The organism is Candidatus Moraniibacteriota bacterium (assembly GCA_016699425.1).
Classification (GTDB): Bacteria; Patescibacteriota; Minisyncoccia; order Moranbacterales; family UBA1568; genus SSEF01.
Window position 1 is genome coordinate 115,344 of record CP064975.1, and the last position, 461,373, is coordinate 576,716.

Annotated in this window: 448 protein-coding genes, 20 tRNA genes, 2 rRNA genes, 2 pseudogenes and 1 other annotated feature (2 of these 473 running past the window's edge); of the genes and pseudogenes, 260 read left to right on the forward strand and 212 right to left on the reverse strand. The window is 53.6% G+C overall.

From position 1 onward, the window contains the following. The 11 genes from IPJ68_00535 to IPJ68_00585 all read left to right on the forward strand — a co-directional run. Nucleotides 1-2,733, forward strand: partial view of a hypothetical protein gene (locus IPJ68_00535; protein ID QQR78761.1) — the 3' end only. The gene continues 3,774 nt to the left of window position 1, outside the view; only the last 2,733 of its 6,507 coding nucleotides appear in the window; the start codon falls outside the window, past its left edge; its stop codon occupies nt 2,731-2,733. Nucleotides 2,734-2,780: 47 nt separating this feature from the next. Beyond that, entirely contained in the window at nt 2,781-3,491 is a 711-nt protein-coding gene (locus tag IPJ68_00540) for a hypothetical protein (GenBank protein ID QQR78762.1), read from the forward strand. 47 nt (nt 3,492-3,538) lie between these two features. After that, nucleotides 3,539-10,096 (forward strand): hypothetical protein, encoded by a 6,558-nt coding sequence (locus tag IPJ68_00545; protein QQR78763.1) that lies wholly within the window; start codon nt 3,539-3,541, stop codon nt 10,094-10,096. 460 nt (nt 10,097-10,556) lie between these two features. Beyond that, nucleotides 10,557-13,130, forward strand: a complete 2,574-nt coding sequence (locus tag IPJ68_00550; GenBank protein ID QQR78764.1) for a tetratricopeptide repeat protein — start codon at nt 10,557-10,559, stop codon at nt 13,128-13,130. Between the two features lie 34 nt (nt 13,131-13,164). Continuing rightward, nucleotides 13,165-13,347, forward strand: a complete 183-nt coding sequence (locus IPJ68_00555) for a four helix bundle protein (protein ID QQR78765.1) — start codon at nt 13,165-13,167, stop codon at nt 13,345-13,347. Nucleotides 13,348-13,377: 30 nt separating this feature from the next. Next, nucleotides 13,378-13,545: a hypothetical protein gene (locus tag IPJ68_00560; GenBank protein QQR78766.1), complete on the forward strand. Its 168-nt coding sequence runs from the start codon at nt 13,378-13,380 to the stop codon at nt 13,543-13,545. Between the two features lie 30 nt (nt 13,546-13,575). After that, nucleotides 13,576-13,890 (forward strand): hypothetical protein, encoded by a 315-nt coding sequence (locus tag IPJ68_00565; GenBank protein ID QQR78767.1) that lies wholly within the window; start codon nt 13,576-13,578, stop codon nt 13,888-13,890. A gap of 63 nt (nt 13,891-13,953) precedes the next feature. Next, nucleotides 13,954-14,334 carry a hypothetical protein gene (locus IPJ68_00570; protein ID QQR78768.1) on the forward strand — a complete coding sequence of 127 codons (381 nt, stop codon included), beginning with the start codon at nt 13,954-13,956 and terminating at the stop codon, nt 14,332-14,334. Between the two features lie 142 nt (nt 14,335-14,476). Further along, on the forward strand, nt 14,477-14,842 hold the full coding sequence (locus tag IPJ68_00575; protein ID QQR78769.1) for a hypothetical protein: 366 nt from the start codon (nt 14,477-14,479) through the stop codon (nt 14,840-14,842). 75 nt (nt 14,843-14,917) lie between these two features. Beyond that, nucleotides 14,918-15,304: a hypothetical protein gene (locus IPJ68_00580; protein ID QQR78770.1), complete on the forward strand. Its 387-nt coding sequence runs from the start codon at nt 14,918-14,920 to the stop codon at nt 15,302-15,304. Between the two features lie 24 nt (nt 15,305-15,328). Beyond that, nucleotides 15,329-16,117 (forward strand): hypothetical protein, encoded by a 789-nt coding sequence (locus tag IPJ68_00585; protein QQR78771.1) that lies wholly within the window; start codon nt 15,329-15,331, stop codon nt 16,115-16,117. A 92-nt stretch (nt 16,118-16,209) separates the two neighbouring features. Here IPJ68_00585 and IPJ68_00590 read toward each other — a convergent pair whose 3' ends face one another. After that, entirely contained in the window at nt 16,210-17,655 is a 1,446-nt protein-coding gene (locus IPJ68_00590; protein QQR78772.1) for a hypothetical protein, read from the reverse strand. Between the two features lie 58 nt (nt 17,656-17,713). Next, nucleotides 17,714-18,757, reverse strand: coding sequence for a hypothetical protein (locus IPJ68_00595; protein QQR78773.1), 1,044 nt, complete (start codon nt 18,755-18,757; stop codon nt 17,714-17,716). 357 nt (nt 18,758-19,114) lie between these two features. Between IPJ68_00595 and nusA the strand changes: the two genes are divergently transcribed. From nusA to clpP, 4 genes are read left to right on the forward strand one after another with little or no spacing between them, the layout of a single operon-like run. Then, nucleotides 19,115-20,458, forward strand: coding sequence for a transcription termination/antitermination protein NusA (gene nusA, locus IPJ68_00600; protein QQR78774.1), 1,344 nt, complete (start codon nt 19,115-19,117; stop codon nt 20,456-20,458). 50 nt (nt 20,459-20,508) lie between these two features. After that, nucleotides 20,509-21,048 carry an inorganic diphosphatase gene (locus tag IPJ68_00605; GenBank protein QQR78775.1) on the forward strand — a complete coding sequence of 180 codons (540 nt, stop codon included), beginning with the start codon at nt 20,509-20,511 and terminating at the stop codon, nt 21,046-21,048. A 24-nt stretch (nt 21,049-21,072) separates the two neighbouring features. Next, nucleotides 21,073-22,365 (forward strand): trigger factor, encoded by a 1,293-nt coding sequence (gene tig, locus IPJ68_00610; protein ID QQR78776.1) that lies wholly within the window; start codon nt 21,073-21,075, stop codon nt 22,363-22,365. A gap of 40 nt (nt 22,366-22,405) precedes the next feature. Next, nucleotides 22,406-22,999, forward strand: a complete 594-nt coding sequence (gene clpP / locus IPJ68_00615) for an ATP-dependent Clp endopeptidase proteolytic subunit ClpP (protein QQR78777.1) — start codon at nt 22,406-22,408, stop codon at nt 22,997-22,999. Between the two features lie 92 nt (nt 23,000-23,091). Here clpP and IPJ68_00620 read toward each other — a convergent pair whose 3' ends face one another. The 4 genes from IPJ68_00620 to IPJ68_00635 form a co-directional block, all read right to left on the reverse strand. Then, a complete protein-coding gene (locus IPJ68_00620; protein ID QQR78778.1) occupies nt 23,092-23,514 on the reverse strand; it encodes a DoxX family protein in 423 nt (140 codons plus the stop codon). A gap of 213 nt (nt 23,515-23,727) precedes the next feature. Continuing rightward, nucleotides 23,728-23,799 (reverse strand) — tRNA-Arg (locus IPJ68_00625). 110 nt (nt 23,800-23,909) lie between these two features. Further along, nucleotides 23,910-23,980: transfer RNA gene (locus tag IPJ68_00630), tRNA-His, on the reverse strand. Between the two features lie 80 nt (nt 23,981-24,060). After that, nucleotides 24,061-24,133: transfer RNA gene (locus tag IPJ68_00635), tRNA-Lys, on the reverse strand. Between the two features lie 189 nt (nt 24,134-24,322). Between IPJ68_00635 and IPJ68_00640 the strand changes: the two genes are divergently transcribed. Further along, nucleotides 24,323-24,571, forward strand: a complete 249-nt coding sequence (locus tag IPJ68_00640; protein ID QQR78779.1) for a hypothetical protein — start codon at nt 24,323-24,325, stop codon at nt 24,569-24,571. A 144-nt stretch (nt 24,572-24,715) separates the two neighbouring features. Here IPJ68_00640 and IPJ68_00645 read toward each other — a convergent pair whose 3' ends face one another. The 17 genes from IPJ68_00645 to IPJ68_00725 form a co-directional block, all read right to left on the reverse strand. Then, entirely contained in the window at nt 24,716-25,996 is a 1,281-nt protein-coding gene (locus IPJ68_00645) for a VanW family protein (protein QQR78780.1), read from the reverse strand. 7 nt (nt 25,997-26,003) lie between these two features. After that, the gene (locus IPJ68_00650; GenBank protein ID QQR78781.1) at nt 26,004-26,549 is read right to left on the reverse strand and encodes an Hsp20/alpha crystallin family protein; all 546 of its coding nucleotides are present in this window, start codon (nt 26,547-26,549) and stop codon (nt 26,004-26,006) included. An 84-nt stretch (nt 26,550-26,633) separates the two neighbouring features. Further along, entirely contained in the window at nt 26,634-27,071 is a 438-nt protein-coding gene (locus IPJ68_00655) for a hypothetical protein (GenBank protein ID QQR78782.1), read from the reverse strand. After that, entirely contained in the window at nt 27,071-29,731 is a 2,661-nt protein-coding gene (locus IPJ68_00660) for a valine--tRNA ligase (GenBank protein QQR78783.1), read from the reverse strand. The genes IPJ68_00655 and IPJ68_00660 overlap by 1 nt, the downstream gene beginning before the upstream one ends. 115 nt (nt 29,732-29,846) lie before the next feature. Continuing rightward, nucleotides 29,847-30,767 carry a hypothetical protein gene (locus IPJ68_00665; protein ID QQR78784.1) on the reverse strand — a complete coding sequence of 307 codons (921 nt, stop codon included), beginning with the start codon at nt 30,765-30,767 and terminating at the stop codon, nt 29,847-29,849. A 285-nt stretch (nt 30,768-31,052) separates the two neighbouring features. Then, complete coding sequence (gene tsaD / locus IPJ68_00670) at nt 31,053-32,147, reverse strand: tRNA (adenosine(37)-N6)-threonylcarbamoyltransferase complex transferase subunit TsaD (GenBank protein QQR78785.1); 1,095 nt, start codon at nt 32,145-32,147, stop codon at nt 31,053-31,055. A gap of 69 nt (nt 32,148-32,216) precedes the next feature. Beyond that, nucleotides 32,217-32,363, reverse strand: a complete 147-nt coding sequence (locus IPJ68_00675; GenBank protein ID QQR78786.1) for a hypothetical protein — start codon at nt 32,361-32,363, stop codon at nt 32,217-32,219. Next, entirely contained in the window at nt 32,332-32,796 is a 465-nt protein-coding gene (locus IPJ68_00680; GenBank protein QQR78787.1) for a metal-dependent hydrolase, read from the reverse strand. Before IPJ68_00680 ends, IPJ68_00675 begins: the two co-directional genes overlap by 32 nt. A 96-nt stretch (nt 32,797-32,892) precedes the next feature. After that, on the reverse strand, nt 32,893-33,093 hold the full coding sequence (locus tag IPJ68_00685; protein QQR78788.1) for a hypothetical protein: 201 nt from the start codon (nt 33,091-33,093) through the stop codon (nt 32,893-32,895). A gap of 71 nt (nt 33,094-33,164) precedes the next feature. Continuing rightward, nucleotides 33,165-33,413 carry a GlsB/YeaQ/YmgE family stress response membrane protein gene (locus IPJ68_00690; GenBank protein ID QQR78789.1) on the reverse strand — a complete coding sequence of 83 codons (249 nt, stop codon included), beginning with the start codon at nt 33,411-33,413 and terminating at the stop codon, nt 33,165-33,167. Between the two features lie 41 nt (nt 33,414-33,454). Then, on the reverse strand, nt 33,455-33,679 hold the full coding sequence (locus tag IPJ68_00695) for a hypothetical protein (GenBank protein QQR78790.1): 225 nt from the start codon (nt 33,677-33,679) through the stop codon (nt 33,455-33,457). A gap of 14 nt (nt 33,680-33,693) precedes the next feature. Further along, on the reverse strand, nt 33,694-34,041 hold the full coding sequence (locus IPJ68_00700; GenBank protein ID QQR78791.1) for a YggT family protein: 348 nt from the start codon (nt 34,039-34,041) through the stop codon (nt 33,694-33,696). A gap of 224 nt (nt 34,042-34,265) precedes the next feature. Continuing rightward, the gene (locus IPJ68_00705; GenBank protein ID QQR78792.1) at nt 34,266-34,679 is read right to left on the reverse strand and encodes a hypothetical protein; all 414 of its coding nucleotides are present in this window, start codon (nt 34,677-34,679) and stop codon (nt 34,266-34,268) included. A 467-nt stretch (nt 34,680-35,146) separates the two neighbouring features. After that, complete coding sequence (locus tag IPJ68_00710) at nt 35,147-35,851, reverse strand: hypothetical protein (protein ID QQR78793.1); 705 nt, start codon at nt 35,849-35,851, stop codon at nt 35,147-35,149. Between the two features lie 2 nt (nt 35,852-35,853). After that, nucleotides 35,854-36,132 carry a hypothetical protein gene (locus IPJ68_00715; GenBank protein QQR78794.1) on the reverse strand — a complete coding sequence of 93 codons (279 nt, stop codon included), beginning with the start codon at nt 36,130-36,132 and terminating at the stop codon, nt 35,854-35,856. A 12-nt stretch (nt 36,133-36,144) separates the two neighbouring features. After that, nucleotides 36,145-36,327: a hypothetical protein gene (locus tag IPJ68_00720; GenBank protein ID QQR78795.1), complete on the reverse strand. Its 183-nt coding sequence runs from the start codon at nt 36,325-36,327 to the stop codon at nt 36,145-36,147. Next, on the reverse strand, nt 36,324-37,478 hold the full coding sequence (locus IPJ68_00725) for a Clp protease ClpP (GenBank protein QQR78796.1): 1,155 nt from the start codon (nt 37,476-37,478) through the stop codon (nt 36,324-36,326). Before IPJ68_00725 ends, IPJ68_00720 begins: the two co-directional genes overlap by 4 nt. Before the next feature lie 791 nt (nt 37,479-38,269). Between IPJ68_00725 and IPJ68_00730 the strand changes: the two genes are divergently transcribed. The 3 genes from IPJ68_00730 (at nt 38,270) to IPJ68_00740 (ending at nt 40,947) form a co-directional block, all read left to right on the forward strand. Further along, nucleotides 38,270-38,899, forward strand: coding sequence for a hypothetical protein (locus tag IPJ68_00730; protein QQR78797.1), 630 nt, complete (start codon nt 38,270-38,272; stop codon nt 38,897-38,899). Nucleotides 38,900-38,978: 79 nt separating this feature from the next. Beyond that, nucleotides 38,979-39,218 carry a hypothetical protein gene (locus IPJ68_00735; protein ID QQR78798.1) on the forward strand — a complete coding sequence of 80 codons (240 nt, stop codon included), beginning with the start codon at nt 38,979-38,981 and terminating at the stop codon, nt 39,216-39,218. Nucleotides 39,219-39,789: 571 nt separating this feature from the next. Next, nucleotides 39,790-40,947, forward strand: a complete 1,158-nt coding sequence (locus IPJ68_00740) for a recombinase family protein (protein ID QQR79232.1) — start codon at nt 39,790-39,792, stop codon at nt 40,945-40,947. Here the strand turns inward: IPJ68_00740 and IPJ68_00745 are convergent. Next, a tRNA-Glu gene (locus IPJ68_00745) sits at nt 40,910-40,981 on the reverse strand. The genes IPJ68_00740 and IPJ68_00745 overlap by 38 nt on opposite strands. 208 nt (nt 40,982-41,189) lie before the next feature. Between IPJ68_00745 and IPJ68_00750 the strand changes: the two genes are divergently transcribed. Next, on the forward strand, nt 41,190-41,432 hold the full coding sequence (locus tag IPJ68_00750) for a hypothetical protein (protein ID QQR78799.1): 243 nt from the start codon (nt 41,190-41,192) through the stop codon (nt 41,430-41,432). A 78-nt stretch (nt 41,433-41,510) separates the two neighbouring features. Here IPJ68_00750 and IPJ68_00755 read toward each other — a convergent pair whose 3' ends face one another. Further along, nucleotides 41,511-42,752 (reverse strand): glycoside hydrolase family 1 protein, encoded by a 1,242-nt coding sequence (locus IPJ68_00755; protein QQR78800.1) that lies wholly within the window; start codon nt 42,750-42,752, stop codon nt 41,511-41,513. A gap of 75 nt (nt 42,753-42,827) precedes the next feature. Between IPJ68_00755 and IPJ68_00760 the strand changes: the two genes are divergently transcribed. Continuing rightward, entirely contained in the window at nt 42,828-44,546 is a 1,719-nt protein-coding gene (locus tag IPJ68_00760; GenBank protein ID QQR78801.1) for a glycosyltransferase family 2 protein, read from the forward strand. Between the two features lie 87 nt (nt 44,547-44,633). Then, entirely contained in the window at nt 44,634-44,930 is a 297-nt protein-coding gene (locus tag IPJ68_00765) for a hypothetical protein (GenBank protein ID QQR78802.1), read from the forward strand. 131 nt (nt 44,931-45,061) lie between these two features. On the opposite strand, the gene IPJ68_00770 is transcribed toward IPJ68_00765, so the two are convergent. From IPJ68_00770 to IPJ68_00785, 4 genes are all read right to left on the reverse strand, one after another. Continuing rightward, nucleotides 45,062-46,084, reverse strand: a complete 1,023-nt coding sequence (locus tag IPJ68_00770; protein QQR78803.1) for a hypothetical protein — start codon at nt 46,082-46,084, stop codon at nt 45,062-45,064. 53 nt (nt 46,085-46,137) lie between these two features. Next, on the reverse strand, nt 46,138-48,225 hold the full coding sequence (gene recG, locus IPJ68_00775) for an ATP-dependent DNA helicase RecG (protein QQR78804.1): 2,088 nt from the start codon (nt 48,223-48,225) through the stop codon (nt 46,138-46,140). 133 nt (nt 48,226-48,358) lie between these two features. Next, nucleotides 48,359-48,739 carry a hypothetical protein gene (locus tag IPJ68_00780; GenBank protein ID QQR78805.1) on the reverse strand — a complete coding sequence of 127 codons (381 nt, stop codon included), beginning with the start codon at nt 48,737-48,739 and terminating at the stop codon, nt 48,359-48,361. Nucleotides 48,740-48,892: 153 nt separating this feature from the next. Beyond that, nucleotides 48,893-49,270, reverse strand: a complete 378-nt coding sequence (locus tag IPJ68_00785; GenBank protein QQR78806.1) for a hypothetical protein — start codon at nt 49,268-49,270, stop codon at nt 48,893-48,895. A gap of 132 nt (nt 49,271-49,402) precedes the next feature. Between IPJ68_00785 and IPJ68_00790 the strand changes: the two genes are divergently transcribed. Further along, nucleotides 49,403-50,233 (forward strand): aminotransferase class IV, encoded by an 831-nt coding sequence (locus IPJ68_00790; protein ID QQR78807.1) that lies wholly within the window; start codon nt 49,403-49,405, stop codon nt 50,231-50,233. A 63-nt stretch (nt 50,234-50,296) separates the two neighbouring features. Here IPJ68_00790 and IPJ68_00795 read toward each other — a convergent pair. From IPJ68_00795 to IPJ68_00825, 7 genes are all read right to left on the reverse strand, one after another. Then, nucleotides 50,297-50,371 (reverse strand) — tRNA-Arg (locus IPJ68_00795). Nucleotides 50,372-51,001: 630 nt separating this feature from the next. Continuing rightward, nucleotides 51,002-52,204, reverse strand: a complete 1,203-nt coding sequence (locus tag IPJ68_00800) for an MFS transporter (protein QQR78808.1) — start codon at nt 52,202-52,204, stop codon at nt 51,002-51,004. Between the two features lie 12 nt (nt 52,205-52,216). Then, nucleotides 52,217-52,292 (reverse strand) — tRNA-Arg (locus IPJ68_00805). A gap of 90 nt (nt 52,293-52,382) precedes the next feature. Then, the gene (locus IPJ68_00810) at nt 52,383-52,862 is read right to left on the reverse strand and encodes a hypothetical protein (protein QQR78809.1); all 480 of its coding nucleotides are present in this window, start codon (nt 52,860-52,862) and stop codon (nt 52,383-52,385) included. 105 nt (nt 52,863-52,967) lie between these two features. Continuing rightward, nucleotides 52,968-53,054, reverse strand: a tRNA-Ser gene (locus IPJ68_00815). A 207-nt stretch (nt 53,055-53,261) separates the two neighbouring features. Further along, a tRNA-Arg gene (locus tag IPJ68_00820) sits at nt 53,262-53,333 on the reverse strand. 191 nt (nt 53,334-53,524) lie between these two features. After that, a complete protein-coding gene (locus IPJ68_00825; protein QQR78810.1) occupies nt 53,525-55,117 on the reverse strand; it encodes a 2,3-bisphosphoglycerate-independent phosphoglycerate mutase in 1,593 nt (530 codons plus the stop codon). A 313-nt stretch (nt 55,118-55,430) separates the two neighbouring features. Between IPJ68_00825 and rny the strand changes: the two genes are divergently transcribed. Both rny and IPJ68_00835 read left to right on the forward strand, forming a co-directional pair. Next, nucleotides 55,431-56,957 (forward strand): ribonuclease Y, encoded by a 1,527-nt coding sequence (gene rny, locus IPJ68_00830; protein QQR78811.1) that lies wholly within the window; start codon nt 55,431-55,433, stop codon nt 56,955-56,957. Between the two features lie 723 nt (nt 56,958-57,680). Beyond that, the gene (locus IPJ68_00835; protein ID QQR78812.1) at nt 57,681-57,926 is read left to right on the forward strand and encodes a hypothetical protein; all 246 of its coding nucleotides are present in this window, start codon (nt 57,681-57,683) and stop codon (nt 57,924-57,926) included. A gap of 131 nt (nt 57,927-58,057) precedes the next feature. On the opposite strand, the gene IPJ68_00840 is transcribed toward IPJ68_00835, so the two are convergent. Then, nucleotides 58,058-58,957 (reverse strand): transposase, encoded by a 900-nt coding sequence (locus IPJ68_00840; GenBank protein QQR78813.1) that lies wholly within the window; start codon nt 58,955-58,957, stop codon nt 58,058-58,060. A gap of 539 nt (nt 58,958-59,496) precedes the next feature. Between IPJ68_00840 and IPJ68_00845 the strand changes: the two genes are divergently transcribed. The 13 genes from IPJ68_00845 (at nt 59,497) to IPJ68_00905 (ending at nt 69,751) form a co-directional block, all read left to right on the forward strand. Then, nucleotides 59,497-59,778, forward strand: a complete 282-nt coding sequence (locus IPJ68_00845; GenBank protein QQR78814.1) for an HU family DNA-binding protein — start codon at nt 59,497-59,499, stop codon at nt 59,776-59,778. 243 nt (nt 59,779-60,021) lie between these two features. Beyond that, nucleotides 60,022-60,660, forward strand: a complete 639-nt coding sequence (locus tag IPJ68_00850) for a hypothetical protein (protein ID QQR78815.1) — start codon at nt 60,022-60,024, stop codon at nt 60,658-60,660. A gap of 315 nt (nt 60,661-60,975) precedes the next feature. Continuing rightward, nucleotides 60,976-61,665 carry a hypothetical protein gene (locus IPJ68_00855; protein QQR78816.1) on the forward strand — a complete coding sequence of 230 codons (690 nt, stop codon included), beginning with the start codon at nt 60,976-60,978 and terminating at the stop codon, nt 61,663-61,665. 197 nt (nt 61,666-61,862) lie between these two features. Further along, entirely contained in the window at nt 61,863-63,902 is a 2,040-nt protein-coding gene (locus IPJ68_00860; protein QQR78817.1) for a hypothetical protein, read from the forward strand. 59 nt (nt 63,903-63,961) lie between these two features. Beyond that, on the forward strand, nt 63,962-64,597 hold the full coding sequence (locus IPJ68_00865; protein ID QQR78818.1) for a hypothetical protein: 636 nt from the start codon (nt 63,962-63,964) through the stop codon (nt 64,595-64,597). Nucleotides 64,598-64,624: 27 nt separating this feature from the next. Next, the gene (locus IPJ68_00870) at nt 64,625-65,125 is read left to right on the forward strand and encodes a CBS domain-containing protein (GenBank protein ID QQR78819.1); all 501 of its coding nucleotides are present in this window, start codon (nt 64,625-64,627) and stop codon (nt 65,123-65,125) included. Nucleotides 65,126-65,233: 108 nt separating this feature from the next. Then, nucleotides 65,234-65,743 (forward strand): fibronectin type III domain-containing protein, encoded by a 510-nt coding sequence (locus IPJ68_00875; protein QQR78820.1) that lies wholly within the window; start codon nt 65,234-65,236, stop codon nt 65,741-65,743. A 73-nt stretch (nt 65,744-65,816) separates the two neighbouring features. After that, nucleotides 65,817-66,680, forward strand: coding sequence for a hypothetical protein (locus IPJ68_00880; GenBank protein ID QQR78821.1), 864 nt, complete (start codon nt 65,817-65,819; stop codon nt 66,678-66,680). A 16-nt stretch (nt 66,681-66,696) separates the two neighbouring features. Further along, a complete protein-coding gene (locus IPJ68_00885; protein QQR78822.1) occupies nt 66,697-67,716 on the forward strand; it encodes a PD40 domain-containing protein in 1,020 nt (339 codons plus the stop codon). A gap of 152 nt (nt 67,717-67,868) precedes the next feature. After that, nucleotides 67,869-67,939 (forward strand) — tRNA-Pro (locus IPJ68_00890). 115 nt (nt 67,940-68,054) lie between these two features. Beyond that, nucleotides 68,055-68,387 (forward strand): nucleoside triphosphate pyrophosphohydrolase, encoded by a 333-nt coding sequence (locus tag IPJ68_00895; GenBank protein QQR78823.1) that lies wholly within the window; start codon nt 68,055-68,057, stop codon nt 68,385-68,387. After that, nucleotides 68,384-69,400, forward strand: a complete 1,017-nt coding sequence (locus IPJ68_00900; protein ID QQR78824.1) for a YvcK family protein — start codon at nt 68,384-68,386, stop codon at nt 69,398-69,400. Before IPJ68_00895 ends, IPJ68_00900 begins: the two co-directional genes overlap by 4 nt. A gap of 177 nt (nt 69,401-69,577) precedes the next feature. Then, on the forward strand, nt 69,578-69,751 hold the full coding sequence (locus tag IPJ68_00905; GenBank protein QQR78825.1) for a hypothetical protein: 174 nt from the start codon (nt 69,578-69,580) through the stop codon (nt 69,749-69,751). 582 nt (nt 69,752-70,333) lie between these two features. On the opposite strand, the gene IPJ68_00910 is transcribed toward IPJ68_00905, so the two are convergent. Continuing rightward, a complete protein-coding gene (locus tag IPJ68_00910; GenBank protein ID QQR78826.1) occupies nt 70,334-70,774 on the reverse strand; it encodes a VOC family protein in 441 nt (146 codons plus the stop codon). Between the two features lie 134 nt (nt 70,775-70,908). On the opposite strand from IPJ68_00910, the gene IPJ68_00915 reads away from it, so the two are divergent. The 6 genes from IPJ68_00915 to IPJ68_00940 all read left to right on the forward strand — a co-directional run bounded on the left by IPJ68_00915 (nt 70,909) and on the right by IPJ68_00940 (nt 76,919). After that, entirely contained in the window at nt 70,909-71,658 is a 750-nt protein-coding gene (locus IPJ68_00915) for an FAD-dependent oxidoreductase (GenBank protein QQR78827.1), read from the forward strand. 82 nt (nt 71,659-71,740) lie between these two features. Beyond that, nucleotides 71,741-71,811 (forward strand) — tRNA-Gly (locus tag IPJ68_00920). A gap of 239 nt (nt 71,812-72,050) precedes the next feature. After that, nucleotides 72,051-73,313, forward strand: coding sequence for a hypothetical protein (locus tag IPJ68_00925; protein ID QQR78828.1), 1,263 nt, complete (start codon nt 72,051-72,053; stop codon nt 73,311-73,313). 70 nt (nt 73,314-73,383) lie between these two features. Next, entirely contained in the window at nt 73,384-73,725 is a 342-nt protein-coding gene (locus IPJ68_00930; GenBank protein ID QQR78829.1) for an RNHCP domain-containing protein, read from the forward strand. 126 nt (nt 73,726-73,851) lie between these two features. Beyond that, nucleotides 73,852-76,386 carry an HAD-IC family P-type ATPase gene (locus IPJ68_00935; protein QQR78830.1) on the forward strand — a complete coding sequence of 845 codons (2,535 nt, stop codon included), beginning with the start codon at nt 73,852-73,854 and terminating at the stop codon, nt 76,384-76,386. Then, nucleotides 76,383-76,919 carry a thermonuclease family protein gene (locus IPJ68_00940; GenBank protein QQR78831.1) on the forward strand — a complete coding sequence of 179 codons (537 nt, stop codon included), beginning with the start codon at nt 76,383-76,385 and terminating at the stop codon, nt 76,917-76,919. The genes IPJ68_00935 and IPJ68_00940 overlap by 4 nt, the downstream gene beginning before the upstream one ends. 81 nt (nt 76,920-77,000) lie before the next feature. Here IPJ68_00940 and IPJ68_00945 read toward each other — a convergent pair whose 3' ends face one another. From IPJ68_00945 to IPJ68_00955, 3 genes are all read right to left on the reverse strand, one after another. After that, nucleotides 77,001-77,279, reverse strand: coding sequence for a hypothetical protein (locus IPJ68_00945; protein QQR78832.1), 279 nt, complete (start codon nt 77,277-77,279; stop codon nt 77,001-77,003). Nucleotides 77,280-77,338: 59 nt separating this feature from the next. Beyond that, nucleotides 77,339-79,072 (reverse strand): threonine--tRNA ligase, encoded by a 1,734-nt coding sequence (locus IPJ68_00950; GenBank protein QQR78833.1) that lies wholly within the window; start codon nt 79,070-79,072, stop codon nt 77,339-77,341. 95 nt (nt 79,073-79,167) lie between these two features. Continuing rightward, the gene (locus tag IPJ68_00955; protein QQR78834.1) at nt 79,168-80,613 is read right to left on the reverse strand and encodes a DUF4012 domain-containing protein; all 1,446 of its coding nucleotides are present in this window, start codon (nt 80,611-80,613) and stop codon (nt 79,168-79,170) included. A 333-nt stretch (nt 80,614-80,946) separates the two neighbouring features. Here IPJ68_00955 and IPJ68_00960 point away from each other — a divergent pair. Both IPJ68_00960 and IPJ68_00965 read left to right on the forward strand, forming a co-directional pair. Then, nucleotides 80,947-81,017: transfer RNA gene (locus tag IPJ68_00960), tRNA-Gly, on the forward strand. 100 nt (nt 81,018-81,117) lie between these two features. Continuing rightward, complete coding sequence (locus IPJ68_00965; protein QQR78835.1) at nt 81,118-81,888, forward strand: hypothetical protein; 771 nt, start codon at nt 81,118-81,120, stop codon at nt 81,886-81,888. A gap of 80 nt (nt 81,889-81,968) precedes the next feature. Here the strand turns inward: IPJ68_00965 and IPJ68_00970 are convergent, their stop codons facing one another. After that, the gene (locus tag IPJ68_00970; protein ID QQR78836.1) at nt 81,969-83,924 is read right to left on the reverse strand and encodes a lamin tail domain-containing protein; all 1,956 of its coding nucleotides are present in this window, start codon (nt 83,922-83,924) and stop codon (nt 81,969-81,971) included. A 194-nt stretch (nt 83,925-84,118) separates the two neighbouring features. On the opposite strand from IPJ68_00970, the gene IPJ68_00975 reads away from it, so the two are divergent. The 13 genes from IPJ68_00975 (at nt 84,119) to trpS (ending at nt 101,572) form a co-directional block, all read left to right on the forward strand. Next, nucleotides 84,119-84,781 carry a hypothetical protein gene (locus IPJ68_00975; protein QQR78837.1) on the forward strand — a complete coding sequence of 221 codons (663 nt, stop codon included), beginning with the start codon at nt 84,119-84,121 and terminating at the stop codon, nt 84,779-84,781. Nucleotides 84,782-85,483: 702 nt separating this feature from the next. Further along, nucleotides 85,484-90,012, forward strand: a 23S ribosomal RNA gene (locus tag IPJ68_00980). Then, nucleotides 87,682-87,839, forward strand: a sequence feature (16S ribosomal RNA rRNA prediction is too short). (Overlaps the previous rRNA gene by 158 nt.) 193 nt (nt 90,013-90,205) lie before the next feature. Then, nucleotides 90,206-90,312: ribosomal RNA gene (gene rrf, locus IPJ68_00985) — 5S ribosomal RNA — on the forward strand. A gap of 402 nt (nt 90,313-90,714) precedes the next feature. Beyond that, the gene (locus IPJ68_00990) at nt 90,715-91,566 is read left to right on the forward strand and encodes a hypothetical protein (protein QQR78838.1); all 852 of its coding nucleotides are present in this window, start codon (nt 90,715-90,717) and stop codon (nt 91,564-91,566) included. After that, entirely contained in the window at nt 91,563-92,696 is a 1,134-nt protein-coding gene (rodA, locus tag IPJ68_00995) for a rod shape-determining protein RodA (GenBank protein QQR78839.1), read from the forward strand. The genes IPJ68_00990 and rodA overlap by 4 nt, the downstream gene beginning before the upstream one ends. 145 nt (nt 92,697-92,841) lie before the next feature. Beyond that, entirely contained in the window at nt 92,842-93,078 is a 237-nt protein-coding gene (gene secG, locus IPJ68_01000; protein QQR78840.1) for a preprotein translocase subunit SecG, read from the forward strand. Nucleotides 93,079-93,200: 122 nt separating this feature from the next. After that, on the forward strand, nt 93,201-94,799 hold the full coding sequence (locus tag IPJ68_01005; protein QQR78841.1) for a hypothetical protein: 1,599 nt from the start codon (nt 93,201-93,203) through the stop codon (nt 94,797-94,799). Between the two features lie 114 nt (nt 94,800-94,913). Then, nucleotides 94,914-95,942: a bifunctional phosphoglucose/phosphomannose isomerase gene (locus IPJ68_01010; protein QQR78842.1), complete on the forward strand. Its 1,029-nt coding sequence runs from the start codon at nt 94,914-94,916 to the stop codon at nt 95,940-95,942. A 16-nt stretch (nt 95,943-95,958) separates the two neighbouring features. Next, nucleotides 95,959-97,020 carry a mannose-1-phosphate guanylyltransferase gene (locus tag IPJ68_01015; protein ID QQR78843.1) on the forward strand — a complete coding sequence of 354 codons (1,062 nt, stop codon included), beginning with the start codon at nt 95,959-95,961 and terminating at the stop codon, nt 97,018-97,020. A gap of 200 nt (nt 97,021-97,220) precedes the next feature. Continuing rightward, nucleotides 97,221-97,304 (forward strand) — tRNA-Leu (locus tag IPJ68_01020). A gap of 152 nt (nt 97,305-97,456) precedes the next feature. Further along, nucleotides 97,457-99,481, forward strand: a complete 2,025-nt coding sequence (locus IPJ68_01025) for a ribonuclease J (GenBank protein QQR78844.1) — start codon at nt 97,457-97,459, stop codon at nt 99,479-99,481. Between the two features lie 261 nt (nt 99,482-99,742). Beyond that, nucleotides 99,743-100,243, forward strand: coding sequence for an AP2 domain-containing protein (locus tag IPJ68_01030; protein ID QQR79233.1), 501 nt, complete (start codon nt 99,743-99,745; stop codon nt 100,241-100,243). Between the two features lie 96 nt (nt 100,244-100,339). Then, the gene (gene trpS / locus IPJ68_01035) at nt 100,340-101,572 is read left to right on the forward strand and encodes a tryptophan--tRNA ligase (GenBank protein ID QQR78845.1); all 1,233 of its coding nucleotides are present in this window, start codon (nt 100,340-100,342) and stop codon (nt 101,570-101,572) included. 302 nt (nt 101,573-101,874) lie between these two features. Here the strand turns inward: trpS and IPJ68_01040 are convergent, their stop codons facing one another. Beyond that, complete coding sequence (locus tag IPJ68_01040) at nt 101,875-102,519, reverse strand: hypothetical protein (protein ID QQR78846.1); 645 nt, start codon at nt 102,517-102,519, stop codon at nt 101,875-101,877. 156 nt (nt 102,520-102,675) lie between these two features. Then, the gene (locus tag IPJ68_01045) at nt 102,676-104,010 is read right to left on the reverse strand and encodes a phosphomannomutase/phosphoglucomutase (protein ID QQR78847.1); all 1,335 of its coding nucleotides are present in this window, start codon (nt 104,008-104,010) and stop codon (nt 102,676-102,678) included. Nucleotides 104,011-104,354: 344 nt separating this feature from the next. Between IPJ68_01045 and IPJ68_01050 the strand changes: the two genes are divergently transcribed. The 13 genes from IPJ68_01050 to tadA all read left to right on the forward strand — a co-directional run bounded on the left by IPJ68_01050 (nt 104,355) and on the right by tadA (nt 127,758). Then, nucleotides 104,355-104,753, forward strand: coding sequence for a hypothetical protein (locus IPJ68_01050; protein ID QQR78848.1), 399 nt, complete (start codon nt 104,355-104,357; stop codon nt 104,751-104,753). A 143-nt stretch (nt 104,754-104,896) separates the two neighbouring features. After that, nucleotides 104,897-106,009 (forward strand): hypothetical protein, encoded by a 1,113-nt coding sequence (locus IPJ68_01055; protein QQR78849.1) that lies wholly within the window; start codon nt 104,897-104,899, stop codon nt 106,007-106,009. Between the two features lie 191 nt (nt 106,010-106,200). Next, nucleotides 106,201-106,455: a GIY-YIG nuclease family protein gene (locus tag IPJ68_01060; protein QQR78850.1), complete on the forward strand. Its 255-nt coding sequence runs from the start codon at nt 106,201-106,203 to the stop codon at nt 106,453-106,455. Between the two features lie 3 nt (nt 106,456-106,458). After that, a complete protein-coding gene (gene ychF / locus IPJ68_01065; GenBank protein QQR78851.1) occupies nt 106,459-107,511 on the forward strand; it encodes a redox-regulated ATPase YchF in 1,053 nt (350 codons plus the stop codon). 177 nt (nt 107,512-107,688) lie between these two features. Continuing rightward, on the forward strand, nt 107,689-111,132 hold the full coding sequence (locus IPJ68_01070) for an Ig-like domain-containing protein (GenBank protein ID QQR78852.1): 3,444 nt from the start codon (nt 107,689-107,691) through the stop codon (nt 111,130-111,132). 166 nt (nt 111,133-111,298) lie between these two features. Further along, nucleotides 111,299-112,384: a hypothetical protein gene (locus tag IPJ68_01075; GenBank protein ID QQR78853.1), complete on the forward strand. Its 1,086-nt coding sequence runs from the start codon at nt 111,299-111,301 to the stop codon at nt 112,382-112,384. 229 nt (nt 112,385-112,613) lie between these two features. Further along, complete coding sequence (locus IPJ68_01080; GenBank protein QQR78854.1) at nt 112,614-118,751, forward strand: hypothetical protein; 6,138 nt, start codon at nt 112,614-112,616, stop codon at nt 118,749-118,751. Nucleotides 118,752-118,766: 15 nt separating this feature from the next. Continuing rightward, complete coding sequence (locus tag IPJ68_01085; protein ID QQR78855.1) at nt 118,767-119,948, forward strand: ABC transporter ATP-binding protein; 1,182 nt, start codon at nt 118,767-118,769, stop codon at nt 119,946-119,948. A gap of 3 nt (nt 119,949-119,951) precedes the next feature. Beyond that, nucleotides 119,952-122,081 carry an ABC transporter permease gene (locus IPJ68_01090; GenBank protein QQR78856.1) on the forward strand — a complete coding sequence of 710 codons (2,130 nt, stop codon included), beginning with the start codon at nt 119,952-119,954 and terminating at the stop codon, nt 122,079-122,081. Between the two features lie 46 nt (nt 122,082-122,127). Then, nucleotides 122,128-122,568: a CBS domain-containing protein gene (locus IPJ68_01095; protein ID QQR78857.1), complete on the forward strand. Its 441-nt coding sequence runs from the start codon at nt 122,128-122,130 to the stop codon at nt 122,566-122,568. Nucleotides 122,569-122,578: 10 nt separating this feature from the next. Continuing rightward, nucleotides 122,579-124,030 (forward strand): PAS domain S-box protein, encoded by a 1,452-nt coding sequence (locus IPJ68_01100; protein ID QQR78858.1) that lies wholly within the window; start codon nt 122,579-122,581, stop codon nt 124,028-124,030. 157 nt (nt 124,031-124,187) lie between these two features. Further along, a complete protein-coding gene (groL, locus tag IPJ68_01105; protein ID QQR78859.1) occupies nt 124,188-125,864 on the forward strand; it encodes a chaperonin GroEL in 1,677 nt (558 codons plus the stop codon). Between the two features lie 145 nt (nt 125,865-126,009). Next, nucleotides 126,010-127,758, forward strand: a complete 1,749-nt coding sequence (gene tadA / locus IPJ68_01110) for a Flp pilus assembly complex ATPase component TadA (protein ID QQR78860.1) — start codon at nt 126,010-126,012, stop codon at nt 127,756-127,758. Nucleotide 127,759: 1 nt separating this feature from the next. Here the strand turns inward: tadA and IPJ68_01115 are convergent, their stop codons facing one another. Then, nucleotides 127,760-129,259: a bifunctional (p)ppGpp synthetase/guanosine-3',5'-bis(diphosphate) 3'-pyrophosphohydrolase gene (locus IPJ68_01115; protein ID QQR78861.1), complete on the reverse strand. Its 1,500-nt coding sequence runs from the start codon at nt 129,257-129,259 to the stop codon at nt 127,760-127,762. 137 nt (nt 129,260-129,396) lie between these two features. Between IPJ68_01115 and IPJ68_01120 the strand changes: the two genes are divergently transcribed. From IPJ68_01120 to IPJ68_01130, 3 genes are read left to right on the forward strand one after another with little or no spacing between them, the layout of a single operon-like run. Continuing rightward, entirely contained in the window at nt 129,397-129,828 is a 432-nt protein-coding gene (locus tag IPJ68_01120) for a transcriptional repressor (protein ID QQR78862.1), read from the forward strand. Between the two features lie 12 nt (nt 129,829-129,840). After that, nucleotides 129,841-130,608, forward strand: a complete 768-nt coding sequence (locus tag IPJ68_01125; protein ID QQR78863.1) for a metal ABC transporter ATP-binding protein — start codon at nt 129,841-129,843, stop codon at nt 130,606-130,608. After that, nucleotides 130,605-131,414: a metal ABC transporter permease gene (locus IPJ68_01130; protein QQR78864.1), complete on the forward strand. Its 810-nt coding sequence runs from the start codon at nt 130,605-130,607 to the stop codon at nt 131,412-131,414. Before IPJ68_01125 ends, IPJ68_01130 begins: the two co-directional genes overlap by 4 nt. 175 nt (nt 131,415-131,589) lie before the next feature. Here IPJ68_01130 and topA read toward each other — a convergent pair whose 3' ends face one another. The 3 genes from topA to IPJ68_01145 form a co-directional block, all read right to left on the reverse strand. Further along, nucleotides 131,590-133,779 carry a type I DNA topoisomerase gene (topA, locus tag IPJ68_01135; protein ID QQR78865.1) on the reverse strand — a complete coding sequence of 730 codons (2,190 nt, stop codon included), beginning with the start codon at nt 133,777-133,779 and terminating at the stop codon, nt 131,590-131,592. A gap of 89 nt (nt 133,780-133,868) precedes the next feature. After that, nucleotides 133,869-134,957: a DNA-protecting protein DprA gene (gene dprA, locus IPJ68_01140; GenBank protein ID QQR78866.1), complete on the reverse strand. Its 1,089-nt coding sequence runs from the start codon at nt 134,955-134,957 to the stop codon at nt 133,869-133,871. A gap of 182 nt (nt 134,958-135,139) precedes the next feature. Next, nucleotides 135,140-135,865 (reverse strand): hypothetical protein, encoded by a 726-nt coding sequence (locus tag IPJ68_01145; GenBank protein QQR78867.1) that lies wholly within the window; start codon nt 135,863-135,865, stop codon nt 135,140-135,142. A gap of 166 nt (nt 135,866-136,031) precedes the next feature. Between IPJ68_01145 and IPJ68_01150 the strand changes: the two genes are divergently transcribed. Continuing rightward, the gene (locus IPJ68_01150; protein ID QQR78868.1) at nt 136,032-136,538 is read left to right on the forward strand and encodes an EVE domain-containing protein; all 507 of its coding nucleotides are present in this window, start codon (nt 136,032-136,034) and stop codon (nt 136,536-136,538) included. Here IPJ68_01150 and IPJ68_01155 read toward each other — a convergent pair. Then, nucleotides 136,535-137,542, reverse strand: a complete 1,008-nt coding sequence (locus tag IPJ68_01155) for a hydroxyacid dehydrogenase (protein ID QQR78869.1) — start codon at nt 137,540-137,542, stop codon at nt 136,535-136,537. The genes IPJ68_01150 and IPJ68_01155 overlap by 4 nt on opposite strands. An 89-nt stretch (nt 137,543-137,631) precedes the next feature. Between IPJ68_01155 and IPJ68_01160 the strand changes: the two genes are divergently transcribed. The 12 genes from IPJ68_01160 to IPJ68_01215 all read left to right on the forward strand — a co-directional run bounded on the left by IPJ68_01160 (nt 137,632) and on the right by IPJ68_01215 (nt 149,085). Beyond that, on the forward strand, nt 137,632-138,678 hold the full coding sequence (locus IPJ68_01160) for a sigma-70 family RNA polymerase sigma factor (protein ID QQR78870.1): 1,047 nt from the start codon (nt 137,632-137,634) through the stop codon (nt 138,676-138,678). A 161-nt stretch (nt 138,679-138,839) separates the two neighbouring features. Beyond that, the gene (locus IPJ68_01165; GenBank protein ID QQR78871.1) at nt 138,840-140,957 is read left to right on the forward strand and encodes a ribonucleoside triphosphate reductase; all 2,118 of its coding nucleotides are present in this window, start codon (nt 138,840-138,842) and stop codon (nt 140,955-140,957) included. A 31-nt stretch (nt 140,958-140,988) separates the two neighbouring features. Continuing rightward, nucleotides 140,989-141,207 carry a hypothetical protein gene (locus IPJ68_01170; protein QQR78872.1) on the forward strand — a complete coding sequence of 73 codons (219 nt, stop codon included), beginning with the start codon at nt 140,989-140,991 and terminating at the stop codon, nt 141,205-141,207. Continuing rightward, nucleotides 141,204-141,908, forward strand: a complete 705-nt coding sequence (locus IPJ68_01175; GenBank protein ID QQR78873.1) for an anaerobic ribonucleoside-triphosphate reductase activating protein — start codon at nt 141,204-141,206, stop codon at nt 141,906-141,908. Before IPJ68_01170 ends, IPJ68_01175 begins: the two co-directional genes overlap by 4 nt. 28 nt (nt 141,909-141,936) lie before the next feature. Then, nucleotides 141,937-142,755, forward strand: coding sequence for a ferric reductase-like transmembrane domain-containing protein (locus IPJ68_01180; protein ID QQR78874.1), 819 nt, complete (start codon nt 141,937-141,939; stop codon nt 142,753-142,755). Nucleotides 142,756-143,057: 302 nt separating this feature from the next. Beyond that, a complete protein-coding gene (locus tag IPJ68_01185) occupies nt 143,058-143,471 on the forward strand; it encodes a hypothetical protein (GenBank protein QQR78875.1) in 414 nt (137 codons plus the stop codon). 5 nt (nt 143,472-143,476) lie between these two features. Next, on the forward strand, nt 143,477-143,995 hold the full coding sequence (locus IPJ68_01190) for a hypothetical protein (protein QQR78876.1): 519 nt from the start codon (nt 143,477-143,479) through the stop codon (nt 143,993-143,995). Nucleotides 143,996-144,038: 43 nt separating this feature from the next. Further along, entirely contained in the window at nt 144,039-144,914 is an 876-nt protein-coding gene (locus IPJ68_01195; protein QQR78877.1) for an FAD:protein FMN transferase, read from the forward strand. Continuing rightward, the gene (locus IPJ68_01200) at nt 144,886-145,752 is read left to right on the forward strand and encodes a ferric reductase-like transmembrane domain-containing protein (protein ID QQR78878.1); all 867 of its coding nucleotides are present in this window, start codon (nt 144,886-144,888) and stop codon (nt 145,750-145,752) included. Before IPJ68_01195 ends, IPJ68_01200 begins: the two co-directional genes overlap by 29 nt. 276 nt (nt 145,753-146,028) lie before the next feature. Then, the gene (locus IPJ68_01205) at nt 146,029-146,622 is read left to right on the forward strand and encodes a hypothetical protein (GenBank protein ID QQR78879.1); all 594 of its coding nucleotides are present in this window, start codon (nt 146,029-146,031) and stop codon (nt 146,620-146,622) included. Between the two features lie 358 nt (nt 146,623-146,980). Beyond that, entirely contained in the window at nt 146,981-147,757 is a 777-nt protein-coding gene (locus IPJ68_01210; GenBank protein QQR78880.1) for a histidine phosphatase family protein, read from the forward strand. 11 nt (nt 147,758-147,768) lie between these two features. Then, nucleotides 147,769-149,085: a hypothetical protein gene (locus IPJ68_01215; GenBank protein QQR78881.1), complete on the forward strand. Its 1,317-nt coding sequence runs from the start codon at nt 147,769-147,771 to the stop codon at nt 149,083-149,085. Between the two features lie 34 nt (nt 149,086-149,119). Here IPJ68_01215 and IPJ68_01220 read toward each other — a convergent pair whose 3' ends face one another. The 7 genes from IPJ68_01220 to IPJ68_01250 all read right to left on the reverse strand — a co-directional run bounded on the left by IPJ68_01220 (nt 149,120) and on the right by IPJ68_01250 (nt 151,591). Then, nucleotides 149,120-149,749: a LysE family transporter gene (locus tag IPJ68_01220; protein ID QQR78882.1), complete on the reverse strand. Its 630-nt coding sequence runs from the start codon at nt 149,747-149,749 to the stop codon at nt 149,120-149,122. 509 nt (nt 149,750-150,258) lie between these two features. Next, nucleotides 150,259-150,332 (reverse strand) — tRNA-Asp (locus IPJ68_01225). A 165-nt stretch (nt 150,333-150,497) separates the two neighbouring features. Then, nucleotides 150,498-150,570: transfer RNA gene (locus tag IPJ68_01230), tRNA-Met, on the reverse strand. 223 nt (nt 150,571-150,793) lie between these two features. Then, nucleotides 150,794-150,867 (reverse strand) — tRNA-Met (locus IPJ68_01235). After that, on the reverse strand, nt 150,829-151,308 hold the full coding sequence (locus tag IPJ68_01240) for a GIY-YIG nuclease family protein (GenBank protein ID QQR79234.1): 480 nt from the start codon (nt 151,306-151,308) through the stop codon (nt 150,829-150,831). The genes IPJ68_01235 and IPJ68_01240 overlap by 39 nt, the downstream gene beginning before the upstream one ends. Beyond that, a tRNA-Ile gene (locus tag IPJ68_01245) sits at nt 151,273-151,346 on the reverse strand. The genes IPJ68_01240 and IPJ68_01245 overlap by 36 nt, the downstream gene beginning before the upstream one ends. Before the next feature lie 169 nt (nt 151,347-151,515). Beyond that, a tRNA-Ala gene (locus IPJ68_01250) sits at nt 151,516-151,591 on the reverse strand. Nucleotides 151,592-151,720: 129 nt separating this feature from the next. Between IPJ68_01250 and IPJ68_01255 the strand changes: the two genes are divergently transcribed. The 15 genes from IPJ68_01255 to IPJ68_01325 all read left to right on the forward strand — a co-directional run bounded on the left by IPJ68_01255 (nt 151,721) and on the right by IPJ68_01325 (nt 165,336). Then, nucleotides 151,721-152,131 carry a hypothetical protein gene (locus IPJ68_01255; protein QQR78883.1) on the forward strand — a complete coding sequence of 137 codons (411 nt, stop codon included), beginning with the start codon at nt 151,721-151,723 and terminating at the stop codon, nt 152,129-152,131. 110 nt (nt 152,132-152,241) lie between these two features. Then, entirely contained in the window at nt 152,242-152,592 is a 351-nt protein-coding gene (locus tag IPJ68_01260) for a hypothetical protein (protein QQR78884.1), read from the forward strand. An 11-nt stretch (nt 152,593-152,603) separates the two neighbouring features. Continuing rightward, nucleotides 152,604-153,287: a VTT domain-containing protein gene (locus IPJ68_01265; GenBank protein ID QQR78885.1), complete on the forward strand. Its 684-nt coding sequence runs from the start codon at nt 152,604-152,606 to the stop codon at nt 153,285-153,287. Between the two features lie 889 nt (nt 153,288-154,176). Continuing rightward, complete coding sequence (locus tag IPJ68_01270) at nt 154,177-154,854, forward strand: transposase (protein ID QQR78886.1); 678 nt, start codon at nt 154,177-154,179, stop codon at nt 154,852-154,854. 254 nt (nt 154,855-155,108) lie between these two features. After that, a complete protein-coding gene (gene uvrB, locus IPJ68_01275) occupies nt 155,109-157,169 on the forward strand; it encodes an excinuclease ABC subunit UvrB (GenBank protein QQR78887.1) in 2,061 nt (686 codons plus the stop codon). A gap of 70 nt (nt 157,170-157,239) precedes the next feature. Then, complete coding sequence (locus IPJ68_01280; protein ID QQR78888.1) at nt 157,240-157,548, forward strand: hypothetical protein; 309 nt, start codon at nt 157,240-157,242, stop codon at nt 157,546-157,548. A gap of 18 nt (nt 157,549-157,566) precedes the next feature. Continuing rightward, complete coding sequence (locus IPJ68_01285; GenBank protein ID QQR78889.1) at nt 157,567-158,427, forward strand: hypothetical protein; 861 nt, start codon at nt 157,567-157,569, stop codon at nt 158,425-158,427. Between the two features lie 264 nt (nt 158,428-158,691). Continuing rightward, a complete protein-coding gene (locus IPJ68_01290; protein QQR78890.1) occupies nt 158,692-158,994 on the forward strand; it encodes a hypothetical protein in 303 nt (100 codons plus the stop codon). A gap of 184 nt (nt 158,995-159,178) precedes the next feature. After that, nucleotides 159,179-159,553 carry a hypothetical protein gene (locus tag IPJ68_01295; GenBank protein ID QQR78891.1) on the forward strand — a complete coding sequence of 125 codons (375 nt, stop codon included), beginning with the start codon at nt 159,179-159,181 and terminating at the stop codon, nt 159,551-159,553. Further along, nucleotides 159,534-160,340, forward strand: coding sequence for a hypothetical protein (locus IPJ68_01300; GenBank protein QQR78892.1), 807 nt, complete (start codon nt 159,534-159,536; stop codon nt 160,338-160,340). The genes IPJ68_01295 and IPJ68_01300 overlap by 20 nt, the downstream gene beginning before the upstream one ends. A gap of 41 nt (nt 160,341-160,381) precedes the next feature. Then, nucleotides 160,382-160,708, forward strand: coding sequence for an MGMT family protein (locus IPJ68_01305; protein QQR78893.1), 327 nt, complete (start codon nt 160,382-160,384; stop codon nt 160,706-160,708). A gap of 47 nt (nt 160,709-160,755) precedes the next feature. Further along, a complete protein-coding gene (locus IPJ68_01310) occupies nt 160,756-161,472 on the forward strand; it encodes a ChbG/HpnK family deacetylase (GenBank protein ID QQR78894.1) in 717 nt (238 codons plus the stop codon). 8 nt (nt 161,473-161,480) lie between these two features. Then, on the forward strand, nt 161,481-164,075 hold the full coding sequence (gene uvrA / locus IPJ68_01315) for an excinuclease ABC subunit UvrA (protein ID QQR78895.1): 2,595 nt from the start codon (nt 161,481-161,483) through the stop codon (nt 164,073-164,075). A gap of 34 nt (nt 164,076-164,109) precedes the next feature. Beyond that, complete coding sequence (locus tag IPJ68_01320; GenBank protein QQR78896.1) at nt 164,110-164,586, forward strand: YbhB/YbcL family Raf kinase inhibitor-like protein; 477 nt, start codon at nt 164,110-164,112, stop codon at nt 164,584-164,586. Nucleotides 164,587-164,649: 63 nt separating this feature from the next. Continuing rightward, nucleotides 164,650-165,336 (forward strand): conjugal transfer protein TraX, encoded by a 687-nt coding sequence (locus IPJ68_01325; GenBank protein QQR78897.1) that lies wholly within the window; start codon nt 164,650-164,652, stop codon nt 165,334-165,336. On the opposite strand, the gene msrA is transcribed toward IPJ68_01325, so the two are convergent. Next, on the reverse strand, nt 165,333-166,022 hold the full coding sequence (msrA, locus tag IPJ68_01330) for a peptide-methionine (S)-S-oxide reductase MsrA (protein ID QQR78898.1): 690 nt from the start codon (nt 166,020-166,022) through the stop codon (nt 165,333-165,335). The two genes, IPJ68_01325 and msrA, sit on opposite strands and share 4 nt — an antisense overlap. Nucleotides 166,023-166,164: 142 nt before the next feature. Here msrA and IPJ68_01335 point away from each other — a divergent pair, with 142 nt between their 5' ends. The 19 genes from IPJ68_01335 (at nt 166,165) to IPJ68_01425 (ending at nt 178,767) form a co-directional block, all read left to right on the forward strand. Beyond that, the gene (locus IPJ68_01335) at nt 166,165-166,320 is read left to right on the forward strand and encodes a hypothetical protein (GenBank protein QQR78899.1); all 156 of its coding nucleotides are present in this window, start codon (nt 166,165-166,167) and stop codon (nt 166,318-166,320) included. An 81-nt stretch (nt 166,321-166,401) separates the two neighbouring features. Continuing rightward, nucleotides 166,402-167,013 (forward strand): hypothetical protein, encoded by a 612-nt coding sequence (locus IPJ68_01340; protein ID QQR78900.1) that lies wholly within the window; start codon nt 166,402-166,404, stop codon nt 167,011-167,013. A gap of 92 nt (nt 167,014-167,105) precedes the next feature. Next, nucleotides 167,106-167,654 carry a hypothetical protein gene (locus IPJ68_01345; protein ID QQR78901.1) on the forward strand — a complete coding sequence of 183 codons (549 nt, stop codon included), beginning with the start codon at nt 167,106-167,108 and terminating at the stop codon, nt 167,652-167,654. 60 nt (nt 167,655-167,714) lie between these two features. Further along, nucleotides 167,715-168,344: a DUF3800 domain-containing protein gene (locus tag IPJ68_01350; protein ID QQR78902.1), complete on the forward strand. Its 630-nt coding sequence runs from the start codon at nt 167,715-167,717 to the stop codon at nt 168,342-168,344. A 212-nt stretch (nt 168,345-168,556) separates the two neighbouring features. Beyond that, nucleotides 168,557-169,048, forward strand: coding sequence for an NYN domain-containing protein (locus tag IPJ68_01355; protein QQR78903.1), 492 nt, complete (start codon nt 168,557-168,559; stop codon nt 169,046-169,048). A 314-nt stretch (nt 169,049-169,362) separates the two neighbouring features. Then, a complete protein-coding gene (locus IPJ68_01360; protein QQR78904.1) occupies nt 169,363-170,439 on the forward strand; it encodes an adenine-specific methyltransferase EcoRI family protein in 1,077 nt (358 codons plus the stop codon). 1 nt (nt 170,440) lies between these two features. Beyond that, entirely contained in the window at nt 170,441-171,544 is a 1,104-nt protein-coding gene (locus IPJ68_01365) for a DUF262 domain-containing protein (protein ID QQR78905.1), read from the forward strand. Nucleotides 171,545-171,735: 191 nt separating this feature from the next. Further along, nucleotides 171,736-172,920, forward strand: coding sequence for a hypothetical protein (locus IPJ68_01370; GenBank protein QQR78906.1), 1,185 nt, complete (start codon nt 171,736-171,738; stop codon nt 172,918-172,920). After that, nucleotides 172,917-173,348: a hypothetical protein gene (locus tag IPJ68_01375; GenBank protein ID QQR78907.1), complete on the forward strand. Its 432-nt coding sequence runs from the start codon at nt 172,917-172,919 to the stop codon at nt 173,346-173,348. Before IPJ68_01370 ends, IPJ68_01375 begins: the two co-directional genes overlap by 4 nt. A 203-nt stretch (nt 173,349-173,551) precedes the next feature. After that, on the forward strand, nt 173,552-174,136 hold the full coding sequence (locus tag IPJ68_01380) for a tetratricopeptide repeat protein (protein ID QQR78908.1): 585 nt from the start codon (nt 173,552-173,554) through the stop codon (nt 174,134-174,136). Between the two features lie 160 nt (nt 174,137-174,296). After that, nucleotides 174,297-174,572: a winged helix-turn-helix transcriptional regulator gene (locus tag IPJ68_01385; GenBank protein ID QQR79235.1), complete on the forward strand. Its 276-nt coding sequence runs from the start codon at nt 174,297-174,299 to the stop codon at nt 174,570-174,572. Between the two features lie 95 nt (nt 174,573-174,667). Further along, a complete protein-coding gene (locus IPJ68_01390; protein ID QQR78909.1) occupies nt 174,668-175,156 on the forward strand; it encodes an SRPBCC domain-containing protein in 489 nt (162 codons plus the stop codon). A gap of 143 nt (nt 175,157-175,299) precedes the next feature. Continuing rightward, on the forward strand, nt 175,300-175,596 hold the full coding sequence (locus IPJ68_01395; protein QQR78910.1) for a YdeI/OmpD-associated family protein: 297 nt from the start codon (nt 175,300-175,302) through the stop codon (nt 175,594-175,596). Nucleotides 175,597-175,695: 99 nt separating this feature from the next. Next, on the forward strand, nt 175,696-175,965 hold the full coding sequence (locus IPJ68_01400) for a winged helix-turn-helix transcriptional regulator (protein ID QQR78911.1): 270 nt from the start codon (nt 175,696-175,698) through the stop codon (nt 175,963-175,965). Between the two features lie 79 nt (nt 175,966-176,044). Then, entirely contained in the window at nt 176,045-176,413 is a 369-nt protein-coding gene (locus tag IPJ68_01405; protein QQR78912.1) for a DUF1428 domain-containing protein, read from the forward strand. Nucleotides 176,414-176,427: 14 nt separating this feature from the next. Continuing rightward, nucleotides 176,428-176,817 carry a DUF1801 domain-containing protein gene (locus IPJ68_01410; protein QQR78913.1) on the forward strand — a complete coding sequence of 130 codons (390 nt, stop codon included), beginning with the start codon at nt 176,428-176,430 and terminating at the stop codon, nt 176,815-176,817. A 68-nt stretch (nt 176,818-176,885) separates the two neighbouring features. Then, nucleotides 176,886-177,632, forward strand: coding sequence for an SDR family oxidoreductase (locus tag IPJ68_01415; GenBank protein QQR78914.1), 747 nt, complete (start codon nt 176,886-176,888; stop codon nt 177,630-177,632). A 31-nt stretch (nt 177,633-177,663) separates the two neighbouring features. Next, entirely contained in the window at nt 177,664-178,290 is a 627-nt protein-coding gene (locus tag IPJ68_01420) for a DUF2238 domain-containing protein (protein QQR78915.1), read from the forward strand. Between the two features lie 75 nt (nt 178,291-178,365). Then, on the forward strand, nt 178,366-178,767 hold the full coding sequence (locus tag IPJ68_01425) for a cupin domain-containing protein (protein ID QQR78916.1): 402 nt from the start codon (nt 178,366-178,368) through the stop codon (nt 178,765-178,767). Between the two features lie 92 nt (nt 178,768-178,859). On the opposite strand, the gene IPJ68_01430 is transcribed toward IPJ68_01425, so the two are convergent. After that, nucleotides 178,860-179,159: a hypothetical protein gene (locus tag IPJ68_01430; protein ID QQR78917.1), complete on the reverse strand. Its 300-nt coding sequence runs from the start codon at nt 179,157-179,159 to the stop codon at nt 178,860-178,862. 177 nt (nt 179,160-179,336) lie between these two features. Between IPJ68_01430 and IPJ68_01435 the strand changes: the two genes are divergently transcribed. From IPJ68_01435 to IPJ68_01455, 5 genes are read left to right on the forward strand one after another with little or no spacing between them, the layout of a single operon-like run. Then, a complete protein-coding gene (locus tag IPJ68_01435; GenBank protein QQR78918.1) occupies nt 179,337-180,470 on the forward strand; it encodes a quinone-dependent dihydroorotate dehydrogenase in 1,134 nt (377 codons plus the stop codon). 19 nt (nt 180,471-180,489) lie between these two features. Beyond that, complete coding sequence (locus IPJ68_01440) at nt 180,490-181,047, forward strand: epoxyqueuosine reductase QueH (GenBank protein ID QQR78919.1); 558 nt, start codon at nt 180,490-180,492, stop codon at nt 181,045-181,047. A 57-nt stretch (nt 181,048-181,104) separates the two neighbouring features. Beyond that, entirely contained in the window at nt 181,105-181,398 is a 294-nt protein-coding gene (locus tag IPJ68_01445) for a DUF1294 domain-containing protein (GenBank protein QQR78920.1), read from the forward strand. Nucleotides 181,399-181,446: 48 nt separating this feature from the next. After that, complete coding sequence (locus IPJ68_01450; protein ID QQR78921.1) at nt 181,447-182,622, forward strand: hypothetical protein; 1,176 nt, start codon at nt 181,447-181,449, stop codon at nt 182,620-182,622. Nucleotides 182,623-182,633: 11 nt separating this feature from the next. Beyond that, nucleotides 182,634-183,332: a Gmad2 immunoglobulin-like domain-containing protein gene (locus IPJ68_01455; protein QQR78922.1), complete on the forward strand. Its 699-nt coding sequence runs from the start codon at nt 182,634-182,636 to the stop codon at nt 183,330-183,332. A gap of 158 nt (nt 183,333-183,490) precedes the next feature. Here IPJ68_01455 and IPJ68_01460 read toward each other — a convergent pair whose 3' ends face one another. Continuing rightward, complete coding sequence (locus tag IPJ68_01460) at nt 183,491-183,718, reverse strand: hypothetical protein (protein QQR78923.1); 228 nt, start codon at nt 183,716-183,718, stop codon at nt 183,491-183,493. A gap of 147 nt (nt 183,719-183,865) precedes the next feature. On the opposite strand from IPJ68_01460, the gene IPJ68_01465 reads away from it, so the two are divergent. From IPJ68_01465 to IPJ68_01495, 7 genes are read left to right on the forward strand one after another with little or no spacing between them, the layout of a single operon-like run. Continuing rightward, a complete protein-coding gene (locus IPJ68_01465) occupies nt 183,866-184,090 on the forward strand; it encodes a DUF167 domain-containing protein (protein QQR78924.1) in 225 nt (74 codons plus the stop codon). A 16-nt stretch (nt 184,091-184,106) separates the two neighbouring features. Continuing rightward, complete coding sequence (locus tag IPJ68_01470; protein ID QQR78925.1) at nt 184,107-184,682, forward strand: M48 family metallopeptidase; 576 nt, start codon at nt 184,107-184,109, stop codon at nt 184,680-184,682. Between the two features lie 8 nt (nt 184,683-184,690). Next, nucleotides 184,691-184,933 (forward strand): GIY-YIG nuclease family protein, encoded by a 243-nt coding sequence (locus tag IPJ68_01475; protein QQR79236.1) that lies wholly within the window; start codon nt 184,691-184,693, stop codon nt 184,931-184,933. Between the two features lie 7 nt (nt 184,934-184,940). Continuing rightward, nucleotides 184,941-185,618 carry a metal-dependent hydrolase gene (locus IPJ68_01480; GenBank protein ID QQR78926.1) on the forward strand — a complete coding sequence of 226 codons (678 nt, stop codon included), beginning with the start codon at nt 184,941-184,943 and terminating at the stop codon, nt 185,616-185,618. A gap of 43 nt (nt 185,619-185,661) precedes the next feature. Beyond that, complete coding sequence (locus IPJ68_01485) at nt 185,662-186,246, forward strand: DUF4395 domain-containing protein (protein QQR78927.1); 585 nt, start codon at nt 185,662-185,664, stop codon at nt 186,244-186,246. 11 nt (nt 186,247-186,257) lie between these two features. Beyond that, the gene (locus IPJ68_01490) at nt 186,258-186,656 is read left to right on the forward strand and encodes a tryptophan-rich sensory protein (GenBank protein QQR78928.1); all 399 of its coding nucleotides are present in this window, start codon (nt 186,258-186,260) and stop codon (nt 186,654-186,656) included. A gap of 53 nt (nt 186,657-186,709) precedes the next feature. Then, on the forward strand, nt 186,710-187,120 hold the full coding sequence (locus IPJ68_01495; GenBank protein QQR78929.1) for a hypothetical protein: 411 nt from the start codon (nt 186,710-186,712) through the stop codon (nt 187,118-187,120). A 36-nt stretch (nt 187,121-187,156) separates the two neighbouring features. Here IPJ68_01495 and IPJ68_01500 read toward each other — a convergent pair whose 3' ends face one another. Continuing rightward, nucleotides 187,157-187,705, reverse strand: a complete 549-nt coding sequence (locus IPJ68_01500; protein QQR78930.1) for a hypothetical protein — start codon at nt 187,703-187,705, stop codon at nt 187,157-187,159. 135 nt (nt 187,706-187,840) lie between these two features. On the opposite strand from IPJ68_01500, the gene IPJ68_01505 reads away from it, so the two are divergent. From IPJ68_01505 to IPJ68_01555, 11 genes are all read left to right on the forward strand, one after another. Then, nucleotides 187,841-188,128 (forward strand): hypothetical protein, encoded by a 288-nt coding sequence (locus IPJ68_01505; GenBank protein QQR78931.1) that lies wholly within the window; start codon nt 187,841-187,843, stop codon nt 188,126-188,128. A 19-nt stretch (nt 188,129-188,147) separates the two neighbouring features. Further along, the gene (locus tag IPJ68_01510) at nt 188,148-188,570 is read left to right on the forward strand and encodes a DUF1761 domain-containing protein (protein ID QQR78932.1); all 423 of its coding nucleotides are present in this window, start codon (nt 188,148-188,150) and stop codon (nt 188,568-188,570) included. A gap of 465 nt (nt 188,571-189,035) precedes the next feature. Beyond that, nucleotides 189,036-189,890, forward strand: coding sequence for an alpha/beta fold hydrolase (locus IPJ68_01515; GenBank protein ID QQR79237.1), 855 nt, complete (start codon nt 189,036-189,038; stop codon nt 189,888-189,890). 58 nt (nt 189,891-189,948) lie between these two features. After that, nucleotides 189,949-191,178, forward strand: a complete 1,230-nt coding sequence (locus tag IPJ68_01520) for a PQQ-dependent sugar dehydrogenase (protein ID QQR78933.1) — start codon at nt 189,949-189,951, stop codon at nt 191,176-191,178. A gap of 62 nt (nt 191,179-191,240) precedes the next feature. Then, nucleotides 191,241-192,476, forward strand: coding sequence for a Glu/Leu/Phe/Val dehydrogenase (locus tag IPJ68_01525; protein QQR78934.1), 1,236 nt, complete (start codon nt 191,241-191,243; stop codon nt 192,474-192,476). A 24-nt stretch (nt 192,477-192,500) separates the two neighbouring features. Next, nucleotides 192,501-193,652, forward strand: coding sequence for an NADP-dependent malic enzyme (locus tag IPJ68_01530; protein ID QQR79238.1), 1,152 nt, complete (start codon nt 192,501-192,503; stop codon nt 193,650-193,652). A gap of 52 nt (nt 193,653-193,704) precedes the next feature. Further along, on the forward strand, nt 193,705-194,070 hold the full coding sequence (locus IPJ68_01535) for a hypothetical protein (protein ID QQR78935.1): 366 nt from the start codon (nt 193,705-193,707) through the stop codon (nt 194,068-194,070). A gap of 13 nt (nt 194,071-194,083) precedes the next feature. Next, a complete protein-coding gene (locus IPJ68_01540; protein QQR78936.1) occupies nt 194,084-195,850 on the forward strand; it encodes an ABC transporter ATP-binding protein in 1,767 nt (588 codons plus the stop codon). A gap of 54 nt (nt 195,851-195,904) precedes the next feature. Continuing rightward, entirely contained in the window at nt 195,905-197,107 is a 1,203-nt protein-coding gene (locus tag IPJ68_01545; protein ID QQR78937.1) for a DEAD/DEAH box helicase, read from the forward strand. A 629-nt stretch (nt 197,108-197,736) separates the two neighbouring features. After that, on the forward strand, nt 197,737-198,531 hold the full coding sequence (locus IPJ68_01550; protein ID QQR78938.1) for a C39 family peptidase: 795 nt from the start codon (nt 197,737-197,739) through the stop codon (nt 198,529-198,531). A 449-nt stretch (nt 198,532-198,980) separates the two neighbouring features. Further along, nucleotides 198,981-199,352: a hypothetical protein gene (locus IPJ68_01555; GenBank protein QQR78939.1), complete on the forward strand. Its 372-nt coding sequence runs from the start codon at nt 198,981-198,983 to the stop codon at nt 199,350-199,352. Nucleotides 199,353-199,546: 194 nt separating this feature from the next. On the opposite strand, the gene IPJ68_01560 is transcribed toward IPJ68_01555, so the two are convergent. Beyond that, the gene (locus tag IPJ68_01560) at nt 199,547-199,882 is read right to left on the reverse strand and encodes a hypothetical protein (protein QQR78940.1); all 336 of its coding nucleotides are present in this window, start codon (nt 199,880-199,882) and stop codon (nt 199,547-199,549) included. An 11-nt stretch (nt 199,883-199,893) separates the two neighbouring features. On the opposite strand from IPJ68_01560, the gene IPJ68_01565 reads away from it, so the two are divergent. The 38 genes and pseudogenes from IPJ68_01565 (at nt 199,894) to rfbD (ending at nt 236,704) form a co-directional block, all read left to right on the forward strand. After that, entirely contained in the window at nt 199,894-201,165 is a 1,272-nt protein-coding gene (locus IPJ68_01565) for a hypothetical protein (protein QQR78941.1), read from the forward strand. Nucleotides 201,166-201,308: 143 nt separating this feature from the next. Beyond that, nucleotides 201,309-201,968, forward strand: coding sequence for a hypothetical protein (locus IPJ68_01570; GenBank protein QQR78942.1), 660 nt, complete (start codon nt 201,309-201,311; stop codon nt 201,966-201,968). 60 nt (nt 201,969-202,028) lie between these two features. Then, nucleotides 202,029-203,390: a hypothetical protein gene (locus tag IPJ68_01575; GenBank protein QQR78943.1), complete on the forward strand. Its 1,362-nt coding sequence runs from the start codon at nt 202,029-202,031 to the stop codon at nt 203,388-203,390. Nucleotides 203,391-203,417: 27 nt separating this feature from the next. After that, nucleotides 203,418-204,479 (forward strand): gamma-glutamyl-gamma-aminobutyrate hydrolase family protein, encoded by a 1,062-nt coding sequence (locus tag IPJ68_01580; GenBank protein ID QQR78944.1) that lies wholly within the window; start codon nt 203,418-203,420, stop codon nt 204,477-204,479. After that, nucleotides 204,476-204,616: a hypothetical protein gene (locus IPJ68_01585; protein QQR78945.1), complete on the forward strand. Its 141-nt coding sequence runs from the start codon at nt 204,476-204,478 to the stop codon at nt 204,614-204,616. The genes IPJ68_01580 and IPJ68_01585 overlap by 4 nt, the downstream gene beginning before the upstream one ends. A 226-nt stretch (nt 204,617-204,842) precedes the next feature. Beyond that, a complete protein-coding gene (locus tag IPJ68_01590; protein ID QQR78946.1) occupies nt 204,843-205,550 on the forward strand; it encodes a hypothetical protein in 708 nt (235 codons plus the stop codon). Nucleotides 205,551-205,817: 267 nt separating this feature from the next. Then, nucleotides 205,818-208,625, forward strand: a complete 2,808-nt coding sequence (gene uvrA, locus IPJ68_01595; GenBank protein QQR78947.1) for an excinuclease ABC subunit UvrA — start codon at nt 205,818-205,820, stop codon at nt 208,623-208,625. A gap of 11 nt (nt 208,626-208,636) precedes the next feature. Further along, nucleotides 208,637-209,560, forward strand: coding sequence for a hypothetical protein (locus IPJ68_01600; protein QQR78948.1), 924 nt, complete (start codon nt 208,637-208,639; stop codon nt 209,558-209,560). A gap of 56 nt (nt 209,561-209,616) precedes the next feature. Further along, complete coding sequence (locus IPJ68_01605) at nt 209,617-210,840, forward strand: type II secretion system F family protein (protein ID QQR78949.1); 1,224 nt, start codon at nt 209,617-209,619, stop codon at nt 210,838-210,840. A gap of 6 nt (nt 210,841-210,846) precedes the next feature. Next, entirely contained in the window at nt 210,847-212,229 is a 1,383-nt protein-coding gene (locus IPJ68_01610) for a prepilin-type N-terminal cleavage/methylation domain-containing protein (GenBank protein QQR78950.1), read from the forward strand. A 14-nt stretch (nt 212,230-212,243) separates the two neighbouring features. Next, nucleotides 212,244-212,879: a type II secretion system protein gene (locus IPJ68_01615; protein ID QQR78951.1), complete on the forward strand. Its 636-nt coding sequence runs from the start codon at nt 212,244-212,246 to the stop codon at nt 212,877-212,879. Beyond that, nucleotides 212,869-214,323: a pilus assembly PilX N-terminal domain-containing protein gene (locus IPJ68_01620; protein QQR78952.1), complete on the forward strand. Its 1,455-nt coding sequence runs from the start codon at nt 212,869-212,871 to the stop codon at nt 214,321-214,323. Before IPJ68_01615 ends, IPJ68_01620 begins: the two co-directional genes overlap by 11 nt. Nucleotides 214,324-214,388: 65 nt before the next feature. Beyond that, nucleotides 214,389-215,483 carry a type IV pilus assembly protein PilM gene (pilM, locus tag IPJ68_01625; protein QQR78953.1) on the forward strand — a complete coding sequence of 365 codons (1,095 nt, stop codon included), beginning with the start codon at nt 214,389-214,391 and terminating at the stop codon, nt 215,481-215,483. Next, nucleotides 215,467-216,024, forward strand: coding sequence for a hypothetical protein (locus tag IPJ68_01630; GenBank protein QQR78954.1), 558 nt, complete (start codon nt 215,467-215,469; stop codon nt 216,022-216,024). Before pilM (IPJ68_01625) ends, IPJ68_01630 begins: the two co-directional genes overlap by 17 nt. Nucleotides 216,025-216,029: 5 nt before the next feature. Continuing rightward, entirely contained in the window at nt 216,030-216,782 is a 753-nt protein-coding gene (locus IPJ68_01635; protein QQR78955.1) for a hypothetical protein, read from the forward strand. Nucleotides 216,783-216,790: 8 nt separating this feature from the next. Next, a complete protein-coding gene (locus IPJ68_01640) occupies nt 216,791-217,120 on the forward strand; it encodes a hypothetical protein (protein ID QQR78956.1) in 330 nt (109 codons plus the stop codon). A 47-nt stretch (nt 217,121-217,167) separates the two neighbouring features. Further along, nucleotides 217,168-218,211, forward strand: a complete 1,044-nt coding sequence (locus IPJ68_01645) for a 23S rRNA (adenine(2503)-C(2))-methyltransferase RlmN (GenBank protein QQR78957.1) — start codon at nt 217,168-217,170, stop codon at nt 218,209-218,211. A gap of 4 nt (nt 218,212-218,215) precedes the next feature. Continuing rightward, complete coding sequence (locus IPJ68_01650) at nt 218,216-219,196, forward strand: CapA family protein (protein QQR78958.1); 981 nt, start codon at nt 218,216-218,218, stop codon at nt 219,194-219,196. A 232-nt stretch (nt 219,197-219,428) separates the two neighbouring features. Beyond that, nucleotides 219,429-220,106, forward strand: a complete 678-nt coding sequence (locus tag IPJ68_01655; GenBank protein ID QQR78959.1) for a hypothetical protein — start codon at nt 219,429-219,431, stop codon at nt 220,104-220,106. 135 nt (nt 220,107-220,241) lie between these two features. Further along, complete coding sequence (locus IPJ68_01660; protein QQR78960.1) at nt 220,242-221,441, forward strand: MiaB/RimO family radical SAM methylthiotransferase; 1,200 nt, start codon at nt 220,242-220,244, stop codon at nt 221,439-221,441. A 49-nt stretch (nt 221,442-221,490) separates the two neighbouring features. After that, entirely contained in the window at nt 221,491-222,288 is a 798-nt protein-coding gene (gene xth, locus IPJ68_01665; protein ID QQR78961.1) for an exodeoxyribonuclease III, read from the forward strand. A gap of 7 nt (nt 222,289-222,295) precedes the next feature. Next, nucleotides 222,296-223,543: pseudogene (locus tag IPJ68_01670) on the forward strand (replication-associated recombination protein A). A 45-nt stretch (nt 223,544-223,588) separates the two neighbouring features. Next, nucleotides 223,589-224,050: a thioredoxin-dependent thiol peroxidase gene (bcp, locus tag IPJ68_01675; GenBank protein ID QQR79239.1), complete on the forward strand. Its 462-nt coding sequence runs from the start codon at nt 223,589-223,591 to the stop codon at nt 224,048-224,050. A gap of 3 nt (nt 224,051-224,053) precedes the next feature. Further along, the gene (locus tag IPJ68_01680) at nt 224,054-225,427 is read left to right on the forward strand and encodes a leucyl aminopeptidase family protein (protein QQR78962.1); all 1,374 of its coding nucleotides are present in this window, start codon (nt 224,054-224,056) and stop codon (nt 225,425-225,427) included. A 416-nt stretch (nt 225,428-225,843) separates the two neighbouring features. After that, nucleotides 225,844-226,278, forward strand: a complete 435-nt coding sequence (gene mraZ / locus IPJ68_01685; GenBank protein ID QQR78963.1) for a division/cell wall cluster transcriptional repressor MraZ — start codon at nt 225,844-225,846, stop codon at nt 226,276-226,278. 23 nt (nt 226,279-226,301) lie between these two features. Next, a complete protein-coding gene (gene rsmH, locus IPJ68_01690) occupies nt 226,302-227,243 on the forward strand; it encodes a 16S rRNA (cytosine(1402)-N(4))-methyltransferase RsmH (GenBank protein ID QQR78964.1) in 942 nt (313 codons plus the stop codon). Nucleotides 227,244-227,258: 15 nt separating this feature from the next. Continuing rightward, nucleotides 227,259-227,621: a hypothetical protein gene (locus IPJ68_01695; protein ID QQR78965.1), complete on the forward strand. Its 363-nt coding sequence runs from the start codon at nt 227,259-227,261 to the stop codon at nt 227,619-227,621. Between the two features lie 120 nt (nt 227,622-227,741). Continuing rightward, nucleotides 227,742-229,400, forward strand: coding sequence for a penicillin-binding protein 2 (locus tag IPJ68_01700; GenBank protein ID QQR78966.1), 1,659 nt, complete (start codon nt 227,742-227,744; stop codon nt 229,398-229,400). Between the two features lie 5 nt (nt 229,401-229,405). Then, nucleotides 229,406-230,728 carry a UDP-N-acetylmuramoyl-tripeptide--D-alanyl-D-alanine ligase gene (locus IPJ68_01705; protein QQR78967.1) on the forward strand — a complete coding sequence of 441 codons (1,323 nt, stop codon included), beginning with the start codon at nt 229,406-229,408 and terminating at the stop codon, nt 230,726-230,728. Between the two features lie 97 nt (nt 230,729-230,825). Then, nucleotides 230,826-231,215, forward strand: a complete 390-nt coding sequence (locus IPJ68_01710) for a KH domain-containing protein (protein ID QQR78968.1) — start codon at nt 230,826-230,828, stop codon at nt 231,213-231,215. Between the two features lie 90 nt (nt 231,216-231,305). Next, nucleotides 231,306-231,863, forward strand: coding sequence for a dTDP-4-dehydrorhamnose 3,5-epimerase (gene rfbC, locus IPJ68_01715; protein QQR78969.1), 558 nt, complete (start codon nt 231,306-231,308; stop codon nt 231,861-231,863). 22 nt (nt 231,864-231,885) lie between these two features. Next, nucleotides 231,886-232,890, forward strand: a complete 1,005-nt coding sequence (gene rfbB / locus IPJ68_01720; protein QQR78970.1) for a dTDP-glucose 4,6-dehydratase — start codon at nt 231,886-231,888, stop codon at nt 232,888-232,890. 19 nt (nt 232,891-232,909) lie between these two features. After that, nucleotides 232,910-233,242, forward strand: coding sequence for a hypothetical protein (locus tag IPJ68_01725; GenBank protein ID QQR78971.1), 333 nt, complete (start codon nt 232,910-232,912; stop codon nt 233,240-233,242). Next, nucleotides 233,239-233,892, forward strand: coding sequence for an MBL fold metallo-hydrolase (locus IPJ68_01730; GenBank protein QQR78972.1), 654 nt, complete (start codon nt 233,239-233,241; stop codon nt 233,890-233,892). Before IPJ68_01725 ends, IPJ68_01730 begins: the two co-directional genes overlap by 4 nt. A 108-nt stretch (nt 233,893-234,000) precedes the next feature. Next, nucleotides 234,001-234,663, forward strand: coding sequence for a hypothetical protein (locus IPJ68_01735; protein ID QQR78973.1), 663 nt, complete (start codon nt 234,001-234,003; stop codon nt 234,661-234,663). Then, nucleotides 234,660-235,121, forward strand: coding sequence for an NUDIX domain-containing protein (locus IPJ68_01740; protein ID QQR78974.1), 462 nt, complete (start codon nt 234,660-234,662; stop codon nt 235,119-235,121). Before IPJ68_01735 ends, IPJ68_01740 begins: the two co-directional genes overlap by 4 nt. Nucleotides 235,122-235,208: 87 nt before the next feature. Beyond that, complete coding sequence (locus IPJ68_01745; protein QQR78975.1) at nt 235,209-235,718, forward strand: hypothetical protein; 510 nt, start codon at nt 235,209-235,211, stop codon at nt 235,716-235,718. A 77-nt stretch (nt 235,719-235,795) separates the two neighbouring features. Further along, entirely contained in the window at nt 235,796-236,704 is a 909-nt protein-coding gene (gene rfbD, locus IPJ68_01750; protein QQR78976.1) for a dTDP-4-dehydrorhamnose reductase, read from the forward strand. Between the two features lie 95 nt (nt 236,705-236,799). Here rfbD and IPJ68_01755 read toward each other — a convergent pair whose 3' ends face one another. Further along, the gene (locus IPJ68_01755) at nt 236,800-237,237 is read right to left on the reverse strand and encodes a hypothetical protein (protein QQR78977.1); all 438 of its coding nucleotides are present in this window, start codon (nt 237,235-237,237) and stop codon (nt 236,800-236,802) included. A gap of 930 nt (nt 237,238-238,167) precedes the next feature. Here IPJ68_01755 and IPJ68_01760 point away from each other — a divergent pair. From IPJ68_01760 to IPJ68_01870, 23 genes are all read left to right on the forward strand, one after another. Beyond that, the gene (locus IPJ68_01760) at nt 238,168-239,409 is read left to right on the forward strand and encodes a serine hydroxymethyltransferase (protein QQR78978.1); all 1,242 of its coding nucleotides are present in this window, start codon (nt 238,168-238,170) and stop codon (nt 239,407-239,409) included. An 86-nt stretch (nt 239,410-239,495) separates the two neighbouring features. Continuing rightward, nucleotides 239,496-240,287, forward strand: a complete 792-nt coding sequence (locus tag IPJ68_01765; GenBank protein ID QQR78979.1) for an NTP transferase domain-containing protein — start codon at nt 239,496-239,498, stop codon at nt 240,285-240,287. Between the two features lie 25 nt (nt 240,288-240,312). Continuing rightward, on the forward strand, nt 240,313-241,203 hold the full coding sequence (locus tag IPJ68_01770) for a UTP--glucose-1-phosphate uridylyltransferase (GenBank protein ID QQR78980.1): 891 nt from the start codon (nt 240,313-240,315) through the stop codon (nt 241,201-241,203). Between the two features lie 24 nt (nt 241,204-241,227). Next, nucleotides 241,228-241,947, forward strand: coding sequence for a hypothetical protein (locus tag IPJ68_01775; protein ID QQR78981.1), 720 nt, complete (start codon nt 241,228-241,230; stop codon nt 241,945-241,947). An 8-nt stretch (nt 241,948-241,955) separates the two neighbouring features. After that, nucleotides 241,956-243,107: a glycosyltransferase family 4 protein gene (locus tag IPJ68_01780; GenBank protein ID QQR78982.1), complete on the forward strand. Its 1,152-nt coding sequence runs from the start codon at nt 241,956-241,958 to the stop codon at nt 243,105-243,107. A gap of 173 nt (nt 243,108-243,280) precedes the next feature. Beyond that, nucleotides 243,281-245,206, forward strand: coding sequence for a DUF4012 domain-containing protein (locus tag IPJ68_01785; GenBank protein QQR78983.1), 1,926 nt, complete (start codon nt 243,281-243,283; stop codon nt 245,204-245,206). Nucleotides 245,207-245,299: 93 nt separating this feature from the next. Next, nucleotides 245,300-246,874: a murein biosynthesis integral membrane protein MurJ gene (murJ, locus tag IPJ68_01790; protein ID QQR78984.1), complete on the forward strand. Its 1,575-nt coding sequence runs from the start codon at nt 245,300-245,302 to the stop codon at nt 246,872-246,874. A 582-nt stretch (nt 246,875-247,456) separates the two neighbouring features. Further along, on the forward strand, nt 247,457-249,265 hold the full coding sequence (gene lepA, locus IPJ68_01795) for an elongation factor 4 (protein QQR78985.1): 1,809 nt from the start codon (nt 247,457-247,459) through the stop codon (nt 249,263-249,265). A 447-nt stretch (nt 249,266-249,712) separates the two neighbouring features. Then, nucleotides 249,713-250,024, forward strand: coding sequence for a thioredoxin (gene trxA, locus IPJ68_01800; GenBank protein QQR78986.1), 312 nt, complete (start codon nt 249,713-249,715; stop codon nt 250,022-250,024). Between the two features lie 38 nt (nt 250,025-250,062). Next, nucleotides 250,063-250,503 carry a YjbQ family protein gene (locus IPJ68_01805; protein QQR78987.1) on the forward strand — a complete coding sequence of 147 codons (441 nt, stop codon included), beginning with the start codon at nt 250,063-250,065 and terminating at the stop codon, nt 250,501-250,503. A gap of 10 nt (nt 250,504-250,513) precedes the next feature. Beyond that, nucleotides 250,514-251,548, forward strand: a complete 1,035-nt coding sequence (gene mltG / locus IPJ68_01810) for an endolytic transglycosylase MltG (GenBank protein QQR78988.1) — start codon at nt 250,514-250,516, stop codon at nt 251,546-251,548. A 4-nt stretch (nt 251,549-251,552) separates the two neighbouring features. After that, a complete protein-coding gene (locus IPJ68_01815; protein QQR78989.1) occupies nt 251,553-252,524 on the forward strand; it encodes a hypothetical protein in 972 nt (323 codons plus the stop codon). A 74-nt stretch (nt 252,525-252,598) separates the two neighbouring features. After that, nucleotides 252,599-253,687: a molecular chaperone DnaJ gene (gene dnaJ / locus IPJ68_01820; GenBank protein ID QQR78990.1), complete on the forward strand. Its 1,089-nt coding sequence runs from the start codon at nt 252,599-252,601 to the stop codon at nt 253,685-253,687. Between the two features lie 61 nt (nt 253,688-253,748). After that, nucleotides 253,749-254,303 carry a response regulator gene (locus tag IPJ68_01825; GenBank protein QQR78991.1) on the forward strand — a complete coding sequence of 185 codons (555 nt, stop codon included), beginning with the start codon at nt 253,749-253,751 and terminating at the stop codon, nt 254,301-254,303. Nucleotides 254,304-254,305: 2 nt separating this feature from the next. Further along, entirely contained in the window at nt 254,306-256,006 is a 1,701-nt protein-coding gene (gene recJ, locus IPJ68_01830; GenBank protein ID QQR78992.1) for a single-stranded-DNA-specific exonuclease RecJ, read from the forward strand. Nucleotides 256,007-256,090: 84 nt separating this feature from the next. Beyond that, nucleotides 256,091-256,864 carry an OmpH family outer membrane protein gene (locus IPJ68_01835; protein ID QQR78993.1) on the forward strand — a complete coding sequence of 258 codons (774 nt, stop codon included), beginning with the start codon at nt 256,091-256,093 and terminating at the stop codon, nt 256,862-256,864. Nucleotides 256,865-256,962: 98 nt separating this feature from the next. Continuing rightward, a complete protein-coding gene (locus IPJ68_01840) occupies nt 256,963-257,391 on the forward strand; it encodes a ribonuclease HI family protein (GenBank protein QQR78994.1) in 429 nt (142 codons plus the stop codon). Nucleotides 257,392-257,433: 42 nt separating this feature from the next. Continuing rightward, nucleotides 257,434-258,435, forward strand: a complete 1,002-nt coding sequence (locus tag IPJ68_01845; GenBank protein QQR78995.1) for an efflux RND transporter periplasmic adaptor subunit — start codon at nt 257,434-257,436, stop codon at nt 258,433-258,435. Between the two features lie 25 nt (nt 258,436-258,460). Continuing rightward, on the forward strand, nt 258,461-259,177 hold the full coding sequence (locus IPJ68_01850; protein QQR79240.1) for an ABC transporter ATP-binding protein: 717 nt from the start codon (nt 258,461-258,463) through the stop codon (nt 259,175-259,177). Between the two features lie 45 nt (nt 259,178-259,222). Next, a complete protein-coding gene (locus IPJ68_01855; GenBank protein ID QQR78996.1) occupies nt 259,223-260,464 on the forward strand; it encodes an ABC transporter permease in 1,242 nt (413 codons plus the stop codon). Beyond that, nucleotides 260,457-261,713, forward strand: coding sequence for an ABC transporter permease (locus IPJ68_01860; protein QQR78997.1), 1,257 nt, complete (start codon nt 260,457-260,459; stop codon nt 261,711-261,713). The genes IPJ68_01855 and IPJ68_01860 overlap by 8 nt, the downstream gene beginning before the upstream one ends. A gap of 67 nt (nt 261,714-261,780) precedes the next feature. Further along, complete coding sequence (locus IPJ68_01865; GenBank protein ID QQR78998.1) at nt 261,781-262,644, forward strand: hypothetical protein; 864 nt, start codon at nt 261,781-261,783, stop codon at nt 262,642-262,644. Continuing rightward, entirely contained in the window at nt 262,632-263,624 is a 993-nt protein-coding gene (locus IPJ68_01870; GenBank protein QQR78999.1) for a hypothetical protein, read from the forward strand. Before IPJ68_01865 ends, IPJ68_01870 begins: the two co-directional genes overlap by 13 nt. 104 nt (nt 263,625-263,728) lie before the next feature. Here the strand turns inward: IPJ68_01870 and IPJ68_01875 are convergent, their stop codons facing one another. Continuing rightward, nucleotides 263,729-265,864 (reverse strand): PBP1A family penicillin-binding protein, encoded by a 2,136-nt coding sequence (locus IPJ68_01875; protein QQR79000.1) that lies wholly within the window; start codon nt 265,862-265,864, stop codon nt 263,729-263,731. Nucleotides 265,865-266,034: 170 nt separating this feature from the next. Between IPJ68_01875 and IPJ68_01880 the strand changes: the two genes are divergently transcribed. The 13 genes from IPJ68_01880 to IPJ68_01940 all read left to right on the forward strand — a co-directional run bounded on the left by IPJ68_01880 (nt 266,035) and on the right by IPJ68_01940 (nt 280,576). Further along, a complete protein-coding gene (locus tag IPJ68_01880) occupies nt 266,035-266,496 on the forward strand; it encodes an NUDIX domain-containing protein (GenBank protein QQR79241.1) in 462 nt (153 codons plus the stop codon). Nucleotides 266,497-266,539: 43 nt separating this feature from the next. Next, entirely contained in the window at nt 266,540-268,243 is a 1,704-nt protein-coding gene (locus tag IPJ68_01885; protein ID QQR79001.1) for an ABC-F family ATP-binding cassette domain-containing protein, read from the forward strand. 662 nt (nt 268,244-268,905) lie between these two features. Continuing rightward, complete coding sequence (secD, locus tag IPJ68_01890; protein ID QQR79002.1) at nt 268,906-270,612, forward strand: protein translocase subunit SecD; 1,707 nt, start codon at nt 268,906-268,908, stop codon at nt 270,610-270,612. Nucleotides 270,613-270,616: 4 nt separating this feature from the next. Further along, nucleotides 270,617-271,534, forward strand: coding sequence for a protein translocase subunit SecF (gene secF / locus IPJ68_01895; GenBank protein QQR79003.1), 918 nt, complete (start codon nt 270,617-270,619; stop codon nt 271,532-271,534). Between the two features lie 195 nt (nt 271,535-271,729). Next, nucleotides 271,730-271,933: a hypothetical protein gene (locus IPJ68_01900; protein QQR79004.1), complete on the forward strand. Its 204-nt coding sequence runs from the start codon at nt 271,730-271,732 to the stop codon at nt 271,931-271,933. 2 nt (nt 271,934-271,935) lie between these two features. After that, the gene (locus tag IPJ68_01905) at nt 271,936-272,376 is read left to right on the forward strand and encodes an NUDIX domain-containing protein (protein ID QQR79005.1); all 441 of its coding nucleotides are present in this window, start codon (nt 271,936-271,938) and stop codon (nt 272,374-272,376) included. 9 nt (nt 272,377-272,385) lie between these two features. Continuing rightward, a complete protein-coding gene (tyrS, locus tag IPJ68_01910) occupies nt 272,386-273,588 on the forward strand; it encodes a tyrosine--tRNA ligase (GenBank protein QQR79006.1) in 1,203 nt (400 codons plus the stop codon). A 7-nt stretch (nt 273,589-273,595) separates the two neighbouring features. Next, nucleotides 273,596-274,213 (forward strand): hypothetical protein, encoded by a 618-nt coding sequence (locus IPJ68_01915; protein QQR79007.1) that lies wholly within the window; start codon nt 273,596-273,598, stop codon nt 274,211-274,213. A 108-nt stretch (nt 274,214-274,321) separates the two neighbouring features. After that, nucleotides 274,322-275,353, forward strand: a complete 1,032-nt coding sequence (gene pheS, locus IPJ68_01920; GenBank protein QQR79008.1) for a phenylalanine--tRNA ligase subunit alpha — start codon at nt 274,322-274,324, stop codon at nt 275,351-275,353. 3 nt (nt 275,354-275,356) lie between these two features. Further along, complete coding sequence (locus tag IPJ68_01925) at nt 275,357-277,726, forward strand: phenylalanine--tRNA ligase subunit beta (protein ID QQR79009.1); 2,370 nt, start codon at nt 275,357-275,359, stop codon at nt 277,724-277,726. A gap of 576 nt (nt 277,727-278,302) precedes the next feature. Beyond that, nucleotides 278,303-278,551, forward strand: a complete 249-nt coding sequence (locus IPJ68_01930) for a GIY-YIG nuclease family protein (protein QQR79010.1) — start codon at nt 278,303-278,305, stop codon at nt 278,549-278,551. Between the two features lie 80 nt (nt 278,552-278,631). Next, on the forward strand, nt 278,632-280,086 hold the full coding sequence (locus IPJ68_01935; protein ID QQR79011.1) for a sugar transferase: 1,455 nt from the start codon (nt 278,632-278,634) through the stop codon (nt 280,084-280,086). A 133-nt stretch (nt 280,087-280,219) separates the two neighbouring features. Next, entirely contained in the window at nt 280,220-280,576 is a 357-nt protein-coding gene (locus tag IPJ68_01940; GenBank protein QQR79012.1) for a phage holin family protein, read from the forward strand. Nucleotides 280,577-280,599: 23 nt separating this feature from the next. Here the strand turns inward: IPJ68_01940 and IPJ68_01945 are convergent, their stop codons facing one another. Together IPJ68_01945 and IPJ68_01950 are read right to left on the reverse strand one after the other, a co-directional pair. Beyond that, nucleotides 280,600-281,292 (reverse strand): hypothetical protein, encoded by a 693-nt coding sequence (locus tag IPJ68_01945; protein ID QQR79013.1) that lies wholly within the window; start codon nt 281,290-281,292, stop codon nt 280,600-280,602. Beyond that, on the reverse strand, nt 281,289-282,758 hold the full coding sequence (locus IPJ68_01950) for a phospholipid carrier-dependent glycosyltransferase (GenBank protein QQR79014.1): 1,470 nt from the start codon (nt 282,756-282,758) through the stop codon (nt 281,289-281,291). The genes IPJ68_01945 and IPJ68_01950 overlap by 4 nt, the downstream gene beginning before the upstream one ends. Before the next feature lie 49 nt (nt 282,759-282,807). Here IPJ68_01950 and IPJ68_01955 point away from each other — a divergent pair, with 49 nt between their 5' ends. The 3 genes from IPJ68_01955 to IPJ68_01965 are packed head-to-tail and all read left to right on the forward strand — an operon-like array spanning nt 282,808 to nt 286,404. Continuing rightward, nucleotides 282,808-283,716 carry an NAD-dependent epimerase/dehydratase family protein gene (locus IPJ68_01955; protein ID QQR79015.1) on the forward strand — a complete coding sequence of 303 codons (909 nt, stop codon included), beginning with the start codon at nt 282,808-282,810 and terminating at the stop codon, nt 283,714-283,716. Between the two features lie 10 nt (nt 283,717-283,726). Further along, nucleotides 283,727-285,133 carry a polysaccharide biosynthesis protein gene (locus IPJ68_01960; GenBank protein ID QQR79016.1) on the forward strand — a complete coding sequence of 469 codons (1,407 nt, stop codon included), beginning with the start codon at nt 283,727-283,729 and terminating at the stop codon, nt 285,131-285,133. A 5-nt stretch (nt 285,134-285,138) separates the two neighbouring features. Continuing rightward, nucleotides 285,139-286,404 carry an oligosaccharide flippase family protein gene (locus IPJ68_01965; protein ID QQR79017.1) on the forward strand — a complete coding sequence of 422 codons (1,266 nt, stop codon included), beginning with the start codon at nt 285,139-285,141 and terminating at the stop codon, nt 286,402-286,404. Here IPJ68_01965 and IPJ68_01970 read toward each other — a convergent pair. From IPJ68_01970 to IPJ68_02040, 15 genes are all read right to left on the reverse strand, one after another. Beyond that, entirely contained in the window at nt 286,362-287,558 is a 1,197-nt protein-coding gene (locus tag IPJ68_01970) for a glycosyltransferase (protein QQR79018.1), read from the reverse strand. The two genes, IPJ68_01965 and IPJ68_01970, sit on opposite strands and share 43 nt — an antisense overlap. Continuing rightward, on the reverse strand, nt 287,555-288,361 hold the full coding sequence (locus tag IPJ68_01975) for a methyltransferase domain-containing protein (protein ID QQR79019.1): 807 nt from the start codon (nt 288,359-288,361) through the stop codon (nt 287,555-287,557). The genes IPJ68_01970 and IPJ68_01975 overlap by 4 nt, the downstream gene beginning before the upstream one ends. Continuing rightward, nucleotides 288,358-289,041, reverse strand: a complete 684-nt coding sequence (locus tag IPJ68_01980; GenBank protein QQR79020.1) for a class I SAM-dependent methyltransferase — start codon at nt 289,039-289,041, stop codon at nt 288,358-288,360. Before IPJ68_01980 ends, IPJ68_01975 begins: the two co-directional genes overlap by 4 nt. 1 nt (nt 289,042) lies before the next feature. Next, on the reverse strand, nt 289,043-290,035 hold the full coding sequence (locus tag IPJ68_01985; protein QQR79021.1) for a glycosyltransferase family 4 protein: 993 nt from the start codon (nt 290,033-290,035) through the stop codon (nt 289,043-289,045). A 3-nt stretch (nt 290,036-290,038) separates the two neighbouring features. Continuing rightward, a complete protein-coding gene (locus tag IPJ68_01990) occupies nt 290,039-290,827 on the reverse strand; it encodes a glycosyltransferase (GenBank protein QQR79022.1) in 789 nt (262 codons plus the stop codon). Then, nucleotides 290,824-291,927, reverse strand: coding sequence for a glycosyltransferase (locus IPJ68_01995; protein QQR79023.1), 1,104 nt, complete (start codon nt 291,925-291,927; stop codon nt 290,824-290,826). The genes IPJ68_01990 and IPJ68_01995 overlap by 4 nt, the downstream gene beginning before the upstream one ends. Continuing rightward, complete coding sequence (locus tag IPJ68_02000; protein QQR79024.1) at nt 291,917-293,011, reverse strand: methyltransferase domain-containing protein; 1,095 nt, start codon at nt 293,009-293,011, stop codon at nt 291,917-291,919. The genes IPJ68_01995 and IPJ68_02000 overlap by 11 nt, the downstream gene beginning before the upstream one ends. A 40-nt stretch (nt 293,012-293,051) precedes the next feature. Further along, nucleotides 293,052-294,185: a hypothetical protein gene (locus IPJ68_02005; protein QQR79025.1), complete on the reverse strand. Its 1,134-nt coding sequence runs from the start codon at nt 294,183-294,185 to the stop codon at nt 293,052-293,054. Nucleotides 294,186-294,214: 29 nt separating this feature from the next. Then, nucleotides 294,215-294,946, reverse strand: coding sequence for a hypothetical protein (locus tag IPJ68_02010; GenBank protein QQR79026.1), 732 nt, complete (start codon nt 294,944-294,946; stop codon nt 294,215-294,217). Nucleotides 294,947-294,958: 12 nt separating this feature from the next. Continuing rightward, nucleotides 294,959-296,116 carry a glycosyltransferase family 4 protein gene (locus IPJ68_02015; protein ID QQR79027.1) on the reverse strand — a complete coding sequence of 386 codons (1,158 nt, stop codon included), beginning with the start codon at nt 296,114-296,116 and terminating at the stop codon, nt 294,959-294,961. A 6-nt stretch (nt 296,117-296,122) separates the two neighbouring features. After that, a complete protein-coding gene (locus tag IPJ68_02020; GenBank protein ID QQR79028.1) occupies nt 296,123-298,273 on the reverse strand; it encodes a hypothetical protein in 2,151 nt (716 codons plus the stop codon). Further along, nucleotides 298,266-298,631, reverse strand: coding sequence for a DUF2304 domain-containing protein (locus IPJ68_02025; protein QQR79029.1), 366 nt, complete (start codon nt 298,629-298,631; stop codon nt 298,266-298,268). Before IPJ68_02025 ends, IPJ68_02020 begins: the two co-directional genes overlap by 8 nt. A 12-nt stretch (nt 298,632-298,643) precedes the next feature. After that, nucleotides 298,644-299,345, reverse strand: coding sequence for a glycosyltransferase family 2 protein (locus IPJ68_02030; GenBank protein QQR79030.1), 702 nt, complete (start codon nt 299,343-299,345; stop codon nt 298,644-298,646). Continuing rightward, complete coding sequence (locus IPJ68_02035; protein QQR79031.1) at nt 299,326-300,072, reverse strand: glycosyltransferase; 747 nt, start codon at nt 300,070-300,072, stop codon at nt 299,326-299,328. The genes IPJ68_02030 and IPJ68_02035 overlap by 20 nt, the downstream gene beginning before the upstream one ends. A gap of 80 nt (nt 300,073-300,152) precedes the next feature. After that, a complete protein-coding gene (locus IPJ68_02040) occupies nt 300,153-301,088 on the reverse strand; it encodes an NAD-dependent epimerase/dehydratase family protein (protein QQR79032.1) in 936 nt (311 codons plus the stop codon). Nucleotides 301,089-301,320: 232 nt separating this feature from the next. Between IPJ68_02040 and IPJ68_02045 the strand changes: the two genes are divergently transcribed. Genes IPJ68_02045 through IPJ68_02060 form a run of 4 tightly spaced genes read left to right on the forward strand, consistent with a single transcriptional unit; the run spans nt 301,321 to nt 305,741 of the window. Then, entirely contained in the window at nt 301,321-302,247 is a 927-nt protein-coding gene (locus IPJ68_02045) for a glycosyltransferase family 2 protein (GenBank protein QQR79242.1), read from the forward strand. Between the two features lie 22 nt (nt 302,248-302,269). After that, complete coding sequence (locus IPJ68_02050; protein ID QQR79033.1) at nt 302,270-303,580, forward strand: UDP-glucose/GDP-mannose dehydrogenase family protein; 1,311 nt, start codon at nt 302,270-302,272, stop codon at nt 303,578-303,580. A gap of 14 nt (nt 303,581-303,594) precedes the next feature. Further along, the gene (locus IPJ68_02055; GenBank protein ID QQR79034.1) at nt 303,595-304,761 is read left to right on the forward strand and encodes a glycosyltransferase; all 1,167 of its coding nucleotides are present in this window, start codon (nt 303,595-303,597) and stop codon (nt 304,759-304,761) included. A 29-nt stretch (nt 304,762-304,790) separates the two neighbouring features. After that, complete coding sequence (locus IPJ68_02060) at nt 304,791-305,741, forward strand: flippase-like domain-containing protein (GenBank protein QQR79035.1); 951 nt, start codon at nt 304,791-304,793, stop codon at nt 305,739-305,741. A gap of 2 nt (nt 305,742-305,743) precedes the next feature. On the opposite strand, the gene IPJ68_02065 is transcribed toward IPJ68_02060, so the two are convergent. Then, nucleotides 305,744-307,990 (reverse strand): glycosyltransferase family 39 protein, encoded by a 2,247-nt coding sequence (locus IPJ68_02065; protein QQR79036.1) that lies wholly within the window; start codon nt 307,988-307,990, stop codon nt 305,744-305,746. Nucleotides 307,991-308,082: 92 nt separating this feature from the next. On the opposite strand from IPJ68_02065, the gene IPJ68_02070 reads away from it, so the two are divergent. Continuing rightward, nucleotides 308,083-309,879, forward strand: a complete 1,797-nt coding sequence (locus IPJ68_02070) for a glycosyltransferase family 39 protein (protein QQR79037.1) — start codon at nt 308,083-308,085, stop codon at nt 309,877-309,879. An 11-nt stretch (nt 309,880-309,890) separates the two neighbouring features. Further along, nucleotides 309,891-311,417 (forward strand): hypothetical protein, encoded by a 1,527-nt coding sequence (locus IPJ68_02075; protein ID QQR79038.1) that lies wholly within the window; start codon nt 309,891-309,893, stop codon nt 311,415-311,417. An 87-nt stretch (nt 311,418-311,504) separates the two neighbouring features. On the opposite strand, the gene IPJ68_02080 is transcribed toward IPJ68_02075, so the two are convergent. The 8 genes from IPJ68_02080 to IPJ68_02115 form a co-directional block, all read right to left on the reverse strand. Continuing rightward, nucleotides 311,505-312,035 (reverse strand): hypothetical protein, encoded by a 531-nt coding sequence (locus IPJ68_02080; GenBank protein ID QQR79039.1) that lies wholly within the window; start codon nt 312,033-312,035, stop codon nt 311,505-311,507. Between the two features lie 179 nt (nt 312,036-312,214). Next, nucleotides 312,215-313,687 (reverse strand): flippase, encoded by a 1,473-nt coding sequence (locus IPJ68_02085; protein QQR79040.1) that lies wholly within the window; start codon nt 313,685-313,687, stop codon nt 312,215-312,217. Then, nucleotides 313,684-314,283 (reverse strand): hypothetical protein, encoded by a 600-nt coding sequence (locus IPJ68_02090; protein ID QQR79041.1) that lies wholly within the window; start codon nt 314,281-314,283, stop codon nt 313,684-313,686. The genes IPJ68_02085 and IPJ68_02090 overlap by 4 nt, the downstream gene beginning before the upstream one ends. Nucleotides 314,284-314,301: 18 nt before the next feature. Next, nucleotides 314,302-314,862, reverse strand: coding sequence for a histidine phosphatase family protein (locus IPJ68_02095; protein QQR79042.1), 561 nt, complete (start codon nt 314,860-314,862; stop codon nt 314,302-314,304). Between the two features lie 6 nt (nt 314,863-314,868). Then, nucleotides 314,869-316,374, reverse strand: coding sequence for an RtcB family protein (locus tag IPJ68_02100; protein QQR79043.1), 1,506 nt, complete (start codon nt 316,372-316,374; stop codon nt 314,869-314,871). Nucleotides 316,375-316,380: 6 nt separating this feature from the next. Then, entirely contained in the window at nt 316,381-316,869 is a 489-nt protein-coding gene (locus IPJ68_02105; protein ID QQR79044.1) for a hypothetical protein, read from the reverse strand. Between the two features lie 19 nt (nt 316,870-316,888). Continuing rightward, complete coding sequence (locus tag IPJ68_02110; protein QQR79045.1) at nt 316,889-318,031, reverse strand: glycosyltransferase family 4 protein; 1,143 nt, start codon at nt 318,029-318,031, stop codon at nt 316,889-316,891. Beyond that, a complete protein-coding gene (locus IPJ68_02115) occupies nt 318,028-318,390 on the reverse strand; it encodes a hypothetical protein (GenBank protein ID QQR79046.1) in 363 nt (120 codons plus the stop codon). Before IPJ68_02115 ends, IPJ68_02110 begins: the two co-directional genes overlap by 4 nt. A 155-nt stretch (nt 318,391-318,545) precedes the next feature. Between IPJ68_02115 and IPJ68_02120 the strand changes: the two genes are divergently transcribed. Both IPJ68_02120 and IPJ68_02125 read left to right on the forward strand, forming a co-directional pair. Continuing rightward, on the forward strand, nt 318,546-319,151 hold the full coding sequence (locus IPJ68_02120; GenBank protein ID QQR79047.1) for a hypothetical protein: 606 nt from the start codon (nt 318,546-318,548) through the stop codon (nt 319,149-319,151). 124 nt (nt 319,152-319,275) lie between these two features. Next, nucleotides 319,276-320,319 (forward strand): GTP-binding protein, encoded by a 1,044-nt coding sequence (locus tag IPJ68_02125; GenBank protein QQR79048.1) that lies wholly within the window; start codon nt 319,276-319,278, stop codon nt 320,317-320,319. A 66-nt stretch (nt 320,320-320,385) separates the two neighbouring features. On the opposite strand, the gene IPJ68_02130 is transcribed toward IPJ68_02125, so the two are convergent. The 10 genes from IPJ68_02130 to IPJ68_02175 form a co-directional block, all read right to left on the reverse strand. Beyond that, on the reverse strand, nt 320,386-320,754 hold the full coding sequence (locus tag IPJ68_02130; GenBank protein ID QQR79049.1) for a hypothetical protein: 369 nt from the start codon (nt 320,752-320,754) through the stop codon (nt 320,386-320,388). 427 nt (nt 320,755-321,181) lie between these two features. Next, a complete protein-coding gene (locus IPJ68_02135; protein QQR79050.1) occupies nt 321,182-321,550 on the reverse strand; it encodes a hypothetical protein in 369 nt (122 codons plus the stop codon). Between the two features lie 419 nt (nt 321,551-321,969). Next, a complete protein-coding gene (locus IPJ68_02140) occupies nt 321,970-322,488 on the reverse strand; it encodes a hypothetical protein (protein QQR79051.1) in 519 nt (172 codons plus the stop codon). A 113-nt stretch (nt 322,489-322,601) separates the two neighbouring features. After that, the gene (locus IPJ68_02145; protein QQR79052.1) at nt 322,602-324,527 is read right to left on the reverse strand and encodes a hypothetical protein; all 1,926 of its coding nucleotides are present in this window, start codon (nt 324,525-324,527) and stop codon (nt 322,602-322,604) included. Nucleotides 324,528-324,531: 4 nt separating this feature from the next. Next, the gene (locus tag IPJ68_02150) at nt 324,532-325,662 is read right to left on the reverse strand and encodes a glycosyltransferase family 4 protein (protein QQR79053.1); all 1,131 of its coding nucleotides are present in this window, start codon (nt 325,660-325,662) and stop codon (nt 324,532-324,534) included. 17 nt (nt 325,663-325,679) lie between these two features. After that, complete coding sequence (locus IPJ68_02155) at nt 325,680-326,243, reverse strand: AAA family ATPase (protein ID QQR79054.1); 564 nt, start codon at nt 326,241-326,243, stop codon at nt 325,680-325,682. Between the two features lie 15 nt (nt 326,244-326,258). Further along, nucleotides 326,259-326,732 carry a hypothetical protein gene (locus tag IPJ68_02160; protein QQR79055.1) on the reverse strand — a complete coding sequence of 158 codons (474 nt, stop codon included), beginning with the start codon at nt 326,730-326,732 and terminating at the stop codon, nt 326,259-326,261. A gap of 8 nt (nt 326,733-326,740) precedes the next feature. Next, entirely contained in the window at nt 326,741-327,694 is a 954-nt protein-coding gene (locus tag IPJ68_02165) for a glycosyltransferase family 2 protein (GenBank protein ID QQR79056.1), read from the reverse strand. Nucleotides 327,695-327,828: 134 nt separating this feature from the next. Beyond that, on the reverse strand, nt 327,829-328,068 hold the full coding sequence (locus IPJ68_02170) for a hypothetical protein (GenBank protein QQR79057.1): 240 nt from the start codon (nt 328,066-328,068) through the stop codon (nt 327,829-327,831). Between the two features lie 5 nt (nt 328,069-328,073). Beyond that, nucleotides 328,074-329,357: a nucleotide sugar dehydrogenase gene (locus IPJ68_02175; protein ID QQR79058.1), complete on the reverse strand. Its 1,284-nt coding sequence runs from the start codon at nt 329,355-329,357 to the stop codon at nt 328,074-328,076. A 585-nt stretch (nt 329,358-329,942) separates the two neighbouring features. Between IPJ68_02175 and IPJ68_02180 the strand changes: the two genes are divergently transcribed. The 9 genes from IPJ68_02180 to IPJ68_02220 all read left to right on the forward strand — a co-directional run bounded on the left by IPJ68_02180 (nt 329,943) and on the right by IPJ68_02220 (nt 338,555). Beyond that, nucleotides 329,943-330,548 (forward strand): bifunctional (p)ppGpp synthetase/guanosine-3',5'-bis(diphosphate) 3'-pyrophosphohydrolase, encoded by a 606-nt coding sequence (locus IPJ68_02180; protein QQR79059.1) that lies wholly within the window; start codon nt 329,943-329,945, stop codon nt 330,546-330,548. Continuing rightward, nucleotides 330,545-331,690, forward strand: coding sequence for a glycosyltransferase family 4 protein (locus IPJ68_02185; GenBank protein QQR79060.1), 1,146 nt, complete (start codon nt 330,545-330,547; stop codon nt 331,688-331,690). The genes IPJ68_02180 and IPJ68_02185 overlap by 4 nt, the downstream gene beginning before the upstream one ends. Nucleotides 331,691-331,694: 4 nt before the next feature. Continuing rightward, complete coding sequence (locus tag IPJ68_02190) at nt 331,695-333,284, forward strand: O-antigen ligase family protein (GenBank protein QQR79061.1); 1,590 nt, start codon at nt 331,695-331,697, stop codon at nt 333,282-333,284. Then, nucleotides 333,281-334,450, forward strand: coding sequence for a glycosyltransferase family 4 protein (locus IPJ68_02195; protein QQR79062.1), 1,170 nt, complete (start codon nt 333,281-333,283; stop codon nt 334,448-334,450). The genes IPJ68_02190 and IPJ68_02195 overlap by 4 nt, the downstream gene beginning before the upstream one ends. A 9-nt stretch (nt 334,451-334,459) precedes the next feature. Further along, nucleotides 334,460-335,644: an LCP family protein gene (locus IPJ68_02200; GenBank protein ID QQR79063.1), complete on the forward strand. Its 1,185-nt coding sequence runs from the start codon at nt 334,460-334,462 to the stop codon at nt 335,642-335,644. Between the two features lie 81 nt (nt 335,645-335,725). Continuing rightward, complete coding sequence (locus tag IPJ68_02205; GenBank protein ID QQR79064.1) at nt 335,726-336,547, forward strand: glycosyltransferase family 2 protein; 822 nt, start codon at nt 335,726-335,728, stop codon at nt 336,545-336,547. A 5-nt stretch (nt 336,548-336,552) separates the two neighbouring features. Beyond that, nucleotides 336,553-337,833 carry a S41 family peptidase gene (locus IPJ68_02210; GenBank protein QQR79065.1) on the forward strand — a complete coding sequence of 427 codons (1,281 nt, stop codon included), beginning with the start codon at nt 336,553-336,555 and terminating at the stop codon, nt 337,831-337,833. 9 nt (nt 337,834-337,842) lie between these two features. After that, nucleotides 337,843-338,169, forward strand: coding sequence for a hypothetical protein (locus IPJ68_02215; protein ID QQR79066.1), 327 nt, complete (start codon nt 337,843-337,845; stop codon nt 338,167-338,169). Between the two features lie 104 nt (nt 338,170-338,273). Beyond that, nucleotides 338,274-338,555 carry a co-chaperone GroES gene (locus IPJ68_02220; protein QQR79067.1) on the forward strand — a complete coding sequence of 94 codons (282 nt, stop codon included), beginning with the start codon at nt 338,274-338,276 and terminating at the stop codon, nt 338,553-338,555. Between the two features lie 87 nt (nt 338,556-338,642). Here the strand turns inward: IPJ68_02220 and IPJ68_02225 are convergent, their stop codons facing one another. From IPJ68_02225 to IPJ68_02240, 4 genes are read right to left on the reverse strand one after another with little or no spacing between them, the layout of a single operon-like run. Further along, a complete protein-coding gene (locus IPJ68_02225; GenBank protein QQR79068.1) occupies nt 338,643-339,482 on the reverse strand; it encodes a hypothetical protein in 840 nt (279 codons plus the stop codon). Beyond that, on the reverse strand, nt 339,479-340,480 hold the full coding sequence (locus tag IPJ68_02230; protein QQR79069.1) for a methionyl-tRNA formyltransferase: 1,002 nt from the start codon (nt 340,478-340,480) through the stop codon (nt 339,479-339,481). The genes IPJ68_02225 and IPJ68_02230 overlap by 4 nt, the downstream gene beginning before the upstream one ends. Beyond that, a complete protein-coding gene (def, locus tag IPJ68_02235) occupies nt 340,464-340,943 on the reverse strand; it encodes a peptide deformylase (GenBank protein QQR79070.1) in 480 nt (159 codons plus the stop codon). Before def ends, IPJ68_02230 begins: the two co-directional genes overlap by 17 nt. An 8-nt stretch (nt 340,944-340,951) precedes the next feature. Then, nucleotides 340,952-342,904, reverse strand: coding sequence for a hypothetical protein (locus IPJ68_02240; protein QQR79071.1), 1,953 nt, complete (start codon nt 342,902-342,904; stop codon nt 340,952-340,954). 168 nt (nt 342,905-343,072) lie between these two features. Between IPJ68_02240 and thpR the strand changes: the two genes are divergently transcribed. Further along, nucleotides 343,073-343,627 carry an RNA 2',3'-cyclic phosphodiesterase gene (gene thpR, locus IPJ68_02245; GenBank protein ID QQR79072.1) on the forward strand — a complete coding sequence of 185 codons (555 nt, stop codon included), beginning with the start codon at nt 343,073-343,075 and terminating at the stop codon, nt 343,625-343,627. A gap of 54 nt (nt 343,628-343,681) precedes the next feature. Continuing rightward, a complete protein-coding gene (locus IPJ68_02250) occupies nt 343,682-344,380 on the forward strand; it encodes a WecB/TagA/CpsF family glycosyltransferase (GenBank protein ID QQR79073.1) in 699 nt (232 codons plus the stop codon). Between the two features lie 73 nt (nt 344,381-344,453). On the opposite strand, the gene IPJ68_02255 is transcribed toward IPJ68_02250, so the two are convergent. Then, nucleotides 344,454-345,098, reverse strand: a complete 645-nt coding sequence (locus IPJ68_02255; GenBank protein QQR79074.1) for a hypothetical protein — start codon at nt 345,096-345,098, stop codon at nt 344,454-344,456. A gap of 89 nt (nt 345,099-345,187) precedes the next feature. On the opposite strand from IPJ68_02255, the gene IPJ68_02260 reads away from it, so the two are divergent. Genes IPJ68_02260 through IPJ68_02270 form a run of 3 tightly spaced genes read left to right on the forward strand, consistent with a single transcriptional unit; the run spans nt 345,188 to nt 348,539 of the window. Continuing rightward, a complete protein-coding gene (locus tag IPJ68_02260) occupies nt 345,188-346,759 on the forward strand; it encodes a glutamate--tRNA ligase (GenBank protein QQR79075.1) in 1,572 nt (523 codons plus the stop codon). 32 nt (nt 346,760-346,791) lie between these two features. Continuing rightward, on the forward strand, nt 346,792-348,090 hold the full coding sequence (locus IPJ68_02265) for a peptidoglycan DD-metalloendopeptidase family protein (GenBank protein QQR79076.1): 1,299 nt from the start codon (nt 346,792-346,794) through the stop codon (nt 348,088-348,090). Nucleotides 348,091-348,095: 5 nt separating this feature from the next. Further along, the gene (locus tag IPJ68_02270; protein ID QQR79077.1) at nt 348,096-348,539 is read left to right on the forward strand and encodes an NUDIX hydrolase; all 444 of its coding nucleotides are present in this window, start codon (nt 348,096-348,098) and stop codon (nt 348,537-348,539) included. A gap of 419 nt (nt 348,540-348,958) precedes the next feature. On the opposite strand, the gene IPJ68_02275 is transcribed toward IPJ68_02270, so the two are convergent. Then, nucleotides 348,959-349,741 carry a GGDEF domain-containing protein gene (locus tag IPJ68_02275; GenBank protein ID QQR79078.1) on the reverse strand — a complete coding sequence of 261 codons (783 nt, stop codon included), beginning with the start codon at nt 349,739-349,741 and terminating at the stop codon, nt 348,959-348,961. Nucleotides 349,742-349,860: 119 nt separating this feature from the next. Here IPJ68_02275 and IPJ68_02280 point away from each other — a divergent pair, with 119 nt between their 5' ends. Beyond that, nucleotides 349,861-351,018 carry a PD-(D/E)XK nuclease family protein gene (locus IPJ68_02280; GenBank protein QQR79079.1) on the forward strand — a complete coding sequence of 386 codons (1,158 nt, stop codon included), beginning with the start codon at nt 349,861-349,863 and terminating at the stop codon, nt 351,016-351,018. 72 nt (nt 351,019-351,090) lie between these two features. On the opposite strand, the gene IPJ68_02285 is transcribed toward IPJ68_02280, so the two are convergent. From IPJ68_02285 to prfB, 14 genes are all read right to left on the reverse strand, one after another. Continuing rightward, a complete protein-coding gene (locus IPJ68_02285) occupies nt 351,091-351,402 on the reverse strand; it encodes a hypothetical protein (protein ID QQR79080.1) in 312 nt (103 codons plus the stop codon). 52 nt (nt 351,403-351,454) lie between these two features. Then, nucleotides 351,455-352,636 carry an HD domain-containing protein gene (locus tag IPJ68_02290; GenBank protein ID QQR79081.1) on the reverse strand — a complete coding sequence of 394 codons (1,182 nt, stop codon included), beginning with the start codon at nt 352,634-352,636 and terminating at the stop codon, nt 351,455-351,457. 52 nt (nt 352,637-352,688) lie between these two features. Continuing rightward, nucleotides 352,689-353,099, reverse strand: a complete 411-nt coding sequence (locus IPJ68_02295; protein ID QQR79082.1) for a hemerythrin family protein — start codon at nt 353,097-353,099, stop codon at nt 352,689-352,691. 111 nt (nt 353,100-353,210) lie between these two features. Then, a complete protein-coding gene (locus IPJ68_02300; GenBank protein QQR79083.1) occupies nt 353,211-354,173 on the reverse strand; it encodes a hypothetical protein in 963 nt (320 codons plus the stop codon). 47 nt (nt 354,174-354,220) lie between these two features. Further along, a complete protein-coding gene (locus IPJ68_02305; GenBank protein QQR79084.1) occupies nt 354,221-354,583 on the reverse strand; it encodes an inorganic diphosphatase in 363 nt (120 codons plus the stop codon). Between the two features lie 246 nt (nt 354,584-354,829). Beyond that, a complete protein-coding gene (locus IPJ68_02310) occupies nt 354,830-355,579 on the reverse strand; it encodes a class I SAM-dependent methyltransferase (GenBank protein ID QQR79085.1) in 750 nt (249 codons plus the stop codon). Nucleotides 355,580-355,616: 37 nt separating this feature from the next. Further along, nucleotides 355,617-356,192: a hypothetical protein gene (locus IPJ68_02315; GenBank protein ID QQR79086.1), complete on the reverse strand. Its 576-nt coding sequence runs from the start codon at nt 356,190-356,192 to the stop codon at nt 355,617-355,619. A gap of 7 nt (nt 356,193-356,199) precedes the next feature. Then, complete coding sequence (locus tag IPJ68_02320) at nt 356,200-357,486, reverse strand: hypothetical protein (protein QQR79087.1); 1,287 nt, start codon at nt 357,484-357,486, stop codon at nt 356,200-356,202. A gap of 675 nt (nt 357,487-358,161) precedes the next feature. Then, nucleotides 358,162-359,088, reverse strand: a complete 927-nt coding sequence (locus tag IPJ68_02325; protein ID QQR79088.1) for an SET domain-containing protein-lysine N-methyltransferase — start codon at nt 359,086-359,088, stop codon at nt 358,162-358,164. Between the two features lie 17 nt (nt 359,089-359,105). After that, nucleotides 359,106-359,177: transfer RNA gene (locus IPJ68_02330), tRNA-Gln, on the reverse strand. Between the two features lie 11 nt (nt 359,178-359,188). Next, complete coding sequence (locus IPJ68_02335) at nt 359,189-359,431, reverse strand: GIY-YIG nuclease family protein (protein ID QQR79089.1); 243 nt, start codon at nt 359,429-359,431, stop codon at nt 359,189-359,191. Between the two features lie 270 nt (nt 359,432-359,701). Next, complete coding sequence (locus tag IPJ68_02340; GenBank protein QQR79090.1) at nt 359,702-360,616, reverse strand: ABC transporter permease; 915 nt, start codon at nt 360,614-360,616, stop codon at nt 359,702-359,704. Between the two features lie 2 nt (nt 360,617-360,618). Then, nucleotides 360,619-361,305 (reverse strand): cell division ATP-binding protein FtsE, encoded by a 687-nt coding sequence (gene ftsE, locus IPJ68_02345; GenBank protein ID QQR79243.1) that lies wholly within the window; start codon nt 361,303-361,305, stop codon nt 360,619-360,621. A gap of 28 nt (nt 361,306-361,333) precedes the next feature. Then, nucleotides 361,334-362,413: a peptide chain release factor 2 gene (prfB, locus tag IPJ68_02350; GenBank protein ID QQR79091.1), complete on the reverse strand. Its 1,080-nt coding sequence runs from the start codon at nt 362,411-362,413 to the stop codon at nt 361,334-361,336. Nucleotides 362,414-362,648: 235 nt separating this feature from the next. On the opposite strand from prfB, the gene IPJ68_02355 reads away from it, so the two are divergent. Next, nucleotides 362,649-362,721 (forward strand) — tRNA-Thr (locus IPJ68_02355). A gap of 147 nt (nt 362,722-362,868) precedes the next feature. On the opposite strand, the gene IPJ68_02360 is transcribed toward IPJ68_02355, so the two are convergent. Genes IPJ68_02360 through IPJ68_02370 form a run of 3 tightly spaced genes read right to left on the reverse strand, consistent with a single transcriptional unit; the run spans nt 362,869 to nt 365,151 of the window. Then, complete coding sequence (locus tag IPJ68_02360) at nt 362,869-363,921, reverse strand: thioredoxin domain-containing protein (protein ID QQR79092.1); 1,053 nt, start codon at nt 363,919-363,921, stop codon at nt 362,869-362,871. Between the two features lie 24 nt (nt 363,922-363,945). Next, on the reverse strand, nt 363,946-364,332 hold the full coding sequence (locus tag IPJ68_02365; protein ID QQR79093.1) for a hypothetical protein: 387 nt from the start codon (nt 364,330-364,332) through the stop codon (nt 363,946-363,948). Between the two features lie 48 nt (nt 364,333-364,380). Next, nucleotides 364,381-365,151 (reverse strand): hypothetical protein, encoded by a 771-nt coding sequence (locus tag IPJ68_02370; protein QQR79094.1) that lies wholly within the window; start codon nt 365,149-365,151, stop codon nt 364,381-364,383. Nucleotides 365,152-365,274: 123 nt separating this feature from the next. On the opposite strand from IPJ68_02370, the gene IPJ68_02375 reads away from it, so the two are divergent. Together IPJ68_02375 and IPJ68_02380 are read left to right on the forward strand one after the other, a co-directional pair. Next, entirely contained in the window at nt 365,275-365,814 is a 540-nt protein-coding gene (locus tag IPJ68_02375) for a hypothetical protein (protein ID QQR79095.1), read from the forward strand. 163 nt (nt 365,815-365,977) lie between these two features. Beyond that, nucleotides 365,978-366,259: a hypothetical protein gene (locus IPJ68_02380; protein QQR79096.1), complete on the forward strand. Its 282-nt coding sequence runs from the start codon at nt 365,978-365,980 to the stop codon at nt 366,257-366,259. 18 nt (nt 366,260-366,277) lie between these two features. On the opposite strand, the gene ysxC is transcribed toward IPJ68_02380, so the two are convergent. The 4 genes from ysxC to IPJ68_02400 all read right to left on the reverse strand — a co-directional run bounded on the left by ysxC (nt 366,278) and on the right by IPJ68_02400 (nt 368,796). Further along, nucleotides 366,278-366,859 carry a ribosome biogenesis GTP-binding protein YsxC gene (ysxC, locus tag IPJ68_02385; protein QQR79097.1) on the reverse strand — a complete coding sequence of 194 codons (582 nt, stop codon included), beginning with the start codon at nt 366,857-366,859 and terminating at the stop codon, nt 366,278-366,280. A 129-nt stretch (nt 366,860-366,988) separates the two neighbouring features. Further along, entirely contained in the window at nt 366,989-367,303 is a 315-nt protein-coding gene (locus IPJ68_02390) for a hypothetical protein (GenBank protein QQR79098.1), read from the reverse strand. Nucleotides 367,304-367,404: 101 nt separating this feature from the next. After that, nucleotides 367,405-368,400: a hypothetical protein gene (locus tag IPJ68_02395; GenBank protein ID QQR79099.1), complete on the reverse strand. Its 996-nt coding sequence runs from the start codon at nt 368,398-368,400 to the stop codon at nt 367,405-367,407. 117 nt (nt 368,401-368,517) lie between these two features. Continuing rightward, on the reverse strand, nt 368,518-368,796 hold the full coding sequence (locus IPJ68_02400) for a hypothetical protein (GenBank protein ID QQR79100.1): 279 nt from the start codon (nt 368,794-368,796) through the stop codon (nt 368,518-368,520). A 9-nt stretch (nt 368,797-368,805) separates the two neighbouring features. Between IPJ68_02400 and IPJ68_02405 the strand changes: the two genes are divergently transcribed. Next, nucleotides 368,806-368,952: a hypothetical protein gene (locus IPJ68_02405; GenBank protein ID QQR79101.1), complete on the forward strand. Its 147-nt coding sequence runs from the start codon at nt 368,806-368,808 to the stop codon at nt 368,950-368,952. On the opposite strand, the gene IPJ68_02410 is transcribed toward IPJ68_02405, so the two are convergent. The 11 genes from IPJ68_02410 to yidD form a co-directional block, all read right to left on the reverse strand. Next, on the reverse strand, nt 368,949-369,722 hold the full coding sequence (locus IPJ68_02410; GenBank protein QQR79102.1) for a hypothetical protein: 774 nt from the start codon (nt 369,720-369,722) through the stop codon (nt 368,949-368,951). The genes IPJ68_02405 and IPJ68_02410 overlap by 4 nt on opposite strands. A gap of 124 nt (nt 369,723-369,846) precedes the next feature. Further along, nucleotides 369,847-370,356 (reverse strand): DM13 domain-containing protein, encoded by a 510-nt coding sequence (locus IPJ68_02415; protein ID QQR79103.1) that lies wholly within the window; start codon nt 370,354-370,356, stop codon nt 369,847-369,849. A gap of 190 nt (nt 370,357-370,546) precedes the next feature. After that, nucleotides 370,547-370,858: a hypothetical protein gene (locus tag IPJ68_02420; protein QQR79104.1), complete on the reverse strand. Its 312-nt coding sequence runs from the start codon at nt 370,856-370,858 to the stop codon at nt 370,547-370,549. 152 nt (nt 370,859-371,010) lie between these two features. Beyond that, on the reverse strand, nt 371,011-371,772 hold the full coding sequence (locus IPJ68_02425) for an HAD family phosphatase (protein ID QQR79105.1): 762 nt from the start codon (nt 371,770-371,772) through the stop codon (nt 371,011-371,013). 94 nt (nt 371,773-371,866) lie between these two features. Further along, complete coding sequence (locus tag IPJ68_02430; GenBank protein ID QQR79106.1) at nt 371,867-372,904, reverse strand: hypothetical protein; 1,038 nt, start codon at nt 372,902-372,904, stop codon at nt 371,867-371,869. A gap of 36 nt (nt 372,905-372,940) precedes the next feature. Then, a complete protein-coding gene (locus tag IPJ68_02435) occupies nt 372,941-373,927 on the reverse strand; it encodes a DUF1189 family protein (GenBank protein ID QQR79107.1) in 987 nt (328 codons plus the stop codon). A gap of 54 nt (nt 373,928-373,981) precedes the next feature. Then, the gene (gene dnaK / locus IPJ68_02440) at nt 373,982-375,967 is read right to left on the reverse strand and encodes a molecular chaperone DnaK (GenBank protein ID QQR79108.1); all 1,986 of its coding nucleotides are present in this window, start codon (nt 375,965-375,967) and stop codon (nt 373,982-373,984) included. Nucleotides 375,968-376,093: 126 nt separating this feature from the next. Continuing rightward, complete coding sequence (gene grpE / locus IPJ68_02445; protein QQR79109.1) at nt 376,094-377,041, reverse strand: nucleotide exchange factor GrpE; 948 nt, start codon at nt 377,039-377,041, stop codon at nt 376,094-376,096. Between the two features lie 37 nt (nt 377,042-377,078). Next, complete coding sequence (locus IPJ68_02450; GenBank protein QQR79110.1) at nt 377,079-377,642, reverse strand: NUDIX hydrolase; 564 nt, start codon at nt 377,640-377,642, stop codon at nt 377,079-377,081. Nucleotides 377,643-377,820: 178 nt separating this feature from the next. Beyond that, nucleotides 377,821-378,576: a hypothetical protein gene (locus tag IPJ68_02455; protein ID QQR79111.1), complete on the reverse strand. Its 756-nt coding sequence runs from the start codon at nt 378,574-378,576 to the stop codon at nt 377,821-377,823. 1,296 nt (nt 378,577-379,872) lie between these two features. Continuing rightward, nucleotides 379,873-380,145, reverse strand: coding sequence for a membrane protein insertion efficiency factor YidD (gene yidD / locus IPJ68_02460; GenBank protein QQR79112.1), 273 nt, complete (start codon nt 380,143-380,145; stop codon nt 379,873-379,875). 191 nt (nt 380,146-380,336) lie between these two features. Between yidD and IPJ68_02465 the strand changes: the two genes are divergently transcribed. After that, complete coding sequence (locus tag IPJ68_02465) at nt 380,337-381,248, forward strand: magnesium transporter CorA family protein (GenBank protein ID QQR79113.1); 912 nt, start codon at nt 380,337-380,339, stop codon at nt 381,246-381,248. Nucleotides 381,249-381,346: 98 nt separating this feature from the next. Further along, nucleotides 381,347-382,768 carry a cysteine--tRNA ligase gene (locus tag IPJ68_02470; protein ID QQR79114.1) on the forward strand — a complete coding sequence of 474 codons (1,422 nt, stop codon included), beginning with the start codon at nt 381,347-381,349 and terminating at the stop codon, nt 382,766-382,768. A 36-nt stretch (nt 382,769-382,804) separates the two neighbouring features. Here IPJ68_02470 and IPJ68_02475 read toward each other — a convergent pair whose 3' ends face one another. Next, complete coding sequence (locus IPJ68_02475; GenBank protein QQR79115.1) at nt 382,805-383,311, reverse strand: hypothetical protein; 507 nt, start codon at nt 383,309-383,311, stop codon at nt 382,805-382,807. 165 nt (nt 383,312-383,476) lie between these two features. Between IPJ68_02475 and dnaB the strand changes: the two genes are divergently transcribed. The 3 genes from dnaB (at nt 383,477) to IPJ68_02490 (ending at nt 386,118) form a co-directional block, all read left to right on the forward strand. Continuing rightward, a complete protein-coding gene (dnaB, locus tag IPJ68_02480; protein QQR79116.1) occupies nt 383,477-384,847 on the forward strand; it encodes a replicative DNA helicase in 1,371 nt (456 codons plus the stop codon). 102 nt (nt 384,848-384,949) lie between these two features. Beyond that, a complete protein-coding gene (gene recR, locus IPJ68_02485) occupies nt 384,950-385,540 on the forward strand; it encodes a recombination protein RecR (GenBank protein ID QQR79117.1) in 591 nt (196 codons plus the stop codon). A gap of 65 nt (nt 385,541-385,605) precedes the next feature. Next, nucleotides 385,606-386,118, forward strand: coding sequence for a hypothetical protein (locus IPJ68_02490; GenBank protein ID QQR79118.1), 513 nt, complete (start codon nt 385,606-385,608; stop codon nt 386,116-386,118). 104 nt (nt 386,119-386,222) lie between these two features. Here IPJ68_02490 and rplU read toward each other — a convergent pair whose 3' ends face one another. From rplU to IPJ68_02575, 17 genes and pseudogenes are all read right to left on the reverse strand, one after another. Further along, nucleotides 386,223-386,528: a 50S ribosomal protein L21 gene (gene rplU, locus IPJ68_02495; protein ID QQR79119.1), complete on the reverse strand. Its 306-nt coding sequence runs from the start codon at nt 386,526-386,528 to the stop codon at nt 386,223-386,225. A gap of 90 nt (nt 386,529-386,618) precedes the next feature. Further along, nucleotides 386,619-388,419 (reverse strand): annotated as a pseudogene (locus tag IPJ68_02500) (alanine--tRNA ligase). An 18-nt stretch (nt 388,420-388,437) separates the two neighbouring features. Beyond that, nucleotides 388,438-388,662 carry a hypothetical protein gene (locus IPJ68_02505; protein ID QQR79120.1) on the reverse strand — a complete coding sequence of 75 codons (225 nt, stop codon included), beginning with the start codon at nt 388,660-388,662 and terminating at the stop codon, nt 388,438-388,440. A 5-nt stretch (nt 388,663-388,667) separates the two neighbouring features. Beyond that, nucleotides 388,668-388,946 carry a hypothetical protein gene (locus IPJ68_02510; GenBank protein ID QQR79121.1) on the reverse strand — a complete coding sequence of 93 codons (279 nt, stop codon included), beginning with the start codon at nt 388,944-388,946 and terminating at the stop codon, nt 388,668-388,670. Between the two features lie 12 nt (nt 388,947-388,958). Next, entirely contained in the window at nt 388,959-390,887 is a 1,929-nt protein-coding gene (locus IPJ68_02515; GenBank protein ID QQR79122.1) for a hypothetical protein, read from the reverse strand. 16 nt (nt 390,888-390,903) lie between these two features. Further along, on the reverse strand, nt 390,904-392,169 hold the full coding sequence (gene pilM, locus IPJ68_02520; protein QQR79123.1) for a pilus assembly protein PilM: 1,266 nt from the start codon (nt 392,167-392,169) through the stop codon (nt 390,904-390,906). A 26-nt stretch (nt 392,170-392,195) separates the two neighbouring features. Continuing rightward, nucleotides 392,196-393,212, reverse strand: coding sequence for a carbohydrate kinase family protein (locus IPJ68_02525; protein QQR79124.1), 1,017 nt, complete (start codon nt 393,210-393,212; stop codon nt 392,196-392,198). Between the two features lie 17 nt (nt 393,213-393,229). Further along, entirely contained in the window at nt 393,230-394,534 is a 1,305-nt protein-coding gene (gene eno / locus IPJ68_02530; GenBank protein QQR79125.1) for a phosphopyruvate hydratase, read from the reverse strand. A gap of 1 nt (nt 394,535) precedes the next feature. After that, complete coding sequence (locus IPJ68_02535; protein QQR79126.1) at nt 394,536-395,588, reverse strand: phosphoglycerate kinase; 1,053 nt, start codon at nt 395,586-395,588, stop codon at nt 394,536-394,538. 17 nt (nt 395,589-395,605) lie between these two features. Beyond that, complete coding sequence (locus IPJ68_02540; protein ID QQR79127.1) at nt 395,606-396,715, reverse strand: phospho-N-acetylmuramoyl-pentapeptide-transferase; 1,110 nt, start codon at nt 396,713-396,715, stop codon at nt 395,606-395,608. A gap of 8 nt (nt 396,716-396,723) precedes the next feature. Next, nucleotides 396,724-397,761: a D-alanyl-D-alanine carboxypeptidase gene (locus IPJ68_02545; protein QQR79128.1), complete on the reverse strand. Its 1,038-nt coding sequence runs from the start codon at nt 397,759-397,761 to the stop codon at nt 396,724-396,726. Further along, the gene (scpB, locus tag IPJ68_02550) at nt 397,758-398,345 is read right to left on the reverse strand and encodes an SMC-Scp complex subunit ScpB (protein QQR79129.1); all 588 of its coding nucleotides are present in this window, start codon (nt 398,343-398,345) and stop codon (nt 397,758-397,760) included. The genes IPJ68_02545 and scpB overlap by 4 nt, the downstream gene beginning before the upstream one ends. 12 nt (nt 398,346-398,357) lie before the next feature. Next, on the reverse strand, nt 398,358-399,062 hold the full coding sequence (locus IPJ68_02555; GenBank protein ID QQR79130.1) for a segregation/condensation protein A: 705 nt from the start codon (nt 399,060-399,062) through the stop codon (nt 398,358-398,360). Between the two features lie 98 nt (nt 399,063-399,160). Further along, nucleotides 399,161-400,570, reverse strand: a complete 1,410-nt coding sequence (locus IPJ68_02560) for an ABC transporter ATP-binding protein (protein ID QQR79131.1) — start codon at nt 400,568-400,570, stop codon at nt 399,161-399,163. A gap of 24 nt (nt 400,571-400,594) precedes the next feature. Further along, on the reverse strand, nt 400,595-400,939 hold the full coding sequence (locus tag IPJ68_02565) for a hypothetical protein (protein QQR79132.1): 345 nt from the start codon (nt 400,937-400,939) through the stop codon (nt 400,595-400,597). A gap of 97 nt (nt 400,940-401,036) precedes the next feature. Beyond that, nucleotides 401,037-402,254, reverse strand: a complete 1,218-nt coding sequence (locus tag IPJ68_02570) for an MFS transporter (GenBank protein ID QQR79133.1) — start codon at nt 402,252-402,254, stop codon at nt 401,037-401,039. Between the two features lie 37 nt (nt 402,255-402,291). Next, on the reverse strand, nt 402,292-402,687 hold the full coding sequence (locus tag IPJ68_02575; GenBank protein ID QQR79134.1) for a hypothetical protein: 396 nt from the start codon (nt 402,685-402,687) through the stop codon (nt 402,292-402,294). A gap of 84 nt (nt 402,688-402,771) precedes the next feature. Here IPJ68_02575 and rpmA point away from each other — a divergent pair, with 84 nt between their 5' ends. Continuing rightward, nucleotides 402,772-403,068, forward strand: coding sequence for a 50S ribosomal protein L27 (rpmA, locus tag IPJ68_02580; GenBank protein ID QQR79135.1), 297 nt, complete (start codon nt 402,772-402,774; stop codon nt 403,066-403,068). A 65-nt stretch (nt 403,069-403,133) separates the two neighbouring features. Here the strand turns inward: rpmA and IPJ68_02585 are convergent, their stop codons facing one another. The 7 genes from IPJ68_02585 to pyrF form a co-directional block, all read right to left on the reverse strand. Beyond that, nucleotides 403,134-404,786 carry a CTP synthase gene (locus IPJ68_02585; protein ID QQR79136.1) on the reverse strand — a complete coding sequence of 551 codons (1,653 nt, stop codon included), beginning with the start codon at nt 404,784-404,786 and terminating at the stop codon, nt 403,134-403,136. Between the two features lie 79 nt (nt 404,787-404,865). Continuing rightward, nucleotides 404,866-405,303, reverse strand: a complete 438-nt coding sequence (gene rplI / locus IPJ68_02590; protein ID QQR79137.1) for a 50S ribosomal protein L9 — start codon at nt 405,301-405,303, stop codon at nt 404,866-404,868. A 129-nt stretch (nt 405,304-405,432) separates the two neighbouring features. Continuing rightward, nucleotides 405,433-406,416 carry a hypothetical protein gene (locus tag IPJ68_02595; protein QQR79138.1) on the reverse strand — a complete coding sequence of 328 codons (984 nt, stop codon included), beginning with the start codon at nt 406,414-406,416 and terminating at the stop codon, nt 405,433-405,435. Nucleotides 406,417-406,530: 114 nt separating this feature from the next. Then, nucleotides 406,531-407,580 (reverse strand): tRNA preQ1(34) S-adenosylmethionine ribosyltransferase-isomerase QueA, encoded by a 1,050-nt coding sequence (queA, locus tag IPJ68_02600; protein ID QQR79139.1) that lies wholly within the window; start codon nt 407,578-407,580, stop codon nt 406,531-406,533. Then, a complete protein-coding gene (ddlA, locus tag IPJ68_02605) occupies nt 407,577-408,671 on the reverse strand; it encodes a D-alanine--D-alanine ligase (GenBank protein ID QQR79140.1) in 1,095 nt (364 codons plus the stop codon). Before ddlA ends, queA begins: the two co-directional genes overlap by 4 nt. Before the next feature lie 106 nt (nt 408,672-408,777). Further along, nucleotides 408,778-409,455: a phosphoribosyltransferase gene (locus IPJ68_02610; protein ID QQR79141.1), complete on the reverse strand. Its 678-nt coding sequence runs from the start codon at nt 409,453-409,455 to the stop codon at nt 408,778-408,780. 21 nt (nt 409,456-409,476) lie between these two features. Continuing rightward, nucleotides 409,477-410,361 (reverse strand): orotidine-5'-phosphate decarboxylase, encoded by an 885-nt coding sequence (pyrF, locus tag IPJ68_02615; GenBank protein QQR79142.1) that lies wholly within the window; start codon nt 410,359-410,361, stop codon nt 409,477-409,479. Nucleotides 410,362-410,526: 165 nt separating this feature from the next. Here pyrF and IPJ68_02620 point away from each other — a divergent pair, with 165 nt between their 5' ends. Beyond that, complete coding sequence (locus IPJ68_02620; protein QQR79143.1) at nt 410,527-412,833, forward strand: glycosyltransferase family 39 protein; 2,307 nt, start codon at nt 410,527-410,529, stop codon at nt 412,831-412,833. Nucleotides 412,834-412,937: 104 nt separating this feature from the next. Here IPJ68_02620 and IPJ68_02625 read toward each other — a convergent pair whose 3' ends face one another. The 4 genes from IPJ68_02625 to IPJ68_02640 are packed head-to-tail and all read right to left on the reverse strand — an operon-like array spanning nt 412,938 to nt 417,453. Next, nucleotides 412,938-414,203 carry a DUF3999 family protein gene (locus IPJ68_02625; GenBank protein ID QQR79144.1) on the reverse strand — a complete coding sequence of 422 codons (1,266 nt, stop codon included), beginning with the start codon at nt 414,201-414,203 and terminating at the stop codon, nt 412,938-412,940. An 18-nt stretch (nt 414,204-414,221) separates the two neighbouring features. Beyond that, nucleotides 414,222-416,159 (reverse strand): DUF2339 domain-containing protein, encoded by a 1,938-nt coding sequence (locus tag IPJ68_02630; protein QQR79145.1) that lies wholly within the window; start codon nt 416,157-416,159, stop codon nt 414,222-414,224. A gap of 19 nt (nt 416,160-416,178) precedes the next feature. Then, a complete protein-coding gene (locus IPJ68_02635; GenBank protein QQR79146.1) occupies nt 416,179-416,550 on the reverse strand; it encodes a hypothetical protein in 372 nt (123 codons plus the stop codon). 6 nt (nt 416,551-416,556) lie between these two features. Beyond that, nucleotides 416,557-417,453 carry a carboxypeptidase regulatory-like domain-containing protein gene (locus IPJ68_02640; protein ID QQR79147.1) on the reverse strand — a complete coding sequence of 299 codons (897 nt, stop codon included), beginning with the start codon at nt 417,451-417,453 and terminating at the stop codon, nt 416,557-416,559. Nucleotides 417,454-417,678: 225 nt separating this feature from the next. Between IPJ68_02640 and IPJ68_02645 the strand changes: the two genes are divergently transcribed. Then, complete coding sequence (locus IPJ68_02645; protein QQR79148.1) at nt 417,679-418,479, forward strand: hypothetical protein; 801 nt, start codon at nt 417,679-417,681, stop codon at nt 418,477-418,479. Nucleotides 418,480-418,651: 172 nt separating this feature from the next. Here IPJ68_02645 and IPJ68_02650 read toward each other — a convergent pair whose 3' ends face one another. Both IPJ68_02650 and IPJ68_02655 read right to left on the reverse strand, forming a co-directional pair. Further along, nucleotides 418,652-419,155: a hypothetical protein gene (locus IPJ68_02650; protein ID QQR79149.1), complete on the reverse strand. Its 504-nt coding sequence runs from the start codon at nt 419,153-419,155 to the stop codon at nt 418,652-418,654. Nucleotides 419,156-419,326: 171 nt separating this feature from the next. Beyond that, nucleotides 419,327-419,397: transfer RNA gene (locus tag IPJ68_02655), tRNA-Ala, on the reverse strand. Nucleotides 419,398-419,741: 344 nt separating this feature from the next. Here IPJ68_02655 and IPJ68_02660 point away from each other — a divergent pair. Continuing rightward, nucleotides 419,742-419,954: a hypothetical protein gene (locus IPJ68_02660; protein ID QQR79150.1), complete on the forward strand. Its 213-nt coding sequence runs from the start codon at nt 419,742-419,744 to the stop codon at nt 419,952-419,954. Between the two features lie 27 nt (nt 419,955-419,981). Here the strand turns inward: IPJ68_02660 and IPJ68_02665 are convergent, their stop codons facing one another. The 42 genes from IPJ68_02665 to IPJ68_02870 all read right to left on the reverse strand — a co-directional run bounded on the left by IPJ68_02665 (nt 419,982) and on the right by IPJ68_02870 (nt 456,423). Then, the gene (locus IPJ68_02665) at nt 419,982-420,452 is read right to left on the reverse strand and encodes an 8-oxo-dGTP diphosphatase (protein ID QQR79151.1); all 471 of its coding nucleotides are present in this window, start codon (nt 420,450-420,452) and stop codon (nt 419,982-419,984) included. A 4-nt stretch (nt 420,453-420,456) separates the two neighbouring features. Further along, the gene (locus IPJ68_02670; protein QQR79152.1) at nt 420,457-421,587 is read right to left on the reverse strand and encodes a L,D-transpeptidase family protein; all 1,131 of its coding nucleotides are present in this window, start codon (nt 421,585-421,587) and stop codon (nt 420,457-420,459) included. Between the two features lie 2 nt (nt 421,588-421,589). Continuing rightward, nucleotides 421,590-422,030, reverse strand: coding sequence for a DUF1761 family protein (locus IPJ68_02675; GenBank protein ID QQR79153.1), 441 nt, complete (start codon nt 422,028-422,030; stop codon nt 421,590-421,592). A 6-nt stretch (nt 422,031-422,036) separates the two neighbouring features. Beyond that, entirely contained in the window at nt 422,037-422,204 is a 168-nt protein-coding gene (locus tag IPJ68_02680) for a hypothetical protein (GenBank protein QQR79154.1), read from the reverse strand. Between the two features lie 6 nt (nt 422,205-422,210). Beyond that, nucleotides 422,211-422,798 carry an HD domain-containing protein gene (locus IPJ68_02685; protein ID QQR79155.1) on the reverse strand — a complete coding sequence of 196 codons (588 nt, stop codon included), beginning with the start codon at nt 422,796-422,798 and terminating at the stop codon, nt 422,211-422,213. 31 nt (nt 422,799-422,829) lie between these two features. Beyond that, nucleotides 422,830-423,126 carry an ASCH domain-containing protein gene (locus tag IPJ68_02690; protein ID QQR79156.1) on the reverse strand — a complete coding sequence of 99 codons (297 nt, stop codon included), beginning with the start codon at nt 423,124-423,126 and terminating at the stop codon, nt 422,830-422,832. Between the two features lie 10 nt (nt 423,127-423,136). Next, nucleotides 423,137-423,592 (reverse strand): NUDIX domain-containing protein, encoded by a 456-nt coding sequence (locus IPJ68_02695; GenBank protein QQR79157.1) that lies wholly within the window; start codon nt 423,590-423,592, stop codon nt 423,137-423,139. Beyond that, nucleotides 423,589-424,065, reverse strand: a complete 477-nt coding sequence (locus IPJ68_02700) for a hypothetical protein (GenBank protein QQR79158.1) — start codon at nt 424,063-424,065, stop codon at nt 423,589-423,591. The genes IPJ68_02695 and IPJ68_02700 overlap by 4 nt, the downstream gene beginning before the upstream one ends. 1 nt (nt 424,066) lies before the next feature. Further along, nucleotides 424,067-424,339 carry a DUF3850 domain-containing protein gene (locus tag IPJ68_02705; protein QQR79159.1) on the reverse strand — a complete coding sequence of 91 codons (273 nt, stop codon included), beginning with the start codon at nt 424,337-424,339 and terminating at the stop codon, nt 424,067-424,069. Between the two features lie 86 nt (nt 424,340-424,425). Next, entirely contained in the window at nt 424,426-424,920 is a 495-nt protein-coding gene (locus IPJ68_02710; GenBank protein QQR79160.1) for an NUDIX domain-containing protein, read from the reverse strand. Nucleotides 424,921-425,097: 177 nt separating this feature from the next. Beyond that, nucleotides 425,098-425,688 carry an HD domain-containing protein gene (locus tag IPJ68_02715; GenBank protein QQR79161.1) on the reverse strand — a complete coding sequence of 197 codons (591 nt, stop codon included), beginning with the start codon at nt 425,686-425,688 and terminating at the stop codon, nt 425,098-425,100. Nucleotides 425,689-425,757: 69 nt separating this feature from the next. Next, on the reverse strand, nt 425,758-426,090 hold the full coding sequence (locus IPJ68_02720; GenBank protein QQR79162.1) for a tRNA-binding protein: 333 nt from the start codon (nt 426,088-426,090) through the stop codon (nt 425,758-425,760). A gap of 20 nt (nt 426,091-426,110) precedes the next feature. After that, nucleotides 426,111-426,599 carry an asparaginase gene (locus IPJ68_02725; GenBank protein QQR79163.1) on the reverse strand — a complete coding sequence of 163 codons (489 nt, stop codon included), beginning with the start codon at nt 426,597-426,599 and terminating at the stop codon, nt 426,111-426,113. An 18-nt stretch (nt 426,600-426,617) separates the two neighbouring features. Then, the gene (gene secA, locus IPJ68_02730) at nt 426,618-429,317 is read right to left on the reverse strand and encodes a preprotein translocase subunit SecA (GenBank protein QQR79164.1); all 2,700 of its coding nucleotides are present in this window, start codon (nt 429,315-429,317) and stop codon (nt 426,618-426,620) included. A gap of 74 nt (nt 429,318-429,391) precedes the next feature. Continuing rightward, nucleotides 429,392-429,631 carry a hypothetical protein gene (locus IPJ68_02735; protein ID QQR79165.1) on the reverse strand — a complete coding sequence of 80 codons (240 nt, stop codon included), beginning with the start codon at nt 429,629-429,631 and terminating at the stop codon, nt 429,392-429,394. A gap of 18 nt (nt 429,632-429,649) precedes the next feature. Continuing rightward, on the reverse strand, nt 429,650-429,937 hold the full coding sequence (locus IPJ68_02740) for a hypothetical protein (GenBank protein QQR79166.1): 288 nt from the start codon (nt 429,935-429,937) through the stop codon (nt 429,650-429,652). A gap of 57 nt (nt 429,938-429,994) precedes the next feature. Next, nucleotides 429,995-430,342, reverse strand: coding sequence for a ribosome-associated translation inhibitor RaiA (gene raiA / locus IPJ68_02745; GenBank protein QQR79167.1), 348 nt, complete (start codon nt 430,340-430,342; stop codon nt 429,995-429,997). A 73-nt stretch (nt 430,343-430,415) separates the two neighbouring features. Further along, nucleotides 430,416-430,625: a hypothetical protein gene (locus tag IPJ68_02750; protein ID QQR79168.1), complete on the reverse strand. Its 210-nt coding sequence runs from the start codon at nt 430,623-430,625 to the stop codon at nt 430,416-430,418. 701 nt (nt 430,626-431,326) lie between these two features. Beyond that, nucleotides 431,327-432,091, reverse strand: a complete 765-nt coding sequence (locus IPJ68_02755; GenBank protein ID QQR79169.1) for an NTP transferase domain-containing protein — start codon at nt 432,089-432,091, stop codon at nt 431,327-431,329. A 102-nt stretch (nt 432,092-432,193) separates the two neighbouring features. Continuing rightward, nucleotides 432,194-432,907, reverse strand: coding sequence for a nucleotidyl transferase AbiEii/AbiGii toxin family protein (locus IPJ68_02760; protein ID QQR79170.1), 714 nt, complete (start codon nt 432,905-432,907; stop codon nt 432,194-432,196). Then, nucleotides 432,891-433,469 (reverse strand): hypothetical protein, encoded by a 579-nt coding sequence (locus IPJ68_02765; GenBank protein QQR79171.1) that lies wholly within the window; start codon nt 433,467-433,469, stop codon nt 432,891-432,893. The genes IPJ68_02760 and IPJ68_02765 overlap by 17 nt, the downstream gene beginning before the upstream one ends. 321 nt (nt 433,470-433,790) lie before the next feature. After that, nucleotides 433,791-434,675 carry a hypothetical protein gene (locus IPJ68_02770; protein QQR79172.1) on the reverse strand — a complete coding sequence of 295 codons (885 nt, stop codon included), beginning with the start codon at nt 434,673-434,675 and terminating at the stop codon, nt 433,791-433,793. A 14-nt stretch (nt 434,676-434,689) separates the two neighbouring features. Next, on the reverse strand, nt 434,690-435,142 hold the full coding sequence (locus IPJ68_02775) for a signal peptidase I (protein ID QQR79173.1): 453 nt from the start codon (nt 435,140-435,142) through the stop codon (nt 434,690-434,692). Beyond that, a complete protein-coding gene (locus tag IPJ68_02780) occupies nt 435,139-435,345 on the reverse strand; it encodes a S26 family signal peptidase (protein QQR79174.1) in 207 nt (68 codons plus the stop codon). The genes IPJ68_02775 and IPJ68_02780 overlap by 4 nt, the downstream gene beginning before the upstream one ends. Nucleotides 435,346-435,360: 15 nt before the next feature. Then, entirely contained in the window at nt 435,361-436,818 is a 1,458-nt protein-coding gene (locus IPJ68_02785) for a DUF642 domain-containing protein (GenBank protein QQR79175.1), read from the reverse strand. Between the two features lie 67 nt (nt 436,819-436,885). Beyond that, nucleotides 436,886-438,211 (reverse strand): choice-of-anchor J domain-containing protein, encoded by a 1,326-nt coding sequence (locus IPJ68_02790; protein ID QQR79176.1) that lies wholly within the window; start codon nt 438,209-438,211, stop codon nt 436,886-436,888. An 80-nt stretch (nt 438,212-438,291) separates the two neighbouring features. Continuing rightward, nucleotides 438,292-439,833 (reverse strand): hypothetical protein, encoded by a 1,542-nt coding sequence (locus IPJ68_02795; GenBank protein ID QQR79177.1) that lies wholly within the window; start codon nt 439,831-439,833, stop codon nt 438,292-438,294. Nucleotides 439,834-440,601: 768 nt separating this feature from the next. Continuing rightward, nucleotides 440,602-441,297, reverse strand: a complete 696-nt coding sequence (locus IPJ68_02800) for a nucleotidyl transferase AbiEii/AbiGii toxin family protein (GenBank protein ID QQR79178.1) — start codon at nt 441,295-441,297, stop codon at nt 440,602-440,604. Beyond that, nucleotides 441,294-441,890: a type IV toxin-antitoxin system AbiEi family antitoxin domain-containing protein gene (locus IPJ68_02805; GenBank protein ID QQR79179.1), complete on the reverse strand. Its 597-nt coding sequence runs from the start codon at nt 441,888-441,890 to the stop codon at nt 441,294-441,296. The genes IPJ68_02800 and IPJ68_02805 overlap by 4 nt, the downstream gene beginning before the upstream one ends. Nucleotides 441,891-442,385: 495 nt before the next feature. After that, complete coding sequence (locus tag IPJ68_02810) at nt 442,386-442,730, reverse strand: hypothetical protein (protein ID QQR79180.1); 345 nt, start codon at nt 442,728-442,730, stop codon at nt 442,386-442,388. A gap of 105 nt (nt 442,731-442,835) precedes the next feature. Next, complete coding sequence (locus IPJ68_02815; protein QQR79181.1) at nt 442,836-443,711, reverse strand: Fic family protein; 876 nt, start codon at nt 443,709-443,711, stop codon at nt 442,836-442,838. Nucleotides 443,712-443,826: 115 nt separating this feature from the next. After that, entirely contained in the window at nt 443,827-444,756 is a 930-nt protein-coding gene (murB, locus tag IPJ68_02820; GenBank protein ID QQR79182.1) for a UDP-N-acetylmuramate dehydrogenase, read from the reverse strand. A 125-nt stretch (nt 444,757-444,881) separates the two neighbouring features. Beyond that, nucleotides 444,882-446,309, reverse strand: a complete 1,428-nt coding sequence (gene murC / locus IPJ68_02825) for a UDP-N-acetylmuramate--L-alanine ligase (GenBank protein ID QQR79183.1) — start codon at nt 446,307-446,309, stop codon at nt 444,882-444,884. Between the two features lie 17 nt (nt 446,310-446,326). After that, a complete protein-coding gene (murG, locus tag IPJ68_02830; GenBank protein ID QQR79184.1) occupies nt 446,327-447,439 on the reverse strand; it encodes an undecaprenyldiphospho-muramoylpentapeptide beta-N-acetylglucosaminyltransferase in 1,113 nt (370 codons plus the stop codon). A gap of 169 nt (nt 447,440-447,608) precedes the next feature. Then, the gene (ftsW, locus tag IPJ68_02835) at nt 447,609-448,745 is read right to left on the reverse strand and encodes a putative lipid II flippase FtsW (GenBank protein QQR79185.1); all 1,137 of its coding nucleotides are present in this window, start codon (nt 448,743-448,745) and stop codon (nt 447,609-447,611) included. Then, nucleotides 448,708-449,409 (reverse strand): tRNA (guanosine(37)-N1)-methyltransferase TrmD, encoded by a 702-nt coding sequence (trmD, locus tag IPJ68_02840; protein QQR79186.1) that lies wholly within the window; start codon nt 449,407-449,409, stop codon nt 448,708-448,710. Before trmD ends, ftsW begins: the two co-directional genes overlap by 38 nt. A gap of 124 nt (nt 449,410-449,533) precedes the next feature. Further along, nucleotides 449,534-450,322: a hypothetical protein gene (locus IPJ68_02845; GenBank protein ID QQR79187.1), complete on the reverse strand. Its 789-nt coding sequence runs from the start codon at nt 450,320-450,322 to the stop codon at nt 449,534-449,536. Between the two features lie 283 nt (nt 450,323-450,605). Further along, entirely contained in the window at nt 450,606-451,346 is a 741-nt protein-coding gene (locus IPJ68_02850; protein QQR79188.1) for a hypothetical protein, read from the reverse strand. 159 nt (nt 451,347-451,505) lie between these two features. Further along, the gene (locus IPJ68_02855; protein QQR79189.1) at nt 451,506-452,840 is read right to left on the reverse strand and encodes a DUF4012 domain-containing protein; all 1,335 of its coding nucleotides are present in this window, start codon (nt 452,838-452,840) and stop codon (nt 451,506-451,508) included. Nucleotides 452,841-452,864: 24 nt separating this feature from the next. Beyond that, on the reverse strand, nt 452,865-454,085 hold the full coding sequence (locus IPJ68_02860) for a hypothetical protein (protein ID QQR79190.1): 1,221 nt from the start codon (nt 454,083-454,085) through the stop codon (nt 452,865-452,867). Beyond that, nucleotides 454,075-455,244 (reverse strand): glycosyltransferase family 4 protein, encoded by a 1,170-nt coding sequence (locus IPJ68_02865; protein QQR79191.1) that lies wholly within the window; start codon nt 455,242-455,244, stop codon nt 454,075-454,077. Before IPJ68_02865 ends, IPJ68_02860 begins: the two co-directional genes overlap by 11 nt. Nucleotides 455,245-455,487: 243 nt before the next feature. Further along, nucleotides 455,488-456,423 (reverse strand): right-handed parallel beta-helix repeat-containing protein, encoded by a 936-nt coding sequence (locus tag IPJ68_02870; GenBank protein QQR79192.1) that lies wholly within the window; start codon nt 456,421-456,423, stop codon nt 455,488-455,490. A 110-nt stretch (nt 456,424-456,533) separates the two neighbouring features. Between IPJ68_02870 and IPJ68_02875 the strand changes: the two genes are divergently transcribed. Further along, nucleotides 456,534-458,651, forward strand: a complete 2,118-nt coding sequence (locus tag IPJ68_02875; protein QQR79193.1) for an acetate--CoA ligase family protein — start codon at nt 456,534-456,536, stop codon at nt 458,649-458,651. Nucleotides 458,652-458,727: 76 nt separating this feature from the next. On the opposite strand, the gene IPJ68_02880 is transcribed toward IPJ68_02875, so the two are convergent. Continuing rightward, entirely contained in the window at nt 458,728-460,059 is a 1,332-nt protein-coding gene (locus IPJ68_02880) for a hypothetical protein (GenBank protein ID QQR79194.1), read from the reverse strand. A 132-nt stretch (nt 460,060-460,191) separates the two neighbouring features. On the opposite strand from IPJ68_02880, the gene IPJ68_02885 reads away from it, so the two are divergent. Beyond that, nucleotides 460,192-460,935, forward strand: coding sequence for a transposase (locus IPJ68_02885; protein ID QQR79195.1), 744 nt, complete (start codon nt 460,192-460,194; stop codon nt 460,933-460,935). A 336-nt stretch (nt 460,936-461,271) separates the two neighbouring features. Here IPJ68_02885 and IPJ68_02890 read toward each other — a convergent pair whose 3' ends face one another. Further along, nucleotides 461,272-461,373, reverse strand: the end of a protein-coding gene (locus tag IPJ68_02890; GenBank protein QQR79196.1) for a M23 family metallopeptidase. The gene runs 618 nt beyond the window's last position; 102 of the gene's 720 nt are visible here — the last part of the coding sequence; its start codon lies beyond the right edge, outside the window — the gene reads right to left on this strand; its stop codon occupies nt 461,272-461,274.

The window sequence follows — 461,373 nt, forward strand, 5'->3', positions numbered from 1 at the left end:
AATGCGGTCGCCCTTGGTACCGACACCACCGGCGACTATGTTTCCTCCGCCACCGCTTCGGGTGGTCTCACCCTGACCGGGACCGAAGGCGGCTCGCTGGGCATTCTCCTCCAACCCTCCGCTGATGCCCTCTCCGCTACCACGAGCTCAGGCTCTGGCCTCCAACTCCTCGCGACGGGTCTCACCTTGCTTCAGGGCTGTGCCAACAATGAGGTCTTAGCCTGGAATGAAACGACGGATGTCTGGAGTTGTGCCAGTATTGCCGGTACGGGTGGAGTCACCGGCACCGGAGCCACAGGTCAAGTCACCTACTGGACGGGCACGAGTACGGTCGCAGGGGAGAATCAACTCTCAGTGAGTAGAGGAGGGACGGGAATCGGGAGTTATGCTGTTGGTGACGTGATCTATGCCAGCGGGACAAGTACTTTGTCGAAGCTCACAGCTGGTTCAGATGGCCAGGTCCTCATCCTCGCTGGTGGCGTCCCGACATGGAATACCATCGGGGGCGGAGGCGGGGGTGGCGTGACCGCCGACTCTCTCGACTTCACCGAGTTCCAAGACACCCTCGATCTCGATGCTGCTCTCACCTTGAATCAAACCACCAATACTTGGAGCCAGTCCTTCACCGGGACCACGACTACAGGCTTTGCGTATACGGCGACGTCTCTCACTACGGGAAGTGCTCTCAACCTCACCACGACCAATACCGCCACGACCAATACCGCTCTCTCGGCAGCTCAGTTCAATCTGACCAATGCTCAAGCCACCAATGCCAACACCAATGGTGTTACTGGTCTGGCGGTGAACTTCACCAACAATCCGTCTGCCGCGGGCAATAGTGAGTACGCCGTCCGGATCCAGAATCAATCAACAAGTAATACCACGGACAATGCGCTCGCCGCTCTCCTCCTCCTCGACAACGCCGATACCACCGCGACTGGTACAACTATTGTCACCGATGCCATCGCCATCACCAATAGTGGAGGATCAAACTTCACTAACTTCCTCAATACCCCAACGCTCGACATCAGTGCCGCTGGCGCGATCACTGGAGCCACCGGCATCACTTCCTCCGGCAACATCACCTTCTCTGGTCTCACGCCAAACTCTTTCCTCTACTCGGGCACCGGGGGTCTCCTCACCACGACCACGGCTCCCACCAATGGCCAACTTCTCATCGGTTCCACTGGTGTGGCACCCGTAGCTGCAGCTCTGACCCAAGGGACGGGCATCACGGTCACCAATGGCGCGGGGAGTATCACGGTGGCGAGTACCCTCGGCACCAGTGTTGACCTCACCACCGAAGTCACGGGGACGCTCCCGGTCGCCAATGGCGGCACCGGCGCCACTACCCTCACCCCGAATGGCGTCCTCTACGGCAATGGTACGGGCATCGTCCAGGTCACCACCGCGGGCACCACCGGTCAATTCCTCGTCGCCAATGGCAGTGGAGTCCCCACCTTTGTTTCCATGAGTAGTGATGCTACGCTCGCTGCTTCCGGTGCCGTGACGATCGCCGCCAATGCGGTCGCCCTTGGTACCGACACCACCGGCGACTATGTTTCCTCCGCCACCGCTTCGGGTGGTCTCACCCTGACCGGGACCGAAGGCGGCTCGCTGGGCATTCTCCTCCAACCCTCCGCTGATGCCCTCTCCGCTACCACGAGCTCAGGCTCTGGCCTCCAACTCCTCGCGACGGGTCTCACCTTGCTTCAGGGCTGTGCGAACAATGAGGTCTTAGCCTGGAATGAAACGACGGATGTCTGGAGTTGTGCCAGTATTGCCGGTACGGGTGGAGTCACCGGCACCGGAGCCACAGGTCAAGTCACCTACTGGACGGGCACGAGTACGGTCGCGGGTGAGAATCAATTGAATGTCTCTCGGGGCGGCACCGGGGTGGATGGCTCAGCCGTCACCAATGGGCAGCTCCTCATCGGGCACGATGCGAACAACAACTTCTCCCTCGCGGCTCTGACCCAAGGGACGGGTATCACCGTCACCAATGGCGCGGGGAGTATCACGGTGGCGTCCACCCTCGGCACCAGTGTTGACCTCACCACCGAAGTCACCGGGACGCTCCCGGTCGGAAACGGCGGCACCGGGGCAGCCACCCTCGCGAGTAATGGCGTCCTCTACGGCAATGGTACGGGCATCGTCCAGGTCACCACCGCGGGCACCACCGGTCAATTCCTCGTCGCCAATGGCAGTGGAGTCCCCACTTTTGTTTCCATGAGTAGTGATGCCACGCTCGCTGCTTCCGGTGCCGTGACGATCGCCGCCAATGCGGTCGCCCTTGGTACCGACACCACCGGCGACTATGTTTCCTCCGCCACCGCTTCGGGTGGTCTCACCCTGACCGGGACCGAAGGCGGCTCGCTGGGCATTCTCCTCCAACCCTCCGCTGATGCCCTCTCCGCTACCACGAGCTCAGGCTCTGGCCTCCAACTCCTCGCGACGGGTCTCACCTTGCTTCAGGGCTGTGCGAACAATGAGGTCTTAGCCTGGAATGAAACGACGGATGTCTGGAGTTGTGCCAGTATTGCCGGTACGGGTGGAGTCACCGGCACCGGAGCCACAGGTCAAGTCACCTACTGGACGGGCACGAGTACGGTCGCGGGTGAGAATCAATTGAATGTCTCTCGGGGCGGCACCGGGGTGGATGGCTCAGCCGTCACCAATGGGCAGCTCCTCATCGGGCACGATGCGAACAACAACTTCTCCTCGCGGCTCTGACCCAAGGGACGGGTATCACCGTCACCAATGGCGCGGGGAGTATCACGGTGGCGTCCACCCTCGGCACCAGTGTTGACCTCACCACCGAAGTCACCGGGACGCTCCCGGTCGGAAACGGCGGCACCGGGGCAGCCACCCTCGCGAGTAATGGCGTCCTCTACGGCAATGGTACGGGCATCGTCCAGGTCACCACCGCGGGCACCACCGGTCAATTCCTCGTCGCCAATGGCAGTGGAGTCCCCACTTTTGTTTCCATGAGTAGTGATGCCACGCTCGCTGCTTCCGGTGCCGTGACGATCGCCGCCAATGCGGTCGCCCTTGGTACCGACACCACCGGCGACTATGTTTCCTCCGCCACCGCTTCGGGTGGTCTCACCCTGACCGGGACCGAAGGCGGCTCGCTGGGCATCCTCCTCCAACCCTCCGCTGATGCCCTCTCCGCTACCACGAGCTCAGGCTCTGGCCTCCAACTCCTCGCGACGGGTCTCACCTTGCTTCAGGGCTGTGCGAACAATGAGGTCTTAGCCTGGAATGAAACGACGGATGTCTGGAGTTGTGCCAGTATTGCCGGTACGGGTGGAGTCACCGGCACCGGAGCCACAGGTCAAGTCACCTACTGGACGGGCACGAGTACGGTCGCGGGTGAGAATCAATTGAATGTCTCTCGGGGCGGCACCGGGGTGGATGGCTCAGCCGTCACCAATGGGCAGCTTCTCATCGGTCACGATGCCAACAACAATTTCTCCTCGCGGCTCTGACCCAAGGGACGGGTATCACCGTCACCAATGGCGCGGGGAGTATCACGGTGGCGTCCACCCTCGGCACCAGTGTTGACCTCACCACCGAAGTCACCGGGACGCTCCCGGTCGGAAACGGCGGCACCGGGGCAGCCACCCTCGCGAGTAATGGCGTCCTCTACGGCAATGGTACGGGCATCGTCCAGGTCACCACCGCGGGCACCACCGGTCAATTCCTCGTCGCCAATGGTTCCGGGGTCCCGACCTTTGTCTCGCTGAGTAGCGATGTCACGATCAGTAATGCAGGGGTTGCCACCATCGCCGCCGATGCCGTCGCTCTCACCACCGACACGACGGGGAACTATGTCGCCAATGTTGCGAATGGCAACGGCATCACTGGAGGCAGTGCTGGATCTGAAGGGGCTTCCCTCACCCTCACCCTTGATCTCCTCGACTCCGCCGATGGCACGGGTTCTACCTCCTCTAACTCTGGCCTCGAGTTCCAAGGTGCGTCCTCCAATGAGCTCGCCCTCCTTCAGGGGTGTGCCGACAATGAAATCCTCTCTTGGAACAATACGACCAATGTCTGGCAGTGTGCCACCGTCAGTGGTGTCGGAGGCATCTCAGGCACCGGCACATCGGGTCACGTCGCCTTCTGGACTGGCACCTCTTCCCTTTCCTCGGAAGCCCAACTCTCAGTCAGTCGGGGTGGCACCGGCCTCGACGGCTCAGCGGCGGCCAATGGCACCCTCCTCATCGGTAATGGTACAGGCTACACGCTCGCTACCTTGACCGACGGCACCGGCATCAGTATCACCGAAGGCGCGGGCACGATCACGGTCGCGAGTACCCTCGGCACTTCCATCGCTGCGGGCGAAGTCGACGCCGACTCCCTCGACTTCACCGAATTCCAAGACACCCTCGACCTCGATGCGGCTCTCACCTTGAACCAAACCACCAATACCTGGGCACAGACCTTCACCGGCACAACGACCACGGGCTTTGCGTATACGGCCACCTCGCTCACCACCGGGAGTGCCCTCAACCTGACGACGACGAATACCGCCACCGCCAACACCGCCCTCACTCCGGTCAGCTTCAACCTGACCAATGCCCAATCCACCCTCGCCAACACCAATGGTGTCACGGGCCTGGCGGTCAACTTCACCAACAATCCATCTGTCGCCGGCAACAGCGAGTACGCCGTCCGCATCCAGAATCAAGACACAAACAATACGACCGACAATGCTCTCTCTGCCCTCCTCCTCCTCGACAATGCGGATACGACGACATCCGGCACGACCATCGTCACCGATGCCATCGCTATCACCAACAGTGGGGGATCAAACTTCACCACTTTCCTCAATACCCCAACCCTCGACATCAGTGCCGCCGGAGCGATCACGGGCGCGACTGGCATCACCTCCTCCGGCAATATCACCTTCTCTAGTCTCACGGCCAACAGCTTCCTCTACTCCGGTACGGGTGGCCTCCTCACCACGACCAGTGCTCCCACCAATGGTCAACTCCTCATCGGCAGTACGGGTGTGGCTCCCGTAGCGGCCGCTCTGACTCAAGGCGCTGGCATCACCGTCACGAATGGCGCCGGGAGTATCACCATCGCCTCGACTTTGGGGACGAGTGTGGACGGGAGTGAGATCACCGATAACACCGTCGAGGAAGTCGATCTCGAGGTAACCAATGCGCCGACGGGCGGCTATGTGCTGACCTATGATGCCGGTACGGGCGGCTTCACCTGGGTCGATGCGGGCGGTCTCGGCAATTCGAAGTGGACCGATTCGGGTACGCTCACGTATCTCACGCAGACATCTGACGATGTTGCTTTCGGCGGCTCGACCACGACCTCGGCGCGTTTCGTTTTCGATGTCACCACCGGCAATCAAATCCTCTTTGAGGGCACCGGCGCGGATGATGCGAATGAAACGACACTCGTCATCACCAATCCGACTGCCGACCGGACGATCACCCTGCCGAATCTGACTGGTACCGTCGCCACCATCGATGGGGGACAGACGTTCACAAGCGCGACCTGGAACGGCACAGCTATCAGCGCTCAATACGGTGGCACGGGTCTCGACGGTTCAGCCGCGGCCAATGGCACGCTTCTCATCGGTAATGGCTCAGGCTACACCCTCGCCACCCTCACCGACGGTACCGGTATCACTATTTCTGAAGGCGCAGGGAGTATCACCATCGCCTCGACCCTCGGTACCTCGGTTGATCTCGCCAGTGAAGTCACCGGGACACTCCCTGTCGGGAATGGCGGCACCGGCGCCACCACCTTCACGAGTAACGGCGTCCTCTATGGCAATGGCACCGGTGCCGTCCAAGTCACTGCCGCTGGCACCAGTGCTCAACTTCTCGTGGCCAATGGCTCCGGGGTCCCGACCTTTGTCACCCTCTCGAGTGATGCAACCATCTCCAATGCCGGTGTCCTTACCGTGGCGGCCGATGCCGTCGCCCTCACCACCGACACCACCGGCAACTATGTCGCCAATGCCCAGACGAGTGTACTGACTGGTCTCACGGGCGGCTCCGCGGGGAGTGAAGGGGCGTCCCTCACCCTCGGCCTCGATTACTCGCAAGCCCTCACCGGCGATGTCGGCCTCGCGGCCAATGCCGGTGTCTTCGGTCAATCTGGCTTTGCCTTTGAGGGGAGTACAGCCAATACGATTGAGACCTACCTCGTCATCAGCGACCCGACGACGACGGACAAAACGATCACTTTCCCGGACGCTTCAGGCACGGTTGCGGTCTCGGGATCGGGTGGTCTCTCTGTCTCGGCGCTTGGGGACATTACTTGTTCCACCTGTGTCGTATCAGGAGGAACATTGTTCACAGCGGCGGGCACTTCAGGTTCCAATCAGACCATCGCTCAAGGCGACACCCTGACGATCGCTGCGGGCACGGGTATCACCACAACGGGTGGAGCAACGGATACGATTACTATTGCGAGTACGCTCGGGACTTCTATCTCCGCTGGAGAAGTCGACGCCGACTCCCTCGACTTCACCGAGTTCCAAGACACCCTCGACCTCGATGCGGCCCTCACCCTGAACCAAACCACCAATACCTGGGCACAGACCTTCACCGGCACAACGACCACGGGCTTTGCGTATACGGCTGACGCTCTCACCTCTGGCTCTGCCCTCACCCTCGCTTCTGCCGCCGCCGCCCTCACCGGGAGCCTGGAGACCATCACTCTCTCCGGTAGTAACGCTGCCAATACCGGCTCCCTCCTCGACCTCCAGAACACGGGTACCGCCAATGCCAACACCTCCCTCCTCATCCAGCACAATGCCACCGGCACCGGCAACCTCGCCTTCCGCGTGAATGATGTGGCGAGTGACACCTCCCCCTTCGTCATTGATGGGACAGGGAATGTGGGGATCGGGACGGCGGCACCGAGTCTTCCGCTGCACGTCTCACGAAGCACGGGGGGTACGTATAACAAGTTAGCCGGATTGTATGTTCCAGACATAACGACGGGTCAGTATGTGGAAGCCCCAATCGGTAGGAGCGAGACGGTACGCAATAGGGCAAGTTGGTCATTTCTCTATGATGGAGATGGCAGTGCGAATAATGCGATGGGGCTGCTTTTCTACGGGGATTCGTCTGCACGTATTACTGCGCTCGCCTCGGGGAATTTCGGTATCGGCGATACCTCTCCTGCTTCACTCTTTACGGTCGGAGATGGAGATGCCTTCCAAGTGAATTCAACCGGCGCGATTGTGGCTGCCACCGGCATCATCTCGAGCGGCACCATCACCTTCAGCGGGTTCACGAGTAATGGCGGTGTCTTATATACCAACGGTTCCGGTACTTTGGCTCAGGCGACGGCAGGGACGAGCACCCAGGTGCTTCTCGGTGGCGCGACCCCGAGTTTCGGTACTATCGGCGCCTCCTCCGTCACCGCCGACTCCCTCGACTTCACCGAATTCCAAGACACCCTCGACCTCGATGCCAACCTCACCCTGAATCAAACGACCAATACCTGGGCACAGTCGTTCACGGGCACAACGACCACAGGCTTTGCGTATACGGCGGATGCACTGACTTCGGGATATGCTGAGACGCTCAATGTGAACGGTGCAGCCGTTCTCACCACTGGCGGTGCTCTCAACATCGATGGTCCGACCGGGGCGGCGACGATGAATACCACTACGGGCCTCCTTAATATCTCCTCGACCGGGGCCATCACGAACTCCACCACGGGCGCGGGGTCCGGCTCCCTCTTCCAGGTGACCGGCAACGGAGCCATCACCCCGACCCTCGCCTCGATCTCAGATACCTCGGTCATGACGACGACCGGCAAGCTCCTCGATCTAACGGCTGATGCGGCCACCACTACAACTGGCCTCCTCACTATGAATGCGGCTGGTTTGACCACTGGCTACGCTCAGAATATTAACGTGAATGGCGCCGCGGTCCTCACCTCGGGCGGGGCGATCAATATCGTCGGTCCGACGGGAGCAGCAGCTCAGGCGGCAGGCGCGCTCCTCAAGATCACTACGACGGGCGCAGTCACAGGAACAGCCGGTACGGGCAACTCGCTCCAGGTGACGAGTGGCACGGTTACGGGAACAGTGGCTTCCATCACAGATGCTGCTGTGATGACGACGACGGGCTCTCTCCTCACTCTTACAGGTAACTCCGCGACGACCACAACGGGTCTCTTGCAAGTGAATGCCAATGCCCTCACCTCCGGCTCGGCCGTGAACATCGCCTCCTCCTCCGTCGCCTTCACCGGCTCCCTCGAATCCATCACCCTCTCTGGCTCCAATGCCGCCAATACCGGCAACCTCCTCCTCATCGCCGATACCGGGGCCCTCAATACCACCACCTCCTTCAAAGTCACCGCCAATGGTGCGGCTACTCAAGTTGCCGCCCTGATCGAAAACACCGGCTCCGGTACGAGTTTCCGCGTCAATGATGTCGCTAGTGACACCGACCCCTTCCTCATTGATGCCTCGGGTCAGGTCGGGATCGGGGACGCCACCCCCAACACAATTCTGGATGTCCTCTCCTCTGGAGCAGCGGACACTATCTTTACTCTCGCCAATACCAATGCCGGTGACTATGACCCCGTCGTCAAGTTTGAACTGACTGAAGGCACCCCCCTCTTCACCCTCGGCATCGATGACTCTGACTCGGACAAGTTCAAGATCTACTCGGGTGATGGCCTCGCCAGTGGGGATGAGTTTGTCATTGACGCGAGCGGCACCACCACCATCGCTAACCTCAACCTGGGCGCTACCTCCTTTGATGAGAACGCGGGAGCAGTGACCTGGATCGATATGCCGGTGACGAGTGCGGCGACTTCCGGGACCGTCGAGAGCTACACCGCGGCCATCGATGGGACGAGCTTCCTCACGGTGTACGCGCAGTCGAACGGTTCGGGCGGTCTTGATACAGCGCAGTCCGCAGTGAAATCCGACGTCGAGCTCGATGCTACTGTCGACGGCTTGGCTACCAAGGTCAATGCTGGAGCCTGCAGCGATACGACTTTCACGCGTGACACCAACGGTACGATCTGTGTCGATTCCACCAACGGTCGCATCTATTTCCGCTACGGTGGCGCTTGGCACTACTCTGCCCAGACGGCTGGCTTTCAGATCCCGAGCTATGAAACGGCCCCTTTGAGTAAACTTACCAGTGACGCTGAGACCGAGTTAGAAAACGCGCTGCCCTTCGATACGACCAATCATCCAGAGTACCTCACTCAAAGACTTCAGGCGGGTGAATTCCTCATCCCGTATGTGGATGAGTATCTCGAGGATGGTGCGGTCCACGGCCTGTACGCTCGCTTCGGTGATGTGAAGAGCAAGCTTTTCGGTGAGGAACAGCAGCAGATCGCTGATCTCTCCCTCCAGACAACAGCGAATATCACGACGCTTTCCGAACTCCAGACGAGTGTCGACGAACAGCTCTTGCTCGCGAGTACAAACCTGACGGCTTTCGCCACAAAGGATACCGAGATCGATGCGAAGCTCGCCGAACACGATACGTACTTCGCTCGTGACCTCGCCCGGCTCGATACACTCGATACATTGACTGCACAAATCGCACTCGACCAGAACACGCTCGCGGCCAATCTTACCAGTATCCAGTCCGATATGGTGACGCTCACGGCACAGGTGGGGACGCTGACCGAATTCTTCAACGCCTTCGATCTCGGCAATATGATCGCCAAGGATGAGCTCGGTAATGTTGATCTCCTCGGTGGGGCACTCCGTGCTAAGTCGCTGGCGACTGGCGGAATTACGATTGAAGTATCAGATGCAGAGGCACCAACTATCGGGACGGCGACGGTATTGCCTGTGGTGACGGATACGGATGGTGATGGCAAAGATGATGAGACCGGTTCGGACGGACGAAGTATCGAGATCCGGACCAAGGCGATGATCCCGATGGTGAACGGCTCGCGTATCTTCACGAGTTTCAAAGGCAATCCGAATGCCTTTAGCTGGGTCGAAAAGGTGCGTGACGGGGACGGGGACTATGTTGGGTTCAAGATTCGGCTCTCGGAAAAGGTCGATGAGGCGGTAAAAGTTGACTGGTGGCTAATCGAACAAAAAGATACATTCTCCGCAGCGACACCATAGGAAAATATATATGGATCAAATCAATCGATCACCGTAAAGAAAAAAAGCAAGCCGAGCTCTCGGGAGGGCTCGGCCAGGCGCGGGATAGTCATGTCTTGGGAAGGGGTGGAAGCACGAACACTCCTCCTCTCCCAAGACAGGATCATACCACCTGTCTAAACTTCAGGAAGTATAGTCATTAAAACTCCTCCTGAAGTGAACCGACATTCCGCACGAAGCGCTTTTTGAGAAGCGCTTTTTGCGTTACACCGTATGATAGAGGAAGTGGTCACCCTTTGGCAAACGCGCTGCGGATTTTCTGACGAGAAACACAGTCGATCGGTGGCCGTACGATGGGCGTATATTCGATGGCACCTGACGATCATGATCGAGGGCTCTTTTGGTGATTTTGGCTTTCTTGCGTCGTCATTTGGGGTGGCGTATAATAGCGTCATTACCGTATAACCTAAACTATTGCGCTATGCAGGCATCAGAAAAGCCATCCTTTGCGCGTTTTGGGAGTCAGGCGAATTTTTCCAATAACCCTAACGAGAGACCGAATGATGTCGTCCCCCGTGCCGATGCCGTGATCCGACCGGGCGCTGTCGGCGGACAAGTCACGAAGGCGCGCACTTCGAAAGCGTTCGACTTTATTATCACCGCGGTGCTCGTGCTTCTCTTCTTCGGTGTACCGGTATTCTTCACAGGCCTGACATTCCAGGGCATCGCCTTCGAGAAACAAATCTTTTTCTACTTCTGTCTCCTCATCGGCCTCGTCGCGTGGGTGTCCAAGGGCGTCATGACTGGTGAGATGCGGGTTCGCCGTACCCCACTCGATATCCCGATCCTCCTGTTTTGGTTATTTGCGATCGTGGCGACGGTCTTTTCGGTTGACCGATGGCATAGTTTCTGGGGCTTCTTCGGTGATCCGTCCCGTGGTTTCATCAGCCTGACCGCGCTCGTCTTGGCCTATTTCTTCATCCTGAGTCACTTCACCGAAAGGCGGCGCAACCTCATGCTGACGGCATTTCTCGCCTCGGGTGTCTTGGTCATCGTCTGGAGCTTCCTCGTCGTTATGAAGATTCACTTCATTCCAGCGAGCTTTGAAGCGATCGCTCCGCTCTCCCTGATTGGTTCCATGTCGACTTTGACCCTCTACCTCGCCCTGCTCGTACCACTCATGGTGACGGCACTTTTCCTCCTCTTCCGTGACGGCTCAGGCGCCTCACGTGGGCTGCGGATTTCAGGTGCGGTGGTGCTTGGTGTGGCGCTCCTCTTGGACTTGTTCCTCCTCATCGCGCTCTACCCGTTTGTGACGTGGGCGGTGGTGCTCGGTGGACTCGGGTTCTTCCTGATCTATATCTTGGCTCAGATCGTCCGGCCGGTGCAGGAATTGACGTGGATGCCGATGGTCATCTTCGTCATCGTCCTTGCCTTCCTCATGATTGGGAGGAATAACCTGGCTCAGGCGACGCTCCCGGTTGAAGTGACACCGAATATGAAGCTTTCCTGGCAGGTGGTTCAGGAATCGCTCAGTGCCAATTTCCTCTCAGGTTCCGGTCTGGCGACCTATGGATATGACTTCTCGCTCTTCCGTCCGCAGGAATTCAATGGTAATGCACTCTACACCCTCCGGTTCTATCAAGGGACTGGCCTCGTCGCCGAAGCCCTTGCCACGATAGGTGTTGTCGGGACGATACTCATGCTCATCGTCTGGTTCTCGCTCCTCTCTATCGGTCTCTATCTCCTGACCATGGACAAGGCCAAGAATAAAATCGCCTCACTGGGCTTGTGGTCAGTCACGGTGATGCTCTTCGTCGCGGGTTTCGTCTCGCCGATAAATGCGACGATACTCATCCTCGGCGTCATCCTCTCGGCTCTTGCCCTCGCGACGCTCCTCCAAGAAAGTGGCTCAGAGGAACGCTATTGGGAATTGTCATTCCGTGCGACGCCCAAGTTCGCCCTCGCTCTCGCGTTCGTCTTCATGGTGGTCTCGGCGGGTGTGGCCTTCATCTTTGTCTTCATGGGTAAGGTCTTCCTCGCGGATGTCTCGGCGGGTGTGGCTACCCGACAGCCGGCCTCGATTGACGGTACGATTCCAAAGTACGTGCGAGCGATCCAGCTTTACCCGCAGGAGGGGCGGTACTATACGCGCATCGCACAGGAATACATGGCCGTCGCCAATGCCGAAGGTGGTAAGAACGCTGATGAGCGCGATGTGAACCGGATCGCCTTCACGGTACGTGAGTCGGTCGCAGCCGGACTCCGAGCCAAGGACCTGATGCCAAACGACGTCCTAGCGACCGAAGCTCTCGGCCTCGTCTATGAAAACGCCAGTATCTTTGCGACTGATGCCCTGCCCAAAGCCGAAGAGATGTATACCCGAGCGCTCGAGCTTGAGCCTCAGAACCCACTCTTCGCGATCAAGCTCGGCCAGATCAAGCGCCTCTCGGCTGATGGGAAGCCGGATGGAGCTGAAAAGACGGCACTCTTGAACGAAGCGAAGGGGCTCTTTGAGCAGGCGATTGAGAAGAAAGCTGACCTCGCCATCGGTCACTACAACCTCGCAGTTATCCACTCGCGATTGAAGGACTACGATGCAGCGATAAGCGCGACTTCGCAAGCTATCCGACTGGCGCCCACTAACCTCTCATTCCGGTACAACCTCGGCCTCCTCTATCAGGAGCGCAATGCCGAAGGGGACCGAACTCAGGCGGAAAACCTCTACAAGCAGGTGCTCGATGCCAATGACCGGCTGATCGACGTCCGTCTCTCGCTCGGCCTCCTCTATGAGGCCCAAAACAAGCGTGAAGCTGCGATGGCGGAATATGAGAAAATCCTCACACTTATTCCGGAAGACGAGCGAACTTCGGCCAATGTGAAACAGACCCGTGCCCAGATCACTCAGGTGATCGACAACCTCCGCTCGGGCAAGGGCAATATTCCCGCTGGCAATAGTCTCGCTGAGCCCGGTCCGGTCACGCCGGCGACCGCTGCTCCGACCAACCCCGCCGCGAGCCAAGGTGAATCTCTCTTGAATGGCCCGACACCATAAGGTGGGGTAAAGCGGAGAGGGGAGAATGAGGAAAATGCTATGCCCACCTCTAGCCTCTTTCGAAGAGCTTATCGTCTGGCAACGATCGATGGAACTTGCTGGGGCCGTTTATTTGGGTACAGAAGCACTGCCAAAATCGGAACAGTATGGTTTGATGAAGTCAGATGTGCCGTTCTGCAGTTTCTATATCCTTCCAATATTGCTGAAGGCTATATAAAGGAAGGGACTGGGTGAGTATGTCTACTTCTTGTCTGTCGCCGATGCTTCGGCAGCGGAACTTGAAACTCAAATACGCCTGGTCTGTGGTATTTATCCGGATATGAGTCTGAAGCGATCACTTGCCCTTCTGGATGAGGTACAGAAACTGTTAACAGTTATGATCAAAAAACTGAAAGCGAAATCAGCTCACCCCTAAACGTTCGCCGCTCTGCATTTTCCGACCAATATGTTCAGACCTATCATAGGCAGTATCATTTTCAGTAGCACTCTCTTTCCGAGGAGCGTCTTCGCCGGCGTGATCGATGAAGCCCAACCTCTGTCGGTTGGGTTGGCCAAGATCCTTGACTTTTTATTGTCAATCATCGGTGTAGTTGCTATCATTGGATTAGTGATTGCGGGGCTCTTGTATTTCTTCGCGGCGGGTGACATGCGTCAGATCGCCCTCGCCAAGAAAGCGACGCTCGCGGCCATCACCGGCATCGTCATCGCGCTCGGGGGCTATGTCCTCATCCGGACGATTGCGACGTTTGTCGCTGGTTGAACACAAAAATAAAAAATCCTTGTCAGTCAGACTGACGAGAGAAAAGAAAGGGGGTGAGAGGTTATGCAAAAATTCAAAAAATTGGCTATCGGTGCGGTGAACGGTCTCGTGCTGCTCGCCCCAGCCACAGCGTTAGCGCTGACAAATGGTAGCTGGGCTGATCGGGGGACGACGAACTATCAGTCATCCGGACTGCCGACAGGAACGATTTACCAGATTATCTCGTCAACCCTGTCCTGGCTCCTGGCCATCCTCGGTTTCATCGCGGTCATCGGTTTCGTGATATCGGGCATTCTCTATCTCACCGCTGCTGGCAACGAGACACAGATCGAGAAGGCGAAGAGCGCCATGACGTACTCCATCATTGGCGTCATCGTCGCCCTCATGGGCTACGTGATCATCCAAGCTGTCAACGCTTGGCTCGGGACATCAGCGAACTTCTAGTGTTCTTTTCGATCGAAAAGAGAAAGGCAATCCCGCCAGAGCGGGGTTGTTTTCTTTTCATCCGGACTGGGGGTGTACAGACGATGCTCATGTAGTGGTATACTAGAAGGGAGGCTAAATAAGCTAACCGTATTCGGTGAGTATGTTGCACAAAAAACTGGTTTTTATTGTACTCGGGGCGGCCATCACGTTTCTTCCGAACATCGTCACAGCGACGGGTTGGATAGCAGGACAAACCAATGTCGCGAATTCCAATCTTCCTGTTTCGAGTGTGTACGGCATCATCTCCAATACTCTGTCCTGGCTTCTCGCCGTTCTTGGTTTCATCGCGGTCATGGGCTTTGTTCTTTCAGGAATCCAATACCTCTTGGCGGCGGGGGATGAAGGTATGGCTGAGCGGGCGAAAAATGCTATGAAGTACTCCATTATCGGCGTCATCGTCGCTCTCGGTGGGTATGTGGCTATTTTTGCCATCAATAACTGGCTCAACGCCGGAACAAATTTCTAAGAGCGTGGTTTCAGGATTTTTCTGACGGGTGCGTAACATAAATACAAAAATCAGCGTATGTCGGTATCTGTGAGTATGAAAAAAATTCTTCCCGCTTTTGTGGTTGCGGTCTTTCTTCTGGTGACGTGGATTCAACCAGTGGCAGCGACTGGCTGTCCCACTGGGTATGCTATGACGGCTGGAGTATGTTTTCCAACTGGTACCGGTCTCTCTAGTCAGCCATTGGCGACTATCATCATGGGAGTGATGAACTGGATGCTCGCCGTCCTGGGCTTTATCGCCGTCCTGGGATTTGTCATCTCGGGGATGCAGTACCTGTTATCAGCCGGGGATGAAGGAATGGTCGAGACCGCCAAACGCAACATGAAATACTCTATCATCGGTGTCGTCGTCGCCCTCTCGGGCCGTGTCCTCATCATGGCGATCAATAATTTGCTGAACGCCAGCACGACACCATTTTAATCCCCAAGGCCGATTATCTTTCGTATGAAAAAAGGACTTCTGCTGCCAGTACTCGGATTCTTTCTCTGCTTCAGTTTCCTTGGCCTGCTCTCCACCGAAACAGTATCAGCCCAGACCTGTGTCGGAACTGGTTTGAGCTGTGTACCGATCGGATCGTGTACAGGTACTACCAACTCGTCACTTACTTGTGCCGGTTCGAATCTTTGTTGCCAAGCAACGGGGACAGGCGTCGGTGGTCCGACTGGCGGGACGGGGACAGGTGTCGGCGGTCCGACTGGTGGGACCATCTCCGTGAGTATTTCCAACCCACTCTCGTACAATACGGTGAACGGCCTCCTCGGGCGGGTGCTCACCTTTCTCCAGAGTTTCATCGTGATCCTCTCACTTATCTTCATCATCATCGGCGCCTTCATGTATATCACCTCGGGCGGTGAATCCGGCCGCATCGAGACCGCCAAAAAATGCATCACCGCAGCGCTCATCGGTCTCGCCATCGGTATCGCGGCACCAGCCTTCCTTCGTCAGATATCCGAGATCCTCGGTTGGACCGGACCGGATGCGGCACTGCCAGCGGGTGTCGGGACCAGCCTCACCCTCATCGAGATCGCAACCAATGTCCTGAACTTCCTCCTTTCTATCGTCGGCGTGGTGGCGCTCATCATGCTCGTCGTCGGGGCCTTCATGTACCTGACCGCCGCGGGGGAGGAGGATCGCATCGATACCGGCAAGTCGATTGTGAAGTATTCCATCATCGGTATCGCGGTTGCCTTGGCGGCGCTCGTCCTCGTCCGTCAGGTGGCCAGCTTCTTTTAGCGATGCGGCGAAAAGGTGTAAAGAAAAAAGAAAAACGGGCTTCGCAAAGTTACTTGCGAAGCCCGTCTGATTTTCCTGACAGCTGTTGGCTGTCAGGTGGTGTGGCACTGCCGGATTTCAACCCGGAGCGTCCCGTCCCCTTCATGATTCCGGACTCCTTGATACCGGTTTACGTTGAGGGCGACCGCGAACGGTTGGTCGAATTTCAACCGCGTCCGCTGATTGGCGGGAGCGATGGGGAGACGTGCTCCCATCGCCTGGATGACGAGCGCCCCATAAGGTACTCGTGCTTCCCCCGGCTCCTCTGTGATGAGGAGTGGTTCACTGCCCGGAACATTGGGCGGTGCGAACCAAGGTTGGCCATTCATGTTGCGTACGACCTTCTGACCGTCCGGATTCCAGCAGAATCCAATACGCCCGTATGAGTCCATCTCACAGAGTTGCGTGGGCACCGGGTCCATTGCGGTCCCGGCGAAGAACATCTGCCGCCGCTTTCCGGTGGCAGTGACTTCATACCGTCCCGCGGGGAGCGAGCCGATATCGACCTCGCCAGGCTGATTGCTTGGCGTGTAGTCGACGACCTTGACGGTCGTATCGCAGCTCCAGGCAGTCTGGGTGACTGCCGTTTCCGTTGGTGTCGTCGCAACTGCCGGAGCGGGTTTGGAGGCCGCCCCGGACTGTTGCTGTGCAGTGTCCGCATCTGGCTTGGAGGCCGGTAGTGACCAGTGGAAACCAGATGTTTCCTCGAACCCGATCTTTTCGCATTGCGCGAAGTCGGCCTGGGTCGGGAGGACTGGAGCAACCTTTTTGGCCGGGTTGCCCTTTGCCTTCTCTTTGATGTTGGCGAAGCAGGTTGCGCGCTCAGCGTTGATTGCTTCTTCTACTGCTCGCTTGGCGTCATCCTCGGCCTTGTGGGCTTTGGTCGCTGTCCGGGCCTGATCGACCCAGCGCGTGACAGTGATGCCGGCATTGCCCGGGAGGGCCATGCCGAGCATAGTGATGAGCAGGGCACAGTTGATCCAGAACATCAGCCAGGGGAACAATACACTCTCTTGGAACAGTACTACGGAGAGTAGTATGACCAGGAGGCCGACCGCCAAGATTGGAACGACGAGGAATATATTGTCCTCGATATTCCAGAGGGCGATGACTTCCAACGCGACTGCCGAATACGACATCGCCCAGAGCCAGATGCGCCAGAGCTTCTTCGTGGCCTGCTTTGCTGCCGCTAGGCCTTCTGGTATCTCATTTTCCTCGCCGAGAGTGCCGCGGAAGAGATTGTAGATCCACACTGGTGGTGTGAGAGCCAGCGTGTAGCCGAGGAGGCTCGCACCCGTGTAGACGATGACGACGAGCATCAGTGTCCACAGGAGCGGGGTCAGATGGAAGAACTTGAGGAGTACTCCCACCATGATGACGCTTACAACGATGAAGCAGAATCTCAGACCCGCAGAACGGATCCGTCGGTTGATGCGACCTACGTCTGCGGTGGCCTGTTCGGCCATTGCGCGGGCGTAGGGGGTGAGTGTGGTAGCCATTATAGCCCCTCCTTTTCTTTACGGTTACTCGAACAGACTCGTAAGAGCCTGCTATCGATTACTTCAGTATTGCTTGGAAGCCACCGATGATCAGCACAGTGAGGATCGCGAGGCCGCCGACGATATAGATGAATCGCCATTGGCGCTCGCTGCGCTCTGCGTTGGTCTGGCCACTGGTATTCTGCCGCCGTTCCTGATCGCGGAGAGCGCCCTTGCACTTCCGGATGGCGAGGACCTTCTCTTGCAGCCAAAGCTGCATCCCTTCTTGCAGCTCGCGCTGTTCGGCGGGATTTTCTTCAGCTGCGTCGATCTTCTGGATCCACTCGAGTGTTTCATCACTCTCGAGCAGGACATCAATCGCGGGTCGAGCATCGCTGCCTTCGCCGATCTTGTAGTCCTTGAGGAGATACCTGGCTGTTGTAAGGTGGATATCCGTGTCATGCTCACCGTACCATTCCCGCAGCCTGCCCCAGACCTTCGCTGCCTTTTCTTTGGTAGCATTGAGGCCGGCTGCTGCAGTGTCCTTTGCGTTGTCGAGGACGTGCATACCTAGCAGGGTCTTGGCGACTGCCTCAACCCGCTCATCCTCCGTACCTTGGCCCACTGTAGCGCGCCAAGTTAGGGCGTTTACGACCTGCTGACCTTTCAGGCCAGTCAGCTCTTCCCACTTTACCAGAATTGGAATCTGCTTCACCTTTGCAGGGTTTTTTGGATCCTCAATCTCGGTGTTTCCGGTTGTTTTCTGGTGGTGGATAGGCGTGACTTCGGCCGCGATTGTCCTCAAAAGCATGGTGATGGCTCCATTCGGGAGCTTCGCCACGATTTTCTCGAACAGGTCGCATTCCTCCGGCTTTACCTGGTAGTTAATCGCTCGCGTGGCATCATCCACCCAGAGAGTGGACAACCAGATGTGGAGGGAGTTGAGTTCCCCCTCGCGCGAGGCGTTTTCCGCAATGGTTTCAGGTCCGCCTGGCCCCCCTTCACTGCTTTTGGGGGTCGCTTCACGCTTACCGAAGATATACCGGATGACTCCTAGGCCAATGTCGCCCCATTCCTTAATGCCCAACATTCGGTTGATTTCTTTGAATGAGAAATCTGCCATGATGATCTCCTTCTGATCTTTCGATCAAGTAGTAGTACATTTGATTGTAAAGGTACCCACAAGCAACGTACTGCCGCTCGGTTGTGCGCGGGTACCGACCCAAATTTCACAACAGTCCATTCTAGCATAAAACAGTCAGAAAGTCAATCCAAAAGAGGTATTCGTTTGTGGCTTGGATAAAGCAAAATAATAGATTCTTTTGACATCAAAAAATGCTGCGAAGTATTGATTGACAAGACTGTGTTCTCGCTGTACAATAGGCGTGTAAGTTGGTGAGGGAGTGGAAGTTCGCGGAAGCGGGCTTTTTTTGTCGGAAATCCCTTTTTGTTCAGTAAATAATTGGTGTAAACCAGAAATATGGCTAAGAAGAAAGTAGTAGAAGCGAGTGAGTCAGAAAGCCTCTCGGGCCGGCTCGGCGAATTCGGTAGTGCGGTGATGCAGATCGCCGAAGAAAAGAATCTCCCGCGTGAAAAAGTGTTTGAAATCGTCGAGGCGGCGCTCGCGGCGGCCTACAAGAAGGACTACGGCAAGAAAGGCCAAGTCATCAAAGCGAAGTTTGATGAAGTGACGAAGTCGGCGGATTTCTTCCTCGTGAAGGAAGTCGTAGATGAGACCTTGCGGGACTTCACCGTACCAGAAGAGACAGAAGAAGGTGTACCAGAGCAGGGAGGTACTCGTCCGGAGCTGGTTATCGAGACAAGCGAGACCGACGAGGAGCGACTGCCGCGCTTCAATGCTGAGCGCGATCTGACGCTGGACGAGGCGAAGCTCATCAAGCAGGATGCCGTTATCGGCGACAGCATCGAAATCCCGCTCGAAAGTCATGAAGACTTCGGCCGGGTCGCCGCGCAGACGGCCAAGCAGGTCATCATCCAGCGGATCCGTGAGGCAGAGCGCGAAACGATGTTCACTGAATACAAGGAGAAGGAAGGTCAGGCGGTGAATGGTATCGTCCAGCGCATCGAAGGCCGCAATGTCTTTGTCGATCTCGGTAAGTCCACCGGTATTCTCTTTCCGTCGGAGCAGATCCCGGGGGAGAACTATCGCATGGGTCAGCATCTGAAAGTCTTCCTCACCCGTGTCGAATCCGATCCGAAGGGGCCAGGATTGATCCTGTCGCGCGCCCATCCCGAGATGGTCCGCCACCTCTTCACACTCGAAGTGCCAGAAATCGCCACCGGAACGGTCGAGATCAAAGCGATCGCCCGTGAGGCGGGGAGCCGCACCAAGATCGCGGTTTTGGCCAATGAGGATGGTGTCGATCCGATCGGTTCTTGTGTCGGCCAGAAGGGGACACGTGTCCAGACCGTCATCGATGAACTCGGCGGAGAGAAAGTCGATATCATCGAATGGAACGAGGATGTGCAGAAATTCATCAGCGCGGCGCTCTCACCGGCGAAAGTGCTGTCGGTTGAGCTGCGTGAGGCGGAGCAGCAGGCGATCGTCACGGTCCCAGCGGACCAGTTGTCGCTCGCGATCGGCAAGCGCGGGCAGAACGTCCGACTGGCGGCCAAGCTCACCGGCTGGCGCATCGATGTAAAGAGTCCGGAGGAAGAGGAAGTCTCCGGGGCAGAGGTGGAGACTGAAACAGAGGCACTAGCTGAGAATGAGTCCATCACTGAAACCGCACCGGAAGCAACCGAAGTCACCCCGATCTCGGCCGAAGCTTCTCCGGAAGCTGTTGCAGAGGAGAAAGAATAAAAAGAACAGTATTCTTTCAGCTCTAACCTAACCTTTAATCTCTTACTCCTATGAACTTGTGGCATGATGTGAAACTTGGCGACAATGCCCCCGAGGAGATCAATGTCATCATTGAGATTCCCAAGGGCTCGCCCAACAAGTATGAAATCGACAAGGAAACCGGGCTGATCAAGCTCGACCGCGCCAATTATTCAGCGGCGCCGTACCCGTTTGATTACGGTTTTGCGCCGCAAACGCTCTGGGACGATGGTGATGCGCTCGATGTCATCGTGCTCTCGACCTTCCCGCTCGCGCCCGGCATCCTCGTGAATGCCCGGCCAGTCGCTATCATGGAGATGATCGACGGAGGGGACTCTGACTACAAGGTGATCGCGGTGCCGGTTGACGATAAGCGCTGGGATGATGTGAAAGACCTGAAGGATGTAAACACGCACAATTTGAAAGAATATCAGCACTTCTTCGAGACCTACAAGGTTCTGAAGGGGAAGAAGAACGAGGTCGCGGTTCACGGTTTCAAAGGCCGCAAGGATGCGCTGGCTGCCGTGAAGCGTTCGGTGAAGCTCTATGCGAAGGAGTTTGGGAAGAAGTAATTCAGCCTGATCGGAAGACATCATATGGAAGTCAAAGTACAGAAGCTCCCTGCCTCACGCTGGGAAATCACCGTGACGCTCCCGTGGGAGGAGTGGCAGACACATCGTGAACACGCGGTCGAACACCTGGCGGCGAATGTGAATATGGCCGGGTTCCGCCAGGGAAAAGTGCCAGAAGCGATGCTCGAGCAGCGTTTTGGGAAGGAAGCGATTCTCATCGAGACGGCGGAGCATGCGGTCCATCACACCTATCCGCAGGCGCTCCTGGAAGCCAAGGCAGAGGCGATCGGTCGACCGGAAATCAAATTTGATGCCGTGAAGGCTGATGAGCCGCTGGTATTCACCATTACGACTGATGTGTTACCGGAAATAGTCCTGAGAGAATGGCGCAAAGATGTCGCGAAGATTAATGCGGCGGCAGCCGAGAAACACATCTCGGTCACAGACGAAGAAATGAACAAAGAGCTCGCCGAGTTGGCCAAGATGCGCGCCAGTTTCGTGCCCGTTGATCGAGCTGCTGCTCTGAGTGATACGGCCAAGGTTGATTTCACGGTGACGGTTGACGGCGTGATCATCGAGGGTGGTACGAGTACGGATCACGCCATTGTACTCGGTTCGGGCGCTTTCATCCCAGGTTTCGAGGACCAGATCATCGGTCTGACGAGCGGAGAAGAAAAGACGTTCGAGTTGACTTTCCCCGCAGAGTATCATGCCAAACACCTCGCTGGAAAACCGGCTACGTTTGCGGTGAAGTTGAAGTCGGTCGAGGAACAGAAGATACCGGCGATTGATGATGCTTTTGCTCAGACGATCGGCAAGTTCGAGAGTCTCGCAGCCGTGAAGGAGAATATGCAAAAAGGAATGCTCGAGGAGAAACAGCGCGCGGCTAAAGAAGAGCAGCGGACGCTCATTCTCGATGCGTTGATTGCTGCGGCCGACATGGAGTACCCAGTTGTCCTCGTCGAGGAAGAGGCGAAGCGCATGCTCTTGCAGTTTCGGTCACAGGTCGAATCGATGGGGTTCGAGTGGGAGAAATATCTGACCGAGACGAAGAAGTCGGAAGCAGAGCTCGGCCTCGAGTGGGAACCACAGGCCAAGAAGCGAGTCGCAGCGGAACTCGTCCTCCAGAAACTCGCCGCCGATGAGTCGATCGATGTCGACACCGAAGCGGTCGAAGCCGAAATGAACAAGGTCTTCCAGTATTACAAAAACACCAAGCAAATCGAGGAGAAGATCGATATGGGCAAGCTCTATACGTCCGTGCGGGGGCAAATGGTGAATGAAAAGGTATTGACCTGGCTTGAAGGTATACGTTAAACATGGTAGACTGTCGGGACTTGATAAATTACCAATGTCTATGTCATCTGTCCAGAACAATTACCTCGTGCCGATGGTGATCGAGAAGACGAACATGGGGGAGCGGGCCTATGACATCTATTCGCGGCTCCTGAAGGACCGGATCATCTTCATCGGCTCGCCGATCGACGATGGCGTCGCCAATACCGTCATCGCCCAGCTGCTCTTCCTCCAGTCACAGAGTACCAAGGACGATATCAAGATCTATATCAATTCCCCCGGCGGGTCGGTCACCTCGGCGATGGCTATCTATGACACGATGCAGCATGTGAAGCCTGATGTCGAGACGATCTGCATCGGACTGGCAGCGTCGGCAGCGTCCGTACTGCTCGCGGCGGGGGCCAAAGGGAAGCGCTTCACGTTGCCCAATGCGGAAGTCATGATTCATCAGGTGCTGGGAGGTGTCGAGGGGCAGGCGACGGATATCGATATCCATGCCCGGCATATCCTGAAGGTGCGTGATCGGCTGAACCGAATCCTCGTGAAGCATACGGGACAGAAGTTGGCCAAGATCGAACATGACACGGATCGGGACTACTTCATGACCGCCGAAGAGGCGAAAACCTACGGAATCGTCGACAAAGTCTTGTCCTAGCCAGGTTAAGAGTATATTCTCAGAGAAATCAAAAAACTGCCCCGTGTGGGCAGTTTTGTTCGATACATGATACTAGCCAGAGGGGAGTGCGCCTAGGCAGCTTCCATTTCGGTTGACCGTTCATGGTGGCAAATATGGCGCGCCATGAAGAGAAGCCCCCCCACGATAGCGAGATTTTTCAGAATCATGGTGTACTGCGTCTGGTCTTTCATCGCGTCTCCAGTAAATGTCGTGTGACCGATAATAGTCGCGGCAACCGTGAAGGCGATGAGCATATCGACGGCGAGGGCAGATTTCCAGTTGAAGAGAAGCATTAGCCCGCCACCGAACTCGAAAATGATGGCCAGCACAGTGAGGAGTGGCGCGACAGATTCGTTGGTGAGCGATCCGACATAGCCGACAGTCGCATCGAACCCAGTAAGCTTACCGAAACCAGCCACCACGAATAACAGGGCAAGAAACACGCGCGCAACTGTCGGGGTCCAGGGCGCTGTCGCACAGGTCTTGGAGAACATAGCGTATGCTTAGGGATTACTCCCTCAGTATATCATCACCCGAGCCAGCTGGGTTGATGCGGTGGTTGGGTGCTTCCTGGTCAGGAAGCAAGGACACTTCCGAGAGGCATGCTCGCCGGCAGGATCCCAGTCTCCTGTCCGATGACGTGTAGGTCATATTGTATCCCTGGAAGCCTGTCTGCCGGTAAACAGGCAGGGAACATTCATATTCTGTGCCCCGAGAGAGAATCGAACTCCCATCAAGACCTTAGAAGAGTCCTGCTTTATCCATTAAGCTATCGGGGCGTATTCTTTTGTAAAAAATTTTTAGAAGACTCCTGCTCCCTGCCTGCCGGTAGGCAGGTATCCATTGAGCTACAGGGACGGTTCGAGCGGGGCAATCAAATATCCACAGGGGTGGCTAGAGGGAATCGGACCCTCGTTCACGGTACCACAAACCGTTGTCTTACCATTAGACGATAGCCACCACTCTAGATACTTGATCGTCACCAAGATATTTTTGAGATACGCTCTAGCAGAAAAGGATTGTGAAAGGAGAATGGAATGTGGGTGCGGGGGGGATCGAACCCTCGACCGTTGGCTTAAGAGGCCACTGCTCTACCAACTGAGCTACGCACCCAATAAAAAACACACTGTCAGACAGTGGTTCCAGCTTAGCGAATAAGGGCGCCGGCGTCAATATAAAGAAGGAGGACCCATTGAACAGCGGTTCAGGGTCCTCGGGTTGTGGGCTGGCTCAGGGCGAGTCAGGGCTCTTCGGTGGGGGATGCCTATTCAGACATCCGTGGGATCGCGGTTGTGCAAGATCATGGTCCTCGCTCTCGATCAGCTGGCCGAAGTCTCGCCCTTGGCGCCGATGGTCTTGCCGAAGGCCCAGGCCGGGTTGTCGGGGCCCATGGTGCCGGCAGGGGTGGCGGTCGGGTGGTCTTCGGCAGCATCGACGCGGAAATCTGTGCCATTACCACGGCAGGGAGACCCACGCGGGGCGGGAGCGATGTGTTTCATCATGATCTCCTCGAAGGAGTTGATGGGGAGGGTGTGGCCAATGGGCCGATGAGAGCGGACGCTCGCACTTCGCGGGCCCAAGCCGCGCGCTGGCGTTCAGGGTACTGCGGAGCGAATGACAGGGATCACCTCCTCTCTGGTAGGAACTATAAAGCTATGGTACCGGGAACACCGAATAGCTGTCAAATGGCGATCTTTAGGGGTGGATCTTCTTATAATCGCGCCACTGCTTCTCCGACCAGCCTTTCGGTTTCGTGGTGTAGTTCGGTTCATCACCCGGATGTGGGAAGAGACTCGGCGACTTGTAATTACTCCAGAACATATCATCGATGAGCGTATTGCCCGAGGCATCCTTCACCGTGTGGGTGAAGACGGTCTTCATACTGCCATCTGGGTGGCTTTCGAGGATATGCGGCCCATCGATGGTGACGGTGCGGCCATCTCGGGTGCCATACATGGAAAAGGTGAGGAGGGTGCCGTTTATTTCTGGCACGAGGAGGATGGTTCCGGGGGTGTTGTTGGTGAACTTCAGGTCCGGCCGGGGGACATAGACGGTCGCATCCATGCCATAGGGCTTGTAGTACTGGACGGGGTAGGCGTGGTTCCGGCGTTCGGTGATTTTCAAACCAGATTGGAGGGCAGCGCGGAAGACCGTCGTCGAGACTTGGCAGATGCCGCCACCGAATTCCGGCTCGGTCTTGTTGTTTTTGATGACGAGTTCAGGGAGATAGCCGTGTTCGCCGTCGACTTCTCCGAGATGATCGACGAAGGAGAAAGTCGCGCCAGGCTCAATAATGACACCGTCGAAGTCTTGGATGGCGCGAGTGATGTTGTAGATGCGATTTTTCGGCGAACCACGGAAGTTCGTCGTGGCCGTCCCGATGAGCTCGGTGATGCCAAGGCTAGAGAGTGTTTCGGCCGAGACTTTGGCTGACGTGACGATGCTCGGGAGCCGGATGGTCAGGGTGGCCTGTTGAGCGGAGCGAAGAGCAGATTCCAATTGGGCCAGACTCGCTTCGATGTCTACTGTGATGCCATTTTCTGCGGGTACGGCGATGGCGACCGAGGCGTCTTGGACAGTGAGGCGAGCATCTTTCGGGTCGCGGTCGGCTTTGTCGGCGAAGCTCTCGATACTCATCCTCAGTCGATCAGGGAGGAGTTCGAGCGAATGAGCCAGGACGATGTGACTGCGAGTGGCGCGCGAGAGAAAGGCGTCGCAGAAACTCGGGAGCGGATCACAAGCCCGAGTCGTATCCTCAAACTCAGGCGACTTTCCTGGTTCGTAGGTGAGATGCGTCTTATCGGTATACCAGGAAAGGACCTCGGTGTGGTCCATAATCTGGACGAAGGCATCAGTTTGCAGGGTCAGGTCATCCGGAATCGTGAATGCTCGGACAATTCCGGGACAAAGAAAAACAAGAGCAACAAAAGGTGCCGCATACAACAGCTGAAGATACCGAACAACGCGAATGGGCATGCGATAATTAGAAACCTCTCACCTGGATCTTCTTTGTTTTGGTCGTATCAGCCTTGGGGAGACGAATCGTCAGAATGCCGTTCTTCAGTGCCGCATCAGCCTTTTCGGGGATGACATCGACAGGGAGGAGGACTGAGCGGGAAAAAGAACCCCAGTAGCACTCCTGGTAATAGTAGTTGCCGCTCTCGACGATTTCCTCGTTCTTGCGCTCGCCTTTGACGGTGACCATGTCGTTGTTGATAGAGACATCGAGGTCCTCGGGCTTTACCCCGGCGATGGTCGACTTGATGACGATGTCGTTTTCCGTCTGGTAGACATCGATAGTGAGCTGCCCCTCGGCATTGTCATCGGCCATGCTGCCGCCACCCGTATAGGATGGGGTGCTCCAGGACGGCTCTTCTGGTTCGGGAGCATAGGTTGGCTCGGTATTCATCTGGAGCGGTGTTTCTTCTTCTTGGGCGTAGACGCTGACACTCTCCTCCTTGTAGGAAGGAGAACCATCAAGTTCGCGTGCGCCGGTGAGTCGTTCAAAAAAAGAGCGTTTCTGTTTCATGGTGGTGCTGTTTAATTGGTATTGCAATACTCCTAGTATAGAGGAAGCCTGGCCACTCCGGCAAGAAGCCCGGGCATACCGCCCTTAGAGCGAGGAATTATAGAGGGTGTGAACCAGGATGGCTCCGAGGAGACCGACGAGTGGACTCAGGCTATAGCTTTCCTGGAGCCGGAGGCCACTGTAGATGATCAGGGTGCCGAGGAGGTGAATACCGGCCATCGCCCCGAGGCTTGTAGGCTCGGAGAGAGCGGATGATGAGAGCATGACGAGGGCGATCTCAGCCGAGACGAACCCGAGACCGAAGAGAGAGGCGTGGAGCCAGGATAGGGTATCCGGTGAACGTTTCCCGAGCTGGAGGAGAAACGCGAGCTTGGCTCCTTCTTCGAGCGTGGCGGCCCCGACGAGGAGGATGAGCGATGGTGCGTTCGTCAGTGGTGTGGTGAGAAACAGCGAGAAAAACACCTGAGCGAGGAGAGCGGCGGTGGCCGCAAAGAAACCAAAGATGAGTGCGAGGATGGGCATTATGAGGAGAGTTCTTGGATGGACTGAGAGAGGGTGATGAGCTTTGCCTCAGCGGTGGCGAGTGAGGTGCGCTGAGCAGAGATGATATTTTCCGGAGCCTTTTCGGTGAAGCCAGCGTCGGCGAGACGAGTCTTCAATCCAGCAATATATTTTCTGAGTTCGGCGGTTTCTTTTTCGAGCCGCGCTTTTTCAGCGGCGACATCGATCACATCACCGAGATGGACGAAGGCCCGGAGGCCGCCAGCGATGATACTGGCGCTCGCAGCCGGTCGGGCAGCGACAGCATCGGTGATGAGAACTTCAGCGACTCGGCCGAGACGTTCGATGATGGGCGTAAACGGCGTGAGTGTCACTGCATCGCCGATGAGGGTCAGCGAAAGTGTTTCTTTCGGATCGATATGGTAGACGGCACGGACATTGCGGATTTTCTGGATGAGGTCGATGATGGTGAGAAAGTTGCCGGTCGGGGCAGAGTCTGGCTGATGTGGGGCTGCTGGCGTGTTCCAGCGCTGAACCATCAGCGGATACTTCTCGTTCGGGTAAAGCGATGTGTACAAGGCCTCGGTCACGAATGGCATGAAGGGATGCCAGAGCTTCAGGAGCTCATTGAAGACATGGACGAGGACAGTATCATGTTTTTCGATCTTGTGGATCTCGATATACCAATCGGCGAATTCATTCCACGTGAAGTCCCGCAGCGTTTCGGCTGCGAGCGAGATGTTGTAGGTGTCGAGTCGTTGAGAGACCGTGCTCCGGACTGTCTCGAGTCGCTCAAGTATCCATGTATCGGCAGGCGAGAGATGTCCGGACAGCCGAGCAGGTTGGTCCCAGCAGATGCTTTCGGGTGTGACCGAAGAGGTGAGGTAGCGCCCCATGTTCCAGAGCTTGTTCACGAAATTTCGCATCGCGATGGTCTTCTCAGTGGAGAGCTTCAGATCGTTTCCGGGAGTTGATCCGACGACTAAAGCTAAGCGGAGCGCATCGGCGCCGTTTTCGGCGATCACATCGAGGGGGTCAACGATATTGTCGAGAGACTTCGACATCTTGCGACCTTGCTCATCGCGCACGAGACCGTGGAGATAGACGGTCTGGAACGGGGCCTTCCCGAAGAAGTACTCGGACATGAGTATCATCCGCGCCACCCAGAAGAAGAGGATATCATAGGCGGTTTCAAGGAGTACAGTGGGGTGATAAGTCTTGAGATCCACGGCGGATTCGTCGGGCCAGCCGAGGGTGGAGAATGTCCAGAGTCCCGACGAGAACCAGGTGTCGAGTGTATCGGGGTCTTGCTGCCAGCCATCACCATCGGGCGCTTCGATCCCACAATACGTTTCATTACCGCGATACCACACTGGGATGCGGTGACCGAACCAGATCTGGCGGGAGATACACCAGTCGCGGAGGTTGTCGATCCAGTGGAAATAGATTTTCTCAAAACGTTCAGGGAGGATGTCGACGGCTTTCGAACGTACCGCATCCTGCATGAGCGTCTTCAGGGTGACGGTCCGTCCCGCTCGTTCGAACTCTTTATTCACCGCGACGAACCACTGTCGCTTGATCTGTGGTTCGATCACGCCACCGCCGCGGCTATTGATGGCGACATTGTGGACATAGTCGGCTTCCGTCTTTACGACTAGTCCTTTGGCGATGAGCGCAGCGATGATCTGTTCCCGCGCTTCGGCGATCGGCAGACCGGAGAATTCTCCGGCGATCGCGAGGAGCTTTCCGTCTTCACCGATGATTTGTTCTCGGTCGAGCCCATGGCGTTCGGCGATGTCGAAGTCGGTGTGGTCATGCCAGGGGGTGATAGTCATCACGCCAGTGCCAAAGGCCATGTCGATGACGGTGTCCTTCACGATCGTCGCCTCGATCGGGCCATTGATCCACTCGACGGTGAGTTTCTGGCCATCAGCATAGGCCGCATAGCGTTCGTCGTCCGGATGCATGACGACATATTTGTCGCCGAATTTTGTCTCAGGCCGGGCGGTCGAGATCACGAACGGTCCGTATTGCAGATAGTAGAAGGGGATCTTTTCCTCTCGCCACTCGATCTCGTCATCTGAGACGGTGGTCTGGAGGTTCGGGTCCCAGTTCACGATGCGGTTGCCGCGGTAGATGAGACCGTCGTCATACATGCGCTTGAAGGCGGTGCGCACCGCGAGACTGCGCTTATCATCGAGCGTATAGGCTTCGCGTGACCAGTCGAGCGAAGAGCCGAGCTTCTTCGTCTGGTGGACGATGGTGTCATGACTCTCTTGGGCAAATGCCTCGACTCGGCGGAGGAGCTCTTCGCGGCCGAGGTCGTGGCGGGTCTTGCCCTCGGTCTGGTAGATGATTTTTTCGACTTTGCTCTGGGTGGCGATGGCGGCATGATCGGTGCCGGGGACCCAGAGAGTGCGATAGCCCTGCATCCGTTTGAAGCGCACGATCAGGTCCTCGATGGCGAGCATGCAGGCGCTGCCGGTGTGGAGGGTCCCGGTGACGTTCGGTGGTGGGAGGACGATAGAAAATGGCTCGGCATCGGCGGCCGTTACGCCACTCGTGACACAGGTGTCGGGATTGAAAAAGCCGCTCTTCTCCCAGCGGGCGTAGAGGCGGTCTTCCCACGCTTTGGGGTCATAGGCTTTGGGGAAATCGGTTGTCGCTGATTCATCGGACATATCCAAAAAATACCACAGAAAAGGCTTGGATTCAAGGAAAAACAGTATTCCAGAAAAAAAACAGCCCCCGACTTGTCATACAGACCAAGTCAGAGGCTTTCATTCGGACGTTGCCCTAATCGATGGACCCCCGGCCGCCCCTCGAATACGTCTTAAGGAACCCGCCCAGACCGCCTCTTTTTTGCTTGAGGAGTCCATCTAAGTATGTTCGAAGCTCAAGACGCAGCGGGGTACCGAGTCGTTCGCCAGCGATTCGATTCGTTTTCCACACGATACCGAACAAGCGCATCGTACCGAATATGGTGTCAGCTGTATCGTCTGACGTCGCCTCCTCCAGCGGCTTTGCGAGCCCGTAGTCAACGAGCAACTGCCACACCGGCTTCATGAGCCCGATTTCCATAAGCGCTGCCTGATACTTACGCTTCAGTTCCTCGACAGCCTGGGGTACGACCTCCTGCAAAGGAAGTCCCGGACGAGTACCGCCGATGATCCGATCCATTTCCAAAAAAGCGTTGGTCATGTCTTCGGACTGCTGCAACAGCAGGGCATGATCGCTTGCCAAGAGCCTCGCCCGCTGCTCCAAACCTACACTTGCTTCGGAGTTAGCTGCCAGAAGCGGCATGAGGATCTTGAGTACGGCTTCTGCCGACTCCTGTTCCTCTTGCTTCACCGCTGCCGCCTTGACGTCGTCAGCTGAAACATCACCCATGAGGTACTGGCACAAGAGATCACCGTCCGGGACGTACGGTCCGTTGGTATATCCCTGTCCTGTGTGGTATTCTTCCCCGTCAATAGTGACGGAGAGTACTCCATGGTCGTAGACCTGACCTATCCGGCCGATCGGCGACACCCACATAGTATCGCCGTCTGCTTTGAACATGGGCACACCTTCTGCTGGATCTTTGACCGATGATATGCCGATGAAACACCCACGACGACGAGGCTTCTCATCAATCCACACAGCAACAATCCCGGCCTTGTCCGGATGAACCGTAAACATCGACACCGGAACACGTCTTTGGGTACTGACCGGCATACTTGACCCAAGGACAGTGACGCTCTCCACACCTCTCATTAACGAAATTGGAATCCCGGCGCCTGATTTAACCGACGTCATGGGGATAACAAGATTCGTGCTAGGTCTCATTTTCCTTCTCCTGGAAATACCCTCCGGCGGAGGGTGGAGTTAAAGAACTTCGGTACCCGCGGCGCGGCGTACCTCGGCAATTTGATTCTCCCATTGCCGTACGAGGAGGCTTATCTCAAGCGAAAAATCTGCCTTGGGAAAAGCATTATATTCTATATGAAAATACAATTTGTGTCAATGGTCGACTGCGAGCGGCAGATGAGCCGAAGGTTCGAGTGTCGTCGCATTGGATCGGAGCGCCATGCGTTCGGTTTCGCTCATCCGGGCATAGCGCAGCATGCCGGCGGCGCCGATCATCGCGGCATTGTCGAGTGAATACTGGAATGGCGGCATGAGGAATTGGCAGTCGGAGTACGTGGCGACCATAGCTGTCATCCGCTCGCGCAGCCGTACGTTGGCCGAAACGCCGCCCGCGATGACGACAGTCTTCGGCTGATACTCCTGGAGGGCACGTTCCGTTTTCCCCACCAGCGTATCGACGACCGCTTCCTGGAACTCATGGGCGATGAGCGCGACGAATTCCCGATTGCTTTTCTTTTCGTCAGATTCTTTTTGCAGGGAGTACAGCACCGCCGTCTTCAGTCCGGAAAACGAGAAGCGATAATCGTCGGAGCTGAGCATGGGGCGAGGAAAGCGTTTGGCGGGCACACGTTCGGCTGCTGTCCGATAGGCATCAGCGCGTTTTCCGATCTCTGGCCCGCCGGGATAGGGGAGGTTAAGCATTTTCGCAACTTTGTCGAAAGCCTCGCCGGCGGCATCGTCATCTGTCTCGCCGAGGAGTTTATACTCGAAATGATCGTGCATCAAGATGAGCTGGGTGTGGCCGCCCGAGACGATAAGAGCGAGGAGCGGAAATTCCAAATCTTTTTTGTGAGTCGTCGGTTGTGAGTCGTCGGTCAGCATGTTGGCATAGATATGGCCTTCGAGGTGATTCACGCCGAGGAGTGGTTTGTCCCAGGCGAGGGCGAGTGTCTTGGCGGCTGAGACACCGATGAGGAGTGCGGGGATGAGTCCGGGTCCCTGAGTCACGGCGACGCAATCGAGGTCCTGGGGAGTGACCGAGGCTTCATGGAGCGCGGATTCGACGACGGGGATGATGTTCCGCACATGCTCACGCGCGGCGAGGTTCGGGATGACACCACCCCAGGCAGCGTGAAGTTCCGCTTGAGACGAGACGATGCTCGAGAGAACGGAAAGTGAAACGCCATCATAGCCGATGATGGCGGCGGCGGTTTCGTCACACGAGGTTTCGATGGCGAGGAGTTTCACAGGATGACGTTTAGGGCATTCCCACTCTAGCGGGCAGGGGACGAATAGACAAGTATCTCGTGTGGTTGCTTACAGTGGGAGGATAGCGACGAGCGCGCCGATACCAACGAGCGTGGCGAGGAGTTTCAGGAGAATGGAAAGCCGGTGCTCGTGGAGGTAATGGAGCTCCTCTCGTATCCAGTTGTCATTGCCGCGTCGAGCGACGAGCGCTTTCATTTCCTCGGGCGACCAAAGAGGTGATGAAGTGATCGAAATCATAATGGATCTCGCCGTCTTTGCTGGAAAAGAATTTGTACCAGCGTGAGGAAAATGGCCAGAAGAGTCGGATGCCATAGCCCATACCGGAGAGGTCATGGACGAAGTGCCCAAACACTCCGAGGGCAAAGAGTAGCATCCAGGCCGGACCAGAGAGTGTGCCGACGAGGAGTGCGATGGGGATGTAGGGGATGGGATTGTGGAGGAGCGATCGGTGTGCGCCGAGGACTGTGCCGCCGACCGTCCCGCGCATGGCATACTCGATCCAGAAATCGATGTCGGGGAGCAGAGCAAAGACGACTCCGGCGAGCATCCAGCCAGAGGTGAGCTCCTGTCCGAACAAGAATCCTGTCAGAAAGGCCCAGAGGAGACCAAGTTTGATATCGAGAAACATAAATCGCCAGAAGTGTAACAGGAAAAAGAAAAAGGCTCCAGTCGATTGGAACCCTATTTAGTGACGAAACAATTTGGTAGTTTTCCAATGTCACGACTATCGATCCTCGTCATTGAGGAATTGCTGAACGCGATCGGGGTCGTTGTGACCAAGTTGGAGCGCTATGTCTCTCGCCTTTTCTTCTACAAACAATCTTGGCCGGTGGGTTTCGGTGCTGGGTTCGGGAGGACGATTTGATTTCTCTTTAGGCGCGGCCGGTTTCGCTTCTGAATCAAGCTTCTTGGGTACTTCAAACATACAGTACATTATGCTTATTTCCCTCAGAGTATACTCCCTTTTGAGTCATGCTGTCCATTTTGGGCCCTGTTCTATCGGCGGAGCGCTTTGATGATAGCGATGAGGACGACCGCGCCGATGAGGGCGACAATGAAGCTTTGGAGATTGAAGCCGCTCACTCCACCGTAGCCGAAGAATCCAGCGAGCCAACTGCCGAGAGCGGACCCGACGACACCAACGACGACATTGAGCAGGATGCCTTGCTGGCCATCTGTTTTCATGATCATCGAGGCGACCCAACCGACGACACCACCGAAGATGATATAGATGAGAAAGCTCATATGATTACTATTAATGAATAAAAGTTACTGACTAAGAAGAACTATTTCTTGATATTGACGTCAATTGTATCGGGAACATTGATCGTCGGGCTGCTCGGAGAGCTTTTCGTCTCTTGACTGCCTCGCATGGCGGGTAATCCGTACGCGAAGAAGAGAAACCCAACCACTACGAGGATCACGACACCGATGAGTACTCCTGCCAAACCGCTGCCTCCATCCGATGGGGCGGGTGATTGCGCTGGTGGGTTGTTGATGATAGTGGCCATAAGAGAGGGTATAGTTACTGATCTTGCTGATCGAGTTTGACCGCGGCCTCAGGCGTCGAGACGCTCATGCTCATGACGAGGAGCTTGATGATACCCCAGGCGACGACGAAATATACGAACATCGCGAGGATAGTCGTCCACTCAAAGACACTGCCTTGGGCCTTGGAAACTCTGAAGACCGTCGCAAACGGCGCGGTGAACGGTGCCGTCACCATGTAGATGAAACTGGTGAACCCGGCTCCAGCATTGGCACCGAGGAGTTTCAGCACGAGGCGGAAAGCGAGAAGCACCTCGACCAGACCGAGGATATACCAGACGATCTGGGTCCCGCGGTAGAGGGGGCGAGTGCTGCTGGATGACATGGCATCCATAAGGGTGAGACTAATAATTACATACCAACGGTCCGAAAAGCACAGCTTTGGTCCATAGGGTGATGTAATTAAAAGGTTCTCTTGGTACCTCTAGTATACTCTTTTTTGGCGAAAGAAGTAGCGAGTGTTTAAGCTGTCTCTTGAGGCATTGGAGTCATAAAAAAATTCAAGGCGTAAGATTGCTCTTACGCCCTGTAGTACGTGGACGATGTCCGCTATTTTCCGCTGAGGATCTCCGCGATCCGCGCTCGACCTTTAGCTTCGGTGGCCTTGGCCCGCTCGTGTTCGGCGGTCATGGCGTGGAAGCGCTTCTTGGAAGTGAAGAAGACGACACCGCTCGGGCATGGCGCGCCGAATGCCTGTCCCGGGATGCTGTAGCGGACCAGGACCAACTCCTCACCGCCTTCGCTCATGAACCCTACGGCGGTCACTTTGCCGGTCTCGTTGATAGAACAAGTTTCCCCGTAGGAAAACTCGTTGTTACCGCTTGCTACGGGTTCCGGATTCAGGACCTTGACCCACTCGTGGCCGGGGACCTTGGCTACGTCGCCTTTCTTGATGACTGCTTGTGCCGAAGCGATGGAAGCAAAGGCCCAGAGCACTGCGGTAATAAAGAACTTGGCTATCATGGAAACCTCCAGTAAGTTGTGTCTAGTGGTAATCACCAGACTCCATATACTAGCACACTTTTAACTCCCTGTCCAGTTGAAAATAGTCCTAGAAAAGCCTCGATTCTGTATATTTTCCGTAGCCCCAAGGGGAGTTTCGCCTTGCTGTCTGCTGACAGCTTCGTTGTCCTGGGCAGCGCTGAATGCTCACTCGCATTCATCGACACTCGCCATGCCTTCACGGCAGGGCTCGCACCTGCCCGTTCGATTCCCCTTGGTAAAAATACCAACAAAAAACACCGCTCCTCGCGGAGGGTGCTTTTATTGGTCACGTAGACCAAATAAGAAAGTCGTGGAATCAGATTATACCAGAGCTAAAGGAGTGGCAAACCCTTCAGAAGGAGGAAGTAGAATGCTCGGTATTGGCTTAATTACGCTTCCCCACTGCGGTCGCTAATCTACCCATAGGGAATAGAAACGCCTAGAAATCATCGACTTCTTAGTATCTCCTGTTTTTCAATCTTACTGGCTTCGGCGTTTTCTTCTAGTTCAGCGAGTATAATCTTCTTTTCTCGGTCAATTTCTTTCTTGTCTAGTTTTGGTCCTCTAGTCTTCAAGAAGACCGTCATTATTTTATTGCCTAGGGGTTTATCATACTTGATCTGTAAACGAACACGCGCCAGTAAAGTCACTATTTTATCCTGTAAGTGAATCAGAAAAGGTCGTAGCTGCTCATCAAGTGATCCAGCCAGCGATCCAACATTACTCCTGTAATCTTCTAGAGTTAGGTTCTTTTGAAGTAATGCTACACGAATCTCATCATACCCCTTTGATATATTCTCCACGTCATCATTTAACCTTCTTAAATCGTAGTGATAAGCATAGAGTTCGTTCTTTAACGATAGATCGTACAGCATTTCGTAGTGAGATTTATCGATGGACAAGTAGCGCAGATGTTCAAAAGTAACATTATTTATCTTGATAGCCGCTACAAACCGGCCTATTGTAAACAGATTATCTTGAATTACAGCCCCGTCTTCGAGGAGCTGCATCTCAAGACTTACTAAGGAGTTATAGTGTCTGACTTGTCTCTCATAAAGCTTTGTGAAGAACTCTGCTAGGCGCAAAAAAAGAAAAGCAAAAAAAGCTCCAGAAAATGCACTTATCATACTGAAAGCTATGTTGGATTCCATAGTCAATCCCGTGTCTCTTTACAAATATATAGCCCCAGTTCTTTATCTTGGATCTTACACTTATAACCACATTCAAAAGTAGCATTAGGTAAAGAGCGCTTAGAAAATTCGAAGCCCGCCAGACATTCTTCGAAAGACTCGTAAGAGTCTATGGCTTTGATAGCTTCTTCTGCTAACTCGCCATTCGGATATACGAACAAAGACCATCTATCCTTCTGCAGGAAAGAAATTAAGAACCCTACGCCAATGACGATAAAGGCTACAACAAAAAACTTTTGCATAGAAGAAGGCTCTTAGCAGGCGGTAGTATAAGTAGATACCTCACCCTCCTTAATCTCAAGGGCTATTCGTCTTAACTCGGTAATCTCTTCTGCCTCTTCTCTTGTTACCTCTTCGGAAACTGCAGTATCTCTAAGGCTATCTTCCTTAGTTACCTCATCAAGTTTAGTGAATATGATACTAAAGTCTCTACTCATACGATTTTCTTTTTTGTTTGTGATTCTAGTTGCTGACGTAAATTACCCAGATCAATTTCTTTCTTACACGAAGGACACTTAATTTTATTGTCTGCTGGAAACTCTATAGTTCCAGCCTCCAGAGGCCTTTTCTGATCGAAGTCCACTTGAATTTTTGAAGTGTGATTACAGTTCTGGCACTTAGCTTCGACAACTGCTCCGTTTGCTTGAGCCGGATTAACGTTTGTATTTTGAGCTAAGAACCGATAAATCTGAGAATCTACTGTTTCGATTACCTTGTATATACTCGTTGAACTAAAGGTCATTTCTAGCAGGGTATAGTACCTTAGAATAGCTTCTTCTAATTCGGTCCCGGTGTAATCATTTATCTTCAGCTTCATTGAAGCTAAGTCTTGTATCTTGAGAGACTTAGCGTGAGTTTTCCATCTAGAATGGTCGCTCAGACTTTTAGCAATCTCCTCAGCTCTTTTTTCCTTCTCTTCAGGTGTTACGGGTCGTCCGTCAGAAGAATGTGTCGTCCAGTCTTTGAACTTATATTTAACTAACCACTCCTTCACTAAAACTCGAGCAAACTCCATAGCATTCTGAGCGTTTTGAAGTTCTCCTGGAGATATATTCTGGAGAATAGGAACGTAGGCACGATTCAATATACCTGTTTCCAAGACTTCTTTCTTAATCTTTTCCATCCCTTCTAATAAAGCATCTGCAGAGAATTGCTTATTCTGGGCAAGCATTTGAGCATCAATTGGCCCAAGGCTGGATAGCGATCCCATTAATATTTCGTCTCCAGAAAGAGCGATGATGGTTCCGGCGCTTTTTGCGTAGCCAGGGATAATAACGGACACCTCTTCATACTTCCCTCGCAATAATCGGACAATATCTTCTGCCACCTCGCCAGAACCACCGGGAGTTTCTAAAATAAGATCAAGCTTTTTACCTTTTAGATTTGAAAGCTGATCACTTACTGGTAATAGATCAGCATAGCCAATAGCTATAAGGTTGGTTTGCTTGTTAAGATCGGCAGCATACACTAAAACATCCCTATTCCCTCTAAGGCTAGATATTTTTTGCAATTGCTTCTTCCTTTCCAGAGAAAGAGCCTCTAGGTTGGAAGCAATATTCATATTCAGATATTCGCTATAGTAGCCCATTCTGATTTCTTTAAGTCAAGTTGATTTTAGCACTTTTTAAGCATCTAAAAAATAGATTAAATTATCATTGAAATCATAGGCTTTGTAAAGTCATTTTTCAAAAACTGAAAAAATTATGGGGGACGTATTATACCGTATATCAGAGATCTGTTTTTAATCCACCCCCCTCACCCCTGTAGCTCCTGTGGAATTTGAATGATCCAAAAAACCAGTTTTTTAATTAAAGAAATGGGGAGGATGTATTAGCTAAGATCTAATCGCTAGGCCCATAACAAAGAAGTTACCTAGCAAAAGGATAAAGGCCCTGATATAAAGCTTCTTTAACAATTACTACTCTAACCTTGAACGCAGAAGCAAGCGAACACATAAACGCTTGAAGCGAACTCTGTTTCGCTTCTAGTTATTGTCCTTAGACACTCTTTTTCTTTCTTCTAACCAGTGGCATACAAGCCAAATACCACCAATGATAAGCGTCAGTAAGCCTACGACGCGCAAGAGGTTGTCAAACCATACCGAGAAACTAACGGTCCCTAGTTCTTCCATAAACAGTACTTAATGCTTAGGCTCTCCACATCGGACGCAAAACAAAAGGACGCCCGACTGGTTAGCCACGTTCGGTGTCCTTGCGGAAGCCTACTTATGACGTCGAGCGCCCCTTTCAGGCCACAAATAGGCCAAAAAAGACGCAAAGACGTCTAATTTCCGCAAAAACACAACGTAGCTAACCACCTTGATATTATCTTTTAAAAAGTCTTAAATCAAGGTTAGGGGGATTTCTTATGAGAATGAGTATGATACTGGACACCAGGAAAGCTTTTAATGCTGGCCGTTTTCAAAGCCAAGAGGAGTTCCTTGCCTTTCTGCTCGGCGATACACTGTACGAGCACAGAAATATTTATTTTCAATGCGATAGCCAGATCTATTATTCTATTGAGGAGAGCCTACGTGATAAAGAAAGGAAGAGATGTTTCCGCGTGGAAGTCTCTAGGCTAGAGGGCTATACCGGATATTTTTTTCTGACAAATATCAGCAGAACAGCCCTAGAGAAGAATGATTCCGAATGGCCGAAAGCAAAGATTAATCGAAGCCTGAAAAACGAGGCTCTAATGTTTGATACAGAAAAGTCATTGATCGCGGGGAAGACTGCCGTTAGTAAAATCAAACCTAATACTAAGGAGAATGGGCTTTGCGTCTTTTTGTTTAAGCAGAAGACAGACCACTTTGTTGATTGGTCTCTCTTTATGGAGCACTGCACTGGGAGTGAGTACAATATGACAAAAGATGACAAAGCAAAAAATAACAGTGACAAGAAGATGATTAAAGATACTATCGATCGAATAAACAAAAGGGTTCAGAAGGACTTTGATGTAACGGATGAACTGTTTCAGTTCGAGAGAAATTGTATCAAAAGAAACTTTTAGATAAGCCAAAAATCTTTTGTCGGAAGTGAGTCACGGGGGTAAGGCGTAGAGTTGGGGCATAAAACCTCAACTCTTTTTTATGCAGGACAATCACTTTTCTACTTCTGACTTTTACCTAGCCGCCTATTGTGTCGCCCAAGGGATGAAGATAGCAGGTATCAGCCGGAGCGGATCCGGTAAGGCAACTTTTCTTTTGGAGGGTGCGCCAAAAGGAAGAGAACTAATGAAAGAGTTCTTATTTAGTGACCCGAATGTAGAGGCCAAGCGTTTTGTTTCGGCAATCAAGGAACTGAAGCAATTACTTTATTCGGTAGCGTAGCGTGATGATCTCCATTGAAAGATGCCGACAACTAGTACCTGATCTCAAAAATCTCTCTGATGAAGAGGTTATTGAGATTAGAGAGAATCTCTATGAGGCAGGCTTGCTTGCTTTAGAGGTTTGGGCCGAAGAGAATAGTGGTTCCAAAAATCCCCCTTGGGTATTGCCCGCCAGGCCTTAAGGAGTACCATAGTAGTAAACAAAAATGAGTATGAAAAGTTCTGATACAAAAACTGGGATTATATACTGCCGAGTGTCTTCACTGGAGCAAGTGGAGGGCACAAGTCTTGGAACGCAGGAGAAGATCTGTCGCGAATACGCCAACAAAGAAGAGATCAAAATCCTTAAGGTATTTGTAGAAAAAGGAGAATCTGCAAAAACAGCTAATAGAACAGAGTTTAATAAAGCCATCGCTTTTTGTGCAGACAAGAAGAATCAAACAACTTTCTTCATTGTTCACAAAGTAGATAGGTTTGCGCGTAACCAGGACGATCACGCCATTGTAAGGAGTAGCTTAAAACGTCTAGGTGTTGAGCTAAGATCAGCGACCGAGCCAATCGATGAGACTCCTATGGGGCGTTTTATGGAAGGGGTCTTGTCGGCCACTGCAGAGTTTGATAATAGTGTCCGTTCAATTCGTACCACACAAGGTATGAAAGAACGTCTCAAAAATGGCATCTGGGTATGGCAAGCCCCACTTGGGTACCACAGACCCTACAGGGGTTCAAATCTCTTTCCTGAACCAAATATAGCCCCTCTCATTAAGCTAGGGTTTGAGGAATACTCAAAAGGAACCTACACCTACGAAAAGCTTGCCTTGTTTCTTTCTGAAAGGGGTCTTAGATCTAGAGCCGGAAAAGCTATCACTCCTCAGTTAATGGAGAAAATCATAAAGAACCCTCTCTATTGTGGAGTCATCAAAACCTGGGGTGAGTCCGAGGGAGCTTTCGAGCCCATCATATCGAAGGAGTTATTTTTCAAGTGCCAGCCGGAAGGCATAAGATCAGCACAACCGAATCCGCGCTCACTCAATAACCCTCTTTTTCCGTTAAGGCGTTTCATACAGTGTAGCAACTGCGAAACACCTCTTACAGGTAGTACGTCGAAAGGCAGGGACGGGAAAGGGTATCCATACTATCATCATCACCATAAGGGCTGTGAGGAGGCTAAATCTGTACCCAAAGAAGCTTTCGAGCAGCTCTTCATCCAATTTTTAGATGATATTTCTCCGGATGCAAAGTATGAGAAGCTTTTCAAGGCTATTGTTCTGGATATTTGGAAGAATAACTATAAGAGAATTGATGAGGAAAATGCCAAAATAAATAGAGCTGTTACTGCTTTAGAGAAGGATAGACAAAAAATCTTTGATCTCCATCGTTCTGGAAAGTATTCCGATGAAGACTTTGATGAGCAAAGGAAACTAATCTCTGTAAAGATAAATCAGAAACGACTCCTACTAAGGGAGAAATGGGATGAAGAGTTTGAAATGGAAAAAGTTTTAGACTACTGCTTTATCTATGTTCGAAACAGTGCTGAGGCGTGGAAGAAGGCCCGGTATGAACGAAGAATAAGACTACAGAAGCTAGTCTTCGCCGGAAGGATAGATTATGACGGAAAGAAACTTGGAACCACCGAATTACGGCAGATCTATCGGATAAATCAGGCATACCAGTCTGATAAATCCTCTTTAGTAGCCCCAAGGGGAATCGAACCCCTCTTACCAGGATGAAAACCTGGCGTCCTAACCGATAGACGATGGGGCCGTCCTGCGCTAAAGCTTCGGAACGGCAAGCCTTCAATAGAGACGAAAAAAGCCTCTAGAAAGGCATGGCTACTGTATCATACGGGATGATTTTGGCAAGCCACTAAGAGCGATGAGAGAGCAGAGTTGACAGCAATCGTATACCGTGATACACTCCACAAGTTATTTTGGTTCCTTTTTCAACAGCAAGACCTCAAGGGGGGTAGAAGATGCAGGAAATAATTCAGCAGGTGAACCAGCTGGCGATGCTGGTCGGCTACGGGGTTTTCGTAGCGGGTGCCGGGTACATCGCCTGGCAGGCAAATCGAGCCTTGGCTCGCCGCCGTAAGAGGAGGCTTGCCAGTGCTCCGCTGGAAACAGTACTCTTCAACCCGTTCGGAGAGCAAGAAATTCCTCTCGGGACCGAAAGCTGGGGAGCGGCGGCTGCAATGCAGAGCCAGACGAACAACTAAACGCCAGTCAGAACTAGAAGGCTGGCAAGACAAAGATCCCTGCTACGCATTGCGCGGCAGGGGTCTTCACTTTTTTACTCAATTTTCCGCGCGGTATTTTGTGATGAGATCAGCGTAGAGCCGGGCGCTCGGGCGGATGGTGCGTTTCTGGGTGATGCGGTCGACATGGACGAGGCCAAATTTCAACCAATAGCCCTTGTCCCATTCGAAATTGTCGAGGAGCGACCAATAGAAGTATCCACGGACATCGACACCGTCATGGATCGCACGCTCCATTGCAGTCAGCGCGGCGGGGATGAACTTCTGGCGCAGTTCATCGCTTGCATCAGCGATACCATTTTCTGTCACATAGATCGGCTTGCCATATGACTTCAATTCGACGAGGGCGTGGTAGAGCGACTCTGGATAGTATTCCCAGCCGAAGTCGGTCTGGATTTTGTTTTCATTTTGGTCGAACCAGCCGTCGATGCGGTGGTGATTGTAGTGATTGAGCCCGATGAAATCTTGCTCAGCGTCAATCTTGTTGAGGAACCAATGATTCCAAAGCTGATCAGCAACTTTCTTGAGCAGGCGGTTCCACATCGTACTGCCTGCTGCTTCGAACCAGATATTATGTTTGGCGATACCGACTTCGGCGTGTGGGAAGTGGTTCTTGATGGTTCGGTAGGCGAGCCGGTGGGCACGGATCAGGTTGCGGAGGACAGCGAAATACAAAATTGGATTTCTTCGTTGCGGAGGCCAAGCGCCTTTCAGATACCCATGTGAGGCGACGACATCGGGCTCATTGAGCGTGACCCAATACCGTACGTCATTACCGAAAGCCAAAACCATTTTTTCAACGAAATATTCGAAGTAACATGGAAAATTTTTTGCGGCAATTCCACCCTCTTTGGAGAGCCAGAGCGGGAGTGTCCAATGCCAAAGGGTGACGAAGGGCTCGATACCTCGGGCGCGGAGAGCCTGAATCATTTGTCGGTAATGTTCGATGGCGGCTTCATCAAATTTCCCCATTTCTGGTTCAATACGCGACCATTCGATGGAAAAACGATAAGCACTGAGGTTGAGTGATTTCAGAATGTCGAAATCCTCCCTGTACCGATTCCAGTGATCGCAGGCGGTGCCGGAGATATAGTTGGCCGGATCGGTCGCTTCAGACTCGAATTTTTTCCAATGCGGATTCCATCGGAAAGACGCCTCTGACTCGCGAGCCAGTCGGTTGGCATTCTGTTTCTCCCACTCGCTCCAGTCATTGTGCTGGCCGCCTTCGACTTGATGCGCTGCAGTCGCAGCACCCCAGAGAAAGCCTTTTGGAAACGGCATAGGAAGGGTTGCTTTGGAGGATTATTGCTGCTATCATACCACGTCTGTCTGCACCTTTTGACGTATACTATGAGTATGCAAGCAACTGTGTCGAAAAGCGTTTTCACGTTCCCAAATCCGAAAACGATTGTGCCGAGGGAACGGCGCATACAACGTGCACTCGAAATGATCCCGGGTACGCTCACTTGGGGTACGCTCATCGGAGTGATTGTGTTGTCCTTCTTTGCGCCAGTGTATGCCGCCGTGTTCATCATGGTCTTTGATACGTACTGGATCTATCGGGCGATCTATATCTCCATCTTTTCTCTCCAAGCACAATGGAATATCGCTGAGGGGAAACGGATCGACTGGCGGGAACGCTACGAGGAATCGGTGCATCCGGTAGCATATGTGGAGAAATTGAAAGCACGGATCAGGTCACTCCGGACTGAGATGAAGGCGTCGCATGGTATCGGCGAATGGAAGAAACGGCGTGGGCTCCGTCAGGCGATAGGCCGAACGAAGCGCATCCTCCGTGAGACCGAGCGGCTCATTCCGCTCGAGCCAGTCATCATGGATTGGCATGACGTGATCCACGTCGTGCTCCTCCCGACCGCGGGGGAGCCAGTCGAGGTGATCGAGCCAGCGATCGAGTCGCTCACCAAGTCACGCTTCCCGTTGGACCAGATCATCGTCCTCCTGGCGACCGAAGAGCGCGAAGACCCGGCGACTCGATTGCCGAAAGTTGAAGCGCTGCGGGCGAAATTCGGGCACTTGTTCAAAGACTTCCTCGTCACGACGCATATCGTGGAAACCGGCGAGATGAAGTGCAAGGCGTCCAATGCGACGTTTGCGGCAAAGGAATTGATGCAGTATCTCGACGGAAAGGGGATCGATTATAAGCGGGTGGTGTTTTCTAACTTCGACTGTGATTCAGTCATCCATCCCGAGTACTTCGCGGCCCTGACCTATCACTATACGACCAGCCCCAATCGGCTGCGTCGCGCGTATCAGCCGCTTCCTATGTACCACAACAATCTCTGGGATACGAACGCGTTCGTCCGGGTCGTCGTGACGGGGTCATCGTTCTGGCATCTGTATCAGTCGACGCGGCGCGAGATGGTGACATTTTCCTCGCACTCGGAGCCGTTTGATACGCTGGTGAAGGTCGGATTTTGGCCGGTCAACATGATTAGTGAGGACTCAGTCATTTATTGGAAATGCCTCGCCTATTTCCATGGTGACTATGAGGTACAGCCGATCCATTTGCCCGTTTCGCTCGACGCCGTGCTCGCGCCGACGTATTGGAAGACGATCGTGAATCAGTACAAACAGAAACGACGCTGGGCTTATGGGATCGAAAATTTCCCGGTGACGATGCGCGCGATCTGGCCGGACGCCGGGATTCGCACTAGGACCAAGCTCCGCATCATGTTTGAAATGCTCGAGGGCCACTACTCCTGGGCGACGACTTCATTCCTTCTAACCTTCCTCGGCTGGTTGCCGCTGTTCCTCGGTGGGGGCATCTTCAAAGAAAGCGTCCTCGCCCACAATCTCCCATTTTTCACGCGCACGCTCATGACACTCGGCATGTCGGGGCTGCTCGTCTCGATCCCGATGTCACTTCTGACACTACCACCGCGGCCCAAACGCTATCACTGGTCACGCAATCTCCTCATGTTTTTCCAGTGGTTCTTGGTGCCGATCGTGGCTTTCCTCTCGGCGATCCCGGCGATTGATTCGCAGACCCGCATCCTCACCAAGCGCTACTTCGGTGAATTCTGGGTGACCGAAAAGATGCGGAAACAAGGGTAAATCTGACCCTTGCGAGAATGTAGAAAACGTGCTACGATATAGTGTCGTCAATTTTGGCGTCGTGAAGTTCCTTGAGGGGGTGGAAAAATGGACGAAAGGGATCAAGCCGAACTCGAAGAGTATCGGCGGCAAGAACGAGGAGGTCGCGTGCTCGCACTGGTCATCCTCGCGGCAATGGTGACATTGGTTGGCGGCTGCACCATCGCCGCATACAAGGCTGATGCCTTGTACTCGATTGGCACGGGCTTTGGGCTCGACGCCGCGAAGATGGTGCGGTACTTTTCCGCGCCGAGGCAGCTGCCTCCAGACAAACCGAGCGCTACCCCTGGCAAGTGGGAGCACGGTGGGGGAGTACCCCGTGCGGCTAAGGGCACTCGCATCTGAGTCGCCTCACCGGGAGAGAGTGGCCAGGAAAGAAAGAAGCAGCGTATCAGTCCAAGACTGGCACGCTGTTTTCAATTCCTTGAATTTGATTATTCCAAGTGGATCCGTTCTTCGACGGTCCGGAGAAAGAATCAGATCGGGTAGCTGTTGATCACTTTGAGAAACCGCTCCTCGGTCTCGGGAGTGATGGCATCAAGGAATTTATTCATATCGTTATCGAGTCCCGTGTCTGCTACATAATGCTCGCGGGCGTGTTTCAAATGCGTAGCAGTAAACTGTTCATCGGCAACGAAACCGAAATAGTTTTTCAATTGAGACATTCTTTCGACGATTTCATCGGCCTGGAGAATATAATTTCGTTTGCCCGCTATGGCTTCCGGATCGAGCGCCTGTTTTATTTCAGTTGACATCTGTCCGGAGAATTTTCTTACGGCGTGACCCTTCTCGTGCGCTTCAATGATATTCTTTTGTCTGGGTGTAAGGGGCATGTTCTCCCGTGTCGAAGCGTCGGAAAATACGACACCTGAATGAATAAGTTCATCTTTGCTTGTTTGAGCATCGATTCTGTGTTGAGATACCCCCAATGCTTTTTCTGTTTTCCCATATTCGCTCGCCTTGCCCACGCCTGTCGCCTGGAATCTATCCCGTACGCGCGCTGAAAAATCTTGAACCTGCTGTTTCTGGAAAGAGAGAAACTGGTCCGCTTTATCTAGCGGCCCGGGTTCCTCGTCGGGAAACGAGTCTGCATGGGTCGCGAAAGTACCTTCCAGCTTCATCTGGGTTGCAGGGTGGAGAAGCCGTTCGTGCAACAAGAGTGTCCAATCGCCGGGATAATTCGCCTCTGCTTCAACGATCTTTGCTTCCACTTCCAGTATCCGCTTCTGGGTTATCGTTTGGGCAGGTGAATTTGCGACGCTTCCCTCTAGTCCTAGTGTGGTGCGGGCAGTTGTGAGAGCGGCCTGAGTTTCTTCATAAGTAACTTTCGTGGCATCAAGTCCCTTTTTGAGCATCTCGATTTTCTGAGTTCTCGCGCCCAGTACTGCTGGGTCATCGACGACGGAGGTGAGTGGTTTTTGCTCGACTGCTTCCGGTGGGGCCTGCTCTTCGCTTGGAGATGGTATCTTTTCTACGGTTCCCTTTCCTTCAAAGTCCATACGGTGCTGTCTTTTACCTTATTGTAGTGCTTTGGTGGGGATATCTTCCTATTCTACTCCAAGTGGATCCGTTCTTCGAAGGTCTGGAGGGCCCGGCGGAGAAGGGGATGACTCGCGAGTGTCGGGTCGGCGGCGAGGACGGCAGCAGCTTTTTCGCGAGCGATTTGGATGAGCTTCACATTGGACAGGTGCTCCATGGCGATGTCGGGGAGGCCGGACTGGCGCGTGCCCAGGAAGGCACCGGGACCGCGCAGTTTCAAATCAATCTCAGCGAGTTCAAAACCACTCGTGGTTTCTTCCAGTGCTTGCAGTCTCGCACTCTCAGGACTTTTGCCGTCGCTCGGAAAGAGAAAACAGTAGCTCTGCTCGCTCCCACGCCCGACGCGGCCGCGGAACTGGTGGAGCTGGGACAGGCCGAAGCGCTCGGCGCCCTCGATGAGCATCACCGCCGCATTCGGGATATCGATGCCCACCTCGACGACGGCGGTCGCGACGAGGACGTCGAGTTTTCCGTTCTTGAAAGCCTGCATGACGGCCTCTTTTTCTTTCGCCTTGAGTCGGCCGTGAACGAGTCCGAGCGAACGATCAGGGAAAATATCTTTAGCGAGGCGTTCGTGTTCGGATGTCGCGGCCTTCACCTCTTCCATCGCTTTGCTTGCTTCGACCAAGGGGAGGATGACGAAGGCCTGCCGGCCCTTCTGGATTTCCTCTTCGATGAAGGCGTAGACTTTTTCCCGGGCGGTCTCGCTCGCGGCGACACGAGTGATGATGGGCTTCCTGTCCCGAGGCATCTCATCGAGGAGAGAGAGGTCGAGATTGCCGAAGAGCGTGAGGGCGAGCGTACGCGGGATGGGTGTGGCGGTCATGGTGAGGAAGTGCGGGATGGTCGACTCTGAACCATCTTCGCTCGCGAAGGCTTGTTCTTGGAGCCGGGCGCGTTGGGCGACACCAAAGCGATGCTGTTCATCGACGACGATGAGGGCGAGCGACTGGAAGCGAACGGCGTCCTCGAGGATGGCGTGGGTGCCGATGACGATATCCGGTATCCCGGCCTCGATCGCTTTGATGAGCGACCGGCGACTGATGGTCTCGCCCGAGAGGGTCGAAGTACTGCCGGTGAGGAGGGCGACGTTTTTTCCGAGGGGCGCAAAGAGCCGTTCAAAGGTCTGGGCGTGCTGTGTGGCCAGGACTTCGGTCGGAGCGAGGAGCGCGGATTGGTATCCGTTTTGGACAGTCGCGTACATTGCGGTCGCGGCGACGACAGTCTTGCCACTGCCGACATCGCCATTTAGGAGTCGGTTCATGGGGTGCGATTCGCGGAGGTCGGCGAGGATTTCAGCGATGGCTTTTTCCTGGGCAGCAGTCAGGGCGAAGCCGAGTGTCGTGAGGAAGGCTTGGTGGTCAGCGGGGGAGAGAGGAATATTTACAGCCTGACCCTCTGCGGCGGTGGCGCGGACGGCGAGGCTTTTCAGCTGGAGAAAAAACATCTCCTCGAAGGCGAAGCGTTTTTTGGCGAGGAGGACTTGCTTTTCGGTCTTGGGGAAATGAATATAGGCGAGCGCAGTGCGGAGGTCGGGGAGGTGGAGGTCGGTGATGATCGCGGTATCGAGCGGATCGGGGATGGCTTTCAGTTTTCCGAAAATGGTCGCAATCTGCCAGCGTAGGAATTTCGAGGTGAGGCCCGTCGTCTCGGGGTAGACAGGCACGAGGCGCCCTGTGTGCGTCGCGGCCCGCTCAGCTCGCTCAAAGGCCGGTGATTGTATGACGAGGCTGTCCCGGTCGCGGACGACTTTACCGGAGAGCCGGACTGTCTGCCCCTCTTTCAAGACCGTCTGTACGAAGCGCTGATTGAACCATATGGCGCGAAGCGTGCCGGTGGCATCTTCGATCGTCGCTTCGGTCAGGAGGAGTTTCTTTTTCCAGGTGCGCTCGGCCGAGAGGGTGGTGACGGTGCCTTCGACGGTGACGCGGGTGTCGGGCATCAGGTCAGCGATCGGCGTCGTGACCGAGTAATCCTCGTAACGGGCCGGGAAATGATAGAACAAGTCGCGCACCGTTTCGATACCGAGGCGCTTCAGGGCGTACCAGTGGGCCTTCTTGATCGTGGGGGAGGTGTCGAGTCGGGTCGTGAAGTCAAGCATAGTCGGGAGTGTTCATGGCTCCAGTATAGCGTATGAAAAAAAAGAACCCTGAAACCGCGGATGCGGCCAGGGCCTGAAGTCTGCGCTGTACGACGCAGAGGGGAGGGAGGGAAGCGCGGTTGGAATGCTGCCGCTACCGTGATGCGCGGCGTGAAACGTGCTCTTTGTTCCGGCGATTGATCGCCGGGAGTGAAGTGGTTGTCGACGTCGAGACGTCGGGGATGTTGAACTCAAGTTCGTTCATGAGACCGTCGAAGTGTGGCTTTGTGGGCGCTTCGGTCATGGATGCCTGGCGGATGGTAACCTGTGGGCCATCGAATGTGAGTGAATACCTCGGTTTGAGTTTTCCACCCGGACTGGAAAGATTGAACTTTTCAACCAGTTGATTGAGCCTCTGTTGCTGCTCCAGAGAGAGTACGTCCTCGAACGTTACAATGCACAAGCGTGCATTGAACCTGTCAAAAGCAGTTGAATCTGTAACCGTTGGTAACGTCATTTTCTTTCTTGCCCCCATAAAAGTATTGAGGCGCATTCCCTGTTCCCTTATATTTTTAAACAACGTCCCTATGGTACTGGATAAATGAGAGTTCGTCAAGGGTAAATCGAGTAAAAAATTCCCGCCGCAGAGGGTGTTGCATCTCTGGGCGGGGGAGTTCCTGTGTCGGCGTTATTGCTTCAACAGAGGCGTGGCGCTGACATATATCGGTCGGTTATCGTCAGTTTCTTCGACGATGGGACATTGACCGTGACCAAGAAACGGTAGGTCTCCGTCTGGGGATTCGTAGCCGAAATGTTTGGCTACTGCCTTGAAGTCCTCTTGTCCTAGAGGAAGTTTCTTTAGTGGTCTTAGGAGGACGACAGCACCATGGAAATCAGGTGAAAACGTCGGCCCTTTCTTCTGGAGGACATAGGCGCCGAGCGAACTGAGCACGATGCCTTGTTCAGTTGATTCGAGGTCTCGATCAAAGTGGAGGTGGAGCGCCAAGCATCCGGTGCTCCGATGCTGAAGGCCAGCATGGCGCACAGCGGGGAGTCTGGAATACATGGAGGAGTCTCCTTTCATCTGTGGGGTTGAAAATATTCTTGTTTTTAACGAGCGCCATCACTATAGCCGAGAAAAGGCGCTTCGTCAAGGTTTCGGTTTGAATCCCGCTCGGCGGGGTGTTAGCATAGGTGCATGCCAAAAGCGTATTGGAACGGAAGCTATTGCGATGAGTCAGCCATCCATATCAGCCCGCGAGACCTCGGCCTCTTGCGCGGGTATGCGGTGTTTGACGTGATGCCGGTGTACCGGGGCCGCCCCTTTCATACTGATCGGCACTACGCGCGGCTCGCTCGTTCGGCCGAGACGCTCCGTCTCCAGTTGCCGGTGGATGCCGCCGCATTTACCGTGATCGCGACTGAATTGTCCCAACAAGCGGGTTTGACCGAAGCGACCATCCGCACCGTCCTCTCGGGTGGCTCGAGTGAAAATGGTTTTCGGCCGGCGTCGGGCCGAGAGAATTTTTTCATGCTCGTCGAATCAGTCCATGCGCCGCACCCATCGACCTATCAAGACGGCGTGCGGCTCATCACACTCGAATACGGACGCTCCTTGCCGCAGGTGAAATTCGCCAATCATGCAATAGCGATCCAGGATCTGGGCAGACGAGATGCAGCTGGTGCATACGAGACGTTGTATGTGAACGGAGGAATGGTCTCGGAGTGTTCGCAGAGCAATCTCTTTTGGGTTCGGGATGGTCAGATCGGCACGACTTGGGATGATGTGCTCTGGGGGATCACACAGGGATTGGTGATGGAGTTGGCGGCAGCGCGGGGGAACGCTGTCAGGAAAACCTCTATCACCCTCGAGGAATTATTTCAAGCCGATGAAATTTTCATTACGGGTAGTAGTAAAGCGCTCGTCCCAGTCGTCGAGATCGACGGTCGGAAAATTGGGAACGGTACGGTCGGATCGATTACACGAGAACTGATGGTGGCGTATCGGGAGTATTGCGTGAAGTATTGAGAATGTGTCCCCGCGTGGAGTCCCTGTCTGCCGACAGGCAGGGAACCACGATACGATACTGCTTGGTGTCCCCGCGTGGAGTCGAACCACGGTCTCTTCCTTCGGAGGGAAGTGTCCTATCCGTTGAACTACGGGGACGGAAAAATTGAAATATATCTACTTGGTCTGACTGGAATCCCAGCCCGTAGAAGCTACGCTTCAAGCGTTGCTGGCGGGGAACCACGATTTCATCCTTCGGAGGTATGTGCCTCCCGCCCGAACGACGGACATCGTTCAGTCGGGCGGGTATCCATTATACGACGAGCGCGAAGTACGACAGAGTATTTTCTTAAACAGAAACACAAAAACCCTATCACACATCGTGACCGAAAGGCAAACTGATTGTAACACAGAGGGATGTTTTTTCGATTGACAGCTCTGGACAGATGGGAGATAGTTGTCACGTGACATATTTCAAGGAAGGAGAAAATCATGCGTGTGTTGGAGCGTCCGCGTGGTCGTCCGTGCGGTATTCTCGAGTTACTCTCTGGTGGTGTAGGAAAATCGACGCCAGAGTTACTCGAACAGGGAGTCCGTGTCCTAGTCCCTCCGCGAGAGAATAATACAGGAGGGAGACTGAGTCAGTCCTTTGATCCCGATCGATGGGAGCAGGTAGCCGCTCAGTAATAAGCAGTATCGGTGGCCTAGAGGCGCTTGAGGGATTCCCTTTGGCGCCTCTCTCTATATCCATACATCCCGTCGAGCACAGTCCTGTGGCGCGTGTTTGAGCTAATGTTCGGGGACAAGGGTGGACCGGTCTTGGTAGAGGTAGAGATAGAGGTAAAAGGGGAGAAGTACTGCTACGAATAGAATGGCGATGCACAGAAATCCCAGTCGATAGGAGAGATGCTGAATCGCGAAACCGAGTCCGAAACTGGCCACGGCGGTGACGGCCATGTCAATCTGTCCGGGTATGGAGAGGAGGGTTGCTTTGAACCGACTGTCCTTGATGATTTCGACGAGAAAGCTGGTACCGACCTGGCTCAGTCCCCATTGGAAGGCATTGATAGTGAGGAAGAGCGTCACGACAACCCAAGGGGAAGCGATGATCCCCAGGAGGAGGAGTTGGAACGCAAAGATGATCAACAGAAAAGCTTGGAAGTTGTAAATATCTCTGAAAGCCGTATGCAGTTTGCCGCTGTAGGCGAGCATCAGTGAAGCGAGTGCGCGGCCGATACCAAAGAAAACGCCGAACCAGATCACGGGGACCTCGAGTAATGATTGGTATGGGGCGCGGAATACCCCGACCGATACGAGAGTCCCAGTGATGATTCCCATGAAAATGGCGTGTCGAAAGTATCGCAAACGGAAACCCTCTCGGAGGACATCTCGAAAGTTTGTCACGCCCATTTCCTCGACATGTTCGGGGGTGACGGGTGGTTTGATCAGGGAGAAAGAAATGATCAAACCGATCACATCCAAGATGAGTCCGACCAAGAAAGGGAGCTTGTAGCTGAATTCGACCAAGAAGGGGACGAGCACCATCAGGACGACGGGTACGGCAAATCCGAGCGAACTCGCTTTCCCCATCACTTTTGAATATTCCTTTTCTCGTCCCAGGGCACGGAGCGTTTCGTGCATGAAGGCGCTGCCGGTGCCACTATGAAACGCCTGACTGAGACTGAGGAAAACTCCGCCCAAGATGAGGAGGTATACATGGTTGGCGATGAGGAGGAAAAAAGAGGAGAGCACCATAAAGACTCGGGCGACGATGAGGGTTTCCTTGTGTCCGAGCTTGTCTGCGAAATATCCACTAGGTACTTGAAAGAGGAAACCAGCAATGCTTCCGATGAGCAGTATGGTGCCGATCCATTGAGGGGTGACTTCGGGGATAGTGAGATAATAGGCACCCAAGATTGCCACGAAAACACGCTTATTCGTGATGAGGATAAGCGTGTACTTCCAAATGTTACTCTGGAGTCCGGATCGCATGATACAAATAAATGGTGCGCTCGGCAGGAATCGAACCTGCGACCCTCTGGACCGCAACCAGATGCTCTATCCACTGAGCTACGAGCGCAAAAAAAGAGTCGAGAACGAAGAATCTTGAATCTGGGTTATCGTCTCTCTTTCGAAATTCTAGATTCTACACTCTAGACCCTTTCGAGAACTAAATATGCAGCATTTTCTCCAGGGTGTCAATGATGGTCGGTTCGTGCTTCTCCTCCGGGACATAATCAAGCAAGAGGTTTCGGAGCTCTTCGGCCGGGACATCACCGATCGGGATATGGATGTAGGGTGAGATGATGCCGTTGGAGTGGAGGCTGAGCACGCCCTCGAGCGGTGACTCTTCATAGATCCAAAATGAATGAATGTCTTCGAAGTCGTAGAGTGTCTTGCCGCCGAGTATGCCCTTGCTCGTGACGGCGAACTCGAACTCGCGCGGGTCACGGGTGAGGAAGAGATAGCCGACGATACCGATCAAGAAGAACGTGATCGCCATGATCGGGCTATTGGTGAAGATCGCGTAGGCGATGATGAGCGCGAGGAGAACAGTCGAAACCATCAAACCGCGCGGGTTGGGCCGGACATGGATGTGTTCCGGCGCGCGCCACGACAAGAGGGGAGTACCGGCGAGCATTGGTTCCATAGAGTATGTGAATATTTCTTTTTATTCACTATACCATGATTTGTCCTGTCCGCGATCCCGTCAGAGAGCGGGGAACCTTCGGTACCTTGCCCTATCCAATCAAAGCGGAAGCGGAAGGATTCGAACCTTCGGTACCGTTTCCGGTACTGCAGTTTTCAAGACTGCTGCCTTCAACCGCTCGGCCACGCTTCCGCTCTGATAAGATAGTTTAGTTTTTCCGCCAGAGGCGGGATTGCTGTTTATAACTACATTGTAATGACATGTAGATAAACAGGGAACAAGACTGCTGCCTTCCCTGCCCGCCTTCGGAGGGAACCACTCGGCCACTCCTCCGCTTTCATAAGATACCCTTCAATCCCACCCGGCGGACCACGCTTCCCTTAGGTTATTTATCCTAGGTGCCCCGAGAGAGAATCGAACTCCCATTGCCGGTTCCGAAGACCGGAGCTTTATCCATTAAGCTATCGGGGCATGTTCTGCGGGTAGGGAGGTCAGGTATCCTACCACTGAGCCCCGCCCGCACCGCATTCGCCAGCCCGACAAGAGTGTCATTCTGGCGGGCGGAGCGATTCGGGCAGGTACGAGCGCATACGGTTCTCCCGCTATGGGATGCATAGCCTTCTTTTTGTAGCCTGAAACGGATGATCCGTCCAGACCCCAGACTATTTCTTCACCTCGAGGATGGGCCGGAGTGACGCGCCATTCATGACTTCGGGTTTCTCCAGACCGAGGATATCGAGGATCGTCGGCGCGACATCGGAGAGGAGACCATGAACTTCATTTTGCTCGCGGATCATCTCGGCTGAGGTTTTCTCGCGGTGATTGCCGGCGGTGATATACCAGAGCGGGATCGGATTGGTCGAATGCTCTGTGTCGCGTTCGCCGGTTTGGAGGTTGGTGACTTCCTCGACATTGCCGTGGTCCGCCGTGACCATGAGCGCGCCGCCGGCTTGCAAGATGGCAGGGATGAGCCGCGACAGGCTTTTGTCGGTCGCCTCGACGGCTTTGATGGAAGCGGCTTCGTTGCCGGTGTGGCCGACCATGTCGGGGTTGGCATAATTCACCAGGATGAAATCATAGATGTTCTCCTGAATCTTATTGATGACCATGTCGGTTACTTCGGGGGCGCTCATCTCGGGCTGCTCATCGAAATGCGCGACTGCAGGCGAGGGGATGAGGATGCGGTCTTCATTGGGAAATGCCTCTTCATTGCCCCCATTGAAGAAATAGGTGACATGGGCATACTTCTCGGTCTCGGCGATGCGGAGCTGGCGCAGACCGGCCTTCGAGAGAGTTTCACCCAAGCTATCATGGACATCTTCGGGTGGATAGGCGACATGCACGGGCAGGCCCTTCTCATATTCAGTCATCGTGACGAAGTGGAGATCGAGCAGTTTCTCGCGGATGAAGCCGTCGAATTCTGGGAGAACGAATGCCTTGGTGATTTCGCGGGCCCGGTCTTCGCGGAAATTGAAGAAAATAACCGCATCGCCATCTTGCACAACGCCGACGGGCGTGCCGTCCTTCTCGATGACGGTCGGTTCGATGTATTCGTCGGTGATGTTCTTGGCATAGGATTGCTCGAGGTGGAGCAGCGGATCATTGGTTCGTTCACCGATACCTTTGGTCAGCATGAGATAGGCTTTTTCCACGCGGTCCCAGTTGTTGTTGCGGTCCATCGCGTAGTGGCGACCGACGAGACTGCCAATTTCGCCGACACCGACGAGTTTCATCTCACGGGCGAGTTCGCGGAGATGGACGATGCCAGACGTCGGCGCAGAATCCCGGCCATCCATGAAGGCATGGACCACGACTTTCGTGAGGTTTTGTTCTTTGGCGAGGCGGAGGAGCGCGAGGATATGGTCTTTGTGTGAGTGGACGGAACCCGGACTGATGAGTCCCATGAGGTGCAGTGTCGAATCATGCGCCTTCACGGCGTCGACGGCCTCGAGAAGCGTCGGGTTCAGGTTGAAACTACCGTCCTGAATCGCGAGGGCGATCCGAGGCATGTTTTGATAGATGATGCGGCCGGCGCCCATGGTCATGTGGCCGACTTCGGAGTTGCCGGCGGTGTTCCAGGGCAAACCGATTGAAATCCCCGAGGCTTGGAGGGTCGTCATCGGGTAATAGCGATTGAGTTTGTCGAAGGTCGGCAGCTTGGCCTCACGGATCGGGTTGCCCTGGGTGGTATTGGAGATACCCCAACCATCGAGAACGACGAGGACAAAAGGCCGAAAAGTATTTTCTGTCGGCATTTTTGTTATTTATTTGGCTTTCTTTAGCGCAGTATAGCAGCACTTGCCTTTTGACAAAAGGCAAGAATGGGAGTAGTCTGCCTCTGCAGATACTAATTTTCAATTCGCTCTTCATGTGTCGCGTTTTCCGATTGGTACCGAAGGAGAGAAAGCTATGATTCCTCGGATTTTCCCAGTTTCCTACACAACTCTCTTTGGGGAGGCGGGCCGCCCGTAATGTGTGCCTGACCCTCGTGCTCGTGCTCATGTTATTGCGTTTGCACCCATACTGATCGGAAGCGAGGCGGCGCCTGAGGCAGCGTCATTTTCGTGTATGACCCCGCTCACCATTATTCTCGCCCTTGCTGCACTCGGCATCGGCGTCCTTGTCGGATACCTCATCCGTCAAAACCTGGCCAAGAAGCAGCTCTCCACGGCTGAGGGCCAAGCGGCCAAAATCATCGAAGAAGCCAAGAATACATCAAACACTCTCACACTCGAGGCCAAGAATAAGGCCGTCGAGATTCTTGAAGTTGCCAAGAAAAACGAACAGTCCCGAGAGGAGAAGATCGGCCATCAGGAATCCCGGCTCGAAAAGCGCGAAGAGCAGATTGAAAAGGAGGCGCAAGCGATCGATGATGAGAAGAAGCGGCTCCTCAGCCGGGCCGAAGAGATTCAGGCGATCAAGGCTGAGGTCGAAAAGCTGAAGCAACAAGAAGTCGAAGAGTTGCAGCGCACCGCCAAGCTCAGTCATGAGGAGGCTGAGAGCCGGCTCATGAAGCTCGTCGAGGAAGAGAGCAAGGATGCCCTCGTCGCCCGGATGTCGAAGCTCGAAAATGAGGCGCATGATGAGCTCGAAAAACGCTCGTTCCAGATCATGGCGACGATCATCCAGAAGTACTCGCGCACCCATGTGTCCGAGTTCACCACGACCACGATCACCATCCCGTCGGACGATATCAAGGGTAAGATCATCGGCAAGGAAGGTCGCAATATCCGCGCGCTGGAAAAGGAAACTGGGGTGGAACTCATCGTCGACGATACGCCGGAGTCCATCATTATCTCGGGTTTTGACCCGGTGCGTCGCGAGGTGGCCCGCATCGCGCTCGAGAAGCTGATCGCGGACGGTCGTATCCATCCGGCCCGCATTGAAGAGGCGGTCGCGGAGGGGCGCAAGGAAATCGACAACAAGATCAAGGAAGCTGGCGAGGCCGCGGCCTATGAAGCGGGGGTAGCCGGTCTCCATCCGAAACTCCTTTACATCCTCGGGCGGCTCCGTTTCCGCTACAGTTACAAACAAAATGTGCTCCTCCACTCACTCGAAGTGTCCTATCTCTCGGCAGCGCTCGCGGCCGAACTCGGCGCGGATGTCGCGACGGCTCGCAAGGCTGGACTCATGCATGATATCGGCAAGGCGGTGGATCATGAAATCGAGGGGACCCATGTGAAGATTGGGATGCGCATCTTGGAGAAATTTGGGATCGGGCAGAGTGTCATCGACGGGATGAAGTCACATCATGACGAATACCCGCACGCGACGATCGAGAGCTATATCGTGACGGCGGCGGATGCCCTGTCGGCGGCTCGGCCCGGAGCGCGCAAGGAAACAGCCGAGAAGTATATCAAGCGGCTCGAAGAACTCGAATCCCTCATCAATACCTTTCCGCAGGTGGAGAAGTCCTATGCGATCCAAGCTGGTCGTGAGGTTCGCATCTTCGTCAATCCCGAAAAGACCGACGACTACGGCGCGATGACCCTCGCCCGCGACGTATCAAAGCGCATCCAAGAAGAGCTCCAATATCCTGGAGAAATAAAAGTGGTGGTATTTAGGGAAACAAGAGCAGTAGAATATGCGCGATAAAAGTGGCCTGCCCGTCCGAAGCTGGAATTTTCAGCGAAGGCGGGTCGTGTTCCGCGAGACCCGCGCGGTCGAGTACGCCAGGTAGTGAAATTTCGACGAGCGAAGCTTGATTGCTATAAAAACAACACTTGGGAGTTGTTTTTATATGTCGAAATTCTACTACCTGGTACGCCCGCTAATACAGCTTCTAGGTTGTAGTGGGTAGCTTGTAGGCGGTAGCTGGTTGCGTGTGGGTTGTAAGCGGGTAGGGATGAGAAAATACAGAAAAGAGCAGGTTCCCGAGATGGGCTTGCCTGCCGGTAGGCATGAATTTTGCTTTATGTAAAGCAAAAATACTGATTCTAGTGGCAGCGGTTCTTGACAGAATCCCTGCGGGGTGCTACCATGTGGCTACCTTTGATTCGCGCTTCCATGAGAAGACGGTCAGGGGGTGGTAGTGTCCCATTGTCGTTCTTGTTTGTGTTACTGTTCTCACTGTTTGTTCTGTTTGTTCGCAGGAGTTCGCAGGGGCCTGGTGCGCACCGCGCCCCGAAACCATTCTGGTACCCTTTGCACCACCCATATCGCCGCGTCTGATCAACGCAGCACCCAACGTCCGTAGTGGATTACTTGAGGGACTCCAAACCCCTCGGAATCGTCTACGGACTTTTCTTTATTACTGCATTGTTGACTAGATAGCACATGGGTGCTATTTTTTCTTTTCATTAACAACAGGAGATTTTCATGGACAGGGAATGGGACTGGTGGGTGAAGTCATTTATCTTGCTTCCGATCGAACAAGGCCGGAAAGACTTGGAAACGCGACCCAATCGCGGTGAGGCGGCACGAGTTCAGGTTGGGGACATCATCTGTTTCAACCGGTCTGTCCGTCGACGAGTCATCGCAATCCGGCACTACCAATCGTTCAAAACGATGCTTGTGGTTGAAAAGTCTGAACGTTTCTATCGTTACCGTTACCTTTTCAGTTGATAGTAGGGCGCTTTTTTTCAAAAAGTTTTACTGCTTCTACGCCTAGTTTTACTAATGTCTCAGGCCAGCGAGCCTGTTTTTTGATACTCAAAGAGAGTGAAGGGTAACCGTTCAAATATTTAAATTTAGCTTCACAATCTGTAAAAAGGCTTGGTTCTCCTCCGTATCATCCACGCATTCAACCAACACTGAGCCGAAGCAAAACTCTGAAAACCCTTGATCGTCTTCAGCCTCCCATTGAGATGGGAATTGTAGAGTTCAATGAGATTGGTGTTGTTGGGACAGCCTGGCAGCAGCAAGTAATTGAAGAGTTCCTCCTGCCGGTACGCTATCTCACTTACGATGTTTTTGAGCAGACGTTTCTCTCTCTTGATGCTCGCGGCAAAAGATCGAATGGCGTTCGTCACATCCTCTCGTTCTCCAAACACGCTCTCCTTGAGAGCGTAAAAGAAGGGCCGGTATCGCTCTTCACTCCGCACCCGTAAAGCCACCCGGATATTCTCCAGGTAGTGGTTGTGGCAGAGCTGCAGCCGAGCCGACGGAAAAACCTTCAGGAGAGCCTTTTTCAGGCCAGAGCGGTCATCGGCGACCACGATCTGAAGATCATAGCCAAGTTGCTTCACTTGATGGAAGAAACGTGAGAAGGACACCTCATCTTCCGCTGTATACAAAGCCCCGAAGGGAATATCGTGGGTCAAGTAATCAATGCCGTAGAGAAAAGGAATCTTTCTCGCAAAGCCTTTGACCGCCACATACTTCCCATCCATGACAAGGATGCCCGAGAAGCGTCTCGGGTCACAGAGGGTTTGCGTCAGAGCGTCATTGGAAGGAAGTTGTGCTAATTCTCTTGTAACTCTCACGAAGGCTTGTTTTCCCGAGAGACCATATTCATCTCCTAATTTACGAAACGGTACCCCATCAATATGCTCGATCCACAGCAGTCTCGGATCATGCCCGAAGTAACGAGAAAAAGAATGTTCACAAGCACGACACAGGTAGTGATGGCTGTAGCCTTGGGAGCCATTCTTCACCGTCTCACGACTGCTGCAGCGGGGACAGTGACGTGACCATTTTTTTTGACATGCTGAATGAAATTTAAGGCTTAAAGTCAACTTTACAGCCGGTTTGAGGCTCTAGTCTAACAAGAACAACACTTTCCATCAACTGAAAAGGTAACGGTATCGTTTCTATCCGGGCGCCACGAGAGATGTCATTCTCGGAGCCCTCAGAGAAATGTATCGGACTGATCCCGAGCAGGGAGTGTTCTGCTTCGAACTCGAACGAATTAGTTAAGGGGGCATCATGTACCAATCGTGATGCCCTTTGAAATTTCGATTCTTGACAGAAATCCCAGAGGAGAGCCAAAAACTCCTGCCCGAAATGCGAAGTTCGTTTCAACTGAAAAATGAGTAAAGGTTTTTTCTTCAGGAGCAGGTTTCCCTAGAGTAGATTCGTATAACGTGGCAGGCGGGGCTTGCGCACTTCTAGATTTTGGCTTATTCTCGGGGCAAGGAGGCTGAGGTCTCCAAAAAGAATGAAACAATAAGCTAGAAAGAGAGGTGGAAAAATTATGGGTAATGTAAACAAAGATTCATTGGTGCACTCAATCGTCGACAAGACCAGCCTTTCCAAGAAGGATATCGAACTCGTACTCGAAGCTTTCGAGGATGTGGTGACGGCGGAACTCCGCAAGGGAAACAAGGTCACGCTGACCGGCTTCGGGACTTTCAAGGTCTCGAATCGGGCGGCGCGTGAAGGCATCAATCCGCAGACCAAGGCCAAGATCATGATTCCGGCCATGACGGTGCCAAAGTTTACCGCAGGTAAGGGTCTGAAGGAAGCTGTCAAGTAGCCGAGAGTCAGCTCCATTTGAGAGCAGCAGTTTCGGTAGTCAAGAAGGAAGCCAAGAAAAAAGATAGAGACGGCATCCCGTTTTCCATTTAGGGGCGGGATGCTTTCTTTTGGCGTTCAGTTTCGGCGCCCTATTTTGGCGCCCAGAAGGGAAGAAATGCTACTATAACGGTATACAATGAACCGTGCAGCTAAAGGCGAGTGCTGGTTCGGATTGGGGATTAATCCAGAGAGAATAAGAGATATGTCTCGTATGAAAACGACATTTGCTTCCATGCTCCGGCGACCGGTATCACAGAAAGAGAGAATCGCATGGTTCATCCTATTTCTCATCGTCGTGGTGGGGGTGCGCTACTTCGCTCCACATTTCCGTCCCGTGACGCTAGTGGAAGCACCGATCATGCCTGGTTTGCGGATAGAAGATGCCGCTGTCTCCGGTCTGCCACAGCCGGTGCTTCATGCAGAGAGTACGCTGTCATTTGATCCGGCGGAAGTACAGACGAATATCGGCAAGACCTTCACGCTGACGGCGGCCGTGGATTCCGCGGCTAATCAGGTGAGTGGCGCAGAATTGTATGTGCATTTCGACGCGACCAAACTCAAACTCGTTAGTATCGCGGCCTCACCAGTATTTTCTCTCAGTCTTCAGTCGCCCGTGATCGACAATCGGCAGGGGACGGGCTCGATAGCGATTGGTGTCCCGCTCGATCAGCCAGCGGTCGTTGGGCGCCAAGCCATCGCTACCTTTTCGTTTCGGGCACTCGCGCTGGTTTCGAGCACGGAGGTCACTTTTTCTGAACGGACTATCGTCGCAGCTGACGATGAGCCAGGGAGCGTCATCCGCGAGACGAAGCCAGCTCATGTGATCATTTTGGCCCGGTAGACTTGGAGAAGGGATTCTAAATAGGGAGGGGCTCCGTACAGATGAGTTGTCCTGTAGAGCGTAAAATGAAAAGAATACCATCATATCGGAGACATATCTTCACTGCGCGTACGCAGGAATTGTTCTCTGTCTGAGTATGTGGCCCGTGTCGGTGGTGCGAGCGACAGAGTTCGTCCATGAGGATTGGGACACTGGCACCCCACCGGCCAGTTGGCCGTACAAGGATGCTCCTGGCGTTTGTCCGGCTGGCTGGAAGGGGAATGTATTCCATGGATGGGGCCCTGGTCTAGCAGGGTATTGCCAGTCGTTTTCTGAATGGGCACAGACTGGTCTTTCTACAACACACGCGTACAGCGGGACACGGTCGTTCTTCATCAAGCGAGTCGCGGGGTGTCTGAGTCAGGGGTCATCGATATTGCCCTCCCCACCCCATACCCAAGCAAGATTTACGTAGCCTTCCGGCTCTGGCTGGATAGTAATTTCATCAACTTCAACACCCCGACTTCGCGTGAGCCGAGCTATCACTTCCTGTTTACGAATAGCGCACAATCGGGAACGGGCCTGCGGGTGAATATGCTCTCGAAGGTTCCGTATATTGTGAATCATAGCTGCGGAGCCAATGAAGGCGGTTTCCCCTATAATCGACCCTACACTTTTTTCGATTTTCAAGATTACACTACGAGTCACTTTCGAGGAGGGTTCTTTCCGGGGTGCTATAACCTGCTTGATCACCTGAACGAATGGCTTGCGGTAGAATTCATGTTTGATTCACCTGGCGGCCATATCACAGCATGGATTAATGGTACGGTCGTCTATGATTATGACGACACGATTACGGACTCGAACTTTACATCACTCCAGATATCGAACTACATGTCGAGTGAAGATGGGACAGGTTTCGATACGAGTTACTACATTGATGACTTCGTTGTCGCCGATACGTTCATTTCGCTAGCGGCCGACACCACCCCACCCGCCGCCCCAACGGGGCTCGCTGCGACATGACCATGAGAGAACGGGACACGGGGCGCGAGTCCATTGACAAGAATTAGGGGAGGGACTAGGCGTTTGGACGAGTGAAGTGCTAAGATAGGCGTATATATTTTCTGAAAGTAGAGTCAGGTGGGTGTTTTTTCTGTTCGGTTTCAGACAATGGATGGGGGAGAGCGGCGATTTAATAAAGATAATAAACAAGGTAACTTATGCTGAACTCAAATCTCGAGAAGAACGTCGAAAAGGGGTACCAATCACTCGGACGGTCAATACTCCTCGTGGGGAGGCAGAAGGTTCGGTTTTCTCTGGCGCTCCTTAGCATCATGTTCGTGGGCGGGGCGCTCGCGATGCTCATCTGGAACGTCTCAAGTACCTTCAACAATGACTCAATCCAAGGCTCGCTCGCTTTGTTGCCGGGGGTGGAGTTGAATACCACGCAGGCAGCCGCGAATTCGACCTTGCTTTTCAATCCGGCCAGTGTGTCTGTCGCTGGTGATCAGCAGTTCTCCCTGGATGCGCGGATCAATCCTGGTACCAACGCAGTGAGTGCGGTCGAGCTGCATGTCACCTATGATCAAACAAAATTCCGACTGGATAGCATCACGGCTTCATCCCCGTTCACTCTCGAGCTGGCTGCGGCGTCAATCAACAATACAAATGGTACGGCCTCTATCGCGTTGGCGGTTCCTTTGACAAGCCCGTCGGTCACGACGACATCGACGATCGCGACGTTCTCGTTTCATTCCCTGGCGTCCGTGACAGGTTCTTCGATTGCGTTTACCGCAGCGTCGATCGCTTCTGCTGATGGCGAATCTGGCAATGCGATCATTACTCGTACACCAGCGACCGTTACGGTCGATGGCACAGCGCCCACCATCACCACCATCACCTCGTCCCAAGCCAACGGAACATACACGACTGGTGCCGTCATCCCGATCAATCTCACCTTCTCCGAAGCAGCGACCTCGACTGGCAATGTCACGGTCACACTGGAAACTGGTACGACCGATCGCACCTGCACGTTCACTGTGTCGAATTCGACGACGGGGAGCTGTAACTACACGGTCCAAGCCGGAGATACCACAACTGATCTCAACGTGAATACGGTCTCTGGTGTCATCCGGGACCAGGCTGGGAATGCGATGACCAACTTCGTTCCGACGACGAACCTGGCTGCTAACAAGGCACTGGTGATTGATACGACTGCTCCGACCAATCAGCAAACTGTCTTTTCGACGAGTGTTTCGGTAGCGGGCGGAGCAAGTGTCACGATCGTTTCGTCAGGAGACTCCACGAACAATGTCTGGTTTGCCCCATCGGGTACCACAAACTTCGTAGCGAGCGCGACTATGACCAAAGCCGCGAATGGCTCATCGACCACCATCCTCGCCCCAGCTACAGGTGGAAGCTACAAGCTGTTTGTGATCGATGCGGCCGGCAATGTGTCTACAGCCTCAACAGCAACCTTGACGGTTGATAGCGTGCCGCCCACCATCACCACCATCACCTCGTCCCAAGCCAACGGAACATACACGACTGGTGCCGTCATCCCGATCAATCTCACCTTCTCCGAAGCAGCGACCTCGACTGGCAATGTCACGGTCACACTGGAAACTGGTACGACCGATCGCACCTGCACGTTCACCGTATCGAATTCGACGACGGGGAGCTGTAACTACACGGTCCAAGCCGGAGATACCACAACTGATCTCAACGTGAATACGGTCTCTGGTGTCATCCGGGACCAGGCTGGGAATGCGATGACCAACTTCGTTCCGACGACGAACCTGGCTGCTAACAAGGCACTGGTGATTGATACGACAACGCCGGTGATCTCTGTGGTATCGGCGATCCCGAGCATTACCCGGGACTCTACACCGTACTATGTGTTCAATGCGACAAAGCCCGGAACGATCACGTATGGGGGCGGCTGTTCATCGAGTACGACTGCCGCCGTATCGGGCAGCAACACCGTCACTTTCAACACACTGAGTCCAGGTACGTACGCGAGCTGCACACTCTTCATCACGGATGCATCGAGCAATTCGAGTAACACGCTCAGTATCGCTTCGTTCGTTGTGACATACGCGAGTGATCTCAATTTGGACCGGACGGTAAATGTTATCGACTTCGGTGTTCTGAAGACAAACTACGGCACCACCAATGCTGCGGGCGATATCAATAGCGATGGCCAGGTCAATGTGCTGGACTTCGGCGTCCTGCATGGTCAGTATGGGAGCAGTGTGTAAGAAGTGGTGGAGTGAAGATGGTTATCTCGTGAAAACATAAAATGACTAAAACTATCATTATGGACGACCTCCGAAAAACGGATGCGGGAGGAATGGGCAGTGCCGTGGGATTGGGAGCAGTGATTCTCGTCTTGGTCGTCGTGGGGATAGTCGTGTGGAAGTATAGTGCGACCTCACTCGCCCCGTCATCGCCCCAGGTGGTGACTGGTGTAAAGGAGACACCGCTGCCACCGGAGGAACTGGTCCGCGTCACTCCGGCGCTTGGGCATGCAGAAAGCACACTGGAATTCACCCCGGAAAAGTCGTCAGTGGCCGTGAGTCAGCGCTTCTCGTTGGATGCGGTCGTTCAACCAGGCAGCAATCGGGTCAGTGGTGCCGAACTTCACGTTCGGTTTGATCCGAAAATGGTTCAGTTGGAAGGGATCCAGGCGTCACCCGCCTTCTCCCTCGAATTGCAGGCAGCGAAGATAGACAATGCCGCTGGGACGGCAGTCATCGCTTTGGGTACCTCGCTCAACGAATCGTCCGTCGTTGCAGAACAGACGGTGGCGAAGTTTTCCTTCCTCGCGCTGGATTCAGTCGGCACGACGCGTGTCGAGATCGTCGATACATCGCTTGTCTCGGCTGATAATGAAGCACAGAATGTTCTGAAAGCAATAAAGGCGGCACAAGTCACGATTTCAACGGGAGACTAATTCTTGGACCGGATGATAGCAATGCATATGGATGAGGCAATCGCAGGAAAGTGCGTACGGGATATCATGCGGCATGACGTGGTCTCGGTCGCTTCGGACCAGACAATTCAGGATGTCGCGGAAGCGCTGACGAAGCGAAGCATCCATGGCGTTCCCGTCATCGACAGGGACTCTACGGTGGTTGGGATCGTGACAGAATCGGATTTCTTCATGAAGGACCGGGCCACTCTGCATATCCCTTCGTTTATGGATATCATGCAAAAGACGATGGTCGCGAAGGCACTGGGGGATACCGATCGCGCCACCATCGACCGGGTCCTCTCGGCTCGAGTGAAGGATATCATGACGGCCGAGTGCATGACCGTGTATGAGGGGACTCCTCTGCATGATCTGCTGCAGATATTTGCGACGACTCACTTCAAGACCATCCCAGTCGTTGACGACCAGCGCCGGTTGGTGGGTGTCGTGACCGTGATGGATATGTTGACCGCGATCACTCCTCCTGTTGGGCGGGTTTCGGGAGCGTGAATAGTGCAGCAGCGGGTGGGAGATTGAAACATTATATGGGGTCGTGTTATATTATGATTCATGTGAGCAAACGGTAGCTCAGTCGTGCGTTGATTCGTGAAAGATACTATGAACAGGAAATATTTCAGTACTATGCAGTGGGTGTTCGGACTCGTGGCATTTGCGGTGCTTCCGGGTGTGGCGAATGCTGGTACGGCGCATTTGACCTGGAATGCGAACAGCGAAGGTGATCTCGCTGGATATACGATTTACTATGCGACGTCATCTCACTCGGGGACATGCCCGACGGGGTATACGAGCAACCAGAACGCTGGAAATGTTACTTCTTACTATTTCGACAACTTGACCGCTGGGCAAACATACTATTTCCAGCTGACCGCCAAAGACACGTCAAATAACGAGAGCGGGTGTTCGACGAGCCCGGGTGAAGTTTCGAAGCTCATCACTTACCGTAGTGATTTGAATACGGACCATGCGGTGAACGTCCTCGATTTCGGGGTACTCCATACGAACTATGGGAATACGACGCCGGGCAATGTCGCCGACATCAACCGGGATAGCGCGGTGAACGTCCTCGATTTCGGAATCCTTCATGGAGAATACGGTGGCAGTTTCTAGGATTGGAGTGGAGAGATAGCTTCCACGAACACGGTGTCGAGACACACAGCACAACAAGTTAAACGAAAATAATATGGATCTGATGAGTATTACAAAGAGAGGAACGCGGTCTTCTTCTTCGCTCGCCCTACTCGTGTTTGTGCTGCCGATGTTTCTGTCTCTCACTTTGCCAGTTCATGCGGCCGCCGACACGACTCTCTATTTCAATCCAGCGAGTGCTGCTCAGACAGTCGGAGATGACTTCAGCTTGGTCGCAACGATTAACCCAGGAGCGAACGCGGTCAGCGCTGTTGAGTTGCATGTGACCTTTGATCAGACCAAGCTCCGACTGGATAACATCACGGCTTCAGGGACTTTCTCACTGGAGCTTGCGGCTGCTGTAATCAATAATACCGACGGCACTGCCTCAATCGCTCTTGCTGTCCCGCTCGCGAGTCCGTCGGTGACGACCACGTCTGCGGTGGCGACCTTTGCCTTCCATGCACTTGCAAACGGGACGGATTCACCGGTGGCCTTCACGACTGCTTCTCTTGCTTCGGCAGATAGTGAGTCCGGCAATGCAATCTCGGTCCGGACATCGGCTTCGGTGACTATCACAGGGGGTTCTTCATCGAGTAGCGATGATGATGGTGATGGCGGTGGACACAAGAAAAAGAAAAAGGTCTCCCCACGGAAAATCACGAATTCAGTAAAATCGGTTCATCGGGGGGGTACGTTGACCCAGCGCGGGAAAAAGTTTTCCAAGAATTCCCTCGTCGCGCTCTATTTCTCCAAGCCGAACGGGACGTACTATCCGCCGATGATGGTGAAGACGAGCGGGAGTGGTGCATTTATGATCAAGTATCGGGTCACTAAGCCAGCGGGGAAATATAGCTGGTATGTCGTCGATACCAAGACTGGCAAAAAGAGTAAGGTTATGACATATACGGTCAAATAAGCGAGCCAAGCGGACTATGGGAAGGCAGGAAATTGTGAAGTATGCACTATTAGCGGCCGCTGCGTTGGCGGTCGCTTTTGTTGTGTATTTTTATTTTTTGCGATCGTCAGAGCAGACGGCACCAGTGAGTAACACGACACGTGATTCAGCGTCTTTGGAATCGCCTGGGGCGTCTGACGATCAGCGCCCGGAAGGGCGAGAAACGATCATAGCTGAAATTGATGGTGTTATCAGGCAGGTAAGTTTGCCTAGTGGTAAACTGGAACCGATGACTGATTTTGTCGAGGCACTTCCGATGGAACTCCAGCTGGAGTCCTATACCGGAGTCGACCCGGCATTCCAGAAACCAGAAGCTCCAGATCTTTGGTTTCAACCCCGGGTAGGGAAGTTGATCTTCGGACATGTCGTGACCCCTGATGGGCGAGATGTGGCACCGGTGTATGTCTGTGATACGGAAGCCCACCGATGCGAACATACTGGACCAGGAGCGGACCTCGGAGCCGCAACCGTGCCGCAGGGAGCGGTGAGTGGTACTGGCGAGAGGCTCGTGGTGATCAATCAGCATGATACCCCCAATACCGAGACTGGCGCACACTGGGATCTGTTGGTCTATGCGACGAACCGGCTCGATACCCCGGAACGGACCATCGATATCTCGGCGGCGATCGATCGAAGCCCGGAAGCCGCTTACGACAGTGTCTCGTCGGTAGCGTGGAGCCCAGACGGAACCCAAGTGGCTATCGTGTCATCTCGGAGAATCGTCATCGTCGATATCCGATCCGGTACCGTCACGCAGGTGTTTGAGGCGCCAGCACCGGTCGACGAAGACGCCAATCCGTCATGGGACAATAGCCTGCTCGTCTGGTCACCTGGCGGCCGGTATCTCGCCTTTGCGAGCTATTCAGAAGCGGCGGGTGCGAGCGATGAGTCCGACGAGGAAACCGCTGATACATTGACGGCCATCGATCTGGAGCAGGGGAATGCACTCCAGACACTCGTCCGAGGGGAAAGCGTCCGTCTCGTCACCGGAGAGTGAAGTCAGATGGATGCCGGGTTGACTCTCGGGGAGGAGACCGGTACACTGGGCAGGCACTAAGCGTTTATTTAGAGCGAGCGGGGCATCGTATACCGGTAGTACCTGCCTACCGGCAGGCAGGCGTCTGCTCCTTGTCCTGTCACACAAAATATCGGAGCGTAGTATAGTGGTAGTACGCCTGGTTTGGGACCAGGTGGTCCGAGTCCGATTCTCGGCGCTCCGACTACAAAGTTGTGTGACGGGGTGAAGGAGCAGATAGTCTGGGTTCCCCGCCTGCAACGCTGTTGCGTAGCAATTGCGGGCAGGAATTCCCAGTGCCCCGACAGAATTTCTTCTCTATGAGGAAGCAATACCGAAAGCTGGTGCGCGATCGTATCCCGGACATCATCCGAAAAAAGGGAGGGATACCGGAAATTCGGACTCTGCCGGAAGGGGAGTACCTTCAGGCACTCAAAGAGAAGTTTAAGGAAGAACTCGCTGAATATCTCGCCGCTGAGACTCCAGAGGCACGGCTCGAAGAGATGGCGGATATCTTTGAAGTTATTACAGTCTTGAATGCCACCGAAGGGCGCAGTGTCGAGCAGGTGATTGAGACGCAGAAAAAGAAGCGTGAAGACCGAGGCGCCTTCGAGGAGCGGATCTTCTTGGAGTCAGTAGAGGAACCGGAATGAAAAAAGTCGTCACGATCGGTGGAGGGACGGGGAGCTTCATGCTCCTGTCCGGACTGAAAGAGTACCCGATCGAACTGTCGGCGATCGTCTCCATGGCGGACGATGGCGGCTCGACCGGAGTGCTTCGTGATGAGCTCGGTGTCTTGCCGCCGGGCGATGTACGCCAGTGTCTGGTGGCGCTTTCGGATACCCCCGAGCGGCTGCGTGAGCTGATGAATTACCGTTTCGAAAATGGCGGTCTCGAGGGGCATAATTTCGGTAATCTCCTCCTCTCGGCGCTTGAGAAAATCACCGGTGACTTCGGTGATGGCGTCCGTGAAGCAGCTCAGATCCTCAATGTCCGCGGTGAAGTCATTCCTGTCACACTTTCGGATACCCGGCTCTATATGGAGCTAGTGGATGGCAGACGCCTTTCTGGTGAGCACGAGATCAATACTGATACGAAGTTCGAGCGGGTCGGTGTGAAGCGAGTCTCTCTCAAGCCTGTGCCCCGAGCGAATCCGCTGGCCGTCGAGCGCATCCTCGCCGCCGACCTCATCGTCATCGGTCCAGGGAGTCATTACTGCGCGATCATCCCGAGCCTCATCGTCCCCGGTATCGCTGAGGCCCTGCGCAAGACGAGGGCAAAGGTGGTATACAATTGCAATCTCGTTTCCAAACACGGGCAAACTGACCGATTCGCGCTCGAAGACTATGTCGACGCGCTGCATACGCTCATTGGGAAGCCGCGGATTGATTTCGTTACGTACAATACGTCCCGACCGACCGAACGGCTCCTGAAGAAGTATGCCCATGAGGGGAGTATCGTGCCGTTCCGCCAAGATGATCCCAAGCGCCGGTACCGAGTAATCCAGACGGACCTCTTGAGCCAAGAAAAAGTCAGGCGTCGGCGTGCGGACAAGATCGCCCATACCCGCGCTTTCATCCGCCATGATCCGAAGAAACTCGCTCGGGTACTGATGCTCCTCCTCGAGATCGGGGAGTATGAAAATATCCTGAATGATATCGTGTAGTCCTCGACCGCACCTTGTCATGGTGGGACGGATTGATTAGTATGGATGTAGTTCTTTCGGGATCGTAGAGAGTAGGCGGACCAGTGTGGCCTCGGGTGGGTATATACCCTCGGAGGCTATAGTGGCCCGCTTGCTTGCCTCTTTGGCTAGTACGGGACTCCTACAAGGAGAAATGCCATGAGAAAGATGTCCCCCCACGATCCCCCCGTCGCTGACTTCGAGACTTTCGCTGCTGCTTCGGTCGAGGACCGTCCGCCCGACACCAGCAAGTTCGAGAATGCAGTTCACGCCAGCGCCATTACTGGCCGACACGCCGACACCGACGACAACCGCGTGGCCGTCGTCATCTGAGCCCAAGCCCGTCGGAGGACCCCCAAAGACAATTGTCTGCGGGGGCCCGAACTTTTTTCTCGCTTTGCACGGAGGCGTTATTCTGGGGAGAGTAGTCGTGATTTTTGGCTTACGAGAGGGGAAAAGGAGCCCAGAGTCAGCGGATGTTGACAGGATGGTTCGGCTGTGCTATACTCCCTCTTCGAGATAGAAGGCTTGAATCCCTGAGAGAGAAAGCCGTACCGAAGTTTGTATGCCCCAAGGTGTCAGCGAATATGCTGGGCACGCGGCGACACAAAAGATAGAGCCGTACCGTTTTTCTCTCACGGATTCAAGAATTGACCGTTCCTTGCTCACAGGCTGTGCTACGAGACGAGTGGATGGACCGATGCCGCTTTCCAAGTGTCAAGGAAGGCCGTAGCTGTCCGTTCGCTCACTCTTTGTGGTAGCGAAGAGAATTTTCCCGCAACTGACCGAAAGGAGGTCGCCACATGTCCGCCCATGAATACGCCATATTGAAAGCGCATCGCCATCGTAGACACCCCTTGAACAAGATTCGTTGGGGTGTTCACTTTTTATGGCGCTTAAGGACACTTGAGAGATTCAGAGTGCGAGTGGCCGCGTCGGTCGTGCGACCGCACCGGGATCGGTCTTCCATTCGTCCGAGACATCGACGTAGAGTTCGAGCTCATTGCCATCGGGATCGAGTATGTACAGGCTGTGCGTCACCGTGTGATCAGCCAGACCGATAATCGTCACGCCAGCCTTTTCGAGCTCGGCCTTTGCCTGTCGCAATTCCTCGTCCGTGTTGCCGATTTTCAAACCAATATGGTAGAGGCCGGGTTCGGGTACGTGTTTGGGCCGGGGAATGCCACCAATACCGATGAGGAGTAATTCGTGATGGGTCCGGCCGGTGGTGAAGAGCGCCGCGCCAGGCATGTCGCTCGCGATTTCGGGAAAGCCGAGCGTATCGCGATAGAATGTGCGGGAGCGCTCGAGATCCGAGACATACAGGACGATATGGCCGAGTTCGTGGATGTTCATAATGATCCGACTAACGGGTAAAAGGTTTGTGTTTTCAAGAGCTTGGGGAACGCCATCCCCAGCATATCTGCCTCTGACAGTATTGGGAAGCCTCCTTTGACGATTGGTTGGAGAATGGCTACAATGGTTTCGTTATGCCCAATTCCCTGCTGAAATTCAGAAACAAGGTCCAGGTCGCGGACGGCACCTGGGCATTTCACTTTGAGAAGCCGGCAGACTTCACTTTTGAAGCCGGACAATATGTCGCGCTTGTTTTGCCACGTCTCCTCGTACCAGACAAACGCGGTCCGGTCCGCTCACTTTCGATCTGCTCGGCCCCGTCCGAAGCTGACTTGATGTTTGCTGTCCGTATCACCGACAGCGGTTTCAAGCAGACACTCATGTCGCTCGAGCCGGGCGAAGTCGCTCAGGCGACGCCACCCATTGGACATTTCACTTTGTCGCATGCGGCGGATGGGAAACGGGTCGTATTCCTGGCTGGCGGTATCGGGATCACGCCGGTGAGGAGTATCTTGATAGAGGCGGCCCAGGCGCAAGTAGTTCGGCCGTTCACTTGTTTCTACTCGAACCGGATGCCGAAGGACGCGGCGTTCCATGAAGAATTGAAAACCCTCTCGCTCCCAGACTATTCCTATGTGGCGACTTTTACCCAGGAGACGTCGGTCAGTACCGGAGCTGCTGATGAGCGCGGCTACATCACTGCGGAAATGCTCCGCAAGTATGTGCCCGCCGGAGAGATCTTGACGAGCTGGTACTATCTCGTCGGTACGCCGGCGTTTGTCGAGGCGATGGAGGCGATGCTCGAGAGCATGGGAATCCTGAAGGACCGTTGTGTGAATGATCTGTTCACCGGTATGACGTCCGTAACGCAGGCTGTGAAGTAGGCTGATCGCGAGAACCCTCCTTCGCTCATGTAGCATGAGCTTGGGCGGGTAAATAGTACCGTTGTGTAGATAGCCAGAACAAGCGGGATTAGTATAATGGTAGTACATCACCCTTCCAAGGTGAGGGCGCCGGTTCGATTCCGGTATCCCGCTCAAAGAACGTAGTGTGACTCGCGGGTTCCCTGCCCGCCGGCAGGCGGGGATTCCCGTCTCTCGCTCACGGTATGGCAGGCGGGGATTCCGGTATCCTCTCAAGATACGATAAACTCAATACAATTAAGAGATTCCCGCTTGCCCTGCCAAAGCTTGCAGAGCGGTGGCGGGTCTCTCGCTCAGTGTAATTGCCTCGCTCGAGGTTTTTTTTGTTTCTGCGGTATACTAACAACACCAATATGCTTGCCTTTCGCCAAAACATGGACCGGAGGGAAAAGCGTTTTCTTTCCTTTCAGGCCCTCATCGTTGCCCTTATTGTGGTCTTTGCTTTGGGCGGGACCTATCTCTTCATGCGGCCGAAGCCGGCTCCGGCAGTGGAGCCAGCGCCGAATCCGCAGCCACTGTCCGAGTGGGTGAATCCGGCGGTCGTCTGGGATGAGGCTGCTGGGGAAGCCGAAGAGGCTGAAAAACCGATTGAGGAATTGCTCGAGTTGCCGCCCTTGCCTCCGCCTCCACCGCCATCGATGGATCGGATGAAGTACAAGGGTTGCGTGGCGGATGGCTTTCTCTCGGGTTACGGTGATGATATCAACAGCGCCATCGCGCTCGTCAATCGGTCCGAATGCTACTACTTGCACCGCGCGCTCGAGACGTGGCTCAAGCCGCCGGATTTCAAGTTGGCCCGGAAGATCGTCTCGAAGATCGAACGCAAGGATATCGTCTATGGCATGTTCATCGCCGAGGCGATCTCAACGAATGAGGATTATTATTTCCCGGCCGAGGAGCGCGAGTTTGAGTTCAAGGAGATGTGTCGCAACGGGACGAAGAACGTGTGGGGTGAACACACCTGCAAGCCATCCTTTGAACGACTCGAATATCGCAAGTACCTGAAATACATCACCGAGCGAGCGATGGATATGGGTGTTCAGAGCTTTCTGTTCGGGCAAATATTTTATCAGGAGAAGAGTGATCTGTCTCAGGCGATCATCCCGGATATCATCCGCGGAATGCGTGAGTATGCGGAGTTTCGCGGGATGGAGATCATCATTGGGGCACAGACAAACGATATCACCGATCCGACGTATCTCGGCTATTTTGATTTTATCGAAGGCGGGGTGGGGATTGACAGCACGGGTGAAGTTCAGGACAACTCATGCCATAGCCGCTGGTGGCAAGAGCCGGGCGACTGGTGTTGGGCGCTCCTCTGGCATCCAACCTACAAGGACAAGGCGAAAAATGTTTTCGTTCATTTCGATTGGAGCGGGAAGATTGGTGATGATATGAGCGTCTTCACCCGGATGAGTCAGGACCGGCGAGCGAGTACGATGCGTCGGCTCCATGACCGTTTCCGTCGGGAACGGGTCGGTTTCCTCCTGCCACTCATGGCGACACTCCACCGTGAGAACAATGGTTGTTACGGGCCAAAGAAACGCTACTATTCAGCTCATCGCAAGTACTCGTGCCAGGATGAGGACGCCATCAATGACATCCTGAAAAAGTGAGTCGGGCGAGACAGTGCACCCTGGTATATCAACACACCCGGGGCATGGGTGGGGTGATATACTGAAGACTATGGATGAACCTCTCCCGACCAAGCGTTTTCAGAAATGTGCTGAGGATTTCCGTTGCGCCCAGTGCTCGTTCCATGTCGTTGGTAATGGGTTTACCAATCACTGCCCGCGCTGCCTCTACAGCCAGCATGTTGATATTCACCCCGGTGATCGTACAGCGGTATGTGGCGGGATGATGGCGCCGGTCGGTATCGAGCCCTTCGGTCATGGATGGAAGATCCTGCACCGTTGCCAGACCTGTGGCCATGAGCGCAAGAATAAGGTCGTCGCAGCCGATGATTTTGAGGCCGTGCTCGCGCTTCAGCAGGCAGCCAATCGGAAGCGGTTCTATACTGGGAGGTGAACGCTGTGCGTTGCACTGAGACTTATTTCCTTCGGTGGCAGTGAGAGAGCAGGTAGGGAGAAAAAAATAAAAAATAATGGCGACGGATATTCCTGCGTGGAATATCGAAAGGCTACATAACCAGGTATGCAGTGGAAAAAGATGGCTCTGCCGGAGTCGGAAGACATCATCATCGAGCTCGGCTCGCGGAAAAGCGGCCTGTCACAGGCAGAAGTCCGGGAACGGCTCAATGAATACGGTCCGAATCGCCTGACGGAAGAGGTTTCGCCGTGGCCGGCGATGCTCAAGCGACGCTTCCGCTCGTCTTTTCTTTACCTATTGCTTGCGGCGGCGCTTCTGTCGTTCATTCTCGGCGAGCGGCTCGAGGCCGCGCTCATCCTCGTCTTCGTCTTCATCAATGTCGCGCTCGAGAGCTATCAGGAATATCATTCGGAACAGAGTATCCGTCTCCTCCGCCGATACCTCGTCTCGCATGTACGGGTTCGGCGGGGAGGGGAAGTTCTCTTGGTCGAAAATGAAAGCGTCGTACCCGGGGATATCGTGCTGGTCGAAGCGGGGGATCGTTTAGCGGCGGATATCCGATTCATTTCTTCGACCGCACTCATGCTCGATGAGAGTGTGATGAGTGGTGAGTCAGTACCGGTCGCGAAGACACATGCTCCGCTCATTTTTCCTAAGGCGGAGCAGTCAGAAGCGGCAAATATCGGATTTGCCGGAACCGTCGTTACCTCGGGCCGTGGAGAAGGTATCGTCATTGCGACTGGTAAGGAGACATCGCTTGGAGATATCGCGACCATGACCGAAGAACCGCGTCATGAGACGACCTTCGAAAAGGGGATCAATCATTTCAGTCGCTTCATCCTTCGTCTCGTCGCTGGGACACTGTTCTTCATTTTCATCGCCAATATTTTCCTCCGGCGTGGGGAGACGAATGTGGCTGAGTTGCTTATTTTCTCCTTGGCACTGGCTGTCTCCGTCATCCCCGAGGCGCTACCCGTTATCACGACCGTGACGCTTTCACGCGGGTCGATCCGTCTGGCCCAGAAGAAGGTTGTTGTGAAGCGCTTGTCAGCGATCGAGGATCTGGGCAGCATCAGCGTCTTGTGCACGGACAAGACCGGAACACTGACCGAGAATGCGCTGGCGGTGGCAGATGTGCAGGCAGTTGATCGCGCGGCCTGTCTCCGTATGGCGAGTATCGCCTCGGTTCAGACGCCGATCAATCGTGCGCTTTTGCATGACCCGTTTGATCTCGCCATCTGGCACGCGCTCTCGGAAGCGGAAAAGATCAGCGTGGCGGGCGTCGCCCGGATCGATTCACTCCCGTTCGATCCAGGACGTCGCCGCAACAGCGTGTTGGTTCAGCTCGAACGAAAGACGACCTTGATCGTGCGGGGGGCGTTCGAGGAAATCATCGGGCGTTGCGCTGATCTCTCGGATTCAGATCGATCCCGCCTCATCGGCTGGGGGAATGCTGCGGGCAAAGAAGGGAAACGCGTGCTTGCAGTCGCGACCCGGTTGTTGCCAAGGAAACGTGTCATCAATGCTACAGCTGAGGACGCCTTAACCTATGTGGGGATGGTCGCCTTCCTCGATCCACTCAAGAAATCTGCCACCAAGACTATCTCTGACGCTCGGGCGCTCGGTATCTCGGTGAAGATCCTTACTGGGGATAGCCTCGATGTGGCCGCAGCGGTCGCCAAATCCGTCGGATTGGTGAATGACGTCGCTGAGGAGGTTATCACCGGAGCTGAGTTGGAGGCCCTTTCGGCGGCGCTCCAGCGGGAGCAAGTCGAGCGCTGTCATGTCTTCGCTCGGGTATCGCCCCAGCAGAAGCACCTCATCATCAGTCTCTTGCAAGAGAAACACGAGGTCGGATTCCTCGGCGAAGGCATTAACGATGCGCCGGCGCTGAAACTGGCGAATGTCGGGCTTGTTGTCCAGGGCGCGGCGGACATCGCCAAAGAAGCAGCGGATATCGTCCTCCTCCAGCGTAACCTGGGCACGGTCATCGAGGGTGTGCGGGAAGGACGGATCATCTTTGCGAATATCCTGAAGTATCTCCGTATTACGCTCACTTCAAACTTCGGAAACTTCTATTCTGTCGCGCTCGCGTCTCTATTCCTTCCATTTGTCCCGCTCTTACCGATTCAGATCCTCCTCCTCAACCTTTTGTCAGATTTCCCGATGATCGCTGTTGCGACTGACAATGTCGATCAGGAGGAACTCGGAAACCCGCGCTCTTATCAGGTCGGTTCGGTGGTCCTCATGACCATTTTTTTCGGTTTTGTAAGTTCGCTCTTCGATTTTGCACTTTTCGCGATGTTCTACCGCGAGGGAGCGCCGGCGCTTCAGACAGCATGGTTCATGCTCTCGCTTGTGACGGAGATCATCCTGATCTTTTCGCTTCGGACCAAGTCATTTTTCCTCGCCGCCCGGCGGCCTTCGTGGGCGCTCATCGGACTCTCCTTCCTCGCACTTGTAGCAGCTTTTGGAGTTGTCGAAACGAGGGTCGGGCGAGAGGTATTACACTTTTCCCCCGAGAGCGGGCACATCATCATGGTTGTGATGATGCTCGCGGGGCTCTACTTCGTCGCCACGGAGGGGGTGAAGCGCTACTATGTCCGTCACTTTGAGGCCGCTCGAGGCAAAGCTATATGACGGTGCTGCGGCGGGTGTTGGGAGAGAAAATGTATCAGGTTCTCCTCGCGGGGCTCCTCCTTGCTGCACTCTTGTATCAGAAAGAAACTGGTATCCTTCCTGAGTGGCGTGTCCCGGATGCGATACCAGAGAGTACGGCAGAGGTCCGAGTCACCCGTGTTATCGATGGCGATACTTTTGAAATCGAAGGCGGGGAACGGGTGCGGCTCATCGGTGTCGATACGCCGGAGAGCGTGAAGCCGAATACGCCGGTCGAGTGCTATGCGCGGGAGTCGAGCGAGTATCTCAAGGGTTTGATAGAGGGGAAAGCCGTGAGGCTCGAACGTGATCGAACAGACCGCGACCGATATGCGCGGCTCTTGCGCTACGTCTATCAGGGCGATGTATTTGTGAACGAGAGAATTGTCCGTGAGGGGTATGCGAAGTCGGTGGCGTATCGTCCGGACATTCAGAATCAGGCGCGTTTGGACGATGCGGAACGCCAAGCGAAAGCGGAGCAGCAAGGCCGTTGGGCTACCCAGGCTTGTCCGTAGGCGCGTTGCTCGACCGCGAAAAACAAAGAGTCCCAGGAACTGAGTGGTTCCTGGGACTCTCGCCTTCTGACCGATGAGACTCTAGAGTTTGCGGCGGAGCTCTTCCTCAACCTTCTTCAAATTCTCATCTGAGAAGTGGCCTGGCGCATTGGTTTTCAGGTTCTCAACAAGCCGGTCAATTTCTTTCTCTGATATTCCACTTTGCATCCCGTCTTCATTCAAATCACCATCCAGCACGGCGCGGACATAACGGATATCATCCTCGGACAGACCGCGATCACGAAGCCTCGGAATGACCGATTCGCGGAATTCTTCTCGGGTCACCTTTTTGCTGTCGCTGTCACCAAAAAGCCAGAACATAGAGTAAGTCGTTAGTAGTTAGCTGATAGCGTCGGAGAAATTCAAAGTGAGCGACTCAGTTATTTCTTTTCAGTAATTTCAGTTTGGTGGCGACTGAGAAAATCTGACAGTGTCAGGGCCCCGATCTTGCCTTCACTCCGATGCTCGACGCTAAGGGTCTCAGCAGTGACTTCTTGGTCACCGACGACGACGATGTAAGGGACTTTCTCGACTTTGGCATTGCGGACTTTCTTCCCGAGGGACTCATCACTTCGGTCGAGTTCGACCCGGATGTCGGATTTCCAGAGCTCGGTCACGATACCTTCGGCATAGGTGAGGTGCTTCTCGCTAATTGGGAGAACCTTCACCTGGACCGGCGCGAGCCAGAGCGGGAATATGCCTGCGGTGTGCTCGATGTAGACGGAGAGAAAGCGTTCGAGTGATCCAAGGAGTGCCTTGTGAATCATCACCGGCCGTTTTTCTGCCCCATCAGAGTCGACGTAGGCGAGACCGAAGCGTTCTGGTTGGACAAAATCCAGCTGCACGGTGGCACACTGCCATTCTCGTCCTAAGGAATCCCGGACCATGAAATCAATTTTCGGGCCATAGAAGGCGGCTTCTCCTGGGCCGGGAATCGCTTCGAGAGATTCTTCTTTGGCTACTTTCGTTATGACAGACTCTGCCAATTCCCAGGTTGCGGCATCGCCTAAGAATTTGTCAGAATCATCGCGGAACGAGAGTCTCGCGTAAAAATCGAGCCGGAGCGTAGTGTAGAGTTCCTTGACCATGAGGACGACATTTCGAAGTTCCGTTTCCATGTCTTTTTCCTGGCAGAAGACGTGGCCATCGTCCTGAGAAAGCGATCGGACGCGCGCGAGTCCATGGAGTTCGCCGCTTTTTTCGTCACGGTAATTGGTGGTGTTCTCCATGTAGCGCACGGGGAGTTCGCGATAACTCCAAGGTTTTCTCGCAAAGAGCTGAGCGTGGTGCGGACAATTCATCGGTTTCAACATGAAAACATCGTCGGATTCAGCGCTTGTCACCTCGAAACGCTCGGGGTATTTCTCATAGTGGCCGGAGTGTTTGTAGAGCTCGGTGCGAGCCATATGCGGAGTCCAGACTCGTTCGAAACCGTACTTGGCCTGGAGTTCTTGGGAATAGCCAGCGAGCGTGTCGCGGAGGAAACAGCCTTTGGGAGTGAAGAGCGGAAGGCCGGAACCGACGAGTTCGGAAAGTGTGAAAAGATCAAGCTCTCGGCCTAGCTTGCGATGGTCGCGCTTCTTGGCTTCTTCTTGCTGGGCGAGATAGGTTCGCAAATCAGTCTCTGTTTCGAAAGCCAGTCCGTACACTCGGGTGAGCATAGGATTCTTCTCATCACCCCGCCAATATGCTCCGGCCAAATGAGTGAGCATAAAACTCTGCGCATCAATCTCGCTGGTATTTTCTACATGCCCACCCGCGCAAAGATCGGTAAAGTCACCGGTTGTGTACAGGGTGATGGGCGTGCCGACCTGAGCTAGATCATCGATGATGGCTAGTTTGAATGGGTTGCCTTTGAAGTGGGTTCGAGCTTCTTCTACCGAGACATCTTGGCGGACAAAGGGCAGTTTCTTGTTGACCTGCTTGCGCATGGTCTTTTCAAAAGCCCGAAAATCTTCCGGGATAGGTGTTCGGCCTTCAGAAAATTGAATATCGTAATAGAATCCGTTTTCCGTTACTGGACCGACCGAGAGCAGGGCCTTCGGATCGTGCTCGAGCGCGGCGATGGCCAAGAGGTGAGCTAGAGAATGTCGTTTTTCTTGTATCGAAGCCATAATGCTATGTATCTTAGCCAAAACTGTGACTTTGCGCAAAAAACCGCCCCATCGGAAAGGGCGGCTTCGGGCGAGGAGTAGCGACAGTCAGAGAATTACTTCTTCTCTTCGACTTCCTGGAACGAGAGAACGAGGTCTTTTTTCAGGTCGACGGACTGGCTCACGACACTGCCATCCTTGCGCTTGATGGTGATGGTCACGGGGGTAGTGCCGACACCGGACTGCTTCTGGAGCAAGAGTTGATAGCCTTCTTCCTTGATGGTGTCGGGCAGCTCATACTTGATCATGCCCGGCGTCTCGTGATTCATGACTGCATCGACGAAGACACCAAAAAACGTCTTATTGAAGGCCTCATCGGTCAAGGGGTAACTCACGAGCTGACGCTCGAGGAGCTTCGCCCCTTTCGGGACATATGCACGTAAGTACGAGTGATAGTCGCTCGTCCGCCAGTCCCCATAGGTCGCGCGATGTTTGTAGGTGTGGGTGAGCGTGGCGATTGGTTTCTCGCCCGTGAAGTCCACTGTGTAGTCGACGGAACGACTGACGAAGTAGTCACTCTTTAGCGCACCGAGATTGGCATCGACGAGCATGAGGTAGTCATTGTTCCAGTCGGTATTGACCGTACCATCCCACTTCACGCCAGCGACGATATCTTGGAGCGCAGTGTCTTTGAAGGAGAGCATGACATTTTTCTCTCCGAGCTCACGATGAGCGAACTCGATCATCTTGGGGATGTTCTCGACGGTGGCGAGGCGCTTCACCATCTCGGTGGCGAGGACTTTCATGATTGCCTTGCGGTTCTGCTTCAATTCGGCGGCGACATCATCCCCGAGATAGGCCTTTTCCACCACTTCCTCGAGCTTCAGCGCACCACCGTCGGACGTGAAAGTAGTGGAGTAACCCGGTGGTGTGATCGGTCCGGTGATGACGAGCGCATGGTCGAAGACATTGGCATTGATCGCGATCACTCCATCGAATTTTTGACCACCACCAGCCAGTCGATAGAAATATTCAGCCTTGGCAGCGTTGGTCGGGAAATCCGGCGAAAAATTCGAATCGCGCATCTTCCAGCGTTTCAGCTGGAGCTTGCGGGTGAGGGGATAGGGCGGTGTAATTTTCACCGTGATGCGCTGGTCGAGCAAGTTGGCATCCTCGACGAAGGTCGAGAGGACCTGACCGTCTTTCACCTTTACGATCGCGTACTGGCCGAGGAAGCCGCCGCCGGGGCGGAGCTCGTAATTATTCTGAAGCAGCACGAGATAAGTGCGCTGAATTCCGTCCTTCTTCAGGAGCGCTTCGGCGAGCTGGTTGACGGCGGCAAGTTCTTTTTTCGTATCGGCTTCGAGGGGGAGGAATTTGGAGACTTTGGCGATGGCAGAGAGGCCGCCGAGAGCAAACTCTTGCTTATGATCCTTGGCGAAAAAAACCGTCGCACCGCCGGCCAGGATGATGATGAGAGTGAGGGCGATAAAAAAACGCTTCCAAGTGAACCATGACACCTTTCCTGGCGAGTAGCGCTCCTGGCTGGAATGTATTGCCATAATGTTTGTTTGAGTTCTCTATTTTTTCAAAGACAAAAGGTGCGGTGGTGAACCAAGTTGGTATGAGAGATGAGAAAAATCTATTTTGATACTCCCCAATGATACCAAGAAGTGCGGGCTTTGACGAACGCTTGATTTGCTCACGCGCATGAGCTATAAAGAGTGTGTTTCGCACTCTGATTGGTAATACGATCAGGGCGTCGAATCAGGCGAGATTAGCCCGCCCGCAGTGGTACGCGCAGTGTTTCGGGCATATATACTGTGTATAGTACCTGCCTACCGCAGCCATGCATGACCTTAATTAGATACGGCGAATCTTCGAGTTTCCAATTAGCGGGTATAGTATAGTGGTAATACGTGACCTTCCCAAGGTTAAGCGACGAGTTCGATTCTCGTTACCCGCTCAATGTTTTTTAGGTGAGGCATGGGTTCCCTGCCTGTCGGCGGCAGGGATTTACGTATCTCGCCTAGTACTGAACGGCAGTGGTATACTGGAGGAAATATATGGCGAACAAGAATTTCTCATTCGGCGAGGCGTTTGGGGCCGGCTGGGCGAAGCTGAAAGAGCACTGGGTGTTTCTCATCGTAGCCTACATGACGGTTCTCGTAGTTAGCGGCCTGTTCAGCGCGATCGCACAAGGGCCATACCAGGGCATCGAACCGACGAGTGGTCTGCTCGAACTCATCGGATTCCTGATCCGTATCTGGTTGAATTTCAACTTTCTCGTCATCACGATCCGCCTCTTCGACGATGTGAAACCAGCGTGGCGCGACCTCTTTGTCTGGCGCGAAGAAACTATTCCCTATGTCGGAGCCTCGATCCTCTATGTGTTGATCGTGTGCCTCGGTCTCATTGCCTTCATCATTCCAGGAATCTACTTCTCGGTGAAGTATAGCTTTTACGGGTTTCTCATTGCCGACAAGAAGATGGGAGCATTTGACGCCTTGAAGGCGAGTGGTCAGATGACAGACGGAGTGAAGTGGCTCCTCATCGGATTCGGCTTTGCCTCTGCGGGCGTCGTCCTCCTCGGCGCTTTGGCACTCGGTGTCGGGCTTCTGATCGCATTACCAGTCATTTCACTCGCGCTTGTCGCTGTCTACCGCTCACTCTATGATCAGACCTTTGATCTGGTGACGGCGACTCCGGGGACGGTCGTCACTACCTCACTCGCAGAGATGTTGGTTGTTCCCGATCCCGAGACTTCGGCTGCATCCAAGGCCAAGGTTCCAGAAGTCATGGTTACCCCAGCCCCCCAGACTTCAGAGAAACAGTAGGTGTTTCCCACGTGTGTTGGCGACTCCACACCATCTGCTGCGCCAGTGAGGTATGAGTACCGTCAGCGGTTCACCTCAGACTATTCGGCCTCCTTCGTCGCGACCGATGACTCGGTTAGCCAATCGTTCAAGAATCCGTTCAAACTGCTCTGCCAGTTAGCGAGGAAATCGTCGCTTTCAAAGAGTTCGAATGGGAACAGGGAGAGTGGGAACGTCGCGCGGGAGAGATGAAGCTTCTGAAAGAGTACCGAGAACTCAGAAGATGATTTGATGGATTCTTGCGCCGGGTCATGGGCTCCCTCAACTGGCAGGGGGACATCCTCTGGTCCCATCGTCTCGCTGGTAGGTGTCGGAGCAGCAGTTTCGTCCGACACATTCGTTGTTGCCTCGGTTTCTTCGCTTGGTGCGGTGCTGGGATCTTCAGCCGCGCTCTCCTCGATCGGTTCGGCTGGCGTCGTGATGGTGACGAGTGACTGACCCTTTTCCTTCCTCAACAGGGTATCGTCGGCTAAGCTTTTTTCGAACTTATATTTCAGGTGTTGAATGGCTTTGCCATCCGGGGTGCGCAGCTCGACATGGCCACGCTCATTACCAAGGGTGAAGAGCGAGTGCGCGCGGGTGAGCCGTCTCACGGATTTCGGTGGGATGATGAAATCTTCGCGGATCGGGTGATTAGTGATGGATTTCTTCTTGGTTCCCGTCGCGATACTGAAACCTTTTAAATTGATTTCGCGTTTTTCCCGATTCTCGATCTCAATCCACTCTAAATCTGAGTCATTGCCCTTGGGATTCGGCAAGAGAGAAACAATGCGGACTTTCGGCGCGGCATATTTCTCGATCTTGATATCAAACGTCTCTCGCGTCGTATCGATACCGTCATCGGTCGTCAATGTGATCGTGTAGCGTCCGGACTTCACATATTTGTGCGACGTATTTTCTTTGAAACTTTTGTGGCCATCGCCGAAGTCCCAGGTGAATTTCAACTTGTCGCCGTCCGTGTCCTTGCCGCGGGCACGGAATTCGATCGCGAAGTTGCGGTGGCCTTTTTTCGGGACGCGTTCCTTCGTCACTGGATCGGTATTCTCACTATTCGCCGCACCCGGTGTCGGTTTGCGCGCCCCACGGAGTACTCCTGCGACGAGATTGAGGGAGACGCCTTCTTTCGTTTTCTCATACTGTACCCGATGCACGAGCCGCTTCTGGCTGTCGCTGAGTGAGAGCGTTTCGTGGGAATTGTTTAGTGACAAGGAAAACTCTTTGTCTGTGATGACGAGATAACTGAGGGCGGAAAGCGTCGTCCCGTCGGGAAAGACATATTTCCCCGTCGTTGGAGCGTCACGGAGTTCCCAGCCGGAGAGGTCGATAGTTTCCATGCCGGGGTGGTAGAGCTCGATGAATTCGCCCGCGTCACCCTTTTCTTTTGGGTTCGGTAGGACCTCATTGATGAATAACTGATAGAGACTGGGTTTCGTTCCGGTGCCCACGGTTTCATCGGTGACGACAAAGAGCTCACCTCTCGAGTTTGTCGGTGTCAGGCTGATCGTCTTGGACCATGTGAGTGCGACAGGATCACGGACGAAGCTTTCTTTCTCTGCGGGATTGCCAAATTGCGTCGGTGCAAAGGGAAGTGCGTGCCCGGTGCCCCAGGTGAGCGAATCGATGAGCGTATCGTCTTTGTCATACAGCGCGAGGCTGTTGTTGTCCGACAGGCTCGAGCCGGTTGTCGCATCGGCATGGTCCTTATACATACTCGCACTGTTCGCCCAGAGGAAATATCCGTGAGCAGGGATGCTGTCAGTACTGCCAAACGATTTCAGTGAACTACCCGTAGCGGTCATATCGCTGACGCTCTTCCGGCGCAGGCTCCAACCCGACAGATTCACGGCTGTGTCGCTGCTATTGTAGAGTTCGGCGAACTCGTCTGAGGCTTTCGCACCAGCGATCGCTACTTCACTGAGTATCACCGTGGCGAATACCGGAGTCGGAGCGAGGAGGATGATGATGCTAAGGGCGAAGAAATAAGAGCGTACGGACATAACCGGATATGGGTAAAATTTCTGAACGCTCCAGCCTAGCAGATCCGCCAGCAATTTCCAGTCTTGACAAAAAATTTCATTCATAGTTAGATACCAGTCTGCCAACCAACTGGTTTGTGCAGAAAACAGCCCTTCGACAACTTGACTATTAGGAGCAAGAAATGGCCATGTCCAGAAATCAGCTCAACCGTGCTATGAACGGCCTCCGTCCCGGTGATGTGCTCACGAACCTGAACTGCGGTGGCTGCCAGAACCGCCAGATCCTGGTCTTGGCCCGTGCCGGCGATTATCGCTACGACTTCTCGGTCCGTGCCGACGAGGTCAAAATCATTCGCGATTCCAAGGGCCCGTGGCGCTGGGTCGAGCACGAGCAGGTCTTCCGCAACAGCGATGGCCTGGTGCACGACCACATCGGCACCGAGATCGAGGTGCGCGAGGGCGCTGGCTTACGCGAACTGCAGTGGTACCGCGAACTCCCGAGCCCGGGGCTGGTGCGTTTCCACATCGATCCGCGGGGCGCACTCGGTTCCTTCCGGGATCCGTCGACCGAGGCCAAGCTCGAAGCCATCGTCAATCGTTCCGACGACAACGATGGCTTTGCTCGCGACTTGCAGCAAGCCGTCGAACTCATCTTTGCCGGGTCAACGGACGCGGTGGACGAACGCCGTATGCGCTATCTCGTCAGCCTCGTCCACGCTGTCGGGCAAAAGCTCGGCCGCGACCGTCAACCGGGCGCTGAAGACATCCTCATGTCTATCCTCATGGGAGGTGAGGGCTTTGCTGATTTGCTGGGCGCCGCCGGTCGGGCCGAACGTCACCGCGCCGAATCCAATGGCGCTACCCGCCGGTCCGCGTAAACAGGACTAAATAGTCCGGCTGAGTTCATTTGCGTCCATCATTATGGACACTGCGTCACATGGCGACCCCGCCTTGTGACGTTTTTTCTTTTCTTAAGCCAGTCGCTTTCCCTGCCATAAAGACGCATTTGGATGTCTTACCGCGGAATACTTGACAGTAATTGATCGCTTCTATAAGATAGAGAAACCGCTTTAGAAACGGCAAAACATTACTCAACTGTGGAACTCAACGGTAACTAAATACGGATCGATTGAGTAGGGTGTATACCGGCTCAGAACCGGATTTTTTTTTGAAAACAAGCTTGTTCGGAAAGAGAGAGGTTTGGGCTTGCCCCGTACCACACCTGCCGAGGTATGGTTATGAGGCAAAAGTTTTTTCTCGCAGCATCTCTGATCTGTCGTGAGTAACGATAGAAGCCAGGTGTGGTGATGGGGTGAAACTTCCTCCAGGATTCATCTTTCCGCGCAAGAAATCTTAACAATCATTGAAGTCTTTGTGAGTACGCCGAATATTGTGCCGCATGCGCGGGGCTAGGGCGAGTATACTCAAAAGTCAACGTTGTAAGGTCGCTGTATCATGTTTCGTCAAGGGACATGGTATGGCAAGCAATAGAAGAAACGGTGAAGTCTGCGCAAACATTCTTCATCGTCAACTGAAGTGTCCGTGAGTGTTCTAGCAATAGAGCATTGGCGGACATTCAAATGAAAGCAGGTTACCAACGCAGAGTGTGGATGCCTTGACTTATGCAAGCGACGAAGGACGTAGGAGGCTGCGAAAAGCCCCGGGGAGCTGTCAACCAAGCTGTGATCCGAGGATATCCGAATGGGGCAACCCTCTGGTAGCAATACCGGAACGATAGTCTGAATACATAGGGCTACCGAGCAAACCCAGTGAATTGAAACATCTTAGTAGCTGGAGGAAAAGAAATTAATAAAGATTCCGTCAGTAGTGGCGAGCGAACGCGGAAGAGCCTAAACCACCATGTTTACATGAGTGGGGTTGCAGGGCTGATGGACTCGATTGATCGGGGTCCAGTACAATCGTTAGGAGAAGGTTCTGGAAAGGACCACCACAGGGGGTAATAGTCCCGTATCCGAAAACGATTTGTACTTGATGCATCAGTTCCTAAGTAGGGCGGGGCCGGAGAAACCCCGTTTGAATCTGGGAGCACTAACTTCCAAGGCTAAACATTGCATAAGATCGATAGCGAACTAGTACCGTGAGGGAAAGGTGAAAAGCATCCCGAAAGGGAGGTGAAATAGAACTGAAACTCTCTGCTAACAAAGAGTCGGAGCCGTGCCTCAATTCTGTTGAGTACGGAATGACCCGCGTAACCGCTGACCAAACAACACTCAGTTTCAATGACTGAAACTTCATGCATTTCATTGAGGAAAAAACGGCGCGTGTATAGCTCAGTTGGTAGAGCGCTTCCTTGCCAAGGAAGAGGTCACGAGTTCGAGACTCGTTACGCGCTCCACTCTCCCTAGCTAGAGTGGTTATTCCTCGAACGGTGAAGGTACAATGTATCCTCGCCTCCTCAATGAAGTGCATGAATACTTTCGGAATTTGAAATTGATTGTTTGTATTCTTTTGGCGGATAGGTGGCATTCTGTAGTGGATAGAATTGAGGTACGGTGACGGCGTGCTTTTTGCAGCACGATCCAACGAGTTTGTTCTGTACGGTTTGTCTAAGGGATGACGAGTTCCGGAGACATAGTGAAAGCGAGCCTGAATAGGGCGAAATTATAATCGTATGGACAAGACCCGAAGCCGGGCGAGCTACACTTGAGCAGGGTGAAGCGTGGGTAAAACCACGTGGAGGCCCGAACCCACTCGCTGTGCAACACGAGGGGATGACTTGAGTGTAGGGGAGAAATTCCAATCGAGCTCGGCAATAGCTGGTTCTCTCCGAAATAGCTTGAGGGCTAGCGTCCTGTGTATATTTATCCGAGGGGTAGAGCTACTGGATGAGACTCCGCGCGCAAGCGTAGGTGTCTCAACCAAACTCCGAATACTCGAGATAACGAACAGGGCAGTCAGTACTACGGGGCTAAGCTCGTAGCACAAAAGGGAAACAGCCCAGATCGTCAGCTAAGGTCCCTAAATCTATGCTAAGTGGGAAAGGAAGTGGAAACTCTCAGACACTGAGGAGGTTGGCTTAGAAGCAGCCATCCTTTAAAGAGTGCGTAATAGCTCACTCATCTAGAGATTCTGCGCCGACAATGTAACGGGGCTAAGCATAGTACCGAAGCTACGGATTTCGTCGCAAGACGGAGTGGTAGGAGAGCGTCCCATGTGCACCGAAGCGGAAGGGCGACTGACCGTGGAGCGCATGGAAGTGAGAATGTTGGAATGAGTAACCGCAATGTGAGTGAGATCCTCACACATCGAAAGTCCGAGGTTTCCTGGGCCATGGTGATCACCCCAGGGTTAGTCGGTCCTAAGGCGAGGCTGAAAGGCGTAGTCGATGGACATCAGGTTAATATTCCTGAACTAGGGTTTTATTCGAAGGAGTGACGCATCGTTGTATCGTTCGCCCCTTATTGGATTGGGGTCGTGTTTCTGAGGATGTCATGTAGGCAAATCCGCATGGCGCGTATCCGATGGAAATGGGCGTGGTCCCGCTTCGGCGGGACGAAGGGAAGAGAGCACGGTGCCAGGAAAAGCTTCTTAGTTATGTAAAACTCTATCCGTACCGCAAACCGACACAGGTGGACAGGGCGAGTAGCCTAAGATGAACGGGAGAGCATTCGTTAAGGAACTAGGCAAAAAAGCTAGACGTAAGTTCGCAATATGTCTTCCCGGCTTTACATTCAGTTCTTCAGAATCATTGAAGAAGATGAGTCAATCGGGGAAGTCAAGGAGAAATAGGAATTTTTGGAACGAAGGTGGAACATGTGGTGTTGTATGGCTGTCGTCAGCTCCGTGTCGTGAGATGCTGGAGAGCGAGCGCAACCCCTTTGCTAGCTGCTCTTCTGCAATTCGAGAAGCGCGCAGCTGGGACTGCCGGTGACAAACCGGAGGAAGGTGGGGATGACGATCCAGTCCTCGTAGCCCATGAAGTGGCCCGGCGAACGCCGCGCCAGTAACCACAGCCGTGGCCAGCAGCCGCGGTAATCACGGTATTCGTTTCCAATTGGATCAGGCGGAGAGCGCTCCAAGGCAGGGATTAGATACCCCGTGCACGCGCTCACGCCCTCCGTAATTCCTACGTTTCTTTTTCCTTGGTCTTCCCCGACCAATTTCTTCTTCGTGAGGACTGAAGGTTTGAATGTAAAGTCGGGCGCAGCGAAAGTTTTTCAAGCAACTGTTTACCAAAAACACAACTCTCTGCAAACCCGCAAGGGGAAGTATAGGGGGTGACACCTGACCAGTGCTGGAACGTTAACGGGAGCGGTTCACGCCAATCCCCGAAGCGCCAGTGAACGTCGGCGATAACTATAATCGTCCTAAGGTAGCGAAATTCCTTGTCAGGTAAGTTCTGACCCGCATGAAAGGTGTAATGACTTGAAAACTGTCTCAACGAACATCCCGGTGAAATTGCAATGACGGTAAAGATGCCGTCGACCTGCAGCAAGACGAAAAGACCCCATGGAGCTTTACTACAACTTGGTATTGACTTAGAGTTTTTGTTGCCGAGCATAGGTGGGAGACGTTGAAGCGCGGGTTCAGGCCTGCGTGGAGTCAACACTGGAATACCACCCTGCAAGAATTCTAATTCTAACCTGCCACCATAATCTGGTGGGGGGACAGTGCCTGGCGGGTAGTTTGACTGGGGCGGTCGCCTCCTAAAAAGCAACGGAGGCGTTTACAAAGGTAGGCTAGGCCCGGATGGAAATCGGGCCGATAGCGCAAACGCACAAGCCTGCTTTACTGAAAGACTCATCAGTCGATCAGTCACGAAAGTGGAAGTTAGTGAACCGACCATCACTCGTAGGAGTGTGGAAGATCATCAGATAAAAGTTACCCTGGGGATAACAGGCTGATCCTATCCAAGAGTCCATATCGACGATAGGGTTTGGCACCTCGATGTCGGCTCATCGCATCCTGGGGGTGGAGAAGCTCCCAAGGGTTTGGCTGTTCGCCAATTAAAGCGGTACGTGAGCTGGGTTCAAACCGTGAAGCAGCGAAGCTGCTTGACTGAGTAACCAACAATAAACAACCTACAACAGAATTGGAATGCATTTTTGTTGTGAGTAGAAAGTTGTCGGTTGTCGGTTAAAGCATTTAGCTTTTTCACAGTTTGAATCCGAGGTAGAAGACATCAAAGGTATTTTCGTCTTTGAAACAACGATAAGAAATCAATCGCATCACGGCGGTCCTTTCTTTCACTTTACGGTGGAAAAAAGGAACAAGCTGACTCATTTCGGTGGAGTCCGACATCTATCAAAGGTTGTCTGGATAATACCGAGGGAAGTAAAAGTTGTGAGTTTCGTAGAGAGTAATCTCAATGAATTAAGGTAACGTTCGACTGACGTCATGTGCACCATGAGCGTTAGTGTCTCGTAAGAGACTAGGACACATCAAGTCTGTTGTCGGTTAAGTCGTAAAGACTGCGCGCAGCGCCGACAGTAAGTTGATGGACGCAGGGGAAGATCCTGTTGCCTTAATGAGATAAAGTTATGAACCTGAACCGGGTTCATGCTTTCTACGAAATTCATGATGAGTAACACCCGTAGAGACTAAACGTCAGCATGGATAGTGGTGATGATGAAGGGTTTGGAAATTCATCTAATTTCTAACATCTAACATCTATCATCTCTCCATAAGCTATAGTCCAATGCATCGAGCAATCGGTGGTACCATGCGTGAGACAGGTTGGTTTCCTATCTGCTGTAGGCGTTAAGTGACTTGAGAGAACTCTTTCCTAGTACGAGAGGACCGGAAAGAACGAACCTCTGGTGTGCCTGCTGTCCTGCCAAGGGCACCGCAGGGTAGCTATGTTCGGGCAGGATAACCGCTGAAAGCATCTAAGCGGGAAGCCGAGCTCAAGATAAGGTCACGTCCCTCACCAATTTTGTGCAGCGCAAGGCGCAAACAAAAACCTCGTTTAAATCTATTGAGATGACCGTCTCAATAACTGGACGAGAAGTGCATAACGGAAAAGTTATGGCGCAAAATTGGTGAGGGAGGAAGTCCTGGAAGATGACCAGGTTGATAGGTTGCAGGTGTACGCCCTGTGAGGGGTTCAGCCGAGCAATACTAATACGATTCCATACCACTTTCATTTGTATTCAGTTGGCGGTGAAGAGTGCTTGAAAAGCCCTCTCGTCTCCATTGCAGTCTTACAACTTTGCAGCTTCATTTCAAACCAGAGTTTCTGGCCCGCCTCGCGTCGATAAGCAGCGCGAGTCGAGGTGGGTGCCTCTAGCGACCGGGAAACACCCGATACCTTTCTGAACTCGATGTTTGAAAAAATAGTTCTCGGTGCTTCTAGCGAAGTGGAAACACCCGATCCCTTTCCGAACTCGGCAGTTAAGCACTTCAGCGCCGATGGTAGCCTCCGGGCAAGAGTAGGCCAGTGCCGAGAACTATTTTTTCAAAGTCAGCGTCCCGCCAGGGCGGGATAGCCTCCGGGCAAGAGTAGGTCGGCCTGTCCGAAACGCTTCGCGTAGCGATGCGGGCGGGTGCCAGTCTGCCTGCCGGTAGGCAGGGAACCCTGAGTTGAAATGAATCCGATCCTCCACGAAACAGGAATGCTGTGGTGAGGTGGGAGTGGACAGAAGTTTTGCTTGCAGCAGGCAGATCTTAATTGCTTAGGGTCCGGTGAGATTCGACACCAACGGACCAAAGGCCCAGAGTAAGTGCCTGCCCATAATAGCGAAACGGATAGGCCCTCCCCCTCGCCTCTCCAGAGCATTTCTTCACAACACTGAGCCTCATTTCGATGGGGCTTTTGTGTTATAATGGGCTTGATTTCGAATCTTTCCCCATGTTGACCTTCACCCGCGATACCAAGCGTCTGACGATTGTCGTCGTGTATCTCCTCATCTTGCTCCTTATGGGTGCGGGGATATTTTTCATTTTCAAGCCGAAAGCGACCTGCTTTGATAGCGTGCAAAACCAGGACGAACAGGGTGTGGATTGCGGCGGTATCTGCACCAATGCGTGTGTTGCCCGGATCGTGGGCAATGACCTCCTTGTGCGAGAGATTACGTTTATTCCAACCGATCGAGGCCGGTATGATGTTATCGCGCGCGTCTTTAATCCGAACAACGATATCGGCGCGTCGAGTTTCCAATATTCGCTCCTGTTGCGTGATGCAGCGGGCAAAGAGGTTGGTCGGGTGCAGGAGACGAGCTTTATCTTGCCGCAAGAAACGAAAACTTTGCTTGCGTTCAATCTCGAACCGGCGCAAGTCCCGACCAAGGCGGTCGTTGAACTGTCGGATTTCCAATGGGCGCGCCTGCGAGAACACCGGGCCAAGCCGGCCCTCAACATCTATGGTAAGCGCTATGTCGAACATCCGAATGAGGCTGCGTTCGGGGCGGTGATGGGGACACTCGTCAATGAGAGTACCTATGATCTCCGGAAGATCCAAATCAAGGTGGTGCTGCGTGATGCGGCGGGCACACCACTGGCCGCCAATCAGACCGAAATGCAGACAGTCAATGTTGGCCGCGAAATGGATATCATCCTGCCATTCCCACAGTCCTTCGCCGGCACCGTCGCTCAAGTGGATGCTGAGGTAGAAGCGGATATTTTCGATAGCGAAAATTTCATCCAGCGCTATGATGTCCCTGAAGACACTCCCTCGAGGACTCCTGGGGGGCAAGGCCTATGAGGAGTGCCCTCGCTCAACTCGCTCGCACGGATGCAGTCTTGGTATCGGCGGCCTTGCTCCTCACGAGCATCGGACTGCTCGCTCTCTATAGTTTCTCGGAGACCGTGTCGGGCAATGTCTATTTCGGTAAGCAGCTCGCAGTGGCGGTCGTCGGCGTCGGACTAATGTTTTTCATCGGGACGCTTGATTATCGTCATTTTGCGCGGATGAGTACACTTCTGTACTTCGTGACGATCGCGGTTCTCCTTGTTGTGCTCTTCCTCGGAGCTGAGATTCGTGGTACGGTCGGCTGGCTCGCTCTCGGGGGCTTCCAGATCCAGCCAGTGGAATTCGCGAAACTCGTCTTGGTGGTTTTCCTTGCAAGCTTCATCTCGAAGAAACACTCGGAACTCGGTGAGTGGACGAGGCTCATTGCATCACTGTTCCTCTCGGCGCTGCTCATCCTCCTCGTCTTGCGGCAACCCGATCTCGGATCGGGCCTTGTGTTGGCTTTCATCTGGTTATCCATGATCGTCGTCTCGGGTATCCGCTGGAAGCATGTGTTTGTGCTCGGCCTCCTCGGCTTGGCCCTCCTCGGCACGAGCTGGTTTTTCCTCGCGGACTACCAGAAAGCGCGACTCCAGACCTTCCTCGATCCGGAACTTGATCCAAAGGGGAGCGGCTACAATGTCCTCCAGTCGATGGTCGCTGTGGGGTCGGGTGGGCTTTCGGGAAAGGGTATCGGTCATGGATCGCAGTCACAGCTCAATTTCTTACCAGAAAGGCACACTGACTTCATCTTTGCGGTTATTTCAGAGGAACTCGGACTCATTGGGGGTGGGCTGATTCTCTTCCTCTACGGACTCCTGCTCTATCGGATCATGCGGATTGCTCAGGTGGCGCGAGACAATACCGGGTACCTCATCGCGGTGGGGATACTCGCCCTCTTTTTCGTCCATATCCTCATCAATCTGGGTATGAATATGGGGTTTCTACCGGTCACGGGGTTGCCGGCCCCCTTCCTGTCGTATGGTGGGAGTGCTCTGTTAGCGTTTTTCCTGGAATTGGGTCTCCTCCTCTCGGTATACCGCTATCGTGAAGAACGCCCCGACCGTGTAGTCTCACTCGAATATCAAGGCCTCGATTTATAGCCTGACCAAGCCTTATTTCTCATCACGGATTGACTCAGAATCGTATTTCTGATAGCATAGAAAGGCTTTAAAAAGCCTTTTTTGTATTTCTCAATGGAGAAAGACAGTTGGCTAACATGATTTCGACCGCGTATATTCTTTCGCTATGAGAGCATCACTCATCGCTCAGGCTGTGGTTGCTATTCTTCTTACGGTATCAATTCTTCTCCAGAACCGCGGTTCGGGACTGGGGAGTGCCTTCGGGAGTGATTTCGGTGGTTATTACACCAAACGTGGTTTTGAGCGTTTTCTGGTCTATGCGACCATCGGCTTGGCGGTAGCGTTTTTCGTCCTGGCCATGATCAATGTCCGTCTCTCAACGGTTTCTTCTACTGGCCTCTAATCTGTAACCATACGAGTATCTCACCCTTACTCCCTGTATCGTTGCGCCGTCTCGTAGCCTGGAAAGGGATCTACCATGCCCTTTCGACACGAGACCGGATCATTTTTTTTGTTCTCTCGGTAATGGCAACAGGCGCCTTCCTGTTCTGGCTTTGTGCTGGATACCTGGCCCTGACACAATCGGTGCCTGATTTCGGCGGACAGTACATTGAGGGAGTCGCCGCACAGCCGCGCTATATCAACCCGATCCTCTCACAGACGAGTGACGCCGATGCCGATCTTGCTCAACTGCTCTATGCGGGCCTTTTCCGCGACGGTGATACGGGGAATGTCGAAAAGCATATCGCGAGTGATTATCAGGTGTCCGAGGACGGTCGGACGTACACGGTGTTCCTCCGCCCCGGGGTGCGTTTCCACGACGGCGAAGAACTTACCGCGGACGATGTCGTCTTCACCGTCCGCTCGATCCAGGATCCGGCATACAAGAGTCCGCTCCGGGCCAATTGGCAAGGAGTGGAGGCAGCCGCGACCGACCCGTATACCGTTGTTTTCACCCTGAAAAAGCCTTACTTTGGTTTTCTCGAGAACCTCACCGTCGGTATCCTCCCGAAGCATATCTGGGAAGATATCGCTCCAGACAATTTCACCCTTGCGGATTACAACCTATCGCAGCCGATCGGATCGGGACCGTACCAGTTTGATGAGATAGACAAGGATTCGCAAGGGAATATCCTCTCGATCCGGCTCCGATCGAATGCGGAGTATTTTGCCGGGGTGCCCTATATCGATCGGGTGACCTTCCGTTTCTATTCGGATGAAGACAGCCTCATCGCGGCCTATGATCGCCAGGAAGTGATGGGGATGCATTCGGTGAGCTATGAACGAGCCCAAGCGGTGCTCGCCAAAAAGGCCACCCGGCTCTACGAATTTCCGCTCCCTCGATTGTTTGCGGTGTTCCTCAATACGAACAAGAGTGAAGCGCTCGCTTATGATGAGGTGCGTGAGGCATTGGCACTGGCGACAGATCGTCAGCACATCATGGCGGAAGCCCTCCAGGGGCATGGGATCGTGACATCAGGACCCTTCCCGCCGTTTGTTCAGGGGTATGGCGCGGCGGAGATCTCCTTCGATGTTACCCGGGCCAACGCATTGCTCGACGAGCATGGCTGGAAACTCGAGGAAAATGGCATCCGCACGAAGAATGGGATCTCGCTCACGTTTGAATTGGCCGTGCCGGATTGGACTGAGCTCATGCGGACAGCCGATATGCTGAGTGAGGGCTGGCAGGCGATCGGTGTCCGGGCAGAGGTGAAGGTCCTCTCGCAGGCAGATCTCCAGCAGGACATCGTCCGTCCGCGAGAGTATCAGGCACTCCTCTTCGGTCAGGGGAGTATGCTCGATCCGGATCCGTACTCGTTCTGGCATTCGAGTCAGAAGAATGATCCGGGACTGAATCTCGCCTTCTACGAGAACAAGGAAGTTGACGGATTGCTGACCGATGCCCGTGAGATGCTCGACCCGGAGCGACGGCGAGAGACCTTTCAGCGGTTCCAAGCGATCATCGCAAGTGAGCACCCGGCGGTTTTCCTCTACAGTCCGAATTACCTGTATGTCGTTTCGGATGCCGTCCAAGGTATCGAGGTTCATCCGATCAATTTCTCCTCCTCTCGGCTCTCAGATATCACGACTTGGTATATCGAGACAAAGCGAGTGAAGAAATAATTTTAAATCCCTAATCTCTAAACGATTTCCAAGGATACGATTAAAATTCTCAGACTGAAGAATCAAGTTATTGTTTGAGAATTGAAAATGTATCATTGCTAATTGGATGCCCCTATGACACACCCTCTGGATACGAGCAATCTCCGACAGATGATCCTTGATGGCCCTGACCAGCTCCGGGCCGGTTTTGAGATCGCGAAAGACATCCGAGTCGAGGGGAAGTTTCGGTCGATTGAGATTTCTGGTATGGGAGGCTCGGCCTTGCCGGGCAATCTTTTCCGTGTCTACCTCAGCGACCTCGCCCGTCGAAAAAAGGAAATAACCCCCCGGCTCTCTATTTTTCAAAATCGCTTTTATACACTTCCTCATGAGGCCTATGATGAGTGTCTGAATTTCTTCTGTTCTTATTCGGGGAATACCGAGGAAACCATCAGTTCTTTCGAGGAGGCTTTGGCACATGGACTACCCTGCATCGCTCTCTCGGGTGGCGGGAAGATTGAAGCCATGGCTCAGCAGTATGGAGTACCGCATGTGAAGCTCCCTGTTCCGTCAGAAAACTTTCAGCCACGGATGGGGACGGGGTACTTCTTTGGTGCGATGTTCCAAATCCTCGTCAATCAGGGGCTGGTGCCGGATATGACGAGTGAGCTCTTGGACGAAGCAGCCGCGGTCAAGCGGGCACTGGGATCGATCGAAGAACAGGGGAAAGCCTTGGCCTTGAAAATGGCGGGAAAAACGCCGGTCATCTACACTTCGACGAGGTATAAGTCGGTGGCCATGATCTGGAAGATCAAGCTGAATGAGAATGCAAAAACACCCGCCTTCTGGAATTTCTTTCCTGAGTTGAATCACAACGAAATGGTGGGCTGGACTCTGCCGCAGGGTCAGTTCTACGTCCTCATGCTGCGCGACGTGGATGATCACCCGGCGAACCTGAAGCGCTTCGCGGTTACCGCCGACTTGCTCCGGAAGCAGGGGGTCGAAGTTGAAGTCCTTGACATGGATGGGGAAACCGTCTATACTAAGATGTTTCAGAGTATCGCGTTGGGCGACTTTACTTCGTACTATCTTGCCCTTGGATATGGCCAGGACCCCACTCCGGTGGAAATGGTCGAGAAGCTCAAGGGACTCTTGGTAGACTGATTGCGTGAAATAGTCTATGTACAGTGTTATCCTCTGTGGCGGATCCGGTACTCGGCTCTGGCCGCTTTCCCGGAAGAATCATCCGAAACAATTCCTGAAACTCTATAGTGAGCATTCGCTGCTCCAAGAGACTTATCTCCGCATGCGCAAGCTCATGCCGATGGAGCGGATTTGCTTTGTGACCAATCAGGACGGCTTCTCCAACGTGTTGGAACAGATCCATGAGATCGATGCAACCTTCGAGGCAAGTCAGGTTATCATCGAACCGAAGAGTTTGAATACTGCTCCGGCGATGGCCTGTGCGGTTAAATACCTCCAGTCTGAGAAAGGTATTGGGATGGACGAGAAGGTGCTGTTTCTCCCATCTGACCACTATATTGGAAATGTCGAGAGCTATCTCGCGACTCTCAAAACGGCCTTTGATAGCGTCGGGGAGAGCGTCGGGACGATTGGCATTCGAGCACTCACCCCCGAGACTGGGTATGGCTACATCAAGATTGGAGTGCCGGAGGATAGTCACTTCCACGTCGTTCAGTTCTGTGAGAAGCCCGACAAGGCGGTCGCCATGGAGTATGTGCAATCGGGTGAATATGTTTGGAATTCGGGGATGTACCTCATGAGTATCGAGACCTTCATCCGGGAGGTACAACAGCATGCTCCGGAAATCGCGGCTGGCATGACAGGGACGTGGGGCTCATTCGTCGAAGGCTTCGATAATTTGCCCTCCATCTCGTTCGATTATGCAGTTTCGGAAAAATCATCCTCGGTCATCGCCTTTGAAGGTGATTTCGGGTGGAGTGATATCGGATCATTTGACTCCTTGGCAGAGATCTCGGGCGGGACACGCGCTGAAACCCGACATATCGGTATTGATTCGGACAATGTCTTTGTCCATAGTGCGAGCGATCGACTCGTCGCGACTATCGGTGTCGACAATCTGGCTATCATCGAGACTCCGGACAGCATCCTCGTCTGCCGTCGTGGACGGACAGAAGAGGTGCGGAAAATCGTCGAGACACTCAAGACGAGTGGCGCCCGCGAGATCGAATACACGCATGATGAGGACAAGTGTTGTTAGTAGTCTGGAAAATGCTGTGCTGATTGGGAATAGTCGCGTTGTGTGCTACTATGATACGGATTGTGACTCTTCATTCAGGATTTCAGGTAGTACCGTAACGGATCGAGATCAGTTCCCTCGGGGCCAGGGTTCCTGGTAGGCAGAGGGGTTCTTCAATACAATATTTAGGTGTCGCCTCTTCGAACAGAAGGACGAAAGAGGCCGAGATGGCGGAATTGGTAGACGCACTAGCTTCAGGTGCTAGCGCTCGCAAGAGCATGGAGGTTCGAGTCCTCTTCTCGGCACAGAAAAGGGTGCTCTCGTGAAAACGAAAGCCACCAAAACTTTTACAGAGTTTTTGCCCGCCTCGGGCGGGTGCACTTTTCAGTAATAATTTATTATCCTTTTAATTTGACAGCGGAAGACGTTTGTCTTCTCGTTGTCTCACTCATGCACTATGCAAGAGAAGCATCATGACAAGCCATTGGGTTTGTCCAGTAGTCCGGCACCGATCGGCGCGTATGAGGGCATCGTCGCCCAGCGCCAGAATCCGCGCCGGCCAAAGCAGTCGCAGAAGCGATTTACTCGCCCGGCGGGACCGCGTCCTGAACGGACCGGTTCCACCTCGGTACCGGGTACATCGGCTGAGCCCAAACGGGCTAATCCGCGCGAAGGTGGCAAAGGCCGTCCGCAAGGTGGCGGAGGCAAGCATGGCGGCAAACGCGGTTTCGGCACCCAGCCGATCGTGCGCAATGTGAACGCCCGGAAGACCGGTGCGCCAGATGTCCCAGCGATCGAAGCTGGCAAACTCCGCATCATCCCGATTGGCGGCCAAGAAGAAGTCGGTCGCAACATGACGGTATTCGAATACGGTGAAGATATCATCATCATCGACATGGGTTTGCAATTCCCCGAGGAAGACATGCCGGGTATCGACTATATCGTACCGAACGTCTCCTACCTCCGTGGTAAGGAAAAGAATATCCGTGGAGTGCTCTTCACTCACGGCCACCTCGATCACATCGGTGCCGCGCCGATCCTTCTGAAACAGCTCAATTACCCGACTATCATCGGCCGTGACTTCACTCTCGCCCTCATCCAGCGCAAGTGTGAAGACGAAGAGAAGGGCTCGGCCAAGAAACTCAAAGCGATCCGAGTGAAATCGCTCACCGATCGGATCAAGCTCGGCATTTTCGAGATCCGCTTCTTTGAAGTCGAGCACTCGATCATGGACGCGATGGGTATCGCCATCGTCACACCGAATGGCTCGATCATCCACATGGGGGATTGGACGATCACGAACGATCCGATGGATTCGGCGGCGCCCGAAGTCAATTACAATCATCTCGAGGAATTGCCGCAGCCGACCTTCCTTATGCTGGAGAGTCTCGGTGCTCTGAAAAAGGGTCTGCCGCCATCAGAGACGGAAGTCCACACTAATCTCCAGAACCTCATCAAGAGCGCACCGGGGCGAATTATCATCGGCACGTTTGCTTCGCAGATTCGCCGGGTCGCCTACCTTATCGAGTATGCCGAACGGCAGGGCAAGCGGGTCGCGCTCGAAGGCTACAGTATGAAGGTGAATATCGAAGTCGCTCAAGAACTCGGCTACTTGAAGGTGAAGAAGGAAACGTTGGTGCCCGTCGCAGATATCCACAAAGTGCCGAACAATCAGATCGTCGTCATCTGTACGGGCGCGCAGGGTGAACAGAACGCGGCGCTCTCGCGGATCGTCACGGACAATCATCGTTTCATCAAACTGGAGAAATCCGACACCATCGTTTTCTCATCGTCCGTTATCCCGGGCAATGAACGCTCCATCCAGCGACTGAAGGACAATCTCTACCGCAAGTGTGACAACGTGGTCCATTCGGACATCATGGAGATCCATATCGGTGGCCACGGCACTATCTGGGAGATCGAAGAGATCCTCCGTCAGGTGAAGGCCACCTATGTCTTGCCTGTCTATGCGAATCACTACTTTCTCAAGGAAGCCGCCCGGATCGCCTTCCGTCTCGGTTACCCGGAGAAAAATGTCTTCGTCCTCGACAATGGCGGCGTGCTCGAAGTCCCGAAATCAGGCGACGGTATGCCGAGTATCCGCAAGGAGAAAGCCGATGCGAGCTATGTCTTCGTCGACGGACTCGGTGTCGGGGACATCGGCCACGTCGTTCTCCGTGATCGCCAGATGCTGGCCCAAGACGGGATGCTCGCGGTGACGGTCGTCATCGACAGTCGGTCCAAGAAGGTGCTCGGCAATATCCAGATCACCTCACGCGGCTTCATCCATGTGAAGGAGAACTTCGACCTGGTGAACGAAGCGAAACGCAAGGTCCAGGATATCATCAAGAAGAATACCTCGAAGGACACCTCGCTCGATTGGGAATTGGTCCGCAATCAGATCCGCGAACAGATCGGTCAGTTCCTCTTCCAGAAGACGGAACGCCGACCGATGGTCTTGCCAGTAGTGGTCGAAGTGTAAACGAGAATCAAGAATCCGGAATCTTGAATCAAGAGAAAGCGGCCCGTGAAAAGGCTGCTTTTTTGATATCCAGAGGCAGTGATAGCTCCTCGGGACAAGGGGGAGGGTTGCCATTCTCGCCATCTCTTGCTATACCAGTAAGTCGGTGGTATCAGTCGGCCATCGGTTTTTGGTCTTTAACAGAAGAAAGTTCCGCCGGGTATCTCACTCGGCATTCCGCAATCGATGTCTATAGGGCATCGCAACGAAAAGGAGCAGCAAATGGGCAAGAAGTCGATGCACGGTATCTCTCGCATGGACAATGATTCGAATCGGACGCATGGGTGGCTTGTCACGATTCAACGACGAGGGGAGATCTATCGAATGCTTTTCAGTGACAAGAAACAAGGCGGGAAGAAGAAAGCGCTTACTGTCGCCAAAGCCTTCCGGGATGCGATCATCGCGGAGTATCCGCTGTTCTCGAAGCAGGAGCATGCCAATCTCAAGAAGCGCAGCAATCAATCTGGTATCGTCGGTGTCTGTCGTGTGGTGGCTTTTGAGACGAAGACCCTGCCACCCGAGAAACAGCGCTGGAATTGGGTCGCGGCCTGGCCACTGCCGGATGGGCGGCGGAAGCGGGTGAAGTTCTCGGTTCAGAAGTTCGGAGAGGAACAGGCGCGTGCGTTGGCCATCAGAGCACGCGAGGAAGGTCTGAAGGCCCTCGAAGGGGATTTCGACCCGCACCGTGAACGCGTTCGCCGTGCTCGACTGCGTCAGAAGTGAAGGGTCGATCGAGTTCGAGTCAGGCCGTGGAGGTATTTATCTCTGCGGCCGATTTTTTTCTGTGCTACAATGTATCCATTCTAACTCTTTTTGGCTATGCAAAGACTTTTTTCGGGCATTCAGCCTTCCGGCAATCTGCATCTCGGCAATTACCTGGGGGCCATCAAACAGTGGCTCGCGTTGCAGGACGAATACGAGGCGATTTTCTGCGTGGTGGATATGCATGCCATCACCGTGCCGCAGGATCCCTCGGAACTAAGGAAGAAGACGATCGAGATCGCCAAGATCTATCTGGCCGCCGGCATCGACCCGAAGAAGTCGACCCTCTTCATCCAATCACAGATTTCGGGTCATGCGCAGCTCGCGTGGGTACTGAATACGATTACACAGAATGGTGATCTGATGCGGATGACTCAGTTTAAAAGTAAGTCTGGAGTTGATCTAGATAGGTTTCAAGAATTTTTTGATACTCTTTTCAAGGACAGAGAAGCGCTTGAAGAAGGAGCTGAAAATTATAAGAAATCGCTGGCTTCTCATAAGTCTACATTAAGCAAAAGAAGCAATTCTGAGGGAGATAAAGACTTGGATATCATGGATCAGGTCCTGCTCTTGTCTAAGGAAATTTATAAGGATGGCGCGATGAATACCTTCAATGCTTTTAAGGAAGGATTTCAGGGCATGGTTAAAGAACCGTTTAACTCTATTGGCGTCGGTCTCTTTGACTACCCCGTGCTTATGGCGGCGGATATCTTGCTCTATGACGCGGCAGTGGTACCGGTCGGAGAGGATCAAAAGCAGCATGTGGAATTGACCCGCGATCTGGCGCAGCGGTTTAATTCACGCTTTGGCGAGACCTTCGTGGTGCCCGAACCGCTCATCCAGCGCGAGGGCGCCCGTATCATGGGGTTCGATGACCCGACGAAAAAGATGTCGAAATCAGCTGCGAGCGAATACAACTCTATCGCACTCAGTGATGATGCCGATACGATCCGGAAGAAAATTAAGAAAGCCGTGACGGACTCGGGTAGCGAAATCGTCTACCGCGACGACAAGCCGGCCCTCAAAAACCTCATCAATATCTATACGTTGCTGTCGGGAAAGAAAGTCGACGAGGTTGAAGCGATGTATGTCGGCCGTGGCTACGGTGATTTCAAGGCGGGCCTGGCCGAAGTGATCGTAGATTTTCTTGTACCGTTTCAGGCTCGGCTCGCGGCGATCTCGGACGAGGCTGTGCTGGAAATACTGGCAGCGGGTCGTGAGAAAGCCAAAGCATTGGCGGTAGCGAAGATGCGTCAGGTGCACGAGCGAGTCGGTTTTATTCCGTACTAGCACCGAGTCAGATAATATAGCAGGTTTCTCGTCGTCGGATTCTTGACAGCAGAAAAGAACAGCGGTATCTTCATAATATATGGTTATTTGTGAGGACGAGGTGTTCTTTTGTGGCAGGGGTGCGAGATCCTACGACGGTGGGATGGCCAGCTCGCCTTCTCCCAAGCCCTGGCAAGGGTGATGCCTGGGAGCCTGCCGCCATGAGAACATCTCGCAACAAAGAACCCGCTCTCCAATTCTGGAGGCGGGTTTTCCCGTTGTGGGGCGTGAAGTTTGTGCCACGAGAGCCGTATTCTACGCTTCTACGCAGGAAACGTGACGTATTTTCTGAGCCACTCACCCAGGCCGAGTTCCTCGAATCCTGACTCATAACGGGCATGTTGGAAGAGGGCTTGCATCTCGCTGAGCTTTTCTTGGTTGAACTCAGAGACTTCTTCGGTCATAGGTGTCGGCGTGACGGTCATCGGAGATATGCCACTGGCCGGGACTCGACGGTGTTTCTCGATGTACGCCATGAGTCCTTGGAGTGTGGGGAGCCCGGCTAGGGGATAGTCTTTGACGAGAGCGCCGTCGCACACCCCATCGAGGGGGATGGGGATGTTGTGATCGAGGAGGCGTCGAACCAGGGCTTGCTTCTCTTTGAGATGACGCTTCGCCTGTGCTTGTTGGCTGGTCGCCTCAAACCACCAGAACCGGGCCATCATGGCATAGCCGCGCGTCAGTCCATGAGCGATGTTCAGGCAATCCCACCTGCGCTTTTTCTTCATCTGCAGCTCTCCTTGGTGGAGAAGTGTCTCGGTCACCCTGGAGGCATCGTCTCGGCCGAACATTCCCGGCGGACCACCTTCGAAGGTGTTGAGAGCAGTGATGTAGAAATCCAGAGCGAACCGATACGCGGGGAAGTGGGCGCGGCACCATTGGCCGATGATGCGTGATATTTTCTGCACGGCTGAGATCCTTTCGAATGAGTTGATAATGAACCGCTGAGCCAGAAAAAAACCACGCCTTTCGGGGTGGTCAGACCACGGTGGTCTCAAGTATTCGCTTGTTTTTCGTGTGGCTCATTGTGAACCAGTATACTCGCCTCCGAAAAATCTGGCAAGTTACCCCCGGATGATTGCGAGGAGCTCATCGCGCTTTTCGATCATATGTGCCTCGGTGTCGGCTTCCATCGTGAGCCGAAGTAAGGGCTCGGTGTTGGACGGGCGGACATTGAACCACCAGTCGGGGTATTCGATTTTCAGTCCGTCGAGGTCATGCTGTTTACCATCAGCGTACTTTTCTCGGAGTCGCATGAGGACGGCGTCTTTGTCCTCGACCTCACTATTGATCTCGCCCGAGTGGACGTACCGGCGGAGCTCGCCCACAAGCTCGGAAAGCGTCCGACCCGTCTCAGCCATCAGGTTCAAGAGGTGGATGGCGACGAGGGTCGAGGCCTCGGCATAAGAGTTTTCGACAAAGTAGTAGTGGCCCGAGAGTTCGCCCGCAAAGATGGCACCATCATCACGCATCTGGCGTTTGATGAACGCATGACCGACACGACATTCGATGGCCCGGCCGCCCTTGGACTCGATGGCTTCTTTCACGGCGCGTGATGAACGCAGGTCGTACAGGATGGTCGCGCCGGGGTTTTTCTCCAGGACGATCTGCGCCACGAGCCCCGTGATCAGGTCCATCGGGATGACGACACCGTGCTCATCCACGAAGCCGATGCGGTCGGCATCGCCGTCGTAGGCGATCCCCATATCGGCGCCTTTTTCCTTCACCAGCGCGCACAGCTCGTCGAGGGTTTCGGTTTTGAGCGGGTTGGCTTCATGGGCCGAAAAAGGCTGGGACAGGTCGTTGTACAGGTTGTAGATGGTGAGGTTGTCTTTGAAGGCGTCATAGATGGGGAGCTCGACGATGCCCATCGCATTGGCTGTATCGATGGCGAGCGTGAAGCGCCGGTCGCCAAGTTTGCCAAAGGACGCAAAGAACGCATAGTAGGCAGGACGAATGTCTTCTTCGGTCAGCGTGCCGCGGGTCGTGCTTTCGGGAAAATTGTTGGCAAGGACCAGGTCACGGATGTCGGAGAGACCGGTTTTCTCACCGACCGGGATGGCGCCTTTCAAATCAACCTTGATGCCATTGTATTCTGGGGGATTGTGCGAGGCGGTGATAGCGACGGCCAGGTCGACATCGAGCCGGCCCGCCGCGAAGTGCACCATGGGTGTCGTGACGACACCGAGGTCGACGACGTCCCCACCCTGGTCCATGACGCCCCGAGTGAAGGCTTCAAAGAGGGCAGGGGAGGAAGCACGGACGTCGCGGCCGACGGCGATTTTCGTTGCTTGGAAATGCACGATGAGCGCGCGGCCGATACGGTAGGCGGTTTCATCATCGATGTCAGGCCCGTACACACCGCGGATATCGTACGCTTTGAAGATGCCAGGATTCATAGCGAAAAAATCGATGAAAATTATTGCTTGCAGTATATCATGCGGTCGCGAGAGGAAAAGGGCAGTGTGTCCTAGCTAAGTAAGCCAGTACGGTCGAAATAGTGTGCATCCGGACCGATTTGTTCTGACCCGACGTGGGCGGGGCATCGGCCCTTGACAGATTTTCTGGATGTGCTAGGATGTCTCGAACTGCCAGTTTGTTGCGAGGCCGACTCCCGAAGTGGGATAAAAGCCTGCTTCGGCAGTTTGCACAGCCCTTTGACAAGAAACGGGACCGCACTTCAGTGCCGGCCCACCTTTGCTAGGGGTTGTTTTTTTTGTATCACAACCTGAAAGGAAAGAGCATGAAAAAGCAAATGAAGGTCGCCGCGTTGGTCATCGCCATCGGCTTCGGCGGTATCGCCCAGGCGGCCGAGTCCGGGCTGAACGGCTACATTGGCGGTTTCGCCAATGGTAGCGGCAGTGTCGGGTTCTCCGGCCAGTTCCAGGGTGCCGCCGGCACCAACTCGTGGATCGGCCAGACGGGCGTGAACGTATCGGGCTCGATCGACGGAAGCGGCTTCGGCAGGGGGGTAGATTTGTTCGGCACCAGCCAAGCAGCATCGATCGCGCAGATCAACCGTGGCGGAGCCTTCACGAGTGCGTCGTCCAGGACGTCCAGCTCGGTAACGGTCGAAGGCCCCGGGTCGGGCAACACCAATAGCAATTCGGCCACCGGCGGGAACGCCCAGTTTCGCTGGTAAAGGTCGGCAAGCAGTACCGGTGCCGGGACAACACATCGTCCCGGTCCGGGCAACAAGCAAGACAAAAGGGTTCGAGGAAGAAGTTATTCCCCGGGCCCTTTTCACTACCTTTTTTTGAAACAAACAACATAGGAGTAGTAAAAATGAAGAACCGCAAAAGTAGCATCATCGCGGCGTCGATTGCTGCGCTCACCACGTTTGCGCTGCCCATGGCGGCGCACGCGCAGTTGGCCGCAACCGGCACCGGGGTCTCGAGCTCCGCATCAAACGCCGCCGCCCAAGGCGGCCAAGGCGGCCAAGGCGGGCTGGGCGGAGTGGGCACGGGGACTGGCATCGGCAGCGCGGCGAGCAACTCCCAGGCGAGCTTGATAATCGGCAGTCCGCTGACCGCACCGGTCAGCGCTAGCGGTGGCTCGGCCGGAGCGTCCATCACGGGCGTCGACCTGAAGACGGGGGACGCCAGCGCCGGCGTCACTGTCGACTTCAAGCCGTCGTCGACGACGGCTATGACGTTTGAGGCCTCAAAAATCCCGCTGCAGTCGGCGGGCATCCCGAGTGCCACACCTGGGCAGGCGCAACTGTTCATCTCGAACGGCGCCACCAACCCTCCTACGATCGCCGGGATCGCTCTCTCGCGCTGGGCGAGGCAGACCTGCAATCAGGTCGCAACGCGCACGCATCGTGGTTCGTCCGAGGTGGTCAAGGGTAGTTCGGGCGACACGACGATCCGCGCGACGTATTACGCGGACTTCGACAAACGGTTCGCGACCGATACCACCGCACCGATGGTGTCGTTCGGACTCCCCGGGCCGAATACACCAGCTGTCTGTCTCGCGGTGCTTACCATTCAGGGCAAGAACGGAACGGTGGACATCAATACCACCGACAATGACGCCGAGGCATTCGCTCTGGCCATGAGTGGATTCGAGCGGATCTACATCGTCTCCCCGGAATCGGCTATCGGCGGCGCGCTCGGCGTCGAGTCGGATGGCCGGGGTTTCGGTGTCGGCGCTTCGGGTGTCGGGTTGGCTGGTGCTGTTACCTCGGCTCTCGGCCTTTCGGGTGGCGTGAATAGTGGCACCACGACACCGTCTACCCGGATCGGCAGTACCTACGTCCTCCTGGCGAAGCCGCAGGCACATGGCGCTTCGGCGGTCATGAGCATGAGTGACTTCGATGCGTACCATGCCCGGATGATGGCACCGACGGCACCCGCTGGCGTCGGCGTGAGGGAAGCGGCCGGCGCAAGGAAGTAACCACTTCAATCGCGGCAGCAAGGGACTAGTTTCTCCATATACTCTCAACCGAGAGGACGTGGAGAGCTAGTCCCGTTTTTTTTTTTTGACCAAAGCGGACTTTCCTGGAAGAATGGAGACTCCTTTTCGTTTTCTATTTTGATATTTGCCTTTTGATTCCTGCCCTGTGAAATATTGCAAATCCGGACTATATGTTCTATACCTATATACTGCTCAGTGAAAAAGATGGGAAAATGTATACGGGGTATACGAAGGATTTGCAACTACGATTTGAGCACCACAGCAAAGGACTGGTTCCATCTACGAAAGATCGTCGACCGCTGAAGCTTGTTTATTACGAGGCATGTCTGAATCAGCAGGACGCTACACATAGAGAAAAGTATCTAAAAAGCTATAAAGGAAAGATGTTTTTGAGGAATAGGCTCAAATCGTATTTCACAGGGTAAATTATGTCACTCAAAGTCGGAATTGTTGGATTACCAAATGTAGGCAAATCGACTTTGTTCAAGGCGCTCACGCGGAAGAGTGTGGATATCAACAATTATCCGTTCTGCACGATCGAGCCCAATGTCGGTATCGTGGAGGTGCCGGACGAGCGGCTCGGCAAGCTCGCGGCGTTTTCCCAGACGAAGAAAATCGTGCCGGCCGTCATCGAGTTCGTCGATATCGCAGGCTTGGTAAAAGGCGCGTCGGAGGGGGAGGGGCTCGGCAACAAGTTCCTGGCGAATATCCGCGAGGTGGATGCGATCGTCGAGGTCGTGCGTGTCTTCCAGAACGACGACATCATCCATGTGCACAATCAGATCGATCCAGTGAGCGATATCGAAGTCATCAATACCGAGCTCATGCTGGCCGATCTGGAGACCGTGACGAAGCGGAAACTGAAGACGGTCAAGGAAACCAGGACCGGGAGTAAAGAGGCGATCGCCGAGCTCGCGCTCCTAGAACGTCTCGAAGCCGAGCTCGCGGCGGGCCGTCTCACACACGACTTAGTGGCGACGCTGACCGATGAGGCTGAAATCGCCATCGCTCGGGGCCTGCAGCTCCTCACTGCCAAGCCGTTTCTCTATGCGTATAATGTCTCGGATATCGAGGCCGTGCTCCCGGCTGTGCTCGAAGAAAAACCGCACGTGTTGCTTGATATCAAGATCGAAGAAGAGCTGATCGAGCTCTCTCATGCGGAGGCAGCCGAAATGGGGCTCGTCTCGCACCTACCCGACCTGATCCGGCGGGCGTATGCCTTGCTCGGGCTGATGACGTACTTCACGACGGGTGAGGTGGAGACGCGGGCCTGGACGATACCTCAGGGTTCGACGGCACCCCAGGCGGGGGCGGCGATACACGGTGACTTCGAGGAGCGTTTCATCCGCGCCGAAGTCATCCACTGGGAGAAGCTCCTCGAAGCGGGGAGCTATGCGGCAGCCCGGGAACAGGGCCAGGTCCGGCTCGAAGGCAAGGAGTATATCGTGGCGGACGGTGACGTGATCATTTTCAAGATTTGACAGGATGTTTTTTCTCTGGCGACATCCGTGGTATACTTTTTGCAAGTAGCTGACTGCGGCGGCATAGCCTCCTAGTTATTGTTTGTGAGTTGTCGCATTTTCCATATTCATCAAACCGCTTTTCTCACGCCGTGGTCGTGAGGGAGCGTAAACAAAGAAAAAATAAACAAAAATAGTATGCTGGCGAAATTTTTCCTGGGAGTAGCGTTTGTCCTCGCGCTTCCATTGACGGGGGTGATAGCGGCCGAACCCGCTGCCGAGGTCGCGGCCACGGAAATCACGGATGCAAAGATGGCCGATACCGAGGTCACCGTGACCGCTTTTGATATCCTGGAAAACGATACCGTCGAGATCGGTTTTGAGCTCGAAAATCGATCGAGTGCGGCGGTGGACCTCCGCTATCGGCTCGAAGTCGTGGCGACCGGTGACGCTGGCTCGCAGGGCGCGACCGACGTGACCGAGTACAAGACGCTCCGGATCGCTCCGCATGGAGTCGTGCGTGAGCGTTTCAGCTATACGGCTCCGGTGTATGCTGATGGCCAGCAGGAACTCCACCTGACGGTCAAGTCGGCGGCGGGGTTCCCCTTGGCTGGTACGCTCGTCGGGACAGCATCGTTCACAGGCACTCCGATTCCAGTGACCTTTGGGAATTGTCAGTTGATGGACGGAAAGTCGGGCATCACCGTCGCAGCAGGGTTGCCTTCGCTCATCACCTGTACGCTCCGGAGCACGGCTGAAGCGGACCAGACGATGCTCTTATCGGGTGACTTGTCGCTCTGGGGTGAGGAGACCGCGGATCGACCAGTGGTGACCACGGATGTAAACCTCGAACCAGGAAAGGACACATCCGTCACGCTCGCTTTCCCGCCACTCACAGCAGCTGGCCGGTACGAAGGCCGGGTGTATCTCGGTAATCCATCTACGCGACTCTCGCCTGTCACGGACTTTGTGGTGCAAGTCGCGGGTGACAGCGCTCATATCACGCAGGTCACGCTCGACCGTGACGCCTATACTCCAGGTGAGACAGCGACGGTGACGGCCACGATCCTCGCGACTTTGTCGGACCGGGAACACGCGACGGTGACCGCGACTCTGACCGATGAGTCAGGATCAGCCTGCGCCGCACCTGTGACCCAGTCTTTGGGGAGTGGTATCGAGACCCTGGCGATCCCGGTCCAGGAGCGCTGTGTCAATCCGAAAGTAGCCCTCACGGTCGCTGCCTCAGACGGGACGACTCTGGATGAAGCGACAGCTACTCTGACGACTCCAGACTCGGGATCAGGATTTCCGACGGGGATGGCACTGGCCGCGCTCATCGTCGGCGTGCTCGGCCTCATCGCTCTCACTTGGTATCTCGTCTCGCGACAACGTCAGTCGTCACTGCCGCGCGGTTCGGCGCTCGTCCTCGCTCTCATGATCGCACTCGGCGGACTCCTATCGGCGGACATGGCCAAGGCGTCGACACTCTCTGGTGGTACCGGTATGCCGACGGACAATTTCCAGGTGAATGGAACGGGGACGGCTCTCATGTTCTATACTGGCAACTCCGGCATTTATAATGGGCAGATTACGATCTCGGGCCCGATGCGGGTCAATGGCTCTGTCGCGATGCCAACGGACAACTTCTCGATCATCGGGAGTGGGAACCGGATCAATTTCTATACCGGAAACTCCAGTAGCTTTGCTGGCGCACTCGTGGTGTCGGGCGGGACGGTCTCTGGATCTATCAGCTGTAATACGGATGCCTGGTCGACGACTGGCTCGAGCAATCGATGGAGTATAGCATGCAGTGGCCCTGGTGGAACGATCACCTTTACTGATACAGCACCGCCGGTGTGTGTGAATGGCGTCGGGCCGTATACGCCACCTCAGCCCCTCCCGAATGGGTATGACAATGCCTGGTGTCAGGCTCGGGGCTATGATGTATCGACCGATACCTGTCTCCCGGGTAACTGCGCTTGTACGCCCCCGCGGGTGTGGAATGGCACGATCTGTGCTGTACCGCCAGTGGGTATCGTGAATGGTGCATGTAGCATCAATTCAGCCCAGGTGACTCCCAACTTGACATTGCCGAGTCCGCCGGCTCCGCTGCTCCTCTGTAGTAGTGGCGCACCGTCATCGGTGACATCGGGTACCCTTGAGGTCTATCCGCCAACTGGAGCATTCGCGCCGACCTTTTCATGGAGTTGTGTCGGATCGGGTGGCGGTACGAGCGCGGCTTGTTATATGTTTCGGACATCGGCGATTCCGAACCCGGTGACGACCTTTACCGGGAGTTATGCTGGGCCACCAGCTGTGTCTGGTGCATCGGCACTCTATCTCCCGAGTGGTGGAGGCACGGTCACCCTCAATTGGAATGTGACCAATGCGGCTGGCGGGAGCTGTACTGGGTACTCATCGACAAATCTGCCAGGGTGGAGTTCGACTGGGACGGCCGGCAAGCCAATCACGGGGTCGGCGACACTCACCGTCAATGCAATGACCCGTTTCGACCTCGACTGTCGGAATAGTTCCGGGACGATGGCGACGAGGAAAACCGTGAATGTGATGATTTACTCCGATGCCATCTGTCCGGCGAGTGCGACGCTCAATGTCGGGGATCCAGTGCTCCAGCTCAACTACTGGCGCCGATTGGATGGAGCACCCATTGACTGTACCAATCCGACCAGCCCAGCCGGTGCGAGCAATCTGACAGCCGATGCGAATGCGTCGTGGTCGAGCAGTCTCCCGGCGGTTGCGACGGTCACCACTGTAGCGCCCAAGGGGCGGGTGACGGCTGTCAGCGGCGGCGCGACGACGGTCTCAGTGACAGTTGCCGGGCGTGGTGTCGTGGCCTCGGCTCCGATCACCGTGAATGCCGCAGCAGCGCCACGGTATGTGATCTGCCCCAATGGCTCGACGTTGACGGTCGGAACGACCCAGCAGTTCCAACTCTGGAGGCATCCGACGACTGCGATAAACTGTAGCAACCTCGCAGGAGCGAGTGACATCACGAGCGCTGCGACGACACTCTGGAGGGAAGTACCATTCGGGACTCCGATCATTACAGTGAATGATGGTGGGACCAAAGGGCTCGTTCGAGGTAACCAGGGTGGATCCTCGGCGGACGTCAGTGTGACGGATAGTGCGAGTCCGGCGGGCTCGGCCACGGTCACGGTGAGTGCGGCCCCAGCAGCGACCTATGCGATCTGTCCATCGGGCTCTCTAGCACTCAATACTACTTCCACGACGACAGTTCAACTCCGCCTCTGGCGTCGCGCCAATGGTACTCCTGTCACCTGCGTCGATACAACAGGAGCGACGGATATCACATCCAGCGGGACGACGGGCTGGAGTAGCAGTAGCGGAAGTGTTGCCACGGTCAATAGCGGCGGGCTCGTCACTGCGGTAGCTGGCGGTGGCTCGACGATCTCAGCGACCGATAATGGTGCGCCAGCCGGATCAGTCACGGTTACGGTGGTCGGCTGTACTGCGTACATCTGCACGACGCTCCCATCATCGGTGACGGATACGTACTGTCCGGGCGAATCCTTCACGACGAGTGACAACTGTAGCGGCACGATCTCTTGTTCAAATGGCACCCGATTGTGTGACTTCAATTGGAAGGAAGTCCAACAGTAAGTTTAAGTCGCAACCAGAGTGAAGCGGCATTCCGCAGTGCTGCCTCACTCAGTGGCTGGGCCCGACCACGCTGATGACTGGCCCAAGTCTGTATCGGACCAAGCACTGGGAACTATGCCTGTATAGATTCGCCACACAGTTTGTCATTGCGAGGGAGTCAGCGACCGTGGCAATCTTGAACCATGATGACAATGTACTCAAAGGCGTGAGCCCAATGATGATGAAAACTCTGTCCTTGAAAACTAGCCTGATCGCGGTTGGCCTCATCCTGTGGAGTAGTGTCGCTATCGTCGATACGGCGTTTGCCTCGACTCTGTCTGGGGGGCCTTTGGTCATGCCGACGGACAACTTCCGGGTGGATGGCGTGGGCAACGGTCTCAATTTCTTCACGCACAATGTTGGGAATTATGTCGGGACGATTGCCCTCTCGGGCGCGATGCAGGTATATGGTTCGGTCGCGATGCCGACGGACAATTTCCGAATCTCCACTAACTCGAATCAAATCGATTTCTATACGGGGAATTCCTTTAACTACGCAGGATCCTTATTTGTGACTGGGGGGACTGTCTCGGGATCTGCAACGTGCAATACCGACCAGTGGTACGTGTCAGGGACGGGGACACATCTCATTGTCTCTTGTGATAGTGGCCCGGGTGGGGCGATGACGTTCACCGATACGCCGCCCATCTGCACTGATCCTCCCGGCGGACCGTACGACGATGCGTGGTGCCAGGGGTTGGGGTACGACTATTCGACGGATTCATGTCTTGGCTACTGTGCCTGTACAGCACCAAACGTGTGGGATGGGGCGGACTGTGTCGCGGCCACGGGTCCGGTCCCCCCAGTGGTCGATCTGAAAGTGAATGGCTCGAACGGCCCCCTCAGTCTGGTCAGTGGTGCTATGCGCAACTTCTCTTGGACTTCGGCCAATGCGACCAGTTGTACTGCCACCTCGGGCGATGGTTGGTCCGGTGCCAAGGCTACTTCTGGCGCTGAATCACTACCCGCCAACGTTACTACTAGTCACATCTTGACCTGTACCGGTCCCGGCGGGATAAACTCCGACAGCGTCCAGGTCAATATCGCCTGCGTGCCCACCACCGGGGCGTATGGCGTCTGCAATTGCGCCACCGAGACTAAGTCTCGGACCAATACCAATGCGGCCTGTTTCCCGTGGACCGAGACGACAGCCTGTAGTGCCAGCGAGAAGGACCAGTGCCGCAATATCAACTGGCGGGAAGTCGAACAATAACTGCCTGTTTACGCCGGAGCTTCGAACCACCTCATCCACCTGACTGAGAGCCTATCGGGATAGGCGCTTAGAAAGACAGGTGGATTTATTTTTTAGTGTGGTTTTTCGCCCGTCCGCGTGATAAAATGAAAGCAGATATCCGGTGGTAACAGCGCCCGGAAGTGTTGTGTTAGCGTGTACTTTGGTCATGGCCCGATCCCGAAAAAAAACAAACAAAATACGATCATACATGGCTGCCCTCTGGCGGAAGCAGATTGTCATCGCCAAGTGGCAGTTCAATGCTGTCAGTGTGTTCTTTCTCGGGCTCGGGGCATTGGCTGGGTTCTACTTGACGCTCTCGGGTGTCATCCCAAAGATCTTGGCGGCTGACACAACCGACACCTGGAATTTCACCGTCAGCGGTGACTATACTCCGTCGGATGCTGGTTTGGTAGAGGTTGCATCCTCGACCGGACGGCTGAAGGTGCGGAACTACGCTACGGATGGCAATACCGCTGCGCTGTATCATCTCGATGAGTCGAGCGGCAATGCCGCTGATAGTTCAGGGAACAACAATACTGGGACAGTCGCCAACGGGACGTATGCGGCGGGCAGTCTGAACAATGCACTCGGGTTCAATGGTTCAACCTCGCTTTTCACGGCGGCCGATTCCAGCTCGCTTTCGCTTACCGGCAATTTCACCGTTGAGGCGTGGACGAAATTTGATTCGGCATTCAGTTCGACTTCGAATCGTAACCGCCAGGGAGTGCTCGATAAAGGGCCGTACCGATTGTATTACGATCATGAGACCGGAAAAGCGGTATTTGAGATGGCGCCATCGTCGGCCAATGATTGGGCTCAGGTCGCTGGCCCGGATATGCTCAATACCAACGGCGTGTCGATCAATGCCGAGATCAATAAAAGCTGGGATGCGAACAGTAAGAACTTTGTCTGGAAGCAGGTGGTCGTCGGGAGCGATATCTATGTCGCACTCGGCAGTGCGACGACCGGGACGACCGTGACGGGTGATGCGGAAGTCTGGAAGTGTACGGCGTGCGCGACGAGTCCGGTCTGGTCGAAAATCGGCGGTGATGGAATCAATTCGAGCTGGGCCGACGGTTTGTACGAAGACGCTTCATCAATCGTAACCGATGGAACAAATATCTATACCGGTATCGGTAATAGCTCGGGCGAAGCGGAAGTCTGGCGTTATGACGGTACGAACTGGACGAAGGTCGGTGGCGATACGGTCAACTCGAGTTGGCTCATCGCCGCCCCGGGTCCATATGAGCGTGTAACTTCGATGGTGGCGGACGGAACAACGATTTATGCGGGACTTGGAACCACAGCCAATGATGCTGAGGTCTGGCGGTGTACGAATTGTGATAGTAGTCCAACTTGGGCGAAGATTGGTGGTGATGGGACGGGTGCAGGTGGCCAATCATGGCCGGCTGGCTACGAAGACGTTACGGAACTTGCTATTGTCAATGGAACGATACTTGCGGTCGGACTTGGAACGACAGGAAACGACGGTGAACTTTGGACCTGTGCCACTTCTTCGTGCACCGTGACGAGTGGTTGGACGAAACGCGGAGGAGACGCGAGTGGTTCTGGAGGGCAGTCTTGGACGAATACGATTGAAGAGGTTCGTTCAATAACCTCGAGTGGGACGGTCATTTATGTTGGCACGGGCTTTAGTGCTGGAGAAGCTGATGTCTGGCGCTGCGATCTCGGCGGTACCTGTACGACGACATCCGGCTGGACACAGGTCGGCGGTGATGGCTTGAATTCAGGCTGGGCAGCGAGCACCTATGAGCGTGTTTGGTCACTTCTGGCGAGTGGAACGACGGTCTATGCTGGACTTGGTGACACAGCAGCCGATGCTGAAGTCTGGAGCTGTGCCAATTGTGCGACGACTCCGGTCTGGAGCAAACTCGGCGGCGACGGCACAGGCATCAGCGGCCAATCCTGGGGCAATACGTCCGGTGCATCATTCCTGTACGCATCCAGCCTTTCCCTTATCGGTACCAACCTGTTTGTCGGGGCGAGTTCGGGTGCGGGCACATCCGGTGCCGAGGTCTGGACCTGTGATACGGGTGCGACCTGCACCAATACCGCTGGCTGGACCCGAGTGGCGGGCAATTATCTGAACAAGAGCTGGGGGACATTCAATCTCAACAGCGTTGAGAGTATGACCACAATCGGTGGCAAGCTCTATGCCGGGACGGGGTACGATACCGGTGCTGCGACCGCGAACGGTAATGCGCTGGTCTGGGAGTATGATGGAACAAACTGGACGATGATCGGTGGCCAAGGCATCAACAGCTCCTGGACCTACGGGCATCCGACGCTGACGACCGTGACGTATCGCTCGATCACATCGATGACGGGCTATAATGGCACGCTCATCGTGGGGCTTGGCGGCGGCACGAACGGCGATGCGGAAGTCTGGAGCTGGAACGGCACTACCTGGATCAAGATCGGCGGCGACGGGACTGGAACCGGCGGACAGAGCTGGGCGGCAGGGACGAAACGATCGGTGCCGGCGATGATGGTTGTCGGTTCGGTACTTTACGCGGGTCTCCAGGGAACAGCGGCAGGCGATGGCGAAATGTGGACCTGTGACTTGGCGGCGACGTGTACGACCACGGCTGGTTGGACGTTTCGGGGTGGCGATGCCACCGGCGCCGGCGGACAGAGCTGGAACAATACTACATTCGAAGCAGTGTGGAGTATGACCGCACGTGGCACGAACCTATATATCGGATTGGGGACGAGTGCAAATGATGCTGAAGTGTGGACTTGTGATACAGGAGCGACATGTACCCAAACAGTCGGTTGGACAAAGATCGGTGGAGACAGTATCAATTCTGGTTGGACTACGAATTATGAGGAGGTGTCAGCCTTGTCTTGGTACCGAGGCGAACTCTACGCAGGACTTGGTGCGAGTACGGGTGATGCCGAACTCTGGAAATGGAACGGGACGAATTGGGGTGGAGCACCGGTGGCGGGAGATGGATTGAACGGAGCTTGGTCAGACGCTCTCTACGAACGCGTGAAAGGGATCGTCAGTTATAACGGTGATCTGATCGTGGCACTCGGTGATAGCGCTGCCGGAGAGGGGGAGGTTTGGAAATTCGATACTACGACCTGGTCCCGTATCGGCGGCGACGGATCAAATTCGGGTTGGACGAACATCGTAGAACGTATCAATGCGCTGCAGGTCTACAAGGGGAAATTGTATGCGGGGACCGGCTTTACCGCCAATAGTGATGCGACGATATGGGCGTATGGGGATAACATCCGGCTTGAATCGACGACGACGAGTCAAGACACGAACTGGCATCATCTCGCGGTAGCCTATGACGGCAGTTCGATCGAGCTCTATATCGATGGCGTTCTGGATACTTCGATATCGACCAGTGCGACGATGCTTGATACGGTGCACCCACTGCTCCTTGGTTCTTTGTCGGGAAATAGTGGGGCTGAGAGAATCGCCGCTGGATTTAACGGCATGATCGACGAGGTGCGGATCAGTAATATTGCCCGCAGCTCATTCAATACGACACCATACACGAACACGCGCGTTGCCGTCCAGCCGTCCGCTGCTGTCCGTCTAGTCGGTACGCAGTCTTGGGATACTTTTTCAACAACAGAAACGGCGAATGGGGGGACAATCACGTATCGGCTGTCGGATGATGGCGGGACCACTTGGAAATACTGGGACGGTGCGGCTTGGGTCGCTTCTTCTGGATTCACTCAGGCCAATGACGAAACGACCGTCAATACGAATATATCGACTTTTCCAGTCACTGAAGACGGTTTCCTCTGGCAGGCGGTCTTCTTGGGCGATGGGAATCAGCGCGTGACGTTGAATGAAGTGATCCTGGAATCCACCTCGGACCTCGTGGTGCCGGTCGAACCGAATGCACTCACGGCACTCGATCAATTCGGCGGGGCCGTGAACCTGACGACGAATACTTGGTACACGTACACGGCGCCGTATTTCAGCTGGACAGGGGCGAGTGATGCCGGGTCCGGCATCGGTGGCTACTATGTGTATTTCGGTACCGACAATACGGCCGATCCGCAGACCGCCGGGACGTTTCAGCCAGCGAGCACCTTTACGCCCTCGGGCCTGACCAGTGGCACGACGTACTATCTCCGCATCCGGGCGCGGGACAATGCACAAAACGTCAGCCCGATTTACGCTGCGTTCATCTATCGGCTCGATACAACCGGGCCACAGAACCCGACCGGTGTAACAGTCGCTCCAACCGGTTACTCTTCGACCAATGACTTTACTTTTTTCTGGACGAATACGGCGAGTGATCCTGCCTCGGGCGTCGCGGGATATCAGTACCAAGTCGGCGCTACGGCCGCTCCTGGGAGCTGGTCTACGACTATCACGGCGACGAGCCTAAATCTCCCCGGTGCCGCCTATCAGACCGGCGAAAATCTCTTCCACCTGCGTACCATCGACTACGCCGGTAATGTCTCGAGCGTGAATGTCCAGGTGGCGTTCTATTATGCCGGAACAGGACCGACCGCACCGCAGAATGTCGACGTGTCGCCCGCATCAAACAGCCTCAACTCATTTGCGTTCTCTTGGGATGCACCGTCGAGTTACTCTGGCGATGCGAATGATCTCACCTACTGCTATACGGTGAATACGCTCCCATCAGAGATCACCTGCAGCTTCACGTCGGCAGGGGCGACGTCTCTCTCGGCGGCTGCGTTTGCGACGCAGGTTGGGACGAACACGTTCTATGTCGTCGCCAAAAATGCTGATGTCGTCGGCGGCGCAATCAATTATGGCGCCTATGGCAGCGTTTCATTCACGGCGAATACGAGCGCTCCGGGCATCCCGCTCAATGTCGAGATCGCGGATGTCTCGGTAAAGAGCACGAGCTCGTGGAAGATCGCGCTCTCATGGGAGCCACCGTCGACGGGTGCTTCATCAGTTCAGGATTACGAGATCTTCCGGTCGACCGATGGGACGACGTATGCTGATGTTGCCTCGACGACCGGTATCGCGTTTGTTGATACGGGACTTCTGCAGCAGACGTACTATTACAAGATCCGGGCCTGCGACAATGTCCACAACTGCGGCACCTTCAGCACGGCGGTTGAGCTCTTACCGTCCGGCCGTTTCACTACGGCGGCGGAGCTTTCTGCAGAACCGAAGGTTTCACTCATCACGACGCGCTCCGCGACCATCGGCTGGAGCACGGATCGCGCATCGGACAGCAAAGTGCAGTACGGCAAGAGCGCCCGGTCGTATTTCAGTGAAGAGCCGAGCAATTCCGATCAGCTGACCGAACATGAGATCAAGCTCTCGAACCTTTCGCCCGGTACGCGGTACTACTTCAAGGCGAAGTGGACGGATGAGGATGGGAATACCGGCGTCTCGACGGAGACCTCTTTCGAGACCCTGCCTGCGCCGACGGTCACCGATCCGCAGGCCAAGTCAATCGGCCTCTCCAACGTCGTGTTGGAGTTCACTGCCGAGGACGCGAACTCGGTGAAGATCTATTACGGGACGACCGCATCATTCGGAAGCGTGAAGGAGATTGCAACTTCCACGACGAAGACGACTTACAATGTGACACTCGATAATTTGCTCGACGGGACCAAGTATTACTACAAAGTTAACACGCTCGATAGTGAGGACGAAGAGTACGACGGGAGTATCCTCTCGTTCGAGACGCTGCCTCGTCCGAAGATCTCGAATGTCCGTATCCAGCAGGTGCGCGGATCGGCCCAGACCGTGATGCTCGTCTCTTGGGCAACCAATACCGAGACCTCGTCGATTGTGACCTATTATCCAGAGGGCAAGCCCGAGGAAAGCCGCGATGAAGTGAACGTGAAGTTGCAGAAAGGAGAACACAAAGTCATCGTGCGGAATCTCATCCCGCAGACACCCTATGTGCTCGTTGTTCGGGGCCGTGACAAGGCGGGCAATGAGGCAGAGTCTGATCCGCAGCGCTTCACGACCGCGACCGACACGCGTCCGCCGCAGGTCATCGATGTCAATATCGAGGGGACGGTCTCGACACAAACGGGTGATAACACGGACGAACAAGCTGAAGCGCAGATCGTTGTTTCGTGGACGACGGACGAACAGTCGACTTCTCAGGTTGAATACGGGGAAGGGACCGGCACGAGCTATGCGCAGAAGACGCAGGAGGATGGGAATCCGGTTACGAACCATACGGTGGTTATTTCCGGCCTCTCGCCGTCGAAAGTCTATCACTTGCGCGTCATCACTCGGGACAAGGCCGGGAACGTCGGTAATTCGATCGATACGGTCGCCATCACTCCTAAGGCCACGGCGAACGCGCTCGATCTCGTGATCACGAGCCTTCGATCGATTCTCGGTCAATAACCCCGGACTACAACCATGCCGACACAAAAACCAACCAAGACAGGCGTATCGCGGAAGCGGCCGGTTCGTCGAGTGGCAGGGTCCGCGGTGAAACCGGAACGGGATCCCGCCGTCGTGCCCGAGAAGAAGACGGTGACGACTGTTCGTCGGCGGACTGTCCGTCGTGTGAGTTTGCCGGAAGTGCCGAATTTGGCCCCAGCACCGGCCAAGAAAGCTCCCAAACGAGCAGTGCGTCAGACGGCGCTGCCGGAAGCTAGTGTTTCCCTCTCGGCCGGTACGAAGGCGACTGCTGAGCCGTCAGTGCGTCGGAGTGTGCCGTCCGTGACCGCACCTGCCGCTTCGCCACAGCCTGCACCGGTGTCAACGCCGGCGTCGAACCCGTCTCCTCGACCGTCCGCTTTCAGTCTGCCTGCTGCACCTGCCGCACCTACGCCGCAGACGGGAGATGAGATTATCCGTGCCACAGATGTCTTCAAGGCTTTCGATATCGGGACGCAAATGGTGCTCGTTTTGAAGGGTGTGACCTTCTCTGTGACTCGCGGGGATTTCATGGTGCTCTTCGGTGCTTCAGGTTGCGGCAAGTCAACACTGCTGCATATCCTCCTCGGACTCGAGCCACCGACGAAAGGTACGATCACCTTCCTCAATGAAGACATGTACGCGGGTCGCTCGGAGGATGACCGGGCGCAATTTCGCAAGTACCATATCGGTATGGTGTATCAGCAGTCGAACTGGGTGAAATCACTCACCGTCCTCGAAAATGTCGCGTTCCCGATGATGCTCTTGGGCGAAGACAAGACGAAAAGCTTGGAGAAAGCCTATGATACTCTCAAGGTGATGAAGATGGAGAATTGGGCGCACTACCATCCGATGGAATTGTCCGGCGGACAGCAGCAGCGCGTCGCAGTCGCCCGAGCGATCATCACTGATCCGGAAGTGCTGGTCGCGGATGAACCGACGGGAAACCTCGACTACGAGGCCGGACAGAACCTGATGTACCTCCTCAATGACTTGAATCATATGGGCAAGACCATCATCATGGTGACGCATGACCTCGAGTACATCCAGTACTCCAAGACAGCCCTGAATATGAAGGATGGCCGGATCGAAGGTATCTACCGGGACAAAGAGAAAACGACACTCGAATCCAAACTGACATACAAGAAGGCGGATTTCAGTTCGCTTGAGAAAAAATAGCCTATGTGGTTCAGGAAAAAGACAACCATCCCGTCCTCGCCCAGTCTGCCTTCGGACAGCGCGGTGCCGACGGGAAAGAAAATACCGAAGCACTGGGGTATAGTCGGCTGGGTCCGCTCTATCGCCTGGTTCTTCCGGCACAGCTTCATTCGGATCTTCGTCTTCATCCTGCTCATCCTCACCTATATCCTTGCTAAGATTTCTTTCCATATCTGGTACTGGCGCGTGTTGTGGCGGGAGCGGCACAGCCGGGGGGACGGCACCGGGTCCGGCACGCCCTCAGAGATTCTGTTTTCGCGCTATGCGGAGCGGCTGTTCCGGATATTCCACACCGCGAACGGCGAGAGTATCGACAAGATTAGTCTCATCGAGATCGCGATTCGTAACATGAAAGGAAAGAAGACTCGAACGGCTGTGACGATTGGCGGCATGGCGATCGGCATCGGATCGATTGTCTTTCTCGTTTCGATCGGCTATGGACTGCAGCGTCTCGTCATCTCCCAGGTTGCCAAGCTCGAAGAGATGCAGCAGGCTGATGTGTCACTCCAACCGGGTGGAAAGATCAAGATCCAGGATCGGACAATCGCTGATTTCACGCAGATCCCAAATATTGCCTCGGTTGATCCGCTCATCTCTGTCGTCGGGAGGGTGAATTATCAGAACTCGGTGTCGGACATGGCGGTGTATGGTGTCACGACACAATACCTCGCACAATCGGCCCTCCGCCCAGTCCAAGGAGAGTTTTTTGAGAGCCACGAGATCGTGCTGCCTTCGGGTGCCGAGGCAGAGGCGGCCGTCCGAGAGAAACCGAAGCGGCAAGGTGAGATCGTCGAGAAAGTCGCATTTTCAACGACTGGCTTGAAGTGGGTTCGGCTCCGGGCAGAACCGAATGCGGATTCAGCTTTCCTCGGATACGGGAAGATTGAGGAGACGGAAGTGATGGGAGACATCGTCTGGGGCGGTTCTTATACTGCGAACGACACGTTCGGAAAGGCTGGTTTCGATGCCGATAATCAGCCGGTCGGGAAATGGGTGCGCGGGAATTTCTCGCTGTTTGAGGAGACGGCCTGTTCGACCGCTGAAGCTGATTGCATCGGCGGGAAATACCTCTTGATGCGCGATGAGAGTGAGACGCCGATCGTCCGGCAGGCGTATCTCGCGGTGACAGATGACTGGCTAACCCTGCGCGTGCTCAACGCGGAAGAAAAGAGCACACTCGCTTCGGCCGAGGCACAGAACCCAACCTTCAATATCCGGGAATCCGGCGATGGCTGGGTGGAAGTGGACGGCGAAGGCGAAGCGACCGTAACAGACAACACCGAACGGGTCGCTTTGGCGACAAGTGCGAAGCGCGAGGCAGTGGTGAGTCGTGCGATGCTCCGCGTCCTCTCGATTCCCGAAGGTGAAGCAGTCGGTAAAACATTCAATACGAGTTTCGTCGTGACCGGCAGCCTCCTCGCCGACTCACAGAAGAAGGTGGAGTCGGTTCCTGAAGACTATACGATTGTCGGTGTGATTCCTGAAGACAAGACCCCGATATTCTATGTTCCGTTCATCGATCTCCGAGGCCTTGGAATCGAATACTACTCCCAGGCCAAGGTGACGGCGCGGAGCCAAGAGGTCCTGGCAGATGTGCGCAAGCAGGTCGAGAGCATGGGATTTGTGACGAACTCGGTCGCGGACACAGTGACGCAGATCAATTCGTTTTTTGCGAGTGCCCGGATCATTCTCGGCCTCCTCGGCATGGTCGCACTCGGTGTGGCGGCCTTGGGCATGTTCAATACCCTCACGGTATCCCTCCTCGAGCGTACTCGCGAAGTCGGTCTCATGAAAGCGATCGGGATGAAATCGGTCGAGGTCCAAGAACTCTTCCTGACAGAATCGATGGTGATGGCCTTCTTCGGTGGCATCCTTGGCCTCTTGGTCGGCCTCATCGGCGGCAAGGCACTTGGCGCGGGACTGTCGCTTCTCGCGATTTTCAAGGGTGCCGGCGCAATCGACGTATCGTATATCCCACCTTCTTTCGTTATTGCGATTCTGGTCTTCTCGTTGATTGTCGGCATTGTGACGGGTATCTATCCGGCTCGGCGCGCGACAAGTATCTCTGCTCTGAACGCTCTCCGGTATGAATAGACGGGGTGATGTTACAATAAATCAGTAAGCTCGATAATAATATCCTATGCTCGTCAAAGAAATTATGACCACGGACATCATCTCCGTGAAGTCGGACAGTTCCGCACAAGCCGTGGCGGACCTGATCGTACAACACCAGATTCATGCTGTGCCTATCGTGAACGAACTGTTTGAACTGCAAGGCATCGTGGCTGAAGGGGACTTCTTCTACCAGCATTCCGGTCCGGTGACGATGGCCGCATACCTGGTCAATCGTCTGACCAAGAAGAAGGCAGCTCCGGATGGCGCCAATCTGTCGGCTGTGTTGGTGAGCGATATTATGGCGAGTCCCTGCATCACGATCGCCCCGACGGCTACTGTCGAAGAGGCTGGTGCTATCTTGGTCGAGAAGAATTTCAATACATTGCCCGTGGTAAATGATACCAATACGCTTGTCGGGATCGTCACTGCTCACGATGTACTGAAGTCATTGCTCGCGGCCAATTAAGTCATTTGCTATGGAAGCGTTGCCTGAAAATAAACACAAAAAGATGTTGTCTCTTCGAAACAAGACACACCTTCTCCTACTCCTGGTAACGGCCGGGTTTCTGGCCGTCTCGTATGGTCTGGTGTGGCGGATTACGGCAGAGGAATTGCAGGGACTACAGCGGCATCATGCCGAGGAACAGATATCGCTGGTTGAGCGACTGCTCAGCCAGGAGATGTCGAATTTGAGCGCGCGACAGGCCGATTGGGCACAATGGGATGATACGTACAAATTCATCACTGACCGAAATGAGGAATACATCGAATCGAATCTCAACGACGAATCACTCGCTTTGATCCATGTCGATATCATGGCGTTCGTGAATAATGCCGGTGATATTGTGTACGGGAAACAAGTTTATGATGGCGCACCGGCGGAACATTCGATTCCAGCGGAATTCTTGCGTTATTTCCAGAAAGGGAGCGATCTCTTGGACTTCAAGGAAGGTGTCTTGGTGAAAGAGGGTGTTCTGACAGTCTCAGATACAATGTTGCTCGTCTCCGCTCAGCCGATCACGATGAGCGACAGCCAAGGTGTCCGCCGAGGGACGCTTATCTTCGGCCGCTACCTCGACCAGGGTTTCAGCGAAGGACTGAGCTCTTTGTCGGGTATGGATGTCCAGCTGAAACCATATGATTCCGACCGGTCTGTCGGGCATGATGCTCAGTCGGCATTGCTCCGGCCAGAAGCACGAACCGTCATTGAATCTACTTCGGATGAGACGATCGGCCTCCGGTTGTTGGACAATATCTTCGGGAATCCGTCGCTGGTTCTGCGAGTTGAATATCCCTCTCAGATCATCCGGGACGGCCGGTCATTCCTGTGGAACGGGCTGTGGTATTCGCTCTTCGCACTGATCACTTATATCAGCCTGCTTATCGTGCTCATCGATTATTTCCTCCTGAGGCGAATCGAGAACATGCGTCGGATCGCGCGCAAGGTGAGTGTCTTGCATGCTGGCGGATTACCGGAAGGCGATGTGGATGACTTCTCCTATCTGGCGTCGGTCATGATGGGCGCTATCAAGAATATCCAGAATTCGAATGAGATTGCCGTCGGGAGCCGGGACGAGCTCGAGATGTTCAAGACGGCGCTCGATGAGAGTTTCGACCACATGATTATCACTGATCCTGAGGGAAAGATCCTGCATGCGAATGTTGCGGCGGAAAAGCTTACCGGGTATACCCGCCAGGAAATGGTCGGCCAGACGCCGGCTCTTTGGGGGCGGCAGATGCCAGCCGAGTTCTATAAGGAACTTTGGGATACGATCCGACTCCACAAGCAGAGGTATGAGGGCGAGATTACGAATCGGACCAAGAAGGGTGCTCAGTACCGCGCGCAGATTCGCGTCGCACCGATTCTCGACCATAAGCGGCAGGTATTGTATTTCGTCGGTATCGAACGGCCGGCCGACAAAGGCTAAACCCGTTCCAAATATGGGGTTGACGGTATTTTTTAGCAGTCTATAATAGAGAGTGCTAATTGATTAACCATAGCCAACGACCTACAACTTGCCGACATACGGACTGAAGTCTTCGGTCGTTGGTGGTGTGTTGTGAGTTGATGGTTCGACAACATGTATGGCGAAGCAAGTGATTTTTAGCGAGGATGCTCGCAAGCGCGTGAAAGCCGGTATCGACAAGGTGGCGAATGCAGTCCGCGTCACCATGGGTCCGAAGGGGAGGAATGTGCTCCTTGGTAAGGCATATGGTGGACCGACGATCACCAATGACGGCGTGTCTATCGCCAAAGAGATTGAGCTCGCGGATCCGTTTGAAAACCTGGGAGCCGAGCTCATCAAGCAGGTCGCCGAAAAGACGAATGATGTCGCCGGGGACGGGACGACGACCGCGACAGTCATCACCCAGGCACTCGTCCGGGAAGGTCTGAAGTTCGTCGAGACGGGGATCAATCCGGTCGGCATCCGTCACGGTATGGAGGCCGCCAAAGACGATGTTATCGCACTCCTCGAAAAAAATTCGAAAAAAATCACTTCGAAGGAAGAGCAGGTGAATGTTGCAACTATCTCGGCTGAATCGCCCGAGATGGGTCGGATGATTGCCGATGTAATGGAGGATGTCGGGGAAGACGGCGTCGTCACGGTCGAACAGTCGCAGACTATGGGGCTCTCGAAAGAGGTCGTGACGGGGATGAATTTCGACAAGGGCTATATCTCCCAGTATATGATGACGGATGTGGCCAGTCAGACGGCCGAGATCAAGGACCCGTTCATCCTTATCACTGACAAGAAGATCTCTTCGATGCAGGAAATCCTGCCGGTGCTCGAGAAGATGGCTCAGGGCGGGAAGAAAGACGTCGTCATCATCGCCGACGATGTCGATGGTGAGGCGCTCGCGACCCTCGTGGTCAACCGTCTCCGTGGCGTCTTGAACGTGCTCGCCGTGAAGGCACCGGAATTCGGCGACAACCGGAAGGCCGTGCTCGAAGACATCGCTATCCTGACGGGTGGGCAAGTCATCTCGTCGGACAAGGGAATGAAACTCGAATCGACCGAGCTCGCGATGCTCGGCCACGCAACCAAAGTCATCGCGACGAAGGACGAGACGACCATCGTCGGTGGCAAGGGGAAGAAGAAGGATATCGAAGGCCGGGTTACACAGCTCCGGGGTCTCATGGACAAGGAAACCAATCGCGGCCAGTACTCGGACTATGCACGGTTTCAGAAACGCATGGCCAAGCTCGCGGGTGGCGTGGCGGTTATCCGGGTCGGGGCAGCCACCGAGACTGAGCTGACCTATATGAAGCACAAGATGGAAGACGCGGTCGCGGCCACCAAAGCAGCCATCGCCGAGGGTATCGTCGCGGGTGGTGGAACGGCCTATGCCAAGGCTGCAGCAGCGATCGCCCTCCAGAAAAATAGCAAAGCGAAGACACTTCTCCACAACGACCATGAATTTTCGGCCGGGTATACGGCTTTGCTCAAGTCGCTGTATGAGCCGCTCCGGCAGATTGCGATGAACGCCGGTGTCCAGGAAGAGGCCGTAGTCATGAATCGGGTTGTAGAGTCGAAGGGTGCGAATTTCGGCTACAACGCACTGACCGGCACGTATGAAGAGGATATGATCAAAGCGGGAATTATCGATCCTTTGAAAGTGACTCGGACGGCGCTCGAGAATGCCGTCTCGGTCGCTGCTCTCCTCCTGACGACCGAAGCTGCCGAGGTCGATCTCCCGGAAGAGAAAAAGGACGCGGCCGCAGGCATGCCCGGTATGGGGGGTATGGGCGGCATGATGTAGGCTTTTCGGAGAGAATAGTGGGTTCACGGCGACTCGAGAGTCAGACGATAAAAAGGGGCCACGAGGGCCTCTTTTTTGTGTCCCGCATGCCGTTGGTGGTAGCGTGTTGTATAATAAAGTCAAACGAAAATCAAGAAAAACTGTTATGCGCATCAAACCCGGACAACTGCAGGAATTTCTCCTCGACTCGAACTTTATCTCGAAGGAAAAGCTCGAAGCCGCCATTAAAGAATGCGAGGGGGAGGGGAAGGAACTGGCTGCCTGCCTGCTAGAAAAGCACTATATCGAAGAGCCTGAGCTCCAGAAGGTCTACGCTTATGTGCTCGGCATCCCGTTTGTTGACCTCTCCAAAGAGACGATTCCCTTTGATATTCTCTCCATCGTCCCGGAGCCAATCGCAAAAAAGTACAGTATCATCGCGTTCCAGAAATCGGGGACGAATCTGAAGGTCGCAATGCTCAATCCCGAAGATATCCAGACGATCGACTTCATCAAGAAGAAAACGGGTTTGAAAATCGTGCCTTGTTTGACTTCTCGCGAGAGTATTCAGACGGTCCTTCGTCAGTATGAGAAGAGCTTGAAGGCCGAGTTCGGCGATATCCTCACCGATGAGGTCAATCAGAATCAAGAAGAGGAGAAGGACGGCGATCTCGAGAAGATCGCGGCCGGGCTCCCCATTATCCGCATCGTCGACACTCTTCTGAAGCATGCGATCCTGCAATCTGCCTCGGATATCCATATCGAACCGCTGGAGACCGAAGTTATTGTCCGCTATCGGATCGATGGTGTCTTGCATGATGCGATGACATTGCCCAAGGACGTCGCGCTCGGTCTTGTTGCTCGGATCAAGGTCCTGTCAAACCTAAAGCTCGATGAACACCGTCTTCCCCAGGATGGCCGTTTCAAAATCGAGAAGGAGGACTACAAAATCTCGTTCCGGGTGAGTATCCTGCCGATTTTCGACGGAGAAAAAATCGTGATGCGGCTTCTCGACGAGTCGTCGCATGGCCTCACGCTGGAGAAGATGGGGCTGGTCGGAGAGCCATTGGAAAAGGTGCGTCGGGAAATTGGGAAGCCGAACGGCATCATCCTCGTCACGGGACCGACTGGATCGGGGAAAACGACGACGCTCTACACGGCGATGGATATCTTGAATACGCCGGACGTCAATATTTCAACCGTTGAGGACCCAGTCGAGTATCGCATGCTCCGGGTCAATCAGACACAGATCAATCCCAAGGTCGGCATGACCTTTGCGGCAGCACTTCGAGCACTCTTGCGTCAGGATCCGGATATCATCATGGTGGGTGAGATCCGTGATGAAGAGACGCTCGAGATCGCCCTCCATGCGGCCATGACCGGTCACCTGGTGCTCTCGACGCTCCACACGAACTCAGCAGCTGCAACGCTGCCGCGCATGCTCGATATGGGGGCGGAACCATTTCTCATCGCTTCGACGGTGAACGTCATTATCGCTCAGCGGTTGGTGCGCCGGCTCTGCGTCGAGTGCCGCAAGTCCTACACACTCGATGCGAAGGAGATTGAGTCGCTCAGGAAACTCTATACGCTCGATGATATCCTGGCCGTTCTCAGACAGAATCCAATGTCAAAGAAATTTGTCGAAAAAGCGAAACAGTGGGAAGATATCGAACTCTACAAGGCAGTAGGTTGCGAACAGTGCAACAGCGAAGGCTATCGCGGCCGTATCGGGCTATACGAAGTACTCGCGATGGACACCGATATCCGGAAGCTGGTGACCCAGTCCGCGACGAGTGAGGAAATTGAAAATCAAGCACGGAAGAATGGTATGGAAACGATGGTCGAGGATGGTTTCATCAAAATCGTTCAGGGGATGACTTCGATTGAGGAAGTAATGCGCGCGACGAAGGAGTAGCCTATTTGGCGAAGAGGCCGTCGTCTCGGAGTGCGCGGCGAATATGGGCCTTGGCAGTTGATGTCTTCACGAAATCCAGCCAGTCCCGGCTGGGTTTTTTCTTATTCTTTTCCGTGAGGATTTCGATCACCTGGCCATTGATGATCGGCTGGTCGAGGGGGATGATCTTGCTATCGGCCTTGGCACCGGTCGCCCGGTCGCCAATCTCACTGTGGATGGCGTAGGCGAAATCGATCGGTGTGGCATCTTCGGGGAGCTCGATGATATCGCCCTTTGGCGTGAATGCAAAGATATGATTCTTGAAGAAATCAATCTTTAGGCCGCGAAGAAACTCTTCATCGTCTCGGCCGATTTCTTTCTGCCATTCCTGGAGTTGGCGGACCCATTCGAGCCCGCGGGGTTCCTTGTCAATGATCTCCTTCTTCCGGGTGAAGAGATTCTTCCAGCTGCGTCGGTCGCGTTCGGTATAGATCCAGTGCGCAGCGATGCCGAACTCTGCTTCCGTGTGCATCTTTTCGGTCCGGATCTGTATTTCGAGGATACGGCCCTGCGGACCGAAGACAGTTGTATGGAGCGATTGGTAGCCGTTCGGTTTAGGGAGTGAGATATAGTCCTTGATCCGGCCGACCATCGGGCGGTATTCCCGGTGGATGATGCCGAGTGCTTCGTAGCAATCAGCGATTTCAGGCACGATGATCCGGATAGCGATGAGGTCATAGATCCGGGTCACATCCATGTCGTGGCGCTCGAGTTTCTTGAAAAGCCGGTACAGGTACTTCATCCGGCCGCTGATATCGACCACTTTGATCTTCTCTTTTTCGAGCAGACGTCGGAAATGGATGACGGCATCGTCCATGTAAGTTTTTCCCTGATGGAGATAGGTCTCTGCGATTTCTTTGGTGATGGCATAGTGCTCGGGGTCTAGGTATTGGAAACAGAGGTCTTCGAGTTCCCCCTTGATCTCACCGATGCCGAGCCGATTGGCGATCGGCCCGTATATCTCCATCGTTTCGCGGGCGATGCGCTCCTGCTTGGCAACGGGGACGAACTCGAGCGTGCGCATATTGTGGAGCCGGTCAGCGAGCTTGATGATGACGACTCGGATATCCCTGGCCATGGCGAGGAACATCTTCCGCAGGTTCTCGAGAAAGTATTCCTCATGTGAGCCGCGAAGCCGAATTTTCCCTAGCTTCGTGACGCCGTCGACGAGGTAGGCGACCTCTTCACCGAAACGAGACTCAATCTCGGAAAGTGGGACGGGAGTGTCTTCGGGTACATCGTGTAGAATGCCCGCTGCGAGTGTCGTTGGGTCCATACCAATCTCAGCAAGGATCTTCGCGACTTGGAGTGTATGGGTGATATACGGTTTGCCTGATCGGCGGAGCTGGCCCGCATGGGCTTTTTCGGCGAAAACATAAGCATCACGAACCAGCTTTTCCTGATCGTTTTTGAGCGGGAAACGGCAGGCTCGGACGACATCATCAATAGTGATAGGGGTCATATGATTGGCACATCGGAAAGGCGAGGCAAACGCTTAATACGACTCAACGTGGTCATTTTGTCACGATTGGGCCTAGTCTTCAAGCGCAAGGTTGACGGGTATTGACAACAGCAACTAAGTTGCTATTATTATAGCGTATGCTCGATACTTGTTCAGAAAAACTCGCTGCCCGATCATTGCGTCAAACCGACACGCGTCTGGTGCTTCTGGATATCCTCCACAAAGCGACCGGACCACTTGCCCCGCCCGAAATCGTGTCGCTGTGTCACAAGGCGGGGAGGAAGGCAAACAAGACAACCGTGTATCGCGACCTCGCCACGATGGAGGCGTCGGGTATCGTCCGGAAAGTGATCGTGAGTGACCGCAAGCAGTACTTTGAGCTGACGGAGCGCGGGCACCATCATCACCTGATCTGTATGGCCTGTGAACGAATTCAAGATATCGATTTGGAGGAAGGGGTTGTGCTCAAGAGAGCGGCCGAGATCAGTCAGAAAGTGGGTTTTGCTATTTCTTCCCATGCCGTCGAATTTTATGGACACTGTGCGAGTTGTCTTGCTGTGACCGCATAAGTACACACCTGTATGACTGAAGCAAAATCGATCATCAAGGCCTCACACCTGTCGTTTTCGTATCGGACGGAACAGCCGATTTTGGACGATCTCTCGCTTTCAGTGGTGGCGGGGGATTATATCGGCCTTATCGGACCGAATGGTTCCGGCAAGAGTACCCTTCTCAAGCTCTTGCTCGGACTCATCCCTATACAACACGGTACGATCACGCTCTTTGGCCAGCCAGTTCGGGCCTTTCGCGACTGGTCGAAGATCGGCTACGTGCCGCAGGTGGGGTTCCAGGGCGAATCGAACTTTCCCGCGACCGTGGCCGAGGTTGTTACGGCGGGTTCATTGTCGAAATCATTTTTCCTGAGCCGGAAAGATCGCCAAGCCTTGCGTGAGCGCGTCGATACGGTCGCCGATATCGTTGGCATCCGTCATTTGCTCCAGCGTCGTATCGGAGAGCTTTCGGGCGGGGAGGAACAACGGGCTTTCATCGCTCAGGCACTTGTGTCCGATCCAGCACTGCTCGTGCTCGATGAGCCGACTGCAGGTGTTGATTTGGCTACTGAAGAATCCTTTTATGCCTTGCTGCGTGATTTAAACGAAAAACATGGCAAGACAATCCTCCTCGTCTCACATGATCTCGAGGCGCTTGCCCACAATACGAAAACAGCACTCTGCCTAAACAAAACCGTCGTGTATTTCGGTCCTGCCGAAGGCCTCCATAAGCGTCGCGTGATTGAAGCTGCCTTCGGTTCGCGGGCGTGGCATCCATCAGAAGACTCAACCCTATGAATCCTGATATCCTCACTGCTCAATCCGTTTGGCCCATCTTGGGGACGGCTCTCCTGCTTGGATGGATTTCACCGATGATCGGCATTGTGCTTGTGATGCGGCGGTTCTCGCTTTTGGCCGATACACTGGCACATGTTTCCCTCTTCGGGGTCGCGGTCAGTTCCTGGTTTAGTCTTCCGATGGCCGTCGGAGCCTTTGCGAGCGCTGTGCTCGGGGGCGGTGGCATCGAGCTATTCCGCCGTTCGCGACGAGTGCTCTCAGAGGCGACCCTGGCGATATTCCTCTCGGGGAGTCTGGCGCTTGCCGTCATGCTGTTTGCCTTGCGTGGGGTCGAGGCAGAGGAGATAGAGGCGTACCTCTTCGGTAATCTCGCTTGGGTGAACATTCAGGATTTCTTCCTGGTCTTCGGTATTGCGAGCGTTGTGACGTTATTTTTTGGCGCTTTCTATCGACAACTTTTTCTCGCCACGCTCGACGAAGATCTCGCGCGAGTGAATGGTGTTTCGGTTGATCGGTTGAATCTCGTCTTCATGCTCCTGGCATCGACGGTTGTAGCTGCGGCGATCAAAGTCGTCGGGGTTCTGCTCGTTAGCTCCCTGGTCGTGCTCCCAGTTATGGCGGCGCTCCAGTGGAGACTGGGTTTCAAGAAAACACTCTTGCTCAGTCTTATCCTCGCTGAGGGTTCGGCCAGCCTGGGGTTCTCGTTAGCGTTTATCGGCGGTCTGCCAAGTGGGGCGTCGATCGCGCTGGTGACGCTTATCGTTTTCGCTCTTTCCTATCTAGCCAATAGCCGAAAGACGGCTTAAGCAAAGGAGTATAACTACTGTTTCTTCAGAAAAGCAGAAAGCTACAGTTTCTTGTTCTCGAGCTTGTGGGGATTATGATTGGGGCAGGTCTTATCGCTGCAGCGCTCAGGGATTGTTTTCGTACCTTCCTCGCCCGAAACGCTCCGAGAGCGAAGCATATCGGTGCGGGCGGGCATCATGAGGACTTCTCTATTTTGTCGGGGCGATGATTAGGACACTCTTTCTTGCTGCAGCGTTCCGGGATGGTTTTGGTCCCTTCCATCATCAATGATTGACACAAGGGGCACAGGGTACCCGTCGGCTTGGCCTTGATCGCGTGCTTGCAATCGGGGTAGTTAGAACAACTGTAGAAAATGCCGAAGCGGCCGCGACGTTCGGCCATCTCGCCCTTCTCACAGACGGGACACTTCACACCAGTGGTTGGCAGATTCGCCGGATCATCTTTCTTCACGTATTTGCATTTCGGGTAGTTGTTGCAGGCGATGAATTTTCCGAAGCGGCCTTCGCGTTCAACGAGCTCACCTTTTTCGCAGGAGGGACATTTTTCCCCCGTCGCTTTCGGTCCTTCGACCACTTTTCCTTCGAGTGTGAACGCACCGGTACACTCCGGGAAACGGCTACAGCTGTAGAATTTTCCGCTTCGCCCCAGCTTGATGATCATATCACTCCCACATATTGGGCAGCGCATCTCGGCGGGTGCCGCGCCGAGATTGGACATCTTTTCAAGCTTGTCCTTGCTCTTCACGGCCTTGGAGAACGGGCCATAGAAGTCTTTTAGGGTCTTTGCGTATTCCCGGGTCCCGAGGGCAATCTCGTCGAGCTGATCCTCCATATCCGCTGTGAATGCATCCGAGAGGATTTCGGAAAAGTGGAGGGAGAGAAAATCATCGACGACTTCACCTGTTTCGGTCGGGATGAGGGTGCGGCCCTCTTTCTCGACATAGCCGCGGGCTTGAATAGTCTGGATGATCGACGCATAGGTCGACGGTCGGCCGATGCCGCGCTTCTCGAGCTCTTTCACGAGCCCCGCTTCGGTGTAGCGCTTGGGTGGCTCAGTCCATTTCTCTTCGCTCGTCATTGATTGTAGTGTGAGCGTTTCACCAGCTGTTACTTTGGGGAGCTCGGTGTCTTCGCCGCGCGCCGCGGTGTCTTCGGCGAGCCAACCAGGGAAAACGACGATGGATCCTGTCATCGCAAAGACTGGTACCTGGGGGTCGCTCGCCCGTGCCGTGATCTTCGTCCGGAGGATCTCGGCATCGGCCATCTGCGAAGCAATCGTGCGGCTCCGGATCAGGGAATAGAGATGCTTTTCTTCCTCATTTTTTCCATACATCTTGGCGTCGATATGCGTTGGGCGGATCGCTTCATGAGCCTCTTGTGCGTTTTTGGAGCGCGTCTTGAAAACACGTGGCATGACGGATTGTTTGCCATATGTTTTCTCGATGAGTGTGAGGATGGCGGTGACAGCGTCCTTGTTCAGATTCGTCGAGTCGGTGCGCATGTAGGTGATATGCCCCGCCTCATACAGCTTCTGAGCGACCTTCATGGTACGGCTTGGGGCAAAACCGAGGCGCGAGCTTGCAGCCTGCTGTAGAGTCGAGGTGGTAAAGGGGGCGTAGGGACTTCGTTTGGCCGGGGTTTCCTTTACATCTTCGACGGTCCAAGTCGCTTGTTTCCCCTGTGTGATGATTCTGACGGCTTCCTCTTGAGCGGAGGCTTCATCGGCTTTGGGTCGCGGCTCGGTGGTATGTGTGAGGGTGAGGGATTGGCCGAGCGGATTGGTGAACTGTCCGGTGAACTGGAAGAAAATCTCGGGGATGAAGGCGCGGATCTCTTTCTCGCGAAGGGTGAGGATGTGCAGCGCCGGTGACTGGACGCGTCCAGCTGACAGGCCATAGCGGAGCTTCTTCCAGATAAGGCCGGAGAGGTCATAGCCGACGAGACGGTCGAGAACACGGCGTGCCTCTTGAGCTCGGCGGAGATTTTCGTCGAGCGGGCGGGGATGGGCGATAGCTTCCTTTACCGCGGCCGGCGTGATTTCATAAAACAGCACGCGGGCTGGTTTCTTAATCCCACACGTCTGGGCGACATGCCACGCGATGGCTTCACCTTCGCGGTCGGGGTCGGTGGCGAGGAGGACAGTTGAGCTTTTCTTGGCCAGTTTTTTAATCGACTCGACGACGTGTTCTTTGCCGGGTGAGATGACATACTGGGGGACAAACCCCGCCTTGATATCGATGGCTGATTTGTTGCTTTTGGGGAGGTCGCGGACATGACCAACCGAAGCGACGACCTTATATTCGCCGTCGAGATATTTTTCAATCGTCTTCGCTTTGGAAGGGGATTCGACGATGAGGAGTTTCATAAAATAACTAACAACTCACAACTTACAACCGACGACTGAGCCAGATGGTGTTTCATTTTCATGGTAAGTAGTTGGTAGCAGGTTGTGGGTTACAGACGGATGTAATGCATGTTCCCGATATTTTTGGCAAGGCCGCGAAGCTCAAGTCTGGTCAGGGCCATATTCACGCGCGTTGCCTCTAGTCTAACGAGCACGGTGAGGTTGTCAATGTGAACACCCTCATGTGTGAGTCGTCCGTAGATATCCGCTTCGTCTGGATCGAGGTCCCCAGGTGTTGCGGTGTCAGTAGCCGATGCGGTACGTTGGCCGACAGGGACGAGCTCTTCAAGGATGTCCTGGATGCCCGTGACGAGCCGGGCTCCGTCTTTCAGGAGTCGATGCGTGCCGGTTGAAGCGGGTGAAAAGATCGAACCGGGGACAGCGAAGACTTCGCGGTCATAGTCGAGGGCGAGCCGGGCGGTGATGAGGCTGCCGGATTCTTCGGCGGCTTCGACGACGACGATGCCTTGGCACATCCCAGCCATGATGCGGTTTCGAGCGGGGAAAGTGCCGACGCTGGCATTTGTCCCTGGCGCGAGTTCGGAGAGGAGAGTGCCGCGCTCCATGACCGCCTGAGCCAATCGCAGATGTGACTGGGGCGAGATGCTCTGGTCATCGATACCACTGCCGAGGACAGCGAGGGTACAGCCATCGGCCTCCAAGGTCGCTTCATGAGCGATGGAGTCGATCCCGAAGGCCAGACCGGACACGATCACATACCCGGCCTGTGAGAGGGCACGAGCGAGTTCGGTGGCGACTTGTTTGCCATAGGCGGTGAATTTCCGCGAGCCGACGATGGCGAGGAGCGGTTGCTCGTTCCAGGCACGGAAGTTTCCCCTGACATACAAGAGTGCCGGGGCATCTGGGATTTCGGCGAGGAGAGCGGGGAAACGGGGGTCGGTAAAGGGGATGACCTCGATGTGATTGTGCTCGAGGCTGTCTGTCTCGGTCTCGGGTGCCAGTGTGCTTCGCTTAGGCGCTAGAGCGGCGAGTCGGGGCTGGCCGAGCGCTGCCCAGGCCGGATCAGGTGCTTCCCAGGCTACCTGAGCCGATCCAAAAGCACCCACCAGAAAGCGGAGCGTCTTGGCGCCCACACCCGGGAGGCGGTTCAAGAGATGGAAAGCGAGGGATTCATTCATATTATATAGAGAACTATTCTAGGCGAAGGTTAGTTTTTGGGCAAATATTAGCGATGTATTAATGTTCGAAGCGAAGTTTAGCTAAAGCATCTGGTGAATCCTGAGTAGTGTATTTTGGGAATGCGGAATGTATGTAAAAAAGTTCAAGGGGCAGCTAGACATTTGCCTTGCTGCCCCTGAATTCAGATCCGATCGGTGTCGATGGAAAAGACGAAGACATCTCCTGGCAGGATCGTATTGGGTTCTCGTCCCAGTCGGGTCCAGAGGTACTCGGCCTCGGCAATGCCTTTGAAGCCAAGGTTGGCGTCCTGTGACACTAGTCCAACTAGTCTGGGCTTCTCTCCCTCAACACCTGTCGCGAAGCTAGTCCGGTTATCGTGGTTGCCTACTACAAACGTCCAGACGATCGGCGTCGGTGCCAACTCAAGCAGAGACTTACGCCTGTAAAAAGAACGATCATCTGTCTTCTCGGTTTCTAGCAGGAGGTTGCAGGCTGCTTCCCAGCTCGTTGCCTTACATCCTTCCATGAGGCCAATGTGGGCGATCGCGCTCGCCAGCGTAGCGTGCTTCACGGCCCGCGTTCGATCAAAGTCCATGGCACGGACGGGCAGCATGCGGAAGCACTCCTTCAATCCAGAGCATTGCTTAGGACCGCTTTTTCGTAAGAGCCCATCTGCCTTTCCTCCGACGGGTGATACGCTGAAGCCTGCATGAGAGAATTGCTCTAATAGGTTGCGAATGTTGCCTGCATTGCCAATCTCGAGCATGTAGAACTCTGTACTCGTACCGAGAAGAAAGCGTTTGATTGCCTGGAGCCACAGCCTTCCCCGGTGGCCGGCGAGTCGTTCGAAGAGGTCTTTGAGGAAACCGTGAGAATCCTCGTGCGTCAACTTTAACCGATCATCCATGATGTCAGCCTTTCCTGTAAGGAACATCCACAATCATCCCCATGACGAAAGTGGCACAGACATGTAAGCATAAGTTGACTACTTCTGCAAGTATCGGTGATAGTAGGTTATGGGCCCGGGACTCTCGCATGAGACTCGGGCCCAAATTATTTTGTATACTGAAACTATGAAACAACCAACCCTTCGACTTCGCTCAGGACAAGCTCTCGAGAGAGCAAAGCAATACTGGCTTCTGAAGAGCGAGCCGGGCGAATATTCGATCGATGATTTGAAGCGCGATGGTGAAGCGCCCTGGTATGGCGTACGGAATTATCAAACGCGGAACTTCATGCGTGACGGGATGCGACCGGGCGACGCGGTACTCTTTTATCATTCGAGTTGTCCGGAGCTGGGGGTCGCTGGTCTGGCTGAAGTGGCGAGTGATCCGTATCCCGATGCGACCCAGTTCGATCCGAAAAGTGTGTACTACGATCCAAAGGCAACAAAAGAAAAACCACGCTGGACTTTAGTGGATGTGAAATTCAAAAAGTGTCTCAAACGGGTTGTTTCGCTGGCAACACTGCGGGAAGAAAAACGACTTGCTGATCTTATTATCCTGCGCCCAGGAAACCGCTTGTCGATTACGCCGGTAACCGAGAAAGAGTTTGAAGTGATTGCTGCGCTGGCTGCTTAGTGGCCGCCGGGGACGATATTTTGGCAGGAGCCATCGACGAAGCAGGTGATGTTATCAACCGTGGTCTCGAGGATCCGATGGAGGGCTTCCTCGGAGTAGAAGGCGATGTGCGGCGTGTAGACGACATCGTCGCGGCCGAGGAGGATATGGTCTTTGACGAGTTCCTGGAGCTCTTGCGGGTCACGATTGGTGGCAAGGAGCTCTTTTTCTTCACGGATGAGGTGTTCACCCTCGATGACATCGAGACCGGCACCACGCAGGATCCCAGCATCCAGTCCATGGATGAGCGCGTCATTGTCCACGAGCTCGCCCCGCGCCGTATTGATGAGGATCGCCCCACGTTTTATCTGCTCGATGTTTTTCTCATTGATGAGGTGATGGGTCGCAGGGGTGTAGGGCGTGTGCAGGCTGATGATGTCGGATTCGGCCAAGAGCTGCTCGAAGGGAACGTACTGGAAATGGAGCACTTCCGAGAGAAAGGTATTCTGATAGTTGTCGAACGCGAGGACATTCATACCGAAACCACGAGCGATTCTGATGACATGGAGGCCGATCTTTCCGGCACCGACGACCCCCAGGGTCTTGCCTTTGAGGTCGAAACCCTTGAGTCCTTCGATGGAGAAGTTGTTGCGCAGGCGGCGGACATGCGAGCGGTGGACATTGCGTGAGAGCGCGAGGATGAGCGCGAAGGCGTGCTCGGCGACCGTGTTCTCGCCATACGAGGGGACATTGGCGACGATGATGCCGCGTTCCTTGGCGGCCGCGACGTCGATATGATCGAAACCAGTGGACCGTGTCGCGATGAGTTTGAGTTTGGGGAGCTTCTCAAGTATCTCTCGCGTGATACGGCTGTAGATAAAAATTGAGAGTACCTCACACTCGGCGAGCTCAGCCAGCTGACTTTCTTCGAGCGGTTGATCAAAAAATTGCAGAGTATGACCGGCCAGACGTTCTTCGAGCACTGGCTTCTCCCAATTCTGCATCTCAGTAAAGGCGATACGCATAGCAGTTCATCTCATGGATTGACAATGCTATTATACAATCTACCCGGGTAAAAGCGAATCATGACCACCCGGACCTCGCTCCCTCGCGTATGCATGCCAGTCTCACGTTTCCACTCTCAGACCACTCACTCCCCGGCAATATCCTCCTGACGGATGCTCTGGGCATTGCTCGCTATGCCAATGAAGGGATTGCCGAGCGGACTGGTTTTTCGGTGGCCGAAATCATTGACTCCAAGCCGGGGCAACTCTGGGGCGGACAGATGTCACGGTCGTTTTATGATCGCATGTGGCAGTCGCTCCGGACGGACTCTGTACCGTTCGTCGGTCGAGTGACGAATCGAACCAAGCAAGGTGAACGCTACGAAGAGCTGTTGGCAGTCACGCCGCTCATGCGTTCCGATGGGGCGGTCGCTTATCTCGCGCTGCGTCCCGCCCATCTCGGGGAACAGGATCGATTCCTCGAAGAATGGCGGGGTGTCTTCGCCTCGCGTGCGACGAGTGCCGCGAAGGCACTGCCCTGGCTGCAGCGCTGGTTTCCTGAGTCGGGAGCTACGGACGCAGAGCCGGGTGCGACTTTGGCAGACTGGATTGAGACACAGTGGGTGAAGCCGATACGGGCGCGGTTTCAACGCCGCTCGGAGGATCGGGTGCTCGTTGAGCGTGCACAGCGGGATCCGAATCAGTTCCGTCAGCTCTATGACAAGTATCATATGACCGTTCAAAAATATTTCGTGCGGCATCTGCCCGGCCAAGACGATCAGATCTCGGACTTGACCCAGGATACATTCGTCCGAGCCTTTGAACGACTGGATGGCTATGAGACTCGTAATGCTGCCTACGGCACCTACCTCCTTCGGATCGCGCACAGTGTGCTCTTGAATACCTATCGGCATCAGGCCATGCTGGAGCTCTCGCCAGACTATAGCGTGCCAGAGACAGTCCGTCCGGCTGAGATGGACTGGATCTGGGAGACGCCCGAACTCAATCCGCGAGAACAAGTTGTCCTCTCGGCATATTACCGCGAAGGCTTTTCGGTCCGGGAAATCAGTCGGGGACTTGGGATCTCTGAAAATGCGACCAAACTCCTCATGTCGCGCGCGAGGAAGAAGATTCGGCCACTCTTGGGTAGTGTCTGATTATTTTGAAAAATACTACAGGTTGTGTTTATAGTGTTATTTGACACCTTTTTCCTTATACCGTGTTTAGTAGAGTAGGTGCCAGTATTTCACTGGTGTCGTGGTCTGTAACGCTCCTTTCGTTTCCAGTCCAGTGCCCGATAATCCGAAACACAAACACTATGCCGCTCTACAAGATCCAGAAACGCAATGGGGCCATCGTCGATTTCGAGCCCGGAAAGATCGAACAAGCTATCCATAAGGCGCTCGCCGCTGTCCGTACGCCTGACTCCGACCAAGCCAAGATCCTCGCGGTGGATGTCGCGACGCTTGCCGAGGAGCGTTATGGGGAGAAGATCCCGAGCGTGGAGGATATCCAGGATATCGTCGAGGAGACACTCATCCGCTATGACTACGCTGATGTCGCCAAGGCGTATATCCTTTATCGCGAGAAGCGGCGCGAAGTACGAGAGGACCGAAATGTGGTTGTGGAAGTCGAAAAGACCATTCAGGAATATCTTGACAAGCTCGATTGGCGGGTGAATGAGAACGCCAACCAGGGCTATTCACTCGGTGGCATGATTCTGAACACGTCGGGGAAAGTCATCGCCAACTACTGGCTCTCGCATATCTATCCGAAGGCAGTGGGAGACGCCCACCGCAATGGTGACTATCACATCCATGACCTGAGTATGTTCTCCGGGTACTGCGCGGGCTGGAGCCTGCGAGTCTTGCTCGAGGAGGGGTTCAATGGCGTGCCGAATAAGATTGAGTCGGGTCCGCCCAAGCACCTGTCATCGGCTGTCGCGATGATGGTAAATTTTCTTGGCACGCTTCAGAACGAATGGGCCGGGGCGCAGGCGTTTTCGAGCTTTGATACCTATCTCGCGCCGTTCGTGAAGAAATACGAGCTGGAGCTGCGGGCTGATGCCGAGGGTTATGGTTTGAAATTCTCCTCCGAGGAAGCGCAGCAACGTTATCTCACGGACAAGGTCTATGACTATGTCTATCAGAACGTGCAGTCGTTTGTCTTCAATCTGAATATCCCATCGCGCTGGGGGACGCAGACGCCGTTTACCAATATCACACTGGATTGGGACTGTCCGGCCGACATGCGGGACAAGCGGCTCATCCTTGGCGGCAAGCCATTTGGCTACACCTTCGGCCAGCTTCAGGGGGAGATGGATATCATCAATCGAGCCTTCATCGCGGTGATGTCGACCGGCGATGCGAAGGGACGGACCTTCACCTTCCCGATCCCGACCTATAACGTGACGAAGGACTTTGAATGGGGGGACCCGAAGAATCTTCCGCTTTTCGAGATGACCGCCAAGTATGGTACGCCGTACTTTCAGAACTTCGTCAATTCCGACCTAAACCCGAGTGACGTGCGTTCGATGTGCTGCCGCTTACAGCTCGATCTCCGCGAGCTCCGGAAGCGCGGGGGTGGATTGTTCGGTTCGGCAGAGATGACCGGATCGATCGGTGTCGTGACGATCAACCTGGCGCGCATCGGCTACCTCTGCCAGGGCGACAAAGATGTCTTCTTGAAACGTCTCGAGCATCTCATGGAGCTCAGTAAGACCTCGCTGGAGATCAAACGCACCGAGATACAGAAGTGGATCGACCGCGGACTGTTTCCCTACACGAAGCGCTATCTCGGGTACTTGAAAAATCATTTTTCAACGATCGGGATCAATGGCCTGAATGAAGCGGTTCGTAATTTCACGGGTGATGCAGAAAATATCACGACGCTCGCCGGACAGACCTTCGCGTTGGAAGTGCTCGATTTCATGCGCGAGCGGATCAAAGACTATCAGGAAGAGACAGGGAATTTCTTCAATCTCGAGGCGACACCAGCTGAAGGGACGACGACCCGGTTCGCTCGGGAGGACAAGAAACGGTTTCCTGCTATCCTGCAGGCCGGCACAGCGGAGGCTCCATACTACACAAATTCGTCTCAGCTCCCGGTCGGCTTTACGGATGATGTGTTTGAAGTCCTCGCGCTTCAGGACAAACTTCAGACCAAGTATACGGGTGGGACAGTCCTGCACTGCTACATGAATGAGCGAGTCAGTTCCGGTGAAGCCTGCCGTAGCCTGGTCCGGAACATCCTCTCGAACTTCCGCCTGCCCTATATCACGATCACGCCGACCTTTTCGATCTGTCCCAAACACGGCTACCTCGAAGGCGAACACGACTTCTGTCCGAAATGCGACGCCGAGCTCGGGATTACGGACGGCGAACGATGTGATGGAACATCGCGCAAGATGTACACGAGTCCGCAGGCGGAAAAATAATTGATAAAACGAACTGATAAAAAACAAACCTATGAATCAGGTTTCAAGCAAAGAGAGCGGAGTGGGAGCGGAAGCGAACGCAGGACGCACGCGCTGTGAGGTCTGGACGCGGGTGATGGGCTATCACCGGCCAGTGTCGCACTTCAATATCGGGAAAAAGTCCGAACACTACTCGCGCAAGCATTTCGAAGAATGTGTCGCAGATAATAGCCAGTTTATCGAACGCTATCCGGTAGCCAGCAAGGCATGAAACTTTCTGCGATCCAAAAGTTCACGTTGCTCGATTATCCCGGCAAGGTGGCCTGCATCGCGTTTACGCCGGGTTGTGATTTGCGCTGCAGATTCTGTCACAATCCCGAGTTTGTGTTACCGGAACGCCTGTGTGCTTTGGCGGCGAGTTTTATCTCCGAGGAGCACTTCTTCTGTTTCCTCGCTGAGCGCCGGGGTTTGCTCGAGGGAGTTGTGGTGACTGGGGGTGAACCGACCGTCTGGAAAGATTTGCCCGAATTCCTCGCTCAGATCAAAGCTCTCGGATTCGCTACCAAGCTTGATACCAATGGTAATAATCCGGTGGCGTTGGCTCGAGTGATCGATCGTGGTCTCGTCGATTATATCGCGATGGATGTTAAGACATCACTCGCCGACTATCCGGCACTCGTCGGATCGAACGTTCGGCCAGAACATATCCGAGAGAGCATTGCGCTCATTCGAGCAAGCGGCGTCGAGTACGAGTTTCGCACAACCCTCATTCGTGAGCACCATACGGAAGCGGTGCTCGAGGCGATGAGGGAACTTTTGTCGGGCGCGACACAGATCTATTTCCAGACATTTCGGCCAGAGCACACGCTCGACCCGGCCTACGCTGGGTTTCATGGCTTTTCCCTGACCGAGATGGAAGTGATCGCTGAGCGCTTTGGTTCTCCGGGCCAGCCAGCCGGCATCCGAGTCTGATATAATCGTGAATAGAAGGAAAACAACGATGTCTGAATATAAACTCTCGAACTCGCGCGACTACTTCATCGCCGCACTGGTTAGTGTGGTTCTCACCGTGTTCCTGGGGGTCTACCTCTTGCTCCGCCGTGGATATGTTTTTGCGGCACCGGTTTCGGCGGGCGCGCTGTATGTCCCAAACAAGGTACTCGCCGGTGTGGCTGTCGTTCTCATCGGTCTCTCGTTCTTGGTCGGTCCGCTGACGCGCTACTTCAACCGCTTCGACAGTTGGCTCAACTATCGCAAAGAGATTGGGATTGTTGGTGGGTTGTTTGGTATCCTTCATGGACTGGTCTCAGTGTTTCTGATTCCAGAAAAATTCACCCTCGAAGGCCTTTTCTCTTCCTATTCCTTCGGGACGACGATTGCTGGGCTCATCGCTCTTCTCATCTTCGCTGCGCTTATCGTGATTTCATATCAAGCGATGATCAAGCGGATCGGCGGTGTCCGCTGGTGGTTCCTGCAGCGCTGGGGCATCCGGATCGGTGTCGCGGCCCTGGCCTATCACGTCATCGCGATGAAATGGGTGGGCTGGGTGAAATGGTTTCAGGTCGGCGTCCCGAAAACACCCGAACTTGCCAATCCGTGGATGGCACCAGCGAGCCTACTTGTCACGCTCTTTCTCGTCTGGGTGGTGCTCATCCGTCTCTATGAAGCCGTCTTTCTCTTCCGGAGCCTCGGCTGGTCAGGGACTCGGGAAATTTCAAACGATGTCAGTCTGCTCCGTCGCGGCCGACGATTTGTTCAGTATAGCCTGATGCTTCTCATTGGGGCGTACGCAGTAGTTGTGTTTCGTTGGATGGTCTAGGGCAGTAGATGTGCCATGAAGGGCACTCTCCTTTCGGACATAGGTCAAACACTCACGAAAGATGGTTTGATATCTCCGTACATGAGAGGTCGAACTCAGATCTTGGGTGTGATGGGTTTCGGACTGCAATGAGGAGCCAGCCGACGAGCACTCCGAGCAGGAGCGAATGAAATATATCTTTCCAAGTAATGAGGTATTGTCGGGGCATATGTTGGAAGAATTATCAGAAATTGAAACCGGACTTGATTGCCTTGCCTGAGGAATGGTGCAAGTAGGCACTTTCTGCCATAATAGCAATATATATGGGGACACTCAAAACAAGATGGTTGTTGTTCGTACTCGTGGGCTTGGCCTTTTTTGGGCCTTTTGCGGCCGTCCTCACGATCGAGAAGGCGAAACGAGCGGAGAAGCTTGCTCAGCAGCAGCAGGAGATTGCTATCGCCCAGCGGGATGCTGAGACCGCTCGGTATCAGTACTATTTGGAGTTGGCTGACCGGAAGAATAATCTCAGACAGGCCATGCAGGAAGCGAAGACACAGTATGAACAGCTTCTGAAGGAACAGCCGGCGCTCATCAAAGAAAAGCAGACCACAGTCACTCAGACTGTCATTCAGCCAGTGGTCACTCAGAAAGTGGTCGAGCAGGCCGTTCCGGCTTCGAGCTCCGCTCCGTCAACGAGCCAGCCAAAGGCTTCTGCAAAGACCAAGACCTCATAAAGCCTATGCGATATTTATTCCGAACACTTGCTCTCGCTTCCTTCTCCCTACCCGTCGTGTTTCTTGTCTCCAACATGGTTCCTCCCCGAGATGCTTCTCCGAACTCGGCGGCGTTCATGACTGCCTTGGCTGAACGCGATGAGGAAGAGCATGAAGACGAAGAAGACGAAGAACACGAAGAAAAAGATGAGGATGATGGAAAGAAAGCGACTCAGGAAACAGGTACAGGGAGCAAGACGAAAGCGAAGACAGTGAAGGTAGTCAAAGACGTCATCGAGTATCGACCGATCGCGAAGACTGTTATCGTCACCGAAGAAGCATATGCGACCGATACGGATGGCGACTTGCTCGTCGATGCCATCGATCCTGACCCGAAGGTGCCGCAAAACGAATATTTCACTGATACCGATGGTGATGGCGTACCCAATGCGATCGACCGGCATCATGATGAAGATGATTTTTCCTATTATGAATTCGAAACCGACAACGACAACAACGGTATCCTCGATTCCTACGAAGAGTGATGCTCTGTGGAAAAGTCTTCGTCATGAAGTCCGAGGGGAAATCATGAAGACAGATGTCGCTTGCGAGATTCTGTTCTCTGTTGGACAGGAACAGGAAGCGCAGGCTGCTCTCCAGGAAGTATTTGTGCTCTTCCGGGCTTTCGAGGCGCGCTACAGTCGCTTCATTGAAGGGAATGAAATATGGCAGTTCAATCGAGGGTCGGGGAGTGTCGTCTCTCCAGAATTCTTTCGTCTCCTTAGTGAGGCAAAACAGTATTATGGAACAACGGGCGGGTTGTTCGATCCGAGTATCCTACCTGTTCTCGAACGAGAAGGATATGTCGGGGCAGCGAGCGGTATCACTCCAGAGCTGCGGCGAGGGTTCGCTGAACTCTCTCTGAATCAAGAGACGCTCACAGTAACCAAACCGCGTGAGCTCGTGATTGATTTCGGGGGTATCGGGAAGGGTTTCATCGTGGATCGAGTCGCCGATTTTTTGGGACAGCGTTTCGAGAACTTTCTCATCGATGCAGGTGGGGATATCTATACGAAAGGGGCAAATCGGAAAGAAGGGTACCCATACTGGGCAATCGAGGTTGAACATACAGCACATGAAGAATCGTCTGTTTTGCTCACTCTTTCCGATATGGCAGTGGCGACATCGGGAGTGAATCGACGTTTCTGGAAGAAGGATGGAGAACGGAAACATCACATCATCGATCCAATGATCGGGAGCAGCGCGGCCACTGATTTCATCTCAGTGACGGTTATCGCTTCAAGCACGACTGCGGCTGATGTGTGGGCGAAGTCGCTATTTATCGCCGGCAAGAATGGGGCGGATGCCCTGGCCGAGAGATTTCACATCCCCGCCGTGTTTGTCGGAGCCGACCATAACCAATATGCAAACGAGTATGCAACACCCTATCTGTGGAAATCGTAAAGCTCGCGTGTTCACTGGTTTCGCTCGGATCCTACTGTTCTGTGTACTCATGTACTCGGCACAGGTGCACGCATCCGTCAAGGACACGGATGCAGATGGGTTGACTGATGTGGCCGAGACTGATTTGTATTTCACGAATCCAACAGATTCGGATACTGATGGCGATGGGATTTCGGATTTCCAGGAAATCAAACAAGGGACCAATCCGCTTGTGGTGAATGTGACGTCATCGCTTGCGAGGCAGCTACAAATGGATGAACAGTTGCCGCTTGCCTGGTATATCGGACGAGCCAGTGGCATCCTGGCATTTATTCTCCTCACGATCGTAGTCGTGAACGGACTCCTGATGACGACTCGCCTTGTTTTCCGCTTCCTGCCACCCGCTTTGAATTACGAGATGCATCGGTTTCTCTCTTGGATGGCACTTGTTGCGGTCATCGGGCACTTCATCAGTTTCACGTTTGATAAGTATCTCCGGATAACCGTCTCCGAGGGGCTGATTCCGTTCACACTCATTCGTGACTTCCCTTCTGCTCTGGGTTACAGTCTCCGTTGGACGATCGGTATTGGGACGCTTGCGTTGTACGGGATAGTTGCTCAGGTACTCGTTTCGCAGCTGAAGGGACGGTTTATCGGGCTCAAGAAATGGCGGTTATTGCATTACACTGGATTTCTCGCTTATGCACTCTTCCTCATTCATGGAATTTTTGCGGGCACTGATTCCAAGGAATGGTGGATGATCTGGCTCTACAGTTTGTCTGCTAGCCTTGTCCTGCTACTGACGATGCTCCGTATCGTCGCTTCGATCAGGAATGCCCGGAAGGTCGCGGTCAGTTAGCAGTAGTCGAGGCTGGAGAAATTGACTGAGGAGGCCGAAACCCTGGCCCGTGCGGCCGGTTCTCGCCCGGGTGGGGGGGGCGGTGGCCTTTAGACCAGAGGATCTTGACACTGGGTAGGGAGTGTCGGATACTTTGGGCGAGTAATCGTACTTTACTCATCACCCCCCCAACCCACCCCAATTTTTTTCTTGCAGGAGGTTCAAATGCCCTTGTTGTTGCTTTTTGTTCTTTACACGATTATTGGATTCCTTGGGTTGGCCTCCTGGACATCGGCTATGGCTGAGCCGCTACCCTTTCCCGACACCACTGCCCCGACGGGCCGGGGCCTCGTGCTCCGGGCTACTATCCCGCACCAGCAGCCATCAGGTCTTGATCCGTCGTACAGGGCGATGGTGCGGGCGATTACCCTCAGTCGAAATGGCTTTGGTTTGAGCCAAGAGCCGCGCGACGTCTTGGGGTCGCCGCAAGCACCGATGATGGGCCAGTTGGAGCAGGATACTTCGCCAGCATGGGCGAAATCCCGGTCGTCTATCGGAGCCGCATTTCAGAGCGGACCTTGGACGGTCGCTGTTGAGTACCAGCAGGGGAAGAACCGACAGCCATTCATCGACCGCGGGTATTTCAGGAGTAGCGGGAAGGTATTCGCTGGTCTACAGTACCAGTTTGACAAGTCCACCTCGGTGTACATGGGGGTCTCGAGCAGTTTCTCAGCGGGTCTCCGCTGGGTAGGAAAGGAGGGTGATGAAGCCGCCCTTACCTTTGCTGGGTCTCCCAATGGGGAGATGCGGAAATTGTTCTCTGGTTCGTCACCGGAGAATCTCCGAAATGTCATCACACTGACCTATCGGATACCACTTGGTCCGTGGTAGGAGAGAACGGAAAGGATTTTAGGGTCACTACTCTGACCTGCCGAATGCCCCTCGCCACGCTTGGCAGAGGGGTTATTTCTTGGTAAGCGAGCAGTACCTTTCCTGTGGTGCAGCCAAAAGAAACCTTTCTCGCTCGTCCCTGTTTTCAAGTTTTTGAGACGCTTCGAAAGCCTCAGAGAGGTGCTATACTTGAGGCGTTATTGAACTTTTCAATGGGGCAGAAAGTGTTCCAAATCAAAAAATATGAACATTGTAAACGCTGATAAGAGCCCTGACAGAAGAAGCATTTTTTAAACGATTATAAGTAAATAAAACTACGGAAAAGCTTGAAACAGGGCCAGAAAGATTTGGGCGAAATGTGGTCGTAACGGATCACTATCTACGACATGCAGAAAAAGGCAAGGGGCGCATGGGCGGCGACCTCAGCGCTGCAGGAGAAGGAGCCGCTGCTGCTGTGGGCCACACCCTCTCCGAACAGGATGTTATTAAAGCCTATACGGGCACCGTGCCGCGCACGAAAGATACAGCTCAATTAATTGTGGGGGCGTCACCAACGGAAAGGAAGCTCGTCCCTCGTATCCGCCAGTCTTTGGATGGGTTTGCTGGCTTCTTCGTTGACCCTCAGAAATCTCCTCTCTGGCAAAAACTTCTAGATGATTTGGCTCATATTCCGAGGGACCTTCCTCCTGACGAACAAAAAAAGGAAATTGCCAGAATCGGCGAAGAATTTACGACTCAATGGATTGCCTTTGAAGATAAACGTCCTGATGAAGGAACCTTGTCTCCACTTGAGGTGGCGTTAAACATGGCTAAGAGTACCGTCACTCACAGCAAAATGGCAGAGAGGCTGAAGAGTGGCACCAAAAACGAACTTATCAACGTCACGCATGAAGGGATGCTCACGGCAATGCTTCGCTACTTCCTCAGGCGAAAAAATGAGGACGGAACCTATACAGAAGGTAAAGAACTCTTAGAGAAGCTTGGGCCAGTACAATATCTGGATGATATTATTATCCGAACAGCCACTGACGCCCAAGGAAAACGAACGAGTACGGCCACTTTTCGAGGAGAAGAGTATGTAGTGACTGGAGAAGAGCTTCTTGCTCACCATAAGGATTCACAAACTTCCTCTTAAGATATCTGAGTATGCTTCCGGTTGAACAATACCGTAAAACCGTCCGCCGACCATACCCACCCCTGCAGAGTTTTCTTTTTTTAAAAGGTTTTGCAAAAGCTGATTACTATAAACCTTTTTTTAATGAACCATATGCTCTCACGGAAATAATAGTGACTGGTGATGCCTGGTACTGCTCTGACCAGCAGCTTGATCACATCGGAGAGCTCACCATGAAAGCTTGGGACACGCCGGAAGGTCTCGCAAAAGTAAAAGAGTTATTTTTTGAACGCGAAAGAAAACTCCTCGCGACAAAAGACCTTGTGAGTTTTGGTTTGGCCTTTGAAGAATATCAGCCGGCCGTACTGATGATTTCTTACTCTGAGAAAACACTGGATATTCACCTTAGGACTTTATTGAAAGAAAAAATTAACCACGTCAAAGTGGAGCAAATCATGAGCGATCTAAATAGCCCCCTGGAGGATAACTTTTATAAAAAAGAGGAGTTGGATCTCGTCACCTCCTTGAACCTTTCTCATCACGTGAAAAAGTATGCTGGTTTGAATGCTAGATATGGTTCCGAAAAAGTATATACCTTAGATGAGGCCCAAAAACGTCTCCAAGGTCTTGATAAGAAAAAGTGGATTAAAAACTATCACAGAGAAAAAGAGGAACTTAAGAAAAGAATTTTGGAAATCAAATTACTCTTGGGTAATGCGGATGCTCATTGGGTAGATGTAGTCCAGTACAGCGTGTATTACCGGACGCAAAGGGCAGACGTGCTCCATTTGTCTACTTTTAATATGCTTGGCGAATTGAAAAAAGAAGCTAAAAGAGCCAACCTTTCTTATCCTGAAATTTTACAGTGTTCCGTGGACGAAATTATCAACCGTCGCCTTCCTTCGAGGACGGAGATAAGAAACCGTCAACGAGCTAATGGTTTCGTATTAGAGAAAGGGCAGATCCAGATTGTCACAGGAAAAGAGTACGAGAGAATACGCGACTACTTTCCGACAAGTATCAAAGAGAGGAGACTCCTGACGGGGAACACTGCTTATAAAGGACAGGTGAAGGGACCAGTCTGCGTCGTATACTCACTTCAGGATTACGAGAAGTTTCGAGAGGGCGATGTTTTGGTAGCCGCCATGACTACGCCGGATATGGTCCCTTTAGTAAAAATGGCTTCGGCTGTTGTCACGGATGAAGGAGGAATTACTTGTCATGCCGCTATTATTGCCCGCGAACTTAAAAAACCTTGTATCATCGGTACCAAAGACGCTACGGCGATTCTGAAGGATACTATGGTCGTAGAAGTGGATGCTACGGCGGGTACGGTAAGAGTTCTTTAACACACCCCCTTCTTGTACAAGTTGTTTCATAAATTTATTTCTGATTCTGCAAAGCCAGCTTAATACCAAACGCAACAAGAGCCACTCCCATTATTTTAGAGAGGTAGTACTGCACCTTCGAAAACTTATTACGGACAAGGGGTGCAGAAATAATAAATGCAAGGAGAGAAAACCAGATTCCTACAATAAAAGCAATTTCTATGCCGTACATTCCCTGTACAATCAGTGGTGTTTTTACATCAATGACTTGAGTGAAAATGCTCAGAAAAAAGAGAGTGGCTTTTGGATTGAGAGCATTTGTGATAAAACCTTCTTTTAGAGCTTGAGATAGAGAGATGTTCCCATCTCCTTTTTCTACGGAAATCTCTTTGAAACTTTCTTTTTTTGTTCTTACCAATTGAATACCAAGATACAATAAGTAAGCAGCTCCAACATATTTAATGATAGAAAATAGAATAATGGACTGAGAAATAATAAGGCCAATCCCCAAAAGTGAATAAGCTACATGTACGAGTATCCCTAGCCCTACACCTAAGGCTGTCATGAGTCCAATCTTACGGGCATTCAGACTGTTCTTTGCTACCACAATAAAGTCTGGCCCTGGGCTTACAGCAGCCAAAAAGGCGATAATTCCTATTGTAATAGCTGGGAAAAAATACTCCATATATTACATATTTTAACATAAACTAAAAAACATCTTCCAGTGGCTTTAAATTGATTTTGCCCTACAAAGCATAGAGGTCATCCAATATAGAAACTTCTTGATAAAAGTCCTGAACCCCTGATTTTCCTTTTAGATAAAACAAAAACAGCCTCCGAAGAGACTGATTTCTTTCCTTGGCGGGGACGGCAGGACTCGGTCAGAGATAATTTACTCGCCGTCGCATATGAATTTTCCCGACCCTGACTCACGGCCTCGTCTACTGACTCGGCAGCGTTCCGTCTTTCTCATCCCGACGGAAACCAAGCCCGCCTGCAACGGTGTAGCACTTCGGGCAGGCAGTTGGTTTCCTCTCGCCCCCACTATAGAACAAAAATCTCTCCCCCAACAGGAGGAGAGATTTTGTTATGGCGGGGACGGCGGGACTTACCCCTCCGGGGCATAAACTTCTCGTCCCACCATCGTACCAAAAAATCAAAAACCCGACCGTAAAGGACGGGCTTTTGATTTTGCGGGGACGGCGGGACTCGAACCCGTGACCTTCTGCGTGACAGGCAGACGCTCTAACCAGCTGAGCTACGCCCCCATTTTCTGAACTCACGACCTACAACCGACAACTCACAACGAGAAGAAATGTATTAAAGCATCGCTCACCGTTGTTGGTTGTTCGTGCTGGGTTATCAGTTTTTTTGGTACCAGGGGCGAGATTCGAACTCGCGACCCCGGGCTTACTCGCCCCGTACCGAAACAGTAGCAGGGGTGGGGATCGAACCCACGACATCAGGCTTATGAGTCCTGTGCTCTACCAACTGAGCTACCCTGCCGGAAATGTTTTGGTACGGGGCGAATCCCGCTGCTCCCTGCCTGCCGGCAGGCAGGTAACCAACTGAGCCCCGCCCGCATGATTCGCTTGCTCATCAAGCGTATCGGGCGGGTACCCTGGCGAGGTTTATACGATGAAACCCTGACCGCGTCGCAAGGCACGGAAATAAAGCGAGGAGCGGGGAAGATGCCACAGTATCTGTCACCTGCTGATGGCTATATTTGTTGCGGGGGGTGGATTTGAACCACCGACCTCTTGGTTATGAGCCAAGCGAGCTGCCAGACTGCTCTACCCCGCTGTATATGATCTCTAGGAACTTCCGACCACCCTTTAAACTTTTGAGATAGTTTTCCCTCTTTCGCGCTTCGGTGTAACTCGCATAGTCTTCTTTGTGAACGAGTACCCATTGTTGGTGTCTCTTGGTCCACTGGGAGCGACCCTGATTGTGAGCAGTAATCCTCTCCGTAACGTCAGCGGAGATACCGATGTACCTGCGCCCATTTTCGGATTGTATTACATAAACGCTGAACGGTAAACTCGTGTCGAGCATAGGGAGTCTCATGAGCCAATCCCGCCCGGGCGGGACAGACTGCTCTACCCCGCTGTATATTTGAGAACCTATAACCCACCACCCACAACCTACGACGAGACCTACTTTCTTCTTGCTGTCGGTTGTTAGTCGTGAGTTGTCGGTTATCTCAAGTGGGTGATCATGGACTCGAACCATGGACCTCGACATTATCAGTGTCGCGCTCTAACCACCTGAGCTAATCACCCGCTATTGGATGATCTACTCCTCCTGATCGAGTAACAGACATAGGCGATCGCTAGACCACTGGCCTGTCACACTGGGGGGAGAAGCGTATCACCCATTGAAAAGCACCCTGAATCCTACAATATCTCTCCAAAACAATCAAGCTGAAACGGGATAACTCATACATGAATGTGGTGGACCGTGCCGGATTCGAACCGGCGACCTCCGCGTTGCAAACGCGGCGCTCTACCAACTAAGCTAACGGCCCATGGGGAGTATGTATTATTGTACCGACGAGAACAAATGGCCCAAAGGCGTATCAATGGCGATTATACGGAAAAATAGAGAGGGTGTCCAGGTTAGTGTATAATGAACTCGATATCCTAACATTAGTCCTATGGCGATTTCTTTTTGGGGTACTGCTGGCAAGAAAAAAGACTCGGGTAAGGACGGGAGTCATGGTGGAGGTAGTAATCCGGATGATCAATCATATCGTCACCATATCGGTGAGCCTGAGGACCCAGAGGAAAAAAAGAAGCACTGGGGCAGTGCTGAGGGCAATGTCTCGGACTACGAGCTCGAGCACGGGTTGCACACCACTCTTCTGGGTAAGCTGAATCGTCGCAAGGCGGCGATTGTGGAAGAGGCAGCAAAGGGATCGACTAATGAGCTGGGCGGGCAGCGAGGGATGAATAAGGGAGAGTTGGATAATATGATGAAGGCACTGGGTGAAGATGCTATCAAGCTCGGTCTCGACCGGAAGCGTGACCTTCCCATTATCCGGAATGCTTTCGAAAGTCGCCTCTAACGTATCTCCTTTCCTCGTCGCTACATCAGCGACCAGTGAAGACCCGGTGTGCTCCGAGTGATTGCTGTGAGTGGAAGGAATGGAATATGACTGATTAAGCGGAAAAAACTATGGCCCTTTTTATTCCTTCACGTCGATCCGAGCGGAAACCGGGAGTCTCCCTCTCGGATCACAGCCGGCAGTCCTCAGCTGCGAACAATCCGAAGGGTTGGAATCGCTTGCATCTCCGTGAAGCACTCGATCGGCTGGCGCGGGGTGATCTGGGACGACTGGATGAGACTCAGCTCAGTCGGATTCGCGAAATCGTCGAACGCTCGGCCGGAGCGGACGGAGACCTGAGTGCTGCCCAGACGCGTGAGGCAATCCATGCTATCGAGATGAACCGAGTGAGTCTCGGTCTAGACCAAGGCATGATGGAAAGTCTCGCGACCTTTTTAGCTGATGGCCCGGGCAATTCATGATCCTTTCTTCCATGCCCGTCTGGATCCAGCATATCGAAATCGGCATCCGCGAGTTGGCACCTATCGTTCCGCTCGAACTTTTCATTTCTGTGGGTGCCTTTGCCGAGGAAATCATCGCGCCTATTCCTTCGATGCTCGTGACGACGACGGCGGGATTCTTTGCTCAGGTAGAAGGTCGCACGGTGCTCTTCGTGTTGTGGCTCGCCATCCTGGGTGGTCTGGGTAAACTCGCTGGATCGTATATCTACTATCTGATCGGCGATAAGCTCGAAGATGTCGTTGTTGGACGCTATGGCCGATACTTGGGACTTGGTCATGCTGATATCGAACGGATTGGTCAGCGTTTCACTGGTCATCACTGGCGAGATGGAGGACTCATATTTGTACTTCGTCTCATTCCGTTTGTGCCAACTATTCTGGTTTCGATCTCGTGTGGCGTCGTGCGGATAGAGAAGCGTGTATTTCTTTTCGCTTCCTATGCTGGAAATTTTTGCAAGGACCTCTTCTATATCTCCATCGGTTACTACGGAATCCGAGCGCTCAAGGTTTATCTCATGGATATCGAGCGGGTGCGTTTCGGTGTTGGAGTCGTCTCGACGATAGTGGTCATCGGCAGCCTCATCTTTCTGTACATCCATCGTCACCACGGAGTACGCTTTTTCGGATACTTGTGGAAGCGTTTTGGGAGAAAGTAGCTCGGATGCATTCTTTAAAAAAAACGGACCCAGGGAGCGGCGGCTCACGAGGGTCCTGCGGGCGGCGGGCTAATTTGCGTGGCGCCGATGGTGTCGCGCTCGGGAATGGGCTTGGGTCGATTCAGTCCCATTGAATCACGATGGGACTATCATTTTCCATCTGGTGGCTTCGTTGGTGAGGGCCGGAATGGTCCTGGTCAAGCTCACACAATAATGCCACTCTGAGTCGCGCTAGATCAGCTCCCGCTGAATTTCTTGTGTACATGGCAATACCGATCGGTTGGGCCAAGAACCAATCTATGCACCGTCGTCTGGAACTGACGATGTCTCCCGAAATGGGTACGAATCCTAACCGATTTGATCCCCAGAGTACCCGAGCGATACCGTTACCTTTTCAGTTGATGGAAAGTGTTGTTCTTGTTAGACTAGAGCCTCAAACCGGCTGTAAAGTTGACTTTAAGCCTTAAATTTCATTCAGCATGTCAAAAAAAATGGTCACGTCACTGTCCCCGCTGCAGCAGTCGTGAGACGGTGAAGAATGGCTCCCAAGGCTACAGCCATCACTACCTGTGTCGTGCTTGTGAACATTCTTTTCTCGTTACTTCGGGCATGATCCGAGACTGCTGTGGATCGAGCATATTGATGGGGTACCGTTTCGTAAATTAGGAGATGAATATGGTCTCTCGGGAAAACAAGCCTTCGTGAGAGTTACAAGAGAATTAGCACAACTTCCTTCCAATGACGCTCTGACGCAAACCCTCTGTGACCCGAGACGCTTCTCGGGCATCCTTGTCATGGATGGGAAGTATGTGGCGGTCAAAGGCTTTGCGAGAAAGATTCCTTTTCTCTACGGCATTGATTACTTGACCCACGATATTCCTTCGGGGCTTTGTATACAGCGGAAGATGAGGTGTCCTTCTCACGTTTCTTCCATCAAGTGAAGCAACTTGGCTATGATCTTCAGATCGTGGTCGCCGATGACCGCTCTGGCCTGAAAAAGGCTCTCCTGAAGGTTTTTCCGTCGGCTCGGCTGCAGCTCTGCCACAACCACTACCTGGAGAATATCCGGGTGGCTTTACGGGTGCGGAGTGAAGAGCGATACCGGCCCTTCTTTTACGCTCTCAAGGAGAGCGTGTTTGGAGAACGAGAGGATGTGACGAACGCCATTCGATCTTTTGCCGCGAGCATCAAGAGAGAGAAACGTCTGCTCAAAAACATCGTAAGTGAGATAGCGTACCGGCAGGAGGAACTCTTCAATTACTTGCTGCTGCCAGGCTGTCCCAACAACACCAATCTCATTGAACTCTACAATTCCCATCTCAATGGGAGGCTGAAGACGATCAAGGGTTTTCAGAGTTTTGCTTCGGCTCAGTGTTGGTTGAATGCGTGGATGATACGGAGGAGAACCAAGCCTTTTACAGATTGTGAAGCTAAATTTAAATATTTGAACGGTTACCCTTCACTCTCTTTGAGTATCAAAAAACAGGCTCGCTGGCCTGAGACATTAGTAAAACTAGGCGTAGAAGCAGTAAAACTTTTTGAAAAAAAGCGCCCTACTATCAACTGAAAAGGTAACGGTAACTACCCGAGCCTCTCGTTTCAGATCATGAAAGCCCTTGAGAATGAGCCCGTGGTTTCCGGGGTGGTCGCGTGGACCGCAGCAGAAACAGAAGATCGTCCCTGAAGCGGTTGTCAAAATACCGATCCTGCCACAAACCGTGAGAGGGGTAGCGCTGCTGAGATCCATGAGATAGCTCCTTGGTATATTGGCGTGTTTGCCAATATGTGATAAAATCATTTAATTCTCACTCTGTCAACTTCATGTCAACCTTCGTGCTTACATCCGATTGGCCGCCCGCTGGGGACCAGCCCAAAGCGATTGCTTCACTCGTCGCTGGTCTTAAACGTGGGGATGATTTCCAGACGCTTTTCGGCGTGACCGGATCGGGGAAGACGTTCACTATGGCAAATGCGATTGCACAGATTGGCCGCCCGACACTCGTCATCGCGCACAATAAAACACTCGCTGCCCAGCTCGCCCAGGAGTTCGAAGAGTTTTTCCCCGATGCGGCGGTGCATTACTTTGTCTCGTACTATGACTACTACCAGCCCGAGGCGTACATGCCGATCACGGATACGTATATTGAGAAGGACGCTTCGATCAATGAAGAGATCGACCGCTTGCGCCACGCGTCGACACAGTCACTCCTGACTCGTCGTGACGTCATTATCGTCGCCAGTGTCTCCTGTATTTACGGCCTCGGGAGTCCGGAAGAATATCTGCACGAGAACATCCTCCTGACCGTAGGTGAAGTTATCACCCGTGAAACACTCCTTCGTCGGCTTATCGCGATTTTCTTCGAGCGTACCAATGCTGACATCACGCCGGGCCACTTCCGTTCCATCGGCAATCGCATCGAGGTGATGCCGGTATCCGAGAAGTTTATCTATTCTATTGAGCTGGGTGCCAATCGGATTGAGTCGATCACACAGATTGATCCCGTTTCACAGACGATTCTCCGAGAGGAGGAAGCGATCACTCTTTTTCCGACCAAACACTTCATCACGGATGCTGACAAGAAGGAGCAGGCCTTGCTCACGATCCGAGAGGAGCTCACGACGCAACTCGGCATATTTGCGGCGGAGGGGAAACTGCTTGAGGCCGAACGGTTGAAGCGCCGGACGCACTATGATATCGCCATGATCGATGAGATCGGCTACTGTTCGGGGATCGAGAACTATTCGCGGCACCTCTCTGGCAAGGCACCGGGTGAGCCACCCGAGACCTTGCTCTCGTACTTCCCGCACCTTCCTGATGGCACGCCGGACTTCCTCACCATCATCGATGAGTCGCATGTGACGCTGCCGCAGCTTCGCGGTATGTACAATGGTGACCAGGCGCGCAAGAAGACGCTCGTCAACTTTGGTTTCCGATTACCGAGTGCTCTCGACAATAGGCCACTTCGGTATGAAGAATTCCAGGAACGGGTGGGCTCCATCGTCTTCACCTCGGCAACCCCAGCCGATTACGAGCGCGAAGTGAGTACTCAGATTGTCGAGCAGGTGATCCGACCGACGGGTCTCTTGGACCCTGAAGTCACGGTCCGCGGCATCCGAGCGATTGGCGAATACCCGGGGCAGATCGGGGACTTCATCCGCGAGACGGAGATGGAGGTGAAGCGTGGCGGCCGAGTGATCGCGACGACCCTGACGAAAAAAATGGCTGAGGATCTCGCCCAGTACCTGAAAGACCCTTCGACACGCTCAGGGCAGGGAAAGCCAATCAAAGCCGAATACCTCCACAGTGACGTGCTCACCATCGATCGGATCAAGATCTTGACCCAGTTCCGGAAGGGCGAGTTCGATGTCCTGGTCGGTGTGAACTTGCTCCGCGAAGGACTTGATCTTCCCGAGGTGACCTTTATTGGCATCCTCGATGCGGATAAGGAGGGGTTTCTCCGTTCCGAAACCTCGCTCATCCAGATTATCGGCCGCGCCGCGCGCAATGTCCTTGGCCGTGTCATCCTCTATGCTGACCGGGTGACGGGTTCGATCGACTATGCCCTGAGCGAGACGGCTCGTCGCCGGGCCTTGCAACTGGCGTACAATACCGAGCACAGTATCACGCCGCAGACGATAAAGAAGAACATTCATGATATCACGGAGCGGCTGCAGAGCGAGCACGATCAGGCGGTAGCCGTATCGCTCGCGCTCGATGCCAAAGGTTTTGCCAAGGATCCAGAAAAAATCATCCGAGCGAAGGAACGCGAGATGAAAGCGGCCGTGAAGCTTCTCGATTTCGAGACCGCGGCCATCCTGCGCGATGAGATCCGGGCGCTCGAGAAACGTCTCGGCCGAAGGAATAAGGAGACTCGGAAATGATATACTAGAGCCACGATGCGTCTGGAAAAGCCCGACTCACGTAATATCAGCGTAAGCTTACACAAACAATATGTTGATACCCAGAAAAATGCTCGGCTTCGGGTTTGCACTGTTTCTCATGCTTGTCATACTGGCTGTGATCTATTCCCAGTATGCCCTGCAGAGCCAGCCAAATCTGTCTGACACGGTCCAGCCCAAGTCGACGATGAACGCTGGGAAGAAGTCCGCTCCGACTGTGGATATCGCGACCACTCCGCTCCCGACGACCGTTACACCGGAAACGGCGGCGAATGATCTCATCGACGAAGCGCTCGCCGACCGCGATGACCTCTCCGCTTCAGAGGAAGACGAGATGGCTGATCTCGAAAACGGTAATTAATTCGGTAGACTGAAAACTATGAAGTTGATGAATAAACGGTACCTGTCAGCGTTTTCACTCGCAGCGGTATTGGCGATGCCATCGATCGCTCTGGCAGAAATGGGTGGGGCCAATACGCGCTTTACCCAGCGGGCCGAAGAGGCCAAGGCTCGAATGGAAGGACGCCAGACCAGGATGGAAGAGCGCCAGGCAGACAGGACAGAAAAGCGTGAGGAGATGAAGGAGAAGCGTCAAGACGCGTTCTGCACGCGCTTCAGTGAGCGCATGGAGAACCAGTCCGACCGTGTGGATACGCGGGAGACGAATGTGAAGAATCGCGTCGGGGATCGTCTGAGCCGCCGCACCGACCGCCGCGACAATCGCGATGAGTCACTCGACGGCAAGCGCGATGATCAGGACGAGCGTCGTACCGCACTCTATGCGTTGCTCGATGAGCGAGCGGATACCGATGCCGAGAAAGCTGCCGTCGCCGAATTCAAGTCCACGATCGATGCAGCGGTCGTGACGCGTCGCGCCGCCGTCGACAAAGCGATCGAGGACTTCCGCACCGCTGTCGACAAACTCGTTGATACCAAGAAGTCAACTGCTTCCAGCACATACGGAGAGTTCCGCTCGGCCGTCGATGCCGCGGCGGCAGAGGCCAAGAGTGATTGCGAGGCCGGTACCGATCCGAAGACTGTGATGACGAATTACCAAGCCGCAGTGAAGGCGGCCCAGGAGAAACTGAAGGGGAACAAGGATGAACTCACCGGTCTCAAGGACGAGGTGAAGGCACTCGCCGAAACCCGCAAGCAGGCGATCGAGAGTGCGCTCGAGACCTTCAAAGCTGCCGTCGAGGCAGCCAAAACGAAGTTGCAGGCAGTGATGGGTTCAAACTGACGGCTCCCGAAATCGAACCGGACGTTTCGAACAACCGAAAACGAGGCTAGGCAGAGTCTCGTTTTTTTGATTTCGGAATCTTGACAGAGGAATCAGTGTGTGAGACATTTCGTTCCAGTTCCTTAACCCATGCCGTTTTTGGACATGGATTTCGAAAAAATTGTTCATGAGGAGAGTAGCGTGCATTTAAATCCATTGGATGACGAGGTTATTGGACCGTCGATTTCATATAGCTTGCAGATGGCACAGCAAATGGGTGAAGATTTGCAAAAAGACAGTGCCGTCCTTTCGGAACTCATTGAAGAAACGAGCGATCTATTGACTGCCGTCGACGCTGCGATATCACAGACAGAACTCGTGGGTGACCAGCAGTGGGAGACGATGCGGAGATGCTGGTGTTTCCTGGGCCCACATATCTTCAAACAGATCGAAATGTTGAAGAACAATGACTCTCCAGTAAAGATGAACGCGTATCAAAGACTGTCGCTTTATAGGAAGGTCGCATTTCTCCAGATCGTGTTGACGCTTAGGCGGCAGACGCTGGAGATGAACGGTATCGATGTCTAGATGTGAACAACCAATCCTGACCCGCGAGCAGAAGACTGCTCCGCCGGGTCTTTTGCTTTTTATAATTGTTCTCAGCTAGATATACGTTTGGATTTGGGGATCAGCCCGCACGCCCTGTGGATTCCAGTAATAGATAAGTATTCCAAGTGAAGGGGCTCTCGTGGGGGGGTGGTATACTGGGGTCATGACACAGCGTTCACTCATCATCGCTAGTCTCGCCGTCGCCGCTATCATCGTGGTTGTGGGGTGTTTTTGGTTGGCTGGGAGGGACGACGGTGCCTCAATTTCCGATCGGTCGGATCAGTCATCGGCATCTCCTTCAGGGAATTCCGTTCAGTCGACGAACATGGCATCCCAGAGCCTGGACGCGGGTGACGATTCCCGCGCGGCAGCCGATTCGAATGAGAGCATCGAAACGCTCATGGTGGAGATCGAACAGAATGCGGCTGGGGACGATACGGCCATGGAGGCTGAAGTGGCGGGCGAGAGCGAGAGCTTTACGGAAGGGGCCGTTGTGATGGAACAACTTGGCCAAAGCTATGATGAAACCGAATACTAATATATTCCTGCTCGCATGGTTGGCCCTGCTTCTGCCGGCGACTGTTTCGGCTGCGCCGCTTGAGCTTGTGACGAAGAATCTGGATCTCAAGGACACGCCGGTTGTGAAATTGTCATATCCGGTGAAGTTACCGAATACTGAGGCCTTTTGTGCTGCACTCGGCGAGACGAAGAACCAGCTGAGCGAAGGGGTAGCGGCCAAGGAAAAGCGCGTGTCCGAGTATGTCGACGGGCTCTCTCAGCAACTGGAAGACGAGCGGAATGGCCGGGATGCAAAACTTGAAGAAGCTCGCTCTGAGGCTGATCAGAAACGCAGCGAGTGGTATGCACGGCTCGAGGACCGGGCGAAGGGGGATGATGAGGAAGATGCGGTGGTGAGATATCAGAAACGAGTGGAAGAGGCGGTAGACGATCGTCGCGATGCACTCGATGCTGCGATCGCCGAATTTCGGAAGGGCGTGGATGAGCTCGCCGTGAAACGATCGACCAGTATGCAAACGGCGCGCGATACGTTCGGGGCCTCAGTCGAGGCAGCGGTGAAAAAGCTTGAAACAGATTGCGCCAATGGTGTGGCGACCGAGACGCTGGTCAAGGACTTCAAAGCGAGCCTCAAATCCGGACGGGAAAAGCTGGCGGCTGACAAGAAAGCCGTTGCGACTCTCGAGACTGAAGTAAAGACTTTGGCAGAGACTCGAAAGAAAAGTATCGCGGCTGCTGTTACGACATTTCGAGCTGAGCTTCAGGCAGCCAATGAAGACGTGCGTGCCTCCTTCACGAGTGGTGAATAGGTGACTCACAGTCGTGTCGTTTGCTCTTCTTATGTTTCTCTATGCACGCACCAACCGAAGTGAGTTATAAGAAAGCAGTGGCTCTCACTCCGTTCCGTCGAGCGGTCTTCCAGACGGTCGCACGGATCCCGAAGGGACAGGTACGGACCTATGGCGAAGTGGCTCGCCAGGTGGATGCTCCAGGTGCCGCGCGGGCGGTCGGGACAGCACTCAGTCAGAATTGCTACCAGGATGTGCCTTGTCATCGCGTGGTGCGTTCTGATGGGCGAGTGGGCGGCTACTCATTTGGTGGGTCGCATGCCAAGGCGCGACGCCTCCGACATGAAGGTGTCGAAATTATCCGCGGTCGGGTCGTCTTTCCTCATTAGGAAAATCCTGTTATACTTTTTCTCTTGTCTCTTGTTTGATTTTTGCTATGCACATCACTGAACGGGCCAAAGCGCGCCTCATCCTCTCTGCTGACGACTACGGTATCCGGGACACGGTGCGCCGGATTTTGCCGTTGGCTGCGGCGGGGAAATTGCATCGGGTGGCGGTCATGGCACGGTACTGTAGCAAAGAGGATGCCGCCCGACTCCTCGCGACGGGGGTGAAGATCGATCTCCATCTCGACCTCATCAGTCTCTTGGGTCGTGGGGCAGTACCGGGCCACGGGACCCTCCGTCGAGGGCTGCACTTTGTGGTTCGCCACTTTCTGGGCTATATCCCAGCGAGTACCGTTGAGACTGAATGGCGTGCTCAGATCAAACGCTTCCACGAGCTCTTTGGCCGCGCTCCGGACGGCTTGAATAGTCATGAACATGTCCATTTCTTTCCAAGCTTCTTCCGTTCCTTACTTGCGTTGGCACATGAATCTCGTATTCCGTATGTCCGTTTCGGCCAGCGGGGGATGCTCCTGTCGCTCCATCATGCAGCGATCGGCCATGTGCTGCACTCGCTCGCTCGGACCGATCATCGCCGTTTCACCGCGGCTGGACTCGCGACCTCGACCTATCTCGTTAGTCTCGACTGGGTCCACGGCAAGGAACGTTTCTTCCGGGCGCTCGAAGCCTTACCTGAGGGGGAGACGGTCGAACTCGTCATCCATCCAGAGCATGAACGCGAAGCGGCATTCGTTGACCATCATTTCTAGCCGCCCCTATGCCGAACAAGAAGACAATTGCGAAAGAACCGAAACACCGGAAATCGGCGGGTCCATCAGACTGGATCACGGTCCGGGGTGCCCGTACGCACAACCTGAAAAACATCACGGTCGCCATGCCGCGGAACACGATGATCGTGTTTACGGGCCTGTCTGGCTCCGGTAAGTCGTCGCTCGCCTTTGATACGATCTTTGCTGAGGGGCAGCGGCGCTATGTCGAATCGCTCTCGGCCTACGCCCGGCAATTCCTGAACACGATGCAGAAGCCAGACGTCGATGAAATCACCGGCCTCTCACCGGCCATCTCGATCGATCAGAAATCAGCCAGTCGCAATCCGCGTTCGACGGTCGCGACGGTGACCGAGATCTATGACTATCTCCGTGTCCTCTATGCCCGGCTTGGTCGACCGCATTGTCTTGAGTGCGGCCGCGAGATTTCTCGGCTCTCGACCGAGGAGATGCTCGACACCGTGAAGACCAAGGTCCATGCCGTCATGCGTGAGCCCGGTAAGACCGAGGCGCCGGTTATCGTCCTTGCGCCAGTCGTCCGTGGTCGGAAAGGCGAGTACTATCAGATGCTCTACAATGCACTCGGCCGTGGTTTCACTTCCATCTACCTCGACGGTGTGAGGAAGAGCCTCCGTGAGCAGGTAATCCTGAAGAAAAATCACAAACACGATATTGATTTCATCGTCGATGAATTTCTCGCGCGCGATTTTCGTGATTATCAGGACGACACTGAAGTCCGGCTCTCGGAAGCAGTCCAGAAAGCACTTGAGGAAGCCGAGGGCATCGTGAAGATACAAATCGGTGACGAGGAGTTCTTGCTTTCAGCTAAGTTCACGTGCCCCTATGATGGCTTTTCGTACCCGGAAGTCGAGCCGCGCCTCTTCTCCTTCAATTCGCCGTATGGTGCCTGTCAGGCCTGCAACGGTCTCGGGACCAAACATTTCTTCGGGTCAGATCCGTGTGATACCTGCAATGGTACGCGGCTCCGCGAGGAAGCGCTGCATATCAAGATCGGCGGACAAAATATCGTCGACCTCACCCGTCTCACGACTGCGCTTGCCTTTGATTTTTTCGCTGGCCTCGACTTGACCAAACGCGAAGAGCAGATCGCCTCTGTTGTCCTCCGGGAAATCGGGAGCCGACTCCAATTCCTCCTCAATGTCGGACTGAATTATCTGACACTCGATCGCCGGGCGAATACACTCTCGGGTGGAGAGGCACAGCGTATCCGACTGGCCAGCCAACTCGGCAGCCAACTCGTCGGCGCCCTCTATGTCCTCGATGAGCCGACCATCGGTCTCCATCAGCGTGACAATGATCGACTGATCGAAACTCTCAAGTCCTTGCGTGCGCTCGGCAATACTATCATCATCGTTGAACATGACGAGGATACCATTTATGCTTCGGACTACATTGTCGATATCGGTCCGGGCGCAGGCGTACATGGCGGTGCGGTCGTAGTAACTGGCTTTCTCGAAGACCTCCTCACGGCCAAGACCAATCAGTCTGGTTCGCTCACCTTGGCCTACCTGCGTGGCGAGGAGCGCATCCCAGTGCCAGAGCGGCGTGGCAAGGAAAAGGGGAGTCTGAAGATTCGCGGCGGCCGCATCTACAATATCCAGAACATGAATGTCGATATCCCACTCGGCCGCTTCATCACGGTGACGGGTGTGTCCGGCTCGGGCAAGTCATCTTTCTTGTATGAGATCGTCCACAAGAATCTCCAGGGCCGGCTCGACCGTCGCTATAAGACCAATCAGGTTGAACACTGTGATACGTTCACGGGGACCGAGTATGTCTCGCGCGTTGTGATGATCGACCAAAGCCCGATCGGTCGTACGCCGCGTTCGAACCCAGCGACGTACACCGGTGCCTTCAATCATATCCGTGAACTCTTTGCTTCGACGGAAGAGGCGCGGGTGCGCGGCTGGAAGCTCGGGCGCTTTTCATTCAATCGTCCCGGCGGCCGTTGCGAGACCTGTGAAGGCAACGGTTTCATCGCGGTCGAGATGCACTTCCTCCCGACGGTCTATGTGCCGTGCGATGTCTGTGACGGCCGACGCTTCACCAAAGAGACCCTCGAAGTCACCTACAAGCACAAAAACATCCATCAGGTACTCACCATGACGATCGAAGAGGCGTATGCGTTCTTCCACGAGATTCCGGCCATCGCTGATCGGCTGAAGACCCTAAATGAAGTTGGCCTCGGCTATCTCGAGCTCGGTCAATCCGCCACGACCCTCTCGGGTGGTGAGGCCCAGCGGGTGAAGATCGCCAGTGAGCTGTATCGGCAGGCAGTGGAGCGGACCATCTATCTCCTGGATGAGCCGACGATCGGGCTCCACTATGCCGACGTGAAGAAACTCATCGAAATCCTCGACCGGCTCGTGTCGAAAGGCAACACGGTCATGGTCATCGAACACAATATGGACCTCATCAAGAGTGCAGACTATGTCATCGACATCGGTCCCGAGGGTGGATCAGGCGGCGGGAAAATCGTCGCGACTGGCACGCCGGAGGAAGTCGCCAAGACGGCCGGTTCACATACGGGCCACTACCTGAAGAAGGCACTGAAAAATAAATAGGGTGTGGTAGGATGGGGATGAAAACAGATCGTTTATGGAGCGTATCGCTGAAAAACCGCCGTTCCGACTCCACAGCCCAGCCTTCGCGTATGGGGAGCAGATTCCGCGTGAGTATACCTGTGATGGTCGGAATGTGAACCCGCCGCTCTCGATCGAGCAGGTACCCGAAGACGCCGAAGCGCTCGCCCTCATCGTGGAGGACCCGGATGCGCCGGGTGGCACATGGATTCATTGGCGCGTTTGGAATATCGCTCCGACGACTACACTGATCAAAGAAGACTCGGTCCCCATCAATGCCGTCGTGGGGAAAAATAGTTTCGGTGAGGCGGCTTATGGCGGCCCGTGTCCGCCGCGGGGCGAGCACAGCTATATCTTCCGCATCTATGCACTGCGTACCCCGTTGCATCTCCCGGCCGAAGCGACTGAACTCATGCTCCGAAACGCACTCCTCGGTAATGTCGTCGCGGAAGCCGATCTCATCGGCTACTATCGCCGTACTTTGATGGCCTAGTGAGAGCATCGTCAACGAACTCTCGCATGCTAGAATGAGGAATAAAAGCGCTGTCTTTTTTGTATGGCATCCACGGTCTGGCGTCTCCACATCCCGGACGGTACACTCGAGGGTCTGAAGTGGCTCGCGCTCGTTTCGATGATCTATGACCACGTCGTGAGGCTGCTCTTCATGGGGCCGGTCCTCGGTAGTGCGACCGCGTTTGGCCGGCTGGCGTTCCCGCTATTCGCTTTCATCCTCGCCTACAATCTCGCCCGACCGGGTGTCGACGCTCGTGTCTACCGGCGGCTCATCCTGCGTCTCGTCGGCTTCGGCTTTCTCGCGCTCCCGGCCTCGCTCTATCTCGTCGGAGTGCAGCAATTCAACATCCTTTTTACCTTTGCCGTGTTCGTCGCGTTGCTCTGGATTTTCCGCTTGCGGCCGCTGTGGTTTGCGTTGCCGGTTGCGCTCATCGTGTTCGTATCGGCTGGGTCACAAGTGGAGTATGGCTGGTATGGCCTCACGCTCGCGCTCAGTCTCGCCTACTTCGTCCAACGGGGGGTGACCCTCGATGCGGTCACGGTGCTGACGATTGGTTTCATGGCGCTCGCCGCGAGCAATGGTAGTCACTGGGGGACGCTCAGTCTGCCGATCATCCTCATCGCCTCGCAAGTGTCGCTGCCGTTTCCTCGCAATAAATGGTTCTTCTACATCTTCTACCCAGCGCATCTCACCGTGATCGCGATTTTGGCTTGGCAATTTGTCCGTTAGTGATTCTTCTCGGTTTCGGTGCTCTCGCACGAGAGATTCTTTGCCTGGCGCCAGACACACGCTTGTTCCAGGTAGCGGTCACGACCGGAACCGTTGCGGTAGTACCGATAGCGGACGGGATTTTTCTTCCAGTAATCCTGATGGTATTCTTCGGCCGGATAAAAATGTTCAAAGGGGCGTACGACGGTCACGATCGGTTTCGGATAGACTTGGACGTCTGTGAGTCGTTTGATTTCTGCAACTACGGTCTGCCGTTCGGTCTCGGACTGATAGAAGACCGCTGACTGGTAGCTGTCACCCTGATCTGCAAACTGCCCATTGGGGTCGGTCGGATCGATATGCGCAAAGAAAAAGCGGACGAGTGTCTCGTAGCTGATGGCCTTTGGATCATAGCGTACCTCGACGGATTCCAGATGTCCGGTCGTATGTGCTGAGACACTGACATAGTCCGGGTCCGTCGTCGTCCCGCCCGAGTAACCCGAGATCACCTCGCCGACGCCGGGGAGCTTTTCGAAGTCGGCCTCGGTGCACCAGAAACAGCCGCCCGCGAAGTACGCCGTCGCTGTCCCACTTGTTGCGGGGGTGATGGTCGCCGGCTCAGCATAGCGATGGTCGCGCCAGTACAGGCCGTATGCGGCAGCGCTGACGAGGATGAGTCCGATGAGGATGAGGAAGGAGTGCTTCATGGCATCAGTATAGCGCACCTATTTCTCGATTTTTCGGAAGTGCTACTATAGGGGTGTAGTCTACCCTCAATGGTCGCTTTGCTTCCTGCCCGCCTCGCTTCTTCATTTATTCCCTAATACCTAATCACTAACTACTCGCTATATGGCCAGCACCAAGAAACCCAGTCCCGCTCCCAAGGCGCCCTTCAAGCCCGCGATGCCGCCCTTGTGGCAGGCCGCTCGCCTCGAAGGCAAAGTACGGAATATGGGCATCAAGAATCTCGGCAAGCAACGCAAAGGCAAGCGCGGCGATCGATAGAGCGGGCTATAGCTGAGTCGTTGCCTGGTCGGATGAGAGTTCGTCGGAGCGTTGCTATGGGTTACCGAGGAAATTACTCTTATGAACTCCAAACGTTACGATATCGTCATCATCCCGCCACCCGAGATCGCGGCGCAGGCGATCGCACTCAGTCAAGCCCTCGCGTCACAGGGATCGCATTTCACTCTGGATGGGGTGACGCTATATCCGCATATTTCGCTGTACCATGTGCCCTTCACTGAGTCAGCTTTGACCACGGTGTTCGGAGCGCTCCGGGATATCGCCGCTCTCACCGTGCCGTTCGTCCTCCGACAAGAGACTTACTATCCTGACCAAGGTGTCTGGGTGGGGGTGCGCTATGTGGCTGACAAGGCCATCCTCGATCTCCACACATCGATCATCGCGGCGACGCGGGCGTATCGTGAGTCCGAGGAAGGTGTCCGATACAAGGAGCACTGGGTCGAGATACCGGACCAAGAGCTGAGGAACATTGAGTACTGCGGTTGGGCGCATTCCTTCACGCTCTATTCGCCGCATCTGACATTCACGCGGTTGGTACGACCCTCTGCCGATGTGCTCGCCCATCTCTCACAGCCGGAGTTCTCGTTCCGCGCTGACCATATCGGCGTGTATGAAGTCGGCGACCATGGGACCTGCACTCGTTGCGTCGCGGATTTCCATCTCACAGGGTAGTGGGCCAACTGAGAGTTTATGACTTGAAAATGGGGAAGAGTTTACCTTGTTTGATTGCATTAACTCATAGGGGGGAGTAGCCTAGGGGAACTATGGACATCCTCTCGCATGGGCTTTATGGTGGGGTCGCCTTCGGCCGGCGGAGTCGGATCAGTTACTGGCTCGCGTTCTTCTTTGGGATTGCACCGGACCTCTTTTCGTTCGGGCTTTTCTTTGCCCTGACCATCCTCGGTCTGGCTGAGCATCCGGACTGGCGGTCGGGCCAGCACCCTGATCCTGCTGGTATCCCGGGCTATGTCCACGCGCTCTACAACGGCACGCACAGCCTCGTCATCTTCGTGGCCGTGTTCGCTCTCGTCTGGCTCATTCGGAAGAAACCGCTCTATGAGATGTTCGGCTGGCCACTCCATATCCTCGTCGATATCCCGACTCACTCCGAGAAATTCTTCCCCACCCCGTTCCTCTGGCCGGTCTCGGACTTCCATGTGAATGGCCACAATTGGAGTGATCCGCGCATCTTCATCCCCAATGTCATCTTCCTCATCGGACTCTATCTCTGGTTCTATGTCATCCGTCCGCGCCGCGTTCGGCAGGCTCAGACAGTAGAGGAGAAGGTTCATCAATCCGTTGCTTCCGAGTGAAGGCTGGCTTGAAAAAGGGTGTTAGTAGGAGTAGAATCGGATGAAGTAAAAATCTCTGCCATGTTGGTATTTATCGATGAATCCGGAGATACGGGGCTGGATATCGCCAGAGGGGCAACACGCTATTTCTCTATGGTTTTGGTAGCATTTGAGGACCGAGAAGAAGCACAGCTTTGCGATGAGCGCATCGCTCTCTTGCGTCACGAGCTCGGTAAGCCTCCAGGATTCGAGTTTCATTTTCACGAGAATTCTGATCGGATTCGCGAGGCCTTTTTCAAAGCCGTCTTACCGTACGGATTCTTTTACTACGGTATTGTCATCAACAAGGGAAAACTTTTCGGGGAGGGATTCCACAACAAGGAATCGTTCTACAAGTATGCCTGCGGACTGCTTTTTGAGAATGCAAAGGATAAGCTGGAAAATGCAACAGTCATTATTGATGAATCCGGGAGACAGCTCTTTAAGTATCAATTGGCGAACTACCTGAAGCGTCGTATGAATGCGGAAAGCGTGACGACTCGGATCAAGAAGGTGAGGATGCAGGATTCCCATCGAAACAATCTCGTTCAGCTTGCCGATATGGTAGCGGGAGCGGTGACGCGGAGCTTGAATGAAGGTAAAAAAGACAAGACCGACTATCGGAAAATCGTGCAGTCGCGCGAAGTCTATGTCCAGATTTGGCCGAAATAAGGAAAAAGAAAGCTCCCGGACCTATCCCTTGCGGGAAAGCGGCGATGAACGCCACAGTTTGGTTCGGGAGCACTTCCACCTATAAAATACGCTTTGCAGACCGTTTTGTCAACACTGAGTCAGCACTGATGTGGCAGTAAGTGAGCAGTCCAGAGTGGGCTAAAAAATTTGGCTTGAAAATGGGATAAAAGGGGAGTAGGATAGGGTTCAATATGAAACAGACTGGAAACAACTTCGCCTTCATTGATGCACAGAACCTGAACCTTTCTGTGAAACGACTTGGTTGGCGTCTGGATTATGCGCGTTTCAGAGTGTACCTGCGGGAAAAGTATGGCGTCAGCAAAGCGTACATGTTCATTGGTTTCATGGAAGAGCAGTCGAGTCTCTACCGATCCCTCCAGGAGAAAGGCTATATCCTCATATTCAAGCCGACGCTTCGTCACAAGGATGGGACCATCAAGGGGAATTGTGATGCTGAACTCGTCCTGCAGGCGATGATCGATTATCAGGCGTACAAGAAAGCCGTGGTTGTCACGGGTGATGGAGATTTTCATTGCCTCATCCGGTATCTGATCGACAAAGAAAAATTAGAACAGCTTCTTGTCCCAGATCAGGCGCACTACTCGGCTCTCTTGAAGCGGTTCCCTTCGGGATTTCTTGCTTTTATTTCCCAGCTGCGGAATAAGCTGGAATTTCGCCCCTAAAAAGAAAAGAACCCCGTAAGGACAGGACCTTAAAGGGCGCTTTTCGTCGTAATTCTACTAGAAGAGTAGCGCCGACGAAGTGCTTTGTCAAGGGCGGAAAAGTGCAAAGAGGTGGCTTTTTCTCATCTCTAACCAACTCATCCCACGCCCTCGTTTTTGTGGCTTGCCACGGAGCCCGGTTTCGGTGGTAGCGTGGCTTGAAAATGGGGTAAAAGCTTGCCCTGTTAGATTTGCGTTATCTCATAGGGGAGAGTAGGGTGATTCCTCGGGCTTTGGTATACAATGGAAAGGCTTGAATAAGGATATTTTTGACTATGGAAAAGAAGTCCTCGAATACGAATTTGAATAAGGCAAGCAAGGCAAAGAAAGATGAGTTTTATACTCAGCTTGTTGATATTGAAAAAGAGCTCAAGCACTGCAAAGATCAGTTTCGTGGCAAAGGGGTTTATTGTAATTGTGATGATCCTTTTGAAAGTAACTTCTTCAAGTATTTTGCAACCAACTTCAATGCACTTGGATTAAAGAAACTTATTGCTACTAGCTATAAGCCGTCCCCCATAGCTAATACGCAACTAAATCTATTTGGTGATATTACAGTACTATCTACGCCAAAAGGTCGTCCTAAGATAACCGCCAACAAATTCATTATCAATGAAGTTGATGATATAGATGGAGATGGTGCATTTGATTTGCGTGATATTGCCGAACAGCTCAAGGCTAATAAAAACAATGAATGGGCGCCATTAAAGGGAGAGGGAGACTTTAGAAGTAAAGAAAGTATAGAGTTGCTAAAGCAGGCTGACATCGTGGTGACAAATCCGCCGTTCTCTCTATTTCGGGAATATGTTGCACAGTTGATGGAGCATAGCAAGAAATTTCTTATTCTCGGAAACCAGAACGCCATAATTTATAAGGAAATTTTCAAGTTCATAAAGGAGAACAAAATGTGGCTTGGGTATGACAATGGTGGAACGAAGTGGTTTCAAGTCCCAACCGATTACAACATACCAACAGAATCAAGAATAAAAACCGAAAACGGAATAAAGTACTTCAGCATGGGAAGTATAGTGTGGTTTACAAACATGGATACAACTAAACGCCATGAGGAGCTGACTTTATATAAAAAATATTCATCAGAAGAGTACCAAAAATACGATAATTATGATGCAATTGAGGTACCAAGGTTTCTTGATATTCCGATGGATCACGATGGTGTAATGGGTGTGCCGATTACTTTTCTTGATCGGTATAACCCGGAACAATTTGAAATTGTTGGATCAAATCGAGGCATAGACCAAGACTCGAATAAAATATATGGCCGAGGATCTTTTTTGAATGGTAAAGAAACCTTCAAGCGACTTTTTATAAAAAATAGAATGGCAAAAAAGTAATATGAAAATCGAACTAAACAGAATTCCGGTTCGTGAAGTGGTTACGGGCTACAAAGATAGTGCCGAGGAGGGCGTTGTTGCCTATGAGGGTAAGCTTGATGTGCGACCGAAGTACCAGCGTGAATTTGTTTACAAAGATAAGCAGCGCAATGCGGTAATTGATACTGTCCGAAAGGGATTTCCCCTTAATGTGATGTATTGGGTAAAGACCGACGAGGGAAATTTTGAAGTGCTCGATGGGCAACAAAGAACAATAAGTTTAGGTCAATATGTAAACGGTGATTTCTCTGTGGATTTTAATGGTCGCCTTGCTATGTTCCATAATCTCACCAAAGAGGAACAGGAGCAGATTCTGAACTACGAACTGATGATTTATTTCTGTGAGGGGACAGATAAAGAAAAGCTGGATTGGTTCAAGATCATAAATATTGCTGGTGAAAAGCTGACCGATCAAGAGTTGCGTAACGCTGTTTATACCGGTTCTTGGCTTTCAGATGCAAAACTCAAATTCAGTAAATCAAACTGTGCCGCATACCTTTTGGCCAATGATGGCGGCTCACTAGTAAATGGTTCGCCAATTCGGCAAGAGTATTTGGAGACCGCTCTTCTATGGATTAGTAACGGCGAGATTGAGGATTATATGGCCAAACACCAGCACGACGAGAACGCTGAAGAGTTGTGGCAATATTTTCAAAATGTCATTGCCTGGGCACATAAAATTTTCACCAAATATCGCAAAGAGATGAAGGGGGTTGAGTGGGGCAGGTTGTACAATAGGTATAAAGATACCGCTTACGATTCTCGAGAGATTGAGGAGAAAACACTGGAACTTATCAATGATGATGAAGTTCAGAGTTTAAAAGGCATCTACGAATATATTTTGACGGGCGAAGATAAACATCTAAATCTTCGTCAATTTGAGGATAAGACAAGAAGAAAAGCTTACGAAAAACAAAAAGGCAAATGTGTTTGGTGTAAAAAAACTTTTGAATTTGAAGAAATGGAAGCCGACCACATTACCCCCTGGCACGAGGGTGGCAAAACAACTGCGGAAAATTGCCAAATGCTCTGCAAGCAAGATAACCGAACGAAATCAGGAAAATAGACCGCCGTGGGGATTTTCAATGAAGAGAAGCAAATTTAAACTTGCCTTTTTCTTTTATTTGTGGCAGTGTGAGAGTATAGAGTAAAAAATAAAAACCACTCCAAACACAGAAGATCGGAAAGAGTCATAATCCCCAATGCGATTATACCACCACCCCGGACTTCCGGGGTGGTTTTGTTTCATTGTAAGTTATGTGGGTAAAGACATCAGGAGTAAGCGCAGTTGAGATTGACGATGATGTTTTTCGAACAATTCTCAGCTTTTATCCGGAAGAAAAATTGCATGAGTCAGAATTCTTTCAGAGCTGTTTTAGTCATGGCTCTGTAAGCTATACATTGTTGCGCGCAGAGTCAAATAAAATATTTCTGCCTTGGCAGCTATTCTTCCTGAATAAAAAGAATCTCAAGAAGCAGCTCAAGCATATAAATGAACAACGCGAAGACAGGTTGTCTGCGGCCTTTTTTACAAAAAGAAAAGGCTCAGGAGAACATATGTCCAGAAGGATAGTGGATAGACTCATTCGTCTTCAGGGGTTTGTTGTTTCAAAAAAGAAATATCAAAAGAATAGTTTTTGTAATTCGCTTAATTCATTAAGCCCAACCGATGCAGCCAATTCTCTCATTGAATACTTCGGGGTTGATCTAGTGGAATTCAGAGGCAAGAAGACAAAGCGAGAAGCACTCGAGTATTTAATTAAAAAAATAGGAGCAGGACAGATTAATGTGTCTCGGGGAGTAAGAGTCTTGCTTCCTATTTATCAACAAATCGACAAGATATACAAAAACACCAGTGGATTCGCCCTAAAGGATGACTGCCTGCCTTTTATATTTTTACCAGGAGATATAAATCCTGAAGAGGCTACAGGAAGGCAAATATATAGTCTGTTTTATCTTCTGGCTTCCATTGGGATAAATGACTATAGCTTTTTTATAGATCAAGATCTTGAAGTTCAGGTAGTAGGCGCAAAAAATCTTGAGAAATGGAAGCATGATCTGGTTTCATGCATCATATTGCCAACAGACTCGTTGACTACAATACCGACTAGTCTGGACGATATTATGAAGATGAGCGACAAATATAAGGTAACTCCAACAGCTGTCATTGTTGTTCTTAGGGCTCGGGGCATCATTAATAGTGCACTCTTCGACTTCTTAAAGAGTGAATTAAACCTATCTGTAAAAACCTTTCAACAAGGATGGTCCGCAAAAATCTCTACTTCTGTAAAAAAATTTTGTGGTCAAGAAGCTTCTGCCGCCATAAATATGCTTATCCGGGGCGGAAAACTGAAATCAATCACAGCCCAGTATCTTATCTTTGGCCGGGTGAATAAAAGTCAGTATAAGAAATATTTTTCTCAGATACAGAACACTGTATGAAAGTGATAGATACAAATTTTATTATTAACGCATATCGCGAAGAAGTTCTCTTGAAGAACGAATACTTTGCTGCACCCGATGTGTTAGAGGAGCTAAAGATTGATCCAGGCATTAAAATTCCAAGTAATGTGAAGGACGGAAGAGGGGGTATTTTTTTCAGTATGCCAGTCTATCTAGGGAACTATAGCTACTTTTTGAATAAGTACTGCCCCTCATTTTATAATATGACTAGTTTTGGAGACATCTCTACCTTAGCCTTCATAAGAACAGTTCTTGAGAATATCAAAAGACAAGCGACGCTGCCTACGATGGAAGAAAATATTATTTTGTTTGCAGACGATGAGAAACTCTCGAAGAGGGTGATAAAAGAGTTTTCTAGCGAAGTCAAGATTATTAAATTTGCTAATTCGGAAAAGAATCTTTTATAGATACGAAAACTAGTTGGTTATTGTACTAAAAGTAGTAAAGAATAATGACGAAACTCTATCTCGATATCGATCGGGTGTAGCAAAGGGAATAACCAGGAGCCTCTCCTCTCTTTTCCGACCAACAACATTCCGACATTCTTGAGAATGTGAGAATGTTTCTCGATCGAGATTGGCGGTATGTGGGGCGGGTGTAGAATAGGGGCATGAAAGAGATGGAAAAATTCGTCCGGCTCTACCGCGAAAAGAAGTATGAGCAGTGTCTCGTGGCGCTCCGGGCATTCATCGCCAAGTATCCCAACGAGACGAGTGCACTCGGCTACGCCGGACTGTGCTATCTCGATCTGGAACGATCCTCAGAAGCGGTTCCCTATTTCGATCGGTGCCTGGAGGAGAAGGCAGGGAGCAATCATTTCTGGGTGCTCCGGGGCGATTGCTACTACGATCAGGGTGACTTCGCACAGGCGATGCACGACTACTCCATCTCGCTCGCACTGGAACCGGAGAACTGGGCCGTCTACGACAAGATCGGTCACTGCCACCATTTCTTGGGTCAGGGGGAGCGGGGAATAGCGTGGGTAGAGTATGCGTTCGAACGAGGACGGCAACCGGACACCATGCTGATTCTCAGTATGCTGTTCGAAGAGAATGGCCGGCTCGATGAGGCGCTCGCTCGGGCGCGTGCTGGGGCCAGGGAGTTCCCGCATGACAAACGATTTCGTGAGCGTTTGCAGGAATTGAAAAGGATCCCGCGATCGCGCGAGGACTCGAAACGTAAACCTGAGAAATGACTCGACTCTCTCTCGATATCAAATGGTGCTGATCGGGCGGGGAGGGCGGTGGCCCCTTTTCCTGTTTCTCTTGATACTGATATTCCAATATTCTTGAGAATGTGAGAATGTTGTGCTAGGGTAGGGGTGAAATTTGGTGTCATGGATAATTATGGCTGGAATTAAAACTTACAAGCAGCTGGAGCGGTATTTCAAGGGTGTCGCCAACCATCGTCGTATCAGCATCCTACTGCTCGTCAGTCAGTCCGAGGGGATCGCGCTCGATGATATGAGCCGGCGCCTCGATTGCAATTTGAAGACCGTCTCTGAGCATACGCGCCGCCTCGTCCAGGCCGGACTTTTGAATAAAACCTACCAGGGCCGCACGGTCGCGCACAGCCTCTCACCTTATGGGAAAAAGATGCTCGCTTGTCTCGAGATATTCCAACATTCTTGAGAATGTGAGAATGTTACCCATTTGGTAATCTTGAGAGGGGCCTGAGAATAACAAGGTGTAGAATAGAGGGGGCTAATACATCACATCAATCCATTATGTCAGAAGCGAAATTTACCAAGGATCTGGGGCATGCGACGCTGGTCGTGGAGCGTGTGTTCGACGCGCCGGTCGCGAGCGTGTGGGACGCCCATACGAAGAGCGAATGGCTCGAACAGTGGTGGGCGCCGAAGCCCTGGAAGGCGGTGACGGTCGAGATGGATTTCCGCGAGGGCGGACGCTGGTTCTACTATATGCTGGGGCCAGACGGCGAGCGGCACTACTGCATCCAGGCATATGACGGAATCGTGGCGGGCCAGAGCACCGTCGGCGATGACTATTTCTGTGACGAACAGGGTGTGAAGAAAACCGACATGCCCGTCTCGCGCTGGAAGACGGAACTCTTTGCCGAAGGGACTGGTACCAAACTCGTCTCGACGGTGACGTACGCGACTCAGGCTGAGCTCGAGACGGTCCTCGCGATGGGGATGGAAGCTGGATACGCGATGGGGCTGAGTCAGCTCGAGGCGCTCCTCAAACAGGCATAAGCGGATTTTGTGTTTACTTTGGGACACATCAAGGCGGCGCATGGCGCGGTGGAAAGTGTGGTGGATTTCCCGCGATGTAAGTGCAGGCGCTCATCACGCTCGGCGTGAAACGTTATGAAGGGATAATTCCGAGTGTTAACCCTATGTCAGAATCAAAAGACAAAACCGGACCACTGCATCGGATGCCACAGGATCTGCGGGCGTTCCTCGCGGCGCACCCGAGCGTCGCCACACTCTGGGACACGCTCACTCCGCTCGCGCGCAACGAATGGATCTGCTATGTGACGATTGTGAAGAAAGCCGAGACGAGAGTCGATCACCTGCGTCGACTCGGCGAGGACCTCAGTCGTGGAGAGCGTCGGCCCTGCTGCTGGCCCGGCTGCCCGCATCGCCGCCCGAGCGCCGCGAAGTGGTTCGCCCCGCGTCCGAAGAAGGGTTGATAACCTCGATCCCGGCCGAACCATAGCTCCCCCCTCGTATCTATTCTCAAATTCTTGAGAACTTGAGAATATCTACGTCCCATGCTAGGATCGGGGGCTATGAAAAACTATCGCCAACTCGAACGCCATATGAAGGGGGTGGCCAACCATCGTCGGCTCGAGGTCTCCTTCCTCTTGGAGAAGTCACCGGAACTTTCGGTCAGCGAGATAGCCGAAGCACTCGAGGTCAACTTCAAGACTATCTCCGAGCACGTCCGGCGCTTGGCTTTGGCGGGTATCGTCATGAAGCGCAATGATGGGAACGCTGTCCGCCACGCCCTCACACCGCTTGGGAAATCTATTCTCAAATTCTTGAGAATATTGGAATAGGGCGCATACTTTTCCGTAGCTGAGGAGGGGGAGAGCGAGCGGGTGTAGAATAGAGGTGTAACAATTATCATTTTCCAATATGGCAGCCTATGTAGACGGGTATGTGTTGTCGATTCCGAAGAAGAACCGGGCGGCCTACAAGAAGATGGCGCGCGATGGGGCGGCGGCGTGGATGAAGTTCGGCGCTATCGAGTATCGGGAGTGTCGCGCCGACGATGTAGCCGGGCAGCCAGGTTGTTCTTCGTTTCCGAAGTTGGCGAAGTCGAAGCCGGATGAGGAAGTGTGGTTCTCGTTCGTTGTCTTTCGCTCCAAGAAGGATCGAAACCGGATCAACAAACAGGTAATGGAGTACTTCACCAAAAAGTACGATGAGAAACAGATGGCGTCGATGCCGTTTGATATGAAGCGCATGGCAATGGGCGGGTTCACCGTCGAAGTCGAAGCCTGACTGACTCAAGGAAGATGAAGAAGAAAAAAATTACCGATGTCGAAGGATATATATCGGCGGCACCGGATTGGGCGCGTCCGACGCTCCATGAGTTGCGACGAGTGATCCGGACGACAGCTCCGCGGGCAGCCGAGTCGATCAGCTATGGTGTGCCGTATTACGCGCTCGATGGCCGTCTCGCGTATTTCTCAGTACATCGGGCACACTGCAGCTTTCACTGGATCAGTAACGAGGACAAACGTGAACTGACGGACGCACTTGCCCGAGCACGGGTGGTTGGAAATACGCTCCGTATGTTGCGTGGGGAGAATGTGCCCGTAACGCTCGTCCGGGCAGTCGTCAGGGCACATGCGAAACGGAATCACGCGGCATCGGGACGAGAGAACAAGAATCGATCTGGCTGACCCAATAACGCCGGGTGTCGTTGGGGAGGAAGGGGGATCAAGCGAATAATTTGACACGGAGCAATACTATGAATACAGGACTCTCGGGGAAGGTCGCAGTAGTGACTGGGGCAGGCCAGGGGATCGGGCGAGGGATCGCGCTCGCATTGGCCGAAGAAGGAATGAAAGTGGTCGTGGCCGACTTGAATGGTGAAGCGGCATCGGCCGTCGCGACAGAGATCGGCGCGGCACACGGAGAAGCGATCTCTGTTGCTATCGATGTGGCTGTGGCGACGGACGTGGAGGGGCTCTTTGCTCGAACGAAGGATGCGTTTGGAAGTGTGCATGTTCTGGTGAATAACGCTGGTATTTACCCCTTTGTCGCTTTTGAAAACATGAGCGAAGCAGATTGGATCAGAGTCATGGATATCAATATGAAGGGGGTCTTTCTCTGTTCCAAAGCAGCCGCTCGCATGATGGGAGAAGGTGGCCGTATTGTGAGCGTTTCTTCCATTGCATCATTTGTCGGATTCGAGGGACTTGTTCATTACTGCGCTTCGAAGGGAGGAGTGAATGGGTTCACTCGCGCGCTCGCACTCGAGCTCGCGAAGAAGCGGATTACGGTCAATGCCGTGGCACCCGGAGCCATCGCGACACCTGGGGCGAGTGGTGCTCAGTCGGATGAAGCATTGCAGCAGATGATCGCACTAATTCCACTCTCCCGTCAGGGTGTCTCGGCAGATATCGCCGGCGCGGTGACGTATCTCGCTTCTGATCAGGCGAGTTATGTCACGGGTCAGGTCATCGTCGTCGATGGCGGTTGGACACTGCGCTGACCATCTGAGTCTGAAGGGAAATATGAGTGGTATGGAAATTATCAAAAATAGATTTCTCTCCGGGTTACTCGCGGTTTACGCGGTTTTATTCCTGGTGCTCGCGGTCGCTCCGGTGGATCGCATGACGTGGTTCGCCGAAAATCTGACGGTGTGGATCATCTTGGCCGTCATCCTCGGGCTGTACTGGAGCGGCGTGCAATTTTCACGGATGGCCTACGCACTCATGTTCGTCCTCATCTATCTGCACACCATCGGTGGGCACTGGACGTTCGCGCTGGTTCCCTTTGATTGGGTGACGAATTTCTTCGGATTCGAACGCAATCACTACGATCGTATGGCACATTTCTCAGTCGGCTTCTATGCTTTTGCGGTGGCCGAATGGTTGTATGCGAAACGGCTGGTCGCGAATCGTCTGCTCCTCTTCACCTATCCGGTCTTTCTCATCGCGACGGTTGCGATGAGCTATGAGATCATCGAGTGGTGGTATGCGGCGGGAGCTGATCCGGCCGCGGGCCTCGCATATCTGGGGAGTCAGGGTGATATCTGGGACGCACAGAAAGACATGCTCGCCGATACGCTCGGTGCTGTTGTTGCTACGGGACTGTTTTTTCTCGTCCGGCGATCAAAGTTTGAAACAAAACCATCAGACACGGCCTGAATTGGCTCCATCCGATTGCTGAGTTGACCGGTTCATCGGGTGTATACTGAGGGCGTAATCCATAGCATCGAACCTATGAAAAAAGGATTCAAGGGCAATCTGGAAGAGCTCACGCTCGCGAATACGAATTTTCGGCAGGTGCTCTATACCGCCAAGGATTGTCAGCTGGTGCTGATGTCGCTCCTCCCGGGTGAGGAAATCGGCTTGGAGACGCATACGGAAGGGGATCAGTTCTTCCGTTTCGAAGAGGGGACCGGCAAGGTCATCGTGGACGAGACTGAGTACGAGGTGGGCGATGGCGATGCAGTCATCATCCCCATGGGCGCGCGGCACAACGTCATCAATACATCCGATACCGACCCGCTCCGACTCTACACCATCTATGCCCCGCCGCATCATCAGGAGGCAATAATCCGCGCGACCAAGGCCGAAGCTGAGTCCGATGCACCTGAGTTTGACGGTGTGACGACCGAATAGCGGGTGATCTATTGGTCCGCGCCAGGAGTTTCAAAGAAAAAAAGAGCTCGGAACGCGGGTTCCGAGTGAGAGGGTGTGATGTGCCCAAAAAATCATGGGGTACTGGTTGAGGCGCGCAGGGCATTATTTTCCATGCGTTCCGTCAGCATCTGAAGGAACATGTTCCGTTCTTCGAGGAGACTGCCGCTCGGGATGATGAGGATGAGTGTATCTTCCCAGTCACCGTTGAGAGAGGCTGGATCAACCGTGCATTCCAAATGGAAACAAGTCTGAGCAATTCGCGCAACGACTTCAAAGATTGGGTATGGCACAGTCTGGTCTTTTTCAGCAAGCCGGACGGCCCAATTCGACTTGCCGGTCACGCGCGGCAGAGCGCCTTTGATGTGTTTCATGACGAGTAACGGCATGGCGATCTCCTTTTCTAGGTTGGTTGAGAACCATCTCTTTCTTAACATGGCTCCCCTCAGCCGGTCAACGCGAGAGACCTAGGCGGTGCACTGGTAATCCGGTTGCTACCGGCTATCTCGATTTGGCGTCCGGTGAGTGGTAAGATGGAAGGGACAAATGGTATGAACAAACTCATTTCAAATATTTCCGGGTGGAAGTATCGGCATTTGGTGAAGCCGATCCTCTTCCGCTATCCGCCGGACGATATCCATGAGCTCTTCCTCTCGGTCGGCAAACAGCTCGGGCGCTTTCGTCCCATACGTTGGCTGTTTGCAGCGATGTGGCGTTATGATGACCCGATGCTCGAGCAGACAGTGGCGGGGCTGCGCTATCGGAATCCGATCGGGCTGTCGGCGGGCTTCGATTACCGGGCGGACTTAGTCGATGTGCTCCCGAGTCTGGGCTTCGGTTTTCACTCGATCGGGACGCTCACGCTGGAGCCGTACGCTGGCAATCCGCCACCGATGATGCAGCGTCTGCCGAAATCACGCTCGCTCCTTGTGAATAAGGGATTCAAGAACGAAGGGGTAGCAGCGACGCTCGTGAAGCTCCACCGTGCCGCGCCGCTCGGGGCCATCCGGGGGGTGAGTATCGGCTCGACAAACAAAGTGTACGCGGATTTTGCGGCGATGGTCGAGGATGTCGTCCTGGGCTTCCAGACGGCCGAACGTTGTCCGCTCTTCGATTACTATGAGCTGAATATCAGTTGCCCGAACCTTCGCAATCTGGAGAACCTGAAAGAGCAGCTCGCATCACCGACGGGATTGGCGAAGTTGCTCACGCGGCTGCAGACTCTTGAGTTGCGCCGTCCAGTCTTTATCAAACTACCGCTCGAGCAAAGCGAAGACGAGATGCGCTCGCTCCTCGAGGCCGCCCGACCGTTCACTTTCATCAAGGGACTCATCTTTTCCAATCTCGCCAAGGATCGACTGAATCCCGCCTTCCATCCCGAGGAAATCGCCCAGGCCGGACCCGGGAACTTCAGTGGCAAGCCGACCCAGGCCCGGTCAAACGCGCTTCTCAGGTATGCGTATCGCCACTATCACGACCGTTTTGTCTTGATCGGCGTGGGTGGTGTCTTCTCGGCTGAAGACGCGTATATGAAGATCCTGTATGGTGCCTCACTCGTGCAGCTCATCACGGGGATGATCTATATGGGGCCGCAGGAAATCGGCGTGATCAATGCCGGAATTGTCGCATTGCTCAAGCGTGATGGGTACGCATCCGTCAGCGAGGCGATCGGCACACGCGCCTGATGGCCAATAATCGGAACGGATGATGACCCGACAACGACTCCTCCTCCATTGCTGCTGTGCGCCCTGCGGCATCGCGGTCATCGATGAGCTGCGCTTTGCGTACATGCTCACGGTTTTTTTCTATAATCCCAACATCGACACCGAGGACGAATACCTACGGCGTAAACGCGAAGTCGTCCGCGTCTGTGAGGAGTGGCAGGTGCCGATGATCGACGGGGACTATGAGCCGGGGGTGTGGGCCGAGGCGGTCCGGGGGCGCGAAACTGAATCCGAAGGAGGATTGCGTTGCCAGGCGTGCATCGGGCTTCGGCTGCAGCGGACTGCCGAGGAGGCCAGAGCGCGCAAGATGGAGCAGTTCGGGACGACACTCACCATGGGCCGTCGTAAAAAGGCGAGCCTCATTTTTCCGCTCGCCGAAGCCATCGGAGCATCAACGGGCGTGGCATTCCTCGCCGAGGACTGGAAAAAGCATGGTCGTGAAGAACGGGCGAGAGCGATGATCGCTCAGCGTGGTATCTATCGCCAGACATATTGTGGTTGTCAGTACTCGCGGGATCGTCAGCTCGATTTGGATTAGAATTTGGAAGCGTGCCGGCTCTGTGTTCTGAGGCTGCTAACATATGAAGAGAATCATATGCTTTCTCCTGATACATTTCTCCTCGGACTCTTTCTCGCGGTGAATCTCATTGCTTTCTTCATCATGGGTTGGGACAAGTGGCGATCTCGACAGACCGGGGCGGAGCGAATCCCAGAAGGACTGCTTTTTTTCATGGCCATCGCGTTTGGGAGCTTGGGAGTCTTCGCAGGCATGTTCGCTTTCCGGCACAAGACGCAGACCTGGTATTTCCTCCTCGGTGTCCCGCTCGCCATCATCCAAAATATCGTCACGCTATATGCGCTGTCGGACTTCTTACCGGCGCTTCCCTGATGAGGCAAAGGGGATGGTATACTCCTAGTGTAAGCGTTAAGTCAACCTATGGAGACCGAAAAATTGTCCCAGTATGTGGCCGATCGTATCCGCTCGGGCATCGGGAAAGACGAAGTGAAATCAGAGCTCGTGACGATCGGCTGGACCGAGGATGAGGCGGAGGCCGCCTTCCGTTCGGGGGTCATCGCGCTCGGTGCACCAGTCCCGAGCGAAGGCAATCGGCCGACTACCTCAAAGCAGGCGTCCACGGTCGATGTCGTGATCAACTTCTTCTCCTTTATCTTGCTCGGTATTGTCGCCACAGCCCTCGGCACGCTGTACTTCCAAATCATCAATGTGTCATTCCCAGATGTGCTGGATGCGACGAACTGGTACGTGTTTGCAGCTGCGACGAGCACTATCCATTACTCCATCGCGGCGCTCCTCATCGGCTTCCCACTGTACTTTTTTTCGATGCGGATTTGGTTCCGCAAGTTCCGTGAGGATGAAGGTCGGACGGAATCAAAACTGTCCAAATGGCTGACATATCTCGTGCTCCTAGTCGCGGCAGTGACGATTGTCGGTGATCTTATCACGACGGTCTACACGCTCCTGCAAGGCGAGATCACGGCGCGCTTCTGCCTGAAGGCGTTGACCATCCTCGGTATCGCGGGGTCGATCTTCGGCTTCTATTACCTCGAGCGGCGGCGAATCCAGTACCATGCTGATATTCCACGGCGGACCTTCCAGTCCTTCGGGCGCGCGGTCGCTCTCGTCGTCTTCATCGGTGTCATCCTCGGTTTCGCGGTGGGTGGATCACCGACGACCGAACGCAACCGCACGTTGGATCAGACACGTTCGGAACATCTCTCGAGCCTAGCGAGTTGTATTGAGCAGTATGCGTCGAGCCTCGGTGCTCTGCCAGCGTCTCTCACTGAACTCACGCGTTCCAGTCAGTACAGTTATTGCGAATCAAGCACGACTGATCCAGAAACGGGAATGGGATATGAATATCGCATCGTCACCTCATCCAAAGCACAAGGGGCAGGGCGGGTCGGTGAGTTTGAGTTGTGCGCAAACTTCAATCTGGCGACCGATGCCTCGACTGCCTACAAAGGTGGCTATGGTCAGAGCGGTGTCTGGTACGAGCACGGTGCGGGCCGAAGCTGTGACACGGTCAGCACTCAGCTCACGGTGCCGGCCAACCCAGTCACCTCACCGATGAATAACGGAGTTGGGTTCTAACGTGTAAGTCTATGCAACAGCACATCACTCGTTTCATCATCGGTCTCGGCGTCGCGTTCGGTCTGATGTTTCTGCTCCTCGCCGTGGCCAGCGCACTCCGTTCTGGTTTTACACATAGTGGTAATATCATCCCACGCGGTCCTACGCCGCCAGGGGAGCGGATGTGCACCATGGAAGCAAGGCTCTGTCCGGACGGATCGACGGTCGGGCGATCGGGGCCGAACTGCGAATTTGCGTCCTGCCCGACCGGTGTGAATCAAACCGTGTTCGACTTTGACAGCTGTGTGGCACGTGGCAATCCAGTGATGGAGAGCTTTCCTCGGCAGTGTTCTATGAACGGACGGACTTATATCGAAGAGTTAGTGACTCCTTCAGATGGGACTGATAACCCGCGAATATCCGAGCCGCATGCCAATTCAATCGTGACGAGCCCGTTGACCGTGCGTGGACAGGCACCGGGCAGCTGGTTTTTTGAAGGTTCGTTTCCCGTCCAATTGTTGGGTGTAGACGGGAAAATACTCGCGAGTGGATTAGCAACAGCTGAAGGCGATTGGATGACAACGAGCCCTGTCCCCTTTATGGCGACGCTTTCCTTTCCGTCTCCACAGTCAGGATCGGGGACTCTGGTTCTCGAGCGAGACAACCCTTCAGGTCTTCCGGAAATGGCTACCAGCGTGAGCGTCCCGATACGATTTGAGTCGAAGAACTAATCACTGTGGATCAAGTAAATCACTTCCGATGTATCATGAACCGAGCAGTGAGTTGCAGAATTGGAACATCAGCGAAGAGGCGGGATAGTTGCGTCTCGCTGCTTTGAAACAAAGAAAAACCCGCTGTTGAGGCGGGTTATTGATCGCCTCGGTACCGTTCAATTCCTTCCGTAATTCCGCCGGGCCTCCCGATCCTCTTCCTGGTCGATCCGGGCGAGTCGCTCAAGCTCGACCGCTGGATCCTTGATGCCGGTGCGGAGTTCTTCATCGGACAATTCGCGAAACGTCGGATCTTTGCCGACGAAGCGCTTATAGCCGGCCGCGAGTTCCAGGCGAGAGAGCTCAGGAAGTGCGGCGAGGATTGCTTCGCGAGTGGTTGTTTTCATATCCACGGACTCACCCCCGGTAGCTTCTTTGGGGGCGAGGTTAAGCGATAATTGTTCCATCGGACTTCCCATAGGTTACGTCTTTAAATGCGTTACACCGCTATTATACACGACTGCCCAGGCAAGTGGTAAAATACTTTCGTCCCTATGCACCTCTTCGTCACCGTCAAAACCCGTGCCCGGGCCGAGCATGTCGAGCCGATCGATGCGACACACTTCAGCGTGTCGGTGAAGGCTGCACCGGTCGAAGGGAAAGCGAATATGGCGGTCGCCCGAGCACTGGCCCAGCATCTCGGGGTGGCCGTGAGCGCGCTCACGCTTCGCTCGGGTGCTACGGGAAAGCGGAAAGTCTTTGATTGCCAGAGCAAATGATGATGAAAGAGAGTATATGAAGAATCGAACGATCGAATTGGGGATAACGACCTATGCCTACACACTTCGGCAAAGTCTGCGGGCGCGGCGATTGCGCGTTTCGGTCTCGGCTGGTGGGGTCCTCGCTGTCTCGGCTCCCTCGTGGGTGAGCGGCCGTTTCATCGAACGTTTCCTGCGGGAACATGCGGAGTGGATCGGGGAGCAGGTGCAGCGTTTCTCGCAACGTGTTCCGAATCCATTCTCACAAGGGGGGAAGCGCGAATATGCACAGCATAAGGAAACCGCCCGGACCTTGGCCATGGCCCGCCTGGTCCATTTCAATCAGGCCTATGGCTACGATTATTATCAGATCAGCATCCGCAACCAGAAGACGCGCTGGGGCAGCTGTTCGAAACAGGGGAATCTGTCATTCAATTATCGCATCGCGCTGTTACCGCCAGCGCTAGCAGACTATGTCATTCTCCACGAGCTCTGCCATCTCGGTGCCTTCGATCATTCGGCACGGTTTTGGTCGCTCGTCGCGCGGACGATGCCGGATTTCCGGGAGCGGCGACGCGCTCTGCGACAGCTCGGTGCCCAACAATTGTCCTAGAGCGTATGATGTATCATCTGTATATTCTCCGCTGTGCGGACGACACATATTATACGGGGATCACGACGGACCTGGTGCGGCGGGTGCGTGAGCACAATACTTCCCGGCTCGGGGCGAAGTACACGCGGGGTCGGTGTCCAGTCACGCTCGTCTATACTCGACATTTCCGTACTCGCTCGAACGCCGCACGCGAAGAAGCTCGGATCAAGCGGCTCTCACGTTCTGCAAAGCTTTCACTCATTGAATCCTAATACGTCTATGGCCAGTTTCCGCGCTCATATCTCACTCGGTATCGCCTCCGGAATCTTGGGAGCGATGGGACTGATTTCACTCGCCTTTTCGGATGAACTCGGTTTCATCTCGATTGTCTTCGTCGTGGCAGTGCTCGGCTCGATCATGCCGGATATGGACAGTGACTCGGGCGTGCCCTTTCATGTGACGTTCGGATCGTTCTCACTCGTCGCGGCGGCGCTTGTCTGCCTCTCGCTCTATCATGAGACGCCCCTCGTCTGGGAACGGTTACTGCTCTGGACGGTGGGTACCTTTGCCTTCATCTATCTGGTCGTCGGATATTTCTTCAAACGTTTCACGCGGCATCGGGGGATGGCCCATTCGCTCCCGGCGGCTTTCTTGGCCGGGCTGGTTACGTTCTTTCTCGCGGTGCATTTCTCATTCGCAGACATGGAGGCATTCGTCTTGGCTGTGGCGATGATCGCGGGATATATCGGCCACCTCATCCTCGACGAACTGTATGCGGCGGTGAATTTTCACGGTACACCATTCGTCCCGAACAAGGCGCTTGGGAGCGCGCTGAAATTCACCTCGGACAATCGACTTGTCACCCTGACTGTCTATGGCGCGATCCTTTTTCTCTCAGCGGGCCAGGTCGGCCGTTTCGCCAATCTCGCCGAAAAATTCTGGCGGACAATCGTCTGATTTTCTGCTAGCATGAAAAGGCTAATCACTGTGGAAGAATACGATGGCCTACGGAAAGATCATTCCGGAATTGATGATCGATGGCGTTCCAGCACCCTATGGCGTGGTGAATGAACGCGAAGTCCGAGCGGCGGCGGGTATCATGTTTGCACTCGGCTTTTTTGCCCTGCTTTCGGTGTACTTCGAGAAGAATATCACGCTGGCCTTCTGGGTCGTGCTCACTTATTGGGTGGATTTCCTCTTGAAGGTTGGTCTCGGACCGGAGTGGTCCCTCTATGGTCGGCTCGGGGCGCTCCTCGTTCGGAATCAGCGGCCGGAGTATGTCGGTGCGGTCCAGAAACGTTTCGCCTGGGGCATCGGTCTCGTCATGTCGAGCGCAGTACTCTTTTTGATTGGGAAGCAGCTGTATTTCGTGGCGGCGTGCAATTCCTCGACACTCAGCGGGACATCACCATGCCTGATCCCGATGATACTTTGTAGTCTCTGCCTCGTCTTCATGTGGCTGGAGACAGCGCTCGGATTTTGTGTCGGTTGTACCATCTATACCTGGCTCGTTCGGAAAGGTTTCATCAAGCCGACTCAGTACGCGCCGGCCTGTCCGGGTGGTGTCTGTGCGGTGAAGCGATAAGTCCGTCATACATGGGAGCCGAAGGAGAGTGGTATGCCAATCTAATCAAGCCGACTTGGGCGCCGCCCGAGTGGTTGTTCGGTCCGGTTTGGACGGTCCTTTACATCATCATTGCGGTTAGTTTCGTGGCGGTCTGCATCCGATTTTGGCAAGGCCGAATCGGTCTCGGACTGCTCATCCCATTCCTCTTGAATCTCGGGTTCAATCTGGCTTTCTCACCAATCCAATTCGGTCTCCGGAATAACTGGCTCGCTGCGGCGGATATCCTCCTCGTCTGGGGGACGCTCGTCTGGGCTCTGTCACGGATCAGTCCGATCATGCCCTGGGTCGCGTATGTGAATATCCCGTATTTCCTCTGGGTTTCGTTCGCGTTGGTCTTGCAGTTCACGATCACCTGGCTGAATCGATAGCCAGATTTCAGCGCGGTGTAGCGGGGACGAGAATATTCTACTGGCAAATCATCATGTCTCAGCGAAAGAGTGGTCTGCATTCTCATCCGGCACTGTTCTGGCAATTGCGTCAGTCGATTGACTATTGGTCAGTGCCACATTTCCTCCTCGGTACGCTCGTTGCCATGGTGGTCCGAGTGTTTGAGTATCCGGCGGTACCGCTGTTTTTTGTGACACTCATCGTTGCGATTATCTGGGAAGTTTTCGAAATGCAGGTTCGTATCCGTGAATCCCGGATCAATGTCATCTCGGATATCGCCTTGCCACTCGTGGCTTATGGGCTGACCCTCTGGATTACCGATAGTCGGGAAATGGGTCATGAACAACAAGTCGCCCTCCTCAGTGTCACCATCGTCACGTATGTGCTGGTGAGTTATGCGGCTTGGCGGGCCCGCTTCGACCATGATCCTGATTTCCTGAACTGAAACGGGTAGTCGCTGAGACAGTTGAGCGAGTCAGACTTACTTTTCATCCTTCATCGCCTTCACTTCCCGAAGGAGTTCCTCGAGAGCATTTTGGATACGGGTGATTTTCTGAATGTCTTGGGACCGGTCAGCTGAATATTCGAGGTCGTCTTTCTCAATTTCTTCACCGAGGTCCTCTACTTCTTCACCGATTTCTTTGACATCTTCCTGGATATCATCGAGACCTTTGGAGATCTCTTCCACGTCTTCGGAAATACCCTCGACATCCTCGCCGATCTCTTCCACATCTTCGCTGATCTCTTCGACATCCTCGCTGACTTCAGTGAGTTTCATCGCCTGATGGTTGACGGTGATCTGGATGAAGATGGAGAGATAGATCGCTTCGAGCGAGACGACGGTCGTGAGGATGAGCATGATTTGCTCGAACGTGTAGCCGGCCCACTGAAGGGAAAAAATTCCGATAAAAAAGACAGAATGCAGCACGAGTGAAAATGGCGAGCCGATATAGCGCGGTGCCGCGAGTGCGATCCGTTCGAGACGCGGTGGCTGGTTGCTTGGAGGGGGAGTGTTTGTACTGGGGTCCATATGTGGGTCACAGAAAATATTATGAGCGATGCATATCCTAGCCTACGGGGTTTCCGGCAGATTGGAAAGGGGAGCGGGTAGTGTCAGATATCACGACCCTAGGCATATGGCAGTCGAGCGCTATAATAGTGGCATATGGCTCATCAGATTTGTGGACAGTATTGGTTTCGGCCGAAGCGGCTCGTTGGCGGTATCGCCGTCTACTATCCATCTTCGTGGGGCGGTGCTTTGCTTTTGCTTGTGATGATTCTCAGTGGCGTGGTGCTTTTCCGGTTTATCGACGCGGCGTCTCACTCAACTTCGGATACCCTTATCGGATTCGCGCCTTGGGCGGTCGCACTTCTCGCCTTCTTCGATCTTCTCTGTTTCCGACTCGGTGAATATCCGAGTTGGTGGAAACAAGGAAAAGCCGCAGCGGAATAATCCACTCATCCATAATTCTATGGAAATCAATTATTGGGCGGTGCTCGTGTGTGCGGTCGCGTCGATGGTCATCGGGGCGATCTGGTACGGGCCACTCTTCGGCCGGAAGTGGATGGCAATCAATGGTGCCAATTCGGACGATATCGCTCGTCGAGAGGAAATGCAGAAAGCTGCCGGTCCGCTCTATGGCGTTCAATTTCTTCTCTCGTTACTTCAATTGTACGTGTTGGCTCAGCTCATTGTCTGGACTGGAGCGGAATCGAAGGCGGTCTGGGTAGCGTTTTTCATGTGGCTCGGATTTGTCATGCCGACGGTCGCCGGACTTTCGATGTGGACAGCCCAACCAGCGAAGGTGAAATGGGCGACCTTCCTCATTTCGTCGGGCTATCAGTTCGTCTCCTTCTTCGTATTCGGTTTCATCCTCGGCCACTGGGGCGCATAGAGGAAACAAAAAAAGCGCTTGCGCGCTGGTCCTCTTTGAATGAAAAGCCCTCAATGCAGGTCGGACGACTGAATCCCAAAAATGATAGTGTCGGAAAAATCATTTCCCTGAAGGCCAGGTGGGTTTCAATTTTTCGTGTGACCGTTCTGAAGGCTTTCCTCCCCCAGTATAGCACTTTCCCAGCGGTGTCAACATCGTGCACGCCACTTGCACGAGAGAGCAGTGATATACTAGAGAAATCCTCCTGTTTTTCTCCCTTTGAAACCCCAGAGTATGTGGCGCCTCACCCTCTTCGTCCTCATCATTGTGGTCCTCGGTAGCCTTCTGTTTTCCTGGTTATACCGCTACGCTCCCGCCACTCAACCGGAGCCGACAGCATCTAGACCAGAGCCCCAATCAGTGGAGCACGAGGCGCCGGAAGCGACTGTCGCGAACGACCCGAACCCCGTTTCACTCGCAGCGCTCATGGCGAAGACGTATGACGGTCGTGATTTTCGTGTCGGTCACGTGCTCGACGATCAGGTGGCCTACACTCGGTACTTCATTACCTATAAAAGTGGAGAGTTCACGATTTCCGGCATCATGAATGTGCCCAAGGGAACGCCGCCAGCGACCGGGTGGCCGATCCTCTTTCTCAATCATGGGCACATCGATACGGCGATCTATACCAATGGTCGTGGACTAAAACGTGAGCAAGACTATCTCGCCCGGCATGGTTATGCGGTGATTCATTCTGATTACCGCAATCACGCTGAGTCCGACGATGACCCAGAGAATGAGCTGCACTTCCGGCTCGGCTATACCGAAGATATCATCAATGCAATTTACGCGGTGCGCGCGGCCGGGTTGTCGTATCTCGACGGTGAGCGGATCGGTATGCTTGGCCATTCCATGGGTGGTGGCGTGACGCTGAACGTGCTTGTCGTTGCGCCTGAACTCGTGGATGCGGCGGTGCTTTTTGCACCGGTATCGGCGAACTATGTCCGAAACTACGAACGTTGGACACAGCGTGACAGTGAAATTGGGAAACGCCTCATCGAACGTTATGGTACGCCGGAAGAAGCGCCAGATTTTTGGAATGGCATCTCGGCCAAGAATTATTTCAACCGTATACGGACGCCGATTCAGACTCATCACGGGACATCGGACGAGTCGGTTGAGATCATGTGGTCCGATGAACTCGACGACTGGCTCACCGAAGCTGACAAAGAGCATGAGTACCTCGTCTATCCAGGCGAACCACACGAGTTTATTATGGCCTGGCCGACCGTCATGAGTCGGACACTTGCATTCTTTGATCAGCACGTGAAAGCGAAATAACGCCCTGTCTGAAGTTAACCAGCAGATAAGCTATACTGGTGGTACGAAGCGCACCGTTATGAAGAAATTTCTTTTCAACGCTTTCTTCCTCAGCCTCTCGATCGGCTTGTTTGTCGGTGTGTATTGGTTTCACTGGTTTCGTCCCACCCTTCAACCCGGGCAAGAGGTGACATTTATCGCCGAGCCCCCGGCTGCTCCCGAGGTGCCGATCGTGCGTGATGCACCCGATACCGAGGTCCGGACATCGGACCGGAATCCGACAATCGACATCGAGGCGGTCGCATCCGGACTCGACACGCCTTGGGACATCGTCTTTACTTCGCCCACGCGCATGCTCGTCACGGAACGGCCGGGGCAGATCCGAGTCGTCGAAAACGGCGTCCTCGAGAAGCAGCCGATCCATGTGTTTTCCGAAGTTGTCGAAAAGGGTGAGGATGGACTGATGTCATTGGCCCTCGATCCGAATTATCCGCAAAACCATTTCCTCTATGCGGCGATCGCCTATGCCGATGGTCAGCGACTTTGGCTGAAGGTGATGCGTTTCGTCGACGCTGGTGACACCCTCGCGGACTCCTTCATGGTCATCGATCGCATCCCGGCAGCACAGTACCACTCGGGATGCCGCATCGCTTTCGGACCAGACGGCAAGCTCTATATCACGACGGGGGACGCGACAGATGGGAACTTGGCTCAGGATTTGGAGTCGCTCGCAGGGAAGATCCTTCGCATCAACTCTGACGGAACGATTCCGGCGGATAATCCTTTTGTCGGAAGTGCGATCTGGTCATACGGTCATCGGAATCCGCAGGGCCTCGCCTGGCAGCTGGACACGGGTATCCTGTATGAGACCGAGCATGGCCCGACGGTTTTTGATGGTCCGGCGGGCGGGGACGAGGTGAACGTGATCGAGCGGGGAGGTAATTATGGCTGGCCTCTCGTTTCACACGAGAAGAGTCGCGCCGGTATGATCTCACCACTCTTGGTCTTCACGCCGGCCGAAGCGCCCGGCTCGCTCATGATCTATTCTGGTCGCGTCTTCCCGGAGTGGCGCGGTGACTTGTTCTTCGGGGCGCTCAAAGGTGAGGGGCTGATGCGGATTCGGCTCGATGAAAGTAATCCAAAGCAGATCGCGAGTTACGGCAAACTCCGCGAGGTGTCGTTCGGACGCATCCGCGCAGTAGTGGAGGGACCCGACGGCAATATCTATTTCACCACATCGAACCGCGACGGCCGCGGCCAACCCTCACCACTCGATGACCGCATCTTTCGTCTCCGTGCGGGAGACTAAGTTTGACTCTGATACCCCACGGGGGTATGATGGAACGGTATGTGATCCGGTAACTTTTTTGTATGGCCAATCCATTTGAGAGCGCACAACAGCAGCTGCAAGCAGTTCGATCCATAATCCCTATCCCAGAGAATATTTTTGTTCAACTTTGGGAGCCAGTTCGTGTCCTGACGGTCAACATTCCCGTTAGGATGGACGACGGAACTGTGAGGGTATTCACCGGGTTTCGTTCGCAGCACAATGATGCACGTGGGCCGCATAAAGGAGGAGTCCGATTTCATCCCGGCGTGACGCTCGATGAGGTGAAAGCTCTGTCTATGTGGATGACGTGGAAAACCGCAGTGGTAGATATCCCACTCGGCGGAGGAAAGGGCGGTGTCGTGGTGAATCCGAAAGAACTTTCCAGTGGTGAGTTGGAGCGATTGTCGCGCGGATATGCGAGAGCGTTTGTGAATTTCATCGGACCAGACACGGATGTGCCAGCCCCTGATGTTCAGACTGATCCACGTATCATGGGCTGGATGCTCGACGAATATGAGGCGGTGGTTGGTCACCATCGGCCGGGGGTCATCACTGGCAAGCCTCTGTCTATCGGCGGATCCCGAGTCCGTGAATACGCCACGGCGCAAGGAGCTTTCTATGTTATTGAAGCGGCACGGAAAAAGCTACATATCAGGGATGGTGCGACGGTGGCCATCCAAGGGGTTGGGAACGGCGGTAGCTATCTGGCGCGTATTCTCTCTCAGGCTGGCTACACGATCGTCGCGTTGGCTGATTCCCAAGCGACCATCTATCGGAGTGAAGGTCTCGATGTCGAAGGAGTTCTCTCGCATAAACGGGCGACTGGCAGCCTCATGAAGTGCATTGGGTGCGAGGAACTTCCGAGCGATGCCGTGCTCTCGGTACCGACCGATATTCTTGTCCCGGCTGCTTTGGAGAACGCGATTCATGTCGGCAATGTTCAGGATATAAAGGCCAAAGTTATTATCGAGGTGGCCAATGGACCGGTAACACCGGAGTCGGAAACCGTGCTGGTGGATCGGAACGTGATTGTGGTCCCAGATATTCTTGCCAACGCCGGCGGAGTGACAGTGAGTTACTTCGAACAGATCCAGAATGCATTGAACTATGGTTGGGAGGAGCAAGATATTCTCGATAAGCTGCGCCGAATCATGGACACTTCCTTTGATGCGGTGTGGCAGGCAAGTGAGACGCACAATTCGACGCTGCGCATGGGAGCGTATGTGGTGGCGGTGAAACGTGTCGTTCAGGCGATGCAAGATCGAGGACGCTCTTAATTCTGTGTACTGTCGAGTATGGCAATGAAAAAGACGGTGAAGAAGAACTACGCCAAGCTCGCCCTCGCGCTTCACAAAAAACTGCGCGGCAAGGTGGAAGTCATGCCGAAGATACCAGTGATGAATAAAGAGGATTTGGCGGTTGTCTACACGCCCGGGGTCGGGGCTGTGTCTAGTCACCTGGCGACACATCCGGAGGACGTGGCCCAATACACGATGAAGGGGAATATGGTCGCTGTCGTAACGGACGGTTCGGCTGTGTTGGGGCTCGGCAATATCGGTCCTGAAGCCGCACTTCCGGTGATGGAGGGGAAATCCATGCTTTTCAAGTCCCTCGCTGATGTGGATGCCTTTCCGATCGTGCTCGCCACGCAGGATACGGAGGAAATCGTCGAGACGGTCAAACGGATCGCGCCCGGCTTCGGCGGTATCAATCTGGAAGACATCGCGGCGCCACGGTGCTTCGAGATTGAGGCGCGACTTCAGGCAGAGCTCAACATTCCAGTCATGCACGATGATCAGCACGGGACGGCGATGGTAGTCTTGACGGGCTTCATCAATGCGCTGAAAGTCGTGAAGAAGAAAAAGGAAGCGGTCTGGGTTGTCATCTCGGGCGCGGGGGCCGCGGGGCAGGCAATTGCGGAATTGTTGCTCCTCTACGGCGTACAAAATATCGTCATGCTTGATAGTCGCGGTATCCTCGGCCCCAACCGTAGTGATTTGGACCAGCACAAGCAATCCCTCCGCGCCCGGACCAATCCCGATGGGATCGACGGTGATCTCACCGTGGCGATCGCGGGGGCTGATGTCTTCATCGGCGTTTCCAAGGGTGGTCTTCTGACCGAGGACCATGTGCGTACCATGGCCGAAGACGCGGTGGTCTTTGCTCTGGCCAATCCGGTGCCAGAAATCATGCCGGAGGTGGCGCTGTCGGCTGGTGCACGCATCGTGGCGACGGGTCGGTCGGATTTCCCCAATCAGATCAATAACTCGCTCGGGTTCCCGGGCATCTTCCGAGGCGCGCTCGATCATCGGGTCCAGCGCATCACTGACGTGATGCTCGTCAAAGCCGCTAAGTATCTCGCCGCACTTGTCGCGAAACCAACTGCTGGAAATATCATCCCGAACACATTCGACAAGCGTGTCGTCTCGGCGGTTGCTCGAGCAATCCGCTAGTCTGTTGGGATGCTGCTGACGTGGCGACTCGTGGTTATGATATGCTGACCGTATGCAATGGAAGGAAGTGTTCAGAGTCGCCTCAGTCCCGGTCATTATTGCTTCATTGTGCTGCCTGTCGCCGGTGATGCTTGTTCTGCTCGGTCTCTCGACGGTTGGATTTGCTGCGTCGCTTTCGGACACCTTCTATGGCGAGTACAAGTGGCTGTTCCGTCTGGCCGGACTCCTCGCGCTCGGACTCGCCTATCTCGTTCACTTGCGCCGACAGGGCATTTGTACGCTCGATCAGGCCAAGCGTGAGCGAAACCGCATCGTGAACGGCCTCCTTGTCACACTCATCGCGGGTGTCATCGGGTACATCTTCTTCCTCTACGTGGTCGTCGAGTATCTTGGCCGCTGGCTCCAGATCTGGAAGTAGTCATTCTCATACTATGTTAAACACCCCGATTTTTTATTTGGTCCGGAAGATCTGGCAACTCTCGAACGAGAATCGTCGCCAGGTGGTTTTCTACGTGGGGCTGTTTGTGATGTCGAACGCTGTCATGCTGCTCCAGCCAATCATCATGGCGCATATCCTGAACTTGATCCAGGAGAACGGGGTGAATCAGGAGAATATCGTCTGGCTCATCGCTTTTATGGCCTCGTTGCCGCTGCTTGATTTCGTGACATGGTGTTTCCACGGTCCGGCGCGTGTCATGGAACGGAGAAATGCCTTCCTCGTTCGAGCCAACTACCGGCAGTATCTCTTGTCAGGGACGATGGCGCTCCCCATGGAGTGGCATGTCGATCATCACTCGGGCGATACGATCGATCGGATTGAAAAGGGATGCAATGCGGTGTATCAGTTCACCGAGCATGGCTTCCAGGTTGTCGAGGCGATTGTTCGTTTCGCTGGTTCCCTCATCGCGCTCGCGCTTTTCGACCTCAGTGCGATCTGGGTAGTTTGCCTGGTTGTGTTTGTCGCGCTCCGGATCATCCTGACCTTCGACAAGCGGCTCGTTCCGCAGTATCGTGAACTCAATCGTGCCGAAAATAAAATTGCGGCCAAAGTCTATGATGCGCTCAGCAATATCTCGACCGTCATCATCCTCCGGGTCGAACACCTCATCGAACACGATCTGGTGAAGGCGATTCGTAAGCCACTCACACTCTACATGCACAACAGCCGATTGAATGAATGGAAGTGGTTTTCGGCGAGTATGAGTGCGGGCCTCTTGCAGTTTCTCGTACTGGGGATGTATACGCTCCTCGCTTTCCGCCATGGAGAGGTACTCTTGGCCGGGACCCTCTTCGCCCTCTTCAGTTATACGAATCGGATCAATGATGTCTTTTTCACCTTTGCCTACCTCTACAATGACATCGTGCGTGAACGGACGGCGGTCATGAACGCCGAAGAAATCGCCGAGTCATTTCCGACGCAGATCGATCAGGAATCCAAGACTCCGCATCAATGGGAGGTGTGTCGAGTGCACCATCTCAACTTCACCTATGCAGCCGAGACGCGTGCGAAGCAACAGCTCTCAGATATCGAACTCTCGTGGCGTCGGGGTGAGAAGATCGCAGTCATTGGCGAGAGCGGCAGCGGCAGGACCACGTTCCTCAAGATCGTTCGGGGACTCCATACGCCTCAATCTGGCGTGGTGGAACTTGATGGACGGCCGTTGAAGAACGGATTCATCAGCATGAGCGAGGATATCGCGCTCATCCCACAGGATCCAGAGATTTTCGCGACGACAATCCGGGACAATATCACCATGGGCGTGGATCACTCCGACGAGGAAGTGCTGCAGTATGCCGAGCGGGCCCGTTTCGCCTCAGTCATCGGACGGTTGCCTCGGGGGCTGGACTCCTCTATCGTAGAGAAAGGCGTTAATTTGAGCGGCGGGGAGAAGCAGCGTTTGGCGCTCGCTCGCGGTCTTTTGGCTTCCGAGGAGAAATCCATTCTCCTGTTGGATGAGTCGACTTCGAGCGTAGATGCGACGAATGAATTGGCGATCTACGAGCAGATCTTCGAGACCTATCGCGACAAGACCGTGATTGCGTCGATTCACCGCCTCCATCTGCTCCAGATGTTTGATAAGATTTACATGTTCGAGCACGGGGTGATCGTTGCTCAGGGCTCTTTCACCGAGCTTCTCGAGTCGTCTGAACGCTTTGCGAAGCAGTGGGAACAATACTCAAAAACGCACAAGAGTTGACGTCATGAGCAGAATATGCCAGAATAACCTGATTTCGTAACTAACACTATCCGCATGAGTTTCCATCACCTCGGTATCGCCCCCGGACTCCTCGCTGTCCTCGACGAGCTTAAGTTCATCACCCCGACGCCTATCCAGGAACGCTCCATCCCGATCGCCATCACCGGCAAGGATGTAATGGGTATCGCGCAGACGGGGACGGGCAAGACACTCGCCTTCGGTATCCCGATGATCGGTCGCATCCTCGAAGACAAGACGCGGCAGGGGCTCATCATGCTCCCGACGCGCGAACTCGCCCTTCAGGTCGATGAGACCTTCCAGCGCATCGGCCGGAAGCTCGGCATCCGCACGGCGGTCCTCATCGGTGGTGACTCGATGGAGAAACAAAAGCGTCAGATCCGAGCCAACCCGCATGTCATCATCGCCACACCTGGTCGCCTGAATGATCACCTCGGCCAGCGAACCGTGACACTTGAGCACGTCCGCATCCTCGTCCTCGACGAAGCCGACCACATGCTCGATATGGGTTTCGCGCCGCAGATCGCGGAAGTCGTGAAGCATGTCCCGAAAGAGCGTCAGACGATGCTGTTCTCGGCGACTATGCCGAATGAAGTCATCCGACTCGCCACGTCGTATCTCCAGATTCCGATTCGGGTCGAAGTCGCTCCGCCGGGCACCGCGGTCGAAAAGATCTCTCAGGAATTGTTCTTCGTCCCGCATATGGAGAAGCTCGACCTGCTCCTGAAGCTCCTCGGTGAATACTCGGGCAGCGTACTTGTTTTCACACGGACCAAATTTATCGCCAAGCGCATCGCGTTGTCGCTGCGGAACAAGGGGCATCAGGCGGTGGAAATCCACTCGAACCGTTCGCTCAGCCAGCGCCGCGAAGCACTCGACGGTTTCAAGGCGGGCCGCTACCGCGTCATGGTGGCGACCGATATCGCCGCGCGCGGTATCGACGTCTCGGGTATCGAGGTCGTCATCAATTATGATCTGCCGGAAAAGGCGGAAGACTATGTCCATCGGATCGGCCGCACCGCTCGCGCGGGTCGTGAGGGCCGGGCGATTTCCTTCGCGACACCCGATCAAAAGGGCAATGTCCGCGACATCGAACGGCTCATGCGTATCACGCTCCCAATCAAGGGCGGAGTAGTCCCAGAGGGTGAGCCTCGGGCAGTGAAGAGTGTCCGCCGTGTGGCAACGTCACCACGTTCCTCATCTCGCCCCGGTACACGTCACTTCGGCCGCCGCCGCTAGCTCTTGTCCTGGGAAATATTTGGTGCTAGGTTCGGAGGACTATTCTTTTCAAATTCATTTGGAGGAGCACGACGATACGACCTCACTATCGAGCGTTATGGTATTACGGTGGGCCGTATAGGTCACGACAGGAAAGCAATCCTTCAACGGTTTTTTCTTTGGTTGAACGAAAGGAGGTTGTACAGTATGAGAGTCGAAATGAATCGATATCGTTCACGGAGCACTGCGAGTGCCTCTCAGCGGATAAGCGGGGTGGCATTTATCGATCCAATTCAGCTGGAAGGCGAGTCTCTAGCTGAACGCGAGCGACGGGTGAGCGAAGCGGTAATGCAAGCCGTCTGTCAATGGCAACATTCGGGTGATCCACGTACACTCGAGGTGACGCGATGCTCAGTCGGGTCGCCGCGTGGACCACACAACAACGTCGCGTACATCGAACTTGTCTACGGTTTCAAAGGGAGGAAGGAAGGATGGCGATGCGGTTTCTCGGTTTCACATTCTGACGCCAATGGTTTCCGCCTGTGGACCGAAGTCCGGAATCCGATTCGGACCAGACAGTGAGTTCCTCATTGTTCCCCTGTTGCGCGCTGCGTGGCGGAGACTTTTCTTTATAATGCTACGATAGAGGCATGAATTTCCGAAAGGCGATTATTTATATTCTCGGGGCGGCCGCTATCGGTTGGGGAGTTTACTATTCCTTGAAGTATTTTACCGAGCGAGCCGATGAGGGGATGACATTCGATCAGGCGATTCCTGCGCCGGTTGTCGAGGAAGAGCAAGTGATCGAGGCCGAACCGGTTCCCGTCCCTGAAATTATTCCCGAAGTCTCGGTAGCCGCCAAGCCGAGGACCTGGCCAGATGTGCCATTTATTTCCCAGGCGCCGACAGGGGAGTGGGCCAGAAGTGAATTTCAAAACGGCTGTGAGGAAGCTTCGGCGCTGATGGTCGCGGCCTGGCGAACCGGAAGGACATACACTCAAGACGAAGCGAAGCGTGAGCTCATCGCGATGGCACGCTTCCAGGAGAAAGTGATCGGCCAGGGTATCGATACGGATGTAGCGAATACAGCCGAGATTCTGCTCAGGGACTACTTTGATATCGCTGATTATGAAATCGTCTATGACTTCGTGCTCGATGATTTGAAACAAGTCACCGGGAAGGGACTCGTCATCGTTCCGACGAATGGCCAAGCCCTGAAGAATTCAAACTTCACTCGTCCTGGGCCGCTGCAGCACATGCTCGTGGTGACGGGGTATGATGCGGCAGCAAAAGAATTCATCACAAATGATCCCGGGACGCGCAAGGGCGAGGGCTACCGCTATCCGGAAGGAGTGCTGTTTGATGCAATCCGCGAGTATCCGACGGGCAAACATTTGCCGATTACGACCGAACGCAAAGCGATGATTGTCGTTCCTGGGAGTTGACTTGAAGAATTAGCCTCGGTAAAATAGATGTACCTCACAAGGGGTTAATCAATTAAGGAAAGGTCTATGACCCAACTTTTGAGAAACCCCTGCGCTCGAGAGCTTTCTTAGAGTGACCCAACCCTCTTGTCCCAAAAAGGACTTAAGGAGGCGAATCTGATAAAGCTTGGTGTTGGCTACAGGGGTGAATGTTTTTCCTTACCAACACTAAGGAAAGCAACACCCAGTCTGAAAAACTCTTTTAGGCAAAGAGCTGATAAACCTGTGTCGCAGAGAGAACTGCGTTATAAACTCCAGGAGTCTGTAGGACTGTCGAGTACTATGTGTGTTGGAGAAACCGGTTGCAGGCCTAACTGCACCGGTTTTTAGTCACCCTTGATTTTTTGGTGTTTTGTGCTAACGTAGCAGCACAGTTTTTCTGTTCGTTCCACAACTACACGGAGGTTTCTATGGTTGACAAGCTGAAGGTGAGGTATTTCCTCGAAATTAAGTCAGGGGAATCGAATGCGGTGGTGGCGGCATATTTGGCCGAATACTGTATCGGTGAAGAGGCCTGGTCGCGCAATCAGGAAGATACGAAGGGGGGGGTTCATGATGTGTGCGAGGTGCCGGGGTTCAAAGTACTGAAGCTCGCACAGTCCATCGCACGTCAGGATTCGCGTATTCGGTTTGGCTATTGGGAGCGCAAGAGTGTTCGAGCGCGGCTATCCCCAGCGTCATTCCTTCTCGAACAGGGGAAAACCCGCCGATCGGCAAAGTACCGGAGAGCCGAAGCGGCCACACCACCACCCAAATCAAGGCTCACGTCAGCGCTTAGGTGAGTCTTGAAGACGTCGAAAAGTATTAGCCGGTCGGGGAGCAACAGCTTCCCAGCCGGTTTTTTCATGGTCGTAAACTTGGGTAGTAATTAGGTGAAGCGAGCGTGGGTTATTCAGGAGATAAAAAAAAGACCACGTACCAATTGCTCTGGGTAGTACGTGGTTGGAGGGGGCGCCCCTCCGAAAAAGGACAATGTTCAGGTGAGAGGTTGCTGTTGCGGTGGTGACTTCATGCGAGCCAGGCATTGTCGTACCATCCGCGCGAGAATGCGGTAGTGGGTCAGATACCACTGGTCTCCGAGTATGATCCCGTGTACTTTGGCCACTGCCCGGAAATGTTTCCGAAAGCGACTGTGATCGAGCTGTCGCTTCCCGGCTTGATCCTCCATGAGCGCGAGAATCTGCGCACGCATGGCGTAGTAGTAATCAGGGTGATTGCGTTTCGCCACATTGCCCTCCCTTTGGTAAGTTACTTTCGTGATAGGATACACCGTTAGTACAGGATTGTCAACGAGGTCGAGTTGCGATAGCATGACTACTCACTATGTCTCATCCCTGGCAGAAGAAAATCAGTGTGACTCGCTTCCTGAAAAGGAACTCATTGCCTGAAACCCCGGGCATATATTTCTTTCTGGGTCTGGACGATGAAATCCTCTACATCGGCAAGGCCACAATCTTGTCAGACCGGGTGAAAAGCTATTTCGGCCCCGACCTGGAGGAGACGCGTGGGCCGAAGCTCGTCCTCATGCGTGAGCGCGTCCTGGCCATCGGTTGGATCCAGCTCGATTCGGTGCTCGAGGCGCTCATCCGGGAAGGACAGCTCATCAAGCAGCACTTACCGCCGTACAATACCGATGCGAAGGATGACAAGAGCTATAACTTTGTCGTCATCACGAAAGAAAACTATCCGCGCATCCTGCTCGTCCGCGAGCGCGACATCGAGACAGGGAAATTCGTCTTCCCGATCAAGGAGAAATTCGGGCCCTACCCGCGCGGGGAAGCACTTCGGACGGCACTTCGGATCGTGCGGCAGATCTTCCCGTATCGGGACAAGTGTGTGCCGTATGCCGAACTCACTGATGAACAAAGGAAAAAAGCGCGCCCGTGTTTCCAGGCGCAGATCGGCCTGTGCCCGGGCGTTTGTGCCGGCACGATCTCGGCGGTCGAGTATCGGAAGACGGTGAAACGGATCGCACTATTTTTTGGCGGACAGAAAGCCGATCTCGTGAAGAATCTGGAACGCGAGATGAAAGTCGCAGCCAAGGACTTGCGTTTTGAGGAAGCCCAGGAGATCAAAAAGCTTCTCTTTGACCTGGGCCATATCCGCGATGTCGCGCTCATGAAGGCGGACCGCGAGGAAACATCCGCAGCGCGGATCGAAGCGTATGATACGGCACACCTCCAGGGCGAGGCGACGGTCGGCGTCATGACGGTCGTGCAGCACGCACTCGCGAAGAAGAGCCAGTACCGGTTGTTCAAGCTCCGCAATGCTCATGGGGGCGATGACCTGTCAGCCTTGGAAGAAATTCTGACGCGCCGCCTGGCGCACAGCGAGTGGACCTTGCCCGAGCTCATCGTCGTCGACGGGGCACTCCTTCAAAGTGATGTAGCGACCCGGATCTTGAAGAAGCGGGGACTGACCATCCCCGTCGTCGGTGTGGTGAAGAATGCGAAGCACCGGCCTGACCGCATCATCGGGCCACGTGGGTTGGTGAAGCGCTTCGAACACGATATCCTCCTCGCCAATGCCGAAGCGCATCGTTTCGCCATCGGCTTCCACCGCAAAAAGAAACGTGAACAATTCCTCCAGGGGTAGTGTTTTTTTGGAAATCGAGGTTTTACCCTCTTGAGTAGAGGTTCTAGTGGTGTCTAGACTTCGGAGTAGCTAAAATTGAGGCTTACAAGTCTCTTTTTTGCACCCCCGGAGAGAACGTGAGAACCTGGTATACTTTGTTTATAATGATGACTCTGGATAACAAAACTACCTTTGCAGTAATCGCCATGCTCATAAACGCAGGGTGTTTTATTAATTACGTACGAAGTATCCTGCAACATAAAACGAAACCACATGCTTACACTTGGCTTATCTGGTGTATCACACAAGGAACGGCTGTAGCAGCTATCTGGTATGGGAATGGCGGTTGGGGAGCTTGGGCATTGATAGTATCCACAATCTTTGTTGCTCTTGTATTTTTACTTTCTCTTCGGTACGGAACACGAAACATAACCAGGAGCGATACCGCTATTCTTTTCTTCGCCCTGCTTGCAATTGTCGTATGGTGGCAATTAGATAACCCATATCTCGCCGTGGCTATGGTTTCCATCATTGATGTTATTGGGTATATCCCTAGTTGGCGGAAATCTATTAGCGCTCCCTGGTCTGAAGCAGTGTCATCGTGGATAGCTTCCCCAGTTGGGTATATCTTTGCCATGCTTGCGCTGATGGAATACAATTTTCTCACCCTTACCTACCCCGTATTACTTGTGCTGGCGAACCTTATCCTAGTAACGATTTGTCTTTACTACAGAAGAACAATTCCTAAGCCACTACCAATAGGCTCTAAATATTGTCTGTCGGATGGGATAACTAAAAAGAGCCTTACAAAAGCCTCTTTTTAGTGCTCGTAAAGTACGCGTGCTATATTGAGTATGTATTTATGAAGAGACAAACTTAGCCATATGTCGATTGAATCGAAGTTTTATGCTGTTCCGGATGAATCCAGGATACCTTCAGGAAAAAAAGATAAGGTGATGACTGAGGTGGATAGGTTGCAAGGGACATTAGAAAGGCTATTTCCCATGCCATGCAAATACGGTGCATGTGGGGTTGGGGAGTACTCGGGGGTGACTATAATGGACCGCTTGATCGACACGGAAGAGACCAGAATAGGAAAAGCCCCCACGGACAAGGCAAAAGAACAGCTTACAGGCGTTGCTAACAGAGCTGTGGAAAATAATAACCCGCTTGCTTTGGTTGGAATTTATGGAACGCCCAGAAGTTTAGATCGACCGGAATTAAATGTTGCTCAGCTTGCGGATTTGTCAGCTATTATGATGGTGCAGGCAGCCATGGATCGGATTCATTCAGCTCATTCTCCGGGAGTGAGCTATAGGGCTGTTGATGAAGATCTTACCGCTCTCTGGTTAGATATAGCACAGCACCCACTAGGAAAGGAGGGCGGGGAAAAATTTAAGTCCATTTACAGCAAATACTATAAGGATAGGAAGCGGCTCATTGATTTACTTGAGCAAAAAGGATTAATTAATGTTGGTAAAACCAAGATTGAGTTGCTTTCGGAGAGTGATCTATATAAGGGTTCATTGGAAAAAAAAGGAGATAGTATGTCTGCGGAAGAGTCTTTTTTAGGGAAGTGTGAGACAGTGAGGCCGCACATCCTTAATTACTTGACTGCAAGTGGAGAAATAATGGATAAACTTTATGGGGAAGATGACAAGCAATGGGTAAGCGCGGAGGATGATCCTCAGCTTTGGAGTAGGTATCAACTTTTGATTAGCGAAACAAAGGAGTGTAAGGACCTTCTGAACACGGGATGGCAGGGTCTTATCCCTCCAGAAATGAGGAAATATTATCTAGAGAAGTTTAGATGTATATTAGGCGGGGCTGACTTACGGGCCAGTGACCCGAAACTTCTTTTTCATGTAGCGACGTATCTTTCTTCTACCCTAGTAAAATTCCAAGCGGGAACTTTAACAGAGGGGATCCCTGCAGGCACTCCTGTTATTCGAGTACCTCTTGTACGACCAGTTGATGGCAGACCCTCTTCACATCAGTCTTTGGTCCCCTTGAGGACGTTACCAAAAGTGAAGGGCGATATGGATAAAAGAGTTAGCCACTCTAATAGGGCTGCTTGGTTAAGTGTTGCGGTCCAGGGCAACAAGAAATTGAGGCTAGTAGATACGGCCGAGTACGCGGAACTTCCGGAGGAGTTAGTAGTTCCCGTACAAATTTACATGGTTGCACCCGATAACGGGGCAGGGTCGTATCTCGTAGATACGGCTATCATGTTGTCCGATTCATAGTAACTCGAATATCATTCGGAAAGAGTTATGTCCTTAGAATCGCGTTTAACATTTTCAAGCCGAGAACGCAGTGAAACGATGGATGAAGCCGAAGCGGGTGTGATTCGCTATTTATCCAGAATACAGGAAGCTCAGCGGGAGTTTGATGACATTGTAGCAGGGAAAACTGTCTTGCTTGTCGATTCTGGACAAGGTGTTCCACAACATGCGTTTGCCAGGAGGGTAGAGAATCTCAGGGGCATGGGATTTGAGGCCCTCTCGAAAATGGTTATCGAAAAAATTTTTGGCGGAAAGGTTCCCGCTAGTGCGCTTGAAAGCTTCCAGCAGTTTTTGGGCCATGGTGTTCGGATTGTCCATCGAGATGTAGCGGATACAACAAGCCTGCCGAGCGATATTTCCGCGGTGGTATTTTCAGGTTCACCTGCAGATGTCAGTAAGGCATTTAGCGACCCATCTAGGTCGATACACAGAGATAGTCGGTTGACCCATGGTCAGGTTTTTCAGTTCGTCCGAAGAGTGTATGAGGGGGCGGCGGAAAAAAATATACCCATAATTGGTTTCTGCTATGGGCATCAAGCCATGGCTGCACTAGAAGGGGGGAAAGTAAGCCCCTTGAAAGAGCCTCGACAGAGGTTTCAAAAGATGGAATTACTGGATGACTCAAGAGAGTTTCTCGGAGGAGTTTTTGTCGATCGCCCCCCTCTTTCCATCCACGGCGGAGAACTTCCGGTCAACCATAGCGAAGCAGTAACGCCAAACCCGCAGCGCAGTATGCTCCTCATGCATACTACTGAAAGAGATTCATTAGTAGCAGAGGGTCTGCTTCATCTATCTGGGCTGGAAAACAAGTATAGCGGCACTCCTCAAGAAAGAGCCGCACTTCTCCAGTCTCTTCTCGAAGACGATAAGGGGGCGGCGAAGCTCGGGATTCAGGCTCACCCAGAGATAGCTGGTTTTTATCCCATGATGAACTTTTCGTTGGGAGCTGACCCGAGCGTATTCCGTAGATCAGCAGAAAATGATATATCCCCGGAGATGTTACGATTGATTGCGCGGTTCCTCCAGCTTCACAAGAAATTTAGAGCTTGATCAAGTTTCTCTGGGCCGGGCCACGTGGGTTGGTGAAGCGCTTCGAACACGATATCCTCCTCGCCAATGCCGAAGCGCATCGTTTCGCTATCGGCTTCCATCGGAAGAAAAGGCGTGAGTCGTTTCTCCAGGGCTAAGAGAACCCTTAGGGAAGCCCTTACTCGACCCTAGACAGAACAACTGAAAAAGTGTATACTGTCGCTTCGAACCTTAATAATCACAGACCGTTTGCCAAAGCACAGAGTCCTTTCACGTGGAGGTCGAACCTCCAAGTGAAGAGAGGTTTCTCTGCTCTGGCAAACTCGAATCTTTCGAGAGCTTATAGCGGCTACCCGCAAGGACTAGCATAGTTAGGAGACTGCAATGTGCACCTCTATTTCATTCCCGCAAGTTACGAAGATTCACGACACTCTCGTGCAAAAGGGTGTCACACCGGAAGTGTTTCAAGAAAGATTGTTAGGTGAAGGCCGTATCGCGGATGTCGCCGAAGCTTGTGTGGCCGGAACCATCCCGCCTCGCGACGAGTTCCGCAAGTTCCTCGGCCTCGGCCCGCTTTACAAGACCGACAAGCACGGCCGTATCCTCGTCACCCTCACTGGCCGTGGCTGGACGAATGAGGAGTGGTTCAAGCACGGCGAGGCTGTCGGGATGAACTTCACCAAATGGGCGAGCGATATTCTCGGCAAGCCCGACTACAACGAGAAGCATCGTCTGGAACCCGGCAAGCAATACACGGTGGCGCTCTTGTTCGGCAAGAAGGAGTTCGACACTGATGTCGAGCGCACGACAGCAAACCTGCGGGCCCGAGGCGAGCGTGATTACGGGAAATCCGATGACCTTCGTGGCGAACTTGCACTCCTCATCCGGGAAGCCATCTCTGACGAACAGTTGGAGCGTTGGAGGATCGACTACACCGCCGTGCTCCACGAGCCCATCATTAGTTCCGGCGGTAACCCGAGCATCCTCGGCTCGGACCGTTTCGACGATGGGCAGCAGGTGCGTGCCTACGTCGGTGGCCCGGGCGACCGCTGGGGCGGTCTTGGAGCCTTCGCGTTCCCCGTCTCGCAATAAGCACTCTGGACTTTGTATCTTTGGTCTCTTAGACCCTTGATACTGAGTCCTTTGACCCCGCATTTTACCGAACGGTAGCGGCGGGGTTTTCTTTTTCTCAATCCGACAATGGGGAGCGGATACATGAAATATCGGCGACCTTGGCCGTTGGATGGTCGGGCTCGCTCTCTCAATTCCATACTTTTCACTCTAGCAGGTGCGGCGGTTTACCCACGCGCAAAAATCTGCTATACTCGGAAACAATTCGTCTTCTGTACCGCACAACGTATGCCAGGAAAAAAGAGCGTCATTGAAATTCGTGGAGCTCGCGTGAACAATCTGAAGAACATCGACATTGACATCCCGCGGGACTGTCTGGTCGTGGTGACGGGTTTGTCGGGATCAGGGAAGTCGTCGCTCGCGTTTGATACCCTGTACGCCGAGGCGAACCGGCGCTATGTCGAGAGTCTCTCGGCGTATGCCCGGAACTTCATGGAGGGGTATGACAAACCGGATGTCGACACGATCCGCAACCTGTCGCCGGCTATCTCGATCGACCAGAAGAGCGTCTCGCGCAGTCCGCGCTCGACGGTGGGCACAATGACGGAAGTGTATGACTATCTGCGCCTGCTCTTTGCCAAGGTCGGCCAGCCCCATTGCCCGAAATGTGCTCAGACGCTTTCCCGTAAGACACCGGTCGCGATCCTCGAAGAAATCCTGTCTTTGCCAAACAATTCGCCGCTGGTCTTTGCCGCCGACAGCCCGCTCCTAGCCGGGAAGAACTGGGGAGAGGCCCTCAGACTCATCGATGACTGGGGCTTTGTCCGGGTCTGGTACCGGGACACCGCAGTCGCTTTGGCCGAACTGCGCAACACCGTTGATCTGATGGCACTGGCAGAGTGTCTCGTCATCGTCGATCGGTTGAATCTCGATACGGCGCGGCCAGATAAGGAACGCATGCTCGATTCGATCCATACGGCCTTTCAGACTGGGCAGGGGGTGATGCAGCTCTTGGTCGACGGAGAGCGTCTCCATACCTATCACGAGCACTATCGCTGTGAGGCCTGCCAGATCGAACTGCCCGAGTTTTCACCCGCCCATTTTTCCTTCAATAGTCCCGAAGGTGCCTGTCCGACCTGCGGCGGCCTTGGTGTCACGCTCGAATTCGACCCCGCACTCGTCATCCCCAATGAATCCTTGTCCATTTCTGAAGGGGCGATCCGACCGTGGAGCAAGATGAACAGCGATCGCGGCAATGGCAATGGGCCGATGGCGCTCCTGCGCGAGATGGCGAAGCGCGAGAAGATCCCGCTCGATGTGCCGGTGAAGAAACTTTCACAGAAACAACGGACCTATATCTTGCGCGGTGATGCCAAGCGCGACTTGGCCGACGAATTTGGTTTCCCTGGTGTGCTCGGCTTGCTCGAACGCAAATACCGCGAGACGAAGTCTGATCACCTGCGGGCGGAAATTGAGACCTTCATGTTCATGCGGCGCTGTCCGGATTGCGGTGGGAAACGGCTCCGCTCCGAATCGCTCTCTGTCTTCATCGCTGGAAAAAACATCAACGATTTCGTCGGTCAATCCATTGAAGATCTCCGTGGATTTTTCCGGGACCTGCGTCCTCAGCTCTTGCAAGAAGGCGAAGTGAAATCACTCATCGAGCCATTGTTCAATGAAATGGAGATGCGGCTCTCGGCCGTCGATAAGGTGGGCCTGGGCTATCTCTCGCTCTCACGAAGCGCGGATACGCTCTCGGGTGGCGAGGCGCAGCGGATTCGACTCTCGGTCCAGATCAAGTCCGGCCTCTCCGGTATTATTTATGTTCTCGACGAACCATCGGTCGGGCTGCATAGCCGTGATACGGACCGGCTTATCCGGGCGCTCGAGGAGTTGCGTGGTGCCAACAACTCGCTCGTCGTCGTCGAACATGATGTCGCGATTATGCGCAAAGCGGATTGGATCATCGACCTCGGTCCTGGTGCGGGCAAAGAGGGCGGTGAGATTATCTTCTCGGGCACACCGGAAAAGCTCATGAAGTCGAAACTCTTGACGGGGCAGTACCTGTCCGGTAAACGTCTGGTACAGGAAGCAAGGGCGCCACGCAAGGGAAGCGGGAAGGCGATCGTGATCGAAGGTGCTACAGAGCATAATCTGAAAAATGTGACTGTCGAGATCCCGCTGGGGAAATTTATCACGGTCTCGGGTGTCTCGGGCTCGGGGAAGTCGACCTTGGTCCACGATATCCTCTCGCGGGCATTGTCTCGGCACTTCTATCAGGCGCGGACTGATCCGGGGGCGCATCGGGCACTCAAGGGCATCGATCAGATCGATAAGGTCATCACGGTGACCCAGGATCCGATTGGCCGGACCCCGCGCTCGAATGCGGCGACCTATACGGGTATCTTTAGCCTCGTCCGCGATGTCTTTGCCGCGACGCCGGAAGCCGTCAAGGATCGATATTCCGCTTCGTATTTCAGTTTCAATATGCGCGGCGGGCGCTGTGAGGTCTGCCAGGGTGGGGGATTGAAGAAAATCGAGATGTATTTGCTCCCCGATATCTATATTCCATGCGAAGTCTGCGGGGGCACTCGGTACAATGCAAAGACGCTCGCGATTCAGTATCGCGGACTGAATATCTCGGATGTCCTCCGCATGACAGTGACCGAAGCGCGGCATTTCTTCTTGGACCAGCCGATGATCGAAGAGAAACTTCGCGTGCTCGAAGAAGTTGGTCTCGGCTATCTCGTCCTGGGCCAAAGTGCCCCCAATCTCTCAGGCGGTGAGGCCCAGCGGATCAAGCTGGCGACAGAACTGGCACGCAAATCAACTGGCAAAACGCTCTATATCCTCGACGAGCCAACCATCGGTCTTCACTTCGAAGACGTCCGCCGGCTGCTCGAGGTCTTGAATGCACTCGTCGACAAAGGGAATACGGTGCTCGTCGTCGAACACAACACCGATGTCATCCGGGCCTCGGATTGGGTCATCGATATGGGGCCGGAGGGCGGGGACCGGGGCGGGGAACTGGTGTTTTGCGGCGTTCCCGAGAAATTAAAGAAATCAAAAGCGGGCTTCACCGGAAAGTATCTGTAATCAATCTCGCTATGCTCAGGAAGGCGGCTTTGGCGACGATCGCTTACTACGACGCATTGGAGTACCCATTGACGGAATTCGAAGTCTGGAAGCATCTGGTGACGACGCGGGATGATCCGATGACAGGTTGTCCGATACTTGGCCAAGTCGCGGCCGCACTCGACGGACTCGTTCATGATCGTGTGGTGTCCCGCTGCCAGGGCTTTGTGATATTGCCTGGGCGAGAGGCCTTGATACAGGAACGGATCCGGAGCGAGAAATACTCTGTCCCCAAGATCAAGCGCGCCACTCGGTTGGTTCGATTCATCGCTTGGGTTCCGTTTGTCAGACTCATCGCTTTGACAGGCAGTCTCTCGATGAAGTACGGGGATCGCGACAGTGACTGGGATCTGTTCGTCGTCCTCCGACAGGGGGCGATCTGGCGCGGCCGGACAGCACTCTCGCTCGTGCTTCAGCTCATGGGGAAGCGCCGCCATGGACAACACATCGAGAACCGGGCTTGCCTGAATCATTTTGTGACCGATGGCAGTTTGGAGATCACCATGCAGGATTACTTTTCGGCGAGCGAATACCGTTTCATGTATACGCTCTTCGGCCGTGAAACCGAACGGCGTTTCGAACTTGCAAACCGTTGGATGGCTCGGATCAAACCGACCTATCAGCCAACCGTCTTGCCGAACCATTGGCTTCGTCCCGTCTCGCGTTTCCAAAGCCAATGGCAGCAGTGGCTTGAGCGTGCGCTTGACTGGCCAGGCTATGAAGCGTACCTGTCTCGTTGGCAGAGAGGGAAGATCGCGCGCAATCCGAAAACACAGACTCCAGGTGCCTTCATCATCGCGACGGACGAGGCGCTCATCTTCCTGCCACATCCCAAGGGACCAGTCGTCTTCGATCGCTTCAAGGAACGGCTGACCATCCATGGACTCTCGGCCTGATATGGTGGGTCTGCGTGGTATACTGAAACAAAAGAAACACCAACCAGAAAACGGCTATGCCGAAGTATTTATATACAGCCAAGAATATAGCGTCCGGGGAGACGAAGGGGGGCGAGATCAGTGGCAAGGATGAGAAACAGGTCGCCCAGGAACTCCGGACTCAAGGGTTTCTCGTCACGTCTATCAAATGCATCGAAGCGGCCTCGGACGGGACGCAGGTCAAGTTTCTTGATCGTTTCCGGACGGTTCCGCTCAAGGAGAAAATGGTCTTCACCCGAAACCTCGCAGTTATGGTTTCATCGGGCCTGACGGTGTCGCGGGCGATCCATAATCTCTCCGTCCAGACCCGGAATCGGTATTTTCAGAAAATCCTCTTGAGCGTCTATGACGACGTCCAAGCTGGCAAGCAGCTCTCTGAGGGCCTGGCCAAGTATCCGGCGGTGTTCAACGAGCTCTTCGTCAATATGATTTCGGTCGGCGAAGTTTCAGGTAATCTCGAGGAAGTCCTCGAGATCCTGGCGCTGCAGCTGGAGAAAGAGAATGACCTTCTGTCCAAGGTCCGGGGTGCGATGATTTATCCCGCGGTGATCGTCGTCGCGATGATCGGTATCGCGACCCTGATGCTGACCTATATCCTCCCCAAGATCACGGGAGTGTTTATGGATATGGATGTGAAGCTGCCGGCGACAACCCTTTTCATCATCCACTTGTCTGATCTACTCCGAGCGCATTGGCTCATCGCGATCCTCCTCGTCATCGGAGCCGTCGTCGGTTTCCGGGCAGCAGCGAAGACCGAGGCTGGCGGGTACGCCATTGATTGGCTTGTCATCCGGCTGCCAATCGTCGGCAATATCATAGTCAAGGTGAATTGTGCCCGTTTTGCGCGTATCCACAGCTCACTTCTCAAGAGCGGCGTCTCGGTCATCAACGCACTGACCATCGTGTCACGGACACTGGGCAATGTCCACTACAAAGAAGCCCTCGTTCAGGGTATCGAAGAAGTTCAGAAGGGGACGGAGCTTTCCAAGATCATCGAGCGGTATCCGGTACTGTTTCCCATTCTGGTGCCGCAGATCATCCAAGTGGGAGAGGAGACCGGAAAAACGGAGAACGTGTTGCAGCGGTTGGCAGAGTTCTATGAGGAAGAGGTCTCGCAGATCACCAAAAACATGTCATCAATCATCGAGCCGATCCTCATGCTCCTCATCGGAGGTATGGTCGGGTTTATGGCGGTGGCGATGCTCCAGCCGATGTACAGCGTTCTCGAAAACATCCAGTAGTACCCTATGCAATACCTGAGTCAGCGGAGATGGCACCGAAGGGGGTTCACCCTCATTGAAGCGCTGGTGTTTCTTTTCCTTTTTGCATTGATCACGACCGTGTTCTTTCAGACCTTCGCCTATGGCACGGCGCTCATCCAGCAGTCGAAGAACCGGCTGGGAGCCATCGCGCTCGCCAATCAGAAGATGGAGATCGTCCGGAGTCTGGACTATGACAATATCGGGACAATCTCAGGCATCCCCGCTGGCGATATCGCACAGGACGAAACAGTTCAGGTGAACAATATGCACTATGAGGTGCATACGTTCATCCAATATGTCGATGATGCCTATGACGGCACGCTGGGTGGCAGCCCGAATGATCTCGTTCCCAATGATTCCAAACGGGTGCGCATCGAAGTCGTTTGGGGAGACGAAAGCGAAGCGGAAAAGGTGGCGCTCTTTTCGACCTTTGCTCCGCCGGGCATCGAGCAGTCCGTGGGTGGCGGCATCTTGTCGATCAATATCCTCGACTCAGAGGGCAACGGTCTGTCGGGCGCGACGGTGCATATCACCAATAGTTCGGTCAGCCCATCGATAGACGTGACGACGACGACGGATGCGACGGGCAATCTTTTCCTCATTGGCGCCCCGGCGAGTTCTCAGGGGTACCACGTGACCTTTTCGAAGGGGGGTCATTTCGGGAGCGCCACGTATGCGCCGTATCCGACGACGGCTTTTATCCCGGTGGATGTCCATGCTTCGGTCGTGAACGCAGTCGTGAATCAAGCTTCCTTCGTGATGGATCAGTCCTCGACGCTTGAGCTTCGGACGAAGGATCCGTTCGATGCGGATATCCCAGATATCGATTATCGAATCGATGGCGGTCGCCAGATCGGGACGCAGTCGGGGACGGGCGTGGCGGTATTAGATTTCGGGATGGATGATTCGACCGATACGGATGGCGAACATGACTACGCCAATCGTAGCTACGGCAGTTATACCTGGACGCTTGATCCTGGAGAGACCGGGTACACGTTCATTCGTCTCGAGCCTGAGTCGACCTCGGCCCCAAACCTCATCCCGTTGGCGCCGGGAACGACTCAAGGAGTGGCGATGATTCTCGCCGACGAAGCCGTGAATGGAGTCCTCTTCACCGTGACAAATTCCACTGATGCGACGGAGGTTAGCGGTGCGTCGGTCCAGCTCACCAACACGACGCTCACGTATGATGAGACGGTCACCACGAGTCAATATGGAAAAGCCTATTTCCCCGAGACGGCGACGCCGGGTATGGTCGCCGCGACCTATGATTATGAGATTACGGCTGCGGGGTACGATACTGAAACGGGGACGGTCACGGTCACTGCCGGACTCGAACCGATAACCGTCGATCTGACTCCATCTTGATGACCGAACAACGTATGTCGCTGTTTCAAAAACACCTCAAAGGGATGACTTTAGTCGAGATGCTCGTGGCGATTTTCATTATGGGTATCGGTACTATTGGCTTTACACTCCTCTTTTCGAGCAGCTGGAAGACGAATAAGTTCATCCTTGAGACCGGGGTGACGGCGGTCCAGGTGAACCGGGCCTCGAGCGACATCATCAACAACCTTCGCAAAGTTCGTCAGGCCGATAATGGCGATTATCCCATCGAGTCAGGCGATGATTTCGATATCCAGGTGTATCTCGACATCGATAATGATGGGGTGACGGAACGGGTGCACTATTGGCTCGATACAGCCAATGATCAGCTGATGCGTGGCGTGCGCGAGCCATCGGCGGCGACACCACCGACGTATGCGTCAGGGGACGGCACGACGAGCATTATCGCGAACTACATCGTCAATGAAGCGGCTCAGCCCGTGTTCTACTACTATAATGAGAACTATCCGGGTGATACCGTGAACAATCCGATCGCGACACCGATTGCCATCGAGGATGTGCGGCTCGTCCGGGTGCTCCTCCGGATGAATATCGATCCGATCAAGGCGCCGAATAATATCAATGTGGAATCCTTCGTGGACCTCCGTAACTTGGAATCCTATGACAACTAGCCGACCGATGAGAAGCCAGCGCGGGAGTGCGCTCGTCTACGGTCTCATCATTATGGCCGTGGTGCAGATCATTCTCGTGTCCATCATCCAATTCGTCACCTCCAACATTAAGTACTCGCTCCAGATCCGCTCGCGTGAGCAGTCGATCCAAATTGCCGAAGCAGGGATCGATTTCTATCGTTGGTATCTGGCGCACAATGTCGAAGGGAAGACGGCCTCGCAGATCCAGGCGTTCTGGACGAGCGGAACCGCCTATGGAGTGGGGACCCCGTACGAACATGATTACTCGGATCCATCGGGCGGAGTGGTTGGACGGTATCGTCTGGAAGTGACGCCGCCGACCACGGGATCGACTATTGCGATTGTGAAGTCCACCGCCTGGACTTATCGGTATCCGGATCTGGTCCGCGTCCTCCAAGTCCGGCTCAGGCGGCCGTCTTGGAGTGAGAGTGCTGTCTTGGCGAATGACTTCATGCGTTTTGGGGCAGGCACCGAAGTATTCGGGAAAATTCACTCGAATGTCGGAATCCGCTTTGATGGTGTTGCCCACAATGTCATCACGAGTGCAGTTACCGATTACAATGACCCGGACCATACCGGCGGCAATGAGTTCGGGGTGCATACCCATGATTCACCGACGGATCCCTTGCCCCCGGCTGCTGTCCCGGCTCGAACGGATGTCTTCGAGGCAGGCCGACAGTTTCCGGTAGCCACGATCGATTTCAACGGCGTCTTGGGCGACCTCAGTCTGATGAAGACAGCGGCTCAGGGAACAGGGTCGTATTACAATGGTACGGGCGCGAATAATCTCGGGACGCGGATCATTTTGAAATCCAACGGAACATACGATACGTGTAAAGTGAACACGTATAACACGAGTTATTCGATAACGAGGTATACCCGGAACAGCGGGAGTGGTACGTGTAACTCATGTTCCGGGCTCTGTCTCAGCAATCATTCGATACCCGATGATGGAGTGATATTTGTCGAGGACAATGCCTGGGTGGAGGGGACGATCAATGACCGGAAGGTGACGATCGCGGCGGCAGATCTTTTGGGCGGACCGGCTCCATCGGTCTATATCCTGAACGATATTCGGTATACGAATACTGATGGGCGCGACATCATTGGCATCGTTGGTCAGAACAATATCGAAATCGCCTGGGCGAGTGAGAACGACCTCCGGATCGATGCCGCACTCTTGGCGCAACAGGGGCGAGTCGGTCGTGAACACTACGTCGATAAGGGCTACTCGCCCGACTCGAAATCTGTCATCACTGTGTACGGTGCCATCGCGACCAATCTTCGCTACGGTTTTGCCTGGACCGATGGAACGGGCTATACGACGCGCAACCTGTACTACGATAACAACCTCTTGTACTACCCGCCACCGTATTTTCCGACAGGGACACAGTACGAGCTCGATCTCTGGGAAGAATTGTAGCAGTGGCGCATGGTATGATTGAAAGAAGAGAAATACAGATACGACAGTAAACAAACATATTCGGTATGAGTTTTTTTCGGAAGAAGGTATTCAATCTCTTTCCCCAGCCGTTCGGTCTGGATTTGTCCGATCTTTCCGTCAAGGCTATTTGGCTGGAGCGTGAGGGGGATGAAGAAATCGTCTCGAGCTTCGGTTCGGTCCCGATTGCTCTCGGGAGTATCGTCGACGGTGATATCGTCAAAGAGGAAGTCGTGGCGCAGGCGATCCGGGAGCTCTTGGACAAGACGCAGCCTAAGCCGGTGAAGACGAGGAAAGTCATCTGCTCGCTCCCTGAAACGAAGGCGTTCCTCCGGGTGGTTTCCCTCCCGACGATGGAACCGGAAGAAGTGAAGGAAGCGATCAAATGGGAAATCGAAGCGAATATCCCGCTCACACTGGATCAGGTGTACTACGACTATCAAGTTCTCGATCGCAAACTGTCGAAGGAGAAGAACAAGATGAGTGTCCTCGTCGTCGCGGTGGCCCGCTCCATGGTCGATCAGATCCATGGCCTGCTTGAAAAAGCCGGGCTCGAGGTCGTCGGGCTTGAGACCGAGTCGATCGCTCAGGCGCGCAGTCTCCTCGTCGACCGTGATGAGGACAAGACTCGGCTCATCGTGGATATCGGCGACCGGCGTACGAGCTTCCTCGTTGCCATTGGCCACACGCCGTGTTTCACATCGAGTATCCCGCTCTCGTCTCAGATGATCACAGACGCGATTTCAAAAGAGATGCGCATCCCGTTCGAAGAAGCCGAGGCGATGAAGATCAAATACGGTCTCGGATCACTCGCGATGAAGAGTCCGCTCTTCAAAGCGGCCCAGCCGATACTCGAAAACCTCGCGGTGGAGATTGAACGTTCGATGAATTTCTATCTCACGAATCTCGGTTATTCGGCCGCCATCGATAACGTCGTGCTTTGCGGCGGCGGCTCGAACATGCGTGGTCTCTTGCCCTACCTCACCAAGCGTCTGAATCTCACCGTGGAGTTTGGCAACCCATGGCTCAATATCAAACTCGGTCGGACACTGCCGCCCATCGATCGAGGTCGCTCCGTTCAGTACTCGACCGCTATCGGCCTCGCGCTCCGGGGCTTGGATGAATATGAAGATCTTACTTAACCTCTTGCCTGAAACAAAGAAGGACGAGCTCGTGCGGAAATTCCGTTACCGGTTTTTCCTGTGGCAGACGACGCTCGTACTCCTCCTCGAGCTGTACTATATCGTCATCCTCGGCGGGATCTATACGATCCTGAATTATCAGGTGAAGGTCGGTCAGGACACGCTGGCGGCTTTCGAACAGTATAACGAGGAAGCGAAGCAGCTCGTTAATTATCAGGAAGAGTTCAAACGAGTCAATGCGGAGACAGAGAATGTCGCCCGGTATCAGCGGTCACACCTGCATTGGAGTACGCTCTTCGCATCGCTTCAGCGGCTCGCCCCCGAAGGCGTCGTCATCATCGAACTCATGACCAAGGACTATACAGTCTCGATCGCCGGTCAAGCTGGTACGCGCGATCAGTTCCTGCAGTTCGAGGCGGCGCTGAAGGAAGATGAATGCGTGAGTGATGTGCGGGTTCCTATTTCGAATCTCTTTTCGCAGAAGGAGATCGACTTCCAAATCGACTTCAAGCTCCGGCGAGAGTGCCTGATCCAATCCTGATACCTATGTCGAATCCAATGTGGGACAAACTGAAGCCGACGGTGATGCAGCTCACCCTCTTTGTGACGATCGGGTTGATCGCCTGGTTCGGTGTTCGTGCGCTCCTTTCCACAATTCAGACGAAGATGGATGATATTCAAAAGCATGCGGTGACGCGCGAGCATCGGGAGAAGCAGCTGGATCGTCTGCCAGAGCTCGAAGCGCAGCACGGGCTCATCACCGAGCACGTCGGAGACCTCGGGATTGTCCTGACCAAGGATCGACTCGTTGAGTTTATCGAGGTGCTGGAGCGATTGGCCGAGGATGAAGCGGTCGCAATCGAAATCGAATCCCGCGACAATGCGTTCCTCGAAAGCAAGATCACGGCGACGGAAAAGAAATCAGGCACGCCGAAAGTGGCGACTCCAGGCGCTGGAAAAGACGATGCTGTCGACGAGCCAGTCAAGGCAGGGAATCCGGTGAACAAAGAAACTGGAATTATCACCGACCTCCCCCTCAAGAAATACCTGAAGCTGACAATCATAGTCACTGGTAAATACGGCGATATCGTCCGTTACTTGCATCGCCTTGAGTCACTGCCCTATGCGCTCGATGTCATCGGGCTGAATATCAAGGCCAAGTCAAAGGATGACATCGGCCTCGTTCCAGAGTCCGGTACTCTCGATCCTTTCGGTGCAACCCCAATTGAAACCGTGAAGAGACCAGAGACAGATACACTCAATGCGGTGTTCGAGACGGTCGTCTATATGAATGATTAATGTGCGTTATGAAGTTTTCACTCAAACACCTCTCATTGGGATCGGTTCGGAAACGCGGGCTGTATTTCTGGATCCGGCATTACAAGACGTTGTTCTCGTTTTGCTTCCTCCTCATCTCGGGCTTTGTCGCCTATCAGTGGCACAGAGACCTCTATCGCTATCAGTGGACCGACGGGGAGCGTAAGGCGTATCTGGAACAGACCGCGAAAGAAACCGCCTTTCAAGAAAAGAAATTCCTCGAAGTCTTGGAATGGCTGGATCAGGATCGGACGGCCCATGCGATGAAGCTTGAGACCGGGAGAAACCTCTTCGATGGAGCGAGGGCGAAGAAACCATAACCTTGACGCTCGCGTGCTGCTAGGGTAAAATATGCGGACGCTCACCTATGGAAACGCGTACCGCAACCCTCACTCGACTCTTCGCCGGCCAACCGGCATTTCGTCTGCGCCAGGCAGAGGCGGCTTTGTTTCGCTCGGATTGGCATGCCTGGGAAGACGTGACCGTACTCTCCAAAGAATGGCGGCAGAAGTTAGCGGATCAGATCACCTGGTGTTCACTCTCCCAGATCGCAGTTCTCGAAAGTGTGAAGCACGACACGTTCAAGGCAATCCTCAAGACAGCGGATGACAAACGAATTGAGACGGTCCTCATGCAGAATGCGCGCGGTTTCTGGACGATCTGTGTTTCGTCCCAAGTCGGCTGTGCGATGGCCTGCACGTTTTGCGCGACCGGCAAGATGGGCTTCACGCGCAGCCTCATCGCTGACGAAATCATCGACCAGTATCGCTATTGGATGTATTTCCTCGCTGGCCGGCATGATCTCGAGCCGCGGATTTCCAACGTCGTCTACATGGGGATGGGGGAGCCCTTGGCGAATTATGAGAACGTGAAGGCATCGCTCCAGGCCTTCCTCGCACACACCGACATGGGTCCGACACGTCTCACTGTCTCAACCGTCGGACTCGTCCCCATGTTGCGCAAGCTCCTCACTGATGTCACCTGGCCGCCAGTCCGTCTCGCGGTGTCGCTCCATAGCGCTGATGCCAAGACGCGTACGGCCATCATGCCTTCGTCCTATCCGAAATTCCTTGACGATCTGGCAGAGTGGACAAAAGAATATTTCTTGAAGTTTGAAAGCCGGCGTCGGCATCTGACCTTTGAATATGTAATGCTCGCGGGGGTGAATGACACGTCTGCCCATGCCGATAAGCTTATCGCCTTCGCCCGAAAAGTCGGCAAAGTTAAGATCAATCTGATTCCTTACAATGACACCAAGAGTCGGTATTCGACGAGTGAGAGTTCAGCACTCCTCGATTTCGAGCAGCGACTCAATCAAGCCAAGCTCGATGTCACGCGCCGCCGCACCATGGGCGCCGACATCGCTGCCGCCTGCGGTCAGCTCATCGTCGAGAAATCAACTCAGAAATAGCCCCATGCTCCTCCGCTCAAAATTTCTCCTCATTTTATCCGCTTTCCTAGGATCAGCTACGTGTCTGTGGCTTTTGGCCGAGCGGGTGCCGGTGAATCCGGATACCCCGACCATCTTCTGGACCATCCAGCCGTCGACAACCCCGGAGGAAACGCCAAAGCGCGTCGCTGCGACCGTGCTCTTTGGCGGGGATATGCAGTTCGACCGCTGGATTCGCACGGTGTCCCAAAAGAAGGGGGCGGATTTCATCCTGGCTCCGATGCGGCCGTCACTCGCGAATGCTGATATTGTCGTTGCGAACCTCGAGGGGCCAATAACCGACCAGCCATCGGTGAGTGAGACGAGTACCGAAGGGGCACACGACAACTATGTCTTCACCTTCTCACCCGAGACAGCAGCGCTCCTGAAACGCGAGAATATCGCGCTCGTGAATATTGGGAATAATCATATCTTGAATTTCCAAGAAGACGGTGTCCAGCAAACGAAAGTCTGGCTCAATCAGTCTGGTGTTGCCCAGTTCGGCTCGCCCCTCGCTGGTGACACCCGGTACAGTATCCGCGATATCCGTGGCACGCGGATCGCTTTCGTGAATTACAATCAGTTCGTCTCAAACGGTCGCGCGAAAGCATTCGAAGATATCACGGCAGTCAAGGAGCGCAGTGATTTCATAGTCATCTATGCTCACTGGGGCGAGGAATACGTCGAGGCTCTGCCCGCTGTAAAACAGCTCGCTCATGAATTCGTCGATGTCGGCGCGGATCTCGTCATCGGGTCGCATCCGCATGTGGTCCAGGAACGCGAAGACTATCAGGGGAAACCGATTTATTATTCGCTCGGTAATTTCATCTTTGACCAGTATTTCCGTCCCGAAACCCAGTCCGGCCTCCTCGTCCGCGCGACATTTGATTCGGCCAATCATCGCATCACCACCGAAAACATCCCGATTCATCTCCGGTCAAACGGTCAAACCGAACGGGCACCATGATAAGGGTGACTGGCTTGAGGTGAGTATCTTGTCAATCGAGCACGCTATTTCGATACGTACCCCTTACCCTGGACAGAACGCCTAAAAAGGTGTACGCTTTGGTGTTCTTTAAAATTGGCCCGGTTGCCAGAGCCCCGTGGATTTTTTGTTCACACCGTTACGGAAGAGGTGAATTTTACGGGGCTCTGGCAAACTCGAATTGGTCGAGAGCTGTCTACAAGGAGGCAATTATATGTCACAAGATAAGGATTGGTATCAGAGGTTTTTGGACGCGGTAAGTCATAATCTTCCACCGGCGGAAGTCATCGGTGAAGAGATTGCTCTGGGTTGGCTGAATAATCAATCTGCACTGAGGCAGTTTCTAGCAGGGCTCTGCCCGTCAGACAAAGACATCAAAGAGCTGAGTCAGTGCAATCCCGGACTCGTCGGAACCGAGCTTCCAAAATCGGTTCGCTCGGTAACCATCCCGGCGAGGGATGAACCAATCAATCTGGCGGAGTTCTACCAGGATGGCCCGGATCTTGCAGTTGACGGCGTTCTTACAGATCGTCTCAGTAAGAGCGCTAGGCAGGTGGTAAGTTCGGCCCCGGAGCGCTCCTATGTTGCGGTCTCCCTCAAAGAGATTGGGTCTACGGATATTCCGAAGTATTATCCTCAACTGTCAACGTGGGAAGATCTCGCAGCCTTGATCGTCGCACAGCTAGGTGGCCAGCCGGGCTTCTTGTTGAACAACGGGGCCTCAAACCTCGCCTTCGTCAAGGAGGATAGTGCTGTCACCATTGTGGATATCATCCGGATAGGTTGCGACAACCTGTGGTGGGTCTGCGACGTCGACCCAGGTGACCTGGGTGATGATAGCGTCTTGGATGCTGACAGCCAGGTGCTCTTGGTATGCAGCCCAGCGTCCTAACTGCTTGTCTCTCAGAGTCCATCGGATGAAGACCCTCGGACACATTCGTCACTTTGACCCTTGGAAACTACCACGTAGTGACCAAGGGTTTTTGTTTTGATTCTTTCCTGCTTTCCCGTTACAATCGGGAGACGTATGCCCCAGCGTTACTTCATTCAAACCTTCGGCTGCCAGCAGAACACGGCAGACTCGGAGCGGATCGCGAGCCTGTACGAGGCGCGCGGTTTCGCGCCGGCTGAGACGCTGGAACAGGCGGATACGCTCATCGTGAACACCTGTATCGTCCGCGACCGGGCCGAGGAAAAGGTATATGGTCTGGTCCAAAATCTTCGGGAAAAAGCAAAGCGCGGGCCCGAGAGCCTGCATATCGTCGTGACCGGTTGCCTCGTCGGGGCGGCGGCGCGTGAACCGTCGGGCAAGCTCATGCGGCGGATGAAGGCTCGCTTGCCGGATGAAGAATTCCTCCCGATGGAGGATGTCGGATTCGAACATGCACCGAAGCGCGGCAGCGGAAAACTGGCCTCAGTGGTGATCTCAAATGGCTGCAACAACTACTGCGCGTTTTGTATCGTCCCGTTTTCCCGGGGCAAGGAACGCTCGCGGCCCTTTGGCGAGATCCTTTATGAGGTGAACGAGTCCGTGAAACAGGGGAAGACGGAAGTCATGCTCCTCGGTCAGAATGTGAATTCGTATGGGGCCGACTTCCTCGCGGAAAACATCAAGGCTGGCTCGGAGTACGCGCTCCCTGGAGGAAAGACCGTGAGACCAGTGATGGTGAAGCACCTGGGTCGGCACCGGATCCCGACGCTCTTCCCTCATCTCCTCGAGGCAGTGGCTGAGATCCCGGGCGTCGAAAAAGTCATGTTTCTCTCGGCCAATCCCTGGGACTTCTCGGACGAGCTGATCGACACGATCGCGCGGCATCCGAACATCGACCGGCTGCTTCATCTCCCGATCCAGGCGGGGAGCGACAAAATTATCAAGGCGATGAATCGTTGGTACACGCGCGACGAGTACCTGGCACTCGTCGATCGGATCCGAGCCAAGGTGCCTGATGTTCAATTCACGACCGACATCATCGTTGGCTTTCCCGGCGAAACACGTGAGGATTTTGAGCAGACGCTTGACATTGCTCGGCGGGTGAAATATGCCAAGGCGTATATCGCCTGGTATTCGCCACGACATGGCACGACCGCGCTCAAGATGGTGGATGATGTCGATATCCATGAGAAGAAGCGGCGCTACACTGAGCTCGACCACCTCGTCCTCCGGCTCGCCGGCCGCGAACACTTGATCGGTAAGGTGCCGGCGCGTCCGATGGAAAGCTCGGAATAGCCGCTTTTGAAGCTTCTCGGGAAATGCTAGGATAGGGGAAACGATACTTATGCAAGAACGCTATATACTCATTTCCTGGAACGTGAACGGGCTCCGCTCCGCGGGCAAGAAGGATTTCGTCGCCTGGATGCAGCAAGGCAAATACCCGATTGTTGCTGTTCAGGAAACGAAAATCAGTGATCCCGATCAATTGACTGAGGAGCTTCGCAACCCGGATGGTTATACGAGCTACTTCAATTGCTCGACGGAAAAGAAGGGGTACAGTGGTGTCGGCATCTATGTGAAGAAGCAGCCATTTGCGGTGAAGACTTATTTCGGAGACAATCTCCTCTCACGCGAGGGGCGTGTCATCGAGATGGAGTTCCGGCACTTCACACTCCTCAACGTCTATTTTCCCAACGGTGGTTCGGGTGAACTCCGGCTCCAGTACAAGATGCAGTTTTACGACGAATTCCTCCATTATCTCACTCATCTCCGGAAGCAGGGGAAGCGGATCGTCGTCTGTGGTGATGTGAACACGGCACACCGGGAAATCGATTTGGCGCGCCCCAAGGAAAACGCCAATACGTCTGGTTTCCTCGAGACGGAACGGGTCTGGATCGACCAGCTGACGGCGGCTGGGTTCATCGACGCCTATCGTCACCTCCATCCACAGGAAGTCGCCTACACGTGGTGGGATATGAAAACGCGCGCGCGTGAACGCAATGTCGGCTGGCGTATCGATTACTTTTTCGTCGACCAAAGTCTGGAGAATAATATGAAAGAGGCGCTCATCTTGTCAGACGTGCCGGGATCGGATCATTGCCCGGTGGGACTTTCGCTCGTCTTTTCCGACACCGAAAACTAGAGCAAGTATGGAGACTGATGTGCCCGGCCAGCCGCCCCTCGCCGAGCGAATGCGGCCGAAACAACTCGCTGATTTCATTGGCCAGGAAAAGATCCTGGGCGAGGGATCATTCCTCCGGCATGCGATCACTGAAGACCGGGTCCCATCACTGCTCTTTTGGGGGCCGCCGGGGAGTGGTAAGACAACCTTGGCGCGACTGATCGCGCTTGAAACGAAATCACACTTCATCTCACTTTCCGCGGTCGAGAGTGGTAAAAAGGACCTTCAGAGAATCGTCGAAGGAGCGAAGGCAACGGGTCGACTCGGGGCGCGGACCATCCTCTTCATCGATGAGATCCACCGTTGGAACAAATCCCAACAGGATGCGCTCCTCCCACATGTCGAGAATGGGACGCTGACTCTCATCGGCGCGACAACCGAAAATCCGAGTTTCGAAATAAATGCCGCTTTGCTTTCCCGGGCCCGTGTCCTGGTCTTGGAACAACACACGCCAGAGCATATCGAGTTACTCCTCAAAGCAGCACTGGAGAAAGACGAGTTGCTCAAAGCGAAGGGGCTCGTGGTGGATACGGCAGCGCTGCATTTCATCGCCGGTGTGTCGGGCGGTGATGCTCGGGCAGCTTACAATATCCTCGAAGCCTGCGCGAGCCTCGGGCAGCGGGTCACGTCTGAGTTGGTTGAAGAGGTGGTCGAGCGTTCGCATATCCTGTACGACCAGAATGGCGAGGAGCATTACAATATCATCTCAGCACTCCACAAATCGATGCGTGGGGGCGATGCGGATGCAGCGCTCTATTGGCTCGGCCGGATGCTCGAAGCGGGCGAAGATCCACTCTACATCGCGCGGCGTCTCGTCCGTTTTGCTTCCGAGGACGTCGGGATGGGGAATTCGTTTGCATTGCCTCAGGCAGTCGCCGCGTATCAGGCCTGTCAATATATCGGGATGCCGGAGTGCAGCGTGAATCTCGCTCAGGCGGTGGTGTATCTCGCGCAGTCCAAGAAATCCAATGCCCTCTACATAGCCTACGCGAAAGTGAAGGCTGATATCGCCGAGTTCCCCAATGAGCCGGTGCCGCTTCATCTGCGGAATGCACCAACGAAGCTCATGAAATCACTCGACTATGGTAAAGACTACAAGTACACACCGGACTTTGCGGACCCCGAGGCAGCGAAGCAGGACTATCTGCCCGAAAAGCTCCGGGGCAAGCGGTATTTGTAATCGGCTACCATCCGCGTGTTACACTGGAGGACATAATTGTGTTTATTGAGGCATATGCTGGAAGAGCCATTGATTGGGAAAATGATCGGAAAGAAAGCGCCGCAGTTCTCCTTGCCTGACCAAGCAGGGAAGATGCGGTCGCTGAAAGAATTCCTCGGGCGCTTTGTAGTCCTGTATTTCTATCCGAAAGACGATACACCGGGTTGCACGATTGAGGCGTGTAGCTTCCGGGACAACTTTACCGCCTTGAAAAAATCCCGAGCGGTCGTACTCGGTGTCTCTATCGATCCAGTGAAGAAGCATGCAAAGTTTGCCGAGAAATATTCTTTGCCGTTTACGCTGCTCTCGGATGAAGCGAAGCAAGTCGTTGAGCGTTACGGTGTCTGGGGGAAGAAGAAATTCATGGGTCGCGAATATATGGGCACGCATCGCGTTTCGTTCCTCATCGATCCCAAAGGCAAGATCGCAAAGATCTATGATCCCGTGAAGCCCGCCGGTCATGCTGAAGTCGTGCTGTCCGATATTCAATCCCTGAAAACCTGAATTATGCGTATCCTGACTCAGCGCCAGCCACCCAAGGCAGTCACCAGTGTCGTCTTGAAGCTCGGTAGCGAACGGGTTGATTTCCGGACCGACGCGAGTGGTCATTCATCGATCGAAATCGGTCTGGGAAAGAGAGAGGCCTTGACTAGGCGCCGACTGATAGTGGCGATCCGACAGATCGTTGCTGTAGCCAAGGAGCGACAGCTCGACACGCTCGCGATTGACTTTCTGGCGCTGCGTTCGCTAGCCGGTGAGATATCCGAGGCCGAACTTGCTGAACTCCTCGCGGTGAATCTCTTGTTGGCCGACTATGCCTTCGAACACTACAAGACCAAACCGGACAAGGGATTCCCGCATGTGAAAACGGTGTATCTCATGAACGCTGATACTTCACGTGTCCGAAATGGACTCCGCCGCGGGAGAATCATCGGTGAAGAGACGAATCAGGCGCGGCACATCGCGACGATGCCGGCTGGTGAGATGACGCCTGCCATCTTGGCCAAGCACGCGCGTGGAGCAGTGAAGAAACTTCCAGTCAAGGTCATGGTTTGGAATGATCAAGAAATCGAACGCCGCGGTCTGGCGGGGATTGTTGCGGTCGGTAAGGGTTCGGTCTCGAAACCACGGTTCATCATCCTCGAATATTGTGGTGGGAAAAAAACTGAGAAGCCAACTATCCTCGTGGGCAAAGGTGTGACTTTCGACGCTGGGGGAATCAATCTGAAACCGACGACGGCTATCCTTGGCATGAACATGGATATGTCGGGCGGGGCGAGTGTCATTCACACCCTGGCCGCTTGTGCACGGCTCAAGGTGAAGCAAAACATCGTCGCGCTCATTCCAGCCGTAGAAAATATGATTTCTGGCGAGAGTTATCGGCCGGGCGACATTATTCTGACGCTGTCCGGGAAGACAGTGGAGGTGCAGGACACGGATGCAGAGGGAAGAATTATCCTCGCTGATACCCTCACCTGGGCGGCGAAGTATCACCCCCGGCTCGTGATCGATGTGGCGACGCTGACGGGCTCAGCGATGGTCGCGCTCGGAGAACGGAGTTCCGCCCTCTTTACCGAAGACGAAACACTGGAGACCAAACTCCGCCATATCGGTCTGGCGGTGGGGGATCCGGTCTGGCCCTTGCCGCTTTGGGATGAATACCTCGAAGATATCAAGGGGACCTATGCGGACATCGCCAATGTCGGCAATACGAAATGGGGCGGAGCGATCACGGCAGCTATTTTCTTGAAGCAATTCGTGACCTATCCGTGGGCGCACATCGACATCGCGCCGCGGATGACCACCATCCAGGGCGAATACTTGGCCAAGGGTTCAGTCGGCGCTGCGGTGCAGCTCCTCGTCCGATTTTTGTCGAAATAGCGGTCTCGGTATTACACCACCACGTGACTTGACAAGTACTTGGCAATTCATTTGCTTGTGTGGTATATTTGAAGTGCCAAATCCTTCCACCCCCAACCACCAACATTGTCTTTGACGCCCAATCTTGGTCCTGTGGAAGGACCGGCACCTGCAGGATGAGGTTGCACAACGTTGCACCTCTTCTTTCTTTTTAGAAGGACTGATCAAGAAAAGATAGGATATGCAGCGCCGTACGAGCGGCGTTTTTGGCTATTTATATGGCTATTTGCAGGTTTTTACGAAGTGGCGTAAAATGGGTATTAAGAACAGTGAAGTGGTGAAATGTGGTGAATTTCACGAAAACACTCCGACTGTTCGATTTTGCCACGCTTCGACAAGCTCAGCACTGAAGCTTGCGGGGACAAGCCTTCGCGCATATGTTCATCGGCGAGTACCAACACTCCATCGATCCCAAAAAGCGCCTGGCGCTCCCTTCAAAGTTTCGTGGGGAGCTCGGGACCCGGGTCGTCGTGACACGCGGACTCGACCGTTCACTCTTCGTCTATCCGATGAAGGTGTGGGAGGAACTCGCGGGAAAGCTCGGAAGTTTGCCGGTCGGTGAGACCGGAACACGCAGCTTCATCCGGCTCATGCTCTCGGGCGCGACGGATTGCGAGCTCGATAGTCAGGGTCGCGTTCTCATTCCCGAATACCTCAAGACGGAGGCGGGACTGAAGAAGGAAGTGACCATCGTTGGACTCTATAATCGGCTCGAGATCTGGGACGTGAAAGAGTGGCAGAAATATAAACACCTGGCAGGAAAGAATACCGAAAAGATTGCGAATGAACTCGGCAAGCTCGGTGTCTACTAGTTTCGAAAACGTACCTCAACAATATGGAACAGGGAAATACGGAGCATACGCCGGTCATGCTCGCGCCAGTCCTCGATGTCCTGGCGCTCCGGCCGGGGATGAGAGTGGTGGACGCGACCTTGGGTGGTGGTGGGTATACTCGCGCGCTGCTTGAGGCAGTCGGACCGGACGGGCGAGTGATTGCTCTCGACTGGGATCAGGCAGCCATCGATCGTTTCCGAGCGGGTGCGCTGCAAGACGATGTTTTGAAGGCAGCACTCGACACGGGTCGGCTCGTCCTCAGCCGAACATCGTATGCGACGATCGCTGACACACTCCTCGAAAACGACTGGGGGGGAGCGGATGCGATTGTGGCTGATCTCGGTCTCTCGAGTGATCAACTGGCTGATCCAGCGCGTGGCATCAGTTTCCAAGTTGACGGTCCACTCGACATGCGACTCAACACCGCCGAGACGGTCGAAGCGCGGCATATCCTCAATCAATGGGATGAAGAGGCATTGGCTGATCTCTTTCGAACCTACGGCGATGAGCCAGAGGCAAAACGGATTGCGACAGCTGTCGTGCAGTCTCGGAAGCGTTCACCGCTCACGACGACGACGGAACTGCGAGAGCTCATCTGGGCGAATGTCGTGCCCGCTCGGCGGCGCGGCAAGCTCCATCCCGCCACTCGCGTCTTCCAAGCCCTCCGCATTGCCGTCAACAGTGAACGCGCTCATCTCGAGCGCTTCCTCTCGGCACTCCCGGTTGTGCTCCGACCAGGCGGCCGGGCAGCGATTGTCTCCTTCCACTCTGGTGAAGACACACTCGTGAAACACCTGTTCCAAGCTGAAATTCAATCGGAAAACCCGCGACTCCTCTGGGTGACGAAAAAACCACTCGTCCCTATGGCCACGGAGATCCGGTCCAATCCGCGATCTCGGAGCGCCAAGCTCCGGGTCGTCGAACGAAGAAAACAACAAAAATAAAAAAGACAAGTTTGTATGCGACCCACACCTCTCATCTCTCGCCGCACCCTCAACCATGTGTCGCCCGACCGGGTGAAACGCTATGAAGCACACGCCGGTGCTGCGCATGTGGCGGTCGTGGTGCTTTTGTCACTCTCGCTCGTTTCGGCCGGCTTATACGTCTATGCCGTCAATCGGAGTGCTGTCCAGGGGTACGCGATCCGGACGCTTGAGAAAGAGGTGAAAGAACTGAAGAAAGCGAACGCAGAACTCCGTGTGCGTGAGGCTGAGGCGACATCGCTGACGCGTGTCGAGGCGGGGAGTGCTGACCTCCGGATGGAGAAGGCCGAGAACATTCCCGTTTTGACCACGCATTCCAACGCCGTTGCCATCCGCTGATACACCTCTCTTATGTGCGCTGCCAGGCGAGCTTCCCGTCCGAAAACCGCCAGCTCGGCTCGTCCTGCTTCACACTGGAGACTCTATTTTTTTCGAGGAGCATTGTTCTTGGTGGGGATTGTGATCATCAGTCGGCTCTATGTGCTGCAGGTGGTCGGACGCGAGAAATGGGTCGCGATGGCCGAGGAACAACACCTGATCGCCCAGGCGCTTCGGGCCGAACGCGGCAGTATCGCGCTCCGGGACGGCGATAAGTCGTATCCGGTGGCCGTGAACCGCGAGTACAAATTAGCCTATGTCATCCCGAAGCTGGTCGATGATGTGGCCGGAACGGCCGTCGCCCTCTCAGCGGTCCTGGGTGTGGAGGAAGCGATGGTCCGGGAGCGTCTTTCGGATCGCGCTGATCCCTTTGAAATAATAAAGAAGAAGATTTCTCCGGAGGAAGAAGCAAAACTTCAAGAACTTCACCTCAAGGGCGTAAATTTCCTCCCAGAGATATACCGGTACTACCCGTCCGGTGAGCTCGCGTCCAAAGTGATCGGTTTCGTCGGACCGAGTGATCTCGGAGAAATCGGCATCTATGGAGTCGAAGCGGGGTGGAACAGCGAATTACATGGCAAGGACGGGGTGCTCTCTCAGGAACGCGACGCGGCGGGACGGTGGATCGCCCTGACTGATCGCGAACATGTCGAGCCAGAAGACGGGGAGAGCCTGGTCCTGACTATCGATCGAGTTGTACAATATGAAGTCGAGAAGATCTTGTCTGAGGCACGGGAAAAATTCAACGCGGATACCGCCTCGGCAATCGTACTGGAGCCGAAGACGGGGAAAATATTGGCCATGGCGAGCGTTCCGCAGTTCAATCCGAACGAATACGGCCAGACCGAAGACATCAGCCTCTTCATGAATCCGGTGATTAGCCTGCCCTATGAAGCGGGGTCGGTGATGAAGCCGAGCACGAGGGCCATCGGTATCGAAGAAGGCAAGGTCAGCCCCAAGACGGAGTTCGTCGATACGGGCGTCGTCCAGGAGGCTGGCTACAGTATCCAAAATGCGGAGGGCAAGGTCTATGGTCGGAGCAGCATGACGAGAGTTCTCGAGCAATCCATCAATACGGGGGTCATGTATGTCGAGCGACTCGTCGGACACGCGGGGTTTCGGGATAGCCTCCGACGTTTCGGTTTCGGTGCGAAGACTGGTATCCGGCTGCCGGCTGAAAATTCAGGCAACTTGCGTAATCTCGACAATCTGAAATCGACGATTCAGTTCATGACAGCCTCGTTCGGACAGGGGATCACCGTGACACCTCTGCAACTCGCTATGGCCTATGGTGTCCTCGCCAATGACGGCATCCTGATGAAACCAGAGATTGTTGATCGGACTATCAATCGTGAGGGCCAGGCTCAGGCAATCGAGCCAGAAGAAGTACGCCGAGTTCTCTCCCAAGACACCGCGCGGCAGATGGGGGAAATGCTCCGGAGTGTGGTCGTCAACGGTCATGGCAAACGGGCGGATGTCCCGGGGTACCTCGTCGGTGGCAAGACGGGGACGGCTCAGGTCGCCAAATCGGGATCGAAGGGGTATGACGAAAACATCACCATCGGCTCCTTCGCTGGCTATGCACCGATCAATGATCCGCGCTTCGTCGTCGTCGTGAAGTTTGACAACCCCAAAGATGTGCAGTGGGCGGAATCGAGCGCTGCGCCGACCTTTGGTGCGATCATGCAGTTTCTCCTCTCCTATGCTAAAGTACCGACGACTGAAGTGATAAAGCAATGACCGTTATGACATACAGTACGCGCCTGAAAATGAAACTCGCTGCCGGACTCGGGATGCTCGCCCGGATGGTGCTCCGTGCCCGCAAGCCGATCGTGGTCGGCATCACCGGTTCGGTGGGAAAAAGTTCGGCCAAAGAGGCGATCGCCCTCGTCCTGGCGAAGAACTACACTGTCCGGTATTCCCCGGGCAACTATAATAATGAGTTCGGACTCCCCGCAGCGATCCTTGGTATCCCGAGCCCGGGTCGGTCGCTGGCGCTTTGGATCGGATCCGTCCTCCATACCGTGGCGATCACCTGTCATCTCGAGTCTTATCCGGAGGTACTCGTTCTCGAGATGGGTGTCGATCACCCCGGGGACATGGACTACCTTCTGGGGATTGTCCAGCCGGATATCGCGGTGCTGACCCGGATCGCGGAAAGCCATCTTGCAAATTTTGAGAGTCTCGCCCATATCGCCAAAGAAAAAGGCAAACTCATCGCCGCCCTGCCCGACGAAGGCTTTGCGGTGCTCAATGCCGATGATGAACGGGTCATGCAGCAGAACGAACGGACCCACGGCAAGATCATTTCCTATGGCTTCAATCCGACGGCGACCCTGGTGGCGGATAATATCCGGCTGCTACAAGAAGGCGGCCGGATCGAAGGATTGTCTTTCAAGCTCAATTCAGGTGGGAAGAGTATCCCGGTCCGTCTCCCGTCGGTCATCGCGCGGCACCATCTGTCGGCGGTGCTGTCGGCCGCCGCGGTCGGTATGGCACTCCGGATGAATCTCGTCGATATCGCATCGGCTCTCACCGGATTCAAACCACTGCCGGGGCGAATGAGCCTCCTCTCGGGTGATGGTGACACCAGTATCATTGACGATACCTACAACGCTTCCCGGGTCTCGACAGAGGCCGCACTCGCGACGGTCCGTGAGATCATCGCACCTCGAAAGGTCGTCATCCTTGGCGATATGCTGGAAATCGGGCCGGAGTCGGATGAGGCGCATCGAGCACTCCGGGACGCCGTCATTGCGAGCGGTGCCACGGTCTTTGTCGGTGTTGGACAGCATATGCGTTTTCTTGCGGATGCCCTGCGTGGTACGAACTTCCCCGAAAAGGGCATCTTCCATTTTCCTGATCCCGCTACAGCTGCGGAACGGATCAGTGGACTGGTGCGGCCAAGCGACCTTATCTTGGTGAAGGGGTCTCAAGGGCTCCGGATGGAGTTCGTGACCACACAGCTCCTCGGGGAACGAGACCAGCGCGACCAATCTGCACTGCTCTGCCGTCAGTCAGCCGCTTGGCGGTCGACGCCGTTCACTCCTCCCGAGGAATGGCACTAGCGTCTATCGAGGGGGCGCTCGCCCTGGACAAGGAATTGAATTTTCAGGATGCTTGGCATAAAATAGAAGCGTAACCTTAACTCACTCTAGGACGTGTATGACAGACGAAGCACGAGACAAGGAATTCATCGAGTACGTCGTGAAGATGCTGGTTGATAATCCAGACAGCGTGAAGGTGGATCGAAAAGTCGACGAAATGGGCGTGCTCATCACACTCGATGTCCATGCCGACGACATGGGGATGGTGATCGGGCGTGAGGGCATGACGGCCAAAGCACTCCGGACGCTCCTCCGAGTGATCGGCGCTCGTAATAGTGCGCGGGTCAATCTGAAGATTAATGAACCGGAAGGCGGTCAGCGGCATGAGCGGAAACGCGAAGAACCCGTCGAGGCACCAGTCAGTCCGAACGAGCCGTTTGAGCACGTGGTCCAGCCGACCCCGGCCCCCCGCTCGCTCGAGGACGTGATGAATGACATCAAACTGTAGGAAATAGAAAGGCGCCCGGAGATGAAACTCGGGTGCTTTTTCGTTTCCTGGAGATAGGGTAGGATGAAGGCAAATGATCTGATTATTCTTATGAATGTGACGAAAGCCGATATTGAAGGATTACTTGTTGTTGAACCGGATATTTTTCGCGACGATCGGGGTTATTTCCTCGAATCCTATAATAGTGACCGCTACCGGGAAGCAGGAATCCCGGATGTGTTTGTTCAGGATAACGTGTCGGTTTCGAAAAAAGGTGTAATTCGTGGGCTACACTACCAGACGCCGCCCTTTGCCCAGGGAAAACTGGTTTCGGTGCTCCGCGGCCGCGTCTTGGATGTGGTAGTCGATATCCGGACTGGTTCGCCGACCTTTGGCCGGTACGTCGCGGTGGAACTCTCAGCCGAGAATCATCGTCAGTTCTGGATCCCGGCTGGATTCGCGCATGGCTTCATCGCGCTCGAGGACGATACGATCTTCACCTACAAGGTGACGAACGTCTATGACAAGGAATCCGACCGAGGTGTGCGTTGGAACGATCCAGCGCTCGGTATCGCGTGGCCAACTGAAGTTCCACCGATCGTTTCAGAGAAAGACACAAAACTCCCACTCCTCAAAGACATCGCACAGGAGTTCGTATGGGAAAGCTAAGAAGCTAACGAAGCTGCAAGCTATGAAGCTATTAGTCACTGGCGGGGCGGGATTTATCGGCTCCAACTTCATTCACCATATCCTCGATACCTATCCTGGGGACAGTGTCGTCAATCTCGACCTGCTCACATATGCGGGCAACCTGGAAAACGTCGCGAAGTATACTGATGACCCGCGACACAGTTTCGTGAAAGGTGATATCGCGGATGCTTCACTTGTCGATCCGCTCGTGGCGGAGTGCGATGCAATTGTCCACTTCGCCGCTGAGAGTCATGTCGATCGCTCTATCCTCGGGCCTGAGGCGTTCGTCCAGACCAATGTGATGGGTACGTTCACGCTCCTTGAAGCCGCTCGGAAATACGGGAAACGCTTCCATCATGTCTCGACCGATGAGGTGTTCGGCGCGCTTGCTCCGACGGATCCCGCCTTTGACGAATCTACACCATACGATCCGAGGAGTCCCTATAGCGCAAGCAAGGCGGGGAGTGATCATCTCGTTCGGTCGTACTTCCATACGTTTGGGTTGCCGATCACCATCTCCAACTGTTCGAACAATTATGGGCCGTATCACTTCCCCGAAAAACTCATCCCGCTTGCGATCACGAACCTGCTCGAAGGGAAATCCGTGCCGGTGTATGGCGACGGCGGCCAAGTGCGCGACTGGCTCTACGTGGAGGATCACTGCCGGGCGATCGATCTCGTGCTCCGGCGGGGGAAGATCGGCGAGACATACTGTGTGGGAGGAAACGGTGAAAAGGAAAATCTCTGGATCGTGAAAAAACTGCTGGCACTTCTCGGCAAAGACGAGAGTCTGATCGAGTATGTGAAAGATCGTCCGGGTCATGATCGCCGCTACGCAATCAATTTCAACAAAATCAATAACGAGCTTGGTTGGGAGCCGACAGTGACCCTCGAAGTTGGTCTCGCTAAAACCGTCGCCTGGTTCCAGGAGAACGAAGTCTGGTGGCAGAACGTAAAATCTGGCGAGTATCAGAAATATTATTCTGAGCAATACGAAAAACGATAATTGATGTTTATTCCCACCTATGACCCTCGAAGATTTTCAAAAATTCATCGATGAACAGGACGAATTACTCCGAGTGATGAAGGGTGCGGATTACAGTGAGCGCGAGCGAGTTTTCGCTCGGACGATCAAGCTCGGCGAGGAGTATGGCGAGTTGTGCGATGCTGTGCTAGCTTCAGTCGGCGATCAGCGGAAGGGCAAGCTCGCGGAGGGGAAAGCGAGCAACCTCGAAGGGGAATTTGCGGATGTGCTGATCGTTACGTTTCTGTTAGCCAAAGTCATGAATGTCGACGTCATGCCGGCGCTCGACCACAAAGTACAAAAGATCCGTGAGAAACACAACAAAGAACTATGAACATCACGAAATTCGGGCATTGTTGCTTGCTTGTCGAAGTGAAGGGTATGCGGATACTGACCGATCCGGGGAGGTACAACGTGACGCCGGAGGTAGAGGGAGTGGATGTGATTCTCATTACGCACGAGCACAGGGACCACTGTCATGTCGAGAGTCTTCAGGCGATCCTCGCCAAGAATCCAAACGCGCAAGTCATCTCGCATGTGGGTGTTGGAAAGATCCTGGATGGGGCAGGCATTGCTTATTCGCTTATCGCTCCTGGCGAAGAACGGGTGATCAAGGGTGTTTCGATCGAGAGCCTCGGTACCGAACATGCTTGCATCCATCACGATTTGCCGCCGGTGCAGAACACGGGATTTTTGATCGATAAGACACTCTTCTATCCGGGGGATTCATTCCATAACCCCGGACGGGATATCGCACTTTTGGCCTTACCTGTTTCTGCACCGTGGATGAGGATCGAAGAAGCGATCGAATATGCCAAGGCGATCAAGCCGAAAGCGGTCTTTCCGGTACACGACGGCATGCTGCGGCAGGGTATAGAGCTTGGTCCGACGCGCCGCGTCCCGATCATGTTTCTCAAGCCGCTCGGGATCAAATATGTCGATATGACCGAAGGCTCAGTGCAGGATTTCACTCCTTTCCTGTGAGTAAGTAATTGTCCAATATCTTACCCAAGCTCATTCTTTTGTCTTTATCTGCTATACATCTTTTTACGACCGTTATGAGATGTGTAGGAGCGCAGGGATGTGAAACATATGGGAAAGGACTACAAAATTATTTTCTTCGATTGGTATAAAACGCTGAGTCATTGTGACTTCTGGGTTCAGCTGAAAGATCCTGTCCATGACAGGCATCATTGGCATGAAAACATAGTGCATTTCTTGTTTGTTGAGAATAAGGAACTGATTCAACAGTGGATGAGAGGACGGGTAGATGAAGGGGACATGCTCCGGCTCGTTTCAGAAAAATTCAGCTATCCAGTAGAATCGCTGCGGGAAGATTTGGCCGAAAGCTGCCGTACCATGACACTTCTCTCGGAAGCAATACTCCCACTGGTAAAGGGGCTTCGAGAAAAAGGCGTCAGGTGTGTTATCGCCACGGACAATATGGATGTTTTCGGAAAATACGTGGTTCCTGCATTGAAGCTCGACGAACACTTTGACGACGTTCTCGTTTCTTTTGATCAGAAGGCATTGAAATTCGATGTCTCACAAGATGGGGGCTCGATTCCTTTTTTTCACGAATACCTTGAGAAAAACAGACTTACCTACAGGGATGCCCTTCTCCTTGATGATCGGGCAGACGAAAGCGGAACGTATGAAAAATTAGGCTTTGATACTTTCCAAGCGGAAGATACTGAAGGTCTCGTAAACAAGTTGAAGGAGTTGGTGGCGGAAAAACAGATAAGAACAACATGAAAAAAGAACCGAAGTTCAGACCGAAGCCGGGGCAGGTGGATTTTACTGGCATACGATACTGTCCAGTGATTAACTGCGTGGTGAAATACGGCCGTAAGATTTTGGTCGTACAGCGAAGCAGCGGCATGCGGCTGTATCCGGGATACTGGAACGGTGTCTCCGGGTTCTTGGATGACCAGAGGAGTCTGGAGGAAAAAGTGCGAGACGAACTCGGAGAGGAACTGGGAATACGGAAAAAGAATATCCTGGCGATTCGTTTGGGGCAGATCTTTCATCAGGAGGCACCCAAGTATCAGAAGACATGGATCGTGCACCCGGTCCTGGTGACTGTCGATACCGATGTGGTGACGCTCGATTGGGAAGCACAGAACTATCGATGGCTGATGCTCAAAGACGTGAAGCAGCTCAAGCTTCTGCCGGGATTTGATAGAGTGCTTGGTTCATTTTTCAACAAGTAATGTCTATGAGTATATACGTACGTCTTGATAGGTGTGGTTTCGGGGTTGGTGCAAATAGCTTCGGCCGTACCCTATATTCGCAGTATCTTGCGACGTGAAACGAAACCGAATATCGTCTCTCAGGCTCTCTGGACAGTGATTCAGACCATCGCGATCATTGCTCAGCTGCAATCCGGTTGGTCTTGGTCAGTCGTTATCCTCGTGGCGACCACCATCAATACGCTCACTTTTACGATTCTTTGCCTCAAGGGATATGGGTACAAGGGATATGGTTGGATAGATGGGGTATGTTTGTTCGGGGCGATCGGGGCATTGCTCGCGTGGAGAGTGACGGGCGAACCAGTGACCGCTCTCGTTATAGCGGTGTGCGTCAATATTTTCGCTTCCCTTCCGACCATCGTGAAAGTGTTCAGGTATCCTGAAACGGAAAATGCGACAGCCTGGCTCATGATGAGTGTGGCCAGCATCCTGAGTATTTTCTCCGTGACTAGTGTCAGTGTAGCGAATCTGGTTTTTCCGGTAGAGTTCTTTATCGAGAGCACCCTTATAGGCGGTCTCGCTCTGCTGGGGAGAAAAAAATTATTACAGCAAGGATAATCCTTTCTCAAGGAAAACGATGGAAACAAGGGATGTTCTTTCCTGAGGAGGGTGGTTTGCTATACTAAACATATTCTATGGCAGCTATGATTGAACCAGTCTCTCCCTCTTCAGAAAAGAAAAAAGTACTCATCCTCGGAGCCAAGGGGATCCTCGGACAGGCGCTCGTCCAGGAGTTCCGTTTCTCGGGCTATCCGCTCACGGCCTGGGATATTGATGAGATTGATCTCACCGCGGAGGCGGCCTCTCTCGCGAAGATCGCTGAGTTTTCTCCGAATATCATCATCAACGCGGCGGCGTACAATGCGGTGGATGCCTGTGAGGAGCATGACGAGGAGTATCGGAAAGCACTGACGCTGAACCGCGACGTCCCGGGATATCTGGCTCGCTATGCTGCGGAACATGGAGTAGTCTTCGTTCACTATTCGACGGACTATGTCTTTGATGGGACAGTCGAAGCTGGATACTCCGAGGACGCGATACCGAATCCGATCTCGCGGTATGGTACTTCGAAGTATGAAGGGGAGAAGGCAGTCCTCGCGGCGGGCGGTATAGCCTACCTCATCCGTCTCTCCAAACTCTTTGGCGAACCAGCACATTCCGCGACCGCAAAGCGAAGCTTTTTCGAGGTGATGCTCGCCAAGGGCAAGACTGAACCGCGAGTAGAAGTCGTGGATGATGAGACGAGTTGTTTCACCTATGCGCCGGACCTGGCGCTCGCGACCCGAGAGCTCATCGAGGACGCGCCCGGCCCGGGCATCTATCACTTGCCAAACGAAGGCGGCGTGACCTGGTTCCAGGCAGCCTTAGAACTCTTTCGGCGAGCAGGGCTAGAGGTTGAAGTCAGTCCGGTGACAAGTGCTGGGTATGTACGACCAGCTCGCCGGCCCCACGCATCGGTGCTCATCAATACGAAACGGCCGAAACAACGTCTATACACCGAGGCTCTGTCTGAGTTCCTCGAGACCATACTCTCGCCTCTTTGAAGTAATAGGAAAAATTTTTCGGAAAAAGAAAACCGCCCCGATACGTTCGCGATTGTTGCGCGAAGTATCCCTGAGGGCGGTAATGCAGTCGGCAGTCAATTGACTGGCAGCTGAAAGAAGTCGATGCCGTACGTGTAGATTCGCCCGATGGCCTCAAATGTAGCCGGAGGTCTCAGGACGCGTACCTCACAGTGCGAAAGAGCGCTGTAGCCGAGCCATCCGTGCCTAGGCTCGATAGCATGTTGCCGGATCACAGACCCGGTTATCTGGTCATTGGCGTTCTGGTCGATGATGATGGCATGCACAACTCTCGGAAGCCTTGGAACGCCACTACCCTCACCTTCAATGATGCAAATGATGAGATCATTCGGCTGCGCGGTTCTGAGTACTTCCAAGTTCTGCGCCTGGTAGGTCGGTGTTGATACCACGCCGCTCTGCTGCCACATCTCAATACCTTTGCTAATACCTTTGCTGATGGCAAGTACTGCGATTGTCATCGCGGCAACGACACTCGCCATGATTAAGACCATCATGAACGGATCTTTGTCACTAAAGCGTTTGGTCATGTTCAGAACTCCTCATTGGATGCCGGATCAATCCCTCCGGTATGGGTATTCAGTTGTTTAGGTACGATTTCTGGATTTCCAGGCTATCTGCTGTTTCAACCGGTACCACCAAAGCTTTGCCCAGTATCCACAACAGAACGCTATAAACGTACCGAATACCACGAAACCAAATCGGAGGGTTGTGTTTGTCGTCTCTGGCGCGAGCTCACCGATGATGTTCCAGATCAGTATCACCACTAAGAACCAAGTGTGATGCAGCTTGGAAGCACCATGGTATATCGGTCGCACGGTGAGGTGCCCACAGACTCCGGAGAGTACCATGGCAATACCAATGGCGACCGCGGGTTGTTGAAGCAAGTCCATTCGAATCTCCTTGATCTACCGGATCGATCCCTCCGGAATGGGTTGTTCAGGTGTGACTATGTGGTTTCTGTTTGTCCTCAGGTTTTTCTGAGACCATAAAGGAACGCTAGTGGCCCACCGATTAATATTACCGGAAGCTCGATATTCACATGGCTGATGGGTGACGATGTGGATACGAGGAGAACTTCCCACATCAGAACTGCCATCATGGGGAACCACCACCAATTCCCTATCTCCAGAGCGGGTCGCTTTCGCAGATTGTGTTCTTGTTGGACTAGACCGCAAAGCATGATGGTGATGAGGCCGAGGCTATCCATGAGGGTACAGATAATGATATCTGCAAGCATTTTGTATCTCCTTGTTTCCCCCGGATCGGTCCCTCCGGTATAGGTGTTGAGTTCAATTGTTCAGGTACGATTTCTGGGATTCCCAGAATGTGCATACTACGTTTTATGTATTAATCTGTCAAGGGTGGGAAAAGGGCGGATTTTTGCTATGATGGATGTGCTTTGCTATATTCCTGACGACAGCGCTATGCGACACGCTATCCTGAAAAAGGCCGATCCAGCAGTCTATAAGGCCGTCATGGGTGAAGAACAGCGCGAGGAAGACGGGCTCGAGATGATCGCGTCCGAGAATTACGTCTCGCCCGCTGTGCTCGAGGCACTGGGGAGTATCTTCACCAACAAGTACTCCGAAGGCTACCCGGGGCGGCGCTACTATGGCGGACAGGAATTCACCGATGCGGTGGAGACGCTCGCCATCGATCGGGCCAAGAAACTGTTTGGCGCGGAACATGTGAACGTCCAGTCACTTTCTGGGGCGCCGGCCAATATCGCGGTTTACTCAGCACTGCTCGAACCAGGCGATACTATCCTCGGGATGGACCTCTCACATGGCGGACACCTCACGCATGGCCACCCAGTGACCTTTATGCCCAAGATCTATCGCTTCGTCCGGTACAAGACAGAGCCGGATGGCCACATCGATTACAAGAAACTTGAAGCGCTGGCCAAGGAAGAAAAGCCGAAACTCATCCTGGCGGGATTTTCTTCATATACGCGCCAGCTCGACTATGCAAAGTTCCAGGCGATTGCAATAAAGGTGAACGCGTATTCGATGATGGATATGGCGCATATCGCTGGTCTGGTCGCTGCCAAGGTCGTCCCGAATCCTGTCCCGTATTTCGACGTGGTGACAGCGACGACGCACAAGACACTGCGGGGGCCACGTGGTGGACTGATCCTGTGTCGGCAGGCACTCGCACAGAAAATCGACAAGGCAGTCTTCCCGGGATTGCAGGGCGGTCCGCATATGCAGGTGATCGCTGCGAAAGCGGTCGCGTTTGGCGAGGCGCTCCGGCCAGAGTTCCGCCGCTATGGCAAACAGGTCCTGAAGAATGCCAAGGTTCTCGAGCAGGAGTTGCACAAGCTCGGATTCAAGTTGCTCTTTGGCGGGACGGAAAATCATATGGTGCTCGTCGATACGGTCGCCAGTCACGGGGTGCCGGGGAAAGTCGCACAAGAGCGACTTGATGAAGCCGGGATCACCGTGAACAAAAATGTCATCCCGGATGATCCACGCGGTCCGATGGATCCGTCGGGGCTCCGGATCGGCGTCCCAGCGCTCACGACACGCGGGATGAAAGAAAAAGAAGTGCGGCAGATCGCCCGCTGGATCGATGCTGCGCTCCGTTCCGAGGGCGATGTCAAGGTACTGGGGGGCATCCGAAAAGAGGTGAAACAGCTGTGCAAAGAGTTTCCGGTGTATAAATAACAAACAACCGACAACAAACAACCGACAACGAGTAAATCATTTCTTTATCAGTTGTAGGTGGTAGGTTGTAGGTGGTAGGTTGAATTATGAAAGGCATCATCCTCGCAGGCGGCAACGGCACCCGGCTCCTGCCCCTGACCGCTATCGCTTCCAAACAACTCCTCCCGGTCTATGATCGGCCGATGATATTCTATCCGCTGAATACGCTCATCGCGGCCGGTATCCGGGATGTGCTCATCATCGTCTCGCCGGAGCATGCCGGCAATTATCTGAATCTTCTCGGTTCGCTCCTCCGGAAACACGGCGTCAACATCTCTTTCATCGTTCAGAAAGAACCACGTGGTTTGGCGGAAGCCTTCATCCTCGGGGAGGACTTCATCGACAATGGTCCGTGTACAATGATTCTCGGCGATAATCTCTTCGAGGGGGATTTTTCCGAGGCGATCCAGAGCTTCGAGCGTGGCGGTCGAATATTCGCAAAGGTTGTGCCTGATCCCGAGCGCTTTGGCGTGGTGGAGTTCGACCCTGCGACCGGGACAGTTCTTTCAATCGTCGAGAAACCGATCGTCCCGAAGAGTCACTATGCGATCCCCGGACTCTATATCTATGACGCTGAAGTTGTGCGGATTGCCAAGGGCCTGAAGCCGTCAGCTCGCGGAGAGATCGAGATTACCGACCTCCATAACTATTATCTGGAACAGGGGACGCTGGATGTTCGAGTCATCGCTGGTGCCTGGTTTGATGTCGGGACCCATGATTCGCTCCTGGATGCCAGTCTCTATGTCCGAGAGAAGGATTTCCGGGCCCACTTCCACCCGATGATCGAAGAAGCGCTCGCAGAATACAATCAGGAGTTCAAGCGGCTCGTATCTCTATAGTGAATAAAGTAATTCCAATCATCTTATGTCAAACGAATCACCCCAGAAGATCAGGAAAGCCATCATTGCTGTTGCCGGGACCGGTACGCGGCTGCTACCAGCTACCAAAGCGATGCCCAAGGAAATGCTTCCGATCGTCGATAAACCAGTGATTCAACTGGTGGTTGAAGAATTAGTGGCGGCCGGTATCGAAGATATAATTTTCGTCACTCGCTGGGATAAGAAGCCTCTTGAAGACCACTTCGACTACTCGACAGCACTGGAAGACGATCTCCGAAAAAACGGCAAAGAAGATCGCTACGAGCAGGTCCATGCCATAGCTGAAATGGCCAATTTTATTCATGTGCGTCAAAAAGGCCCGTACGGTAACGGAACCCCGGTATTGTCAGCCGCCACCTTGGTGGATGATGAGCCTTTCGTCTACTGCTTTGGCGACGACTTGGTGAAGTCTACGACCTCCTTCACGAAACAGATGGTGGATGCCTATGCCGAGCACGGGCAGCCTATGATTGGGGTGCAAGAAGTGCCCATCGAAGAAGTATCAAAATATGGGATTGTGGATGCGGACCCGGAGACGATGCTGGTGCGGGATATTGTTGAGAAGCCGAAACAAGAAGAAGCACCATCACGCTTGGCTGATTTCGGTCGTATGATTCTGAATCAGGAGATCGTCGATATCCTTCGAGAAACGGCGCCGGGAAAGGGACACGAACTATGGATTATTGATGCGATTCGGAATTATATCCATGGTGGTGGAAGGTTCTACGCCAAGACGATTGCAGATGGTCGGTGGATGACGACCGGTGACCCGTTGAATTATATGACGACGATTCTGACGTATGCAGTCGAGCGCCCAGATATCGGTGAACAGGTCAAGGTATACATGCAACAATTGCTGGATAATTCGAAAAGATAGCCAATCGGTTGATTTCTACGTGTCATGTACTGGGCGTACCTCCTCCTCTTCATCGGCATGATTGTGACGCCTGAGCTCACGCGTGATGGCTTTCTGTTTTTCAGTGAGGATGATTTCGAGTCGCTGCTCATCTTTTGTTTCGGGATGCTGGGACTCCTCCTGTACCTCAGCAAGGAGTCAGCCTTTCTCCGGACGGTCCGGGAGAAGCTTTCGCTGCAGCAGGAGACGAACCAGATTCGGAAAGATCTCTCGCAGTCCTATTCGTACATTGGAGAGATGAATCGGCGCATCGACATCATGAAGCAAATGGTTGTCTCGCTTCCACAGGACGGAGTGCCCTTGTCGGAACGGAAGGGACGAGAGCGCTATGACCCGATCATCGAAGCGACCCGGCTCTTGGCCCAATCAGAGTGCGTGGCGCTGTATTTCGTGGCGGTCAAGGAAGGGGCTATCCTCGAGCGCTATGAGGTCGGGGATGGTGAGCATCGTGAAACCGTCCAATCGATAGACGGGAAACACCTCCTTGGTGCCAAGAAGTATCTGTGGGAAGAGGGACGGTTGTCCTTTGTCCGTTCACCCGAGGAAGCCGGTGGCGTCGCCGCATTCCTCGTCTTCCACAAAGTGAAGAACCGGTTGGAAGAAACGGGGATTTTCCAGATACTCGCGGCGCAAGCGGTATTCGTCCATTCTCTGAACGGTGCGACAGCAGGCCATTCAGACCAGCCTGACCAATCCGCTCGCTGACCATCGATATGAAGATCGGCATCGATGCGCGTTTCTATGGATCGCTTGGCAAGGGGCTGGGACGGTACACCGAAAAACTCATCACGTATCTCGAACAGATCCCCGAGGATACAAATACCTATGTGGTGTTTCTCCGGCGCGAAAACTTTGCGGAGTATCAGCCGGCGAACTCGCGCTTCGAAAAGAGAGTAGCGGACTATTCTTGGTACGGCTGGCAGGAGCAGTTTCGGTTCCCATGGCTTCTCTGGCGCTTTCACTTCGATCTCATCCACTTCCCGCAGTTCAAGGTTCCGATTTTTGTCCCGGCGCCGTTCGTGGTCACGCTGCATGACCTGATTCTGCTCCATTATCCGACGGTCAAGGCGAGTGAACTCTCTCCATTTCTCTATTGGCTGAAGTACCTCATCTATCGTGTGGTCATCGCGCTCGCGGTAAGGCGGGCGCGAGCGATCATTACCGTCTCGCGTTTCACCCGATCCGATATCGAATCCGTCTTCCCGCAGGCTCGGAGCAAGACCTTTACGACACTCGAGGCGGCTGATCCCTACTGCGCGTGGATGCATCCGCACGCTGAGCGAGCATTCCTCCAGTCGCAAGGACTCGTCTCGCTGTCCGATCCGGCGGCGGGGATCACTCCGTATGTGTTGTACGTAGGCAATGCCTACCCGCACAAGAATCTCCCGCTCTTGCTCCGAGTCGCTCCGAGATTTCCGGATATGCTCTTCCTTTGCGTCGGCCGAGAGGATTACTTCTATCGCACGTTTCGCGAGCAAGTGGCCGCTGCGGGGATAGGGAACATTCGCTTCACGGGCTATGTCGATGATCGCTCGCTCGGAGTGCTGTATCGTCGGGCGAGAGCCTATTTCTTCCCATCGCTCTACGAAGGTTTCGGATTGCCGGGACTGGAGGCGATGAATGTCGGGACGCCGGTGATCGCCGCGCGGGCGGGGTCATTGCCTGAGATCTACGGTGAAGCGGCCCGCTACTTCGATCCAACCGATCTGACTGCTTGTGAGACGGCCTTGCGGAACGCACTTCAGTCAGAGGAGCGGGACCAGTACCGGGTGGCGGGGTTTGCTCGGGTGGCCCAGTTCTCTTGGCAGCGCATGGCGCGAGAGACGCTCCAGCTTTACGGAACCATCCCAACAAGGCGATACTAAGGGAAGTCTATGCGAGATATCCGACGCAATATCCGTTATCCAAGAGATGCGGCACTCCCGAGGCCAGTTGGATTGAGTTCGCCTCGTCCGATTCATTCGCCACCGGAGCGACCCACCCCCGATCAATTCGGGGATATCAGCGAAATGGGCGTTATCGACTCCTCATTTATCTTTTGGTTCTCTTGGGAGGATTGGGGATTGCTTCGATCTGGCTTCGGCAGGCGATCGTCACGCTGGGCACATCCGCCGTCGCCGAAACGAAGCTCGCCGTGATGAGCGCTCGGCAAGGGAATCTCGAGGCCAGCCGGGAAGAACTCAGTCGGGCGGAACGGGATTTCTCCCGCGGGGCGCGTTGGCTCCGACCGTTCGCCTGGCTGCCGCATTCATTCGGACGAATTCCGGGATTCGCTCACGGTATATCGGCAGAGGCGCTCTTCAGTGCGGGTCGCGAGGGGACCCGGGCAGCGTTACCGATTCTTTCGGTGTTCCCTTCTATCCTCGATGTGCCCGATACCCCGAGTGATGTCGCGTCGCTCATCGATATCCTGGATCATTCGGCTTTGGCCGCGACCGAAGCGCACACTCATCTCCAGATGGTTCAACAGGCATTTGATCGAGTGCAACTCAGTGCGCTACCGGAAATTTACCGAGACGATTTCTCGCGCGTGCGTGACGTCGTCCCGATTGCGGTCGCTCTATTGGACGGCTATGCAGAACATCAGGCGCTCTTCCGGGAACTGCTCGGCGCCAACGGGCCACGAGTGTACCTATTCCTTTTCCAGAATAATCAGGAGCTCCGTGCGACGGGCGGATTCATCGGCAGTTATGCGCTCTTGGATGTGAGTCAGGGCCGCATCCGTCGTTTCTTCGTCGATGGTATTTTCAATCCAGATGGCCAATTGAAGGAGAATATCGTGCCGCCGAAGCCGATTCAGAAAATCAGTGCCGGTTGGAGCCTGCATGATAGCAACTGGTTTCCCAACTTCCCAACCTCGGCCGAAAAAGCAATCTTTTTCTACGAGAAAACAGGTGGTCCGACGGTGGACGGCATTATCACGCTGACGCCGGAAGTGTTGGGACGCATCCTCGAGATCGTCGGTCCGGTCACACTCCCGGAATACGGGGTCACAGTTGAGACTGAGAACTTTATGCCGATCATTCAGGAAGAAGTCGAAGTGAAGTACGACAAGGAAGAAAATGAACCCAAGCGCATCCTGGGCGACCTCACCGAGGCATTACTCCGGCGCTTCCTCTCCTTCGATCATCCGGAAGAAACCTGGGGATTGGGCACGACGCTCGCCACACTTCTGAACGAGAAGCATATTCTCCTGTATTCTCGGCACCCGGATGTCCAGGCGCTCATCAGCGGTGCTGGCTGGTCGGGAGAGGTACTGGCCACAGCGCATGACTATCTCTCGGTCATCCATACCAATATCAATGGGTACAAGACCGATGGCGTCATCAAAGAGACTATCAGCCACGAGGCAAATATCGAAGCAGATGGCACCGTCCGCGACACGGTCTCTATCACGCGCCAGCATCAGGGAGGCAACACGGCGTACGAGTGGTGGAACAAGGTGAATGCTGACTATTGTCGAGTCTATGTCCCCAAGGGTTCGACGCTCATCTCGGCTGAGGGGATGACACGGGAATTTCCTGAAGCGCCACTCGACTATCTCGCCCTCGGTTTTCGCCGGGATCCGGATATCGTGAGTGAAGAGGAAGGGACCGTCATTGATGAAACGAGTGGCACCCGGATATCGGAGGATGCGGGTAAGACCGTCTTTGGGAACTGGGTGTATGTGAGCCCAGGCGAATCCGTCACGGTCCGCTATGTCTATGAATTGCCATTTCGAGTCGCGCTCGAAACGGGCATTGACACTCCGGCGACAGCGTATGCTGCGCTGTATCAGAAGCAATCTGGCACAGAAGGTACCGCGCTTATGGCGACGATCCGCTATCCGGAGTTGCTCCGGCCGGTTTGGCAGACCCCGGGAAATTTGGTACCGTACCAGCGGGTCTTCGAAACGAAACAAATACTCGATAAAGACTTCTATTGGGGGGCTGTTTTCGGTCAAAAGAACTTGAACGGGGAGTGATATTTCTTGCACGCGATGCGAATGCTACAGCGATTTTTTCAGTGGAGCGGGCGGCCAATCGAGACTCTCGGGGGCGCCGCTTTTATCATTGCTTTGGCTGGGGTCGCGAGCCGGGTGCTTGGTTTCATCCGGGACCGCTTGCTGGCTTCTTCGTTCGGGGCGGGTGATGTCTTGGACGCGTACTATGCCGCCTTTCGGCTACCGGATCTTGTCTATGGTCTCCTGGTGCTCGGGGCGCTGTCGGCAGCTTTCATCCCGGTCTTCACCGGACTCATGGCGCATGGGGAGAAGGCAAAGGCCTGGCGCTTGGTGCAAGGCGCGCTGCAATGGCTCACCGTGATCCTCGGCGGAGCCGCGGTTGTGGGCATCCTGTTCGCGGACCAGCTTGCGGCTTGGATCGCGCCCGGATTCTCACCCGAAAAACAAACGCTCGTCGCCCAGCTGACGCGCATTATGCTTTTTTCGCCTGTTTTCCTCTCGATTTCCGCGGTTGTGGGTGGCGTACTTGTTTCTTGTAAGCAATTTCTGACCTACTCGTTCGCGCCGGTCTTCTACAATCTTGGCATCATCTTCGGTATCCTGGTTCTGTATCCAGTCCTGGGCCCGGCTGGTCTTGCGGTGGGGGTCGTTATCGGATCGCTCCTCCACGCTTTGGTCCAGTTTCCAGCCTTTTGGCGGAGCGGCTATCATTTATCATTTCTTCCGTTTCGGGCGAGCCTGCAAGACCCGGCACTCCGTCAGGTGGTGCGGCTCATGATCCCTCGCTCGCTCGCCATGGCCGTGAATCAATTCGGCCTCGTGATCGTCACAGTCTTTTCTTCCACGCTTGCTTCTGGCAGTCTGGCGGCCTTCACACTGGCTATCAATATCCAGAGCGTCCCACTTGGCCTCTTCGGCATCGCGTTCGCCCTCGCGTCGTTTCCGGTTCTCTCGACGCTTGCTGCCAAGCAGGATCATGAAGAATTCTTCACGGTCCTGGTCAGAACAACCCAACGCATCCTCTACTTCGTGCTCCCGTTGTCATTTCTCTTCATCATTTTCCGCGCGGAAATCGTCCGCATTGTGCTCGGGACTGGTGCCTTCAACTGGGAAGACACCATTGTGACCTTCACCGTGCTTGGCTGGCTGTCGATTTCGCTTTTCGCGCAGAGTCTCATCCTGCTGTTCGTGCGGGCCTTCTTCGCGCTTCAGGATACCAAGACCCCGCTCTTTGCCGCTCTGTTTTCCGAGGTTATTCATCTTGCGCTCATTCCCTTCCTCCTTCCGTATTTTGCTGTGGCCGGGATCGCGATGGCCTTCTCGGTCGGTGCGATTGTCAATGTCATTATCCTCTATTGGTCACTAAGGCAGCGTGTGTCGGTCTGGCGCGACTGGGAGATGATTTCTGGTATGCTGCGGATTGCAGGTATCGCCCTCGTCGCGGCTGCCGTGGCGCAGTTTTCCAAGGGCATCTTTGCGCTCACTATCGGCCGCCTCGATACCTTTGTCGAAGTCGCCGTAAAGCTCGGGGTCGGCGTCCTCATCGGTGGGGCGACCTATATCGCACTGTCGGCCTATTTTGCTCTGCCGGAATACCGGCAAGTGAAACGCTTCATTTGGTGTCGGCTTCTCCGCCGTCCCGAAACTATCGTCCTCACTGAGGATCACCCGGAACAGGGCGATTGGTAGGCGGCCGATCCATCAGATAGAAGAAAAGCCGTAGCGGGTTCGCGTACGGCTTGGGTGGGGCGGTGGCCCCGGGGAGGGATCGGGCTTCAGTCACCCGCATCCCACAGTTGACCCACTGCGCGTGAGCGAGGGTTTCGGGAGGTGGCCGCCCAACCCCGCTCGGGTGGTAGAGTGGTAATGATCACTGGTTGCGAAGTCTGGCAGTGAGCGCAGGTATAGTTTCGCCAGAGTGTATTTCCTCCCTCGCCTGGGGGCGCATCAGCGGGCGGGGAGATGGGGGAGAAGTGCTCGAGGGGTGTCCTACAATTTTTACATAAGAGCAGATCGCTCATGATAGTCCTTTCCTTCGGTGGTTGTTAAAGGGCGAAAACAAAAAACCGGCTCGGTGGAGAGTCGGTTCCTGCATTGTAACCCCGAGGCTACAAGACAGAAATCAACCCTTCACCGGCGAACCGGAAAAGAAACACCAGAAAAAGAAACGGTTGAAGCGTGTCGGTAACATATCCATACCCTACACGCCACGGCACCCTCTGTCAACTTGCCTCGCTGGCCGATTTCCTCTACCGTAGACGAACCAAGACTATGCGTCAGGAACACATCCGCAATTTCTGCATCATCGCCCATATTGACCATGGCAAGTCGACCCTGGCCGATCGCCTCTTGGAGCTGACCAAGACGGTCGAGCAGCGCAAGATGAAGGAACAGCTCCTCGATCAGATGGATCTGGAGCGCGAGCGTGGCATCACCATCAAGCTGCAGCCGGTCCAGATGAAGTACACCTACGAGGGGAACGAATACCACCTCAACCTCATCGATACGCCGGGCCATGTTGATTTTCATTACGAGGTGTCTCGGTCGCTCGCGGCGGTCGAGGGCGCGATCCTCCTCGTCGATGCGACCAAGGGTGTGCAGGCTCAAACCTTGGCCAATCTCTATCTCGCGATCGAGCAGGGGCTCGAGATCGTCCCAGTCGTGAACAAAATCGATCTGCCGAATGCCGAGGTGGAGAAAGCGAAGAATGAAATCATCCACCTCATCGGTTGTCCCGAAACAGACATCCTGCTCGCGTCCGGCAAGACGGGCCTTGGCGTCCAAGAGGTGCTCGAGCGTGTCATCGAGCGTGTCCCGGCGCCGGTGGGGGACATCGAGCAGCCGCTCCGGGCACTCATCTTTGATTCAGTGTATGACACGTACAAGGGCGTCGTAGCCTTTGTCCGCGTCGTCGACGGGACCGTGAAGCGCGACGATGTACTCTCGATGCTTGGGACATCACAGGTATCCGTCACTGTCGAAGTCGGACATTTTGCGCCAGCACTCACGCCTCAACCAGCGCTTCGAGCGGGTGATATCGGCTATATCGCGACCGGACTGAAAGATGTCGCCCACTGCCGGGTCGGCGATACGATCACGCTCGAAAATCGGCATCGTGATGCGAGCGCCGTCTCACCACTGCCGGGTTATCGCGAGATCAAGCCGGCCGTGTATGCGAGTCTGTATCCGACGGATGGTGAGGATTATGCTTTCATGCGCGATGCGCTCGACAAGCTGAAGTTGAATGACGCCGCTTTCACGTTCGAGCCCGAGAGCAATCAGGCGCTGGGCCGGGGGTTTCGCTGTGGCTTCCTCGGCCTCCTCCACCTGGAGATCATCCAGGCTAGGCTGGAACGTGAATTCGAGCTCGTCCCAACCATCACGACCCCCTCGGTCGTCTACGAGCTCCAGCTGTACGGCCAATCCGCGCGCGTGCCACTCTTTTCGCCATCGGACATGCCGGATCCGGCGGGGATCGATACTATCTACGAGCCGTATGTCGCGCTCTCCATCATCACGCCGGGCGAATACCTCGGCAATGTGATGCAACTCGCTCAGTCGATCCGCTCCGAGTACAAGAACACCGAGTATATCGACGAGGGCCGGGTCATTATTTCGTTCGAGGCGCCGCTTATGGACGTGATTGTGAATTTCCACGACGAGCTGAAGAGCGCATCATCAGGGTATGCCTCGATGAACTATGAGCCGATCGGCTATCGGCCGAGCGATGTAGTGAAGCTCGATATCCTCGTCGCTGGGGACAAGGTCGAGGCATTTTCACGCATGGTGCCAGCCCGGATGGCTCACCTGGAAGGCAAGAAGACTGTCGAACGGCTGAAAGAAGTCTTGCCGCGGCAGGCCTTTGCGGTCGCACTCCAGGCGGCCATCGGGGCCAAGGTTATCGCCCGTGAGACGATCTCGGCGTTTCGGAAAGACGTGACGGGCTACATGTATGGCGGCGACTTCAGTCGTAAGAAGAAATTGCTCGAGAAGCAGAAAGCCGGCAAGAAGCGGATGAAGGAAACCGGCCGCGTCACCATCCCGCCCAAAGCCTTCCTCGAAATCTTGAAGAACAAATAATCGTCCTGACTTGTGACACTTAACTAGCGATCGCTAGTTAAGTGTCACGATTGAGAAATGGCTTGGGGGTTTGAATTCGGGCAGGTTTTTTTACTTTGACTTTTCTGGTTGTGCCGGGTATGCTGCGGGCACTGTGTTTTCTGGGGAGTAGGATCATGATTGATCGGTACGAGAGATACCAGCGGTTGGAGATTCTTTTGCAACGATTCTCTGCGGCCACAACACTGGAGGAGATGGGCCAGGTGCTGATAGATATCGGAGAGGCGACAGGTGAGCCAGATTTGAGGAGACTTTCTCTTCGGTATGCCGAACTATTGTCCCGCGTCTCGGACGAAACTATTGAGGTGCAATCCTCCCAATTCGGGACATGACGCCGCGCCGTCGTGTCCTTTTGCTTTTTTCGCAGCGAACGCCTAAAATGGAGGAGTAATCGTTGACGCTATCGATATGGCACTTGAATTTACCAAAGATAATTTTGAAACAGAGGTCGTGAAGAGCGAACAGCCCGTACTCGTGGACTTTTGGGCACCCTGGTGTGGCCCGTGTCAGATCATGGGGCCGGTCCTCGACACGCTCGCCGGTGAGATGACGACCGTCAAGATCGGCAAGCTCAACGTCGACGAGCATCCGGATATCGCTCAGGCGTACGGCGTCATGTCCATCCCGACGATGAAAGTCTTCAAGGATGGCCAAGTCGTGAGGGAGTTCGTCGGCGTCCAGGATAAAGCTGCGCTCCAAGCGGCTCTGGCAGCGATCTAGCAAGCACCGGTTTATTTTGGGGGAGGTAAAAAACACATATGAAAATCCATAAGGAGCGGATCGACTTGAAAAGCACGACGCAGATCGAGTTCCTCGATATCACGGACCAGGTCCAAGAGATCGTGGACCGTTCGGGTATCCGTGAGGGCCAGGTGCTCATCTATGTGCCGCATACGACTATGGGTGTCGCGATCAACCACAACGAGCCGATGCTCTTGCAGGACTTCATGCGCATCCTCTACAAAGTCGTCCCAGTGGATGACCAGTATTCACATGATCTCTTTGAACTGCGCCGCGAGACGAAGTCGGATGGCCGGTCCAATGGGCATTCCCACTGTAAGGCGATTCTCCTCGGCAATAGCGAGACGGTGCCGGTGGAGAAGGGACTGCTACTTCTCACCGAGCGGCAGAACATCTTCGCAGTCGAGTTTGACGGAGCGCGGGAACGCGATGTCGTGATTCAGGTCATTGGCTACTAATTTTTTTCTCATGCGTCTCATCATCAGCATGGTGAAGGCGGTAGGGGTAGTGTTCGTCGTGGCTGTGGTGATCGGCGGGGTTTCATATGCGTATCTCTTGAACCGTGCTGATTCGGCGCGGGGGATGCTGTCAGAAAACCAGCGCTTCACCATCCAGAGTGGGGAAGGGGTGGTGTCGATCGCCGAGCGGCTCGACAAAGCGGGGATCATTGATGGTTCGCTCACCTTCATCGCGTATGCGGTAAAGACGGGTTTGTACAAGCAGTTCCAAGTCGGTGAATATAGTCTCTCTGGCCAATTGTCAGTACCGGATATCGTCGATCGATTCGTCGCGGGTAAGGTCGTTCCGGCGGGCGTCCGTATCACGTTTCCTGAGGGGTGGACCATGCATGAGATGGCCGAGCGACTCACTGCCAATGGCTTAGCGGGCGCTGACTTCCTGGCAATTGCTGCCCGACCGTTTCCGAAGTGGCAGGAACGTTATCCATTTCTGGCGGACTTGCCAGCGGGCGCGAGTCTCGAGGGGTATCTCTTTCCGGATACCTACATTTTCCCCGCCCAGGCCACGGGTGAACTGATCGTCAATGAATTGCTGAAGAATTTCGGGGAGAAGGCCGAACCGGTCATCACTGCCGGGCTAACCACGCGGGGATTGTCATTCCATAATGTGATCACCCTCGCTTCCATCATCGAAGAGGAAGGCCGGACTGAGGCTGACCGGAAAAATATCAGCGATGTGTTCCGGAAGCGCTTGGCGGTCGGTCAGGCCCTGCAGAGCGATGCGACGATCAATTATATCCACGGTACCGCCAAAGACCAGCCGACATTTGAGGATCTGAAGTCAACCTCGCCCTATAATACGTATGTGCATACTGGGCTACCTCCGGGTCCGATCGGCAATCCGAGCCTGATGTCGATCAATGCAGCGCTTTACCCGACGAGCAATCCCTACTTCTACTTCCTGATCGACCCCGAAACGCGTATCACTTACTTCGCTGAGGATTTCGACGGTCACAGCCGAAATCGCGCCGCGCACGGCCTCTAGTCCTATGCTCTCCAATCGCCCGATCATCGCGCTCATTCTCCTGTTTGCGGTTGCTCTTATCGGGTATTTCGGTTTTTCGTCGATCATGGATGCGGTGCTTGTCGAGGGTGCGAGTGTCTTTGTCGCTCCGGCTGCGTGGTTTTTCATCATTCTCACCCTGTTCTCTGTCGGTGCGCTCGTCTGGCACGAACGCATGTATCAAACTGCAGCCAGCATCGTCCTGGTCATATCGAGCTTTTTCTTCGCCCCGACGCTCGCGCACGCGGGAGTCAGTGTCGTCGCTGGGCTGTGCGTCTTCGCCGGGCTGCTCCATATCAGACGAGAGTTGACAGCGCGGATCCGGCTTTCGCTGTATCGGAGCGTCGCCGTGGGTGTAGCACCGATCATTCTTGCGCTTTCGCTCGTCATTTCGAGCCAGTACTATACCCATGTCAGCACACTGTCCTGGGATCGGTTGGTCCCGAGCTTCGACTTGGCCGAAGGATCGGGGGCGTGGCTCTTGCGTCTTGCGGGTACGCTGTCGCCTTCTCTCGCGGCACTTCAAGATAGGAATCTTTCGGTGGATGAATTTCTCCGCGATCTCAAGCCGGCAGTTGAAGTCGGCGGACCAGAAGAAACCATCAGTAATGGAATCGGAGAGGCAGTCCGTCAAGCGGAAGTCATCCGATCGAAGCTGGAGCTCTCGCGTCTCTTGGGACGGAGCGTCAATGGGGACGAGAGTATGAACGCTCTCCTTTCGGAAGCCTTGCGGAAGAAAACTGTAGCCTTTGTATCGGGCGATGCGGTCGGGAACACGAAAGCCGTTCCGTTCCTCCCATTCTTCCTTGCTATCCTGCTCTTCTTCACGATTTATCCTATTCTGTCGCTTCTCATCCCGCTGGTCTTGTCGCTCGCGACTGTGATCTTTGCTACGCTCGTCAGAAGCGGCCTCATTGTCGTGAAGAAAGTACCCGCCGAGCAGGAAGTCATCGTCTGAGTACCTCAGGCGTTTATCGGTGGGGTTGACAAGGTGTCTTTAGCACTCGATAATGACGAGTGCTAATATAGTGTATGGCCAAAGACTACTACTCAATTTTGGGCGTCCCGAAAAGCGCCAGTCAAGACGACATAAAAAAAGCCTACCGCAAGCTCGCACATGCGCATCATCCGGACAAACAGGGTGGTGATGAGGCGAAGTTCAAGGGGATCAATGAGGCGTACAGCATCCTCAGTGATCCTGAAAAGCGGCGGCAGTATGACCAGTTCGGTCAAACATTTTCGGGTGCCGGCCAATCCGGCCAGCCGGGGCAGGGCTTCGGCGGTTTTGACTTCTCAAATTTCGGCAATCAGGGTTTCAATTTCGGTGGGGCGAATATGGAGGATCTTTTCTCGGACCTCTTCACTGGAGGCGGCCAGCGCTCACGGACTCGGCGCGGTTCAGATATCCAAGTCGATGTCACGATTAGTTTCGAAGAGATGGTCCAGGGCGCCACGCGTACCGTTCGACTCCGGAAATACACGAGCTGCGACCAGTGTCATGGTACAGGCGGCGCGACCGGAGCAAAGGAAAGTCCTTGTCCGGATTGTCATGGCAAGGGATCGATCATGAAGACCGTCAATACGATACTCGGTGCCTTTGCGCAATCGATGCCTTGTGGCCGCTGCCACGCGAAAGGACATATCTTCAGCGAGCTCTGTAGCGTCTGCCACGGAGAGGGTCGGGTACAGCAGGAAGTTTCACGCGATATCACGATCCCGGCAGGGATCGAAGACGGCCAGGCATTGTCGGTCGCAGGGGAGGGGGCAGCCGGTGAATACGGGGCGCCTGCGGGGGATTTGTACGTCGTCGTCCATGTCGCACCGCACCCGACGCTCAGTCGTCGGGGCGACGATATCGTCTCGGAGCAGCGTCTCCGTTTCGATCAATTTGCTTTGGGTGACAAAGTGCCCGTGGCAACAATCGAAGGCGAAGTGACGATGAAGATACCGGCGGGAACACAGCCCGGTGAAGTCTTTCGGATCCGGAGTAAAGGTATCCCCAAACTCGGCCGTTTCGGTCGGGGTGATCATCTCGTCAAGACGGTCATCGAAGTCCCGCGCCACCTCTCGAAAGAGGCGAGACAACGCATCGAAGCACTCCGTGATGCAAAACATCGCTAGTCTGAGCGGTGAAGTGTGGGGTATACTGAAAAAACATATAATCCAATTTGTCTCTACCCGTATGAGTGATGAAGAAACTCGGATCCTGCTCGTTGACGATGATGCGGAGACGCGCGATATTTACTCTCAATTTCTCCAAGAGACCGGTTTCATCGTCGATGAAGCAGAGAATGGCCTCGACGCGTTGCAGCGGATGGAGTCGGCAAAACCAGACCTCATTATGAGTGGTATCATCATGCCAAAGATGGATGGGTTCACCTTGGTTCAGACGTTGAAGCAGAATATCGAGACGTCCAAGATCCCGATCGTTTTTCTGTCCCATCTCGGACGACAGGAAGATGAACATCGATCCAAAGAACTTGGCGTGGATGATTTCATTGTTCGGGATACGACACCGCTCAAGGAAGTGGCGGTGCGAATTCGCGCGCTACTCTCGGCGGTGGAGTACATCGTCGCTCTCGACCCAGCGAGCTTCGATGCCAAGCGCTTTGCTGCAGATATGGGATTGCCGGAGAACTTTGTCAGCCCCGATGGCGTCAATGGTCGCTACGTGCTGCGTTTGCGGATCACTGACGTGAGCCGCAAGCGTTTCAGTGGAGAAGTCATCAGTGCGTGAGTATGAAACGGGCGTGGAAGGAAAAACCAGGTTTCATCCGCTTCACGGCCCCCGAGGGGCCGTCTTCTATCGCTCATCACTTGCTCCGCCAGCGCGGTGTCACGGAAACGGACTTGAAGCGATTCATTTCTCCGGACTATGACCGGGATCTCCACGATCCGTTCCTCTTTCGCGATATGGACAAAGTCGTCTCGCGATTGGATGAGGCTCGGACACGAGGTGAACGGGTTGGGGTGCTTGGTGACTTCGATGCGGATGGTGTGACTTCGTCGGTCATCATCCGGGAAGTACTCGGAGCGCTCGGTATCGAATCCGTCATCCATATCCCACACAAGCAGAACGAAGGGCATGGCCTGAGTCGTATCGCCGTCGCTCGTTTTCATACGGCTGGCGTCCGGCTCATCCTCACGCTCGATTGCGGGATGATGAACCACGAGGAGATTGCCGAAGCTCTGACGCTGGGGATGGAGACGATCGTCGTCGATCATCATCATGTGCCAGCGGTGCTCCCGCCGGCCTATGCGATCATCAACCCGAAGTTGCCTGCGGACACCTATCCGTTTCGTGAGCTGTGCGGTGCCGGGACATCTTTCAAGGTAGCAACTGCGCTGTATCGCCGTCTGTTGCCTGAGCGAGTCGATGAGTTGAAGTGGCTGCTCGATATCACGGCTATCGGGACGGTCGCCGATGTCATGCCACTCATCGGGGAGAATCGGGTGCTCGTGAAGTATGGGCTGATCGTGCTCCAGAAGACCCGACGCCCAGGCCTGCGGGAGATGTATGCGGTCGGACGCATCCCCATCGATGACCAGCACGCACCGGATGCGCGGATGATCGCGTTTCAGATCGCCCCGCGGATCAATGCAGCTTCCCGGATGGCACATGCCGAGACGGCCCATGAACTGCTCTTCACAGCGGATCAGGTGCAGGCCCGGATCCTCGCGCTCGAACTGGAGAGCTACAATGTGGCGCGTCAGAAAGTGAGCCAGACAGCGGCCGAAAGTGTCCGAGACATCGCAGACCGTCAATTTCGCGATGAGAAGTTTGTCGTGGCGATCGGCCCGCAGTTTCCGATCGGAGTCGTGGGTTTGGTCGCTGGCAAAGTCGCCCATGAGATCGGCAAGCCGACAGGTGTCTTCCAGCAAGGAGAAGTGACGAGTACGGGCTCATTCCGTAGCATCCCAGGCTTCAGCGTCATCGAAGCACTTGAAGCGTGTGCGGACCTCTTTGAAAAATTCGGCGGGCATGAACAGGCGGCGGGCCTCACTATCCGGAATGATCGGTTCGATGCGTTCCTCGAGCGGTTCGGTGCGATTGTCCGGGAGCGGCTGCAGGGAGTTGAAACCGTACCAGAGCTCCTGATCGATGCGGAACTACATCCAGGTGATCTTTCTCTCGGGCTCGTGAGGGAGATTCGGGATCTGTCACCGTTTGGTGAGGGGAATCCGGAGCCAGTCTTCCAACTCTCGGGGCTCGAGATCGAGCAGGCGCGGACGGTCGGCAAGGACGGCAAACACTGGAAGCTCACGCTCAGTCATCCAGCGCTCACACACTCGTTTGATGCGGTCGGGTGGTCCATGGTGTCGGCCTTTCCGGACCTGGGCCCGGGCAATCAACTCTCTATCGTCTGTCAGATCGAAGAGAATGCTTGGAACGGACGATCGACATTGCAGCTGAAATTACTCGATATCAAACCGCGGTAGGTCAGATTGACAGCGCTCCTTATTTTCGATACTTTGCGGTCAGTTCTTCCGGGCTTCGGCCCCAACCGATCTGAGGAGTGCGTCATGCAATTCCGCGTCATTAGCAGTGGCAACACAGTCTCCCTCTATCCGCTTCCGCTGGACCCAAGGGTTCCGCCTCTTGTTCTTGGCGGTAGTCAAGGGCTGATAGCGCCGTTGTTTCCCGAATTTTCCGGGCAGCTGTTTGCAGTCACAGACTATGAGGAAGTCTCGTCTCGGCTGGGAAGCGGTGACGGCGGTCCAGAAAAGCGCCATGTCGTTGAATATGAGCGGCCGCCGCAACTCAAGCTGCTTCTGTTCGGTCGACTCGCGTCTGATTGGACCGGTGTACCGATCGTCGACCAAGTCTTCGTGTGGTTGGATGGCCAGCAGAGTGAACCGTTCACGTGGATACCGCTGGATCAGCTGTTCCACAAGGTGGTCGAAAAATTGGGGGCGTTATCGTCAACGACGCTTAGTATTGGGACACCCTGTGCTTTAGAGGTGCTCGAGGCGACCGTTCGAAACGGAGGGCTCGATGATAGTCATGTAGGGGTTATCGAAGCAGTACTGAGACTCGGCGTGCAGCAAACCAAACTCTCGCAGTATGTGCCTCGTATCTTGGCACTCATCCCAGAAATCGTCGCGACGAGCGCTCGTCACCGTGAACAATTGGACGAGACAATGCGGAAGATGGCCGCGGAATTGGACGCAGCAAAACAAAAATATGACGAAGATTTCGCGGCACTCATGTGCCAACGGACGCGGTCGGAGGCGCTACAGTTTCACTACGAACAGTGGCAAAAGGCACAGCTGGCTGCCGAAGCAGACGCTCACTGACAGCCGTGCCGCATCAGCCCTCGTTGAAGGCCCCCGACAGGAACATCTAGACGGGGCTTTTTCTTTTGGTGCACCCTATCCTCTGGTATACTGAGCCTATGCAAAAGATAATCGTGTATACGGACGGCGGCTCACGGGGGAATCCGGGACCGGCGGCTCTCGGTGTGTATCTCGAGACGCTGGGTAAGCGCTATGGCGAATTCCTCGGTGTCCGGACAAACAATGAAGCGGAATACGCGGCGATCGCATCCGCGCTGAAGAAGACGAGATCACTTTTGGGAAAAGCGAAGGCGAAGACGGCGGAGATCGAGTGTCGGATGGATTCGCAACTGGCGTGCCGGCAGCTGAACCACGAGTACAAGATCGAGAACGCGAAGCTTCAGCCGTACTTTCTCGAAGTTTGGAATCTGATGCTTGATTTTCATTCGGTCGCCTTCGTCCATGTGCCACGGGAAGAGAACACGATTGCCGATGCCGAAGCGAACCTTGCGATGGATGAGGCGGCGGAGAAAAAAGGGATGTTCTAGGGTATTTCGCTTTATATTTTGAAATGGGTGCATCAAATGACTATGTTTACCAAGAAACGAATTTTCCTCGCGCTCATCACTGTGCTCCTCGTCGGGGGAGGATATTATTATTTCAAAGTCCGCGATACGAGCATTCCCGTTCAGACGGAAACCGTGAAGCAGGGAGATGTTTCTGAAACGGTGAGCGTCACGGGTGAGCTCATTCCAGAGGAATATGCGGATTTGGCCTTTCTTTCCGCTGGCACGATTGACGCTCTGTATGTGAAAACCGGTGACTCGGTAGAGGCTGGGGATCGGATCGCTTCTATCGATCGCGATGTGCTGTATTCTCAGTTGAAAGATGCACGCATCACGGCCCGGATTGCCGAACAAGCAGAGCAGCTCATCTTGCGGAAACGTCTCTCACCCGCACCGGAGGAGCGGATGGCCAAAAAGTTGGCATCCGAACAAGCGCGTGAGCGGGTCCGGACGCTGGAGCTTCAGATGAAAGAGAATGTGTTGACCGCGCCGATGAGCGGGAGTATTTCGAAGTTTGATGCTCGAGTGGGAGAGGTAGTGACACCGGGGCAGGTAATTGCTCGGGTCATCAAGCCGGAAGCATACGTCCTCGAATCGCGGGTACCGGAATCCGATATCGCTAAAATTTCTTTAGGTATGAAGGCAGCGATCACATTTGATTCATTGTCTCCGGATGATATTTTCGAAGGCGAAGTGTTCCATATCGATCCGGCTGCGACGGTCGTGCAGGATGTGGTTTCCTACAAAGTTCAGTTTCGCTTGGCCCGAAGCGATGAGCATTTGAAAGAGGGGATGACGGGAAATATCGATATTCAAACGGCTATGCGGACGAATGTGCTCTGGGTGCCGTTTCGGGCGCTGACGAAGGAAGGAACGAAGACTTTTGCACAGGTGAAACAGGCGGATCAAACGTTTAAGAAAGTGGAAGTAACCACGGGACTTGAGGGTGATGACGGTACGATCGAGGTGAAGACCGGATTGAGGGAAGGGGACGAGGTGACCATCGGTGCCACCCAGACAAAGTAGCGATAAATTACTTCCTCACATGGCTCTGATACAAGTTCGCGGTTTGGAAAAGACCTATGAAAGTGATGGCGTTGCAACGCGCGCACTCATCGGGGCGAATTTTGCAATCGAAAAAGGCGAGTTCCTCGCGATCATGGGACCATCAGGATCGGGCAAGTCGACCTTGATGCAGGTTTTGGGCTTGCTCGATCGGGCGACGGGTGGAGAGTATTTCCTGGATGGCAAAGATGTGACGAAGTTTTCCGATGATGAACTGGCGCGACTCAGGAATAAGAAGGTCGGGTTTATTTTCCAGGCGTTCAATCTGTTGCCCAAGACGACGGTTTCGGAAAATGTTGAGCTTCCGCTCCTGTACGATGATGCCGCTGACGCGTCGAATCACGTGCGGGTCGAGGCGGCGCTCGAAGCGGTCGATATGACTCGCCGAGCGAATTATCTTTCGAATCAGCTTTCCGGCGGGGAAAAGCAACGGGTTGCTATCGCCCGCGCTTTGGTAAACGATCCGGACATTATATTTGCGGATGAGCCAACCGGAAATCTGGATTCCAAAGCTGGACTCCAGGTGATGGCTATCTTGCAGCGACTGAATGAAGGGGGGCGAACCATCATTCTGGTAACGCATGAGACCGCGACGGCAGAGCATGCGAAGCGCATCCTCCGAATGGTTGACGGGGAAATCATCGCGGATGAAGCGGTCGAGAAGCGGCGAATCGCGAACAGCGAAACCGAGCTGCTCAAATAGTACCGGGTGGAAAGATGGATTTCGGTGGCCCGCAATGAAGAGTCTATGAAGATATCAGATCCGATAAAGATAACGTATCGATCGTTGACAGCCTCCAAGCTGCGCTTTTTTTTGACCGTGCTTGGAGTCGTGATCGGGGTTGCAGCGGTGATCATGGTGATGGCGATCGGGGCGAGCGCTCAGAGACTGGTGCTGTCTCAGATCGAGGGTGTCGGATCAAATCTCGTCGCCATCTTGCCTGGGGCGTCCGAAGAAAAAGGTCCACCCGCTTCAGCGCTCGGTATCGTAACTACGACCTTCAAGAACGAAGATCTGAAAGCACTTCGAGAGCGCCGGAACGTGCCGCATTTGTCAGCTGTATCTGGATATGTGAGTGGCTCGGCGACTATCGAGTCCGATACTGAATCTTTTGAAGCGAGTTTTCAAGGGGTTTCTCCGGAGATGATCGCCGTCGAGAATATCAAGGTGGCCCAGGGGCGCTTTTTCTTTCCGGAAGAAGAAAACGATCTTTCGCGGGTAGTAGTTTTGGGAGCGACGCGAGCGACGGATCTCTTCCCTGGTCAGGATCCGATCGGTCAGGTTGTGACCATCAAGAAAAATCCTTTTAAGGTAATCGGCGTTTTGGAGGCGCGCGGCTCGGCAGCTTTTTCCAACCCCGACGTGTTGGTGTACGTTCCTCTCGGGACCGCCCAGAAGATCTTGCTCGGAATCGATTATCTCAATTTCGGCCGCGGCAAAGTGGATGATCCGGCCAATATCGAACGGACGCTTGTTGATATGACCCTTCTCCTGCGCAAGCGGCATCATCTGGAAGATAGCGAAGAGTCGGATTTTTCAGTGCGGAGCACCAAAGCGGCGATTGGTATCCTGACAACCATCACTGACGTTCTGAAATATTTCTTGATCGCGATCGCCTCTATCTCGCTTCTGGTAGGCGGTATCGGAATCATGAATTCGATGCTGATTTCGGTTTCGCAACGCATACGCGAGATCGGCTTGCGGAAAGCTGTGGGTGCCCGGCCGTCGCACATCATCACGCAGTTCCTCATCGAGTCCTCGGTGATCACTCTGGTGGGCGGCTGTATCGGCATCATATTTGGCATATGTATAGCATATGTCGCTGCACTCATCATTCCGCGCCTGGGGTATGAGTGGCAGTTCCTGGTCCCGCTTTCTTCCGTGGCTATCGGCTTTTCGGTTTCATTGGTTATCGGCATTACCTTCGGACTGTATCCTGCCTTCAAGGCGTCCAAGGTGAGTCCGATGGAAGCGCTTCGCTATGAATAAAAGACGCTTCACCCCATTCCTTTTCGCTGTCCGCACCATCCGTACGCATCGAGCACGGACGGCTCTCGCCTTGCTCGGAGTAGTGATCGGCGTATTTGCCATTGTCGTCGTGACCGCGCTCGGTGACGGTGTGAAGGGGTACATACTGGGGCAGGTCGAAAGTTTCGGTTCGAATTTGATTCAAGTTGAAGTAAAAATTCCAAACACGACAGCGATGTCAAGTGAGAACTCGACGGGACGGGCGCAAGGGACGCAGATTACCACGCTGACCGTGAAGGATGGTGAAGCGATACAAAAAATTGCCAATGTCGGAGCAGTTTATGCGGGCACCATCGGTCAAGAACGAGCCACCTATGGTTCGGTCGGGAAACGTATTTCTTTGTTTGGTACGGGCCCCGATGTCGCGCTCGTCGATCAGAATCTCAAGCTGGCCAGTGGGAGATTTTTTACAAAAGAGGAAGATGCAAGCCTCGCGCAGGTGGCTGTATTGGGGAGCGACACCAAGGACACGTTTTTTGGATCGAGTGATGCGGTGGGGCAGTATATCACTTTGAAGGGTGAAAAGTATCGGGTGATCGGGGTGCTTGAGTCACGCGGGGCTGTGGCATTCCTTAACTTCGATACCTTCACTTATGTACCGGTACAGACGTTGCAGAAAAAACTGCTCGGGGTGAATTATGTTCAGTTTGTCTCGGTCAAGATGGAAGACGCAGCTCGCGAAGCGGAGACGGTAGCCGATATTGTGGCACTCCTTCGGAAACGGCACGACATCACCGATCCAGACCAAGACGATTTTTCAGTGACATCGACCAAGGAAACTCAAAAAACACTCGGGGACGTACTTGGCTCGCTGTCCATTCTCCTCCTCGCTCTGACGTCTATCTCGCTCGTGGTGGGCGGTGTTGGAATTATGAATGTCATGTACGTGTCTGTTTCGGAGCGGACATCGGAGATCGGTTTGCGGAAGGCGGTCGGTGCGACGTCAAAAAGCATCCTGCAGCAGTTCCTGTTTGAAGCGCTGATTATTACGCTTCTTGGCGGCATTATTGGCATCCTTTTAGGAATGTTGCTGACACTGGCACTCGGATCCCTTTTCACCTATTTTGGTTTTCCTTTGCCACTTTCATTTTCTCTTCAGTCGTTTCTCTTGGGAGTAGGGTTTTCGACGGGAGTCGGAGTCATCTTTGGGCTCGCGCCAGCCTACCGAGCCGCTTCGCTTACGCCAATGGAAGCACTTCGGCGAGATTAGCCCGTTAGCCCTCTGTGAAATCAGTACGGCGAGTGCTACACTACCCAAAAACCCACCTCTCAAAAAAATGCCCCGCTCCCTTCTCATCTTCCTCGCTCTCTTCATTCTCGCTACCACGACCCTCTCCCTCGTCCCCACCACGTCTCTCCACGCAGGCCTCATTCCTTGTGGCCTCTCCACCCCAGACCCCGATATCCTCGCTAGTACGGATCCTACTCAAGGCACATCCCGTTGCACCCTCTGCCACCTGTTAGTTGGCTTAAGTCGCATCGTCGTCTTCCTCCGAAACATCATGGCCGCAGTCGCGGTCGCCGTCTTGGTCGCGATGGCCATCATCTACCTCACCTCAGGGGGGAATGAAGGTCGCATGACCTTTGCCAAAGGAGGCATGTTCGCGGCTTTGATTGGACTCGGTGTCGTCCTCTTAGCCTGGGTCACGGTCAACTTCATCTTGACGCTTCCCATCATCAATACTACAACCGGTCTCATCCGTACCGGTTGGGATACGGTGAGCTGTAGTACCACATCCCTCTCGACGGGAGCGGTGGCTACAACCACCCCCACCCCTAGTACGGGCGGAGGTGGAGCGAGTGGCACGGGTGGAGGCCTGGGAGGTGGAGGTGATCTCGTCACCTTGCCCAGAGATACATCCGGCGCGGTCATTGTTACTCCCATCGCTTCGCCAGCGAGCCTTGGTGTGACGGCTCCGTCTGCTTCGAGTGCAATCCTCTCATGGGGAGCAGTGCCTGGAGCGACCGGGTATGAGGTGGAACGCTGTACGGGACTGACCTGTACTGTCTTTACCTCCTGGGTACGTCCAATACCACGAGTTTTACCGACACCACCCTCACTCCCGGTACCAGCTATTCCTACCATGTCCGCGCGGTCACCTCAGCTGGAGTCTCAACCTGGTCGAATGTGGTGGGAGTGACGACACCTGCCAATCCTGGGAGTACGCCCGGGACCGGGGCGATGTGTCCCGATCCGGGGTCTCTCCAATTCCTGTATGGCAAGAGCTGGGTGAGTGATTTCACCCAAGCCGGCAACAACCTGCCCGTCCGTTGGGAAGTGAGTGTCGATGCCAACAACCAGCTCACCTATCGAGTCACCTGTCGGATGAGTCTCCTCGGCTGGGGAGCTGATCTGTCCCCTCAGATCACCGTCCCCATTGGGAGTGTCACAGGCAGCTCCTTCCAGGTCTTGAGTCCAGGGACCCAACGCCTGACGAATGCTCAGGGCAACTACTGTGAAGTGACCCTCAATGCTTCGATCCTTTCCTACACCCCAAGGACGAGTGCCACGATGACCTTCCAGGGGCAGAACTTTGTCACGGGGGCGTGTTCGGGAGGGAGTGGGAGTGATGGGGGTGGAGGGACGGGGGGAACCAACTCCTGCTCGGCTGGTGCGCCAGGGGATCCGGGGTTTGGGAGTGGGACGTGGATCCCGAGTGGGATGACCAATGTGCGCGTCTTTGACCAGTCAGATGGCGGCAGTTACTCTCAAATTCCCGGTTGTGTCAATGGTGCCTTCGCCGCGGCCACGTGCCCTGCCACCTATAATGGGTATTCATTGAAAGGCGGTTCTGTAGCGGCGATTCGCTATATTGCTACCGGTCCGATTCCGACGACGGGACAAAATATCACACTGTTCGGTCATACTGGACTCGGTATTCCGGTCTCCACTACGGTTTCACTTTCCACCAAACCAAATGATTTCTCAAATCCTCTCTGCACAAAGACCGGGGCAGGCGGAACCACACCGCCACTTACTATCGGTGGGACAGGTTGTCCCGTGGTCCCCGGCAGCCTCTACTACTACAATATCAAGCCCAGTGCGGACTGTCTTGGCGGGAGTTGTACCTACAAAATCCAGGAACCAACTTTCCTCCAAGGCACCACGGTTTCCTGCTGATGCTCTCATCCCGCCTGAAGGGCTTATCGAGATAGTCTACAGTCATCGGTTATATATCTATTCGGTAGGACAGAGCGACACGAAAGCAGATATTTCCCAAGAAGCTAGCTCCCATTCGGATAATAGATCTTCAAGAGATCCGCCGCGGTTGTAGGTTTGAAGAGGAGATTGTCGCTCCCTTTCTCTTTTGAATACTTGAAGGTCATACCGCCATCCACGATTCGGACTTCGACATCACTTTGCTTTTTCTTCTTGGCTTTGGTCTCGGATATTTTCTTGCCGGTCTTCTTGTCATAGTAGACGATTTCCGGCGTGCCACCGGCGATATCGCTCGGTGCGAGTGTGCCGTCGTCGGCTGACTCACGCGTATACGGGGTAAATGGGCTGGGCGGGTATTTCTCGAGCAGCGTATCCATCATACTGCGCCACATCGGTGCGGCCGTATAAATGCCGTCGGATCCAGCTTCCATCGCGGTGTTGTCATTGTTGCCCGTCCAGACCCCGAGGGCGACATCGCGCGTATAGCCGACCGTCCAGGCATCGCGGAAATTCTGCGTCGTGCCAGTCTTGGCCGCGACACCGGTCCCAGCAGGGAAGGCGATCGGGCTCGATGATCCGAACACGGGCGCCCGAGCGGCATTATCCGAGAGGATGGAGCTAATCTGATTGGTGATATTGGCCCCGATGACCGTATCCGAATTGGTGATCCGCTTGTGCAAGTTGCGGTCTTCACGGTCGACGACGCGCAGGATGCCATCGGTTGGAACACGCTTGCCTTCCTGGCCAAAGACGCCGAATGCGCTGGTGAGATCGACGAGCTTCACTTCCGCTCCGCCGAGGACGAGCGCGAGTCCGTAGCGGCTGGGCTCAGTCAGAGTGGTGATACCCATCGCGGTCGCGAGGGCGATCGTCTCGGGGATGCCGGCGAGATAGAGTGTGGAGACGGCTGGGATATTGAGCGACTGAGAGAGGGCAGCCCGCATCGTGATAAGTCCTCGGAAATGACCGTCATAATTGTTCGGGATGTATTCGGTGCCGGTTCCATCTGCACCGAAGTTGATCGGGACGTCATAGATCCGTGTCTCGGGCGTGAAGCCTTTTGCGAAGGCCGTCGCATAGGCGAAGGGTTTAAAAGTCGAGCCGGGTTGACGCTTCTCGATAGCGACGTTCACTTGGCCGTCGATGTTCGTATCGAAATAATCCCGGCTGCCCACCATGGCGAGAATCTCGCCGTCTTTCGGTGTGAGGGCAACGAGCGCTCCGTTCGAAGCGTCACGAGCGAAATTTTTCTTCACCCCTTCGGCAACAATTTTTTCAGCAGCATGTTGCAGGTCGAGGTCGATCGAGGTGTACACATTAAACCCTTCTGTTTCGAGTACTTCCTGATTGAACTCTTTCTTCAGCTGATCGAGGATGAAAAAGACAAAATGCGGAGCCTGAATCTTCCGTTCGAGGGGCACCACTTTCTCGAGTGTCTTGACGGCCAAGGCGGTCTCCATATCTGGAGTCGAGATCGTACCGAGCTCGTGCATTTTGTGGAGGATGGTTTCCTTCCTAGTGATCAGAGCTTTCTGACTCTTGCCATATGGCGAATACAGGGTCGGTGCATTGGGGAGTGCGGCGAGGAGGGCAGCCTCGTCAGTCGTGAGGTCGCTGGCATGCTTGTCGAAAAATGTCTGAGCTGCCGCCTCGATACCGTACGCATTCGAGCCGTAGGGGACGGTGTTGAGATAAAGGTCGAGAATCTCTTCTTTGGAAAGCGACTTTTCGATCTTGATTGCGAGGACAATCTCGCGCACCTTGCGGATCCAGGTTCGCTCGCGGGTGAGAAAGAGGGCTCGGGCAAGTTGTTGCGTGATGGTCGAGGCGCCCTGTGAGATGTCTTGGTGTTGGACATTGACGATGGCAGCGCGAAGGATGGCGATGAGATCGATCCCTGGATGAGTGAAGAAATGTGCGTCTTCGGCCGCGACGGTCGCCTGGCGGATCGTTTCCGGTATCTCATCGTGTGTGACGACACGACGGTTCTCTTCGCCGTGGACCGCATAGAGAATTTGTTTCCCGGTCCGATCATAGAGCAGCGTCGTTTCCTTCAGCGGATGTTTGTCGAGATTGAGCGTCTCGGCGGCATCGAAATAGTAAATAGAAAAACCGCCGACGACGAGGCCGAGTGAGAGAATGAGAACGACCCAAGTCGTCTGGCGGACCAGCCATTGGAGGAAAGAAAAGAGGTTGGGCATGGATTCATTATACGGCATGGCAGGCGCAATGTTGTGTTCCCCGTAGGACGCATCAGTGAACCGCGTTTCATCTGCTTTGTCAATGTGTCGCTTTCCCTGTAGTCTAGGGACATATGCACTTACCAGTGAACAAATTATTGTGTCAGATGCTCGGCTTGTTCGGTTTTCCAGTGGTCTGGGAGGTTTCGGTTGGGAGCGTGCTGTGCCGGCTGACTCCTGATGGGACGCGGGAATACCTCATTCTCCAGTATCCGAGCGGTCACTTCGACTTTCCCAAAGGTCACATGGAAGCGGGGGAAACAGAAGAGGACACACTCCGCCGGGAGACGGCGGAAGAGACCGGTATCAGGGACATTCAAGTCTATCCAAAGCGGGTGAGTATCCGCTATTTCTATGAGGCTCGGGGCAATGAGTATGAGCGACGCAAGCGCGAAGGGCGTGGTACCTGGATTTTCAAAATTGTCCATTTCTATCCTGCTCGGGCGCTTACTTCGACCGAAGTGGTGATTTCCCATGAGCATATTGGTTTCCTCTGGCTTCCATTTGAAGCTGCACTTGCCAAAGTTACTTTTAGTAATGCCAAGCGTGTCCTCCAGTCGACGGAAGAATATCTACAGCGACAAAAGGTATAGCCTTTCCCTTTGGTGGAAATTCTGCTACCGTAGCCAACTACCTATGCTCTCCGTCAAACGCATCAGAAAAAGTTTTGGCACGCGCCGTCTCCTCCACGAGGTGTCGTTCAATCTGACTCGTGGGCAGCGGATGGCCTTGGTCGGCGAAAATGGCACGGGCAAATCAACCTTGCTCAAGATCATTGCTGGGATTGAATCAGCCGACAAGGGTCATGTGGTCCTTGCCAAGGGGGTGCTCGTCGGCTATCTGGCCCAAGAGACGATCGCGACGGGCGATGAAACTGCCTTGGAATTCCTCTATCAGGCAACCGGTATCAGTGCTCTGGAGACCGAGATGGCCGAACTCGAACCAGAGATTGATCAACCAACTCGCCTGGCGCAGTATGAGGCACTCCGCGAGCATTTCGAGCGGCTGGGTGGCTATGCCTTCCTTGATCGGGCCAAGGGCATCCTGGATGGGCTGGCGCTTGATTCACTTGACTTACATCGTTCGTTGGATACTTTTTCGGGCGGTGAGAAACGAAAGCTCGCTTTGGCCGCGGTGCTCCTCTCAGGCGTCGATCTCCTCCTCCTGGATGAGCCGACGAATAATCTCGACCTGGTAGCACTTCTCTGGCTCGAGGCCTATCTGGTGCGTTCCGGTGCGACATTATTGGTAGCTTCGCATGACCGGACTTTCCTCGACCATGTCGTTGATCGAGTGCTCGCCATCGATCCGGTGAAGCATGGGGTCGTGCTCTACAGCGGCAACTGGTCCGTGTATGCCGAGACCAAGGCACATGCCCTCCGCCGGGCCAAGGAACTCTATGGTGCGCAGGAACGTGAGCGAGAACGGGTCGTGGCTTCGGCGGCCGAGAAGATTCACTGGGCGGATGCGACGAAGAAAAAGCGCGGTCCGGATCGCGACAAGCTCGCGGCCAATTACAAGAAAGAGCGGGCGATCAAGAAATTCACCGGTTCGGCCAAAGCGCTTGAAGGCAGATTGGTACGGCTTAATGATCACGAGAAGCCCTTTGAACGGCCGCCACTCGAGTTCACGCTCGTTCCAGGTGCCAAGACGGTCCCGCCGACGATTACACTCTCACGCGTCTCCATCGGGTATGAAAAAAAGCAGCCGGTTGCCAAGGGCATCGTGTTGCGCCTCCCGTTCCGTTCGCGGACGGTCATCCTCGGAGCCAACGGTTCAGGCAAGTCGACACTCGTGAAGACCATCATGGGACTGATACCACCTTTGGTTGGCACGGTGCGCATTGGTAAAGGGGCGGTCTTTGGGGACTTGATGCAGGAAGGGGAAAACCTCCCGCTCGCCGAGACAGCCATCACGTATTTTGCGAAACGCTTCCGACTGTATGAGCGAAGCGATGTGCTTGTTCTCCTCTCTCATTTCGGTTTCGTCCCTGACGATGCGGATGTCAAGATCGGACGGCTTAGCCCTGGCGAACGCGTCCGACTGGTGCTCGCGTCGCTGGTCCATGCCAATGCCAATATTCTCATCCTGGATGAACCGACGAATCATCTCGACCTGGAAGCGATCGAGGCCCTGGAAGACGCCCTGACGGCCTATCCCGGGACTGTCATTCTCATCACGCACGATCGAGCTTTCCTCTCGCATGTGCACCTCGACCAGGCCTTCCTCCTCGCGAATGGTCAGTTGGAATCCATCCCGGACTATGCGGCATTTGCCTTGCGTCTGGAGCGTGAGGCCAAACGCCGTCTGAAGCGTCTCGAAGAGCGGCTGGGGAAATAAACAATATGAAATATAACGAGTAGTTTCCTACTTCGTCCCAGAGCCTCAGCAAAATATTTTATGAAACTTTCTGAACATCTTTTGGCAAGTCCTGTCTTACTTGGTCTCTATCCGATAACGATATCAGAGAATGTTATTATCGCAATTGCCGCCTCTATTTTAATCGATCTCGATCATGTACAACTCATCATAGAAGAGAAGGCGTACACGCTCGGGGGAATCAAGAGATTAAATGAAAATATTTATAAACCAACGATACAGGGTAGACCCAACAGAATGTATGTCGACATTATATATTTGTTTCACACGGTAGAGTTTAATGCCTTACTGCTTTTTTTGTCTGCGTATTATCCATTCCTAAAATACGTCATTGTGGGATTTATATTCCACATTACGTGTGACATTCTTCATCATCGGTCACATGGATTACCCGTTGTCCGGTGGCTTTTCCTGACTAGCTGGATAAAGTATACCTTCGTCGACAAGAAGAGACTGGCACGGGAACTAACCTCCTAGAATGAATATTGGGGACTATGTATTTCTCAGTAAGGTAGCCTCACTTTGTCCCGGAGTCATAGTCAAAAAACGGTTGTTTTTCAGCGAAAATTGATGGAATCCACTGGCTTGCCTAAGCCATTTTCTTCCGATATACTGAAGACCATATGAACGCTATCAAGAAAATCCGCTTTCAATTCGCGGGGGTCGTTCTCCTCGCACTGGTTTCCGGTCTTATTGCCTATCCGAAACTCGTTTCCTTTGCCCCGCCGGTCGAGCGCTTTTTCTCGCAGGCAAAAGTCAATCTCGGTCTGGATCTGCAAGGAGGCATTCACTTGGAATATGCAGCGGATACAACGGATCTCGACACGAGCAAGCGAGATGATGCGTTGCAGGCGGCCGTCGATGTCATTGAACGACGAGTCAATGCGTTCGGCGTGGGCGAACCAGTCGTGCAGCTTTCGCGGTCGGGCAGTGAGAGTCGGATCATCGTGGAACTTCCTGGTGTGAAGGACGTCGAAGAAGCGAAGTCGATGATCAAGGAGACGCCATTCCTTGAATTCCGCGAACTGGCTGGTCCGGAAGCGGAGGCACAAATTGATGCAGCGAATGCACAGTCACAGGAAACCGCGGGCAAGATCCTCGAGAACGCGCTGGCGGGCAGTGATTTCACCGAACTCGCCAAGACCTGGAGCCGGGATCCGGGCGCCAAGGAGAATGGGGGCGAACTCGGCTTTGCCAAGTCAGGGAGCTATGTACCCGAATTTGATGCCGTTGCCTTTGACCCGAACTTTGCAACAGGATCCGTGCATCCTGCGCTTGTGGAGACGACGTTCGGCTGGCATATCCTGAAGAAACTCGATGAGCGATCTACCTCGGCGGCAGACGGGGGTGAAGGAGAAGAACGTGAAGTGAACATCGCCCACATTTTGTTCCCGAAGTATGCGATCGAAGACTTTCCTCAGCTCCGCTACAAAGCGACGGGTTTGTCGGGGAAAAATCTGAAAGACGTGTACGTCGATTATCAGTCACAGGGCGTCGGGTCGCCGCAGATTGCACTCCGTTTTGACGAGGAGGGGACGAGGCTCTTCGCTGATATCACTTCGCGTAATGTCGGCAAGCCCGTGGCGATCTTCATTGATGGCGAAGTGGTGAGTCAGCCGACGGTACAGGCGGAAATTCGCGATGGTCAGGCGGTTATCACGAGCAATTTCACCCTGGCCCAAGCCAATGCAGAGGTGAAGCGGTTCAATGAAGGGGCGCTGCCGGTGCCGATCACACTCGTCTCGCAGCAGTCGATCGATGCATCACTTGGTCGCTCTGCCCTCGACCAGAGTGTCCGGGCGGGGATATATGGCCTCGCGGCGGTTTCTGTTTTCATGCTGCTTTTCTACCGCTTCCTCGGGTTCATCGCGGTCTTGGCCCTCCTCCTCTACTCGGCGATGCTTCTCGCGCTCTTCAAACTGTCGATCTTCACGCCGTTCCCCATCACCCTGACCCTCTCTGGGATCGCGGGCTTCGTCTTGTCGATCGGTATCGCGGTCGATGCCAACGTGCTCATCTTTGAACGTACCCGCGAAGAGCTTTCATTTGGTAAATCGATGCGCAAGGCTTTGCACGAAGGTTTCCGTCGGGCCTGGCCATCAATTCGGGACGGCCACTTCTCGACACTCATCACGACGATCATCCTCATCGGTATGGGCACGGGCTTTGTGAAGGGCTTCGCGATCATCCTCGCCTTGGGCGTGCTCCTCTCTCTCTTCACCGCGGTCGTCCTCGTCCGGATCATGGTGAACTTCCTCTTTGCGGATTGGATGGAGAAACGTCCGTGGATACTTGTGACACCGAAAAAACTTGATACCCCGAAAAACTAAGCCTATGCAGCTCCCCATCATCCAGCAGCGCAAATACGCTTACGTCTTCTCAGGTCTTTTGACCCTGGCGAGTATCATCTGTATTGCCGGGTGGGGGTTGCGCCTGGGTATTGATTTCAAAGGTGGAACACTGATGGAAGTGCGTTTCACCGAGACAGCCGTGCCGACGGCGGATGTCGTCAGGGAGAAGCTGGGGGCGATGGAACTCCAAAGCCTCACGGTGCAACCGACGGCCGAGCGGGGGATGCTCTTGCGCTATCTGGCATCGGATGAAACGACGAATAGCCAGGTTTTGACGACCTTGAAAGGCATCGATCCGGCCGTCGAGCAGTTGCGCGTGGACTTCATCGGCGCTTCGGTTTCGAATCAGATGCAGTCACAGGCTTTCACGGGCACAGCGCTGGCGCTCCTCGGTATCGCGCTCTATGTCGCGTGGGCGTTCCGGCGGGTTTCGTATCCGGTGACGAGCTGGGAATACGGGGCGGGTGCTATCATCGCTCTGGCGCACGATATCATTATCACGACCGGTGTTTTCAGTCTCCTGGGGCACTTCTCTGGTGTCGAAGTCGGGGTGCCGTTCATCGCGGCACTTCTCACCATCCTCGGCTACTCGGTCAATGACACGATCGTCGTCTATGACCGGGTCCGAGAGAATCTCTTGCGCGCGCGAACCGGGACGGATTTCGAGGGAATCGTGAATCGCTCGCTGAACGAGACGCTCGTCCGTTCGGTGAACACCTCGCTCACGGTCATCATCGTCCTCATCGCGGTGGCGGTCTGGGGCGGGGAGAGCGTGCGCTGGTTCGCCGTCGCGCTCTTGGTCGGCGTCGGCTTCGGCACATACTCGTCGATCTTCGTCGCCTCGGCCCTCCTCGTCTCGCGTTTCAAGATGAAGTTTCCAAAATCAGTAACTAGTGTATAGTTTCTAGTTTTTAGGGAGAGACTGCCAAACAAGAGAAAGTCTCACACTAGTCACTAAGATTCTAATCACTAACAACTAATATTTTATGAAGTGGAACCCATTTAAGAAAGATGATCGCAAAGAAGCGGGTGTGGTTGCCGAAGATACGACAGCCAAGCTCGAAGCCGAATTCAATGCGCTCCCGGGGCCAAGGATATGAATATGTTTCAGCGTTTTGCGATGAAGCGCGTCTTGAAGATGTCGCCTGCGGAACGGCAGAAAGTGATGCAGAAAGCCATGACGCCGAAGAATATCGAGAAGCACAAAGGCGAAATCATCGCTCAGCTCGAGGCGATGAAGAAGGCGGGGCAGATGTCGGATGATCAGTACCGCCTCGCGAAACGCAAACTCGGTCTCTAGATATGGGGCAGCATCTTCCAACCGCGATACTCGCTTCCTACGCAATTCTGAAACAAGGTGGCAGGATATTATTTGGTCTGCGTCAAAACAGCGGCTATTGTGATGGACAATGGGGACTCCCGGCCGGTCATATCGAAGTGGGTGAAAGTTTCGTATCGGGACTCATAAGAGAGATGAAAGAGGAATTGGGAATTGATTTGATTCCTGAAAATATCCGTCTCGTCCATATAAACCATCGGAAAGCTGAAGACACATCGGAAAGAGTGAATGTGTTTTTTCTGATTGAGAGCTGGTCCGGCGAGGTGGAGAATCGAGAACCCGAAAAAACGAAAGAGCTCAAGTGGTTTTTTGCGGATGATTTACCGGAGCTCACTATTCCGTACATCCGAGACACTCTTGAATACATCAAGAAAGGAATCGTGTATCGTGAGGAGGGATGGTAGAATGAACCTATGGAAAAGACTCAGGAACAACTCGTCGATGATATTTTGAGCCGAGGTACCATCGTTTCAATTCTCCCCGACAAGGAAAGTTTCCGGGTTCGGCTATTGAGCGGGGAAAAGATGAGATTTTTCATCGGTTTCGACGCGACCGCACCGACACTGCACCTCAGCCATGCGAAAAATATCATGCTGCTCGAGAAATTCCGGAAACTTGGGCATGAGACGATTGTTCTCTTTGGAGACTTCACAGCGCGGATCGGGGACCCGACAAGCGAGAAGTCAGCTCGGACCCAGCTTTCCCGTGAGGAAGTGCTACACAATATCGCCGCCTGGAAGGAACAGATAGCACCTCTGATGGATTTCGGCGATGAGGTCAACCCACCCCGAGTGAAGTACAATCACGACTGGCTCTCCAAACTGAGTTTCGAGGATGTCATCCGCCTCGCTTCAAACTTTACGGTGCAACAGATGCTTGAGAGGGATATGTTCGAGAAGCGGATACAGGAGCAACTGCCCATTTACTTGCATGAGTTCTTCTATCCGCTGATGCAGGGATACGATAGCGTTGCGATGGATGTCGATGTCGAACTGTGTGGCACTGACCAGACGTTCAATGCGCTCGCTGGCCGGACATTGATGAAGAAGTTAAAGCAGAAAGAGAAGTTCGTCGTTACGGTGACGCTCATGGAGGATCCAAAGACGGGGGAACTCATGTCCAAGAGTAAGGGGACGGGGGTGTTTTTGAATACATCAGCCAATGAGAAGTTCGGACAGGTGATGGCTCAGCCGGACGAGATGATCCGGGTGCTGCTCGTGAACTGCACCCTGCTGTCCCTCGCTGAGATCGAAGTGATCATGCAAGCTCCGAATCCGCGTGATGCGAAGCTCCGACTCGCGAAAGAAATCGTCACTCTGTATCACGGGGCCGAAGCTGGTGTGGCGGCTGAACAATATTTCATCGATACTTTTAGCAAAGGGCAGACGCCGACGGAGATGCCGTCTGTCACGGCAAGTGAAGGCATGGCATTTACTGAACTCATGGTCCTGGCGGGTGTCGCTACGAGCAAGGGTGAGGCGCGGCGCAAGATCGAGCAGGGAGGCGTGTCGGTCAATGACACAAAACTTGAGGATTTTCTGGCCACAGTTTCAAAAGACCAAAATGGCGCCGTCGTGAAAGTCGGGAAGAAGGATTTCTTTCGAATTATCCTTTAGTGCATGTATGTCACTGGAACACCCCGTCGAAGCGGGAAAAAAGAAAAACGATTCCGAGAAGGCGAATCGACAGCGAACGGTTACGGGGTCCCCAGAGCACGAGATGACTCGTCAGAGGATGGCATTGCTTGAAAATATCCGGAAAGAACTGAGGAGCACGACGGATGCGTTGGGGGAGCCGATTGAAGCGGGGATTTTCGAGACGGTGGCGATATTGAATGCGCTTAAATTTCCGACCTATCAATCTTGCGAGGGGCATCCGGATGGAGGGGGTGAGAAAGGGCGCATGAGTCCATGGGTCGTCGTCCACCCAGAAGAGCCGGAGCAGTCAGATTGGAAGGAACAAGAGTCGCTCCGGACACAAGTAGTCCAGATGAGTGAGGCACTGCAGAATAGACTAGTGAAGTTATTGGATGAATTCTACCTGAAACGACAAGCCTTTCCTGATGTCCGGCTGGCGCTGCGGCCCTATAACTATGGGTTCTCATTGGAAAGCAAAGGGATGCAACTGTTACCGAATCTGAAGACAATCGAGGAAAGAACGAATCGCAGTGCGCTCTATCGGAGGGAAATGGAGGATTTCACAGCGTTTCTCCAATCTCAGTTTTTTTCCCAGGAAAAATAGCACGCCCTGTCTTTTGGGTAGTGTGGATGGGACCTGTGCGTGAGTGTTCTTCTTAGGGGTGGAGAGTAGAATTTTGACCGACGGGGAAGCAAACGATAGAATGACACTATGACGCTCGATCGACTGGAGGCAATAAAGAAAGAGGCACTCTCCGCGCTCGCCCTGGTGGCGGACGAAGCGGGTCTTCAGGCTTGGGAAAATACGTACCTCGGCCGAAAAAGTGAGTTCAATACGCTCCTCCGGGGAGTGAAAGAACTCTCGCCCGAGGAACGGAAAAAAGTTGGCGCTGCGGGGAATACTATCAAGCGTGAGCTGTTTGAGGCGTTCGAAGGAACAAAGAAAAAGAATACAATGACGGTCCGGGCTTCGGATACGGAGCGGATTGATGTGACACTGCCGGGTGGGGGGGATGGTACAGGACACTTACACCCGATCACGCGGATCGAGCACGAGATTGAGGATATCTTTGGCTCGATGGGATTTTCAGTGGCCGATGGTCCCGAAGTCGAGAGCGAGTGGTACAACTTTGATGCGCTGAATTTTCCACCCGACCACCCTGCGCGCGATATGCAGGACGCCTTCTGGCTCGCCGATACGTGGGGGAAAAAGAAATACTTGCCGCGTACTCACACGTCTTCCGTCCAGGTTCGGTACATGGAGACGCACAAGCCACCGTTCCAGATCATCATCCCAGGTCGCATCTTCCGTAACGAAGCGACCGATGCCTCGCACGAGCATACTTTTCATCAGTTCGAGTGTTTGGTGGTCGGGGATACTGTCTCAGTCGCAAATTTTAAGTCGGTCGCAGAGACGTTCTTCACCACATTTTTTCAGCGAGCGACGACGGTGCGGCTTCGGCCAAGTTTCTTTCCCTTCACTGAGCCGTCATTTGAGTTCGATGTAAACTGTCTCCTCTGTAACGGTCAGGGCTGCCCGGTGTGCAAGGGGACAGGCTGGCTTGAAATCGGTGGCGCCGGCATGGTCCATCAGCATGTCTTCGAAGCCGCCGGGTATCCCAAGAATCGCTATCAGGGGTTCGCCTGGGGCTTCGGTCTGACCCGGCTCGCGATGATGAAGTACAAGATTTCCGATATTCGTCTCTTCATGTCGGGGGACCTTCGTTTTATCCGCCAATTCTAGTTTATGCTCTTTTCTTATCACTGGCTCAAAGAGCTCTCGGGCACGAAGAAAACACCTCAGCGCCTGGCGGATATGCTCATGGCGCATGCGTTCGAAGTGGAAGCAGTGATGCCGTACGCCCATGGTCTTTCGGACGTCATCATCGGGAAAGTCATGACCGTGAAGCCGCACCCGAACGCTGATCGACTCCGGGTGGCAACCGTCTCGACCGGCAAGAAGACTATTCACGAGATAGTTTGTGGTGCCCCCAATCTCGCCGCTGGTCAGAAAGTTGCCGTGGCTCTGCCGGGAGCGAAACTCCCGGGTGGAATTGAAATTAAATCAGCTGAGTTACGCGGGGTGAAATCCGACGGGATGATCTGTTCGGCGCATGAACTGGGACTCGGGGATGACCATGCGGGTATCCTCGTCTTGCCTCCGGATGCACCACTAGGCAAGAGCTTTAGCGCGTATGCGGGGCTCGAAGATACCGTGCTGGATGTGAAGGTACTACCGGACCGCAGCTGCGATGCGCTCTCGTACCGAGGGATGGCCCGTGAGATCGCCGCTCTCGAAGGCGGAATCGCTACCTTCCTTTCGTTGACGAAGCGACCCGCTCGTCTGCGGAAGAGCGCCAAGGTACCGAAAGTAACCCTCAGGACCGATCGCGCCAAACGCTATCTAGCAATCCGGATGGACCACGTGACACCGAGTCCGAGCCCGCTGCTCGTTTTGGCACGGCTCAGCCTTTCGGGCATTCGTCCTAGACAGGCGATTGTCGATCTCACCAATTACCTCATGCTCGAGACAGGACAGCCGGTGCACGCCTTCGACGCGGACGCAATTCCCAAGGGAGGTATCGTCGTGCGTTTAGCGAAAGCGCGCGAGCGACTCTTGCTTCTCGATGGTACGCAAATTGCTTTGTCCAAAGACGACATCGTCATCGCAGACACGAAGAAGTCGTTGGCGCTCGCCGGCGTGATGGGAGGAAAGCATTCCGCGATTAGTGAGAAAACGCAACGGGTGGTTTTCGAGATCGCAAGTTTCGATGCTCCGAGTATCCGTCGGACGGAAAAACGTCACCGCCTGCTGACCGACGCGGCCTATCGGTTCGAACGGGGTGTTGACGTCGATCGCCCGGGCGAGACAGCTCAGCTATTGGCGACCTATGTCGAAGCGTGGGGGATCGGGCAGGGACTGACAGTCCGTGACGTCGCTTCGCGCCCCGGGAAACCAACCGTTATCCTCCTCGAACTGGCCTATCTCGAACGCCTACTCGGGACGAAACTTCCGCTCTTCCAGGCCGTCCAGTATTGCGCCTGGCTCGGTCTCACCGTGAAGAAGGTGCCGAATCAACCAGTCCTCCGAGTAGTCGTCCCGTCCCGGCGGCCGGATCTTCGCAACCCGGAAGACCTCATCGAGGAGATTGGCCGACTTCATGGGTACCACACCATCGATCCACTCCCGCTTCTGCGACCGGCGGTGCCGCTAGTGCGAGATCCAGCCAAGACATTTGAACGCACGGTCAAGACAACACTCGCCGCGATGGGCTTCGACGAGGTCATGTCGTACTCGTTCTATGGAGAGAAGAGTCTCGCCCTTGTTGCGCTGCCGAAGGAAGAGCATCTCGCGGTTGCCAATCCGATGAATCCTGAGCAGGCATTCATGCGCGCGAGTCTCTTCCCTGGGCTCTGTCGGGCTCTCTCGGCCAATGCCAAGCAGAGCAATCGTCTCAGTCTCTTCGAGTTCGGAAGTGTTCATAAGCGAGGGGACGGTGGTCCGCAGGAGGAGAAACACGTGGCATTGGCCGTCCTCACTCCGGCAGGAGATTTGGCCGAAACAGATTTTCTCCGTTTCAAGGCCCGGGTAGAAGCGTTCTTCCAATCGGTCCGGGTAGAAGTTGTGTGGAATGAATTGGCAACTGGAACGCCAGCTGCCTATCGATCCGGCAGCGTGGCACATCTCACGACACGGAGTGGGCATTCCCTCGGGTATGCTGGGGAGATTAACCCGACGTTGTCCAGACGTCTCGGGAGCGGCACGAGAAGTTACTTTGCGGAATTGTCTGTACCGGCCGTGATGAGCGAGACTCAGGACGCGATAGTGTACCGTGATTTCTCGCGCTTCCCCTTGGCGCATCGCGACATTTCTCTCATTGGACCCAAATCCGTATCGTTCGCTGATCTCGAAACCGTGCTCTTGGCTGCGGGCGGATCGCTTCTCGTCGAGCACGAGCTATTCGATGTCTATGTAGCAGGGGAGGAGAAGAGTTTTGCGCTACATCTCTCATTCGGTTCACCCGAGCGGACGCTTTCTGGTGATGAAATGGACAAGGTGTTTGAACACATTGTCGAGGCAGCCAAAGAACGTCTCGGGCTCCGATTGAAGATGTGAACCAGGCCACATCAGATTGGGCCGTGGTTTCTATGTCAAAATAGTGACAAAGCATATTAATTATGCTTCAATATACATGGGACGGCAGCTCTTTACAAAACAGATCAGACTACCGCGCTGGCCCTCGTAAAAGAGGGTAGTGAGGAAAGTCCGGACATCGGCCCGCCCCTTTGGTTAGAAAAGGCTTGAGGGAGCTATTTTTCGCCCAAAGGGGCGGGCAGCAGGTAGCGGGTAACACCCGTCTCTCGTTTCGGCGGGAAGAGGTGCGAGCAGTGACGCCGGAGCCGAAAGGCCGAGGGTTCCTGGACTGCCATCAGGCAAACCGGGAATAATCCTGTCGCAAGGCAGGAGTGAAACGGCTAAATCCTTATCTCGATGCAAGGTCGCGTCTCGCACCTTTTTTGGAAGCTTGGATGCATAGTGTGAGTGTATGGGGAAGATTGAGGCGCTTTTGTGCCAGAAATCACCCACACTCATTTCCAAAAAAGGTGCGGGAAGAACCGCAAAGATCTCTCTGGCGACAGAGAGGCAAGAGAAATGGTAGTCCCTCGCACCTTTTAGTCTTTACGAGAGCATATGTATTACTTGTATGTGCTGAAGAGTAAGAAGACAGATAAGTTTTACATCGGTTATGCTAAAGATCTTCAGCAAAGAATTCTTCAACATAACAATGGAGAGTCTTTAGCCACAAAGTCCGCTATCCCTTGGGAATTGGTATACTACGAAGCGTATGCTTCTCAGGGATTAGCCAGGAAACGAGAGGCAAAGCTCAAACATCATGGAAAAGGATTCGCGGAACTCAAAAAGAGAATTCTTGAAGACTAAAAGGTGCGGGGACAGAATCCGGCTTATCGATCTGTTTTGTACAGAGCCGTCGTCTCGGGGCTTATGTCCCGCGCGTATTTTTGCGTGAAGAAAGCACTAACTCGATATTTGTTAACGGGGTGAAACGATCGGAAATTTATTTCAGCGCCATCCAACTCCCAGTCGACTTTCTCATGATTGTCCTCGCGGCGCTTTCGGCCTATGCGGTCCGTGACGTGCCGCAGATCCTCGCTCTTCGGCCCAAGCTCTATTCTGTTGATTTCGTCGATTTTCTCCAGGTGACGCTCATCATCGCGCCGCTGTTCCTCGTTGTGTACGCGATCGAGGGGCTGTACACGATGCGAGCGACCCGAACAATGCTTTCGGAGGCCTTCAAGGTGTTCCGTGCGACATCGCTTGTCCTGGTGCTCGTCATTGTGACTATTTTCTTGAAGCGGGAATGGTTCTCTTCGCGATTTATCATTCTCGCCGGGTGGTCGTTCATGGTGATGTATGTCACGATTGCGCGTTACCTTATCCAGCGTATTCAGAAATACTACCTGGCAAGGAAAGGTGTTGGCGTGCACCGCATCCTCCTTGTCGGTACCAATGGAAAAATCGAACGGCTAAAGAAACTTTTTGCGACGCGGCCGGAGCTCGGATATGTGACCGCCGGACAAGTCGAAGCCGTCTCACTCCACACGATCAAGGACATCCGTGCCGCTCACGGCATTGATGAGATCATGGTCTGCGATCCGTCGCTAACCGATGATGAGCAGGAAAAGCTCCTCGACTATTGTCAGATCAACAACATCACGTTGAAGTATCTCCCAACGACGCGTGAGACCTCGCGATTCACGATGAGTATCTTCAATGGCGAGCCGATTATCGAGTTTCAACACACTCCGCTTGATGGCTGGGGGAAAATCTTGAAGCGCGCGTTCGATATCGTTGGCGGTGTGTTCTTGACGATCCTGTTTTCACCTATCATGCTCGCGATCGCGATTCTGACGAAGCTGGAGGATCCGGATGGTCCGATCATCTATACCAATGAGCGGATTGGTGAAGACGGGGAGAAGATTTCCGTGTTCAAGTTCCGCTATATGCAGTGGAAGTGGTGCATCAACAAGAAGAATCCGAACTTTGGAGCCGCGCTCGAATTTGAAAAGCAGCTCATCGCGGAGCGGAGCGTTCGTCAGGGCCCACTCTACAAGATCAAGGATGACCCACGCAAGACAAAAGTGGGTGCGTTCATTGAACGTTACTCACTCGATGAGCTCCCGCAGTTCTTCAATGTGTTGCGTGGGGAAATGAGTCTGGTGGGCCCCCGACCGCATCAAAAGCGCGAGGTCGAGAAATACAGCGAGTACCATCGTCGGCTGCTCACTATCAAACCGGGAATTACTGGCATGGCGCAGGTTTCCGGTCGCTCGGATCTTGATTTCGAAGATGAGTTCCGGCTTGATGTCTTCTATATCGAAAATTGGTCCCTCTGGGTTGATATCGTGGTTTGCCTGAAGACCGCGGGAGCGCTCCTCCGCCGCCGGAAGAACTAATAGTAACAGGGTGCTGGGTAGCGAGGGGTGAGTTTTTAGATAATACCGGACAGACAAGTTTAGGTGTAGAATAGAGTTACAGATTGGACTCCCTTTCAATTTCTGGCTCCTAACCCCTAATCTTTTCGGTCTTATGAAACTTATTCTGCGTTGGGCGCTCAGTGCTGGTGCGTTCTGGATCGTCGCTCACTATGTCCCGGGTGTGAGCTTGGCGAGCTGGAAGGTGGCGCTCATTTTGTCGTTCCTCTGGGGACTCATCGGCTTTACCGTGAAGCCGGTACTCGTGCTCCTGACGCTTCCGATTAATTTCCTGACGTTTGGACTGTTCACGCTCGTCATCAACGGGTTTCTCCTCTGGCTCCTCGGTGGAGTTGTAAAGGGCTTTGAAGTTGATACGTTTGTCCATGCGATCGTCGGCGCTCTCGCGCTGTCGCTCCTCGTTGGAGTTATCAACTGGTTTCTGGATGCTGCTGATCGAGAAGATGACTAAGGTCTTTCTTGACTCTACGGTCATTACTCTTTCCGACGAGCGATCCAGGTGAAGAAAAGAATTCCAAGGAGAAGTCCTGAAACCCCAAGTGTGAGCATCGAACCTTTCGCAATAGCCGGCTTGTACTGTGAAAGCCTGTTTTCTAATGCTTCAATACGCTCGGTAGGGTTTCCTCCGTTTGGTGCGTAGAGCGGACGGATTTCGAGTGTGCGTCCAAGATAGGTTTTCCCTTTGCCGTGATCAGTATACGAGAGTTCTTGAGATGACTCTGCTTCGGTGACCCTGATATAGGGCCGCTCCTTCTTTTTCCAGAGGCCTGGATGATATTCAATAGAGAGGCAATAGGAATTGTTTGTGCTAGCAGGGATGGTGGGAAATACGAAATGAATATCTCGTCTCGTTGGAATCGAGAACATGTTCCGGTTCGCACGGGCGAATACCTTGTGGCATGTCAGGTCCGACAGTACGAACTCGATCCGTTCACCGAGCCCGAGATCCGTATCGCCCATGAATATCTGAAAGCCTTCAAGTTCGTCCTGGTCCGCAATGAACACTTGAGTAATCGGGCCATTTGATGAGAGCTCAGCTCGTTTGGTATCCCCAAGAAAGTTCTGTGATGAATCAGGGAAATGAAGCAGGCTGAAGAACGCGACTCCGCAGGCTCCGATTGTAACGGTGAGGATGAGCGTCTTTGTGTTGAACCGGGCTAATTTCATAAGTAGTAGCGAGGGAGGATGACGAACCACAAAACATATGAGGTGAGCGCAAACATGGAAACTGAGAGAACGAGCAGGAGCTTTTGGAAAGACGCTCTCGTACGAGTGAAGTAGCCGAGGCCGGAAACCAGGAGGAGAACATGAGGGACGATATTTGGGAGAAAGTAGCGCCCCGGTGTCCCACTCAGAATCTTGCCCGTGGTATCGAAGATACGCCAATCAAAGAAACGGATCGCGAACTGAAGGAAAAGGATAGAAATGAACGCAAAAAGAAGGACGGATTTGTTCGCGAGAAAACGAGGAGGGTTTTTATCAAAAGTAAGCCAGATTAAGCCAAACGCAGCGGCAGTTTCGATGGCGAGAATGGTGTGAAGAATCGTTTTGGGAATATATGCATCAAGCCAACCGAAGCTGCCCCAGTAGGTGATGGCGGTCCAGGTGAGTGCTCCGAGTGACAATGTTTTTTCAATGTAGGCACTGATGGATTCAAGCGGGCTAGCGAAAACCGAAGCTGCCCCGAGATGAAGGAAGTTGGCAAGGATATGAGCCGGAGTGAAGATGAAGAAAAGGCTCGTAATAACGAATCCAAACAAGAGACAGTAGGGGAAGAGGTCTCGACACGATGAGCTATAGCGACGGTATCCTGAAAAGAGTATGAGCACAATGAAAAGTCCGGCAAGTATAATGCCGGGACCCTTGGTGAAAACTCCAATGAGTGTTGCGACAAGAGAGATGCCGACCGATTGAATTGTCAGACCAGAGGAAATCCAGAGGACTCCTCCATAAAAGAACAGTGAGAAGGCGAAAACGAGGAGGATATCGATGTTGACGACGGAACTCGTGGCGAGGAGCATCGGTTGAAAAGCGATGAGTGATGCAAACAGGGAGGCGATGATGGGTGACCAACCGAGTCGACGTGCGCTTAAATAAGCAACGAGAACGGTTAGGGCCCCAATGGCCACAGAGAGCAGACGAGCGAAAAAGAGTCTGTCAAAGATGGAATTGTCTGAAAACAGTCTCTCAATACCTGAACCGAGCCAATAGTAGAGTGACCAGGTTCCGGAAGTGTTTGCTGGGTAGGTGTCGATATACGGTTTCCAATTATTGTTCCGAATTTCATTTTCGGCAGGACCTTCTCGTGTTGCGGAAAAGTGCTGAGTATTGTTGGGTTGCCACTTGATCTCATCGAACTGCATCCGATAGACAGTCTCTCGGACTTCTTCCGAGAAGCGGTATGTACGAATGTCGTCACCCTGGTTGAACTCGTGACTTTCAATGGTAGGCCAGGTTTTCTCGCTCGGTTCTGCCCAATGCTGGATGGTGGCGTAGTGGACCTGCTCATCGGGACCCTGGAAAAACGGTACGAGGAGCGCGATCCAGGTTCCAAGGATAAGAAAAAGTCCGACAAGCGGCATCCAGATGAACCGTTTTTCTACTCCGCGAGTGGTCGCTTGCTCAGTGGTCATATATGGCAGTATACTACCAACAATGGCTTTATGAAAGCTTTTTTGTTGTATGCTTGATCGGTACGATTCAATTCTTATCGGTGGATCTGGGTTTGTTGGTACTCAATTGGGTGCACATTTGGCCAGAACTGGTGAGCGGGTTTTGAATGTGTCTCGGCGCCCACCTGCAGAGCCTTTAGCCGGCGTGGATTTTGTCCCGATAGATTTTGAAAACCAAGAAGCAGTAGCGAGCTTTACACTCCCTCATGCAGATTCGATTATTATATTGATCGGACAGATTGGCCCAGGTTTCGATCCTGAGTCCGACCGGCGTGCACGCCGAACTATTATTGATCTTGTGAACGCTCAAACGGAGCTGATGAAAGTGCTGTATTGCTCAACCACCCTCGTCTATGGCAACAGTGATACGCCAGCGGAGGAATCTGATCCGCTTCAAGCGATCGAACCATATGCGAAGCATAAGGCGGAAAATGAAGATTTTCTGAAAAAACATCTCTCCCCGAGGCATCACCTCGGTATCCTAAGACTGTCCAATGTTTTCGGGGATACCCGGAGCCGGGGATTCGTATCGCTCGTCATGAATCGAATCCTCGCATCCAGTACGGAGAAGTTTCGAGTCAATGGTGATGGGAATCAGGAGCGTGACTATATCTACATAGACGATCTAGCAGAGGCGATTGCGAGCGTCAAAGCTCGTCTCGTAGGAAATGATACGGTGAATATCGCGACAGGGGAGAGTCGGACACTTGTCTCGGTCCTGGGCACGGTCCAGTCGGTATGTAGTGAAAAGCTCGCATTTGAAGTCACTCATGAGCCAGTGCTCGAGGCAACACGGATACGGGTTTCCAATATGCGCCTCTGGGAAAAATATGGCTATGTCCCTCGCCATACGTTTGCCGAGGGTGTGGCGCTGATGTGGAAGCACTCACGGGCTATCAAGATGAACCATCCATATTAGAAAACAGATTATGAACCAGCACAATATACTGATTGTCGGAGCAGGTCGAGCGGGACGGATTCTTGCTCGTGACATAGCTACTCACCATCACGATTGTCACATGGTTGGTTTTGTCGACGACAACGTAAAGGTTTCTGGAGCAGTACTCGGAGATATTAGCGCGATGCCAAAACTCCTGAAGCTGTGGCGAGTCGACGAAATCATCATCGCTATTCCATCGGCTGACGGTGCACTTATCCGTCGGATTCTGCTTACAAATATCAAAAACCGGATACCAATCCGTATCGTACCGCGTGATCAAAGAATTATTAGTAAGAGCGATGTACGGTATGCAGAGGTCCGTTCACTTGATCCGGAGGATTTTCTCGGTCGGCCATTCAAGCGGCAGCATGTTGACCGGCTGACTGATTACTATCGAGGAAAGACGGTGTTCGTTACTGGCGGAGCAGGATCAATTGGCTCAGAGATCGTCCGTCAGCTTATCGATCTCCAGGCGAAGCAAGTCATTGTGTATGACAATTCCGAATACCTCATTTTCCTTCTCGAGCAGCAGTTGAAAGAACGTGGTCAGCGCGATAAGTGCGAACTTATCGTTGGGAGTATCCTGCATGACAATAAGTTACTCGCGCTCCTTACTCGTTTCAAACCGGATATCGTTTTCCATGCGGCAGCGTACAAACATGTCCATCTCATGCAGGACAATATCGACGAAGCTGTCTATAACAATGCCATTGGTACGCGGCGGGTCATTGATGCGGCGATGGCTGCTGCTGTCCCGCAGTTCACATTTATCTCGACGGACAAGGTCGTCAACCCGACGAGTGTGATGGGTGCGACAAAAAAACTTTGTGAATACTATATTCAATCGCTTCGAAATACAAAGACAAAATTCAATATTGTCCGTTTCGGAAACGTCATCAATTCGAACGGGTCGGCTCTGCCACTTTTCGAGCGTCAAATGGAACTGCATGGTTATGTAACCGTGACCCACAAGAAAATGCAGCGTTTTTTCATGTCGATCCGCGAAGCGGCCTCACTCGTCATTGAAAGTACGGCGGATGGAAAGCCGAATGCAATCCATATCTTGAATATGGGCGAGCTCATCAATATCTACGATGTGGCACTCTGTCTTATCCGTTCCAGGAATCATGTGCCTGATGAGGATGTAGAGGTTCGGATTACTGGGCTCCGGAAAGGGGAGAAGATGATCGAGGAACTCTACACCGAAACAGAGAAGGGGAACCTGCGTCAACTTAAAGGTGGTAAAAGTATCTATACGTTAAAGAATGAAGAAGAATGTCCAGTCGATATTGTCAACGTGCTGAATGAATTAGAGGCTATCGTAAAAGAAGTGGATGCCAAAGGTGATCTTCGAAAAAAAATTCGCCAGATATTTCCTTCACTCAAAAAGATCTAAGTCTCATGTACAAGCAACTTGTAGATTTTACAAGTAGAATATTGAAAGTAGACGCGGGATATTTTTTCCGGAATGGATTCTGGGTGTCATTTCGTTACGCCTTTGTTTCAATTATTGGCCTAGCGACGACAATTGTGTTTACGCGGATGGCCCCCAAGGAGGTGTATGGCGCGTATCAGTACATCCTCTCTTTTGTTGCTTTCTTCTCTTTCCTTTCTCTCCCAGGGATGAATATAGCTGCCCTCAAGTCTGTGGTGAATGGTAATGACAGTGCGGTTTTCCAGGCGATTAAGTGGAGTTTCCTTTCCGGACTTCTCGGTATCCCATGCATTATCGGTTACAGACTGTATTATCAAGGCACGCAGGAAATACCAGCAATTCTTTTTATTATTATTGCCCTTGCTTTTGCCCCATACTATGCACTCAATACGTGGTACGTATTCTATGAGGGTCGGCAAGACTTTTTTTCAGTCGCCTGGAGAGCACTTTTTGCTGTAGTAGTTAATTTCCTAGCGCTTTGGATCGCACTTTTATTTGATGCGTCGCTTACGATGCTCATAGCAGTCTATTTCGCTACGGGAATCATTACTTCAGCAGTATTCTGTTTTGAAATATGGCTCAAAACAAAAAAGAAACTCCCATCCGTACCTCCTTTATCCGAAGACAAACTAGATGCCCGTTATGGCTTAGCCGCGACTGCGCAAAAACTAATTTTTAACGCTTCTGAAACCTTACCCCTCATGACCATCGGTTCGGTTTATGGATTTGCCGAGGTTGCAATTTTTCAGGTTGCATTTTTTGTCTACTCCAGTATAAGTGGATACATCGGAGCGCTCATAGCCATGTATCTTCCTCGATTATTTTCCGGCACGCGGCTTGAGAGAGGGAAAATGATCACTCATAATCTGCTTTCTGGGTTGCTCATCGCGGGCGGGATGGCGCTCTTCTTAGTTGTTCTCTTCCCATTTTTATTTGGCGATGGTTATCGAGAGAGCGTGCGCATCGCCTGGTATCTCCTCCCGATAGTAGTACTCCTTCCACTCAAGAGTTACCTCACGAGCTACTTTACCGCAAATCATCGAATCACCCTTTTGATCGTTACCTATTTGGTCGGAAACGTTCTGGCTGGCATCATATTTTACTTAGTTCGCGCTGAAGGCGCAGGTATCGCTGGGAGCCTATACGTAGCAACACTTGTTCTGATAACTACGATACTTCTGTTACTTAGCTATTTTCCAGATGCCGCTTCAAGAAAAACAGCCTCTATTTGATCAGAAATTTTCTGAGCTGCAAATTTTCGTTCGTAGAGTTCAATTGAGGACTGAGAGAATCGAGAAAGAAGGGTGTGGTCTAAAAGAAATCTCTCCACGGATGTCTCGATGAAGCTCTCAATTGGTTTCATTTTTCCCTCATCTTGGAATCGAAAAAGATCGGTATAGAAATCGGCCGGACTATAGTATTTTCCTAGCATTCGGTATGTTTCAGGGTCGTAATCTTTAAGCGGATGATCGGGATAGACGAATCCGTTCTCATTATCGATAACCATCTCCGTTGTCGCATACTGGTCTGTCGCTATGATTGGCATACCATGTGCCAGTGCCTCGATAAGGACGAGGCCAAAACCCTCGCGAAAAGTTGGGAGAACAAAAATATCATGTGTTCGGTACATCTCCCGCATTTCTGCTTCATTTAGTTTTGCATCAATGAGAGTGAGTCCAGGAATTGATCGTAGATAGTTCAAGTCCTGTTCTTTAATCATACGAAGAACGGTTATGATGGTCAGCGTGACATTGTGGTTCTTCTTCCTTAATGCCTCGAAACCGTGGGCAAGCTCGATTCCGCCCTTCATGTAAAAGAGCCCAGCAAAGAGAAGTTTGAGAGATCCCGACCAGCCTTTTGGCGGTGCTGCTGTTGTATCAACGAGTGGGTACACTACGCAAGCTTTTTGAGCGGCGGCGGTGGTTATCCAAGACGGGTAATGAACGGAAGCAAAGAAGCTTTTGCGCGAAGCTTCGCTCATAAAAATGAGCTGTTTGCATTGCGGGGAGAGAATTGATAACGCGATGATGAACCGAGCGATAGGATTTTTTGCTATACCAACGTCGTAACTGAACGGGGCGAGTCCTGTCTCGAGGTATGTGACAAACGGACGGTTGGAAAAAAGGAAACAGCCATAGGTGAATAGTACATCACCGCTAGTCGTAAGCTTGATCCTAATGTTGGGTATTCCCAAAATGCGACGTAATCTGACAAACCACGAATCCTTCCGTCGCCGCATCTCTCGATCAAAATCTGGCAACGATGCGTAGCTGAACTTTTTGGTCTTTGATTGTTGCCAAACAAAGTCGACTTTTTGTAGACCTCTGCCAAAGTTTAGTATGTGTTGACGTAAATATGGCTGGAAAAGCAATACGATCGGTTTCATGATCGTGTTTTTCTGAGTACAAGGAGAATGGAATGGCTGGAGTAAGGAGCTAGGAGGCGTGCGAGAATGAAGCTGAGAACTTGCGCAAAGATATTCTTTCCCGCGTAGATAGATTTTAGCAAGGACTGAACAGGGCCGGTGAGCTCGTCTTTTGCTCCTTTTAGTCCTTCTAGTGGACGTTTTTCGACGAGTGTGAATCCGTGACCTTTCAAATCTTTAATAACTAACTCTTCGGGAAGGGCAAACTGATAGAAATTCCCATTCTTTATTAGCTCCGAATTGAAAATCAAAAACTTCGATCGACGAGCTTTGTTTCGGCGAAGTTTTGACATGTGGGGAAAGGTAAGAAAAAGATATCCATCTGGCCGGACGACACGAACCATTTCCTTGAGGATAGCCTCGTAGCCGTCATAAAAATGTTCGATAACGCCGAGTGACCAGTATCCATCAAAAGTGTTATCGGGATATGGTAGCGATCTAACATCACCGTGTTCAAAGTGGTGTAGCGGAAAAAGGGATTGGAGGCGATCTATGATATTTTCTGCAAAGTCGATCCCATAGGCCTCATAGCCACGTTCCTGAAGTGAATAGACGAACTGCCCCTTTCCACAGCCTCCCTCGAGAATTTTTGAACCGAGGGGAAGGTATTTTTTTGTGGTTGGATAGACGAATCTTTCATGGATCCCTGCGGTCACATGTTTTTGTAACTGCTCATCTTGCCATTGCCGATCCCAAAAATCTGGCGTGGCGGATTCGGCAAAAAAAACAAGTCGATTGTGTGACGGATCAAAATATTTCATCATAATCCGGTCGGTTTTTTGGCGCGAATTACCATCTCATTGAAGAGCATTGACGGAAGGTACGGTACGAGAAATCGATGTCGGCCAAGAATGAGAACCGTCAAAAAATCATTTATGTTGAATCCAGCTTTCTTCAACATGAAACGGATGAGTCGCGGGGTGAAGAAAGTGTGGTGTTTGTAGAATCCGGATGTCATGTACATGCCTTCTTGATGAGAGATGCCGAAGAGCATCTTGACGCGCGAAACGAGTCCGACATCACTCGGAATAGTGATGAGCATAGCGCCGCCTGGTTTCAGAACGCGGCCAGATTCGCGGAGGAGGCCGATCGGGTCGAAGACATGCTCGACGATATCGCCAGCCCAAACGATGTGAAAGGTAGCATCCGGAGGGGGAATACCTTCATCCAGATTAGCTCGCTTCGCATCGATCCCACGTGCAACAGCTTTTTTTACCGCTTCCTCTGAGAAATCGAGTCCAGTTACGTGGTAGCCGAGATTCTGTAAGTTTTTACTAATTCGTCCACTACCGCAACCAATGTCGAGTACGTGGACGGCATTATTTGGAAGCCCAAGTTCGCTTACTGTTTTTTTGAGGAGGTCGAGCATGAGTCGCTCTTCCTTACTGACTGTACAAAAGTCCTCGTTGGCGTATCGTTGATTCTCTCGGTCTTCGGGTTTCATTTCAATGGTTGTCAGTGAGTAAAGTTTCGTACGAACGTATCATGTTATCGAGATTGTACGTGGACTTAGCTCGTTTGTGGGAGTTCTCAGACAAGGTGAGGAGATCGGTAGTTACGTCGTGTATCGCATCGGCGAACATCCTATACTGGTAGCCGGAAAATGGATACGCGTCTCTATAAGGGTCCGAATCATTCTGAACGGCGACTGTTTTTCCATTGTAGCCGGATTCGATGAGTTCTGGAATGCTCCCTCGCTCGAAGGCAACCGTCGGTAATCCAGCCGCCATAGCTTCGAGAACACTATTTGGGCAAGCCGACTGGTCGGAAAAGAGGAATATGTCGTATCCCGAAAGTAGCCCCAGCATCTCATCATTTTTTCGTTTTCCCATGAAATGGATATTGTCAGGAAGACCTTCGAAGAGCGACCGGAGATTCTCTGTGTAAGAACCGTAGATGTCGAGCAGGAAGGCCTCGGGATCGAGGTGCTTTACCGACTCCACAATCGGTTCTATCTGGTCGCGGCGGCGGAACTTGGCAAAGGTGACAAGTTTTGTCGGGGGACTGGAGCTGAATGGATTTCGGGCTTGTATCTTTTCAACGTCGACACCATTGTAAATGACAGTGGTATGCTTCGCTCCAGTCTTTCCGATAAAGAGTTCGCAGGAACGTTGGCTGAAAGTGCTTTGGTAAATGACGGTGTCAGCGAGGAATCGATGAATGATCCACATCTTCAGATTGTAGAGTGGATACAGTCGACCGGCTGGAGTGGCAGGATGATACACGCCATCAAGGCGCTGGACAACCTTTTTTCCGATAAGTTTGGCATATAGAGGGATCCAGAGTGGGCAGTCCGCGATGATAAGGAGGACATCGAAATCACTCTGAAATTGATTGAGTAACGTATGCCCATGAACAGAGATGCGGTCACGAAACTTTGCCGCAAAGGTCGCGGTGCCACCGATGTCTTTAATTTCAAATGGAAGGAGGATTTTCATAAACTAGCCTAAATATTTCCGTTTGAGATGGCGTAGCCAATCAGGAGCGAGGGCAACGGCAAGCGGTTCAAGTATGAAGCGGTATTCGGTAAAGGGTCGTTGGTAGTGCTTGAGATATTTGAACTGCGTCTTTACGCACTGCAACATCTGCTCACGCTGGCGGCGGGCAGTGAGGGTTCCTTCAGTCATCCGAAAACAGAGTATTTCGGGAACATTTGCGAAAACGGTTTCCGGGAGGAGACGGAGCCAGAGGTCATAGTCTTGGCCATAACGTATGGTTTCGTCATATCCGCCGAGGTGTTTTACTATGTCGGTCCGGAAGAGGACGCAGCTATGCGCGAAGGGGTTACGTTTGAAGATCGACTGCCTGATTTCAGTATCAGTCTCGGGTAGCGATAACCGTTTCGATCCATGGGAAGAGATGTTTTCATACCAGGATCCAATGATTCCGCATCCCGGATGTGAATCAAAATATTCCAATTGTTTTTGGAGTTTCTCGGGATGCCACCAATCATCGGCATCGATGCGCGCCGTGTAGGGTTCGCTGATCACTGCAAGTCCCGCATTGAGGGATTGGGTAAGGCCAAGGTTCGTTTGGTTCTTGATGATCGTGAACCGTGATTCTCCGAAACGCGACTGCCAATGCGTGAGACGAGCCCCAGTATTGTCACTTGAGGCATCGTTAACCGCTATTATGCGGAAATCCTGAAAAGTCTGCGCCGAAAGGCTCTCGAATGTCTTGTCGAGCGTCTGTTCAGCATTAAAGAGAGAAATAAGGACAGCGCATTTCATATAGAGTGAAGGAAATCATTCCAGTCCTGCGCAATTGAGACCAGTCCATGGCGGACTTTGATGGTGGTTTTGGCCTGTACCATGATGCTCTGAGCGGCAGCTGGATCAGTGATAAGTTGCTTGATAGCCTCTGAAAGACGACTAACATTTTCTGCTGGGACGAGGAAACCTGTTGTCTCATGTTCGATGCAAGCGCGGTTTTCGGGGATATCGGTCGAGATGACGGGGACGCCGGCGGCCATTGCCTCTAGGATAGCATTGGACTGGCCTTCGAAGAGCGTCGGCAACACGAAGAGGTGGGAGAGTTTCAAAATGGCGGGTACGTCGCTCCGTCGACCGAGGAGTCGGATGGCGTCCTTCGAACGAAAGGAGGCGATTATGGTCTCTATATTCCTTCGCTCTTTACCGTCTCCGACCAGGAGGAGTCGTAGATGCGGGAAGTCTGGCCAGAGAGCTTCGAAGGCTTTCAGCAGAAATTCATGACCCTTATTCGGGTGGAGATTGGCCACGCAGGTGATGACGAAATTATCCGGACCGATAGTGAGCGTAGCCCGAAGTTCTGGATCGGGAGTGAGTTGGTCAAAGTACCCGGTATCGATCCCATTTGGGATGACCGTGATGTTTTCAGCTGCTACGCCGATACGCTGGACGTAAAAGTCTTTGACGGCTTCAGAATTGGCGAGATAGCGCCGAACAAGAGGTTTCGAGAGCCATTCGAAGATCCGAGCAATCGCGTAGCGGGGATGATTGAAGGTGGTTCGGAGGAAAGGGACGATCGGTGCATGAGTGGCGCCGATGAGCGCGAGGCGGCCGAGGACGTCAGCGTGAAAGAGATAGGTGATGATGATATCGGGATTCTTCTCCTGGACACGTGCTCTGAGCCGTCGAATTCCAGCAGGGCTCAGTAGGTGGTGAGTGTTGATCGATTCCACCGGGATGCCGACCGGCCTGAATTTCGGCGCGAGCTCACCCGGTTCTTTCAGGGTCAGAACCAGGTGTTCAAAGTCAGAAACGAGCGGCAGAGTGCGAAGCAACATGTTCTCACAGCCGCCGTTTCCGAGCGAATGGATGAGGTGGATGATGCGGCGCCTAGTTGCCATAGATACCCGTTGCGGTGATACCGGCCTCTGGATGCTCGTATGATTTTGTATTTTTCAGATGTGCCGCTGCGAACCACTCCTCAATTGTTTCGACGAAATAGTAATTGCTTTTTGGTGTGGCGAGGACATCAAAAGCATCATTCAATTTCATATTGAACGGGAAATGGCGGTAGTAGTTGAAGGGAAGTTTTTTCTCAAGATCGGGGAAACCAATATCGGCAATCCAGCGACCGAAGAGGTTGATACCATGGACGACTCCGCCGGGGAGATAACAGAGCTTGTACAGGATTGGCTTGGGAAGGTGTCGGAGGACGGCACGGAGTGGCTCGTAGAAATAGAGTGCCCGCCCATTGTCTCGGCGATTGTACACCCAGATAAGGAAACGCCCGCCTTGTTTCAGTACTTTCGGAAGCGCAAGAAATCCTTGTTTCGGCTCGGGTAAGTGGTGGAGGACGCCGATGGAGTAGGCAAAGTCAAAGGCTCCATGGAACGGCATCGCATAAATGTCGGCCTGGATGATGCAGGCATTCGGTAGTTCTTTTGTCATCTCGTAAGCGACAGCGACGCTTTCGCCAAGGTCGGAGCCGATCGCCATCTCAGCGCCAGAGAGCGCAGCCCATTTCGTGAATCGACCGGACCCGCAGCCAATATCGAGCGTACGCTTTCCGGTGAGATCCGCTTCCTTTACAAAAGGGCTGAGGAAGTGGAGGAAGTTCTGTTGCTCATAGTCGTTCTCGCGATAAATGTATTTCCATTCGTAGGCGAAACTTTCCCCGGTCTTCTTTTGATGGGCGAGGAAGGCATCGAGATCATTGATCGCATCAATCGCGCCCTGCCACTCAGCCTCGGCGCTTGCCGTAAGTCGTTCACGATACGTGCGGAAGAACGTGAGCTTTTCCTGGAGCATGTTCTGTCGAAGTTCGCCTACGAGGAAGCGCGGAATGCCATCAATGATTGGGTACCAGTTTGAGTTGCTCTCGAGGACGCCATCGACTACGTGTTCGCCGTCTTTTTTGAAGGCATTGAGGGTAATGGCTGAACCATCGATGGGGTCCGAGAACAGACTGATGAATCGTTCACGCATACGGAAAAATGTCAGGAAAACGGCTGATTACTAGGGTATTTTACCCCTTCCCGAAGTATTCTTCAAACCAGAGTTCGAGGGTGAGGAGAGCCCAGATATGAGGCGCAAAATTGATGTTTGTCTGATTGTGTTGGTCAAGGATTCGTTTCACGGCATCTCGTCGGACGATTTCCCTTCGAACGAGCTCGCCATCCTGGAGTTTGACATAGGCATAGTCTCGGAGTTCGTTCCGAAACCAGTGATCGATCGGGACGCCGAAGCCCATTTTGGGCCGATCCATCACTTCATCTGGGACGATGCCGCGGAGCGCTTCTTTCAGGATATATTTCTTGTTGTTGACTCCCTTCAGCTTGAGCTCGAAAGGGATCTTGGCGGAGAGTTCTAGAAGATGGTGATCGAGAAAAGGCGATCGGCCTTCGAGGGATACCGCCATGGTAGCGATATCGACCTTGGCAAGGAGATCTTCGGGGAGGTAGGTGGCAAAGTCAGCATAGAGAGCCTGTTCAGTCCGGTTTCTCGAACCTGACTCAAGAAAGTGTGTCGCTATGAGATCGTAGGTATTTGCATCCCAAACTTTTGATGCAAAGCTATCTGTGTACAGTTCAGCCTTCTGTTCATTGGTGAAGTAGGAAGTAAAGCCCATGTAGCGCTCACGATAGTCCGTTGAAAGTGTTTTCGTCAGGCGATGAAAGCGACTCGTGAGTGTATTCGGTACAGTATCAGCAAGGAGCTTTGTTACCGGAACACCGATAGTTTTTGCGAGCCAGGAAAAGTGTTCAAGGAAAAGCGAAGCCTGAAGTGCAGCATAGCGCGTGTAGCCAGCAAAGTTTTCGTCGCCTCCATCGCCATTGAGTGCTACGGTCACATGTTCACGCGTGAGTTTGGAGACATAGTAGGTCGGGAGCGCGCTTGAATCCGCATAGGGCTCCTCATAGTGTTTGACGAGCATGGGGAGAAGGTCGATAGCATGTGGCTCGACCACGAACTCGGTATGGTCAGTACCAAATGCTTCAGCGACTCGCTTCGCATAGGGGAGTTCATTGTATTTTTCTTCTTTGAATCCGATGGAAAATGTCTTTATCGGCTGTGCAGAATTCCGTGCCATCAAAGCGACGACAGCACTTGAATCGACCCCGCCCGAGAGGAAGGCTCCGATCGGTACGTCGGAAATCATGCGGAGCTTCACTGATTCCTCGAGCGTGCTTATGATACGGTTCTTCCAATCTTCTTCCGGGAGATCGAGCTTCTCGAGTAGTCGAGCTTCCAGTAACGTTCCTTCTGGAGAATTTTGGTCTTCAAATCGAGGTGTAGATAGTGACCGGGTTCAAGCTTGGAAATCCCGACGAATCCAGTCAAAGGAGCTGGGACATACTGAAGTGTCAGATAGTGGTGTATTGCTACATAGTCAGGTTCGCGCTCGTATTCTGGCTGCGTGAGGATGGCTTTCAATTCTGAAGCAAAGAGAAACATCTTCCCATCAAAAAAATATTTGAGGGGCTTCTTGCCGACGCGATCGCGGGCCGCAAAGAGCACTTGCTCTCGCTCATCATAGATCGCAAAAGCGAACATGCCACGCAAATGATCGACGCATTTCTCTTGGTACTTGTCGTACAGCGCGAGGATGATTTCGGTATCGGAGTGCGACTGGAACGTGTACCCGTCCTTTTCGAGGAGCGCGCGTTCCTCTTGGAAATTGTATATTTCTCCATTAAAGACGATCTCATAGCGATTCATGTAGCGCATCGGCTGATGACCAAGCGGAGAAAGGTCAATAATAGCGAGCCGGCGATGGCCAAGTGCGACTGACCGGTCGGGCGAGAGGTAGGAACCACTATCGTCTGGTCCACGGTGACGGATGGCATCGCACATCATCTCGACGGATTCAATCGAGACCGGTGTATCAGAGAGGGAGATTTTTCCAGCGATACCGCACATAGGCCTTTAGGATTACTTTGATTTCCGAGAAATACTCTTGAAGATGTCGAGATATTGCTTGACGGCATTCGGCCAGGAGAATGTATTTTGTACGGCATCATGCGCACGTAGGCCGAGCGAACGCCGCAGCTCGCCATCATTGGCGAGGAGTTGTAGTTTTTCCCCGAGCGTTCTGATATCACCGACTGGGACGAGGAAACCATCGCTATTTCCAGTGATGATCTCTGGTGTTCCACCAACGTCAGTGGCGACGATCGCTTTCTTTAAAAGTGCGGCTTCGATGACAGAGGTCGGGATACCCTCGGAATAGCTCGGATTGACGAATATATCAAACGACTTCATCAACCCCAATGCTTCGGGGAGTGGTCGATGACCGAGGAGCATGACAGAGTTCTCGAGGGAATGCTCTTTGATGTAGGTCTCCAGTTTCGTCCTTTCTGGCCCGCTGCCGATGATGGCACAGGCGAGTCGTTTGTCACTGATACGGTCTAAGGCTTCGAGTACATGGATCACTCCTTTGCCATCGATGAGACGTCCGAGATAACCGATGATGATTTGATCGGGAAAACGTTCACGAATCTCGTTTTGTACAGGGGCATGAAGTATTTCATCGGTCTCGACGCCACGATAGATGGTGGTGCAATCCGTGCGGCCGGAGAGTTTGGTCACAAATGCAGATGAGGCCAGTGAATTCGCCACCACCCGGTCTGCTTGACGGAGCGTGAAACGGCCAAGGGTCCAGTCATAGAGCTTGCCGATTGAGGATTTCAGAGCTGAATGAAAGTGGACGAAATCCGAGCCGTGCTCGACGTGGAGCCAGGGGAGCTCTTGCGAACGAGCGAATCGCCATGCCATGAGTGAAGTGAAGAAGAATCGCGTGCGCGAGACGAGATGGGATGGCGTACTGTTGAGTGCCTCTCGCCACAGTTCCCAGAAATCAGAACGCCAGAATTTCGGGATAGGATAGTTATGTATCGGTTCGAAGGCAGGAAAACGGAGGACGGTAATGTTGCCTTTGGTTTCACGGACCGGGGCAGATACTGGGAGCCGTGGTGTGAAAACCAGAATACTCTCGACGGAGGGCGCGATATGTCGGTTGAATTCGAGGGCATGCGTTTCAAGTCCACCGATATGCGGTGGATAGAACGGGCAAAAAATGAGGAGTCGCATATGGCTTTATTGTATCAGCTCCCAAATGACTACTTCATCCTCGGGGAGGGTATAGACACGCCGAAATTCGCCTGGGTAGCGGTCGAATACCGGTAGGTCTCCCGGTCGGATGGTTTCCTGCGCTTTCATGTACGGACGATTCGCATACGGACTCTCAGTATTGGGCTTTGCATAGTAGATATAGATTTTCGGATCACTTTTCTTTGTATCGGTCTGGGGAGCAGTATCGGAAAAATTTGAGGATAGAAAAGTACGAATAAGCGTATCGTTTGCCAAGAGATCAGTAGTAATTCGCCCCCTTTCGTTAATCGGGTCAAGTGAGATGATGCGTTTGAGCGAATTATCCAGGTTTGTGATCAACGTCGCAAACGAGCGACGATAGATCTGATTCTCATTGGGAAGATTCTTACGGGCTGTTTCAAAGACACGGATATCTCGATAGAAAAGCGGGTCATTAATCTCGATGGCTGCTTCGGTCTGCGAGTGGAAACGAATGAGATTCCAGTGGCTTCCCGTGAGAATGATCCGGTTTGTGGGAAGTGATCCACGTATCCATTCTGCTGAGGAAATCTGTGTTGGTGTGATCAAGAAACGTTTTTCGCTATTGATGTAGAGCGCCGCTCCAGCATTCAGCAGCGCGGTACAAATGAGGATAAGTGATAGAGCGTTCGGCCAAAGACGCTTGGTGCTCCCGGCAAGCGCGATCATGACGAACGCAACAACAGTAAATCCAAAGAAACCCATAGCGCGCTCGGGAAGAAGGGCGATATTGAAGAGTCGTGGGAAAACCTCACCCATGAAAAAAAAGAGGATGAGGAGGCATGTGAGAAAAACAAGTGATGCGTGCTCGGAAACGGTTCGTTCAAGAGGAATAAGTACCGGTGGTCGCCTACGATGGAAATGCCATCCGAGTGTGAGGAGACTTGCTCCGACCAGTGGTCCAAAGTAAAACGCGTAGTATCTGAGTACGCCCTGCCAGTCCCCCCATCCAACGGCATTACCGTCGACATTGATATAGGTTACCGGAAAGGCGAGATTTGGTTGGAGATGAATGATGCTCCGGAAAATTTTATCGGTCCAGCTTATGAGGAACCGTCCTATCTCGAAGAATGCCGGAAAGAGGTGGCTTGTGATGAGTATCAAGGCAAGGATTGCTGCGAGTGGGTTTTTCCTGATGTGTCCAAGGAGCTCGATACGATAGAGAAACAGGGTAAGCCCAATCCAAGGGAGGAAGAAAAGTACGGCCATCTCGTGATAGAGCATCGAGAGAAAGAAGATACTGCCAGCCAAAAAATAGAATATGGGTCGCCGGGCGATCAGTGAATAGGTGATGAAGTAGATTCCGGAAAGAAAGGAGAGATTGAGAATAGTTTGCGGTATCGAGGAGAAGGAGTAGAGGATAAATGACCCGCACACGGCCGGCATGAGAAAGACGAGCAGAGTGTCAAAAAATCGCCGCATTCGACTGGCGACCAGTGCGGCAGGGATAAGGACGACGAGTGCAAGTGACGGCAAGAGGTATTTGAAGTATGCGTAGAGGTCAATTCCAGCGGTCTGAAAGAAAACGTAGCCGATTGATGAGAAGAGGGGTCGATGGAGTCGTATATCCGTGACGAGGTTTTCGGTGTATTCAGTTTGGAATTTTTGTAGCCAGTAGTAGGGGTCAAAATCAGGTAATGCGTAGTAGGCAGTTGTTAGGTGAAAGAACAAAACGGCGTAGAGAGTAGCCGCCAGGATTGCTGCGGGGAGAAGGTGTGGCGAATATGCTGTATCGGGCGTATCTTCCCAGAAATAGGGATGGATCCAGATGGCGATACAGCTCGTCGCTCCTGCGAGAAGAATTGGGACGAACCGTAGCCAGTCCGTCGTGGCGTGAGCCGAAAGGGTTACAGTGAGCGGCGCAGCAAAAATTGCTATGAGCACGATGACAGCAAATTTCTCAAGGAGTGATAATCGGTTTCGGCTGACCGTTTCGAGAGTTGCGGTGATATTCTGGCCATTCAAAAAAAATGCGATGCCGAGCGCGATGAGCGAGTGGATATAGCCGCCGATGATACTCTCCTGAAGCGTCGGCAAAAAAAGAAAAAAACCATAGATCCCAAAGGCGATCGTATTGATCCAGAAAAGGAGTCCGAAACCGCGATTCGTCTTAGTCATGCAATTCCGGCGTTTTCAGTTTCTTCAAGGCATCTTCACGGGTGAAGAGTGTCACCTGCTGTTCAAGACGTTCGATAGCGGAGAGGAGCTTGAAGATCATGAGGAAGACCAGGATAAAGCCGGTGAGGATGACGGCGTTGATATTGCCCTGGATGCCGATGAGTTCGGCGAGGACATTGCTGAAATTTGGAAAGAGAGCGATCGTCGCCATGCCGCCCCAGACGACGATGCGGACACCGAGCTTGAGGATGGTTTGATGATTTTTGCCCTTGAAGTAGTCGCTCACGCCCTGATAGAGCATGAAGCCTGCGAGGATCAGGATGACCACTTGATAGAGCCGAAGCGAGCTAAAATCCATACGCGTGATGATTTAGGAAATAAGGTTCCAAACGATTTTGTAGAATGTCTTCAGGCCATTGACGAATCCTTGCTTATGGAGCTTTCCCATGGAGTAGTCAGTGTAGCGCACCTCGATGGGAACCTCCTGATATTTTAGCTTATACTGGTAGATCTCCCGAATGACTTCGCTGTCGTATTCGTAGCGATCAGTTTTGGTGTTGATGAGTTCGGAGGCATGGCGCGAATAGGCACGGAAACCAGACTGGCTGTCTGAGACCCATAGGCCGTAGAAGTACCAGGTGATGGCATTGCCCACCCAGTTGGCGAGGAGCTTGTGCCAGGGCATGCCCCGGAAGTCCTTCAGTCGAGTACCGAGAACGACATCGCAGTGCTGCTTTTGGATCGGTTCGACGAGTCGGGAGATATCGGCGGGATTGTGTTGACCATCACTATCCATCGTGACGATGATATCAGCACCCAGAAGTTTGGCCGCTTCAATGCCGGTTTTGGTGGCTGCCCCTTTGCCACGGTTCAACCGGTGTCGGAGAGCGATGACTCCCGGAGTAGCCTGTGCGACCGTGAATGTCGCATCGCGGCTGCCGTCGTCGACGACGATGATCTGGCGATGGCCGGCTGATTGGATTTCATGGAGGACATCACTGAGCATCTGGGATTCATTCCAGGCCGGGAGAACGATACAGACGAGATCAGGGCTAGTGGTTGAGGTGGTCATAGCGGCCAAGGGATTCATTCCAACGAATTTTGATGAGCGCGCCGAGCATATTGAGTGAGTCACGGATGATGCGGACATTGGTGTTGCGAGCATCTTTCAGGATACGGACGGGGAGGATAGCGACACGCAGGTTCATCCGGCGGGCGAGGAAGAGGAGCTCGGCATCGAAGGCGAAACGATTGATGGTGAGCGCTTCGAAGAGCGGCCGGGTTTTTTCACGGCGGAAGAGTTTGAAACCACACTGGGTATCCGAGAATTCGAAATTACCAAGGAGGAGTATCTGTAGAACATGGAAGATTCGGGCGGTCAGAACACGGTGAAAGGGTGTTGGTTCCTCGAACACTGTCCCAGGGACGAGACGTGAGGCGATCGCCATGTCGGCATGCTCGATAGCGGGGAAGAAATTATCGAGCTCGGTGACAGCGATCGTGAGGTCGGCATCGATCATGAGGACGAACTCGGAATTGGCGGCGAGAAATCCGGCTCGGACCGCAGCTCCTTTTCCGCGGTTCAACGGGAATTCGATCAGATGGATGGGCAGCGCCGGATAGGCCTGCTGCATGCGTCGCATTTCAGCGGGGGTTCCGTCCGGGCTACCATCAGTGACGACGATGATCTCGTAGTGCTCGAAGCGGGTTCGGACAAATTCATCAACAATCAACACGTTTGCCGTGATGACCTCACGTTCCTTGTAGCAGGGAATGATGACAGAAAGGGATGAAAGCATTACTAAAAGGCTTAGAGAAAGCAAAACATGCCATGAGTATAGCATGTTTCGGATGAAATTTGCAGTGGTAATTGTGAGGGCTAGCTTTCTCGAGAGCGAGCCTTGAACCAAGTCGCAGTCGCCACGAGGCCTTCGGAGAGGGCGACTTTCGGTTCCCACTGGAGGACGGTTTTGGCTTTGCCTGCGGCGAGTGCACTCGCTTTTATTTCCCCGGATTTGGCCGGCCCATGCGATTCTTCGAAAGCTTTGCCAAATTGCCAGTTGAGCATGCGGAAGATGTCATTGACGCTCGTTTCGATGCCCGTTCCGATATGGAAGACACCTTCGGAGATGGTTGCATCAAGTGCGAGCATATTTGCTTGGGCGACATCGCCGACATAGACATAGTCGCGAGTCTGGAGACCGTCGCCATTGATGGTCGGGGTCTGGCCATCGAGGAGTCGGGTGAGGAAAATGGAGACGACTCCAGCCTCGCCATGGGCGTTTTGCCGTGGTCCATAAACATTGGCATAGCGCAGCACGATATAAGGCAATCCATGCACCTGATGGAAGAAGCGCAGATAATGCTCGGTGGTGAGCTTGGCGATGCCGTAGGGTGAAAGGGGTGCCGCCGGCACGGACTCCGGAGTGGGTCGAGGCGCTGTATCATCGAACATGGCCCCGCCCGTGGACGAAAAAATAAACTTCTTCACTTTATGCTTGGCAGAGAGCTCGATGAGGGAGAGGCTACCGAGGATATTGGTCGCCGCGTCTGCCGACGGATCTTCGACTGAGGCTCGGACATTGATCTGGGCGGCGAAGTGGAGCACGGCTTCGGGTTCGGTGGTCTCGAAGATCTTTTCAAGCCGTTTCCGATTGCCAATGTCAACTTTGTAGAATTTGGCGCGACGATTTACGTTCTCTTCGCTCCCGCTCGACAGATTGTCGATGATGGTGACGCGATGACCGCGATCGATGAGAGCGTCGGCGACATGGGAACCAATGAATCCGGCACCGCCGGTGATCAATATTCGCATAATAGGGATGAATGGATTGAAAGTAAGATTCGTGTATAGGATTCGATGCCTGGGTGCGGTTCGACCGAGGCGCGCTTGGTCTCGGAAGCAGCAAATCAGTATATTTGTTTCAATTATTGATATTGCCGGAAAAGACTCATTTTGTCAAGATCGCACGAGTTTTATGCGTACAAACCATTTTGCTAAGAGCGCATATATCCGCTACCATAAAGCCATGGAAAAAAGTGATACGATGCTTTCGGTTGTGGTTCCGCTCTACAATGAGGAGGGGAACGTTTTCGAGTTGCATCGTCGAATCAAATCAGCCCTGGAGGAGATCGGAAATCCCTATGAGATCATCTTCGTTGATGATGGCTCAAAAGACAAGACCCGCGCTGAGGCGATGGCCTGCACGCCGGTAAAGTTGGTTGTTTTCCGTAAGAATTTCGGGCAGACAGCGGCTTTCGACGCGGGCATCAAGGCTGCAACCGGCGGCATCATTATCACGCTTGATGGTGATCTCCAGAATGATCCGGCCGATATCCCGCTCCTCCTCGAAAAGATTGACGCTGGGTATGACGTCGTTTCAGGCTGGCGGTACAAGCGGCGGGATCCCTGGAGCAAGACGATCCCTTCCCGGATTGCGAATTTTCTCAGGACCTGCCTGATTCACGATCGGATTCATGACTCGGGCTGCAGTTTGAAGGCGTATCGGAGAGAATGTTTCAATGACGTCGATCTCTTCGGTGAGATGCACCGGTTCATCCCGGCCATTCTCCAGCTCGAGGGGTTCCGCGTGGCCGAGGTGAAGGTCAGTCATCACCCACGTCTTCACGGAGTGACGAAATACAATTGGAAGCGGGGCATGAAAGGCTTCGTCGATATGCTCGCCATCTGGTTCTGGCGGAAATACTCGCATCGTCCGCTCCATCTGTTCGGAGGGGTCGGGGTCGTTCTGTTCCTCCTGGGATCAGCGATTCTTCTCTGGATGCTCGCGTTGAAGCTGTATTTTGGCGCCTCACTCGCGGAACGCCTCTGGCCGCTCGTCGGCATCTTCTTCACCCTCGTCGGCATCCAATTCTTCATCTCGGGCCTGTTGGCGGATATTTCTGTGAAGAGCTACTATCAAGCGCGTGGTCGGATGAATTACAACATCCGCGAAGTAATCACGAATCGATAAGCTAGACGGGAACATTACGGTTATGAAACTCTCCTTCCTCGGGACTGGCTATGTCGGGCTGGTATCAGGCGCCTGCATGGCAGAGATCGGGCATACTGTAATCTGTGCCGATGTTGATCGGGCCAAGATCGCCAAGCTCAACAAAGGAGTCATTCCGATTTATGAAATTGGCCTCGAAGAAGTAGTAGAACGGAATGTCCGCGAGGGCCGGCTGACTTTTACGACGAATTTGAAAGCGGCGATTCAACAGTCGGAAGTGATTTTTATGGCGGTCGGTACGCCCGAAGATCCTGTGACCGGTGAGGCGGACTTGAAATATGTTGTCTCGGCGGCTGAGGCCTTTGGCAAGTACCTAAACGGCTATAAACTTTTCGTTGACAAATCGACAGTCCCCGTCGGGACTGCAGAGGAGGTCACTCGTGTCATTCAGCGGGCGTCTCGAGGGAAACACTCGTTTGAAGTGGTCTCTAACCCGGAATTCCTCCGCGAGGGTGCAGCGGTAAAGGATTTCCTCAACCCGGACCGGATTGTCGTCGGTACCGCATCAGTGAAAGCGAAAAAGATTATGGAGCGTGTCTACCGGCCGATTGCTCGGGCGGGACGGCCGCTTATGCTGACCGATGTCCGGAGTGCTGAAATCATCAAATACGCCGCGAATTCCTTTCTCGCGATGAAGATCACCTACATCAATGAGGTGGCGAATTTCTGTGAGCTGGCCGGTGGCGATGTCAAAGAAGTAGCGCGCGGTCTCGGTTATGACAGCCGTATCGGATCGCGGTTTTTGTATGCGGGTATCGGCTATGGTGGCTCCTGTTTTCCGAAAGACGTGAAGGCCTTCATCCGGACTGGACAGGTGTTTCACTCACCTTTCCGGTTGCTTGAGACTGTCGACGAGGTGAATGCGCTTCAGCGGTTGCGTCCCTTCATGAAACTCCAGGACTTGTGGGGCGAGGATATGAAAGATAAAACGGTGGCCGTCTGGGGGCTGGCATTCAAGCCGCGGACTGACGATGTGCGGGAAGCTGCTGCGCTCCTCAATATCGCTGCGCTCCTCAGGGCCGGGGCCAAAGTGCGCGCCTTCGATCCGGTGGCGATGGAGAATGCTGCTCGGGCTCTTTCGGGAAAGAGGTTGGTGTATACGAAGAAGGCGGTCGATGCCGTACGGCGGGCCGATGCCCTCATCATTGCGACCGAGTGGGATGAGTTCCGTGTCCTCGACTTCGCAGATCTGAAGCAGCGGATGAAGGGGGACATCATCTATGACGGTCGGAATGTCCTCGAGCGCAGTGAAGCCGAAGCAGCTGGTTTCGTCTATTACGGCATTGGGGTCTAATCATTGCCAAAAAAATGAAAGTCCTTTTCCTTAACTATGAGTACCCGCCTCTTGGCGGCGGCGCGGCCAATGCGACTGCCTGTATTCTCGAGGAATGGGGCCAGGATAAGTCGCTTGAGGTCCATCTGGTCACCTCAAGTATCAGTGCTGAACTGAATGAGACGATGCTTGGTGCCAATGTGTTTATCCACCGTTTGCCGATTGGGAAAAACGCGGGTAATCTGCACCATCAATCGATCAAAGATGTCCTCGTCTATAGTCTGAAGGCATGGTGGTTCTCGCGTACGCTCATCAGAAAGCAATTGACCCCATTCGATATAACGCTCGCTTTCTTTGGTGTGCCATGCGGATTCCTTGCTCTGCTTCTCAAAACAGAATTCCGTATTCCGTATGCCGTGGCGCTTCGTGGATCGGATGTCCCAGGCTACAGCCACAAGTACCGGTGGTTGTACCCTTTCCTCCGACCGGTTATTCGTCTGGTCTGGCACTCGGCATCGACGGTTGTCCCGAATAGCGTCGGTCTCGAAGTGCTGGCCAAGGAGACAGCGCCAGATCAGTCGTTCACCATCATCGAAAATGGAGTCGATGTCCGCCGCTTTTTACCTGATCAGGCCAAACGCCCAAAGAGCGAGTTCATCATTACGCCTGGAGCCTCTCGGGTGACGGAGCGGAAGGGGTTGAATTATCTGATTGAAGCGATCGGGATACTCATCCCGAAGTATCCAAACATACATCTCAAAGTCATGGGTGATGGCAGCGCCAGACCGGCGCTCGAGGCGCTCGTTCGAGAAAAGGGGCTAGAAGAAAAGGTGACCTTTCTCGGCCGGATACCGCGCGAAGCAACCGCTCCTTATTACCAGGAGGCCTCGCTCTTTGTCCTCCCGTCGCTCAACGAAGGAATGAGCAATGCCATGCTCGAGGCGCTCGCTTCAGGACTGCCCATTATTGCTACTCCGACTGGTGGAACGGCTGAGTTGGTTCAGGAAGGGATAAATGGTATGGTTGTTCCGGAGAAATCTGCCGAAGCGCTCGCGAAAGCGATTGAAATGTTTCAGCAAAACCGAGAGCTCATCCTTGCTTATGGAAACGAGAGTCGTAAGCGAGCCGAAGCGCAGAGCTGGCAGCGGACAGCGAAGGATTTTCAAAAACTTCTGGCTGAATCTATACGGCGCAAGAATTGATGGTTAAGAAAATCAGCCCATCAGCCACTATGAAGGATTGGAAGACGTTACTCAAAATTCTCGTGTCGTTCGGGCTGGTAGTCTGGTTGATTGAACGCGTGGATTGGCCAACGGTTGGTCATATCTTGGGGGGTGTTTATCTGCTCTTTATTGGAGTGTATATTGTCCTTCAGATCACGGGGAATATTATCTCTGCCGCAAAGTGGCGTTATCTCGCCGGGCTCCAGGGGAGCGCTACATTTTCGCTGAGAGATGGATTCTTTGCCTATCTCACGGGAGCATTCATTAACAATTTTCTGCCGTCGACAGTCGGAGGTGATACGTACCGAGTGCTATGGATGAGTCGCACCAGTGCCCGAGCAAGGGCGTTTGCGGTTGTTTTTTTTGATCGCATCACTGGACTGGCCGCACTCTTTCTCTTTTCCGCTTTGGGCTTAGCATTCTTGCCCTGGCAGTTACTCCTTGAGAAGCCGGGATTCATTATTCTTTCAGCGATTGTCTTTTCGGGAGCGCTGGTGATTCTCGCAGGACTGTTTCTCATTCGAAAATACTTTGAAATCGTTCGGGCACTTTTCAGGCAACTGCCCTGGCAGCGTATCCCGATGATCGTGAGTCAGTTTCAATCGTTCGCACTGTACCGTCCGTATGGAACGACACTCGCCTGGGCCGTACTTTTTACGGTGGTCGGCATCGGGGGGAGTAATTATTTCTTGTTTCAGAGTCTCGGAGCCGAACTTTCGCTTACCGGATTTTTTAGTGCGATTTTTGTCGCGACACTCGTCGCAAATATCCCGATTTCGATTAATAATATCGGCGTGAAGGAATGGGCGTATGTCTTTTTCTTCGGACTGGTTGGCGTTTCAGTCGAGGTAGCTGTGACGGCCGCACTCCTGTCGCGACTCCTCCAGATGCTCATTTCTTTCATTGCTTTGCCCAGCTATATCGCTGAGCGTCGGCAGGGGCAGGCTGAGACAGTCTGACGTTACTCTGCGTACGGGTAGATTTTCACGAATTGGTTCGGCCGTCCGTTGATGAGGATTTCATGGATAGGTGACGGCTTGTGGTAATACTGATCATAGCGGATGACATTTGATACCCCGCTGTTAGCTTGCCCGACGACAATTTTGGTCGTTCGGCTTTCACGACCGGACGAGACTACGATGTAATCAATCCCTTCCCGGCGCCGGGTATCATAGTTTCCGAAGCCACGCCGACACTTGCCGACAAAAAACTTGCAGACACCGTCTTTGTCGGTCCAGATCGTCAGATTTTCTGCATCTGGCTGGCGGTTGAGCCACTGGGCAGCCTCATAGCTTCCTGGTCCCATATCCTTCACGTCGGTGTGGAAACGGTCCGGCAAGAGCGAAGAAGCATAGGAGAGGGGGAAAGGTGTCGTCACGAGCGTGCTCAGGCCGGTCACGCCGAGAAGGCTGAAAAGCAGAGTGAAAGCATAACCGGCCTTCAGTGTCACGAAGCGATCGAGGAGCACCAAGAGCCCGAGTGTGGCAAGGAGGGTAGCAATCGGGAAGAGGATGATCTGATAGCGGACAATCATCGCGACACCGTTGCCCGTCGCCCCGACATAGTAGAGGAGGATGAAGAGGATGAGGTAGAGAGCGAGTCGGGCTTGATCATCCGCGAAGAATGCTTTGCGGAAAATGAGGGACACCCCAGCGAATATGCCGAGGAGGATGAAGGGAGGGAGACCAAAAAGGAGCGGGTAGAAATTCGTGAGAAAGATCCCGAAGATATCGGTTCGTCCGGAGACTGTCTTGGGCGAGGAAAGCAGGCTCATAAAGTCGTACCCTGTCATCCCAAGCCAGCTGTTTACGAGAACTGTAAGTGTCGCCACGAGAAAGAATCCCGCCGCACCCCAACCAATCCACACTCGGGCACGCTCGAGGCGGCCGAGCAGATAGGAGAGGGCCCGGGTTCGATTCCAGGCGAGGTCGATACCGATGAAGATGAGTAGGACGATGAACAGTGGAGCGAACTTTTCAAAGGCTTGGCTGTACAGTGTCGATGTGATGAGTTTTTCGGGCTTCACCCACACGGCCGGGAAGAGCACGTAGAAGGTGGCGAGCGCCGTGAAAATGAGGATAGAAAGATCGGAAAGGGATCGTTTCAGGTAGTCGCTGAGAGAAACGGCATGCGCCCGTTCCTGGTAGATCCATTCGAGGAAAACGAGCCCGACCATGAAGACGATCACGAAGTTGGCGACGTACTTGGTCAGGAGGGCGAGTCCGACGAGGACACCGGAAAGGATCAGGTAACGGTAATGACGGCGTTTCAGGAAGACGAGATAGGCCAAGAGCGCCTGAGGGACGAAGAGCCAGAGGAGCGAATCGGGATTGATGATGGTGCTCATCCCGAGGAGGACAGGTGAGAGGGTGATCCCCGCATAGGCGAGCAGGGCATCGCGTTTTCCCAACAGTCGTTCGATCAGGACATAGAAGAACGGGAGGAAGAGTGTAATCGTGATGAGGAGGGGGAGCCGGAGGGCGTAGTAGAGAGTTTCGATGTCGAGATCCTTAGCATGGAGTTCGCCGCCGGAACGAATAGCTTTGTAGTCTTTCGTATCGACGAACCAGATGCCTGGGCCGGCAGCAAGAGCGACGGTGATGCCGGGTTTGTCGCTGATGCGCGTCCCTTTCCAGTCGCGTTCACCGATATTCTTCCAGTACTTCGGTATCCGTCCGTCTGTCCAGAGCGGTTCATCGACAGCGGCGAAGTGGGTGAGACCGTGGTAGCCGAATGAGAAGAAGAGGATAGTGAGGAATGCTACTGCGAAGAGAGTTAGGAATCCTTGTTCCCGGATCCAGGGCAAAGCCGAGCGCAGTGCATGCGCGAGGAGCGGGCGTTCCCCGGTCTCTCTCGTCACATAGACATGGATGGCGACCATCCCCGCGACGAGGATATAGAATCCGATCGCGATGAGGAAGACATAGTGGAAGTTCTTCGATTGGGACAAGCCGAAGATGAGGGTGAGTTCTGTGGGGAAAAAAAGGAGCAGGAGCCGCTCGAGTATTCGTCGGACCCGGATGGAACGCATGAAATACAGGACGGCACCGACGGAGAGAATCCCGAGAATGAGAAAGGCGAGGTAAAAGGGGTCGTTGTTCTCGGTGAATTTCGCCTGAGGAAACCACTTGAATTGCTGAGAAACGAAGAGGAGTGCGTTTCCAGCGAGGAGCGTGGAGAGGATCGACGGAATGAGGCGTTCGGCCATATTTTTGCTCTAGAATGAGGAAAAGGCTACAATAAAAGGGCTAATTCATGGCCTTTCTCCTTATCATAGAGGGAAACGGTTGAGATGAAAAGATGACTGCGAACCGGCAAGTGCGTCTCGTCTGGTTGGGCCTCGCACTTATTGTGGCGTTCGGTTTTTTTCTTCGAAGCTATCACTTTGTTGACTGGCTCCATTTCGAGTTGGATCAGTCGCGTGATGCACGAGTCATCGATGCCGCACTTGAGGCAGGCCCGGGCGCGTTGCCCTTGCTCGGGCCGAAAGCGGGCGGGACTTTTCTCCGGCTCGGTCCAGGTTTCTATTACCTCCAGTATCTCGGTGCGTTGATCTTCGGCGGGTCGCCGGCGGGGATGGCGATGATCGTCATGGTCGTATCGGTTGTATCGATCGGTCTTTTCTTTCTCCTCATTCGGCGGTTTTTCCCGGATTGGCTCTCGCTCATGCTCACACTCGCGTACGCCGTTTCTGAATACTTCGTCATGTACGGGCGATTTGCGTGGAATCCGAACATGCTTCCGGGTTTCCTTCTCCTTGGGATGTACGCGCTTCTGCGATCGGTCGGCGGCAGTGAACGCCATCCGGGCCGCTGGTTTGCGGTTTCTATCGCCGCATTCGGTATCGCGACTCAGCTGCACTTCCTTGCGTTTCTGGCCGTTCCCACCTTCCTCACCCTCTTCCTCTTGCTCCGACGGCCGAAATTTCGGGCACGGACCTGGGGTCTGGCGGCAGGAATCGTCTTACTCTTGTATTTCCCGATGTTCTTGAATGAGCTTGCGACCGGTGGAGCGAATACGCGCCAATTTATCGGTGCGATTACCGAGAAATCAACCAAGGAAAATCATACGCTGCTGGAAAAAATAATTCGTAATGGAGCTGAGCATGTGCTCGCCGGTCTCGTCATCACGACCGGTTTCGAGGGCGGGACGCTGCCAAGGGTGGAGACAGTGAGTGGCTTGCTCATCAGCTGCCAGGGGAAATGTGATGTCGGCAAACCCTATGGCCTGGCCGCGGGGGTGGTGTTTCTCCTCGCGGTTGTCGCCTCGGTCCTACTCTTCGCTCGGGAAACAGAGCAACGGAAGAAAGACTTTTTCCTCGCGGTGGGTCTTTGGTTCCTTATCACCTTTGTCTTGTTCACGCCCTTGGCCTATGGGATGGCACCGCGCTTCTTCCTGCTCTCTGGACCGTTCTTCTTTGTACTGATTGGTTGTCTTATGCTCCTGGTATCTCGACTGATGCCATGGAAGAAACTCGGACATACCGTTGCGGTCACGGCGCTGGTCATTTCGGCGGCGTTCAATTATTCATCGCTCAACTTGCGCTTTGATGAATTATCGCGGGCAGCGAGCGAACCGGTAGACAGTCCGCCGGATCGGATATTGAAAGAACGCATCCGGGTGACACTCGCGCAGCAGGAACGGATCGTCGATTTCCTGCAGGCCCGCTCGGCCGAGTATGGCTATCCGGTCTATATGTTCAGTGAGCCACAACATCGTCGGGCACTCAAGTACCTCATGGAGCGGCGCGGCATCGAGAACGCGGTGCTCGGTTATGACGGTATCTATCGACAAGGAGTTTACTACCTCGTTCTCCGAGCGCAGTCTGAGCTCGAGGATGCACTGCGGAAATACCGAGCCTACTATACCATTGGCTCGACCGTTCCTTTCGGGACGCTCGTAGCGATTGAACTCATTCCTCAGCCATCGGCGATTATCGGCGAGCGGCAGGACTTCTCTGTGTCGAAGCCGAGCGATTCGCTGGCTCCGCGGCGTTACACTTGGAGTGAGTACTTCGGTCAGATGGACAGTGGACTGCCAGACGATACGACATCACTCGACCAGTCCGAGGATGCGGCGAATAATCAATCCGAATAATTATCCTTGGTATGCTCAATGGGAAGCGAACCCTGCAGGTACTGGTTGCGATACTCATTCTCGGCACCGTCTTGCGATTTTATCATCTCGGTGAAAACGCATTCGTGGCGGACGAGTTTCTCGATATCAATTCGGCGTACGGCTATCACCAGACCGGACAGTGGCAGGCCTGGGATTTCAATTTTGCGAAACCCAGTGAGATGAATGGAAACCAGCTTCGCGATGAACGGGCCGCTCCATACAAATGGCAGGTCGCGCAGGTCTTCTCCTTGCTGCCACCGACCGAGGGTGTCGCTCGATCGGTGAGCGCTCTGTGGGGAGTCTTTGCGATCTTGGTCGTATACTGGTCCGCCTGGATATTCACCCGCCGTCGAGACATCAGCCTGGTCGCGGCCCTTTTGTGTGCGATCAGTGTCTCGGCGATTATCTTCAGCCGGCGACTTCGCATGTACGCGATGTTCTTCCCATTGTATCTCGCCAGTGCAACAGCCTTCTACGCGGCCTATGAAAACGCGTACACTGGCAGTATCCGCGCGTGGAAGTCCGTGTCGGAACGTTTCGGTATCCATCTTCCCTACATCTTGCTCGGCGTCGTCCTGACTGGTCTCTCGCTGTCGGTCCATCAATTGGCAGCTCACCTCCCATTGTCATTGGGAGCGTACCTACTGGTTCAAACCATCCGTCAGTATCGGAGCACGGGAACCTGGCAGCACAAGTACGGCTATACGGTCTTGCTCGGTCTCATCGCGTTCGTGGGCGGCTTGGTCTTCTTTCCGAAAGCGATTCAGGCCTTCCTGCAGGGGCTTGTCTTCTTCGATGATCATTTTGGCTACTTGGCGCATGCCTTGAATGATTTTGCGACCCCTGCCATCGGCGCAGCTCTCATCGGCGGCGGGGTCTGGTACCTGTTCCGGCAGCTAGCGTCCCGTCCCGCGGCGCTGTATCTGTCTATCGCCTATGCGCTTCCGCTGGTGATGGCGGTTTTCCTGTGGCGGCGCAATGTTGGTCCGCAGTATATCTTCTTCATCCAATCGTTCGGGATGATCTTGGCCGCGGCGGGTATCGTAGCAATCTTCGAGCTCTTACAAAAGATGATGGCCGAGCGGTGGAATCGGCGCGCAGCCATCGCTCTTTCCCTTGGGCTGTTCGTGCTCGTGCCAAACCTTGCGTACTTCCTCGAAGAGAACAATACCTATCACGAAACCTCGACGGGCGGCAATCCGAATTATCGCAAGGTCTTTGCGTATTTCAAAAAAGAAAAAACTGCCGACGCGGTGCTCATCACTCGGAACTTCCGCAACTATTATTGGAGCGGTGCAAACACCCAAGTATTTGATTTCGGGGGAGAACTTTCGAAAGAGAAGCTTTCCTTAGCGGACATCCAAAAGATACAAGCAGAGCATCCCACTGGCTGGTTCATTTACTCGGGCAATGACGAAGACTATATCTCGTCTGAAGTGGAACGTTTTGCTGAGAAAAACTGGGAGCGGGTCAGCAATGCCCAAGTCCGTGGAGACATCACGGTCTATCACTGGTAGTCGAGGCCGAAAAAAGAGGACTGAAAAAAAGAGCCCCGGCCAACCTCATGGTTCGAGGTGGTCGGGGTATGGCCGGAGTCAGGCGTTTCATGCGGCGAGACCCACGGTTGCTTCGGTTGCGGTAAGCGCTCGGGAGAGCTCGGTCAGCAGTGCGTTGACGGCTGACGGCGTGGCCGTATCCGACAAGAGCACACGTCGGTACAGGCTGGAATCAACGCAGAGGAGCGCTGAGAGCCGGTCCCGGTATGAACCAGGTCGCCGCCACTCGGTCCAGCAGATACCCATGCGACGGCTAAGTCCATGCTCCACTCGCTGGAAGTTTCGGACGAAAGTCCGGAGCAGCCGCACTTCAAGTGCATGGATCAGCGGGATTCCGCTGCACTCGGTGAGTACATGATTGTACTCGAGGAAGGGACGGATAGCGGCCGAGATCCGGAGCAGTCGGAGCATAGCCCTTTGCTCATCATCCTGGTTGCCCTTTGCTCGGGGTCGGTTCGTTGCGAGAGCAACCTGGATGGCCGCCTCGTTGGAGAAGCGGGTTTCCTCCAGGAACTTTCGAAAAAGAACCGCAAAGGAATCCCAATAGGTACTAAACTGCAACACCTGTGCGGTGTTCATGATGAACTCCTTTCACAGAACATTGAACACTGATACAACAATCATGGTAAAAACCCACGAAAGTCACCCTTGTTTCATACCATTGGTATACTCCCAAAAGGAGAATTCCACAAGGGCATTTTCTATCTTCTGTCAAGTCCCCCGAAAGAGAGGTAAAGAAATGCCTCGGGTATGCCTTTTTAAGGCGCTTTCTTCGTGAATAATCGAAGGAGTGGAGCGGTATCAGCCGGCGTGAGGACTCCAAATGCACGCAACATGAGAAAATGCACTCCTGTGAGGAAGGATCCGGATGCGATGAAAAAAAGATGTGTCCGGGGGAGATATCGGGCAGCGATGACAATACTCACCATGCCGAGAAGCGAAACCGCGATGAGTCTGAGTGAGAGTCGCGCTTTGAAGTGAAGCTCGGTATAGGCGAGTATCGAGAGCATCAGGACGCCAGAGATAATCGTCGTCGCCATCGCGGCGCCGGTGATCCCGTAGCGGGGGATGAAATAGAGATTGAGGAGGATGATACCAATCATACCGAACAAGGTGAGTTTCATCGGCACTCGGGCTTGTCCTGCACCATTGAGTGCAAAAGCGAGGATATAGAAAATGGTGAGGAAGCCGACACCGACCGCGTAGATCCGCATCGGCGCAACTGCTTCGGCATACTGACCGCCATAGAAGAGATTGAGTACTTCTGGCGCGAAAGCAATGAGGAGGGCCACCATCGGGAAGAGCAGGAGTGTGAGTAAGCGCAGGGCCTGAGTGATGAAACGGGTGGTTTCGGCCTCGTCACGCTCTGCGTTAAGCTTGGATACGGTTGGGAGCATGATGAGGGCGAGGGCGTAGAAGAGGTAGTAGGGGATGCGACCGACGGTGATAGCGGCATTGTAGATCCCGGTTAGGTGGTCGCTTCCGAGCATGGCTTTGACGAAATACAGGTCGAGGGTGAGGATACACTCATAAAAAAGCAGAAAGAGGGTGACTGGCCAGGCGTACTGGAGAATTGTTCGCATGGAAAACAATGATTCGTCTTTTGTGCTGTGGGCGGCCAGGAAGTGTCGCTTCATCGTTATTCGTTCGGCAATGAGTCCGATGAGGAAGACGACGAGCGGGGCGGCGATATAGCCACTGATCGCTCCCTGGACACCGAAGTAATAGCCGAAAAGGATGATGAAAATAATCCGCGCCAGGGCCCGGCTCATTTTGAGCATGGCCTGGATTCGGAAGAAGTGCAGGCCCGTGAAGAAGAAGGCATTGAAAGAGGCCGCCGAGAATGCTGGGATGATGAGCGCGGAGAGTCGGAAGAGAGGTGTCAGACCAGGGTCATTGAGGAGCACGGCAATCACGGGCGCAAAGAGGAAAAATATGACAGTGACCGATCCCATGAGGAAGAACTGGAGTCGAGCGGCTGCCCTGCGAATCCCGTAGATTTTTTCTGGTGTCGTTTCGAAGACTTCGCTCAGGTATTTGGACATGGCGGTCGGGATGCCATTGCCGATGAGCACGATGATCATGGTGGTGAGAGTGACGACGAGCCCGAATCGGCCGTAGTCGGAGGGCCCAAGGATGCGCCCCATCGCAGAGTGGATGATATAGCCAGCCAAGTTGAAGACGATCTCGGAGAGCGATAACCAGAAGAGGGATCGGGAGAAGGTGCTCATAGTCGTTCAAGAACCGTCTGATGGATTTTTTCTGGGTTGTCATCAGCTTCGACAAGGATAAAGTCCCAAAGCGCCGCCGCCTCGGCAAAGAGCAGTTGTTTGTCTTTCAGGTAGGCGAGACCTTGCTCGGGCTGTCGTTCGCGCGCCATGACGCGCTCCGGGTCGATCGAGAGGAAGAATGCATGGTTGGGTTTTGGGATGAGACGCGTCATCCAGGCAGCATACGGTGTCTTGAGCAGAGTACCGTCGAGATAGGCGATATTGACGAGGGAATCATAGAGATAGCGATCGGAGAGGAGGTAGTCAGTATCAGCGTGCTCGAGGCGGCGGACATACCGTCGGAATCGAAGGACATCGACGAAGAGAATGATCTGACGCAAGAGCACGCCGAGGCCCGAGCTCTTGATGACCGCTTTCGCTGTGCCGGGCTGGCTTGCGTGACGGCGGAACAGTCGTTTGGCTGCCTGAGGCAGACTCCACTCGACGGCGTGGAAGTAAGCGACTCGGGCGCCGCCTGTCTCTACGTATTTCCGGAGCAGCGCGAGCTGGCTCGACTTCCCCGATCCATCAATGCCGCTGAAGGTGATGATTTTCACAGCAAAGAAATGACGTGATTACCGTGAGTCTTCTGATAGAATGTACTCCCAACCAGGTTGCCAGTTCTTCGTCTTCCGCCAATCATCTGCGAGCGCTTGCTTCCATGTCTTGCCATTGATCAGAACATCCAGCGAGAGTTGTGGAGCCTTATGCGCAACGATGGCAACACGTTTCCCGTCGTAGTTTTTCTTCAGGAATTCGAGAAAGTCTGCCACACGTGCTTTGACATCCTCATAGCTTTCTCCTTCCGGAAATGGCTTTTCAATGCATTCTTCTTCCTGCATGGGCTCAACGATATCAGATGAAGCGCCATTGAGTGTTCCATAATTACACTCACGCAGTCTGGCATCGGGGATAATTACATAGAGACCTTCCCATGAGAGCTTTGCCGAGTTGTGGGCGCGCTGTAAATCAGAACAGAAAACAACATCAAATGTCTTGTCTTTGGTCTGCTCTTTCAAGTCAACGGACTGCTTGACTCCAAGTTCGGAAAGTTCGACATCTTTCCAACCAGAAGATACATGTCGTTCGTTATCCGTAGTGGTGCCATGAACAAAGTAGGTAATGTAAACGGGCATAGGAGGTTAGTACATGATGATCGAGACGGGCATGAGGCGGGCGACGGGCTTGACGATATTGTTTTCTTTGACCGTCGCGATGATGTCGTCGATCCGCTTGTAGTGCGCACTGTCCTGTTCGATGACTTTGGAGGACTGGCCATTGTAGAGCCTCACACCGCGGGCTGTGAGTTTCTCATGGAGAGCTGACTTGTCCTCAGGGACAATCGTATCCGATTTTGACTTGGCCTTGCCGGCGCCATGATTGCAGGAGTAGAAGCTCGACTCGTTGCCGTCCATGCCGACGCAGAGGAAGGCTTCGGTTGACATCGAGCTCGGGATGAAAGCGGGCTCGCCCGTATCCTTGAACAGCGGGTGTCCCGCCATGCGCGATGGACCATAGGCGCGGCTCGTGCCGTTGCGGTGTACCCAGACGGACTTCCCGTAGTGCTCTTCCTCCGAAACAAGGATATGCGGCATGTCGTAGAGGAGCTCGAGCTCAGGATCACGGCCGAGGACCTGCTTTACCGTCTCACTCACGTTGTGGGTGATGGTCGCACGGTTCGCATGAGCGAAGTTGGAGCAGGCATTGCGCGCCGCCATGTACATCTCGCCTTCCGGTCCGTGGCCATCATAGGTGAAGAGCTCTTCTTTGGCGCCGAACTGGTAGGCTTTGATCTTCTTTGCGATCCGATCGTACACTGGCCGGAGCGGTGAGCGGAAGAGAAACTTGCCGAGCTCGACCATGATGGCCTGCGAGAGGTGCTCGCGCTTTTTCGCCGTGTACATGTACATCGTGTATTGGCCGAGGATGCCCGATCCACAGTGGACCATGAAGACGTATTGGCCGTTTTGGAGACCGAATTTCTTGGCGGTCTCTTCGTCTTCGATGCCGGTCACTTTCATGAGGTCAAGGAAGTGATTACCGGCCGCGCCGAGGATGCCAAGCCGAAAGGTTGCAAACCAGAGGAAGAGTTTCGGGATGACGCTGTAGATGCTCTCGCGTGAAACCTCGCTGCCGAAGAAATTTCCACTTTCGATGCAGTGCGTCTCCTCGTTCTTCGTCTCGATACCGAGCGCCGTGATGAGCGGACGAATGCCGCCCCGGCAGATATCGACGACGGTATCAAAGGAAACCCGGGTACCGACAAACTGCTTCGTCGGGACGGTCGCGACGAGCGCCTGAAAGAGCACATCGAGTTCCTCAGGCGTGATATTGTTCTCGGTCAGATTGGTCTTCACCAGGCGCATGCCACAGGCCGGATCGGAGTCATTGACCTGGGGGAGGATGTGGTGTTCCGAAGTGACCGTTGTACCGGTGGCGTTCTTGCGGCCTGGCTTGGAGTGGACGTCGGCCATGGCCGCGATGTGATGGAACACCGTGTCGTTACTCGCGACACTTTCGAGTTGTTCTAGCGTCGCATCGCTTGGCATCAGGTCGTCGCCGACATGGAAGACGACGGGGACTTTCATCTGGTCCGTCTTCATTTCTTGCTTGAGATTGCCGATTTTCTTGATGGCGTCTTCGAACATAGGATTTTATTTGTGGTCGCCGAAGGGTTCAATGGAACGATTGGGGCGAATAAGAAAGCGTAGTGAATAACCAGCACCATTTTCTTCTTTATGGAGAAAGTCAGCGAGACCAGATTGGAAATTTTCGAGAGCAGCCCATGAACAATCCTGATCGCGTTTTTCGGGATGGAGCTTAGATCCGAACGGTGACTCCCTGCCTTGAGTCGTGTGCAGATTGATACGGTAGACTCCTACCGGCCACCAAGAAGTATCGAGAGAGTAGTATCCGTCTTTATTGGCGGAGAGAGGCATCATTGTATCATCGAGCTTATTTCCAACCCACATTCCGTACGGAACATGAGGATAGTATTTTTCCATTAATTCTCGAGTTTCTTTGACACGGGTGTCATCATTATCAAGCGCACTATAAGCCGAACCTACCCATAACCAGGCCGTATCGGTCCCAAGGAGCGTTTGAGAAAAGCGCATTTGATCTCGTGAAAGTTCAATTAGCATACGAATAAACGGTAACAAGTTAGAGGGAAGCGTAGAGTTCACCGTAGTGTCGGGCCGTTTCTCGGAGGTCGAAATGTGTTTCGGCATAGGTCCGAGCGGTTTGCCCGATTGCTGCCCGAGTATCCGAATTATGCTTTAAATAAAGGATAGTATCGATCAGTGCCTGGTCATCGAGCCTGGGGATGGTAACAGAAATTTGGTCATTTGAGAACTCTCGAAAGGCTTCCAAGTCAGAGAGGATGACGGGCTTTCCGCAGGCATAGGCCTCGATGATGACGAGCGGGACGTCGAATTTGCCACGGAGGTCGCCCACAGGAAATGCGATCACATCCGCGGTATTGTAGACGGTGGCCATATCGGCGGTGGCATTGCCATCGTCGAAGCGGATATGTTCGAGGCAGCCGGCCTGACGGAACCGTTCCCGTACTTCTTCGCGTTTCACTCGATCGGCTTCGTTCTTGATCCGGCAGGCAAAGAGGAAAATAAACGGTTCAGAGATCGGAGCTGTGAAATGGCGAATGAGCGTTTCGACGAGATAGTCTGTCGCGCCGAGCCGAGTGTATTCGCCAGGGTAGACGACCAGGAAATCCTCGGGTGTGAGGTTGTATGAATCAAGGACGGCCTGGCTCTTCGGCCGGGGCTGATACTTTTCCAGATCGATGCCGGGATAGATCCGCTCGACATTGTCGAAGCCGAGCGCATTCAGTTTCGTCTTGGTCGCATCGGTGTAAGTTGCGAGTTGATCTGCGAAGAAAAGGTGTTTGAGAAGATTTCGAGGGTATCGATCTTCACGAAGTGTCGCGACGGTTTGGATACTTTTAGGACGGAAAGGTGTAAAGTACTTTATGACAAAAGCATTGAAGAGTGTCGGAGTAAAGAGGTAGTGAACAATGTCGTATTTAAAACTCTGAGCAAATAAATAGAGCGGAAGTCTCGCTTTCTGAAGAAATGGATAATGTGATTTAGCTCCAGTTTTTTGTTTTGAATAGAGTGGGTGAAGAATGACGTTGGTACCCATATCCTTGAGTCCTTCCGGGGTTGTCAGAACATGCATCGTCAAATCTTCATTGCGAATGTTTTTGGCTAAAAAGTACGCAAAGTTTTTTGAGGCTTCATCCCAAGGCGGGACAATCGGTCGGGTCGCGAGGAGGATTTGCTTCATAGTGAGCGATAGATGGTTTCGTCGCGGCCATCGTGCGAGACGGTGATGGTGATACGTCCAGAGACGGGCATGAATGGTATCGAAGGGACGTGTGTCATATCGTTCCCGGGTTCGACTACGAATACGCCCGTGGCGAGGGTCTGATCATCGGCCGAGATAGTGTAGCGGAAGTCAGCAGTTGTCGTATGGTTTGAGACGACAAAGTCGAGGCTCGCCGCGTTCTTCGGTTCGGCGAAAGACAAGCTCCACCAGTTTTTCCCAGTGTTCGGATCAAGCCCCCGTTCGTTCACCGAAAACAGGTACGCGGCCGAAAGCGCAAAGAGAACAATCAAGCCAAAAATGAGGCGTTTTTCAGTCATAGCAGTACCGCTAGTATACTGGGAATAAAGTAATATTTCCACATACTCTCAGAACCCGCACGCAAACCCTAAATCCCGTTTCCTCTACCTGTACAAAGTGTGTTACTATAGTACCAGTCTTTGTACAAAGAGAAGTTATTCTATCCAAGATTCTTATGCATCCGAAAACTCAAGAAGCTATTTGGTACGGAGCTTCAGCCAAACATACGGGTAACATCTCGATCAGTGGAGTGCTCCTCGGTGTCGTTGGGATGACGGGCCTCGTTGCGATCAGTCTCGTTGCTCCAAACGCTCTGAAACTGCTTCAGGCGATACCCACGCGAAATCGCCGCCGATCAGACAAAAAGTCTATTGATCAAACCCTAGATAAGCTCATCCAACAGCAGCATATCCATAAGGTACGAAAAAATGGAGCAAGTTTTTATATGCTTACCAAGAAAGGGGCGGCACAGTTGGCGAAGCTGAGACTCTCGATGGGTGCGCTCACTATTCCAAAAAAATGGGATGAAAAGTGGCGTATAGTGACCTATGATATTAGTGAAAAGCGACGTTCTAAACGAATACTGTTATTGCGAGCCTTATATGAGGCGGGATTTTATCACCTGCAGGATAGCGTGTGGGTTTATCCGTACCCTTGTCGAGAGCTCAGTGTGTTACTCAAATTTCACTTCGCGCTGGGGAAAGAAGTCTTGTATATTGAAGCAGCAGAAATTGAATTAGAGCCAAAATTGCTCAAACACTTTGGCCTACAGAGGAACTGATGCTGTGGTTGAGATTTATTGTACAAAGTGTGTTACTACCGTTACTGGATTTGTACAATAAAGTGACGGGAGTAGGTTATTGACGTATGATTGAGCGCTGCCTATGATGCAGTGACCTATGGTTATGTCTGAGAAACTTTCACCAGTATTCAAGAAGATCCCAGTCACTATCCTGACGGGCTTCCTCGGCGCCGGCAAGACCACGCTCCTCAACCATATTCTCTCGTCCAAGACCGGTGAGAAGATCGTGGTCATCGTCAATGAATTCGGCGCGGTCGGGATCGATGGGGCGTTGGTGGTCGGGGGCGAGGAGCACCTCGTCACGCTCGACAATGGCTGCATCTGCTGCACGGTCCGCAATGACTTGGTCGAGACCCTGACTGACCTTCTGAAGCGGAAACTCGGCATGGCAGGAGAAATGGCCGAAGCAGGGGAAAGTGCTGCCCCACTTGTTTTCGATCGGATTGTGATCGAGACCACGGGCTTGGCTGATCCCATCCCGCTCGTCCAGACATTCATGATGGATGATGTCCTCATGGCAGCCTATGAAATAGCGGCCATCGTCACGGTCGTCGATGCCGTCCATATCGAAAAGCAGCTCGGGTACCTGCCCGTAGCAGCCGAGCAGATCGCGCTCGCCGACCTCATCCTCCTGTCCAAGACCGATCTCTTCTTGGGCGAGGGAGAGAGCGAAGAAAGAAAAAAACGTATGTCTGAGATCGAGTCAAAAATTCAAGCCATCAATCCTGCGGCTCCGATCATAGCGACTGTCATGGGAGTGATCCCGAATGCCGAGCTCTTCCGCGAGCGGCGTTTCTTTGCGGCACCCGAAACCGTCCAAGGACATGACCACACGAGCCATACACACGGCATCTCGAGCGTTGTTCTAAAAACAGATAAGTTAATCGATATCGACCGGCTTTATGCCTGGATCGGGGAGCTTCAGAATAGCCTCGGCCCCGACCTCCTCCGCTACAAGGGCATCATCTATTCGGACGAGTACCCAGGCAAACACGCTGTCCTGCAGGGTGTCCATGCGCTCTATACCGTCACCCCAGACCGCGAGTGGAAAGAAAATGAAAAACGCGAATCCGTCATCGTCGTCATCGGCCAAAACCTCGATCGTGAAGCGATAGAACAAGGATTCAAGCGGTCACTAGCAGACTAAGAGGCAAAAAGAAGACGACCTCTGAGGTGGGTCGTCGTAGCTTCGGTTGAAGCGCCTTGGTGAACCCTAGTTCACCTTCTCGATCATTTTCAGCGGGCCGCTGGAGCAGGGCGATTGGCCGCCGCAAGGGCAAAGCTTGCCGAACTCGTTCAGCGCAGCTTGGACGGACGTCCACGAATTCGGCGACGCAGCCTTGACCACGGCCAGATCGACCTTCTCGCGAAGGTGGCGCGGCTGTCCCTTGAGGTTGGCCAAAGCAAAGGTGATCTCCATCATGGTTTCGTGAGGCTTCTCGTCGAAGACCGCGGCCTTGTAGTTCGAGATGTTGCCAGCGCCGATACCGGCCGCGCGGCAGATGGCTTCGTTGGTCACAGTCTGTGCCAGGGCAGCGGCAGACATGGTAGCGAGAAGGGCAATGAGAAGGAACTTGGACATGTTTACACTCCTGTTTGGATTGACGTCTGACGAGGGAATCTCATCAGACTTTATATGATAGCATATAACGTGCCATCAGTCAACTATTAAAATGAGGCTTGAAAAAGCCAGAATTTGCGAAATATTTTGATTGCTGCTAGTCCGTCACTGTCATGGGTGAGGTCTGTGTAGAATAGGGCGGAGGCTTTGAAGCGCTCGAAAGTCTGGAAGCACAGCGTGCAGGACCGAGAGAATGATCGCGATGGGCAACTGTCGAGGTATAAGGTGCGCAAGCATCCGCGGAGCCGACCGTGAAATACGCCCCGGGCGTCAAAAGGTGACCGGCATGTCGAGTTGGATGTGCCGTTTTTTTTTACACAAAAAGAAAACGACCCTCTTGTAGGCGGGGTCGTTGTAGCTTCGGTTGAAGCGGCCTCGTGGGACTTAGTCAGTCCTTCACCTTCAACGGATTGGTCACCGGCATGGAGCATGGCGCTTGGCCGCCGCAAGGACAAAGCTTGCCGAACTCGTTCAGCGCGGCTTGGACGGAGGGCCAAGACTTCGGCGAAGCAGCGTTGATCTTGGCGACGTTGACCTTTTCTTGCAAGTAGCGTGGTTGTTTGGTAAGGCTGACCGTTGCCGACAAGATGACCAGCATCGTCTCGTGGGGTTCCTTGTCGAAGACCGAGGCCTTATAGTTGCTGATGTTGCCAGCGCCGATACCGGCCGCACGGCAGATGGCCTCGTCAGTCACATCCTGCGCCAGGGCAGTGGCGGACACGAGGGCGAGGGCGGCGATGATAAAGAGCTTGAGCATGGAAACCTCCAGTTGTTGATGCCGATGAGAATTCATCGGACTGCATATGATAGCACGTTTTGTGCCATCAGTCAAACTAAAAAGTGGCTTTATAGAGCCGTAGTTTTCACTTATTTCTCACCTTGTACTAGTCTTTTTCTGTTACTAGTGAGGCCTGTGTAGGATAGGGCGGAGGGCTTTGATGCGCTCGAAGGTCTGGAAGCACAGCGTGCAGGACCGAGAGAATGATCTCGCGGGCAGCCCCCCGAGGTATACGGTGCGCAAGCATCCGCGGAGCCGACCTTGAAATACGCCCCGGGCGTCAAAAGGTGACCGGCATGTCGAGTTGGATGTGCCGTTTTTTTTTACACAAAAAGAAAACGACCCTCTTGTAGGCGGGGTCATTATAGCGTCGGTTGACGCAGCCTATTGCTGCATGGCTACCAGGTGGGTACGAACCTGGCCAGCCCAATGGTGTCCAATTTCACGTAGTGGACATAGATTTTGTGGAGGATGTTCGGAACCTTAATGACGTCATTTCGCCAGTTACGTGATGTCACTGGGTTAATCTCAGCTTGCACGAAGACGCCGTTGCCGTACAGGTTGCCGGGACCACACTTTGCCTGAATGTGGACGGTTTCGGGCACGCCAATGACATCAACGAAACAACGCCCGGTGCGGTCGGTTTGACGACGGATTTCGTTCGTGCTTTCAGGAACCTTCGTCCAGTCGTTTCCGACAATCACCCAGCCGTCTTTGGCAAAGGCGGCCTGGATGTCCTTGAATGCAAACTCGACTGCGTTTCTGTCGGCTTTCGGACTGTCCAGGCGATAGCTCACGGTGATTTCCGGCATCCCCTTCTTCGAGAGGAGTGCGTAGTTGTCCGTGTCTTCGGCATGCGCGCAGGAAGTGACGATCGACAGCAGGGTGACGAATAGCGTGGTAAGGAACTTGGACATGGAAACCTCCGATTAGGTTGGTGCCGACGAGGAATTCATCGGACAACACATGGTAGCATAAAACGTGCTATCAGTCAATATAAAAAGAGGCTTATTGAAGCCGTAAATTTCACTTATTTTTCGGTTCGTTCAAAGATAGCGGCGGTTTGGCTGGTGTAGAGCTTGGAGAAGGAGTCGGATTTCTCGAACTGCGCCTTGTCGTACTCGGGGTTCACGACGAGATAGCGGACCTCGGTCGTTTTGAAGCAGGCTTCGCCGAAAGCGGTGTTGGGCGTCGAGATCATCGCGAGGGTGCAGCGCTCACGGCGATTGCCGCCCTCTTCGTAGCGGCCAAAGAGTCCGCGCGAGAGTGGATAGCCATAGTCGCGGTGGAAGGAGAGCTTCATCCAGGCGTCGGCGGAGAGGTAGTTGTGGTCCTTCAGGATCATGGCGCCATCGGCGTGGTCGGCCAGGTAGCTAGTCGCCGCAAAGGTCTGGACGAGTTCCTTTGAGCGGTCCTTGGTGCTGAGCGAGCTCGCATTGTCGAAAGAGCCCGAGCCGACGAGGAAGACGAGGATAGCAGCGGTCGCGAGCATTCGGAAATCCACTGGGAGGTTTGATCGACTCCAGAGCGCGCCAGCGAGCCAGGTGAGTGCGAAAGCGGCCGCGAGCGCGAGCGGATAGGCCAAGTAGCTCCCGATGCGGCTCGAAGGGATATCGAGGAGGAGAAGATGCGGATACATGGCCATGACGAGGAGGATGCCGCCCCAGCCGATGACAAACCCGCTCTCGATCGGTCGGCGGCGGACGAAGCCAAGCACGAGAAGAATGCCAAAGACTCCGAGCGCGACTTTTCCCATGCCGATGGAGTTCGAGACTTGGAAGAAGGAAAGCCCGGTGCGCGTCGTTTTGGTCGGGGTGCCGATAGCGGAATCGATCGCGGCGGTATCGAGATAAGTCGGGAGCAGGGCGAATCCCATGAAGAGTCCGGCGAGGAGGAGGACTGATAGTACTGCTGGAGAGAAAGCGAGGCGAAGCCAATCACGGAGGAAGTTACGCTTGCTCATCATGAGGCCGAGCGCCGTGATGGCGATCGTGCCAGCGAGGATGAATGCCAGGACAAGGGTCGAGAGATGATGAGTGTAGGCGAGGATGAACGCGAAGAACAGCCCAACCGCGATGAAGACCGAACGTCGCTCATGGAGCCCGCGATAGAAGAGGAGTAGCACCGCCGGGATGAAGAGATTGCCAAAGAGATTGCCCACGACGCCGCCAGTCACGAATTTCGCCTGGGGTGAGGCCAAGGCGAAGAGCGGCCCGAGGATGAGGAGAACAAAGAGTGCGACATACTCGGGACGGATGTCTTTCTCGAACGGCTGCGCGACGCGAAACGCGAGCGCTGTCACTGCGAGGACGGAGAGGAGATTGATGATATGCAGGAAGAGAATCGGGAACGCGCTCGTGAAGTCGAGGCTCGAAAGTTCGGAGAGAAACGCGAGCGGGAGATGTTCGCCGATGATGAAGTCAGCGATACCGCGGGGCGGGGCGACGGTTGCCGTGCCAGTCGCGGGATCGACGACGATCTCGATTTTTTCGTAGTTTGGGAGGGCTTTGGTCTCGCGGATCATCTCGGACCAGTAGACATGATGGCCGAGGTCGGTCGCGGTGGGGAGGATGTTTGGCGCGAGATAGATGGTACGAATGAGAAGGGTCAACGCAAAGAGCACGAAGAAAATACGAAGGCCGTTTTTCGTGAAAGTCGGCACGGGATCGTTTATAGTCCCGGCAAGGGGCTTCTTCGCCCAGAGTATCGCTCCACCCAAGAGGATAAGGAAGACAAGTGAACTGCCGACATACGGGAGCGAGAGCGGGAGACCGAACCGTCCGAGGAGGAGCATGATGAGATCGATCGCTGCGAGGCTCGTGAGGAAGCTGAAGACGATCTCTTCTAATCCAGAGAACACGCGGCTGAAAATCGCGCGCCACCAGATGAAACCGGGGACGAAGAAAGCGCCGATGAGGGCGAGGAGGAATGCGGCGGTATGGAGGAGTGCGTCCATAATATTAGTGCGTGTTGGTTACGCTTTTCACGAAGTCTTCGAGAAGCGCAGCATAGCGTTGGCTGATGATCGACCAATGAAAGTGTTCCCGTGTATAGCGAGCCGATCGTTCGCCGAAAGCCTGACGTTTCTGCTCATCAGTGAGGAAGGTGTTGATTTTCTGCACGAAGTCCGCGGCATTTCCCGCCTCGGCAAAGACGCCGTTCTCACCATCCACGACAGCTTCCTGAAGTCCTTCCAGACGGGAGACGACGATCGGGAGGCGGGAGATGCTCGCTTCGAGGACCGAAATACCGAACCCTTCCATGGTCCCTGGGACGGGGATATTGGGCGCGACGGCGACATCGGCTGTGTGGAGGAGGAGTTGGACGTCTTTTCCGGGAAGATTCATGAGGAGGATGACCCGATCCTGCAGACCAAGCTCTCGGACGGCCTGTTCGCAGCGCGGGAAGAAACTCGTGTCACCCGGGACGCCTTTTTTGGCGACTCCACCCGCAGCGACGAAGAGCACTGACACGGGGAGCTTCGGCATGACATTTCGGATAAACCATTCGACGCCCTTGTGTTCGACGAAGCGGCCCAAGCGGAGGATGATCTGCCGGCCGGCGATGTCTCTTCCAAGGAGTTTTTCCAGTTCTGTCCGTTCATATTCACCGGCAAAAGTCTCGGGATGGATGCCGTTTGGAATAACGAAAGCACGTTCGGGCGCGATACCGATACGGAGGGCGACTCGTTTCGTTTCCTGACTCACGCAAATAACACCATCGAGGGCGCACAGCGAAGGAAAGTGAAAGAATCGGTAAACGCGCGGCAGGAAGCCTGACTTTTCGGCAAAGGTGAGATCGAGGCCATGGACGACTGATACGACTGCTTTTCGTGGAAAGAAAATTTTCGCGATAGCACCAAGTGGCGCGAGGACACCGTCACCGAGGAGGAGGGCATCATGACTTGGGAGGAGGAAGAGAGTTTTGACGAGCGCGAATGGAAAAAATATCGGAAGGAAACTCTTCCCGCGGCGGTTGGCGATGAGAGTCAGCTCGCACTGACCCCCAAGAAAACGGGCGAGGTCAGCATTCTGCTGCTCGATACCGCCGATGGTCGGTGGGAACGCACGTGAGACGAAGAGAATACGCATACATTCTGAAAAATCAATTAGGAAGCGTTTTCTATGATCTTCCAGATATAAGCTAGGGTTTCTGGAGGGTTGAGATTATCCGTCTTGATAATGATTGCGTCCTTTCTTGTTGTAAGAAATTCTTTCATGGCATTGTGGAATTCGATAACAGTCGTAGGGGTAACTGATCCATCTGGTCGAAAACCCCTCTTTTCAGCACGCTTCATCAGTGTATCCTCATCAGCCATAAGAATGAATTCGAAAAAAATCCCGCCTTGTGCCAATGTTACAGATCGATAGATATCGATTGCTGATGCCATTTCTCCATAAGAAGGTTCATCAAAGAGCATCTTATCAATTACGACATCGAAACCGTCAGATACAGCTTCTTCAAGAATACGTTTTGTGAATTTTCGCGCAACCGGGTAGCTTATTTCTGGGAATTGCTTTCTAGAAGTTATCAGATGTCGAATCTCATCTATATTGATTCGTATGCACGGCTGAGGAAGCTTTTTGCATAAGAGCTCAACAAGCGTTGTCTTCCCGACCGCCCCAGGTCCGTTTATCAGGATAACACGAGGTATTCTATTGGTCTTTGTCATAAAATAATCAGAAACTCATTTTAGGCCTGAGATTTTTCTCAGATATTCTTGCTTCTTTTCTGTCTTTCCGCTTGTCAATGATTGTTCGTAGCAAGAGATGAGATCGGCTCTGCTCATAAACAGCAGTGGAGTGTCATTTATCAGTCCCTTAATAAGGGATTCCTTTTTCAGTTTGAGATTCTTTATGTCATGGAAACTGAGTTTGTTCCCTAAGTAGAACACACGTAAAGAAGCCGGTGATGGCTCAATGATGAACTGAGTAGTATTACTGATCGCTTTTTCGATTTTTGGAAACCATTCCGAGGGAACAATAAAATCTATATCTCCGATAATGATATCTTGATCGCCTGAGTAGAATGCGTAGGCGACGCTTCCGTATACGATTGCAGCAGCCTGAAGCCCCGGGCAATTCCCATAAAGCAGACAAACACCTTCGAGCATCGTGTCGAATGCCTCTGCATTTTTTGGTCGGTATATCCTATCGCTCATGATTGAGGCTATTTCCCGTAGCGTTCCTTCTTTAGCTGGTACATCAGGTCTTCGGTGAGGCGGCGGCTCGTTTTGATCATGTCGGCGATGAAGGCGAAGACGAGGAGCTGCATGCCGATGAGGAAGGTGACGCTCGTGAAGAGGAGGTAATTGAGGTAGGGCGTCACTTTGAAGCCGTGCGAGAAGTACTGGAACAAGAAGACAGCGAACGAGAGAAGCGCCAGAGCAATCAGTACCAGCCCGGGGATGCCGAAGAACTTCATCGGTCGGACATCGCGGACCGCTTTGACGATGATGCGGGCGCTATTGTTGACGAAGCTGTAGACACTTTTGACGATCTTGGATTTCCGGTCAGCGAAATAGGTGACCTGAACCGGGACCCAGAGGACACGCAGGTTCTTGCCGATCGCATCGATGATGGTCTCTTGGGTATAGGTGAAGCCGGTCGGGTTATTCAGCCGGAGGAGCGTCTCGCGGCTGTGGGCCCGGAAGCCACAGGTGAGGTCGGTCGTTTTGACGTTGAGGAAAGAACCGACAAGGCTGGCGCCGAGGCGGTTCAGAGTGTCTTTAATCCACGGAATATTCTTGGCACTCGACTCTGAGAAGCGATCACCTACGACCATATCCGCTCGATTGTTCAAAATCGGATCAATCAGTTTCTGAATTTCCTTCGCATCGAATTGCCCATCGGCGTCGATGTTCACCATGATGTCCGCACCTTCCTTGAGGGCGTTTTCACTGGCCGTGGCGAACATGACTCCCAGCCGGCGATTGATACCATGGCGGAGAACAAAGTCAGCACCCGCTTCCTTGGCGACATCCGCCGTCCGATCCGACGATCCGTCATCCACGACCTGGACAAAGGCCTCGTCGATGCCGGTATAACTCCTCGGCATATTGCGGATCGTGTTCCCGATGACGGACTCCTCGTTGTAAGCGGGGATGTTGATGATGAGACGCATACCCGGTCAGTAGAACTTCGACAGTGTATTTCATTTCTACACCTTCGAAGTTGTATTAAATATTTAGAGACCTCCGGAATCCTGCTAGAGCTAGTTTATACATCAGTGGTCGAAGTTTCACTGCCGGACATAGTTTATTTTTTATGGATGAGGAGCTCCAGGTCGAAGCATTGCCACTGGCACTTTTCCTTCGCACCCTCCAGACCAGTCTTCACGAGATCGTTCTGGCACTGGCGGAGCACTTTCTCGCACACGGCTTTGCGGTCAGAGAAATATTCCCAGTTCACGCTATAGCCCATGAAGGTGAGCACGAAATACACCACGACGGCCATACCCGCGAGCCAGATCAACAATCGCACGAGGCCGAAGATCATAGTGGTTAGGCGCGGCCGATGCCGTGATAGCGGATCCCGTGACGGGCGAATTCGGCCTTGCTGAAGGCGTTCTTCCCATCGATGAACACCTTCACCCCGTGCTGTTTCAGGAGTTCCGGCGTGATGCCTTCACGGAACTCACGGTGGTCAGTTGCGAGGATCACGGCGGTTGATTTCTTCAGGAATCCAGCGAGCGTCTTTTCCGTTGAATGAGCCGGGACATGCGGGTCATGGGTGATGACATTCGCTTTGTGGCGCTTCAGTGCCGAAATGATTTTCAGCGCCGGGGATTCGCGGAGGTCATCGATGTTGGCTTTGTACGCGACCCCGAGGACGCCGACCGTCGTGCCATTCACTGCTAGCTTTTCATCGTTCAGCGCGTCTTGGAGTAGCTCGACGGCATACGCGGGCATGCTGTTGTTGATCTCGCGAGCGATTTTCAGAAAGCGGTGATCGAAGCCAGACTGCTTGGCGCGTTCGATCAGGTAATAGGGGTCGACGGGGATGCAGTGGCCACCGACTCCACAGGAAGGGTAATGCGCCAGGAAAGCGAAGGGCTTGGTCGCCGCTCCATCAATGACGTCTTTCGTATCGATACCGAGGACGTCAAAGGACTTGGCCAGCTCATTGACGAAAGCAATATTGATATCGCGGAAGGAGTTCTCGACGATCTTCACTGCCTCGGCTTCTCGGATGGACTTCATCGGTCGGATTTCTCCGTCGACGATGGATTGATAGAAGTCGAGCGCCTTGGCGAGACCGGCTGCATCAAAGGAGCCGACGACCCGCGGGATATTGGTCACATTCCACTTCGCATCACCAGGATTAATCCGCTCCGGACAGTGAGCGATGAAGACGTCCTTGCTGACTTTTTTGCCCTGCTTTTCGAAGATGGGTCGGACGATTTCTTCGGAAACACCCGGGTTGACGGTGGATTCCAGGACAACCAGCGCGCCTTTCTTGGCCTGGCGGGCGACAAGCTCGGAGGCACTGATAACGGGTGTGAGGTCGGGATAATACGATTCATCGACGGGAGTGGGGACGCAGATGAGGAAGATATCAGCCTTTTTGAGCTCTTTCTCGTCCGAGGTGGGGCGGAATTTGAAGTGGCCGATGTTTTCTTTCAGGAAGGGGTCTTCGATCGGAGAGACTCCTTTTCGGAGAAGCGCGATCTTTTCCTTACTCGTATCGAAGCCGATCACATCATAGCCACGCTCGCTCGCACGCAGAGCCAAAGGGAGTCCGACATAGCCGAGACCGATGACTGCGACTGTTTCCTTCTTCGCCATAGACAGAGAATAAGAGTGAAAGTTAACAATGCCCGTATTCTACGGAAAAATGGCTTGTTTGACAAGTTGTACTGGCTTCATCCGTCCTCTGGACAAGAGTGGCAAAAGATGCTATAGCGGCCAGTCCGATGAATCCTCATCGGCATGACAACGGAGGGTTTGAGATGGCGAAAGATCTTGGTTTCGTTAAGCTGCGTCAGGGGAAGGAAAACCTGGTTCTGGAAATCCACCCCATTAGTTCCATGCAAGTCGTATGTCACCGGTTTCTGCAAGACACGCCCCACTTGATGCAAGTGGAAGTCGGGTCGCAAGTCTTTCCCGTCCCAATTGAAACCGTCAGGCGTCACTTGACGCTGGGGCAGATGGTGAGTGGGTACTTCGTTACCTACTGCGGGTCTTTGACTGATCCAGTCTGTGTCTCAGCTGATTTCTTTCCGACGCCTGAGCCGTCAGTGGACTAGTGGTCCAAGGCTCTCGTAAATTCGCCCTCGTTGCATCGCAGCGGGGGCAATTCTTTTTTGTCCTACATTGGCTTTCCCTTGGGGGGAAGGGTAAGATAGCGGTAGAGCTATCAAGGGTTTATGTATGTTTCTCACTGATCCAATCTTTCGGGCGATCGAGCGGGCCACCGCGCTTCATCATGGTCAGATACGCCGCGTGACGGGTGTGCCGTATATCGTCCATCCGTATGCGGTTGGTTTTCTCTTGGCGCATTTCACGGACGACGAGTCGGTCATCATCGCCGCACTCCTGCACGATGTGCTCGAAGACGTGCCGGGCTATACGCGGACGATGCTTGAAGCTGAGTTTGGCTCCGAAGTTGCACGACTCGTCTCTGAGGTGACCGAGGACAATGCACTCTATGCCGAGCATCCCGAACTTCCCCACGGTGATCGCGTCGGATTGAAGAAAGCTGATTATCTGCGACGACTTGCGGATGATTCCGAGGGCGCACTCTTGATCGCGGCGGCGGACAAGATTTGTAATGCACGCTCCTTCCTCGCTGAGTACCCGAAACTTGGTATACATTTTTGGGCCAAGTATCACGGGACGCCCGAACGCTATCTCCTCTTTTCACGCGCGGTGAACGCAATTATCCAGGAGAAGCTCGCGCATCCGTTGGCCGAAGAGCTCGATCGAGTGACAAAGCTAGCCGAGACCCTTATCCGGGAAACCGAAGAAACAGTATGAAAATCGGCATCAATGCCAATTATTTCCAGAAGCCCTCAACGGGGATCGGTGTTGTCACGCGCGAATTCATGCGGGCGCTGGCGGATAGGCCCGAAGGACGCTCGCATGAGTGGATATGGTATTACGAGGGTGAGGTGCCGGCCGGGCAGTGGCCAGGCAATTGGCGTTTTGAAAAGGTATCGACCTGGTGGACGCGCGATGATATCCCACATCGGTACTTGTGGGAGCGCTTTTCATTGCCGCGCGCGGTTCGACGTGACCAGTGCGACACTGTTTTCAGTTTGTATCAGTCTGTGACGCGTTTGCCACAGTCGGTCCACCACGTGATGCTCGTGCATGACCTCATCCCGAAACGTTTTCCAGCGTATCTCGGCAATTGGCGGCAGCGACTTTATTACCATGCCATCGAACGATCCATCTGTTCAGCCGATCGAATTGTGACGCCTTCGAAGGCGACGAAACATGATGTGGAACAATATCTCTCCGTCCCACGCAAAAAGGTCGCCGTCGCATCACTCGGGATCGCGACCGCGTTCCAGACACCGCTCGCGCCAGCAGATCGGGATGCGGTACTCAAGCGATACGGGCTGCAGCCAGGGTATCTGTATCACGGCGGCGGACTCGAGCTCCGGAAGAATACGGAAGTCTTGTTGCGGGCGTATGCTGCTCTCATGTCGATGCTCGATCGTGAGTCACTCCCGCTGCTCGTCGTGAGCGGCACGGTCTATGCAGAGACGAATCCTCTGGCGACGCCGGTCCACTCGCTCATCGCCGAACTGGGTCTCGGCGACCGGGTCCGATTGTTGGGTCAAGTACCGGAGACTGATTTGCCCGCGCTGTACCAGGGGGCGCTAGTGTTTATTTATCCGTCGCGCTTCGAGGGCTTCGGATTGCCAGTGCTCGAAGCCTTTGCCTCGGGGACACCAGTTATCACCACCGCAGCTGGATCATTGGGCGAACTAGCCGAGGGTACGGCTGAGATCGTTGCTGTCGATGATGTCGACGGGTTGGCCAGAGCGATGCAGCTGGTCGCGACGGATGAGACAGTCCGGGCAGGTCTCTCAGCACGGGGCCGAGAGCGCGCCCAAGAGTATGCGTGGTCACGGTTTGCCGATGCGACTGTGGCGGCTTTGCTACAATAATCATATGGATACCTTGTTTCGATGTTTTCGTATGTGGTCAGCCGATCCACGGACGGTTTTCGGTATAGTCGGATTGCTCATCGGCGGACTGGGGGTCATGCTCATGCTTGTCGGTGCCTTCCCGCTCGGCGTCATCAATCTTGTTTTTTTTACCTTGCTGCTTTTCCTCATTGCTCTGTATCGGCCGAACTGGGGATTTTTGGGACTGGTTGCGGTGCTCCCATTTGAGACTGTGAATCTGCTGCCCGCGTCTGTGAGTGTCGCGTTGCGGCCGTATCAGTGGATCTTTCTCATCGTTGCCCTCGCTCTAGCGGTACGAGTCGGATCGAGGCGGACGCCCTGGTCGCTCTTCCGTTTGACCTCACTCGATGTCCTGCTGGCGCTCATCCCGCTCGGAGCCGGGGTTTCCGGACTCATGGCGGGTGGAGCGGGGGTACACAATGCGGTGATCCTCGCTTCTTTCTTTGCGCTGTATCTCCTGGGTCGGGTATTTCTCCGGACGCCGGGGGACATCGGTGTCGCCGCGACTGTACTGGCCGCTTCGGGGCTTGTCTCACTTAGTTTCGGCATCGCGCAAAACATCGCCTTCGAACACGGCCAAAACCTCGCCGCGGTCATGCCCGGTCGGCCAAATGGAACTTTTGCCGAACCAGATTGGCTGGGCTTATTTGCCGTGATTATCTTACTCCTGCTCCTCGCTCAGCTCACACCTGCTTCCAGAGACCGTTCGGATACGCTCGTCGATCAACTGCCGAGCATCGTTTTGCTTGCTTTGCCGCTCACCCTCGTGATCGTGACCCTTATCCTCACAGTAAGTCGGAGCGCTTGGCTCGCGGCCTGTGTCGCCATCATCAGCTGGGCGAGCGCTCTCCTCATAGCGAAGGGGAAAGCAGCCATCTCTCTCGTTCTTCAGAGCGCACGGGTGCTCGTCATCGTCTTTGGGCTGGCGCTCCTCATCGTGGTGGATATTCCGTTGACCCGCTTCGACCTCTTGAATCGGGCGGGGAGTACGGCGACGGGCCTTCAGGAAATCACGGTCGCGTGTCCTATTCCGACCACACTTCCGACTGAAATTGCCAGTGTAGACGACCTGCGTTCCTTCGGTTGCCGCCACATCGATCTCGAGGAACGAGCCACGCTCGCAGCTCTCGGACAATCCATCCAGACGATCTACCGGCCAGACCCAAATGTCGTCATCCGGAGCAGTATTTATCAGCGCTCGTGGGAGGAGATCCGCTCTCAGCCGGTGTTCGGCATCGGCTGGGGGAATATCGGCACGGTGCTCGGTCGCGACGAGCATGGTGCGGCTTACAATGCGAGCAATCTCTGGTTTGAAGTCTGGCTCGGGGCGGGGATCATCGGACTCTTGGGTCTGGCTGGGGCGATCGGACTGGTGGCGGTTCGGGGAGTGCGTCTGCTCGCTCGTGACGTGCGCCCAGAACCAGGACGCATACATCTTCCCATCACGCTGTCACTCCTCGCTGCGTTCCTCGTGTTTAATTTCTTCAATGCAGGGCTGCTTATTGGTTTTGTCTGGATCGGCTTCGCTTGTTTGCCAGTGTTGTTGAGTGACACAGTAGCCGAACGGGTATGAACGGACGACTCCTCGCGGTCGGGATCGATATCCGGCTCATCGGCAAGCAACGGACAGGAGACGAGGTCGTTTTCTTCCAGTTAGTTCGCGAGCTCGTTCGACGCCAGGATTCCGATATTCGCTACGAGCTCTTCACCGATGAACAGAGCGCCGATCGTTTGGCCGCGCTTCGGTCCCGGCTCGAGGCGCTCGGTCGAGGGGATATCGAGATCATCTCGCTTTCGGCGAGGAATCGATTTGTGTGGAATGGTTGGGTGCTGCCGTGGCGACTCTTTCGACACCCGATCGATGTCTTCCATACGCAGTACATCCTCCCGCTCGTTCTACCGCGCCGATTGAAGGTCGTCACACATATCCACGACGTTTCTTTTCGGGCACATCCAGAGTGGATTGGAGCTGTCGATCGGCTGTTCCTGTCCCTCCTCATCCCGCGGACGCTCGCTCGTTCGGATCGATTGATCGCCCCGTCCGTCTTTACCCGTGATGAAATCTGTGCGCGCTTCGGTTTTCCACCCGAACGAGTCGTCGTCATCGCAAATGCTGCCGCCGATGAATGGTATCAGTCGATCCCGGTAGCAGCTATTGAAGCTGTCCTGGCGAAATACGGCCTGGCGCGCGGCCGATACTTCATCTCATCCGGGACGCTGCAGCCGAGGAAGAATATCCCATTTCTCATTGCGGCTTTCACCCGAGCCGTTCGCGAGCATGGACTTGGTCACAGGCTCGTCCTGACAGGTAACCCTGCTGGGCACAATGTCGATACCCAAGTTCGAGCGGTTGGTGACGACCGCATCATCTACACCGGCTATGTGTCGGATGCCGACTTGCGGGCCCTGGTTGCGGGGGCGGCCGCATATGTCTTCCCATCGCTCTATGAAGGCTTCGGTATCCCGATCGAAGAAGCCCTGGCGCAGGGGACAGCTGTGCTCGCCTCAGACATCCCAGCTTTCCGTGAGATAGGGCGTGAACGGATCCACTATTTCGACCCGCGAGCGCTTGCTCCACTCGCTGACAGTCTGTATACTTTCTCTATTCGGAATGTTTCGGCCACAGAGCGTAGAGACGAGCGCTCTACGTTTGGAACACCGCTCTATTCGTGGACCGAGAGTGCAGCCGCTCTGGTCCGGCTCTACCGATCACTGGCAGATCGGCCGGCTAATTTATAAAGCTTCTCCATGACTTCCCAATCAGCGAACACAGTGAATTCGCCTAACAAGAAGAAACGGATTATTCGAATCGTTTTGTTTTTTGTAGTGCTCGGACTCATTGCGGGCGGCGTTTTTGCTATCAAAGCCGGTTTCGTCTTCAACAAGATTTCATTGGGCAAGGACAGTATCTTCAGGAATCTGGCGAAGTCGCTACCGGGAGCGAAAGACGAGCTCAAAGGCGAAGCGGATGGCCGGGTCAATGTGCTTCTCCTCGGGATGCGGGGCGAAAATGTCCCCGGCGGTGGCCTTTTGGCAGACACCATCATGGTACTCTCGCTCCACCCGAAGGATGCAGAGAAAGAAGGGGGCGATACGGCGCGGGCCTCGCTTGTTTCTATTCCCAGGGATCTGTATGTGAAGGTGCCCGGGCGTGATGAACAACGCAAGATCAATGCGGTCTATGCGCTGGGCGAAGAACGCGGCAAGGGCGGTGGGATCGAAGATATGCGGACGATCGTCGGTGAAGTAACGGGGCAGACTATTCCCTATGCGGTCGTGATCAATTTCCAGGGATTCATCGATCTCGTAAATGCCATCGGTGGCGTGACAGTGACTCTGAATGAGCCCTTCAGCGAGGGAGTGCAATTCCGTGAACCTCATGTGTGCGATGCCAATGTCTATACTGTCCCGACTCGCCCGCCCCAGTATGAGCACAAGTACTACACACGGAGCGAGGGCACTCGGTATATCGCGAAGTCGTATCTCCTCTGTTACAACAAGGATCAGGAGTGTGGGGGTGTCTTCGAATTGCCCGCGGGTCCAAACGAGCTCGATGGCAACAAGGCGCTCTGTTACGCTCGGGCCCGGTATCAGAGCAGTGATTTCCGGCGAGCCGAACGCCAACAACTTGTCATCCAAGCGATCAAGGACAAAGCGCTCTCGGCGGGAACTCTCACTGATTTCGGTAAGATCAATGCACTACTCGACAGTTTGGGTGACAATCTCCTCATCAACATGGAGGCATGGGAGGCGAAGCGGTTCTTCGAACTGTATCAGGCGAATCAAGACGCGACACTGACGCAGCGTGTTCTCGAGGATTCCGAAGAGGGGTTGCTCTATGCACCGCCCGCGACACCGGAATCTGGCTATATATTGCTCCCGCGTGGGGATACCTATGATCGCATCCGGGCTTTGTTTCAGAGCCTGCCTTGAGCGACTGTCTCCATTCACTCCGTATGAGTAAAGGTGACCCGCTCGACACGAGGTTGTAGACAGCTTCTAAACACCGCCCACATGCCCATCGAGGTCTCGATCGCTGTGAATAGTTATCGGAGCCCCGAAATCCTCCGGCTCTGTCTTCAGGCTATCCGCCGTGAGCTCGCGACGACGACATTCACTTCAGAAGTACTCGTGGTCGACAGTGCGACTGAGGAAGATACGGAAATGCTGCTCCGGGAGGAATTTCCTGAGGTGCGTTTCTTTCCCCACGCGGAAAATGTCGGCTTCGGCCGTCTCATCAACACGTCTATCCGCGAATCGGTCGGGCAGTATCTGTTTTTTATCAATGCGGACATCATCCTCCAATCGGATACGATTGGCGTGCTGCTTGCCTATGCGCGGGCTCACCCAGACGTCGGCCTGATCGGGCCGAAGCAACTCAATTTCAATGGTTCGCTCCAGTCGACCTGCCTTCGTTTCTATCGGCCGATGACCATTCTCTATCGCCGCACGTGGTTGAAACATTTCTCGTTCGGTCAGCGACACCTCAACTGGTTTACGATGAGTGACTTCGACCATACGTATGAGCGTGACGTGGATTGGATCATGGGATCAGCACTCTTTGTTCCGCGCAGTGCTGTCGAGGTGGTCGGTCCGATGGACAATAGGTTCTTCATGTATATGGAGGATGTCGACTGGTGCCGACGTTTCTGGGAACGGGGGTATCGGGTTGTCTATGTACCCACGGCTTCTGTCTACCACTATCATGCCAAGGGCAGTGCCAAGGGCGGCTTTTTCCGCTCCCTTCTAGCCAATCGTCTTACCTGGTATCATATCGAGAGTGCCCTGCGTTATTTCTTCAAGTATCGCGGGAAACCGTTACCCGAGCATCTCTAGACCGTATGACTGAACCCGAAACACTTCCGATGTCTGAATCAGCTGCGCGTCCGAATCGAGCGCGTCGCTTCATCGCAGCGGGGGCGCTGATTGGCCTTGTCCTCTTCGCATTCTATGCCGGATATCAGAAAGGCAAGTACGGGTCGGCCATGACGGAAACGCCGATATCTCCGAACCAGGCTGTTTTCCGGAATACTACTGAGGGTGGGGATGCGTCCATTGACTTTTCACTTTTTTGGAAAGTCTGGAATCTTTTGAAGGAGAAGTATGTGGATCGTGATCAACTTGATGCCAAGAAGCTTTTCTATGGCGCCATCGATGGTATGCTTGCGGCGACAGGGGATCCCCATACGACCTTTTTCGATCCGGCGGAAAATAAGGAATTCAAAGAGGGTCTCGACCAATCGTTTGATGGCATCGGGGCGGAGATGCAGATCAAGGATGGAATTTTGACAGTCGTCGCGCCACTCGAAGATTCGCCGGCCCAAAAAGCCGGGATCTTGGCGGGTGACAAGATCCTGAAGATCAATGGTGAGTCGACCGAGAATCTCGGACTGAGTGAGGCCGTCGACAAAATCCGTGGTCCACGCGGCACCGAAGTTCAGCTAACCATCTTCCATCCGGACGAGGACGGTCTCCGGGAAGTGACGGTCCAGCGCGATGTGATAACTGTGAAGAGTGTTCTCTTGGAAATCCGGGAAGGCATCGCTGTCATCAAGGTGACTCAGTTCGGTGTCGAAACAACGGATGAATTCAGGCATACAGTCGAAGAGATCCGTCGTCAGGACGTGCGCGGCATTCTCCTCGATGTCCGGAATAATCCTGGCGGATTCCTCGATGCGGCCGTCGATCTCGCCGGCTATTTCCTGCCCTCTGGGTCAGTCGTCGTCATCGAGGAAGACGCTGACAAAAAGCGCCATGAGCTGAAAACGCGGGGCGACAATCGCTTCGGATCCTTGCCGGTGGTGATCCTGATGAATCAGGGCAGCGCGAGCGCTTCAGAAATCCTGGCCGCAGCTATCCGGGAACACAGAGAAGACTCAGCGCTCGTCGGTGAGACATCCTATGGCAAGGGGTCGGTACAAGAACTCATCCCAGTCTCGAGCACGACGTCGGTAAAAATCACAGTGGCGCATTGGCTGACGCCAGAGGGTCATCAGATCAATGGGGTTGGGATTAAACCCGACGAAGAAGTGAAGCTCACGCGGGATGATTTCGAGGCTGGTCGTGATCCACAGTTCGATCGGGCTTGGGCGGTGCTCATGTCCAAGACATCTCATCAGTAATGTACAAATATGAGCTCATTTGAAACGTTTGAAGGAGGGCAAGAGGACCGTCTGGACAGTGCGTATGAGACAGAGCTGGTCCAATCGTCATTGCTCCAGCGAGCGTGGGCGGAACAGCGGACCAGAGAGAGGCTTGCAGCAGATGAGGATGGAAGCGAAGGGGCCATCATCGAGTGGATCTTGGCCACAGGTGAATGGTTTCGACACAATGTCATGGAATTTAAAAGTGCGCCGGGGGAGCTAAGTCGGAAGGAACATTTCCTCGGGTTGTTTGATGATGACCCCGAAGCGGCGGTTGAGGAACTCGATGAGCTCTTCAACGCGACCCGTCACTGATCCGAATTAGCACTCACTTGACGAGTCTGCTAAGTCTGCCTACAATTGGGACCAGGGTACACCTGTTCGGTAGTTGGATAAATGGCGTAACAATTTTTAACACTATGTCAAAGCTGCAAATTCAGCCCCTTGGGGAAAACGTGCTCGTTCGGATTGGGGCAAAGGAAACAAAGACTGCTTCGGGTCTTTTTCTACCTGAGAGTGCTTCGGGCGAACGCGAACAGCAGGGGACGGTCGCTGCGGTCGGTTCCGATAAGGCGATCGCGGTCAAGAAAGGAGACACCGTCATATTCAAGCGGTATGGAACGAGCGAAGAGCTCAAAGTGGGCGATGTCGACCACCTGCTCCTGAATTACAAGGATATCCTGGCCATCGTCATTTCCTGATGCGATTGAATGGATGAAAAAACAGCCCCGCAGGGCTGTTTTTTCCCCTCTTGTGTCCTCCTTGCTTACCTGGTAACTGAGGCGCGATTACTTCGCTGCCGGCTCGATTGGGAGCCCCTTCTCTTTCCAGGCTGCAAATCCTCCTGAGATGATCCGGATACCGATCGATCCCATATCGAAGAGCCGGGCACCGGACTGAAACGTATCGTTTTCATCTGTGCCATACACGAATAAGGAGCCGATCGGGATGGACTTCCGATCTTTTTCGAGCCGAGCGAAAGGAATGTTGATTGCGCCTGGGATATGGCCTCGCATGTACTCGCTCTCGCTCCGGACATCGACGATGACGCTCTGGACAAGTGTCCGCTGAAGTTCGATGACCTTCTCCGGAGCGATCGTGGTGACCTTGGTCCGATCGACATATGAGTTTGGATCGCTGATCGCGACCACTCCTCCGCCTTTGGCGACCCATTGCCGGATACCACCTTCGAGGAATGCAAATGTCATCTGCTTTGACGTGAAGCGGTTATGGATCTCTCGGAGCTGCTGGCTAGAATTTTCGTCGCCGGTGACGATGACGACGAGTTGGCCCGTCGGTGCGCTGTAGGTGGCGATTTCTGCTAATCCGAGCCATTCGGAATCGATGAGGTGGTACTGCTCGAAAACCTCTCGGGGACGAACGTCGATCAGGTGAATGTCCTCACTGTGTTTAATTCGTTCAAGAATATTTTCTGGACTGATGAAACGGAGTTCTGTGAGGCCTGATGTCTCCGACGTCTTTGTAGAGTTCGTCTGGTGGTTCTTGTACCAGGTCCGGCCGAGCATCACGATCGCTCCGCCGAACATGAGCACGGCCAGGAGTAGCACAACACGGCCTTCGCTCGAGGCTTTTCGGCGCGAACGAAACGTCCTTGGAGGGATGCTCATATGAGAATGGTGCCGATGAAATCAGGATAGCCTTTGACAAAATCAGTGATGCTGACCGGATCTTTGCCTTCGAGTTGGAGCGTCAGAGGAAAGACGACGCCCGCCCCAGTGGTGATACCAATTTGTTCACCAATTTCGAGCACTGTCCCAACCGGATGACTGATCGCGAGCGGAGTTTTCTGAACTGTCAGCGTGTGCAACTTGATCCGAACTGCTCCTTCAGCTTCGCGATTCCAGTGAGTGAACAGGCCAGGCCAGGGGTACAGGCCACGATAGCGATTGAAGATGTTTTCGGCGCTCTCATTCCAGAAAATACGCCCGTCTTCGCGCTCGATGAGCTGACAAAGTGTGGCCCCTTCTTCGGGCTGAGGGGTGGGGGAAATCGTTCGAGTGATCCAGAGCGGCAAGGTCTTGGCGAGCAGGGTGGCGCCGAGGACTGCGAGGCGCATGAGCAGTTCGGGCGCGCGCTCGTCTAGACTGATGGGGGTTCGTTCGATAGCTAGGATATCGCCCGTGTCCATCCCTTCATTGAGCTGGATAAGGGTGATTCCTGTCTCGGTGTCGCCCGCCATGAGCGCATTGGCAACGGGGGAGGCACCTCGCCAACGCGGCAAGAGCGATGCGTGGATATTGATGCAGCCAAAACCAGGCGCCGTGAGCAGGCTTTTAGGGAGTAGTCTGCCGTACGCTGCAACGACAATGACATCAGGTTTCCAAGATTGGATGGTGCTGACAGCCTCCGCATCGAGTTTTTCCGGCTGAAGTATCGGCAGCCCGTGTTTCACGGCGAGCACCTTCACTGGCGATGGAGTGAACTCTTGTTTGCGGCCGACTTTCCGATCGGGCTGCGTGACGACACCGACGACATTGTACGAGTGTTCGATGAGGGTGGCGAGGGCAGTACAGGCGAATTCCGGCGTACCCATGAAGACGACGGAAACTTGCGGTGGTTTGAAACCTTCGAGCGTCGCGGCGGGTGCATTAGAGGGCGTAGACATGTTTGTTTTTCTGATGTTTATATCGGTCTGAGATGAGCACCCCATCGAGATGATCAAGTTCATGCTGGATGCAGATGGCGAGTAGTCCGCGGGCCCGAAGCTTCTTATCGCGTCCGGTTTCATCGAGGGAGCGGACGGTCACCTGTTCGGAGCGTTCAATTGCAAAGAATTCTCCTGGGAGACTGAGGCAGCCTTCTTCGAAAAGGATTTTTTCAGCGCTGGCACTGGTGATTTTTGGATTGATGAGATATCGGAGGACGCCGTCAATTTCAATGACGCAGATCCGGAGGTTTTGGCCGATTTGTGGGGCGGCAAGTCCGATGCCATCAGCCGCCCGCATCGCCTGGACCATCTCGGGAAGGAGGGCTTGAATTTCCGGTGCGAGTGGATCTTTCACCGATGCATTTTCCGCATGGAGAAGCGCGTTATCAGCTCCCGTGATGATTGGGACGGGCGTTTTCATAGAAAGTTTCATCCGAGGAGCGAGAGGGGATTATGAGTGATACGGATATTCGGACCCAGGGCCGTCAAACAAAGCCGCAGCTTTTCAGGGAGCGCGTGCCCGACAGGATACCGGATAAGTACATGGTAGCGGTTTTTCCGGTTAAAAGGCAAATATTTCGGTAAAATATCGATCTCTGGGAGCACGAGCCGATGCAGGAGCGCCTCAGCCTGTTCGGCCGCAACCAGCGAGGTGGAACCTTTCTGGGGATAGCATTCCAGTTGGATGAGATGATAATAGGGCGGGTAGCGAAGCGAGCGGCGTTCTTCGAGCAGACCTTCTGCAGTTGTCTCAAGTGGTTGCTGTACCCAGGTCGTCCAAAAAGCGGATTCTGGCTCAAAGGTCTGGACGGAAAGTGTTCCGTTGGTCCGGAGCTTTGCTCCGAAGCGCCGGAGCTCGCGCCAGAGTCGCTCCTCGGTCTGATAGTCGGGATAAAACAGTCCCTGATCCGGTTCGATCAGCGCGATGAGACCAAGCGGAGGCAGGGGGAGACTATAGGCTGTTTCATAGGTGGCGATAATGATGGGTGGTTGGCTGGGTTCAGTGAGAGCAGCGATGATTTTCTGGAACCCTGACTTGAGTTGCGTGGTATCTCGGTCGATGACGATTATCGCGTTGTCCAGCCCCTCGCGTTGCAGAGCGCGTTCGATCGCTTGGGTGCCAGCACCAAAACTTTTGAAATGCATGTGGCCACAGCTGGCGCAGGCAGGGAAGAGCGCACTCTGGTAGCCACAGGTGAGGCAGCGGAAACGACCGTCCTTCATCTCGCTCAGGATCGTCTGGCATTTCGGGCAGCGTTGCGGCGTATGGCATTTGGCGCACAGCGAGAAGCGCGACACCCCACGTTGCTTCACGAGAATCAGTATGGCGGCAGGCTGGGCATGGGCCCGTCGGATGGCCGCGATCAGGTCCGCCGATAGGACCGGGGACGTGCGGTGACGAGCATAGGACTTGCGGAGATCGATGGTCGTGAGCGCGTGTTTCTGGGAAAACACGAACGGCTTACCGGTGCGCTTGAGCGGGAGGTCTTCGGCAAAATACCTGATACCGGGAGCCACGGAAAGTTTAATACATGGAATAGCCTGTCGCTGGGCGATCCATTCTGCTATCTCGACCGCATCGTAGCGCGGCGCCATCTCCCACTGCGTATAGGACAGTTGCTTCTCGCTATCGATGATGACGATATTTCCGAGCGAGACATACGGAGCGAAGACAGCTTGTCGGGTGCCGACGACAATATCGAGCGTTTGAGACCGGATGGCCTGGAATATCTCGTACTGTTCTTTCGGGGTACGACGGCTTGAGAGGCAGCAGACGCGGGCCTGAGGCAAGGCAGTCTGGAGCTTCTTCGTGTACAGTTCGGCAGAGAGGACTTCCGGGACAAGGAGGCACAGCAGTTTCTGCTTTTTCACGGCCTGACCCCCGAGCGCGATGAGGCGATCCAAGAGGCGCGAATCACTTGGCACAGCTTCCATGAATGACAAGGGGTGAGTCCGTTTCTTTCGACGAATAGCTTTCCGGAGTGGTTGGGTCGTCTGAGACAGAACATCTACCGCTAGCGATTCCGTGGTCGATTGCGCGGTTCGTGGTTTCCGCTGGAGCGGGAAGAAAAGCTTGAGGACGATACCGAGCGGTGCGTAGAGACGTTCGCTCAATTCCCAGGCGAGGGCGATCTGATCCGCAGTCAGCCAGCTAGGGAGGAGCGTCACCCCGACATACTTCATCCACTCGGGTACGGGTCCAGGTAGGCGGGCCGAACCGAGCGTGACACCGATGAGCGTGCGTCGGCCGAATGAGATCGAGACGAGCGAGCCCGGGAGGATCGGCGTCGGAGAAGCGTAGCTAAAACGTGGATCACGCCGGCCATAGAGCGGAGTGAGCGGGACGACTTCGATGCGGTAGACGATCGGGAGTTTCGGCATAGCGGAAGTGCTTTCATTGTAACAGCCTCGCAAGAAATCCGATTATTTTAGAGCTGACGTGTTTGGAACCCTTTATCTGCAAGAGGGAGCCTATCTATCGGCAATCGGATATGGTAGCTTGCCGGAGACCCAGGAATTCTCTATGATGGGTGGACCACAACTCTACCTATGCTCATCACCCGCCGTCTTTTCATCGGTATCCCGCTTAGTCCTCGGCTTCAAAAGAGGCTCGAATCTGAGGTGTCCCGCTTTGAGTCGAGTCCGATTATCCCGACCCGAAAGGGGAATTTCCATGTCACGCTGCTTTTCCTCGGGTTTGTCAACGAGGAAGAGATACCGCGGATTACGGATGCGCTCACGGATGCCGTGGTGGATATCGAACCGTTTGAACTCGACTTTACCGCAATTCAAACCGAACCGAATAACGAACACCCGACGATGGTTTGGCTCACGGGTGAGGCTTCGGCGGAGCTGGTCCGACTGCGCAATACCGTCGCTCGCGCGCTCGACTATCTGACCCCAGAGTCCAAGACGTTCCGTCCGCATGTGCTCCTCGCCAAAGTCCGGCGCGGGAAATATGAGGCACTGGATACCAAACCTGAGTTCGCCAAGCTCCTCCATCTCAGTGAATCAGTCGATGTCGTTACACTCTTTGAATCGACGCTCGAGAACGGCAAACGAGCCTATCTCCCACTGGCCGATTTTCCGCTGGGCGGGGAATAACGTGATTCCTCAGTATTGATTGATCCCTCCTTCTATATTCGACTCTTAGTAACTATGAATATCTTCGGTATCGGTATCGATAATCTCACACACGCCGCGGTCCTGACGCAGATTGATCATTGGCTGGCCGGGGGCGATGCCTTTCACCGGATCGCGACGGTCAATCCTGAGTTCCTCCTGCTCGCCGAACGGAATGCGGCTTTCCGCGGTGCGCTCCTCTCGGCTGATTTACGTCTCGCGGATGGGAGCGGCCTCCACCTCCCGTTTTTCTTGGCGGGTGAATCCCTCATCGAACGCATACCGGGTGCGGATCTCTTGCCCGAGATACTCCAGCGTGCGAATGAACGCTTTCTTTCGGTCGGCCTCATCCTCGCTCCCGATGGACTGACGTCCTTTGAAGACATCAAAAAAGAGCTGCGTGAACACCATCCCAATCTTGCTATTTTCAAATTCGCGCCCGAATATTTTTCACCACAAAAACCTATCCCCTATAACCTCGTTTTTTGCAATTATGGTGCGCCGCTCCAGGAAATTGTCCTCGCTGGGCTGCGTCAAAATGCGGGCGCAATTCGACTGGCCATGGGTGTCGGCGGGGCAATTGATTTCCTCACGGGGCGGATTCCGCGGGCGCCGAAAGCCATCCGTACACTTGGCCTCGAATGGTCCTGGCGCCTCTGGCAGCAACCCAAGCGCTTCCGTCGCATCTGGAACGCAGTAGTCGTGTTTCCGGTGAAAGTTCTCTCACAGAAGTAACGTATAAAAAGAAGACCGCCGAGAGCTCGTGAAAGTCTCGACGGGTAAGTGATCCATTCGGATCGCGAATGTTTTAGCGGAGGGTGACTCGCGTAAATCCCAGTTTTTCCAATTCCTTGAACTTGGTATACATGTCAGCGATTTGTGCTGGTACGTTCTTGGCTTTGGACATCACCGTTCCGTCCAATGTCGCAAGGCTCAGGTCCGTAACGCCGCCGAAGGCCGTCATGGAGTTGTACGATGCTTCGAGCGCTACGCCGTGACCCCACGTATCGCCTGTCGATCGACAGACCATGTCGATAGAGATGCGGAATCCTGACTGCCCGGTGGCTCGGACAATTACGCTGGACTGTGCGCTGTGGTCAGCTGTTCTAGCAAGCCGTTCCCTCATGTCTTCCGGCACCTCGTCCCAGTTATACGGGTAGTTGATGGCGCCAGCTTGTACGAATGCATCAAGGATGTCTTGCGCTGTTTGAACGATCCGAGCTTTCTGGTTAACATCCTGGTTGCAGTTCTCTGACATCGACGTGCAAATGTACGTCACCAGTGAGGGTGTTGACGGGCCGCATTTTACGAGGAGGTTGGCAAACAGTTCTGCTTGCGCGATTGACTTGGCTACGTGGCGGAAATATCTCATGTAACTCTCCTGATGATGTGGCTGAATGGGCCGGTTAAAGTACGAATCGATACCAACGGTACCGAAGCGATATATTAGCATATCTTGACTCTAAAGTCAATTGCTAAATATGGCTTAGATAAAGGGCGTGCCTCTATACCAATGCATCGGTGTAGTGGTATAATCAAGCCATGTCAGACTCCGAGAAAAAGCCGGGTCCGGTTGTTCGAGTACGCTATGCACCCTCGCCGACAGGCCTGCAGCATATCGGCGGCCTCCGGACGGCGCTCTACAACTATCTCTATGCCCGGCAGCTCGGCGGGCAGTTTATCTTGCGTATCGAGGATACCGACCAGAAGCGTTTTGTCGAAGGGGCGCTCGAAAACACAATTCAGTTCCTGCGTGACTTCGGACTCCACTATGACGAGGGGCCGATTCTTATCGCCGACAAAGATCCTGACAATGACTCTGTGGGGATGCTGTCGAGTCGCTATCCGGGTGTGTATGAGCTCGGGCCTCATGCGCCCTATATTCAGTCCGAGCGCCTAGATCGGTATCAACAGGCGGCCGATGGACTGGTGAAACAAGGGTTCGCGTACCACTGCTTCTGTAGCGAAGAGCGCCTCGCTGCACTTCGAACGAGGCAAGAGGGTGCGAAGCTCGCGCCGCGCTATGATCGCGAGTGCCTGAAGCTCCCGGCGGCCGAAGTGAAAGAGCGCCGCGCGCAGGGCGAGGCGAGTGTCATCCGTTTCAAGATTCCAGAGAGTGGGAAGTTTACCGTGACGGATATCTTGCGTGGAACGATTGATGCGGACACAGCCGAGCTCGATGATTTCGTCATCTTGAAGTCCGATGGCTACCCGACGTATCACTTGGCCAATATCATCGATGATCATCAGATGGCGATCACGCATGTCTTGCGCGCGGTGGAGTGGCTGCCGAGCTTGCCTAAGCATATCCTCCTGTACCAAGCACTCGGTTGGGAGGCGCCCAAGTTTGCGCACCTCTCCGCCATCCTCGGTCAGGACGGGAAGAAAAAACTTTCCAAGCGCGATGGTGATGTGTCGGTGGATTCATTCGTCGCCGGTGGTTACTTACGTGAAGCCCTTATCAACTTCGTCGCGCTCCTCGGTTGGAACCCAGGGAAGGGGAGTACCCAAGAAATCTTCACGCTCGATGAACTCGTGCAGACATTTTCACTCGAGCACTTGAATAAAGCGGGCGCGGCCTTCGATCGGGCGAAACTTGACTGGATGAATCATGAATACATCGTCCGGAAATCGGACCACGAATTGCTCGCGCTCATCCGTGCGGGCGGCTTTCTAGAGAAAAAAGACTGGTATGTCAAAGCACTTCCGGACTACAAGACGGATGAACACCTCTTGAAAGTCATCACGCTCGAAAAGGACCGGCTCAAAACACTCGCTCAATTCGGCGATGACAATCCTTTCCTCTTTGGTGATGTGCTCGAGTATCCGGCGGCTCTGCTCCCTTGGAAAGAAAATACGATTGATATGACTCGGGCTTCACTGCAACAAGCCCGATCAATGCTCGCATCCATGGCGGAAATAGAATGGAGTCGCGAGACGCTCACGACACGCCTCTTGGCTGAGGCTGGGGAGAAGCGTGGGGATTTCCTCTGGCCGCTCCGAGTCGCACTGTCAGGCCGAGACCGATCGCCCTCGCCGATGGATATTGCTTGGGTGCTCGGCAGGGAACGTTCCCTGTCACGCCTCGATGTCGCTCTAGGGAAACTGCCGTAACACGCCTCCTCGCAGACCAAAAGAAAAACACCATGTCTCGCAAAAAAACACTCCAGACATCCCTTCTCAGCAGCAGTCTTTGGGCTTCTTTCTGTTTGCTTCTTGTCGGGACAGTGACACTCAGTGAGCGTGTGCGGGCCGAGGATACATTGGATACGCTCACCGCCGAGCAACAGGACGCGCTCGATGACCGACAGGATGAGCTCGATGATATCAAGGCCAGGATTAAGGCTTACAAAGAAATTGTCGGCTTGAAGCAGCGACAGGGAGCCGTGCTCGGTGATCAGATCGAAGGACTCGAGGCGCAGGCAAAGATGCTCGAGTTGCAGATCGGCCAGAATCAGCAGGCCTTGGCGGAAATCCAATCCGATGTTCAGATCCTCGCCGAACGGATCAGTCAGAAAGAGGGCTTCATCGTGAAGCAGCGAGACATCCTCTCGGAAATCATGCGGGGCTACTACGCGGATCAGTCGACGCTCATCCCGAGTGAGTTCATCGTGAATGCGTCGCGCGTCGCCAATCCGCTTCAGGAAAGCGAATGGAAATCGGAAACGGGCGCCAAGGTGAGCGAGGTGCTCTCATCACTCAAGTCATTGCGTGAGGGTCTGAAGAGCGAACATGCGGCGCTCCTCGACAAAGAGAAGGCGGCTGATACACTTCGGCTTCAACTCGAAGAGCAGGATGCCAGGCTCGACTCGACTAAAGAAAGTAAAGCCAAGCTCTTGGCCAAGACTCAGTCGGAGGCACAGAAGTACGATGCCCTCGTCGATGACCTAGAAAAACAACGCGAGGAAATCGAAAATGAAATCGAATCCATCGAATCGGGAAAAATTGATGCGCTCGACACGAAGGATATACCTGCCTTCAGCAAGGGACTCCTGAGTTATCCGCTAAAAAACGCGATTCAGACCCAAGGGTATGGCAAGACCAGTTTCGCTAAGAAATCAAACTTCTATAAGTCAGGATTCCACAACGGTATCGACTTTGGAACCGCCACTGGTACGAGTGTGCTCGCTGCAGCTGACGGCAAAGTCATCGCTATCGGCAACAACGGGCGCTATGCCTATGGCCGCTACATCGCTGTCGATCACGGCAATGGTCTGGTGACGATGTACGGGCACCTGAGCTCCGTCACGCGGAAGCTTGGCGACAAGGTGAAGCGGGGAGACACGATCGCGAAGTCTGGCAATACCGGTAACTCGACTGGACCACATGTCCATTTCACCGTCTTTTCGGCCAAATCATTTGATATCGTACCATCAAAGATCGTGAGTAGTTTGAAAGACATTCCAGTCGGTGCGACCGTCAATCCCAAAGTCTATCTCCCGTAAGAGCTATGACTACTACGATCAGCGGTGATGATCCCTCGTTGCCACATGCAGTCGCCGGTTTTTTCTTTTGCCCTGGGACGGGGAGAGTGCTCCTCCATCAGCGTGATGGTCAGACCACGATCAACCCGCACAAGTGGGCCTTCTTCACGGGTCTCGTAGAATCGGACGAGTCCCCGCTGGCTGCTTTTGTGAGAGAGATCAGCGAAGAGATCGGCTATGTGCTCTCGAGCAACCTGGTTGAGGCGCTCGATACGTATCTGAATGAAGAGCGGCAGACAATGCGCCATGTGTATTGTTGTCGCGTCAAAGAAGAATTCTTACCAGAGCATGTGAACGAAGGGGCGGGTGTTGGTTGGTATTTGCTCTCAGATGCGTTCCATCTCGACATGACCGATCTAACTCGGCGCGATCTAGAGAAATTCGCTGCGCGTCTTGATCGAGTGGTCTAAAAATAAAAAACTGCGCTGGCTCCCCTGCGGATTTTTTCGGAAAAAGAGGGGAGTGAGGGGTGCATGGATGTACCCAGAATTTCGATGAAATATTGCCAGATAGGGTTGGGCGAATACCATCGGTTACTGTTCAAAGAAAACAGGCATGCTATTTTCCACTCGTGTGCAGCACATAGATAGAGGGGAGAGGTAGAAGTACGGTCACGATCATCCAGAAGCAAAACGAAAAGAATAACGGATAGAAGATGGTGAGATGAAGGGAGATACTTTACATACCGAGCCCGACCCGCGATCCTGAGCTCTCTCTAACATGTCTCATAAGTTACATAAGACGACGTGTAAAGTAAAAAGAGCGACCGTCCACTAGTGATACATGTGGACGGTCAATATGCATTCTTATTTCCGAAGGATCAGGGATGTCACTCCACGGTGATGCTATCCGGTGCGGTAGCGATGCAACTGCCGGGACCGACTGCTTGCTTGGCCTCGTACATCGCCTCATCAGCCGCTCGCCTGAGTAGACCAATCAATCCCCATGCTCCCCGCTCAGTTCGGAATTTCCCATGAGCGATCCCTATGGAACAGGTGGCGTGGTGACCGGCCATTTTCAGTTCCTCATCGGCCGCCAGAGCCTTCACCAGATCCTGAGCTCGTTTCAAGATGGCATCTTGTGTTGCCCCGATGGCATAGACGACAAACTCGTCGCCGCCCCATCGGATGACGATGTCATCCGCACGCAACTCCCTCCCGAGATGCTTCGCGATAGCTACGAGCACTCGATCTCCGGCATCATGGCCATAGACGTCATTGATTTGCTTGAATTTGTCAATATCGACGACAATGACGGAGACATCGGCCCACAGAAGAGTCGCTGGGTCACAATTGTGCTCGTGCCGCCTGTAGGATGCCAAGGCTCGCTCGAACTCATATTCACCGCCACGCCGATTGAACAGTCCGGTGAGTGGCTCAAGCATCGCCACTCGTTCGAGTGCGATGTAGGTTTGCTTCCAACCCTTAATCTCCTCCTCCAGTTTGCTCACTTTTCGAGCAAGAACCCGATTGTCGTAGTCGCGACGATCAAGTTCGACTTGCGACGACGCTTTCTCGATCACCTGCGGACCTGGCCCAGGAGAGAAATCGTCCCTCCCAAGCAAGGCGTAAAATAGCTGACTGGCGATACTTTCTCTACGAAACGTTGCCATGCTGCTCTCCTTCGGTGGTTGAAAATTGTCAAAGAAACCCTATACTAACATATTAGCATAGCCTAGTCAATAGGCGTTTCCTAGAAGGACTCTTTTCGTCGGTGCGCTATAATACCCTTATGAGACTCTCGTATTCTAGCCTGGATACATACCAGAGCTGCGCCCTGAAGTACAAATACCGCGAAATCGACAAACTCCCTGAGGAAAAATCCAAGGAAGCCGTGTTTGGTACACTCATCCACGCGACGATGAAATTCATCCATGAGCCGGCGCTCATCCCGCCGACCGTCGAACAGGCGATCGACCACTTCGGTAAGCATTGGAAGGGGGATTTGTTTGAAGATGAGCTGGAGGAACGCGCGGCCTTCGTCCAAGGAGTCGAGATGATCCAGCGGTACTACGAAGCGAATAGCATTTCCGAGGCGAATCCCCTGGCCCTGGAGAGCCGCTTCTCGATCGAGATCGGCACTGAAGCCACGGGCAAACATATCATCGCGGGCGTGATCGATCGTATCGATCGAACCAGCAATGGCTACGAGATCATCGATTACAAAACGACGAAGAAAATGCCGAGCCAGGACAAAATCGACAATGACCTGCAGCTCTCCATCTACCTGCGCGCATTCCTCGACCGCTACCCCAAGGAATGGGAACGGCTCGACCAGATCACGGTCAGTCTCTATTTCCTCAAGCATGGCGTGAAGCTATCCTCCACGCGGACGCGGGAACAGCTCGAGGCCCTTGATCAGACCTTCCTCGAAGTCATCCGATCGATCGAGGCAGGACACTTCGCCCCGACGCTCTCCCCGCTTTGTGACTGGTGCAGCTTCCAACCGATCTGTCCCCTGTGGAAACACAAATTCAAAGTGCTCCCCAAAGACCCAATTGAGAAAAGCGCGGCCGAACGAACGATCGAGGAGTTTCTCGTACTTCGGTCACAGATGACAAGTGATAAGAAGCGGCTGGCCGAGCTCCAGGAAGAAATCATGAAGTACATGGAACAGGAACAGGTCGAACGACTTTTCGGTTCGACTGGCATTATCGGGAAATCAGTGCGGACTTCGTACACGTATGATGAGGCGAAACTCCGTGCCCTCCTCTCCCCTATCGGTGAATGGGAAAATGTCGTGAAGGTTGACGGCGTCGCACTGAAGACGGTGCTCGCGGCATTGCCCGAAGCGGTTCGGAAAGAGGCCGAGAGCTATCGTGAAAAAAAAGAAAGTCTCTCTCTGTCGGTCAAAGCGGCTCGAGGCGAAACTGCTGAGGATGAAATATAGGGTTTAGAAAATGAAGAGAGGAAGACAGCTCGTGGCGGCCTTCCTCAGTATTGCGGAGTGAGGGACGATGCATCACTTCTTCTTGCCTCCCCTCACAGGGGCTACTGTTGGTGCTGCAGTCATTTCAGTCTCGCCGGAAACGTATTTCCCTGCAGCCGTGTAGACGCCGCCCCCGACTCCAGCCGCCTTTCCGATGAAGGAGTCTGGATCTTTTTGGCTATAGTTGGTGAGTCCACCGCCCACGGCTTGGGCGAGGCCCCCAACTTGCGCGCAGCCACTAATGGTGATGACCGCTACCACCACCGTCACTCCCCTCAAAAAAGTAATGCTCTTCACTTTGTGCTCCTTTTCTCTAAAAATCCGGACCAAGCGCCGGTACTTCAAGTTATAGGATATCTCCCTTATTTCGTCAAGGGATGCTGATTCATGACAATGCTTAGGCGGCCATTTTGAGCGGCTCAAAGTTCGCTCTCCAATCAGGCCAACCTAAATGCCGATTCCGGCTCATATCGAGGAAAGCAGCCAGTGAGGTGTATATCGCACGGTCGCCAGTGTCCAGCCGAGCTGTCTCTAGCTCCAGCATTTCATCCGCGATCCAGAGGTAGGCGATATAGTCCTGAATCAACCCTTGTTTGGCATGCAGAGCGAGGACTTGCAGGGCTTTGAGTGGCGTTCCTCTCTCTTTGTAATGGCGCTTGCTCAGCATCGCATTCTCAACATCGGCGAGATGGATGATGTCGGCCAGATCAATTGAAACCCGCATCGTCCCGACGGTAATCCGGTACTTCTTATCCTGGCTCGAGTGCTGGTGATGGGCTCCGGCGATCTCGCCCTCGACACCGTAGCCGAGTGTAGTGAGGATCTTTTCGGAGTACGCGTCATGGGTCCGCATGATTTTGAGTAGGCTGTCTTCGGGCGAACAGCCGCAGTGAGCGAGCTGCTCGATTATTTCAGTGTCGAGTGGCTGGTCGAGGAGGAGCCAGACAGGCGTGATCTCTTGAGGGCGGAGATGCAGGGTCGTATAGAGATACTGCAACAAAGTCCGAGAATCCTGGATAGCGTCCGGTAATGCGAACTGTTCGCCAAACTTTTCCTTGAGGCGTGGAAGCAACACATCATCTCGGTGTTCGAACAAGATCTCGGCGCAGCGTGCATCTGGTACGTGATTCCCGAGGACAGCATGTGGTACCTCGATCTTGCCGATATCATGCAGGAGGCAGGCGCGATAAAATTGACGAAGATCAACACTCTCTTGCCGGAAGGTATCAGCGAGCACCACACCATTCCAGAGCACCTTCTCGACTTTTTCCCGAGCTATCTCATAGGTGCTGATGCAATGCTGCGCCGTCTCGGGATCGAAGAGCTCGAGCACAGCGAGCAGTTCCCAGCAATCCTCCCCGAAGTCATCTCGCATATCATGCATCTCCTTCTCGAAGCGTTGCTTGACCCGGTCGACAGCCTCACTGAGCAATCCTTGGTTCTTGAGCGTGTCGAGAATCCTGAGTGTGCGAAACTCGTTCAACTGACCGTGCTCTGGGAGCAGTTCGAGATCGCGGGCGATGCCTCGGGCCTTGGTGTACCGGTCTTCGGGTGGTTCCGGGGTCTCCCAGTGATTCATATCGTATATTCAGCGGTCGTATTCTCCCTCTATACTCTTGTGAGCGCTTGCCTCACAGCGTCGCAGCCTCTGCTCCGATCAGTGGGCGTAAAGTCTGATCCATTCCGGTGATATGCTCAACCCACCATGTTTCGAGAAAATCGAGAAGCTCTTCAGCTCGGACATGCGAGTCGCCCGTCTTGAGCAGTAGACCATTGAGGTTTTTCTTGTAGGCCTGATGAATAGCGAGATGCTGTTCCTTTTCCGGATACTCATACCGTGAGAAAAATGTCTCCTCAGTCTGAAAGTGATACTCTCCGTAGTTGACGGCATCCTCGAAGAACTGCGTCAGGTCGATCTCGGAGGTCGACGTCAGTAATTCCTGAAACAGCGCATTGATAATCTCGATCATATGCTGATGCTGCTCGTCGATCACTTGAATGCCGACACTGTACCCGCTATGCCATTGAATGGGGGTTTCCATACGCGCTTCAGACTCATTGGTTTATGTGTAACAAAAAAACCGACGGCTTTCCATAATCCGATTGTAGCACACGGATACTACCCCACCTCAACGGAGGGTATGGCTGAAGGGCTAGATATCATTCAGGGTATGCCGGATAGTCAGCTTTCCTGTAGCGGGGTCCTTATGGAGGATGCCAATCACGTTTGACAGTTTCTTTCTTCGAAGGTTCAGTTCATCGAATTCATCTTCCGTGAGGTCGCCCTCTGGATTCCATTGTGAGAGTGGCTCGGAGAGTGACCCCGATTTGTTTAATCGTATGAGTTCAGGGTAAATAGTCTTCTCGAGGAACGGCTTGGCCAGCGATCTCATCCGCATTGCCTCGTGGATGTCCTCCACCTCTTTATAGATGAAAGTCGCAACATCCACGGTTCCAAAGATGGCCTCTGCCTGATCAAATGCCGCGTAAAGCTGTCGCAGTTCGGGGGTCCTAATACGTTCGATCAAGCCCTCCCCCTCTGGGAATTCCGCCAACTCACCACCAGTAGACAAAGTGGTACGTTCCTTGGCTTCTTCTGCTGTGTGCCCGGCTGACTCGCTATCGGCGGGCACAAAGGTCAGTCTCTTGGCTCCTTCTGGAGCAACTTCTACAGCGCTGCCCTCGATGATCACTGGCGCTGTTCGATGAGCGGTAGATGATAGTGTCTCTTGCACCTCCTCATCGGTCCACTGATCGGTCCATTTGCCAGTAGCTTCATCGTACGTAGAAAAAGTAGCACCGCCAGTACACCGATCTTCATTGGGATCATCCAGGAATGCGCCCGCATAGTATGCGACTTCGATATTCGTCGACAGGGATCGATCGCCTACCCGTCGGTATGTATAGAGCGCGTCGTTTCCATCCAGACCGGTTACGGCCACTTCATACAGTAACACTCCACCTTGTTCGTCTTTCTGAACCCGCACCTCCCGGAGGCTTTCTTGTTTGGTCAATTTCTCAAGTCGGACTCTCAGCTGCTCCTGGATTTCTTGAAGTGTAAGAAACCGTGGGCCTTTTTCTGGGGTCGGTGCTTGGGATGGAATGTCGTAATTCATAATGTTTGAAATACATTTGCTGCAACTCTGGGACGAAGTTGGAACTTTTATCTCACGACTTCACTATCATATAGATGCTCCTGAAAAGCAACTTGATTCATGATTTCTTCATCAGAATAGGCTATTCCTTCTGGAACCACCACAAGCTTATCGTCATCATCATTTCTTCTATGAATTATAGCAATGCAAATTCCCTCCACTTTTGTGAGTGGTTCATTAGCGCCTAAGAAGTAGGCGTCCAGGTCATCTCCATCAGGAGCTAAAACATGGGGTACATACCCATAATTTACAGGGTAGGAATCAATTTTATGAGGCTCGTATGAGGAGCCGATTGGTTGGTCAAATTCAAGCTGAACTTTTTTTCCAAGAAAAGTGCGAGCAATTTCTAGTGATTTAGAGACTTCTTCCATTTATTAAATTTATCAGCTGGGGAGGAAGGGAATCTTACTCGCTTCGCTCTTTGAGAACCCCTCGGTTCTCAACACTCGCAGACTCGCTGCTCTCCGCCACGGGAAAACTCCCGTTTTCCCGACCCCTGCCTACCGGCAGGCAGGCCTTTCCCTGTTCGATCCCTTACCTTTCCATTATAAACAAAAACACCCACAAGGGGTATTTCCGTTTACAAAAGCTGAGGCTCTGGGACGAAGTTGGAAATTTTATTTCGAATTTTGACGCTTAATAAATGAAAGCATATGACATATTGGTTTTCCGCTTTTAGATGCTGATTTATTCATAATAGGTTTTTCTACGATTAGTTCAAAACCGGCTACGTTTGCTGATTCTCGAACTGATTCAACTGGTCTCAGAATATCAAAAATAGTACTGGTAACACCGCCACCGAGGTTCCGTTCTATCTTTACTTCTATGGCTCCATCAGCTAATTGACGGACGATTTCAGCCATAACAATATGTTTTCCTTGACCGGTCTCAGAAGAGAGTTCATCGTCTTTATCTCCCATAACAAGAATAAGTTTTCCGTTATCCGCAAGAAGTTGACTAATTTCTTGAAAAGCAACTTGCAGGTCTTCGATGTGTTCAATGACCATCACCGCAAAAGCCGTGTCGAACTTTTCTTTCGTTGTTTCCGAAAACTTTTTGAGCGTAGATAGATGTGAAGTTGCCCATGGATATTTTTCTGTACTTGTTTTTATATTTGCTTCTGATGGATCGATACCTTGAATATCGCTAGCCCCTTTCTCTTTGAGCCAGTTAAAAAGGTGACCTGTTCCTGATCCTATATCTAGTATTTTTTTATCTTTTATCGCATCAATTTCGACAAACGAATCCAAAGACTCTCGCAAGTATTTGCGAGAAGGTGAATCTTCCGCTCCACGCAAGTGCCACTGCGTCTCAGGAAGATCATATTGTTTCGGATCTGTTGCTTTTGGAAATTCTCCTATATTCATAATTTTATTTGTTGTCCCTATGGGACGAAGTTGGAACTTATTTGATTTTCTCTACCTGACTCATAAGTACTCGATACATCAGGGATATAATAAACAAAAAACCCTCTTTTTCCGGCATGAACTGATTAAGTCTAATTACAGTATCATCCTTATATTCTGCTGGGAAGTTTATACTCAAATACAGCATCGTCTTACTTTTTTCCTTCCACATCCGATATTTAATTTCCTTTTCACCCGCAAATCTGGATAAAAAATTATCGATAGATTTCCCAGGTTTTGACCAGTTTATCATTTCTTTAGTAAATGCTATTTCATCCCAACTTTTATAAAATGGGAAATGTACAAGGATATTTCTTACAAAAAGTATATATTCTTTTGAAAGCTCTGCTTCTAGCGGTGGCCTGATTATTTTTAGATTATCCAGAAACCACCCCACTGGTTCGTACTCAAGAATTTCTGAATAGATAAGAATAGCATCTCGCATCCTGCTTAATCTGTAGTATGGATCTTTGCTCCAAAATGAATCTTTGCTGATTTCCTCGAAAATATCTAAGAAAGCATCATAAGACGACTGTAGAAAGAGCTCCTCTTTTTTACTAGGTCTTTGATTCATATTGATCCTATTCATACATCTCTAAATATGGCTTCACCCAGTCTTTCCCGTACACTTCTTCAACAAGTTTTAAATGTTGCGGTGTCATTTTAGCCTCTATCGAATCAAGGTAACCAAAAATGTCTTCTTTATCGGCAAGTGAAAGAATTTTTGTGTCATACTTAGCTATTTTTCTCTGAACATCACCAAAGCTAAGGAGACCAGCCATTTCCCTGTCCACAAGCATCGCATCCACATAAGGTAATAGTGTAGAAATCATTTCCACATCACTAGCCATACCCCTGTTTGGCGGTAACTTTCGTCCTCCATGCGCAGCCTGATGGGCAATTGCTGCCCACAAAGATGCAGCAATTTCATTAAATGGAATATCTAACATTTCTTCTGAGGAAAGAAAGTTTACTACTGCCATAAATTTTTCGTGTCTATCTTTTCCCGGAGCAAATGTTATCAAACTATGGACCAAAACCTGTTCATCCCAGAACTCAAAAAAAGTTGATGGATCAAATGCTGATGTGCCATTTTCTATGGCTTGTCCGTAGTTTACTAAAGCCTGAGCATACCTCTGTGACATTGCTTTTCCCCATGCCAGTCCCTCTTCCTTGAACCAATCAGGGAAAGCCATACCCTTTTCTTTTTGCCACCTCTCGAAAGTTGCTTTTAGGGAATCAGCAATCCTTTCTCTTGCGTTTCTCTCGGCCTCCACATCTTTCGGATCTACTTTAGAGTCAACTGTCACATAGATTCTGCCTCCCCAGCTCCCATGGCTGTTCTCTAAAACATCATCTTTTGTTATTTCAGTATCTTTCTCGCCCCCTAATTTTCGAAACTTCGATGCAACTTGAAACCTTCTAATTGTAGGTGCATCTAAAAATGTTGTCCCACCAGAAAAGTGATCATACATTTTTTTCAAGGGTGCATATTTGCCTAATTTTGATTCAGTTCTGTGAAAAGTAGAATCAGGAATTTCAATTAATTGTAGTCTATGCAGTCTCTCAAGTTTTTCAAATAGCTTTAACCAAAACTTATCTACCTTTTCTGTTTTCCCAAGCTTCGCATTAAGCGCCAGCATCATATTGCTTATTGCAAATTGATCGAGATAGATGATGTGTTTTTCAAGTACAGGTAAATCAAACCTTTGGGAATACCAACACTTAGTGCATCGACGGGTATAGTTATCATTGCCACCCGTCATAATTAAAACCCCAAAGTTTTTCGTTGAACACTTCGGACAAGTAATATAGGGCTCAGATATGAAAATTCGTGGATCAATGCTTATAGCCGCTTCTTCTGCCATAGCTCTAAATTTAAACTGTTGAAACTTATGTTAGACCTAAAAATGATAATAAACAAATGTCTCGCTTGTTGACATGGGACTTAAAGTGATGTAGGTTCTACTTGGAAACTTAAAAACCGAAATCCCGCAAATTATATTATTTTTTGCTGGCCACAAAGGGCGGATCAACTATACTAATAAGTCCCAAAGGAACAACCTATTCTAGGACCCGGGCAGCCCGATCCATTTCAACTCTACTTAAAGGCTCATATTACATATTCCATAGGGAACCTCATGCTGATTGAGCGCTCTGTGTGATTTTTTAAATCTATTTGATACTTAAGAAACCATCTTCAATTAGGGGTTGGTTTTTTCGTTTCCCAGAATTTTATTCTCTGGGGAATGAAGCAAAGATTTATCAAAGAATTACGAGATCGGATAAAAGCGTATTCACAAACACGCTGTGCTTTGGCTATTTCCGATGATGAAGTAGAGCCAAAAAAGGATTTGTCAGTGCTATTGGTGAACGGAAAACAATTGTTCTGAAAAGGTTACTTTGGAACCTTGAAATCAAAGAGAAAGTTGTGGATACCGTCAGCTACAAAAAGCCTTACGGCATAACAAAAAAGCACCCAAAACGGGTGATTTTTCGGAAATGCTGAACCTATTGGACGAAGTTGGAACTTATTTACTCGGCTAATCAAGCAAACTTTTAAGTTTATCGATAAAACCATTCTTTTTCATTTCTTCGAATAAAATCCAGTCAGCCGTATAGAGGAGATACTTTAATTTGTACTCTTTCGGGAGTTTCCGCCAGGGGAGAATATCGCCAAAACAATTTTTAGATCCACACAAACATTTGCCACCAGGTACCTGCCAATCGGAATTACAGAAGAGGCTATAGGAGAGAGTGAGTTGTTCGCCGGGCTCGATGTCTCTCATCGTGCAGACGGAAAACAAATCTTTTACGTAGCAGTTCGGTTCGCACGAATGATTTATTTTTACTGCAATAGTATTGAACGCATTTCTATAAAAATACTTACTAAATGGGACGGCGTGATCCTTGGCAGTTTTGTGTGTCTTGGCGATGTCAGATTCTTTCTCCGCAAAAATGACCTCCCCGTCAATATAGGCGATACTGGTTTCCTTGGGAATAAATTCTTTTGCAAAAACACCCGAACCAAGTAAATCATCTACCTTTTTTATTTCCACCGCCTTACTATCCTGAAATGGGGATGATTGTGGTAGCTCATGCCAAGTAAATTCACTACATTCAAACTTTTTTGAAACGAAATCAATTATTTTGTTGGTATCAAAATCAGAACAAGTATAGATGTCTACCGTAAAGAAATTTGTATCATTCCAGACATAGGTACTTACTTCATTTTCGTTCCAAACGATGAATCCATCATAGGAAGAATTCTCTTCTACTTTCTTGTTGAAAGCATAATCAAAAACAAAAGGACCTCGTAGTCCTTTGATGATATTATCAGGGTCTTTAATCTGCTCGGTGAAATCTAAAAGAAAATTATAAAGAAAATCTAAGCTCGTAATTTTGGCTCCATACTTTCCTTCGATGATGAGCCTCTTTCTAAAAATTTCTGGAGCTATATTGTGATACATAGAGGTAAAATGATTTGCTGGGGAGGAAGGGATCGAACCTTCGCATGGTGGGACCAGAACCCACTGCCTTACCGCTTGGCTACTCCCCAATGTTAGGTGCTTAGTTGTTCTCTTGAAACTGTCTCTGTATCGCTCGTCGTCCACTTCGCGACTTCAAGAATAGTTCTCTTTTTCTGGCTTCAATGAGATTATCATACTCTTCGCTATACGCAAGGATGAAGGGACGGCGATTTTTTGTAGAAATGTTTTTGCCAGCATTATGCTCGTCTAATCGGCGCTTTAGGTCGGTTGTGGATCCAACGTATGTACGATGATCTTTCTGACTGAGCAATATTATAGACATGTCCTTTCATAGGGCCCCTGCCTTATCCGTCTTCATTGCATTCAGCCGAGATAAACCGCTTGGCTTGCCTCGGCTCACCCTAGGGTGAGACGGGCTACTCCCCAATAGCTTCGAATCAAGAATAAGGAATCAAAAATCATGAGCTCGGCATCATGATTCTACAGCCATGAGACCCCCTTTCCTCATTCGAACTTCTGTTCAAAAAGACTCCCCTATCCTAGCGGAAAATGATATCCGAATCAAGTCGGCAGACCGCAAAAACGATAGGCTCTACGTCTTCAGGTAACGGTGAATCGCGATGAAGCTCGAAATGACCCCGAGGAAAACACCGAGGCAGATGGTTGCGACCGAGAGGGTTGGGAGATAAGCGAGGAAGACCTGGAAAATATTGCCTTGAGGAAAGGCACCCTGGGTGAAACCGGCCAAGCCATACGAGGCCGAAGCCACGAGGGCTACCGACACGACTCCCGCGAACAGTCCATAGAGGATACCCTCAAAGATGTACGGCATCCGCACATACAGGTTGGAGGCACCGACGAGACGCATGATTTCGAACTCTTGGCGGTGAGAGTAAATCGTGATCCGGATCGTATTGAAGGTGATGAGAACCGCGATCAGTCCGAAGGCGCTCCCAAGCGCGATCCCAAACTTGCGAGCAGCTTGTCCGATAGCGTTCAAGCGCTCGAAAATCCTCCGGTTCTTTTCGAAATTAATCCGGTTAATATCCGCCTGATACGGAGAGGTTTCGAGAAAGGTCGCGATTTTCTCATAATCAGCTTGGTTTTTGGCTCGGATGACGAGTGATGCGAGCAGCGGGTTCTCCCCGATTTCGTCGATCGCTTGGCGGATAACGGGGTCAGCGCCATTGTTGGCGAGGAAGTCTTCGAGCGCCCGTTCGCGAGAGACATACTCAATCGAGGCAATCTCACGCGCCCGTTCCAGATACTGCTTCATTTCGACCATGCGTTCTTCGGTGACATCCGGATTGAACGAGACAGTGATACTGATCCGATTCTCAAGATTGTTCACGATGAGCCGCGTACCGATCGTGATCAGACCAGCAAAACTAATGATGAAGAGTGAAAGCGAGAGAATCGTAATCGTCGCAAAAGACAGCCAACCATTGCGCCGGAAATTCGTCAGTCCCTCTCGAAAGGTGCGCCAGAGTTTCAGTGTCCGTTGCATAATTAGAGTTTGATATTGTATTTCCCGCGCGCTTCATCGTGCCGGAGTCGCCCCTCGACGAGCGAGATGACGCGCTTGTTGAGTTGGTCGACGACTTCGTTCTTGTGAGTCGCGATGATGACGGTGGTACCGTACGAGTTGATCTCGAGCAAGAGATCAGTCACCTCACGGGTCGACACGGGATCCAGATTGCCGGTTGGTTCATCGGCACAGATAATCTGTGGGTGATGAATAAGGGCCCGAGCGATCGCGACACGCTGCTGCTCCCCACCCGAAAGCTCACGTGGAAATTTGTGGCCCTTGTTCCCAAGGCCGACGATTTCGAGTAGCTCACTTACCTCCTCACGGATTTCTTTGGCGCTTCGGCCATCGACTTCGAGCGCATAGGCGATGTTCTCAAAGGCTGTTTTTTGCGGCAAAAGTTTGTAGTCCTGGAAAACGGTGCCGATATTGCGTCGGAAATACGGCAGATGCTTACGATTGATGTCTTTGATCGGTCGCCCTTTGAAGTACACGGTGCCATCGGTCGGTTCCGCTTCAGCATAGATGAGCTTCAGGAGGGTAGATTTCCCAGCGCCGCTCGAACCCACGAGTGAGATGAACTCGCCCGGAAACACCGTGAATGACACTCCGTACAGCGCATTGACGCCACCAGGGTAATCCTTGGTCACATTCTCAAAAACAACTATCGGCTGTCCTTCAGTCTTGGGCATGGAGTTATTTTTTCTGTCTTTGCTCATATTGTAGCTCACTTTCGATGAAACTGTCCAAGTCACCATCGAGTACGGCCTGGGTATTGCTCGTCTCAGTGTCGGTCCGATGATCCTTCACCAGCGTATACGGATGGAGGACATAAGATCGGATTTGGTTACCAAAGCCGGCAGACTTGAATTCACCCCGAATCGCTGCCTTACGCTCCTCCTCATCATTTAGACGTTTCTGGAGTAGTTTCGATTTGAGGAGCTTCATTGCCTGATCGCGATTCTGCAGTTGAGAGCGCTCGCTCTGGCACGCGACGACGATGCCACTCGGCAGATGGGTCAGTCGAACGGCGGATTCGGTCTTGTTCACGTGCTGCCCACCGGCTCCGGATGCACGCAATGTGTCGACGCGCAGTTCTTCGGGTTTGATCTCGATAGAGCGGTCGGTATCGGGTAGGACAGGCATGACTTCGACCGAGGCGAACGACGTCTGGCGGAGATTATTGGCATTGAAGGGTGAGAGGCGAACGAGCCGGTGCACCCCCATCTCACCGCGCAGATACCCGTAGGCATAGCGTCCCCGGATCTCGACGGTGACGCTTTTCAGACCGGTTTCATTGCCACGGTTTTCATCGAGCACCGTCGAACGGAAACTGTGGCGCTCAGCATAGCGCAAATACATGCGGAGCAGCATCTCCGTCCAGTCCTGAGCTTCGGTCCCGCCAGCTCCGCTTCGGAGCGTCAGGATTGCGTCAGCGTGATCATAAACGCCACCGAGCAAGAGTTGGAACTCCCATTCACGGAGCTGTTCCCCGATCGCCTGGACGTCTTGTTCCAATGACTGAATGTCTTTCTCCTCAAGATCAGCCATGCCCGATAACTCAGCAGCATCTTGAAGTGAGCGAGAGAGAACTTCGAAACGGGCAATTTCCTGCTTCAAACCATCTAGTGTCTGCATCGTCGCGGCGGCCGCTTCGGGTGTATCCCAAAACCCCGGCTGTTCACTGACCGTTTGGAGTCGGGCGATTTCAGTCCGCTTTCCGTCCCAGTCAAAGATAGTCCCGCAGGCGGGCGTACTGGGTTTCAAGCAAGGCAATTTGTCGTTTCAGTTCATCCATAAAGTACACGCTTACATCAATTTCACTTTTATTTTACCATGTCAGCTTGATTCTTCTCAGATATTTGCTAGGATAAGAGGCGTTATTGCCAGCTTAGCGTTAGGCAGGTACCTGCCCGACACGTTTGACGAGCAAACGAGTCATGCGGACGGGGAGCGGCGCACTCGCTTGCCCCGTCACACTGATGTTGACAATAATGTTTAGAATTCTCTTGCCGATGTAGCTCAGTTGGTAGAGCGACGCACTCGTAACGCGTAGGTCACCAGTTCAATCCTGGTCATCGGCTCCGATAAAAGTGTAACAGGGTAATCGCAGGTCTCCAGCTCCCTTCCTGCCTTGGGAGGGAATCCTCAGACGGTGGCTCAGTTGGTGGATTTAGCCGTCCGAAGCTTCTCTGAAGGTGTACAGATTCTCGAGAGCATGCGTCTGTTCATCATTCGGCGAGAGTCGATTCAATGAGGGCTTTCAGTTCGGCATAGGGTGCCGCTCCAGAGATATATTCCCGATTGACGAAGGTGGCGGGGGCAGATTCGAGATGGAAATCAGCGGCGAGCTTGGAATCGGCGGTAACTTTCGCAACTGAAGTTTTCTCATCAAGGCAGCGGGTGAAAGCTTGGCCATCCATACCACGCACTCGCCACGCATACTCCTTGAAACGTCGTTCGCCGCCAATCTTCCCCCATTCGTTCTGGCGCGCAAAGAGGACGTCGGCGTAGGGCATGAATTGATTTTGGGCCGCGGCGCATTGGGCTGCCTCGGCTGCTTTGGTCGCCTGCGGATGAATAGCGAGCGGCAGATGCTTCCAGACAAGTCTGAGCCGGTCTCCGTATTCGGCGAGGAGTTTCTTGTAGGTCGCGTGATATTCCCGGCAGTACTGACATTGAAAATCAGAAAAAACAAGGAGCGTCACCGGAGCGTCCGAGTCCCCGATGACGATATCCCCGGCCCCCGTTTCCGGTGCCGTCAGGTAGCGCCCGATAGGCATGCCGATCATGTTCATATCAAAGACGTGTGTCCCGTTGACTTCGTGGAAGAGCGGTTCGGCTTGAGTATAAAACTCCGTTTCCTTGACCGTATCATCAAATATGAATGCCGGCACGGTCACGAGATGGAGTGACTCCACGAGTTGCTTCCCTCTCTCAGTCGAGATATCGACACGCTCAGCCTCGACAGTCGGTACGATGCGTCGGAGCCAGAGTAGGGCTTCACTCGGATCACACGTGGCACACTGCTCATCATTGACGATCCGCAGTGACACCTTGGGTTCGGTATAGCCGACCCAGGTCTTGCCACCCGTGACGAGGATATCGTGCGATCGGATGGCTGGTCCCGAAAAGCCCGCACCCGTGATGAGCTGGCCGAGATCGACGAAGAGGCTTCCGACGAAGAGACCCGCGAGCAGAACAAGTCCTGCCAACAGATTTTTTGGGTCCCCTGTCCAACGTCTCCAGCCCTGTTTCACACCTCCCCAATTCATGAAGTTCATAAAGAGAATGTAGCTTACGGTGATTTAGAGTGAAGGAAGCCCCGTTTCGTCCGTGCAGGCCGGATACTCAGCCCGGGTTTTGACCGTGAGGTTTGCTCCAGCGGCGAGCGCCCGTTCACGCAGTGCATTCAGCGCATAGAGCCGTTCGGCTGGGACGAGCCGATAATCCTCATGGCCGATCGTGAGGCTGGATTGGGTCAACACTTTCAGACCGAAGCCCGCCGCGACGCTGACCATAAAGAGGGTCAACCAACCAAGGGTGGCGGTGATTTTCGGCAGCCCGGCGAGAGAGCCCCACAGCTTGGCAAAGATGGTTTGAAAATCATGAAAAACCTCGACCAAGGTAGGCCGCCAAAGAGAGGCGGTTTCCTGCACACGACTGAGAAATTGGGTGAGCGAGGGTCGATTCATAGCAGCCCACACTAGCACACCCCTCCTGACGGTGACAAGTATCTGATCTCAGTGGGTGCCGGTCACGACGGCTGGCACGGTGACTGCCGCGGGCGCTCGGAAGGTACGGAATTCTCCATCCGTGTCGCCTTGCCAATCGCTCACCCAGCCCTCGCAGTTTGCAGAATGGACACATTGCCCATCCCAGCCATTGTAATCACTCGTTGTATCGCGCCAGTAGTCAACACCAAACTGGAGCCTGGCGGTCTCGGTGATATTGGCCTCGATTTCCAACACATACGTCATCGTGGGATCTATCGGGAGGCGTGGCTTGGTCCAGGCATGATAGATTCGAAGCGGTACTTGGCCGAGGTCGAGCGAGAGCCGATCTTCCAGAGGTGATGCGATATTTCGTTCGTCGCGCCCCTTGGTCTCCCCGAACCACTTCGGGACACGAGGAAAGAGCCGTCCGACAAATGAATGGGGGTCGCGTGGATCAATCTCAGTCAAGATGGTTTCTCGACCAGTGCCGTCTATGGCAATGATGCGGAATACCCGAATTTCGATCCGGGGTGTGGCAGCGGTCTCATCCGCGCACGGGACGGCAGAGGCTGCATTGACCCAGCCGACCAGGGTGGTGTAGCCGTCCGGAACATGGTCCCAATGTACGGTCTCTCGCTCCCAGATGGCCCCATGGGGCGTTTCCCCGGGCCAATGGACCGTTTGTTGGCATTTGATCGATAGCGGCATGAAATACACGAGGCGAAGCGTGCTGAGAACGATGAACACGATGATAATGAGTCCAACCCCGGCCGCGGTCTGCTTGAAAATAGCGCGCATGTGGCTTATTTCAGGGATTTTGATACATTTCGATTGACAAATATAACATATTCATATAGAATGTTCAAATGGTTTTCTCGTTGTTTTAACAATTTACCAAGACAAGAAAGGTAGGGAAATAAAATGGCGATTGCCTCTCTCAAGCCGGATCTCAAGACGCATGTGGTAAGAATGGTGTCAAAAGGAGTCTGGTCAGGCACCGCTGTACTCGAACTAAAACTCCAGGCACTGAAGGAAACATTGAGGGATAACTCCCCGCCTTTGGAAGAGGAGTGGACGTACTACAATTTCATCCAGAATGGAGGAATCATCTTTCTCGTAACAGACGGTCGACTGCTCGTCGGGGCGGCAACAGTCGGACGTTGCTCCAGTCTCTGGAGTGAGAGCTTCATGGTAGAGGATTTTTGTGTCGCCCCACGGATCTCGGTCTTGACAGACCAGGTCTACGGGGCGATGCTGAAAGGCATCGTTTGTTTTGCCCGCTTGATGGCGGCGGGAGGAGAAGAGATGAAACCTATTCTGATTCATCTCAGTGCCGGAGATTCTAAACGCCGGCTTCTCAAGAGACTGTTCATGGAGTATGGGTTCCAGGAGGAATCTGATGCGCCCGGGATGTGGATCGCCCGTGTCAGCCAGAAAGGCCAGGATCAGTTGGCTGCCTAACGTCATCGGGCAGCATTGCCGAAAGCGCTTCACGGGTATCACTCCGCGGGGCGCTGTTTTCTTTTCTCGATTCTTCACCGTATCCCCATTACACCCACCTTGACGCACGCTTTGCCGCATGCGATACATGAGTCATGTCCTTTTGAAGTGAGGTAGTATCACAATGGCTCATGCACCAAAGTTGTTGTATGAATTTCCAGCTGATAGTAAAACCGTCTATCTGCAAATGAATGGGGAACGATATCAGATCCTTCGTTTTCTCCGAACGGACAAGGCTGGGGTGAAGAAGAGATTTGCTGGTGGAGAGATTTACTCGGGTGATATCGCCATCATCGAAAAGAGTGGCAAGCCAGTGGAAGTTACACTGAAAATCACGTCTATCATCACCGAGCTCCCAGTCGACCCGCCACCGCCAAAAAAGTCGCAACTCCGCCGTCGCGCCTGATAGTCGAAACTCCGACCGTCAGGCGCTCTTGTTTTCGAAAATTGCGCTGAGGAGCTCGCTGCGCCCCTCCCCGGTCTTGGCCGAGTGCCGGATGACGCGAGCTGGAGCAAACTCGGTTTCGAATGAGCGGATATTTTTGTCTACATCCGTCCGCCGTCCCTTGTCGCACTTGTTGGCGAGGATGATGACCGGACGTCCATATTCCATCAGCAGCCGGAAGATGTCGCGGTCCGAGTCCTTGGCCCCGATTTCGGCATCGACGATCAACACGGCCGCCCGGATATCGATCGACATATCGGCTGCAAACCAAGAGATATAGCCAGCCATTTTCTTGCGGAGTGGTCCAGGGACATTGGCATAGCCATACCCCGGTAAGTCCGCCAGGTACCAGCTGTCATTTATGAGGAAATAATTGATCTCGGTCGTCCGCCCAGCGCGTTTGTTGGCATGGGCCAAGTCTTTTTGTCCGGTGAGTGTGTTGATGACGCTCGACTTGCCGACATTGGAACGGCCGAAAAACGCGACCGTCGGCCGCGACGGCTCCGGCAATCCCTCGGAGCCGATGACTCCTTTGATGAATGTGGCGGAACGGATTTCCATAAGCACTTCATCCTGGCAGAATTTCTCCGGAGCTGCAAGTGGGAATGTGTGAGAATTAGGCAGAAAAAAGCCCCGGAGACTGTGAGGCCAGGGGGCAGCAGGACGTGGTGGAAACTGCAATAATTCCTACTATGCGATCGTGAGGTCATAGCCATGTTCGAGACACCATCCACGAATAGCCGTGTTGATGTCGGCTTGATGCCTCGCGTTCATTATGAACATGAATCGCCGTGCGGGAGGCGCATGGACGTTGATGTGGATGTGTCCATTTTCCGTTAATCCTTTCACGCAGATCTCTCGCTTGGTACCACATTGGCAGTCGTATTTCCGTCCATCGATACGGACATCAAGTCCTGGGAATTCAGACTTGAGCTGCGCTGCCAGGTTAACGACGAGCGATGCAGCGGTCGGAATTGGGCGTCGCTGGGTGGCAGACGCGGGCATACTGGACATGGGAATCCTCCTTTCGGTGTGATGAGTTGTCAAAGTTCAATGGCGTATCCTAGCACCATAGGTGACAATGTCAACCGCTAGGCGAGCAGGTGCTAGTGAGGATTGGCTGCAGGCAGGGTGTCGAGGAGTTTGAACGCCTGCTCTGGCAGTTTGAGCGGACTCTGATGGAAGGCACCGTGTCCACCGTTCGGGTCCTCGAGGAGCTTCAAGACATTGGCGCCCATGCCCGTCAGATAGGTCTTTGTCTCGGTCATGCCTTCGCAACCATCGCGCGTCGGATTGTCGTCCTTCGCTCCACAGGCAAGTATCCACGGCACGCCTTGGTAGAGCCGACCACCCGAGTAGGTCGATTGATCCGGGGTGAGTGGGAAATCCTTTTGGTATTTGCCCGAGGCTGAGATCACGGCATCGATGACCGGGTGGCCACTGACGACATCATACGCCTTCACAGCATACGTGTTGGCACTTCCGCGAGAGAAGCCTTCGAGCACGACGAAATCATCTGCGGCATAACCGTAGGTATCGAGAAAGGCACGGATCGCGGCGAGGACTTCATCCGGACGCAAGTAATCTGTCGTTTTCTCGCCCTCCCCGTCCCACCAACCGACGCTCGCCAGTGCATAGTCGCCGCTTATGATATGCGATTGCCAGGCGGCATAGTCTTGCTTTGCCGTAGAGCCATGACCAGGAAGAGAAAAGATGATTTTGCGCGGCTGCTTCGAGTTTTGACCCTTCGGCTGACCGACGAGAAACGAGTGCTGACCATCGCTCGCCATGACGGAAACCGGATTCGCGAGTGTCGACACGCTGTCATCGAGTGACTTGGTCATGACAGCGGCCGAGGCCGTCGTTTCATCCGTCGTCACGGCTACCGGCCGACTCCCCGCTGTGGTCGAAGGCTGGGGGCGTTCGGATCCCTTCACCAGAGACTGGTCAGTGAGCGGCCCGCGTTCCGGCGGACGAGTCGGCGGTTGTACAGCACTTGCTGAGCGATCAATTGTACCCGGGACGACAAATGTCACGATGACGATCGCTCCGAGGATTACGGCCACGAGCACGGCGGCACCGATCAAGATATTTTGTTTCATATTTCTAGTATATACATAACTCATCACTGATCCAAGGCTTCGACATAAAAAAAACGCCCCGGACGGATTGCGTCGCAGGGCAGCTAAGTGGGAAAGCTCTAGTGGCGGACCGTACAGTCAAGACGATGTGTCCTCTGCGGTGGGGAAGATGAGCCGGATAGCGGTGATAGCACATATCACATCTTTCAGCACTAACATCCTCAATCCTCTCGGTTTCCGCACAGCATCAACGGGGATGACTGCCTTGACTGGTTGACTTCCCACGAAGAGGATTGACTGTCCTTCGCCGATCGCGATTCCGATCTTGCCGGTCCCCATCACTTCACCGAGTTTCCGCTCCTCCCCAGCTCCGTACAAGAACAATTCACCTGGTTGAAACACCTTCATCTTCATCATCCTTCTCCTGTGGTGTGGTTTTACACGGGATTGAGTATACATGAAATCGCGATTTTGTCGATATGGATGCAGCAAAAACGCGGTGTGCCGGTCCTGACGGTATTGACCGATGCACATCTCTCGTATCCCAACAGCGGCACGGCTGGAAATCTCTAAATTGGATCCACTTTTTTGTAGTTCATCGGGAAACGCTTGAGGGATTCAATATCACCAATCTCCGTGTAGTGAAGTTCCGCTTCAGCCTTGTCTTGTTTCCCTGGAGTATTCATCACTATCGACGAGAAAAGTCCAGTCGTAGGGTCAATATATACTTCGATATCCACCGTGACATTGTCCGGCACATACGCATACGAAAGCAATTTTCGACCACTGGTCCTGTAGCCGATAGTCTGACGGCCATTCCCAGTACTCTCGGGTATCAGTATCCACGGCGGAGCGATGGGGGTTTCCCCCTGAAGAATGGGGTCAATCATCGACCCAACTTTGTAGATAGCGAGTAGACGCTGCGCCTGCGGAGCACTCATCTCTAGCTCAGCGAACGTTTTATCTTTGTTATTCAAAGAATAGAGCTTCCCATCCTTGATAATCGCACTGGTATCACCGTAGGTATTATGCGTGTCTACTCTAATGAGGACTCCCTTTTGGTAGTAAAACGTGAATGTCGAATTCCCTTTCCCACTCTGGTCCATGGCTACCTGGTAATCCTTGACAGAAAAGTGTTTGAAGAAATACTCTACCGGATTACTGATTTCAGCCGATAGAGCTGGTTTCTTTGCTGTGTCATCCGTGACGGGGAGCTCACGTTGGTAGAAGAAAAAATAGTAACCCGTAGCCGTCGAACCCAAGGCAAGTATCACGAACGCGATTGTCACAAACAAACCATTCTTCCGCCCAGCTGCTAGCGGCATGGGGGTGTTATTCTCCATAAGTTTTTATATTTGTTGGTGTTATATTCCTATCGTATTCTACACCTCGCGTCGTCACTGCGCATCGAAGTCGATGGGAACAGTGTTCGGAGAGCATTGACGCTTTGCATCACGCAAGAACCGTCTATTGTCCCAGGGAAAGATCGGCAGAATTGAAGAGCACTGAGAAGTCTTCGCACCAGGTGAGCGCATAGCGATAGCGGGCTATATCGACACCGGCCGGCACGGGGTAATTGATGTTGCCTTCGGTCCCCCTGATGGGCCCGAGATCAATGTAGTCTGCTGCTTGGAGATCATTGGCTAGATAGATTCGGACATCGGGGCCATTGATGGTTTTGTAGTCTTCGTAGCGGATGATCGTCTGATCACCATCTTTCACGATGCGTACAAAGCCAGAGGCAGGATGGGCAGGAGTGTCGACGATCGGAATGCGTTTGGAAGGAGGTGTGATGACATCGGTTTCTTGGCGCGGGTTTTTCGCGGCATCGCCTGTAACGACGAGAGCGTCTTCGGTGGTGACACCCTTTTCCGGTGCTGGATCATTCACTACTTTGGTATCGAAAAGCGGTGAGAGGCCATACCAAGCAATTCCTATGAGGACGATGGATGCGGAGATAATAAGGAATGTCTTCATATGCCTACAGTGTAGCACTGCCGGTCTTTTGATAAAAAGGCCTTTTTATCAAACATTCGCCTCCTTCATATTCGCATGCGTGATGTAAATGATGATGAATTTCATAGAAGTATTCGATAAAGAAAAAGTGGGTGGCGGAATCAACGACTCCACCACCCTGATCTTATAGGCGGTGCTAACCCCACCGACTCTACGATTGCCAATATGCCCTGATACGGTAACTTGCAGGATAAGTGCGGCGTATCGTCACTTCCGGATAATCACGCAGATTGGCGATAGCTAGATCCACTCGTCGGCGGCTCGCAGGCAAGCCAAGATGCATGATGACCTTTGCGGTGCCAGTGGAGTACCAGTCCAGATGGGCACCAGTAATTTCGTGAATGATATTGACGAATGCCTCGACCTGTTGGGGCGTACCCCAGAAGTCGGCGACATTGTCTCCACATACCCCCATGAGCCAGCTCATCGGGCGGAGCTCTGGCTCTTGGTGAGAGTCTTGCAAAGGAACATCTCTACGTAACCACATAACCATCTCCTTCTAAAGTTGGTGGTTCTAGTTAATAGCAAGCGTTACTCGTTGTCAATCATCCTGATTAACTCCCTCGAACCCCCTTCAGATTCGCATGCGTGATACTGTTGAGTGGATTAGAATAATCAATGGAGGGACCTCAAGTAACGAGCAAGTCCGTCTTCTTTCACAGATCCGATGATCTCATCGGAGACATTTTTTAATTCTGGTATCGCATTTCCCATAGCGACCCTATACCCGACAGCATTGAAGAGATGCATATCGTTGTGACCGTCCCCGATACCGATAGCATCATCCTTACTCGATCCAAGAATACCCAATAGCTGCGCCACCGCTTGTTCCTTGGTCGCCTCGCTGTTTACGATATGCAAGTCTTTAAGACCTGGTTTCTGCGATACGACCATCACGCAGGTAATCCCTGCTATGCTGGAAAGTTTTCCGAAAAGCTCCGCGGCCAAGGTATCTGGAACAAATACCTGCTCGAGGAAATAGACTGGGTCAGGAGTTGAAAAATCTTTCGGAAACACCCCACCGTGGAAATAGTCCTCCTCCGTCCCGTCATTGAAGAGCAGTTTCCACTCAGGATATTCACAAAAAATTGAGACCACTTGGACGAGGGCTGATGGATCAATATTTTTCTGCCACAAAATGTTTCCGGTGACCGGATTACAAATCTGCGTTCCGGCAGAGATAATACAGGGATCCGTCAACCCGAGTGCTTGGAGCACTGGCTTTGCGAACGACCACACTCGACCCGTCGCCGAACTCAGAAAATATCTCTCCTGAGCAGCCCGTATCGCCTGTTTCAGCGATTCGGTCGGGAGTTTCTGAACGGGCGAATCAATGGCCGTACCATCAAGATCAAAAATTATGGCTTTTTTCTTCATAATGTCTTCCACGGGCTTGTATCCTCCCTCTTTAAAGCCTTATCATTCGCCTTGATCTGAATCTGCTGTTGTGGCTGGGTCATAAAAATAATTTTTATAGACTAAAGAATGACTCTACGCCATTGGTGCTAGCGCGCATAAAATCGGTGAATCCTTTTTTATATAGTTCTATTTTGATTCCCGGAAATTTTTCAGCAGTGAGATTAGCATTTGGAGATACAATCCCAAAAGGAATTTCGCTTTTCTGAAAATTTTTATTAATTAAATCAACCAGGTAATCATCTCCCGCCTTCCATCCAATTATTAAAATTCCGTCAATTTTTTCAAAGGAATCGGTCAATAACTTTACATGTCGTTCTGGGCATACAAAATTTTTCTTATCAGTAATAGGAATTGCTAGTGAAGGCACGGAGTAACGATGTGTTGTTGTAGTCCCAATTTTAAGAATCTTACGATAATGTCCATCGATATATATCTCCTCATCTAATTCAGTGATCTTTAAATCATTGTGAATCCGCTCTGCATGCCTATAAAGGTATTCGTCATTTTTTGGTGCGAGATGTGAATCACTTTCATCGACGATCTGGATCCAATTGTACGCTCCGTGAATCTTAATAACTTTCAAGTGTGCATCACTAATGTAATCATCAACCCTTTGAAAGCCATTGGAATTGTTATAAAAGCTGAGATTCTTCTCGAAAAGTAAGTCATAATTAAAATTTACTACAATGGCGTTGCCACCGCAGTAGTCACCCAATCGATCTATAAGTCCACGATAATTGTTGACAGGGCTAAAATAGTTATTACTTATCTCCCTAAATAGATCCCTTAAGTACAGTCTTAGGGCAATAAGTTGCTGATATCTCTCCTTATTCCGTGGCGCATATTCGTTTTGAATTTTAGTTAAAAATTTCTCAAAATCTCCAATTGCTTCGTCTGTCATGCTTGAAGCAATACCAGAAACTATATTATTTGTTGCGATAAACTGCTTAAATCTTTCATGAAAGAGATCCTTCGTAAGTGGTGGTTTCAATCTAAAATCAATGCCACCGGCTACACTCAAGGAATTAAACCTATCCTCAACATAGTCGAATGCGGCGCCTGCTCCCAAAATAATTAGTGGATATTTCATAAATTAAGCGGGGCAAAATGCCCCGCTTTTTTACTCTTACTTCTTTTCTTCCTTTGGTGCTTCTTCGGCTGGCTTCTCCCCGTCTGAAGCCGAGGCAGGCTCTACTTCAACATCTTTCGGCAAGGCTGACGAATCGGCAGGAGTGATCTTCACCGGGGCGGCGAATGCTTCTGCTTTGGGGAAATTCGTGAGTGCCACGAGGAACAAGACGAGGGTGAAGAGGAGTGGGACATGGGCAGACGTGGCCGTCAGGAGAAAGCAGAAGGCGAGCGGAGCCGGGAGGAGATAGAGCGTCGAGAGATAGGCCCGACCATAGGTGAGTTGCTGTTTGCGAATGCTCGCGGCGATCCAGACGACAAGGGCGCCGAAGAGTGCATACAGAAGATAGGCGATCCAGACGCCCAGGTACATGAGAGCCGGCATGAAGAACATGAGCACCAAGAGCCCCGTCCGAGCCACCGCGAAGCCGCGCTCCACCCACTCTGCGAACCGGGCCGGGGTCACGATGAGACGGTCATTGAACCCAGCTTCCTTCAGATTGAAGATGCGTGTTTCGCCGCGATCTGGATTATGAAAGCCAACTTCCTGTGCCCCGAGGATAGCGACCGTATCGAGCTCAGCAAAGTCAGACTGATTGATCGGTTGTTTCGTGTCGATCACGAGGAGATTTGCTGGTAGCTCTTCTCTGACGCAGCGGCGCATGTCACACTCAGCCATTGCGCGCCAGGCTTCGGGGAGTGGAATCACTACTGGTCCTGCTTGATTCGTGGTGACTGTATCGCGATTCACGGTGAGTGTCAGATCATCTGGATAGAGTCCAGCGACGATGCTCTTTTGCACTTGCCACTCTCCCGAACGGATTGACTGGATGACCGTCACCGCACTCGGGAGCATGGAAAGCACAGCCATCACAACGAAACAAAGTACCGTCAGCGAGTAAAAGTGCAGACTCTGACCGAAAGTGAAGGTCTGGGCACGGAAGAAATTCGGCCGATAGAAGATGTCCTTGATACGCTCGATCATAGATTTGTGATTATGAATAGAAGCAGGGCCGAGACCCTGCTTCTATTCTACTCCTTACTTCCCATCTGCCTTCGCATCCGAGGCAGGCTTTCCTTCATCTTTCGGCTTCTCCCCGTCTGAAGCCGAGGTGGACTCTACTTCGGCGTCTTTGGCCTGGCCTGCATCTGCCGAAGCGTCAGAAGCATTGCCAGCAGGGCTTCCTTGAGCTGCAGAAGCAGCTTGGGCCTCTTGTGCAGCCTTATACAGCTTCTCGCCGATCTTTTGGGCGGCCTGGGACAGTTCCTCAGTTGCCTTCTTGATGGCCTCCACATCCTGGCTATCTTTCAGGTTTTTCAAGGCTTCCAGCTTTTCCAAGACGGGTTTGCGCTCATCATCGGTTAGCTTGTCGCCCGCGTCCTTCATGGCTTTTTCGGTCGAGTAGGACAGCGTGTCTGCCATATTTTTCACTTCGATCAGCTCTTTCTTTTTCTTGTCTTCTTCGGCGTGGAGCTCGGCGTCCTTCTTCATCTTTTCGATCTCGTCCTTGGAGAGACCAGTACTGGACTCGATGCGGATAGACTGGGTCTTGCCACTCGCCTTGTCTTTGGCCGTCACAGACAAGATACCCGACGCGTCGATGTCAAAGCTGACTTCAATCTGCGGGATGCCACGCGGTGCTGGTGGGATACCGTCGAGGACGAAGCGGCCGAGCGATTTGTTGTCGGTGGCCATCTCACGCTCACCCTGGAGGACATGAATTTCGACTTGCGGTTGATTATCGACCGCGGTGGAGAAGGTCTGGCTCCGTGTTACGGGGACGGTGGTATTGCGATCGATGAGGGGGGTGCGGACACCGCCGAGTGTCTCGATACCGAACGTGAGTGGCGTCACATCGAGGAGGAGTACATCTTTCACGCTCCCCTCGAGCACGCCGCCCTGGATGGCAGCACCGATGGCGACGACTTCATCCGGGTTCACGGTGATGTTCGGCTTCTTGCCGAAGAACTTCTCAACCGTCGCGAGAACAAGCGGCATACGGGTCATCCCACCGACGAGCACGATTTCATTGATATCACCGACCGAGAGCTTGGCATCGGCGAGGGCTTTCTTTACAGGCTCAAGTGTCCCTTCAATCAAGTCGTGAACGAGTTCCTCGAGTTTGGCCCGGGTGAGTTTGATGACGAGGTGCTTCGGACCGTCGGCACCGCTGGTGATGAACGGCTGATTGATTTCGGTTTCTTGCGCGGTAGACAATTCGATCTTGGCTTTCTCAGCGGCTTCCTTGATGCGCTGGAGGGCAAGCGGGTCTTTGGACAAGTCGATACCCTCCTGCTTCCGGAACTCATCGAGGATCCAGTGGATCACTCGCTGATCGAAGTCATCACCACCGAGATGGGTATCACCATTGGTCGACTTTACTTCAACCGTATCAACGGTATCGGTTGAGACTTCGAGGATGGAAATATCGAAGGTCCCGCCCCCGAGATCATAGACGGCGATCTTTTCGTCTTTCTTCTTGTTGAAACCATAGGCGAGAGCTGCGGCGGTCGGCTCATTGATGATACGACGGACATTGAAGCCAGCAATCTCACCCGCCTCCTTGGTCGCTTTGCGCTGCGAGTCATCAAAGTAGGCCGGGACGGTGATGACAGCATCGGTGATTTTCTCACCGAGTTTCTCCTCCGCATCGGCTTTGAGCTTGGCCAGAACCATCGCGGAGAGCTCCTGCGGGCTGTACTCCTTACCGCCCATGACGATCTTCACGCCCTCGCCGGCCTGCACGATCTTGTAGGGAAGCGTCTTCATGTCGCGCTTCACTTCGTCGTCATTGAAGTGACGGCCGATGAGGCGCTTCACGGAGAATAGGGTGTTCTCGGGATTGGTGACAGACTGGCGCTTGGCGAGGAGTCCGACGAGGCGCTCCCCGGTCTTCGAGATCGCGACCATACTGGGTGTGGTGCGATTGCCTTCCTTGTTTTCGATGACACTGGGGGTGCCACCTTCGACGAACGCCATCGCCGAGTTAGTGGTCCCGAGGTCGATGCCGAGTATCTTTGCCATATGTTTGTACTTAGATAAGTTACGTTGATTACTTACAATTTGTCATTTCGAGTGAGTCCGCGAATCGAGAAATCTTGCTTTTTTGGATTGAGATCCTTCGACTCGAAGACTCGCTCAGGATGACAGTCACGAGGTGACCGTCACTTTTGCGGGACGGACGAGTTTATCTTTTATCTTGTAGCCTTTCTGGACAACCTTCACTATCAAGTGACGACCTACAACCGACGACTCCTGCTCCTGATCACCATTGTCTTTCTCGTCGTGGGTAGTAAGTGGTTGGTTGTTGGTCATTGAGAGCGCTTCGTGCTGGGTGGGGTCGAACGCGTCGCCTGGTTTCACTTCGAGAGGCGTGACACCGTAATTGGCCAAAACATCCTCAAACTGCTTCTCGATATACGTAATACCCGTGACCCAGGGACTGCCCGCCGCATCGGCTGGGACATGCTCGGTCGCGGCGTGGAAATTATCGAGCACTGGGATGAGTTCGGTGACGATTTGGCTGGTCAGGTGACCATAAAGCTCCTTCTCATCGTTCTTCACCCGTTTCTTGTAGTTCTCGAAGTCGGCGAGGATGCGGAGCACATCACTCGCTCCTTCCTGTGCCTTGATCCTCATGAGCGCAGCCGCAACCGCATTCTTCAACCACTCCTTGCATTCCGAGTCATTCTCTATCGCTTCGAGGTCTCGCCATTCAAATCGATCGTGCTCATCACTGAGTTTCGGTTCACCGCCCGTGTAAAGTGCGAGAGAGAACAGAACTGTCCGGTCGATTACCCGTCCATCGCGAGTGACCTGCATCAGGCAGCCCGTGACGACTTCCTTCAGTTCATAGGAGACATCACCGATTTCTTCCTGCAACTCACGCCCGATAGCTTCTGCCGGATCTTCACCGGCATGCACCCGCCCACCCGGCAGATCCCATGGACCATACTTCTTGTAAAATTCAAACTCAGGGTGAGCATCCCGGACCAGAAGGAATTTCTTGGTCATCGCATCGTAGAGCACCACTTTCTGGCTCAGCTGGAACATGGCGTGATGCTGATGCTGCAAATGGTCATGTTTTTTCTCAGGCATAGATTTTTTGATTAGGATGTTCGGGTGATGGTACTCTTCACTGCTTCAAATAATTTCTGTCGTTCTTCACGCGCTTCTTGTAATTCTCGAAGTCTGCCGTGAGACGTTGGACATCACTCAGATATCCTTGTTCTATGAGACGAGTTTGTGCTTTTAGGAAGGCCTCACGCAGAACGGGATATATTTTTTCATCGCTCCAAATCTCTTCAGGTGTCTTCCAAATATACTCATTATGTTCTTCGCTCAGTTCAATTTCTCCAGTCTTGTAAAGACCGAGATGTATCACGGAAATTCCCGGGCGAGATGCCCACTGGCTGCGAACCACAAAAACTGGGCCAAGAAGTTCGTACTGGATATCACCAGCCTCCTCTTCTACCTCTCGGAGTAAAGCTTCTTCAGGTGATTCTTCTCCTTCCATGTGACCACCGAGCAATACCCAAGGGTCATACTCTGGATGCTTTTTAAAGAAATCAGATTCCGGTTCTTTGACCAGAAGAAATTTCTTAGTTTGCGGATTCCATAGGATTAATTTCTGAGAAACCGTGAAGAGTCCCCAGGTGAGATCTTCAGTTTTTTTCACAATTTCATTGTGTTTAGACATAGATGATGAGAGTTAGGATAAGCGATAATGTTCTTTTTTGTTGGTCATAGGATTTTTTATTACGAGGTGCGGGTCATGGCGCTTTTCGCAGCTTCGAAGAGTTTCTGACGTTCTGCTTCGGTGAGCGGTTTATCTGTCTCATCTATTTCCGATTTGTCATCTGCTGTTCTGTCAGGGTTTACCATACTGGTGCCTGCGTGATGACGATGATGACGAGCGAGGAACCGAGGAGGCGGCGCATATGCTCGATGAGGGACTTGTTCTTGGCGTACTCCATGCGCTTGGGCCCGATGATCGCGAGGATGCCACGTTCGCCGTGTGCGTCCCGATACGGTGAGACGACCATCGCACAGTTTCCGATACCCGCGACCGGGTTTTCCCCGCCGATATAGATGCGCGTCTCGCCGTCTTTTAGTCCCGCCATCAGGGTCTCGATATTCTCATCGAGGGTGTCGAGCGTCTCGACGAGGCGGCAGAGCTCGTCCATCTCCTGGAATTCCGGATTCTCCATGAGGGACTTCATCCCGAAATCGTACATCTCGTCCTTGCCGACGATACCGGAGATGCCGAGATTGCCGGAGAGGACCGAGAGGAGCCGGGCCGTGGTCCGGACGGTGCGATTGTGCTTGGCCTGGAGGATGAGGAATTCCTCTTGGAGTTTCAGCTGGTCCTTCTTGGACAGCGGCTTATCCCGCATCATCTCTTCGACATAGTAGCGATACCCTGCGTCCGTCGGGATGCGGCCAGCCGACGTATGCGGCTGATAGAGGTACCCCGCCTCCTCGAGTGCGAGCATGTCGCTCCTGAGGGTCGCTGAACTCACCGAAAAATGGTGCTGCTCCAAAAGTGCCTCGGACCCGACGGGCAGGGCAGTCTTCGTATACAGCTCGACCACAGCGGCGAGCACTTCTTTTTGGCGGTCATTTGTATCCATGACTCTAGTATAAAAAATGCTTTAGCACTCGTCAAGTGAGAGTGCTAATTAACGTACAGACTCACAATGATACAAGAAAAGCCCAGAGAGTGTCTCGGGCTTCTGGATGCATGCCGTGATCATGTCACGACAGCGACCATTATTTATCACTGTGGGCCGCCATGTACAGTCGGCCGCAGGGCCGCCGATGCTCGCAATCATAGCAGACCAGACTGTTGACGGCTTGGAATTCCGCCGCTATTCCGAGCCGAATCCTCTCACCCCCCGCTATTTCACATGACACGTGGACGTCGGGATCATCTGAAACCCCTCCACCAGCGTTCGGCTTTTCCCGCAGTGAATTGCCTTTTCGTCGTTTCGGAGACCATTGCATCGCATCACCCCCCTGTCCTCACTCAATTAACTTGCTTCGTCCTCGTTTCGCCTGATACAGGCATGGGCGCAAACGACACAGAGCCCGCACTGCCTCACATAGTGCTCTCGGGCGACCTGTCTATCAACAATCGCTGGTCCACCGGCGTGAATCACGGCTTGTAGACACCGTACCTGTCCCGGCTTCAGGGCAGGTGGGGCCACGAGCTGAGGCACAGCTTTCCGCTGACGTCCCATCGCTTCCTCCTTTCTTCTGTTGAACAGCCAGATTTGCTGCGAGCTACTATTTTTGACCACGCGGACGACACTGGTACTTGCAAGTGAGTTTACATAGGTCGTTACGTGGGTCATAGTTCTTTCGCGCCAGCTTCGGATCAAGGATGACTTGTCTATCGCCACCACGCCGCAATTCAGCCACGAGGCACCTCATTTCGAACACCTTCCGTTCTTTCTGTCTCGCGTGGTGACCGTTCTTTCGAAGACTTTTCTTCATGATGACTCCCAGGCAGTGCAACACAGTGGATGGTCGAATGATAATTGAAAGGGGTCCTCTTCGTGAGAGGGCCCCCTATCCTGCAATACCCAGTGAGCTCTTAGCCCGTTAGCCTCGGCACAGTGGGTTGTGCTGGCAGTTCTGGCATGTAGGACTTGTTGACATGTAATGCTCCTTGCGCGCTTCGGCCACAGAAATGTGGATCTTATGCTCTGGCAGCACCTGCATGCAGCGCATCTTTCCAGGCGGAGGCGAGGTTACCGATCTCACTTTCTTTTTCTTCTTCCCCTTTCGAACAACGAGATCACTTCCCGGCACCAGGGGATCAGATCCCAAGTGATAGCGAGCTTTGCCAGGATGGCGCTGGGGGATTGAAACTGTTGCAACACCACGATGAGGCAAGATATTTCTCCTCTTTATGAAATGTTAAGTCAACGATCTCCCGCGGGCGGCATGACGGGGTCATATCCTCCCTCGGACCAGGGCTGGCAGCGCAGGATTCGTTTGAATCCCATCCAGCCTCCTCGGAGCACTCCAAAGCGTTTGATGGCTTGATAGGAGTACTCGGAGCAAGTCGGATGAAAGCGGCAGTAGCGCTCGGACACGATGAGGCCCAAGAGGCCGTGATTCAATGAAAGCGTCCGCTGATAAAGCCGGATGAGAGCGAGCACTACGGTTCGGAACATAGGAAGAAGATACCCCATGTGCAGATTTTTGTCTAGAGAAGACTTCTGCATTGGAAACTCTCCCCTATCAAATAAGCTAACAATCTTTGTCATTACGAGGGAGTCTATGACCGAAGCAATCAAAAGCGACAATCGAGAACGCGGCCTCTATCTTTACATCCCCTTTCCCTCGTGTGGTGGTATACTAAAGTCTACAGACCAACACAAACATGCGCACGCTTACTCACAAGCATCTCACGTGGATTGATTTCGAGTCGCCGACGAAAGACGACGTCAGTTATCTGCACGAGAATTTCGATATCCACCCAATTGTCTTGGAAGAGCTGGTCACTCCGACGTATCAGCCCAAGGTGCTCCAATACGATCAGTGCATTTTCTTCTCGATCCATATTCCGCTTTTTGATGTGAAGGAGCGGACGACGTATGCCGGCGAACTCGACATCATCCTCACTCGCGACTATCTCATCACCGCTCATCGCCACCCCATCTATCAGATTGGAAAATTTTTCGGCGAACTAGAGAAAAGTGAAGGCAAGCGTCGGATCCACATGGAAGAGACTCCGACGCATCTGGTCTACCGCCTGCTCGAAATCCTCCTGAATTCCTGCTTCCCCAAACTTCGTCATATCTCAGAAAAAATCGACGGGATCGAAACCGAAGTCTTTTCTGGCCATGAACGCGAGATGGTCTTCGAGATCTCACTCGTCAAACGCGATATCCTGAATTTCCGCCGGACCCTGAAGCCCCAGCGCTCCCTCATCGAAAGTCTCCTTGCCTCCAAGCATCCGATTATTCCGGCTGAGCTCCACGTCTATTTCCAAGACCTGATCGGCACGAATATCCGTGTCTGGAATATGCTCGAAGGCAATAAAGAAACCATCGAAGCCCTCGAAGCGACGAATAATTCCCTTCTCTCGAACAAGATCGAGCAGACGATGAAGGTGCTCACGGTTTTCTCGGCCGTCATTCTCCCCCTCACGGTCTATTCCAATGCAATGTCGATGAATACCGAGCATCTTCCTTTCGCGGGCAGCCACCTCGGTTTCTGGCTGCACTTGGGGGTCATGATCTTCATCTCCGCCTTCACTATCGTCCTCTTTCGCTACAAACGCTGGATCTGACGAAGAACCTGGGATAGAGTATCAGGGAAGCCGGAAGGTTTATTGCTTTTCGATTAATTCCCGCCTATTCTAGATTCTAGATTCGATATTCTCCTTGAATGCTCTCCCTCCACAATACCCTGTCCAAGAAAAAAGAAGTGTTCGTCCCCCTCGAGCCACCGCGGGTGAAGCTGTACACCTGCGGTCCGACGGTCTATGACTATGTTCACATCGGTAATCTCCGCGCCTCTGTCATGGCGGACACGCTCCGCCGTACACTCAGCCTGAGCGGCTTCGAAGTCCAGCATGTGAAAAACATCACCGATGTCGGCCATCTGACGGCGGATGACGTCGCCCAAGGTGACAGTGGTGAAGACAAGATCGCGAAGAAGGCCCAAGCCGAACACAAGACTCCGGCTGAGATCGTCGCATTTTATACCAACTACTATCATCAGACTGAACAGGCCTTGAACATCCTCCCGGCTCATGAGGAGCCGCATGCGACGGCCTATGTGCCGCAGATGATTCATTTCATCGAGGGACTCATCGCTAGTGGCCATGCCTATGCCGTGAACGGCAATGTGTTCTTCGATGTGACGAGCTATGCCGAGTATGGCCGGCTCTCGGGTAATACGCTCGAGCACCTCAAAGTCGGCGCCAGGCTCGAGGAACACCCTGACAAGCGTCACCCTTGGGACTTCGCGCTCTGGCTCAAGGCACCTGAGGGTCACCTGATGCGCTGGGACTCGCCCTGGAGCGTCGGCTACCCGGGCTGGCATATCGAGTGTAGCGCCATGAACTTAGCCACGCTCGGAGCAACTATCGACGTTCACACCGGTGGCGAAGACAACATCTTCCCCCATCACGAAGCCGAGATCGCACAAAGTGAGTGCGGTAACCAGGCACCATTTGCTCGCTACTGGGTCCACACTCGCCATCTCTTGGTCGATGGCCAAAAGATGTCGAAGTCCAAAGGCAATTTCTATCGGCTCGAAGACGTCCTAGAACGTGGCTATAGCGCGATGGATCTCCGCATGTTGTACCTCGGCGCGCACTATCGCAGCCAGATGAACTTCACCTGGGAAGCACTCGAGCAAGCCAAGACCAATGTTCAGACCCTGCGTCAGACATATCTGCGACTGAACGAATACCAAGCCCGCGGGCTGTTCGGCCCCCAGACAGTCACAGACGATTTCAGTATCCATTTCGATGCAGCCATGGATGATGATCTGAATACGCCCGAGGCGCTCGCCATCGTGCTCCAATTCGCGAAAGAACTCAATCGCCTCATCGATGGGTCCGAACTCGCCGACCCAGCTGCTGATACCCTACCCCTCTTCGAGCATATCCTCACGGTCTTTGGATTGGATCTCTCTATCAAAGCAACTATCCCCGAAGTCGTCCAAACGCTCGCCCGAGAACGCGAGCTCGCCCGAGCAGACAAAAACTTTGCTCAATCAGACGCTCTGCGTGATCAAATCGCAGCACTCGGCTACCTGGTCGAGGACGGCCTGCACGGCCAAACCGTCCGGAAGAAGTAAAAAAAAAAAAACGGCGGTTCGACACAAAAGCATGTCTTAACCGCCAGGCTGCACTCTCTTGAGAAGCACTAATACCCTCCAGTTGACGCGGTGGGCCGGCAGATCGCATTGCTCGACATCGCATGCCAGAAGTTTAGTCTGTTCATGCCGCTCGAACTCTTCCGGGTATTCGCCCTGTCGTTCGCGGAGTTTAGTCGAGGAATCAAATACCAGGGCCTTATCAGCCCAGATAAAGTAATCTCCATGGATCGCTGACCAAGCCAGAATCGGGTAACATCTGAAATCCGGGTCCTCGACGAGGAAGGTCATCCCGGAGCTAGGTTTTATCCCGAATCGCTTCTTGAATCGAGCGAGTTCCTGGTATGCCTGACGGTGATTGCTCGATGGTTTCGCGTCTTGGATCAGAATAATCCGCCGTAACACAAGCTCTTGTGGTTGGAGGACTACGTCCTCGAGGCGTCCGAGCGAAGCCCCTTGTTGATTCGTAGAGTCTCCGGGCGAAGCGCCACGAAGACGGAGGTGTTCCGGCAGTGGCGCGTTCATCGGTCATTCTCCAAGGTGAAAACAAGAGTGGTTGGTAAAGAGCAAGAAAATAATAGTACATATCAACAATTCTGTCAAGACCGAAAGATATGCACACGTTATCTCCATTGAAGCGAGGCCCGATACCCGGTAGAATAAAGACCTGATACTGATTCCCTTGTTGCTATGGCCAAATCTTCCCCCACCCCAGAACACGTGCGCATCCCGCCGCATAATCTCGAAGCGGAGCAGTCGGTCCTGGGTTCCCTCATGCTTGATAAGGACGCCATCATCAAGATGGCTGATATCGTGAAGGTCGGCGACTTCTACAAGGACGACCACAACCGCATCTATGAGGCGATGCTCGGGCTGTACGAGGAACGCGAACCAATTGACGTCCTCTCGCTCGCCAACCGCCTCGAGGAAAAGAAGACCCTCGAAGCTGTCGGTGGTTCGGGCTATCTCGCCTCGCTCGTCAATGCCGTCCCTTCGGCCTCCAATATCGTCCACTACGCCAAGGTCGTCCAGAAGAAAGCGCTTCTCCGTCGGCTCATCGGTGCTGCCTCGCAGATCGTCGAGATGGGGTATGACGATGCCGAAGACGTCCAAGCGGTGCTCGATGATGCCGAGCAAAAGCTCTTCGCAATCTCTCAGAAATACATCAAGCAGGACTTCATCCCGATCAAGTCCATCCTCGAGGCGGCCTTTGATCGGATCGACGAGCTGCACAAGAACGACCATTCGCTGCGCGGCGTCCCGACACACTTCCCTGATCTCGACAATATCTTGGCCGGTCTCCAAAAGTCTGACCTCATCATCATCGGCGCCCGTCCTGCGGTCGGCAAGACTTCTTTCGCCCTCGACATCGCCCGCCAAGTCGGCGTGTATGCCAAGATCCCCGTTGGCATCTTTTCCCTCGAAATGGGCGCAGACCAGCTCATTGACCGCATGCTCGCCGCCCAGGCAGGTGTTGATTTGTGGCGCCTTCGCACTGGCAAACTCGGAAGTGAGGGGCCCGGCAATGACTTTGAAAAGCTCTCGGACGCGATGGGTGTTTTGTCCGAAGCCCCGATCTTCATCGATGATTCAGGCTCGCTCAATATCATGGAGATGCGCACTATGGCCAGGCGTCTCCAGGCCGAGCACAAACTTGGACTCATCATCATCGACTATCTCCAGCTCATGGAAGGTCGCTCGCGCTCGGGTGACAATCGTGTCCAAGAAATCTCGGAAATTTCACGCGGACTGAAGCAGCTCGCTCGAGAGCTGAATATCCCCGTCATCGCGTTGTCTCAGCTCTCTCGGGGGATCGAATCCCGACCCGATCAACGACCGAAGCTCTCTGACCTGCGTGAATCCGGTTCCATCGAACAAGACGCCGATGTGGTCATGTTCCTCTTCCGAGAGGACCGAGTCCGTCCTGATACGCCAAACAAGAACATCGTCGATATCATCATCGCCAAGCACCGTAACGGCCCCGTCGGCCAAGTCCAGCTCTACTTCGAGGACAATGCAACATCATTCAAGTCCCTCGAGCGATCCCGCGAGGGACAGTAGACCATCCTGATGTCGGAAATAAACCGTTTCCGCTACAATAGAAGACAAAAGCTGCTTATTGTCCCCAATTTTTCATTTTGATTTTTCAGTTTTCCATTTTCTATGCGCTACCCAAAGGCCTTTGAATCCCTCATTACGCATTTTTCTAGCCTCCCCTCCATCGGTCCCAAGATGGCGGAGCGGCTCGTCCTCTATCTCTTCAAACAGGATGAGGCCAAGCTCGTCGCCTTTGCCGAAAGTCTCGAAGGCCTGAAGCATCTCTCGAGCTGCCGTGAGTGTTTCTATATCTCCGAGGCCGAGCGCTGTGGGTTCTGCAGCGATGCCTCGCGTGATCGCGCCACTATCTGCGTCGTGGAGGAGCCGCTTGATGTCATCGCGATCGAGAGGACCGGGAGCTATCATGGCCAGTACCATGTCCTGGGAGGGGTCCTCGATGCTGGCCGTGAGGACGCGACACTGCGCATCTCTGAGCTCTTGGACCGCCTCGCGAGCGGGGTGGTTCAAGAAGTCATCCTCGCCACCAACCCCACGACCGAAGGCGATATGACCGCGTACTTCCTGAAATCCAAACTCGTCCATCTCCCCGTAAAGGTGACCCGGATCGCCCGCGGCATGGCCACCGGCGGCGATATCGAATACGCCGACGAAGTCACGCTCACATCGTCCTTGACAAATCGTCAGGAACTAGTATAGTAGATCGTCATTGTTTGTTTGACAACTTTTTCTCACACCACCCACTCAAGCCAAAGGAGGCAATCGTGGACAAGACTCTCGACCCATCCATATCGTCAGCCGATCAGATGATCACCTTGAGGAAACCTGAGCTTGAACAGGTATTACCGCACCGTGGCAACGCATTACTGATCGAAAGGGTAGACATCTTCCCTTCCCAGGGTCTCGCTATCGGCTTACTCAGATTTGCCGCTGCTGAAAACGATCCCGTTTTCACCGGCCACTTTCCTGACAACCCAATCATGCCGGGACACTGGCTGGTCGAGTTCGCTAGCCTCACGTGCGCCGTCCTCTTCACTGTTTCGAGCGGCATCCCGATCACCGGAACGACCGGTGTGCGTATCGTGGGTCTGGATGGTTGCCGTTTCCTCTCCGAGGTTCATCCATGGACAGCACTCACGTGTACGGCAAAGCTGGTTAAGCACCGTAACAGCATAGCGGTGTTCCGGGCAATGATTGGAAATACGTATACTGCGGTGTGCCGAATTGAGAAACTGACCGGGATGATCGTCAAGGAGCGGACTCTCGGCAGCAGTTAGTAATAGCGAGAAACTCGACCTCAACCCGCAACCTCAGCCAACGAAAAGCCCGCACAGGAACAACTGGCGGGCTTTCAACTTTCTCTTGAAACGAAGGCGGGTCTTTAGGCGGAGATCTTCGTGATCTCGACAGCCGTGTAATCCTGACGATGCCCATAGCGGGTCATTTCACGCTTCTTGGCCTTGTGGCGGATGCCGGTGACTTTGGCATGACGACCATGAGCGACGACTTTGCCCTCGACATGGGTCTTCAACGCCGGCGTACCGATAGCGACGGACGTCTCATCCCCCGTAAACAGAGTTTCAAATTTTAGGATATTGCCGACTTCCGCCTCGAGCTTTTCGACTTTGACGATATCGCCCTCAGCGACTTTGTACTGCTTCCCACCGGTTTTGATAACAGCGATCATAGGTCTCGAAAAATTGATACTGTCTGAGTATAGCCTGAACCGAGGTGGCTGTCAACGCTCCGAAATGGCTACAACGTCTACTACAAAGGCCTAAGTCAGGATTGCCTTCACTCGACGCACTCCGGCCGAAGAGGCTTCTTCCTTGGCGATCCGGAAGTGTCCAAAGGCCGCGATCTCAGCAGTTGTCCCAACATGTGGCCCACCACACAGCTCCTGTGAATACACGTTGCCATCCGGTCCTGTGACCCGATAGACAGTCACTTTTTCCGGGTATTTCTCCCAAAAACTCCCCTCCACTCCGGCAGCTTTGGCCGCACCCTTCTCCATGATGGTCGTGCCGACGGTTGCGCCAGACCCGATGGCCTCATTCACATATGCCTCGACCCGATCGAGCACCTCACGCGGGACTTTTTCAGGCCACGTGAAGTCGAAGCGCGTGCGTTCCTCGGTGATATTCGATCCAGCCTGATGGACGTCATTCCCAAGTTCCCGACGTAACCCGGCGAGCATGAGATGCGTCGCCGTATGCAGTGCCGTCACTTTGGCGCTATGGTCCGCCAGCCCGCCTTTGAATTTCCCCGCCGAAGCTGTCCGCGAAAGGTCTTGATGTTCTTTGAATGCCTCACGAAAAGCGCGTTCGTTAACCTCGATACCCCGCTCCTGTGCAATCTCTATCGTCATTTCGAGCGGAAACCCATACGTGGAAAAAAGGACAAAGGCATCTTCCCCAGAGAGGCTGCCGAGCGACAAGCGCCGCTCTAATTCTCCCAAACCTTTTCGTAGGGTCTGTCGGAATTTTTCTTCTTCCACTCGGATAACCGTCTCTATTTCTGCTTGTTGCACGAAGATACTCTCGTATACCCCCCGGTACGGGACCAGGGCCGGACCAACCAGGCTCGAAAGGCTTCCCGATTCAATACCCAACACATCCCCATAGCGCACCGCTCGGCGAAGCAGGCGACGCAAGATATAGCCCTGATCGGTATTGGATGGTCGCACACCATCACCGATGAGAAAGATCGCCGTTCGAAGATGGTCGGCCACGATACGGCTCGCCCGGATATCCTCTCGGGCACTCGCTTCTTTCAGTGTCGCCATGAGGTGACTGAAGAGATCAGTATCGAAAATATTGTCCTTTCTCTGGGCAGCCATGACCATACGCTCGAGCCCGCCACCCGTATCGACATTCTTCTTTGCGAGTTTCCCGATCACCTTACCGTCCTTTTTCTTGTATTCCATGAAGACATCGTTCCAGATTTCGACAATCGCTTGAGCCTCATCGGCCTGCTTATATTCTTCCAAAGTCAGGTCGCCCAGACCCTCGGGAGTGACATCGTAGAACATCTCGGAATCCGGACCACAGGGACCATTGTCACCCGGGCTCCACCAATTCGGCTCCTTACCTGACGGTTCCGCAGCCAGAAAATAGATGCGTTGCTCTGGGATGCCAATCGAGCGCCAGACATTAAACGCTTCAGTATCTCGAGGAGCATCAGCGTTGCCTGCAAAGACCGTGACATAGAGTCGCTTTGGGTCGAGGCCGAGTCCCTCCTCTTTTGAAGTGAGGAATTGATAGCTCCAACGAATGGCCTCCTTCTTTGAAATAGTCTCCGAGTGACCAATTGCCGAGCATTTCAAAAAACGTATCATGCGTCTTGTCACCCACTTCATCGATATCCTGCGTCCGAACGCATTTCTGGGCATTGGTCAGTCGGACACCAGCCGGATGGGGTTCGCCCAAGAGGTACGGCACGAGTGGCTGCATCCCGGCGGTATTGAAAAGCACCGAAGGATCATTTTCGGGGACGAGCGGCGCTGACGGGAGAATGACGTGTCCCCGGGCCTCAAAAAACGCTAGGAAACGTTGTCGGATATCTTGCGAAGTGGGCATACAGTCAATTCTCAGCGACTAACGGAGGGTTTTATCGATACCTTTCTTGATATCACGGGACAGCTGCCAAGGCAACAGACGCTCGATCTCGGCCAAAGCGCCCGGAACATCGATCGAACGTGACTCAAATTTCCGGCCAATAGCGCGGATCGAGGAACGAAAGAAACTGTTATCCTCTTTCTTAGCGTCTGGACTTTTCAGGATCTCGGCCATGACTATTTTGACAAATTGATCGCTTTGCATACGGTCTATTTCTTTTTGTAAGAAGAGCGCTTCACCCGGATGATCTCAGCTTCGACATCCTGGGCTTTCTGCAAAATCCGGTTTCGATCTGCCTTCCGAGACTCGAGCGCAAACGTGCGATCAGCGATGTCCTTCTCCATCATGCGGATCTGTGCATCCAATTCTTCCGACTGCCGCTTGAAACGAGATCCATCAGACTGGAGTATGAAGATTTCATTGTCGAGGCGACGCCGGGAGGACCGGTCTGCCTGTGCTTTCTCATTGACGCTCTCATCATCTGGCATAGCGGTGAAGGGTTATTCGTTATCGGCTTCCATGAGATGTACAACCACTCGCTCAGCATCATCCGGAATAGTCGCGATAAACACTTTCGGTTTAAATTCGACTTGGAGCCGTTTGATCTCTGGATGGTCAGCCAAATATGTCCGGATCCCGCTCTCATTGAGTCCGAGGAGCCCCTGCTTTATGGTCGCGGCCTCGAGCGGAGCACGGAAGAGAACTTTGCTCTCGACCGTCAGATCGACCCGTTTGGATTCAAAATTCGGCAACACCGTTCCATAATTCACATCATACTGGTATGGGCGCAGGACGACACCGCCGGACTCGGTTGTCTCACGATCGATGATATTCTTGACGGCTGACTCCATGATAATGAAGCCTTTTACTTGAAAGCGGGCTTCATAATCGAACGCTTCTCCCGCCGCGGAACCGGTGGCGGGTGCTGTCGGCGTGCCGATAAGACTGGTCTGGAAAGAGGGCTCGAGAACGGATTCACCGGACTTGAGCGTGCTGGCGACCCCTTCGAAAACCGTTTGCTTCGCCTGCTCAGCCGCTGCCGCCTTTGCACTTTCGAGATCGGTCTCACTCACGCTCCGAGCCGCTGTCGCCACGCCATCACTCCCACCCGTGAAGGCCCCTTTTACTTCAGCGGTGATCTTCTCAAACTTTGGACTCCCCTTGAATCCCGGGATCGAGAAGGTACCGGACGAGATATTATATTTCGTCCCAGCACTATCCGCCACGACCCGAGCCTCAATCTTCCCTGGCACTGTTTTTCCATCTTCCGACTTCGTTCCTGGGACGGTCACGCCTCCTACCAAGCGATAGAGCCGGCCATCGGGCAATTCGAAGCGCGTCGTTGCGACGAGCGACTGGGACACTTCGCTGAATGTATTGGTGATGGTGATGGTGCCACCCGCCTTTGCCCCGGCTCCCGTGTCTTGACCGGTTGCCTCACGCGCGAGCCGGACGGTCTTCTCCTCTTCGACATACCGAACCGGGATGGCCGATGACCCACCGTCGATGGTCCCAAAGAGCGAAAGCTTCACCGTCTGTGTAGCCGTCTGCGGTTCGACAGCGATAATTGCTTCTGGCCGGAGGAAAAAATATCCGGCAAACACCGCGCCGATTAGGACCGCGCCACCGATGACTGTCAGCCAGAGTTTGCGCACCCCCTTTGATTCTGTCGGTCGAGCAACAGAAGATGTCGGAGTAGCTGATACCATCTGTCGGGGCGGAGTCATCACCGTACTCACCCCCGCGACTCGTCCCTCAAAAAGCCGCCGAAGTCTTTCCTTTTTCTCTGACTCAGCGCGCTCGACCCGATCCTGATCAGTCGGGATTGCCACTGGAGATGGCTTCGGTTCCACCGTGGGCGTTACTGGCCGCTTTACCGTCTGTTGCAGAGAATTCAAGGCCGTCAGGACCGGCGGAGACGCATTCCGCACTCGCAACGCCTGACGGCGAGGCTCCGACACGATCGGGCGTTCCGGCAGCGTGTTCACAGATGGTTCGGCGCGGCGCGGTGGCGCGGTCGCAATCTGTGTCGCCGCTCCGTAGAAATTCGCGCTCCCGATTTCACTCGAACGCCTGAGTCCCTCGCGTGTTTCGGCGGGTTCGGGCATCGGAATCGATTCACCATGCCGGACTGTGAACCGGGCCGAGGCCTCAGAACGGTGCTGACGCAGGGCAGCGTCCTGGTATTCCTGGACCCGGAGGCCGGCTTTCTCGGCGAGCCGCATGCCCTGTTCGTCTTGGGTCATGATAATCACCGTTTTCCCTAGTTTTTCAGCTTCGCGCCCCAAAAGTTTCAAATTGATAATACTCTGGAGAATGAGCGCGCGCTTCGGCAGGACGAAGATATTCTCACGATCACCTGACTTCCGGAGACGACTCACTGCGCTGATGATCTCTTCGTCGATCTCGATGTAATGGGTTTCGGGCATACGCTCGCTGGCAATTTTAATTTTTGTCTATCGACTCCATGCTGCGCTGCAAGATACCTGTCAGAATCGGTTCTTCATCAAGGGCATTCAAGAGTGCCAGGTGAGCGAGGCCCATCGGCGTGATGTCCTGGGGATTGTTGAGCTCACCAGTTTCGTCAACGATACGCGTGATATCGTGCGGTTGGAGAAATCCAATCTGTGGCGGTTTCGAAAAGGGCAGATTTTTCGCCCAGTCGCCAGAAGCGAGCGACTGCTTGATCCCAGGAAGTCCCGATCCGCCACCACACAAGAAGATCTTCGAGGGCATAAAGTCCGTCTCTGCAAACTCGAGAAGTGAAAGCTCGACGCCAGCGAGCCAGACCCGGCAATCATCGGCGAACAATGCATTGATCCGCTCCATATCATCCGGCCTCAGCTGTCCGTTGGCGTAATCGATCTTCATCCGTTCCGCCACATCAAATGCCACTTGGTATTCCTGGGCGAGCCGCTTGGTGAATGCGCGTCCACCGAGCGCAAACATCTTTGTCCCTTCCAAGCCGCCATTCCGGACGACCGCGATGTCCGTCGTCCCGCCGCCGATATCGATGAAAATAGCACTGAAATCAAGCATGTCCTCGACTTCGACTGAGCGCGCTACGGCATACGGTTCAGCGACGATCGAGAGCAGGTCGAGATCGAGTTCGTCCGAAATCGTCTCAATCGCACCGAGATGAGTGAGCGGCGCATACGCATTGAAGACACTCATTGAGACCTCGCGCCCCTGAAAATTGAGCGGATTCAGGACGCGGTAGCCGTCGATGCGGACGTCGACGATGGCGGCATTGATGAGTTTGATCTCGATCTCTTGGCCTGTTTCCCAGACGAGCTGTTTCTTGATCCGTTCCAACGCCTTCTCCTGAACCTTGCTGATGATCATCTTGAGCTCGGGCATGCCGATCTTGATCTCGGAATTCACACGCTCATAGTGAACCGTAGTGGTCGTTCCTTTCACAAGTTCACCGGCGATGCCGATGATGCTTTTTTCGACGCGTTTGATCCCGCACGCCGCTTTGGCGATCTCGATCGCTTCACGGGCCGAACCGATGACTCCTCGGATATCAGATACTGCCCCGCTCTGCATATTACCGACCTTCTGCCGGGCGCGACCGACGCCGATCACTGTCCCGCGTCGCTGCTCATGATCGACACGAAAAACTAGCGCTTTGACCACTTCCGTGCCGATATCAAGCGCCAAAAACAGCTCATCCTGATGCTTCCACGGTAAACGTGAAAAAAGTCCCATAACGCGCAGTCTTTTCCTCTAGTATATCACCGAGCGGCCAAAAGTGTCGCATGGATATGCTTCCCGTAATCCTCCGCCACGGTCTGATCCAAAAGTCCCGTGCTCGCGCCATATGATCCGACGACGCTCCCCGCATTGGCCATGCCATAGCGCAGACACTTTTCAATCGAGTAATGGTACAAGTAGGCCGAAAAAAAGCCTGAGCCGAAAGCATCCCCTGCCCCGGTCGTGTCGACCAACCCGTGTGGTTCATAGATGTCGCCGTGCCAGATCTCTTGGCCGTCATACACCCAGGCGCCGCGCTTGCCGTCGGTCAGTGCGACGACCGAGGGACCGAACCCGTGCAACGTTTGAATGAGATAGCGTTCATCATTCAAACGTTCGGGTTGACTCTCGACGCCACCCGCCAGAAGGAGTTCGAGTGCTTCATCCTTATTCAGAAACAACGCTGCGACATGGGGCAAAGTTTCGAGCAACAGTCGCGGATCCTCTTTCAAATTATGCTGTCCGGGATTGAGCGCAATCCTCACCCCGGAACGCTCGGCGACATTCAAAATGAGTTTCAAGTTTTCCTTCCACGCACCGTTGAGCGCACTGATATAAAACCACTCGTGCGAATGTAACTTACTCTCTTCGAGTCGAAGCTGTTCATTGGCATCTCGGTTGTGGAAAATAATCCGGTCCCCCGTTGTCTGCACGACGACAATGGCCGACACGTCCGTACTCACAGCCCGGTCGATATCCACCGTATCGGTTTGAACGCCCGCCCCCCGCAAGGTTCGGAGGATCCATTCACCCGTATCATCCGCACCGATCTTGCTGTACACAGCGGCTTCGTGCCCCATCTGAGCCAAGCCTTGTGCGACATTGGCCGCCACTCCGCCGACGGCTTCGACGCGCTCGCGACACAGGAATTTCCCACCCAACTCAAAAGCGACCTTGGTCTGCGATCGCAAATCCTCGGGGGTTTCGATGATTACCCCCTCATCAGTCGGAAAAAAGATATCTTTTGAAGCAGACCCGATGCACAGGACTCGATCCATAGACTGAAAATTTGATGTTAGATTGAGCGTGATTCGTACAACTCGAGGAGACGATTGTATTTCGCGAGTCGCTCTCCTCGGGCGACTGAGCCCGTTTTGATATAGTCCGCCTCGGCTGCGACCGCCAGATCAGCGATAAAGTCGTCGCAGGTTTCTCCGGAACGGTGCGAGATGACGGTCCGTAGACCGTGTTGCTTCGCAAGCGCGATGCAATCCAAGGTTTCGGAGAGCGTCCCGATCTGGTTGACCTTCACGAGCACCGCGTTGCAGGCATTAGTGGCGATGGCCTGTTCCAAGCGTTTCACATTGGTCACGAGCAAATCATCCCCAATTAGCATAAGCGTCGAACCCATTTCCTGCGTGAACATACTCCACCCCTCCCAGTCCTCTTCGTGAAATGGATCCTCGATAGAGAAAAGTGGGAACTGAGTGACCCAATCACGATACAGCGCTGCCATCCCCGAACGGTCGAGGGTAATACCTTCCGGCTTCAGGTGATAGCGGTCTAATTTCTGATCATAGAACGAGTTGGCCGCTGCATCGATATCCAGCTGAATATCCTGCCCCGGGACATACCCACTCTTCTCGATCGCCTGGACGAGCAGGGCAAAGGCTTCGGCATGGCTCTTCAGTCGCGGTGCGAAGCCGCCTTCATCGCCGACGTCCGTCGTGTAGCCCTCCGAACGCAGCAACTGTTGAAGGCTATGGAAAATCTCGCTCCCGGCGCGCAACTGCTCGGGGTAAGTCTCAATACCCGATGGAACAATTTTGAACTCTTGAACTGAAAGGCCCGAATCCGCATGTTCGCCACCATTGATCACATTGAACATTGGGATCGGGAAACCGACCTTGGTCCGCGGATAGGGCAAGAGCGTCTCGAGCTGAGAAGAAAGTCCCACACCTCGACTCATCGCCGCCGCCCGGGCAAGAGCAAGCGAAACACCGAGGATGGCATTGGCCCCGAGTGCTGACTTGGATTCCGTGCCGTCGAGCGCGATCATCTTTTCATCGAGCGCACGTTGCTCACTCGGGTCCATACCCGTCAGTGCCGAACCGATGATCGTATCGATATTACCGATCGCCTTCAGAACCCCCTTCCCCTGATAGCGCCGAGTGTCACCATCGCGCAGTTCGAGCGCCTCATGCGCCCCAGTTGACGCCCCTGACGGGACGCTGGCCTTGGCGACGGTGCCGTCATCAAGCGTGACGATCACCTCGACCGTCGGATTGCCTCGCGAGTCGAGAATCTCTCTCCCGCGGATATATGAAATGAGTGCCATACGTTTGTGATTAACGCCGCCTGTCGGCTCCTGTCCTATCATATCATGCAGCGACGAGCGGCAAGAGACCAGGCAGATCATTGCCCGCCATATATTCAAGCATCGCCCCGCCACCACTCGAGACAAAACTGATCCGGTGAAAGACACCCGCCTGTTCGAGAACCGCAAGCGATTCCCCACCACCGATAATTACGTAGGCGTCGGTTTCGAGGATGGCATCCAAAATAATTTTCGTCCCGACATCATACGGCTTCTCTTCGAATTTCCCCATCGGCCCGTTCCAGATGATGGTTTTCGCCTTCTTGATGATCTCAGCATAGTACGACGCCGTCGTCTTGCCGATATCGAGCCGCGCTGGCGAATCGAAGTCCTGCGGCAGGAGTACTTTATCTGAAAAGACGATTTTCTGATCGATCGCCTCATTGGCAATTTTGCCGCCGACGAGCACGCAATCATAGGTCGCTTCGAGGGCCCGGATGAGTGGAAGTTTCGTCTCGATCTTGGCGCCGCCAATGATCGCCAGGGCCGGTCGGTCGGGATTGAAACGGACCGCATCCAAGCGCTCAGTCTCCTCACATAAGTGGAAACCGGCATACGACGGCAGGTGGGCTGTCACCCCGACCACGGAAGCATGTGCGCGATGGGAGACGCCAAAGGCTTCATTGATATAGGCATCAAACGGGGCGGCGAGCGCCGCGGCGAAGGCCGGATCATTAGTGGTCTCTCCAGCTGCAAAACGGACATTTTCGAGGAAGAGCACCTCTCCGAGAGTAGCTGTTGCGACGGCATCTGTGACTACTGGGCCTGAACACTCTGGGACAAACCGGACTATCCGCCCAAGCACACGCATCACTTCTGGAGCGAGTCGCTGGACGGAGTACTTTGGATCAGCCGCTCCATCTGGTCGCCCGAAATGTGTCACGAGCGCCACTGAGCGCGCACCGGCACTGACTACGTGATCGATGGTCTTCCGTGCCACCTCAAGTTTGAATCCCTCCTGCACATGCGCCAAATCATCGAGCTCAACATTGAAATCAACCCGGATGAGGACATTCTTTCCGGCCAAATCAGCAGTCGCGACGCTTCTGAGCTTCATACAAGTAGAAATAATTATTAACGGCCCATCCCGATAACACCCACCATGACGCCGATGAGGGCGGTCAATGCCGTGAACACCCAGGCCCGCATCACAACTTTCGGCTCAGGCCAGCCTTTGGCTTCGAAGTGGTGATGGAGCGGAGCGGCCAGGAAGACTTTGCGTTTCAGATATCGCTTGGAGAACAGCTGGATCGCGACGCTCCCGGATTCGAGCGCATAGATGAAGACGATGATGAAAAGCACGATCGCTGAATTCGTCAGCATCGCGACCACACCCAAAGTCGTCCCAAGGGCGATCGCTCCAGTGTCACCCATGAAGAAACGGGCCGGATAAATATTGAACCAGAGGAAAGCCAGGAGCGCACCCGCCACGGCGGCACAAAAACTGGAGAGATCAACTTTGTTATGCATGAAAGCAATGAGGGAAAACGAACTGAAGGCAATAAGGAGCACACCCCCGTCGAGTCCATCGAGTCCGTCGGTTTCATTGGAAGAGATCGCCGCAAAAAGGATGACGAAGATGAAGAGCGGGATATACCACCAACCAATCGAGAAGTCACCGATCGCCGGGACATGGACCGCGTCCCAGCCGAGCTTCGAATGGAACCACCAGGCACCGAGGCCCGCGATCGCAATCAGCCACCAGAAACGCGCCAGGAAGCGCATGCCCCCGCCTTTGTTTGCACCGATACCCCGCACACTCATATAATCATCGATGAGGCCAAGGATACCCGCCGTGACGAGAGTGAAAAGAGGAAGCCAAGTTTGGGAACGCTTCAGAAAATCGAGCCGGGCAATGAAGTTCGTATCAAAAAGGACTGCCAAAAGTGGGAAGAGCCACTCAGACATGAACGCCAAGAGAAAGACACTGAACCACACAATGACACCGCCCATCGTCGGCGTCCCATCCTTCCAGGCATGGAGACGTGAGATGAAGCTTAGCTTGTCACCCGACACTCCGTTCTGCTTGATCCGAATCCCAATCTTGTACTTGTACAAGATATGCGTCCAAATGGGGGTCAAGAAGAAGGCGAGGAGAAACGCCAAGAGACCCGTTGCGAGTACCTTCAGTACATTCATGACCGTCGGGATCGATTGGATTTGGGCGAGGGCGAGTGAGTCCATAGGTGTATTTATATCCAATCGAATGATTCGAAACTCCAGTCAAACATCGACTGGATGCTCTGCCAACGGTACGGGTCATTCAAGACGACGGCGATGACTGGATGCTCACCCGATGGGTCCGTCGCGACCGCGAGGAGCGAATACCCAGCAAGTGGAGTGAAGCCAGTCTTGGTCCCGACGAGATTCGGCATCGATCCGATAAGCTGATCAGTATTGAACACCTCATGGACCAGCGTACCGTCTAGCGAGGTAATACTCGCCTTCTCAATCTTCATAATTTCCCAAAGCACTTCGTGCTGGAGCGCCGTACTCGCGATGATCGCGACATCACGCGCCGAAGAGTAGCAACGGTTCTCCTCCCCATCGATTTCCAGTCCCGACGGCGTACAAAAGAGTGAATTCGTCAGGCCGAGTTCTTTCGCCCGCGTGTTCATGATCTCAGCGAAGCCCGCCTGCGTGCCTCCGATGTGCTTGCCCAACGCGATCGCTGCATCGTTGGCGCTATTCATAAGCGCTGCCTTCAGGAGGTCGTGCACCGTGACCTGTTCTCCAACCGCAAATCGCACACCCGGACAATACCCGGAACGCGGACAACCGATCCGTGTCCCCTGAGTGTACACAGCTTCTTCGTCAATCGTCACCGGCGTCTCCAGATTTTCAATCCGTTCCACGACGATGAGCGCGGTAAAAAGTTTGGTGAGTGACGCGATTTGTCGCTGATCAGTAGCATTTCGTCCATAAAGGACCTTGCCCGACTCAGCGTCCATGATGACCGAAGCATGCGCGGTGGGAACAGAGAGCTGGGGCGCATAGTCCCGGAGCATCGGCTGAAAGGTCGTCGAGAGTGAACGGTTTTCAACTAGATACGGGACATTGAGCGTGAGACCTGGAACTGGATCAGCCAATTCTGCCTCGCCTCCGCCCGTCCCAAACAGTCGATCAATCGTCTGGCTCGTGAGAAATGAATACACCAACTCTGGACGCTCCTTGAGTGTCCAGAGGGCGATGGTCGCCACGAGGCCAAAAGTGAGGAGGACTCTCATCATGTTGCGTGATCTGAAGAAAGTGGCGTATCTTGCACAGCAGTCGGTGTCACGACATGCATCCGTTCATCCGTCGCGAGGGTCGCATAGTCCGGAAGCTCCTCAATCCGAGCTAATCCCATATGCTCGAGAAAGCGGAATGACGGCCGATAGATATAGCCGCGTGCATCTTCAGGATTCCCCTGCCGCTCGATCAAGCCGCGGATGAGCAGCGCCCGCAGCGTGTAGCTGCAATTCACTCCCCGAATCGCTTCGATCTCATGCCGCGCGATTGGCGCCCGATAGGCGATAATAGACAGCACCTCCAACGCTGCTTTGGAGAGGGTCTCCTGAAGTGTCGCCTTGGTGAAAGCATCCACGAGCGTCGCATGTATCGGTTTAGTCGCCATTTCAACCTTCCCCGCATGCTCAATGAGCATGAGCCCCGAATCCAACTCTCGGACATAGCGCTCGCTGAGCGCGCTGATGACCGCCTTCAAATCAGCGAGCTTGATATCCAAAAGTTCTGCCAGTCGCGCATGAGCGATCGGCTCGCCGCTCATGAAGAGGAGCGCTTCGAGTTTCGATTGGAGCGAGACTGATTCCATATTATGTATCCGTTATACTTCCTCCCTGAGCGCGATGTCTTGAAAGGACCCTGCCTGATCGGCCCGAACAAAGCGCTGTTTCACTAATTCGAGAATCGCGAGGAAAGCGATGATGATCTCAAGCTTGTCACTCACATCCGACGTCATCTGTCGAAACGACACCGCCATCCGACTCGCCAAGGTCGATCGAAGCTCAAGCATCTTCTCCTCCAGCGAGATGACATTCCGAATTTCTTCTTCATCGAGCTTTTCAAGAAGCGGTATCTCACCAAGGACTGACTGAAACGCGGTGGCGAGTGACGCTGCCGTGACTTCAGGATCCGGCAAGAAGACTATATCTGCTCCGAGGAAGCTCTCGCGCACCACGGCTCGTTCTGTCCGAGCGAACAAGAGACCAAGACCGACGCTCGCATCCCGGAACTTACGATATTCGCGCAATTGCCATTCGAGATCCTCGATCGATTCTTCTTCTTCCTCAGAAAACTCCAAGAGTGGCAGCAGCGCCCGAGACTTCAGAAGGAGGAGGCGCGATGCCACGGAGAGGAACTGGGCCAACTGGGAAAGCGGGACTTCCCCTTGATGAGCGATATATTCGAGGTATTGGTCAGCGACGCTCGCCAAAGAAACCCGGGTGACGTCGAGCCTATCTCTTTCGATGAGTTGCAAGAGAAGCTCAAGCGGCCCTTCGAACTGCTCTAATCGCACCGCATATGCCATAGGTTTCAGCCCTATAATACCATGGCCGAGAGGCCCCTGCCTAGCCAAATTTACCAGACATACAGCCTCATTGATACTGAGAATAGATTTCCGCTGGTTTACTCATTGGCATCTATTGGTAAAGATGCAAACTCTGACGTTTGTTTTTGCCACAAGGAGTAGTAACGGCCTTTCAAAGCTACCAACTCATCATGACTACCCGACTCAATTACCTCACCTGCGTGCATGACAATTATTCGATGAAGTCCTGCAACAGTGCTCAATCGGTGCGCTACAACTATTGCAGTTTGATTCCCAATTATTTCGGGAAGAGCGCGCTGTATGATCTGCTCGCTTTCACTATCAAGTGCACTGGTAGCTTCGTCGAAAATCATGATGGGCGCTTTCTTGAGTATGGCGCGAGCAATTGCGACGCGTTGCTTCTGACCACCACTCAATTTAATGCCTCTTTCGCCGACGATGGTGTCGTAGCCGTCCGGCAATTTTTCTATAAACTCATGGGCGTGAGCCGCTTTGGCCGCTCTGATAATTTCCGCGTCATCTTCTTTATTGTTGTAGTAAGCGATATTTTCTTTAATACTGCGATGAAAAAGAAGAGGTTCTTGAGGTACATAGGCAATATTCTTCCGCAGTTCGCTTTGTTTTACTTCTTGAATATTAATGCCGTCTATTTTGATTGAACCACCGTCAATTTCATCAAATCGAAGTAGTAAATTTGCCAGCGTACTTTTACCGGCCCCACTCAATCCAACGATACCTATTTGTTCGCCACCTTTTATCTTGATCGTGAGGTTCGTAAAAACCGGTATCCTCGCTCCCTTATGAGAATGCGAAAGATAACTAAAGCTGACTTTGCTGATATCAATCGAACCGTTTTTAATTACGAACTCCTTTGGATTGAGAAGATCGCGAACTTCTTCATACTCATTGCTCAAGTATTTCAAAGTCGGATACATTTTGGTAATCAGATCATCATGCTGGGTTATTTGTTCTGGCAAAACACTGACGTTTCTCACAATCTGGAACATGTATGTCAGCGTCAAGACCATTAATCCCAATGATGTGGGGCTGAGCCCCGAAGCGTTGGAGATAATAAGATAAACTGCGACCGTAATTCCGCAAGCGGTGATGATATTTCTCGGCAGATCAAACAAGGTGGTTGCTCTACGTCGCAATTCAAACGACGAAGTTTCCTGTTTTATAAGACCTGCCATTTTATCACGCGCTTGATCTTCAACTCCTCCTGCCTTGTAAGCGATAATGTTAGTGATGACATCAGAAACTTCACCAGTCACTTTGCGATATATTTCATGCGACATCTGCCTGTATTTAGTCGTTTTCGATGAAGACCAGACCACGTAAATAAACTGGGTGACGACGACAAGGATTGCAATTAAACCAATCACAGGAGAGGCAATGAATAAAACTATCGGTGGCACAATGAGCGAGATGATCGTACCCAACGCCTCTCCACGGGAAAAACGAATCAAGAGCATCGCACTGTCCAAGTGTTGTCGAAAGATACTCGCAAGCTATCCGGTCTGGTTGTCTCGATAAAACGAAATATCTTTATCTACTAATTTTTGATAGTAAGCCATCATCAGCCGGCCGTATTGTTGGTTTTCAGTATGGGTGGATAGTAGTTCGCCTAAAGTTCCAACGATAGCGCCGATGATATAGGCGAGGAAGAAGTAGAACGTATATTGTTTTGCGGCCTCAATATTTCCGGAGGCAAGACTTGCTGTAACCTGGGCCATTGCAATAACGATATAAACACGCATCACCAACGTGCGAACTATTTCTGCAACAAAACCAATCCATTGAGCAGGATTTCGACCGTAAGTCTGAAGTATGTATTTGTAGACTTCTTTATTCATGATCTGCTTTGGTCGTTACTTGAAATTTAGAATCCCTATTTCTCTTTGTTGAGGACAGAACTTTCAGTAACTCATTCCTCGTCCATAAACCCCTTTCCTATACTGCCGTTCGTTTGGCGCGTTCTGCCTCACTCTGGGAATCCTCGAGTGAGAGCACGGCGAAACAGGCTCCGAGAGCAACTGCCCCGACCAAATAGAAGAGACTGTGGACCGAAAAAAGTGCGAGAAAGAGGAGTGACACGCCCGCCGCGACGATGTCTGCCGTCGGCCGAGCGGAACGAAAAAACGCGACGATGTCCGTATCCGTCGGTCCGATCTGCTTATAGAAATACGAATCTCGCAAGACTTCGATGGCCGCCGCTCCAAGCCGAGTGAGGAAGAGTAGGCCCGCCCAGAAAACGATATCCGTCGATCGGGTGAAGCCGACCACGACGCTGGAAACGCCCAGGATGACGAGTGCGACAAAGAGCAGCTCCTTTTCTCCAAAGCGTTTGTCCGCCATGACGCCCAGCGGATACTGGATGAGCACGAATGGGATGAGCATCACCGTAAAAATGAAACCAATCTGCTCCCAGTCAAATCCCTGTGACAACAAGAGGATCGGCACATAGATAATCATGATGGCGTAGAAAAATTCCAACGTCCACGAAACTCCGTAGATGAGGAGGAGATTCCTCCGCTGGCTGACCTTTCGCAGTGTCGCGAGGAAGGCAATCTTGGGAAGTGGGACTGTCTGATGCGCCCGGAGTCCGATGAGGGCCGCGAGGAAGACTAGCATATAGCCGATGCCGAGCACGGTAAAGACACCTGAGTAACCAGCGAACGCGAGTGTCTTGGTCGAGAGAATCGGGGCGAGCAAGAGTCCACCATTCATCACCGTCAAGTACAGTCCCCGCACCCGACCCGAGACCTGATCCGTTGAAAAGTCTTCGACCAGGACATCCATCACTGACCAGACGAGATTGCTACAAACGATATAGGCCAAGAGCACGACCGCCCCAATCCAGGATGGTTCGCCGAGACTGAGGTAGAAGCTCGTACCGATGAGACCGACTAAGAGCACCCCGAGAAAACGGACCGATCCCAGACTGTGCACGAGCGGCTGGAGATGCATGAGGAGCCAGAGGACGAGTACGAATGCCACTAGGTAAAAGCTTCCGACGAGGTGGGCGCCAGAAATCTGAACGAAATACGACGAGAGAATATAAATGAGAAAGGCGTCGAGAAAGCCCAAAAGAAAAGACAAGGCCGAGAGGAGTCGCACCTTGTTCCGATTGTAGATCTCGTCATGTGTGTCCGGTTGAGTTTCGGGCATGTTTCTATTATGCCACACCCTCGATATTCTGGCGTGGCTATTCCAGACAGCCCGGGAGATACCCCTTGGCTTTGGCAGCGTCGACGGAAGCGAAACAGAGTCGGTTCTCGCTCTTGATCTGTTTCGCACAGCGCGATGTCGGCGCATGGTACTTGTTTGACTTCTTGCTGCCGACAAAAGCGCAATCCGCTGACGGAGTGGTAGGTGGATTGGACGCAACGGCCTCTGACATCTGACTCACCGTCGCACGAACTGGATTGACTGGAGCGGATACGGGACTCGGCGCAGCGACGATGAGCGGTTCGGTTTCGCCCAGGCTCCGCTTCAAAAGACCCGCTTCAAACGCCAAGACGGCAACGAGGATAAAAGCGAATCCAAGCCAGATTTTCCCCAGTCTTTCTCGGAACGGAGTGGTGATAGCAGGCCATTTCATAGGAATATTGACAGTCGAGAGGGAAATCGCTATACTGCTCCCGTATATCTTTATGAAGGCCTATTGTAGGCTATAACTCCGAATATGGCAACCAGAAAAGCAGGCGGTTCAACCGCTCTTGGGCGTGACTCCATCTCGAAACGCCTCGGTGTGAAGATTTATGGCGGACAGGCCGCAAACGAAGGCAATATTCTCATCCGTCAGCGTGGCACCAAGTATCATGCTGGAAAGAATGTGAAGCGCGGCGCCGACGATACCCTCTTTGCCCTCACGGATGGCACAGTTCACTTTGAAGAGCGCAAAATGAAGGCCTTTACCGGCAAGCTCGAAAAACGCATGTTCGTACATATCATCCCCACTGTCGTCCCGACCGAAGCCTAAGATCCTTCTTCAAGGCAAACGAAAACCTCCCCAGCCGGGAGGTTTTTTGATCGCACGATTCACACTCACTTCCGGCCTTTTGTGGCCGCTTTGATGAAAGCGTGAAAAATCGGATGCGGCTGTAGAATCGATGATTGGAATTCCGGATGGAATTGCACCCCGACGAAGAACGGATGAGTTTTCTTAGGAAGTTCCGCAATTTCCATCAGCACGCCGTCGGGGGAAGTTCCCGAGAAAACCATGCCAGCCTCCCGAAGTCGCGCGACGTATTCCGGATTCACCTCGTAGCGATGCCGATGGCGTTCGATAATCTTTTTCGTTCCATACGCTTGTTCGGCCAGTGTTCCTTTTTTCAAGACTGCCGGGTACTCGCCGAGCCGCATCGTACCACCATACTCCCTCCGGGCGAGTTTCGCCTTTTGTTCAGGCAGGATATCGATGACCGGATGATCGGTCTTCGGATTGACCTCAGTCGTATTGGCTCCGGGGAAGGCGGCGATATGTCGCGCGTACTCGATGACGGCGAGCTGCATCCCATAGCAGATGCCGAAATACGGGATTCGCTTCTTGCGACAATACTCGATCGCGAGGATTTTTCCCTCGACCCCACGCGCACCGAACCCGCCCGGGATGAGCACGCCGTCGAAGGCCTGTAACTCACGGAGTCGCTTTGGATCCTGCTCGTATTCGGTCGAGTCGATCCATGTCAACTCGGGTTTGCGATGATTGGCAAAGGCGGCATGTTTGAGAGATTCGATGACACTGATATACGCATCCGAAAGGACGAAGTCCCCCGTCTTGAAGTATTTTCCGACAATCGCGATTTTCACCGTTCGCTTCAATCGTTTGACCTCAGCGACCTGTTTCTTCCAGAGAGCGAGCGTCGATTTCCGGGACTTCAGATGGAGGCGTCTGAGGATAGCATCTGACAATCGATCCTTCTCGAAATTGACCGGGACATCATAGATACTGTCGACATCCGGCGCGCTGATGACGGACTCTGGTCGCATACTGCATGAGATAGCAATTTTTTCTTTGCGACGGTCGTCGAGCGGACGCTCCGCCCGAGCGATGATGAAGTCAGCCTGGATACCCGCGCCGTTCAGAGTCCGGGCCGCATATTGCGTCGGTTTCGTTTTCATCTCGCCGATTTTGTTCGGGATCGGGAGATAGGAAACGAGGACAAAGAGCACGCCCTCCGGATCATCCGCCTTCATCATCCGGGCCGCCTCGAGGAAGAGAATGTTCTGATATTCTCCAATCGTCCCACCAATTTCGATGATAGTAACATCAGCATCAGCCTTCTCCGCCGCGCGACGAATTGTACCGATTACCTCGAGCGGGATATGCGGCACGACCTCGACGCATTTGCCATGGTACTCCAGGTTTCGCTCACGCTCGATGACGCGCTTGTACACTGAACCGGTCGTCATGTAATTGTCCCGCGAGAGTTTCAATCCCATGAAGCGCTCGTAATTCCCCATGTCCTGATCCGTCTCATAGCCATCCGCCAAAACGAACACTTCGCCGTGCTCCGTCGGGTTCATCGTCCCGGCGTCGACATTGATGTACGGATCGATCTTGATCGCCGTCACGGCGAGCCCACGCGCCTGGAGGATCTGGCCGATTGACGAGGCCGCGATACCTTTGCCCACCCCGCTCATCACGCCGCCGACGACGAATATGTACTTTCGTAAACGTTGTTTCCTCGGTGCCATACACGGTTTTTTATTATTTACAGAGAAAGGGCCGCCTTCGTTTCGGGAAGAACGGCCCTTTTTCAAAGAATCACTGGTATTATTCTGCGACAACCGAGACCGTCACGGTCGCCTTGGCTGTCCCGGCGACAAGCTTCACGGCGTGCTCGCCAACGGTTTTGATGGGGTGCTCGAGATTGACCATATCGTCGATGATCTCGATGTCAGCCGCCTTGGCCGCTGCGACGATATCAGCCACGGTAACCGATCCAAACAGCTTCCCCTCCGCCGCCTTGGCCGCCACCGTAAACGTCATGCCATCGAGACGCTTCATCGACGTCGCGAGCTCGGCGAGCTTGGCCGTCTTCTCAGCGTTACGCTTTTCGAGCGACTTCTCAACTGATTTTACCATACCCGCAGTCGCGAGTTCCGCTAACCCCTCGGGGAGAAGGAAGTTGAACGCAAAGCCTTTCTTGACCTCCTTGATCTCTCCGGCTTTCCCGACATTGGTGACATCCTTGACGAGGATCACTTTCATACCATCTACCATTCAAAACTTATGCCCTATCCTAGCGCTTCCAAGCCCATTTGACAAGCTACCAGCTAAAAAAGAGCCCCGATGGATCACGTCCTCGGGGTTCAAATGGGTCTAGGATACCAGGCGGATTCAGAGGCCAAAGTTGAGTGTGAGACCAGACCAGACCTTGATCGATGAAGCTTTACCAACGCTATGCGTCAATGGCCCGCAATTCTGCAGCTCGAGCAACGTCACGATGGAATGTACATTCGCGTTCACATTGAGCTCACTTTCGACGGCGTGAATCATGCCCTGGATCTCCGCGACATTCGCAGGCGTCAAGATCGGTGTGACGATCAGTACCTGTTTGCCACGGAGTAATTTCCCAGCCAGATCCGGTGCAATGAATACAGAGCGTTTTCCATTCTTCTCCATCGGGAGAAACGCCACCGCACTCGAGTTCTTATGAAGGGTACATGGTGACAAACGTCGGGCAACCGCTCCTGCCAACGCACTACCACACCCACCGACTCCAATCACGACTGCAATCGGTTGCGTTGATTTAAGCAAGAGCGGCGCGGCGAGGACTTCACAAAAGCGCTGTAATTCAGCCGGATCGACGCAGATCTGATGCAGGGCTGACTCGATGTTGAAGCCGTTCGGCCCGAGCTGCATACTCCTCAACAACTCGAAGAGTCGCGGCCACATCGCCACCCCATTGTCGACGATCGGCGTGGCATCCACCGAGGGAGGAGCCACAGGTTTGATTTCCGGTTCGGCACGCGTTGGTTCGCTCACCGGAACAGAAGGACCGATCGGCTGATCGGCTTCGGCTGATGGAGATGGGGAGGCTGACATCACACTTTCCATCTCGTCAAGATTGGCCTCTCCTTGTTCGTCCACCCCAACTAGGGAGTCACCCCCGGCTTTCGGTGTATCCGTTTCCACCGATGAGTTCCCCTGGGGTTCACGTATCGGAATGACCTTTGGCAACTGATCAGCCGATTCGCTCTGCACCGGCCGGGGCCGGGTAGGTGTAGCGCCAGAGGTAAAGAGGCTTCGAATCACTAGCGAAATCAGCGCCTTCAACTCTTTGAAAGACAGGGAACGCCCTTGGGTTGCTGTTACAGACATGCTTTGCTCCTTTGTCCAAGTACACAGAAAGCGCTGTGCTCGTAATACAATACGTTAAGGTACAGTGTGCACGATTATGGCACAGGTACTGACTGCCGTCAATGGGACGTAGCCTCAGCGGATGAGTAGACTGTCACCGAATGAGTAGAATGAAAAGTGTTCCTGGATCGCGATAGTGTACAGATCCGTGACGCTCTGTTTCGCGCCCTTGTCCTGGAGGAAGGCATCGACGAGGAGCATGAGCGAGGTTTTCGGGAGATGGAAATTCGTGAGGAGGATATCGACCGCCGTGAAACGATAGGGCGGGTAGATAAATGTGTCGATCAGCCCCGTATGGGCCTGGAAACTCCCTTGCTGCCTCACTGTCTCAAGCGTCCGTGCAACAGTCGTCCCAACCGCGACAACTGGGTGGTTTGTCTCTTTGGCCACATTCAGCCGTCGGGCGGCTCCGGCGGTGACGGTCACACGCTCGGCATGAAGCCGACTCGTCTCGAAATTCCTCTCCGTCAGCGGGGCGAAGGTACCCGGACCGACATCGAGTGTGATCCGCTCCGTCTCGATCCCCCGCTCCTCAAGCGCTTCAAAGACTCGATCCGTGAAGTGAAGCGAGGCCGTCGGGGCCGCCACGGATTGACCCGCGGCCGCGAACACCGTCTGATAGCGTTTCCGCAGCATGGCCTCATCTGGTGCGCTGTCACTTTCCAAATAATGCGGCACTGGAGTCAAACCAAATGTATTCAGAAGCTCAAAAAGTGGCTGTGCGCTCTCCAACCGGAAGAAGAAGCGCTGTTCATCCTGTCGTTCAACCACGAAACCATCGCCATTCGGAAACACGAGTCGGTCACCAATTGAGAGCTTTCGATCGACAAAAGCTGGGATCAGTCCCTGTCCGTCCCATTCGTTCACGAGCACAAATACTTCAATCTTGCCGCCGGTCGGCTTCTGTAGCCAGAGTCGCGCCGGATGAACACGTGTATCGTTCAGGACGACGAGAGATGCGGGCGGGAGATAGTCCGCGAGATGTGCGAACGCGTCAAAACGGACCGTATCCGTGGCCGTGTCATAGATGAAAAGCCGGGCACTATCACGCGGCTCGAGCGGCATCTTCCGGATGAGCTCGGGCGGGAGCGAGTAATCGTAACGGTCGAGGTCAGCCAAATTCATAACCGCGAAGTCATCAACTGTCCCTCCTCGCCAAATCGCTCCAGCGCCAACATGATCAATCGGTCGATAAGCTCGGCGTATGGGATACCGGTTGCCTCAAAGAGCTTGGGATACATGCTGATACTCGTGAAACCAGGGAGGGTATTGATCTCGTTCACATACCATCTCCCACGTGGTGTCAGAAAGAAATCGACCCGCCCCAAGCCAGCACATTCCAGAACCCGGAAAGTCTGAATGGCAAGTTTTTGCACCGCTTTGACTTGCTGTTTGGTCAGCCTTGCTGGGATTTCAATCCGCGCCCCCTGTTCATCCAGGTACTTCGCCTCATAGCTATAAAATTCGTGAGTGGGGATGACTTCACCGGGAATCGACGCGATCGGTTTGTGATTCCCGAGGATGGCACACTCGATTTCCCGGCCGACAATAAATTCCTCGATGATGACCTTCGTGTCATAGGTGAAGGCGACACGGACAGCTTCCTTGAAATCCTTCGCTCGTTTGACCTTGGAGATCCCGACCGATGAGCCTGCATTGGCCGGTTTGATGAACATGATTGCCCCGAGTTTTTTTGCTGCCTCATGATAGGAACACGGCTCCCCTTTCCGAAGCGTGATGAACTTTGCTACTGGAAGACCAGCCTCTCGGAGGAGACGTTTCATCACATCCTTGTCCATCCCGATAGCCGAACCGAGCACACTCGCTCCGACAAATGGCACACCAGCGAGTTTCAAAAGTCCCTGGACCGTCCCATCCTCACCCAATGGTCCATGGAGGATGGGGAAGACCACATCGACGGATTGCAAGGATTCTCTTTTGGCTCCCGCCGAGAGAGGGACGAGCTGCCCTGCATTGGCTGGCGTCAGGGTCACGTGATGCTGCCCCTCTTGAGCTAGGGCGCTCATGGCGCTCACCCCCGATCCCAAGAGGTCTTGGCCCGTCTGCCAGTGTCCGCCTTTGTCGATACCGATGAGCACCGGCGTGTACTTCTTCCGGTCCAAAGCCGCGATGACATTGCTCGCCGACCGGAGCGAGACTTCGTGTTCCACTGATTTCCCGCCAAACAGGATTCCCACGCGGATTTTTTTCGGCATACCCAGGTTCAAAATTACGCCCACCCAGTATAGCAAAGAAAAAACGGGGCCGTGGCGCATGCAGTTGCATACACTCGGTACCCCTTTTGAATTCGACGGCTTGTTGTCAGCGGACTGTCTTCCGAGCGAGATACTCCCGCCCCTTACCGACTTCGGTATTGATCGGGACACCCCGTTCACAGAGTGGACAGTCTGCTTCGTCCCATGCGTCGAGTGTCACTTCCATGAGCGGGACGAACTTCGGTACATCGAGGTCTTGCATCGTGACACCGCCACGATTGCAGAGAGCCCCGACTCCGACGACCACGCCGCCACACTGGCGCACTGCCTCGATGGTCTTCCTTACCGAGCCACCTGTATTGATGACATCCTCCGCCACGAGCACTCGTTTGCCTTGGATGAGCTTGTCAGAGCCTCTCTTGATGACAAAGTTGCCCGTCTCGATGTAGCACTTCCTGCCTTTGCCTTCCGGATCCGCGACTCCCTCGGTTTCTTTCTCGGCATAGACACCAAGCACATCCGATGCTCCCAGAACCATCGAAAGATGGTACGCTATCCACTGCGAAAGGATCACGCCACCGACAGCCGGAGCGATAACCACGTCGACACAATCATTGGCAAACTCGATGGCGATCATGCGGGAGAGAGCTGATGTCTTGCGGATATGCGGATAGACCGCATCTTTGTTGACATAGGCCGAGGCGTGTTTGCCAGAGGTATAGACGAGATGACTGTCGGTAATGACAGCATTTACGTCAGCGAGGACTTGAGAAGCAGTGCTCATTGTGTTCTCCTTCTGCCTGAATCAGGCGTTGCGATACTGGTTGATGAGACCGTTCAGCTTCTGCGTCTCACGACGGGCGGCTTCGGCGAATTCTGGGCCGCTTGAAGCGAAGATGATGCTGCGTGAGGCATTGATGATCATCCCCTGCCCACGACTGTCCCTACCCGCTTTCACGGTTGCTTCCAAGTCGCCACCCTGCGCCCCGATACCTGGGATGAGAATCGGCATAACATCACCGACGATCTGGCGAACTTCGGCAAGTTCTCCCGGATACGTGGCTCCGACAACGAGAGCACAATTACCATTTGTGTTCCAATACCTCGAAACACGATGTGCTACATACTGGTAAAGAAGCATATATCCACCGGGCACGCTGTCCCCAGAGACGTCTAGACCCTGAAACTCACCAGAGCCCTTGTTGGACGTCCGGCAGAGCACGATGACACCCTTGTCTTTCTGGTCGAGGAACGGCTGAGCCGCTTCCATACCGAGATACGGATTGACCGTGATCGCATCCGCCTCGCAATACTCGAATGCCATCTGCACATAGCCGGCATTAGTATTGCCGATGTCCATGTCCTTGGCATCGAGAATCACCGGAACGTCCGGCGCGACAGTATGAATGTGCAGCACCGTATCGCGAAGTGCCCAGAGGCCGAGATCGCCATGAGCGATATAGAACGCGAGATTCGGCTTGTAGGCAAGGACAAGATCCTTGGTCGCCTCAACGATGATTTGGTTGAAGATGGTCATCGTTTGAGCAACATCACGAACGTTTCCATCTCCCCGAGGGAGGTAAACCATGGCGGGAATCTTCTCCAGTTCGCTGTCGAGCCCGACGCAGACAAATTTCCCCGCATCCCAGCCCGCCTGAAGCAACTCTTTGAAACATCGCTTGTCTGACATGATGCAACTCCTTCCAGTTATTCGTTGAGATTCGATTGGAAATGTGCTACACTAAGCCAAAACTTGGCGCTTGAAACGCCTTTGGCTGGGGCCAGACTAGCCTGGTTTGTGACTGATTGTCAAGAGAGGCTCTAACCAATCCGCCCGACGCACATTCCTTCCCGCATGCCACCTTTTTTCATCCTCTTTTCCGGTTTCTCTCTGGCCGTCACAGCCGTCTGGCTGCGTCACCACTTTTTCGTGCTCCCCGATGATTGGCTCGCCATCAGTCTGCCGCTCATCGTCTGCGCGGGACTGACGGTATTCGTCGCTTCGGGATGGCAGGCTCACCGCGGTCCATCCTCGGACCTCCGTATCAGACGTCTGATCTGGCTGGTTATTATCGGGCTCCTGGCCTTGGTCATCTTCAATACCCAAGTCTTCCTGATCGGCCTCTTGCCCGGCCATGCACCGGTTATCCCCTTCGCCGTTTGGCCCACAGCCAATCTGTCTTTCCTCACGAAACTCGGAACTGTCATCGTGACCTATTTCCTCCTCTCGGGAGTACTTGCCGCCACGGGGAACAGTGTCTTGAAACGACTGCGGGACTCAGACCGAACGGACGCGAGCTACGGATTTTTCCTCCGTATCGTCATTGGGTCGAGTCTGTGGGCGACACTCCTGGTCGCTCTCGGATGGCTCTCAGCGCTCACGCCTGGGGTCATCTGGGTTTGTCTTGCCGGTATCGCACTCTTTGAATGGCGCTATCTCCTGTCTCTTTGTCGCTATTGCCTTGGGAGCGATGTCTGGCATCTTGATGTGAAGAGTCCACTCTTCGCGCTCGCCCTCTTCGGACTTTTCCTCGTCGCGCTGAACCTGTCCGAAACCATCCGCCCCGAACCCACCGGTTTCGATGACATGACCTATTACATGGATCACGTCCATCGGATGCAGGCAGCACAGGCCTTCCTGCCCGGTGGAAATCCCTTTCCATTTGAACTCACCGCTGCCGCCGTCGGAATCGCGAGTCATGACCAGAAGATGATGCTCGCGCTCTCACTCGGCGTGTACGGACTACTCCTCGGGGCGGCCATCCTCTTCGCCTTTGGCCGAGCGATCTGGGGCGCGAATGTCGGTGCCATCGCCGCTGTACTCACGCTCTCGATACCGATGGGCGCCGCCCTCGCTCTCAACGAGACCAAACCGGACGCCTGGCTTTTCCCCGTGACCACACTATTCTTTTGGTCGCTTATCCGCTGGCTTCGATCCCGCGATATGTCAGCTTGTTTCCTCGCCCTTTACCTCTTCAGTTTTGCACTGACCATCAAACTCACTGCCCTCTTCCTCCTCGCGCCGCTTGGCATCGGTATCCTCATCGTGTTCCTCACCCGACAGTCAGCCACAGCAATCTGGCCGTCGTCCCGGACCATCGTGCTGGCGGGCGTCTTCGTCCTCTTGCCGGTCCTCCCCTGGCTTATGCTATCAGTAGCCACACACCCGCCCGGGCAGCCCTATGAATTTTCACAAATCCTCGCGAGTTATCCACCGGACTCGCCGTCGCTCCACCGCGACATCGCTCTTCTCCTCACTGATCATCGGTGTCAATCAACGGCCGCTGCCGAAGACTTCACCCGCTTCGTGGGGCAGCGCGGTCCGATCGCCACTCTCCTCTTCCTCCCCTGGGATATCACGATGAACCTGACCGTGGCCGCGTTTGCGACCGAGATTGGATTCCTCTTTCTCGCCATCCTGCCTCTCTGGCTCTGGTATACATGGTCGATAGTCCGTGACCCAACACGTGAACACCTTCGATCACCGAGCACCCAGCTCATACTCCTCTCTGCCGGATACTTGCTGGTGTGGCTATGTCTCGCACAGCGTGTCCCGTGGTACGGATACCCTGTCATCGCGCTCCTATCGCTACTCGCTGCTGAAGCGATCAGCCGAAGCCGGTCAGTCTCAATCGCACTGTTTCGTTTCCTGGCAATTCTCTTCGTGGTCGGCCTCATCGGCAACACCCTCGTTCGGATGAAGTTTTCCGGCTCACCAGAACACTTCCGCTATGCCGCAGGAACCCTCGAAGCCAGTGACTACCTCGATGTCACTTTCTCCGGTCTGAAGACGCTCAAGAGCGCCATCAATCGACCGTCCGCGCCCCGAATCTATATCACGGGGTCCCGCCTCTGGTATGCTGTCGACGACCACGCTGTCCGCGCCTACAATGATCCTCATCTCGATACCTTCAACTGCCTCTTCGACACCGGTGGATCAGACGGGGTGCTCGAAACATTCCGAGCCCTCGATATCCAGTACGTCTTCTTCTCACGGATACTTCTCCGCGAACTTCAGCACGACCAGAACCAGACCTTTCGAGCCAAAATTGAACGCTTCACTGATTTCGCCGGCCACTCGCTCCGCGTCGTCTGGGGCTCTGCCGATTACATGCTGTTCGAGGTGCCACCGGCCCCCTTCGTCCCAACTGACACTCAATAGTCGTCCAACAGCAAAAACGCCGATGAGAGAGCGCTTCTCCTCGACCCTTCCTCTTAACGAAAATATTGGATCACGCCAAGGCTAACGCCTCTTGGAACGAACGGTTAGCGGTCGTTTCGAATAAACCGGAGCATGATGAGCGTGAGTGATGCGACAAACAGAATCAGTGCTCCCGGCAAAAGATACGGGTACCGCTCTGAGAAAGGAAGGGGTGGCGCTACCGGAGCGACGTATGCAGCATTCACATACCGAGCACCCGAGACCGCTTCTGTCGCCGAGGATGGGTCGAGATAGGCGACGTATTGCTCGAAATCATAGACCGGCCGATGCGCGCCAGGATTTCCGAAATAGACAGAAAATATCCCGGCTTGTTTCGCTTCAAAGACCACTTCCCGGTAGAGCGATGCGAGACGGAGCGTACCGAGCGTGAGCGACTGATCGTCATAGTCGAGTATCCGAAGGCGGAGGTACCGATCAAACGTCTCCGGAAAAGTAACCTCGGTCTTTTCGCCAAAGAAACGAGGCGTAGCGTACCGAAAGATATAGTCCTGACCGAGACGGCGCCAGGTAACCCTGTCATCCCCCGACTCAACAATGACACTGCGATTGAAATTCTTCTCATCGATTTCGAGTTTCACCCGGCTGGCAGGGATTCCTTCTGATCCCTCATCAATCACGATCATACTCTCTTGGGATTCGGCATCTTTGTCCATCTGGTACGGGAGTTCCCGAAAGACTTCCCTGGCCGAGACGGTCTTGGTCTGGCGTCCGGTAACACCGAGGATGACGACCGGCGAACCCTTGGGATCGTCGATGACGATCTTGAGGGAGGCAAACGTGCTCGTCGGGATAGAAATTGTCGTACCGGTCGCGTGGAAATTCCCCCGCCCATCCAGATAATCATAGATGTAAGCGTTCTCGCGAAGGACGCGCCAAGAGGTCCTGTCATCCGATCCGTACACAGTCACGTTGCGTTGAAAATTTCTGGATGCGGTCCGGATACTGAGCTCATTGATCGGACCAGCCTGGCTCGTGTCGATGATGACGCTCGTCGATTCTCCTGGGACGGAAGAATTGTTTGAGATTGGGAACGCTAGAGACTGCACCTCGGTCGTCACTCTAGCAGCCGAGAGCTTGTACGGGACTTCCTTCCCCTCCGGCGAGATGATCCGGAGATCCGAGAGGTCACTCTTCGATCCCGAGAATACCTCGTCATCGATCGCAAAACGAACCAGTCCTGGAGACTGGACCGTCAGCTCCTTGGTAGAGAGCCAGTCTGACAAGCGGAAATCTGCTGAGGCGACCGAGGGTAACGAGAGTAGTACCCCGACCCCGAAGAATCCACCAACGAAAGCACTTTTGAGCAACATAGGGGCAGAAGTTAGTCGCTAAATAATCTCCCGAAACCGCTCCCGATAGCGAGTGTACAAGAACGAGATCGACAGGAGCACGATGCCGAGCACGATCGATGAGATGATCCGATAGAGCGGGCCGAGACTCCAGAGATCATGGAAAAACAACTTGAGAAGCGCGAACACGAGGAGGAGCAGTCCACCGATACGCGGCCAGCGGGATTTCCGAAGCATCCCGAACGCAAGCAAAACGATAGCGTACGCGATCCAAAAGAGCGACAGGGTTACGCTCGCCCAACTTTGGAGACTCCGGAGTTCCTCGCGAGCTGCCCGGCCCGGATCATAGTCCGCCGTATACCCCAAGGATGCCGTAGTGGCATCGACCGCGCTGATCCGGGTGTCATAGTAATAATCTATCTCCATACTGCCTGCGGAGACAGCAAAGAAATTAGCCGTAAAGAAGAACAAAACAATATATGATGATATGGTCGCTTTCCAGCGGAGATCCTCTGTCGAGTCAAGACCGCGCTGCGCGAGATATCCAAGCAGGAAAAGCACTCCGACCGCAAACAGGTACGTCAGAAATCGTCCATTGAAGATCGCACTGGATCCCGGATCGATATGGAACGGTTCGATGATGATGAGACGCAGGAAGGTCAGCGCCGCCACCAGCAATCCGAACTGCAGGATCGCTTGGTGCCGCGTGTAGATGCCGTAAGCGAAGATGACGAACATCTCGACGATCCAGGCCAGGGTGATAACATTACCTCGGAACTCGATCGGGATCGCCAGCGTGAGGAATCCGATCGAAAGGAAAGAGAGCAGCGCCCGGAGCGTCGAATCGTTGGGAGAAAATGCTTTCGCGGCGTAGGCGAAGAGGAAATAGTACAGACCGAGCAGAGCGGTGAAGTACCCCATGAAAGGACGATACTCAACCCACAAGAGACTCCAGACACCGACAAAGTAGATAAGCGGCAACAGGAGTGTCAGCGCTCGGTCAGCCGTGAGCGGCTCGTTCAGTCCAGCTTTTGTCTCGGTCTTGGATCGGATCCGATAGGCGAGGAACGATACGGAGTACAAGATGAAGAAGAGTGTCATGAACGTCAGGGCGACCAAGAGTTGGCTGTCACTATAAAACTGCCCTGACCAGGCCAGGTATATGAAGACGGTTGCAATCGATCCGAGTACGTTGAGTCGGTACCAGGATTTGAAGAATGAGACAATCAGGATGGCGATATCGAGGATGAGAATATACGAGAAGAGCGCGACGGGGTGGTTTTCGCCCGAAGAGATAAGTATCGGGGTCATGAAACCGCCGGCCGAAGCCAACACAAGGATGAGCTGCGCATCGTACCGAATTGCCAACGCCATCCCGGACGCCGTCACGAGCGTAAAGGCTCCATAGGCGGCCCAGACCGGCAGGAGGTGATAGAACTGATAGGCCGCAAAGAAAGAGAGGTAGAGAATCACAATCCCCCCGCCGGTCAGGAGGTACGCGTATCTCGGATACTGCCGGATGAGCTTTTCACCCAGTCCGAGCAGCCCGACGCCGATCGCGATACCGATGATGACCCGACCCGTCTCCCCGATCCAATCGTTGTCGAAGGCGTATTTAAGGAAGAAGGAAATCCCCAGGATAAGGACCACGATACCCGCGACCGAAAACCATTTCATGCCGAGTTTCTCTTCAAAGGAAGCCGAGTGAGCAGCCGGGGTCGGTTGTTCAGCCTTCTTTTCCGTGTACACCGGAGGAGCGGGAGGCGTTGGCGGGGTCGGTGGAACGGGCGATGCAAAAGCGGTTCCCTCGGGAATCAATGGTGCCGTTCTGGTTGGCTCGGCCGTGGGCGGTGTCACCTGATTAGCATGCTTCAGCGAGGCAATCTCACGGCTTTGCTCCTCCAGCTGGGTATTCATCTTGATGAGCAGCTCGCGAAGCGACGCATCGTTCTCATTCTTCTGATCTTCTGGTTCCATAAGGTAGAGCGACTAACAATTAGAGGAAACGAGGAGTCATGTAACGCAGTATGCTACCGGCAAACAGCACCATGAAAACCCAACGCGTGAACACCCCGTATGGGATATATCGTCGCCGCTTCCAGAAATACACAATGAAGAATATATCCAGGACGACAGTGAGGAACGGGAGGAAAATTAGGAAGAGAAGTGGGACGATGAAACCGATGAGAAAGTCCGACACGACCGATGTCTGAGGAGCGTTGACGGTCGGGACAACTCCATACACCACTCTCGCGCTCGCCACGATATCTTCTTCTGAGTAACCGGAAGTCCTCAGCACCGAGATGAGTGCTTCTTTGGCATATCGTTCCTTGTTCTCGCGGAGATACGAGATCGCCTGGTCGCTCATAGAGAATCAGTTCTTACACGCCCCTTCCGAACATCCATTCGGACAGAAATATATCTTACTCCATGAAGACTGCGGTCCGCTCGGAAGGAACGCGCCGCAACCACTCTCCATGACGTGGCTCGTGTCACGACAGACTTCGAATTCACTGCCTCGAAGGAATAGATCAGCCCCATCCGTATCCGAACACGAAGCCGATAGATCTATCGGGTAGATATCCGGGAAAACCGCTGTCTGGCGATTCGGACTGACCGAAACGGATACCGTATGTTCCATCCCGTTCTTCGTGAATGTTTCGACAGAATACTCCCCTGCCAGGATATCCCTGAAGAGACAGATCCCATTCTTATCGGAGAGTCGACTGAGAAGATACCCTTCGGCTGGATACCCAGCGGTGGTAAAGAGCCGGCACAACGCACCCGACACGAAACCGCCGCCGCCATCGATGACGAACACCTGCAGACTCCCGGCGGACTCCTTGGGCGAAGTGAGATATCGAAGTTGACTCTCAGTCAGCGGGTGGGCAGACACTGAAAGTCCTAAGTCCCCGAATATCAGAGCTGATTTCCGACCCGTCCGCGCCGGAACCCTGTTATATGGATCCGGAGATACCGATCCGGGATTGGCCTCTTTAGTAGCCACAACACTCCCCGAAGTCAGTGGTCCTGGGTGCAGTTGTTCGATGGAACCCTGCTGATTTCGGATGTTTCCAGCCGCCTGTTGCACGGCCTTCAGTTTCGAGTTATTTTCCATATCCTCCTGATACCGACGCTCCTGTTCGGCACGCTCACTGGCTCTTTTCGTGATCAATTCCCGGTTTGCACCGGTAAGTGCGATCCCAAAAACCGTTGTCAGGATAAGAAAAACAATGCCCCCAAAGAAAAGCACTGCTTGATCCTTGTTCATATCGTCAATCAGAATTTTTTTTATAATACCATAGGGGATTGCCACTGGGCAAAAACCGAAACCTCTACGCCAGCATACTCGTACCCTGTTTCAGAAGAAGAAGCGCTGTCACTAGTGACTCTCCACACTTGTCGCTACGATGTTACAATTCTTGACAAAGAACTGTGTTTCAATTACTCTGAGACGTTCCGAGATTGCTCGTTAACAACCAGAAGGAGTTTCACCATGACTGTTGAGAATCTCACCTCCGTGCTCAATCAAAGATCCTACACAGCGGCAATGGAGGAGTTCGGGATGGCCTATCCGTATCAAAATTTCCCCGACGTCATCCGACACACCATTGCGCTCATATACGGGGACCAGGAAGGACATCGGGATACGCTCATTTCCTGTCGTTGCTGTATCAGTCGTCCACCTCAGCAGGAAATACGGTCCAATTTCGTTGTCGGAGTACGGTTTCGTCACTTTGGCAGACAAACGACCGTTGACCTCGTGAGCTACCCGGTCGGCAGATTTCGTAATCTCTCCCAGGAACATGCCCGACGGCTCGACTGGCTGAGTGCTCCCACCGATGCCCAATTCGGCAACAAAGTCTTGCCAGCGCCGCTCATCGTGGCAGAGGGTGTAGTCAAAATCTCATCGGATGGTACATTGAAATTCTCAGATTCTGGTAATGATCGCCCAGAGTCGCTCTTTGGCTTCGATGTCTCGCTCATCGCAAACTCGATTGCTTCGTTCTTCGATCTCCGGACAGCGGGCGCGACGAGCCATGAGTTCTTCCACCGACTCAATTGTTTTCTCGTCGAGTACAAGGGCAGACCTGACTTCTACGAACAATTCGCACTCTGGCTATGTGAACAGCGGATTCAATTGACTCCCGCTCAGAGTGAAGCACTGATCGCGATGAAGGCACGCGATCGGGCTCAATCAGAGCACGTCGACCTCTCCACTGCCTACCTGGAAGAAATATACTCCGGGCAGTTAACGAGAATCTGCAACACCATTCGGGCCATCCGTGGTGAGTAACAGCCCCTTCGACACCACAATCACTCGCACCGTGTCTTCCAGACCCGGTGCTTTTTTTAGACTACATCTGACTCAATTGGAACTCAATCATAGCAGAACCGACGGCTTGGTCGGAACTTGGAATGGCTAAAGAGGAGTATTCAGAATGAACTTCCTCAGAAACCTATTTCTTCTAGCCTATTAAGGATTCTTCAAATTTCTCCCAGTACTCTGGGTAGTTCTTTTCTACAAAGGGACGCAAAACTTTCTCTGTTTTCTCCCTAGCTTTTTGTTTCTCTGCTTCGCTAGAAAATGCCGCAGCCCTATTATTATCCAGTTTATCCGCCATTTTTACCTTTATGAGGTCATCGTCCTTCGTGGAGACTATTTTTTGGAAAAATGTATCCCACGTATCACCTTGATTCCAAGTTAGAGTTTCAACACCGGCTATTACATCAGTTCCAAATTCATTTTTGAGATTCTTCACATCGTATTCTGACCACTCTCCTAAGTCGTGACAGAGAGCAATCAATACAGCTCTGGTATTCTTCACGTCAAACTCTTCCAATAAAATTCTTGCCACTCTCACTGGGTGTCGATTGTAGTTTCCTGTATATAAAGTTCTTGGAGTATCGTGATACTTTTCTACGATTCCTCTCGCCCGTTCCACAACACCTCTGTCCTGTGCCTCAACCATATTCAAAACTACTGACTTGTGAACTCCCCAGTTCTCGTAGGTTTCTAGACTCTTGTAGTATTGTTCTTGTATAAGTTTTTCTAGTATATTTGTGGACCTGGGGAGAATCCCTGCTCGCCTCTGGCGGGGAACTCCCGACTCGACAACCCGCCCCGTTAGAAAATCATTCTGTGGACCCGGCGAGAATCGAACTCGCGCCTCTGCAATGCGAATGCAGCGTTGTACCACTTAACTACGGGCCCATGTTTCCTTGAGAAAAACCTGAGCCTTTACAGATTGATAACTTTCTAACGGAGTGAGAAATGCTGCGCAATATTCACCCTCTCACCTATTCAAGTAACCCCTCCCGGCTTTACGCATCGTAAGACACCGTCGCCTGGCGGCTTACACTTACCAGTAGCATACATCGTTGCCTAAATAGGTGACAGGGCAAGCTTTTACTACAGGCCCGGATAGTTAAAAACAAAGGCAGTATAGGGCGAAAAAAGACGGAAAGCAAGCCGCCACATGGGCGTGGTCGCAGGCCTTACGAATCCGGCCAGGAACGGCTATACTAGGGAAAGTAAATACCCACTCGATCGCCACTATGCATCAAATTACCCCGCAGTATCTCGCCCGAAATCTCGCGACCGTCATCGGACTCGTCCTTGTGTGGCGTGGCATCTGGCACCTCCTCGACGGCGTCGACAACTTCTTCTTTGCCGGCAGCCACTTCTGGACGGCGATCCCCGGCATTATCATCGGACTGATTATCCTCTACCTCCCCGACAAGGATCTGAAGGAGATTGAAAAACTGTAACTTCCGAGATCAGCCAGAGAGCGGTCTTTACAATTTTTCGACGACCTGGATATCCTGCTCGAGCAAGACATCGCCCTCCCCGAAGAGAAACTTCGTCCGGAATTTTTTCCCCGCGAGAAATACAGGGAACCAGTATCGATCATCTGACCACATCATATCGTAGGGTATCGCCTCGATGGGAAACCACTCGGGACGCATTTCTTCTGTCTCAATCGGTTCCCGCTCGTAGTCAATCGCCCGAAATACGTGAGCTTCAAGCACTTCGTCTGGCCAAGCGGTAAAGCGAAACTCATGTCTTCCTGCCAGCTCCATCGCTGTAATTTCGATGCCACACTCCTCCTTTGTCTCACGCCGCGCGGCATCCTGGATGCTCTCGCCCGTCTCTACTTTGCCGCCGAAACCATTCCAGCGACCCGCGCCGAAACCACGTTTCTTCATCCCGAGGAGGATTCTATCATCACGAATCACAAAGACAAGGGTGTAGAGCTTTCGTTTCATGCCGCTAGTATATCACTACTGGTGTCCCGATTGGCGCCCACTCATAGACACGTTTCGCTGGACCAACACCGAGCCGCATGCAGCCGTGCGACACCGGGGTGCCCAGATGATTCGCCCCTTCCTTGTAGCCGCCGGGCCACTCCGGCAATTCATGGATACCGTATTTCCCATCGGGCGTGATCGCTTGCCAGTACGGCATGTAGAGACTATAGGCTTTCGACCATGGTCGCGGCGCCTTGTTCTGGATTGCAAACTCACCTTTGGGAGTATCCATCCCGCGCTTGCCCGAAGAGATCATATACGCGTCAATCGCCCGACCATCCTCAAAGAGCGTCATCACCTGCTGCGCGAGGTTGATATCGATATATTTGCCATCCAACCGCTTGGCCCGGGTGAAGCGTTTGGCATCGGCAACCCGCACAGAAAAGTCCGCATTTGCTCGCACCGGCTTCGGCGGCAGAGTTGTGAAGGTGATGGTACCGAGCGGTCGATAGGCCAGATCAGTCTCGTTCCTCCAGCGCAGCTGCATCTCTAGTGAATACTGCTTCCCCGGTTGCAGATCGCTCGTGGGGAGGATCTCGAACACCGTTTTTTCAGGATTGTTCTGATAGACGACATCGACTGGCGGATCGAACTGGAAATCGATGTAGAAGTCCCGCACGGAACGGTCGAACTCGATTCGGATCGGATCCTCGACCCCGAGGAGCACATCCGTCGATTGATCGGTGGGCGAGACTGACACGATATGCGGGAGCCGCGGACTGGCGACAGTGAAGGAGAAAATCGGCGTCCGAGCAAACCACGACGTTCTACCTTGACCAATCACCAGCTGGTACGACGTATCGAGCGCCCAATTCTCCTCAGGCAGAATGATGAGCTGTTTGCCGAAGTCCTGCCACTCGGTCCGAAACGGGATGGGTGGAACGAGCGTGATCTTGTCGACCAGGCTCTCTGCTTGGACGGTCTTGGAAAAGTCAATGACGACTGACTCGCGCTGGCCGTTCATCGCTGCCGTTTCAAGCGCTGCCGTGACCGGGGCCTGTCGCCACTTCTCGAACGCCCCAACGCTTCCGACAAATGTGGTCAGGACGAAAAAGAAAATGAACCAAAAAAGTACTGAGAGTGAGCGACGCATTATCAGAAATTACTTTTTAGGTTGGCACTCAACACGATAGCGACCGCCGCCGCAATGACCCCGAACCAGAGCGCTCCGTCTTGAAGCCAGACGGTCGGATCCGGCCAATGCTGGGAAATGGCTGCTCGGATATATTTCGGGGCACTGACCGACACGACCAGGACGAGTGACGCCGCGATGAAAACACCGGCCCCCGGCAGACTCCTGTCCAGCATCCGCTCGAGCACGACGAGCGCCAAACTGGTGAGGAGTGCCGGAACAATGATGCCCGCCACAATACGACCAACCCAACCGGGAGCGACCGCTGCCTGATACACTGACTCAGACGACACCCCCTGTGTCCGCCTCCAGGCTGGTCCGAACCAGAACGGAGAATACCAGATGAACTGAGCAATGGAGTAGGCCAGGGAACCCGAGAGGATAGGGAAAAGTACGTGTGACATGACCAGCTATTTCAAATGCTGTTTCGCCTCTGATTCGAGTTTGTCAATCCGCTCAACCGACCGGCGAACGGCCCGGACGATGCGGTGGCGAGTGAGATAGCCGAGCGCCGCCAAGACGACGCCCGAAGCGATCCCGCCCGCAAATTCCGCCCAGAATTGTTCCCAGAAATTCATACACTTTTAATAGAATAATCGTTTCTCCTCTGTCTGTAGCAGGGTCATCAGTTCATCAAAATACGGTTGAATCTCTGGTGAAAGGGCCACCTTGTCTTTCTTATTCTGGTACAACATATCGAGGGTAATCGACTTCTCCCGCCATGTCCGACCACCGTCGAGATACATCTTGAGAAGTGGCTCGATCTTGTCGAGGGCATAGACGAAGCGGCTTTCGGCATCCCCCCTCGTCACATAACCACGAATCGCCATGTGCATCTCAGGGACTTCCGGAAATTCTGCTACCAGTCGTTCAGCCGCGAGCCGTTCGCGCTCAGGTTTCGAGGCGAGCAGTTCCTTGTCTTCACTATACACATACGTATCCCCAGCGTACACCTCGACCAGATCATGGGCCAGTGCATAGCAAAGTACCTTCTCCCGATCCAAGGGGAATTTCCCTGTATCCAGGATATACCACGCGAGCATGGCCAGGCTGTACGAATGCTCCTGATCGTTCTCCCACCGCTCGCTCTCTGTCACATGAACCACTCGCTCCACTTTTTGGAGTTCGTTCAGAAGCCTAGCGAACGAAAGGAGACGTTCTAGATTTTTCACAATACTTGGCGCAACTTAAATGTGATGATCTTCACCATGGTGTTCCAATCAACCCGCTCCCCATAGTATCCCCGGTACGCCGCAAGCATCGCTTCCCGGCTCTCGTAGCCCTCGTGACCACGGAAATCCGCTTCTTCGATTGCTCCGAGAGTCTTTTCCGAACAGTCACGATCCGCGCCTGGGCGAACTCCTCCCCGGTCGACTTGTTGATAAACGATAGCTCATCGCCGACGGAGAGAGCCTTGTCATCGAACATCCGCCACGTCGAAGTCTTTGCTCCAGAGAGCACCAGTTTCGATAGGCTGTCCGTAAACTTCAGCGTTTTCATGCTTTTCGTTTCAGATTTTAACTCCCGCCCTCTTGATCATCCTGAAATTCCTCACCGTTTCAGAATGCATGGGCTTGGGGAACTTCCCGACCGGAAACCAGCCGATTTCATCCATCTTGTCTGGTTCACCGATCTTCACCTTCCTCGGATCCACCTCTGCTGTGAAGAGGGCTTTCACCCAGTGAGTCGGTATTCCCTCATGCATACGGAGAGTGTTGAGGAAAGTAATTTGTTTCAGATGCTTCGCCGTCACGCCATATTCTTCACGGATCTCCCGCTTCACGGTCTCTTCAAACGTCTCTCCGAATTCCATCGAGCCGCCGCCCGTATCCCACACTCCCTGTTCGTCCCGGCAGCGCCCGCTCCGTCGATGCAAGAGGATATTCCCCTTCCCATCATGACAAACAAAAACACAGGTCACCCCGATGAAATCAATTCCCTTACGCACATCAAGTGACTTTTTCATAATTTTATTTTCGGATTTTGATTCCCATTTATCCACTCGGCCAGATCATCCAGGTTTTCAAAAATCTGATCGGAGAGCTCCGAAACAAACGGGTGAACCCACTCTTTTCTCTGCCCACCCTCCGCTTCCACCCATCCCCTGTATTCCGACCCATAGGGACAAAGCGTCAATACGGGTATGCCGGCGCGCTTCGCCATCACCATCTCAGCCCCGACACCTAACCCCTTCTTAGTCCGCGCATCTACTATGATCACGTCACTTCGAAGGAGCATATCCACGTCCGCATCAAATCTTTCTTTCGCGCGATATTCCGGGATATCGATAGTATTCGGATTAAGCATTTCTACCTCCATTGCAGCCAGAGCATCCTTCAAGACTCTCTCGTCTTCTTCAGACCAAAAATATTCGGCTGTACGGTTGTCACCCGCGCCCTTCTTTACGCTCCCGGAAAGAAAAATAGAAATCTTTTTCATACTATTCTATGGAGATAATCTGAACCCCGAGACGATCAACTTCTTCTTTCGAATTGGACGCATAGATGTCTTCGAGCTTGAAACGACTTACTTCCGTCACGTGTTTTTCGATCGTTCTCCCGGTATATGTTTTCGTATCCTTGTCCCATTCCCGGAGCCGGAGCGTGTCGCCTTCGGCAATCTCAAAGTCATTCAGACGAAGTTCATACTTCTTCTTGCCTGAAGCGAGTCGATCAAAATATTCCTTGTTCAGTTTTTTTTCGACAACAGCCATACATACTTCTTAATCTACATAATTCTTCAGGAAGAATTCAACATCCGATCTCGTAGTGTCCGTATATTCCAAGTTTCATACAGTCATTACAATACGTCAAAAGACGGCCTAAATGAAGGTACAAAGTTTTCGGGTGAATCGGCATACATCGCGAAAACTTCATCGCGGGTAAACCACTTAACCTGATCCACCTCCTGCGGATCAATCAAGAATGTATCCTCAGAGCAATCAACCGTCACCCAATACCATTGCGTGAAATGTTCATATTCGTCCTTTATATGCTCAATCGGGCCAATCTTCAGATCGGATTCAGAAAGGTTGAGTCCGACTTCTTCCATCGCCTCCCTCCGGATAGTCTCTTCATAGGTCTCCCCCGCTGCATTCATTCCAACCACGGCTGCCCCCCATTTTCCGGGATAGTGTTTTTTCACAAGCGCTCTCTTTGCAAGCAAAACCCGCTTTTGACTGTCGAAAATCCAGAGTGCAGACACCCGATAGATATCATCCAGCCGAAGCAAAGAGCGCTCCTTTGCACCCAAGAGAGCATCGTTTGAATCAACAATAATAATTTTTTCTGACATAGATCACTTCTGTTTAATATTTTCCATACGATTTTATTCAGCAAATCCATTCTTCGCAAGCCACTCTGCGGCTTCGCGACTGAGTGACGCATTATTCCCCGTAAAGAGGACAAGCCACTTCCCCCGGCTTCAGTCTAAGGGTAATACACTTCATAAAAGTAGGCTCCGTGGCATTGCTTAAAGACTTTGTTGAGCAGTCAATTCTTCTTGAACCACTTTCCACATGGCTTGTAGCTCAGGAAAATTATGTACTGGTTCATCTGCCCAATGCAAAAGGATGGAGTCAATATCATTGCGTTCCCAATTCTTTTTTCCTAAATCAATCCTCTGTATAATCACTTCTATTTTATCCAATGCTTTTGCGAATTTAGCTTCTTCAGAGCCTTGATTCTCATACTCCAACCATAGTGCCTTCAAAGCATCTCCCGTTTTACTGGGAAGGACCGCGTACAAATCTTCAGCGGCTCGCATTTCTTTTTTCTGCTGATTATCGTGCGCGGCCTTATCATCTCTATCAAGAATCCATACATCCCCAGCCGTAACTTCGACCAGATCATGCACGATCATGATTTCTAAAGATTTCAATAAGTCGATTTTCAAATCAAGTTCTCTATGAAGTATCATCGCCATAAGAGCCACGCGCCAGCTATGTTCAGCAGGACTTTCTTTCCGAGAATTATCGCTTATAGAAACTTTTCGCTGTATAGTTTTGAGTTTCTCCGCTTTATTCAGGAATGTGAGTATTCGACTCAGATTATTCTCATCCATATCCTATCGAAAGAGATTATTTCCCATGGCACCCGCCTACCGGCGTGTAGGCTTCTCTTCTGCTTCATATTAGAACATTTTTCCTCCTTTTGGAACCTTCTTTGTCGGGCTCAGCAACACCACGTCGCCGTTTTCATCCGGTACTCCCAGGGTAAGTGTTTCCGACACGAAAGGACCAATCTGTTTGGAAGGAAAGTTTACGACGCCGATAACCAACCTCCCGATCAGTTCTTCTTTTTTATAATGTTTCGTGATCTGAACGGAAGATTTTTTGATACCGATTTCCTGACCAAAATCTATCGTCAGCTTGTACGCCGGTTTCCTGGCTTCCGGAAAATCCTCTACCTGTACGATTTCCCCTACTCGTATATCTACTTTTTCAAAATCCTCATAGCTGATCATACTTTTCACTCTTTCAGGATTTATTTATCTACGAATTGACCAGTTTCCTTATTCCTTTTAACCTCGTTCCAGCCATACACTTTCCCGTTCATTGCAATGTAAATACCCTTAGGTACTGTCTGGACTGCGATAACTGCAGCGCCTACATTAAACATGGCATCCGAGTCAGAAAACTTTTCTGGTCGCATCGATCCTGTGATTATGATGGTTTTATTTTGTATCTCACTCAGCTTGTCGGCGGTTTCAATCATTGTGTCCGTACCATGCGTGATTATGATTTTATCTCCAACAGCATTTCTGCAGGCCTCAAGGATTTTCGCCCGATCATCATCGGTAAGATCCAGACTATCTTTTTTAAGTAACGAGATAATCTCATGCTCGAAGTTTGGATTTACTTTTTCTAAAATCCGTTTGACTGCCGGTTCGCCAATTTCGAAGGCATACCCTTTCGTCATACGAGGATACTCCTTATCAATAGTCCCACCAATTTGGATAAAAGTTATTTTCATAACTAATTGTATACATCCCTACTTCCCATGACACTTTTTGTACTTCTTGCCGCTGCCACAGGGGCAGGGGTCGTTCCGGCCGACTTCAGCCGCATTGTGGATGGGTGACTGGGGCTCGGACGGTTTGACCTTCTGTTCTTTGCCCTCGGGACTGACACCCGCGAACTGCGGGATGGTGTCCGACGCGCCCTTGTATTCGACGGCTCGCGGGACGGACGAGGTGACACCCGGATGGAGCGGCGTGATCTTGAACAAGGTGACCAGATAGGTCTTGCGCACCGTATCCATGAGTCCGACAAAGAGGTCATAGGCCTCGCGCTTGTACTCGATCAAGGGATCGCGTTGACCATAGCCGCGCAGCCCGATGCCCTGACGCAGATAGTCGATTTCGTCGAGATGATTCATCCACAGCGTATCGAGCGACTGAAGCAGGATGAGCCGCTGCAGCCGGTTCCAATCATTCTCGCCGATCGTCACTTCCTTCACGGCAAAGGCCCGCTTCGCTTCGCCGATAAGATACTCGGAGATAGCAGACTTTTTCTCGGGGTCAGTCTTCGATCGGTCCTCGCGGATACTCTCGAGTTTCGTCCGGGCCGCCTTTTCATCGAGCTCGGTGAAAAGACTGTTTGCCTCCCCTACAATATCGGTTAGATTCCACTCGCCCTCATCGCCGGCTGTATGGAAGCTGACGACGCGCTCAAATTCATCACTGACCAAACCGAGCGTCGTATCGCGATACTCGGTGGTCCGGAGCCCCTCGACGCGTTTCTTGTAGACGACTTCACGCTGTTTGTTCATCACATCGTCATAGTCGAGGACGTGTTTGCGGATATCGAAGTTGTAGCCTTCGATCTTGGACTGAGCGGATTCGATCGTCTTGGAGACCAGGCCGTTTTCGATCGCTTCATCGTCCGGCAGGCCCAAGCTCGTCATCATGCTCTTCATCCGATCCCCGCCAAAACGCCGCATCAGTTCGTCCTCGAGCGAGACATAAAACTGCGAGACGCCCGGATCCCCCTGACGACCAGCCCGGCCCCGCAGCTGATTGTCGATGCGCCGCGCCTCGTGCCGCTCACTGCCGATGATCATCAGTCCGCCGAGTGCCTGCACACCGTCCCCGAGCTTGATGTCGGTCCCGCGACCAGCCATATTCGTCGCGATCGTCACCGCGCCCTGCTGCCCGGCACCGGCGACGATCTGTGCTTCCTTCTCATGATTCTTCGCATTCAGGACCAGGTGCGGCACCCCCTCATGAGCGAGAAGTGCGGCGAGATATTCGGACTTCTCGATCGCGATGGTCCCGATGAGGACCGGCTGCCCCGTCGCATGGACTTCCTTCACCCGCGCGGCGATGGCCTTAAACTTCGCTTCCTCGGTCTTGTAGATGACATCCGGCAGGTCGCGCCGCACCATCGGCCGATGCGTCGGGATCTCGGTCACGTCGATCTTATAGACTTTGGCGAATTCCTCGGCCGAAGTGGACGCAGTACCGGTCATGCCCGCCAGCTTGTCGTAGAGGCGGAAATAGTTTTGGAATGTGATGGTCGCCAGCGTCCGGCTCTCGCGCTGCACCGCGACGTGCTCCTTGGCTTCGATCGCTTGGTGCAGGCCCTCACTGTAGCGGCGGCCCGGCATGAGGCGACCCGTGAAGTCATCGACGATGATCACCTCGCCGTCCTTCACCACATAGTCGCGGTCGAGCTTGAAGATGATATGTGCCTTGAGCGACTGCTCCAGATGATGGACGTACTGCACATTGCCACTCGCATAGATATTCTCCATCCCGAGGAGTTTCTCGACATGCTCGATACCAGCATCAGTCAGTGTGACCACCTTCATCTTTTCATCGATGGTGTAGTCCCCGCCCGCATCGTTATGCGAGTCCGCTGACGAAGCGTTTCGGGCGGGCTCTTCTACCGCTTTGAGCCGTGGGACGATCCCCGCAAAGCGTTCATAGAGCTTGGTCGATTCGGTATCTGGGGCAGAAATGATGAGCGGGGTCCGCGCCTCGTCAATGAGGATGGAGTCAACTTCATCGACGATGGCAAAGTGGAGTTCACGCTGCACCTTCTCCTCCAGACTCGCCACCATGTTGTCACGCAGATAGTCGAAGCCGAACTCATTGTTTGTCCCATAGGTGATGTCACAGGCATAGGCTTCGCGACGACTGATCGGGAGCAGGTTTTCCATCTCGACTGACACGGCATCGATATCAGTAGACTTCGGCTCAAAGCGATACGATGCTCCCTGACCGAGGATGCAGGCCGTCGACAGCCCGAGGAAATGATACACTCGGCCCATCCAATTGGCATCGCGCTTGGCCAGGTAATCATTCACCGTCACGACATGCACGCCCTTCCCCGTGATAGCATTCAAATAGATGGGCAGGGTTGAGGTGAGGGTCTTACCTTCGCCAGTCTTCATCTCGGCGATGGTCCCGCGATGGAGCACGATGCCACCGACGAGCTGGACATCATAGTGACGTTCACCGATCGCACGGCGGGCGGCTTCACGCACGACCGCATACGCCTCGGGCAACAGATCATCGAGCGCTGTCCCCGCCGCGAGCCGCTGCCGAAATTCAGCTGTCTTGGCTTGCAGGGCCTGATCCGACAGAGCAGTCGTGGCCACATCGAAGCCATTGATCGCTTCGACGAGCGGCCGGATCTTGGCAATTTCTCGTTCATTGGAACCGAAGAGCTTTTGGAAGAAAGACATAGGCAAATAAAAAAGGCTTGAATAGAGCCATTTTATCAGACCAAGGGCAGGGGGTCAAAGGCCACTTGGGGGCGCTAGAAACCGCAATACCCGACGCAGCTGGCAAGAGAATAGAGCAATGGTACCGCCACCGTCCCCGAGAGGACGAAGGAGAGGAGGGCAACCTGAAGTTTCGAGAGCCAGTTCCGTTTCCAGTATCGAAAGAAGAGAAAGAATAAGATCGAGAGCACGCTGATGACGATAGCCAAAACCAATCCCGCAATCATCGGATCAGCCATTACCAGATACCCAAAGCGTTCGATTGGCGTAAGCATAGGTCTCTCAAAAAAGTATCAACAGCGGAGCGTCGTGCCACCGACGGGCACAGTCGGGAGACTCTGCTGCCAGTGCTGGTCGAACACCCGCAGGGCGCAACCGAGGAGGCTCACGATAAGCAAGATGAGTGCAAAAGTATACGCGGCCAGACGCAACCGACGACGGACGACTGCCGAATGGACGAGCAATCGGAACAGTTCAAGGGCGAGGGCTATGACTGCCGAAAAATATCCCACCAGGTATGCCCCTTGGATCGGATACTGATACGGGCTCGACGGGATACAAGCCAGGGCAACAGACGGCACCAGAATGAGCGCGAGACCGAGGAGTGCGGTGAGGAGAAAAGGTATAGGTGGAGCGGATTAAAAGCGGGCGGATTCGTCAACGACGAGCTTCTTCTTGATGGAACGGAGCCCGCGGCGCTTCAGGTCACGGCTCTTGCCCCGGTTCTTGGCGAGCTGGACTTCGAGTTCATCGATGGCGACGTCGAGCGAACCCTCGATGCTCTCCGAAGTATCTTCGGCCCGATAGAGATTGTGTGGCGTCTTCACCATCACTTCCACGCGAAATTTCCCTTTTTTGTCCCGGTCGATTTCAACTTCGAACTGGGTCACGGGATCAACGAGCTTCTCGATCCGGACGAGCCGTTTTTCGATATAGTCATGTGTTCGCGCATCGAGCTCGACCCCCTTGGAGAGAAACCGTGTCATAGGTGTGGGATTACTGATTATGTTTCTGTACTCACATGCTAGCACATCCCCGACTTCCTTTTTCGCCGTTGGCTTAGAGTCCTTGATACAGGCCCGACAGATTGGACAGGCTCGACAGGAGAAACGGTATGGCGAACATGAGGACGACGAGCGGCAAAACCACCACCGCGAGCTGCATGATGAAACTCCACAGCATATACTTCCGCGTCTTTTCGACCGCCACAGCCATCAACTCTTGACGTTCGGCGAGGGCGTTTAGTTTGGCTTCGAGATCGAGTTCCATATATGGTTATTGTAGCACTTCGGACAAAAAGAAAGAGGGGTGCATACCACGTATGCCTCCCCTCTGTTGCCCCTCCTGCCAGGCCCCTACAAACCCCAGGTTGCCTTGCCGCCATATGCATCAATCGAATCCGCGAGGAGCTGTGGCAAGAGACCGTAGAAATGAGTAAGCTCCATCACCTCACTCGGGATGCCCTCGGGTGTGACCATGGACACAAAAACAGTTTCATCGGTCTCGGTATCCGGTGTCAGCGAGACAATTACCCGAATCCCATTTTCGGGTATGCGCCAAACCTGCCCAATTCTGATCGCCCTTGTGATTCCTTCCTCGTCTACCATCTGAGTCCTCCTCTGGTTGTGAGTCCGATAGTGTCGCCATGATCGGACAAATGGAAAATAACTATTCCGAACAGCGTAGCGCATGTCCAACGCTTTAGCAAGAGTCAGACATGCCTCGCCCGTCAAACAACAGCGGGGTTGCACAGGGACCATGACCCCTCGCCAACTCTCCTAAGAGCCTCTCCCCATAGGTGCTTACCTACTGCGACCAGTCAGCTTCGGTCCCCAGCCCTTCAACCCTCGTCTCCCTATCATTGGATAGGCATCCTCGGGTTTCACGTCTGGTGACTCGAAGCTTACCGGCCTCGTGACGGAGACCCTATTGGGAATAGGCTCTAAGCTGATTCAGAACCTGTCGCACGGTCAACTCCCAGCGATCGTATCGCGCTCTCGGCAGTAGCGCTCGATCAGGGCCAATTGCTCCGGCGTATTGATCCCGAGTCCTTCGATCGGATCCTCGATCGTATAGACGGCGACCGTATGACCATCGTCACGAGCGAACTGGATCATATCAGTGAGATACAATTCATGCGCCGCATTATTATCATTTAACCGGTCGAGCGCGTCCCAGAGCCACGCAGCATCAAAACAATAGTAGCTCGTATTCACTTCACGGATGGCGCGTTCGACCTCGGTCGCGTCCTTGTACTCGACGATACGGTCCACGGCCCCATCCGCACCGCGCACGATACGACCGAAATGTGCGAACTGAGCATTGTCTCCGTCAAAGTCCGGGACGACCACACTCGCGAGCACGACCGTGGCGCCCGTTTCGGCGAGAGTCGAGAGCATCCGTTCAAACGTCGCGGTCGAGATAAGCGGATGATCGCCTGGCGTCACGAGGACGCGCGTCACCCCCAATGTCTGCAGTGCCTCGCGGGCGCACCGGACAGCGTGACCCGTCCCAAGTTGCTCGGCCTGGTGGACATAGCTAACCCGATCTCCGAGGGCGGCCATCACCTGCTCCCGGCCGTGACCAACGACGACCACCGGCTTCTCAACCAATGACCGCGTATTGCGCAGAATTTGCTCGATGATGGGTACTCCCTGCACCGGATGCAGCACCTTGGGGAGATCCGACCCCATCCGGGTTCCTTTGCCCGCCGCGAGTATGACGATTTGATTCATAGGTCTAGGGACGATCCTCCACTTTGATAACGAGTAAATACCCGAGTGCTCTCGTGAAACCAATTTCTGCCCATCATACTGCCAATCCCCTGTAGGGTAAGACTATCTATCAACACGAGACGAAACCGCTCGAGCTCGGAGGAGAAATACGGTTTCCGCTTTGAGCTGATTTTTCACAAATGCTTTTTGCTGCTCATCAATCAGCTCGCCCAGACCCGCGAGCAGTGCGGTCTCTGGGATACGCTCGATGAAACTGGCACACGTTTCAAGATACTCCGGGACTGAAACGATAGCGTATGCCTTGAGTACCGCAGCATCGATATCCCACCCCTGCTTCAGAAAAAAATATACATCAAACAGATCACGAGCAGCAAATTTTTTCCGCTGTATCAGCGCTACAAGTTTCGCCGAGAGCATCGAAGTCTTCGTCATCACGAGCGCCGCTATCCCCAGATAACTTTTCATCTCATAGGTCGCACCGATGTTCCGCGTGTTGATTTCCACCTTGATCTGATGCTCCCCTGTACTGTATGAAAGAGCGAAGAAGATGGTGGCGAACTTCTGCTGTTCGTCTTTGATCTCACCGTAGCGCTCGAGAATCTGGCGAATCTTTCGAAAAATCAGCTCCCGGTTTTCGTTCGAATCATCAAGCAGATCAAAATCAAGATCCACCGAGAAACGAGGCAGCTCATAGAAGAGGAGAGCGGCGGTACCACCTTTGAATCCCAAAAAGGACGAAATAGACACATCAGAATAAATGTCTTTTAAGATCTGCGTCATGATAAGCTTATGCTTGGCACTATCGAGGGTGGGCATACTCTTGCATATATCTCTCCAAAACCTTTTCAAGTCTCTTACTCTTGTAGAGCGGTACGATCGTCTGACAACGTTTCCAGTCTATCCCACGGAGATTGTCGAAATAGTAATCCGGAAACAGATAGAGCCGATCGAGAAACGCCCGTTCCGGGATCGCCTCAGAGAAATATCCCCGATCCACTATCCCTGCCGGATTACCGAGAATGTCATCTCGCAGTTTTCGGTAGACGATTTTCTGACCAGCGACCACGATCTCGCGAGAGAGATAGCTCGCAATAAAAATGGAATCATAGTACTGGAAGGTGACACCCGCACGAGCCAGGACGGTCTCGAAACTCACGTATGCCGGGGTGGAGATGCGCACCGCCAGTTCGCACCGATCGTATGTTGCATCCTTTGCAAAGACCCCTCGACGCAAACGGATGAGCTTCCCCGTCCTGACATAGTACGCGAGCTTGGATTTGAGACTGTCCATCGACTTGGTACCACTGAGAAGAGCGATCTCTCGACTCGTGAAGACCGTTTGTTTGGACCCATAGAGAGCGACGAGAAACCCGTCCATAAGTATATAGCCTATAGGTAATAATTTTTCTTACCTTCAGTTTACTATAAACCTAGACATTGTCAAGCCCTCCCCACCGTCAAGCTACTCCCGCAGTACATACCAGCAATCACCACTCGCCAATACCCAAGCGTTCCCTTTCCCCGCCTCAGAACCTTGGGCGTCTCCGACCCCATCCGGGTTCCTTTGCCCGCCGCGAGTATGACGATTTGATTCATAGATTCAGCCGTTTCCGCTCAGTCAATCCTCGCTCAGTCCTCTCCCACAATACCGAAATCCTCCGCCGAACACAAACCCGTGTGGGTCCGGCGGAGGTTGGGGTTATTCTGTCGGGGTGGGCGCAGGTGGCGTAGTGACTGCATCAGGGGCCACCCCAGAACCCTGGGCTTCAGGCGATATCGGCGCTCCTTCGCTCGGTGTGGACGCTATGTTTGGGACTTCCGGCACGGTGACTGGATCGGTCGGAGGCGGAATCACGACGGCAGCGTCCGATGGTGTCGAGGGTATCTCGGGAGCTATTTCAGGAGCGATCTCAGGGATTGCCTCCGGCAGCAGCGGGACCGCAGTGTCTGATCCCCCGGTGATCGCGTCTATTTCCGGTGCTTGTATCGGTGCCGCAGCACCAGTCGACACGAGGGTCAAATCCGAAAATATGTCCGCATCATTCCAACCGATTCCGGGCGCGGGATAGGGCGCCTGCCACGCGGTGAAAGGAAAGTGAAGTGAACAGGACAGTCCAGCTGCGAGCACTGTGTCCGTCGGCAGTGAAACGATGAAGAGCCACGGTTCAGTCTCCCCCGCCGAGAGCAAACTTCCATCCACGAAGCCGAATCCGGCGACATTCCCTGCATACTTGGTCGAGCCATCTCGGAGGGCTGACAGCTGCAGCGCATCACAAAGCGCTGCATCCCCAGTCGCAGAGACCGTCGAACGATACAGAAGGGCACTCGTCCCCTGATTCTTCACCAGACCACCAAAATTGACACTCCCGCCAGACGGAAGCGCCGTGTCACCGGTCGGATTGGTCAGTGTGTCTTCGGTCGCCAGATCGATACTCCCCCCATGCAGGGTATTCCCCCCTGACTTGGCTTCACTGGTGAAGACTGACCAGGTATCATGCGTCACCACCACGGTGAACGCGAGACCGAGGAGCACAAACGCTCCCAGACGGATTCCTTTCTTGATGCTTGGTTTTCGGGCTTCCATACGCTCCTTGTAGACTAGACAATTTTCCGCCTCCGAACCGGCACCGGTGGTGGTGTGAATACCGGTCGGGATGGTTGCGGGCGAGCATTGGTACGCGGATCCGAAAAGGTCAAACGACGCGTCATGACTTTTTCTTCGACGTTCACTTCTGAATGCTCGACAGATTTCTTCCGCGCGAGCCGCCGGACCTCTTGGACGATCGACCAGGCCTCGCTGAGGATGATCAGGACCGCGGGCAAGACAATGAGCCAGATGAAACCGGACTTGGTCTGCGCATACGCGACTGGATAGCCGAGGTAAGGAATCGCGAAGTAAGTCTTGCCGACGATTTCTCGCGGTGTCACGGTCGTCGGATCCGACTCCTCATTAGCATCCCCCTTCGTCTGATACCGTAGTCCGGCCTCGGTGACCCGTTTGTCGACGATGCGGTGCGTGACGGACTGCTTGTCACTGGTCGCCACCGTCACGATGTCCCCACGCCATAGTCACTCGCCGCTCGAACCAGGATGAGGCTTCCCGTATGCAGCGTCGGTTCCATCGAACCCGAACGGACGACGAAGAGCTTCAGCATGTTCGGCAAGGGCAAGAAGGACGAAGCCATCACCAGGACGAAGACGATGACGACTCCCGCCATGACTCCCTGGAGGATGGTACCGAGTCGCTTCAGCATAGTGGACGGTGGAGATTAGGGCGCGAACGGTGTCGGATTATTGCGAATCTGTTCGACTTCGAACGAGACGTCCGCCTTGAAGACATCCGTCTGCGCTTCATTGCCGGTATCGACGGGCAGATCCCAACCAATACCGAAGTAGTACGTCGTCGAGCCGACCAGACGACCATCGGCGGCCAGCCCATTGCAGAGTCCGTAATTGGTGTGGCCATCAAGGACTGTACAGCTATGTGCACTGTATGCGGCTGCCAATCCCTGCCAGATATTGTGCGTTTCACTCGGCGTATTGATCTCTCCGGGTGTGACGAGCACCGGTTCGCCCTCCTGCTGGATATTGTCACCTTCGTCGACGTCGATGCCTTTGCCCTGGAAGCCAGGTGTCGCACCTTCATCCAACCAGATGAAAAAATTCAGATTCGAGCGCAAATCCCCGAGACCGAGTCCAGGTACTTGGCAGACACCGGGGCCTTCGGCGACTATTTCGGAACTGGTGCAAGTATTGTCATCATCCGCCGTCACCGTGACATTCATCCGGCCCCAAGCATCATTGTCATAAACATGGAGAGAAACCGTGTCTTCACCCACGTCTCCGGGCTTCACATCGGCAAAGTTGAAGAACTTGTGCGTCGGACCGAGGTCGGTAAGCGTCCAGGTACCATCACATGGCGTCCCGATCAGGTCACCACTGGCAGTCGCCGGACATGCGAGCTCGTGCACGTCGACCGCATCGAGGAAAGTCCCGAGCGAATTTTCTGTGCCGAGATCCGCGAATGAGATCTCAGTCGTGGCACCGGTCGCAAAGAAATCATACGTGTGTGGCGTCCAGGCGATTGCTCCCCCGCCCGCCGTGGACACTGTATCGAGCAGTACACCATTGGCCTTCACCTCTAGAACATTTTCACTCGCGGCCGTATTCGGTCGCGGTGAGTACTGGAATGAGAGCCGATACTTCTTGCCCGCAACCGTCGGGATAGACTGCTTGATGCGGATCGAGGCGGGTTCCCCGGTCTGCGGATCGCTCGGTCCTCCCCAGTCGCTATCGAGCTCCGTATACTGGTCTCCTTCAGCAGCAGCTCCGAGCACACCCTCATGGTATTCGATTTTGGCGAGCGCAGGTCGCCCACCACCGGATGTCACCCACTGTACATCCCAGGCCAAGCCGCCCGTACTATTGTCGAAGATCTGCCATTGATTCGGGTCCGTCACTTCGGGATTCTCGAACCCACCATTCGTAATCAGATTGCCACCTGTCGGCGTGCAGGTGCCCGGCAGCTGCCAGGTATTGCCATTTTCCCCCGGCGTACAGACGAGCCCATTGTAATGCGCTTCGCTGTCCACCTTCAGATCCAGCGCACCGGCGGTGAAGGTGTTGCCGACCGAGGTCTCGGTATCCGAGAAGAACGAATACGTCCCGCCCGCGACCGCCGCCACGGCGACGAGGATGATGAATGAACTTTTCGCGACTTTCCACATACTCTTTCTTTACGGATTATTCTTTCTGTTGGAGAGGAGCCTTTGCTCCGATGCTTGGACTGGAGGGTTACGGCGTGACACCGGTCACACTGATATTGTCGATATAGGCATGATTGGAAGCGTTTTGTCCGGCCATGGTGAAGCGGAACATCACGCTCGCCTTGTTGTCAGCCGCAGGCGAGAGGGAGAAGGTCTTGGTCGTCCAGGGGGTTTCGCCAGTAATGAACTCGAGGGTCGTCCAGGAACTCCCGCCATCGACTGAATATTCCACCTTCAACGTTTGCGGATCGACTGGCCCAGAGACATCATCCGTCTTGCGATCGTATTTCAGAGTGATGTCGTGGTAGCCGAGCGTGCTGAAGCTCGGGGTCGTGAGATCCTCGTTGTGATTGTTCGCGTTGCTGCTGCCGTCGAGGTCGGCATTCTTGGTACACGCCTCGACTGAGTCGCTCTGACCACCCCGATGCTTCCACTTCTTGCGCCAGCAAGTGTTGTATCCCTGATCGCCCGGCTTGGAGCAGTCGCTGAAATCTTCGGCAAAGAGGGTCGAAGTCGTCGGCGGCGCAGGCGGTTCTTCGGTACTCCCACCACACTGGAAGGAATTGTTGCGCGCCTGCGCCACACTGAAGGAAACATCCGCGGTGATTCCATCGCTCTGCACGATGTTTCCGACCGCCGCGCCATCACAGGCGAAGCCCGTCCCACGCACGAGCGGCCCATTGGTACTCCCTGCCAGTTTGCCTTTGCCATCCTGCGCTTTCGGTGTCGCCGCCAAGGTGCCGAAACACCAGGCCTTGCCGATATACTTGGTCACTTCCGGCACCAAAGGACCCGATCCGCCCCAGATATTGTGACTGGCATCCGCGATCGGCCAATTGCTCCCATCAAAGATATCCTTCACCAGGCCTTGTTTGAAAATCGATTCGCCTGTCTCATACACATTGTCCCCATCGTCCGCCCAGAAAGAGAAGTACAAATGGTTCTGCAGTTCGCCATCATTCGTTCCAGTCGTCGGATCGACGGCGACTTCCGGCTCAGGCTGGCCGTTCTCGGGCGTCCCGGTCAAGTTGACCGCCATGCAGGTCCAGGCTTTGTTGTTCTTCACATGGAGCGATATAGTGTCTTCGCCGATGTCCCCTGGTTTCACGTCTAAAAAGTTGAAGAACAGTTTGCCCGCGAGCTTGCCCAATTGCCACGAGGTCGCCGGGCTGGCCACCAATTTCCCATCGTCATCGGTGACATAGGACTCATTGTCCACCTTCAGCTCGATCACACCCGAGGCGAACGTATTGCCCACCGACGATTCCTGATCGACGAAGAAAGAATATGTCCCGGCACCGGCAGCCGCTGCTACCACGAGTACTGTGAAGAGTCCTTTGGTTATCTTCCACATATACGGCGACGTTATAAGTTATCGTGTTTTCCCTCCCTCGCACCACCCAATTGGTGATGCGAAGTGAGGAAATCACGAGACTAGTTCTCGAAGTCAGTTACTTCGCCGTCAAATTCAATCCAATCGACGAAACTGGTCTCACCAATCGGTCCAGGATGTCCGACGCGGACACCAAAGAATGAGTCAGTCGAGCGCGTTTCGGCATTTGGATAGTTGGCCAATACATCAGCCCACGTACGCGAAGTAGTACCAGGAGTTGTTCCGGTAATATCCACCAAACCCACTGGCCAGGTCGGACCAGAGTAGGTCCAATTACCCGCCAAGGCGTCTACCGTCGTCCAGGTATTCACAGCCACGCCGGTCGGCACCTGCACCAAGCGACGCTGCCACGTATCGCTGTTATTGAAGTCAACATTGAAGTGGAGGTAAGGCGTCTGTGAAGAAGCCGAGGCATCATAGATCCGATACTTCAAAGATCCGATGTCCGACAGTTTCACGTCCTTGTACTTGTAGGTCGCGATGTTGTAGCGGGGATTGCCGATGTTAGTTCCGATGTAGAGCGGATCGGTGCCGTTATCGAGCACAAAGCGTGCTGCACCAACAGTATCCGGACCAGCGACAATTTCATTTGCACCACCAGTACCTGCAAACTGGTTTGTGGTCATGATGAACGCTGCGTCATTCGAATCATTGTGAAAGAGCCAGCTGTTCGGAGCGGCGATGAGCTCCGGAAGGCTCTCGGCCAAGTCGCCCTGGCGCACGACACGTGAACAGGAGAAATTCGGATTATTGCGCGCCTGCTCCACTCGGAAGGCAACATTCGCCACAAGCGAGTCTGTCTGAGCGACATTGCCCATGGTCGAGCCATCACAAGTAATGACACCAGCTGCAGCCGTCATATTGCCTGCACACCAGGCGAGACCAATATAGCTCGTACTGCCACCAGCGAGTGCGCCAGTCCCAGCATCTGCCAGCCGATATGTCCGGCCGCCGAGCACATCGCTCGCAGAACCGACACCATTCGAGAAGAGCGGCAACTCATTGGCTTGCCAAATATTGTCTCCCTCAGCAGTATCAACATTTGACCCCTGAAGACCCGGCGTCGTACCCGTGTCTGCCCATGCGAAGAAGTTCAGGTTCTGCGCGAGCTCGCCATCGAAGTTATTGCCCGCGTTCTCGACCGCGTCCCCGGCGTCCGTCTCCGGATCAACTGTACTGACATCATCATTCTTCGTGATATCGATATCCACACACGCGAAGGCATCATTGGAATCGACATGAAGCGAGATGGTATCCTCACCACTATCTCCCGGTTTCACATCAGCAAAGTTGAAAAACTTTTGTGCACCGAGGTTGGTCGCTGCCCATGTACCGTCACACGCACTCCCGATAACCGGGTACTGAGGGACAGTAGCTGTTGCGCTTGGTTCAAGCTGCCACAAGCCCGCAACACAGACGGCATTGTTATAGTGCTGCTGACTATCGACGGTTAGGTCAATCGCGCCGGCGGTGAAGGTATTGCCGGTCGATGTCTCGGTATCCGAAAAGAACGAGTAGGTCGCACCACCCACGGCGACGGCCACCGCGAGCGCCACGAGGCCACTCTTCCAAATCTTTTGCATAGGTTTGGTGTTATGGTTTATGCTGCTCCGCTCGATCCCGGCCTCCGCTGCACATCGACCCATCCGCTGCTCCAGTACAGTACCGAAAGCCAGAGGATCCACGCAGTTCTCTCGCACAGCTTCCGGAGTAACCCGAAATCGGCTCGAGAGAATGAGGGAACGGAATTTGAGAGAAGCAGATTTCGCTATTTATGACTTCGACGACTCGCACTCGACCTGTGCTTTGATGTTGCAATTGATAAACGACAAGCGCCCTCCTCGCTCCTATCGTTGCTTTTTTATTTTTTTTCTTCTCCTCGAAAGTTTTGTCGAGTTGAGAAATATGTTTGCCCTCCCACAAACACTCATTGTTTCAACAATAGAGCCGATTGAAAATAAGTCAAGCAAATAAAAAATTTTCAGAACCAAACAATGTGCGACAAACAAAAAATGCGGAGACGCCAGACGTACTAGCCTCTCCGCAAAACGGCCTTGTGTCCTCAGGGAGGGAGGACGTGCACTCGGCCGAAGTCAGAAAGTTGAGAGTGAGGGCATCTAGGAGAGTGCTCATTCCAACACATCCCGACGGGACCGAGGTTTCGGTTCCCATTTTTCGGGATACTGGTCAAACGGTCGATACACCGTGAACCTCACCGGTTCAGGTTCAGGCGTGGCCTCGCTCCAGAGAAATTCTGTACTCAGGTCCACCGGAAAACCACAACGTTACAATCACCACCGCTATGGTAATCTCACACGCACGCTCTGCAATACGGGAAAATTTTCGGAATATCATTTCTCACTCTCTCCCAGAGTTCTCAACAAGAATATTGTCTCGGTTCGTAACTTTGCGCGTGCCCAATCTTTCTGTGATTCCGTCAGTAATTCCCCGAGTCCATCGAGAACATGCCGATCACTCATTTTCTCTAACTGTTCCACACACAGCGCCACAAGTCCTGCAAATGACATGCCCGAACGAGATTCAACAATCGCCTTATTAATCGGCCAATGATTTTTCGCAAAGAAATAGACATCAAATATATCTCGACTCGTTTTACCAACACGTTCATACATCGCCATCAATTTATGCGCAAACATATCTTCTTGTGCCATGACCAGCAGTGAGATACCCAGTATCGTTTTTACCTCATACCGGGAACCGAAATTTCTGCGATTGACCTCAATCTTGATATGCTGAGACTGTTTGTTGTATGAAATCACGGAAATGAGATTGAAACGCTTGTTTCGAGAATCAATCATCACCCCATAATTTCTGGCAATAGTGTTTATTCCCTCGAACACTGACTGTTCTTTAGTTTCATCCAAAAGATCGAAGTCCAAATCGACTGAATGACGATTCAATCCATAGAATAACAAAGCGGCTGTACCGCCCTTAAAGCCGAGGAATGGAGCCAGTGTTGTATCGGAGTAAATGTCTTTTAAAATCTGTAACAATATACTCCTGTGCTTCGAATAGTCCAATGTCATACGTTTCCTCGATAATGCTCGAAATATTGTTGTACTTTTTTCTCCATTTGTTTGTTATGATATATTGGCAAAATTTCAAATACTTTGTCCCAGTCCAATACGTCCAAATGATCGAAATGATAGTCTTTGCTCACACAAACTCGATCCAGAAAAGCGCGCTCTTTCGTCGCGACGGAGTACCCTTCCGAATGATTGATACCAGCTGGGTTGCTCAAAATATCTGTTTTCATCCGCACAAAAGAAATTTTTTGTCTATCGACGACCAGTTCTCTCGAGACATATGACGCGACAAAAATATTCCCATAATACTGAAAATTCACTCCAGTACGAGTCAATACGGTCTCGAAGCTGATGTAGGATGGGGTATATATCCGAGTCGCCAACTCAAAACGATTATACTCTCTGTCCTTCGCATAGACACCACGATGGATGCGGACCAACTTTCCCGCCTTCGCATATTTACTCAATCGAACACACAGTGCATTTTCTGCTGCTTCACCCCACAACAAAGCAATATCTCTCGTGGTAAAGACCGTTTTCGGAGAGCGAAGCAATGCTTCCAGGTATTCCCCTTTTTCTGGCTTTCTATTCATATATGCACTGTATATTACCTTAAAACTCACTTGCAGTTCAATTATACACTAATATGGTAGTATTTGCAAGTGAAATAGTTCCTCGTTCACTATTGGTCTTTCATAAAGAAATCTTTTCCTTTTCTATCATGCAACGGAGGTAGTCTCCCGCACACGAGCGTGGATATGGGAAAGTTTTCGGAAGTTTATAATAGGATCGTTTGCCATTGGTGACTTTTCTGCGATTGCGAGAGCTTCGCACCCCGCTATAGCCCAGATACCCGAGACACGATGCGAGCGTCAGTCCCGAAATAATGAGTCCGACAGAGAACCAGCGCTGTGGCGTGGACTCGATAGTCAATTTGATGTTGTATCAGCCATCGTCATCTGTGGCTAGAAAAAAAGCGGAGACGCCAGGCGTACTGGCTTCTCCGCAAAACGGACCAATAGTCCCAGGAGCAGGACGTGTTGGCCGAGGTCAGACTGTGGTGTCCAGCGGAAGGCGGCTCAGGTGAACTACGCGAACAGGCTCAGCTGCCAACCACTGTAGTCAGTGTCGCCCTGTTGCCGCCAATTGTCAACCGCATCATCTTGGCCCATCTGCGCTGACCACTGCAACGCCGCGTCTCCATGTTCGGAGACAGAGAACGGCGCCGAACCGTCGGTGAAAAGCAGTCCCTGGTGCAACGGAATCGCACTCGCCAGAGCGCACTCGGCCGAACAACAGTCGCCATTCATGTTGGCATCCCGCTCGGCCCGAGTCATCGAGAACCCGCAGACAGGACACGTCACGGTCGTGGGCAGATCATTCTCGACCGTATCCGTCGGGTCATCCAAATCAACTGGTTGAGTTTCTATCACAATTGCCTCCATTCGGTAAGGTACAGGAGAAAACCAAAAACTACACCCCAGTTTACTCCACGGGGCCTCAGGCTGTCTACTGCCGGAGCAGACCCGTCCGCTCATCTACTCACAACCGATCTTCCACACTCCCTTTTCGCGAAAAGCAGGGATATTTTGACGCCGTGCGGCATTCGATACCGCCGAAACCGATTTCCCCTGCTGCTTCGCATACACAGCGAGTGAGACGATCGGTTTCCCTTGCAAGTACGTGATCCGTTTATGAAGCGACTCTATCAACGCGAGCGAGAGCACCTTTTCCATCGTCTTCGTAATCTTTCGATCACGGTAATCAGCGAACGCCTGATAATACATATCCTTTTCCTTGTCTCGAATGATAATAATCGGAAAGCCGAGACGCAGGAGCTGATAGGAGATGAGCACCCGACCGATCCGCCCGTTACCATCACAGAAAGGATGGATATTCTCGAAATCCAGATGGAAGCGAGCGATCTGGTCCAGAAAATAGGCACTCTGGTTGCTGCCCCGTTCTGTGATGAGCGACGCGACGAGCGACTGGACATGCTCGGGGGCTGGGGCGACATGTGTCCCCACACGGACATATTCCCCCCTCGTACGGAACCGGCCAGCGATGTCATCACGAATCCCGCCGATAAGCATCTGGTGCAAGAGGAGCATCAGGTCTTCATCCACTTCCTTCGCCTGCGATTTCTCACGGATGTAATTGACAACCCGGGCCAAATTTTTTGCCTCAAATACTTCCCGGACCGAAACATCGCGCGAAACAGCAACATCGAGCAGGATTTTTTCGGTCTCCCGAAGAGTAAGCGTTGAATTCTCGATCGCATTCGAATTATAGACACTCTCTGGAATTTCCGCCTCATCCAATAAAATAAGGAGCGATTCCTTCCCCTTCTTGAGCGTATCAAACTCTCGCTTGAGCGATTGGATGCGATCACGGATCGGCTTCGTTGTAGCCATAATTATTAGTGAATATTACTCAAATATGATAGCATATTCACGCTTTTTGGTCAATATTGCGTGAATTCGGCCAAGAAAATGACTTCGATTCACGCTTTTTTCGAGGTGGATCAATTCAGAACCCAACGAGCTGGACTTCCTCGCGAAGCTGGATACCGAGCTGGTCGCGGACACGCTGCTTCACGACGGAAGCGAGCATGATGACGTCCTCGGCTGTGGCGGTACCGGTGTTCACGATATAGTTTGGGTGTTGGGGGCTGACCTGGGCGCCACCGATACGCTTGCCGCGGAGCCCTGCATGGTCGATGAGCCAACCGGCTGGCAGTTTGCCATCTTTGGGGACCTTGGCCGTGTCGTGGGCGAATTCCTCGCGGAGTTGCTCATCCGAAACGAGTGGATTCATGAAAAACGATCCCGCACAACGCGCGCTTTGCGGATGCTTGGCTTCACGGACCGAAATTGTCTCCTCGGCGATCCGACCGAGTTCGGCGGCATTCCATTCCTCAAGCCGCAAGGTCGCCGAGAGGATGACGATCTCGGGATGTGTTTTGAAATAGCTTTGCCGATACCCGAAGTCGCATTGCTTCATCGAAAATTCTCGGAGCATCTTGGCTTGACGGTCATACACTTTCACCGAGAGGACACTGTCCCGGATCTCGGCTCCGAACGCGCCCGCATTGCCGCGGATGGCCCCACCGAGTGAACCTGGGATACCCGCGAGCCGTTCCAATCCGGCAAGGCCATGGCTGATCGCGAGCCGGACGATACTGAGGAGCGGTGCCCCCGCATCGGCGATGATGTCGTGACCACTGACCCGCGCCGAAGCATTGGCGACCCGGATGACCAGCCCCCGGAAACCATGATCCGCGATGAGGAGATTGCTCCCACCAGAAAATACGAAGGTCTTCAGGGAATTGTCAGCAGCGTACTCGAGCGCTTCGATGAGCTCCGCCACGGTCGTCACGGACGCGAAGAAATCGGCCGGTCCACCGATCCGAAAAGTCGAAAATGGGGCGAGAGGGACATCTCTCTCTACGGTGAGCATAACAACGCAGCCCAGAACGGATTAGGAGAGCGGACCAGGCATCGGGATTGCCATCATGAGAAGAAAAGCACTACAACACAAAGCAGCAACGAAAACCCCGGCGATGAGCACGATGAGTTTTTTCTTCATAGCGTTTTGTTCTTGCGATTTGTCTTTGATGCCGCGAGGATGGTCTCGGCGACTTGCCAGACATCACCCGCACCCATGGTTATGATAACATCGTTCGGCTGCATATCGCGAGCAATTTCCGCCGCGAGGACCGCCCGATCGGGCGCATAGGCCGCCTTGTCCGGCGTGTAGTGATTGATCCGATCAACGAGCTCGCGAGCTGACACACCACCCTGAACTTCGCGCGCACTGCCATAGATGTCGAGGATGACGACACCATCGGCGAGTTCGAAACTCGTCGCGAATTCCTCGAGGAGTGCCTTGGTCCGACTGAAGGTATGCGGATGAAAGACGACAAAGAGTCGCCGAGTGGGATAGAGGTCACGGAAGGCCACGAGCGTCGCTTGAATTTCGGCCGGGTGATGCGCATAGTCGTCATAGACGAGGGCACCGCGCCGTTCACCGAGGTATTCGAACCGTCGCTTCGTCCCCGTGAAGGCCGCGATCCCCTGCTGAACCGCCAAACGATCGAGTTTCAGGTGGAGGGTCACCGCGATGACCGCGAGCGCATTTTCGACATTGTGCCGACCGGCGAGACGGAGTCGATACGGACCCAGACGCTCCCCGTGATACTCGACCGAGAATTCCTGGAGCACGCCATCCATCCGTTCTGCTTCGGGCACGACGCGGTACTCGACCGCGCGAACCATGTTCGTCGGGAGAAATCCATACGTGTAGCGGGTCGCGGCCACATCGCGCGAGAGGAATTCTGCCCGGGCCTGATCACCAGCGATGACCGCAAAGCCGTGACGTGGAATCCGAGCGAGAAAATCCGCGAACACGGCTTCATACGCTGCGACCGTCGGAAAGTAATCCGGATGATCCCAATCGACGCTCGTCAAGATAGCACCGAGCGGCTGGTAGAGGGCGAGCTTGTTCTGGTACTCATCCGCCTCGATGACAAAGTAGGGGCCCTGGCCCACGAGCGCGCTGCCGCCCCAGCTACGGATTTCACTCCCGATGACCGCTGACGGATCGACACCTGCGGCGCGAAGTACATCCGCGAGGAGCGCCGAAGTTGTCGTCTTGCCGTGGGTACCGCAGACCGCGATGGTCATCTTCTCCTGAGTCAGCGCACCGATCGCTTCGGGATAGGTCAGGACTGGCCGACCAGACTCCAGTGCAGCTTTCAGTTCCGGGTTGGTCTCCGGCGTATACGCAGTCGAATAGACAAACACTTCGGCAGTCGTTGGGAGATTGGCCGGGGCAAATGGCGTCATGACCGTCACCTGCAACCGCTTCAAAATAGCGTCGGTGTAAAAGACTTCAGCCGTGTCGGAGCCCGTCACTCGAGCGCCTCGACCGATGAGGAGTTCGGCGAGTGCCGTCATCCCCGCGCCCTTGATGCCGATCAGGTGCCAGCGTTTGAAATCCGAAAACACCATACAGGGAAAACTATTGGCTAGTAGAGCGTCATGAGTCCACGGGCGATTGCCTGGGCTGCATTGGGGTGATAGTAATACTTCTGGAGCGCTTCACCCATCGCGTGTGCCCGATCCGGGTGATTCACGACGTCCGCGATCACTTCCATCAGGATATGACTGCCGAGATTGGCTTCCTCGATGACGACCGCGCCGCCGCGCCGAGCGATCTCATAGGCGTTCTCTCGCTGCTCATTGTTCGCCGCGGTCGACAAGGGCACGAGGATAGCAGGCTTGGCCAAGGCGGCGAGCTCGGCGATGGTCGAGGCACCGGCGCGCGAAATGACGACCGTCGCGAGGGCATAAACATCGGCCAGTTCCGCTGCTGGAAGAAACGGCAGCGCGATATAGCCCTGTCCGGCTTCGAGCCCGAGCACTTGAGCATCGGCCTGCACTTTCATAAGATTGCGCCGCCCGGTGAGATGCATCACCTGATAGCCCGCCGCGAGGAGATCCGGCAGAATACGAACGACGCTCTTGTTCAAGACCTCGGCACCGAGACTGCCACCGATGACGGCGATGATCGGTCGCTCGACGGTGAAGCCGAGATTGGTCCTGCCGCGTTCGGCATCACCAGCGAGGATTTCTTCACGGATCGGATTGCCAGTCAGGGCGATCTTGTTGGCGGGGAAGAAACGCCGGGCCCGCTCATAGGCGATCGCGATACGTGACGCATAACGCGCGACCGTCCGATTGGCCCGACCAGCGACTGCGTCCGAATCATGGATGAGGATCGGGATACGGTACAGCCAAGCCGCAAACGCGATGGGTACGGACGCAGCGCCCCCCTTGGAAAAGACAACATCCGGCATGAACCAGAGCAAATGCCAGAGTGCCTGCCCGAAAGCCGCCGGGAGCTTGAACAGATCGACGAAATTTTGCAGCGAAAAATAACGCCGCCACTTGGCCGTCGGAATAAACTTGCAAGGTATCCCGGCTTCCTCCATCGCGGTCGCTTCGAACTCGCCGCGCGAACCAATGAAGAGGAACTCGACATCGCCCTTGGTCTCTTTCACCAAAGCGCGCGCCACCGCAATCAGCGGAAACGTATGACCGCCGGATAGTCCGCCCGTGAGTACGACTCGTTTCGCCATATGTATTGGTGCCTATCTTAATCTCCGTATCGGCTACAAAACCGTTCCTTGAGCTGCAAAAATCCTGAGTCTCGTCATGTTACCTCGATTTGGTAGCCTTCCTCGCCTCATGCTTTTTTCGCACGCAAGGAACTGTTTTTCGCGGCGAAAGAGAGAATAAGGTAGGCACCTATGCTTTCAGTGTAGAGTGCCGGGATATATTCAGCAAGACACCGACCGCACCCATGAGGACCGCGAGCGAAGTCCCGCCGAAACTGATAAATGGCAGCGGGATGCCGGTCAGTGGGATGAGACCCGTGATAGCCGCGATATTGATGAAGGCCTGGCACGTGACCCAGGCCGTGATACCGACCGCGAGCAGCTGTCCGAACATGTCTGGCGCCCGTACCGCGATGCGGATCCCACGCCAGAGGAAGAAGAGGAAGAGCGCCACGACTACCGCTCCACCGAGGAGGCCCGTCTCTTCCGCCAAGACAGCGTAGATCGAGTCCGTCACCGGCTCGGGCAGGTAGTTGAACTTCTGCCGGCTGTGACCCAAGCCCACGCCGAACCAGCCCCCGGTTCCAATCGCGAGAAACGCCTGTGTCATCTGATAGCCCGCCCCGAGCGGATCATGTTCGGGATTGAGGAAGACGAGGAAGCGTTCCATCCGGTACGGCGCGATCTTGATGAGGACAAAAAGCGAGGCGAAGGCCAAACCGATGAGACCCACGATATGCCGCAAACTCGCCCCTGAAGCAAAAAAGATCGAAAGCGCAATACAGAATATGAGACCAAGCGTCCCGGTGTCCGGCTGCTTGATGATGAGAAAGCCGACGAGCGACAAGACGACGAGGAATGGGACGAATCCCTCGTAAAAGTCCTCGGCGGTCCGAGCGCCACGCCGCGACAGCCACGCCGCGAGGTAAAAGATGATCGCGATCTTCATGATTTCGGACGGCTGAAAGGAGAATGGTCCGAGATCGACCCAGCGGGCAGCTCCATAGACCGAGGTCCCAAAGCCCGGAATGAACACGAGGATGAGCAAGATGAGTGCGAGGATGAACAGTGGGACGACGAATCGGCGCCAGACCGCGTACGGGATGCGTTCGGCGATGAGAAGGAGGACGGTCCCGACACCCAGACCGAGGAGCTGCTCCTTGAAGAAATAGTACGGGTCACCGAAACGGATATTGCCGTACGAGACACCCGCGGAGGCGATCGTAAGGAGGCCGAGGCCGATGAGCGTGAAGACTGAGAGCTTCAGCCAGCGATCGCTCGGTCCGGCGTTATTCCGGAAGAGGGACCACCGGGATGGCTGTTTCATAACGTTGTTTGGTTTGGTATTGGGATTGTGCTTGGCGCCACGCGGCGATCTCGGCATGATGACCAGACAAGAGCACAGATGGGACCGCCCAACCGCGATAGGTTTCTGGTTTGGTGTATTGCGGGAACTCCACGTTTTCTCCATCAGCAAACGACTCGCCCCGAGCACTCTCTTCATTTCCGAGGACACCCGGGAGGAGCCGCGCGACGGCATCGACGACGATCATCGCCGCTAGCTCTCCGCCGGTCAAGACGAAAGACCCGAGAGACAGCTCTTCATCGACGAGATGCTCCGCGACGCGTTCATCGACACCTTCGTACCGGCCGCATAAGAGGACGAGCCGCTCACATCCGGCGAGCTCGCGCGCTTTCGCCTGATCAAACGGCCGACCCTTGGCCGAGAGGAGGATGATGCGCGTGCCAACCGTCTTGGGCACTGCCTGAATCGACTGGAGCGCCCGATCAAACGGCTCCACCGCCATCACCATCCCTGCTCCACCGCCATACGGCGTATCATCGACTTTGCCATGCTTGTCGGTCGTGAAGACGCGGACATCGTGCGTCCGGATCGAAATGTGTCCAGCGTCCTGAGCGCGCTTCAAAATTGAGGCCTGAAAATAGCTCTCGAACGCTTCAGGAAAAATAGAGAGAATATCGAATTGCATAGCAAAAAATACTAAGTACCCCTCATACTATCATGGTCGCCCTCAGACAAAAAGAACGCCGGAAATCCAAGATTCTGGACTCCGGCGAACTGCAATAAGGCTGAGGGGCGGGGTGAGTCGACGACTACCCGCAGTCCCACGGGCGCTCCGCGAGATGCTGTTCATACTTCTCTAACGTCGGGGCATTGCGGGTGGTTACGGTCCGGTGCGTCTCGGGTAATACCTGGTAACCGACGATCTCATACATGAGCACAGTGCGCGGCATTGGTTCAAACTCGCCTGGCTGTGGCGTACGGAGTCGATAGAAGATACGGAGCGGTTGACCGGAAACACCCCAGATCGGATAACGCTTGGCAGCTCCGAACGGGATGAAACAGGAGAGTATTTCCTTTTTGTGAGTTTCTGGATTATCCCTCACCACGTAGATATTGAATCCCTTCTTCTGAGTGTTCCAGTCATCACCAGCTGGATAGCTGATGTAACCGTCGAGGCAGTGATTCACCGGCTGGGTGAGTTCTAGCCAGATCCCCCACTCGGTCTCAAAGCGCTGGCCACGGCCATGCTGCAGCCACCAGCCCGCAAAGAGTTCGGTCAATCCGATGCCCGACCAGGCCCACAGCTCCCGTATATCGAGCCCGAACCACCACGTCAGGTTGATGATCACCGGGACGAGGACCCAACCCACTTGATCCCAGCGACGGTTCAGATACTGGACGAACAGCGGCGGAATAGCGCGCGCGCCGACATCGGTCTTCCGGCGCTCTTCATACAGCATGAGCATATCCCGCAATCGGGAAAGACCGAAACCTGACCAAGTGAACCACAGGCCAAGAATAACGGAGGCAAGGAAAACAAATGTCCCCTGCATGATTTCCGCGCCGAAAAAGGCGAAGAGAAGCGAGAGATAATCCATGTGCGGATCCTTTGTGAGTGAGCGTCGATTATGTGACGCAGGGTGAATTGGGAAGGGACGAAATCTTTCAAACATCAGTGTCATCAAATCAGCACTGACACCGACACGCGACCCAAAAACTCCAGTCGAGTGCCCATCAACATACCACAACTCGTCTGCTATGTAAAGAAAGAGCCGGAGTATCCAGGGGTGCTGGACTCCGGCGAAGGAACGAAACGGCGGGCCTACGCTGTTCAGTTTGTTTCATCTATTCCTGTCGGCTCACCTGGTGGTCGCTGAGCCACTACAGTCTCGCCGCTTCCGCGTCTGGACTGACGGGTTGAGACTGCGCCAGCGCCTCGACTCTGAGGATGACGCCACTGACAGCCTCGGGCAACTCGTCGATCAGCGAGCCATCATCATCTCGCGTTTCACGCGGGCGATAGATAATCCGGACCAGCTGATCAGACCCGAAATACCGGACCGCGTAATCAGCATCAGATTCGGAGTAGACAAAGAGCCTGTGGGTCCACACTATTCGGCCATCGGCTATCACCTTGAAGGTGATTTGCCGTCCATAATAAGTGCGTTCAAACGGCGCTGTCTGATCGGTGATCCTCCCTTCGAGGACACGGTTTGCTGCTTCCGTTAGCTGCTCATACCTGAGCCAATCGGATGTCAGTCGTACACGCCGCTGCCGCCGAAGCCACAGACCGAGCCAGACCTCGGCACCGAGGATGAGAAACCACCAGATGTTCAGGAAGCGTTCTTCAGGCGGGAAGAGAGACCACAGACCCATATTGACGAGCAGCGGCACGAGGAACCACCCCCATACCCGCCAAACAATACCTTCGTAATACCGGACGAACTGCGGCGGCGGGATGATGGCTCCAACAACTGAATGCCGCTGAACCGCATACACCGCACACCAACCACAGAGTGTCGCCGTTTTGACGGGTTGAAGCACGTAGACGAAACCGAGAAACACCGAGATGCCGAGAAAAACAGCGGTGTGAAACAACGGAGAAGCCCATACTTCATTCATAGCTAATCCTTTCAGAAGAAGCGCTAGTGGCGCGAGAGAGTGGGAAAGAACCGTACTGCCAATTATTCCGATAGCAGTGAAAAAGGGATAGGGCACACGCGGCATGTCATATCCCCTTTTCACTACTGGGAAGCCTCCAGCTTCCCACGATACCACCTCTTACTCGAGCGCAGACCAGGTACTCGGCCGATTCAAGATGAAACTTTTTTGATCCGTCTCGTCGCCCACTCCGATGACGGTCACCGTGACGGGCACATCATTGAGTCCCGGTTGCTTCTCGATGAGCAAATCATAGTCAGCCGCCGTGATCGTTTTTGGCAAGACATAATTCCAGGTCACAGTCTTGGTCGTTCCGAGCGGCACCTGGACAATCGCCCCAAAGTACTTATGCCCCAGTTCGCTCCCAAAGACCGCCGGTTTGGCCGCACCAGTGACAGATTCGAGCCAGCTCCCTTCGGGCACATAGATCCGAGAAAACGACTGATAGTCCTTTGTCATGTAGTCCTTTTCTTTGGCCGTGTGCTCATAGGTCACGACGAGTTTCGCCTTGGGTGCCTCACCCGAGAGATCGATGGTGTAATCCATCTTCCGCCGCATCCGATAATCAGTCTTGAATGCATTCAGGTTTGAATCGACCGCGAGGAGATAATCCTGTTTCCACTCTTGATTGACCTCGCCGCTCCACCCGGCCGATCGGACCACCTGTTGCAGTCCTTCGTCCTTGAACGAAATTTGAATGTCTTTTTTGTGAAGGTCATCCAGAACCACTTTGAAAAGTTCATACTTTCCTGACACGGGCAAGGCCTTCGCCTTTTCGAGGATGATGTCACCGAGGAGATTCATGATGGATTTGCGTTCGCCCCGGGTAATCCCCTGCTTATAAAACGCCTGCTCCACCTGATACTCCAGATCGAGCACACCCGTCTCAGCATCGAATTCCCCTGGATAGCCGGGCACCTCGACGGGGCCGACCACCGAGAGAAACGACGTCAGGACATTGGTCGTGATACCGATCACCCCGTCGAGTGTCTCTTCGCCTTTACCCATCCGATAAAAATCCTCCGCTACTTTCGCATTCACCGACCAGTCCGGCGAGACATTGGAATCACGGAGCTTGAGACTTTTGACCCCAAGTGTCTCGGGCAAAGGATATGGAGCCGGGACCGTGTCCGGAATCCGACCGTCGAAGTTGACCACATCATGCGAGGCGAAGTCCGTGATCGATCCATCCTTCACCTTCAGGATACCGAACGAGCCGATGAAGCCACCGCCCGGACGAAGCTCCATATTGTTTTGAAACAAGACGAGGAAGATACGTTCTTCACCTGCGGTATTCATGAACGCTCCAGCGAGTTTGGTCAGAGTCGCGAGATCACCCGTCAGTTCCCCGCCGAACAGTCCGTCGCCCACATCGTTCATCCGCGTCGTCCAATAATACCCACCGACGAGGAGGATGACGACGATGACGAGGGTAGTCGTGAAGAAAAGTTTCATCGTGGGTATAAGCAATGATGACTTCTACATCTTACCACTCAAAAGCTCATTCAGACGGCGACGATAGTCTTCGCGTGTCGGTTCATGCGTTTGTGGTTCGGTCGGCTCAGTCTTCGCAACCTCCGGAAAGACCGGTTCAGCAGCGGCCGCATTAGCTTCGGCGGTCGCATCGATGTCGGCCTTCATGAGCCGAGCCTGCGCCCCCTGAAGCGGCGTGATCGGTCCGTCGACAATCGGCAAATTGTCCGGCGCGGCAGCATGCGACACATAACCCGCCGACACGTCTTCGGTCAGTCCAGCCCGTTCGGCTTCATAGGACAGCGAGTGATTATCCTCAGGCAATTGGCCATCCTCAACCGTCCATTCTTCAGTTTCTATGGCCGCCTCCTGCTCGATTGCTTCTGCCGCCGCTGTCTTGGCATATTCCCCCGTTTCCACCGTCTCTTCCGCCTGCCCTTCAGCAGTCGTATCAATCATCTCGGACGGCATGGCTGACATGTCCGATGCAGTCGGTTCGGGTGCAACGACTGGTTCTGTTACTGATTCTTCCGGCACGAGGGTTTCCGATTCGGCCGGCGAGACCGACTCTTCATGTCCCCAATAGGTCGGCACCCGTGGCTTGAAAGTCTCGGACGAGATGACGTATTCGCCGTCTCCCGGACGACGGCTGTGCCGCTCCGGGAATACCCACTCGATCAGCCGGTAGATAGAGAAGAAAAGCGTGGTGAAAAACAGCGCCGTCGCTACTGCCGAGAAAAGGAAGCGCGGCCAGGCGGTGAAGCGCGGGATGATCACGAGATCACCAACGATGCGGATATCGATATCGGTTTTCTGATTGTAGTACCGGCTGGCAGTCCGGACGAGCTCCGCGACGATCGCCTGCGTCAGTTGCTCTGCTTCATCACTGTCGTCACCGTGCGACGAGACATGGATGACATCACTTTGGCCGACAGAACGGACCTCGGTCCGGTCCTGCCAGATCGCCCGACGTTCCGCGGGCGTCTTGCCGGCGAACGGACTCTCGAGGGTATCGGTTGCCGCGTACACTGCAAGCGCAAATGACGTCTCGCGTGACAGAGCCACGAGATTGGCCGCGGCGCCGGTGGCAGAAACTGTCTTGGGCAAAATGAACAGCGACATCTCACCCGAATAGCCGCGCAGTTCGTCCATCCAGAACAGTCCCGCTGCGAGGAGGAGCGGGACGAAGACAGCCCAGAATGATCGACGGAAGAGATTAGACAACATGTTTGGTAATCCAGTGGTAACCGCTCGGCTGAGCATTGATCGTCTCTTGATAGACACCCGCCGTCTGGCGAGCGATGGCGTCCCAGCTGAAGGCCGCATCAATACGCGTTCGAGCCGACTCGCCGAGCCGCTTGGCCTCATCGGGCCGATTGATATAGTGCGCCATCTCCTGCTTCAGCGCTTCGACATCTTTCACGGGGAAAACCGCTCCGTACCCGCCGCGAATCACTTCGAGATTGGGAGCGATATCGGACACGACCACCGGAAGTCCATAAGCCATTGCTTCGAGCAAGGCCATCGACATCCCTTCATTTTCGGATGGCTGGACGAAGAGACCGGCATGCGTGAAGAGTGCGGCCAACCGCTTCCCTCGCAGTTCGCCGATGAAGAGGATGTTCTTCCGTCCGGCGGCCATCGTCCGCAGATACTTCTCATAGTCCGGCGTATTGGCTGGGGCACCGACGATGACAAGTTTGTAGTTATTTGGCAATTTATTGGTATCCTCGAGCTCCATGAATGCCTTGATGAGAAAATGGATACCTTTGTGACCGACGAGACGCGAGACGGACAAGGCATAGCGACCCGGTCGCAGCCCCCACTCCAAGAGGACATCCGGAGAGGCAACCATCTCCACCTCTGCACCGTTCGGGATATACACCGCATCGCAATGGTAAAAATCCTTGGCGTACTGAGCGAGCTCTTGGCTCACCGTGATCGTCCGTTCGGGGACTTTGCAGGTGAAGAACTCCGCCGCCTTCAGAAAGTTCTGTGCGAAGAATCCCCACTTCTTGTGGAAGTAGTCACGGCTGTGGAAGGTCGAGATGACGCGTGTCTTCGGTTTCAGAATGCGCGGAATGATCGAGAGGATAGACGGTCCGATCGAGTGGTAATGAATGACATCGTAATCCTGAAACAGCGCGTGCACGGTCGCAAGGAAAGAATGCGTGATCGCGTCAAGGTGCTTGGTCGAGATAGACGGCAGCGAGATAAGCCGGACGCCCCGAAACGAGCTCAGCTCTTTGGGGGTATAGTTGGGGCGTGTATAGACGGTCACCTCATGCCCAATCTGCACCAGACGCGCGGAAAGCTTTTCGACATGCTTTTCCACGCCACCCGACCGCGTTGGGATGCCCTTTTGACCGATGAAAGCGATTTTCATAGCGGTTCTAAACCAAAGGATTTAACGGTGTACAGTAGCAAAGAATGAGTCTTCTGTCAAGCCTATTTTCGACTAGAGCGACGAGTGGGGAAAATGGGCGATCAACTCACTTGAAATCCTCATTTTGAGGAAGCCCCTGTTCCGTCGACGGATGCCTGCTGGAGCCAGTGGCTTCTGGGTGAGAAAAAAGCATAAAACTGGCTACTCTGTGCCAGTTCCATGCGACCCACAAGACACTCCTCATTACCGAATCCGAAGTACCGATGAGATGGTGCCAAGACGATTGCCTTCATAACGATTGGTCGCGGTGAGCGTGAGTCCGGAGAAATCACCGTTTCCCGCCCGTACCACACGCGCGATCGCATACCGACCATTGTCGATGAACGTAGCCTTCTTGAATCCGATCGAACCGGCCGAGCCATATGAGTTCACCTCCACACCTTCGCGGCCATTCCGGCGGATGGAATTGTCCTTGCTCCAGAATGAGGCACCGTCGATGGTCAGTTTGAAACCCGAACCCCGGTTTTCGAGCACACGGTTATCCTCGAACCAGGCCTTCACTTCAGCGATGAGATCGACGCCATCACCATTGCCAGTGATATCGGTCCCGGTGACGATGAGGCTACGCTTGTCGGAATAGATACCGGCCAGTCGATTGTTCTTGATGACTGACTGATCGATAATAACCTGCTCTTTTTTGTCACGAGAACCACGGTCGATGTGGATGCCGTCGCGGGTGCTCCCCTTGACGACAGAACGCACGATTTTGGCCCGGGCATGCTCCACGACGCGCACGCCATGACGCCCACCGACGATGGTGAGCTTATTGATCTCGGTATCATCCTTCATGGTGATGACCGGCTGGTCCGGATTGTCGGCCTTGATAACGACATCGTCCATGTTCTTGCCACCGACGAGTTTGACATCCTTGGGCAGAGTGAGGTTTTCCTTGTACGTTCCCTTAGCGACATACACGGTTGTCGAGCCCTTGGCCTGCTTCAACGCCTTGGAAATAGTGCGATATGGATGGCTGTAGGAACCGTCCTGATTGCCCTTATTGTCCTCGTCGACGTAGATCGACTTGGAACCCCCGAGCACGACGACGGGGCCGAGGATCAGCGCAAAGAGCACCACGGCGAGGAGGCCATTCTTCCACTGGAGAGCGAGTGAGCTGTTCATAGTTGCGTCATTGAGCGAATAAAGCGGTAACCCACGATGCTACCAGAAGACGCCAGTTTTGTCAATTCCCCGCCGGTCGGCTACTATGAAGGATGAAAACAACACACAACATGTCCCTCCAGAGCCTGTTTGCCCCCCGGTCCATCGCCGTCATCGGGGCCTCGACGACTCCAGGAAGCGTCGGGAACGATGTCGCCAAAAATCTCATTGAGAGTGATTACTCCGGTGATGTGTATCTCATCAATCCGAAGACCGATACCCTCTTGGGCCGGGTGTGTTATCCGTCCATCGATGCTGTCCCTGGATCCATCGACCTGGCGATCATCATCGTCCCAGCAAAAATCGTCCCCGCTGTACTGCGCGAAGCGGGCGAACGACTCGTCCGTGCCGCCATCATCATCAGCGCCGGATTCAAAGAAAGTGGTCCTGTCGGTCAGGCCCTCGAGTCCGAAATCGTCACCATCGCCGAGGAATACAATATCGCGGTCCTCGGGCCGAACTGCCTCGGCTTCATCAATCCCCGACATTTCCTCAACGCTTCTTTCGCCTCGTCCATCCCGACAGCTGGATCGATTGCGTTTTTCTCCCAGAGCGGCGCCCTCACCAGCGCCTTCCTCGACCTCACCAAGGGTGTCTTCGGATTCTCGCTCTTCGCCTCGATCGGGAACAAGGCTGTCATCGATGAACCCGCCCTCCTCGAATACTTGTTCAAAGATGAGGCCACTCGGACCATCGGTCTGTACACCGAAAACCTGTCCGATGCCGCCCGCTTCATCACCCTGGGCCGGGACAATCTCCGTTCGAAGCAGGCCAAGCCGATCGTCGCCCTAAAAGCTGGGACGACTGCGGCTGGGACCAGCGCATCGAGCTCACACACGGGTGCTGTCGCGGGGAGCGATGCCGCCTACGATGCGCTCTTCCGCCAGGCGCGGATATTTCGGGCAGCGAGTTTCGAAGCCCTCACCGAACTCCTCCTCGTCCTCGATCAGAACCCTGTCCCACGCGGCAAACGGATCGCGATCGTGACCAATGCTGGTGGACTCGGTGTCCTCGCGACCGATGCCAGCATCAAGGCCGGACTCGAACTCGCAACACTCGCGGATGGGACCGTCGAAAAGCTCCAGGCGGTGTTGCCACCGGCGGCCAATACACATAATCCCATTGACGTGCTCGGTGATGCGCTCGCGGACCGCTATACCAAGGCACTCAATATCGTCGCGGCCGATGCGGGTGTCGACCTCCTCCTCGTCATCCTCACACCTCAGACGATGACCGAAGCAGAGCGCACGGCTGAGGCAATTGTGAAACTCCGTAAAGCATTCCCCCAACTCCCGATCACCACAGTCTTTTCGGGTGATCGGCTCGTCTTTCCTGGACAAGAAGTGCTCCGAAAGGCAGGTATCCCAAATCTCCTCTACCCCGAGTCTGGTGCCCGAGCACTCGGAGCGCTCGCTGAGTTCGGAGAGTGGTGTCGCTCACTTCGGACTGAGTCTCCGACAATCCTGGCAGTCGACACAGATCGGGCCCGCCAGGTACTCGCCGAGGCCCGCGCGGCCGGACAGACGCAGCTCGGCGAAGGATCAGCCGCTCGATTTCTGTCTGCCTATGGTTTTCCGTTTCTGAGAAGTGCGCTCGTCACATCGCATGATACAGCGGACGCTTTTGCCCGAGACATGGGTGCTCCCATCGCGCTGAAAATCGCCTCGCCGGACATCATCCACAAGTCCGATGTCGGCGGTGTCATCCTCAACGTGAAACCCGAAGAAGCGGCGGTCTCATACGAACACCTCCTCGCCACCGTCCGGATCCATGCGCCCCACGCGCGAATCGATGGTGTCATGGCCGTTGAGATGGCCGCAGCCGGCGGACGTGAGCTCCTCTTGGGGCTGAAGCGTGAACCCGGCCTGGGTACGCTCGTCGTCGTGGGCCTCGGCGGTATCCATGTCGAGACCTTCCGGGATATCGCCATGCGCTTCGCTCCGCTCCTCCCGTCGGACATCGATGCGATGTTGGATGAGCTCCAGTGTCTCCCGCTCCTCCTCGGTACCCGCGGTGAAACCGGCATTGATCTCGGCCAACTGAAGGTATACCTCGCACTTCTGTCGCAAATCGCGGTCGACTTCCCCGAAATCGTTGAGCTCGATATCAATCCGCTCCTCGCCTTCCCTGATGGCGCAGCCTTCCGCATCCTCGATGCCCGGCTCCGGCTCAAAAGTGATAGTAATTAAAGAAAAAGCGCCCAGGATCCATTCGGACCCCAGGCACTCAAGACCTCGTTTGTTTTGAAATCAAGTCCAGACTCCCTCAATAGACCGTGATGGGACTACTCACCGTGCAATTGTTGGCTTCATTTGACTCTGTGACCGCACTTTGATAATCAGCGCAACCCTTGAAGTAGTACGTGCCACGGGCACTGATCTTCATGCCGCCATCGTACTGCTCGCGTTCTTCACAACCGATGCAGAGTTTGGAAGCCTCGGTCCCATCATCGGTAATGTACGTCCAGGTACCGCCCGTGCCCGGACCCATGAACCAGTACGAGCTCCGGATTGCTGCTGGTGAGGGAGCGGTGCCGACGTTTTTCACGTACATCGCTGGATAGAACTTGCTCCCCGCCTTGATCGACGCTGACCCACCCGCTGGACCAACCGCTCTCACGATGAAGTCGGGTTGGGGTGGTGGTTTGGGCGCCAACGTCACCGTCAGGCTGGCTGAGTTGTTGGTCTCATCTGTTTCCGGTTGTGTTCCCTGGTAGTCGGTGAAAAAAGAGAGGGTGCAGGTTCCGACCACATTCGGCAATTGAACCGGGGTGAGGGTCTCTTCCCAAGCACTCGCACCAGCCGTGAGGCTGCTGGCCATGGTGCCATCGTCAGTGAGCAGTATGTTCGATCCCCCATTGCAGGAAACCGTGTAGGCACTGCGGATGTCAGCTGTGGCATTGACCGTGCCTTGATTGGTGATGGTGGCGCCGAGACGGACGAAGTCGCCAGCGTAGGTAGGGGCTTGGAGGAGGGTGAAGCCGCTCGGGGTGAGGTCGACATCGGGGACGTTGACTGTCCCTTCGACGACTTCAATCACTGCTTCGGTACTGCAGTTGTTGGACTCGTGCTTTTCGTCGTGCTCGCCGCCGTTGTTGTGATCGTCCTGGGGATGATCGATACAGGCGACAATATTGTAAATGCCGGGTTCCGTGATCCACTCCCGGATGACCGTATTCTTGGTCTCGGTGTGGGTATCGCCCGGTTTCAGGTTGTCGCACTGAGTCGTCGTACTGTCGAGCCTCCGCCAAGCACCGTCTCCTGAGTGGGGATCCTCCTTGTAGCCCCGGGAGAGGTAGAAGTGACTGGTGATGGTGGTGGGTTCGCCGTCCTTGATGGGACAGGTACCTTCTCCGATGTTTTCAAACTGGGCTTTGGTGTTGAAGGATTCGTTCAGGCCATACTTGTACGTCTCCGTGCCCCAGGGGGTGGTGAGCCAGGTGCGTTTGGTGATGAAATCGGGGGGGACGAGGGTGGGTGGCGCTACGCTTTGGATGGGATAGCCCTGCCCCGTACCGTAGACGGCTTTCGACGCGTTCCCGGCGACGACCGTACCCGTGTAGACATTGATGGTGTTGATGGTCCAATTCGTGCTCATCGCTTGCGCAATTTCCTGAGCACTGGCTGTCTGATACCGTTACCTTTTCAGTTGATGGAAAGTGTTGTTCTTGTTAGACTAGAGCCTCAAACCGGCTGTAAAGTTGACTTTAAGCCTTAAATTTCATTCAGCATGTCAAAAAAATGGTCACGTCACTGTCCCCGCTGCAGCAGTCGTGAGACGGTGAAGAATGGCTCCCAAGGCTACAGCCATCACTACCTGTGTCGTGCTTGTGAACATTCTTTTTCTCGTTACTTCGGGCATGATCCGAGACTGCTGTGGATCGAGCATATTGATGGGGTACCGTTTCGTAAATTAGGAGATGAATATGGTCTCTCGGGAAAACAAGCCTTCGTGAGAGTTACAAGAGAATTAGCACAACTTCCTTCCAATGACGCTCTGACGCAAACCCTCTGTGACCCGAGACGCTTCTCGGGCATCCTTGTCATGGATGGGAAGTATGTGGCGGTCAAAGGCTTTGCGAGAAAGATTCCTTTTCTCTACGGCATTGATTACTTGACCCACGATATTCCCTTCGGGGCTTTGTATACAGCGGAAGATGAGGTGTCCTTCTCACGTTTCTTCCATCAAGTGAAGCAACTTGGCTATGATCTTCAGATCGTGGTCGCCGATGACCGCTCTGGCCTGAAAAAGGCTCTCCTGAAGGTTTTTCCGTCGGCTCGGCTGCAGCTCTGCCACAACCACTACCTGGAGAATATCCGGGTGGCTTTACGGGTGCGGAGTGAAGAGCGATACCGGCCCTTCTTTTACGCTCTCAAGGAGAGCGTGTTTGGAGAACGAGAGGATGTGACGAACGCCATTCGATCTTTTGCCGCGAGCATCAAGAGAGAGAAACGTCTGCTCAAAACATCGTAAGTGAGATAGCGTACCGGCAGGAGGAACTCTTCAATTACTTGCTGCTGCCAGGCTGTCCCAACAACACCAATCTCATTGAACTCTACAATTCCCATCTCAATGGGAGGCTGAAGACGATCAAGGGTTTTCAGAGTTTTGCTTCGGCTCAGTGTTGGTTGAATGCGTGGATGATACGGAGGAGAACCAAGCCTTTTACAGATTGTGAAGCTAAATTTAAATATTTGAACGGTTACCCTTCACTCTCTTTGAGTATCAAAAAACAGGCTCGCTGGCCTGAGACATTAGTAAAACTAGGCGTAGAAGCAGTAAAACTTTTTGAAAAAAAGCGCCCTACTATCAACTGAAAAGGTAACGGTAACTGGCTGTCTCCCCCAACATCTTGTGGATGAATCGCATGAAGTTCCACCAGAGACTGCCCTCCGGGAGTACTTCACCCGG

What these genes read in the sequence shown, in the direction of transcription:
- IPJ68_00550 (QQR78764.1), top strand. Translation starts at nt 10,557, where the DNA reads ATGCAGGCATCAGAAAAGCCATCCTTTGCGCGTTTTGGGAGTCAGGCG.
- IPJ68_00555 (QQR78765.1), top strand. Translation starts at nt 13,165, where the DNA reads ATGCTATGCCCACCTCTAGCCTCTTTCGAAGAGCTTATCGTCTGGCAA.
- IPJ68_00565 (QQR78767.1), top strand. Translation starts at nt 13,576, where the DNA reads ATGTTCAGACCTATCATAGGCAGTATCATTTTCAGTAGCACTCTCTTT.
- IPJ68_00570 (QQR78768.1), top strand. Translation starts at nt 13,954, where the DNA reads ATGCAAAAATTCAAAAAATTGGCTATCGGTGCGGTGAACGGTCTCGTG.
- IPJ68_00575 (QQR78769.1), top strand. Translation starts at nt 14,477, where the DNA reads ATGTTGCACAAAAAACTGGTTTTTATTGTACTCGGGGCGGCCATCACG.
- IPJ68_00580 (QQR78770.1), top strand. Translation starts at nt 14,918, where the DNA reads ATGAAAAAAATTCTTCCCGCTTTTGTGGTTGCGGTCTTTCTTCTGGTG.
- IPJ68_00585 (QQR78771.1), top strand. Translation starts at nt 15,329, where the DNA reads ATGAAAAAAGGACTTCTGCTGCCAGTACTCGGATTCTTTCTCTGCTTC.
- IPJ68_00590 (QQR78772.1), bottom strand. Translation starts at nt 17,655, where the DNA reads ATGGCTACCACACTCACCCCCTACGCCCGCGCAATGGCCGAACAGGCC.
- IPJ68_00595 (QQR78773.1), bottom strand. Translation starts at nt 18,757, where the DNA reads ATGGCAGATTTCTCATTCAAAGAAATCAACCGAATGTTGGGCATTAAG.
- nusA (QQR78774.1), top strand. Translation starts at nt 19,115, where the DNA reads ATGGCTAAGAAGAAAGTAGTAGAAGCGAGTGAGTCAGAAAGCCTCTCG.
- IPJ68_00605 (QQR78775.1), top strand. Translation starts at nt 20,509, where the DNA reads ATGAACTTGTGGCATGATGTGAAACTTGGCGACAATGCCCCCGAGGAG.
- tig (QQR78776.1), top strand. Translation starts at nt 21,073, where the DNA reads ATGGAAGTCAAAGTACAGAAGCTCCCTGCCTCACGCTGGGAAATCACC.
- clpP (QQR78777.1), top strand. Translation starts at nt 22,406, where the DNA reads ATGTCATCTGTCCAGAACAATTACCTCGTGCCGATGGTGATCGAGAAG.
- IPJ68_00620 (QQR78778.1), bottom strand. Translation starts at nt 23,514, where the DNA reads ATGTTCTCCAAGACCTGTGCGACAGCGCCCTGGACCCCGACAGTTGCG.
- IPJ68_00640 (QQR78779.1), top strand. Translation starts at nt 24,323, where the DNA reads ATGGTCCTCGCTCTCGATCAGCTGGCCGAAGTCTCGCCCTTGGCGCCG.
- IPJ68_00645 (QQR78780.1), bottom strand. Translation starts at nt 25,996, where the DNA reads ATGCCCATTCGCGTTGTTCGGTATCTTCAGCTGTTGTATGCGGCACCT.
- IPJ68_00650 (QQR78781.1), bottom strand. Translation starts at nt 26,549, where the DNA reads ATGAAACAGAAACGCTCTTTTTTTGAACGACTCACCGGCGCACGCGAA.
- IPJ68_00655 (QQR78782.1), bottom strand. Translation starts at nt 27,071, where the DNA reads ATGCCCATCCTCGCACTCATCTTTGGTTTCTTTGCGGCCACCGCCGCT.
- IPJ68_00660 (QQR78783.1), bottom strand. Translation starts at nt 29,731, where the DNA reads ATGTCCGATGAATCAGCGACAACCGATTTCCCCAAAGCCTATGACCCC.
- IPJ68_00665 (QQR78784.1), bottom strand. Translation starts at nt 30,767, where the DNA reads ATGCCGGTCAGTACCCAAAGACGTGTTCCGGTGTCGATGTTTACGGTT.
- IPJ68_00675 (QQR78786.1), bottom strand. Translation starts at nt 32,363, where the DNA reads ATGAAAGCGCTCGTCGCTCGACGCGGCAATGACAACTGGATACGAGAG.
- IPJ68_00680 (QQR78787.1), bottom strand. Translation starts at nt 32,796, where the DNA reads ATGTTTCTCGATATCAAACTTGGTCTCCTCTGGGCCTTTCTGACAGGA.
- IPJ68_00685 (QQR78788.1), bottom strand. Translation starts at nt 33,093, where the DNA reads ATGTTTGAAGTACCCAAGAAGCTTGATTCAGAAGCGAAACCGGCCGCG.
- IPJ68_00690 (QQR78789.1), bottom strand. Translation starts at nt 33,413, where the DNA reads ATGAGCTTTCTCATCTATATCATCTTCGGTGGTGTCGTCGGTTGGGTC.
- IPJ68_00695 (QQR78790.1), bottom strand. Translation starts at nt 33,679, where the DNA reads ATGGCCACTATCATCAACAACCCACCAGCGCAATCACCCGCCCCATCG.
- IPJ68_00700 (QQR78791.1), bottom strand. Translation starts at nt 34,041, where the DNA reads ATGTCATCCAGCAGCACTCGCCCCCTCTACCGCGGGACCCAGATCGTC.
- IPJ68_00705 (QQR78792.1), bottom strand. Translation starts at nt 34,679, where the DNA reads ATGATAGCCAAGTTCTTTATTACCGCAGTGCTCTGGGCCTTTGCTTCC.
- IPJ68_00710 (QQR78793.1), bottom strand. Translation starts at nt 35,851, where the DNA reads ATGGAATCCAACATAGCTTTCAGTATGATAAGTGCATTTTCTGGAGCT.
- IPJ68_00715 (QQR78794.1), bottom strand. Translation starts at nt 36,132, where the DNA reads ATGCAAAAGTTTTTTGTTGTAGCCTTTATCGTCATTGGCGTAGGGTTC.
- IPJ68_00720 (QQR78795.1), bottom strand. Translation starts at nt 36,327, where the DNA reads ATGAGTAGAGACTTTAGTATCATATTCACTAAACTTGATGAGGTAACT.
- IPJ68_00725 (QQR78796.1), bottom strand. Translation starts at nt 37,478, where the DNA reads ATGGGCTACTATAGCGAATATCTGAATATGAATATTGCTTCCAACCTA.
- IPJ68_00730 (QQR78797.1), top strand. Translation starts at nt 38,270, where the DNA reads ATGATACTGGACACCAGGAAAGCTTTTAATGCTGGCCGTTTTCAAAGC.
- IPJ68_00735 (QQR78798.1), top strand. Translation starts at nt 38,979, where the DNA reads ATGCAGGACAATCACTTTTCTACTTCTGACTTTTACCTAGCCGCCTAT.
- IPJ68_00740 (QQR79232.1), top strand. Translation starts at nt 39,790, where the DNA reads ATGGGGCGTTTTATGGAAGGGGTCTTGTCGGCCACTGCAGAGTTTGAT.
- IPJ68_00750 (QQR78799.1), top strand. Translation starts at nt 41,190, where the DNA reads ATGCAGGAAATAATTCAGCAGGTGAACCAGCTGGCGATGCTGGTCGGC.
- IPJ68_00755 (QQR78800.1), bottom strand. Translation starts at nt 42,752, where the DNA reads ATGCCGTTTCCAAAAGGCTTTCTCTGGGGTGCTGCGACTGCAGCGCAT.
- IPJ68_00760 (QQR78801.1), top strand. Translation starts at nt 42,828, where the DNA reads ATGCAAGCAACTGTGTCGAAAAGCGTTTTCACGTTCCCAAATCCGAAA.
- IPJ68_00765 (QQR78802.1), top strand. Translation starts at nt 44,634, where the DNA reads ATGGACGAAAGGGATCAAGCCGAACTCGAAGAGTATCGGCGGCAAGAA.
- IPJ68_00770 (QQR78803.1), bottom strand. Translation starts at nt 46,084, where the DNA reads ATGGACTTTGAAGGAAAGGGAACCGTAGAAAAGATACCATCTCCAAGC.
- recG (QQR78804.1), bottom strand. Translation starts at nt 48,225, where the DNA reads ATGCTTGACTTCACGACCCGACTCGACACCTCCCCCACGATCAAGAAG.
- IPJ68_00780 (QQR78805.1), bottom strand. Translation starts at nt 48,739, where the DNA reads ATGGGGGCAAGAAAGAAAATGACGTTACCAACGGTTACAGATTCAACT.
- IPJ68_00785 (QQR78806.1), bottom strand. Translation starts at nt 49,270, where the DNA reads ATGTATTCCAGACTCCCCGCTGTGCGCCATGCTGGCCTTCAGCATCGG.
- IPJ68_00790 (QQR78807.1), top strand. Translation starts at nt 49,403, where the DNA reads ATGCCAAAAGCGTATTGGAACGGAAGCTATTGCGATGAGTCAGCCATC.
- IPJ68_00800 (QQR78808.1), bottom strand. Translation starts at nt 52,204, where the DNA reads ATGCGATCCGGACTCCAGAGTAACATTTGGAAGTACACGCTTATCCTC.
- IPJ68_00810 (QQR78809.1), bottom strand. Translation starts at nt 52,862, where the DNA reads ATGGAACCAATGCTCGCCGGTACTCCCCTCTTGTCGTGGCGCGCGCCG.
- IPJ68_00825 (QQR78810.1), bottom strand. Translation starts at nt 55,117, where the DNA reads ATGCCGACAGAAAATACTTTTCGGCCTTTTGTCCTCGTCGTTCTCGAT.
- rny (QQR78811.1), top strand. Translation starts at nt 55,431, where the DNA reads ATGACCCCGCTCACCATTATTCTCGCCCTTGCTGCACTCGGCATCGGC.
- IPJ68_00835 (QQR78812.1), top strand. Translation starts at nt 57,681, where the DNA reads ATGGACAGGGAATGGGACTGGTGGGTGAAGTCATTTATCTTGCTTCCG.
- IPJ68_00845 (QQR78814.1), top strand. Translation starts at nt 59,497, where the DNA reads ATGGGTAATGTAAACAAAGATTCATTGGTGCACTCAATCGTCGACAAG.
- IPJ68_00850 (QQR78815.1), top strand. Translation starts at nt 60,022, where the DNA reads ATGTCTCGTATGAAAACGACATTTGCTTCCATGCTCCGGCGACCGGTA.
- IPJ68_00855 (QQR78816.1), top strand. Translation starts at nt 60,976, where the DNA reads ATGGGCACAGACTGGTCTTTCTACAACACACGCGTACAGCGGGACACG.
- IPJ68_00860 (QQR78817.1), top strand. Translation starts at nt 61,863, where the DNA reads ATGCTGAACTCAAATCTCGAGAAGAACGTCGAAAAGGGGTACCAATCA.
- IPJ68_00865 (QQR78818.1), top strand. Translation starts at nt 63,962, where the DNA reads ATGGACGACCTCCGAAAAACGGATGCGGGAGGAATGGGCAGTGCCGTG.
- IPJ68_00870 (QQR78819.1), top strand. Translation starts at nt 64,625, where the DNA reads ATGGATGAGGCAATCGCAGGAAAGTGCGTACGGGATATCATGCGGCAT.
- IPJ68_00875 (QQR78820.1), top strand. Translation starts at nt 65,234, where the DNA reads ATGAACAGGAAATATTTCAGTACTATGCAGTGGGTGTTCGGACTCGTG.
- IPJ68_00880 (QQR78821.1), top strand. Translation starts at nt 65,817, where the DNA reads ATGGATCTGATGAGTATTACAAAGAGAGGAACGCGGTCTTCTTCTTCG.
- IPJ68_00885 (QQR78822.1), top strand. Translation starts at nt 66,697, where the DNA reads ATGGGAAGGCAGGAAATTGTGAAGTATGCACTATTAGCGGCCGCTGCG.
- IPJ68_00895 (QQR78823.1), top strand. Translation starts at nt 68,055, where the DNA reads ATGAGGAAGCAATACCGAAAGCTGGTGCGCGATCGTATCCCGGACATC.
- IPJ68_00900 (QQR78824.1), top strand. Translation starts at nt 68,384, where the DNA reads ATGAAAAAAGTCGTCACGATCGGTGGAGGGACGGGGAGCTTCATGCTC.
- IPJ68_00905 (QQR78825.1), top strand. Translation starts at nt 69,578, where the DNA reads ATGAGAAAGATGTCCCCCCACGATCCCCCCGTCGCTGACTTCGAGACT.
- IPJ68_00910 (QQR78826.1), bottom strand. Translation starts at nt 70,774, where the DNA reads ATGAACATCCACGAACTCGGCCATATCGTCCTGTATGTCTCGGATCTC.
- IPJ68_00915 (QQR78827.1), top strand. Translation starts at nt 70,909, where the DNA reads ATGCCCAATTCCCTGCTGAAATTCAGAAACAAGGTCCAGGTCGCGGAC.
- IPJ68_00925 (QQR78828.1), top strand. Translation starts at nt 72,051, where the DNA reads ATGCTTGCCTTTCGCCAAAACATGGACCGGAGGGAAAAGCGTTTTCTT.
- IPJ68_00930 (QQR78829.1), top strand. Translation starts at nt 73,384, where the DNA reads ATGGATGAACCTCTCCCGACCAAGCGTTTTCAGAAATGTGCTGAGGAT.
- IPJ68_00935 (QQR78830.1), top strand. Translation starts at nt 73,852, where the DNA reads ATGCAGTGGAAAAAGATGGCTCTGCCGGAGTCGGAAGACATCATCATC.
- IPJ68_00940 (QQR78831.1), top strand. Translation starts at nt 76,383, where the DNA reads ATGACGGTGCTGCGGCGGGTGTTGGGAGAGAAAATGTATCAGGTTCTC.
- IPJ68_00945 (QQR78832.1), bottom strand. Translation starts at nt 77,279, where the DNA reads ATGTTCTGGCTTTTTGGTGACAGCGACAGCAAAAAGGTGACCCGAGAA.
- IPJ68_00950 (QQR78833.1), bottom strand. Translation starts at nt 79,072, where the DNA reads ATGGCTTCGATACAAGAAAAACGACATTCTCTAGCTCACCTCTTGGCC.
- IPJ68_00955 (QQR78834.1), bottom strand. Translation starts at nt 80,613, where the DNA reads ATGGCAATACATTCCAGCCAGGAGCGCTACTCGCCAGGAAAGGTGTCA.
- IPJ68_00965 (QQR78835.1), top strand. Translation starts at nt 81,118, where the DNA reads ATGGCGAACAAGAATTTCTCATTCGGCGAGGCGTTTGGGGCCGGCTGG.
- IPJ68_00970 (QQR78836.1), bottom strand. Translation starts at nt 83,924, where the DNA reads ATGTCCGTACGCTCTTATTTCTTCGCCCTTAGCATCATCATCCTCCTC.
- IPJ68_00975 (QQR78837.1), top strand. Translation starts at nt 84,119, where the DNA reads ATGAACGGCCTCCGTCCCGGTGATGTGCTCACGAACCTGAACTGCGGT.
- IPJ68_00990 (QQR78838.1), top strand. Translation starts at nt 90,715, where the DNA reads ATGTTGACCTTCACCCGCGATACCAAGCGTCTGACGATTGTCGTCGTG.
- rodA (QQR78839.1), top strand. Translation starts at nt 91,563, where the DNA reads ATGAGGAGTGCCCTCGCTCAACTCGCTCGCACGGATGCAGTCTTGGTA.
- secG (QQR78840.1), top strand. Translation starts at nt 92,842, where the DNA reads ATGAGAGCATCACTCATCGCTCAGGCTGTGGTTGCTATTCTTCTTACG.
- IPJ68_01005 (QQR78841.1), top strand. Translation starts at nt 93,201, where the DNA reads ATGGCAACAGGCGCCTTCCTGTTCTGGCTTTGTGCTGGATACCTGGCC.
- IPJ68_01010 (QQR78842.1), top strand. Translation starts at nt 94,914, where the DNA reads ATGACACACCCTCTGGATACGAGCAATCTCCGACAGATGATCCTTGAT.
- IPJ68_01015 (QQR78843.1), top strand. Translation starts at nt 95,959, where the DNA reads ATGTACAGTGTTATCCTCTGTGGCGGATCCGGTACTCGGCTCTGGCCG.
- IPJ68_01025 (QQR78844.1), top strand. Translation starts at nt 97,457, where the DNA reads ATGCAAGAGAAGCATCATGACAAGCCATTGGGTTTGTCCAGTAGTCCG.
- IPJ68_01030 (QQR79233.1), top strand. Translation starts at nt 99,743, where the DNA reads ATGGGCAAGAAGTCGATGCACGGTATCTCTCGCATGGACAATGATTCG.
- trpS (QQR78845.1), top strand. Translation starts at nt 100,340, where the DNA reads ATGCAAAGACTTTTTTCGGGCATTCAGCCTTCCGGCAATCTGCATCTC.
- IPJ68_01045 (QQR78847.1), bottom strand. Translation starts at nt 104,010, where the DNA reads ATGAATCCTGGCATCTTCAAAGCGTACGATATCCGCGGTGTGTACGGG.
- IPJ68_01050 (QQR78848.1), top strand. Translation starts at nt 104,355, where the DNA reads ATGAAAAAGCAAATGAAGGTCGCCGCGTTGGTCATCGCCATCGGCTTC.
- IPJ68_01055 (QQR78849.1), top strand. Translation starts at nt 104,897, where the DNA reads ATGAAGAACCGCAAAAGTAGCATCATCGCGGCGTCGATTGCTGCGCTC.
- IPJ68_01060 (QQR78850.1), top strand. Translation starts at nt 106,201, where the DNA reads ATGTTCTATACCTATATACTGCTCAGTGAAAAAGATGGGAAAATGTAT.
- ychF (QQR78851.1), top strand. Translation starts at nt 106,459, where the DNA reads ATGTCACTCAAAGTCGGAATTGTTGGATTACCAAATGTAGGCAAATCG.
- IPJ68_01070 (QQR78852.1), top strand. Translation starts at nt 107,689, where the DNA reads ATGCTGGCGAAATTTTTCCTGGGAGTAGCGTTTGTCCTCGCGCTTCCA.
- IPJ68_01080 (QQR78854.1), top strand. Translation starts at nt 112,614, where the DNA reads ATGGCTGCCCTCTGGCGGAAGCAGATTGTCATCGCCAAGTGGCAGTTC.
- IPJ68_01085 (QQR78855.1), top strand. Translation starts at nt 118,767, where the DNA reads ATGCCGACACAAAAACCAACCAAGACAGGCGTATCGCGGAAGCGGCCG.
- IPJ68_01090 (QQR78856.1), top strand. Translation starts at nt 119,952, where the DNA reads ATGTGGTTCAGGAAAAAGACAACCATCCCGTCCTCGCCCAGTCTGCCT.
- IPJ68_01095 (QQR78857.1), top strand. Translation starts at nt 122,128, where the DNA reads ATGCTCGTCAAAGAAATTATGACCACGGACATCATCTCCGTGAAGTCG.
- IPJ68_01100 (QQR78858.1), top strand. Translation starts at nt 122,579, where the DNA reads ATGGAAGCGTTGCCTGAAAATAAACACAAAAAGATGTTGTCTCTTCGA.
- groL (QQR78859.1), top strand. Translation starts at nt 124,188, where the DNA reads ATGGCGAAGCAAGTGATTTTTAGCGAGGATGCTCGCAAGCGCGTGAAA.
- tadA (QQR78860.1), top strand. Translation starts at nt 126,010, where the DNA reads ATGCGCATCAAACCCGGACAACTGCAGGAATTTCTCCTCGACTCGAAC.
- IPJ68_01115 (QQR78861.1), bottom strand. Translation starts at nt 129,259, where the DNA reads ATGACCCCTATCACTATTGATGATGTCGTCCGAGCCTGCCGTTTCCCG.
- IPJ68_01120 (QQR78862.1), top strand. Translation starts at nt 129,397, where the DNA reads ATGCTCGATACTTGTTCAGAAAAACTCGCTGCCCGATCATTGCGTCAA.
- IPJ68_01125 (QQR78863.1), top strand. Translation starts at nt 129,841, where the DNA reads ATGACTGAAGCAAAATCGATCATCAAGGCCTCACACCTGTCGTTTTCG.
- IPJ68_01130 (QQR78864.1), top strand. Translation starts at nt 130,605, where the DNA reads ATGAATCCTGATATCCTCACTGCTCAATCCGTTTGGCCCATCTTGGGG.
- topA (QQR78865.1), bottom strand. Translation starts at nt 133,779, where the DNA reads ATGAAACTCCTCATCGTCGAATCCCCTTCCAAAGCGAAGACGATTGAA.
- dprA (QQR78866.1), bottom strand. Translation starts at nt 134,957, where the DNA reads ATGAATGAATCCCTCGCTTTCCATCTCTTGAACCGCCTCCCGGGTGTG.
- IPJ68_01145 (QQR78867.1), bottom strand. Translation starts at nt 135,865, where the DNA reads ATGGATGATCGGTTAAAGTTGACGCACGAGGATTCTCACGGTTTCCTC.
- IPJ68_01150 (QQR78868.1), top strand. Translation starts at nt 136,032, where the DNA reads ATGAAACAACCAACCCTTCGACTTCGCTCAGGACAAGCTCTCGAGAGA.
- IPJ68_01155 (QQR78869.1), bottom strand. Translation starts at nt 137,542, where the DNA reads ATGCGTATCGCCTTTACTGAGATGCAGAATTGGGAGAAGCCAGTGCTC.
- IPJ68_01160 (QQR78870.1), top strand. Translation starts at nt 137,632, where the DNA reads ATGCATGCCAGTCTCACGTTTCCACTCTCAGACCACTCACTCCCCGGC.
- IPJ68_01165 (QQR78871.1), top strand. Translation starts at nt 138,840, where the DNA reads ATGCCGCTCTACAAGATCCAGAAACGCAATGGGGCCATCGTCGATTTC.
- IPJ68_01170 (QQR78872.1), top strand. Translation starts at nt 140,989, where the DNA reads ATGAATCAGGTTTCAAGCAAAGAGAGCGGAGTGGGAGCGGAAGCGAAC.
- IPJ68_01175 (QQR78873.1), top strand. Translation starts at nt 141,204, where the DNA reads ATGAAACTTTCTGCGATCCAAAAGTTCACGTTGCTCGATTATCCCGGC.
- IPJ68_01180 (QQR78874.1), top strand. Translation starts at nt 141,937, where the DNA reads ATGTCTGAATATAAACTCTCGAACTCGCGCGACTACTTCATCGCCGCA.
- IPJ68_01185 (QQR78875.1), top strand. Translation starts at nt 143,058, where the DNA reads ATGGGGACACTCAAAACAAGATGGTTGTTGTTCGTACTCGTGGGCTTG.
- IPJ68_01190 (QQR78876.1), top strand. Translation starts at nt 143,477, where the DNA reads ATGCGATATTTATTCCGAACACTTGCTCTCGCTTCCTTCTCCCTACCC.
- IPJ68_01195 (QQR78877.1), top strand. Translation starts at nt 144,039, where the DNA reads ATGAAGACAGATGTCGCTTGCGAGATTCTGTTCTCTGTTGGACAGGAA.
- IPJ68_01200 (QQR78878.1), top strand. Translation starts at nt 144,886, where the DNA reads ATGCAACACCCTATCTGTGGAAATCGTAAAGCTCGCGTGTTCACTGGT.
- IPJ68_01205 (QQR78879.1), top strand. Translation starts at nt 146,029, where the DNA reads ATGGCTGAGCCGCTACCCTTTCCCGACACCACTGCCCCGACGGGCCGG.
- IPJ68_01215 (QQR78881.1), top strand. Translation starts at nt 147,769, where the DNA reads ATGCTTCCGGTTGAACAATACCGTAAAACCGTCCGCCGACCATACCCA.
- IPJ68_01220 (QQR78882.1), bottom strand. Translation starts at nt 149,749, where the DNA reads ATGGAGTATTTTTTCCCAGCTATTACAATAGGAATTATCGCCTTTTTG.
- IPJ68_01240 (QQR79234.1), bottom strand. Translation starts at nt 151,308, where the DNA reads ATGTCGAGGTCCATGGTTCGAGTCCATGATCACCCACTTGAGATAACC.
- IPJ68_01255 (QQR78883.1), top strand. Translation starts at nt 151,721, where the DNA reads ATGGCGATTTCTTTTTGGGGTACTGCTGGCAAGAAAAAAGACTCGGGT.
- IPJ68_01260 (QQR78884.1), top strand. Translation starts at nt 152,242, where the DNA reads ATGGCCCTTTTTATTCCTTCACGTCGATCCGAGCGGAAACCGGGAGTC.
- IPJ68_01265 (QQR78885.1), top strand. Translation starts at nt 152,604, where the DNA reads ATGCCCGTCTGGATCCAGCATATCGAAATCGGCATCCGCGAGTTGGCA.
- uvrB (QQR78887.1), top strand. Translation starts at nt 155,109, where the DNA reads ATGTCAACCTTCGTGCTTACATCCGATTGGCCGCCCGCTGGGGACCAG.
- IPJ68_01280 (QQR78888.1), top strand. Translation starts at nt 157,240, where the DNA reads ATGTTGATACCCAGAAAAATGCTCGGCTTCGGGTTTGCACTGTTTCTC.
- IPJ68_01285 (QQR78889.1), top strand. Translation starts at nt 157,567, where the DNA reads ATGAAGTTGATGAATAAACGGTACCTGTCAGCGTTTTCACTCGCAGCG.
- IPJ68_01295 (QQR78891.1), top strand. Translation starts at nt 159,179, where the DNA reads ATGACACAGCGTTCACTCATCATCGCTAGTCTCGCCGTCGCCGCTATC.
- IPJ68_01300 (QQR78892.1), top strand. Translation starts at nt 159,534, where the DNA reads ATGATGAAACCGAATACTAATATATTCCTGCTCGCATGGTTGGCCCTG.
- IPJ68_01305 (QQR78893.1), top strand. Translation starts at nt 160,382, where the DNA reads ATGCACGCACCAACCGAAGTGAGTTATAAGAAAGCAGTGGCTCTCACT.
- IPJ68_01310 (QQR78894.1), top strand. Translation starts at nt 160,756, where the DNA reads ATGCACATCACTGAACGGGCCAAAGCGCGCCTCATCCTCTCTGCTGAC.
- uvrA (QQR78895.1), top strand. Translation starts at nt 161,481, where the DNA reads ATGCCGAACAAGAAGACAATTGCGAAAGAACCGAAACACCGGAAATCG.
- IPJ68_01320 (QQR78896.1), top strand. Translation starts at nt 164,110, where the DNA reads ATGGAGCGTATCGCTGAAAAACCGCCGTTCCGACTCCACAGCCCAGCC.
- IPJ68_01325 (QQR78897.1), top strand. Translation starts at nt 164,650, where the DNA reads ATGGCATCCACGGTCTGGCGTCTCCACATCCCGGACGGTACACTCGAG.
- msrA (QQR78898.1), bottom strand. Translation starts at nt 166,022, where the DNA reads ATGAAGCACTCCTTCCTCATCCTCATCGGACTCATCCTCGTCAGCGCT.
- IPJ68_01335 (QQR78899.1), top strand. Translation starts at nt 166,165, where the DNA reads ATGGCCAGCACCAAGAAACCCAGTCCCGCTCCCAAGGCGCCCTTCAAG.
- IPJ68_01340 (QQR78900.1), top strand. Translation starts at nt 166,402, where the DNA reads ATGAACTCCAAACGTTACGATATCGTCATCATCCCGCCACCCGAGATC.
- IPJ68_01345 (QQR78901.1), top strand. Translation starts at nt 167,106, where the DNA reads ATGGACATCCTCTCGCATGGGCTTTATGGTGGGGTCGCCTTCGGCCGG.
- IPJ68_01350 (QQR78902.1), top strand. Translation starts at nt 167,715, where the DNA reads ATGTTGGTATTTATCGATGAATCCGGAGATACGGGGCTGGATATCGCC.
- IPJ68_01355 (QQR78903.1), top strand. Translation starts at nt 168,557, where the DNA reads ATGAAACAGACTGGAAACAACTTCGCCTTCATTGATGCACAGAACCTG.
- IPJ68_01360 (QQR78904.1), top strand. Translation starts at nt 169,363, where the DNA reads ATGGAAAAGAAGTCCTCGAATACGAATTTGAATAAGGCAAGCAAGGCA.
- IPJ68_01365 (QQR78905.1), top strand. Translation starts at nt 170,441, where the DNA reads ATGAAAATCGAACTAAACAGAATTCCGGTTCGTGAAGTGGTTACGGGC.
- IPJ68_01370 (QQR78906.1), top strand. Translation starts at nt 171,736, where the DNA reads ATGTGGGTAAAGACATCAGGAGTAAGCGCAGTTGAGATTGACGATGAT.
- IPJ68_01375 (QQR78907.1), top strand. Translation starts at nt 172,917, where the DNA reads ATGAAAGTGATAGATACAAATTTTATTATTAACGCATATCGCGAAGAA.
- IPJ68_01380 (QQR78908.1), top strand. Translation starts at nt 173,552, where the DNA reads ATGAAAGAGATGGAAAAATTCGTCCGGCTCTACCGCGAAAAGAAGTAT.
- IPJ68_01390 (QQR78909.1), top strand. Translation starts at nt 174,668, where the DNA reads ATGTCAGAAGCGAAATTTACCAAGGATCTGGGGCATGCGACGCTGGTC.
- IPJ68_01395 (QQR78910.1), top strand. Translation starts at nt 175,300, where the DNA reads ATGTCAGAATCAAAAGACAAAACCGGACCACTGCATCGGATGCCACAG.
- IPJ68_01400 (QQR78911.1), top strand. Translation starts at nt 175,696, where the DNA reads ATGAAAAACTATCGCCAACTCGAACGCCATATGAAGGGGGTGGCCAAC.
- IPJ68_01405 (QQR78912.1), top strand. Translation starts at nt 176,045, where the DNA reads ATGGCAGCCTATGTAGACGGGTATGTGTTGTCGATTCCGAAGAAGAAC.
- IPJ68_01410 (QQR78913.1), top strand. Translation starts at nt 176,428, where the DNA reads ATGAAGAAGAAAAAAATTACCGATGTCGAAGGATATATATCGGCGGCA.
- IPJ68_01415 (QQR78914.1), top strand. Translation starts at nt 176,886, where the DNA reads ATGAATACAGGACTCTCGGGGAAGGTCGCAGTAGTGACTGGGGCAGGC.
- IPJ68_01420 (QQR78915.1), top strand. Translation starts at nt 177,664, where the DNA reads ATGGAAATTATCAAAAATAGATTTCTCTCCGGGTTACTCGCGGTTTAC.
- IPJ68_01425 (QQR78916.1), top strand. Translation starts at nt 178,366, where the DNA reads ATGAAAAAAGGATTCAAGGGCAATCTGGAAGAGCTCACGCTCGCGAAT.
- IPJ68_01430 (QQR78917.1), bottom strand. Translation starts at nt 179,159, where the DNA reads ATGAAACACATCAAAGGCGCTCTGCCGCGCGTGACCGGCAAGTCGAAT.
- IPJ68_01435 (QQR78918.1), top strand. Translation starts at nt 179,337, where the DNA reads ATGAACAAACTCATTTCAAATATTTCCGGGTGGAAGTATCGGCATTTG.
- IPJ68_01440 (QQR78919.1), top strand. Translation starts at nt 180,490, where the DNA reads ATGATGACCCGACAACGACTCCTCCTCCATTGCTGCTGTGCGCCCTGC.
- IPJ68_01445 (QQR78920.1), top strand. Translation starts at nt 181,105, where the DNA reads ATGCTTTCTCCTGATACATTTCTCCTCGGACTCTTTCTCGCGGTGAAT.
- IPJ68_01450 (QQR78921.1), top strand. Translation starts at nt 181,447, where the DNA reads ATGGAGACCGAAAAATTGTCCCAGTATGTGGCCGATCGTATCCGCTCG.
- IPJ68_01455 (QQR78922.1), top strand. Translation starts at nt 182,634, where the DNA reads ATGCAACAGCACATCACTCGTTTCATCATCGGTCTCGGCGTCGCGTTC.
- IPJ68_01460 (QQR78923.1), bottom strand. Translation starts at nt 183,718, where the DNA reads ATGAAAACAACCACTCGCGAAGCAATCCTCGCCGCACTTCCTGAGCTC.
- IPJ68_01465 (QQR78924.1), top strand. Translation starts at nt 183,866, where the DNA reads ATGCACCTCTTCGTCACCGTCAAAACCCGTGCCCGGGCCGAGCATGTC.
- IPJ68_01470 (QQR78925.1), top strand. Translation starts at nt 184,107, where the DNA reads ATGAAGAATCGAACGATCGAATTGGGGATAACGACCTATGCCTACACA.
- IPJ68_01475 (QQR79236.1), top strand. Translation starts at nt 184,691, where the DNA reads ATGTATCATCTGTATATTCTCCGCTGTGCGGACGACACATATTATACG.
- IPJ68_01480 (QQR78926.1), top strand. Translation starts at nt 184,941, where the DNA reads ATGGCCAGTTTCCGCGCTCATATCTCACTCGGTATCGCCTCCGGAATC.
- IPJ68_01485 (QQR78927.1), top strand. Translation starts at nt 185,662, where the DNA reads ATGGCCTACGGAAAGATCATTCCGGAATTGATGATCGATGGCGTTCCA.
- IPJ68_01490 (QQR78928.1), top strand. Translation starts at nt 186,258, where the DNA reads ATGGGAGCCGAAGGAGAGTGGTATGCCAATCTAATCAAGCCGACTTGG.
- IPJ68_01495 (QQR78929.1), top strand. Translation starts at nt 186,710, where the DNA reads ATGTCTCAGCGAAAGAGTGGTCTGCATTCTCATCCGGCACTGTTCTGG.
- IPJ68_01500 (QQR78930.1), bottom strand. Translation starts at nt 187,705, where the DNA reads ATGGACCCCAGTACAAACACTCCCCCTCCAAGCAACCAGCCACCGCGT.
- IPJ68_01505 (QQR78931.1), top strand. Translation starts at nt 187,841, where the DNA reads ATGGCTCATCAGATTTGTGGACAGTATTGGTTTCGGCCGAAGCGGCTC.
- IPJ68_01510 (QQR78932.1), top strand. Translation starts at nt 188,148, where the DNA reads ATGGAAATCAATTATTGGGCGGTGCTCGTGTGTGCGGTCGCGTCGATG.
- IPJ68_01515 (QQR79237.1), top strand. Translation starts at nt 189,036, where the DNA reads ATGGCGAAGACGTATGACGGTCGTGATTTTCGTGTCGGTCACGTGCTC.
- IPJ68_01520 (QQR78933.1), top strand. Translation starts at nt 189,949, where the DNA reads ATGAAGAAATTTCTTTTCAACGCTTTCTTCCTCAGCCTCTCGATCGGC.
- IPJ68_01525 (QQR78934.1), top strand. Translation starts at nt 191,241, where the DNA reads ATGGCCAATCCATTTGAGAGCGCACAACAGCAGCTGCAAGCAGTTCGA.
- IPJ68_01530 (QQR79238.1), top strand. Translation starts at nt 192,501, where the DNA reads ATGAAAAAGACGGTGAAGAAGAACTACGCCAAGCTCGCCCTCGCGCTT.
- IPJ68_01535 (QQR78935.1), top strand. Translation starts at nt 193,705, where the DNA reads ATGCAATGGAAGGAAGTGTTCAGAGTCGCCTCAGTCCCGGTCATTATT.
- IPJ68_01540 (QQR78936.1), top strand. Translation starts at nt 194,084, where the DNA reads ATGTTAAACACCCCGATTTTTTATTTGGTCCGGAAGATCTGGCAACTC.
- IPJ68_01545 (QQR78937.1), top strand. Translation starts at nt 195,905, where the DNA reads ATGAGTTTCCATCACCTCGGTATCGCCCCCGGACTCCTCGCTGTCCTC.
- IPJ68_01550 (QQR78938.1), top strand. Translation starts at nt 197,737, where the DNA reads ATGAATTTCCGAAAGGCGATTATTTATATTCTCGGGGCGGCCGCTATC.
- IPJ68_01555 (QQR78939.1), top strand. Translation starts at nt 198,981, where the DNA reads ATGGTTGACAAGCTGAAGGTGAGGTATTTCCTCGAAATTAAGTCAGGG.
- IPJ68_01560 (QQR78940.1), bottom strand. Translation starts at nt 199,882, where the DNA reads ATGCTATCGCAACTCGACCTCGTTGACAATCCTGTACTAACGGTGTAT.
- IPJ68_01565 (QQR78941.1), top strand. Translation starts at nt 199,894, where the DNA reads ATGTCTCATCCCTGGCAGAAGAAAATCAGTGTGACTCGCTTCCTGAAA.
- IPJ68_01570 (QQR78942.1), top strand. Translation starts at nt 201,309, where the DNA reads ATGATGACTCTGGATAACAAAACTACCTTTGCAGTAATCGCCATGCTC.
- IPJ68_01575 (QQR78943.1), top strand. Translation starts at nt 202,029, where the DNA reads ATGTCGATTGAATCGAAGTTTTATGCTGTTCCGGATGAATCCAGGATA.
- IPJ68_01580 (QQR78944.1), top strand. Translation starts at nt 203,418, where the DNA reads ATGTCCTTAGAATCGCGTTTAACATTTTCAAGCCGAGAACGCAGTGAA.
- IPJ68_01590 (QQR78946.1), top strand. Translation starts at nt 204,843, where the DNA reads ATGTGCACCTCTATTTCATTCCCGCAAGTTACGAAGATTCACGACACT.
- uvrA (QQR78947.1), top strand. Translation starts at nt 205,818, where the DNA reads ATGCCAGGAAAAAAGAGCGTCATTGAAATTCGTGGAGCTCGCGTGAAC.
- IPJ68_01600 (QQR78948.1), top strand. Translation starts at nt 208,637, where the DNA reads ATGCTCAGGAAGGCGGCTTTGGCGACGATCGCTTACTACGACGCATTG.
- IPJ68_01605 (QQR78949.1), top strand. Translation starts at nt 209,617, where the DNA reads ATGCCGAAGTATTTATATACAGCCAAGAATATAGCGTCCGGGGAGACG.
- IPJ68_01610 (QQR78950.1), top strand. Translation starts at nt 210,847, where the DNA reads ATGCAATACCTGAGTCAGCGGAGATGGCACCGAAGGGGGTTCACCCTC.
- IPJ68_01615 (QQR78951.1), top strand. Translation starts at nt 212,244, where the DNA reads ATGTCGCTGTTTCAAAAACACCTCAAAGGGATGACTTTAGTCGAGATG.
- IPJ68_01620 (QQR78952.1), top strand. Translation starts at nt 212,869, where the DNA reads ATGACAACTAGCCGACCGATGAGAAGCCAGCGCGGGAGTGCGCTCGTC.
- pilM (QQR78953.1), top strand. Translation starts at nt 214,389, where the DNA reads ATGAGTTTTTTTCGGAAGAAGGTATTCAATCTCTTTCCCCAGCCGTTC.
- IPJ68_01630 (QQR78954.1), top strand. Translation starts at nt 215,467, where the DNA reads ATGAAGATCTTACTTAACCTCTTGCCTGAAACAAAGAAGGACGAGCTC.
- IPJ68_01635 (QQR78955.1), top strand. Translation starts at nt 216,030, where the DNA reads ATGTCGAATCCAATGTGGGACAAACTGAAGCCGACGGTGATGCAGCTC.
- IPJ68_01640 (QQR78956.1), top strand. Translation starts at nt 216,791, where the DNA reads ATGAAGTTTTCACTCAAACACCTCTCATTGGGATCGGTTCGGAAACGC.
- IPJ68_01645 (QQR78957.1), top strand. Translation starts at nt 217,168, where the DNA reads ATGGAAACGCGTACCGCAACCCTCACTCGACTCTTCGCCGGCCAACCG.
- IPJ68_01650 (QQR78958.1), top strand. Translation starts at nt 218,216, where the DNA reads ATGCTCCTCCGCTCAAAATTTCTCCTCATTTTATCCGCTTTCCTAGGA.
- IPJ68_01655 (QQR78959.1), top strand. Translation starts at nt 219,429, where the DNA reads ATGTCACAAGATAAGGATTGGTATCAGAGGTTTTTGGACGCGGTAAGT.
- IPJ68_01660 (QQR78960.1), top strand. Translation starts at nt 220,242, where the DNA reads ATGCCCCAGCGTTACTTCATTCAAACCTTCGGCTGCCAGCAGAACACG.
- xth (QQR78961.1), top strand. Translation starts at nt 221,491, where the DNA reads ATGCAAGAACGCTATATACTCATTTCCTGGAACGTGAACGGGCTCCGC.
- bcp (QQR79239.1), top strand. Translation starts at nt 223,589, where the DNA reads ATGATCGGAAAGAAAGCGCCGCAGTTCTCCTTGCCTGACCAAGCAGGG.
- IPJ68_01680 (QQR78962.1), top strand. Translation starts at nt 224,054, where the DNA reads ATGCGTATCCTGACTCAGCGCCAGCCACCCAAGGCAGTCACCAGTGTC.
- mraZ (QQR78963.1), top strand. Translation starts at nt 225,844, where the DNA reads ATGTTCATCGGCGAGTACCAACACTCCATCGATCCCAAAAAGCGCCTG.
- rsmH (QQR78964.1), top strand. Translation starts at nt 226,302, where the DNA reads ATGGAACAGGGAAATACGGAGCATACGCCGGTCATGCTCGCGCCAGTC.
- IPJ68_01695 (QQR78965.1), top strand. Translation starts at nt 227,259, where the DNA reads ATGCGACCCACACCTCTCATCTCTCGCCGCACCCTCAACCATGTGTCG.
- IPJ68_01705 (QQR78967.1), top strand. Translation starts at nt 229,406, where the DNA reads ATGACATACAGTACGCGCCTGAAAATGAAACTCGCTGCCGGACTCGGG.
- IPJ68_01710 (QQR78968.1), top strand. Translation starts at nt 230,826, where the DNA reads ATGACAGACGAAGCACGAGACAAGGAATTCATCGAGTACGTCGTGAAG.
- rfbC (QQR78969.1), top strand. Translation starts at nt 231,306, where the DNA reads ATGAATGTGACGAAAGCCGATATTGAAGGATTACTTGTTGTTGAACCG.
- rfbB (QQR78970.1), top strand. Translation starts at nt 231,886, where the DNA reads ATGAAGCTATTAGTCACTGGCGGGGCGGGATTTATCGGCTCCAACTTC.
- IPJ68_01725 (QQR78971.1), top strand. Translation starts at nt 232,910, where the DNA reads ATGACCCTCGAAGATTTTCAAAAATTCATCGATGAACAGGACGAATTA.
- IPJ68_01730 (QQR78972.1), top strand. Translation starts at nt 233,239, where the DNA reads ATGAACATCACGAAATTCGGGCATTGTTGCTTGCTTGTCGAAGTGAAG.
- IPJ68_01735 (QQR78973.1), top strand. Translation starts at nt 234,001, where the DNA reads ATGGGAAAGGACTACAAAATTATTTTCTTCGATTGGTATAAAACGCTG.
- IPJ68_01740 (QQR78974.1), top strand. Translation starts at nt 234,660, where the DNA reads ATGAAAAAAGAACCGAAGTTCAGACCGAAGCCGGGGCAGGTGGATTTT.
- rfbD (QQR78976.1), top strand. Translation starts at nt 235,796, where the DNA reads ATGGCAGCTATGATTGAACCAGTCTCTCCCTCTTCAGAAAAGAAAAAA.
- IPJ68_01755 (QQR78977.1), bottom strand. Translation starts at nt 237,237, where the DNA reads ATGATGGTCTTAATCATGGCGAGTGTCGTTGCCGCGATGACAATCGCA.
- IPJ68_01760 (QQR78978.1), top strand. Translation starts at nt 238,168, where the DNA reads ATGCGACACGCTATCCTGAAAAAGGCCGATCCAGCAGTCTATAAGGCC.
- IPJ68_01765 (QQR78979.1), top strand. Translation starts at nt 239,496, where the DNA reads ATGAAAGGCATCATCCTCGCAGGCGGCAACGGCACCCGGCTCCTGCCC.
- IPJ68_01770 (QQR78980.1), top strand. Translation starts at nt 240,313, where the DNA reads ATGTCAAACGAATCACCCCAGAAGATCAGGAAAGCCATCATTGCTGTT.
- IPJ68_01775 (QQR78981.1), top strand. Translation starts at nt 241,228, where the DNA reads ATGTACTGGGCGTACCTCCTCCTCTTCATCGGCATGATTGTGACGCCT.
- IPJ68_01780 (QQR78982.1), top strand. Translation starts at nt 241,956, where the DNA reads ATGAAGATCGGCATCGATGCGCGTTTCTATGGATCGCTTGGCAAGGGG.
- lepA (QQR78985.1), top strand. Translation starts at nt 247,457, where the DNA reads ATGCGTCAGGAACACATCCGCAATTTCTGCATCATCGCCCATATTGAC.
- trxA (QQR78986.1), top strand. Translation starts at nt 249,713, where the DNA reads ATGGCACTTGAATTTACCAAAGATAATTTTGAAACAGAGGTCGTGAAG.
- IPJ68_01805 (QQR78987.1), top strand. Translation starts at nt 250,063, where the DNA reads ATGAAAATCCATAAGGAGCGGATCGACTTGAAAAGCACGACGCAGATC.
- mltG (QQR78988.1), top strand. Translation starts at nt 250,514, where the DNA reads ATGCGTCTCATCATCAGCATGGTGAAGGCGGTAGGGGTAGTGTTCGTC.
- IPJ68_01815 (QQR78989.1), top strand. Translation starts at nt 251,553, where the DNA reads ATGCTCTCCAATCGCCCGATCATCGCGCTCATTCTCCTGTTTGCGGTT.
- dnaJ (QQR78990.1), top strand. Translation starts at nt 252,599, where the DNA reads ATGGCCAAAGACTACTACTCAATTTTGGGCGTCCCGAAAAGCGCCAGT.
- IPJ68_01825 (QQR78991.1), top strand. Translation starts at nt 253,749, where the DNA reads ATGAGTGATGAAGAAACTCGGATCCTGCTCGTTGACGATGATGCGGAG.
- recJ (QQR78992.1), top strand. Translation starts at nt 254,306, where the DNA reads ATGAAACGGGCGTGGAAGGAAAAACCAGGTTTCATCCGCTTCACGGCC.
- IPJ68_01835 (QQR78993.1), top strand. Translation starts at nt 256,091, where the DNA reads ATGCAATTCCGCGTCATTAGCAGTGGCAACACAGTCTCCCTCTATCCG.
- IPJ68_01840 (QQR78994.1), top strand. Translation starts at nt 256,963, where the DNA reads ATGCAAAAGATAATCGTGTATACGGACGGCGGCTCACGGGGGAATCCG.
- IPJ68_01845 (QQR78995.1), top strand. Translation starts at nt 257,434, where the DNA reads ATGTTTACCAAGAAACGAATTTTCCTCGCGCTCATCACTGTGCTCCTC.
- IPJ68_01855 (QQR78996.1), top strand. Translation starts at nt 259,223, where the DNA reads ATGAAGATATCAGATCCGATAAAGATAACGTATCGATCGTTGACAGCC.
- IPJ68_01860 (QQR78997.1), top strand. Translation starts at nt 260,457, where the DNA reads ATGAATAAAAGACGCTTCACCCCATTCCTTTTCGCTGTCCGCACCATC.
- IPJ68_01865 (QQR78998.1), top strand. Translation starts at nt 261,781, where the DNA reads ATGCCCCGCTCCCTTCTCATCTTCCTCGCTCTCTTCATTCTCGCTACC.
- IPJ68_01875 (QQR79000.1), bottom strand. Translation starts at nt 265,864, where the DNA reads ATGCCCAACCTCTTTTCTTTCCTCCAATGGCTGGTCCGCCAGACGACT.
- IPJ68_01885 (QQR79001.1), top strand. Translation starts at nt 266,540, where the DNA reads ATGCTCTCCGTCAAACGCATCAGAAAAAGTTTTGGCACGCGCCGTCTC.
- secD (QQR79002.1), top strand. Translation starts at nt 268,906, where the DNA reads ATGAACGCTATCAAGAAAATCCGCTTTCAATTCGCGGGGGTCGTTCTC.
- secF (QQR79003.1), top strand. Translation starts at nt 270,617, where the DNA reads ATGCAGCTCCCCATCATCCAGCAGCGCAAATACGCTTACGTCTTCTCA.
- IPJ68_01900 (QQR79004.1), top strand. Translation starts at nt 271,730, where the DNA reads ATGAATATGTTTCAGCGTTTTGCGATGAAGCGCGTCTTGAAGATGTCG.
- IPJ68_01905 (QQR79005.1), top strand. Translation starts at nt 271,936, where the DNA reads ATGGGGCAGCATCTTCCAACCGCGATACTCGCTTCCTACGCAATTCTG.
- tyrS (QQR79006.1), top strand. Translation starts at nt 272,386, where the DNA reads ATGGAAAAGACTCAGGAACAACTCGTCGATGATATTTTGAGCCGAGGT.
- IPJ68_01915 (QQR79007.1), top strand. Translation starts at nt 273,596, where the DNA reads ATGTCACTGGAACACCCCGTCGAAGCGGGAAAAAAGAAAAACGATTCC.
- pheS (QQR79008.1), top strand. Translation starts at nt 274,322, where the DNA reads ATGACGCTCGATCGACTGGAGGCAATAAAGAAAGAGGCACTCTCCGCG.
- IPJ68_01925 (QQR79009.1), top strand. Translation starts at nt 275,357, where the DNA reads ATGCTCTTTTCTTATCACTGGCTCAAAGAGCTCTCGGGCACGAAGAAA.
- IPJ68_01930 (QQR79010.1), top strand. Translation starts at nt 278,303, where the DNA reads ATGTATTACTTGTATGTGCTGAAGAGTAAGAAGACAGATAAGTTTTAC.
- IPJ68_01940 (QQR79012.1), top strand. Translation starts at nt 280,220, where the DNA reads ATGAAACTTATTCTGCGTTGGGCGCTCAGTGCTGGTGCGTTCTGGATC.
- IPJ68_01945 (QQR79013.1), bottom strand. Translation starts at nt 281,292, where the DNA reads ATGAAATTAGCCCGGTTCAACACAAAGACGCTCATCCTCACCGTTACA.
- IPJ68_01950 (QQR79014.1), bottom strand. Translation starts at nt 282,758, where the DNA reads ATGACCACTGAGCAAGCGACCACTCGCGGAGTAGAAAAACGGTTCATC.
- IPJ68_01955 (QQR79015.1), top strand. Translation starts at nt 282,808, where the DNA reads ATGCTTGATCGGTACGATTCAATTCTTATCGGTGGATCTGGGTTTGTT.
- IPJ68_01960 (QQR79016.1), top strand. Translation starts at nt 283,727, where the DNA reads ATGAACCAGCACAATATACTGATTGTCGGAGCAGGTCGAGCGGGACGG.
- IPJ68_01965 (QQR79017.1), top strand. Translation starts at nt 285,139, where the DNA reads ATGTACAAGCAACTTGTAGATTTTACAAGTAGAATATTGAAAGTAGAC.
- IPJ68_01970 (QQR79018.1), bottom strand. Translation starts at nt 287,558, where the DNA reads ATGAAACCGATCGTATTGCTTTTCCAGCCATATTTACGTCAACACATA.
- IPJ68_01975 (QQR79019.1), bottom strand. Translation starts at nt 288,361, where the DNA reads ATGATGAAATATTTTGATCCGTCACACAATCGACTTGTTTTTTTTGCC.
- IPJ68_01980 (QQR79020.1), bottom strand. Translation starts at nt 289,041, where the DNA reads ATGAAACCCGAAGACCGAGAGAATCAACGATACGCCAACGAGGACTTT.
- IPJ68_01985 (QQR79021.1), bottom strand. Translation starts at nt 290,035, where the DNA reads ATGAAAATCCTCCTTCCATTTGAAATTAAAGACATCGGTGGCACCGCG.
- IPJ68_01990 (QQR79022.1), bottom strand. Translation starts at nt 290,827, where the DNA reads ATGAAATGCGCTGTCCTTATTTCTCTCTTTAATGCTGAACAGACGCTC.
- IPJ68_01995 (QQR79023.1), bottom strand. Translation starts at nt 291,927, where the DNA reads ATGGCAACTAGGCGCCGCATCATCCACCTCATCCATTCGCTCGGAAAC.
- IPJ68_02000 (QQR79024.1), bottom strand. Translation starts at nt 293,011, where the DNA reads ATGCGTGAACGATTCATCAGTCTGTTCTCGGACCCCATCGATGGTTCA.
- IPJ68_02005 (QQR79025.1), bottom strand. Translation starts at nt 294,185, where the DNA reads ATGATTTCCGACGTACCGATCGGAGCCTTCCTCTCGGGCGGGGTCGAT.
- IPJ68_02010 (QQR79026.1), bottom strand. Translation starts at nt 294,946, where the DNA reads ATGTGCGGTATCGCTGGAAAAATCTCCCTCTCTGATACACCGGTCTCG.
- IPJ68_02015 (QQR79027.1), bottom strand. Translation starts at nt 296,116, where the DNA reads ATGCGACTCCTCATTTTTTGCCCGTTCTATCCACCGCATATCGGTGGA.
- IPJ68_02020 (QQR79028.1), bottom strand. Translation starts at nt 298,273, where the DNA reads ATGACTAAGACGAATCGCGGTTTCGGACTCCTTTTCTGGATCAATACG.
- IPJ68_02025 (QQR79029.1), bottom strand. Translation starts at nt 298,631, where the DNA reads ATGGATTTTAGCTCGCTTCGGCTCTATCAAGTGGTCATCCTGATCCTC.
- IPJ68_02030 (QQR79030.1), bottom strand. Translation starts at nt 299,345, where the DNA reads ATGACCACCTCAACCACTAGCCCTGATCTCGTCTGTATCGTTCTCCCG.
- IPJ68_02035 (QQR79031.1), bottom strand. Translation starts at nt 300,072, where the DNA reads ATGCTTTCATCCCTTTCTGTCATCATTCCCTGCTACAAGGAACGTGAG.
- IPJ68_02040 (QQR79032.1), bottom strand. Translation starts at nt 301,088, where the DNA reads ATGCGAATATTGATCACCGGCGGTGCCGGATTCATTGGTTCCCATGTC.
- IPJ68_02045 (QQR79242.1), top strand. Translation starts at nt 301,321, where the DNA reads ATGCTTTCGGTTGTGGTTCCGCTCTACAATGAGGAGGGGAACGTTTTC.
- IPJ68_02050 (QQR79033.1), top strand. Translation starts at nt 302,270, where the DNA reads ATGAAACTCTCCTTCCTCGGGACTGGCTATGTCGGGCTGGTATCAGGC.
- IPJ68_02055 (QQR79034.1), top strand. Translation starts at nt 303,595, where the DNA reads ATGAAAGTCCTTTTCCTTAACTATGAGTACCCGCCTCTTGGCGGCGGC.
- IPJ68_02060 (QQR79035.1), top strand. Translation starts at nt 304,791, where the DNA reads ATGAAGGATTGGAAGACGTTACTCAAAATTCTCGTGTCGTTCGGGCTG.
- IPJ68_02065 (QQR79036.1), bottom strand. Translation starts at nt 307,990, where the DNA reads ATGGCCGAACGCCTCATTCCGTCGATCCTCTCCACGCTCCTCGCTGGA.
- IPJ68_02070 (QQR79037.1), top strand. Translation starts at nt 308,083, where the DNA reads ATGACTGCGAACCGGCAAGTGCGTCTCGTCTGGTTGGGCCTCGCACTT.
- IPJ68_02075 (QQR79038.1), top strand. Translation starts at nt 309,891, where the DNA reads ATGCTCAATGGGAAGCGAACCCTGCAGGTACTGGTTGCGATACTCATT.
- IPJ68_02080 (QQR79039.1), bottom strand. Translation starts at nt 312,035, where the DNA reads ATGAACACCGCACAGGTGTTGCAGTTTAGTACCTATTGGGATTCCTTT.
- IPJ68_02085 (QQR79040.1), bottom strand. Translation starts at nt 313,687, where the DNA reads ATGAGCACCTTCTCCCGATCCCTCTTCTGGTTATCGCTCTCCGAGATC.
- IPJ68_02095 (QQR79042.1), bottom strand. Translation starts at nt 314,862, where the DNA reads ATGCCCGTTTACATTACCTACTTTGTTCATGGCACCACTACGGATAAC.
- IPJ68_02100 (QQR79043.1), bottom strand. Translation starts at nt 316,374, where the DNA reads ATGTTCGAAGACGCCATCAAGAAAATCGGCAATCTCAAGCAAGAAATG.
- IPJ68_02105 (QQR79044.1), bottom strand. Translation starts at nt 316,869, where the DNA reads ATGCTAATTGAACTTTCACGAGATCAAATGCGCTTTTCTCAAACGCTC.
- IPJ68_02110 (QQR79045.1), bottom strand. Translation starts at nt 318,031, where the DNA reads ATGAAGCAAATCCTCCTCGCGACCCGACCGATTGTCCCGCCTTGGGAT.
- IPJ68_02115 (QQR79046.1), bottom strand. Translation starts at nt 318,390, where the DNA reads ATGACTGAAAAACGCCTCATTTTTGGCTTGATTGTTCTCTTTGCGCTT.
- IPJ68_02120 (QQR79047.1), top strand. Translation starts at nt 318,546, where the DNA reads ATGCATCCGAAAACTCAAGAAGCTATTTGGTACGGAGCTTCAGCCAAA.
- IPJ68_02125 (QQR79048.1), top strand. Translation starts at nt 319,276, where the DNA reads ATGTCTGAGAAACTTTCACCAGTATTCAAGAAGATCCCAGTCACTATC.
- IPJ68_02130 (QQR79049.1), bottom strand. Translation starts at nt 320,754, where the DNA reads ATGTCCAAGTTCCTTCTCATTGCCCTTCTCGCTACCATGTCTGCCGCT.
- IPJ68_02135 (QQR79050.1), bottom strand. Translation starts at nt 321,550, where the DNA reads ATGCTCAAGCTCTTTATCATCGCCGCCCTCGCCCTCGTGTCCGCCACT.
- IPJ68_02140 (QQR79051.1), bottom strand. Translation starts at nt 322,488, where the DNA reads ATGTCCAAGTTCCTTACCACGCTATTCGTCACCCTGCTGTCGATCGTC.
- IPJ68_02145 (QQR79052.1), bottom strand. Translation starts at nt 324,527, where the DNA reads ATGGACGCACTCCTCCATACCGCCGCATTCCTCCTCGCCCTCATCGGC.
- IPJ68_02150 (QQR79053.1), bottom strand. Translation starts at nt 325,662, where the DNA reads ATGCGTATTCTCTTCGTCTCACGTGCGTTCCCACCGACCATCGGCGGT.
- IPJ68_02155 (QQR79054.1), bottom strand. Translation starts at nt 326,243, where the DNA reads ATGACAAAGACCAATAGAATACCTCGTGTTATCCTGATAAACGGACCT.
- IPJ68_02160 (QQR79055.1), bottom strand. Translation starts at nt 326,732, where the DNA reads ATGAGCGATAGGATATACCGACCAAAAAATGCAGAGGCATTCGACACG.
- IPJ68_02165 (QQR79056.1), bottom strand. Translation starts at nt 327,694, where the DNA reads ATGCGTCTCATCATCAACATCCCCGCTTACAACGAGGAGTCCGTCATC.
- IPJ68_02170 (QQR79057.1), bottom strand. Translation starts at nt 328,068, where the DNA reads ATGATCTTCGGCCTCGTGCGATTGTTGATCTGGCTCGCGGGTATGGCC.
- IPJ68_02175 (QQR79058.1), bottom strand. Translation starts at nt 329,357, where the DNA reads ATGGCGAAGAAGGAAACAGTCGCAGTCATCGGTCTCGGCTATGTCGGA.
- IPJ68_02180 (QQR79059.1), top strand. Translation starts at nt 329,943, where the DNA reads ATGTTTCTCACTGATCCAATCTTTCGGGCGATCGAGCGGGCCACCGCG.
- IPJ68_02185 (QQR79060.1), top strand. Translation starts at nt 330,545, where the DNA reads ATGAAAATCGGCATCAATGCCAATTATTTCCAGAAGCCCTCAACGGGG.
- IPJ68_02190 (QQR79061.1), top strand. Translation starts at nt 331,695, where the DNA reads ATGGATACCTTGTTTCGATGTTTTCGTATGTGGTCAGCCGATCCACGG.
- IPJ68_02195 (QQR79062.1), top strand. Translation starts at nt 333,281, where the DNA reads ATGAACGGACGACTCCTCGCGGTCGGGATCGATATCCGGCTCATCGGC.
- IPJ68_02200 (QQR79063.1), top strand. Translation starts at nt 334,460, where the DNA reads ATGACTTCCCAATCAGCGAACACAGTGAATTCGCCTAACAAGAAGAAA.
- IPJ68_02205 (QQR79064.1), top strand. Translation starts at nt 335,726, where the DNA reads ATGCCCATCGAGGTCTCGATCGCTGTGAATAGTTATCGGAGCCCCGAA.
- IPJ68_02210 (QQR79065.1), top strand. Translation starts at nt 336,553, where the DNA reads ATGACTGAACCCGAAACACTTCCGATGTCTGAATCAGCTGCGCGTCCG.
- IPJ68_02215 (QQR79066.1), top strand. Translation starts at nt 337,843, where the DNA reads ATGAGCTCATTTGAAACGTTTGAAGGAGGGCAAGAGGACCGTCTGGAC.
- IPJ68_02220 (QQR79067.1), top strand. Translation starts at nt 338,274, where the DNA reads ATGTCAAAGCTGCAAATTCAGCCCCTTGGGGAAAACGTGCTCGTTCGG.
- IPJ68_02225 (QQR79068.1), bottom strand. Translation starts at nt 339,482, where the DNA reads ATGAGCATCCCTCCAAGGACGTTTCGTTCGCGCCGAAAAGCCTCGAGC.
- IPJ68_02230 (QQR79069.1), bottom strand. Translation starts at nt 340,480, where the DNA reads ATGTCTACGCCCTCTAATGCACCCGCCGCGACGCTCGAAGGTTTCAAA.
- def (QQR79070.1), bottom strand. Translation starts at nt 340,943, where the DNA reads ATGAAAACGCCCGTCCCAATCATCACGGGAGCTGATAACGCGCTTCTC.
- IPJ68_02240 (QQR79071.1), bottom strand. Translation starts at nt 342,904, where the DNA reads ATGCCGAAACTCCCGATCGTCTACCGCATCGAAGTCGTCCCGCTCACT.
- thpR (QQR79072.1), top strand. Translation starts at nt 343,073, where the DNA reads ATGCTCATCACCCGCCGTCTTTTCATCGGTATCCCGCTTAGTCCTCGG.
- IPJ68_02250 (QQR79073.1), top strand. Translation starts at nt 343,682, where the DNA reads ATGAATATCTTCGGTATCGGTATCGATAATCTCACACACGCCGCGGTC.
- IPJ68_02255 (QQR79074.1), bottom strand. Translation starts at nt 345,098, where the DNA reads ATGCTAATATATCGCTTCGGTACCGTTGGTATCGATTCGTACTTTAAC.
- IPJ68_02260 (QQR79075.1), top strand. Translation starts at nt 345,188, where the DNA reads ATGTCAGACTCCGAGAAAAAGCCGGGTCCGGTTGTTCGAGTACGCTAT.
- IPJ68_02265 (QQR79076.1), top strand. Translation starts at nt 346,792, where the DNA reads ATGTCTCGCAAAAAAACACTCCAGACATCCCTTCTCAGCAGCAGTCTT.
- IPJ68_02270 (QQR79077.1), top strand. Translation starts at nt 348,096, where the DNA reads ATGACTACTACGATCAGCGGTGATGATCCCTCGTTGCCACATGCAGTC.
- IPJ68_02275 (QQR79078.1), bottom strand. Translation starts at nt 349,741, where the DNA reads ATGGCAACGTTTCGTAGAGAAAGTATCGCCAGTCAGCTATTTTACGCC.
- IPJ68_02280 (QQR79079.1), top strand. Translation starts at nt 349,861, where the DNA reads ATGAGACTCTCGTATTCTAGCCTGGATACATACCAGAGCTGCGCCCTG.
- IPJ68_02290 (QQR79081.1), bottom strand. Translation starts at nt 352,636, where the DNA reads ATGAATCACTGGGAGACCCCGGAACCACCCGAAGACCGGTACACCAAG.
- IPJ68_02295 (QQR79082.1), bottom strand. Translation starts at nt 353,099, where the DNA reads ATGGAAACCCCCATTCAATGGCATAGCGGGTACAGTGTCGGCATTCAA.
- IPJ68_02300 (QQR79083.1), bottom strand. Translation starts at nt 354,173, where the DNA reads ATGAATTACGACATTCCATCCCAAGCACCGACCCCAGAAAAAGGCCCA.
- IPJ68_02305 (QQR79084.1), bottom strand. Translation starts at nt 354,583, where the DNA reads ATGGAAGAAGTCTCTAAATCACTAGAAATTGCTCGCACTTTTCTTGGA.
- IPJ68_02310 (QQR79085.1), bottom strand. Translation starts at nt 355,579, where the DNA reads ATGAATATAGGAGAATTTCCAAAAGCAACAGATCCGAAACAATATGAT.
- IPJ68_02315 (QQR79086.1), bottom strand. Translation starts at nt 356,192, where the DNA reads ATGAATCAAAGACCTAGTAAAAAAGAGGAGCTCTTTCTACAGTCGTCT.
- IPJ68_02320 (QQR79087.1), bottom strand. Translation starts at nt 357,486, where the DNA reads ATGGCAGAAGAAGCGGCTATAAGCATTGATCCACGAATTTTCATATCT.
- IPJ68_02325 (QQR79088.1), bottom strand. Translation starts at nt 359,088, where the DNA reads ATGTATCACAATATAGCTCCAGAAATTTTTAGAAAGAGGCTCATCATC.
- IPJ68_02335 (QQR79089.1), bottom strand. Translation starts at nt 359,431, where the DNA reads ATGTCTATAATATTGCTCAGTCAGAAAGATCATCGTACATACGTTGGA.
- IPJ68_02340 (QQR79090.1), bottom strand. Translation starts at nt 360,616, where the DNA reads ATGCAACGGACACTGAAACTCTGGCGCACCTTTCGAGAGGGACTGACG.
- IPJ68_02360 (QQR79092.1), bottom strand. Translation starts at nt 363,921, where the DNA reads ATGAACTTCATGAATTGGGGAGGTGTGAAACAGGGCTGGAGACGTTGG.
- IPJ68_02365 (QQR79093.1), bottom strand. Translation starts at nt 364,332, where the DNA reads ATGAATCGACCCTCGCTCACCCAATTTCTCAGTCGTGTGCAGGAAACC.
- IPJ68_02370 (QQR79094.1), bottom strand. Translation starts at nt 365,151, where the DNA reads ATGCGCGCTATTTTCAAGCAGACCGCGGCCGGGGTTGGACTCATTATC.
- IPJ68_02375 (QQR79095.1), top strand. Translation starts at nt 365,275, where the DNA reads ATGGCGATTGCCTCTCTCAAGCCGGATCTCAAGACGCATGTGGTAAGA.
- IPJ68_02380 (QQR79096.1), top strand. Translation starts at nt 365,978, where the DNA reads ATGGCTCATGCACCAAAGTTGTTGTATGAATTTCCAGCTGATAGTAAA.
- ysxC (QQR79097.1), bottom strand. Translation starts at nt 366,859, where the DNA reads ATGGAAATCCGTTCCGCCACATTCATCAAAGGAGTCATCGGCTCCGAG.
- IPJ68_02390 (QQR79098.1), bottom strand. Translation starts at nt 367,303, where the DNA reads ATGCCCGCGTCTGCCACCCAGCGACGCCCAATTCCGACCGCTGCATCG.
- IPJ68_02395 (QQR79099.1), bottom strand. Translation starts at nt 368,400, where the DNA reads ATGAAACAAAATATCTTGATCGGTGCCGCCGTGCTCGTGGCCGTAATC.
- IPJ68_02400 (QQR79100.1), bottom strand. Translation starts at nt 368,796, where the DNA reads ATGATGAAGATGAAGGTGTTTCAACCAGGTGAATTGTTCTTGTACGGA.
- IPJ68_02410 (QQR79102.1), bottom strand. Translation starts at nt 369,722, where the DNA reads ATGGAGAATAACACCCCCATGCCGCTAGCAGCTGGGCGGAAGAATGGT.
- IPJ68_02415 (QQR79103.1), bottom strand. Translation starts at nt 370,356, where the DNA reads ATGAAGACATTCCTTATTATCTCCGCATCCATCGTCCTCATAGGAATT.
- IPJ68_02425 (QQR79105.1), bottom strand. Translation starts at nt 371,772, where the DNA reads ATGAAGAAAAAAGCCATAATTTTTGATCTTGATGGTACGGCCATTGAT.
- IPJ68_02430 (QQR79106.1), bottom strand. Translation starts at nt 372,904, where the DNA reads ATGAAATATCCACTAATTATTTTGGGAGCAGGCGCCGCATTCGACTAT.
- IPJ68_02435 (QQR79107.1), bottom strand. Translation starts at nt 373,927, where the DNA reads ATGATCGAGCGTATCAAGGACATCTTCTATCGGCCGAATTTCTTCCGT.
- dnaK (QQR79108.1), bottom strand. Translation starts at nt 375,967, where the DNA reads ATGGCAAAGATACTCGGCATCGACCTCGGGACCACTAACTCGGCGATG.
- grpE (QQR79109.1), bottom strand. Translation starts at nt 377,041, where the DNA reads ATGCCTGAGAAAAAACATGACCATTTGCAGCATCAGCATCACGCCATG.
- IPJ68_02450 (QQR79110.1), bottom strand. Translation starts at nt 377,642, where the DNA reads ATGTCTAAACACAATGAAATTGTGAAAAAAACTGAAGATCTCACCTGG.
- IPJ68_02455 (QQR79111.1), bottom strand. Translation starts at nt 378,576, where the DNA reads ATGGATACAAATGACCGCCAAAAAGAAGTGCTCGCCGCTGTGGTCGAG.
- yidD (QQR79112.1), bottom strand. Translation starts at nt 380,145, where the DNA reads ATGGGGTATCTTCTTCCTATGTTCCGAACCGTAGTGCTCGCTCTCATC.
- IPJ68_02465 (QQR79113.1), top strand. Translation starts at nt 380,337, where the DNA reads ATGCGCACGCTTACTCACAAGCATCTCACGTGGATTGATTTCGAGTCG.
- IPJ68_02470 (QQR79114.1), top strand. Translation starts at nt 381,347, where the DNA reads ATGCTCTCCCTCCACAATACCCTGTCCAAGAAAAAAGAAGTGTTCGTC.
- IPJ68_02475 (QQR79115.1), bottom strand. Translation starts at nt 383,311, where the DNA reads ATGAACGCGCCACTGCCGGAACACCTCCGTCTTCGTGGCGCTTCGCCC.
- dnaB (QQR79116.1), top strand. Translation starts at nt 383,477, where the DNA reads ATGGCCAAATCTTCCCCCACCCCAGAACACGTGCGCATCCCGCCGCAT.
- recR (QQR79117.1), top strand. Translation starts at nt 384,950, where the DNA reads ATGCGCTACCCAAAGGCCTTTGAATCCCTCATTACGCATTTTTCTAGC.
- rplU (QQR79119.1), bottom strand. Translation starts at nt 386,528, where the DNA reads ATGATCGCTGTTATCAAAACCGGTGGGAAGCAGTACAAAGTCGCTGAG.
- IPJ68_02505 (QQR79120.1), bottom strand. Translation starts at nt 388,662, where the DNA reads ATGCAAAGCGATCAATTTGTCAAAATAGTCATGGCCGAGATCCTGAAA.
- IPJ68_02510 (QQR79121.1), bottom strand. Translation starts at nt 388,946, where the DNA reads ATGCCAGATGATGAGAGCGTCAATGAGAAAGCACAGGCAGACCGGTCC.
- IPJ68_02515 (QQR79122.1), bottom strand. Translation starts at nt 390,887, where the DNA reads ATGCCCGAAACCCATTACATCGAGATCGACGAAGAGATCATCAGCGCA.
- pilM (QQR79123.1), bottom strand. Translation starts at nt 392,169, where the DNA reads ATGGGACTTTTTTCACGTTTACCGTGGAAGCATCAGGATGAGCTGTTT.
- IPJ68_02525 (QQR79124.1), bottom strand. Translation starts at nt 393,212, where the DNA reads ATGGATCGAGTCCTGTGCATCGGGTCTGCTTCAAAAGATATCTTTTTT.
- eno (QQR79125.1), bottom strand. Translation starts at nt 394,534, where the DNA reads ATGATAGGACAGGAGCCGACAGGCGGCGTTAATCACAAACGTATGGCA.
- IPJ68_02535 (QQR79126.1), bottom strand. Translation starts at nt 395,588, where the DNA reads ATGAAGCTCAGAAGCGTCGCGACTGCTGATTTGGCCGGAAAGAATGTC.
- IPJ68_02540 (QQR79127.1), bottom strand. Translation starts at nt 396,715, where the DNA reads ATGGACTCACTCGCCCTCGCCCAAATCCAATCGATCCCGACGGTCATG.
- IPJ68_02545 (QQR79128.1), bottom strand. Translation starts at nt 397,761, where the DNA reads ATGATGAGAGTCCTCCTCACTTTTGGCCTCGTGGCGACCATCGCCCTC.
- scpB (QQR79129.1), bottom strand. Translation starts at nt 398,345, where the DNA reads ATGGAATCAGTCTCGCTCCAATCGAAACTCGAAGCGCTCCTCTTCATG.
- IPJ68_02555 (QQR79130.1), bottom strand. Translation starts at nt 399,062, where the DNA reads ATGGCATATGCGGTGCGATTAGAGCAGTTCGAAGGGCCGCTTGAGCTT.
- IPJ68_02565 (QQR79132.1), bottom strand. Translation starts at nt 400,939, where the DNA reads ATGAATAAAGAAGTCTACAAATACATACTTCAGACTTACGGTCGAAAT.
- IPJ68_02570 (QQR79133.1), bottom strand. Translation starts at nt 402,254, where the DNA reads ATGCCCGAAACTCAACCGGACACACATGACGAGATCTACAATCGGAAC.
- IPJ68_02575 (QQR79134.1), bottom strand. Translation starts at nt 402,687, where the DNA reads ATGAAATGGCCTGCTATCACCACTCCGTTCCGAGAAAGACTGGGGAAA.
- rpmA (QQR79135.1), top strand. Translation starts at nt 402,772, where the DNA reads ATGGCAACCAGAAAAGCAGGCGGTTCAACCGCTCTTGGGCGTGACTCC.
- IPJ68_02585 (QQR79136.1), bottom strand. Translation starts at nt 404,786, where the DNA reads ATGGCACCGAGGAAACAACGTTTACGAAAGTACATATTCGTCGTCGGC.
- rplI (QQR79137.1), bottom strand. Translation starts at nt 405,303, where the DNA reads ATGAAAGTGATCCTCGTCAAGGATGTCACCAATGTCGGGAAAGCCGGA.
- IPJ68_02595 (QQR79138.1), bottom strand. Translation starts at nt 406,416, where the DNA reads ATGTCTGTAACAGCAACCCAAGGGCGTTCCCTGTCTTTCAAAGAGTTG.
- queA (QQR79139.1), bottom strand. Translation starts at nt 407,580, where the DNA reads ATGAATTTGGCTGACCTCGACCGTTACGATTACTCGCTCCCGCCCGAG.
- ddlA (QQR79140.1), bottom strand. Translation starts at nt 408,671, where the DNA reads ATGCCGAAAAAAATCCGCGTGGGAATCCTGTTTGGCGGGAAATCAGTG.
- IPJ68_02610 (QQR79141.1), bottom strand. Translation starts at nt 409,455, where the DNA reads ATGAGCACTGCTTCTCAAGTCCTCGCTGACGTAAATGCTGTCATTACC.
- pyrF (QQR79142.1), bottom strand. Translation starts at nt 410,361, where the DNA reads ATGTCAGACAAGCGATGTTTCAAAGAGTTGCTTCAGGCGGGCTGGGAT.
- IPJ68_02620 (QQR79143.1), top strand. Translation starts at nt 410,527, where the DNA reads ATGCCACCTTTTTTCATCCTCTTTTCCGGTTTCTCTCTGGCCGTCACA.
- IPJ68_02625 (QQR79144.1), bottom strand. Translation starts at nt 414,203, where the DNA reads ATGTTGCTCAAAAGTGCTTTCGTTGGTGGATTCTTCGGGGTCGGGGTA.
- IPJ68_02630 (QQR79145.1), bottom strand. Translation starts at nt 416,159, where the DNA reads ATGGAACCAGAAGATCAGAAGAATGAGAACGATGCGTCGCTTCGCGAG.
- IPJ68_02635 (QQR79146.1), bottom strand. Translation starts at nt 416,550, where the DNA reads ATGAGCGACCAGGCGATCTCGTATCTCCGCGAGAACAAGGAACGATAT.
- IPJ68_02640 (QQR79147.1), bottom strand. Translation starts at nt 417,453, where the DNA reads ATGAACAAGGATCAAGCAGTGCTTTTCTTTGGGGGCATTGTTTTTCTT.
- IPJ68_02645 (QQR79148.1), top strand. Translation starts at nt 417,679, where the DNA reads ATGACTGTTGAGAATCTCACCTCCGTGCTCAATCAAAGATCCTACACA.
- IPJ68_02650 (QQR79149.1), bottom strand. Translation starts at nt 419,155, where the DNA reads ATGGTTGAGGCACAGGACAGAGGTGTTGTGGAACGGGCGAGAGGAATC.
- IPJ68_02660 (QQR79150.1), top strand. Translation starts at nt 419,742, where the DNA reads ATGCATCAAATTACCCCGCAGTATCTCGCCCGAAATCTCGCGACCGTC.
- IPJ68_02665 (QQR79151.1), bottom strand. Translation starts at nt 420,452, where the DNA reads ATGAAACGAAAGCTCTACACCCTTGTCTTTGTGATTCGTGATGATAGA.
- IPJ68_02670 (QQR79152.1), bottom strand. Translation starts at nt 421,587, where the DNA reads ATGCGTCGCTCACTCTCAGTACTTTTTTGGTTCATTTTCTTTTTCGTC.
- IPJ68_02675 (QQR79153.1), bottom strand. Translation starts at nt 422,030, where the DNA reads ATGTCACACGTACTTTTCCCTATCCTCTCGGGTTCCCTGGCCTACTCC.
- IPJ68_02680 (QQR79154.1), bottom strand. Translation starts at nt 422,204, where the DNA reads ATGAATTTCTGGGAACAATTCTGGGCGGAATTTGCGGGCGGGATCGCT.
- IPJ68_02690 (QQR79156.1), bottom strand. Translation starts at nt 423,126, where the DNA reads ATGAAAACGCTGAAGTTTACGGACAGCCTATCGAAACTGGTGCTCTCT.
- IPJ68_02695 (QQR79157.1), bottom strand. Translation starts at nt 423,592, where the DNA reads ATGAAAAAGTCACTTGATGTGCGTAAGGGAATTGATTTCATCGGGGTG.
- IPJ68_02700 (QQR79158.1), bottom strand. Translation starts at nt 424,065, where the DNA reads ATGAAAAAGATTTCTATTTTTCTTTCCGGGAGCGTAAAGAAGGGCGCG.
- IPJ68_02705 (QQR79159.1), bottom strand. Translation starts at nt 424,339, where the DNA reads ATGGCTGTTGTCGAAAAAAAACTGAACAAGGAATATTTTGATCGACTC.
- IPJ68_02710 (QQR79160.1), bottom strand. Translation starts at nt 424,920, where the DNA reads ATGTCAGAAAAAATTATTATTGTTGATTCAAACGATGCTCTCTTGGGT.
- IPJ68_02715 (QQR79161.1), bottom strand. Translation starts at nt 425,688, where the DNA reads ATGGATGAGAATAATCTGAGTCGAATACTCACATTCCTGAATAAAGCG.
- IPJ68_02720 (QQR79162.1), bottom strand. Translation starts at nt 426,090, where the DNA reads ATGATCAGCTATGAGGATTTTGAAAAAGTAGATATACGAGTAGGGGAA.
- IPJ68_02725 (QQR79163.1), bottom strand. Translation starts at nt 426,599, where the DNA reads ATGAAAATAACTTTTATCCAAATTGGTGGGACTATTGATAAGGAGTAT.
- secA (QQR79164.1), bottom strand. Translation starts at nt 429,317, where the DNA reads ATGTCTTTCTTCCAAAAGCTCTTCGGTTCCAATGAACGAGAAATTGCC.
- IPJ68_02735 (QQR79165.1), bottom strand. Translation starts at nt 429,631, where the DNA reads ATGCTTACGCCAATCGAACGCTTTGGGTATCTGGTAATGGCTGATCCG.
- raiA (QQR79167.1), bottom strand. Translation starts at nt 430,342, where the DNA reads ATGACACGGTTTCTCTCCAAGGGGGTCGAGCTCGATGCGCGAACACAT.
- IPJ68_02750 (QQR79168.1), bottom strand. Translation starts at nt 430,625, where the DNA reads ATGGAACTCGATCTCGAAGCCAAACTAAACGCCCTCGCCGAACGTCAA.
- IPJ68_02755 (QQR79169.1), bottom strand. Translation starts at nt 432,091, where the DNA reads ATGAATCAAATCGTCATACTCGCGGCGGGCAAAGGAACCCGGATGGGG.
- IPJ68_02760 (QQR79170.1), bottom strand. Translation starts at nt 432,907, where the DNA reads ATGCCCACCCTCGATAGTGCCAAGCATAAGCTTATCATGACGCAGATC.
- IPJ68_02765 (QQR79171.1), bottom strand. Translation starts at nt 433,469, where the DNA reads ATGGACGGGTTTCTCGTCGCTCTCTATGGGTCCAAACAAACGGTCTTC.
- IPJ68_02770 (QQR79172.1), bottom strand. Translation starts at nt 434,675, where the DNA reads ATGGAAGCCCGAAAACCAAGCATCAAGAAAGGAATCCGTCTGGGAGCG.
- IPJ68_02780 (QQR79174.1), bottom strand. Translation starts at nt 435,345, where the DNA reads ATGCTGAAGCGACTCGGTACCATCCTCCAGGGAGTCATGGCGGGAGTC.
- IPJ68_02785 (QQR79175.1), bottom strand. Translation starts at nt 436,818, where the DNA reads ATGTGGAAAGTCGCGAAAAGTTCATTCATCATCCTCGTCGCCGTGGCG.
- IPJ68_02790 (QQR79176.1), bottom strand. Translation starts at nt 438,211, where the DNA reads ATGTGGAAGATAACCAAAGGACTCTTCACAGTACTCGTGGTAGCAGCG.
- IPJ68_02795 (QQR79177.1), bottom strand. Translation starts at nt 439,833, where the DNA reads ATGCAAAAGATTTGGAAGAGTGGCCTCGTGGCGCTCGCGGTGGCCGTC.
- IPJ68_02800 (QQR79178.1), bottom strand. Translation starts at nt 441,297, where the DNA reads ATGACATTGGACTATTCGAAGCACAGGAGTATATTGTTACAGATTTTA.
- IPJ68_02805 (QQR79179.1), bottom strand. Translation starts at nt 441,890, where the DNA reads ATGAATAGAAAGCCAGAAAAAGGGGAATACCTGGAAGCATTGCTTCGC.
- IPJ68_02815 (QQR79181.1), bottom strand. Translation starts at nt 443,711, where the DNA reads ATGGCTACAACGAAGCCGATCCGTGATCGCATCCAATCGCTCAAGCGA.
- murB (QQR79182.1), bottom strand. Translation starts at nt 444,756, where the DNA reads ATGCTCACCGTAGAGAGAGATGTCCCTCTCGCCCCATTTTCGACTTTT.
- murC (QQR79183.1), bottom strand. Translation starts at nt 446,309, where the DNA reads ATGGTGTTTTCGGATTTCAAACGCTGGCACCTGATCGGCATCAAGGGC.
- murG (QQR79184.1), bottom strand. Translation starts at nt 447,439, where the DNA reads ATGGCGAAACGAGTCGTACTCACGGGCGGACTATCCGGCGGTCATACG.
- ftsW (QQR79185.1), bottom strand. Translation starts at nt 448,745, where the DNA reads ATGAAACAGCCATCCCGGTGGTCCCTCTTCCGGAATAACGCCGGACCG.
- trmD (QQR79186.1), bottom strand. Translation starts at nt 449,409, where the DNA reads ATGCAATTCGATATTCTCTCTATTTTTCCTGAAGCGTTCGAGAGCTAT.
- IPJ68_02845 (QQR79187.1), bottom strand. Translation starts at nt 450,322, where the DNA reads ATGGATTATCTCTCGCTTCTCTTCGCCTTTTTCGGCGCGGAAATCATG.
- IPJ68_02850 (QQR79188.1), bottom strand. Translation starts at nt 451,346, where the DNA reads ATGAATGAAGTATGGGCTTCTCCGTTGTTTCACACCGCTGTTTTTCTC.
- IPJ68_02855 (QQR79189.1), bottom strand. Translation starts at nt 452,840, where the DNA reads ATGAAACTTTTCTTCACGACTACCCTCGTCATCGTCGTCATCCTCCTC.
- IPJ68_02860 (QQR79190.1), bottom strand. Translation starts at nt 454,085, where the DNA reads ATGTTGTCTAATCTCTTCCGTCGATCATTCTGGGCTGTCTTCGTCCCG.
- IPJ68_02865 (QQR79191.1), bottom strand. Translation starts at nt 455,244, where the DNA reads ATGAAAATCGCTTTCATCGGTCAAAAGGGCATCCCAACGCGGTCGGGT.
- IPJ68_02870 (QQR79192.1), bottom strand. Translation starts at nt 456,423, where the DNA reads ATGAACAGCTCACTCGCTCTCCAGTGGAAGAATGGCCTCCTCGCCGTG.
- IPJ68_02875 (QQR79193.1), top strand. Translation starts at nt 456,534, where the DNA reads ATGTCCCTCCAGAGCCTGTTTGCCCCCCGGTCCATCGCCGTCATCGGG.
- IPJ68_02880 (QQR79194.1), bottom strand. Translation starts at nt 460,059, where the DNA reads ATGAGCACGAATTGGACCATCAACACCATCAATGTCTACACGGGTACG.
- IPJ68_02885 (QQR79195.1), top strand. Translation starts at nt 460,192, where the DNA reads ATGTCAAAAAAATGGTCACGTCACTGTCCCCGCTGCAGCAGTCGTGAG.